The following is a 453907-nucleotide window of genomic DNA, read 5'->3' as shown; positions in this document are numbered from 1 at the left end:
GGAGATGCCTTGCAGGATTCGTAGCAGCAATAGCAGCACGGGGGCCAGAACGCCCGCCGTCTCGTAGGTGGGTAATAGGCCGATGAGCGCGGTAGACAACCCCATGAGCATCAAGGTGAGCACGAGCATCGCTCGGCGTCCGATGCGGTCGCCGTAATGCCCTGCGAGGAAGGCACCGAGCGGTCGGAAAAGGAAGCTGATGCCTACTGAGGCGAAGGCCAGCAGCAGACCGATGGAGGACCCAGCAGGCTCAAAGAATAGCTGGGCGAAGGCCAGTCCCGCGGCCGTGGCGTAAATGAAGAAGTCGTACCATTCGATCGTGGTGCCAATAACGGTTGCCAGTGCAACGCGGCGTTGGTTCGATCGTGTGCTGCGAGGTCGTGTGCTCATGATTCTCCCAAGTGTCGGGGGCGGTTCGAGGGTCAAGCGGGAAGCGGTGTCAGGTCGCGCAGGGCGCTCTTGAGGCTGAAGCCCCTGGACCGCGCCAGCTCCCTGGTGATGCGGTGCCCCGAGCCCAGAAGGGCGCGAGCTGCCATATGGTCAGCGGGGCGGTTCATGGATTCCACCGCGACCAGTTGGTTGTCGCGGAAGCCAAGGACGGAAAATTTGGACGCTAGCGGATCGCCGAGCACCAGGGTGTCGTTCCGGGGGTCTACCAAACCGGCGATCTGCAGGCGGTAGGGTCCCTGAGTAGACCAGAACCAAGGCAGCGCGTTGTATTCGGAGCCGAGGCCGAGAATCGTGCGAGCCGCATGCCGTCCCTGGTCCGTGGCGTTTTGCACCGATTCGATCCGGGAGCGGCAGTTGCCGCGCGGGTTCGGGAAGTTGGCGCAGTCGCCGACGGCAAGGATGCGGGGGTCGCTGGTTCGCAGCTGCTCGTCAACGAGGATCCCGTTTTGCACATCCAGCCCCGACTCCGCGGCAATCTGGTCGTTGGGGGTCACACCGATGCCGGCTACCACCAGGTCTGCCTGATGCCGTTGGCCCGACTCCGAGACCACGGCTCCGACTTTTCCGCGGGCGTCGGGTTCGACGTGGCTGAGCGACTGGCCGAGGTGCAGCTCAACGCCCAGACGTTCGTGCGCAGGGATGAACCAGCGGGCCATGTCGGGACTCAAGGTCCTGGCCATGGGCCTGTCGGAAGGAGACAGCACCGTGGTGCGGCAGCCGTGGCTGCGGGCCGCTGCGGCGAATTCCATGCCGATGAACCCGGCCCCGACCACCACCACGTTCGTTGCTCGGATCAGGGACTCGTGCAATCGCCGGGCATCGTCCAGGGTGCGCAGGCCGTGGACGCCCGGCAAACTCGCCCCGGGGCAGGATAGGCGCCGGTTGCTGGCGCCGGTGGCGAAAACCAGATATGTGTAGCCCAGGATCCTGCCATCGTCGAGCGCCACGGTGCGGTTCGCACGGTCGACGGAGGCGGCGGCAAAACCTTGGATCAGGGTGATGTCGTGCTCTGCAAAGAACGCCGGTCCGCGCAGCGGCATGGGTTCGGGGACGCCCCCGGACTTCAGGTAGTCCTTTGACAGCGGGGGCCGCTGATAGGGCAGCTGCGCTTCGTCGGCCACGACCGTGATCGGCAAGCTGTAGCCCTCACTGCGCAGCGAGTCGGCGACTTGCAGGCCGGCTTGGCCTCCGCCGATGATCAATACGCTCATGAGTTGTGCCTTTCTGTGCGGACCGAGCTAGATCTGCCCGGCGGGGATGTCCACGGCTACGTGCGGCAGATCGCCACCGAGCGTGACCTGGCAGCCGAGGCGGGAGGTCTCGGTGCGTGGGGTAGAGGTGCAGTCGAGCATTTCGTCTTCGTCGTCGGATAGGGGCGGCAACTGGGTGGCGAACTCTGGGCGGATGTGGACGTGACAGGTGGCGCACATGGCCTGGCCGCCGCATTCTCCGACAATTCCGGCGATCGAATTGCTCAGCGCGGCGCGCATGACGCTGGTTCCTTCGGCAACTTCCACTTCCTGGCTGGTGCCGTCGTTCTGGGTAAAGGTGATGGTTGGCATGAGAACTCCTGAGTTCGAGATGGACTAGTTCCAGGTCACGGGAAGGTTGGACAGGCCGCGGAACACCCAGCCATCCCAGTGCGCGGGCCGTGCGGAATCCAGTCGGAGGTCCGGGAACCGCGCGTAGAGCTTGGGAACCGCGATCTGGCCGATGGCGGCTTTGGCTGCCCAGTGCCCTGCGCACAGATGTACTCCGCTACCGAACGCCATGTGGGGTTTCTTGGGGCGGAAGAGATCGAAGACCGAGGAGCCGGGGCCGAAGTGGGACTCGTCCCGGTTAGCCGAACCCACCACGACACCCACACCGGCGCCCGCCGGCAGCTCAATGCCTTCGAGGACGGTGTCGGTTGTGGTTTCCCGCGGATACATGCCGATGGGCGAATGCAGGCGGACGGCTTCGTCGAAGACAGCTGGCCACAGAGCAGTATCGGACAGCGCCGCTTGGCGTTGATCGGAGCGATGCTGCAAGCACCAGACCATGTTGGTGACCATGTGCTGCGGCTCGTTCATTCCTCCCGAGATGGTCAGCTTCACGTTTGCCGCGGTGTTCTCCAGGGGCAGGCCGCTGTTCGACAGCGCAGAGATCATTGAGGCATCCGGGTGCAGCTGGTAGAAGGGGATGAGTTCTGCCAGCTGCTCGTCGCATTCGCTGACGGCTGCCTCGCAGCGTTCCCAGATGGCGGAGTCGTCCAACACATTTCCCATGCCGGCGATGAATGCTTGGGACCAAGTTCGCACCTGATCGACCGAAACGCCCTTCAGGCCCAGCAAATCGGCGAGGTTCTGCGCGGCCAGGGGTGCCGCATAGTGGTCGTTGAGGTCTGCTTGGGCCGGGCCGCGGCTTGCGAGTTCGTCCAGATACTTCTCCGCGTTGGCGGCGAACACCGGTGCCCAGACGTCCTTGATTGACTTGGGACGCAGGACCGGGTTGATGGGCGCCCGGTCGGCCGCATGTTCAGGATCGTCCTTGCGCAGCATGGGTTGCGCTCCGATGGCCCGCGTCATGGTTGCGGTGGAGACATTGGCAGAGAAAACGTGCTGTTCCTGCTCGATCGCATGGCAGGCCGAGTAGCTGGTTACCAGATACTTGTTCAGCTGGGGAACCCAGGCGATCGGTGCTTCGGTGCGCAGCCGGTCATAGGTCGGGTAGGGGTCGCGGGACATGGCCTGGAAATCCAGGTCGTCGACCACAGGAGCCGTAACGCCGGACGGGGAACTGGCAGCGGACCGCTCGGCGGACTCTGCGTCAACGGTCGCGGATGAATGCTGGAAGGGGCACCGTGCTTCGGTGGATATCATGGTGGCTGCTTTCTGTGAGGTGAATGTAATCAGTGTCACAGCGAAGCTACTTCGAGTAAACTGCCGATATTCGCAGATCTTCTACGATTGGATCGAAGTAATGGCCAGTTTCACGTTTAGGCAGCTGGAACTCTTTGCATCCCTGCCGGATCATGCGACCCTCGGTTCGGCGGCTAAGGACCTGCTCATTTCCGAGTCAGCGCTTTCGCACGCACTGACTGAACTTGAGCGTGCGGTGGGTGAGCAATTGTGCATCCGGCGCAAGGCCAAGGGGCTGCATCTGACCCCGAGTGGTCGGGAATTTGCCCTGCGCGCCCGCGAAATCCTCAAGGCCGTCGATTCGTTGACTGCTGATCTGGGACATCGAGCCGGGGAGCTGTCGGGGCCATTAGCCTTGGGGTGCTATACGGGGCTGGCTAGCAACGTGTTGCCCGCGGTTCTGCAGGGAATGGGGGAGAAGCACCCGCGTGTCACTATAGACATCAGCGTGGGCGACCACTCAGAACTGTTGCCCGCTTTGGATGATGGGCGGCTGGATTTCGCGATCCTTTACGACCTGGGCTTGCACGCTGAACTGCACACCACAGTGATCTATGAAACTGAGGTTATGGCCATCCTTGCCGAGGACGACCCGCTGGCTCAGGCCGAAGATGTCGATCTGGCCGACCTCGTGCCTAAGCCGCTGATCATGCTTGATACGGCGCCTAGTACCGCCAATACGCAACTGATGTTCGCCCAGCGAGGCCTGGCTCCCACGATCAAAGCCTCCGTGCCGCATATCGATCTCGCCAGGGCACTGGTTGGACGCGGCCTTGGATATTGCCTGCTGATGTCGCGCCCCAATCAGATTGGGCTGAGCAGCGAGGGGCGACAGATCGTGAGCAGGCCCCTGCGTCCGCGTAGCGGCAGGACGTCCGTTGTGGCGGCATGGGCTCGAGACGCGACGCTTACCGATCGGGCCAAGGCCGCGGTGGAGTATTCCATCGAGGTCCTCGAAGCGCTAGGAACCACGTAGTCCCGGACCGGGCGACTAGGAATTGGATCCAGGGCTCCAGTATTGACTTTTTTCTCGGTGGCTCTTGTCGTCCCCGCGTGCACGACGCGTCGGGTCCAGCCAAGACGACGACCGCGTAGCCGGCAGAAGGTAGCCTGCGCAGTCCCAGCTGGCGGATAGGGTGAGCAGGAATTCCGAGGTTTGCGCCAGATGAAGGCAGTTCATGTGGTTAGGCCGGGCCATCGCATATCGGCGGAAACCATTCACCACTCCAATTGCTGTCATTTTCAGTTAGCCGCGGATCATCGACCGCGCTCAGCCGCATGTATGGTGCCAGCAAGGATGCTTTTGTTGGAGCTATTTGGAATTGCCGCAAGCTCGCAACCGAGCTGATTGCGCCGGCCTTGTCCTGTTGTCACGTTTACAGAATCGATGCTTCCAGGCAGGCGCGACATTTGGCGCCGAAGGAGAAAAGCCCTGCAATCTGGCGGATAAGTTTCTAGGCAAAGGTATATGTCCACCACGTCATATACCACCTCGATGGGTTCATAAGGCCCCGGTTTACCCTGCGTGGCAGTAGCCAAACCGCCGGTTTTTGCAATAATGACCGTTGTGAACATTGCTCAGCCCGGTGAAGGGCACCCAGATAAAAGGCCTCCGTCGATGGCGGATGTAGCGGCCGTGGCAGGGGTGTCGCACCAGACTGTCTCCCGAGTGCTCAACAACCACCCCAATGTCAGGTCCGGAACTCGCGACCAGGTCATGGAAGCAATCCGCAAACTGGGGTATCGCCGCAATAGAGCTGCCCGTGCTTTGGCGACATCGCACTCCAGCACCGTTGGGATTCTGACCGTCGGCAGCGAGTTCTTCGGACCGCAGTCCACTGTGCAGGCCATCGAAGCCGCGGCCCGCGCGCAAGGCTACTTCGTGAGCGTGACCGCATTGGATCGCTACGACGCTCACAGTGCAACCGAAGCCTTGAACCACCTGGTTGACCAAGGAGTCGACGGTGTGGTGATGGTCGCGCCGTTCGAAAAGGTCATTGACGCCCTGGACGACGCGGCGCTCAAGATCCCAGTGGTGGTTGTCGCCGCCCGCACCAGCGTTCCCGCCTCGGATCCGGCTCGCTACGTCTACGTTGACCAGCGCGAAGGCGCACGCCTGGCTACCGGACACCTCCTGGCTTTAGGCCATCGCAAAATCGCCCATGTCTCCGGGCCAACAGGCTGGTTCGATGCCACCGAGCGGCAAGTCGGCTGGCAGGAAAAAATGCTCGAAGCCAAGGCGCCGATTATAGAAGTGCCCGCCGAATCATGGCTGGCGCCCAGTGGCTACGAGGCGGGCAAGAGGCTGGTTGACTCGGTGCGCGTCGGGGAAGTGACGGCAGTCTTCGCCGCGAATGACTATCTTGCCACTGGCATCCTGCGCGCCTTCTGGGAAGCCGGGCTGGATGTGCCAACCGATGTGTCGGTGATCGGTTTCGACGATCTGCAGATTTCGAATTTCCTCATCCCATCGCTGACCACTGTTCGGCAGCCATTCAGGGACGTCGGGCATGCGGCACTCACGGAATTGCTCGAAGGCGACACCGCCGATAAATCTCCAAAGGTGATCGCTCCAGCGCTGGTCATGCGGGCGAGCACGGCCCCGCCGAAGTCCCAATAATTCTGTTCTAGTTGCCCGTATCTCGAAATCGGGTGTTGCGCATCACGAAATGTTAGCGCTAACATTATCTCGAAGTTCCCGCCGGCGCTTCTCCGAGACCACTCGGAAGATGCCGTCGATGCAAAGACGCTGCCCACCAAGCTGGGCCTCAGGACGGAGAGTTCATGGCCACCGCGCCCCAGGATGCAACTGCAGCCCAGCTCATCATCAGCGGCCAAGCCGTGCTCGGCATCGAACTGGGCTCCACCAACATCAAGGCCAGCTTGATTGGCCCGGATTTCCAGCAGCTGGCCAGCGGCAGCTACCAGTGGGAGAACCAATTCGAGAACCAGCTGTGGACCTACTCGCTGGACGCTATCCACACCGGCCTGCAGCAGTGCTTCGCTGCCGTGCTCGCCGATTGCCGCCTGCGCTACGGCATTGCCCCACGCGGCTTCGCCTCGATGGGCGTTTCGGCCATGATGCATGGCTACATGGCCTTTGATCAGGATGGCGATCTGCTGGTTCCCTTCCGCACCTGGCGCAACACCAATACCCAGGTGGCTGCCGAGCAGCTCACCACCGCCTTCGGCGTCAATATCCCGCTGCGCTGGTCGGTGGCCCACTACTTCCAGGCCATGATCGATGGCGAGGAGCATGTGCCGCAGGTCCAGCACCTGACCACCTTGGCTGGCTATGTCCACAGGCTGCTCACCGGCGAGAAGGTGCTGGGCATCGGTGATGCCTCGGGAATGTTCCCCATCGACACAGCCACCGGCACCTACGACGCCGCGATGCTCGACGCCTTCGACGAGATCTCAGCCCCTTACCAGTCCCCGCGCACCCTGGCCGAGCTGCTGCCGGCAGTCCTGCCTGCCGGCGCGACGGCAGGAACCCTGAGCGAAGCCGGCGCCCGCCTGCTCGATCCCACCGGCCAGCTGCAGCTCGGCACCCCGTTCTGCCCGCCCGAAGGCGATGCCGGAACCGGAATGGTGGCCACCAACTCGGTGGCCGTACGCACCGGCAACGTCTCGGCCGGCACCTCGATCTTCGCCATGCTCGTGCTGGAGAAGCCACTGGCCGGAGTGCACCACGAAATCGATGTGGTCACCACCCCGGCCGGCGACAGCGTCGCGATGGTCCACTGCAATAATGGCGCAAGCGAGATCGGCGTCTGGGCCGGCGTATTCGGCGAGTTCGCCAAGGCACTGGGCGTGGATGCCTCCAGCGACCGCATCTTCGAGGCACTGCTCGGCTCGGCACTGGACGGCCAGGCCGACGGGGCAGGCCTGCTGGCCTACAACAACCTGTCGGGCGAGCCGGTCACCGGCCTGGAGCAGGGCCGGCCGCTGGTCATCCGCACCCCGGACTCCTCTTTGACCCTGGCCAACCTGATGCGCGCCCAGGTCTACGGCATGTTCGCCACCCTGAGCCTTGGCATGAAGGTGCTGGCCGCGCAGGGCGTGCAGGTGGAAAAGCTCTATGCCCATGGCGGCATCTTCCGCACCGCCGGGGTGGCCCAGCGCTTCCTGGCTGCCGCGCTGGGCACCGAAGTGAGCGTCTCGGAAACTGCCGGCCACGGCGGGCCCTGGGGTATCGCGGTGCTGGCAAGCTTCCGACAGTTCATCGAAGCCAACCCGCAGACCAGCTTGGATTCCTATCTGGACGAGTTGGTCTTCGCCGAGGCCAACACCAAGGACGCAGCCCCGTTGGCTGAAGATGTGGCCGGCTACAACGCCTGGCTGCAGAACTATGAATCCGGTTTGGCCATTCAGCGTGCGGCCATCACCGCCCTGTAAGTTTCCAGCAGAAAGCCAAGAAAACATGAGTGAGCTCAATTCACTGGCGGATTACCCGCAATCGATGCAAGATGAGGTGGCTGCGGTCCGGCAGCTCGTTGCCAGCCTGCACGCCGAATTGCCGCGCTACGAGCTGGTGGTCTGGACCGCAGGCAACGTCTCCCAGCGCGTGCGCCATCCGCAGATCACCGATGGCAGCTCAGACCTCTTCGTGATCAAGCCGTCGGGGGTCTCCTACGACGACTTGACCCCTGAATCGATGGTGGTGTGCACCATCGATGGCCAGCTGCTCGAGGGCGAGCATGCGCCATCCTCGGATACCGCCGCCCACGCCTACACCTACGAGCACATGCCGGAAGTCGGCGGCGTGGTGCACACCCACTCCACCTACGCCACCGCCTGGGCGGCGCGCGGCGAGGAAATCCCCTGCGTGCTGACCATGATGGCCGACGAATTCGGCGGACCAATCCCGGTGGGTCCCTTCGCCATCATCGGCGACGACTCGATTGGCCGCGGCATTGTCTCCACGCTGCGCGAATCCCGCAGCCCCGCAGTGCTCATGGCCAACCACGGGCCGTTCACCATCGGCAAGGACGCCCGGGCGGCAGTTAAGGCCGCGGTGATGTGCGAGGAAGTGGCCCGCACCGTGCATATCGCCCAGCAGCTCGGGGATCCGCAGCCCATCGACCCCGGGAAAATCGACTCGCTCTACGAGCGCTACCAGAACGTTTACGGACAGTAAGGACATCATGGCCAAGGCATATAGTGACAAGGAAATCTGGTTCTTCACCGGCAGCCAGGACCTGTACGGCGAGGACACCCTGCGCCAGGTGGCGCAGCAGTCCACCGAGGTGGCGCAGGCGCTGGATGCGTCGGCCGACGTTCCGGCAAAGATCATCTGGAAGCCGGTGCTGAAGGACTCCGAATCGATCCGCCGCGCGATGCTGGAAGCGAACTCGGATGAGAACGTGCTGGGTGTGATCACCTGGATGCACACCTTCAGCCCGGCGAAGATGTGGGTCAATGGCCTGAAGGCCCTCCAGAAGCCGCTGCTGCACCTGCACACCCAGGCCAATGTCGAACTGCCGTGGGATTCGATCGACTTCGACTTCATGAACCTGAACCAGGCTGCGCACGGCGACCGCGAATACGCCTACCTGGCCACCCGCCTGGGCGCCGCGCGCACCACGGTGGTCGGCCACGTCTCCAACCCAGCGGTCAGCCGCCGCGTGGGCACCTGGATCCGCGGCGCTGCCGGCTTCAACGCCGTGCAGAACCTGAAGCTGGTCCGCTTCGGTGACAACATGCGCAATGTCGCGGTGACCGAGGGCGACAAGACCGAAGCCGAGATCCGCTTCGGGGTCTCGGTGAACACCTGGGCCGTCAATGACCTGGTCGAGGCCGTGAAGGCGGTGGCCGAGGCCGACATCGATGCGCTGGTCGGCGAGTACGAGCACGAGTACGACGTGGTTCCCGAACTGCGCGCCGGCGGCGCGCGCCACGAGTCGTTGCGCTATGCCGCCGCCCAGGAAATCGCGCTGGAAGCATTCCTGTCCAACGCCGGCGCCATGGCCTTCACCACCAACTTCGAGGACCTCGGCGGGCTCAAGCAGCTGCCGGGCCTGGCCGTGCAGCGCCTGATGGGCAAGGGCTACGGCTTCGGCGCCGAGGGCGACTGGAAGACCGCGGTGCTGGTGCGCGCCGCCAAGGTGATGGGCGAGGGCCTGCCGGGCGGAGCCTCGCTGATGGAGGACTACACCTACGACCTGACCCCCGGCAAGGAGCTGATCCTCGGTGCCCACATGCTCGAGGTCTGCCCGTCGCTGACCACCTCCAAGCCAAGGGTGGAAATCCACCCGCTGGGCATCGGCGGCCGCGAGGATCCGGTGCGCATGGTCTTCAGCGCGGACGCCGCCGAGGGCGCGGTGGTCGTGTCCATGGCCGATATGCGCGAGCGCTTCCGGCTGACCGCCAATGTGGTGGACGTGGTGACCCCGCCAGCTGACCTGCCGAACCTGCCGGTAGCCCGCGCGGTGTGGAGTCCGCGGCCTGACTTCAATATCTCTGCCGAGTCCTGGCTTGCCGCCGGCGGTGCGCACCACACGGTGATGTCCACCGCCGCAGGCATCGAGGCCTTCGAGATCTTCGCGGAGATCGCCGGTGCCGAGCTGCTGGTCATCGACGAGGAGACCACGCGCCGGAACTTCGCGCAGCAGATCCGCGTCAACCAGAGCTACTACCGCTTGGCGCAGGGTTTCTAGCAGCCAGGCAGGCCCTTTCCCGGGCTCTGCGCGCTCTGTGCTGGGCGCGCAGGACCACTGGGTAAGGAATCTTAATTTATTTTCATCAGAGGGTGGTCGAAGTCACTGTGTTAGCGCTAACATAGTGTGAGTCCAGTCTCATTCGCAGATATGGCAACCTTTCAAGGAGGAAAAGATGGCATGGAATAATTGGACCCGCAAAGCCGTAGCGACCATGGGATCGCTCGCGCTGGTCGGCGCATTGGCAGCCTGCAGCGGCAGCGGTGCCGGCGGCGGAGCCGGGGCTGGCGGCGGGGAATCGACTGCCCCCGAGGACATCCAGGTGGGCGTCGCAATGCCAACCGAGACGTCCGAGCGCTGGATTGCCGACGGCGAAGCCGTCAAGTCCCAGCTGGAAGAAGCCGGCTTCGAAGTCGACCTGCAGTTCGCGAATGACGACATCCCCACCCAGCAGCAGCAGATCGACCAGATGATCACCAAGGGCAGCGACATCCTGGTGGTCGCCTCCATCGACGGCACCGCGCTGTCCACCCAGCTGCAGGCCGCCGCGGACCAGAACATCCCGATCATCTCCTACGACCGCCTGATCAACGGCACCGAGAACGTGGACTTCTACGTCACCTTCGACAACTACAACGTCGGTGTCCAGCAGGCCACCTCGCTGCTGACCGGCATGGGCCTGGCCGACGACCAGGGCAAGCGCACCGACAAGAAGGGCAAGTTTAACATCGAGCTCTTCGCCGGTTCGATCGACGACAACAACGCGCACTTCTTCTGGAAGGGCGCCATGGATACCCTCAAGCCATACCTCGACGACGGCACGCTGACGGTCAAGTCCGGCCAGACCAAGATCGAGCAGGCCGCCACCCTGCGCTGGAGCCAGGAAGAAGCCCAGTCGCGCATGGAAGACCTGATCACCGCCCATTACCAGGGCGGCAAGACCAAGATCGACGGCATCCTCTCGCCATTCGACGGGATCTCCCGCGGCATCATCACCGCACTGTCCAACGCCGGCTACGGCAAGTCCATCAAGGACGGCCTGCCGATCATCTCCGGCCAGGACGCCGAAATCGCCTCGGTGAAGCTGATCGACGATGGCGTGCAGTACGCAACCATCTTCAAGGACACCCGCAAGCTGGCCACCCAGGCTGTCGAGGCCGTGAAGGCCTACGCCGGCGGCGGCGAACCGGAAGCCAACGACACCGAAAGCTACGACAACGGCAAGAAGGTCGTTCCTTCCTACCTGCTGGATTCGGACATCGTGGTCAAGGACAACATCACCTCGCTGCTGGTCGACTCCGGGTACTACACCGCCGAGGAAGTCAAGGCCGGACAGGCCAAGTAGCCGCGCAGGCAGCAACCACGGTGGCGGGAGGGCAGCCTGTCCTCCCGCCAGCCTGGTTCACCGCTCACAGCACACACCAAGGACGTCTGCACTATGGACACCACGATCCTGCATATGCAGGACATCACCAAGACTTTTCCCGGAGTCAGGGCGCTGGACGGCGTCAACCTATCGGTTCGCAAGGGCGAAATCCACGCCATCTGCGGAGAGAACGGCGCCGGAAAATCCACCCTCATGAAGGTGCTCTCCGGGGTCTACCCGCACGGCAGCTACGAGGGCAAGATCATTTTCGAGGGCGAGGAGCTCAAGGCCTCGAACATCAAGGATTCCGAGGCCCAGGGCATCGTGATCATCCACCAGGAGCTGGCCCTGGTGCCCTACCTCTCGGCGGCGGAGAACATCTTCCTCGGCAACGAGACCTCCCGCGGCGGCTTCATCGACTGGAACGAAACCAACCATCGCGCTGCCGACCTGCTGGCCCGCGTGGGCCTGGACGAGCAGCCGGTCACCCCGGTCGGCCAGCTAGGTGTCGGCAAGCAGCAGCTGGTGGAAATCGCCAAGGCGCTGAGCAAGAACGTGAAGCTGCTGATCCTGGACGAGCCGACCGCCGCGCTGAACGACGACGACTCGGAGCACCTGCTGAACCTGCTGCGCGAACTGCGCGAGCAGGGCATCACCTCGATCATCATCTCGCACAAGCTCGGCGAGATCGAGGACATCGCCAACACCACCACCATCATCCGCGACGGCCAGTCCATCGAAGCCCTGGACATGGCCGACCCCGCCTCCAACCAGAACCGCATCATCCGCGGCATGGTCGGCCGCGAGCTCTCCGCCCGCTACCCGCAGCGCGAGCCGCAGATCGGCGACGTGGTCTTCGAGGTGCGCGACTGGTCGGTCCAGCATCCGGTCCAGCAGGACCGCACCGTGGTGGAGCACGCAAGCCTCGACGTGCGCGCCGGCGAAATCGTCGGCATTGCCGGGCTCATGGGCGCCGGGCGCACCGAACTGGCGATGAGCATCTTCGGCCACAGCTACGGCCGGAACATCACCGGCACCGTGCTGATGGGCGGCAAGCCGGTGGACACCTCCACGGTGGGCAAGGCCATTGGCGCCGGCATCGCCTACGTCTCGGAGGACCGCAAGAAGTTCGGGCTGAACCTCATCGAGGACATCCGCGTGAACACCACCGCGGCCGGACTGGGCAAGATCTCCTCGAAGGGCTTCGTGGACGGCAACAGGGAAATCCAGATCGCTGAGCACTACCGCAAGTCCATGCGCATCAAGACCCCCAATGTCATGGCGAAGGTCGGCAACCTCTCGGGCGGCAACCAGCAGAAGGTCGTGCTGGGCAAGTGGCTGCACACCGCCCCGGAGCTGCTGATCCTCGACGAGCCCACCCGAGGCATCGACGTCGGCGCCAAATACGAGATCTACACGATCATCAACGAGCTGGCCGCGGCCGGCAAGGCAGTGCTGGTGATCTCCTCGGAACTGCCCGAGCTGCTGGGCATCTGCGACCGCATCTACACCCTGGCCTATGGCCGGATGACCGGCCAGCTGCCGCGCAGCGAAGCCACCCAGGAACGCCTCATGGAACTCATGACCATCGAGAAGGAAAGCACCCGATGACCATCACAAACGAGCTGAAGGATATCTTCACCAAGAACTTGCGCACTTCGGGCATCTACATTGCCTTCGTGCTCATCGTGGTGCTGTTCACCATCCTGACCAACGGCCTGCTGCTCAGCCCGATCAATATCACCAACATCATCCTGCAGTACTCCTACGTGCTGATCCTCGCGCTGGGCATGATCATCGTGATCGTGGCCGGGCACATCGACCTTTCCGTCGGGTCGCTGGTTGCCCTGACCGGCGCGGTCTCCGCGGTGCTGGTGATCAGGAACGACATGCCATGGTGGTTAGGCATGCTCGCCGGCATTGCGGTGGGCGCGCTGTGCGGTGTGTGGCAGGGTTTCTGGGTCGCGTACGTGGGCATTCCCGCGTTCATCGTGACGCTGGCCGGCATGCTGCTTTTCCGCGGCCTGACCTACGAAGTGCTCAACAACGTTTCGCTCTCGCCGTTCCCCGGCGAATACGGCCAGATCGCCGGCGGCTTCCTCAACGGCCTGCTCGGCGGCAACGGCTTCGACCTGTTCACCGTGATCATCGGCGTGATCGCCGTCGTGGGCCTGTTCTACTCGCAGTGGCGCAATCGCGCAGGCCGGGCAAAGTACGGACAGAGTGTCGAGTCGATGGCCATGTTCCTGGCCAAGAACATCATTTCCGGCGCCATCATCCTCTGGTTCTTCTGGCAGATCGCCACCAGCCGCGGCATGCCGATCGTGCTGATCATCCTGGCCGCCCTGATCCTGGGCTACCACGTGCTGACCACCAAGACCGTCTTCGGCCGCCACGTCTACGCCATCGGCGGCAACCTCTCCGCCGCGAAGCTCTCGGGCGTGAACGTGAAGAAGATCAACATGTGGATCTTCATCAACATGGGCCTGCTTTCGGGCGTGGCTGGCGTGGTCTTCTCCTCGCGCTCCAACGGCGCCCAGCCAGGTGCCGGCAACATGTTCGAGCTGGATGCGATCGCCGCCTGCTTCATCGGCGGCGCCTCGACCACCGGCGGCGTGGGCCGGGTGACCGGCGCGATCGTCGGCGGCCTGGTGATGGCGGTGCTCTCCAATGGCATGCAGCTGATGGGCGTCGGCGCGTCCACCCAGCAGATCGTCAAGGGCGTGGTGCTGCTGCTGGCAGTGGCCTTCGACATCTACAACAAGCGCCGCGCAGGCGCCGGCAACTAGGCTGCGGCTTGCTGCCACGGCCCTCCCGCACGCGATGGCGGGAGGGCCCGCCCATGCCCGATGGTTTCCCAGCACTGCACGAAGGATGACGAAATGGATCGCCAATCAATGCCGCAGCAGGACACCGCCAACGGAACGGTGCTCACGCTGCAAGCCCACGGCTTCACCGCGCAGCTGGCCACGGTGGGCGCCACACTGGTGTCCCTGGACTACGGTGACCGCCCGCTGGTGCGCGCCTTCGATCCGCGCGGTGAGCGCCCGGTGTTCTCCGGAGCGATCCTGGCTCCCTGGCCCAACCGGGTGATCGACGGGGCCTACCACTGGGAGGGCCAGGAGTTGCAGTTGCCGATCACCGAGCCGGAGCGCGGCCACGCGCTGCACGGCCTGGTGCTGGACGAGAACTTCGAGATCACCGGACGCGGCCCGGACTTCGCCCAGTTGCGCACCGTGATCGCCCCGAACCCCGGCTACCCCTATGAGGTGCAGCTGGTGATCGACTACCGGCTGGAAGCCGGCGGGCTGCGCACCATCGCCACCGCCACCAACCTCGGGCAGGGCACCGCGCCCTTCGCCTGGGGTTCGCACGCCTACCTGGTCGCACCGGGCAAGAAGGCGGATGAATGGACTTTCACCCTGCCAGCCGGCAAGGTGCAGCTCACCGACGGCGTGCGCCTGCTGCCGCAGGAGGTGGTTCAGGTGGATGGCACCGAGCTGGATTTCCGCACCCCGAAGCCGATCGGGGACCTCTTCATCGATCATGCGTACACCGGGTTGGCCGCCGGCGCCGACGGTTTGTTCAGTGCATCGATCACCGACGCTGCGGGCGTCGGCGCGCAGATCAGCTGGGATGCGGCCTGCCCGTGGGTCCAGATCCACACCGCTGACCGCGATGCCCCGGCGCTTGACCGCACCGGCCTGGCCATCGAGCCGATGACCTGCCCGCCCGGCGGGTTCAACTCAGGCCAGGACGTCATCGCGCTTGTCCCGGGCGCCAGCTGCGAAGCCAGTTGGCTGATCGGCCCGGTCCAGCCGAGCTAACCCGCAGGCGCGCCCGCCGCGCCGCCTACCTATTTGCACCACCACTAGCCCATTGGAGAGATGGCCATGCCGCAAGGCTCCGCAGCATATGAAGCAGCCCACCGGGTGCACCACCTGGCCGATGGCCGCGAAGCGATCTTCTTCGCCGATGCCAACACCGCACTGCCGGAACCGGTGGCCGATACCCGGCCGCTGGATCCGCGCGGGGAACCCGGCGAGCTGCGCTACGACCGGCTGACCGGAGACTGGGTGGCAGTCGCTGCCCACCGCCAGTCGCGCACCTACCTGCCGCCCAAGGAAGAATGCCCGCTATGCCCCAGCGCGCACGGGCGCATGAGCGAAATTCCCGCCGAGGACTTCAACGTGGTGGTCTTCGAGAACCGCTTCCCGTCGCTCGGCCCGGCACTGGGTTCGATTCCATCCGCCGCACCGGTGCAGGTTCCTGCCCCGGCCTACGGCCGCTGCGAAGTCGTGGTGTTCACCCCCGAGCACACCGGGTCCTTCGCCTCGCTGGATGGCACCCGGGCGCGCACCGTCATCGAGGCCTGGGCGCAGCGCACCGCAGCATTGTCCGCGATGGAAGGCATCGAGCAGGTCTTCGTCTTCGAGAACCGCGGCCAGGACATCGGCGTGACCCTGCACCACCCGCATGGGCAGATCTACGCCTATCCGTACCTGGCCCCGACCGCAGCCAAGATGGCCGGCCAGGCGGTGGCGCACCTGGCGAAGACCGGACGCCCCCTGATGCAAGACATCCTGGACTTCGAGCGCAATGAAGGCTCGCGCATGGTGCGCCAGGGCGAGCACTTCTCCGTGTTCGTGCCCTATGCGGCCCGTTGGCCGCTGGAAGCCCATCTGGTGCCGCACCGCCACGTGCCGGATCTTGCCGCGCTCAATGAAGAGGAGAAAGCCGAACTGGCAGTGATGTACCGGGATTTGCTGCGCGGATTCGACGCGCTGTACGACACCCCCACCCCCTATATCGCCGCGTGGCACCAGGCCCCGCTGGAACCGGAAGCCCGTGCTGCATCACGGCTGCACCTGCAGCTGACCAGCCCGCGCCGGGCAGCTGGCAAATTGAAGTACCTGGCCGGCTCGGAGGCTGCCATGGGCGCCTTCATCAACGACGTTCCGGCCGAGCAGGCCGCCGCCCGGCTGCGCGAGGTCATGCCATGAGCCGCAGCGGAAGCGGGGAAACCGCGGCACGGGTCAATGCCCTGCGCGAGAAGTTCGCCAAAGCCTACGGCCACAGGCCCGAAGGCATCTGGCGCGCCCCGGGACGGGTGAACCTGATTGGCGAGCATACAGACTACAACCTGGGCTATGTGCTGCCCTTCGCCATCGATAAGAACGCGCTGGTGGCAGTGCGCCGCAAGTCGCAGCTGGAGCCGCGAAGCCAGGTGCTGGATTTCGCCTCCACCTACGGCTCAGGCGACGAGCTGCCGATCACCTCGGTCACGGTCGATGAGCTGGTGCCCCGGGCGGTGCCCGGCTGGGCCGCCTACCCGGCCGCCGTGCTGTGGGCATTGAACCAGCTCGATGACGTGCAAATTGGCGGGCTGGAGCTGATGGTGGACTCGGATGTCCCGGTGGGCTCCGGCTTGTCCTCCTCGCATGCCCTGGAAGTGGCGACTGCCGTGGCGCTGGATGACCTCTACGGCCTTGGGTTGTCCAAGGTGCAGATGGCCCAGCTGACCCAGCGGGCCGAGAACGAGTTCGTGGGCGCCCCGACCGGAATCATGGACCAGAGCGCCTCGCTGATGTCCCATGCGCAGCACGCGCTCTTCCTGGATTGCCGTTCCATGGAAACCCAGGCAGTGCCGTTGCCGTTGGCGCAGCACGACGCGGTGGTGCTGGTCATCAATACCCGCGTCGAGCATTCGCATGTGGATGGCGGCTATGCCGCCCGCCGTGCCAGCTGCGAGCAGGCCGCCGCCGCATTGGGGGTTGAATCCCTGCGCGAAGTGCACAGCGTCGCGGAACTGGAAGCCATCGCCGACCCGGTGGCCCGGCGCCGCGCCAAGCACATCGTGACCGAGAACCAGCGGGTGCTCGATGCCGTTGCCGCGTTGCACGCCTCGGACTTGGGCGCGGTCGGCAAGCTGCTGTGCCAGTCCCACGAATCCATGCGCGACGACTACGAGATTTCCAGCGAGGAACTGGACGCCGCGGTGGAGGCCGCCATGGCGGGCGGGGCGATCGGTGCCCGCATGACCGGTGGCGGTTTTGGCGGCAGCGCCATTGCCCTGGTCAAGCGCGAGCGGATCGAGCCGGTCAGCCAGGCCGTCCGGGAGGCCTTTGACCACGCCGGCTATGTCGAGCCGGCCATTTTCACCGTCATTGCAGATGAAGGAGCAGGCCGGGCATGAGTTGGCTAGTGACCGGCGGAGCCGGGTATATCGGATCCCACGTGGTGCGTTCGCTGCAGGCGGCGGGGTTCGAACCGGTCGTCGTGGACTCGATGTCCAGCGGGGTGCGCTCCTTCGTTCCCGAAGAAGTGCCGTTCTACCAGTTGAGCATCCTGCAGACCGCGAAGCTCGTGGAAATCATGAAGCGCCACGAGGTCACCGGGGTCATCCATCTGGCCGGCTACAAGTACGCCGGCGAATCGGTGAAGCACCCGCTGCTGGCCTTCGAGCAGAACGCCACCGGCACCGCGCACCTGCTCGAAGCCATGGCCACCGCCCGCGTGCACCATATGGTCTTCTCCTCCTCGGCTGCCGTCTACGGCACCCCGGCCGAAGATGTGGTCACCGAAGCCACCGGCACCTTCCCCGAATCCCCGTACGGCCAGAGCAAGCTCGTGGGGGAGTGGATGATCCGCGACCAGGCGGTGGCCGCCGGGCTGAAGCACACCTCGCTGCGCTACTTCAACGTGGTTGGATCGGGCAGCGAAGAACTCTATGACGCGAGCCCGCACAACCTGTTCCCGCTGGTGTTCCAGGCGCTGAATGCCGGCAAGATCCCGAAGATCTTCGGCACCGACTACGACACCCCCGACGGCACCTGCGTGCGCGACTACGTGCATGTTGCGGACCTGGCGCTGGCGCACGTGGAAGCGGCCAGGAAGCTGGAGGCCGGCGAGGATTTGGAGCCGGTCTACAACCTGGGTTCAGGGGATGGCGTCTCGGTTCGGCAGATCATGGAGACGGTCGCCGAGGTGACCGGCATCGGCTTCACCGCTATTGAGGAAGCCCGCCGTCCGGGCGATCCGGCGCGCATCGTTGCCGACGGCAAGCTGGCCGCCCGCGACCTGGACTGGAGGATGCGCCACAGCCTGGCGCAGATGGTGCACAGCGCCTGGGAGGCTTCGGCGCAGCGCCGCTGACTAGCCGGTGCGCAATTTGGCGGCGATCGCATCCATGGTCTGGGCAATCGCCAGCGACTCGTCCAGCGGCATGACTGGCGACTCGGTCAATCCATCGGCGATGCACCGGGCTACGTGGGCCGCTTCGAAGCCCAAGCCGGCAGCCGGCGAGGTTTCGGTGAACTCGCGGCTGTCGGCGATCCTGCCGTCGGCACTGCGCAGCACCAGCGCGGAACCGCAGCAAATCGGGCGCTGCAGCTCCAGGGTGCCTTCGGTGCCGGCAATCCACGCGCCCTGCGGCGAATCGGTTTCGATGCTGCTGAAGACCGTTGCCGTGGAGCCGTCCTCATTGGCGAGCACCGCGGTGAAGGACGCATCGACACCGGTGGGGGCCATCCGCCCCGAAGAGTGCAGCAGCTGCTTGGCAGGGGAGACCATGGCGCTGAAGGCGATGGGATAGACGCCGACATCCAGCAGGGCCCCGCCGCCCAGTGCCGGGTCGTAGATGCGCGAGCCGTAGTCGACCTCGAACTTGGCGCCGAAATCAGCCTGGATGGCGATCACCTGCCCGAGCATTCCGGACTCGATGACCTGCGACAGCACATTCCCGATCGGCAGGAACCGCGACCACATGGCTTCCATGGCGAACACCCCGGCAGCCCTGGCCGCCTCGATGACCCGGGCGGTTTGCCGGGCATCCAGGCTCATCGGCTTCTCCACCAGGACGTGCTTGCCCGCGGCGATGGCCTTGAGCGCCAGTTCCGCGTGGCCGCTGTGCGGGACAGCGATATAGACGGCATCCACCGCAGGGTCGCTGAGCACCGCATCGTAGGAGCCGCAGGCCCGGGTTCGCCCATCCCCGTAGGTGCGTGCGAACTGCTCGGAGCGGGCCAAGGTGCGCGAGCCGACGGCTCCGATCCGGCTGGAGGTCAAGTTGTTCAGCGACTGGGCAAACTGCGAGGCGATCCACCCCGGTCCCAGGATGCCCCAATTCAGCGCCGGAGCGGAGGAGGGATGGGGCAGCGTGGATTCGGGCAAGGCTAGTGGCACAACAGGCTCCGATGGCAGGCAAGATCAGATGGCTGTTTCTACCCTAAGCGGAGGATGGGCCTAGTGGAAGAGCTTTTGGGCTGCAACCAATTGGCCCGGAACCGCTGAGCCGGCCGCCTGGCTACAGGTCGACCGCGTTGGCCAGCACCGGAAGCTGCTGGCGCGCTGCCTCCACCTGTTCGAGGTCCAAATCGACAACCAGCAGCTCGGGCTCCGCTCCGGCTCGGGCGATAACGCGGCCCAGCGGATCAACCACGAGCGAGTGCCCGACGCCCAAAGGCGCCGTGCCGGTCACCGTGCGGCCAATGCTTTGCGGGTCAGCCTGGTCCACTGCCACCACGAACGTGGTTGAATCCAAGGCGCGAGCCTGGGCCAGCGTGGTCCACTGCTCGGTTTTGCCCTCGCCCTGGCCCCACGAAGCGCTGACAATGCAGATCGACGCGCCAGCCTGCGCATGGCGGGTGAACAAGCGCGGGAATCGCAGGTCGTAGCAGGTGGCCAGGCCGATGATCGCGCCCTCGTGCTCGAACTGCACCGGGGACTGGCCGGGTGACACCGAATCCGACTCGGCATAGCCGAAAGCGTCGTAGAGATGGATCTTGTCGTAATGGGTATCAACCCCATCACCGGCGACCAGCAAAGTGTTGCGCACCCGTCCGCCCTCACCAGGGGTGAACATGCCTACGGCAATGGTGATGCCAATGTCCCGCGCCTGCTGGCGAATCAGCGTAGCCCACGGGCCATCCAGTGCCTGCGCGTACTTGGCGAGATCATGGCCGAAGGACACCTGCATCGCCTCGGGAAAGACCACTAGCGTGGCACCTGCTTCCTTCGCTTGGCGTGCATGATCGCGCACTGTCACCAAATTGCGCTGGGGATCAGCGGTGCTCAGCACCTGAGCCAAAGCGATTCTCATGGGATAGTCCTTTCCTGCGGCCAACGGGCGGCGATGCGCTCCGCTCACGACTCTACGCAATAGCGATCAGCAGAGCTACATCTGGGCCATTTGCACCTCTTCGCGGCCCTTGGACACCGACATCACGTCCTGTTGGCGCTCGCCGTCCACCTGGGCGGCCAAGGCATCCAGTGCGGACATGGACTGCGCGGACAAGCTGACGTCCAGCGCCTGCAGGTTATCGTCGAAGTGCGCGCTGAAGCGCGTTCCCGGTATCGGGGAGACGGCCACATCGAATGCCCGCGCCTTTTCATAGACCCAGGCCAGCGACACCTGGGCGGTGGAGATGTTCTCGCGTTCGGCCACATCCGCGATGACTTGGCGCAGCGGCTGGTTGTGCTCCATGCAGGTCGCCTCGAAGCGCGGGAAGTTGCGGCGGATATCGCCCGCTTCCAATTGCTCCAGCGAATCCACTTCGCCGGTGAAATAGCCGCGGCCCAGCGACGCGTAGGCCACCAGGCCCACGCCTAGCTCGCGGGCGGTAGGCAGCAGCCAGCGCTCGATGTCGCGGCTGAAAATCGAATACTCCATCTGGATCGCGGCAATCGGATGCACCGCGTGGGCTCGGCGCAGCTCCTGGGAGGTCACCTCGGATAATCCGATGTACCGGGTTTTCCCTGCTTCGACCAGTTCCTTGTACGCGCCGACAGTCTCCTCAATCGGTACCTGGGAATCCACGCGATGGTAGTAGTACAGGTCGACGTGGTCCACGCCCAGCCGTTGCAGGCTCTCGTCCATGCATTTCTTGATGAAGGCGGGGTCGCCGTTGGCGCGTGGATCGCCCGAGTTCTGCGGGCGGACGATACCTGCCTTGGTTGCCAGCGTGACTTCGCCGCGACGGTTTTTCAGCACCTGGGACAGCAGGGCTTCGTTGTGCCCTTCGCCGTAGATGTTGGCGGTATCCAGGAACGTCACGCCTCGATCAATGACATGGTTCAATGTGCGCAAGGATTCGGCATCGTCGGCCGCGCCGTAGGTACCGCTCAGCGACATGCAGCCAAAACCCTGCGCCGTGGTTTCCAGCCCTTGGCCGAGGTCGATGCGGTTTGGAATCTGCTGTGCCATGCTTGTCCTCATCAATAGTCGGTTTTTCTGTACCCGAGCCTAGCGAAGCGGAAACGGCATGGCTTCATGTTCGAGGAAATATTGAGCCTCGTGAACCGATTCCGCTGCGACACACCCTTGAAGATCTCGTTTTGATCTGTATAAAGAGACTGAGTCTCACTTTCGTGAATTGATCTCAGAGTAAAATTCTTGCCATGGGAAGCATGGTTCGCGATCGGGTTCGCGAGAAGATGAAAGCCGAGTTGGCGGAACAGGCCTATGCCGTTTTCGCTGAACGAGGCGTGGAGAGTGTCACCGTCCAGCAGGCAGCCCAAGCCATCGGAATTTCCCGCGCGACGTTCTTCCGCTACTTCTCCTCGAAGGAGGACGCGGTCGTTACCGCGCTGCGTTCCACGACCGGGCACTTCTCCGATGTGGCTACCTCCATGTCGTCGCAGCCGGGGGAGAGCTTGCTCGAGCTCTTGCGCCGCAGCTTTGAGTCGGCAGTGGAGTTCGCTGAAAAGGATCCGGCGACAATGATCAGCCGTATTGAATTGATCAGGAGCACCCCTGCGCTGCGGGCCAGCTGGCAGGAATCGCTGCGTGAGCAGCAGGTGGCGCTGGCCCAGGCACTCTCGCCGTTCTGCGCGAACCAGCGGCTGGCTGAAACCGCCGCCTTGCTGGGCTTGTCCCTGTACGACCATGCGCTGGACCGCTGGGTTGGCAGCACCGGCAGCACGTTGCGCGAGATCCTTGACGAAGCTTTCGACTTCGCCGCCATGATCGATGACAACTGGGCGGTCAGACGCTAGCAGGACCAGGACCAATGGCGTAATCGTGGCTTCGGATTCCGGCTGGAGCGCCATCCAGCGAAGCCCGCCTTCGGGCGAGCGCGGCTGCTGGAACATGGAACGGCCGGGTGCACTGGAGTATTTCCAGTGCACCCGGCCGCTCTGTGGTCAGGCTCCCCGCTGTTGGCCTGCCGGCAACGTAGCTGCCTCAGCTGCGCGCTTCTGCCCGTTCGTCATCGGGGGGGGATATTCTGCGTGGCCGCAGCCGCTTCTGCTTCAGTTGCCGGCCTCATATCGAATTTGGGCAGGGCATCCGGGGAGGGGCCGCCGCCGAACTTCGGTGAAGGCTGGCCGCCGTTGGCTACGCTGGGAGAACAAAGAAGTATAGAAAGGCTTCTTGGGGGTTGGTTCCGCGACTCGGAAGTCGTCTGCGGGTTTGATTTTCATGGCTGCTCCTGAGGATTGGCTCCCTCCGAGATATGTGCCTGGGGCTTGGATGGTGTTCACTGTAAGCCACGTCACAGTATTCCGTAATGAAAAAAGATAATTTCGAAATACGGAATAGTATCGTTCTGGATCATGGAATACTCAGAGTTTGACAGGTGATGATCCCGAACCTGATGCCAATGGCATCCGGCAACACGCGCATTTGCGCAGCATTGCCGGATTCTCTTTTCCAGGGGGAGCCTGCGCGGAATGATCCCGGGGCAGAAGCTGTTCCTTATGCATGGATACCAATACGTGCGCCTCGGGCAATCCAGCTGTTTCACAGTGCCTGGCCGCCGTAAGCTGACCCTACCTAGAAGTCGCGGATGGCTTATTGAGATCATGGACAAAGGTGAAATCCACCGTTTACCTCCGGCAGAATTGAGAGCACTCGCAAATGAGCATGGAAAGCGCCGCCTGGCATTCGCTGTGGAAGCTGTCGGGGGACAAAGGCAAGGCCTACGCTCCCACCACTCCCAAGCGGGTGCTGAAGTTCGCCTCCAGCTACAAGTCCCGCCTGCTGGTCTTCGTCATCTTCTCCATCCTGGCCGCCGTCCTGGCCGTGATCACCCCGGTGCTCGCCGGCCGGGTGGTAGACGAGATTGTCGCGCAATCTGGCATCCGGACGATCATCAATCTGGCGCTGCTCATGGCGGTGATCGCAATCCTGGATGCCGTGGTTTCCGTAGCCGTCCGCTGGTTCTCCTCGCGCCTGGGCGAAGGAATCATCTATGACCTGCGCACCGCGGTCTTCGACCATGTGCAGAAAATGCCGGTGGCGTTCTTCTCGCGCACCAGGACCGGTGCGCTGGTCAGCCGCTTGAACAACGACGTCATCGGCGCGCAGTCGGCCTTCGCCGGAACCCTGTCCGGCCTGGTTTCCAATACCGTGGCGCTGGTGCTCACCGCCGGAGTCATGTTCACCACCTCGTGGCAGGTCACGCTGATCGCACTGGTGCTGCTGCCGATCTTCCTGCTGCCCGCCCGCCATTTCGGCAAGTCCGTGGCCCTGCTGCGCCGTGAATCCGCGGAGCTGAATGCGACCATGGGCAACCAGATGACCGAGCGCTTCTCCGCGCCCGGCGCCACCCTGATCAAGCTGTTCGGCCGGCCCAAGGATGAGTCCGAGCAGTTCGCGTTGCGTGCCGGCAAGGTGCGCGATATCGGCGTCAAGATGGCCATGCGCCAGTTCTACTTCGTTGCCGCACTGACCCTTGTGGCTGCCCTGGCCCTCGCACTGGTCTACGGCCTGGGCGGCATGTACGCGGTGCGCGGCGATCTGGCCGCCGGCGACGTGGTGGTTCTGGGCATGCTGCTCACCCGCCTCTACACGCCGCTGACCGCACTAGCCAACGCCCGCGTGGAAATCACCAGCGCGCTGGTCAGCTTCGACCGCGTCTTCGAGGTGCTGGACCTTCAGCCGCTGATTGCCGATGCGCCGGATGCCCGCCGGCTTGAGGTCGGCGCGGTGCCGGTGAAGTTCAACCACGTGAACTTCTCCTACCCGAGCGCGGACAAGGTCTCGTTGGCCTCGCTGGAGGAAGTGGCAGTCCTGGACACCCGGGGCGGCGAAGAAGTCCTGCATGATATCGACTTCGAGATCCCGGCAGGCCAGACCTATGCGCTGGTGGGTTCCTCCGGCGCCGGCAAATCCACTATCGCCTCGCTGCTGGCCCGCCTGTATGACGTGGACTCGGGCAGCGTCGAACTGGCTGGCGAGGATATCCGGCAGCTCAAGCTGGATTCGCTACGGTCAACTGTGTCCATGGTGACCCAGGACGGCCACCTGTTCCACGAGAGCATCCGCTCCAACCTGGCCCTGGCCCGGCCGGAAGCAACCGAAGAGCAGATATGGGAAGCGCTGGAGCGCGCCCGGCTCAAGCCCGTGATCGCCGCCCTGCCCGATGGACTGGACACCGTGGTGGGGGAGCGCGGCTACCGGCTCTCCGGCGGCGAACGCCAGCGCATGACCATTGCCCGTCTGCTGCTGGCCGCGCCGCAGGTGGTCATCCTGGATGAGGCAACCGCGGCCCTGGATTCGTCGAATGAGGCCGCGGTGCAGGCGGCGCTGGGCGAAGCGCTGGAAAACCGCACCGCGCTGATCATCGCCCACCGCCTGTCGACCATCCGCTCCGCGGACCAGATCCTGGTCGTGGAGGGCGGACGAATTCTAGAGCGCGGCACGCACAGCGAGCTGCTGGCATTGGGCGGGCGCTACAGCGAGCTGCATGAAACCCAGTTCGCGCAGTAGCCGCTCCCGGACGCGAAGAAGGCCTAGGCGCTGGCGGCCAGTTCACTGGCCTTCTGCGCTGCATGGGTGGCGATGATGGTGCCGAAGACCAGCCCCTGGCCAATGGTGGCCCCGGCCCCCGGGTAGACGTTGCCGAAGATATTCGCGGCGGTATTGCCCTGGGCGTAGAGCCCCTCGATGACCTCGCCGGAGGTGCCCAGCGCCCGGCCATGGGCATCGGTCATCACGCCGCCGCAGGTGCCCAGGTCCGAGAGCACGATCTTCACCGCGTAGTAGGCCTTGCCACCCAGTGCGCGCAGGTTCGGGTTCGGCTGCTGGGTCGGGTCGCCGTAGTAGCGGTCGTAGGCTGACTCGCCACGTCCGAACTGGTCGTCGATTCCGGTACCGGCACCCTCGTTGAATGCTTCCAGGGTCTGTTCCAGCACCTGTGCGGGAACATTGATCTTCTCCGCAAGCTGGCCGATGGACGAGGACTTGTGTGCTATCCCGGCCTTGTACCAGGACTTCGGAAGCGCCATCCGCGGGTAGCATTGCCCGGCGAAGATGTAGCTGTCGCGGTAGGCCTGGTCGAAGATCAGCCACATCGATCCCACGGGGTCGCCATCCGCTTCGCGACGCAGGATTTCCTGCCCGAAGCCCATGTAGTCGGTGGATTCGTTGATGAATCGGCGCCCTGACTGGTCCACCATGAACGATCCGGGCAGCGATCGCTCGGCCAGCAGGACCTTCGGCGAGGATCCGGGCTTGAGCGGAGCCACTGCCGGGAACCACCAGGCCTGCTGCATGCTTGCCAGCTGGGCGTTGTGCTTTTGCGCCAACTGGATGGCGTCGCCGTGGTTGCCCTTGGCGCCCAGGCTCAGGTCCTCGATGAGCGACGGGCTCTGGTGCTCCTGGCGCATCGCCATATTGTGGTCGTAGCCGCCGGCGGCCAGCACCACGCCGTGCTTGGCGCGCACGCTCACCCGTTCGCCGCCCTGCTCCAGGACCGCTCCGGTGACCGCCGAATCGGTGAATTCGAGATCCACCAGCTTCGCTTCGGTCCAGACCGGGATGCCCGCATCCAGCGCCCCGGCGTACATGCCGCCGGCGATGGCCTGGCCGCCGGCGCTGTAGTTGCGGCCGATCAGCAGCCCTCCGGCACCCTGGATGAGACGCTTGGCGATGCGCGGGAAGGCCTTGTGCGGGGCCTTGGCAATGAGGTTCATCCACTTGTAGTCCGCGCCGGTCACCGGCATCGGCATCGGGGCGGCCATGGTGGCTGGCTGGAAGCGGCCCAGCTGGCCGCCGAGCTTGTTCAGGTCGAAGGGGCGCGACTCGACCGAGCGGCCCGCGGCGCTGCCTCCCGGTTCTTCGGGATGGTAGTCGCTGTAGCCCTTGGCCCAGAAGAAGCTCAGCTGGGTCATGCGCTCGAGCATCTTCACGGTTTCGTCGCCGTGCTGAAGGAAGGCCTTCCAGCGCTCGGCCGGGCCGGAGCCTTCCACCACGGATGCGATGTACTTCTCGCCGCGCTCCAGGGAGTCGACGGCGCCCTCGCGCTTGAGCACCGGGTTGGCGGGAATCCAGAAGGCGCCACCGGAGCGGGCAGTGGAGCCGCCCACGTATTTGGTCTTCTCGGCCACTGCAACGTCCAGGCCCAGTTCCTTCGCGGCCAACGCGGTGGCCAGCCCGGTGCCGGAGCCGATGACCAGCAGGTCGACTTCGTGCTGATCGATGGTGACGGGTGCAAGAACGGTTTTCGATGCCATGTCAGACTCCTCTGCGCGATGCCGGGCCCCAGCCCTTTTGCCAGCTCACGCTAGCCGAGCAGCTGGTCGCGCAGGCGGTGCAGTCCCGTTGGAAGGGACAAGCGCAGTTCACCGAGGACGGAGGAACCGCCTGGCTAGTCGGCGGCGGCCACCAGCTGGCGGCCGAGCTCGCGGGCGGCTTCCTGCAATACCGGAACGGCCTTCTTCGTGAACTCGTCGTCCACGCGGGTGACCGGGCCGGAGACCGAAATTGCCATCGGCGTGGGTGCGCCCGGAACCGGCACGGCGATGCAGCGGACGCCCAATTCCTGCTCTTCCTCGTCGACGGCGTAGCCGCGCTCGCGGGTGGCCTCGACATCGGTGAACAGCTTGCCCAGGGTGGTGATGGTATTGGCGGTCTTCGGCGGCATGCCCGCCTGCGAGACCAGGCGCTGCACGCGCTCGTCATCGAGCACCGAGAGCACGGCCTTGCCGACCCCGGAGTTGTGCAGCATGGCGCGGCGGCCTACTTCGGTGATCATGCGCATCGAATGCGCCGACTGGACCTGGGCGATGTAGGTGACCATATCGCCATCGAGCACCGCGATATTCGCCGATTCGCCCAGCTTCGCGACCAGTTCCTTCAGGGCAGGAGAGGCCAGAGCGCCCAGCTGGCGGTTGGCGACCTCGCCGAGGCGGATCAGCCGCGGGCCCAGCGAGTAGCGGCGATTGGGCAGCTGGCGCACGTAGCCCACGCCCACCAGGGTGCGCAGCAATCGGTGGATGGTCGGCAACGGCAGGGGAGTATCGGCGGCCAGCTCGCTGAGCGCCGCTTCGCCGCCGGCCCGCGCGATGACTTCCAGGAGCTCAAAAGCGCGTTCGACGGACTGGACGCCGCCGGTGGTGGACTTGCTGGCAGTCTGCGTCATCTTTGCTCCTTGTGCAGGCAGTGGTTTTCGGAAACGGACTGCGCATTACTTCTACGATGCGAAATCCTTGTCCCAAGAATAGCGCAGAATCGGCCATTTCTTCCACGATCCGATATTAAGCCGTCAAAAATCGTGCCCCGCGCCACAAAACACTCTTGCATTTTCATTTTGAGGATAATAGTATCCACTATACGGAAAACTTTTACAGGAGGATCAGATGGCAGCACCAAGCCCGGGATATTCACTCACCCTTCGCGTCCAGACGCCTGCGTCGATTACCGCGACCAGCGAACTGGCTGGCGCTGTCGGCTCGGCCGGCGCGCACATCACGGCCTTGGATGTCACCGAGTCGAACCACACCCACATGGTGGTGGACGTTTCCTGCAACACCACCGACGTGGCCCACGGCGAGACCGTGCGCGCTGCACTGGACAACCTCGACGGCGTGAGCGTGCGCAACGTCTCGGACCGCACCTTCCTGATGCACCTGGGCGGCAAGCTCTCGGTCACCCCCAAGGTGGCCCTGCGAAACCGCGACGACCTCTCCCGCGCCTACACCCCCGGTGTTGCCCGTGTCTGCATGGCCATCGCAGAGAACCCTGCCGATGCGCGCAACCTGACGGTCAAGCGCAACACCATCGCAGTGGTCACCGACGGCTCGGCAGTGCTGGGCCTGGGCAATATCGGCCCGGCCGCGGCCCTGCCGGTCATGGAAGGCAAGGCCGCGCTGTTCAAGCAGTTCGCCGATGTCGATGCCTGGCCGGTCTGCCTGGACACCCAGGACACCGAGGAGATCATCAAGATCGTCAAGGCGCTGGCCCCGGTCTACGGCGGGGTGAACCTCGAGGACATCGCCGCCCCGCGCTGCTTCGAGATCGAAGCGCGGCTGCGCGAGGAGCTGGACATCCCGGTCTTCCACGACGACCAGCACGGCACCGCAATTGTCACGCTGGCCGCATTGCTGAACGCGGTGAAAGTCGTGGACAAGAAGATCGAGGACCTGCGCATCGTGGTTTCCGGTGTCGGCGCGGCCGGCAACGCGATCATCCAGCTGCTCATGGCCCGCGGCGCAAAGAACATCATCGCCTGCGGACGCAACGGCGCGATCAGCCGCAACGAGAGCTACACCGATGCGCACCGCATCTGGCTCTCTCAGAACACCAACCCGGAGAACTTCACCGGCACCCTGAAGGAAGCCGTCGTTGGCGCAGATGTCTTCATCGGCGTCTCGGCCCCGAACGTGCTGGACGAAGCGGATATCGCCGCGATGAACGAGCGCGCCGTCGTCTTCGCCATGGCCAACCCGGACCCCGAGGTGGACCCGGAGATTGCAGGCCGCCACGCCGCAGTGGTCGCCACCGGGCGCAGCGACTTCCCGAACCAGATCAACAACGTCCTGGCATTCCCAGGTTTCTTCCGCGGGCTGCTGGATGCAGGCGTCACCGAGATCACCGACGCCATGCTCCTGGCCGCCGCGGATGCCATTGCCGCCCGAGTCAGCGAATCAGAGCTGAACCCAGGATTCATCATCCCGTCGGTATTCGACCCACAGGTCGCCTCCGATGTCGCACTGGCGGTGCAGGACGCAGCCGCTGCCAAGTAGGCGCTGCGCAGCAAGACCCAAGGGTGCATGTCAACGCACCCTTTCAATGGAACAGAGCACAAGAGGTTAAGGAACAACCCATGAGTATTGAAATCACCAGCATCCCCGATGTCGCCCATGCCCAGCAGATCCTCTCCGACGAGGCGCTGGCCTTCATCGAGAAGCTGCACCAGAAGTTCGCCGGCACCCGCGACGAGCTGCTCGCCGCCCGCGGCGTGCGCCGCGAGCAGTTCTCCGCCGCCAAGTCCATCGACTTCGACCCGGAGACCGAAGCCGTGCGCACCGGCGACTGGAAAGTCGCCGAAGCGCCCGAGGCGCTCAAGGACCGCCGCGTGGAGATCACCGGCCCGGCCTCCCCGGCCAAGATGGCGATCAACGCGCTGAACTCCGGCGCCAAGGTCTGGCTGGCAGACCTGGAAGATGCCTCGACCCCGAGCTGGTTCAACGTCATCGATGCGATTTCCAACCTCTCGGCCGCCGCCCGCGGCACCCTGGCCTTCACCGATGCGAAGACCGGCAAGTCCTACGCGCTGCGCACCGACGCCCCGCGCGCTGTCGTGGTGGTCCGCCCCCGCGGCTGGCACCTGCCGGAGAACAACGTGCTCATCGACGGCAAGCCGGCCGTGGGCGCGCTGGTGGACTTCGGCCTGCATTTCTTCCACAACGCGAAGGTGCTCGCCGAATCCGGCCAGGGACCGTTCTACTACCTGCCGAAGATGGAGCACTACCTGGAATCGCGCCTGTGGAACGAGGTCTTCACCTTCGCCCAGGCCGAGCTGGGCATCGCCCACGGCACCGTGCGCGCCACTATGCTCATCGAGACCATTCCGGCCGCCTTCCAGATGGAAGAGTTCCTCTACGAGCTGCGCGAGCACGCCTCGGGCCTGAACGCAGGCCGCTGGGACTACCTCTTCTCCATCATCAAGACCTTCCGCGAAGCCGGCGAAGCGTTCATCATGCCCGACCGCTCGGCCGTGTCGATGACCGCGCCGATGATGCGCGCCTATACCGAGCTGCTGGTCAAGACCTGCCACAAGCGCGGGGCCTTCGCGATGGGCGGCATGGCCGCGTTCATCCCGAACCGCCGCGAACCCGAGGTCACCGCCGCCGCCTTCGACAAGGTCCGCGAGGACAAGTCCCGCGAGGCGAACGACGGATTCGACGGCTCCTGGGTGGCCCACCCGGACCTGGTCGAGCTGTGCAAGGAGATCTTCGACGCGAAGCTCGGCGAGAAGCCGAACCAGATCGATCGCCAGCGTCCGGAGGTCGAGGTCACCGCAGCCCAGCTGCTGGACGTGGCCAGCGCCCCCGGCGACGTCACCGAGGCCGGCGTGCGCGCTAACCTCTACGTTGCGGTGAACTACGTGGCTGTCTGGCTCTCGGGCAACGGCGCGGTTGCCATCCACAACCTGATGGAAGACGCCGCGACCGCCGAGATCTCGCGCTCGCAGATCTGGCAGCAGATCCGCAACCAGGTGGTCGCCGCCGACACCGGCAACACCATCACCGCCGAACTGGTGGCCGGCATCCTGGCCGAAGAGGTTGAACGCCTGCGCTCGGAGGTCGACAATGAAGAGCACTTCAACGCCTACTACCAGCCGGCAGCGGAACTGATCGCGAAACTGACCAGCGGCAAGGACGAGGACTTCGCAGACTTCCTCACCACCCCAGCCTACGAACTCTTGGAAAAGGAATACGTGACCAAGCCATGAGCAACACCTTCGATGAGTCCACGCTTGCCAGCGTAGAAGCCAAGCTGGCCGCCACCGACCGGCTGCTGGAAACCTCCTACCCGGGGGATACCGGAGCCCGCCAGCCGGTGCACACAGTGTACGTGCCGGGGGACAAGTTCACCGTCGGCCTGCCGGATGCCTGGGGCTCCAACGCCCTGGCCGCCGCCGGCAACGCCGCGGGCCTGGCCAAGCTGGCCGCCAAGCTGAATCTGGCCGAGCCCGAACGCCTGGGTGACCTGGTGGCCGCGAAGCTGGCAAGCGAACCCATCGAAGATTTGCGCCTGGACTTTGAAGACGGCTACGGCAACCGCACGGATGCCGAGGAGGACGCGGCAGTGCTTGCCGCGGCCGACTCGGTGTCCGCGGCGGTAGCCGCCGGCAAGGCCCCGGCCTGCATCGGCATCCGCTTCAAGTGCTTCGAGGCCCCCACCCGGGCCCGCGGCATCCGCACCCTGGACCTGTTCATCTCGCGCCTGGTCGCCAACGGCCCCCTGCCCGAGGGGCTGCGCCTGACGCTGCCGAAGGTCACCACCGTGGACCAGGTCCAGGCCATGGTCTTCCTGGCCGAGAAGCTGGAGGAAGCCCACGGCCTGGAAGCCGGGCGCATCCGCTTCGAGGTCCAGGTCGAGACCCCGCAGGTGATCATCGCCGCGGACGGGACCCACCCGGTCGCCCAGTTGATCCATGCCGGCAAGGGCCGGGTCTCCTCCCTGCACTACGGCACCTACGACTACTCCGCCTCGCTGGGCGTGGCCGCCGGCTACCAGTCCATGGAGCACCCGGTGGCGGACTTCGCCAAGGACGTCATGCAGGTTGCCGTGGCCGGCACCGGCGTGGAACTGTCCGACGGCTCCACCAACATCATCCCTGCCGGCGACCCGGAGAACATCGCGGCCGCCTGGGAGCTGCACGCCCGGCTGGTCTCCCGCCATCTGGCCCGCGGCATCTACCAGGGCTGGGATATGCACGAGAACCAGCTGGTCACCCGCTACCTGGCCACCTTCGCCTTCTTCCGCGAGGGACTTCAGGCCGCCGGCACCCGGTTGCGCAACTACGTCCACCAGATCAACTCGGCCATCATGGACGAGCCAGCCACCGCGCGTGCCCTGGCCCGCTACATCCACCGCGGGGTCGCCTGCGGTGCGGTCACCGCCGACGAGGTCACCGAACTGGCCCAGATCACCCTGCCCGAACTCGAGGCGATCGCCTTGAACCGCTCCCACGCCTAAGGACTACACCATGACTGTTCCTGCCATCCAGAATTCCTCGTCCTACTACTCGAACTTCGGCGGCCACCCGCCGCAGAGCGATCTGCTCACCGACCGCGCCATCGTCACCGAGGCCTACACGATCATCCCGAAGGGCGTGCTGCGCGACATCGTCACCAGCGTCTTCCCCGAGTGGACCAACACCCGTGCCTGGGTGCTGAACCGCCCGGTAGCCGGCGGGGCCACCACCTTCGCCCAGTCCATCGTGGAAGTCGCCCCCGGCGGCGGGGCAGATAAGCCGGAACCGCAGGCCGAGGTGCAGGGATTCATCTTCGTGCTCACCGGCAAGCTGACCTTGGTCATCGAGGGCACCGAGCACGTGCTGGTGGACGGCGGCTTCGCCTACCTGCCAGCCGGCGCCACCTGGTCCGCCCGCAATGACGGCACCGAGACCACCAGCTTCCACTGGCTGCGCAAGCGCTACGAAGTCCTGGCCGGCGTCGCGGCTCCGGGCCCGGTCGTGGGCAACGAACGTGACATCGAGCCTGGCCCGATGCCGGGCACCGATGGCAAGTGGCGCACCACGCGCATGCTGGATCCCAACGATGTGGCCTTCGACTTCGGTGTGAACATCGTGACCTTTGAACCAGGTGCATCCATCCCGTTCGCTGAAACCCATGTCATGGAGCACGGCCTGTATGTGCTGGAAGGCAAGGGCGTGTACCGGATGAATGGCGACTGGGTCGAGGTCGAGGCCGGGGACTACATGTCCCTTCGCGCCTTCTGCCCGCAGGCTTGCTACGCCGGTGGGCCGGAGAACTTCCGCTACCTGCTCTACAAGGACCAGAACCGCCAGATCGCGTTGTAAGCGTTCATTTCCAGAGTCTGCCGGGGCCGCACCCCGCGCTGACCCGCCGACTATCGGCGCACCGTGTCCTTTTCATGTTCCAGTGATGTTTCCTTTGCTCGGACGTGGTGGGCTGACGGCCGGGTCGCGCGGGTTGCGGCCTTTGGTTTTGGGTTCCCGGCTGTTGCCTGAGGACCAAACGATTATCAGGAACCATGCACCACAAATATCGGAAATATCGGTTGGCATCCGGGCAGGCGAGGGAAGCGCGAAATCAGCCAACGTTGGCTGTCTTGGAAGTGGGGCCCATTAATGGATCGACTCAGCTCCCAAGATGGTTCACTCATTGGCATCGCGGTACAAAAGCCGCAGAGTGGAGCCGCATAGATCGGTGCTCGTGACAAGAACGCGAATCTAGGCAATCAAATTCGCTTTTATCTATCCTAAACGAGAATTTAAGTTGGTAGAGTCGCATGCATGAGTGATCGTGGAGCGAGCCCGTGGCCGGCGCATGGGATTGAGAGGCTGCCGTGGAGCCAAAAGGTTCGTGGCGGAACCCGAGAAGATCGGATGTTTTCCAGCGTCGAGGCTACCATCCCGCCCTTGATCGCGCGGCTGGACTACGCCCCGTCCTTGCCGGAGACTCTAGCTTCAGAACAGGCACTGCTTGCCGTGGCTCAAGCCGACACGGATGCCGAGGGCCATTCTGCGGCACTGAGCCGCTTCATGGTTCGAAGTGAGTCGGTGGCTTCTTCGAAGATTGAACGCATCAACGCTTCGGCTCGTGATTATGCCAAGGCTATGGCGGGTCACAGAGCCAATACTTCTGCAACGAGCATGGTCGCTGCATCGACGGCGTTGCATGAATTGATTGCCGCGGTGGGAATGCGAGGTGAGTTCCATATCGGTCAATTCACGAGCGCACACCGGGCACTCATGGTTGATGATCAAGAGGAGTCAGACTATGCCGGCCGTTTCCGTGACATGCAGAATTGGATCGGCGGCAGTGATTATTCCCCACGTGGAGCCTTGCACGTGCCACCAGCTCCCGAGCGAGTCGGCGAGCTGATGAATGACCTAATCTCCTACCTCAACCGTGATGATGTGCCTGTGCTGGTCCAGGCGGCGATAGGACATGCCCAATTCGAATCGATTCACGCCTTCACAGACGGGAACGGACGTATTGGCCGCGCCTTGGTTTCCGCTGTGCTTCGTCGACGGGGAGTCACCCGGAACGCAGTCGTCCCGCTCGCCAGTGGGTTGCTAGCCCGCCGCGAAGACTATTTCGCTGCGCTTGGTTCGTACCGTCAAGGTCAGCCGTCCCCGTTGATCCTGCTGTTCGCACAGTCAGCACGTGCCGCGGCCCTGGCCTCACGCGAGACGATTGCGCGTCTGAAGTCGATGCCCGCGCAGTGGAGTGCAGAGCTTCGTCCTCGCGCCGGCTCGGTTGCCAGTCGCCTCATCGGCGCGTTCCATGACCACCCGGTCATGTCTACTTCTGAGATTGACCGGGCTGCCGGAGCCGGAGCTATCAGCCAAACCTATCGGGTTATTGACCAGCTTGAGAAGGCGGGCTTTATCGAAGAGATTACCGGGAGGAAAAAGGACCGCGTCTGGGCAGCTTCTGAAGTGATGGCCGAACTTGATGACTTGGACCGTCGCATCCAGCAGGTCATGCGTGCCGGGTTGTAGCGGGCCTGGCAACGGCGGCAGCGGAATTCGCCGGCTCCCAGGGCCCGGCCAATAGCAGGAGCATTTCCGTGGATCGTGCCACCGAGAGCGCTACGGGCAGTGAAGCAGGCCGGGCGCTCATGACTTTCCGAATGGCACCACCGTGGAATTCTCGTAAGAGAGCCTGTATGCGCGCAGTGCGGCATCTCTTCCTATTCTTGATATGACGCAACCGCCTGCGTGCCGGAGTCATTGAGTGCGCGTTCCATAGATCGACGTGATTGTTGCGCAGTTGACCCGCGGCGGCAGGATGGATGCCGAGCGCTGTACGAGAGCCCCTACACCGATCTTGCACCGCATGGACCTGAGGATCTTTTCCCGGATGAAAGTGTCGACAGGATCATTGAAATAGTGAACCGGTTTTGAGGCAAGTACAGTGGGCCGGACGAAGGATCGGCCGAAAAGACCGCTTGATGCCTCGGCAACTGCCGAAGCTTCAGCTACGCACCAGCTAGAACCCTTCAGCAGCAGGCTCGTCCGCGGCATCTGCTGCATCGCTGCTCAAGATCAGCCGCCGTTCCAACCGGGTGAGATTCCTCGGGGAAGGATCTTCGCGGGCTGGTTCCAAGGCAGCCGCCAGCGCTTCGCCGACCACCGTCTCATCCAGTCCCATGCCCACGGCGACCAGCGCGTCATCGGCCGGGTCGCTGTGGGGAGTGGCTTGCGCGAAATGGATCTGCCGGCCCACCATGTTGACCAGGAAGCGTTGCGTGCCGTCAGCGGTGCGCAGCTTCACGTGTCCCTTGAGCCGGTAGGCCGCGGCCGGCGGGTTCTCCAGCAGATCCAGTACGGCTCCCGGGTCTGCCGGCTCTAGGCAGCGCACCGTTACCGCGTTGGCGTGCGGAGCATGCTCGTGGACGTGGTGCGGGCGGGAGGCGGCTGCCAACGGCAGCTCGTCGATCGGGTCTTCGTCCAAGGCGATGTCGAATACCAGCTCAGGGTCTATGGCGGCGTGCGAGGCCGGGATGATGGCCACGTGCGGGTTGACGTCCCGGATCCTTCCGCTGATTCTGTCCAGGACTGCGTCGCGGTGCTCCGGGGCAATGCGGTCCAGCTTGTTGACCACCACCATGCTGGTCGCGTTGAATCGTGCCGGTGCCATGGCCGCGGTATCCACGGTGTGCTCATGCTCCACCGCGTCGATCACGTCGATGATGCCGCCGAAGCGCACCCCGTGGGCCTTGCCGAAGCGCAGCAGCCGGTCCACGTTGATCGGGTCGGCGGCGCCGCTGGCCTCCACGATGATGGCATCCAGGCGCAGCTTCGGCTGGCCCAGCTTTTCCAGCAGCTCATCCAGGCCGCTGCTGTCGGACAGGCAGCAGACGCAGCCGCCGGCAATGGATTCGGCCGCATCGATCTGGCCGGTGATCAGCCCGGTATCCACGTTGACCTTGCCGATGTCATTGATGATGACCCCTACCCGGGTGCCCGGGCGGGTCAGCAAGCGGTTGAGCAGGCTGGTCTTGCCTGCCCCCAGATATCCGGTGAGCACGATGACAGGGATCAATGCCGGCTCCTTTCGCATCGACAAGCAGGCCGAGTCCATTCTCCTTGTTCGGCCAACCGTTGCCGAGTGCTGACACGCCTGCCAGCAGGAGGCTACCAGGCGGGCAGTTCCGGGATCGGTCCGTCGGCCTCGATATGCCGGGCCTGGCCGCGGGCCAGCCATTCGATCAGGCCTTCGCGGTCCGAGCGCACCTTCAACGCGCCATCGCCGATGACCCATTCGTCGCCTTCCTCGGTCACCAGCGTCATGCCCGGTGCGTTCTTCACGCGCATGGTCCGCACGGCGGCTTCGACGGCGTTCTCCTGGGAATCCGGGTCGGCTTCCTCGATGGTCCAGGCAGTATCCAGATCGTGGTGGTGGATGACCACCTCGGCGATGCGCAGCGCCACGATGGAGGTCGCCGGAATGATCTTTCCGTGCAGGTCCACCTCTTCGACGGCCAAATCGCCGCTGAGCCGTTCGCACTGCTCGGCGAAGTAGGCGGCCGCGTCCTGGAACTTCTTGACCAGTTCCTCGCGCGGCAGGGCTGCCAGCTCGTTGATCTCCGCATCGCGGGCCGCGCGCGAGGCGTAGAGTTCCTGCGGTTCTCCGCTGGTGGCCCAATCGATGAGCTTGACCAGGCTCCGGCCGTTGGAGACCAGGTGCGCGATGACATGCGCACGGCTCCAGCCTTCGCACAGCGAGGCGGCAGCCATTTTTTCGGTGGACAGGGTCTCGATCGTGGCCGACATCATCGCGGTTTCGCGGCTGAGTCGTGACACGTCCGAGTGCAGGCGGGCAGTGTTGATCATGAAGTCACCCTACCAACGCGGGCGCTGAAGCAGCACTGGTTACGACATGGATACTGAATGCGACTCGATTCATATGCGCACTGTTTGGGCACCAGCTGCTCGGGCAAGTCTGATCTGGAAAAACACGCGTCCGGCATCCTTCTCCAGCAACCGGCAGCCACGTAGCCTTGGGAGTAAAGGCAAACGACCAGGAAAGCAGTCCAATGGCGAAGAAAAAGAAGAAGCAGAAGCCCAAGCAGGGGCATCCGGCACGCCTGCAAGCGGGCGTCGTCTCCATGGACCGCGTGAAGGTCGGGCGAGGCCTGGACGCGCTCACCGGGCAGTTCGTGCAGTGGGCCGCCAAATACCGGGATGATCCCGAAATGACGATGATGCTCCTTGCCACGGTGCGTGAAACCTTGGGCATCTACGCCGAAGTTGTCGGCCTGGACAAGGTGACCGATTTCGACCCGCCAAAACTGCTTGCAGTGCTCAGCTCGATGCTTGAATTCGAAGAAGCCGAAGATCCCGAAGCTGCTGCCAGCGGACTGGGAACCATGATCTTCATGGCTTGGTCGGACTACGCAGAGTTCCTGCGCGATACCGGCCTGTGGAAGCGCGAAGACGAAAGCCTGGAGTGGTTCCTGGAGGCACTGGAAGCCCACGATCCGTTCGGCGAGGATGCCGATGCCGCCGGCAATGACGCAATTGACGAGATCATGGCATCCGACGAAGCGTCGGCAGCCGCACTGGCAGAGATTGTGGCCATGCCGATCAGCAAGCTGGCCCGTGCTGCCTTGCCTTGGGTCCTTGTCGAAGGCAAGAAGCTGTGGGGCAGCATGCCGGTCGGCGAATTCTTGGAAACTGCCGCAGCGGCGCTCGCCGATTACATGCCTGCGGGCGTCGATGAATCGCGCCGGCCCGTGGTGTTGGGGGTAGTGCTCACAGCGCTGGAATCAGTCAATGCCATCAAGTTGCCCGACAAGGGCAAGCCTGAACGCGGTCTGATGCACGAAGACATCATGCAGCATGAGGATGCCGACGCCTTCGAAGCGAACTTCTACTTCATCCAGGCCTGCATGGATTTGTTCATGGACAAGCCTGAAAGCATGGACGAAGCCAGCATCCAGGCCTGGGGGCTGGCCGCCTTCTGGATCGTCGCGGGAATCGATGGCACCCCGCATCGCGTGGACGCCCCGCGCGATGACCAGTTCTCGCCGGAGGTCTGGGAAACTGCGCACGTGCGCCTGCGCGAACTGGTGTCGCTGGGCTTGCTCGAAGAGGGCGAAACCTACTCTGTGCCCGCGATTGTCCGGCTTGCGATTACCGACGTTGAGAATGACCTGCTCGATGACGGAGATGAATTCGACGATGCGGAGCTCGACGCGTTGTTCGGACCGGAGAGCGACGAGCCGAAACGCCTGAAGCGCGAGGAGCCCTACACCGGCAAGGTGCTGCAGCTGAAGCTGACCCTCAAGGAGGCCAAACCGCCGATCTGGCGTCGTGTGCTGGTGCCCATGGATCTGAACCTCGGCGACCTGCATGACATCATCCAGGCGAGCTTCGACTGGTACGACGGGCACCTGCACATCTTCTATGCCGGCGGTTTCGGCGGAACCTCATATGGTCCGGAGATTGACGACATGGACTACGAGAAGAATGAAGCGGAAACACTGGTTTCTTCGTTGCTGAAGAAGGAAAAAGACCGCTTGGATTACATGTACGACTTCGGTGACGGCTGGGAAATCCGCATTGACGTCGAGAAGGTCCTGGATGCTGATGATGGCCAGCTGCCGCGCTGCACCGGAGGCCGGCGCATGGCCCCGTTGGAGGACAGCGGCGGGGTCGGCGGCTGGGAAGCCAAGCTGGAAATTCTCGAAGACCCGACGGACCCGGAATACGAGGAAGTCAAAGAGTGGCTCTCCGGCTTCGGCGGCGACGAGGAAGACGAAGTCGATCCGGCGTATTTCAGCAAGGAAGACATCAACGCCCACCTGGAGCTCGAGTTCTAGGAAATGCCGCGGCACGCAAAACCGCCCTGCTTGATTCATGCGTGAATCGAGCAGGGCGGTTTGCGTGATGCGAGTGAGTGATTCTTCCGGGAACTAGCTGACAGCGCCGGACTCGGACGGCACTTCGAAGGCGGCCAGCGGCTCGGCGCCCTCATGGGAGTGGCCCCAGTAGCTTTCCTCGGTGATCTCCTCTGCCGTGTAGTAGTTCTCGTCCACGAGCATGCCGTCGGTGCCGTACTCGATGTCCCAGCCGCCCGGTGCGCGGACGTAGAAGGAGACCATGTGGTCGTTGGTGTGGCGGCCCAGCGATGCGGTGATGTTGAAATCCATCTGGCGCACCTTGTCGTAGGCGCGGCCCACGGTGTCCAGATCCTCGACCTCCATCATCAGGTGCACCAGGCCCGGAGCTTCGCCGTGCGGGGCCGGGCCCATGGCCAGCGAGTGGTGGCGCTGGTTGCAGCCGAAGAAGCGGAAGCGGGTGGCCGGGCGCTGCGGGCCCAGGCGGACCGCGCCGCGCGGCAGGAAGCCGAGCACTTCGGTGTAGAAGGACGTGGTTTCCTCCATCCTGGTGGTTGGCAGCACCACGTGGCCCATACCCTGTGCGCCGGTGACGAACTTCTGCGCGTAGCCGGTGATCAGCGGGGAGTGGTCCATGCGCGGTCCGAAGAAGATCTCCACCGGGTGGCCGGCTGGATCGGTGAACGCGATGACCTGTTCCAGGCCGCGCTCGTCGTTTTCCTCTTCGCTCAGCCAGGTCACCGGGATGCCTGCGGCCTCGACGTCCTTGGCCACCGCGGCCAGGGCGTACTGGTCGCGGACTTCCCAGCCCACCGCAACCACCTGGTCGACATCGCCCGGGAGCACGATCAGGCGTGCTTCGCGCTCGTCCATGCGCAGGTACAGGCCGTCAGGGTTCGGGCCGACAGTTTCAGCCAGGCCCAACCCCTCGACGGTCAATTCGCGCCAGCGGGCGATGTGCTGGGTCTGGACCTTCAGATATCCAAGTCCACGGATGTGAGTCATGATGTTCCCCTCGTTCGTTGTGTATCGGTGAATTGCAGTTCGGTGCCAGTGCGCTAGTTCAGCGAAGAATCCTGCAGCGGACGGATGGTGTAGCCCATGCTCTTGTCGACCAGGGTGCGCTGCCGGAAGCGTTCGGCTTCCAGCCAGAGGACATCGGCGGTGGCAAGGACATCCTTGACGAAACCGGTGCGGACTAGTTGGCCGTCCTTGCGCAGCTCCACCCGCTTGCCGGCAAGCTGCGTCCAATCTGTTGCTCCTGCCATGGGCTTTCCTTTCAGTTCCGCGGCCGTTTCCTAGACGGCGGCGGCGAGATTTGCTGGTGGTTCGACGCCGACTTCGGTCATGATGGCCGCATGGTAGCTCGGACCCGGAACGTGGATGGCGTGGGCCAGACCCATGTGGGCGTCTCGCCAGAAACGCTGGACCGGGTTGTGCAGGCGCAATCCGTTGCCGCCTGAGCGGGACAGGATCATGTCGATGGCATTAGTTGCACGCCAGGCGGCTTGGATCTGGGTGCGGCGGGCAACGGCGCGCTGCTCCAGGCTGATTTCTCCGCCGGCCGCCACCGTGTCGTAGAGGCGGTTGATGCTGGCCAGCAAGGTGTCGCGGGAAGCGCTGATTTCGCCGGCGGCCTCGCTGACGGTGTACATGGTGTACGGATCCTCGACCGATTTGAAGCCGTTGATCTGCACCCGCTCGCGCTGGTAGTCCAGGTGGGCCTGCAGTGCGCCTTCGGCCATTCCGATGACTGCGGAGGTCAACCCGACGGGGAAGATGCTGTAGAACGGCAGACGGTGGATGGGTTCGTTCTTCCCGGCCTTGCGCGCCACGTCCCCCGCGAACAGCTCGGCCTGGTCGATGGCGCGGTACTCGGGAACGAAGACGTCATCGATGATGACATCCTTGCTGCCGGTGCCCTTCAGTCCGACAACCTCCCAGGAGTCCTCGACGATGGTGTAGTCCTTGCGTGGAACGACCACGTGCAGGAAGCGCGGAGGCTGCACCGGCTTGCCCTCGGAGTCGCCCAGGAATGCACCCAGGATGACCCAGTCGGAGTGGTCGGTGCCGGTGGAGAACTGCCAGTGGCCGGTGAAGCGGTAGCCGCCTTCCACCGGGGTCGCGGTGCCCATCGGTGCGTAGGGAGAGGAAATCCAGACTTCGTTGCTTTCGCCCCAGATCTCTTCCTGGAGTTTGGGGGACATGAGTTCCAGTTCCCACGGGTGCACGCCGACCACGCCTGCCACCCAGCCAGCCGAGCCATCCAGACTTGCGAGCTTCATGACGGTTTCTGCGAATTCGGCCGGGTGGGCGCGGGTCCCGCCATACTCGACCGGTGCCAGCAGCTTCATGACTCCGGATTCGCGCATGATCCTCACGGTTTCGTCGCTGAGCTTCCCCAAATCTTCATTGACGGAAGCCAGCGCACGCAGCTCATTAGCACGGGTGGTGAGGACATCGCTCACTGAGGTAATCGTCATGGAATTCTCGCTTCCTAATCAAGCTCATAAAACTTTGCTGCTGGCACGAATCTAGGCAAAGAGCAGCCGTGATGTGACCTATGTCTCAGCTACTGGGATTGTTGTTTTCACAGCGTGGTTTGGGCGTGAAATCCGGCATCCCGGTCAACGGGATCCGCACTGATCCAGGCTGTGCAAGCGCCATAGGGTTCACCAAAGACCACTTTCAATCCGCAGATCGAGGAGCGAATCAGATGACTACGGAACTTCGCAACGCGCCGGGCGGATCGCCTGCTTCCGGCGTCGATGCAGTCCTGCGCGAACTGCCCACCGAGCAGGGAACGCTGCGCTACTGGGAGGCCGGCCAGGGCCGCCCCCTGGTGTTCCTGCATGGGTCGGGGCCCGGCGTCAGCGGATGGCAGAACTTCGGCGACGTGCTGCCGGCCTTCGCCGAGCACTTCCACTGCTACGTGATTGAATTCCCCGGCTTCGGCGTCAGCGACCCGACGGACCAGCACCCCATGCCGGCAGCCAGCCAAGCGGTCATCGACCTGCTGGACGGGCTGGGCCTGGAGCAGGTCGACATCATCGGCAACTCGATGGGCGGCATGGTCGGCACGATGTTCTCCATGGGCCACCCCGAGCGCGTGCGCCGGCTGGTCACCATCGGCGGCCTGGGCTTGAACGCCTTCGCGCCGTTCCCCGCCGAAGGCATCAACCTGCTGATAGCCTTCACCGAAGACCCGACCCGCGAACGCCTGGTCCAGTGGCTGCGCTCCATGGTGTACGACGAGGACACCGTCACCGAGGAACTGATCGAGAAGCGCTGGGCGCTGGCCACCGAGCCGAAGACCCTGGAAAGCGCGCGCCGAATGTACAGCTCTGCGGCCATGAAGGCGCAGATCGCAGCGCAAGCCGATTCCGACCAGCCGCCGGCCTGGGCGATGCTGCACAAGGTCAAGGCCAAGACCCTGATCCTGTGGGGCCGCGATGACCGCGTCACCCCGATGGACGCCTCGCTGATCCCGATGCGCACCATCCCGGACGTTGAACTGCATGTGTTCCCGAAGTGCGGGCACTGGGCCATGATCGAGCAGAAGCAGGCCTTCGAGAGCGTTGTCGTTGAATTCCTGAATCGCGAGGAGGATGCGTCATGACCAGCACCGTCAGCACCCCGCGGATTACCGCGCTGCACGCCCGAGTTGTCGAAGTCATCAAGGAAACCGCCGACGCGCACACCCTGGTGCTCGAACCGCCGGCGGAGCATGCCGAGAGCTTCAGCTACCGTCCCGGCCAGTTCCTGACCCTGCGCATCCCCAGCGACCGCGACCATGATGCGGCGCGCTGCTACTCGCTGTGCAGCTCCCCGGAGCAGGACGAAAAGCTCAAGGTGACGATCAAGCGCACCCGCGACGGGTACGCCTCGAACTGGATCTGCGACAACGTGGAAGCCGGGCATGAGATCGAGGTGCTCAAGCCCGCCGGCACCTTTGTGCCTTCGGACCTGGATGCCGACTTCCTGCTGTTTGCTGGCGGCAGCGGCGTGACCCCGGTGATGTCCATCCTGAAGTCAGCGCTGATCTCCGGCACCGGTTCGATCACCCTGGTGTACGCAAACCGCGACGAGCAGAACGTGATCTTCAAGGACGAACTGGTGGCGCTGGCCAAAGCCTACCCGGGCCGCCTGACCGTGATCCACTGGCTGGAAAGCGTCCAGGGGATCCCTGACCTCGCTTCGATGACCGCCCTGGCCAAGCCCTACGCTCAGCGCGAAGCGTTCATCTGCGGACCTGGCCCCTTCATGGACTGCATTGAAACCGTGCTGCAGAACCTGGGCGCCGAGCCGAGCCGGGTGCACATAGAGCGTTTCGTGTCGCTGGATGCCGACCCGTTCGCTCCGGTCGAAGCGCTCGTCCAGGACGCCGACGGCGAAACCGCCGAGGTCGAGGTGGAACTGGACGGAGAAACAAGCAGCATTGCCTGGCCTGCCGGCAACAAGCTGCTGGACGTCCTGCTCAACGCGGGACTCGACGCACCGTTCTCCTGCCGCGAGGGCGCCTGCAGCGCTTGCACCTGCATTGTGCTGGAAGGCGAAGTGGAGATGGAGCGCAATGAGGTGCTCGAAAAAGAAGACCTGGAGGAAGGACTGGTCTTGGCCTGCCAGGCCAAGGCACTGACCCCGAAGGTGAAGATCACCTACGAAGGCTAGAAAAGACACCGGATGCCCCGCCGCAAGGCGGGGCATCCGATGTCTGGGCAGTTAATTGGCGAGCTGGCGGCAGCAGCTATCGGGCGGCAGGTTCTGCAAGCTCGAGGCTGCCCCGGGCAGTTGCATCACGCAGCGCCGCACGCAGGGTCTCGCACCCTACGAACTGGTCGCGCGGCAGGCTTCCTGACGGGCATGCCGGCCGCTCCCGGCACAAGTCCAGGGCTTCGCCGGTCCACTGGATGCTGGTCTGCTCCCATGCGGTCTTGCGGACCTGGACCTTGGCCAGGCACTCGGTGCAGCTCACCTGCTGCATGGCGGCGTTGTCGCCCTGGGCACGTGCTGTCATGATGCTAGCTGCTTTCCATTGGGTCGGCGGAGGATCAGGGTGCGGGCCGAGGACCTGGTCCACAGGTCCATCGGCATGGTGGTGTCCACTTCGTATTCGTACCGCTCGGTCATCCCAGGAGTGATGTCCTGCGTATCCACGAAGAACTGCGAGTACCAGCGGCGCAGCGCGGCGACCGGGTGGCTGTCCGCAGGCTCGTCCTGGCGCTCGGTAGCGGCGGCGTCATCCAGCTGCGCGCGCACTGCCCCGGTGATCGAACGCAGGATCTGCGCGGCGTGGCCGCAGGCCGCGGTTTGCAGCTCGGGTGCCGGTGGATGCCCGGTGCGGACCATGACGCCGGTCATCAGCACCAGGCGCTTTGCGTCGATGGGGTAGTGCGCGGTGAGCACTACTGCATCCAGGGTGCGGTCTTCCAGTACGTAGTCCAGCTGCGCGATCATCACCGCCGGGCCGTAGTAGCTGGCCACCGAGTCGGCTAGTTCGATTGCCGGGGCATCATCCGCTGGATCCTGCAACTGGTAGCTGTAGTGCAGTGGGCCTTCGAAGTACTGGGTGGCAAGCTGCCCTTCGAAAACATTCTTGAAGTACAGCTGCTCGCTACGGGTGACATGGGGTGAATCGGCCAGATGCACCAGGTGCTCCATGACCTGGCCGGTGCCGGCGGAGAGGGTGGTTTCCTTCCATTCCCACGCCGAGAATTCAAGATCTTCGCCGTCATCCGGACCGGTGCCGCCGCGCAGGCGGGGGATGACCAGGTTCTGCGCAGGCTCAGCGCCTTGCGGGTCATGCCAGGCATAGAGCAGGCCGTCCTGCTCAAGGCTGGGAAGCTCCTGCTCGACCGTGCCGGCCTCCATCCGGACCGTTAGCTGGTCCTGGCCATTGGCTTGCACCGCCAACCGGGAGCCGAAGGCGCTCAGGCTGCGGGTGCTGCCGTCACGGAATCTGCGGGACAGGCCAAGGCAATGCCAACCGCGCGCGTAGCGCGCGGGAACAGCCTGGGGCTGTTCATCCCAAAATGGCTCCGGATTTGCTTGAACCATGTGCATCCCATCCTTTCGCCAAAACGGACTCAGAGACGCCTCTCCGCAGCACCTGCTCCGGAGAAGACTTAAATCTATATCTAGCCATATTTTCCGGTTCTGGAAACGGGGAATCCCGGTGTGCGGGATGTCACAAAAATCGTTGAATCGGGTTTGTCCCGAATTGTCCTACTGGGTGGGATGCAGCGTCCGGCCAGCGTGCCGTCTCTGATTGGGTAGCGCTCACACCCTGTGCGATGACGAAGGAGAAACTATGTCCGGCAATCAAGTTTGGGACGATGAATACGAGGTTGTAGTCATCGGCTCGGGCGCTGCGGCCCTGGCTGGCGCCTACACCGCGGCACGGCGCGGCCTGAAGACCCTGCTCGTGGAGAAGACCAACCTTCTGGGCGGCGCTTCGGCCTACTCCGGCGCCTCCTGCTGGCTGCCGGGCACCCAGGTGCAGCAGCGTGCCGAGGTCGAGGACTCCGGAGAGTCCGCCAAGGCGTACCTGCAGGCGGTCATGGGCGATCACGAGGTCGAACGCCGCGAGGCATTCGTGGACACCGCCCCGGAACTGGTGGAATTCTTCGAGTCGGATCCTGCCATCGAGTTCTACTGGACTGCATTCCCCGACTACTTCAACGCCCATGAGAGCAAGCCGCTGGGGCGCTCCATGATGCCGGTGGATCTGCCACGCGAGGACATCGGCGAACTGGCCGACCTGGTGCGTCCGCTGGTCGAGTACGACCGCTACAACCAGCCGCACCCGGACGGCCCGCTGACCGCAGGCCAGGCGCTGATCGGCCGGCTGCTGCTGGCGCTGACCAACACCGGCAACGGCACCATCCAGCTGGAGACCGAGCTGGTGGATGTCGTTTCCGAAGATGGCCGGGTGACCGGCGCCATCGTGAAGAATGCCGAGGGCACCCGCCGGATTCGCGCCACCGAGGGCGTCATCCTGGGTGCTGGCGGCTTCGAGGCCAACCAGGACCGGCGTACCCTGAACGGCACCCCGGGCAATTCCGGCTGGACCATGGCCCCTGCCGGAGCGAACACCGGCACCGCCATCCGTGCCGGCCAGAAGGCCGGCGGCGTCGTTGAGCAGCTGCACCAGGCCTGGTGGTGCCCGGGAGCAGCGCAGCCCAAGGGCAACGCGGCATTCGCACTGGGCTTCCGTGGCGGCGTGTGGCTGGATGCCAACGGCCAGCGCTTCGCCAACGAGTGCCTGCCCTACGACCAGATGGGCCGGGTGCTGGCGGCCGCGCCGGAACGCATCCCGTCCTGGTTCATTTTCGATTCGCGTTTCGGCGGCGAGCTGCCGGGCATCATGCGCCCGTTCAACACCACCCCGCAGGAGCACCTGGATGCCGGCACCTGGGTCAAGGCCGATACCCTCGAAGAGCTGGCGGCGGCCACCGGCCTGCCAGCCGATGCGCTGCAGGCCAGCATTGAGCGTTTCAACGGCTTCACCGTCACCGGCGTGGATGAGGACTTCCACCGCGGCGAGAACCCTTATGATCAGTTCTTCGCCGATCCTGAATATGGTCCGGGCCCGACCCTGATCCCGGTTGACCAGGCGCCGTTCTATGCGGCCCGCATGGTGCTGAGCGACCTTGGCACCAAGGGCGGGCTGCGCACCGACGTGGATGCGCGTGTGCTGCGTGAGGATGGTTCCGCTGTCGAGGGGCTGTACGCGGTGGGCAACACCAGCGCGTCCTTCTCCGGCGGGTTCTACCCCGGCCCGGGCACCCCGCTGGGCTCGGGCATGGTCTTCGCCTACCGTGCGGCCCAGACCCTGAAGGCCCCGGTACAGGCCCAGGTCGGCTAACCTCCGGAACCTTTGCATGACGAAGGCCGGGGCCGGCAGGAACACCAGATGTCCTGCCGGCCCCGGCCTTCGGTGTACCGGTTTCCAGCTCACTGGCAAAGTGCTGAGCCAAGCTAGTGCAGCCACTGCCCAGGCGCAACGCGAAGATGGCCGGAATCCTTGCGGATTCCGGCCATCTTCGCGATGCGTTCAGGCGTTGGTGCTTGTCAGCTAACCAAGGCTCCGGTTGGCCGGTGCTCCCGCTGCAATGCGGACGCCGCCCCTGCGTACATGATGTCCTTTACGGCGCCCAGTGTTTGGGGGTGCGCCGGTACGTGGGCGGTGACCAGCTGCACCGCGCGTTCCACGAGCTGTTCCACCGGAACCGCGTCGTCCACCAGGCCGGCGGCTGCCGCTTGGTCGCCATCGAAGCGCCGCCCGGTCAGCATGGCGTCGCGCGCCTGCGCTGGGCTGAGCTTGGACTGCACCATGGAGGCCATCCCTGCGGTGAAGGCGATGCCGATATTCACCTCGGGGAAGCAGAAGAAGCCGCGCTCGGTGCGCATCACCCGATAGTCGTGGGCCATGGCCAGCAGCGCCCCGCCGCCGAAGGCATGGCCGTTGATGGCAGCCGCGGTGGGCAGGGGCAGCGTGAGCAACCTGCGGTACAACGCCTGCAGCGGGCGCACGTAGTCCGGGTCGAGTTCCACCGGGCCCTCGGCCTCGGCCACGTCCAGGCCGTTGGAGTAGAACTTGCCCGTGCCGGTGGTCACCAGCGAGGTGGCCGGCGAAGCGAGCACCTCATCGAGCAGGTTGCCGATGTCCCGCAGCCAGCTGGTGCTTTGGCGGTTCTCATTCCCACCCAGGTCCAGGATGGCGGTGCCATCGATGTATTCCAGATTAGGCATTGGCACCTTCCTTGGCCGGCGCGAGCGGGCGGATGTTGCGCTTGAGGATCTTGCCGGCCGCGTTGCGCGGCAGCTCATGGGTGATTTCCACGCTGCGCGGCACCTTGTAGTTGGCCAGCCACTTGCGGCAGTGGGCAATCACTTCCTGCTCGGTGAGCGGCGTTCCAGGCAGCACCTCGACGACCGCGTGCGCTACCTCGCCCATGCGGTCATCGGGCCGGGGGAGCACCGCGCAGGCAAAAACGCCGTCCAGCGAACCGATGGTGTTCTCCACTTCGGCCGGGTACACGTTGAACCCGCCCACGGTGAACATGTCCTTGATCCGGTCAACAATGCTCAGATAGCCCTCTTCGTTGAGCTTGCCCATATCCCCGGTGTGCAGCCAGCCCTCGGCGTCAACTGCCTTGGCGGTAGCTTCCGGGTCATCCAGGTAACCGAGCATGACGTTCTCTCCGCGGACCAGCACCTCCCCGGCGGTGCCCGCAGGGACATCGTCTCCGTTGCTGTCCACAACGCGCACCTCGAAGCTGGCGGTGGGCCGGCCGGCGGTGGTGGTGACGGTGTGCGCGCTGTCGCCCGCGCGGCACATGGTGACCACCACTGCCTCGCTCAGCCCGTATGCGGTGGTCAGCTGCTTGACCTGGGCTTCGGTGCGCAGGCGTTCGAGGAGACGGTCCGGGACCATGGCGGAGCCGAGCACTGCCAGCCGCCAGTTGGTTTCCGCCGCGGCAGGGAAGTTCGGGTGGTCGAGGATCGATTGGTGGATGGTCGGGGCGCCGGGGATGACGCTGATCTTTTCCTCGCGCAGCAGGCGGACGGTTTCATCCAGGTCGAAGGTCGCCATGGGGTAGATGGCTGCTCCGGTGGCCAGGCAGACCAGGATGCCGACCTTGTAGCCGAAGGTGTGCGAGAACGGACTGACCACCAGGTAGCGGTCTTCTTCGGTGATCTGCGCGTGGTCGGCCCAGGCGTAGCTGACGCCCAGGGACTGGCGGTGGGCGGAGATGACGCCCTTGCTGCGCCCGGTGGTGCCGGAGGTGAAGAAGAGATCCGCGATGTCTTCGGGAGAAACTTGCGCGGAGCGAGCAGCGACCACAGCAGGATCGGTGCCGTTGCCGGCGGCCAGGAATTCGTCCCATCCCTCCATCGGAAGCACCGCGGTGCCCGCCGGGGTGCCGGAGGCCCCACTAGGCAGGCCGACCAAGGTCTTCAGTTTCGGCAGGCCCGGGACCAGATGGGCCTCGTCGGCGTAGCCGAGCTGTGTGGCGCCGTCTACGAGCAGGCGGGTGTAGGAGGTGCCCAGGAAGCCTTCGGCCACGAACAAGACCCGGGCCTCGGCCCGGGAGAGGATCTGGTGCGCTTCGATGCCGCGGAAGCGCGAGTTCAGTGGCACCATGGCAGCGCCGACGCTGGTGGCCGCAAGTGCTGCGATCACCCAGCGCGCGCCGTTCGGCGCCCAGATGGCTACCTTGTCACCGTGCTTCACGCCGCTGGCGATGAGCGCCGCGGAGGCCTGATGGATCTGCTCGGCCAGCTCGGCGAAGCTCAGGCGCATCGGCCCGTCGACCAGAGCCTCCCTGTCGGTGAAATGCTCGGCGGCGTAGGCCACCAGAGCGGGGATGGTTTGCGGTTGATCATGGCTCTGCATGCTCGTGGCTCCCTTGTCTCTTCGCAGCACCGTCCCCAACTGGTGGGACGCTCTGTGTTGGCGTAATCGAGCTCAATATCCACCACCCAACCCGGATCAGGGGCCGGCGGGGAAATAGTTCGAGGCTACTGAGGTTGGGGATGCTGTGAGCAGTGTGTCCCGGTGGGCGGGAGTGCCGGTGCTGTGGAAAAGATGCTGGGAGCCTCGGGCGGCAGGTTGCCGGGACCCTAGGCCACGATCCCGTCGAGGAACAGTGCGCTGCAATCGGCGGTGAGCTGGTCCAGCGTGTACTTCTTGGACGGGGTGAACCAGCGGGCGGTCAGCCACAGCGCATCGCGGATCAACCGGTGCGCCACCTGGGCATCTAGGTCCTGCTTGAACGCGCCGGAGGCGATGCCCTGCTCGATGACTTCCACCCAGAGCTTGGCGATGTCGCTGCTGATCGCGCGCGCACCGGTGGACTTGGGCAGCTTCTGGATGTACGCGACCTCGTTCTGGTAGATCTGCGTGGCGTGGGGGAAGTCGCGGATGATTTCCAAGGTGATGCGGATCAGCTGGTTCAGTGCCTCGCGGGGTTCGGTGCCCGATTCGGTGGCGTTGCGGTAGCGCCCTTGCAGTTCCTGCAGGAATTCGGTCAGGATTTCCTCGACCATCTCGTCCTTGGAGGAGAAGTGGTGGTAGAGGCTGCCCGAGAGCATGCCCACCGAAGCGGAGATTTCGCGCACCGAGGTGCCGCCGATGCCCTGCTCGGCAAAAAGCCTGGCCGCGTTGTCCAGGATGACAGTCCGTCGGGCCGGGGCAGTCTTTTCAGCCATGTGTCGCTCTTTCGCAGATGGTGCAGGTTCATGAGGTGCCGGATCTTCGCCGCGCCAGGCGCTGCGAGGTCGAATTCCATCCTAGCAACTAACCAAGCGCTCGCTATTTCTGCTGGGTGCGTCCCGGCCACCGGGATGCGCTGCCCGGCCCGCCACGGCACCGCGATGTAATGGTGGGCGGCGTGCACCATCCGCCGTCGATTTCCCTTCCCGAAGGAGCAGCCCATGAGGAATTGGACCCACCACTACGCCCGGATCAACGGCATCCAGATGCATTATGTGGAAGAAGGCCAGGGGCCGCTGGTGCTGCTGCTGCACGGTTTCCCGCACACCTGGTTCAGCTGGCGGCACCAGATTACCGCGCTCGCCGAGGCCGGCTACCGCGTGGTGGCTCCGGACCTGCGCGGCATGGGGCAGACCGAAGCGCCTCAGGAGCTCGCGGCCTATCGGGCTGACGTCATCACCGCCGATCTGGTGGGCCTGCTCGACCACCTGGGCGAGCAGCAAGCGGTGGTCTCCGGCATCGACTACGGCATGTTCGCCGCCTACGACCTGGCTGCCGAGCATCCCGAACGCGTACGTGCGCTGATTGGCCTGCAGTACGCCGGACTGCCGCACTACGACGCGCTGCCCTCGCAGATCGAGATCGAGCGCGGCAAGGAAGCGTTCAACCACATGGCCTACTACCATGTGGATCCGCAGGGCGCCCGCACCGACTACGACGCGCACCCGCGCGAAATCATCGCCAAGATTTTCCACGTGCTCTCCACCGACGGCGACTTTGCCGCGGTGCATGCCAACCCGCCGGGCACGCCCTACCGCCAGGCGCTGCCGCAGCCGCCGTCCTTGCCTTGGTCATGGCTGGGCGAGTGGGAACTGGAAGCCTATGTCAGCGACTTCGCCCGCAGCGGTTTCGGCGGAGGCATCAACTGGTACCGGGTGGCAGACCTGAACTGGGAATACCGCAACGCCCGCGCGGCCGGGAAGAGCACGGTGCCCTACTACTTCTTGGGCTCGGAAACCGACCTGCAACTGGCCGAACAGTACGGCGAGGGCATTCATGCGCAGCTCGACGCGCAGCATGAGGACGTGCGCCAGGTGGCCACCGTGCCCGGTGGTGGCTACCTGATTGCAATGGAGCGCGCTGCAGAGGTCACCGAGTACTTCCTGGCATTCCTCCACGATATGGACCGGGTGAGCGTCTAATCCGCCAGCGCACCTAGAATTGCCATCGAGGCGATGAGGAGGCTGCATGCAGTGGATTGAGGCGGCGTTTGTCCGTGGCGGAACGAGTAAGGGCCTGTTTTTTGCCGAGGACTGGCTCCCGGAAGGGCGCGAGGCCCGGGACCGGGTTTTCGCCGCGGCGCTGGGCTCCCCGGACCGCTTCTGCCGACAGCTGGACGGGATGGGCGGCGGCAGCTCCTCGCTGTCCAAGGTCATGGTGGTCTCCCGCTCACGGCGCGAGGGCGTGGACCTGGACTATACCTTCGGCCAGGTCGCGGTGGATACCGGGGTGACCGACTACGCGGGCAACTGCGGAAACCTGTCCTCTGGGGTGGTGCCTTTCGCCCTGGAAGCCGGACTGCTCCAGACCACCGATGGCCAGCAGCATTTCACGTTGTTCAACACGAACACCAACAAGATCGTCCAGGTGAGCCTGCCGGTTATCCAAGGCAGCGCCGCCGTGGCCGGCGAGCTCTCGCTGCCCGGGGTGCATGGCACCGGTGCGCCGATTAAATTGGGCTATCCCGACCCGTCCGGCAGCCGCAGCGCAGGACTTTTGCCCACCGGCAATCCGGTTGACCTGCTGCAGGTGGAAGGGCAGGAGTATCCGGTGAGCCTGGTAGATGCGGCGCTGCCGACGGTGGTCATCGAGGCCGCGCGGCTGGGCCTGGACGGCACCGAACTCCCGGAAGACATTGATGCTGACAAGCCGGTAATGGCGTTGCTGGAGAAGATCCGCCGGGCCGGGGCAGCGGCCATGGGACTGTGCGCCACTGCCGAGGAAGCCGCGCAGGTCATGCCGAAGATCGTGCTGGCTGCCGCGCCGGCACCGGCGACGCTGCTGGATGGCTCGCTCAGCCCAGCCGAGGACTGCGACCTGCTGGTCCGGGTGATCTCCATGGGGCAGACGCACAAGGCGGTTCCGGGCACCGGGGCGATGTGCCTGGCGGCGGCCGCGCAGATTCCTGTAAGCATCGCCGCAACGCTGGCCGGCCCGCGGAACAGCGACGTGATCCGGTTGGGCACCCCCTCCGGCGCGGTGTCCGCCGCAGCGCATTTCAACGACGCCGGGCAACTGGAGCACACCTCGCTGCTGCGCACCGCGCGGATCCTGATGAAGGGCTTCGTGCAGCTGCCGCGATAGCACTCCCGCGGCAGCTGCACGAAGTTCCCTGGATGAACTGCTAACCGACGCTGCTCAGCGGCAGCAGCCGCTCGCAGTCCACCGCGTACGGGGAGCTGCCCTCCGGCAGTGCGCCGTGCTGGTCATTGGGCTTCATCACGCAGTGGGTGCGCCCGTAGACCGTGTACATGCACTTGTTGCAGTGGATGCAGCGGCTGGTCACGGTGGAATCCTCGCGGATCCGGTTGGCCAGGTCCGGCTCGCGCAGCAGCCCGCGGCCCATGGCCACGAAGTCGAAGCCCTCGCGCATGCCGGTGTCGATGTGCTCCCGGCTGGTGATGCCGCCGAGCAGGATCAGCTTGGTGTGCTTCATGACCGGCACGAACTGGCGTGCCGCTTCCAGCATGTACAGGTCCTTGTACGGGAAGCTGCCCAGGGCGAGCTTGCCGAACAGCCGCACTCCGGTCTTCATCGGCTCCTTGACCACGGCGGCGAAGTCCGAGACCGGCACGTCGCCGCGGAACAGGTACATCTGGCGGATGATCGAGGACCCCTGGGTCAGCTCGATGGCATCCAGGTTCCGGTCCTGGTCCAGCAGCTGCGCGGTGCGGATCGAGTCATTGAGCCAGATGCCGCCCGGCAGCCCGTCGTCCATGCTGATCTTGGCAATCACAGCGATCTTGTCGCCGACCACCTCGCGCACGCGCTGGGCGATTTCGCGCACGAAGCGCGAACGGTTCTCGATGCTGCCGCCGTACTCGTCCTTGCGCCGGTTCAGCAGCGGGGAGAGGAAGGAACTGGGCAGGTAGTTGTGCCCGAAGTGCAGCTCCACGGCGTCGAAGCCAGCCTGCACCGCAATCCGCGCCGCAGCCCCGAACTGCTCGATGACTCCGGTGATTTCCCAGCGGCGGATCGCGCGGCAGTATTCCATGGACGAGGGGTTCACGAACTTGCTCGGCCCCATGGAGGTCACGCCGGTGATCTTCTTCGAGGCGACCATGCCCGCATGGCCCAGCTGCGCGCTGATCGCCCCGCCCTCGGCATGGATCGCATCGGTCAGCTGCCGCAGCCCGGGCAGCGCCTGCTCGCTCATCAGGATCTGCCCCGGCGCCGAGGCGCCTTCCGGGGAGACGCAGCAGTAGGCCACGGTGGTCATCGCCGCGCCGCCGCGGATGAAGTCCAGGTGGAAATCGATCAGGTCGTCGGTGACCAGGCCCTTGGGGGAGCGGCCCTCGGAGGTGGCGGCCTTGATGATGCGGTTGCGCAGCGTCACCGGGCCCAGTGTGGTCGGGGCGAATGGGTCGGGAATGGTGGTGGTCATGCTCGTCCTTTCCGCGGCGCGAGGCCGGGTTGTGGGATAGGGAACAGCAAAAAGATGGCAAGGGGCTCCCACCATGGTGCGGACCGTGGTGGGAGCCCCTTGCCGGCTGCGCCGAGGCGTCCTAGACGGGGTCCTCGACCAGCGCGTCGCCGATGACCGGCTCCACGCGCGACTTGATTTCCAGCTTTCCGTCGCGCACTGCGTCGTCGATGCTCTGGCTCAATGACGCGCAGCTCAGCGCGGTGGTGCCGCAGACGCTGTCGCGGTCATCGGCGGTGGCTTCGGCGAAGCGGGGGCACGAGGTTGCCGCATCACTGACCCACTGCACACTGGTGTGCGGGATGCTGTATTTCTCCACCAGGACGGCGGTCCCGCACTGCTGGCAATCGATCTGTTTCATGATGTGCTCCTCGCTGGCCCTGGTTCCGGGCCGATAGTTCTTTTCCCCATGCGGCGTTGCGCCGGGTGCGTGGTGTGTCGGCTAGGACTAGGCCTTGGCCTTGGTCGGATCCTGCTCCGGGACGATGCCCTTGGCCACGTTCTGGGCGACCTCGACCTTCCAGGTTTCCAGCGCCTTGGTGGTGTCCACCTCGAACTCGAAGCGGGCGACCATGTCCTCGGTGATGTCCTCGACATCGACGAAGAACTGTTCGTACCAGCGGCGCAGCTGGTAGACCGGGCCGTCCTCGGCGGTCAGCAGCGGGTTGTCGATGCGGGTCTTGTGCTTCCAGATCTCCACGTCCTGCTTGAACTGGGTCTCCACGCCCTCGGTGAACATTTCCGCCATGCCGTCGGCCTGCTCCTGGGTGACGCCGTCGATGGTGTGCACGGTGGTGCCGAACATCAGCACGAACGAGTCCTGCGAGATCGGGTAGTGGCAGTTGACCAGCTTGGTTTCCACGGTGGTGTCGCCGGCCACGGTGTACACGGTGTCCAGCATGAAGGACGGGCCGTAGTAGGCGGCATCCGAGATGGTCTCCGAGTCGGGCATGTCCAGCTGCACGCCAGTGTGGATGTCGTCGCGGCCGGTGGAGCGCATGTGCTGCGCGGCGACGTGGCCTTCGAAGATGTTCTTGAAGTACTGCGGCATCTGGTAGTGCACGTAGAAGAAGTGCGCCATGTCCACCACGTTGTCCACGATTTCGCGGCAGTTCGAGCCCTCGACCAGGAAGGTGTTCCAGGACCAGTCGCTCCACTCGTCGGTGCCGAAGCCCGGGATCTCCGGGATGGTCACCTCTGGTGGCGGCGGGTTGCCCTGCGGGTCGTTCCAGACGAACAGCAGGCCGTTGACCTCCATGGTTTCCCAGGCGGCGGTGCGGGCACGCAGCGGGACGCGCTGCGCGTACGGCACGTCCTTGCACTTGCCGTCGCCGCCCCAGCGCCAGTCGTGGAACGGGCAGGAGATCTCGTCGCCCTTGACTTCGCCCTTGGACAGGTCGCCGCCCATGTGGCGGCAGTAGGCGTCCAGCACGTTGAGCTTGCCCTTGGTGTCGGCCCAGATCACTACCTTGGTGCCGAAGACCTTGATGGTGTGCGGCTTGCCGTCGCGGAAGTCCTTGGAGCGGCCCAGGCAGTGCCAGCCGCGGGCGAAGCGGGTCGGGTTGCTGCCCGTTTCGATGAGCCGGACTTCGTCGAACTGCTCGGAATCGGTGATTTCGGTCATGTCAATGGACATGGCTTCTCCTTTTCGTTGGTGTGGTGCCGGCGAGCCGTGAATTCTCGCCGAAAGATAGCTGCGCACCGATGGCAGGGCCATCATCGGTGAAGGCCTGGATGGTGCGGCGAGCCGGGGGATCTGCGGGTTTGCTCAGCGCATGAGCACCTGGCCGCCGTCCACCGGCAGCGAATGCCCGGTGATGTAGCGGGAATTCTGCGAGCAGAGGAACACGACCGCCGGGCCGATGTCCTTCTCGGTGTCGCCCAGGCGCCCCAGCGGAATCGTCGCGATGTACTCGCGGGCTTCCTCCGGGTTGATGCGCTCCCAATGCTCAAGGGCGGGCGAGGTGGCCAGCGGAAGGATCGCATTGACCCGGATGCCGTCGTTGGCCCATTCGCAGGCCGCCGTGCGAGTGAGCACCCGGATCGCTTCCTTCGCGGCCGCGTAGCCGCCGTAGCCGGTCGGATTCCAGCGCACCCCGGCGCCGGAACCCAGGTTGACGATGCTGCCCTGGCCTTGCAGGTGCGGGTGGCAGGCGCGCATCAGGCGCCAGGTAGCCAGCGGACCCGATTCCATGCCGCGCAGGTAGTCCTGCTCCGGCAGCTCCAGCAGCTCGCCGTGCACTGCGGTCTGGGCGTTGTTGACCAGGATGGACAGCCCGCCGAAATGCCCGACCACGTCCTGGACCAGCTGTTCGATCTGCTCCGGGTCGATGACATCGCAGGCGAATGCCTGGGCGTCGCCGCCCTCGCTGCGGATTTCCGCGGCCACGTTCTCGATCTTCTGCGCGGTGCGACCGGCCAGAGCCACGCGGGCTCCTTCGGCTGCCAATGCGCGGGCGATGCCGCGGCCGATGCCTTGGCCCGCTCCGGTGATCAAGGCCACCTGGCCGTCGAGTACACCCATGCCTGCTCCTCTTCGTTGCCAACACTTCCGCACTCAGTGTGCCAAGCGAATGTGACCGGGATCTCTTCGCATCCCACTGTCCGGGACTTTGCGCCGAGCGCTTTCCAGAACGGCAACATACTGATTCCACATTCGGGGTCAAGGGCCTGCGCAGCGCCGCCGAAGCACCCCGGGCGTACATCACATCACTCGCAAAGAAGAGGAATCCCCATGAGCACGACCGGGCGGAACAGCACGCCGAAATCCAAATTCCCTGGCTACGCGAAGATCGTCAGCGTCCTGCTGGCCGCCGAATTCGTCGGCACCTTCGAGTCCGCGATGATCTTCATCGCGCTGCCCAGCATGATGCACGAGTTCAACGTCGACGCGGCGGCGATCGGCTGGGCCTCGACGGCCTTCCTGCTCGTAGCCGCCGCCTCCGCCGCGGTCTGCGGCCGCCTGGGCGACATGTACGGGCGCAAGAAGCTGCTGGCCATCGTGCTGGCGATTTCCGTGGCCGGATCGGTCATCAGCTTCACCTTCGGTTCGCTGGAAGGCGTGATCCTGGGCCGTGCGCTGCAGGGCGTCGCCGGGGCGACCTTGCCGCTGTGCCTGGGCTTGGCCCGGCAGCAGCTGCCCAAGGACAAGGTGCCCAATGTGATCGCGTTGATCGCCGGGTCCTCCTTCCTGGCCGGCGCCGGCGGCAACTTGATTTCCGGCGTGCTGCTGCAGCTGGGCAACTGGAAGGCGCTGTTCATCGTCTCCGGAATCATGGCCGCCGTGGCCACGCTGATGGTGCTTTTCCTGCTGAAGTCTTCACCGGTGAACCGCGCCGAGGCGCGCGGCATCGACTACATCGGCGGGCTGCTGTTCGCCCCGGCTGTCGCCCTGGTTCTCTACGGCCTGACCAATGCCAGTGCCTGGGGGCCGCTGGACGGCAAGACCCTGGGCTTCGTGCTCGGCGGCCTGGCAGTTGCCGCGATCTGGGTCTGGTGGGAGCTGCGGGCGCAGAACCCGATGATCAACCTGCGCCTGATGAAGACCAACAAGATGGCGCTGACCCAGCTGTGCACCGCGGTGCTGGGCATCGGCCCGCTGGTGGCAGTGGGCATCCTGACCCCGCTGATCCTGCTGGCGCCCGCCACGGATCCCGCTGGCCTGGGCGTTTCGCCGGCCGTCGGTGGATTGGTGATCTTCAGCGCCGCGACCCTGAGCTTTGTCGGCTCGCCGTTCAGCGGCAAGGTCGCCGCCGCCGTGGGCGCCCGCCGTGCGCTGCTGATCGGAATCGTGATCAGCTTCATCGGCTACTCGATGATGTTCTGGGCGGATAACACGCTGCTGACCTTCATCATCAACACCTACGTGATCGCCATCGGCGTCATGTTCGCCTACACCGCGTTCCCGAATCTGGTGGCCGAATCCGTGCCGCTGGAGAACACCAGCGAGGGCATGGGCATCAATACGGTCACGCGCACCATCTTCATGGCCGTGGGCACCACGGTGCTGACCATGGCGCTGGCCTCCTCGACGGTTGAGGGGACCACGGTCTCCACCGAAGCCGGGTTCAACACCGCCTACATCATCATCTCTGCCAGCTGCGTGCTGGCCTTCTTCCTGGCGCTGCGCATCAAGGACGTGCCGCGCACCGAAGCCGCCGACCCGCAGGATGCCGCGGAAGCCCGCGTAGCCGGCGCCTAGCGCCCGCCCATTTATCCGGGGCAGGGATCTGCCTGCCCCGCCATATGCCGCCGCCCCGGCGGGTTCGATGCTGCGAACCTGCCGGGGCGGGGACCCGTCCGCCGGTGGTGCATCCAACGAATCTCGCGCGCCGTTGCGGACTTTCTTGCAGTACGCATTACCCAGCGCCCGGTGCCCCGGGCGCTGTCCCAACCATGCACTGGCAACAGAAAAGGAAACACAATGGCGTCGTTTCTAGATAGGCAAGATCCCTCAGCCATCCGCTCCAGCTATGCGAAGATCATCACCGTGCTGATCGCCACGGAGTTGGTGGGCACCTTCGAATCGGCGATGATCTTCATCGCCCTGCCCAGCTTGATGGCCGAATTCCAGACCGATGCGGCCACCGCAGGCTGGGCCGCCACCTCCTTCCTGCTGGTCGCCGCGGCCTCCGCCGCGATTTGCGGCCGGCTCGGCGACATCTACGGGCGCAAGAAGATGCTGGTGATCGTCTTGTGCATCTCGGTTATCGGCTCGATCATCAGCTTCACTTCCGGCTCCATCGAAGGAGTCATCCTGGGCCGTGCCTTCCAGGGCGCTGCCGGCGCGACGCTGCCGCTGGGCCTGGGCATCGCCCGTGCCGGCATCGAGAAGGACAAGGTTCCCGGAGCGATCGCGCTGGTCGCCGCGGTGTCCTTCATCGCCGGCGCCGGCGGCAGCCTGGTGGCAGGCGTGCTGCTGGATTTGGGCAACTGGCAGGGGCTGTTCATGGTCTCCGGCATCCTGGGCCTGGTCGCCGCGGTCATGGCCATGGCCATGCTGGACCGCTCCACCGGGCTGAGCACCGAACGCGAGAAGGTCGACTACATCGGCGGCGTGCTCTTCGCCCCGGCTGTCGCATTGGTGCTCTACGGGGTCTCGAACTCCGTTGCCTGGGGCATTACCGATGCCCGCACCTTGCGGTTCGTGCTCGGCGGCCTGGCCATCGCGGCCATCTGGATCTGGTGGGAACTGCGGGTCCAGAACCCGATGATCAACCTGCGCCTGCTGAAGACCAACAAGATGGCGTTGACCCAGCTGGCCACCGCGATCCTGAGCGTGGGCCCGCTGGTCGCCGCGCAGATCATCGGCCCGATGATCATGCTCTCCCCGGCCGGTTTCGGCGTGGGCCTGGGTCTGTCGCCGACCATGGGCGGACTGGTCATCTTCGGCGCCGCGTCCGTGGCGTTCATCTGCTCGCCGATCAGCGGGAAGATCGCCGCGAAGGTGGGTGCCCGCCGTTCGCTGCTGATCGGCGTGGTCATCTGCGTGATCGGCTACGGGGCGCTGTTCTGGGCGCAGTACAGCGTGCTGAGCTACATTATCGCGATCAACGTGGTGTTCATCGGCACCATGTTCGCCTACACCGCGTTCCCGAACCTGGTCGCCGAGTCGGTGCCGGTGGAGAACACCAGCGAGGGCATGGGCATCAACACCGTCACCCGAACCATCTTCATGGGCGTGGGCACCACCGTGATCACCATGGCGCTGGCCTCCTCTACCGTGGAGGGCGCCGGGGTGCCGAGCGAGTCGGCCTACACTCTGGCCTACGTGATCATCCTGGCCACCAGCCTGGTCGGCTTCGTGGTCTCCTGGCTGATCCGCGACCGGATCAATGCGCAGGCCACGGCCGGTGACGAGGACCTGGTGGGAGCCGTCGAAGGCTAAGCACCTGGGTGGCTGAAGGCAATTGGCCGGGAAGGGACCAGTCCAGTATTTGGTTCCCTCCCCGGCTTGTATTTTGGGGGCGTACCGGTTTTAGGCGCCGCTGCGCTTGATCAGCGCGGCCAGCGCCTGCCCGCCGCCGATGCACAGGGTGATGACCGCATAGGTGAGGTCGCGGCGCACCAGGTCCTTGGTCGCGCGCAGCGTGAGGATGGTGCCGGTGGCCCCGATCGGATGTCCCAAAGCGATGGCCCCGCCGTACGGGTTCACGCGCGACGGGTCCAGCTTGGCATCCCGGATGACTGCCAGGGCCTGCGCGGCGAAGGCCTCGTTGACCTCGAAGGTGTCGATGTTCTGCGGGGACAAGCCGGTTTCGGCGAACAGCTTGTGCAGGGCCAGGGTCGGGGCATAACCCATGTATGCCGGGTCCAGCGCCGCGGTGGTGACATGTTCAATGGTGGCCAGGGAACGCAGGCCGTGTTCCTGCACGGTGGACTGCTTGGCCAGCAGTACCGCCGCAGCCCCGTCGTTGATGCCCGAGGCATTGCCGGCGGTCACGCTGCCGTCCTTCCGGAAGGCGGGCTTGAGCAGCGACAGGCTTTCCGCCGTGGTGTCCGGGCGCGGGTGCTCGTCGAGGCTGACGGTCACCGGCTTGCGCCCGCCTGTGGTGACCTCCGTGATTTCCTCGGCGAACGCGGCTAGGGCTTCGCTGGTGCCCGAGCGGCTCTGGCTTTCGGCGGCGAACTCGTCCTGCTGCTCGCGGCTGATGCCGTACTTGTCCGCCACGTTCTCCGCGGTGACACCCATGTGCTGCCCGGAGAACGGGTCGGTGAGCATGGCCACGGTGCCGTCCAGCACCGTGCGGTTGCCCAGCCGCGAGTTGCCGCGGGCGTCATAGTCCAGAAACGGCATGCGGGACATGGACTCGGCCCCGCCGGCGAGGATGAACTGCGAGCCGCCCCAGGCCAGCTGCTGGGCTCCGGACCAAATAGCCTGCAGCCCGCTGCCGCACAGCCGGTTGACGGTGAAGGCAGGCGTGGAGTCGGGCAGTCCGGCGCCGAGGGCCACGCGTCGGGCCAGGTAGGCGTCGGGTCCGACCTGGCCCACGCAGCCCATGACGACCTCGTCGACCTGCTCCGCGGAGACCCCGCTGCGGGACAGCGCCTCGCGGGCTGCAACTTGGCCCAGCTCATGGGCCGGAACCGAATTGAGGCTTCCGCCGTAGCGGCCTACGGGCGTGCGTGCGCCGTCGAGAATGGCGATCTTTTCTGTAGACAAATCGGCTTCCTTAGCTCAGGGTTTACTGGGGCAGGCCCGCGGCGTGCCTCTTGCCTGTCACGTTACAAAAAAGTCCTAGTGGCAGGCGTGAGATGATCCCGTTCTCCGGGATCCTTCGGGCGCCTGCGGCTGGGGCTGGGCGAGCATGGAGGGCGGGGACCCTCACCGGGCCCGCGCGGCGACCCGGAAGCTTCCGGAGTAAGGGTTTTCATGTTCTCCGATTTGGCGTTCTTCTCCTTCGTGCAGCTGGCCGATGCCTCGCTGCATGGCGAGTACAACCGCTGGCACCAACTGGACCACCGCCCCGAGAACCTGGCCCTGCCCGGCGTGGCCTGGGGAGACCGCTGGGCGCGGGTGCGCGAGCAGGACCCCGCGCACGCGGCGGACTCGACGTTTGCGGACACCGACTTCGTGGCGATGTACTGGTTCCGTGACCCGGTAGAGCAGAGCGTCGACGCCTGGGACCGCCTGGGCGAAGCATCGTTCCAGTGGGGTCGCGGCCCGATCATCCCGGGAGTCGAGCGCAAACTGCTGGCCTTCTTCCGCCCGGTCAAGGGCTACTCCGCGCCGCACGCACTGGTCAGCCCCGACGTGCTGCCGTTCCGCCCGAACCAGGGCATGCACATCACGCTCACCCGCTACCCGGAGCCGCACGGGCTGGACGCGCACGACAGCTTCCGCTGGGAAGACACCGAACTGATGCCGGAACTGCTGAAGGTCCCCGGGGTTGCCGGCAGCTGGACGTTCTCCTTCAGCCACGCCCAGCAGCACACTACGCTGCCTTTTGCGGACACCGTCAGCCACCAGCCGGGTGAGCTGCGCATCCGCCTGCTGTATCTGGACGAGGAACCGCGAATGACCGGTTCCGCCATCCGCAGCACCGAACATCAGCTTGCCGCCGAACCCTCGGCACCACAGGCCGGAGAAGTCCTCTTCTCCTCGACACTGAGCACAATCATTCCTTGGAGGGACTGGTGAAAAGCATTGAAGAGCGCCTGCAGGCACTGGAAGACCGGGCTGAAATCCTGGACTTGATCGCAAGCTACGGACCGTTTGCAGACTCCGGCAACGGCCAGGCCATCGAGAGGCTCTGGGCGGAAGGCGGGACCTACTCCTTCGACACCATCACGCTGCAGTACGAAGACCTGGCAGGGCTGGTCGAATTCGACACCCACAAGGACTTCATGGCCGCTGGATGCGCGCACGTCGGCACCGCGCCGTCGCTGCGCATCGACGGGGACGCCGCAGTGGCCACGAACCACTCGTTGGTTTTCGCCCGCCGCGGCGAGCCGTGGACCGCCGAGCGCGTCAGCGCCAACCGCTGGGAGTTCGTCCGCACCGCCGAGGGCTGGAAAGTGTCCAAGCGCGAGAACCGGCTGCTGACCGGCAGCGAATGGGCGCGACAGTTGTTCAGCAACTAGTGGTGCTCGTGATGCGGCAGACATGGGAACTATCGCGGCATGAGCCGAGACGAGGGTTCGAAGCGATCGATTTAACCAAGTTGTATTTGCTACATTCATGACGCTGTGGTGCGTTCAGTTTTTCCGTGCTGACACAAGACGGAGCGAAGGCTGAAGCGCCGTAACTTAGATAACCGGCAATGAATCAGTACTCGATAAGTACTGGCATGCAACCGGTTCTGAGGCAAGTGCTGGACATGTGACTCTTTTGGCGTTGGTTACTAAACACGGCGCAAACAATAGCACCAGTCGCGCGTTCATGACTGGTGCTGATCGTATCCGGAACCAGTTCGGGATCAATGTGGAGGATCTGAACCGGGATCATCCCACGGCGGCGACTGACTGGCCCCGGGCTTTGCATGATGCCCTGGACGACTATCTGGCTGGTCAGCGAGCCACCGCGGAGCCGCCACCCATGGGCCAGGAGCCGTGGTTTGCGCAGCCGCAGGGAACGTTCCGGAATTACGACTACAACAACGCTCTGGAACGTGATGTGAAGATCAGCAAGCAGGAAGCGTTACGTCTGCTTGATAGTATGCCAGCGGATACGGTGAGTGACCGGTCTATTAGTGGACGCGACACCATCAGTCATGTGCCGTCCTGGTATGGGAACGACGATGAGGTAGACCGGGCGATTGCCGGGAAGTTCCCGCACCTGGTGCCCGAAGGCGCGAAGCTGCCACCGCAGACCGCTACTGCCGAGGCGGCGGAAGCCCAGCAGGGTGAGGCCGCTCATCAGGGGCAAGCTGAACGGTTCGAGGGCGAAGAACACCTTCACCGGGCGAACGCTAAAACTGCCGAAGCCGAAGAAGCCGGTAAGCCGGCCCCGGCTGGGGCTGGCCCGGAGGATGCGGGCAAGCTGCCGTTAGATCAGCACAGTGCCGCCTCTGAACGGGTGATCGCTGTGTGGAAGCAGAATGGTGGTAAGGATGCTGATTTCCCGTTGCCGCCGAGCACGCAGAATCCGCAGCCGGCGATGAAGCACCGCAAACGCGTTGTGTCCGCGGCGGCCCCGGCTCGAATCCAAGGACAGGAGCTGTCGCGATGATCGGCATCCCACCGAATAACGATGAGCTGGATCTGGACGGCGACGAGACCCAGGAGCCGACGGCACGGCCAGCGGCCCCGTCGCGGGACACCGGGCACGCGGAGCCGGAGCGGCCTTTCGTGTATGAGGATGCGCAGCAGAGGTTGCGCGGCTAGGCGCTGCCGCGTTACCTGCGGAAGTATGGGCCTTCGGGGCGTGCGTGGGCGCCGAACTGGTATGAGTACCCTGAAGTGTATTCGGTGATTACCGCGTTGTGGGAGACGTGGGAGCAGATGCGGTGGGACGGCCCGCAGCAGATCCTGGTGTTCTACCGGGACTACTTCTACCCGCTGATGGATCGGCTCACCGCACAGGATGGCCCGTTCCACGCGTATGACAAGGTCATGCACCCGCAGCTACCGGAGATGTTCCCTGTGGCTGAGGCTCCGGAGGGGTACTTCCGGTCATCCGTGCAATAGGGCTGTTGTCCCAGGAACGAACCAACGGGAAGATAAGGAAACTGCTTCAATAGCTACTGCAGAAGCGCTGGAGCACGATTAATGCTGGCTCAACTTCCTCGTTTGCCGAAGTGAAGTTTATACATGCTACTGTTTGATTTAATTTATTCAGACAGAATCAGCGTACTTCTTCTTTGTTGAAGTTCTTCATCAATTCAAAAGTAAAGGTGACATGAGACTCTGGCGGCATATTTCTTCTGTAACTGTGCTCGGTATCGTGTGTAGTCCGACACTTGCTTTCCCGGCATACGCGAGTGAAGAAACACCAAGCAGCTCCTTAGAGCAACTGATCACTGATTATGCTCCTGAAGAGATACCGATGGCTGAGACGGATATGGAAAGTGGCCGATTCGAGGCGAAAATTGACCGCACTGAGGTGGCTATCGATTCAGGATCATCTGCAAAAATTGAGATTACTGACTTTAGCGGAACGGCCCGATTAGTTCCTCTGCCCAATAAGAGTCTCTCCGAGGGTAAAGAATCATCGGAGGGCTCTGTCCATTATGAAGTTGAAGACGGAACGAGGCTGATTGCTCAACCTCTGCAAGATGCTTCGGTTCGGTTATCCGTAGCGATTACAGATGCTTCACAGCCCCAGGAATTTTCTACGATCTAATCCCTGATGGGGGGTGCCCCTATGTATTTTGTCAAGCAGCTTCCACCACCGGAGCATCGTCAAGCGACCTGTCCCGGATCATGGCGAACATCACCGTCAGCCTGCGATGGGCCAACGCGATGAGCGCCTGGTTATGACGTTTTCCCTGGGCCCGTTTCCGGTCATAGTAAGCGCGGCTGGCAGGGTCGAAACGGATGGACGCGAACGCCGAAAGGAACAACGCTCGCTTCAATCTCTTGTTGCCTGAATGGTTGACGCGTTCGGACTTGATCGAGGTGCCCGACTGGCGGGTGACGGGCGCCAACCCAGCATAGGAAGCCAAGGCGGCGGCACTATCAAAGGTCTTGCCGGAGGTCTGAAGCAATGAATACCGCAGTGGTCCTGACCGCAACCCCTGGCATGGACGTCAGGACCGGGCAAAGAGGGCGGAACTCCACCATAGCTTCAAGATGCGTGGCCACGTCCGCCCGCTGAGCATGCAGAGCGATCAGCTGCCGGGCCAAGTGCGGAATGATCAGCCCGGCGGCCTCGGTGCCAACCACGACCACTGTTTGCTCATCCATCGCGTCCAGGATGGCGCCGGCCCAGGAGGTGTGCCGGCGGGCTCCGTGCTTGGTCAGGTTCGCATCGATCCTGGCCTTGCCGGCATGCTTCAACGCTGCTGGGATAGGCCAGGCGGCGAGGACTTCGAGCACCGCATCATGCTCCAGCCACGGACCGACCACCCGCTCGAGCGAGGGATGGATTTGGGTGAATAGCCCGCGGATCCGGTTGCTGGTCTGGGTGATCTGGCGGGAGAGATCCAGGTCGAAGCCGGTGGGCATGCCCAGGGCGGCTTCTTCCTCGTCCGAGACCTGCAGGCTGCGCAGCGTATGCGGCATGGTGCGGGCCGCGGCAGCGATAATGAACGCATCCTTTTCGTTGGTTGTGGCCGTACCCGGATACATGTCCGCGATGCGTCGCATGGTCAGCCCGGGCAGGTAGGCCACGGTGATGCACAGGTGCTGGGCGACCGCGACGGCCAGGGCACCGCGGGTCGCTGGCTGGTCCACGACCACCAGGACGGTGCCCTTGACGCTGAGATCCTGGTAGACCTTGGTGAGCTTTGCTTCGTCGTTGGGCAGGGTTTTATTCCAGATGGTGGTGCCCTCCACCGTCACGGCGCAGCCCCAATGGTCGGTCTTTCCGACGTCGAGCCCGAGGAAAATATCGATTTCCGTGGTGTTCATGACCGGTGCTCCTTTGAACCGATGATTTGTTCACGGTCGACCAACCGTCGGTAGCAAAGCCTTACACCCACGTTACGACTGGCGTCCAGTGTTCCTGGCGCCGTGCCCCTGATTAGCAATCACCTCGCTGCCATCCAATCCCGGTGGCAACACCCCCCCCGGACTATTGGATATGCAGGGGCAAGACACCATGCCGGGATTGGCCGGCCGACAGCTCCCATCATCCTCGGGTGAGCGAGCTATCAACAAGGTAACGGGTCTGCTGAGATTGTCGAAGAGCATGCCTTATTCAGGATGCGAACGAAGAAATTTATGGAACTGTTGCAGCACCCTGGGCTGTAGACAGTGCTGGACGCCCAGTTCGGACTACTTATGAGATCAGAGACAATCTCGTAGTCCAGAAGGTCGAACACAGTTCAGATAATACTTACCCGGTGATTGCTGCCCCTCTATTCAAACCCTGACAGACAGGGGCCCGGTCCCGGGCTTAGTACTGGTATCAGCCGTTATTCAAATGGACTGTACTCTTGCGCTGTCTCGGACCCGGCTGTGGCTGGTTGGTCGTGAGCACCTGGCGCGAGCCAGCCTTGGCATTCGTGCTTCGGAGGCGATCCTGTTAGCTCTTTAGGGCAGCGGCCGGTGCCTCAGGTCGGCCTACAGCCGATAATAGGTGACGGGTTGGTCCGGTGATGCCGGCTCCGCGGCGGGTTGTCTGTATCCCGACGGGTCCATGGAGCGCGGGCGGACGCGGACTCCGGTGGTAGATAAGGAAGTGCCCTCTTGCCCCCGATCGGCCTTGCCCTGCATGCTTTTGGTGTCCGGCCGGCACGGGGCGTCAGGTGATGGCCTCTGCCGTGTCGAATCGGGTGCGGTTGTCCTGGATCTCGTCGTGGTGGGTTCCGGCCCAGTCGATCAGAGTGGTGATGGCGATGAGCAGGGTGGTGCCCAGATCAGTCAGTGCATACACCACCCGTGGGGGCACCTCGGGATAGGCGGTTCTGGTGATGAGACCGTCACGCCGTAGCTGGTGGAGGGTGTGGGTGAGCATTCGCTGGGAGAGACCCGGGATGGAGTGAAGCAAGTCGGTGTAGCGCAGTGGCCCGCCCTGAAGCGAACTGACCACGAGCACGGCCCACTTGTTGCCCGCCCGCTCGATGATCTGCCGGATGGTTTCCCCGTGTTCCGCCGGCCAGCGGGAACACGGCCCGGACAGTGCCCCAGCCTGCCGGATGCTCGGGTCGGATTCCATGGCGCACCTGCCCTTCCAGTTACGCACACGCGTGTGCCTTTTGTATCGAATTCAATACTGTCCCATTATGGAGTTATGCACCATGTGTAAGAAACCGGTTTAGGGCCATCGGACCAAGGCACTTGAAAAGAATGGCCATCTTCGTTTTCAATCATTTGGCCGAGACCGACAGGACCTGCACGGCCGAGACCATCACCCCGGGCCGTCACGTTTGACGTTCGGCTTCGCACGCACCCAACAGCGGAAGGTTCAGCCGATGCGGCAGAAACGACCGCCCACACCCAAACCATAGGAAGGCCATGTTCATGCGCGCCGCAACAGTTTCCCACTTCGGTGGACCCGAGGCAGTCGAGATCACAGAGGTCCCGGTACCTGTACCGGGACCCGGGCAGGTGAGGATCAAGGTCAGCGCGGCTGCGCTGAATCCGGTGGACGCTGCCATGCGTTCGGGGGTCTTCGGCGGTGAGGGGGAACGGATCGGCCTCGGCTGGGATGTTGCCGGCACGATTGATGCCGTGGGGGCCGGGGTCAACTGGCCTGTCGGGGACCGGGTCATAGGCCTGGCCACGGGCCACAATGAGCCGCTGGGCACACATGCCGATTACGTCGTGCTTGACGCAGAAGCCATCGCCCCGGCCCCTGCCTCCCTCGACGATGTCCATGCCGCGGCGCTGCCCCTGAACGCGCTGTCCGCAGCGCAGGCCCTGGGCCTGCTGGCGATGCGGCCGGGGCAAAGCCTGCTCGTCACGGGAGCGGCCGGCGGGGTCGGGGGGCACACAGTGGAGTTGGCCCACCGACAGGGCCTGGAGGTCACCGTGCTGGCCTCCGCCGGCGACATACCGTTCCTCGTCTCTCGCGGCGCCAACCACTTCCTGACCCGCGGGGCGAACCTTGCACCTGCCGGCTTCGACGGTGTGCTCGACGCCGCAGGCCTGGGGAACGAGGCGATCGCCGCAGTCCAGGACGGTGGCTCCTACGTCGGCTTGTGGCCGGGACAGGAACCGGATTCGGAACGCGGCGTCCGTGTCGATGCGCTCGACGTGCGGGCCGACGGCGCCCAGCTCGCCGAGCTTTCCCGCCTCGCCGACCAAGGTGAAATTAGTGCCCGCGTCGCACAGACCTACCCGCTCGAGGAGGTAACGGCAGCCCACGCCAGGTTGGCTGAAGGCAGCCTGCGCGGACGGCTCGTCCTCATCCCCTGACTCAGGAGGCCGATGCCCATCCCCACCACCACGGCGAGCAACCCGGGGCCCGGGACATCCATGGACCCCAACGAACGAATTGACACCCACGCGAATATCCCGGGCGGTTCATGACGCCGTCAAAGCACCGAGGCCGGGGCCCGCTGCTCTGAGAGGGGATTCCACCACCAGGAGGGTTCTTCTCTGATGAGGCCCTGCACGTCATGCACACAGACGGTGCCCACGTGAGCACGCGGGCCACGGGTCATGCCCACCATATAGGTTCATCAGAGACACTCAACGACAAGCATTGGCATTAAGCAGGTGATGCTCCTGGTTTTCCAGGAGCATCACAAGTATTAGCCGAGTTTCGCTAGGCGCCGCTGTACTGCTCGAAGCGCGTCAGCGGGGTTTCCCCGGACTCCGCCAGCCGCTGCAGGGTGGATAGACGCGGGCCCAGGGCGCTTCCGAAGCGTATGTCCCAGTGGTCGAACTCGTCGGCCGCCAGCGAGCGCCGTGCGTGGTGGACCCAGTTCGGGTTGTCCAGCATCTCGCGTCCCAGCAGCACGATGTCCGCGTCCTGGTCTTCGATCATCCGGCTTGCCTGCTCCGGATCCACGATGAAGCCCACGCAGGCCACCAGCGCATCAGTGCCGGCCTTGATGGCGCGAGCGAAGTCGGCGTGGAATCCGAAGCCGCGGCGCACCCGGGTGTCGCTGGAACGGTCGGTGGTGATGCCGCCGGAGGAAGTGTCGATGACGTCCACGCCGGCGGCGTTCGCGTGCCGGGAGAACTCGACGATGTCCTCGATGCCCAGGCCGCCGTCCAGCACGCCGTCCACCGAGGACACCCGGTAGGCCAGGATGATCTCGTCGCCGATCACCTCGCGGATGGCGCGGATGACCTCCAGCGGGTAGCGCATGCGCCCGGCGGTGTCCCCGCCGTAGCCGTCGGTGCGGGTGTTGGAGATGGGGGAGAGGAAGGAGTGCAGCAGGTAGCCGTGGGCGCCATGCAGCTCGATGTAGCGGAAGCCCGCCTCGGCGGCGCGGCGCGCGGCGGCCGCCCACTGGGCGACCGACTCGGCGATCTCCGCCTCGCTCATCTCGGTCGGTACCGGCCAGTTCGGGCCGGCCGGCAAGGCCGAGGGGCCGACGGTCTGCCATGGCGGGTTGCCCGCTTGGGCGTCCGTTTCGTCCAGCGGGGCGCCGGCATGCCACGGCTCGCGCACCGAGGCGCGGCGGCCTGCATGGCCCAGCTGGATGCCGGGGACCGAACCGTGGGCGTCCAGAAGGTTGGCGATGCGGGCCATGCCCTCCACGTGGGCGTCATCCCACAAGCCCAGGTCGAAATGGGAGATGCGGCCGCGCGGCTCGATGGCCGTCGCCTCGACGATGACCAGCCCCGCGCCGCCCAGGGCGAAGCGCCCCAGATGGGCCAGGTGGAAGTCGCTGACGAAGCCGTCGACAGCCGCGTACATGCACATGGGCGAGACCCCGGCCCGCAACGGCAGCGTGGTGCCGCGGATGGTCAGGGGCGTGAAGAGCGCCCGCTCCTCGGGGTTTGCTGTGCGCGCGTCAATAGTCATGCCAGCACTCTACCGAGCAGCCGGGCGGCCCGGGCCGCCAGTCCCATTTCCCGGAACCGCCAGCTCAGCGCCGTGCGGTGTCCCGCGACGAAGGAAGCAGCAGGGCCAGCGCCGAGGCGAACAGGCAGCTTGCGGCGACGGCTGCGAAGGCAAGCGCCAGGCCGGCCTGGGTCAGGAACTGCGACCCTCCGGCGGACACCGCGAAGCCGGAGAGCAGGACGGCGAACAGGGCGCTGGCGGCGGCCCCGGAGAAGGTGCGGATCAGCGAGTTGATGCCGTTCGCTGCCGCGGCATCCTGCGCCGGGCTGTACCCCATGACCAGTGCGGGCATGGCCGCGAAACTCAGTGCCGTGCCCACGCCCACCAGCGCCGCGCCAACCACGATGGCGGTGAGTGAGCCGTGCGTGAACAGGCGGAAGACGAAGGACAGCGACATGACCAGCGCACCCAGGGCCAGCACCTTGCGGCCGTCGATGCGGTTGAGCAGCATGCCGGCCACCGGTGAAAGCCCGGCCATGGTCAGCGATGCCGGGATCATGACCAGCCCGGCGTCCACCGGGCTGAGGTCCAGCCCGGAGCCGAGGCCCGCCGGGGCCTGCACCTCGTGGGCGGTCAGCAGGTGGTTGGCGAACATTCCGGCGGTGGCGAAGAAGGTGGCGATGTTAGTCAGCAGTACCGGACGGCGGAAGGCGGTGCGCAGATCGACGACCGGGCGGGCGCTGCGCAGCTGCTGCGGAATCCACAGGCAGGCTGCCAGGATCCCGAGGCCTGAAATCACCGCGAGCGGCAGCGGATGCGTGCCCCACCAGGCGGACTTCGAGAGGACGAACAAAACGCTGCCCAGCACCACCGACAATCCCAGCGCACCGAGCACGTCAAACCGTCCGCCGGGGTAGACGCCCGCATCGCGGACCAATGCCAGTGCGCCGGCCATGGCCAGAAGCCCTCCGGCGGCGGAGAATACGAAGATCCCCGAGGTGCCCAGGGCGCCGCTGCCAAGGATCCCGGAGAGCAGCAGCCCGGTGGTCGACCCCAGTCCGATGGTGGCGCTCATGACGGCGATCGCGGTACCGGCACGGCCCGCCGGCATGATGTCGCGCAGCAGGCTGATGCCGATGGGAACAATGGAGGAGGCGCAGCCCTGCAGGGCACGGCCCGCCAGCACCCAGCCGAAGCCCGGCCCCACCGCGGCCGTCAGCGAACCGGCCACCAGCAGTCCCAAGGCGGCCAGCAGCAGGCGCCGCCTGCCGTACATGTCCGCCATGCGCGAGAGCACCGGGGTGCCCACGGCCCCGGCGAGCAGGGTAATCGTCACCAGCCACGAAGCATCCTCCGCCGAGACCCCGAGGTCTTCGGAGAAGCTGGGCAGCGACGGGACGATCAGCGTGAACTGCATAGAGGAGAGCATGCCGCTGACGGCAAGCAGGAGGACAGTGGGCCTCCGGGTGGCGGCCCACTTGGCCTGGGGCTCGCCGGTTTCGAGGCTGTGGGTAGCGCTCATGGCAGCAACCGGCGCTCGCCGGTGGTTGGGCTGGCAACGGCAATGGAAGTCATTGGGCGGCTCCGGATTCCAGGAAGGTGCGGAACACTTCCGGCAGCCGGATGGCTTTCTGATCCGGGCTGACGGTCACCAGCCAGTTGGAGGCCGTTGCCACCAGGGTCTGGTCGCTGCGCCGCCACATCTGGAAGTCGAAGCGGACCGAGCAATTCCCGATTTCACCGACCCGCAGCTCGATGGTGATTTCCTCGAAGAGCCGCGCCGCTTGCAGGTAGTCGCAGTGGGTGGCCCGTGAGACGGTCCACCAGCCGAAGCGTTCCAGCAAGGTGTCCTGGCGGAATCCGTTCAGCAGCAGCCACTCGGTCTGCAAGGCTTCCATGCGCGGGAACCAGGTGGCGTAGTACAGAATCCCGGCAGGGTCGGTGTCCGCGTAGCTCAGGCGCTGGGTGTGCTCGTGCACTGGCTCGTGAGCGGTGGCCGATATACCGGAATTGGTCTGCATATGCCTGTGGAAATCCCTTGTCGATAGCTTGTTGCGCGGGGGGCGCAGAGTCGGAAATTTTCCCACCCAACCAAACGCATGCTTGGTAATGAGAGATTAAGCCTTTATGCTCAATGTAGCAAGCGTTTGGTTGATGGTTGGCCGCAGAGGATATGAACTTGGCAGCCGCGCCGGATCTCCGGCGAATCGACGGCTATTTGGCCGCTATCGACTCGGGAATCGCCACACGCACACAACTATCGGCACACGGTGGGCTGGTCATCCCAGCAGCACCGCTGGTGAGAAGAAGGGCAGGAAAGCGATGTCAGTCGTTATTGACCTTAAGGATCGGGTGGTGCTCGTGACGGGCGGCGCCCGCGGAGTCGGTGCCGGAATCACCCAGGCATTTCTCGACGCCGGAGCTGTCGTGGAAATCTGCGGCCGCAACCTCCCCTCGGACGGAGGAGTCAGCGAGCATCCGTCAGTGCATTTCACGCGGCTTGATGTACGCAACGCAGAGCAGGTGCAGGAGTGGGTTGCCGACGTGCAGCGCCGCCGCGGCCGCATTGACGTTGCCGTCAACAACGCCGGCGGATCTCCCTTCGGCCGCTTCGAGAAAGGTTCGGCCCGCTACCTGCAGGCCATCACGGAACTGAACTTCCTCTCGGCCGCGCACGTGGCCAGCGCCGTGCTTCCGGTGATGATGAGCCAGCCGCAGAAGGGCTCCATCGTGAACATCACCTCCATCAGCGCCCGCCGCCCGAGCCCGGGCACCGCGGTGTACGGCGCGGCCAAGGCAGCGCTGGAAAGCCTGACCGGAAGCCTGGCGGTCGAGTGGGCTCCGCACATCCGCGTCAACGCGGTCAGTTGCGGCCTGGTGGCCACCGAGGGCGCGGTGGACCACTACGGAGACGAGGACAGCTACAAGAAGGTTGCCGCCACGATTCCGCGCGGACAGCTCGCCGAACCCCGCGAGATCGGCGCGGCCTGCGTCATGCTCGCCTCTGATATGGCATCCCACGTCACCGGCGCGGTGCTGGATGTGGACGGCGGCGGAGAATGGCCTGCCTTCCTGGCGCACACGCCGAACGCCGAAGAACTGAAACCACTTGAACTGGAAGTAGAAGGAGCAATCTAATGGCAGAGGCAGTTATCGTTTCAGCGGCGCGTTCGCCGATCGGCCGCGCCTACAAGGGATCGCTGCGCGAAATGCGCGGCGATGACCTGGCCGCGCAGATGGTCCAGGCCGCACTCAACGCGGTTCCCGAGCTGGATCCGCACACCATCAACGATTTGATGATGGGTTGCGCGCAGCCAGCAGGCGAGCAGGGATACAACATCGCCCGCATGGTCGCCATGCAGCTGGGCCTGGACGCGGTTCCGGGCACCACCGTTCACCGCTACTGCTCGTCCTCGCTGCAGACCACCCGCATGGCATTCCACGCCATCAAGGCCGGCGAGGGAGACGTCTTCATCTCCGCCGGCGTGGAAACCGTTTCGCGCTTCGGCCTGGGCAAGTCCGACGGCATGCCGGACACCAAGAACCCCGCCTTCCTCGCCGCGATGGAGCGCACCAAGGCGCTGAACGAAGACAGCTCCTTGAGCTGGAGCGATCCGCGCGCCAAGGGCGAGCTGCCGGACATCTACATCGCCATGGGCGACACCGCAGAGAATGTCGCGCAGCTGCGCGGGGTCTCCCGCGAAGCCCAGGATGAGTGGGCGGTGCGCAGCCAGAATCTGGCCGAAGCCGCAGGGCTGCGCGGATTCTGGGAGAAGGACATCACCCCGGTCACCCTGGGCGACGGCACCGTGGTGTCCACCGATGACGGCCCGCGCGCCGGGGTGAAGCTGGAGAAGCTGGCCACCATGGCACCGGTATTCCGTGAGCACGGCACCGTAACCGCTGCGAACTGCTGCCCGCTGAATGACGGCGCCGCGGCACTGGTGATCATGAGCGATACCAAGGCCAAGGAACTGGGCCTGAGGCCGCTGGCGCGCATCGTGTCTACCGGCGTGGCCGCCATGACCCCCGAACTGATGGGCCTGGGGCCGGTCGATGCGGTGAAGCGCGCACTGGCCAACGCCAAGATGTCGATCAAGGACATGGACATCATGGAGCTCAACGAGGCCTTCGCCGCCCAGGTGCTGCCGTCCATCGACGATATCGGCATCGATCCGGAGAAGGTCAATGTCAACGGCGGCGCGATTGCGCTGGGCCACCCTTTCGGCATGACCGGCGCCCGCATGACCACCACCGCCATCCACGCATTGCAGGAACGCGACGAGCAGTTCGCCGTGGAGACCATGTGCGTGGCCGGCGGCCAGGGCATGGCGCTGGTGCTGGAGCGCATGAGCTAGCACCTGCCGCGAACGCTTGGATACAGCGCACGTCCCTAGGAAAAGCTCCTGGTGGTGTGCGCTGTGCCATGCCCGGACGGGCTGCCAGAAAGGTGGCGGTATCCGACGTTCCGGACACGCAAAGCAGAGCCCGGCAACCAGTGCTGGGACATGGTTGCCGGGCTCTGCAAGGCCTGGCGCGCTAGCCTACCGGCTGCGGCACTGGCACCTCGCGGTTGCGCACCGCACGCGGGTCGATGACCTCGCGGATCAGGCGCAGTTCCTCATCGGTGGGCAGACGGGTTTCCGGAGCGTTGGAGGCATCCAGTGGGAATCCGGTGTTGTCGGTGACTTCCTGCGGGTCCACGCCCGGGTGCACCGAGAGGACCTTGACCCGGCCATCCTCGTCATAGCCGAGCACGGCGAGGTTGGTGATGATCACGCCCAGATGATGGTGCTTCAGCCCGGCGGCCTTCGCGCGGTCATTGCCTACGCCGGAGACCATGTCCACCGACTCGACGAACAGCCGTGCGCTGTGCCGCGCCACCCAGTAGTCCACACGGTGATTGGCGGTGTTGCCCGGGGCACCGCGCACGCCGATGAGCTGGCGCTTTGGCTTGTCCCAGTCGCCAATCAGCGAGATGTTCTGGTTGCCGTACTGGTCGATCTGGCTCGCGCCCATGATGCTTTGGCGGCGGCCGGTGACCACGATGTCGAAGATGCGGCGGAACGGAGCCCAGCCTTCGATGACGCCGCCGGCCGAGGCCGGCTTGCCCAGCGGGGAGGCTTCGCTCATCATGAATGCTTCGCCGTCGCTGAGGATGATGTCAGGGGAATGGGTAAGCTTGGCCAAGCGTGCACCAATGGATGGGACAATGCCCACCGCGTGGGCCAGCAGCTCGCCGGATTCACGGTAGATGTCCGAGCAGGCTGCAACGCAGATCTCGGCAATGGTGATGTCATTAGGCATTGGCTTTCTCCTTTTCTGCGTGGAAGCGCTCGACGGCTGCATGGAATGCCGCCTCGTCGCCTGCCAGGAATTCTGCGCTGAAGGCATCCCAGGCGGCAGGGTCCTTGGCGGATGCGGCGTAGTGCTTCTGGAAGACCTCGTCGCGGCCGTAGTCGGGCTCGCAGGTAGTGAAGTGCGCGCCGCGCGGGGTCTCGACGACACCGGTGACGTACATGCGGCTGAGCATCAGCGTGTGGTACGAGCCCTCGTCGAGCAGGTTCTCGGTGGGGACGATCTTCTCGGTGCTCACATAGGTGCGGTCGGCGGCCATCGCGTAGAGGTCGTCGAAGTACGGGTCCGGCCCCAGGAACTGCACGTTGCCAGCGGCGTCGGCACGGTTGACGTGTATCAGCGCGACATCCATGCGGATTGCCGGCACCGCGACGTACTCATCGTCCGAATAAGGGGATTTGACCATCTTCAGGTGCTTATTGGCCGGCAGCACATCCGAGCCGATGCCGGCCAAAGTTGGCAGGAAGGACAGGCGAGAGGCGCCGGCGCGCAGGCCGGTGACGAACATGCCTTCGTCATATTCCTGCAGCTCCAGCTCGCCGCGTTCGCGGGCCGCGGTGAACAGCGGATCCAGCGGAATGCTGTCCAGGGTGACGAAGCCGTAGATCAGCTTCTTGACCTTGCCGGCTGCGACCAGCAGTCCGACATCCGGACCGCCCAGGGAGACCACGGTTAGGTCCTTGACGTCGGTGCGCAGCAGTTCGCGGACGAAAGCCATGGGCTTGCGCCGCGAGCCCCAGCCGCCGATGCCAATGGTCATTCCCGATTCGATGGACGCTACCGCGTCACTGAGCTCCAATCGCTTGTCAGGCATTGGGCTTCCCTCATTTCTTCAACTAATAATGAACCTAGCGCTCGCTTGGTTGCAAGGCTAGCATGGATGAGATGAATAAGTCAGTGCAGTCCCATTGGGTAGCGAGCATGCTGGTCGGGGATTGGATTCGAGGGACATGAGGTTTGTTTCAGTGCGAAGCCTGCTGACGCAACGCCGTTAAATGCGAGCGAGCAGGCGATTCCGTGCTCTGCCTGTGGAAAGCTCCTCCAGCTTGGCGGAGGTCAAAGTATGGTTTGCGCATGAGGAGGGGAAAAATTGCTTGGTCGCTCGTAGGAGTCGCGGCAGTGAGTGTCTTGCTTTGGTTTTTCACGAGGCCCGCCGACTATATAAACGGGGTGTTCCAATGGATGCACCCAGGAGCGCTGGCTTTGGCCGCGGTCGCACCCATTGGCACCCTGGTGGCGGTGGGCACGGCATCGTTCCTTGCGTATCGAACTCTTCGTTACAGGTCTCGTGTTGACGATGCCGATCAATGGTGGAAACGCGCGCAATATGGAATCGATCTAGTTCACGGGACTGCAGCGCAGAAGGCGGCCGGGAGCGACCTTATTAAGACGCTTCTCGGACCTTGGCTCAAAAACGCCGAGGACGGTGAGACCGCGAGGATGGCAAAGAAGACGCGCAAGCGAGCTGGATCCTACGGATGGAAGGTTTCGGAGGAAGAAAAGGAAATGCTGAATCGGATTCTTCAAAGCGCATTGGAAGGCAGCGCCCCGGACTCCTTGACCGACGAAGAGCTTGAAGAATTGGAAGCTAAGGAGCAGGTGGGTAAGGGATTGGTTGCCTCTCAGGTGGAGAAGCCGGATTCAAGTGGTGCACATTTTGAAGCTTCAACTGCTAAGAACAAAACTTCTCCGTCAAATCACCCGTTCGGCCGTAGAATGAACATGGGAGAAGGGGCAATCGATGAGCCGAAAGAAGAAGCCGAATGAGCAGGCTATCCCGGCTACGACCAAGGCGCGAGTAGTTAAACTTGGCGATAACTACATTGTGCTTGGCCAGAACAACGAGCCACTGACGACCAGATATCCCGCCGACAGTTTTCGCTATATAACGGACGGGGCGAAGTCAGCCTACCAACTGGCCACCTTGGACGGTAAGCGGCCAAGCGACGCGATCATCGCCCTGGCTACTTACGTTCCTCCCGGACAAAGAACTGCTTAACGAGAAGAACCACGTCGAGTGACGGGGTTCTTCTCATGAAACTTGGGCGTTGCTGCCTGGGGATCCTGAGCTAGGCGCGGCCGCCTGGAGGGCCCATGATCAGCATGACGGTGAAGATCAGTGCGACAATCACGACGGCTGTCACCGCAGTCAAAATCGGTCGGCCAACCATCCAGCGGAACAGCGTGTCGATCCACTTGTCATCGTCCGGGTGGTCGCTCTTGGTGGTGCGCCATTCGCCTTCCAGCCGTCCCTGCTTTTCCAAGCGGCCTTCATAAGGAATGGTCAGGTAGGGGATCACCGAGGTGGCCGCGGCCAGCACGATGGAGCGCTTGCTCCAGCGCTGGTTGATGCCGACCAGCACGCCGGTGGCGACATAGGAGAGGAAGACGAAACCGTGCACGAATCCGGCAATGGAAACCGGCCAGTCGCCCACCTTCACGACATACTTCAGGATCATGGCGATGATCAGCAGCGTCCAGGTGACTGCCTCGGCCCGGGCAACGATGCGGAATAAAGTGCGTGGCGACATATCTTGATTTCTGTCCCTCGGAATTGCGAATAAACCGGTTCTCCGTTCAGAACCCATCCAAGTCTAGCGGTAGCGCCTGTGCGCATCATTTGAACGTGGAGCAGGCTTTCAGCCCGTGCGGAGGCAGCAAGAAGCCACCCCGTCCGCACGGAAAATCCGTGGCGGACGGGATGGCCGTGGCAGGCGTGGTCCGCTCAGGCGGCAGTCAAACCCAGCAGCTCGCCGAGGCGCTGGCGATGCGTCCGCGCCTGCCCGAAGAGCTGGCTCGTGGCATGCGCGCGCTTGAAGACCAGCTGGGCATCATGCTCCCAGGTGATGGCGATGCCGCCATGCAGCTGCACGCACTCCGCGGCGATGTGGTCCAGCGCGTCCGAGCACCAGGCCGCGGCAGATGCCGCACGCTGCGCCAGGTCATCAGCCCCGGTCCCCGCGGACCAGGCTGCGGCCCAGGCCGCGGTGCGTGCGGTCTCCACCTGCACCAGCATGTCCGCCATGCGGTGCTTGAGCGCCTGGAAGGAACCGATGGCCCGGCCGAACTGCTCGCGCTGCTTGGAGTATTCCACGGTCATGTCCAGTCCGCGCCGGGCGGTGCCCGCCTGCCAGCAGGCTAGTGACACCAGGGCGATGTCGCGGACCTTGGCCAGGGCGGCTTCGGCGTCCAGGGCCAGCTCTCGGGCCGGCACCTGATTCAGGGTGTAGGTGGCGAAGCGCAGGGTGGTGTCCACCGCAGGGGTGGAGATCCGCCCGATCGCTTCCGGATCCAGGATTTCGAAGATGCCGGGACCGGTTTCGGTCTGGGCCACGGCCAGCACCAGATTGGCGCCCATTCCGTCGATCACCAGCGTTGCCTCGCCGTCCAGCGCCCATTCCTCGCCCTGCCGGGTGGCGGCGAGGTCGTTGGTTGCAGGATCCCAGCGGCCCTTGGAGTCGGCCCAGGCAAGCGTGGCCAGGGTTTCGCCTTCGGCGATGCCCGGCAGCAGGCGTTCGCAGGCCTTGGCGTTGCCGGATTCGAGGATGGCCGCGGTGGCCAGCACGGCCGAGGACAGCAGCGGAGACGGAGCCAGATGGTAGCCGAGGGTCTCCAGGACCAGTCCGGTTTCCAGCCAGCCGCAGCCTGCCCCGCCGAATTCCTCCTGGATCGCCAGGGAGGCGACGCCGATTTCCTGGGCGAGCACCTTCCACAGCTGCGGGTCGTAGCCCAGTTGGGAATCGGCGGCGCTGCGCACCGCCTGCGGGTCGGAGTGGCGGGCCAGTACCGCGTGCAGGGTCTTGGCCAATTCGTCTTGTTCATCGGTAAGTGAGAAGTCCATGATGTCCTCTAGCTGGCAGGGGTCAGGATCGCGGCGGGTGCCAGGATCGATGCTGCGATGCGCGAGCGGTGGTAGCGGCCGGTGCCCCAGGAGGTGGCCAGTGCATGCACGCGGGTGAGCCACAGGCTCAGGTCGTGCTCCTGGGTGTAGCCGATGGCGCCGTGCACCTGCAGTGCGGTGCGTGCGGCCAGCACCGCGGCATCCGCGGCGGCCACCTTCGCGGCGGAGACGCTGCGTTCACCGGCAGGGGTGCCCAGGTCCAGGGCAGCGCCCTTGAGCAGCGGGCGGGCGAAGGTCAGCGCCACGCGGACGTTGGCCAGCTGGTGCTTCAGCCCCTGGTATTCGCCGATGACCCGGCCGAACTGCTGGCGCAGCTTGGCATAGGCCACTGCCTCTTCGAGCAGGCGTTCGCCGGCGCCCAGCAGCATTGCGGCGCTGCCCAGGGTGGCCCGGTCGATGGCCAGCGCCACGGCTTGCTCATCGAGCGCGGTGGCTGGCCCAGCAGGAGCGAGTTCATGCAGGGTGCGGGCCGCGTCGATGGACTCCTGGCCTTCCCCGGCCTCGGCCGGGGTGATGGAATCCGCGGTGACGATGAACTGCTGGCTGCACAGCTGCGCATCCAGCGCGTAGGGCATGAAGCCCGGGATCGCCGCGGTGGCGATCACCGAGCCGTCGGCCAGGGCTGCGCGCAGCTCAGCGTCCACCAGATCCGGCAGCAGAGCCGCGGATTCCAGGTACGGTCCGGGAGCCGCGTGGTAGCCGAGGCGCTCGAAGGCGACGATCAAGTCCACCGGGGTTCCGCCCATGCCGCCATCTGCCTCGTCGATGCACAGGCCCAGCAGGCCGAGCTCGGCCAGCTGCTCCCACAGTTCGCCGGCCGGGGTGGCATCGGATTCCGCGGCCGCGCGGGCCACGGCGGAGCCTCCCAGTGATTCGATGACCTGGTCGATGGCCTCGGCCAGCGCCTGCTGTTCCTCGCTGATTACGAATTTCATGATGCCTTCCGTCCATCGGTCCCGCGTGGCAGGCCAAGTATGCGTTCTGCAATGATGTTGCGCTGGATTTCATTGGTGCCCGCGTAGATCGGGCCGCCCAGGGCGAAGAGGTAGTCATCCACCCAGCGTCCGCCGGCTTCCGCAGAGGCGGAGCGCAGTTCCGCGGATGGGCCGAGCAGATCCAGGCCGGTCTGGTGGATGGCGATGTCCAGCTCGGACCAGAAGACCTTGTTCACGCTGCCCTCGGCACCGATGTCCCCGCCTTCCTGCAGCGTGCTGACGGTGCCCCAGGTGTACAGCCGGTAGGCCTCGGACTTGATCCAGGCATCCACCACCGCGTCCTGGGCGAACGGGTCCTGCTCCTGGTTGCGCTGCCACAGCTCGATCAGCCGGTCGGTGGCGGCGCAGAAGCGTCCGGGGGAGCGCAGCGACAGCCCGCGTTCGTTGCCGGCGGTGCTCATCGCCACGCGCCAGCCATCGCCCGGAGCGCCGAGCACGTCCTCGTCCGCGACGAACACGTCATCGAAGAACAGCTCAGCGAATCCGGTGGTGCCATCGAGCTGGGTGATCGGGCGGACGGTCAGGCCCGGCGCGTCCATCGGGAACAGGAAGTAGGTCAGGCCGCGGTGGCGCTGCGCCTCGGGATCCGAGCGGAACAGGCCGAAGCCGCGGTCGGCCCACGGGGCGCGCGAGCTCCAGGTCTTCTGGCCGTTCAGGATCCAGCCGCCGCGTTCGTCGTCGCGCTTGGCGGTGCTGCGGATGGAGGCCAGATCGCTGCCGGCGCCCGGCTCGGACCAGGCCTGGGCCCAAATCAGGGTGCCGTCGGTCATGTCGCGCAAAAAGCGCTCATGCTGCGCCTCGGTGCCGTGCCCGAACAGGATCGGAGCCAGCAGCGAGATGCCGTTCTGCGCCACGCGGGTCGGGGCTCCGGCGCGGTAGTACTCCTCCTCGAAGAGCACCCACTCGATCAGGCCGGCGCCGCGGCCCCCGTATTCTTCCGGCCAGGACACGACGGACCAGCGTCCTTCGGCCAGCTTGGCTTCCCACTGACGGTGGGCCGCGAAGCCCTCCTCGGTGTCCATGGAGGGCAGCGGGGTGGCCGGAACGTTTTCGGCCAGCCAGGCGCGTGCTTCGGCAGCGAACGCGAGCTGCTCTTCTGTCAGGTCAAGATCCATTTATTTTGCCGCCTCCGCCATGTTCTTGGCTCCCATGCCGGCCAGGGAATCCTTGCCGACCTCTGCGTTGTGTGCGTGGGCTGCGTGGTGCAGCCCGAAGACCGAGTCCATGCCGGCGCGCAGGCCCTGCAGGTCCTCGGATTGGTTGACCGCCTTCTTGGCCAGTGCTAGCCCCAGGCGCGGCATGGCGCCGATGCGCTCAGCCAAATTCAGCGTGTGCTCCTCGAGCAGTTCGCGGTCAACGACGTGGTTGACCATGCCCAGCTCGTAGGCGCGGCGGGCCGTGAAGCGGTCGCCGGTGAACAGCATTTCCTTGGCCGCGCGGGGGTTGGTGACCCACGGGTGAGCGAAGTATTCCACGCCGGGAATACCCATGCGGACCACCGGGTCCGAGAAGAATGCGTCTTCGCTGGCCACGATGAAGTCGCAAGACCAGGCCAGCATCAGCCCGCCGGCGATGCAGGCGCCGTGGACCATGGCGATGACGGGCTTGGGCAGTTCGCGCCAGCGGCGGCACATGCCCAGGTAGACCTCGGATTCGCGGGCGAAGCGGGAGTCGACGCCCTCGGCCCCGACGTGGTCCCACCAGACCACTGCCTTGCGCTCGAAGCTCTGGTCGGCGTCGCGCTCCGGGGTGCCTATGTCGTGGCCTGCGCTGAAGTGCTTGCCGTTGCCCGCGAGCACGATGGCCTTGACCGCGTCGTCCTCGACGGCGCGGGTGAACGCGGCGTCCAGGGCATAGGTCATTTTCGAGTTCTGTGCGTTGCGGTACTCGGGGCGGTTCAGTCGAATGATCGCCGTGGTGCCGCGCACTTCGTAGGTTACGACGCCGTCACTGTCGTTCAGAGTCATCGCGGGCCTCCTTATCCTGTGTCGCATTTCGGCTGGGAACCCAGCCGTGAAAACTTGCTTGGGACTACAGTAACCAAACAAGTGCTTGGTTTGCTAGCATAAGCGAAGATCAACCGAGAGACCAATGGATATCGAGAGTGAGGGAGATGTCGTGGATCTGAATTATTCAGCGGAAGATGACGCGTTTCGTCAGGAATTCCGGGATTGGCTTGAAGCAAACCTCGTCGGCAAGTTCGCCGCACTGCGCGGACTGGGCGGCTCGGGGCGCGAGCACGAAGCCTTCGAGGAACGCCTGGAGTGGAACCAGCACATGGCCGCCCACGGCTGGAGCTGCGTCAGCTGGCCCAAGGAGCACGGCGGCCGCGGGCTGAGCCTGCAGCAGCAGGTCATCTTCCACGAGGAGTACGCCCGGGCCAATGCGCCGGCTCGCGTGAACCACCTGGGTGAGGAACTGCTGGGCCCGACCCTGATCGCCTTCGGCACTCCCGAGCAGCAGGCCCGGTTCCTGCCCAAGATCATCGCGGTCGAGGAACTGTGGTGCCAAGGCTACTCGGAGCCGGGAGCAGGCTCCGACCTGGCCGGGGTGAAGACCAAGGCCCGGCTGGAAGACGGCAAGTGGGTTGTCGACGGCCAGAAGGTGTGGACCTCGCTGGCGCACACCGCTGACTGGTGCTTCGTCATCGCCCGCACCGAGCCGGGATCCGTGAAGCATCGCGGCCTGTCCTACCTGCTGGTTCCGATGGACCAGCCCGGCGTGGAGATCCGCCCGATCCTTCAGCTGACCGGAACCTCGGAGTTCAACGAGGTCTTCTTCGACGGCGCCACCACCGATGAGGACCTGGTGGTGGGCGAGCCCGGCGCGGGCTGGTCGGTGGCCATGGGCACCCTGGGCTTCGAGCGCGGCGTGTCCACGCTCGCCCAGCAGATCGCCTTCCAGCGCGAGCTGCAGCTGATCATCGACCTGGCGCGCACCAACGGAGCGATCGAGGATCCCATTATCCAAGACCAGATCGTCAAGTCCCAGATGGGGCTCGATATGCTTCGCATGCACGGGCTGCGCACGCTCAGCGGCGAGCAGGGCATCGAGGCCTCGATCACCAAGCTGCTGTGGGCTCCATGGCACCGCTCGCTGGGCGAGCTGGCCATGGCCGTAGCCGGCGCCGGCGGGCTGACTGTCGCGCAGGCGCCGTATGAGCTCGACGAGCTGCAGGCTCTGTATCTCTTTAGCCGCGCCGATACCCTCTACGGGGGATCGGACGAAATCCAACGCAACGTAATCGCCGAGCGCGTGCTCGGCCTGCCCAAGGAGGCACGAGTATGACCATCCAGCGCATCGCACAGCCGGCGCCAGAATACGTTCCAGCCCATGGTCTGCTCGCCGGACGACGCGTTGTCGTGACCGCTGCAGCCGGAGCCGGCATTGGGGCCGCGGCCGCACGCCGCTGCCTGGAGGAAGGTGCGGACCTGGTGGTGCTGGGCGATACCCACGCCGGCCGGCTCGAGGCCTCCGCCAATGAACTCGGCGCGGAGTTCGGCGCCGAGCGCGTGCGCTTCGCCGTCTGCGACGTGACCAACGAAGAGCAGGTCCAGGCGCTGCTGGACGTCGCCGAGGAAGCCGGCGGCGTGGACGTCATGATCAACAACGCCGGGCTGGGCGGCACCGCCTCCATCCTGGACATGGAAGACGAGCAGTGGGAGAAGGTCGTGAACGTGACCCTCACCGGCACCTTCCGCTCCGTGCGCGCCGCCAGCCAGCGCATGGTGAGGAACGGCACCAAGGGCGTCATCATCAACAACGCCTCGGTGATCGGCTGGCGCGCCCAGGAAGGGCAGGCCCACTACGCCGCCGCGAAGGCAGGCGTCATGGCACTGACTCGCTCGGCAGCCATGGACGTGGCCCCGCACGGCATCCGCATCAACGCGGTCGCCCCGTCGCTGGCCATGCACCCGTTCCTGGCCAAGGTCACCTCGGACGAGCTGCTGGAAGAGCTGACCTCCCGCGAGGCCTTCGGCCGCGCCGCCGAGCCCTGGGAAATCGCCAACGTCATGGTCTTCCTGGCCAGCGACTATTCCTCGTACATGACCGGTGAAGTGGTCCCCGTCAGCAGCCAGCAGGCCTAAAGGAGAGAACAGATGACTGAGGCTTACATTATTGACGCCGTGCGCACCCCGGTGGGCCGCCGCGGCGGTTCGCTGGCCGAAATCCACTCGGCCGACCTGGGCGCCCACGTGATCTCGGCGCTGGTCGAGCGCACCGGCATCGACCCCGGCGCGGTGGACGACGTGATCTTCGGATGCACCGACACCCTGGGCTCCCAGGCCGGCGACATCGCCCGCACCGCATGGCTGGTGGCCGGGCTGCCGGACCATGTGCCGGGCGTGACCATCGACCGCCAGTGCGGTTCCAGCCAGCAGGCGGTGCACTTCGCGGCGCAGGGCGTCATGTCCGGCACCGCAGATTTGATCATCGCCGGCGGTGTGCAGAACATGTCCAAGATCCCGATCTCCGCGGCCATGATCGCCGGCGCCGAGTTCGGATTCACCACGCCCTTCGCCGAGTCCCCTGGCTGGGTCGCCCGCTACGGCGACCAGGAGGTCTCGCAGTTCCGCGGGGCGGAGATGATCGCCGAGAAGTGGGACATCACCCGCGAGCGCATGGAGCAGTTCGCGCTGGAAAGCCATGAGCGCGCAGCCGCCGCCGTGGACGAGGGCCGCTTCGACTCGCAGGTTGTTCCGCTGAACGGCCTGGAGCAGGACGAGACCATCCGCCGCGGCACCACCCTGGAGAAGATGGCGACGCTGAACACGCTCACCGAGGACGGCCGGCTGACCGCCGCGGTGGCCTCGCAGATCTGCGACGGCGCCAGCGCCGTGCTGATCGCCTCCAAGAAGGCGGTGGAAGAGCACGGGCTGACCCCGCGTGCCCGCATCCACCACATGTCGGTGCGCGCCGACGACCCGGTGTGGATGCTCACCGGCCCGATCCGCGCAACGAAGTATGCGCTGGAGCGCGCAGGCATGAGCGTGGACGAGATCGACCTGTTCGAATGCAACGAGGCCTTCGCCCCGGTCGTGCTGGCCTGGATGGACGAGCTGGGCATCGACCGCGAGAAGGTCAACGTCAACGGCGGCGGCATCGCCCTGGGCCACCCGATCGGCGCCACCGGCACCCGGCTGATGACCACGCTGCTCAATGAGCTGGAACGCACCGGCGGCCGCTACGGCCTGCAGACGATGTGCGAGGGTGGCGGCCAGGCCAACGTCACGATCATCGAGCGCCTCTAGCTTTCGGCCCGCAAGCCCATTAACCAAAGATCCCCGCCGGGTGGACCGGCGGGGATCTTTTCGATCATCACTCGCACCTTTATGAGGTACTTATAACTGCAGGACCCGGAACTGTGCCTGCCCTATGCAGGGCATCGGCACTGCCCGGGGAACTACTTGGCGTTGACCGACAACGGAACGTCGACAGGTTCCAGCTCGCCATGCGGCGGGTTCTTCGGAATGAAGCCGGCCAGGATCACGGCGGCCACGGAGAACCCGGCGCCGAGCAGCAGTGCCGTGCGGAAACCCTGCTCGGTCGGGATCATGGCGCCATGGAAGTCGGTGGTCATCTGGGCCAGCACCAGGCCGATGACCGCGGCGCTGGCGGTGGTGCCCAGCGAACGCATTAGCGTGTTGAAGCCGTTGGCCGCGGCGGTTTCGCTGCGCGGCACCGAGCTCATGATGATCGACGGCATGGCTCCGTAGGCGAAGGCCACGCCGCTGTTGACCAGGGTGGCGGTGAGCAGCAGGCCCCAGGTGCTTCCCATGCCCCACAGGCCCACCACGTAGCCGACGGCCAGGATGGAGATGCCCAGCATCAGCGTGAACTTGGCGCCCAGCTTGTCGGAGAGCTTGCCGCCCACCGGCGAGAGGATCAGCATCATGAAGCCGGCCGGGGCGCCCCACAGACCGGCGGCCAAAACGGACTGGCCCAAGCCGTATCCGGTGCTGGATGGCAGTTGCAGGATCTGCGGCATGAGCAGCATGCTGACGTACATGCCGAAGCCGACGAAGATCGAGGCGATGTTGGTCAGCAATACGCGGGGGATGACCGCGGTGCGCAGGTCAACCAGGGGGTCGGTGGTCCGCAGCTCCCAGAAGCCCCAGAAGACCAGCGCCAGCAGCGACAGGCCGAAGAGGCACAGGGTCAGCGGCGAGGCCCAGCCCCAGAAAGAGCCCTTGGAGAGGGCCAGCATCAGCGCCAGGATGCCCGTGGACAGGCCGATGGCGCCGAGCCAGTCGAAGCGCTGGCCGGCGGCTCCGGCCTTCATGCCCGGGATGAACTTCCAGATCAGCAATGCGACGATCAAGGTGACCACGGAGCCGCCGACGAACAATGCGCGCCAATCGGAGAATTCGATGACCGCGGCGGAAATCGGCAGCCCGATGGCGCCGCCAGCTCCCAGGGTGGCGCTGACAGTGGCGATGGCGGAGGAGAGCTGTTCCTTGGGCACGAGGTCGCGCAGCATGGCGATGCCCAGCGGGATCATGCCCGAACCGAAGCCCTGCAGGGCGCGGCCGATGATCATGATCGTGACGTTGGGGGCGAAGGCGCAGACCAATCCGCCGAGAATCAAAGGCAGAGCGAGGATCAGGATCATCCGGCGCTTGCCGAAGAGGTCACCCAGGCGTCCGGAAATCGGGACAGCCACCGCTCCGGCGAGCAGCGTGGCCGTCACGATCCAAGCGGTGTTGTCGGCGGAGGTATTGAAGATCTCGGGCAGTTGCGGGATCAGGGGAGCAACCATCGTCTGCGTCAGTGCAGAAGCGATGCCGGCAGTTGCCAGGATGCCGACGGCGGTTCCCGGACGAGTGGCGGATTTTTTGGCGCGATGCGTCAAGGGGTCCTTTCAGGGTGATGTGTAAGATACATACAGTATTCATAATACACATTCCGGGGTACGATGGAAGGCCTGAAAGGGCGTGAATACCATCAAGCGACACACTGCAGATATCGAGTACGAGCAGATGCTTCTCAGCCGCTATTTCGTGGCGCAGCATCGGCGGGGAAACGGATTGGACCGCAGCGCGTACCTGATCCTGAGCCACATCGATGCGCGCGGGCCGATGACGATCGGCGAGCTGAGCTCCGCGCTGCGTCTGGACGCCTCGACCTTGCAGCGGCAAGTGGCCGCGATTGTGCGCGACGGGTTGCTGGAGCGGGGCTTGAACCCGAACGGAAGCGCCGCCCGCAAACTGACGATGACCTCGCATGGCCGCGACATGCTGGAAACCGACCGTGACGGATATATCCAGGACCTCGACGCCATCACTGCAGACTGGTCGGCGGAGGACGTCAACACTTTTGCCGAACTGCTGCGGCGCTACAACGGAGCCATCGAGGAGTTCCGGGACGTCAAGAATTCACGTTGACCCCCGCGGTAGCCGCGTGCGGGGCTTTTCCAGCTGCCATCTCGACCATGGCCAGACGGGCACGAAGTCTGAATGAAACCTTGGATGCATCGAAGATCGGTGTATTGAAGCGTAGTCTCGGGACGACCGTTGAACGTTTGGACCAGCGAGGAGTGAACAATGGATGGATGCGAAAGCAAAAACTACAACTTGTCACTGTCCCTGACAACGGATCAATATGACGACCTGACAACCGCGCTGGAAGCGCATCGTGACGGCTTGCGCCGCATCGCCGGCCAAGCCGCCAACGGCTTCGGTCTGGGTTCCGGATACTGGAATGGGCGGGCCGAGGAAGTCCAGGAGCTTTTGAGCTGTGTGCGCCGGCTTGCGCAAAGCGAAAATTCCTCCGGAGTCAATGATGCTTCAGGTAATTCGTCGAGGCGCTTCCCTCCGAAATGACGGGCAGTCCATATTGATAGTCGAAAGGGCGATTCGAGTTGCCAGCTGTATTCGCGGCGTCCGAGCTTTCCGGAGCAGGATTGCTTGGCACAAGAGTTGAGGCCGTTCCATCTTGATGGAACGGCCTCAATCATGCGCGGGCGGCGTACCGACGCTCCGCAATGGCCGTGTCGGACTAGATGGCGAGCCGCCGCGCGTATTGCGGCATCCTGGCGCCGGCGTACCCGGAAACTCGGGACCAGATGCGCGACTGCGCTGTGCTTCCAATACTTCACCCGGCAGGTGAGCGTGACTTCGAGCTCGGCTCGCGCGAACAGCGATCCGATCTGCATGGCATCCGCTTCAACGTCAACAGTTTTCAATGCCTGATTGGGCCTGGCAACTCAGTAGCTTGAGCTCATCGGAAGCTGGGTCGATGATGGCCACGAGGACCGCTTTCCCGTGCATTCACACCAGGCCCATGGCATCGGTGACGGATTCCTTGGCTCCAATCATGGCAACCGGCATGTGTACTGGCTCCACCTTGTTTGTATCTTTCCGAGCGGCCACATCAGTCACGGCGCACACCTCGCCAACGCAGGTTTCGACGTGGATTCGCGATGCTGCGCAGTGTCCAAGAAATACCATGGGAAAAAGTAGTCCACTTTTCGAGGAACTTGCGCGAAGCCCCACGTGAATGTTCCGGCGGACGGTGAAGTCCGCGCCGGGGATCTCCCATGCAAAGCGCCCGGAGCTTCGCGACAAAGTCGGACTGGTTCCCTCAGCAGGCTGGTAATTGTTTTTCGAATCCAGGGTGCGCTGCACTGGCGCAAACATGTCGAGTCGCCTGGCAAGAACTATCGGACCCTGCCAGAATTCGAGTGATTCCAGGGCTCGCATCCCGCGGTCCGGTCGCTGGAACTGCCGCGCGGACGCGGCGGCACGCAAAAACCGCCGTGCCGGCAGCGAAAACTCGCTGCCCGCACGGCGGGCTGCATGGCCTGAGGGACTGTCCTACGCGAGGGCGTCCTTGCTGTTGTGCACGAAGCCCGGAAGCACCGAAAGGCGTTCAACAGCGTCATCGATGATGCGGTCCACGAGCTGCTCGCAGGTCGGCAGGTCGTCGATGACGCCGACTACCTGTCCGGAGGCCAGCATGCCGGCCTGCGTATCGCCGTTGACCAGGCCGGCCTTCAGCAGCATCGGGGTATTGGCGGCCAGCATCATCTGGCCCCAGCTGCGTCCGGTGCCGCGCTTCATGCTCAGCCCGTCGCGGGCCAGGCCCAGCCAGGACTGCCCGGAGAGCTCCTTGAATTGCAGGGTGCGCCGCGCCGTGCCCATCAGCCGGCCCAGTGGCGAGCTGGATTCCAGGGCGTCGATGAACTCGGTGCGCAGCAGCCGGTGCGGCATGCCATCGGCCTTGGTGGTCACCACGGTGCCGTCCAGCCCGAACTCCAGATAGCGCCGCTTGATCTGCTCGGGCACGGCGCTGTCGCTGGTGAGTAGGAAGCGGGTGCCCATGCCGATGCCGGCCGCGCCATAGGACAGCGCGGCGGCCAGTCCGCGCCCGTCGAAGAACCCGCCGGCAGCGATCACCGGGATATCCACCGCATCCAGCACGGCGGGCAGCAGCAGGGTGGTCGGGGTGGCGCCGGTGTGGCCGCCGCCCTCGCCGCCCTGGATCATCACCGCGTCGGCGCCCCAGGCCGCGACCTTCTGCGCATGGCGCGGCAGGCCGACCGACGGGATGACCACCGCGTCGTTTTCCTTGAGCTTGTCGATCAGCTCGCGTTTGGGCGCCAGTGCGAAGGAAGCGACCTTCACGCCGTACTTGAGGAGCAGATCCACCCGCTGGCCAGCGTCCGCGGCATCGGCGCGCAGGTTGACGCCGAAGGGCTTGTCGGTGCGGGACTTGGTTTCCACGATGGCTTTCTCAAGCTCGTCGCAGGTCATGGTCGCCGAGGCGAGGATGCCCAGGCCGCCGGCCTGCGCGGTGGCGGCGGCAAGCCTAGGCCCGGCGACCCAGCCCATGCCTGTCTGCACCACCGGGTGCTGGATGCCGACGAGCTCGGTCAGGGAAGTGCGGATGCGGTTCGTGGTGCTCATGGGCTGACCTCTTGTTCTCTGCGGCGGGCGGGGTCCAGGACCTCGCGAATCAGTTCAAGTTCCTGCTCATCGGGCAGGCGGGTGGTGTCGATGGTGTTGGGCAGGTGCAGTTCGAAGCCGGTGGCCTCCTGCACCTCGTGAAGGGACACACCGGGGTGCAGGCTGCGCAGCGCCATGGTGCCGCCGGGACCGTTGAAGTCGTAGACCCCGAGGTTGGTGATGACCCGGTGCAGGTGGTGGAAGCGCGCTGCCGTGGGGCCGGCGGCCTGGGCGCGGCGGTTTCCCACCCCGGCGACGAAGTCGACGTCCGGCACGAAGCTGCGCTTGGACTGCCGGGGAAACCAGTAGCTGGTGGCGTGGTTGATGGTGTTGGTGGCAGCGGCCCGGGAGCCGAGCAGCTGGCGGTGCGGCTGGAAGTGGTCGCCGATGGCCGAGAAGTTGTGGTTCCCCTCCCTGTCGATCTGCGCGCCGCCCATCACCACGTGCCGCTTGCCGGTGGCGATCAGCTCGAACAGCTCGCGGTAGGGCAGGTATCCGGCGCTGAATTCGCTCTGCCTGTCCAGGGGCGGGACATCTCCGTAGATGGTGGATTCGCCGTCGCTGAGCAGCAGTGTTGGCGCATGGGTCAGCGCGGCCAGCCGGGCGCCGAGCGTGGGAATGATCCCGGCCGGGCTGGCGAGGATCTCGCCTTGGCCGCGGAACAGGTCGCTGCAGGCTGCCACTGCGATCTCCGCGCGGCTGGCAGTTAAAGGAGTCTCAGGCATTGGCGGCCACCTTGCGCCAGATGCGCTCATCGTCCAGGTACGTGGCGCGGTAGCGTTCCCACAGTGCGGGATCAGTCGCCGCGGCAGCGTACTCGCGCTGCAGTTCCTCGTTGCGCGGGTAATCGGGCAGGCAGGCGGTGAAGTGGGCGCCTCCGGGTGCCTCTATAACGTGGTCCACCATGGTGCGATTCAGCAGCAGCGTGGAGGGGTGCGCGCCGGCGGCCAGCTCGCGGGTGCTGAGCACCGTTTCGGCGCTGAGGATGGTGCGTTTGGCAGCTCGGGCGAACAGGTCATCGACATAGGGGTCCGGGCCCAGGCATTGCCCGTTGCCCAGCGCGTCGGCCCGGTTCAGGTGGATGAGCGCCAGATCCAGCGGCACGGCCGGCATCGCCACCAGCGTTTGGCCATCTTCGTAGGGGGAAGTGATGGTGCGGATCTGCGGGTTGACGGTGAGCACATCCGAGCCCAGCCCGCTGCGGGTCACTTCGAAGGGCAGCCTCCGGCCGGCCGCGCGCAGCCCGGAGAGAAGCATCGACTCATCCAGCTCCGTGGTGGTGATGCTCCCCGCCTGCCGGGCGGCCGCAAAGTGCGGGTCCACCGCGATGGAATCCAGCGTGACGAACCCGTGGACTACCTCGCGCACCTGCCCGGTGGCGCACAGCGTCCCGACATCCGGGCCGCCGAAGCTGACGATGCGCAGATCCCTGGCCCCGGAGCGCACCAGCGCGGCCACCAGGGACATGGGCTTGCGCCGCGATCCCCAGCCGCCGATGCCGATGGTCATCCCGTCCTCGAACAACCCGCCCAGGTCTGCGGCATCCATGAGCTTGCAGGCCATGGCTAGGCCCCGGTGGCGACGAAGTCGTCGCGCAGCTCGTCGGCGACCCCGCCGAGGTTCAGTTCGAAGGTGAAGCCCTGCTCGAAGCGGTAGCTGCGGTTCACGTCGATCGGGTCGATGCAGTTCAGCGCTTCCTTGGCCGCGCGGATCACCCGCGGGTCCTTGGCGGCGATCTCGTTGGCGTAGGAGAACGCGGTCTCATCCAGCTTGTCCGCGCTGACTACCTCGGCCACCGAGCCCAGCTCGGCCAGCCGCTGCGCGCTGATGTTCTTGCTGGTGAAGTACAGGGTGCGCAGCATGTGGGCCGGGACCAGGCGGGCCAGGTGGGTGGCTGCGCCCAGCGCGCCGCGGTCGACCTCCGGCACGCCGAAGTAGGCGGTGTCGCTGGCGACGATGGTGTCCGCGTTGCCCACCAGACCCACGCCGCCGCCCAGGCAGAAGCCGTTGACCGCGGCGATGACCGGGACGGCGCATTCGTAGATGGACTTGAAGGCGGCGAAGCACCCGCGGTTGGCGCCGAGGATGGCGTTGAATTCCTCGGTGGACTGCATTTCCTTGATGTCCACCCCGGCGTTGAAGCCGCGGCCTTCGGCGCGCAGGATGACCGCACGCGTCTTGGCGTCCCTGGTCGCTTCGTTCATGGCGTCGGCGATGCCGAACCATCCGGCGACCGGCAGCGCGTTGACCGGAGGGTAGTTCATGGTGATGACGCGCACGCCGTTGGAGTGCATTGCTGAAGTAATCGACATTGGGATCTCCCTCTACCTAACATTTGCTTGTTTGTTACCCTAGCACTTGCTTGGTTTCAGGTACACTGGCAATCCATAAGCAGCACATCGACGAGAGGAAATTAGCCCATGACTGGCATTTTGAGCGGCCGAGTCGCCATCGTGACCGGCGCAGGCCGCGGACTGGGGCGCGAGCATGCACTAGAACTGGCCCGCCAGGGAGCGATGGTCGTGGTCAACGACTTCGGCACCACCCTGGGCGGCGCCATCGACCCGGCGAATCCGGCCCACGAAGTGGTAGCTGCCATCCGCGCCGAGGGCGGACAGGCCGTGGCCAACGGCGCCGATGTGGCTGATTTCGAACAGGCCGGCGCCATGGTGCAGCAGGCCATCGACACCTACGGCCGGCTGGACATCCTGGTCAACAACGCCGGATTCGTGCGCGACAGGATGCTGGTGAACACCAGCGAAGAGGAATGGGACGCGGTGATCCGCGTGCACCTCAAGGGCCATTTCGCCCCGCTGCGCCATGCAGCCAAGTACTGGCGCGACGAGGCCAAGGCCGGGCGCACCCCGCAGGCCAGAGTCATCAACACCACCTCCGGAGCAGGGCTGAAGGGCAGTGTCGGGCAGGCCAGCTACTCGGCCGCCAAGGCAGGGATCACCGGGTTGAGCATGGTCGCCGCCCACGAGCTGGCCCGCTACGGCGTCAAGGTGAATTCGATTGCCCCGGCCGCCCGCACCCGGATGACCGAAGACGCCTTCGGCGAGAGCATGGCCGCCCCGGAAGAAGGCTTCGATGCAATGAACCCGGCAAACGTCTCCCCGATCGTGGCCTGGCTGGCCAGCGCCGGCTGCGAGGTCACCGGACGGGTCATCGAGGTCGAAGGCGGACGCGTGTGCATCGAGGAAGGCTGGAACCACGGCCCGCAGGTTGATGCCGGCGCCCGCTGGGACGCCGCCGAGGTCGGTGCGCAGATCGAGCAGCTGCTCGCCCAGGCCGCCGTGCCGGAACCGGTGTACGGAGCATGAGCACCGCAGCGGTGGACCCGATGACCGCCGGCGCCTGGGCCGGCCAGCATCTGGGGGAGAAAACCGTCGGCTACACCCAGGACCAGGCGATCCTCTACGCGCTCGCCGTCGGCGCCCGGCCGGATGACCTCGACCTGGTTTTCGAGGACCGGTTGCGCGTGCTGCCCTCCTTCGGACTGACCTTGGCCCAGTGGGCCCCGGATGTGCTGGCAGACAAGGGCGCATTCGATAACCGCGCCGTGCATGGCGCCCAGGAACTGCTGGTCGCCAAGCCGCTGCCGCGCAGCGGGGAACTGACGCTGAATGCCCGGGTGGGCGAGGTTTGGGACAAGGGCGGCGCCGCCGTCTTCAATGTCATTGTCGAATGCGACTACTTCCAGGCCACCTGGCAGATCTTCGCCCCCGGCTTCGGCGGGTTCAATGGCCAGCGCGGCCCTGGCCGCACTGCGGCCCCTGGCACCCCGGCCGTGGGTACCGCCAGCGTGCAGACCGCGCAGAACCAGGCGACGCTCTACCGGCTGCTGGGGGACAAGCACCACATCCACATCGATCCGCAGGCCGCCCAGCGCATCGGGCAGGACCGCCCGATCCTGCACGGCCTGGCCAGCCTGGCCGCGACCACGCTGCCGCTGGCCGAACTGGCCGGGGCGCACCCGGCGGACCTGCTCGAATTCGGCGGGCGCTTCTCCGGGGTCGTCTTCCCCGGGGACCGCATCGAGGTTTCCACCTGGGAGCACGGGCGATTCGAGGCCGCCGTGGCCGACCGCACGGTCATCGCCGACGGCCAGGCGGTCTTCGGCTGAGCACGGCCGCGAGCTAGCCGCCGCACGCCCAGGGACCGCCCAGCGCTACTGCGCAGGGCGGTCTTTTGGTGTGCCCAGCATGATGACCAGAGGTTAATTGATCCTTGCGCGGGCGAAAGTGGGACTGTCCTTGCAGGGTTTTGCCGTGCAGGGTTCACTTGAGTATCGAGAGTCCATCATTTCGGCTTGGGGACCGGGCAGAATTGAGAAACGAGCACCACGTGGCACAACGCAAGACCGAACGGAAGAACCTGCAGGGAGAGGAAACCCGTACCAGGATTCTTGAGAAGACCATGCGCCTGGTCGCGGTCCACGGATACGCCGGAACCAGCCTCAGCATGGTGCGCAGGGCCTGCAATCTCTCCGCAAGCTCCATCTACTGGCACTATTCGGGCAAGGACGAGCTGATCGCTGCCGCCCTGGACCATGCCTATCGCACGCAGGCGCAGCGGTTGCCGAACTGGCTGGATACCCCGCCTTCCGCTTCCCGTGCCAACGACCTGTATTCGCAGCTCATGCGCTCACCCAGCGGCGAAGGTGAAATGGGGTACTGGCGTGCCGGGTTGCAGCTGTCGCTGACCAGGCCAGAAGCCCCGATCCCGGCACGCGAGCTTTTCCTGCAGATCCGCTCCGAAGGCATCGAATGGACCGCTGACTGGTGGGAGCGGACCCTCCCGGAGAACATGCCGCAGCGGCGTGCCGCGGCGGTGCTCATGGGCCATCTGACGGTCGCCGTGCGCGAGAGCAGCTTCCTGAAGCTTCGCGGACCACGCTCGACAGACACCGCCGGGCTGATCCGGATGAACGCCATGGCGCTGGATGCGGTGGCGCGGCAGCTGGTGGATTTGGCCGAAACCAGGAATCTTGCGCCAGCCAGCCCGGCGCCGCCGCAGATCACGCTGCTGCCCTCGGCCGATGACCCGGAATCCGGCCGCGAGGCGATCATCCGCGCTGCACAGGAAGTTATCGCCCAGTCGGGGTACGACGGGGTGAGCATCGCCAAGGTCTGCGAACGCGCGGGGCTTCCGGCCAGCTCGCTGTATTGGATCTTCAAGGACAAGGACGCGCTGATTTCCACCGTCATCTCCAACGCCTGCGCAGGATGGAAGCAATTGCGCGAGAAGGAATTCGCGCTGCCGCCCGGGGATCACTGGGCTGAGCAGATCCGCGCGTTCATCCTGCCTTCGCTGGACGGGGCAGAGCACCGGCAAGGTGCGGTGCCGATGAGCCTGCTGCTCCTCCTGCAGCGTGCAGAGCACGTGGATGCCGGGCGCAGCGAACTCGAAACCGTCCTGCAGGAGACCTTCGAAGCGACCGTCGACTGGTTCGATGCGCTGTTGGGGCAGGGTGCGGCGGCAGGACCCCGGCACGCCCAGGATGTGGCCACCTGCCTGTTCCGCATGCTTGACGGGATGCTGATCAGCCGCCGCGTCGCTGAACCCTTCTACGATCCGCAGCTGCTAGCCCTCTTGATCAGCAATGCCATCGTGCAGGTCGCGCAGCAGGGAGCCAAGGCCGCCTAGGGGCGTCGCTGGCCAACCGCCCGGCGTCCGGCCGCGCAGCACGAAAGCCCTCGGCGGGATGTCGCCGAGGGCTTTCGCCAAGCAGTGCACACAGCAATTCGGGCAGCAGCCCTAGTCTTCCGCGCCGCTCATCTGCGTTGCGGTGCGCACCAGCTCCTGTGCCCAGGAGAGCACCTGATCGCCGGAGACGCCCTGCGGCAAGCCGGAAGCGCGCAGCACCAGGCGGACCTTGCCAGCGGCATCCCGGATCGGGGCGAGCAGCGAATCCACGTTATAGCTGCCGGACTCGGTGAAATCCACCGGAGCGTAGCCCGAAGAGGTCTGCGCGATGATCTCGCGCAGCCTGCGTTCCTGGGCTGGTGTGTACAGGCCCGAGGAATATTCGCGCAGCACCGAGTAGACCTCGTCATCCGCGTAGTCCCCGCGCATGGTCACCGACCAGCCGCGTTCGCGTGCGGCCTGCAGGCGGGCCCGGTAGTCCTCGGCGGTGCATTCATCGCTGGGTAGGGCGCGAGCCAGCCAGCGCTCGATGGTGTCCGCGTCCTCCCAGGCCAGGCACATTTCGCCCATGGGCGGCATCAGCGGAATGCGTTCGCCCAGCCGCTGCCCGTCATTCAATTCCCCGGTGCCCGAGACAATCACCGCCATCTCGTCGCCGATAACCGCCATGGTGGAAATCTCCGCGTCCAGCGATGCAGCGAGCTGCTTCATGGCCGGGCGGTGGCGTTCGGCGCGGCGCACCGCGCGGATCAGGTCGGTCTCGAAGGGCGCATGCAGCGACAGCGGGGCGAAACGCCCGTAGCCGCCCTGGAAGAACAATAGCGGGGCCACCGGGGAGCAGACCTGCAGCTCCTGCACCGCACCAACCACGATGTGGTGGTCGCCGGCGTCGGTGATGGATTCGAAGGTGCAGTCGATATAGGCGACCGCGCCGTCCAGCACAGGGGCGCCGGAGGGTGCCGGTGTCCACTTGATGTCCTCGAACTTGTTCGTCGCACGGCCGGCGAAGCGGCGGCACAGCTCTTCCTGGTCGGCAGCCAGCACGTTCACGCAGAAGGAGCTGGCGGTGCGCAGCTTCTTGAAGGTGGAGGAAGCTACCGTGGGCAGGAAGCCCACCAGCGGCGGATCCAGCGACACCGAGGTGAAGGAGCCGACGATCATGCCGACCGGCTCGCCGTCCTGCGTGATGCCGGTGATCAGCACGACGCCGGTCGGGAAGTGTCCCAGCACGTTGCGGAACGCCATCGGATCCGAGACGGGAGGGGTCTGTGCCCCCAGTGCTACTGCATTCACGGTCTTTTCCTTTCAGTACGTCGCTGGCGCAGCTATTTCTTGCCGATGAGGTCCAGGGCGACATCTACGATCATGTCCTCCTGGCCGCCGACCATCCGGCGCTTGCCCAGTTCCATGAGGATGTCGGTGGTCGGGATGCCGTAGCGCTCGGAAGCGGCTTCGGCATGGCGCAGGAAGCTGGAGTACACCCCGGCATAGCCGAGCGAGAGGGTTTCGCGGTCCACGCGCACCGGGCGGTCCTGCAGCGGGCGGACCAGGTCATCGGCCGCGTTCATCAGGGTCGGCAGGTCGCAGCCGTGCTCGAAGCCGTACTTGTCCGCGGCGGCGATGAACGCCTCCAGCGGGGCGTTGCCCGCGCCGGCGCCCATGCCTGCCAGCGAGGCGTCCACCCGGTTCGCGCCGTGCTCCACGGCGGTGAGCGAGTTCGCAATGCTCAGCGAGAGGTTCTCGTGGGCGTGGACGCCGATCTCGGTGGCCGGATCCAGCACCTGGCGGAAGGCGTCGATGCGTTCGGCCACCCCCTTCGGGGTCAGCGCTCCGCCGGAGTCCACCACGTACACGCAGGTCGCGCCGTAGCTTTCCATCAGCTTGGCCTGGCGGGCCAGCTCGGCCGGCGCAGTCATGTGGGACATCATCAAGAAGCCCACGGTGTCCATGCCCAAATCGCGCGCGGCGGCGATGTGCTGCGCGGAAACGTCGGCCTCTGTGCTGTGCGTGGCGATGCGCACCACGGTAGCACCGGCCGAGTTGGCGGCCTTCAAATCGGTGATGGTGGCGATGCCCGGCAGCGCCAGGGTGGCGACCTTGGCGTTCTTCACTGCGGCGGCCACCGCGGAGATCCACTCCAGATCGGTGTGCGCGCCGAAACCGTAGACGCAGGAGGAGCCGTTGATGCCATCCCCGTGGGCGACCTCGATGGAGGCGACCCCTGCATCATCCAGCGCGGTGGCGATGGCCACGGCCTGCTCGACGCTGTACTGGTGCCGGATGGCGTGCATGCCATCGCGCAGGGTGACATCTGAGATGTAGAGCTTGCTCATGCCCGGGCCTCCTGGAGTGCTGGGTTCTCTGCGGTGGTTGAATGGTGCTGGGCCCAGCGTTCGGCCACGGCCATGGCGGCCGAGGTCATGATGTCCAGGTTGCCCGCGTAGGCCGGCAGGTAGTGCGCGGCGCCGGTGACTTCGAGCATCACGGTGACGCGCACGCCGGTGAAGTTCCCGGATTCCGGCAGGTGCAGCGGGTTCTGCTCGGTGAAGGTCTCGAACTGCACCGCCTGCTTGAGCTGGTAGCCCGGCACATAGCCCTGCACCTTGGCGGCCATTTCCAGGATCGAGGATTCGATCTGGCCCAGGTCCGGGTCTCCCTCAACCAGCGCGTAGACGGTGTTGCGCATCAGCATCGGCGGCTCGGCGGGATTCAGGATCATGATCGCCTTGCCGCGGCCGGCGCCGCCGATGTCCACCAGGGCCTGCGAGGTGGTCTCGGTGAATTCGTCGATGTTGGCGCGGGTGCCCGGTCCGGCGGACTTCGAGGAGACCGAGGAGACGATTTCCGCGTAGCGCACCGGGGCGACGGCGCTGATGGCCGCGACCATCGGCACGGTGGCCTGGCCGCCGCAGGTGACCATGTTCAGGTTCGAATCATCCAGATGGTCCTCCAGATTCACCACCGGGATACAGGAGGGTCCGACGGCCGCCGGGGTCAGATCCAGCACGCGGACCGAGGTGTCCTTCAGCTTCTCCCAGTTGGCGCGGTGCGCACCGGCGCTGGTCGCGTCGAAGACGACCTTGATGTCCTTGAAGTTCGGCAGGGCCAGCAGCCCGTCGATGCCCTCGGCGGTGGTGGGAACCCCGAACTTGGCTGCGCGGCGCAGGCCGTCGGAGTCGGGGTCGATGCCCACCATGGCGCCCATTTCCAGGCGCGTCGAGCCGCGCATGACTTTGATCATCAAATCGGTGCCGATGTTGCCGGAGCCGATGATGGCCACCGGCCAGCGATTGCGCTGTTCCATTAGTTCTCCTCGTGCGTGATGCGGACCTGTCCCAGGCCCTGGATGGTTGCCACTGCGTTGGCTCCGGCGGGGAAGTCGACCATTGGGCCCAGCGCCCCGGTCATCAGGATTTCTCCGGCCCGCAGCGGCTTGCCGAGCGAGGCCATGCGGCGCACCAGCCAGAGCGCGGCGCGGTAGGGGTGGCCCAGGCAGGCGGCGCCGGATCCGACCGAACGCACCTTGCCGTTGACTTCCATGGCCATGCCAGCGGCGGACAGGTCCAGCGCCGTGGGCAGCACCGGCACCGTACCGGTGACGATCCGCCCGCAGGAGGCATTGTCAGCGATCGTATCCAGAATCGAGATATCCCAGTTCTCGACGCGGGAGCCGACGATTTCAATGGCCGGAAGCAGGTGGTCCACCGCTGAAATCAGCTCGTTGATGGTGGTGTCTGGGTGTGGCAAGTCTTTGTTCAGCACCATTGCGATTTCCGCCTCGACGCGCGGCTGCAGTACCGCATTGGCGGCCAGGGGCTCGCCGTCGGCCAGGCACATGTCGGCGAAGAGCACGCCGAAGTCTGGCTGGTCCACACCCATTTGGGCCTGGACGGACGGCGAAGTAAGTCCGATCTTGCGGCCGACGACCCGTCGTCCGGCACTGATGGCGTGGTCCTCGTTCAGGCGCTGGACCTCGTAGGCGGCTTCGATGCCGCCGGCTGCCAGCTCGTCCCGGATGGGGCTGATGGCAACGCCGTTGAGCTCAGCTTCGCGCAGGCGCAGGGCGAGATCCGCCAGCAATTCCGTCTGCGTGCGAACCGTTTGAGTGTGTGTGGTCATCCGTCCTCCAAAGTGAGATCCCAGTATCTACAGCTTTGTTTCGGGCTTGATCGGACTGTCTCAGAGAGCGGGATAAAAATCAGGAATCTAGTTCTAGTTTTTCCCTGTAGTGAGGTGTACAGTGAATGAAAACAAAGAGTGGCCGACGTCACATGCGGGGCTGGTGCAGGCTTCCGGTCCGTTGGCAAAGACGCAAACCGCACGATTTTGCGAACCCGAAGATTTGAATCCCTTTACCCCAGGAAGGTTTCCAAATGAGCATTCTGACCTCTGCCCCTGCCGCCGGATGTTTGCCGACGTCGCCGGCGAATTCGCAGGCGCCGTCCATGGTTTCCCGGATGACAATGATCATGGAGGCCTTCGAGCCGCAGGATGCGCGCCTGCTGCTGGATGAGATCACGATTCGCGCAGGCCTGCCGAGGTCAACCACCCACCGGATCCTCGACCAGTTGGTGCAGATTGGCTGGTTGGAGCACACCCCCGACGGCTACGGCATGGGCTGGCGTTCGTTGAAATACCGCAACAACGACTCGATCAGCAGCCGCATCCGTACCGAAGCGGCCCCCTTGCTGCATGAACTGCAGATCAGAACCGGCAAGGTGGTGCACCTGGCAGTCCTGGAGGGAACGAATATCCGCTACCTCGACAAGCTGGGCGGCGCCAATGCGACGGCCGTTCCGTCCCGCGTCGGCGGGATCAATCCCGCCCACACGACTGCCTTGGGCAAGTCGATGCTGGCATGGATGGATCCGGAGGACCTCGACGAGATTTTCCCCAATGCGGTGGGCCAGAATGCTGGCAAGACCATGAATGATTCGAGCATGCTGTACTCGGAACTTGCACGAATCCGCCGTCGCGGGGGACTGGCCTACGAAACTGGCGAGAGCTATGAAGGCATCACCTGTGTTGCCTCGGCGATCAAGATCCGGCGCAATCCGGTTGCTGCACTGTCACTCGTGGGACGCGGACGAGACGCCATGGAGCTGCTGGCCCCGCTGGTGCAGCAGGCCGCGCGCAAAATCTCCGAATCACTCAGTGCCCCGGCATCGATGAGCGCCTGACCGCAAACGCATGCCCGGGCGGGCAGGAAAACACCACGGAGGCCGGACTGCAAAGTTGCAGTCCGGCCTCCGCGATGTCAATAAGCAGGGGCGCTTGTCGAACTAGCTGCTTGCGCAGCCGGTCCTAGTTTTCCGGGCGGCCGTCCAGCGCGGACCCATGCGGAGTCGCACCGCCTTCATCGGTCCAGTCCTGGCCAACTTCGTCATTCAATGCAGGGTCGGAAACGGTATCGGGCTCTTCGGTTTCTGCCTTGTTCAGCAGTGCTTCAGGGTTGTTCTCGGTCATGAATCCATCCCTTTCGTTGGTTGGATTGCCAACCTAGCAAGGATCAGCGGACTTCAAAACCTGAATGGCTCCATTTCCAGCAAGCGTTGAGCAATCCAACAGTGCGCGCCAACCCGCTTCACGTCCAGAACCTATTCCTCACGCTATGCGCTGCACGAATACGACGGAGTCTTCCAAGGTTGCAGGATCGCCGTCCGGTGCCATGATGCTGCGTTCGCGGATCTCTGCGCACAGCACCTCCCACTGCTCAGGGCCCAGCTCCAGGTCCGCCAGTTCCTCTTCCGGGCTGGGGAACGCGGGCATCGGGTGATCGGGCTTGCCGGCGAAGGAAGGCAAGGAGGCGTGGGACAGTGCCAGCAGATGGCCGCCCGGTGCGACCAGCGTTGCCGCCTTGCGCAGGAAGTCGGCGCGGGGGAATTCGAAAGGTGCCTGGAAGAAGCTCAAGGTCACCAGATCAAAGGTCTCCCCGGTATTCCACGCGGCCAGATCCGAGGCAATGAAGCGGGCCTGTTCCGCATCCAGGCCAAGCTTGGCGGCTTCTTCCGCGGCGCGTTTGACGGCGGTGGGCGAGATATCCACACCGGTAGCCTTCCAGCCATTGGCTGCCAGCCACAGCACGTCGCCGCCCTCGCCGCAGCCGATGTCCAACGATGTGCCGGCGTCCAACGGGGCAACCAATTCCTCGATGACCTGGTTGACCTTGCCTGACCAGATCCGCTCGGATTGGCCGTAGTGGTTTTCCCAGAAGGCGACGCCGTCGAGTTGCGTGGTGTGGTGTTCGTGGTGGTGGCTCATCCTTGGTGTTCCCCATTCGTCAGTAAGGCCGTTATTGAAGACCTTACTGACGATGGGCCCCGTACGCGATCAGTTTTGCGCCAGAGGCAAGAACTATTGTTTCTACCTTGCACTGACCTTGCCGAAGAGGCGGGCAATGGAGGCTAGGATCATTGGCCTGCAGGCCAGCCAAGCACCGGCGATCACAAGCAGCGAGAGCGCGAAGTAGAGCAGCCCGGCCCAGTTATCCGCGTACGCGGCGGGATCGGTGGACCCCTGGGCCGCATACATGTGGTTCAGGTTGCGCAGCGCCCCGGTGGAGAACACCAGTATCACGTGCACCAGGATGAACAGCACGAAGTACAGCATGGTGGGGAAGTGCAGGGCTCGGGCTACCTCAATCGGGTACTTCTTGGTCAGGTTCGGCACGTTCTTGGGCCAGAATGCGCTCATCCGGTAACCGGTGATCGCCGCTACCGGAGCGGCAATGAACACGGTGGTGAAGTAGGCCAGCTGCTGCAGCGAGTTGTAGTTCACCCAGCCGTTTTCGGTAGGCCAATCCAGCGTCAGGTATTGCAAGGCCGCCGAGATCGCATTCGGGAAGACCTCCCACGATGTCGGGACAATGCGCATCCAGTGGCCTGTGGCGAACAGCAGCACGAGGAACACCAAGCCATTGACCAGCCACAGCAGGTCAAGGCCCTGGTGCAGCCAGAGGTTGATGCTCACCTTAGGGCTGCGCTTCGACGACCAATAGGCAGGCGGCTTCTTTTGATGCCTGACCAGCATGCCCGAGCGGATGATCAGGACCATGAGGAAGAAGTTGAAGAAGTGGTTCCATGCCAGCCAGCCGGGGAAGCCGATGGGTGCTGATTCCGGCAGATGGTATTCGCCCGGGTAGCGTTCCATGAAGGACTCGACCCCATCGATTCCGGCAATGCCGCGGGCAATGAGCACCACGGCAGTGGCCAGGCCCAATGCGGCGAACGCGCCGACGATTCCAGCGAGTACCCACTGCTTGGTGGTCAGCGGACCATGCTTGACCGCTTCCTTCTTGCCCTTTGCCGAGGCCTGGGGCTTCGGGGTGATTGCAGGCTTTGCGGAAGATGCCTTTTCTGCCGCCACTGCTGGCTCCGCCGGAGCCGCAGACTGCTGCATGCCCATGCGGGTACGCGCAGGGGCTGCTGGCGTTTCATCTGCCGTGGCCGAGGGAGCGGCCGTCGCACTGGACGCCTGGCTGGCCGGCTCTGCTGGCGTTGGCTCGGTCTTCGGAGGTGAGGCCGGTGCGGCCTGGGCGTCTTCAGCAACGGGAGCTGGCGCAACCGGGGCAGCAACAGCAACGTTTTCTGGGACGCTGGCTGCAGGTTCCGCAGGTTCCGCAGGTGCCGCAGATGCTGCCGGGGCCGCTGCGGCTACGGGTGCAGCCACGAATGAACTTGGCGGCCAGGCTTCTGCACCAGCGGTCCGCGGAAGTCCGCGGCGAACTGCCGGTGCATCTGCACTGGTATTCGCCGCGGCCGGTGCCGCATTCGCCGGGGGAACTGGTTCGCTGGCTGCCGGCGCCGCTTCAACCGTTGATGTCTTCGCCGGTTCGGCGACCGGCGTGGTTGCCGGCTCGGAAGCTGGTTCAGCCGCCGACACCTGCTGCGTTGCGGCAGCCGGAGCGCTCGCGACAACAGGAATTCCTGCAGGAGGCCATGGCTCGCCGCCGGCAACTCGTGGCAGACCCCGGCGCAGCGATCCAGGTGCCGGTGCCTGGCCGGCAACAGTCTGCGCGGACGCAGCGCTGGCCGCGGCAGCAGCAGGTGTTTCGGCAGGCGTTGGCTCGACGGGAGCAGGTGAGCTGACGGGCTGTTCGAGAACGGGCTCGGCAACTGGCTCAGCCTTCGTGGGCTCCGCAACTGTTGCGTCAGCGGTGGCTGCCACGGAAGCGAACAGTTCGGACGGAGGCCAGGGCTCGCCGCCGGCCACGCGGGGCAGGCCCTGCCGGATGGAGTGCTCAGGTGCATTCATGGCAATTACGCCTTGCGTGCTTCAAGCGCGGAAATCAGCTGCGGAACGACCTTGAAGACATCGCCGACCACACCGAAGTCGGCGATCTCGAAGATCGGTGCATCGGCGTCCTTGTTGATGGCAACGATGGTCTTGGCAGTCTGCATGCCTGCCTTATGCTGGATGGCTCCTGAGATGCCCAGCGCGACATACAGCTGGGGCGAGACCGCAACACCGGTCTGGCCTACTTGCGCGGCATGCTCGACGTAGCCGGCATCCACGGCGGCGCGCGAAGCGCCCACTGCTGCCCCCAGGGCATCGGCTAGCTGGTGCACCAGTTCGAACTGCTCGGCACTGCCCAGGCCGCGACCTCCGGAAACCACGCGCTCTGCGGAACGCAGCTCGGGACGGGTCGATGCCGTATCGGCAGTTTCCAGTTCCTTGACCTCGACCTCCGGCTTGCCGCTTGCGGCGACCTCCAGGGCGGTGGCGCTCGCCGGCTGGGCTTGGGCGCGTTCTTCGATGCTGCCCACGCGCACGGTAATCACCGGAGCGCCGAAGGTCGGGGCACTGTGGGTCGAGTACGCGCCGCCGTATATCGAGTGGGCTGCGATGATTCCCTGGTCATCGCGCGAAACGCCGAGGGCATCCACGCTGAGCGCCAAGCGGTTGCGCACCGCGAAGCGTGCTGCCACTTCGCGCGAGGTCAGGGTATGCCCCAGGATCACCGCTTGCGGCTGGACTACGGCGAAGGCCTGCTGCAGCGCGTCAGCCATCGGCGCGGTCAGCACCGGCGACTCGACAACTGCGGTGAGCACCTGCGCGGCGCCAGCCTGGCTGGCTTGTTCCGCCAGGGTTTCAACGGATCTTGCCGGGGCGGTCACCAAAGCGACCGGGGTGCCCACGGTGGAGGCTGCACCGAGCAGCTCCGCGTGGTTCTTGGCCAGCGTGCCGGCAGTGGTGGTCTCGAGGAAAACGAGAATTGAATCAGCAGCAAAATCAGTCATGGTTCTCTTTCCGCTCACACCAGGTTGTTCTTGACGAGGAATTCGGCCAAGGCGTTGCCGGCTTCGCCGTCATCGGTCACGATGGTCCCAGCGGTGCGCGGCGGGCGCTGTGCCACCGAAACCATGATGGAACGCGCGGTATCGGCAGGCAGCGCCTCGACGCCCAAGTCCGCCAGGGACAAGGATTCGATCGGCTTCTTCTTGGCTGCCATGATGCCCTTGAAATTCGGGAAGCGGGCATCGGGCAATGCTTCGGTGATCGAAGCGACCGCCGGCAGCGGAGCGCTGACTTTGGCCGCGGCTCCATCGAGCTCGCGCAAGCCGCTGATCGCGCCGTCGGCAATGTCCACCGAGGACAGGGACGTCGCGGCTGGAAGATCAAGCAGCTCGGCCAGCATCACCGGGAGCATGCCCGCCGAACCGTCGGTGGACATGTTGCCGGCGAGGATCAGGTCGTAATTGCCCCGGCGCAAAGCCGCCGCAAGCACCTGCGCGGTGAGCACCAGATCGGCTCCGAGCAGCTCTTCATCATTGATGTGCACGGCGTCGGCGGCGCCCATGGCCAAGGCCTTGCGCAAGGTGGCCTGGACCGATTCCGGCCCCATGGTCAGCACGGTGATATCGGTTCCAGGATTCGCGTCAGCGTGCTTCAACGCGACTTCCAAGGTCCGTTCGCCGATTTCATCGAGCACCACTTCTGAAGCGGCGCGATCAGCCAGGCCGGTCTCCAGATCCAGCAGGCGGTCTTCTCCGGTATCCGGGACTTCTTTGATCAGAACCGCGATCTTCATCATTTTCTCCTCTTATCGCAGCAGTTTCCGCCCGAACCTCCGAGTGCCGGAAGCCATCCATGATTCCGAGTTCCACGGACCTAGGCCATGCTCGCCGACGAAACTACTAGGAAATCCAAGTTCATTAATGCACCCCGTCGCAGATATCCTGCAGAACTCGAAGTATTGTGTCGTAGGCTACATTCGTCTCTGCTGTTTATCTTGTCGGATCAAGCGCCAATGGTCAATGAAAGTGGACAAGAAAACAGCAAGTGAGCATGTTGAAGGACAAATGGTCTACAGATCGTCGGGGTATCCGAACGCGTTTCTGAGCAGGTGAGCCGCATCGCGCTTTTCGCCCGGTTCCGGGTGGGCACCGTAGGCTTTAACCAGAGACCAATTTCGGAATTAAAGGACGGCTCATGGCCAGCAAGAAGCGTCAAGGCAAGAAGAATTCGGGCGCAGGAAATCCTGCCAAGGCGGCAGTTCGCGGCCGCAGCGTGTTCAAGATCCAGGCTGAAGCGCAGGTCGACGCACTTCGCGGCGACTACACGGCTTGGGTCGCGGAGCAGGTCCCTGTGTTCACTGCCGAACAGGCGTCACAGGCAGCGGGCATGCAGTCGGACCTCATCGGCCAGATCGCCGGCGAGTACGCCGACAACGCCCGCAGCTCCAACCTGTTCGACATGGACGTCGATGTCTTCGGCGAGACCCTGGCCATGCACCTTGGCAACCTACCGGAATCATTGGCGCCGGAACCGATCTTCACCACCTGGCTGGAGTACTTCAACTTCGTCGATGACCGCAAGCTCTGGCAGGGTCCAGCGGAAAACCTCGAAGCCCTGCGCGAGATGCTGGAAGACACCCTCAACGGCTTCGCCGAAGGCGATGCGGAACTGTGCGAATTGCTGCGCGGAACCAAGCTGTTCACCCAGGTCAAGGCCTATGCAGAGGCGCTGGCCGAGGGCGTGGACATGGAAGACTTCTCCGCAGAGGCGCAAGCCCCGCGCGCCAAGGTGCTCAACGCCGTTGGCCTGGATGCTGAAACCTTCGACCCTAGCGGTCCAGCGCCACTGGCTTTCAATTACATCTGGAGTGCCGGGCGCATGTCAGTCGTGGAGTCCGACGGTTCGGTGCTGCGCACCGACCCGGACGCCTACGACCTGCTGGTGGCCGGCGAGGAAGCGGGCAGCGCGCAGTTGCTCTTCGAGATGGCTGTCGGCTGTGTCCAGGCGCACCTGAACCCGACCTTCGATGTCACCCTGCGCGATGAAGCCCATTACCTGGTGCTGCGCAACCTGCTGGTCACCGCATCCACCGGACGCGAAGGGGACCTGGAAGGCCTGCGCCGCAACTGCGGCCCGAAGATTTACGATGAGGTGCTGCCAGAAGCTCGGACGGCCATGGATTCCCTGGCCGACTACGGCCTGATTTCCAAGGATGGCGAGCACTACAGCATCGACGAGCGCCTGGTTCCGGTCATCTCTGCCGGCATCACCGAGGTCGAGGTCTTCTTCGAAGAAGCCGAATAAAGCAGTACAGCAAGGCAGCTCAAGGCAAGAAGGAATGCTCTAGTTGCAGATAGGCGGACCTGCCGTGGCCAGGACGAGCGAAAGGTCCATGAGGTGGCTCGCAGCAGTCAGCGGAATCCTCTTCGCGGTGTTGCTGATGATCGCTGATCCCTTGATCGCCGGAGCTGCCTGGTGGGCTGAGCCCGACCTCTGGTTCCCCTTGGCCTTCCCGATGCTTCCTTGGCTTGCCATTGCCGCCGTCATGGCATGGCTGGGCAGCGCCAGCGAACGTTGGCTGCATGCGCTATTGCTGAGCCTCGTTTCCTTGGCGGCCGGTGTGATTCCGGGCTTTTTCTGGACGCTTCTGCTCTTTGGGGCCTTCCCCGAATCCGCCAGCCCGCAGGTGCCGATGACCGTCTCGCTCATCGCCGGCGCAGCAGTGATTGTGATGGGGGCAGTCGCAAGTTCCTGCGTCGCCCTCAGGCGCTTGAGCAAAGCTCGACTGGCCAGATAGCGCCACATCGGCCCGCTATTGCGCCTGGTCGTCCTGCCGCGAGGCGGCAATGCCGATCAGCTTGCGCAGCACGTCCAGGTTGATATCCTCCAGCTTCTTCACGTACACGCAGCCGGCTCCTTCGGTGTACTTGCCCAGCTGCGGCAGCAGCTCGGCCCCTTCGGGCAGATCCTTCAGGCCATAGAGCGACAGCTGGGCCTTGCGCGGCGAGAAGCCAGTCTTGGGCCAGATGCCGGTGGTGCGCGCATTGGCAGGGGAGATATAGGTATAGCTTCCGTAGCCGATCATGCTCGGGCCCCACATCACCGGCCGCTCGCCGGTGGCTTCGCGGAAGATGCGGTCCAGCTCATGGCCGTCAATCCGGCGCTTGTCCGGGGTTGCCGCCTCGATGAACTCCTCAACGCTGGCGTCAGTCGGAAGGGTCTTCTGACTTGTTGGCAAGTGATGCCTCCTCGGGTGCAGCAGGCGATTCTGCCTGGAAAATTGCCGACAGCTTGCGATACTGGCCGGTGCCCATGGCCAGCAGCGCCACCACAATCATGATCAGCCCGCCGGCCAGGAAGATCAAAGCGATGCCACGCGCCTCGCCTTGCCCCACCAGCCAGCCGAACTGGGCATCGCCCTCGGGCGAACGCATGAACGGGATGACCAGGTACTGGGCTATTGGCGCGATCAGGAAGGCGGTAATCGGGGCCGCCGCAGCTTCTAGCATCTGGGCGAAGCCGAATACCCGGCCCTGGCGGCGGAAGGCGACCACCTTCTGGATCACCGTTTGCTCCGAGGCTTCCACCGCGGGAATCAGCATCATGTAGAACCAGATGCCCAGCACATAGAGCCAGGTCCACTCGCGGATGGTGAAGATCGCGCCGAGGAATCCCATGACGGCCACCAGCAGGAGCATGGTGCGGATCGGGTTGGCCCCCAAGCCGAACTTGGCGATGGCCAGGCCTCCGACGATGAAGCCGGTGGAAGCCAGCCCGAAGGCGATGCCCCAGGCCTCGACCGGCATGATGGTCAGCCCGTAGGGGTCCATCAGCGCCATATAGGTGCCGCCGATGAAGTTGTTGAACATCGAGAAGATGATCAGGGCGAACAGTCCCGGAATGGCCATTACCGTGGTGAAGCCCAGGCGCAGGTCGCTGGTCTTGGTGCGCCCCTCCTCCTTTTCCGGCTCCTCCTCCGGGATGGAGATGCCCAGCAGGTGCAGCATCGTGATCACCACCAGCATGATGGCGATGGCCAGCGTCCACCCCATACCCAGCAGCCCGATGGACAGCCCTGAGAACACGCTGGTGACGATGAAGGCGATGCCCTGCACCGTGCCCACCAGCCCGTTGGCATTTGCGTGGCGCTCGACCGGGATCAGCAGGGTGACGGTCGTGGACAGGGCGATGCCGCGCATCTGCTCGACGATCGCGCCGAACAGGATGACCAGGCAGAAGATCCAGAACTGCCACCCGCCGATGTCCAGGATGTCTTCGGTGGGCAGCACGAGGTAGATCAGCCCGGCCAGGCTGAAGGCCACCGCGGTGATGAGCGCGGAGAAGACGAAGACCGATTTCTTGCGGTGGTTGTCCACGATGGTCCCGAAAACCATGGAGAACAGGGAGATCAGCAGCATGAACGCGCCGCCGATGATGCCAGTGGCCATGACGTTCTCGGTTTCCAGGTACACCCAGAAGGTCAACGCGAACCACAGGTAGCTGGTGGTGAGGTTCGCAACGGCGGTATTCACCAGAATGTGCATGAATGAGCGCTGGCCCTGCGGCGGAACCTCGGGGTTGCCGCTGCCGGCCAGCGGATGATTCGTGGGGCCTTCATCGCGCATGGGGAGCCTGCTTTGCAAAAAGTGGGCTGGTGCTCGTATCAAAGAATACGCCGATGCATTGATAGGCAACAGGTGTTGACTCAGACGATCGAAAACATAGTAGTCAGATGCCTAGCCCAAGCCTAGGCATAGCCCTAGTGTGACCGCCCGCACTTTCTGCCAAGGTTGAATCCATGCAAACCGGCTGCAGCGGTTTTCCCCTTTTGACGAGCATTGAATGGACGGAGCACACCACGCCATGACCGAGACCCTGAACGAGGTATCCAGCCTGCTGGATAACGCCCTGGTTGGCAGCCCGGAAACCGGAGAGTTCCGCGCCAATCGAAATATCTTCACCGACAAAGAGATCTTCGAGCTGGAAATGAAGCACATCTGGGAAGGCAACTGGGTATACCTGGCCCACGAATCCCAGATCCCGAACATCGGCGACTACTACACCACCAACATCGGCCGCCAGCCCATCATCATCTCGCGCAACAAGCAGGGCGAACTCAACGCCCTGATCAACGCCTGCAGCCACCGCGGAGCCATGCTCTGCCGCCGCAAGACTGATAACCGCACCACCTTCACCTGCCCCTTCCACGGCTGGACCTTCAACAACTCGGGCAAGCTGCTCAAGGTCAAGGACTCGCGCGGCGCCGGCTATCCGGAGCAGTTCAACAAGGACGGCTCCCACGATCTGACCAAGGTCGCCCGCTTCGAGAACTACCGCGGCTTCCTCTTCGGCTCGCTGAACGCCGATGTCCTGCCGCTTCAAGAGCACCTGGGCGAGGCCACCAAGATCATCGACATGATGGTCGACCAGTCCGAGCAGGGGCTGGAAGTGCTGCGCGGCGCCTCGACCTACACCTATGACGGCAACTGGAAGCTGCAGGCGGAAAACGGCGCCGACGGCTACCACGTCTCGGCCACCCACTGGAACTATGCAGCCACCCAGGCCCGCCGCGCCAACGGCGAATCCTCGAATGACACCAAGACCATGGATGCCGGCGGCTGGGACAAGCAGAAGGGCTGCTACTACTCCTTCGAGCACGGCCACCTGCTGCTGTGGACCGAATGGCTGGACCCTGCCAACCGCCCGCTGGCCGAGAAGCGCGACGAGCTGGTCGCCAAGTTCGGCGAAGCCAAGGCCGACTGGATGATCGGCATCTCGCGCAACCTGTGCCTGTACCCGAACGTGTACCTGATGGACCAGTTCGGCTCGCAGATCCGCGTCTTCCGCCCGATCTCCGTGGATAAGACCGAGGTGACCATCTACTGCTTCGCCCCGGTGGGCGAATCGGACGCCGCGCGCGCCGCCCGCATCCGCCAGTACGAGGACTTCTTCAATGCCTCGGGCATGGCCACCCCGGATGACCTGGAAGAATTCCGCTCCTGCCAGAAGACCTACCTGGCCACCGCGGCCCAGTGGAACGACCTCTCGCGCGGCCAGGCCCACCAGATCACCGGTCCGGACGAGAACGCCGACAAGGTGGGGCTGAAGCCCATCTCCTCCGGCGCCCGCACCGAGGACGAGGGCCTGTGCCCGATCCAGCACGGCTACTGGCTGCAGAGCATGCGCCAGGCCGTGGACAACGAACGCGCAGCACAGAACTAAGGCCGAAGGGGCAAACAGGTGAGCACCATTGCACTGACCGAGGCGCCGACGTCCAACGGCGCAATCACCACCGCGGACATCGCGCAGTTCCTCTACCAGGAAGCCCGCTTCCTCGACGACCGCGACTTCGACCGCTGGCTGGACTGCTACCACCCGGAAGCCACCTTCTGGATGCCTGCGTGGGCCGACGACGAGCAGCTGACCGAAGACCCGCAGCGCGAGATCTCGCTGATCTACTACGCGAACCGCGGCGGCCTGGAAGACCGTGTCTTCCGCATCAAGACCGACCGCTCCTCGGCCACCTCGCTGCCTGAGCCGCGCACCGGCCACAACATCACCAACGTGGAGATCCTGTCGGTCGACGGGGACAAGGTGGACATCCGCTTCAACTGGTTCACCCTTTACTACCGCTACCAGAATGTGGACACCTACTTCGGCACCTCGTTCTACACCATCGACTACTCCGGCACCGCACCGGTGATCACCGCGAAGAAGGTCGTCCTGAAGAACGACTACATCCACCACGTGGTGGACATCTACCACATCTAAAGCGACACCTCCGTGGGCGGCGGGGCCAGTGCAAGCCCCGCCAACTCACCCATCGCCGAAATTTGTGAAATGAGCATGCCCTGTCCCATCAGGTAGCACTCGCCTGAGCTGCCGCGGGCGCAAACCTTCGCGCACCAGTTGGCGAGCTTGGAAAGCAGCCCGGAGCGGGACGTGCTTTCCGGATACATTTCCATCCTGCAAGGCAAGGCCAACACCGCGGAGCGCTGGCTCTCCAGCGCCTGGCAGAACGCGGTGCAGGAGCACGACAACGATGCGATGGCAGTGATCGCGCAACGCCGAGTCCTCGATTCCCTGTGCCGACTCAAAGGGCAGAGGATCATCGACTGGGCTGAGCCATCGCTGCGCCTTGACCAGGTGGGAAGCCCGCTGGCCATCGAAAATGCAGCCATCCAAGGACTAGCCCTGGCCATGATGGGCCGGCTCGATGAAGGCGAGAAGCTCTTGATGGGCCTGCTGTCCACGTTGCCGACAGGAGCCCAGCGCCAGCGCGCGGAAATGTCGCTGGGCTGGGTCTACCTCGCGACCGATCGCGTTGAACTGGCCAGGCATGAGCTTTCCTCTGCCAACTCCACGGACTTCTGCGACGGATCGCTGCGCATCTCGCTGTGGGCCAGAGCCTGGTCGGCCCGGGCAGAATTCCTCATGGGCGATTGGGACCAAGCGCTGGAAACAGTCCGATCCGCACAAGCCCTGCAGGAACGTTCTGAAATCCAGATCCTGCGTCCGCTGATCCAAATGACCGCGGCGCAAATCCACGCGTTGCGCGGCAATTGGGAACAGGCGGATCTGCATTTGCGCAAGTCGTGGGCTCGCACCGGCAGCTATGCCATCATGGAGATGCCCTACCGGATGGCGCGGGCCGAGATCGTCGGGGCGCAGGCCAACTACGATGAGGTCGTGCGTGCGCTGGAGCCGCTGCTACGGCTGGACCGCACCCGGGGCATAGACCAGGCAGGCTTCTGGACCTGGCCAGATACATATGCCTTGGCGCTCATACGTTGTGAACGCCTTGATGAGGCCGACAATTTCATCCAGCCACTACTGGAGAGCGCCCTTGCTTCAGGCCACCAAAGCGGAGCTGCCCGCTTCCTGAGTGTGCAGGGCACCTTGCTGGCAGCTCGCGGTGATATCGACGCCGCCCGCCTTGTCTTTGAAGATGCCATCCGCCGTTCGGAGGGCGTCGGGTCGGTCTACCATCGGGCGATCATCGATTTCTACTACGGCCAGTGCTTGCGCCGGGCCGGCAAGTGGGCTGAATGCGTTGCTTCGTTGACCCGCGCGCTGGCGCTTTCCACGCACTTCGATGCAACCGTGTACATCGACCGCTGCACGCGTGAGCTTCGGGCAAGTGGCACCGGGATGCTGCGCAAGGAAAGCGCTGACTGGTCGACGCTGACCGCTCAGGGACAAGCCGTGGCCAAGCTGGTGTGCGAAGGCGCAAGCAACCGACGTGTAGCTGAAGAACTGTATATCGGTACCAAAAGAGTGCAATACCACCTGACCAAGATCTACACGAAACTGTCGGTCTCCAACCGTACAGAGCTTGCTGCTTTGGCACGCTTTGGCCAAGACGAATAGTGCTTCTTGGCTGATAAGAATTTTCATTCACGAACGACAGCCGAGTCATCCGCAGTGCGGGTTGTCCTGCGTGCAGTGACTGAAAATTTTTTTCATTCATGTCGTATCGCTTGAAGGGGACGCAGGCAGGACTTGATGCAGGCGGCAGCCAGCTGAGCAACGCGAATCATCGCGGTTGCTCCTGTGGGGTTATGGGTGGTGTGGCGGTTCTAGTGACTGAAAAAATCTGTCACTCAAAATTCACAGCGGGCGACCGGTGCTAGCCGGTCCCAGTGTCGGGCAGGTCTTCATCTTGGCCAAGGCCCAGCACGCGCCGCACTTCGGGGGTCAAATGCACCTTGTGAGCTGCGTCGTCCGATGTTCGCTGCGGGCAATGATCGTTGACATGATCAAAGTTCGCCACGTTGGCTACGCTCTCAGGGATCGTGATTGACCGCAGCCCGTGCGGAGACACCCACGTCTTGGAGCCATCAGGGCAGGCGAAGACCTTCCACCCTAGGGCGTGCTTGAACATCTGATGCTGCTTGCACAACAGATGGGTGTTTCGCCGGGTCGTGTGGCCGCCTTGCCCAAACGCTTCAATGTGGTCTATTTCTGATCGGTCGGCTGGGCGACGGCAACCCGGGAAACCGCAATGCTGGTCGCGGTGACGCAGGAAATCGCGCAACCCCTGCGAAGGCCGGTATTTCTTGGGTTCCACGTCAATTGCGGCGCCCGTCCATGGGTCGGTCAGCACGCGCTGGAATGATGGAGCGTCTGCCGCGAGTTCCAACGCTACCCCGATTGGGATGGGTCCGTGGCCTTCCAGATCGGCAAGGGCGCGAGTGGGATTCGCGAGCATTTCCACGGCCGGTATCGTGATGGATACCCGTGGCTTCAGCGGCATGCCCTCCATTCCGGGCCATCCATTCAGATATACGTCTGCAAGGGCATCGGCCTCAAGCTGGGTTTGGGTGCGCGGATCTTTGGGATCAGTGCTCTGGGCGGCCGCCTGCTTGATCGAATTGCGGATTGAGTGGATGACATCAGCGCGGTGATGCAACTGCAAGGTGGCCATGCCATCCTCGTCATTCCAGACCTTGACGTTGCGGGCGGCCATGGCGTCCTTCTGCCGGTTCTCGGCAGAGTCGGGGTTCAGCCGGTCATGAAGGCGGCGGGCGCGCTGGTAGACGGTCTCGTCGCTGGCGGTCCTTGCCAGAGGCAGAAGGGTCTGTTCCATGAGCGAGACTTGCCCAGGGCCGAGGTCTTGGGAGTACTTGACGATGTCGTGGGCGGCCTTGGCAGTGATCTCGCCGGCGGCCAGCGCGAGGAGCGTGGTTTTGCAGACATGGCGCAATCCTTTGGCGTGGAACATCCGCTTGCCGACTTTGCGCGGGCTTTCCCTCAACGCGACAGCCGCCTCGGCGATGAGGTTGGAGTTGATGGTCTGCTCGCTTCCACGGTCCACGCCGTAGTATGCGGCGCTCTTTCGGGCTTCAGCTTCTTCCTCTGCCGTGTGGGTATTTTCCGTGGCTATGAAATCGCTGAATGATTCGCTGACCTGTTCGACCGAATCCGCCAGCAAGACGCAGATGACAGCTTCGACGCTGCTCAGGAGGCGCTGGATCTTCTGCAAGCGTTCCAATGCGTCCCCGGGGCCGTTGACCGGGCCGGCATCGTAGAGCTCATTGGCAATTTTCTTGAGGGGGCCGAAGAACATCTGGTGCTCGCGCTGAGCAGCGAACGGGGAGGTCTTGTGCGACTCTGTGCGGGTGCCCGGTGGTCGCAGTGGCAGGCGGTGTTCACCGTCGTTATCTTCTAAATATGCGGGAGTAGTCATGATTTACTTTCCCGCGATACATCGACTATGTGTTCTGGTTATTTTCGAATTGTGGATAATATCTCGAAAGTTTCTGCGAAAAGCTATCCATGTGGATTCTGGTGAAAAACCCCCAGTACCGGGAATGGAGCAGTGGCTGTGGTTTTATCTGCTTGCTTGAGCCAGAGGGCGTGGCGGGCGCGTCAAAGCCGCACGGAGGCCAAGGATTCCCATGGCAGCCAGCAAGGCCAAGGCGAGGATGCTGGCGATGTACAGGGGCTCTTCCAGATCAGCAGCGGCGCCGGCGTTCCAATCGGCAAAGGTATCGCCCACGGAGTTCATGTTGGCGAAGGAGGCGAAGAAATAGGCCGGTGCGCCGAGAGCAACGATCAGGCTCCATGTCCCAATAGCGGCCCAAGCGGGTAGCTTGCGACGGGACGCGATGACGGAAACGAGCCAGGAGATGGCGAGGGCAATTCCGATTGCTGCGAAGACCCAACCTCCGAGCGAATCGTAATCCTGGTCCATGGCGGCCATCTGCACGATGGTCTCATCCAGGGGGATTCCACTGGCTGCGACCACTGCCCAATTGTTCATGAGCAGTGCGCCGTAAACCGCGTAGGCCACGATGATGGCGGCACCGGTGGTGGCTAGAAGCTTGCGCATGCCGGTAGCCTACAGCGTGCAAACGAAATACTTGGCATTGCTAGCAGCTCGTGCGCCGAGTGCCGGTATTGCATTGCAGAAGTCCGTGAAGCAGAGGCCCCGAATCGGTAAAGTGCATTATGTGCCGATCGGGAAAGCGCAGCGATCGCGCAAGCGACATCACCAAACGCTGCCATGCAGCGCCAATTGTCTATAAGGGGACTAGAAATGATCTTCACCAAGAAGGGCGACGCCGCTGTCCTGGCCAAGCTCAGTGCGGCTCCAGCGCCTTATCGCGAGATTGCCGAGCGGCTGCATGCCATCATCGTGGAAAGCGCACCGTCGCTGGAGCCGATCGTCCGCTGGGGACTTCCCTTTTATGTCCGGGACGGCAAGGATGTCTGCTACATCAAGCCTGACAAGGACTTCGTTGCCTTCGGTTTTGGCGAGGTGGTGAATCCCGCCTACGAGGACGGCGCGCACATGCATCCAGTCGCGTGGACCATCACCTCGCTGGATGCTGCAACGGAAGACAGGATCCGCGAGCTGGTGAAAAAGGCGGCTGGCTGATCCAAGGCAGCGGCAACGCCCGGAGCCGTTCAAATGCACGGAAAGCCTCGGCAGGAACATTCCTGCCGAGGCCTTCCGCTTGCCTGGCCGCGCGGGGGCTTACTTGACTGGGTCGAGCACGAAGTCGTAGGTGACCTGCTTGCCGTTGCCGGATTCGGCTGGCTGCACGTCGAGCATCAGTTCCGGCTTGACCGCGGTGGCGATGTCATCGTCGTTGTGCGCGTCGCCCGGGAAGTACAGCTGGGCGGTGAGCAGCTCGTGGCCCGGTGCCGAAACCTTCAGGTGCAGGTGGGCTGGGCGCCAAGCGTGCCAACCGGCGGCGGCGATCAGCTGGCCGCAGGCGCCGTCGGTCGGAATCTGGTACGGAGCCGGCTGCATCGTGTTGATCAAGTATGAATGGACTTGCCGTACTGGCAGGGAGGGATATGGAAGAGATGGCTTATGGTCCTGCCGGTGTCGCGCCGCGGACAGCAACATGGGTAAAGCGGAACGGGAGCACCGGTGTTCTTGTCGCGGTCGGCGCCAGGTGCACGCCCAGGGGCGCTTGTTCGTCGACCGGTAGCCGGGACTAGGTTGGCGTTGAAGTCGACGAGTTCGCCGAGTTCGACGATGGCACCCGGGTCTCGATCCGCTGGGACCGGGGATGCGTCATCAGCCTCAACGGAGCCGGACAGCTCGGCGAGCAAGAGCTGCTGGAGCATCTCGATGGAGCGCTCCTGCTGGCGGAGCAAGGCATCAAGGCAATCGCCGAGGAGTTGAAGAGATTGCCATGCTTCACCGAGCTGTCCTCCGATCTCAGGGCGCAGCTTCAATCTTGAAATCGCAGGTCGCACCGGTGCTTGGCAGCGGGAAAGGGTGCGGCTAGGGTGTGAATGTGACGCTGTGCACAGATTTTGTGCCCGCGAAGATTCCGACGAGGCGATCCATGAAGGGGTACGCAGATGAAGGCTTATGCCCAGGGCGAGAGCGAACCGCAGCTGATCGAAGAGACGATCGGAGCCAACTTCGAACGCACGGCGTCCCGCTTCGGGCCGGCAGAAGCACTGGTCGAAGCCGCCACCGGACGGCGCTGGAGCTGGAGCGAACTGGACGCGCAGATCAACCGCCTGGCCAAGGGCCTGCTGGCCGCCGGCCTGCAGGCGGGGGACCGGGCGGGCATCTGGGCGCCGAACTGCGCCGAATGGGTTTTCGCGCAGTACGCCACCGCGAAAATCGGCGTCATCCTGGTCAATGTCAATCCTGCCTACCGCACCCATGAGTACGCCTACGCGGTCAACCATTCGGGGGTGCGCCTGCTGCTGGCGGTCTCCGAATTCAAGACCAGCAACTACCGTGCGATGGTGGACGCGACGCGCGCCGACACCCCTGAACTTGAACGCGTTATCTACGTGGACACCGCGGACTTCGAGCAACTGCTGGCCGAAGGCGAGCGCATCAGCGACGAGGAACTGTCCCGGTGCCTGGCTGCCACCAAGCCGGAGGACCCGATCAACATCCAGTACACCTCGGGCACCACCGGCTACCCGAAGGGCGCGGTGCTCAGCCACCGCAACATCCTGAACAACGGCTACCAGGTCACCGGAATGATAGACCTGGACGAGCACGACCGACTGTGCATCCCGGTCCCGTTCTACCACTGCTTCGGCATGGTCATGGGCAACCTGGGCTGCACCAGCCGGGGCACCACGATCGTCATTCCGGCCCCGGGCTTCGATGCCGAAACCACGTTGCGGGTGGTGGCCGAGGAAAAGTGCACCGGGTTGTACGGGGTGCCGACGATGTTCATCGCGATGCAGAACCATCCCAGCTTCAAGGACCACGACCTCTCCTCGCTACGCACCGGCATCATGGCCGGGTCCATCTGCCCCATCGAGGTGATGCGCCGCTGCGTCGATGACATGGGGATGAACGCGGTGTCCATCGCCTACGGCATGACCGAGACTTCCCCGGTGTCCTGCCAGACCCGCAGCGACGACGATCTCGAGCGCCGCACCGCCACCATCGGCCGGGTGCACCCGCATGTGGAGATCAAGGTGGTGGATCCGGTCAGCGGCGAAACCCTGGAACGCGGGGAAACCGGCGAATACTGCACCCGCGGCTACTCGGTGATGCTCGGCTACTGGAACGACGAGCAGAAGACCCGGGCGGCCATCGACGAGGAGGGATGGATGCACACCGGGGACCTGGCGGTGATGCGCGAGGACGGCTACTGCACCATCGTCGGGCGCATCAAGGACATGGTGATCCGCGGCGGGGAGAACATCTACCCGGCGGAAATCGAGGAATTCCTCTACAAGCATCCGGATATCGAGGATGTGCAGGTGATCGGGGTGCCCGATCAGAAGTACGGCGAGGCGATCTGCGCCTGCATCCGCATGAAGGCAGGACGCGAGCCGCTGGATGCGGCGGCGATCCGCGAGTATTGCACCGGGCATCTGGCGCACTACAAGATCCCCGCCTACGTGCAGATCCTGCAGGATTTCCCGACCACCGTCACCGGGAAGATCCGCAAGAACCAGTTGCGCGAGGACGCGGCGAAAAGGCTTGAACTGTAGCCGCCCGCCGCCAGCCAGGTCAGCGAGCCACAGCGATGCTTTGGGTGGAGGTGAGCTTCAGCATAAATACTGCGCCCGGGAATTTCCTGCATGCTAGTTTTCCAAGTGGCTTCCGTGGGCTAACCTCGGGGGCGACAAGGAATTCTTGACGTAAATGGGGTGCGTGCGTGCAGAAACATTTCAGCCGTTTGGTGGGCATCGGTGTGATCGTGGTCGTGGTTCTCGCGGCCTCGCTGCTGGTGTGGGCGCTGAGCATCGCCGAACGCCCGGTGGGCATGTGGAACCCGATCGAGGTCCACATCGGAAGGCTCTGGACAACCTTCTACAGCTCCGAACTGCCCGATTTGCCGATCCTGGTTTTCTCCGTTGCCGCCGCGGTGATCCTGGTGCTGCTGGTGGTCCTGGGCGAGCGTCTGGTCACCTGGCGTTATCGCCGGACGCCGATCGAGAAATCGAGCCGGCCGCTGGCGCCCAAGGCGGTGATGGCCCGCACCCGAGGCGTCTACGCAGGACCGGTCACCGTGACCGTGCTGATTCCGGCGCACAATGAAGAAGCTTCCCTGCCATACACCCTGAAGGCCCTGGAGGAGCAGAGCTTCAAGCCATCGCGGATCATCGTGGTGGCCGACAACTGCACCGACCGGACCGTGCAGGTCGCCGGCGAGCACGGGGTCGAGGTGTTCGAATCGGTGGAGAACAAGCACAAGAAAGGCGGGGCGCTGAACCAGGCGCTGCACGCCATCCTGCCCGGGATGGGCGATAACGACTGCATCATGGTGATGGATGCCGACAGCCAGATCGGCGCGGACTTCCTGGCAACCGCCCGGGACCGCTTCACCTGGGACCGCGCGCTGATGTCGGTGGGCGGGCTGTTCCACGGTGAAGAAGGCCACGGGCTGATCGGCCAATTCCAGCGCAACGAATACACCCGCTACCAACGCGAAATCTCGCGCCGCGACGGCCGGGTCTTCGTGCTCACCGGCACGGCCTCGGTATTCCGCGCCTCGGCCCTGCGCGAGGTGGCGGCTGCGCGCGGCAGCGTGCTTCCGGGAACCCCCGGCGAGGTCTATGACACGGCTGCCTTGACCGAAGACAATGAGCTGACCATCGCGCTGAAAACCCTCGGCGCGCTGACCACGTCGCCGCAGGACTGCACGGTGGTCACCGAGCTGATGCCTAACTGGAAGATGCTGTGGGCGCAGCGGCTACGCTGGCAGCGAGGCGCCTTGGAGAACCTGGGCGCTTACGGAGTCACCGCGCAGACCTCCCGGTACTGGGCGCAGCAGATCGGCATCGGCTATGGCGTGATCGCGCTGTTCAGCTATTTCGCGCTGATGATCATCATGCTGATCTCCATGGACACCTGGGTGTGGTTCCCGTTCTGGATGCTGCTGGGCGCGCTCTTTGCTGTCGAACGCGTTGTCACGGTCTGGCACGGCGGCTGGAGAGCAAGGATCGTCGCCGCACTGGTGATTCCCGAGCTGGTCTACGACGCCTTCCTTGATCTCGCATTCCTCAAGGGCGTCGGGGATATCGCCTTTGCCCGCAGCGCGGATTGGAAGCATGTCGACCACGCAGGTGCCGCACGGAAGGAAAACATCTCATGATGAATCTCATCGTCCAGATCCCGCGAGGAATCATTCTCCCCGAAAGCGTGCTGCTCAGCGATTGGTTCGCTGTGCTCGCCTCGTTCGTCGCGATCAACACCGTGCTCTATCTGGTCCTGGGCTTGGCCAAGCTGCTGCCGGTGATCCGGATCCGCAGCGCACGGGGACGCGAACGCCGCTCAGAAACCAGGAATATCGATCCCGAGGCGTCCGTGTAGCTCATGCATCGCCACGGGCAGGTCCGCCAGCTCGATGCCGGGGCTGAAATAGAAGCCTTGCGCATAGTCGAAGTCCAGCCTGCGGGCGAGCTGAAGATGCTCGGCGATTTCGACCCCCTCGACCAGTGTCTTGGCGTTGATCTCGCGGGCGGCCGCCAGCAGGATGTCCACATGCTCGCGGGCTTCGGCCGATGCCAGGTAATGGATGAACAGCGAACGGTCCAGCTTCACGATGTGCGGCAACAGGCGCAGGATGCGCTCCCTTGTCGCGTAGCCGATGCCTGCATCGTCAACGAGCAGCAGGCAGCCGAGCTCATCGGCATTGATCCGGGCCGCATCGCAAACTTCCGGTGCGGACAACTCGTGCAGTTCCAGCCCCCAGTCCAGTCGGCGATCAAGTTCCGGGGCGGTGCGCGCGAAGGCCTTGATCGCCGGACCTGAAGCATTCATGGTGAGCAGCAGCCCATCGGGCAGTCCCTGGGCGGCGTGGACAATGCCCTCCAGGGCGTGCAGCTCCAGCGCCAGCAGATTGCCTTCGGCCCGGGCTTCGGCGAAGTGCTCATCTGGCCGGCGTCCGTCGCTGAATCGTGCCAGCGCCTCGAAGCCCAGCAACGCGTCGGAGCGCAGGTTGATCAGGGGCTGGAATGCGAACTTCATGGTCTACCTAGGCTGGAGATGCGGATTGACAACATGATGCTGGTTAGGCTGTTGGGTACGAAGGTGATATTACCCTGAAGCTGGCCAGGGATACGCGGTACTGATGAATTCACAAGGAAGCGGGAGCAGCATGCCCAGGACAAGGAACCGGCGGGCCAACGATGACGGAATCTGGTGGAGCCGGCTGCTGCCGGCCAGGCTCCGCAGGATCAAGCGGTTGGAAGTTGCTGTCACCGGGATGGTGGCGGCATTCCTGCTGGTGTTCTATCTGGTTAACCTGGGCAATGATTTCAGTTCTCCGCTCATCCAGAAGCTGGCGGTGGCAAGGGTTGCCGGGACCTTGGCCATGGTGATCACCGTGTGGATGCTGCTTGACCGTTTTCCACTGTGGATTGCCTATCTCGGGGCCCTGGCCGAGTTGTCGGCCTTTGTCGCCTTCGTGGGGTTCTCGGTCAACCATGAGCAGATCGTCTTCAGGCTCCAGGAATTTCCGCTCATCGCGCTCTATATGTCCTGGCTCTTTCCGCCGGCGGTCACCCGGTGGACCATCTATCCTGTCATGGCTTTCACCATTCCCTACTCGGTGTTCTTCGGCCCTGCCGTAGGCACCGAGCACCAAAGCGGTCCGTTGAACGTGCTGAGCCTGGTCTTCTTCACAGTCATTGGGATGTTCGTCGGCCACTACGTCAAGCGCCGATTCCGCCAGCAAACCCAGGTTGATGCGCTGACCGGCGCCTTGAACCGCGTCGGGCTGTCGGCGCGTGGAGATGCCGCCTTGCTCGCGTCGCGGAAGCACCGCAAGCCGCTGGCTGTGGCGTTGCTGGACATGGACGGATTCAAGGAGATCAACGACCAGGACGGCCATGACGCGGGGGACCGCGCACTGAAGGAGCTGGTGCGGCATCTGCGCAGCTCGATCCGTGCCGGAGACCTGGTCTGCCGATTGGGCGGAGACGAATTCGTGCTGGTGTTCCCCAATACGACGATGGGCCAGGCGCAGCTCTTGATGGAGCGCATTGAAGGCTCATCCAAGCTGGCCTGGAGCTTCGGAACGGCACAGGCCCGAGCCGATGACAACTTGAGCACCATGATCCTGCGCGCCGACCGGGACATGTACGCCTCCAAGCGCCAGCGTGCTGCCGAACGCGGCAAGTCCGCAGGGGAAAGCTGAGTCCAGGCCCTAGCCGAGCTTGCCGCCTAACCGGTCCTGCATTTTCTGGCTGGCCTCGTTCAGGCCCTGGATTTCCACACTCTTCCCGTAGTGCTCGTATTTGGTGCGGATCGAGTCCAGGGCGGCGACGGTCGAGGCATCCCAGAGGTGCGAATCGGACATGTCGATGATGACCTTCTCGGGGTCCTGCGCGTAGTCGAACTGCATGTACAGGTCGTTGGAGGAAGCGAAGAACAGCTCGCCGTTGACCTTGTACACGGCCGAATCTTCGGTAGCGCTGCGGTCCACGGTGACCATATGCGCCACGCGATTGGCGAAGAGCACCATGGCCGCAAGGATGCCCGCGCCCACGCCGATGGCGAGGTTGCTGGTGATCACGGTGAGCGCCACGGTGATGGCCATGACGAAAGTTTCGCTCTTGGGCATCATTTTCAGCGTGCTCGGGCGAATGGAATGCCAGTTGAAGGTGGTGGCCGAAACCACGATCATCACCGCGACCAGCGCGGCCATCGGAATCCGGGCGACGATGTCGCCGAGCAGCACGGCCAGCAGCAGCATGAAGATGCCGGCGAAGGCCGTGGAGATCCGGGTGCGCCCGCCGGAGACCTTCACGCCCACCATGGTCTGGCCGATCATCGCGCAGCCGCAGATCCCGCCGAAGAACCCGGTGACGATATTCGCGGTGCCCTGCGCCCAGGACTCGCGGGTCTTGCTCGACGGGGTGTCGGTGATGTCATCGACCAGCTTGGCGGTCAGCAGGGATTCGAGCAGGCCGACGAAAGCCACCGCGATCGCATAGGGTGCGATGATCTGCAGCGTCTCCATATCCAGGGGCACCCCGGGCAGGTGGAAGATCGGCAGCGAATCAGGCAGTTCCCCCTTGTCGCCCACGGTCGGAACGGTGACCTTCGCGAAGATGGTGATCGCGGTGAGCACCACGATGGCGATCAGCGGCGCCGGGACCGCCTTGGTGATCTTCGGGAAGTAGCAGACGATGGCGACGCCGAGGATCACCAGCGGGTAGACCATCCACGGGACATTGCGCAGCTCGGGCATCTGCGCCCAGAAAATCGAGATGGCCAGGCCATTGACGAAACCGATCATCACCTGGCGCGGAATGAAGCGCAGCAGCTTGGCCACGCCCAGCACAGCCAGCGTGACCTGGATGATGCCGGCCAGCACCACCGCCGCGAAGAGGTATTCCACTCCGTGGGTGCGCACCAGCGGGGCGACCACCAGTGCCACCGCGCCGGCGGCGGCGGAAATCATGGCCGGGCGCCCGCCGGCGATCGCGATGACCACCGACATGGTGAAGGAGGCGAAGATGCCTACGCGCGGGTCCACCCCGGCGATCACGGTGAACGCGATGACTTCGGGGATCAGTGCCAGGGAAACGACCAGGCCGGCGAGCAGTTCGGTTTTCAGCAGCCGCGGGGACTTGAGGGTGCGCAGCACCGACTGCCGTTGCAGGGGCGTCAATTCAGCGGTCGCGGTACTCACCGGGGCTCCGTTTCGTCAGGTATCCCAGGGAAAGCAAAGTGGGAACCCGTCTACGTTATCGCACCGGAGGTTGCCAGAGCCCGGACATGTCGGAGATCTGCGCTACACGAGGCGCACGGGGAGCTGAAGATCGAATTCCCGGCCGAAGACTTCGGCCGGGAATTCTCGATCATCACTCGCACCTTCATGAGGTACTTAAAACTGTAGAACGGCATTCTGTGGATGCAATAAGCATGCACTGCGCGTAGGCCATGCATCGGGCGGGAGGCTTCTGGTTAACAAGCAACTCCCGCCGGTTGCCCAGCGGGAGTTGCCCGATCATCACTCGCACCTTCATGAGGTGCTTTCGACTCTAAGGGCGCTTCCTATGTCCCGGCTGGGATGTGGGTTCGGATTGCGTGGGCGCCCAGCGGCTGTCGGATCCCCGCGCGCTGTCCATCGCTTCGCTGGAGCAGATCCTGGGCGATTGGAGCTCCGCGGATATCGAGCAATTCGCCAAGTACCTGAATCGCTTCAACAGCTCGATCGAAGAGTACAGCGAAGCCAAAAGGGCTTAAAGAGAAGTTCCCGTTGGGCAATATCCAACGGGAACTTCTACGATCATCACTCGCACCTTCAAGAGGTGTTTACAACACTACTGGCGGTTTCTGTGCCGTCCCTTTGGCTCAGCTACGCATATTCGATGCTTCCGCACAGGCAAGGTACACAGAAGGCCGTTGGGCGAAATGCACATAGATCCATGGGCCGACCGGCACGAAACTTGGTCAAATTTCCATAGGCCCGCGAGCCGCTTCTCCTTATGCTGGGAAGCATGACTCCAACGCAGAAGCCAGCGCCCGCAGCGACCCGTCCGTTGAACGTGGCCATCGTGCCTGATTCCTTCAAGGGCAGTGCGCGGGCCAGCGAAGTGGCCGCTGCCCTGGCCGGCGGCTTCGCCAAGGGAGCGGCCAGCCGCAAGCGCGACGTCGAGATCACCGCAGTGCCCTTCGCCGATGGCGGAGAAGGAACCCTCGAAGCTCTGATCGATGCCTGGGGCACCGAAGCGATCAGCGTGCAGACCACCGACGCCCTGGGCCGCCCTGTCGCGTCCCGGCTAGGACTGTCGGCCGACGGGAAGATCGCCGTGGTTGAAGCGGCCGAAGCTGCCGGCCTGCCGCAGGTCAGCGACGTCGAACGCAGGCCGCTGGAGGCAACGACCTACGGCCTGGGCGCGCTGGTCTCCCGTGCCCTGGAGCTGGGCGTTTCGCAGATCATCTTGTGCTTGGGCGGCTCGGCCACCACCGACGGCGGCACCGGGCTGCTTGCTGCCCTCGGTGCCAGCTTCCTGGATGCCGACGGCGCGAAGCTGCCCGCTGGGGGCGGAGCGCTGCAGAATCTGGCCTCCATCGACGTTTCGGGGCTTGACCCGCGGGCGGCGAACGTCCAATGGCAGATCGCCTGCGATGTCACCAACCCGCTGCTCGGCGCCAAGGGCGCGGCCGCGGTTTTCGGTCCGCAGAAGGGCGCCAGCCAGGAGCAGGTGCAGCTCCTGAATGCAGGCCTGGCCCGGCTGGCCGATGTGCTGGAAGCCGATACCGGGCGCAAGCTGCGCGAGCAGCCGGGCATGGGCGCGGCCGGCGGCTTGGCCATCAGCCTCGGATCCTACTACCAGGTGGATCTGGTCCCCGGCTGGGATTTGGTGGCGCAAGTGCTTGGCGCCCACGACATCCTCGAGGGCGCGGATCTGGTACTGACCGGGGAAGGGCGCCTGGATTCGCAGTCGCTGGACGGAAAGGTGGTCTCCGGGGTGCTGCAGGCAGCCGGCGAGAACGCCGAGGTGATCGTGGTTGCCGGGTCGGTGGACCTGACCGATGAGCAGCTGGAGGAATCCGGGATCCTGGCCGCTTATTCCATTGCCCCGGGGCCGGCAACGCTGGCAGAACTCTCCGCGCAGACCCTGTCCCTGGTGGAGCGCACCGCGTTCAGCGTGGCGCGCACCTATCTGCGCTAGCCTGCACGTTCGGGGTCAGCCGGCCGTGCGCAGGAATTCCCCGAGGGACATCGGCGGGGTGCCGGTGATGATTTCTACGTGGTTGCCCACCTGTGACATCGCATCGCTGGCGATGGCCGTGTAGGTGCTGACCCAGGCATCCAGTTGCCAGTCCGGGGCGCCGAAGACCGCGCGCGAGGCGTAGGCTTCCTCGATGGTTTCGTTGTGGAACAAGATCTGCTTGCCGCCGGCCCCGCTGAGGATGCGTGCCACATCGGCCATGTCCAGGGACTGCGGCCCGGTCAGCTCGTAGGTGGCGCCGGCGTGCTCTGCCGGATCCGCAAGCACGGCGGCCGCGGACCGCGCCACGTCGGCCCGGGCGACCGGAACGAAGCGGCCCTCGCCTGCCGGCCCGCGGATGACCCCGTCTTGCCCGGCAAGGTGCGGCATGAGGTCCTGGTAGAAGCTGTCGCGCAGGAAAGTCCAGCGCATCCCGGACTCCTTCAGGTATTGCTCTGTGGCGTGGTGCTCGCGGGCAAGGGTGAACAGCGCATCGGGTGCCGCGGCGGAAAGGATGTATAGATGACCTGCTTTACCCCGGCCTTGCTGGCCGCGTCGATGAAGGCACGGTGCAGATCCATCCGCTGCGCCCCTTCCGGAGCGGAGACCATGAAGAGCACTTCAACGCCGTCAAGGGCCTCGGCGCTGGCGGACTGGTCGGCATAGTCGAATTGCCGTACCTCGGCCTCGGGCAATTCCGGGGCCTTCGACGGCGTGCGCGCCAGCAGGCGCTGGGCGATCCCGCGGTGGGCGAGCTGATGGGCCACCAGTGATCCGAGCGCTCCGGTGGAGCCGGTGACTGCAATGCTTGGCATGGATCCCATGGCTGCTCGCTTCCCCTCTGGTGCAATGCCTAGTGCCAGCCTAGGCGACACGGCGATCGAAACGGTAGGGCAGCGCTAGAAATTCTCCAGCTTGAGCAGGCCGGCTTCAAGGATCACCTGGGCCGTTGCCTCATAGTGGGCGCGCAGGCGCTCGCCGAGCTGCTCCGCATTGCGATCCAGCGCTGCCTGGAGCAGTCCTTCGTGCTCGGCTTCGACATTCCGATGCGTGGCGGCTTCGGTGGCCGCGGCCCAGCGGCGGTAGAGCAGCGTCGAATTGGCCAGGTTGGCCGACAGGTCCAGGATCGGCGGGCAAGCGCAGGGGGCGAGCAGCAGCTGATGGAACTCGCGGTGCGCCTTGCCCCATGCGGGCGTGAACTGCTCGGGTTGATCTGCGCGGCGGCGCGGAGCCTTGGCCAGCCGGTAGTGCGCGGCGATCAGGGCTGATTCCCATTCCAGATCCCCGCGCTCGAGTGCAAGCCTGGCGGCCAGCGCTTCGGTGACGCAGCGCAGTTCGGTCTGGTCGCGCAGCTGGCGCAGGTTCAGCTCCGGGACAAAGAAGCCGCGATTGGGGATTGCCGCCACCAGGCCCTCGCCGGACAGCCGGGTCAGCGACTCGCGGATGACGGTGGTGCTCGTGGAAAAACGTTGCGCCAGGTGCGGAGGAGCAAGGCGCTCGCCGGGCATCCAGGTGCCATCGAGGATGGCCTCGCGGATGCCCGATAGTGCGGCTTCGGCCGGCTTAGCCATGGCTTGGCTGCTTTGCCGTCCCGAAGGAAGCCAGCACGGTGGCCTTGGAGCTCATTTCCTTGAGCAGCCGGGCACGGTCGTTGGATGGAGCAATGCCTGCGACATAGTAGTCCGGGCGGATTAGCAGGACGGTGCCGGTGGCGGCATCGAAGACGCGGGAGGTGTCGGTGGCGGTGACGGTGCTGCCGTCCTGGCTGGTGAAGACCAGCTGGTGGCCGGCGGCCACCTCGATGGTGTTCCAGCCTGGGGCCAGCAGGTCATCGAGCGCGGTGGCCGCGCCGTTGGCGTCCACTTGGGGCTGCGGGAGCATGCGCCCGACGAAGTCCTGGGCCAGGTGAGGGACCCCGGGCAGCGGGGGAAGGACGGTGCCGGTGGTGTAGTGCGGCTGCTTGAGGAAGCGCATGCCGGTCAGCCAGCGGTTCAACGGCGGAATGATCCGCGTGCCGACGACCACCGCGTCGCGGATCCGGGTGATCACCGGGTTGGTGTTCATGACCACCCAGCCGATGCGCTTGGAGAGCTTGACCATCTCGGCAGCGTGCGGGCGGCGTTCGGTTTCGTAGTCGTCGATGATCGATTCCTCGGCCTCGCCGGCGATGACGGCTGCCAAGCGCCAGGAAATGGCGGCGGCATCGCGGATGCCGGCGTTCAGGCCCTGCCCGGCGAAGGGCGGCATCAGGTGCGCGGCGTCGCCGGCGAGCAGCACCCGGTGCTCGCGGTAGCGTTCGGCGATGCGCTGGTGCGCGGTGTAGACGGCGGCGCGGCGGATGGTCACCGTCTCGGTGTCCTGGAACTCGGAAATCAGCTGCGCGATGGAGGCCGGCGAAGTCATCTGCTCGCCGTCCTCATGGTCGAAGAGCATGAACTCGTAGCGGCGGCGGCCATTCACCCCGGGGACCACCACGGCCGGGCGCTGCCCATTGCAGTGGAAAGAGGCGAAGGGCTCCGGGTTGCCGGGCACGTCCAGCAGGTCCACCACGATCCAGCGTTCGGTCTGGGTGGAGCCTTGCAGGCCGATGCCCAGTTCGCGGCGGGTGAAGGACTTGCCGCCATCGCAGGCCAGCACCCACTTGGCCTTGAATTCCAGTGCGGTTTCGCTGCCTTGGGCGGCTGCGTAGGGATCGTGGCCGGCGTCGCCGATCTTTGCGCCGTTGAAGCCGGTGGTGGCCTCTCCGGTGCGGGTGGCGTGCACGATGACGTGGTCCTCATGCTGCACGATCGAGGTGGCCGCGGTGGCGTAGTGCAGGGCCAGGTTCTGCCGCAGGGCGGCCGCCTCGTAGAGCAGGCCTTCGAGGATCGGCTGGTCGAACTGGCTCTTGCCGGGCTGGCCCAGGCGAGGGTTGCCCGGGCGCACGTCGGCAATGACCTTGCCGCCCAAGCCGAAGTAGCGGGCACCGGTATCCATGAGCATCTGCGGGCCCAGCTCATCCATGATCCCCAGGTGCGACATGATGCGCAGGGTCTCATCGGTGGCGCTGATGGCGCGCGGTTCGTCGCCGCTGCCCGGATTCTTCTCGATCAGCGCCACCTGCAGGCCGGAATCGGCCAGCAGGTTGGCGGCGGTCAGGCCCGTGGGGCCCGAACCGATGACCAGGACGTCGATTTCATGGGATTGTGCCACTGCCTGCTACTTCCTTGCTTGCGTTCGTGCTTCTGTCGGGTGGTGCGAGGCTAGGCGCTGGCGCCAGCGGTTGCCTGCGCGCCGGCAAGCAGCGAGGCTTCGTCGGCCACGGTGTTGCGCAGGATGCCCAAGCCGGTGATCTCGACCTCGACCACGTCGCCGTGGTTGATCAGGCCGTCCGGGCCGTAGAACAGGCCCACGCCGCCCGGGGTGCCGGTGACGATCACATCGCCCGGGTTCAACTTGGTGAAGCCGGTGACGTAGTTGATCAGGGTCGGGATGTCGAAGACCAGATTGGCGACGGGGGCCTGCTGGCGCACTTCGCCGTTGACGCGGGTTTCGAGCACCGCGGTGGTGATGTCGCCCAGGTCGGCTGCCGGCACCAGGTAGGGTCCGAAACCGCCGGTGCCCGGGAAGTTCTTGCCCGGGATCCACTGGCTGGCGGCTTTCTGCCAGTCGCGGACGGAGAAATCGTTGTAGCAGGCGTAGCCGGCGATGTGGTCCCAGGCGTCTTCCTTCTCGACGTGGAAGGCCTCCTTGGAGATCACCAGCGCCATTTCGCCCTCGTAGTCGAACTTGGTGGTGGTGGTCGGCTTCACCGCTGGGGCCAGGTGGCCCATCTGCGAATCGGCGAAGCGGGTGAACACGGTCGGCGCGGTCTGCCCGGTCTTGCCCGACTCCTCCTGGTGGGCCAGGTAGTTCACGCCGATGCAGATGATCTTGCCCGGGTTGGTGACCGAGGGCAGGAAATCGATGTCGGCCTCGGCGATCGTCGGTGCGCCGGAAAGATCCAGCTGCGTGCCGAAGATGCCCTTTTCGATGGCGTCGCGGGTGGTGGCTGCGAGGTTCTTGCCGGAGGGGCCCAGATCGTGGACGGTGCCATCGATGGACACGCCCCAGGTCTCGGTGCCGTCGGCTGCCTTGAAGGATACGTACTGCATGGTGGTGTTGCCTTTCGAAAGTGTTCGCGATGCGTTGCGGGTTAGATGAAGGTCTTCAGTTCGGTGACGGTCGGGATGCCGAAGGTGCGGAAGTCCTCGGTGCGGCGGTTGGACCACATGTTCCACCAGTTCTCGTCTTCGCCCCAGATGACCGGGTCGCGCTCGTCGTCGTAGATCTGTTCCAGGTCGGTGTAGAGCTCCACTACGGCGCCGGAGGTCTCCACGTAGTAGGCGGCGATGTTGTGCCCGGCGCCGTGGCGGACCGGGCCCCAGATCAGTTCGCGGCCAGCCGCGCCCAGGCGGTCGCCGAGCTTGGCCAGGTCGCCGATGGACTGGACCTGCCAGGCGTGGTGGTGGAAGGTGCCCTGGCCCTTGATCAGCGCGATGCCGTGGTGATCCGGGTTGCAGCGCATGAAGTAGGCGAAGTCGTCGCCGATGACATCCGAGAGGCGGAAGTCGAAGATGCGGCGCAGGAATTCCATCATTGAGCGCACGTCGCGCGGGTGGAAGTTGATGTGGCCGTAGCGATCCGGGCCGAAGGAGAGCAGGCCGCGGTCATTGTTCTGCATGCCGCTGTACACCTCAAAGATCCAGCCTTCGGGGCCGATGAACGAGAAGCCATCCTGGACACCCAGGGATACCGGGGTTTCGGAGACGATTTTGAAGTTCTCGTCGGCCACGCGCTTGCGGATCTCGCGCAGCGCGTCGCCGTCCTGGGCGATCAGGCCCAGCGAGTGGATGCCGTTGACCTCGGACTCGACGTAGGCCAGCTCGTGGTGCACCGAGTTGGCGGCGAGGTAGACCTCGTTGCCGGTGCGTTCGGTGACGCGCAGGCCGAGCAGCTGCGTGGCGTCGAAAATGGATCCTTCGATGTCATTGGTCTGGATGGACACGTGGCCCATTTCCCTGATTAATCCCCAAGCCATGGTGGATCCCTTCTGCTGGCAATAAAAATATTGTGATCGAGATAATTAGATTATTTACTTTAAGTTATATTGTCCAGTGTTACTGCGAAAGAAATTTGCGCGCCCGTCCGCGCGTAATGGGGTCCGCTGGACGGGCGCGCAAATACTTAGGCCGGCACCTGGCGCGTGGCCGCGAAACGCCGGTCGATCTCGCGTTGGACCAAACCGGATTCGGTGAGCGCGGTCAGCGACTGGACGCCTGGCGCATGCAGCGGCAGGCTCTCTCCCGAGGCGCTTGCGGCGCGTCCGGTGCGGATGAACGCTCCGAGCGCACCGCCAAGCTGGGCGGCCGCGGCGCTGAACGTTTCCTCGGTGATGCCATCGAGCATCGGAGCATCATGCCATGCCTGGCGGTTGCCGAAGATGAATGGCAACTCGAAGCAGTGCGCCGACCCGGCGTTGGGCAGCGGGGAGCTGAGCTCGAAGCCGAACAGCTGGACGCTGGCACCCTGCGCAACGGCCTGATCAGCGAATTCCACAGCGTAGAGCTGGATCTGGTGCAGGGTCATGGCCCTGGCCATCAGCTGCTTGGCCGTGGCCTCGGGCGCCTCGGTGGCCAGTGCTTCGAACACGCCCTGTGGCTGCGCGAAGTTGCCCGCAATGAAGCCGCGCACCGCATCGACGCTGAACGCCTGCTCCGGAGCCATGCCGATAAACGCATTGGCTTCATCGGCGGTGTAGGTCATCAGCACTTCGGGCACGTGCAGCCGGGAAGCTGCCTGGCTGACCTCGAACAGGTCTGCCGGAACTGCGCCGTCGGCGCTCGGGTAGAGGCCCAGTCCGCGGCCGGCCCAGGCCTTGGCCAGCGCGCCACCGGCGGCCAGCAGCTGTTTGGTGCTGGCTTGCTCCAGAGCGGTCCCGTCCAGGGCTTGGCCGATGACTCCATTGCGCTCATCGGCCATAGCCTGGTTCATTGGCGGTTGGTAGGACAGCGAGCCGAGGTAGAGGCGCTTGAACAGGCCGCGGGCCTCATCGAGCTGAGCCAGCACAAAGGCCCAGAAAGCCCCGGCGGACTGGCCGGCCAGCGTGATTTCCTGCGGATTGCCGCCGAACTGGGCGATGTGGCGCTGCACCCACTGCAAAGCCAGCAGCAGCTCTTCGACCGGCAGGTTGCCTCCGCCCACCGACTGGCGATGCGCCAGCAGGCCGATGCGGTAGTTGACCACGACGACCACGCAGTTCTGCTGTTCCGCGAAATGCTGCGCGTTATACCAGCGCACCGTGCCGGCGCCGGAAACGAATCCGCCGCCGGGAAGGAAGACCATCACCGGAAGACCGCTGGCCTGCTCGGGTGCGAACACCGCGAGCTGGAAAGCATCTTCGCTCTGCGGCAGTTCGTGCAGGGCCGGACCCAGCAGCCAATCCAGCGAACCGGGGGTCTGCGGGAAGATGGCTGGCTGCGCCTCGGCAAGCCCGGTGATTTCACTGAGCTTGCCAAAGCGGCCTGCGCTGCGCTGTGCGTAGTGGTATACCCCCATGCCTAGCGGATTTCCGTGTACTGCGACTGGTCCACTGCGCGGGTGATGTTCCAGTACTCGACGATGGGGTAAGGCCAGATCTGCGAGACGCGGCCGAACTTGTTCTTGTACCAAGTGTGTACGTCCGGGTGGCCCCAGGCCTTCTGGGCGTTCGCGGCATCGAGGTCCGCCACGAACTCATCCAGCACGTCCTGCTTCAGATCCAGGGCCTTCAGGTCCTTTTCCAGCACGATGTTCAGCGCGTCCAGGATGTAGGTCAGGCCGTACTCGATCATCGAGAACAGCGAGCCGTTGACCACGTGGCCGGTATTCGGGCCGGAAACGATGAACAGGTTCGGGAAGCCCGGCACGGTGGCGCCGGCATAGGCGGTGGCGTTGCCGCCCCAGTATTCGTGCAGGTCCTGGCCATTCCGGCCGGTGATGCGCAATGGCTCGAGGAATTCGGAGGCCTGGAAGCCGGTGGCGTAGATGATGACATCCAGCTCGTGCAGGGTGCCCTCGCCATCGATGATCCCGGCTTCGGTCATTTCGCTCATGCCCGAGGTGACCAGGGTGGTCTGCGGCTTCTTCAGGCTCTTGGCCCATACTCCGTTGTCGCGCAGCATGCGCTTGCCGCCCACGATGTAGTCGGGGGTGACCTTCGCCAGCAGATCCGGGCGGTCTGCGTACTGTTCCTTGAGCATTTCGGTCAACTGCTGGCGCACGCGCTCGTTGATCGCCGAAACCGAGCCTTCCTTGGTCCAGTTCGGATCCGCGGCGGTGGTGTGCTGGCGGCCCTCGACGCCCAGCCAATGCTGCCAGAAGCGCAGCCACTGGCCGTACTGCGGCAGGTGCTCCACCAGCCAGGTCACGGATTCGGGCATGTCCTCGTAGTAGAACGGGGTAGGCAGCATCCATGGGGAAGAGCGCTGGAAGACCTTGAGCTCCGCGACCTCATCCACGATTGCAGGAACGATTTGATAGGCGCTGGCACCGGTGCCGATGACAGCGACCTTCTTGCCCTTCAGCTCGATGCCCGGCTTCCATTCGGCGGAGTGCACATGGATGCCGGCGAACTTGCCGTGGCCGGGCGTGTCAGGGAACTTCGGGCGGTCCAGCTGCCCCACCGCAGTCAGCACTGCGTTGAAGCGGCGTTCCTGCACTTGGCCGCCGTCCACGACCATGGACAGCACCCAGCGGCCGTCTTCTTCATCCCAGGTCGCCGAAAGGACCTCGGTGCCGATCTGGATGTTCTGCGTGATGCCGGCGCGTTCTGCCACGTCGCGGGTGTACTTGTGGATCTCGGCGCCTTCGGAGAACTGCTGCGGCCAGTCATCGCGCTGCGCGAAGGAGAAGGAATAGGCGTAGTTGGGGGTATCGAGTCGCACGCCTGGGTAGGTGTTCTTCCACCAGGTGCCGCCGACGTCGTGGCCCTTCTCGAAGACGGTGTAGTCGATCCCGGCCTGCTTCAGGCGGTAGGCGGCAGCCATGCCGGCTACGCCCGAACCGATGACCGCCACGGTGAAGTCGCGGGTCGGGGCCACCTGGTCCTTGGTGAAGTTTGGCGCGCCGCTGACTTCGGGGACCAGCGCCATGTCGTGCTTGAGCATTTCGTGGTAATCGCTGGTGGCCTGGTTGGTGATCCAGTCAAGGATCGTGGTGGCCTGCTCGTCATCCAGGGTGCCCACTGAGGTGATCTTCTCGTCGCGGATCTTGCGCAGTGCCTCGAAGGCCAGTTCGCGGGCCGCTTCCTGGGCGGCGGCGTCCATGCCGCCGTGGGGCTGGCCAACAGTGTCAACCGGTGGCTGCGGCGGACGCAGCTCATCGCGAAGGATCGAGTAATCGCCGGTTGCCGCAGCCAGAGCCACCATCAGCGGCGGCAGCTCGGTGCTTGCCACGATCTGGCGCAGCTGCTCGTCGCTTTCGGTGATCGCCGAGTAGTTCTCACGCCAGTACAGGTCATCTACCTGTTTGGTGGTGGCGGTCTCGATCAGTGATTCGCTCATTGGTTGCTCCTAGCAAGTCATTTCGGGCCGTGCGCGGCAAGGGCCAGCAGACGCGTTATGTAACCAGTGTCACCGGCAAGTTATGCATAAGTCAACTAAAAATGTATTCTTTACCGACTTTGGTATGATCTAGGTCATGGCGAAACGCACCGATTCAGAGACGATGTCCAAGCACATCCGCGACACCCTGCGCACCGATATTCTCGATGGGCGCTGGGAACCAGGTGCCCGGCTGCAGCTCACGCACCTGTCCGAGCATTACGACACCTCGAGCACGGTCATTCGCGAAGCACTGACCCGGCTGGTGGGGGACAAGCTGGTCACCCTTCGCCCGAACAAGGGCTTCTTCGTGCCGGAGCTGTCGCTGGCAGAGCTGACTGATATCGTGGAGATGCGTTGCGTCAACGAGCAGCTGGCGCTCTCGCTGGGCTTCGAGCGCGCACCATTGGAGTGGGAGAGCGAGCTCATGGCCGCACACCACACCCTGGAGCGCACCCCGCGACGTTCCGACGAAGACCCAGACAACCACACCCCGGAATGGAACCACGCGCACCAGAAATTCCACGACAAGCTTGTCGAAGCCTGCGGAGTCCCGCTGCTGACCGAGATGACGCGAACGCTCTCGGATCTCATCCAGCTCTACGGGCGCTGGGCCGGGCCCGCAACCCGCGATGCCAAGCGCGATCTGGATAAGGAGCACCGCGACATCCTGAATGCCGCTTTGGACCGCAATGCAGAATTGGCTGGGCAGCTGCTGCGTGCGCACTATGAAACCACGCTCAGCGCCGTCAAGAATGGCGGCGAGGTGGGCTTGGCCTGCCTGCCGCACGTGAAGCTGCTGAGATAGGCGGATCCTGCACGTCAGGCTCGGTGACCAGACCCAGGTTGCTGGATCTGCGAGCCTGTTTGCGGCACCGTCCGCGGAAGCCCGGCTTCAGAGGTCAAGCTCGAGATTTTCGTGTGAGAATGTGCCTGTTCAGGAAACTGGTGCGCAAGGAATCTATGGCTTGGAGCGCCTGGCCTTCGCCGGTTCCGATGTTGTCTTGGACCCAAGTGAAGTAGCGATGGGCTTCATCCAGGATTCCCAGAATGAAGTCGCTGGGATCAACGCGGTGCTTCTGCGCGTTCACGGTGAACAGCGTCGACCGTCCCTTTAATTCCAAGCGAAGCGGTACGGGCTGGCCTGGAAACAGCCGTTCAGCCGAACCCGTTTGCAGGTACTCCTCGACAAGTTCAAGCAACTCGAACCAGATCCCGGTCACTTCATCCCACAGCTCGCCCGGCATCAATTCGATCCCGTGGTACGACAGGGAGAGGAAACCTTCACTGCCGTATGGGTTTCTGTTCAGTCGATCCTGCCAAATGCCGGCGGCGCGTTCGGGCTCCTGGAACATGCTCACCAGGTAGTTTTCGGGATGGGCGACGAAATCGTCGAGGTGCGTCACCGTGTGCGGAACCAAGATATATGGTTCGCTCTGTACGACTTGTTCTGTCATGTCACCTTGATTCGTGCCGAGGGCCGGAATGGATGGCTCGACCCCTGCCGGCGAGCAAGTGATGCGTGGCATCGTTCCCGTTGCCATACGTTGCATTCGCTGGCTTGTCCCACTGGTTTTCAGTCTACTTTGCTCCTGCTTAATAGGGGCACGCACTGAATTGTGAACGTCACCGGCGGACAGGCTTGTCGAACTGCCACCTGTTCTACTCGGATTGCTCCCATTGCCTGTACTGCCAGCTCCGCTGGGATAGCAGCGGGATACGGCCTGCATCGTGACAGGAAAATCCCCTTGCCACTGGTGCGGCAAGGGCATTGTTGCGGACCAAACGCCAATGCCTAGCTCTGGACGCTTGAACGCTCTTCGCGGAAGCGTGCAGGCCAGACGCCCTGCTTGCCCGGGGCCAGGATGCCAGCCGGATCCAGCGCGTCCTTGATCTTCTCCTGCAAGCGGCGGGCCGCATTGCCGTTGAAGTCGAAGCCGTCGGCAATCCGGTCCATGTAGTCCACATGGCTGCGGTACGGTGCGTAGCCGCGGACCCGGGCCGCATCGAGCAGCTCGGAGTACAGGGCGCGGGCGCGCTGGAGCATTTCCTCGTTGCCGCGCTCGAAGAAGATCATCGTCACGTGGACCATGTGGCGCGGGTACAGGTGGTACCCGATGTACAGGTCGAATCCGTGCTTCTCATAGAGCTTCTTGGCTTCCTGGTAGAACTCGGCCACCAGTTCGCCGCGGGCGGGGATGATCGGAGCGGCGTCGATGTGCCCGCCATTTTCGGCAGCCCAGCCTACGGTGGATAGCGGCTTCAGGGTCGGAACGCCAGCCATCTGGGTGCGGTCCTGGGCGGCGATGTCATCATGCTGCAAGGCCAGGCCCTCTTCGCCCGAGTAGAAACGGGCATCGACGCGGGCACCGGGGATGGCGCTGATCCGGTCCTTGACGATTTGCAGCCGGCGTTCGCACAGCTCACGGTCGCCGTAGAAGGCGAATTTGCAGTTCCACTGGCCAATGCCGAATTCCTGGCGCATTTCTTCCAGCCGCCAGTCGGGAATGGAGCCTTCGCCATCCCAGAAATCGGCACGGGATCCGCGCATGGTCGCCGCGCGGACAACGTTGCCGCACAGCGCATTGTTCTGGATGATTTCCTCGCGGCGCAGGGTGGTGAGGATATCGATCAGTTGCGGCAGGTGCGCTTCATCGTTGACGAAGATGTCGCCGTTGACGTAGGTGTTCGGCGCGGGCATCAGCCACAGGCCGACCTGGGTGACAACGCCGTAGTTGGACTGGGTGAACAGCCCATCCAGGGTCGGGCCGAAGCCGCCCTGGAAGATCGGTCCCAGCTCGGTGCCGTCCATGGCGCCCATGCCGGTGCGGACCAGGTCGCCGTCGGGCATGACAACTTCCATGCCGCACAGCGACTTCACGTGGTCGCCCAGCGGGGTCATGCCGTAGCCGCGGTCGAGCATGTTGCCCATCACCGAGCCCCAGCCCAAGGCCGGCACCGACATCCACACCTTCAGGCCGCGTTCCTTGATGTAGTCGAAGAGCTCGAAGAAGGTGACGCCGGGCTCCACCACGGCGTAGCACAGCCGGTCTTCGACGGTGATAATGCGTTTCATGCGGCTCAGATCCAGCGCCACCATGCCGGTATCGCGGGGTTCAGGGCCGCCGTAGCCGAGGTTCTTTCCACAGGAGAAGGTCCACAGCGGAACCTCATGCTCGGTGGCCAGCCTGACGATGGCCTGTACTTCTTCGGTGTTGGCCGGACGGACGCCGGGCCAGGGGGTGCGTCCCGGGTTCAGCGGGTAGGGATCGAGATACCCCTCGGAATCACCTAGGGAAACAACGTTCTCCGCACCCACGATTTCCTTGGCTGCCCGAAGAAACTCTTCACGACGATCCATGATTCACCCTTCCACTGGCCGCTGGCAGGTGCCGCGGCCTTGCTGTCTTAATCTAAAAAACTTGCTTTGCTCGTGGCCATCATCAATATGCTTGATGTCATGAGTCTTGTGTCCCATCCCCAGCTGACCTTGCGCCAGCTCTGGCATTTCGTTGTCGCCGCCGAAGCGGGAACCATGGCCGAAGCCGCCCGGCGGCTGCACCTGGCACCCTCGGCCATCTCCATGTCCATCGCCGAGCTCGAACGCATCGTCGGTGCCGAGCTGGCGGTCAAGCGACGGGCCAAGGGGCTGACGCTGACCGCAAGCGGCAAGACGGTGCTGCTCCAGGCCCGCGAACTGCTCGACCGGGCCCATGATCTGCAGACCATGGGCCAGGGAACTCGAGCAGAGCTCGCCGGCCCGCTGACCGTTGGCTGCTTCATGCCCTTGGGTCCGGTCATCATCCCGCCGATGCTCAGCGCCTTCGCCGAGCAATGCCCCAAGGTTGAGGTCGATTTCCTGGAAGGATTCCACCAGGAAATGCAGGACGCGCTGCTCGATGGTTCCATCGACGTCGCCTTCCTCTACGGAGCGGAAATCTCCCCGGCCCTGCGCTCGGCCACCGTGGCGATGGCCGAAGCACAGATACTGCTGCCCTCGGGGCATCCGCTGGCGGGCAAATCCTCTGTGTCGCTTCGCGAAATTGCCCAGGAGCCGCTGGTCCTCTTCGAGTCCGAGCCGATCACCCAGCGCATCCTCGGCCTGTACCAGGGCAGCGGACTGGAGCCGCTGATCCGGCACCGCTCGCGTTCCTACGCAACCGTCCGCTCGCTGGTCAGCACCGGCCGTGGTGTGGCGGTGCTGTTCCAGCAGCCGGCCCTGGAAGCACCCTATGAAGAGCTGAACGTGGTGCTCAAGCCGCTGAAACTCGATGACGGAAATATTGCAGTCGTTCCGGTTTCGGTGGCCTGGCCGCACACTTCGCGGCTGAACTCCCGTGCCCAAGCCTGGGTGGAAGTGGCAGCGGAGCTCTTCGAGAATGCAGGCCGGCGCGGCTAGCGGCTAGACGCGCGAGCGGATCGAGGACGGGTAGGACAAACCGAAGTTATCCCGCAGGGTGGTGCCCTCGTACTCGGTGCGGAAGTAGCCGCGGTTCTGCAGTTCCGGGACCAGCTTGTCGCAGATCAGCTTGAAGCCACCCGGGTTGAACGGGGCGTTCAGGTTGAAGCCGTCGCAGGCCTTGGAATCGAACCAGTCGATCATGCGGTCGGCCACTGCCGTGGCGGTGCCGGCCATCCACTGGTGGCCGGTGGAGCGGGCCAGGTCGACGATCAGCTCGCGCAGGGTCATGCCCTGGTCCACCGACTTGCGGCGGTAGATCTGGTAGCGCGAACCCAGAGCCGGGTCATCGGAGAACCATTCGGCAGGAATCTTCTCGTTGAAGTCCAGCGAGGACAGGTCCATCTTCAGATCGGCGCCAACCTGCACGCGGCCGTTCTCCAAGTGGATGTGGTTGGCCAGCTCTTCGACCAGCTCATCTGCTTCAGCCTGGGTGTCGCCGAGGATCGGCAGGATGCCAGGGATGATCTTCACATCATTGGGGTTGCGGCCCTTGGCCGCGGCCATGGCCTTGAACTTCTCGTAGAACTCGACCGAAGGCTCCTTCAGCGGCTGCGCGGTGTAGATGCCGTCGGCCACCGAGGAACCCAGCTCCATGCCCGGTCCCGAGGATCCTGCCTGGACCAGCACCGGACGGCCCTGCGGGCTGCGTGGCATGTTGATCGGGCCCTGGACCTTGAAGAATTCGCCGTCGTGGTTGATTGGGTGGATCTTGTCGGTATCGACGTACCAGGCCGATTCCTTGTCGTTGGTGACGGCGTCGTCTTCCCACGAGTCCCACAGCTTGTTGGCTACCTCGACGAACTCGGTGGCACGGCGGTAGCGGGTGACCGGATCCGGTGCGCTGTCCATGCCGAAGTTCTGGAAGCCATCGGAGCTTGTCACGATGTTCCAGCCTGCGCGTCCACCTGACATGTGGTCCAGGCCGGCCATCTGGCGGGCCAGATTGTATGGCTCCGAGAACGAGGTGGAGACGGTGCCGATCAGACCGATGTTCTTGGTGCGTGCGGCCAGTGCGGACAGCACGGAGATTGGCTCATAGAAGCCGTTCATCTTGATGTCGCCGCGCATCACGGTGTTCGCATGGACGATGTCGCCAAAGAAGATGGCATCCAGCTTGGCGTCTTCAGCCATCTTGGTCAGGTCGTAGACGAATTCCAGGTTGGCCAGCTCTTCGGAGCGCGAGCCATCCATGCGCCACGAGTCCTTGTGGTAGCCAGCCGGGAGCATGAAGGTCGTGAGCACCATGTGCTGGGGGTTTTTGGGAGTCATTGAAACTCATCCTTTCCTGCGAATGCGAGGGGAAGCGCTGAAACCATGTTTTCAAGAGTCCCTAAAGTGGTAAATAGAGAACTTTTATTCCATAGTGTTCAGAAAAATTGATGTTTGATGTCAAAAGCTGGTCCGCGTACCGAAGGGCACGCGGACCGAGGCTGGGGTTTAGGCGTTCAGCTTTGCTTCGGCCGATGCTGAGCCAGCGGTCTTCGGAGACAATGCGGCGCCTTCCGGGCTGATGCGGATTGCGATCAGTCCGATCACCAGGATCGCCACCCAGAAGATGCCAACCGCGGTGATGCCGAAGCTGACGGCCAGCGCGGTGCAGATCATCGGGGTGAAGCCGGCGCCGAGGGTTGAGGATCCCTGGTAGGCCAGCGACGCGCCGGTATAGCGGACATCGGCCGGGAACAGCTCGGAGATGTAAGCGCCAATCGGTCCGGCGAGAATGCCCTGGATGACGCCATTGCCGACGATCACTGCTACTGCGAAGCCCCAGCCGGTGCCATTGCTCATCAGGAAGACCGCGGGGAAAGCCCACAGGATACCGGCTGTGCCGCCGATGGTCAGGATGGTCTTGCGTCCGTACTTGTCCGAGAGCTTGGCGGCCAAGAAGCAGACCACGATGGTGACCATGGCCGCGTAGCCCTTGGTGTTCAGCACGAAGGAGCGGTCCACGCCTTGGGCCGCGGCTTCGGAAACGCCCCATGAGGTCAGGACGCCCTGGCAGGTGTAGAAGCCGAGCGAAGCGATCAGGGTAATGATGACGGTGCGGGAGTGGTTCTTCAGCACCAGCGAGATCGGGGTCTTGCGTTCCTGCTGGCGTTCGGCGGCTTTCGCATCCATTTCCTGGAAAATTGGGGTTTCTGCCACCTTCAGGCGGATGACCATGCCGATGATGATCAGGACTGCCGAGAAGATGAAAGGAATGCGCCAGCCCCATTCAAGGAACGCATCACCGGTGGAGAAGGAGACGAAGGAAACCAGGAAGGTCGCCAGCAGGCCGCCGGCCGGAGCTCCGGCATTGGCGAAGGAAGCTGCGAAGCCGCGCTTGGAAGCCGGGGCGTGTTCCAAGGCCATCAAGGTGGCGCCGCCCCATTCGCCGCCGACTGCTACACCCTGGATCACGCGGAGCAGGACCAGGATGACCGGAGCGGCCGCGCCAATGGTTGCCGTCGTAGGCAGCAGGCCAATGGCAACGGTGGCCACGCCCATCATCATCATGGACAGCACCAGCATCTTCTTGCGTCCCAAGCGGTCGCCGAAGTGGCCAAAGACAATGCCGCCCAGCGGGCGGGCGATGTATCCGACAGCCAGGGTGCCGAAGGAGGCGAAGAGAGCCAAGCCAGGGGTCAGGTTGCTGAAGAAAACCTTGTCGAAAATCAGCGACGCCGCGGTGGCGTACAAGATAAAGTCGTAATACTCGATGACACTGCCCAAGAAGCTGGAACCGAGAATGCGGCGCAAATCCTTGGTATTGAGGGAGTCGCTGGGCTTCGATGCCTGTGCTGGGCGGTTCTGCTGTGATGAGGACACCTGAGAACCCTTCCTTTTCGCTGATGTGACTTAAAGCATAGTGGCTTATTTCACTCACCCTGTCCACTTTTTACGCATTTTAAGACGAATAATATTTTCTTTGACGGGCAAAAACCGCGAAAATCAGGGGTTTTGGAAAAATTCTTTAACCGATGGCTTGATCTGGGTCACATAAGTTATATAAACTGATGCACAGAATATATTTTTGAACCCGCCTGGCGGGACGCCCGATAAGGAGCAGCAAAGATGAGTGCACGCACTGGAGAGCAGTACCTGGCAGGGCTCAAGGATTCCCGCGAGGTCTGGCTGGGAGATCAGCGCATTGACGTTACCGAGCACCCGGCCTTTGCCGGCTCGATCAACGGCATGGCAGCCTACTTCGACTACCAGCACAAGTATGCCGATGACTGCCTGATGGTCGATGAAGAGACCGGCGAGCAGCATAACGTCTCGCTGCTTCGTCCGAAGAACGCAGAAGACATCGCCCGCCGCCACCGCGCCTTCGATCGCCTGGCCCGCTACTCCAACGGCATGCTCGGCCGCACCCCGGACTACGTCAACGTCGTGCTGGCCGGCCACGCCTCGCGTCCGGACATCTTCGCCAAGTCCGGGGACCCGGTCTACTACGAGCGCCTGCAGAACTACTGGCGCCTGGTCCAGGAACAGGACCTGGCCCTGACCCACACCATCGTGCACGCTGCCATCGACAAGTCGGTCGGCGAGCTGCAGGGCATCAATGAAGAACTGACCCTGCGCGTGGTGGACCGCACCGAAGAAGGCCTGATCGTGCGCGGCGCGAAGATGCTCGCCACCCTGGGCCCCATCGCCGACGAGCTCTACGTCTACCCGGCCGTGCCGATCCAGAAGGGCTTCGAGGAATACGCGCTGTCCTTCGCCATCCCGGTCGCCACCAAGGGCGTGGTTTCGGTATGCCGCGACCACTACGGCGTGGACCAGCCAGTGGTGGACAAGCCATTCTCCTCGCGCTTCGACGAGCAGGATGCGGTCATCATCTTCGACGACGTGCTGGTTCCGTGGGACCGCGTCTTCATCGACGGCCAGCTGGATGTCTACAACTCCCTGAATGCCGGCACCGCCACCGGAAACACCCAGCAGCAGACCGCCATCCGCGCATCGGTGAAGCTCGAATTCGCTTATGACCTGTGCGTGCAGATGGCCAAGGTCACCGCCACCGACACCAAGCCGGAGACCGCTGCGATGCTCGGAGAAATCTACTCCTACCTGCGCATCGCCCGCGCCGTGATCCACTCGGCCGAGGTCAACGCCTCGGAATGGGGCGGCGGAGCGTTCTTCTGCCACGATGACATCTCCGCGCTGCGCACCATGATGCCAATCTGGATGGCACGCGTGAACGACATCATCAAGTCGATGGGCTCGCACAACCTGCTGGCCACCCCGACCGCGTCGGCCTTCGAGGATCCTCGCCTGGGCCCACTGCTGAAGAAGTACCTGCCAGGGGCCAACGGCATTGCGCCGGAGGAACGCGCCAAGATCTTCCGCACCGCGTGGGACTTCGCCGGATCCGCGCTGGGCAGCCGCATCGAGCTCTACGAGCGCTTCTACCTGGGCTCGGTGGGCCGTGCCCGCGGCCTGGACCACCGCAAGGCCCAGATGAAGGGCGAAACCGGTGCCTTCGAGGCGATGTTCGCGGAGTTGGGCATCGACCCGGTTCTGGCAGAGCAGTCCGGACTGGACCTCGACGCCGCGGCAACGCGCGCCTGAGGAAATCATGGCTAACCCGACGCCCGATGTGCTCGATGCGCTGCTGGAGCACCTGCTGGAAACCCAGTACGCCCAGCTGCCGGAGGAAACGATCCAGCGTGTGAACCAGCGCCTGCTCGACTCCGTGGGAGTCGGAGTAGCAGGCCACCGTGCCGATGATGCGGCGGGCCTCATCGAGGTAGCCAAAGCCTGGGGCAGCGGTGAAGAAGCCACCGTGCTGGGGACCGGAATCAAGCTTCCGGCCACCTCGGCGGCCTTCGTGAATGCTGCCTTGATCCGGTCCTTCGACTTCGAGCCGGTGGAAGCCGAAGGCCCAGCCGGCAAGCAGGTGGCAGCCCATATTTCCGGCACCACCGTGGCCGTCGTGCTGGCCCTGGCCGAAACGACCGGGGCGAGCGGCGAAGAAACCTTGGCCGCGCTGGCGCTGGGTGATGACCTGGCAGCCCGCTTGGCCATCGCCGGCGGCTTCGATGTGTACTCGGGGCAGGACAATACCGGTACGCTCAATACCCTGGCCGCCGCGTTCATCGCCAGCCGAATGCTCGGGCTGACCAAGGCCCAGGCGCGGCATGCAACAGGCATCGCGGTGAACCAGGCCGCGGGCAACGTGGCCGCCATCTTCGATGGCGCCAACAGCTTCAAGCTGCCCATGGCCTTCGCCGCGCGATCCGGAATCGTCGCCGCGCAGCTGGCCAAGGCCGGCCTGGAATCAGCCGCTGACCCGCTGACCGGCAAGCACGGCTACTTCCAGCTGTTCGGCATCGACGCGCAGCCGGAACTGGCAGTTCAAGGTCTGGGCGAAAGCTTCCACGGCGACTGCACCATCAAGCCGTACGCCAGCTGCCGGGCAGCGCAGCCATCGCTGCAGGCCTGCGCAGAACTGGTGGCCGAAGGCACGGTGGACTACAAGGACATCGAATGCCTCACCGTCCACCTGAGCGAGCGGACCCTGAACGGATTCGTGGGGGCGCGCTTCGCGGCGGGGGACACCCGCACCGTGGCCGCGCTGTTCTCGGTGCATGCCACAGCGGCGATCGCCCTGATCCACGGAACCGTCCGCCCGGAGCACCTGACCGCCAGCGCGCTGGCCGATCCGGAACTGGCGCAGATGCTCGGACGGATCGAGCTGGTGGCCTCGCTGCCCAACAGCCAGCGCCTGACCGCTGAAATCACCGCACGGCTGCGCAACGGCGAAATACGCCACGTGCGCGTGGAACATCCGGACGGAAACATCCTGCGCACGCCCCTGGAGCATGACCAGGTCGTTGAGAAGTTCTCGAAGAATCTCGAGTTCTCGCATCCTGAGCTGGCAGCACGCAAAGACGCGTTGCTGCACCAGCTCGAACACCTCTCCAGCGCCCGCGATGTCAGTGAACTGATCGCAACGCTGGATCCTTCTAAAAACTTCACCCCGAATTACCAGGAGCAACTCTCATGAGCATCACCAACCTTGAATCGGTCACCCCGGTAGACATGAACATCTTCCGCAACGTCGTGGGCCACTTCGCCTCCGGCGTCACGGTGATCACCACCGCTGTGGACGGCCAGCTCTACGGCACCACCGCCTCGGCCGTGTCCTCGCTGTCGATGGAACCGCCCATGATGCTCGCCTGCCTGAACCGCTCCAGCTCAACCCACGACCGGGTGGTGGAAGCCGGCGTCTTCGGCATCAACATCCTGGCCGAGGACCAGGGGGCGCTGGCCTTCCACTTCGGCCGCAAGGGCGAGGACAAGTTCGCCACCGTGCCGCATACCCTCTCCGAGGAAGGCATCCCGCTGATCGACGGTGCCTTGGCCACGATCGTGTGCCATGTGGCAGAAACCCCGACCGGGGGTACCCACACGGTGTTCCTCGGCTTGGTCAGCCACGCTGAAGCGCATGACCGCGAACCGCTGGCCTACTACCGCGGAACCATGGGGCGCCTGGAGCCAACCAAGGAACTGGCCGCCTACCAGGCCACCCGCAACTGGGTGCTACTGCGCACCAGCCCGCTGGGCGAGGACCTCGACATCGACGCCATCGCCGCGGCTTCCCGCGCCGAAGCCGATCATGTGGCCAACGCCCTGGTGAAGCTGGAAAGCGAGCACCTGGTCTTCCGCACCGAAACCGGAAAGTACCAGCCGAAGCCGATTACCGCAGAGCTGACCGACTCTGCCTATGACTCGCGTGCCACCATCGAATCCGGTGTGATCGCCTCGCAGCTGGGCAAGATCTCCGAGGAGACTATCTCCACTCTGCGCGAAATTACCGCGAAGCTGGCGGACCTGCGCGAGACCTCGGAATCCGACCTGGAAGAGTTCTTGGCTTTGAATGTGGCCTACCACGATGCACTGGTTGGCGTTGCAGGCTCCAGCCAGCTGGTGGATTCCTTCCGCCGTCTGGGAATCGGCACCGTGTGGCGCCAGGCCCTGACCCCTGAACAGTGGTCGCGGCAGCTGGATCACCGCCACGTCGCAGAGCTGACCGAAGCGCTAGCCGCCGGCGATGCGCCAGCAGCCCAGGCAGCACTGGCAGCCCACACCGAGTTCGGCAAGACCCTGGCGCGTGAAGTCGTCGCACGCCATGGCGGCCAGGTCTAAAGCCTAGAAAGTGGCAACGGCAGCGGCGGCAGGCTGGTTCATTCCAGCCTGCCGCCGCTGCCGTCAGTGCCTTATGCAGGCGTCTCAAGCTGTTTTGGATCCAACAAAGAGCCGCAGCTTCCACTGGCCGTCGGTGCAGGCCCACACCGTGCGATTGGCGGTTTCAAGCTCCTTTTCAACGCCTCCGGAAACCAGACGCATCTTCATGGTGCCCTCGACAACCGCCACCTGGCCTTCCTGGGTTATCGACTCGAAGTCATGGCTGAGCGCCAGGTATTCGATGGTCCCGGAACCCAGCAGCTCCAGCAACGAGTCGCGGTTATCGACACGACCGGTTGAATGGGTGTATTGCAGTTCAGGTTCCAACAGATTCTCCAGGGTTTCGAGGTCTCCTGCCAGCATGGCCGAGAGTCGCTGGCCTTCCGCCTCGCGCAGTTGCGCTTCAAGTTTCACCGGATCGAATGTGCTCATTGGTGTCCACTCCTTAATAGGGTTCAATTTGCAGGTGACTCGCCACGTGCAGGCAACGAGTCGTGGTTTCGGGTTGAGGCCATGGGGTGAATACCTCAGCCGAGGGGATGAGGAGTGCGCAGGACAGTTACCTCGCATCGCTGATGTGCGGGGGTGCTGATCTTTCTACGCTTTAATCATGCTCAAGAAAAAGTATCTCTTTGCCGGCGCACTCGCCCTCCCCTTTGCCCTGCTGCTCACTGGTTGCAGCGTTTCTGACATCCTTGTCGACAAGTACGATGAATCCACCACCCGAACTGCCGAAACGTCTGAGCAGGCCGTTGCCGATGGCCTGTTGCCCGATTGGGTTCCAGCCGGCGGCACCGATGTGCAACTGGTCCAGCGCAACACCGGTGCCGAACGCATCTTCACCATGAAATACGACGGCAAGCTGGATAGCGGGCAATGCGCGGCGCTGGAAACAGCGGGAGATCCATCCGCTGCGGAACTGGCTGCGGCCTATGCTTCGGACCCGCGCACCAAGAACTTCGAGCCTGATGAGATCTCGGATACCCGCACCTTGGATGCCGACTGGTGGCCAGCCGATGGCCAGGACAAGACAACTGACCTGTGCGGACGCTTCTGGGTGCATCAGGCAGATGGAGCGCTCTATGCCTTTGCGCCAGATACGGTATCCACCGTCCACGCCATAGAGAAGGAACGGGCGAAGCCGAAAGGCTAGAGCGAGCCGCGCAATCCGGTTATTGGCTAGCCTTCGGAGTCACACGAGTTGCGTAGAAAACGCAGGCGGCCAGTCCGAGGAGACTGAAGACTACGGCCGCAATTCCAATCAAGGCCGGAAGGTACTGGGTCCAAGTCATGTTCAGGGAGACTAGCAGTGCTACCAGGAATCCGCCGGTCAGATAACTGATAGCTGAACTCATTATGAACCTTCCACGGGTGAAACTTGTTCCTGCGAGCCTAGCATCACCTGCGGCCTGCACCAAGGATTTGCCGGCATGTTCGACCGACTCGAAAGCTGCTTCGAGGTTCGCATCGTGCTATCCGTTCTCGTGATGGGACACCACCCCTGCATTGATCTCGAAGCTGTCGCCATCGCACGGAACGAACAGGTTTCCACCAAATCGCTCCTTGGCGCCTTGCCATGTTTCGGCAGGCGAACCAGCAGGGACCAAATGGTGCAGCGCAAGGTTTCCGGCGTTTGCCTGCTGTGCGATGGCGCCTGCATCCTGCGGTGTCGTGTGCGCCCGCCGATGATGTCCCATGCTGGCCTCGAGCTCTGCCGGGGTGGCGTTCGGGTAGCTGCGCGCCACAGCTTCGAGATCGATGGCTTCATGGAATAGCAAGTCACAGTGCTCGGCCAGCCGTACCAAGTTCTGGCTCGGTGCGGTGTCGCCCGAAACCACCACGGAACCGTAGGCGCTGTCGATACGGAACGCGAAAGCCGGAGCCACCGGACGGTGCTGTACCAGAATCGCAGAGACCTTCACGAGCTCGTCGGCATACACCTCGAATGGCTGCATCTGCGGGTGATTGGCATCGTTGGGGTGATAGCCGGCCTCGGCAGGAATTTCGATGTCCTCCCCAGTGAAGATCTTGGAGATATCCGGTGCGCCGGAGTCCCTGCGGCGGTCATTGAGGTCGGTGGCGTGTGCCTGTAGCAGCCGCTGGACCATTTCTGCTGTCCCAGGGGTTGGCGACTGCGGGAAGATCACCTCGACGTCCTTGTCGGCGTGCTGCACTTCGGGCAAGACGCCGCGGTCTGCGGGACCGAACACGCGCACCCGCAGATCGGGCTTGCCCCGAAACGCCAAGCCGCCGAGCACCATCAGGGAGTTCAAATCGATGACGTGGTCGGAGTGCTGGTGGGTAATGAATACGGCGCGCAGGCTGGTGGGTGCCAGCCCGGCTTCAGCAAGGCCCAGCCCGACCCCGTGGCCGCAGTCGATGAGGTAGGTGTGCCCGTCGACCTCCACAGCAGTGGCGATTCCACGCCGGTGGCCGTTGGCGATGCCTCGGCGCAGCAGCGGTCCGCCCGCTGTACCCAGGGCATGGATTGTCATTCCGCTCTTCATCGGCGCGATCGCTTTCTATGGGAGGGATCCGATATGGAAAAACGATGGTGGGCATCGCCACGCGATGCCCACCATCGTTGCAGGGTCTTATTTGTTGAAGACGCTGCTGACAGCCTTCTGTCCTTCGCGCTGGCGCTCGGTCACGTCGACAAGGTCAGGACGTGGGAACAATGGGACCTCTGCCGGGTTTTCAAATGGCAGGTCCAGGCCTTCGGCATTCACGATCGGGCCGTGGCCGGCCTTGGCCTTGACTTCATTGGCTTCTGGGGAATTCAACCAGGAGACGAACAGCTCAGCCGCCTTGTTGTTCTCAGCTTCCTTGATGACGCCGGCATACCAGTAAGTCGCCCAGTTGCCGCCCTCGACCGGGTAGGAGATCTCCACCGGAGCACCGTCGTTGGTCAGGGTCAGGTAGTTGCCCATGGCGCCCATCAAGCAGACATAAGCTCGGCCCTGGACTACTGCGTTGTGGCATTCGGCCGTGCTGGAAGAGAAGATCGGATCCTGCGCGGCCAGCTTCTCGAGGTATGGTTTGCCTAGCTTGTCCGCATTCAAGACCAGGTCGGCCCACTGCATGCCGCCGCCGTCGGTGGTCGGGTCGGTCATGGTGATCTTGCCCTTGTAGGCAGGATCCAGCAGGTCATCCCAGCTGTCCGGGGTCTGGCCCAGATCCTGGCGGGTGTCGTAGATCAGGCCGCGAGGCGAAGCCGAGACCGCGGTCAGGGTGCCGTTCTCCAGCGAGAACTGCGGATCGCTGGTGACCTTCTCTGCATTTGCCGGGCGGTATTCCTCGAAGTAGTCGCGGTCCGCGAGGGAGACGGCGCCTACATCGCCGGTGATGACGATGTCTGCAATGCGCTGCCCGGAGGACTGCTCCTGGGAGATCTTCGTATCCAGTTCCGCGCCGACGATCTGCAACGGCGCAACCTCGATGCCAGGGAAGCGCTCGCCGAACGCTTCGAAGACCGAAGGCCAGGTGGCGGTCAACGGAGTGTAGATATTCAGTGACTCCTGGCCCGCTTCCAGGGCGGCCGCATACTGTTCTTCAAATTGGGCTTTGGCTTCTTCGCCACCCAGGGCTTCAACGGTGTCGATGCCCTCGCGTTCGCCCAGGCCGTCAGCGCTGGCGGCGTCGTTGCTGCCACAGGCGCTGAGCAGGAGCAGGGACGACAGTCCCAGGGCTGCAACGATGGTTGCCTTGTTCTTCTTGATCCCCATGGTGGTGCCTTTCATTGTGATGGTCGAAAATAGCGTCTTGGCTGGTGTGGTGCCCGGCTGCGTCGTGTCTCAGGCCATGGCCGGGACGTTGGCATGCAGAGCAGGCAGGCAAGCCAGGGAGTCGGGCGAAATGGCGCCGGAGATGGTATCGCCGACTTTCGGTGCGCCGGTTGGCCAAATGTTGGCGACCTCGGCGGTGCGAATGGAAACGGTGACCTTATGCGGGCCGAGCTGCAGCTCGTAGATGAAGTCATCGCCTAGGTACATCACGTCGGTAATCAGCCCCTCGAAGGCATTCGGCTTGTCGGCCGCGGGTGGGCCGAGAATGACCGAGGAGGAACGGACAGCGACATCGACACGCTGGCCCTCATGCACATCATTGCGCGGTGGGCAGACCAGGCGCATTTCGGTGCCTTCCAGCAAAACCTTGACTCCATATTGGTCGGCGCCGACAACGGTGCCTTCGATGAAGTTGTCGTATCCAACGAAATCGGCCACAAAGTGGGAGACCGGGTGCCAATAGATTTCGCGCGGGCTGCCGACCTGCTCAATCGCGCCCTTGTTAAGCAGCACGATTCGGGTGGACAGCGAGACCGCCTCTTCCTGATCGTGTGTGACGTAGATGGAAGTGGTGCCGACGCGCTTGTGCATTTCACGCAATTCCGAACGCATGTCTTGGCGCAATCGGGCATCCAGATTGGACAGCGGCTCATCGAAGAGCAGCAGCTGAGGGGTCGCCACGAGGGCCCGGGCCAAGGCAACGCGCTGCTGCTGGCCGCCGGAAAGATCGGTGGCCATGCGGCTGGAATATTCTGACAGGCCCACCATGTCCAGTGCTTCGCGGACGCGGCGTGCGCGTTCGTCGATGCCGATTTTGCGCATCTTCAGCGGGTAGGCGACATTGGAGGCCACCGACATGTGCGGCCAGAGGGCGTAGCTCTGGAAAACCATGCCGATGTCACGCTTGTCCGGCGCGATGTGGGTGCGGTGCGCCGGGTCGTCCACGACCTTGCCTCCGATGGAGACGCGGCCGCCGGTGGGGCGTTCCAGGCCAGCGACGCAGCGCAGGGTGGTGGTTTTGCCGCAGCCGGAGGGGCCGAGCAGGGTCAGGAATTCGCCTTCCTTGATTTCCAAGTCCAGTGATTCCACTGCAGCTGGCGCTTTGGGCGAGTACTTTTTTTCTAGCGACTCAATACTGACGTGTGCCATGGAATTTCCTATCACTTGGAAACGGAGGTCGGGACTCGACGCAAGGTGGTTGGATCGTTGTCTGCTTCGAGGGCCTTGGAAAGTGCTGGATCGAAGGTATCGGTGGGTGTTGCGGTATCGACAAGGCGTCCGCGGCGGGTGGTCCTGCTCTCGTTGGCCTTCTTGAACAGTGCGCCGATGGCCATGAGGAGACCGCCACCGACCGCGAGCAGGGCCAGCAGCAACAGCAGCAACGCTGCGGCCGTGGAGCCGTTGCCCAGTTGGGTGTAGTAGTTGTAGACCAGCAGCGATACAGTTTCTGTCTTGGCGCTGGAAAGCAGGATCGGAATATCCAGGCTGCCCGCCGCCATCACGCCGGTGATGAACCAGGAAGCCAGGAAGGTCGGGCCGATCAGCGGCACCACGATGGTCAGCAGCATCCTCGGCGCGGAAGCGCCGCAGATGCGGGCTGATTCCTCCAGCTCGACGCCCAACTGGCCCACCGGGCCTGAAGTGGCGCGCTGCGCGATGGGGGTGACCACGATGACCAGCGCAATCAGCACGATCCAGATCGAGCCATAGAGGCTTTTCAGGCCCGGGATGCTGAGGTATGCCCACGTGATGGCCAAGGCGAGGACGATGCCCGGCACCGCGACCACGGCCCAGACGATGAGTTCTGGCACCTGTGCCCAGCGGCTCTTGCTACGCAGGGCGACATAGGTAATCAACACGGCCAGGATTGTTGCGAGGAGCCCGCCGACAACACCCATGATCAAGGTATTTTCCAGTGCCCGGACGACTTTCGAGGACTCGAACAGTCCGATGTAGTGCTTGAAAGTGAAGCCGGCAACTCCCAGCACCGGTTGGAAGGAGCCGATGATCAGCTGGAGCAGCGGAAGCACCAGTGCGACACCGACGTATCCGATGAACAGGCTGAAGCCGACCCATTTCCAACGGCCGATCTCTTCCTTCTCAATGCGGAAGGCTTTGCCGGTCACAGTGATGAAGTTGCGGTTGCCGATGGCCTTGGAGCGGATGGCCACCAGAATGTAGATGACGGCGATCAGCAACAGTGCCAACGCGCTGGCCGAGTCGTAGCGGATGGGCGTCGTCGCCAGGAAATCATAAATCTGAGTAGGGAAGACATAGATTGCCGCTGGAACGCCGAGGATCAGGGCGACATCCAGCTGGCCTAGGGAGTTAACGAATCCGAGGATGGCCAGACCGGACAGGGTCGGCAGCAGAATCGGGATGTTTACATCCAGGAAGAGCCGGACACGGTTGGCACCAGAGAGCAGTGCGGCTTCTTCGAGCGAACGGTTCAGCGCACGAACCGGACCGAGCAGCAATAGGTACATCACCGAAATTGCCTTCAGCCCGCTGACGATGATCAAACCGGCCCAGGAATACGCATCCAGGCGTGGCGAGCCGTCTGCGGAGACACCGAAGAATTGGGTCAGCAAACCGGTAGGCGAGGTCATCATGCCCCAGCTGATCGCGAAGAAAAGCGTCGGTATGGCAAAAATGGTGACCATGACGGGGGTGATGGCCTTGCCGGCAGGAGTTTTGGTCCGCATGGAAATCCAAGCAAAGATGAATCCGCCAATGATGCCAATGGACTGCACCGCAACGGCATAGATGACCGAGGCCCACAGGGTCTCCCATGTCGCGGGATCACCGTAGGCATCGACGATGCCGGCGAGGCCGAACGAGCCTTCGGTGCCCGGTTGTCCGCTGCGGAAAGTGCCGTAAATGAGCATTGCCAGCGGATAACCGAAGAAAGCGCAGATAAACAAGAGAAAGAGGGCTAGCAATGCCCCGGACGACCTGATTTTTCTCACAACTTCTACTCCCCATGTCTTCTATCCGGGCAAGCGCAACAAATATCCGAGATGCTGTTTGGCCGAAAGCTTATAAACATATTGCGTGTGATCTAATGCACTGTCAAGCAATAAATGTATTTTCTGACTTGGAAAATTTTCTAGCTTTACCGCGGCGCATCAGTTCCCTTGGCTGGTGATGGCGATCACATGGCTGTGACTGCGGGTGGTTTATTGATGATGCTTCGAGTAACTGTTGCTGTCAGCCCGGAACCTTAATTGCTTGTGTGCGCTTATGTTTCATGTTGGTGCACTCCCGAGCCGATAGGATGAGCTCATGAGCGAAAAGGAGCAACCGCGGCTGGCCAGCGCATTGGCGCAGAAAGTTGTCGACACGATTGCTCCGACCATCAACCGCAACGTGAACATCATGAATGCTCACGGGGTCATCATCGCTTCGACCGATGCCGCGCGAATCGGCACCCACCACGACGGCAGCGCCGAGGCAATCAGTCGCAACGCCATCATCCGGGTCAGCCAGGCTGACGGTTCCGCGGGAACCCTGCCAGGGGTCAACGTCCCTCTGACGCTGAACGGCCAGCTGTGCGGAGTTGTTGGCGTGACCGGTGCTCCGCATGAGGTGGAGCCGCTGGCCGGCCTGATTGCCTTGACGGTGCAATTGCTCTTCGCCCAGGACTATGAGCACTCGCGCAGTGCGCGCCGCGAGACCGAGGCCCGAGACATCATTTCTGCGCTGATCGCAGGCCGCGTTGCCCCCGAAGTCATCGACCGCTCGCTGGCGGCCCACGGCTTGCGCGGGCCCAAGTGCATCGAAGCATGGCTCCCGCGAAGCGTCGAGGATCCTTTGCTCGAAGAACCGGCCAAGGAACACCATCGCACGTCTTGGATCAGCCTTTCCGGTGCGTACTGGAGGCTACGCGCCACCCACGAGCCCGCTTTCGCTGAAGAGCGCATGGATGAGGAGCGTTTCCTCGTCTCCATGCCGGTGGAAACGGCAGCGGACCTCATGGCTGAAACCGAGGCGCTGCGCGCGCTGCTGGGCTATCCGCCACTCGTGCCGCGCTACGCCCAACGCCGAATGTGGAGCCGGGAAATTGCCGTGGCTATCGCCCGCACCCCAGCGCGCAGCCTGGAACATGCGGCTGCCCCGGCGCAACAGCTCAATGAGGAACAGGCCAAAACCCTCTTGGTGGTGTCGACGGCTGCATCGATGAGCCAAGCTGCCACGGATCTGCATATTCACCGCAACACCTTGGTGCAACGGCTTGAGCGGATCAGCCAGATCAGTGGTGTGGACATTCGGCAATCCAGCGAGTCCCTGAAACTCCAGCATGCAATTTACGCCAGAGTTGCCCTGGGCCAGCTGCATATTTTCTAGTTCCCGAGCGTCGGGATGCCGTCGCCAGGACTGCAGCTAGCGGGATATTTGCACACATTGAACGTTATGAACTCAGGTAAATATGGTCGTGTGCCCATAGGCATCCGGGACAGCTTTACCTAATATTGGCAGGATGATCGATCTTTGCGCCCGAATTCCGTGGCGGCACGGAGGCATCTAGCCCAACGGGCAAAGCCTTGAGCAGCTTTGCCGACAGAGCTGGTCCGCCGGTTCTGCCGCCGTGGGCCAGGCGCAGAGCACTACCGTTATTGGCAAAGGAGCCAACCCGCCGTGTATGAACTGCTTGTTCTGCTGATCCTTGTCGTGGCCATCGTGATGGTCACGGCACGCTTGAAGATCAGCCCATTCCTCGCCCTCATTGGCGCCGCCATCTTGGCCGCTTTCGCCTACCGGATTCCGTTGGCCGATGTGGCCTCGACGGTCACCACGGCCTTCGGCAGCACCATGGGCAACATCGGTCTGGTGATCCTGTTCGGAACAATGATTGGCGTCATCCTGGAGAAATCCGGCGCCGCGATCTCCATGGCAGATGCGCTGATCAAGGTGCTGGGCACGCGGTTCCCCAACCTGACGCTCTCAATCATCGGCTACATCGTTTCCATTCCCGTCTTCTGCGACTCCGGGTACGTGGTGCTCAACTCGCTGCGCAAAGCCATCACCCTGCGCACCGGAGTCTCCGCGCTGGCGACCTCCATCGCCTTGATGACCGGCCTGTACGCAACCCACACCATGGTGCCGCCGACTCCGGGCCCGCTGGCCGCAGCCGAGAGCATCGGTGTTGCCGACAACCTGGGCCTGATCATCGCAGTCGGCTTGCCAGTTGCCGCCATCTCGGCGCTGGCCGGCTTGGCCTACGCCAGCCGTTTCAACAAGTCCAAGTGGACTCCGCTGCCCAGCGAAGGCGAAGACGACCTCTCCGAACTCGACTACGAGCAGCTGCGCGCAAGCTTCGGCAAATTGCCCCACCCGGCGTTGGCCTTCATGCCGATCCTGGTTCCGCTCGTGCTGATCTGCGCCGCCTCCATCGCGAAGCTGCCTTCGCTCCCCTTCGGCGAAGGCATCGCCCTGGAAATCCTGTCCTTCATCGGTACTCCGGTGATCGCGCTGATCTTCGGCTTGATCACCTCGACCTTCCTGCTCAGCGGCGACAGCAAGCTGTCGGTCTTCAACGAGCAGATGCATGAAGCCGTGCGCACCGCTGCCCCGATCTTGCTGATCACCGGCGCCGGTGCCGGTTTCGGCGCGGTGCTGGCGGCCTCGGATCTGACCACAATTCTTTCGGATTCGCTCAGCGGCCTGGGCTTGGGCCTGGCGGTGCCGTTCCTGATCGCCGCTGCGCTGAAGTCCGCGCAGGGTTCCTCCACCGTGTCCATGGTGACCACCTCCGCGCTGGTCGCGCCGATGCTCGGCTCCTTGGGCCTGGGCTCGGAACTGGGCATGGTGCTCACGGTACTGGCCGTCGGTGCCGGTGCGATGGTTGTCTCGCACGCCAACGACTCGTACTTCTGGGTCGTTTCCCAGCTCAGCCGCATTCCGGTAATTACCGCATACAAGACCTTGAGCGTGGCGACCGCCATCCAGGGTACCGCCGCCTTCCTGACGGTACTGCTCCTGGGAGCCGTACTGCTGTAGCAGGATGCTGGCCAAGCAAACAACGGATCGCACCATCTGCCGATGGTGCGATCCGTTTCTTTATGCGGCCGCAGACTGGCCGGGCTATGCCGGCTAGACGCCTTGCGCGGCCCTGTTCGCTTTTGCGGCCGAGATCATCAGCAACGTGATGACGGCGAGATAGCCGGCCCCGGTTGTGGCGAAGGCGAAACCGAACTGGCCCAGCACGCAGAGAATCGCTGCACCGGCCAGCATGGCCCAGCCGGCCCAGGAGGCCGCGGCCATCAGCGACGCAGCCTTCCGATGCCCTGCCAGCCAGGCCTCGTCGCTGGCCAAGGTATGGCGCGTCTTGATGCCGATGGCCGCATTGCGCGCGAGCTTTCCATCCCGGGCCATGGGTGCGAGGAATGCTGCCACCAAAGTGATGCCCAGCAACCCGAGCATGAAGGGGATGAAGCCTGCTGGATCCACGTTCCACCTGTTCTGACTATTCGCCGTGAACAGCCATCCTATTCGGAGGTAGAGCAGTTCCCGAGTTCAGATTTCGTCATTCAAGGGTCATATGACGGCCGCGCTGCCATCGATCAGGCAGGCAGGAGGCTCGAAGATGACGTATTTTGTCCTGCCGTTCCCTCGTATGACAGTGCCCTTCCAAGACTGCTGCCGGCAGTGGTTGACTCGGAGCACAACCCATCCAGAGCGGCTGAGAGACCTGGCTCCGCGACGCCGCAGCAAGCCTGCATCCGGCAGGTAGTGCTAACGCCAGGATCGATGGAATCGCAGGGACCCTGCGTCCTTCGGAACCTGCAACGCAAGGAAGAAGAAGATGACAGTGCAAGATGCCGTACAAGACACCGGACTACGCCGAGTCCCCTATATCGGGAACGCCAGCGAAACCGAGCTGGAGCAGTGGCGCACAGTCGCCCAGCAGGTGGCAGGCAAGCTCGCCAAGGACGCGCTGGAACGCGACCGCAATAACCAGCAGCCGTTCGCCGAGGTGCAGCTGCTGCGCGAGGCCGGCTTGCTGAACCTCCTGGTGCCTGCAGAATACGGCGGAGCAGGTGCCCACTGGGAAACCGCCTTCGAGGTGGTCCGCATCCTGGCCGCGGCGGATGGCTCCATCGCGCAGCTGCTGGCCTACCACTACATCAACCAGTCGGGCATTGCCTTCTATGCTCCGGCGGAAGCGCAAGGCACATGGTGGCAACGCACCGTGGAAGGCGGCTGGCTCTGGGGCGATTCGGTGAATCCGGTTGACCCGGATCTGACGCTGAGCGTCGAAGGGGATGGGTACCGGCTGAACGGGGCCAAGCGGTTCTCCACCGGTTCCGGTGTTGGCGAGGTCATCGTCATCAACGCGCTGGTCCAAGGCGGGGAATACGACGGGCAGATTCTCGCCTTCGTGCTGCCCCGCGACATCGAAGGGCTGGAAATCGTTGAGGACTGGGACTACCTGGGCCAGCGGCTCAGTGCCTCCAACTCGCTGAAGTACCACAACGTCAGGCTTGAAGCCGAGGACTTGCTCGGATTCGTCACCGACGAACCGGTGTCCACCTTGCTCACCCCGGGCATCCAGCTGGCTTTCGCGAACTCCTACCTGGGCATTGCCGAAGGAGCGCTGGAGCGCGGCAAGCAGATCCTGCTGGGCCGCAAGAACGCCTGGCTGTTTTCGCAGGCCGACACCTACTCCCAGGATCCGATTTTCCAGCGGACCGTCGGCGAGCTCAAGGCCCGCACCGCCGCGGTGGTGGCGCTGACCGAGAAGCTCGGCCGGAAATTCGATGCCCTACTGTCGAAGGCCGGAGACGTCACCCAGCCCGAGCGGGCAGCGCTGGCGGTAGAAATTGCCGAAGCCAAGGTGGTCTCCACCGAGGTGGGCGTCGAAGTGGCGAACCGGATCTTCGAGGTGACCGGATCATCCTCGACCGCGAGCTCGGTGGGGCTGGATCTGTATTGGCGCAATGTGCGCACCCACTCGCTGCACGACCCGGTGGACTACAAGAAGATCGAGGTCGGCGCGTACTTCCTGCGTGGGGAATCCCAGCCGCTCTCGCTCTACACCTAGAATTTCGAACGGATTGGATTCAACGATGACTGTACTTGCAACTGGCACTAGGCTCGCCGGACTCAAAGCCCGTTTTGCACCGCTCTTCGCGGACATCGCGCAGGGAGCTGCCGAACGCGACCGCACCGGAGAATTGCCCTACCAGGCGGTGGCCGACCTGGCTGCCGCCGGCTTCGGCGCAGTCCGGGTCCCGGAATCGCACGGCGGTGCCGGGGCGACCCTGCCTGAGCTCTTCGAGCTGTTCGTGGATCTCGCGGCCGCTGATTCCAATATCGCCCAGGCGTTGCGTGCGCACTTCGCCTTCGTCGAGGACCGGCTGGTGGCCGCAGAAGGTCCGGGTCGTGACAAGTGGCTGGCCCGCTTCGCCGCCGGGGAACTGGTGGGCAACTCGTGGACCGAGGTTGGAACGGTGAAGGTCGGGGACGTGATCACCAAGGTCACCCCGGATGGCGAGGGCGGCTTCAAGATCAATGGAACCAAGTACTATTCCACCGGATCAATTTTCGCTGACTGGCTGGACACCTATGCCGAGCGCACCGATACCGGAAAGCGCGTGATCGCCGCGGTCAACCGCCACCAGCCCGGTGTCGAGCTGGCCGATGACTGGGATGGCTTCGGCCAGCGCACCACGGGTACCGGAACCTCCACGTTCACCGATGCGGTGGTGGCCGAGGAAGACCTGATCGACTTCGATACCCGTTTCAAGTACCAGACCGCGTTCTACCAGCAGGTGCTGCTGGCGGTCCTGGCCGGCTCCGCCAAAGCGGCAGAGCGGGACTTCGCCGCCGAGCTGAAGGCGCGCAAGCGGACCTTCAGCCATGCAGCGGCCAATGTGGCGGCCGAAGATCCGCAGCTGCTGCAGGTGATCGGCGAGGTCTACGCTGCATCCTTCGCCGCCGCGGCGACGGTTCAACGCGTTTCGACGGCATTGCAGGGAGCCTATGAAACTGCGCTGGCACTGCATACCGGAGAGGCGAGCGCGGAAGCAGACGAGGCGGCCAACGATGCCGCCGAACTGGCCAGCGCCCAGGCGCAGGTGGTGCTCACCCCGCTGGTGCTCAATGCCATCACCCATGCCTTCGATGCACTGGCTGCCAGCGCCACGAGCGTGAGCAAGAACCTGGACCGGCACTGGCGCAATGCCCGTACCGCCGGCAACCACAACCCTTGGGTATTCAAGGCGCGGTTGATTGGCGACCTGGCGGTCAACGGCACCGAGCTTCCGCGCGTGTGGGCGATTGGTGCATCAAAGTAGGCTCCATGGTCTTTGCGGGTCCAGCATCCTTTGCCGATGCTGGGCCTGTCGGGTTCTAGCTGTCTGAGATTATCCTCGAAAGAGACGCGGTCGGCACAGAATTGGATGCTCATCTTGCGACCAAGACAAGATCCAAAAGAGCGGACTAATAAATCGACAAGTGGCTTAGAAACACCAGTGAACGGAGTTTGTGGGACTTCACGTCTTCCAAACAGGGCAAAATTGCGACGGTTGTGTCTGGTCCCATTGCACTAGCGTTCCATCGGCGAGATCAGGCTCCCTTAGGGAGACCTACGAATCCTTTCTGACGGATATCGTGAAAATTTTCGTTCCACATTACTTCAGGTCAAGGGGCATTTAAGGCATTAAGATCGATCGAATGTTTGATTTTGTCTATAGGTTTTGACGATAGATATGTATGATAGGTTCTGTGTTCAGGTATTTACCTGATGTAACTAGTACAGAAACGAGATTGATATGAATCCGACTGAAAAGCCTGTGTCGATTGCCGGAGCGAGTCGCCGCCTGGAAATTGGCAATGACGGTACTCGGAGGCTGATTGCCGCGGGCATGTTGGAGGTGGTTTCAGGGACTAAGCTGCCAAAGGTGACCGTAGCGAGCATCGAAGCCCTTGAGGCGCGAAAGATGGTCTCTATCCCGTGCGACGTGCCGATTCTTAGAGTTCCGAAGGCGCCAGAGGAGCTAGGGGCATCGATGTTTTTTGATCCGACTATCGCGAGCAATGCCGGATACATTGAAGAAATCAATCGCAAACTCATTGAATCGGGACGCGATACCGAGCTTTTTGATCCTGCTCGACATAAAGATTACCGGTTCAGTGGGTTCTGGCAGGTGGCGTCTTCGAATATTGAGTATCTTCTAGCGAAAAAGGGGATAATACTGTCAACCATTGCCGGTTTCGTACACGAGGGGGCCCGGATTCTCTCTGTAGTGGACGAGATCGACTGGCAGCGACGCAAAGTACTGGGCGTCCGCCCGCTTCTCGGCGAGGAGCTTAAGCCGTACCTCGGATTTTTGCCCAGTAAAGCAATCGGACCTTCAGTGATCCGTCCTGAAAAGTAAGGCGACAGAAAGCATCAAGGTTCAAAATGAGCGAGAGGCGTCCCGCAGGAGGGGCGCCTCTCGCGTTTAATATTGGCGATCCTGACCATTCGGCGATTCGCCCGCTGGCTAGACTGGGCGGGTGATCAACTACACCCTGCGCCAGCTGCAGTACTTCGTCGCCGTCGCGGAACTGGGCTCCATCTCCGCCGCGGCGAAGCAGTGCCATATTTCCCAGGCCGCCATGTCGCAGTCCATGGACGAGCTGGAACGCGCCGTCGGCTCGCAGCTGCTGGTGCGCCGCCGCGCCCGAGGCGTGGTGCTCACCGCTGTCGGCACCGACTTCCTGCTGGATTCGCGGGCGCTGGTGCGCCATGCAGAAGAGGTGCAGGACCTGATTGTCGAGCGCCAGACCAAGCTCTCGGGCCCGCTGGTGATCGGCTGCTATTCCTCGCTGGCAGCGTTCTGGATCCCGGTGATCTGCGAACGCTTCACCAATGTCCACCCGGACCTGCAGGTGACCTTGGTGGAAGGCGATGGCGCCGAGCTGCAAGAACGCATGCTCAAGGGCCACCTGGATGCGGTGCTCACCCATACCCGCCACCTGCTGCCGCAGGTTTCCTGGCGCCGGGTGATGTCGGGCCGTCCCTATGTGCTGGTAGGCGGCAACCACCGGCTGGCGGACCGCACCTCGGTTGCGCTCGACGAGCTGGCCGATGACGATTTCGTTTCCCTGGATATTCCCACGGTGCGCGACAACCAGCTGGTGAACCTGCGCATGTCGGGCCTTGATCCGAAGGTGCGCTGGAGTTCGCAGAGCTTCGAGGCCGTGCGCGGGTTGGTGGCCCGCGGGCTGGGCTACACGGTTTTGGTGCAGCGCCCGCCGGTCAACCTGAGCTACGACGGGTTGCCGTTGTCGGTGCTGGAGATCGAAGGCGAGGTCGGGGTCAGCGACATCTGCGTGGCCTATACCGCCTCGGAACGCCCGAGCCTGCGGCTGCGCGCGTTCCTGGATTTCTGCGAGGAAACCGGGGCAGAGAAAGAACGCGGGGCCGGCCGGAACCCATAGGTTCCAGCCGGCTCCGCGCTCCAGGTACCAAGGTTCTAGTGGCTCATCTCCTCGGCTCCGAGGTCCGCGTCGCGGCCTTCCTTGATGCCGCGCATGGCCAGCGCGGCAACGATGAACGCGGCCGCCCAGACGCCGCCGGCGATCCACAGCGATCCGCCGCCGAGCAGCACCAGGCCGGCAACGATCATCGGGGTGAAGCCTGCACCCACGGTGGAGGAGAGCTGGTAGACCAGCGAGGCGCCGGTGTAGCGGATGCGGGTGGGGAACAGTTCGGCGGTGAACGCGCCGAACGGCCCGAAGATGAACGCCTGGATGATGCCGTTGGCCACGAACAGGGCGATGGCGAACAGCCACAGCTGGCCCAGTTCCAGCATCCACATGATCGGCAGGGCGGCCACGGCGCCGGCGAGGATGCCGACCATCATGACCGGGCGGCGGCCCAGCTTGTCGGAGTAGCGCGAGGATACCCAGATGCCCACCACGGTCAATGCGGCACCGATGGCCTTGATGTTCAGCACCGCGGTGCGGTCCAAACCGACTTCCTCGACCACGTAGGAGATGGCCCAGACAGTCATCAGGCCCTGCACGGTGTAGGAGCTCATGCCCACCAGGGTTCCGCGGATGACCGACTTCGGGTACTTGGTGATGACCTCCATGAATGGGGTCTTGCGCTCTTCGGCCTTGTCTTCCAGGGCTAGGAACAGCGGGGATTCGGTGACCTTCAGGCGGATGACCAGCCCGATGCCCACCAGCGCGATGCTGATCAGGAACGGAATGCGCCAGCCCCAGGCCAGGAACTGCTCATTGGGCATGATGGAGACCGCCGATACTGCCAGGGTAGCCATGACAGCGCCGGCCGGGCCGCCCATGTTCGCGAAGCTCGCGGCGAAACCGCGGCGTTCCTTCGGTGCGTGCTCGAGGGCCATCAGCATGGCGCCGCCCCATTCGCCGCCCACGGCCAGGCCCTGGACGACGCGCAAGGTGATCAGTGCGATCGGGGCCAGCATGCCGATCTGCGCGGTGGGCGGAAGCAGTCCGATCAGCGTCGAGGCGCCGCCCATCATGGCCATCGAGGTGATCAGCACGCCCTTGCGCCCGATCTTGTCGCCGAAGTGGCCGAAGATGATGCCGCCCAGCGGGCGGGCCAGGTAGCCCACGGCCAGGGTGGCGAAGGAAGCGAAGATTGCCACGCCCGGGGTCAGGCCCACGAAGAAGACCTTGTTGAAGACCAGCGAGGCCGCGGTGGCGTAGAGGATGAAATCGTAGAATTCGATCGCGCTGCCGATGAAGCTGGAAGCCAGGATCCGGCGCATCTGCGGGGAGTTCAGCGAGGGGACCTTCATTGGCGCCTCCACGCTGCTGCGGTTGTTAAGGGTGCTGCTCATCGTGCTGCCGCCATTTCACTAGTGACGCGGGAAAAGGATATCGTGTCCAGATCGTTGGGCACGAGGTAGGTGCCGGAGAATTTCTCGGCGTGGGCCTCCCAGACTGCCAGGGGCGTGGTTCCGGGGACCAGGTGGTGCAGGGCCAGGGTGCGTGCCCCGGCTTCGTGGGCAATCGCGATTGCCTGTTCCGGCGAGGTGTGCGAAGCGCGGTGGTGGTCCATTGACGCCTGGGCTTCCAAGGTACCCACCGAACCGTAGGCGCGTTCCACCCAGTCGAAGTCGATGGCTTCATGCAGCAGCAGGTCGGTGTCCTTCGCCAGGGCCACCAGGTTCCGGCATGGCGAGGTGTCCCCGGAAATGGTCACCGAGCCTTCGGCGGTGTCGAAGCGGAAGGCGAAGGCCGGGGCGATTGGCGGGTGCTTGACCAGGGTTGCGGTCACCGTGACCAGCTCGTCGCGGTAGATCTCGAATGGCGCGAAGTCCGCCGGGGTCGGGTTGGCATTCGGGTGGTACCCGGTGCCGGCCGGAATCTCGATGTCCGAGGCGATGAAGTGGTCCAACGGGGAAGGGCGCAGGGCGTCGATCACGCGGTCGTTCAGATCAGTGGCGTAGGCCTGCATCAGGTGCTCGAACATCGAAGCGGTGCCCGGGGTCGGGTTCTGCGTGAAGACCGGCTGCGGTGCGGTGGTGGCGCGTGGCGACGCTGGCGGCAGGGCGCCGCGGTCGCCCGGGCCGATGATGGAGATCGGGGCCTTGCCGGCTGGCAGGGTGAACATGCCGAAGATGGCCAGCGACGCCAGGTCGATGGTGTGATCCGAATGCAGGTGGGTGAGGAAGATGCCGCGAAGGTTAGCCGGGGTGAATCCTGCCTTCATCAGCTGGTTGCCCACGCCGGTTCCGGCATCCACCAGGTAGACGCTCTCGCCCACTACGACGGCGGTGGAAATGCCTGCGCGCTTGCCGGCGTTCTCGCCGATCCACCAGCGCGGACCGCCGGCGGTGCCCAGCGTCACGACGTGGGGATTGAGATTGGTGGAGGCCATGGAATGCGCCCTTTCTTTCGTTCAAGTGCTGCATTCAATTCTTATGCGCTGGATCACATCCGTAAAACTGTTTTTATCAACCAGCTAAATAGGTTTCACCGATGATTGGTTGGGTATGCTCATAGCATCGACGTACACCAAGGAGGGTCATGTCCGAGCCAGAACGCAGCCGGATCTCACGCTGGCTGCTGCCGCACGGCAGCGAGCCCGACCCGCGCTTCACCCTTGCCAACGAGCGCACCTTCCTGGCCTGGGTCCGCACCTCATTGGCGTTCCTTGCCGGCGGCACAGCGCTGGAGGCCTTCGCCGCCGAGGCGTTCCCGTCGCCGCTGCGCACCTGGCTGGCGGTGCTGGTGATCGGCGTCGGCATCCTGATCGCCGCCGGGGCCGCGGTGCGCTGGGTCCGCGTGGAACGCAGCATGCGCACCGGCCGCCCGCTGCCGATTCCCGCCATCGTCCCGCTGCTGGCCTTCGGCGCGGTGGTCGCCTCGCTGGCGGCCATCGTCATGATCTTCTGGTCGCTCGGCTCGTGAAGAACGAACCCGTCGAGATCGCCGATGCGGGCCTGCAGCCCGAGCGGACCATCTTCGCGTGGAATCGCACGATGGTTTCCTTTCTTGTGGTCTCGGCCGTTTTCCTGCGCTGGCTGCCGCACTACGGCATCGGCATGATCCTGCTGATCGCGGTGTCCTCGTCGATGGCTCTGGGAATCCTGATCTCGCAGCGTGCGCGGTATCGGCGCATGGCCCTCGGGGTCAAGCATGAGAAGGTCCAGGCGGACGTGGTGGCGGTGCTGATGACCACGCTGGCGCTCTGCGCGCTGGGCGGATATGCACTATTCCTGGTGCTCAGCCCGAACTAGTCAGGGTGCGACCGCGTGCAGTTGATGCCGCTGCTTAAAGCATCGGAAAATCGACGGATCCAATTCCCCTCAGCAGGCGTACAGTGGAACTACCGGTTCAGCTCGAATTCGCCGTAAAAGGGGATGATTCGCGATGCAGGCTGAGGCTAGATTCAAGATGCCGTTCAATTTCGCCCAGGTGGTGATTGCGGCTTTCGGGGCCATGTCGCTGAGCGTCTTGGCCTATTTCATTGCCAGGGTCATCGGAGCATCCATGGAGTACTCCGGCGGCTTGTTTCAGAATCTGGATTTCATCCATATCGTGCGCTTCACCGCCCCGCCGATTCTCGTTCTCGGGTTCCTGACCTTCTTGATCGGCCGGGCCAAGCCGGGGTTCTGCCGCCTCGCCCAGGTCATCGGCGTTGCAGTCGTGCTGGCCTCGGCGGTGGTGCAGTGGTTCTTCGCCGAGGACTGGGGGACCGCCCTGACGGTGACGCTTATGCACCTGGTGGTCGCGGCATCCTGGTATATCGCGGTGAACTACTCGAACAGGAAGTTCAACGAGATCGCGGAGCTGGAAAACATATAGCCATGCTAAGTGTCGAGGTTCTCACGGGTTATTGAGAGCCGCGGCACAGGCGGTCAGGAATAGAATGGTTGAGAACTTTCAACAATTCTAGGAGCGCCATGACGGCTCAGGGACAGCCCAACAGCCCATTCAATTTCACTCAGGTGATTATCGGTGCGCTGGGTACCAGCTACCTGAACGTCATCATTTTCTTCCTGGCTGGCGCCGCTGGAGCATCCCGCCGGATCGGTCCGAATCCAACCGATGTTGTCGCCTTCGACCACCTGCTTCAGTTCACCTTGATCCCGATCCTGTTCTTCGGCCTGGTGGTATTCCTGATTGGACGGGCAAACAAGGACATTTGCAAGATCGCGCAGTGGGTCGGCCTGGTTATAGCTGTCGCATCGATCGCCTTCCCGATCATGCACGCAGCGGATGCAGCTACCGCAGTGGGCCTGAGCCTGATCCATATCGTGACCGGCATCGGCTGGTTCTTCTCCGTGCACTACGGCAACAAGAAGCTGCACGTTCCTTCCAAGGACGTAGCAGTGGCTTGAGCCTGATGCGCAAAACCTCGCAGAACGATCAGCAATGAGCTGCTCTGCAAGGTTGTTGCGTTAAGCGGCTGTGCCGCAGTGGTGCCGTGTGGTTACACCCCGACTTGTTCGAGCTGCGGATCTTCGTAGGCCTTGCGCATGCGCGGCAGGAACAGCAGGCTCACGGCCGCCGAGAAGCACAGCACCGCGGCGGTGATCCATGCGGCCAGGTAGCTGCCGGTGGTTTCCCGCGACAGCCCCGCGGTCAGCGAACCTGCGCCGGCACCGATCATGTGGAAGGCGAAGACCCAGCCGAAGACCACGGTGGCCTTGACCGGACCGAAGTACTGGCGGCAGAGCACCACCGTAGGAGGCACCGTGGCCACCCAGTCCAGGCCGTAGAAGATGATGAAGATCCACAGCAGCGGCTCGACGGTGGGACCCATCAGCGAGTGCAGGAACATCAGCGAGAGCCCGCGCAGCGCGTAGTACACCGCAAGCAGCAGCCACGGGCGTACACGGTCGGTCAGCCACCCGGAGAACACGGTGCCGAGGATATCGAAAATGCCAACCAGCGCCAGGAGCCCGGACGCGGTCGTGGCCGGCATGCCATGATCATGCGCCGCAGGGATGAAGTGCGTCTGCACCAGGCCGTTGGTTGACCAGCCGCAGATCCAGAAGGTCATCGCCAAGACCCAGAATGCCGGGTAGCGCGAGGCAGAGAACAGGGCCTTGAGCGTCGCAGCGGCCATCGAGCCCTGCTGGGGTTCGGCTGCCGGCGTGTCCACGGCATCGGTTGCGCCATAGGGCAGCACCCCGGCTTCGGCAGGGGAGTTGGCAAAGGGCCAGCGCAGCAACGGAATGATCAGCACCGCGAAGACGGCAACTACCAGGGCCGCGATCCGCCAGGAGTACTGCTCGATGATCACCACGATGCTTGGCAGGAACACCAGCTGGCCGGCGGCGTTCGCGCCGGAGAAGATACCCATCACCAAGCCGCGGCGTTCGGAGAACCAGCGGTTGGCCACCACGGAACCGAATACCAGAGCCATCGCCCCGGTTACCAGACCAACCAGCACGCCCCAGAGTATCCATAACTGCCAGATTTGGCTGATGAACACCGATAATCCGGCGCCCGAAGCCACCAGCGCCTGGGCAATGGCAGCCACCTTGCGCATGGAATAGCGTTCCAGCAAGGTCGCGGCGAAGGGTGCTGCCAGGCCGTAGAACACCAGGTTGATGGTCACCGCCGTTGACAGCTGGGAGCGGAGCCAGCCGAATTCAGATTCGAGCGGTTCGAAGAACGCGCCGGTGGTGGAGCGGAATGCCGCCGTGGCAACGAGTGCCAGTGTGGTCACGATGGCGACCAGCCACGCTCGGTGGATCCGCGATGGTTTCCGGGAACTCAATCGCACGCTCCTTATAGACGATGCTTAAAGCATTGCAGCGGCTTTGGCGGGCATTGAAGTTCATGACACCCGTGGAACAAATATTGACACTCCAAGGTGATGGAGCGTCTTGCATTACCGGGACTTGCTGCAATTGCCGAAGCGCAGTGGCCGCAGGGTTCGCTAGGCGGGGTCGCCTTTGCCGGAGTTCTGGCGCCGGTTGCGAGGCCACCGGTCCTGCGCGGGCAGTGCACCCAGCGCCTGCCGCGGGAAGGTTTTCGGCTTGGACCCGGAGGGCAGCTCATCCTTGCCAAGCGGATCCGCCAGGTCCGTCGGGCCAGCTGATGCGTGGCTTACTGGGCTCGTCTCGGAAGTCTGGGCGGTGACCGGGGCATCGCGGATCACCGGCATCCTGCGTGGAGGCAGCGGGCGTTGGTGGTGCACCAGATAGATCAGCATTGCCAGGGCCTTGTGCATGACCACGATGGTGAAAATCACCGCTCCGGCATAGCAGCCCCAGGCGACCAGGTGCAGCGTGGTCACGTTCAGGACGTTCAGCTCCAACGTGCCGTTTAGCATCATGACCGCGCCGATTTGCCCGATCACTACACCGAGCACGGCTAGTGAAATCGCAAACCAGAAGTACACCAGGGCATCGGCACCGGGTTTCTTCACCACAGCCATGTGAACCTCCGTTGGCCAGCTGTCGGCGGTCATTGCTACACACTTTAGTGCATGGCGGAAAACGGGTTATCTGCCCAAGGCGGCCCGGGCTTGGCGCAGCAGCGGTTCGTCGACCATCTGTCCCTCGAAGGCAAACACCCCCGGATTCTCCTTGGCCGCGTCAAGGATCCGCCGTGCACGATCCAGTTCTGCTTCAGTGGGCGCGAACGCCTCGCGGATGACCGGCATCTGGTTGGGGTGGATCGAGGCCTTTGCCGCGAATCCCGAGGCCTTGGCATCGCGGGACTCTGCGCCCAGGCCTTCCAGGTCGGGGATGTCCAGGTACACGGAATCAATTGCCGCCTTGCCGTGGGTGGCCGCATGCAGCAGCACCTGCGACCGCGCGAACCGCGCCACCTCGCGGTAGCTGCCGTCCTCGCCACGGGAGGAGGTGCCGCCGAGCGAGGCGATCAGGTCTTCGGCACCCCACATCAGTGCGACGACATTCGGCGCCCCGGCGATCTGTCCGGCATTGGTGATGCCCTTGGCAGTTTCGCATAGCGCAAGCACGTCGTATCCGGCCAACGCAGACGGATCCTTCGAGGACTCGCACTTGGGCAGCATCACGGTGTGGTAGGCGGTCTGCTCCAGCGCTTCGAAGTCCTTGGCGAAGTGCTCGCTGTCCACCGGGTTCACGCGCACAATCACCCGTTCGGGATCCAGCGGGGTCTCCACCAAGGCTCTGCGGGCAGCGTCCTTGTTCGCGGGGGCCACCGCATCTTCCAGGTCGATGATGACCGCGTCGGCGCGCTGCGCCGCCTTGGCATAGCGCTCGGGGCGGTCTGCCGGACAGAACAGCAGGGAAGGACCCATCAGGAAGCTAGCCATTGGCATTTTCCCCCTTGGCTTCCAGTGAGTCCTGATGCGCTTGCCTGGTCCACATCAGGCAGGTGCGGGTGGCGGTTGCCACGATGTCGCCGTGCTGGTTGCGGCCCGTGTGCGTCATGGACGCCAGCCCCTGGCCGGGGCGCGACTTGGATTCGCGCAGCGCGGTGATCTCGGTTTCGGTGTAGAGCGTATCGCCGTGGAACATCGGATGCGGGAACTTCACGTCGTTGATGCCCAGCTGCCCCACAATGGTGCCTTCGGTCAGCTGGCCCACCGACTGCCCGATCATCGTGCTCAGCGTCAGCAGCGAATTGACCAGCGGCTTGCCGAAGGGCTGGGTGGAAGCCCACGCGGCATCCAGGTGCAGGCCCTGGTTGTTCATGGTCATCGTCGTGAACGCGACGTTGTCCGCCTCGGTCAGGGTGCGCCCGGGCTTGTGCACGTAGGTGGCTCCGAGCTGCAGCTCGTCGAAGTAGAGGCCGCCGCGCTGCTCGAGGCGGGTGGGGGTTTTCTCGCTCATGCGTCCTGCTCCTGATGCTTCGCTTCGGTTGTGCCGGTTGGCTCGGTTGGTTCCACGGTGGCCACGACCTGCTTGGCCTTGACCAGATCCCCGGACTTCAGGCCGGTCATCCGCACGATGCCATCGGCGGGGGATAGGAGCTGGTGTTCCATTTTCATCGCCTCGATGCTCAGCAGCAGCTGGCCGGCGGCGACCTCATCGCCATCGGCAACCTGCACGCTGATCACGGTGCCGGGCATGGGGGATTCGACATGCGGGGACAAGGTCCCGGACTCGATGGCGAGGGTGACTAGGTGGCGTTCGAGGACTTCTCCGCGGGAAAGCTTGCGCACCGCCGCGGTCCACCCGTCTTCGCACAGCCACAGCGTGCCGTCTTCGGCGAAGGCGTGCTGGAGTGCTGTGCGCTGGCCGTTGACGGACAGGGTTCCATCCGGTTCCTGGCGCACAGTGAATTCTTCGCCGCCTACTCGCACCAAGCTGGCATCCTGCTCCCTGAGCAGCGCGGTCTTGCCCTCGGCCTCCTCGGCATCGAAGTACTGGATGCTGGCCCGGCGATGCTGGGACCGCCAGCCATCGCGCAGGCCCCACGGAGTGTTCGCCGCGGGGCTCCGCCGTTCTTCCAAGTGCGCTGCCAGTGCTAGTTCGCGGGGCCCGAGCTTGCGGAAGGCGAACTGGTCCAGCTTCCGCTCGATCAGGTTGGTGTCCAGGCGTCCGGCCGCCACATCCGTATCCGCCAGCAGCAGCCGCAGGTACTCGCTGTTGGCCAGCACGCCCAGCACAACGGTGCCGGCCAGCGCCTGATCCAGCCGGACCAGCGCCTCGGTGCGGTCCTCGCCCCACGCGATGAGCTTGGAGAGCATCGGGTCGTAGTGGGCGCTGATTTCCAGGCCGTCGCGCAGCGAGGAATCCACGCGGACATTCTCCGGCTCGCTCACGCGCAGCACGGTGCCCACCGATGGCAGGAAGCCGGAGGACGGGTCCTCGGCGTAGAGCCGGGCCTCGATGGCATGGCCGCACAGCGCTACCTGGTCCTGGGTGAAGTCCAGCGCCTGGCCGGCCGCGATGCGCACCTGCCACTGCACCAGATCCAGCTTCTCGCCGTTGACCCGCACGACTTCCTCGGTGACCGGGTGCTCCACCTGCAGGCGGGTATTCATTTCCATGAAGAAGAACTCGTCGGGGTTCTGGTCGCTGACCAGGAACTCGACGGTGCCCGCGCCGACGTAGCCCACGGACTGCGCGGCGGCTACCGCGGCGGCGCCGATGCGCTCGCGGATCTGCGCGCCGTGCTCCAGGTTCTCGAACAGCGGGGCGGGGGCCTCCTCGATGACCTTCTGGTGGCGGCGCTGCAACGAGCATTCGCGTTCGCCCAGGTGCACGGTGTTCCCGTGCTTGTCGGCCAGGATCTGCACCTCGATATGGCGCGGATTGCGCACCAGCCGCTCGAGGAACAGGGTGTCATCGCCAAACGCGCTGCGCGCGGTGCGCCGGGCGCTGGCCAGCGCCTCGGGCAGCTGCGCGTCGGATTCCACCGCGAACATGCCCTTGCCGCCGCCTCCGGCCGAGGGCTTGATCAGCAGCGGGAAGCCGACATCCGTGGCGGCCGCGAGCAGCTGCTCGTCGCCCAGGCCGGGTTCGGCGATGCCGGGAACCACCGGCACCTGATGGGAGAGCACATGGTTCTTGGAGCGGATCTTGTCGCCCATCAGGTTGATCGAGTTCACCGGCGGGCCGATGAAGGTGATGCCGGCGGCTTCCAAGGCGCGGGCGAAGTCCACGTTCTCGGAGAGGAACCCGTAGCCCGGGTGGACCGCCTGGGCGCCGGTGTGCCTGCAGGCGGCGATCACCGCGTCGATGTCCAGGTAGCTTTCATTGGCCGGGGCCGCGCCGATGCGCACCGCGCGGTCGGCTTCGGACACATGCAGCGCCCCCGCGTCGGCATCGGAGTACACGGCGACGGATTCGATGCCCAGGCGGCGCAGGGCGCGGATGATGCGCACCGCGATTTCCCCGCGGTTGGCGATCAGGACGGTATCAAAGAGCTTGGCAGTCATGGTTCTTTCCTCGCACTACATCCGGAAGAGGCCGAAGCTTGTCTCCGGCAGTGGCTGGCGGGCGCAGACATCCAAGGCCAGGCCGAGCACCCGGCGGGTATCGGCCGGGTCGATGACCCCGTCGTCCCATAGCCTGGCGGTGGAATAGTAGGGGTTGCCCTGGGTTTCGTATTGCTCGCGGATTGGCGCCTTGAACGCTTCCTCTTCCTCATCGCTCCAGCTGCCGCCGGCGGCTTCGATCCCGTCGCGCTTGACCGTGGAGAGCACCGAGGAGGCTTGGGCCCCGCCCATCACCGAGATGCGCGCGTTCGGCCACATCCACAGGAATCGCGGGGAGTAGGCCCGGCCGCACATCGAGTAGTTGCCGGCGCCGAAGGAGCCGCCGATGATCACGGTCAGCTTGGGAACCCGGGCGGTGGCCACCGCGGTGACCATCTTCGCCCCGTGCTTGGCGATGCCGTCGGCTTCGTAGTCGCGGCCCACCATGAACCCGGCGAGGTTCTGCAAGAAGAGCAGCGGGATGCCGCGCTGGTCGCAGAGCTCGATGAAGTGCGCGCCCTTCATCGCGGATTCGGAGAACAGCACGCCGTTGTTGGCGATGATGCCCACCTGGTGCCCGTGGATGCGCGCGAAGCCGGTGACCAGGGTGGTGCCGTATTCGGCCTTGAACTCGTGGAACTTGCTGCCATCGGCGATGCGGGCGATGACCTCGTGCACGTCGTAGGGGGCGTTGACATCCACCGGCACCACGCCGGCCAGTTCGCTGCCCGGGTAGAGCGGCTCGGCCGCCTGCTCCTCGATCTTCCAGGCGGGGGCCGGGTTGGCCGGCAGGGTGGAGACGATATCGCGGATGATCATCAGCGCATGCTCGTCATTCTCGGCCAGGTGGTCCACCACGCCGGAGGTCTTGGCATGCAACTCGCCGCCGCCCAGTTCCTCGGCCGTGACGATTTCCCCGATGGCCGCCTTCACCAGCGGCGGGCCGCCGAGGAAGATCGTGCCCTGGTTGCGCACGATCACCGTCTCGTCGCTCATCGCCGGCACGTAGGCACCGCCGGCAGTGCAGGAGCCGAGCACCGCTGCCAACTGCGGAATCTTGCGGGCCGAAAGCTGCGCCTGGTTGTAGAAGATGCGCCCGAAGTGCTCGCGGTCCGGGAACACCTCGTCCTGCATCGGCAGGAACGCTCCGCCCGAATCCACCAGGTAGATGCACGGCAGGTTGTTCTCCAACGCGATTTCCTGGGCGCGCAGGTGCTTCTTGACGGTCATCGGGAAGTAGGTGCCGCCCTTGACCGTGGCGTCATTGGCGATGACCAGCACGTGCCGCCCATGCACCAGGCCGATGCCGGCAATTACTCCGGCGCCGGGGCTCGCGCCGTCGTACATGCCCTCGGCGGCCAGCGGGGCGATTTCCAGGAACGGCGAGCCGTCATCCAGCAGCACGTCCACCCGCTCGCGGGGCAGCAGCTTGCCGCGATCCACATGCCGTTGCCGGGATTTATCGGAGCCGCCGCGCGCGGCGCGTTCCAGCCGTTCATGCAGTTCGGCCAGCAGCGGCGCCTGGTCGGCGGCGTTGCGTTCGAACTGCTCGGAGTTCAATTGGGAGGAAAGGGTCTTCACGAAGTCAGTCCTTGCTGGTCGGTTCGCTGGCGATTACCTGGGGTACGGGCAGCTGCTGCGGGGGCAGCGGGAATTCGTCGGGCACCGCGAGGATGCGCATGGCCAGGGAAATGAAATTCAGTTGCACTTCGGCCAGCGAGAGCCGGCCGTCCTTGCGGTACCAGTGCGAGACGCCGGTGCCCATTTCCATCAGGGCCAGGCGGGCGATGCCCAGGTCCGCGGTGCTGAAGCTGCCCTGGCGCTCGCCGGCCTGAAGCGCGTCGGCGAAGAGCTGCTCATAGGCGTCGCGCAGCGCCTGCATCTGCTCGCGGGCGGCGGGCGACAGCGCGCGCATCTCGTATTCGGTGACGCGTGCGGTGCTGGGGTTGGTGGCGGTGAATCCGACGTGGAAGGCCACGAGCAAGGCGAGCTGGCGCACCGGGTCGGTGCTGCCGTCCAGCGCCTGCTTGGCGCCGGAGATCATGGCGGACAGGCAGTCGTTCATGATGCCCAGCAGCAGGTCTTCCTTGCCGCCGACGTAGTGGTAGAGGGTGGCCGAGTTCAGTCCCACGGCGCTGCCCAGTTCGCGGATGCCCGTGGCGGCGAAGCCGCGCTGGGCAAAGCAGGCTACGGCTGCTTGCTGGACCTTTCCAAGTTCCATGGACACCACCTTGTGACTCAAAAGCCAATCAATCGATTGACAGTCCCCATCCAACCGAAGAACGGCTGTGGTGTCAATCACAGCCTCCTGTTGCTGGCATATTAAATCTCGACGAAATATGACGCCTGCTATTCATGAATCAAATGCATAACAATAGACTGCTTGATGTTATTTACTGACAAGCTATAGATAATCCGGCTTTTCAGCTCATCAGACGCCACAGGAAGGCATGATGCCGCAACCCGAATCAGCAACCCCAAATGCAACGATGCAACCTCGACCGGCCCTTCGCGTCGCGGTCTGCTCGCCGGCGCTTCCGGGTTCCTTGCCCTGGCCGGACTGGCAGCCTGCGCTTCGCCGCAAGCCCCCGACGCGGATCGCGCGCATCTGGCCGAACCGCCGCAGACCCCCGACGAAGTGCTGCAGGTGCTGCGCGCCGGAAACCGGCGCTATTGCGCCGGCAAGCCGGAGCACCCCAATCAGACACTTGACCGGCGCAGCGATCAAGCCGAGCACCAGAGCCCCTTCGCATTGATTCACGGCTGCGTGGATTCCCGCGTCACCCCCGAGCTCCTGTTCGACCAGGGGATTGGAGACCTGTTCGTCACCCGGACAGCCGGTGCCGTGCTCGATGACACCTTGGTGGGCAGCATGGAATTCGCTGTCTCCAGTCCGTATTCGGTACCGCTGCTGGTGATCCTCGGGCACACCGCCTGCGGCGCGGTGACGGGCACGCTGAAGGCGATGGAGAAAGAAGCCGGGAACCCGCAGTTGCCCGGGGAGATGGAAGACTTCGCCGCACAGATTGCACCCGTAGCCCGCACAGCAGGAGTCGAGGGATCGGGAAGCGAAGCGGTGGACACGGTGGTGCAGGCCAATGCCCGAGCCGTGGTTGAGCAGCTGCTCGAGCGCTCTGCCATCATCCGCAAGGCGGTGGAAGAACAGCGGACCCGGGTGGTGCCGGCGGTCTACGACCTGGAGACCGGAGAGGTGAGCTGGCTGGAGGGCTGACCATCCGGAGAAATCCAACTCCCGGGCTTATCGGCACGGTGCCGCCATGCAGCCGCAGCGGCACTGGTACTCTCGACGCTGGATGCCATTGCAGCATTCGCCAGTGACCAGTCCGCAGCCAGCTGCGGTGAAAGGCCCCATGACAGCCACCGAATCCAGTGCCAACTCCCGCGCCCGTGCAGCAGTCGCTGCCCTGTTCCTCACCAATGGAGCGCTTTTTGCCAATATGGCGCCGCGTCTTCCCGAGTTGAAGCGGGAACTGGGATTGGACACCGCAAGCTACGGCTTGCTGGTTACGGCGTGGCCCATCGGGGCGATCTTTGCCGGGTTGGCCGCCGGTGCGCTGGTGCGCCGATTCGGTTCCGCGCAAGTTGCCGTCTTCGGAACCATGGCTACCGGTGCGGCATTGCTCGCCGCCGGCAGCGCCCCGGGGGTGCTCTGGGTGGTGCTGGCTTTCGCAGTGGGCGGTGCAATGGACTCGATTACGGATGTCGGGCAGAACGCGCACGGCTTGGTGGTGCAACGTCGATATGGACGTTCGATCTTGAACTCCTTCCACGCCTTGTGGTCTGTCGGAGCGGTGCTTGGCGGCTTGATGGCCGCCGGGGCGATCCAGCTGCACCTGGCGCTGCCGGTGCATTTGGGCATATCGATGGGGCTGTTTGCAGTGGTGGCACTGATCGCATTGAAATTCTGCCTTCCCCGGTCTGCTGAACAGGCGGCCATCGAACCCGTTGCGCCGCCGGCTGCCGAGGCCATCCTGACCGCGCGCCCAGCAGGGTCCCGCGGCCGGCTGCTGCTGATGATGAGCGCCCTGGTCTTGATCTCCGTGGCTGGAGTGATGGTCGAGGATGCCGGAAATTCCTGGTCGACACTGTATCTGGGTGAGCTCGGGGCACCAGCGGCGCTGGCGGCCAGCGGGTTCATCGCCTTGGTTGGCGCCCAGTTCGTTGGCCGAATCCTCGGCGATGGGATGGTCAACCGCTTTGGCCAGCGCAGCATGGCCCAGTTCGGCGGCGCGCTGATAGCGCTCGGCATGGGCTTGGCTTTGCTGTTCCCCAGCGTGCCGGGCACCTTGCTGGGATTCGCGGCGGCTGGATTCGGCTCGGCAACTCTGGTCCCGGCGGTGATGGACCAAGCTGACAAGCTGCCAGGCCTGTCCCCGGGAACTGGCCTGAGCATTGTCTCCTGGCTCATGCGATTGGGCTTCTTGCTCTCGCCGCCACTGGTCGGATTCCTTGCCGAGAATGTCGGGTTGCGGCTGGCGCTGCTGGTTTTCCCCATTGCGGGTCTGATAGTGCTGATTTGCTCGCCGGTGCTGCGCGGACAGAAATCACCTGAGGACGGGGCCGTGCAGTAAAGCAGTCGCGACTAGCGCTCATCTCGAATACCTGCGGATAGGCTTGGAGCATGGAAGATGCGCTGAAGAAGATCAGCTGGCCGGTACGCACCGAGCGGCTGAGCATGCGCCGGGTGACGCCGGATGATGTGGAAGCAATCTGGCGCTACCGGCAGCTTGCGGAAGTTACGCAGTGGATCACCGCTGGTCCTGGGACACTGGAAGATTTCCGCGCCATGTTCATTGCGAAGGACTATCCGCTGAAGGACCTGGCGGTGGAACTGGATACCGGCCAGGGGACCGAGCTGATTGGCACGGTCATGCTGGATATCGTCGATGGCTGGGGGCAAAGCGAAGTTGAGCATAGTGCCAAAGGCGTTGAGGGAAACCTCGGCTGGAGCTTCGACCCGGCCTACGGCGGCAAGGGCTACGCCACCGAAGCCGTCCGTGCTGCCATCGGCCTGTGCTTCGGCCCTCTTGGCTTGCGCCGGGTTACTGCCGAATGCTTCGCTGCCAATGAGCCATCGTGGAAATTGATGGAGCGCTTGGGGATGCGCAAGGAATTCCACGGCCGCAAGGACAGCCTGCACCGCAACGGGGAATGGATGGATTCCATGGCCTATGCGCTGTTGGCCGAGGAATGGACGGACTCGACTTCCTGCTGAAGGGGCTCTTCGAGTTTTAGCATGGGAACCTCATCAAAGTTGCCGAGACACAGCAAGACCCCGTGACCACTGACGGTCATGGGGTCTTGCTGTACTGAAATTTCGCGAACTCAGTAGTACACCGCCAGCGGGCCATTCGGGCCCGGAACGACGTTGACTGGGGTCTCGAAAACTTCGCTGAGGATTTCGTCCTGCATGATCTGCGCTGGGGTGCCGAAGTGCACCACCTTGCCCTGCTTCATGGCGCAGATGTAGTCCGCGTAGTGCCCAGCGAAATTGATGTCGTGCAGCACGATCACGATGGTGCGGTTCAGCTCGCGGGCGGCACGCTGCAGGTGCTGCATCATCACCACGGAGTGCTTCATGTCCAGGTTGTTCAGCGGCTCATCGAGCAGCACCGTATCGGTGTCCTGGGCCAGGACCATGGCCACATAAGCGCGCTGGCGCTGGCCGCCGGAGAGCTCATCGAGGTAGCGGGCTTCCAGTTCGCCCAGATCCAGGAAGTCGATGGAGCGCGAGATGATCTCTTCATCGGCCTGGGTCAGCCGGCCCTTGGAGTGCGGGTAGCGGCCGAAGCCCACCAGCTGGCGCACGGTCAGGCGGGTGACGAAGTGGTTCTCCTGTCGCAGGATCGAGACGATCTTGGCCAGGTCCTTGGAGTTGGTCTTGGACACGTCGTAGCCGGAGACCTCGATGGAGCCCTGGTCGATGCCCAGCAGGCGCCCGACCATGGTGAGCATGGTGGACTTGCCAGCTCCGTTCGGGCCAACCAGCGCGGTGATCCCGCCGGTGGGGATTTCCAAGCTGACCGGGCCGATGGAGACCGTGGAGCTGTACTGCTTGCTGACGGAATTGAGGGTAATCACAGCCGGCCCTTTCGCAGGATGAAGATCAAGAAGGTAATGCCGCCGACGGCTTCGATGATGATGCCAACCACGCCTTCGGCGTAGAAGACGTTCTTCATGATGAAGTAGGCGCCGGCCAGGACCACGAAGCCGATGAGGAATGACATCGGGTAGATGAAGCGGTGGTCATAGGTGTCGGCCAGCTGGTAGGCCAAGGTGGCCACCAGGAAGCCGAGGAAGGTCAGCGGGCCAACCAGCGCGGTAGTGACGGCCATGAGGATGGAGATGAAGAACAGGGACTTCATGACTTCGCGGCGGTGGTTGATGCCCAGGTTGATGGTGGTTTCCTTGCCCAGGGCGAGGATGTTCATCTTCTTGGAGGACAGCACCAGGTAGCCGCCGGCGATCAGCACCAGCGGGATGGCCACCGGCATGTAGCTCATGTCGGCGTTGGCCATCGAGCCGAAGAGGCGTGCGGTGAGCACGTCGAATTCGCTCGGGGTCAGCAGGCGCTGCATGAACGTGGCGATGGAACCCAGCCCGGTGCCGATGATGATGCCCACCAGCAGCATGATCTGGATGTTGCCCAGCTTGCCGGACAGCAGCCAGCCGTACAGCGCCACCGACAGGCCCACCATGATCGCCACTTGCAGCACGAACTGGCTGACCCCGGTAAAGAAGGTCACGCCGGCCACGCCCAGCACGAAGACCGCGCCGGTCTGCACCACGCGGTACAAGGCTTCGAAGCCCATGATCGATGGGGTGATGATGCGGTTGTTGGTGACCGTCTGGAAGGCGACGGTGGCGATGGCCTGGCAGGCCGCCACGATCACCATGGTCAGGATGTTGCTGGCGCGCAGCTTGGCGATGATCCAGAAGCCGTCGGAGCCGAACGGCATGGGGTTGTCCCATGCGAGCAGGCCGATGCCGAAGAACAGGGCCAGCCCGACCATGATGGACAGGGTGATCCAGTAGCGCTTGCGGACCTGCTTGGTGGGAAGCGGTCCTGCGCTGCGGCCGGCGTGATGGGTGCCCAACGCGGGGTGAGTCATGAGATTAGCCAATTTTCCGCTGCCTCAGGAGCAGGAAGATGAAAACGACGGCGCCGAGCACGCCCAGGATCAGCGAGACCGGAACCTCGAACGGCATGATGATGGTGCGGCCTACAAGATCGCAGATCGTGGTGATCGCGATGCCCAGCAGGCAGACCCAGGGCAGGTTGCTGCGCAGGTCGTCGCCGCGGACCATCGAGACGATATTCGGCACGATCAACCCGAGGAATGGCAGATTGCCAATCACCACGGTGACCACGCCGGTGGCGACCGCGATCAGCGCGGTGCCCAGCAGCATCACCTGGCGGTAGTTCAGGCCCACGTTGGTGGCGATTTCCTCGCCCAATCCGGCCACGGTGAAGCGGTCGGCAACGATGTAGATGGCTACTGCCACGATGGCCACGATCCACAGCACCTCGTACTGCCCGCGGATCACCGAGGTGAAGGAGCCGGCCAGCCAGATGCCCATGGACTGCAGCTTGTCGGTGGACAGGGCGAAGAAGGTTGAGAAGGCGCCGACCACGGAGCCTAGCATGATGCCCACGATCGGCACGGTCAGCGAGGCCTTGAGCGAAACCCGCTGCAGGAACAGGAAGAAGATCATGGTGCCGATGAAGGCGAAGGCAATCGCCACGCTCATCTTGGCCAGCAAGGTGGCGGTGGGGAAGAAGACCAGCATGGTCAGCAGGCCAAGGCCAGCCCATTCGGTGGTTCCGGTGGTGGTCGGCTCCACGAAGCGGTTCTGGGTCAGCAGCTGCATGACCAATCCGCTCATGGCCATGGCGGCACCGGCAAGCACCAGTGCGATGGTGCGCGGAATGCGGGTGACAGCGAACATCATCCCGCCGTCATCCTGGCCGAAGATGTCGTAGACGCCGGTGAACAGGGAGAACGCCAGCAGCACGAGCACCGCGAGGATGCCCAGTGCGAGTTTGCCGGTGAGGACCTTGCTCTTGGTCCGGACCGGGAGGGTCGTGCTTGTCATAATGCCGCCGTGGAAATATGTGGTGGGAATACAGCTTTAGTGGCGAAGCCGGAATCCGGCTTCGCCACTAAAGGCCAGGGGAGGTCAAGACGCTTACTTTGCTGCTTCCAGAGCGTCAGCGAAAGTGTTCAGGAACTCGGTGTAAGTCTGGATGCTTTCGTTGGTGTAGGTGTCAGCCGGCATCACGACAACCTGGGCTTCCTTGGCGGCGGTGACGTTCTGCAGCGCTTCGGAGTTCTCCAGCAGTTCCTTGGCAGGCTGGTAGTCGGCACTGTCAGCGCCAACAGCTGCGTCGCGGTCCATGACGATGATCCAGTCAGGGTTCGACTTGGCGATGGCCTCGACCGAAACGTCGTCGCCCTCATGGTCGGTGGAGGACTCTTCGAGCTTCAGTGCCGGGGTCAGGCCCAGGAAGTCGAACATCGGGCCGACGGTGCGGCCGGTGGTCGGAGCCGAGTAGCCCAGCTCGCCGCCCGAGGCAATCAGGCCCATGACGGTCTCGTCCTTGTCGTAGGCGTCGGTTACGCGCTTTTCAGCAGCCTGGAATTCCTCGACGAGCTTCTGGGCCTCGGCCTGCTTGCCGAAGACTTCGCCCAGGGTGGTGACCTGGCGTTCCAGCTCGGTGTTGAATGGCTCGCCTTCGCGTGGGTCAAGGGAAACGATGGTGGCTTCCGGAGCCAGTTCCTTGAACTTCGGTGCGTGCTGGGTGTAGCGCTGTCCGTTGATGATCAGGTCAGGTTCTACGGTGACGACTGATTCCAGGTTTGGTTCCTTGTGGCTTCCCAGATCCAGGATGTTCTCGTCCTTGGTGTAGGAGATGGTGTCCGGCATCAGGGACACGGCGCCTGCGGTGAGCTCGATGCCCCAGGAATCAAGGGTCTCGAAGGTGCGGTTGTCGGTTGCAACGACGGACTTGGCGGGAACCGGGATGGTCTTCTCGCCTTCGTTGTCGGTGATGGTGACAGTCTTGGCGTCGCCGGCCTTGGCCTCGGCAGCGGTATCGGTTGCGGATCCGCAAGCGGTCAGGGACAGTGCGGCGATGCTCAGCAGTGCGGCAGCGCGAAGCTTCATGGAGGACATTTATTCCTTCTTCGAACAGCAACCGACGTTGGTTGCGCTATTGAGTGATCTGTTACTTAGCTTAGCCTTATCTGAGCTAATTAAGCTAAGTCGCCCTTATGTTAGCCCGGTCACTTTAAAGCGCTGTTTAGCAAGGTTGATCGACGCGAAGCTTGGCATTTGCTGAACCTAACCCCAGTTGACTGGGAGATTTCCGAGAAAAATAAAAACCATCAGCCTTGTTTAATTAGACTTGAAACGCCTCGGAAATTGTGTCGCCGAGCGTCATAATTTGCGCCAGCAACACTTTCCATGATGGAAATATGGCCGATTCCTTCCCTCTGTCAGCCGAAAATTCCTCCGGCATTCCTTAGCCGAGCCCATGTCGGCAGAAGTTGAAACAGGCTGGCCCGGCATTAAGAGCACGAGGAAATCCTTGATGGATCTGCTCGAGCGGCCGGCGGCGGAAAATCCGGCGGGCCAGGGCGATCTACTCGGAAAATGCGGGGAGCAGGCTAATGCTGCTCGTGCTTGGCGGAGCTGAGCACCAGCTGTAGCAGCTCCTGGACCTCGGCAGCGCGGGACTGCCAGTAACCGGTATCGAGCCCGAAACCGAGGGACGCTTCATCGGCACGTTTCTTGAAGTAGTCCCGATGGTCTTCAAGGGCATTGGCCAAATCTGCGAACTGGTCGTTGCTGAGTTCCAAATTCAGGGTTTTATGCTTCATGAGCTTCATCCTCGGTTGAGTGCGAATGCTATAAAGCAGAGAATACGCCGATTGCCAGCAAGAATGCTGTCAATTGAGCTGCCACTCAGGAAGAAGTCGCCGGCGCGGGTAAAGGGAATAGGCTCAAGGCAGGCCTCGTTGTGCCAGATACGAGCATCAACCAGAAGGAGCAATTCATGGCTGAAGGAAATCGAGTAGTACTCATTGGCGGACACGGGAAGGTCGCCCTGCTGGCGGCTCCCAAGCTGGCTGATCGCGGCTACGCGGTCGATTCACTGATCCGTAACCCCGAGCACGCCGCCGACATCAAGGCAGCAGGTGCCAAGCCGGTGGTCCTCGATATCGAGAGCGCCGAGGTGGACCAGCTGGCGGAAGCCTTCACCGGTGCCAGTGCCATTGTGTTCTCGGCGGGAGCCGGCGGCGGCAACGAGCAGCGCACCCGTGCCGTGGATTACGAGGCGGCAGTGCGATCCATGAAGGCTGCCAAGCAGGCCGGGGTGGACCGTTTCGTGATGGTCTCCTATAGCCGTGCGCTGGTCGACGTGGACAACCTGGACCCGTCCAACTCCTTCTACCCCTATGCCAAGGCCAAGCACGACGCGGATGCCTTCCTGCGCGGCACCGACCTGGACTACACGATTCTGGGGCCGGGCGCGCTTACTTTGGAGCCTGCAAGCAAGCATGTGGTGCTGGCCGACGAGGCGGGGAACCTCAAGGATTCGGACGCTGACGGCGAGGGGATGCAGACCTCCCGTGAGAATGTCGCGGAAGTGATCACCCATGTGGTGGCCAACAATGCGGCACGCCGGACCACGGTGAACTTCTACGACGGCAAGATGCCGATCGTCGAAGCGATCCTCTAGGGTGTGCGGCATAGAGGTCCGCGGCTTCCACTGAGTGGATGCCCGGGCTTCTGCTCGCAGGCACTGAGTGGGATCATGTGCCCATGACCAAACTAGAACCTGCAGCGAACCACTACGGACGCGATGTCTCGGCCAGGATTGGAAGCGCGGCTCCCAATCTGTTCGAGCAGTACCCGTTGCTGGCGGCGCTGTGGGAGAACGCCAAGGACCTTCTAGCGGTTCGGAGCAATGACACCCACACGCTGTATTCGGTGTCCATTGCCCATCAGCTGCTGGAGCACCACCCGCATGCGGAGGCCAAAATCGTGTTGCCGGCCATGCTGCTGCACGACATCGGCTGGTCTGCCGTTGATCCGGACCTCGTGCTCAGTGCGATCGCGCCGGGTGCGGGCAACCCGGAACTCGTGCTGCAGCACGAAAAGGAAGGCGCCAAGCTGGCGGCGCGGCTGCTGGAAAAACATGATGTGGCGCAGGAAGATGTCGAGCGCATTATCCATATCATCGACGGCCATGATTCCCGCGCCGAATCCACCAGCATCGAGGATTCCCTGGTCAAGGACGCGGACAAGCTCTGGCGGCTGACCGGCCATGGGCTGGACACCATCATGGACTGGTTCGGGCTGACCCGCGCCCAGGCGTTAACCCTGGTGGAATCACGGGTTGCCGGACAGCTGTTCACCGAGCCGGCCCGGAGCATGGCCAGCGGATTCATCGCGGTCCAGCGCGCCAGCATGCTGCCGCAACGGCTCGTGCTCGACGGGCAGTAGCCGCCCGAACCGCGGCGAGCCCGCAGCAGTGCGCCCGGCCGGTTGCCCAAGAGCGACCATGCCGGAGGGCTACTGTTGGGTTATGCCAGCGGATTATGCGAGGGCATGAGCAGATTTCCAACAGGAGGCATAATGGCCGGTGGCAGTTCGCAGCCAGGGCGCAGCGTCACATCGAAGATCCTCGCGATCCTTGCCGCCTTCGAGACAACCAGAAGGTCGCTGAGCCTGACCGAAATTTCCGCCGCGGCCGACCTGCCGCTATCCACCACCCACCGGCTGGTGGGCGAACTGGTGGATGCCGGGATGCTCAGCCGCTCCGCCAACGGCGGCATCCAACTCGGCCTGCGCCTCTGGGCGATCGCCCAGAACACCGGCCGGCAACTTCGCGACACTGCCCGCCCGTATGTGCAGGACCTGTTCTCCTTGACCGGCGAAACCAGCCAGCTGGCCATCCGCGACGGGAACATGTCGCTGTACATCGACCGCGTCTACGGCACCAAGCGCATTGCCCGGGCCTCGCGGGTCGGCGGGCGACTGCCGCTGCACGCCACCGCCGTGGGCAAGGTCATTCTCGCTTTTTCCGAATCGTGGGTCGCCGACGCCTATCTGGAACTGCCCCTGCAGCAGATGACCGCGCATACCCGCAGCAACCCCAAGCAGCTGCGCGAGGAGCTGGAGCGGGTCCGCGAGAAGGGATATGCCACCACCAATGAGGAGGTCCGGCTGGGCACCTCGTCGATTGCGGTCCCGGTCTTCCACACCGGCCGCCTGGGCTGTTCCATCGGCCTGGTTATCCCGACCTCCCATGCCGCGAACATGGATCGCTTCCTGCCGGTGCTCCAGGGGACGTCCCGGCGGCTGGAAGCCGCAACCGTGCATATTCCGCTGGAAACCTTGCTGGGCATCGTATCCGGCCCCGACATGAATGTTCCCGAGGAAGATCCGTCGGAAGAAGGATAGCGGGCAGGAAAGACAGCTTCCACTGGATGGAAGTTCCCGCTATGCCGCGGGGTGTGGGGTAGGTAACACTTGGGTTAGTGAACGTGGCGCGGAGCACACCGTGCCCCATCGATTTCCCAAGGAGCAGTTCCATGACGAGCACCCCAGCCATCTCGGGCGGATGCCCAATGGGCTTCGGCGCCGAAGCGCCGGCCGGCCATCACGGGTACGAGCCGTTTGCAATGGAGAACCCCTTCCCGTCCTACGCAAAGATGCGCAGCGAGCAGCCGGTCATGTTCGACGAGCGAACCGGCCTGTACGTGCTCACCCGCTATGACGACGTGAAGGCGGTCTTCGAAGACTGGGAGACCTTCTCCTCGGAGAACGCGCAGGCTCCTGTCCGCAAGCGCGGCCCGCAGGCCACCAAGATCATGAATGACGGCGGATTCACCACCTACTCCGGCCTGTCCGCCCGCCGCCCGCCGGAGCACACCCGCATCCGCGCGATTGCGCAGAAGGCCTTCACCCCGCGCCGCTTCAAGGCGCTGGAGCCGATGATCCGCGAGAACGTGCGCAGCGCCATCGAGCAGATGCTCGCCCGCAGCGACGGGCATGCGGAAATCGTGGCGGACCTGGCCTACTCGCTGCCGACCATCACCATCGTGACCCTGATCGGCGCCGACATCTCCAAGGTCGACACCTACAAGCGCTGGAGCGACTCCCGTGCGGCCATGACCTGGGGCGACCTCAGCGATGAAGAACAGATCCCGCACGCCCACAACCTGGTCGAATACTGGGACGAGTGCCAGAAGCTGGTCGCCGAAGCCCACGCAACGGAAGGCGACAGCCTGACTGCCGACCTGGTCAAGGCGCAGAACGAAGGTGCGGAGATCACCGATCACGAGATCGCCTCGCTGCTCTACTCGCTGCTGTTCGCAGGCCACGAGACCACCACCACGCTGATCTCCAACTGCGTGCGCGTGCTGCTTGAGCACCGCGACGCCTGGGACGCGCTGGTTGCCGAGCCCAAGCAGATCCCCAAGGCCATCGACGAAGTGCTGCGCTATTCCGGCTCCATTGTCGGCTGGCGCCGCAAGGCGCTGAAGGACACCGAGATCGCCGGCGTGCAGATCCCCCAGGGTGCAGAACTATTGCTGCTGATGGGATCGGCCAACCGCGACGAATCCCGCTTCGAGAACGGCGAGGACTTCGACATCACCCGCGCCAACGCCCGCGACCACCTGTCCTTCGGCTTCGGCATCCACTACTGCCTGGGCAATATGCTCGCCAAGCTGCAGGCGAAGATCGCGCTGGAGGAACTGGCCAGCGCGCTGCCGAACCTCCAACTGGTGGATGGCGATGCCATCACCTTCCGCAAGAACATTTCCTTCCGCGTCCCCGATTTCGTGAACGTCACGCTGAACGCGGATGCCGATTCGCTGAAAGAGGCCTAGAGATGAGCAACAACGAATTCATTGAGTTCTTCGACGGCGGCAAGGAACCGACCCTCGACTCGCTGGGCGGCAAGGGCGCTTCCCTGGTCACCATGACCGCAGCCGGCATGCCGGTTCCCCCGGGATTCGTGGTCAACACCGAAGCATTCCGCACCTTCATGCACTCGGGCCTCTCCGAAGAGATCGCCGAGCAGCTCAAGGGACTGGACCCGGAGGACGTGCAGGCCGCTGACGCCGCCAGCGCGGCCATCCGCGAAATGATCATCTCCCGTCCGGTCCCCGAAGAGCTGGGCAACGCGACGAGGGAGGCCTACGCGCAGCTGCAGTCCCGCTTCGAGAGCGAGGTGCCGCTGGCGGTGCGTTCCTCGGCCACCGCGGAGGACCTGCCCGACGCCTCCTTCGCCGGCCAGCAGGACACCTACCTCTGGCTCAACGGCTACCGGGAGGTTGCAGACCATATCCGCGCCTGCTTCGCCTCGCTGTACACCACCCGTGCGATCATCTACCGGATCAAGAACCAGATCCCCGACGAAGGCTTGTGCATGGCGGTGGTCGTGCAGAAGATGGTCAACGCCAAGAGTGCAGGCGTGGCCATGACCCTGGACCCCACCAACGGCGACCGCTCCAAGATCACCGTGGACGCCTCCTGGGGCGTGGGCGAAATGGTGGTCTCGGGAACTGTCACCCCGGATAACATCCAGCTGGACAAGGTCACCCTGGCAGTGATCCACGAGCATATCGGCGACAAGCATGCCGAGATGGTCCCCGACGCGGCAACCAACACCCTGGTGGAACACGTCGTGGAGGAAGCACGGCGCACCGTGCGTTGCCTGTCCGATACCGAACTGGCAGCCGTGGCCCAGCTGGCCAAGCGCGCCGAGAAGCACTACAAGGCGCCGCAGGATATCGAATGGGCCATCGACGCCGACCTGCCCGAGGGCGAAAACCTGCTGCTTCTGCAGGCCCGTCCGGAAACGGTCCATTCGGCCAAGACCCCGGAAGCCAAGCCCAAGAGCACCGGCTACTCCTCATCCCTTGGATTCGGATCCATCACCGCATCGCTGACCAAGATCAGCGGCTAGCACGCATCGCAATTCCCACCCGAGCCTTCCCTTACCCCTTGAAAGGGTGCATGACCATGACAATGAAGTCGTTCCCCAAGCCATCCGATTTGCCGGTACCAGCAGGTGCCGAAGGATGGGAAGAGATCTACCCGTACTACCTGGTGTTCCAAGATGAGCTCAAGGAAGCCGAAGACGCCAAGTTCTGGTTCTGCGACTCGCAGCACTGGCCCACGGTCTTCAAGCCCTTCGAGACCATTGGCGGCGAATTCGCGGTCAAATGCCTGGGCCAGTACAACGCCCGCCACCTGATGATCCCGAACGCCAACGGCATCGACTTCCGCATCCACCTGGGCTACCTGTACATGTCCCCGATCCCGGTGCCCGATGAGCAGATCGCGGCCCGCGTCCCCGAATTCGAGGCACGCATCGGACACTACTTCGGCGACTGGGAGAATAAGCTGGCCGCCTGGCACCAGAAGGTCAAGGGCACCATCGCCGAGATGGAAGCGCTGCGCTTCGACCCGCTGCCGGAAATTGTTCCTTTCGAGGATATCGAGAACGGAGTGGGCAAGGACGGCTCGCAGGTTCTGCTGGAGAACTACGACCGGCTGATTTCGCTGACCTACCAGAACTGGCAGTACCACTTCGAATTCCTGAACCTGGGCTACATCGCCTACCTGGACTTTTTCAACTTCTGCAAGGAGGTCTTCCCCAACATCCCGGACCAGTCCATCGCCACCATGGTGCAGGGCGTTGACATGGAACTCTTCCGCCCGGACGATGAGCTCAAGGCGCTGGCCCTGCTGGCCGTCGAGCTCAAGCTCTCGAACCTGTTCTCCAACACCGATGACCCGGCCGCCACCCTGGCCGCCATCGCCGCCGCACCAGGCGGCGAACGCTGGATCGCGCAGTGGGAAGCAGCCCACGAGCCATGGTTCAACTTCACCATCGGCAACGGCTTCTACGCCCATGACAAGTACTGGAACGAGCACCCGGAAATCCCGCTGGGCTTCATCGCCGACTACATCCGCCGCGCCGAGGAAGGCGCGCAGATCCTGCGCCCCACCGAGAAGCTGATTGCGGAGAAGGAGCGCATCGTCGAGGAGTACCGAGACCTGCTCGATCCCGAGACCGCACAGGTCTTCGAAGCCAAGCGCGCGCTGGCGGCTACCGCTTACCCGTACGTGGAGAACCACAATTTCTACATCGAGCACTGGACCATGGGCGTGTTCTGGCGCAAGGTCCGCGAGCTGTCGCGCATGATGGCCGATGCAGGGGTCTTCGAGGACCCCGAGGACCTGCTCTACCTGGGCCGCAACGAGGTGCGCGACGTGCTCTTCGACCTGGTCACCTCCTTCGGCATCGGGGCCGGCGAGCCGATCGCCGCCGTGGCCCTGCCCAAGAAGATCGCCAAGCGCCGGCAGATCGTCGACGCGCTGAAGACCGCGCGCCCGGCCCCGGCACTGAACACCCCGCCGGAATCGATCACCGAGCCATTCACCCGCATGCTGTGGGGTATCACCACCGAGCAGGTGCAGTCGTGGCTGGGCAATGACGAGGACGCGCAGGAAAACGTGCTCAGGGGCATGGCCGCCTCGCCAGGCACCGTCGAGGGCGTGGCCCGGGTGGTCATGCACGCCGACGAGCTGGGCGAGATCCAGCCGGGAGAAATCCTGGTGGCGCCGATTACCGCGCCGAGCTGGGGACCGATCTTCGGCAAGATCAAGGCCACGGTCACCGACATCGGCGGCATGATGTCCCACGCGGCGATCGTCTGCCGCGAGTACGACCTGCCGGCGGTCACCGGCACAGGCAGCGCCTCGACCACCATCAAGACCGGCGACCGCCTGCGGGTGGACGGCGGCAAGGGAACCGTGGAAATCCTGGTGGACAGCCCGGCGCTCACCGGGCCTTCAGCCCATTCGCACCACCACGGCTAGACCCTTCCCGGTACCCCAAGCCGGGATCACCCCGGGTGCCGGCCCGTCCCAGGGCCGGCACCCGCCCAAGAATCTCCAACTGACGAAAGGCACGATCCATGAGCAGCTCACCTACGGTGCTGATCACCGGGGCCGCCGGCGGACTGGGCCGGGCCTTCGCCCTCGGGTTCGCCGAACGCGGCTACCAGGTAGCCGCCGCCGACATCGATTTGGCAGGCACCGAGCAAACCGTGCAGCTGGTCCGCGAAGCCGGCGGGCAGGCGCAGGCCTTCGAAGTGAATGTCACCGACCCGCAATCCACCGAGAAGATGGCGGCCGGCGCCGCGGAATTCGCCGGCGGACGCATCGACGTGCTGATCAACAACGCGGCGATCTACGCCACCGTGACCCGCTCGCTATTCGAGGACATCGACCCCGGCGAATGGGACAAGGTCATGGCAGTGAACCTCAAGGGACCATGGATGGTCACCCGCGCGGTCTCCCCGTTCCTGGCCGCCGGATCCCGCGTGATCAACCTGGCCAGCGCCACCGTCTACTCCGGCTCCGAGCAGTGGGCCCACTACGTCGCTTCCAAGGGCGGTGTCATCGCCCTGAGCCGGGTGATGGCCAAGGAACTAGGGCGGCGCGAGATCACCGTGAACACCATCGCCCCGGGGTTCACCCTCACCGAAGCCAGCCTGGGGCTGATGGAAGACGCCGCCAGCTACGGCGTGGACCGCGGAGCGCTGAAGCGGGCCAGCCAGCCGGCCGACATCGTCGGCGCCGCACTCTTCCTGGCCGGCCAGGACTCGTCCTTCATCACCGGGCAGACCCTCGTCGTCGACGGCGGACGCCAATTCATCTGACAACACGCTTCAACCCACAAGACTTCAATCACTTAAAGAGGAGTGATCATCATGGCGACAGTCAATTTCACCGATTTCGAAGGCAACGCACGCAGCGTTGAGGCCAACACCGGCGATTCGGTGATGGAAACCGCTGTGCGCAACGGTGTCGAAGGCATCGTCGGCGAATGCGGCGGTTCGCTGTCCTGCGCCACCTGCCACGTCTTCGTTGCCGACAGCGATCTGGAATCGCTGGAGCCGATGAGCGAAATGGAAGACGAGATGCTCTACGGCACCGCGGTAGACCGCGAAGAGAACTCGCGCCTGTCCTGCCAGATCAAGCTGTGCGAAGGGCAGAGCATCAACGTCACCACCCCGGAAACGCAGGTATAGCCATGAACACCGCCACCGCAGTCTCCACCGCCGGTGCCCCGGCCCCGGCGGCGCACACCGCCACCGGCCTGCTGATCATCGGCGCATCCCAGTCCGGCGTCCAGCTGGCGATCTCGCTGCGCGCGCTGGGCTACACCGAGCACATCACGCTGCTCGGGGACGAGGACCACCGCCCTTACCAGCGCCCGGCGCTGTCCAAGGAATTCCTGCAGGACAAGATCGGCAGCGAGTCGCTGATCTTCCGTTCCAACGACTACTGGGACGAGCACAACGTCACCCTAGTCAAGGGCGAACGCATTCAGGACATCGACTCCAACCCGGATGGCTCCGGGGTTGCCGTGGGCAGCTCCGGCATCCGCTACCCCTACACCCGCCTCGCGCTGGCGGTCGGCGCCCGCCCCCGCCGCTTCGAGGCTGAAGGCAGCGACCTGCACGGCGTGGTGTACCTGCGCAACGCCGATGACGCCCTGCATCTGAAGGACCTGGCCCCGAATGCCACCGATGTGGTGGTCATCGGCGGCGGATTCATCGGACTGGAAGCGGCCAGTTCGCTGCAGGCCATGGGCAAGAAGGTCACCGTGCTGGAATACGGCCCGCGCCTGGTCGGCCGCGCGGTCGGCGAAGACACCAGCGGCTACTTCCTGCGCAAGCACCGCGAACGCGGGCTCGACATCCATCTGGAAGCCCGGGTGCGCAAGATCCATGGCGCCGACGGCCAGGTGAGCGCCGTCGAGCTGGAAACCGGAGAGGTGATCGACGCGCAAATCGTGCTGGTCGGCATCGGTGTCATCCCGAACACCGAGCTCGGCGAGAAGCTCGGCCTGGACATCGAGAACGGCATTGTTGTCGATCACGCGGCCCTGGCCTCGGATGGCCATACCCTGGTGGTCGGCGACGTGGCGAACATGCCCAACCCGGTCCCCTCAGCGCCCGAGGGCGAACGCATCCGTTTGGAGTCGGTGAACAACGCCGTGGAGCACGCCAAGGTGGCAGCCTACGCCCTGATGGGCCAGCGCGAAGCCTACGCCGGCATCCCGTGGTTCTGGTCCAACCAGGCCGACATGAAGCTGCAGATCGCCGGCCTGTCCCTGGGCTTCGACTCCACCGTGAAGCGCGAAGTCCCGGAGAAGGGCAAATTCACCGTGCTGTACTACCGCGACGGGCGGATCATCGCCGCCGACTGCGTGAACGCGCCGCTGGACTTCATGGCAGTGAAGCAGGCTTTGGCCGCCGGGAAGAACATTGACCCGCAGGCCAGCGCCGATCCTGCCGTCCAACTCAAGACCCTGATTGCCTGAGGACATCATGACTACTTTGAATGACACCCGGCCACTGCCCGCGCAGGGCACCATCAACACCTCGCCGATTGCGCTCGATGAGCACCTCGACGGCGAGCTGGATGCGATCTGGTCCGCAGTGGAACCCGAAACCCGGGCCCGCGGCAACGACATCCACCTGCCGATTTCCCTGTCCTTCGCCCGCCGCTTGTGCGACGCCTACCCGGACGCGGACCGCACCCTGGTGCTGGTCTCCACCTTGCTGCACGACACCGGCTGGGCCCACGTGGATGAGGACAAGATCATCTCCGACGGCTTCCGCGGGGACTGGCGCAAGGCAGATATCCGCTTCCAGCATGAGCAGGAGGGCTGCGCAGTGGCCCGGCGTGTGCTGCCGCCGCTGGGCTATGACGCAGAATTCGTCGAGGCGGTCTGCGCGATCATCGACGGCCATGACACCCGTGCCGAGGCCTATTCGCTGGAGGACGCGCTGATGCGCGACGCGGATCGGCTGTGGCGCTTCGACCAGGCGGGCATCGCGCTGGCTTCGGGCTGGTTCGGCCAGGACCCGAGCACCTACACCGACCGGCTGGAAACCGAGATCATCCCGGAGCTGATCACCGAGGCTGCGGTCGCCATGGCAACCGCCGACCTGGCCCGTTCCCGTTCGCTGCTGCGCACGAAGGTGCTGCGATGATTACGGCCGCAACCACGCGCGAGCAGCTGGCGATCCCGTACCGCCACGTCGACACGCATTTCATTGACGGTCAATGGGTCCGCTCCGCCGGAACCGAACGCATTGAAGTCACCGACCCGGCTACCGGGAAAGTCTGGGGTTCGGTGCCGGCTGGCAATACCCGGGATGTCGAGCGCGCGGTGGGATCCGCGCACTCAGCCTTCCACGGCGAGCAGTGGCGAAGCTATTCGCCGTCGGACCGCGCGGTGCTGCTGCTGCGCATCGCCGAGGAAGTCGAAGCCCGGGCCACCGAGCTCTCGCTGACCAATACGCTGGAGAACGGTTCCCCGGTCTCCGAAACCGGTGGAGCGGCGGCCAATGCCGCTGGCATCTTCCGCTACTTCGCCTCGCTGGCACCGATGCTGGAAAACGAGGACCTGCGGCCCTTCCCGAACGGGGCAGGGGAGTCCCTGGTGCGCCGCGATCCGGTTGGGGTCTGCGCGCTGATTGCCCCGTGGAACTTCCCGATCAACCTGATGGTGATCAAGCTGGCTCCGGCGTTGCTGGCCGGGTGCACCGTGGTGATGAAACCGGCGTCGCCCACACCGCTGTCCTTCCGCATCATCATGGATGCGATGGCTGCCGCCGGGGTGCCGGCAGGCGTGGCGAACCTGGTCACCGGGCCGGGCCGGATGGGAGATGAACTGGTCCGCCATCCGCTGGTCTCCAAGGTGGCTTTCACCGGGTCCACCCCGGTGGGGCGCAAGATTGCCGCGGCCTGCGGTGAGCTGCTTCGGCCGGTCACCTTGGAACTGGGAGGCAAGTCCAGTGCGCTGGTGCTGCCGGATGCGGACCTGGACGTGCTCAGCTCGCGGCTGATCCGCTCGTGCATGCGCAATACCGGGCAGACCTGCTACATCTCCACCCGGATCCTGGCTCCGGCGCAGCGCTATGGCGAGGTCGTCGAGGCGGTGCGTGCAACGATCTCCGGCGGAATCCAAGGGGACCCGCTGAAGCCGGACACGGTGTTCGGCCCCTCGGCCAACAAGAGCCAGTTCGAGACAGTGGTCGGCTACCTTGAGGCAGGCCATGCCGAAGGTGCGCAGGCGGTCACCGGTGGACGCAAGGCCACGATGGGCGGAGACCTGGCCGGCGGCTACTTCATCGAGCCAACGGTCTTTGCCGACGTCACCCCGGACATGAGGATTTCCCGCGAGGAGATCTTCGGGCCGGTGATTACCGTGCTCAAGTACCAGGATGAGGCCGAGGGCATTGCGCTAGCGAACAACACCGAATTCGGGTTGGGCGGACTGGTCTTCAGTGCCGATGAGCAGCATGCGGTGCAGGTCGCTGACCGGATCGATTCAGGCAGTGTGGGCATCAACTTCTTCGCTTCGAACCATGCGGCGCCATTTGGCGGCCGGCACGACTCGGGCCTGGGCGCCGAATACGGTCCCGAGGGTCTCTCGGCGTACCTGAGCTACAAGTCGATTCATCGCGAGGTCCGCTAGCAAAACACCTACCGGAAAGCATGGCGGCAGGACGTTTCAGGCCCACTGGGTCTGAGGCGTCCTGCTGCCATTTTCGGGTGCTGGAACCGAATCGCGGATACCTGCGAAAATCGCCAGAATTACAGGTCAAATACCATAAATGCGGTTTGCTAGGAGGGCTTCCGCTGGGTGGAAGATTGCCATGGTGCTTCGGCGTGGAAGGGAGCGGGATTGCTGCTAGCCCTCAACGTGTCCCGCATCGCACTGACGCGTGGATGAGGAAACTTTTCCGGATCATCGGCAGCGACAGCGCAGTTGACGCTCGAAGATCACGCCACCCAGCTAAGGAGCCCCAGGATGCAGTACCACTACGACGGATATGTCGGCCGCAATCCCTGGATCAGGAATGCAGAAGGAACGGGCCGGAATCGCAGCGCCGAACTGCCTGAGACCATGGATGTGCTCATCGTCGGCGCAGGGCCTGCCGGCATCGTCCAGGCTGCCCAGCTGACCGAATCCCCCGAAGTCCGCACCCGCATCATCGAGGCCCGCCCCCAGCGGCTAGCCGCAGGCCGTGCCGATGGACTGTTCCCGCGCAGCTGCGAAACCTTCCAGGCCTTCGAGTTCTACGACGAGATTGCCCACGAGGCGGCGCATATGCGCGAGATGAGCTTCTGGGGACCCCACCCGGAGAACCCGGCAGAAATTGCCTGCGGCGCCCGCGCCGATGGCCCGCCGGCCTATGTCAGCGAATTCCCGATCCTCACCGTCAACCAGGCCCGCGTCATCGATTACTTCGCCGAGCGCGCCGAAAACGGCCCGGCTCGCATCAGCATCAACTACGGCGTGGAGTTCCTGGACCTGGTGGTCCACGAAACAGGCGAGTACCCGGTTCAGGTGCGCATTAATGACGAGCACGGCATCGAACGCACCGTGAGCGCCAAGTACGTGGTCGGCTGCGACGGCGCACGCAGAAAGGTGCGCAGCTGCATCGACGTCGAGCTCGTCACCGACCCGGCCGACCAGGCCTGGGCGGTCATCGACATGCTGGCCAACACCGACTTCCCCGATTTCCGCACGCGCAGCGGCATCCAGTCCGACAAGGACGGATCGATTCTGCTGATACCCCGAGAAGGCGGCTTCCTGACCCGCTTCTACGTTTCGCTGGAAACCCCGAACGATGAAAACCGGGCACGGATCCGCGCCACCACCGCGGAAGAAGCCATCGCCCGCGCCAACCGCATCCTGCATCCATGCTCGGTGGATGTGCGCGAGGTGACCTGGTTCAGCATCTACGAGGTGCGCCACCCGGTGGCCCAGAGCTTCGACGATGTTGCCGCGAAGAACGACCCGTCGCTGAACCCGCGGGTGTTCATTGCCGGGGACGCCTGCCATACGCACAGCGCCAAGGCCGGCCAGGGCATGAATGTCTCCATCCAGGATGGGTGGAACCTGTCCTGGAAGCTGGGCCAGGTGCCGACCGGGCGCAGCGAAGGGTCCCTGCTGAAAACCTACAACGAAGAGCGCCAGGACGTAGCGCAGACGCTCATCGACTACGACAAGGAATGGTCGGCGATGATGTCGCGCAGCCCGGAGGAAACGGAGGGCCCGCACGAGATTGTCGACTTCTTCGTAAATACCGCCAACTTCCCGGGCGGCTTCGACACCAGATACGAGCAGTCCTCGCTGACCGGCGGCACCGAGCACCAGCAGCTGACCGAAGGCTTCCCGGTGGGCATGCGCTTCAAGTCCGCGCAGGTCTCCCGCGTCTGCGATACCACCACGGTGCACCTGGGGCACCACTTCCGTGCCGATGGGCGCTGGCGGCTCAACGCCTTTGCCGACGAATCGGGGCAGGAGGTTGCCGCGCTCGCCGACTGGCTGGAGCATTCCGCCGATTCGCCAATCACCGCGTACACCGCTGAGGGCCAAGATATCGACAGCGTTTTCGATGCCAAGGTGATCTACCAGCAGGATTACCACGACGTGGACATCAATAAGGTGCCGCGGCGGTTCCTCCCGAAGGTGGGCCAGGCACAGATCATGGACTGGGAAAAGGTCTACACGGCGATCGGGCACCAGGACATCTTCGCCGAGCGCGGGATCGACCGGGCAGGTGCCCTCGTCGTCGTCCGCCCGGACATGTATGTAGCCCAGGTGCTGCCGCTGTCGGCCCGCGCGGAACTGGCCGAGTTCTTCGTGCAGAACATGGCTGCACCGAAGGTTCCTGAATTCTCCTGAGGCCCTCCCGGCTGTGCAGCAGCAGGTTACCCCGGTGTCCCTAGGGCCCGGGGTAACCTGCTGTCCAGAACATGTCGGGACTTCTTGGCGGCGTGGCGGTTGAAGATGACTGTTGCAGTGCGGGCAGATGCGTCTCCAGCGAGCAGGATGCAGGGGCTACTTCGTGGCAGTGTGCGGCCGGGGGCTGGGAAATGGTCCGAAAATCAAGGAAACCCCGGTGCCGAAGCACCGGGGTTCCCTTTTGTCATCACTCGCACCTTCATGAGGTACTTATTACTCTAGAACGGCTGGCTGTGAACTTTCTGGGCTGGGCCTGCCATTTAACTTGGCAATCAGAAGCTTACCGAGCCGGCAGCAGCCGGGGCCATGGGAAAGCCGGTCACGGACTTGGGCCGCGGTGGGGCGTAGGTGCGCACCTTCGAGGTGCTCAACCCCATGCGGACCAGCGATTCGGCGATGGTGACCGCCGCGCGCACGCCATCGACAATCGGCACGCCGGTGGCCAGGCGCACCTGCTCCTCCAGCTCAGCCATGCCTCCGCAGCCCAGGCAAATCACCTCGGCCTTGTCCTGCTCGACCGCTTGGCGGGATTGCTCGACAATGGCCGCCACCGCGCGCTGCGGATCGGATTCCAGTTCCAGCACGCCCAGCCCGCTGGCACGCACCGAGGCGAGCCGGTCGGTCAAGCCAGCCAATTTCAACCGGTCCTCGATCAGCGGCACCGTGCGGTCCAGCGTGGTGACCACGGAATACTTGTGGCCCAGGAATTGCGCGGTCGAGGCAGCGGCTTCGGTGATGTCCACAACCGGGACATCCAGCAGCTCCTGCAGGCCCTCGCGGCCGTGCTCCCCGTAGCCCGCCTGGATGACCGCGTCGAAAGGCTCGGTGTAGCGGACCACCTTGTCCATTACGGCGATGGCGGCCAGATAGCTTTCGAAATTGCCTTCGCAGGAATCGGCCCCGAAGTCCGGGGTCAGTTCGACGATTTCGGTACCGGGCGAGGCGACCTGCCGGGCGGAATCCCCGATGGCGCGGGTCATGGATTGCGTGGTATTGACGTTCAGGATCAGAATGCGCATGAGTAGTCCTAGTGGGTTGGTGCCACGGCGATCGGCTCGCCATCGATGTCTGCCAAATCGTGCTGGCGCTTGGCCAGGGCCAGGTAGGCCAGGGCGCCGGCGCCCGAACCCAGGAACCAGGCGAACGGGCCAACAACGTGCAGGGCGGGAACGAAGGCCAGCACCAGTGCGATCACCGAGCTGATGACCAGGGCGCCCACGGCCCGGTAGTTCACGCCGCGGGTGAAGTAGTAGGTGCCATCGGCATCCGAGCGGTACAGGTCCATGACATTGATCCGGGCTTTGCGGATCAACCAGTAGTCGGCCATGATGATGCCGAACAGCGGGCCGAGCAGCGCGCCCAGGCCGCCCAGGAAGTAGTTGATGATCTCGGGGGAGTTGTACAGGTTCCAAGGCAGGATGACCAGTCCGATGACACCGGAGATCAGTGCGGCGGCACGGAAGTTCAGCTTCTTCGGGAACAGGTTGGTCAAAGCGTAGGTCGGTGCGACGAAATTGGCCATCAGGTTCACCGCGATGGTCAGCACCAGCAGGGCGGCGGAGGCCAGCAGCAGCAGCACGGTGTTCGGGATGGCTCCGACGATATCCGATGGCGAGGTGATGACCTGGCCGTTAATGGAGAACTGCGTGCCGGTGAGCACCACCACGATGGCACCGAAGAACAGCATGTTCAGCGGAATGCCGAAGAAATTGCCCTTGACGATGGCTTTCTTGGAGGATGCGCCGCGGGTGAAGTCGCAGAAATTCAGGACGAAAGTGCCATAGATCGAAACCCACAGGGCGGCCGCACCGAACATCGCGGTCCACATCTCGACGCCGGACTTCGGCTCGCCGGTGCTCATCGACACATTGAAGCCGGATTCGAACAGCATCCAGATAGCCAGGCCCAGGAAGGTGACCAGGATGACCGGGCCGGCGAAGGCCTCGTACTTGCGGATCATTTCCATGCCGTAGCTGACGATCACCAGCTGCACGGCCCACAGGACCACGAAGCAGATCCAGCCAAGCGTATTCAGCCCCAGGAAGCTGGTCTGCTCCAGGGCCGCGGAGCCCGGCGCCACGGCGAGCACCATGACTGAGAGGACCTGCGCGGCCAGGTAGGTCTGGATGCCGAACCAGGCGATGGCCACGGCCCCGCGCAGCAACGCCGGGATCTGGGCGCCGGTGATGCCAAAGGCGATGCGGCTCATCACAGGGAAAGGGACGCCGGTCTTCTCGCCCATGAACCCCGAGAAATTCAGCAGCGCGAAGAGCAGGACCGCTCCGATGCCCAAGGCGCCGAGGATCTGCCAGCCGCTCATGCCCAATGCGAAGAGCCCGATGGCGAAGGTGTAATTGCCCAGCGAGTGCACGTCGTTGGCCCACAGGGTGAAGATGCTGTAGGAGTTCCAGGTGCGTCCCTTGCGGGTGGTTGGTGCCAGGTCCTGGTTGTAGAGCGAAGCGCTCAGTTCGAACGGATTGGCCCGGTCGATAGCGGGCGGGTTTTCCTGCGGTGCGTCCATGGGCACCATTTCAGGGGTCTTTTGCGACATGATGGACATCCTTGTCAAAGGGTCATGAATCCGGGCACGGCGCATCCGGGCGCACTGCAGCAGGGAAAATGACAAATCTGGGGGAAGCGGAACGTTGAGTGCAACGGCCCGTGCCTGCCGTGCGGGGGCGCAAGGCAGCGAGGCGGGCCCGCTTACGGGTAGATCGGCTGTCCGAAATTAGCGTAGAACTCGGCCGGCGAGCCGAGAAGCGGCATGGCCGGGCGTGGTGCCGCGGCGAGCCGCTGCGCGCTGTGCATGAAGCACGATGGATAAAGCATGGCTGCTCCTGAGCTAGGAAGTCACTCCGAGATATGTGCCAGGTGAGTACCCATCACTGTATGCGCTGGATCACATTATCGCAATAGAAGATGATAATTTCGCAGGGCGATATTTCATGGGATTTCCGGAACACTTTTATTGATTCCGCAAACCCGCAGGTGGGCGACGCTTTGCCCGGGTTGCGCAGGATCCCGCGACCGCGAGAACGCTGTGAATTCAGGCTTTTGCGTACCTTTTTTGCGCAGTGGCAAATTGCCGGGAAACCTTCTTGACAGTGATCGGCGTCTCGTTCTAGAGTTTTCATAAAGCAAAAGCTAACTTCCATAAAGCGGAATTATTGGAAGGTGTTCTTGAAGGGAAATCCAGTGTCCTACACTCTGAACTGCTCGATCCTCCTCACCGAGTTGCCCCTGCTGCAGCGCGCGGATGCCGCCAAGCAGGCAGGTTTCGACAGCGTCGAATTCTGGTGGCCATTCAACGAAGCAGCGCCTTCCGATAAGCAGATCGACGAATTCGTCGCCTCGCTGGCCAACGCCGGCGTCCAGCTCGACGGACTGAACTTCTTCGCCGGCGACATGCCGGCAGGCGACCGCGGTCTGGTTTCCTGGCTGGGACGCGAAGCCGAATTCAAGGACAACATCGATGCCGTAGTGGCCATCGCCGAAGCTACCGGCTGCAAGTCCTTCAACGCCCTGTATGGCAACCGCATCGAGGGTGCCGACCCGAAGGCCCAGGACGCACTGGCCTTGGAGAACCTGGTGGCCGCGGCCCAGGGCGTGGCCAAGGTGGGCGGCACCGTGCTGATCGAGCCGGTCTCCGGCACCGAAGCCTACCCGCTGAAGACCGCGGCCCAGGCGCTTGCAGTCGTTGACGCCGTCAAGGCGCAGGGCGAAAGCAACATCGCGCTGCTGGCAGACTTCTACCACCTGTCAGTCAACGGCGACGATGTCTTAGCCGTCATCGAGGCGCACGCCAAGGACTTCGGCCACATCCAGATCGCCGACGCGCCAGGCCGCGGAGCTCCGGGCACCGGGAGCCTGCCGCTGCTGGACTGGATCAACCGCTCACGCGAGCTGGGCTACACCGGCAAGGTCGCCCTGGAATACAAGCAGGACGCCGTCACCGCCTTCGACTGGCTGCAGACCGCCAGCAGCAACGCAACCGCCTAGAGAACACCTTTCGCACAAGACTTTTTGGAGAATCACATGTCGCAGAACATCGCCTTCATCGGACTGGGAATCATGGGCCTGCCGATGGCAAAGAACCTCGTCAACGCCGGCTACAACGTCACCGGCTACAACCGCAGTGACAAGGCCGGCAATGAGCTGGCCGCCGCTGGCGGCACCAAGGCCGCATCGATCGCGCAAGCAGTGGCCGACGCCGACGTCATCATCACCATGGTCCCGGACTCCCCGGATGTCCAGGACGTCACCCTCGGCGCCGAGGGCGTCTTCGCCAACGCCAAGCCCGGCGCCCTGTGGATCGACAACTCCTCGATCCGCCCGGACGTCGCAGTGCAGCTCTCGGATGCGGCCCGCGAAGCAGGCCTGCGCCCGCTGGATGCCCCGGTCTCCGGCGGCGAAGCAGGAGCCATCGAGGGCGTGCTGTCCATTATGGTCGGCGGCGAGCAGGCGGACTTCGACGCCGCCAAGCCGGTACTGGAAGCAGTGGGCAAGACCATCGTGCTGGTGGGCCCCTCGGGCTCGGGCCAGACCGTCAAGGCGGCCAACCAGCTGATTGTCGCCGCCAACATCCAGGCGCTTTCTGAAGCGGTGCTCTTCCTCGAAGCCTACGGCGTGGACACCGACGCTGCCGTCAAGGTCCTCGGCGGCGGCCTGGCCGGCTCCAAGGTGCTTGACCAGAAGGCCCAGAAGATCCTGGACCGCGAATTCACCCCGGGCTTCCGCCTGGCCCTGCACAACAAGGACATGGGCATCGTGACCTCCGCCGCCCGCGAAGCCGGCGTAGTGCTTCCGCTGGGTGCACTGGTGGCCCAGCTGGTTACCTCCACCGTCGCCTCCGGTGACGGTGCACTGGATCACTCCGGGCTCTTCCGCGGAGTGCAGCGCCTGGCCGGCAAGGTCGAGGCCCCGGTTCCTGCCTAGGGAATACCACCCCAGGGCATACTGACTTCCTGCGGCGGGGAGGCCAAGGTATCTCCGCTTCCTCGGATGCTGGCCGCGCAATTGCGGGCCCGGCCGATGCAGGCCGCTTGATGACACGGCAAGCTGCCAGCACAGTCCCCGCCCGCCGCGCAATGGGCTTTGTTCCAGCTCATTGCCGGCATCCGATGCTCAAGGAAACGGCGTTGTGGTGACTCATGCACCTTCCGCCCCGCCGCAGGTTTCCTTATCTTTCTCCCAAGCTTTCTCCCAAGCAACCCACCTGCACCCTTGCCGGTGCTCCTAAGGACGTGACTGAAATGCCAAAGATGCGCGCAGTAGATGCCATCGTACAGATCCTGCAGAAGGAGGGCGCCACCGAGGCCTTCGGCCTGCCCGGCGCCGCCATCAACCCGCTGTACTCGGCCATGAAGGCCCACGGCGGCATCCGCCACACCCTGCACCGCCACGTCGAGGGCGCCAGCCACGCGGCCGACGGCTACTCGCGGGCCACCGGCAAGATCGGGTTGTGCCTGGGCACCTCGGGCCCAGCCGGCACAGACATGATCACCGGCCTGTACGCCGCGATCGCCGACAGCATCCCGATGCTGTGCATCACCGGGCAAGCGCCCACCAGCGTGCTGCACAAGGAGGACTTCCAGGCAGTGGACATCGAGTCCATCGCCAAGCCGGTCACCAAGTACGCCTCCACCATCCTGGAGCCGGGCCTGGTGCCGGGCACCTTCGCCAAGGCCTTCCAGATCATGCGCTCGGGCCGTCCCGGCCCGGCGTTGATCGACCTGCCGATCAACGTGCAGCTGGCCGAGATCGACTTCGACATCGACGCCTACGAGCCCTTGGCTCCATCCGAGCCGCAAGCCACCCGCGGCCAGGCCGAGAAAATGGTGGATTTGCTGCTCGGCGGCAAGAAGCCGATCATCATCGCCGGTGGCGGAGTGATCAACGCCAACGCGAGCGACAAGCTGGTCGAGCTGGCCGAAGAGCTGAACATCCCGGTCTCCCCGACCCTGATGGGCTGGGGCGCCATCCCTGATGACCACCGACTGCAGTCGGGCATGGTGGGCATCCAGACCCACACCAAGTACGGCAACGCGACCTTCCTGGAATCCGACGTGGTGCTGGGCCTGGGCAACCGCTGGGCCAACCGCCACACCGGCGACCTGGAGACCTACCGTGCCGGGCGCAAGTTCATCCACGTGGACATCGAGCCCACGCAAATCGGCCGTGTCTTCTCCCCGGATCTGGGGATCACCTCGGATGCCGGCGCCGCTATCGATGCCATCCTGGAAGTGGTGCGCGAGCGCAAGGCCGCCGGCACCCTGCCGGACTACTCGGCGTGGGCCGATGAGGCCACCGCCCGCAAGTCCACCGGGCACCGCAAGACGAACTTCGACAACATCCCGATCAAGCCGCAGCGCGTGTACCAGGAGATGAACGCCGCCTTCGGCCAGGACACCACCTACGTATCCACCATCGGCTTGAGCCAGATCGCCGGCGCGCAGATGCTGCACGTCTACGGCCCGCGCAAGTGGATCAACGCCGGCCAGGCCGGCCCGCTGGGCTGGACCGGACCGGCCGCCCTGGGCGTGGTGCGCGGCAAGCCGGGCGAGAAGGTCGTGGCCCTCTCCGGCGACTACGACTTCCAGTTCATGATCGAGGAACTGGCCGTCGGCGCGCAGTTCAAGCTGCCGTACGTGCACGTGGTGGTCAACAACTCCTACCTGGGCCTGATCCGCCAGTCGCAGCGCGCCTTCGAAATGGATTACCACGTGTCGCTGGGCTTCGATAACATCAACTCCCCGGAAACCAACGGCTACGGCGTGGACCACGTGAAGGTCGCCGAAGGCCTGGGCTGCAAGGCGGTGCGCATCGAGGATCCAAGCCAGCTGGCTGCCGGATTCGCGCAGGCCAATGCGCTGGCCGAAGAGCACCAGGTGCCGGTCGTGGTGGAAGTGATCCTGGAAAAGGTCACCAACATCGCCATGGGCGCGCAGCTGGATGCCGTCAATGAATTCGAAGACCTGGCCCTGGAGCCTGGCGATGCGCCAACCGCGTTGGTTCCGCTGGCAACCTCGGCCGCTGTGGGTGCCTGAAAGGGAAGTCGTCGCTGACCTGCACCCCGCAACGTTGGGCGCGAGGCACCGGTTCACTATTTCGGGTGTGCCTCGCGCCACAACAATCCAGGCTCGGCATAGAGCTGCCGAGCACCAAGAAACCTGAGCTATCAACGAGTAGGAACGCCTCATGAGCATCAACGAAGCTGTCGGACGCGCATCGACCCAAGACACCACCGGAACCACCTTTGACCTGGTGCTGCGCGGGCAGCAAGTGCTGGCCGGGCAGGACATCGCGCCGCGCGAAATCGGCGTGCGCGATGGGAAGATTGTCGCCGTTGAGCCCTACGGCACCGGTCTGTCCGGTACCCGCGTGATCGAGGTGGCCGCGGACGAGGTGCTGCTGCCCGGGCTCGTTGATACGCATGTGCACGTGAACGAGCCAGGGCGCACCGAATGGGAAGGCTTCGAATCGGCCACCAAGGCCGCGGCCGCCGGTGGCGTGACCACCATTGTGGATATGCCGCTGAATTCCATCCCGCCCACGGTGAACCTCGAAGCGCTGGAGATCAAGCGCGAGGCCGCTGGCAAGAACGCCTACGTGAATGTCGGCTTCTGGGGCGGCGCCATCCCGGGCAACAAGAAGGACCTGCGCGAGCTGCACGAAGCAGGGGTCTTCGGCTTCAAGTGCTTCCTGCTGCACTCGGGAGTGGACGAGTTCCCGTCCCTGAGCGTTGACGAGATGGAAGAGGACATGGCCGAACTGGCCTCCTTCGACTCGCTGATGATCGTGCACGCCGAGGACGCCGAGATCATCGACAACTCCCCGCAGCCGGTAGGCGGCAAATACGCCGGATTCCTGGATTCGCGCCCGCGCGATGCCGAGAACACCGCCATCGCCCAGGTGATCGAGCGGGCGAAGAAGACCGGGGTGCGCGCCCACGTGCTGCACCTGTCCAGCTCGGATGCGCTGGAAATGATCCGCGAGGCGAAAGCCGAGGGCGTGAAGCTCACCGTGGAAACCTGCCCGCACTACCTGACCTTGCTGTCGGAGGACATCCCCGACGGGGCCACCGCCTTCAAGTGCTGCCCGCCGATCCGCGAGAATGACAACCGCGAGCTGCTCTGGAAGGGCCTGGAGGAAGGCGTTATCGACTGCATCGTTTCGGACCACTCGCCATCGACCATCGATCTGAAGGACGTGGAGAACGGCGACTTCGGTGTCGCCTGGGGCGGCGTGGCGTCGCTGCAGCTGGGCCTGCCGCTGATCTGGAGCGAGGCGAAGCAGCGCGGACTGAAGCTGGAACAGGTTGTGCAGTGGATGGGCGTCAACCCGTCCAAGCTCGCCGGCCTGGGCGCCAAGGGCAGCATCGAGGAGGGCAAGGACGCCGACTTCGCGATCTTCGCTCCAGAGGACACCTTCGAGGTGGACGTGCAGAAGCTTCACCACAAGAATCCGATCTCCCCGTACCAGGGCAAGACCCTGCATGGCGTGGTGCGCCGCTCGATCATTGCCGGCAATGACGTGGACTTCCAGACCCCATCCGGCCAGCTGATCCGCCGCGAGCACTAGGCTCTGGCTAGTCGAAAGGCTTCGGCATCCTGCAAGAGGGCAGGATTCCGGAGCCCTTTTTCGCGGGGATTCCCATGCCCTTCAGGCGCAGCGGAATACTGGGGTTTGGCGCGTAACTGGGAAATCCATAACAAACGCATATCGATTGCCGTACCCCTGCCCATTCCATTGATGCGGCCCATAGACTGGCAGCCACGTGGGGATGAAGCAGGCGCAACTCTAGATACAGGAATTGGGTATGGAAGCGATTACTGCTGCCTCGGTGCTGACCCAGGAAGTCAAGGATCTGTCCTTGGGCGAGGTCGTCCAAGCTTCTGCGGCCCTCGGCCTTGTGGTCTTGGCTGTACTGGTGGCATTCGGCATCAAGACCTATGTTCACTGGCGCCGACAGTTGAAGAACGCCAAACGCATCGAATCTTCCTCGCCAGCTGGCCTTAGTCGCCCCGAGGACCAGGCGAACCCGCATCGGGCACCGCGAGTGGACCTGCTGTCGACGCTCGGAGATCTGCGTCGCCCGGAAACCTTGGAACGCGGTTTCGAGGACGATAAATGACGGCAGCGGCCCGGTCTTCCACAACGCGGCGATTAGTCAAAGACGGGATCGATACTCTCCAGGTCTAAGCAGGGCTGCAATGTGCGCGAACCGCACGATAGCATTCCGGAGGTGGGGCAGTGGTTGATGAAATCTGGATGCATCTGGCATTGCCACGATTCCTCCATTGGCCCGATCCTGAACCGCGTCTCTTGCTGGTGCGGGCAGCTCCGGACCTCGGCCGTAACTGGTTGCCGAATCCTGGATAGGCGAGCGAAAAGACGCCGTCTATGAGTTCTCCGAACACCTGTTCTGGGGTTAGCTGAACTTGGACAGTTAGCCATACACGTTGTCCTCATCTGAACTCAGCTTTCATCGAAATCGCGGGTAGTCGGACTTCTTGATTAAGTTGCCGGGGAACCTGGATCTCAGGAACTTGTCTTCCATTATGGCCATTTCCTGCGTGCGACATTATGGGCATTTCCTGCGTGCGACGAACAAAGACAGAATTTCTGCGAGAACGCCGTCATGAAGTGGGGCCCATCGCCCTCTATCTCTATAGATCCATCGAATGGATACACATCAATGGCAAGAAAGCATGTGCCTAATGCACCCCGCCAGTCTTGGGGGCAAAGGGATTCGGCTTTCTCCGCTACTAGGAAGAGCAGAGACAAGAGCGCGAAAGATCTTATTCTGATAGCTCTATGGAAGGGAACGTCATGAGTATGGCACTCGCAATCTTCGGTATCGTGGCCTCCATAATTGGAATTGCAATTTCGTCAAGCCGGTGGGGCCGACGTTGGCTGGTGCGCGATTTTACGCATCATCAGAGCATCCTAGGTGCTTGGATTGCCGGCAACCTGGTTCTTATCGCTGCAGCAGGCCGGCATCTTCTTTCAAGAGGAGAATCGGATGCCGCAGCAGTAGTGGCCATCATGGCGGCCATCTCGCTATTGATTTTGTGCCTGTCAATGTTGGCGTTGCAACGAAGACCCCAAAGCAATACCCGTCCCCGACGCTTTCTAGCGGTCGGAGCGCATCCCGATGATGTTGAGTTGGCTTGCGGTGCAACCATCGCGAAACTGATCGATTCTGGTCATGAAGTGCGTATCGTCGTCATGTCGCAGGGCGAAAGCGGCGGACACGCTCCTCGCCGGATCCAGGAAGCTCGACACGGAGCAAGGTATTTGGGGGCGCAATCTCACACGGTTCACTCCTTTTGCGATACGCGGCTATCGGAGAATTCCAACCTGATGGTTGCGACGATCGAAGAGGAAATCGCTGCTTTCGAACCAGATGTCGTGCTAACTCATTCAGCGACTGATATCCACCAGGACCACGAGGCTGTCCACCGTGCCGTAATGCGCGCTGGAAGGCGGCTGCCCTCCATACTCTGTTTTGAGAGTCCATCCGTGAGTAAGGATTTCTCCCCAGACTTCTTTGTCGACGTTGAGAACTACACCGACGTCAAAGTCGAAGCGATCAAGCTCCATGCCGACCAGCGGAACAAGCCATATATGACCCGTACACGGATCGAGTCCATGGCAAATTTCCGCGGCAACCAAGTCAAGCAACAGCGCGCCGAAGGATTCGAGGTAATGCGCCTTGTATCAACGACAGTGGGGGATTTCTGATGAATATCCTAGTTACAGGAGTCGGTGGTCCGGCAGGAAGCACGCTCTCACGCCAGCTGCATGAGCGAGGACACCGCGTCATCGGTGCCGACATGGCACCAACAACAAATCCGTTGCTCGACGTCTTCCACCAAGTTCCGGCAGCTAGCCATCAGCACTACCTCACTCGTCTTCAAGCGATCGTTCTAGAGTACTCAGTGGAGCTGATTATTCCGACCGTCAGCGAAGAACTCCCGGTTCTTTCAGCAGCGACCAGCAAAGAGCTGCTGGAAACGGCCGGTGCCCGGCTGCTGATCTCCTCGGAAGAATCGGTGCTTCTCAGCGACGACAAATATTATACTATGCTGACTTTGCGAGGTGACAACGTTCCCGTACCGGACTTTGCCCGTATCAACGCCAGCAGCGAAGCCTTGGCTCAGTTATATCCGGAAGAGCGAATCATCATCAAGCCACGGGTCTCGCGCGGAGGGCGAGGCGTCCGTCTGGCTACGTCAGCAGATCTGGGGGCGGGACGCGCGCAAGCTGGCACAAAGGACATGGTGCAGAGATTCGCTCCCGGACGCGAATTCGCACCGATGATTTTCAGGAATCCTGATACCGGAGATTTTGAGGCTTGCGTGGTGGTTGAGAAGACCGAACTGCGCGAAGGACTCGTAGGCAACGCAGTATCGGTGCGCCGCTGCGAGTCTGACGATCCAATTGCAGCGCACGTAGCGTGGGTGGCTAGGAATGCGGTGCAGTCGCTCGGACTGGTTGGTCCGGTGGACATGGACGTGCGTCTAGGTGGTGATGGGCAACCGCTGGTGCTCGAAGTTAATGCAAGATTCGGGGCCAACAGCGAGTCGGCACCAGAATTGCTTGACGCAGTATTGCGCTTCGCAGAGGTGGCGTGTACTGCGCAAGCTGGAAGTGCATGAGCTCGTCACTCGTTCTCGGGTATTACGCGCTGACGGCGATGATTCTCTGTATTGGCCTCCTCAAGTTGGGATTGATTCCCTTGGCCCTGCTTTTCGAATGTCGCAGGGGCCTGTTCTTCACTCGTTATGGGAAGCTGTCCGCGTTGCCTCCTGGCAGCCCGGCAAAAGAGATCCAGAGGTCCCGCCGTCCAACCCGGGCATCGAGGCATTTCGGACAGACCCCGGCCTATTCGGTGTCGGTAATCATTCCGGCATACAACGAAGAAGTGGTGCTGCGAGCCTGCGTCGAATCTATCCTGCGAAGCAAGGGCGACCTCGCAGAAGTGGTGATTATTGATGACGGATCTACCGATGGCACTGCCAAGCTGATGCGTGAGCTGGCGCAGGAGCATCTACTGGTGAAAGCTATCAGCCAGGAGAATGCCGGTAAAGGGGCGGCTCTTAACCGCGGCATCGAAGAAGCCACAGGCGAGATCCTGGTATTTGTTGATGCAGATGGGGTTTTCTCGCCGGTGACCATTGCCTGGCTGCTTACTGGATTCCGCGATGCGAAGGTTGGCGCGGTCTGTGGCGATGACCGGCCTGTGAACCCGGATAGGGTGTTGACCAAGATGCTCTCGGTCCTCTCCCATCTGGGAACGGGTGTCGTAAGGCGGGCGCTGTCCTTGATGCATTGCTTGCCTGTAGTTTCCGGGAATATCGGGGCATTCCGTGCTGACCTTGTCAGGGAGCTAGGTGGGTTCCGCACCGATACGGTTGGTGAGGATCTGGAATTGACCTGGCGGTTCTATCGTGCTGGGTATCGTGTGTCTTTTGAACCGCGCGCGATCGTTCTGGCAGAATCGCCGTCCACCCTGCAAGCGTTGTGGAAGCAACGCGTCCGCTGGGCACGAGGCCTGCTGCAATCGATCAAGATTCATTGGCGGATGCACGGCAATCCCCGGTACGGGCCATTTGGCATGTTCCTCCTGTTCAATTTTGCAACGATGGTGGTGGTGCCCTTGGCGCAGATCCTGGTACTCGCAGGGTTGCTTTATTTCATTCCCGCTGGGCTGGTTACCTTTGGCGGGGGAGAGGAAGCTAGTTGGGTTGGGCGCACAGCCATGGTCATCGGCTGGATTGGTCTCGGAATCACAATGGCTTCGGTGGCTTTCGGAATCGCGCTGAATACCGCGTGGAGGGATCTGGCGAATCTGTGGACCTTTCCGTTCTGGCCGTTCTATGCCACGGGCATGGGGTTCACCATGCTTGCCGCGGTTGCATCCGAGATCCGGGGAAGGCCGGCAACCTGGAACAAACTGCAGAGAACCGGCATCATTTCAAGCTCAGAATTCTCCGACATCCTCGGAACCGGACAATGATCGCGGCCAAGCAACTGCGTCAACGCCGGAAAGTGACGGCAGCGATATCCGGGCTGGCGACAATTTTTGCCATTGTTGCCACCTGCTATGTGCTCGGATTCCCCATTTTGGCTTTGTATCAGCAGGACTCGACGCAGGACCCCACTGCGGTTGCAGCGATGCCCCCACAGCGAACCTGCCAAGATTCTCCGCGTGCAACCGCCAGTTCCATGGGAAACGACTTTGACATGCTCCAGTCCAAGAAAGGCTCAATCATGCCCGATTTCTCCAGAGTAGTAAACGTCGGTTTTGAAGATATTGCTACCGAAGATCCCGGCCGTATCTCCGAACTTGCCATGCGTTTGGATTCGGTCCGTGCAACAGGAGTCTCGCTCTCCATCGGACGCCTCGATTGGGTAGCTTTCCCTTGGCCGGCTCACCCTGATGTCGAATCCAGCGAGGTCGCGCAAACCGGCCGGGACTACGTTGCCGAGGCAATAAGCGCATTCCGTTGCGATGCGCTGGGCAGGTCGCGAACGATCTACTTGAATATCGATACGTTGCTGGGCAGAGAGCTAGAACGCCAGCCGTCGCTAGCGGGGATCAACACGGAGGGGCATTCGTCGGAGAATTGGGCAAGCATTTCAGCATGGAAAGAAGGGGAGCTGGAGGAAAAGCTCGTTGAGCTGGTCAACGAAGCGGTTCGGCGCTATGAGCCCGATGGTATCAACATCACTGAGCTAATGTTCCCCAACTACACGTTTGGCGATGATGACTTGGCGAATTTCGCGAAGTACAGCGGGTTATCTGATTGGCCCAGATCTGCGGATGGCACGATTGATTCCACCTCCGAGCAAATCTATCAATGGCGTTCAAGCACGGTCACGTCCATCATGAGGAATGTGGCTACGTCACTGGGCGAAACCGGGCCGATGCTCACGATGGATGTGCGCTCACCTGCAAGCGAGGATCCGAGGGGACGTCCTGATTCCGGCCAAGACTATAGCCAGCTTCTGCAGGTGGTCGATCGCCTGAACATATGGAACTTCAGGGGAATTGCCTCGTCCAATCGGTTTTCGACTAGCGAATTGGTCAAGAGGTACATAGATCAAGAACCTGAGAGGTACTCCTTGGAAATCGGGCTCTGGGGAGCTGACGGTTCCCTGGACAGCAGGACCGTTAGCGAAGAACTGCGGAACGCCGAGAAGCATTCATTGTTGCACGTCTCCATTACCCCCACATCATTGATGGACGACAGCATCTGGGCGGCTTTGTCGGACGCCTGGGATCAAGTTCCTGTCGCCCAGCATGACGCTAGCTAACCGCGTAATCTACGCGATTTGCGACGGTAAGAAAAAATTCCAGATCTTTTCCGGCTTGTCGCGTCACGATTCCAATTCTCGCGCATTTAATAAGTTGCACGCGTTGAACTGGGCGGTATGGAATTAGGGGGTTTCGAGATGTCCAGTTGTCTTGTCGGGAAAATGCTGGCGAGTGGGTGAGTTGCATACTCGGGGGATGGAACTCGCTCACACGCAGCATCCTCAAGTCCATTTAATAGATATATTGGAAAGATCCTGATAAATTCTAGAGGATGGAGATGTCGCTCAAACTCGGGCGCCATCTTGGCGTGGTGAGTTGCCGATTCCGGGGTTGGCGATCCTTGGGCGTCAGTACTCGCCTTGTTGCACGAAACGTGATGGGGACGTAATGACATTAGATTCGGGGGCACGCATGATTGAACTCAGCGATGCCGAGCTAATTCGTGGTGTCCGAAACGGATGCCGCGAAGCCCAGGACCACCTGTATCAACGGCACAGAAAGGTGGCACTGAATGTAGCGTTCAGGCATACGACTTCTCCTTCTGATGCTGAGGATGTTGTCTCTGAGGCTTTCATGCGGGTCTTCCGCATCATCGAGCGTGGCGCAGGTCCCGATGAGTTCTTCCGCGCCTATTTGATGTCTGCGGTATCCCGCGAAGCCTTTTCTCGGAACAAGGCTGCCGCAAAGCAAATTACGGTTGAAGATATCCAGGAATTCCTGCCAGGCGATGCGAATTCGGATGAAGTCTTGGAACGCCAAGAATCCACTTTTGCCATCCTAGCGTTCAAAGCTTTGACGGAACGTTGGAAGACAATATTGTGGCTTACCGAAGTAGAGGATCTGCCACCGAGAGACATTGCGCCAATTCTAGGAATGACTCCCAATGCGGTTTCAGCGTTGGCGGTACGCGCGCGAGAGGGATTGCGCCAAGCCTACTTGGCCGCCCATATGAATGGGCAGTCCGGGGTACCTGAAGATTGTGTCGACATTCGGAAACAACTGCCTGCCTATATCCGAGGTACCTTGGGGACACGAAATGTGCGAGAAGTCAAAGCGCATTTGAAGTCGTGCCCGAATTGTAAAGGAGTTTTCGGGGAACTGAACGAAATCGGCGCCACGTTGCGTGCATATGTCCTTCCCCTGGTTGTTGGTGGGATTACTGCTCTGGGAATTCCTGCTGCCGGTGGTATTTCAGGAATAGGATCCATAACAGCCGCAGCAACGGCCGCTGGTGGAACAACTGCAAGCTCAGCAACCGCTGTTGCCTCCGGTGCTGGATTGAGCATTGCGGGAGGGGGCAGTCTGGCTGTCACTTTAGGGGTTGGTTTGGCAGGTGTCGCCGTAACAGCGTCTGCTATTGGCCTGATACCAAAACTGAGCACGCAGGAAGGAAGGGAATGGGCCACCCCGGCTATTGCTCCACTAGTGCAGTCGGAGTTGAAGGGAGTCGAAGCTCCGATGATTGGGGCTAGTCCATCTGTAGATTCGATCCGGGCCACGTTTATACGGAACTTGGTTAGGCAACCACATCCCGTGGAGGATGACCTCGCAATCGCAAACCACGTGGAGTCGCCATCCTCAGATCAGTTTTCCCCATTGATTCATATGCCTGAGGCTGTGCCATCGTCTGAATCGTCGATTGAGCCGACGTTGGCACCTACGTCGGGACCCAGGTCGGATCCTACGTCTGACCCGTCGGTTGAGCCAACTCTGCAACCTACTTCGGAAGCTACGCCGGAGCCGACGACGGTTGAGCCTACGTCTGACCCGTCTGCTGAGCGGACGCTGGAGCCAACGCTGCAACCTACTTCGGAACCTACGCCGGAGCCGACGTTGGAACCTACGTCTGACCCGTCGGTTGAGCCTACGTTTGAACCATCGGTTGAGCCGACGTTGGAACCTACGTCTGACCCGTCTGCTGAGCCGACGCTGGAGCCAACTTTGCAACCTACTTCGGAACCTACGCCGGAGCCGACGTTGGAACCTACGCTTGACCCGTCGGTTGAGCCTACGTTTGAACCATCGGTTGAGCCGACGCTGGAGCCAACTTTGCAACCTACTTCGGAACCTACGCCGGAGCCGACGTGGGAACCTACGCTTGACCCGTCGGTTGAGCCTACGTTTGAACCATCGGTTGAGCCGACGTTGGAACCTACGTCTGACCCGTCTGCTGAGCCGACGCTGGAGCCAACTTTGCAACCTACTTCGGAACCTACGCCGGAGCCAACGTTGGAACCTACGCTTGACCCATCGGTTGAGCCTACGTTTGAACCATCGGTTGAGCCGACGTTGGAACCTACGTCTGACCCGTCTGCTGAGCCGACGCTGGAGCCAACTTTGCAACCTACTTCGGAACCTACGCCGGAGCCAACGTTGGAACCTACACTTGACCCATCGGTTGAGCCTACGTTTGAACCATCGGTTGAGCCTACGTTGGAACCTACGTCTGATCCAACTCCGAACATATTGTCGGAACCATCCGCGGAGCCGACAACTGAGCCCGAAGATGGCCTTGAAGGTACAGAATTCAAGGTCACGATGTCCCAGGACGCGGACAGCTTCTTCCGGAACTACATCTTCGACATCAGCGGGGCCGCTGAAAATGAGCCTCTACGTTTCGATGTACGGCTCAACTGGTTTTGGCTGGATCATATTACCTGCGAGGGGGACTGCGTTATCTCGAACGTGAAAGCCAACTCATTCAGGCTTAGCTGCGAAGGCCCAGTGACCCTGAAGTTGAAGCAGTTCTACCTGCTGGGTGACCGGACTATTACGTTTGAAAACCACGGGGGCTCGAAGGAAAAGTTCGAATTCAAGATCCCAAGGATCTAGACGCTGACTGGATGTGCCGAATCGGCCAGGTCGTGCTCATGCTCAACTCCGTCTGCGGCTAGGATCGAAGCGTGAAAGAACACTTCGTTCCTGACTTGCCTCCTGTCAATGCTGAAGCTGCCCAGAAGATGTGGTCCGAGTATCTGGGGAGCAAGGGGATTCCGCTGGCTGATGCGCCGCATCATGTAGCCGAATCGTTCGGGGATAATCCTGCGCTTGCCGATGAGCTGCTACACGAAATGCTGCACGGAACCAAGCGGGCGACTTCATCTCTGGCTAGCGACTACGCCTACTACAACGAACGCGTTCCGCAGCCTGAAGACCACTGCATCGTTTGCGACGGCGACGGTCAGCCGCGAGCAATCTTGCGCGTGCTGTCCGTCGAGCGCGCATCGTTCTTCGAGGTGGATGCCCAGTTTGCCGCAGCTGAGGGCGAAGGTGATCTCTCGTTGGAATACTGGCGCGCAGAACATGAGAAATTCTGGCGCCGAACGCAAAAATCAATTGGTGTCGATTGGAAACCTGAAGACACGCTCCAACCCGGGGGAGAGCTGGTCCTGGAACGCTTTGAACTTTGCTGGCCAATGGAGCATGCCGACTAGCCGGACCAAGTTCGTCACGCCGGCCTGCGGTGAAGAATGCGCAGGCGTAGGGTGGAAGCAGAGGGTTTCCCTATCGTCGAAACCCGGTCACGAAAGGTTGAACATGTCGATTGTCGTCATCAATGCCCTATCGGTTCCCGGCGAAGCCGGACCGGAACTGGAGAAGCGTTTCGCCGCTCGCAAGCATTCGGTGGATTCTTCGCCGGGCTTCGAGGGGTTCAAGCTGCTGCGTCCGGTCAACGGTGGAGACAAGTACTTCGTGTACACCCAGTGGGCCACCCGCGAGGACTTCGAGAACTGGCGCGCGCAGCGCGCGGATGCGGCGCATGCCGGCAAAGATGCCAAGAAGCCGGTGGCCACCGGCGCTGAACTGCTGGAATTCGAGATCGTAGAACTTTAGGCACTCCCGAATCCAGAAACGTCTCGATGCCATTGCGGTATCGGGGCGTTTTCTGCCTCCAGGATCGGCGACTATCTTTTCCACTTTTCCTGGCGCCGTGCGGAATCGGCCAGCAGTGCCACGCCGAGTCCGATGCACAGCAGGGCACCGAGCAGGAAAGTCATGTTGATACTTTCGGGACTGGCCTCGCCGTTGAGTCCCGGGTGGGTGGCGATGATTGCCGCGGAAATCGCCGTGCCGAAGGAAGAGCCCACGGTACGCAGCACCTGGTTGAAGCTTACGGAGCTGCCCAGTTCCTGGGTCGCCACGCTGCGGGCAATCAATGCCGGCATCGCCGCGTAGCTTGCGCCCATGCCGATGCCGAAGACCAGCATGCTCAGCAAGATCTCCCAGAGCTCCGCATGGAGCAGCCAGAGCATGGTTCCAGCAGCTGCCATGATGATCGCCCCAATGGGAAGCATGACCTGCATGCCAACGCGCTTTGCCAATACCCGAACCGTGCGGTTGGCGGCCAAGCTGCCTACCGAGAGCGGGAAGATCACAAATCCTGCCCAGAAGACCGGGAGGCTCAGCCCGTATCCTGTCGCGGTATCCGCTTGGGCTACCAGTGACGAGACGGACATGGCGATATACAGTGCCGCGCCCAGGGCGATGGCCGAAATATTGGCCAGGAGGACTTCGCCCTGCTTCAGCGTGCGAAGGTTGATCAAAGGGTGGTCCAGGCGGATTTCCACCCGTACCCAAAGGGCCAGCACGACGATTGAAAAAGCGGCCAGTGCGAGGGTGGTCCCAGAGACCCAACCCCATTTGGGTCCCTCGGATATGGTCAGCAGCAGGGAACCGAGCCCCACCGCCAGCAAGCAGGAGCCGGCGAAGTCGAAGGGGTGCTGCTCTGCGCGGCCATCGGGGCCCGAGGGGACGACTTTCCATACAACGAAGATGGTGGCCAGCACGAATACCGCACCAAACCAGAAGGCGAAGGAATAGTCGAAAATGCCAGCGATGATGCCGGTCAGCGGATAGCCGATGCCGATTCCGGAGGCAACGGTCACCGACAGGGTAGAGATGGTGTTCTGCGCGTGCTCGGGAGGCACGTAGCGCCGGGCAATGGCGATGGTGACAGGGACAATGCCGTAGGACAGGCCCTGGAGCACGCGTCCGGCAAGAAATACCCCGAAGGTTGGCGCGGCCGCCGCCATGACCGAGCCGACGAACATGGTTGCAAGCGAAGCGAGCAGCAGCCGCTTCTTATGCGGTCCATCGCTGAGTCGTCCCATGATGGGTGTTGCCACGGCGCCGGCCAGGAGATTCACGGTGAGCATCCACTGGGCGGTGGCAACGTCGACGTCGAAGCGCTGGGAAATCGAGGGGACCAGCAGCATGCCCAGCGAGGAGACGATGGCAGTGGCGAGCGCGGCAAAGACCAGCGTCGGCACCAGCGGATTTCGGGCGGTTGCGGTGCGATTCATGGGCGGACCGCCGAGTTGATCTTCATCAGTGCAGGCAAGGCGGCACGGATCAGGGAAATCTCTTCATCGCTCAGGTTCTCGCCGATGGCTTGCATCAACGCCCTCTGGCCCAGCTGGATTTCATGCTCCAGCTTTTGCCGGCCAGCATCCGTGAGCTTGAACCAGAGCTTGCGCCGGTCGTCTTCATCCCGGTGCCGCTCAATCAGCCCGAGGCCTTCCAACTCCTTGGTGGTCAGCGAGATGGCTTGCTGGCTGACCCCGATGGCCTGCCGCATCCGGGCGGAACTTGCCCGGCCTTCGGTGGCCAGGGTGTGCAAAATGCCCAGCTTGCCCGGGGAAATGGACCGGGCTGTGCGTATCAGGCTCAGCAGCGGCGACAACGCTTCATACATCTGCTCTGGAAGGTCTGACGACTCTTCCTCAAATTCCATAGGTACAGAATACAATTAACTTGTACAAGCGTCTTGTGGAATTATTCGACGACTAATGCACGGGGGCGTTGGAGAGTTCGGAGAAGCTCAACACATGGATGCGATAGCCTGCGTTCCGACTCGATGTTGAAACTCGCGGTGCAAAACTATGGTCCGAAGGTGGGATCTTCCACGGGAAAGCTGGACGGCTAGCTTGCCCGCCGCGTCGCCCTGTTGCGGCTACGGGGCGCGGCGCAGGGCCTGCTCGAAGTGGGCCACGTGCTCGGAGACTAGCCGCGAGGCCAGCTCCGCATCCCCATCTAGGATGGCGCGCAGCAGAGCCGAATGCTCCGAGATATGCTCGGCGATGGGTGGCATCTGGTCGATGACCAGGCACCAGATCCGGGTAACCAGATTATCCAGGCGCACCAGGGTTTCTTCTAGGTGCTTGTTGGCCGCGGCCTTGTAGATGAGCCGGTGGATGTGCACATCGAGCAGCAGCAGCGAACGCTGGTCCAGTGCTGGATCCAAGGCGTCGATCTGCTGCAGGTAGCCGGTGAGCTGCTCGCGGATCAGCGGGTCCTTGTTGGCAGCCGCATTGCGTGCGGCTAGCGGCTCGAGCACCTGGCGCATCTCGGAGATGTAGTTCAGCTCGTGGAAATCCACTGCCGTGGCGAAGGTGCCGCGGCGCGGATAGGACACGACCAGGTGGTCTGTTTCCAGGCGCTTGAGGGCTTCGCGCATCGGGGTGCGCCCGACACCGAGTTGCTCGGCCAGCTGCGGCTCGTGGATCGGGTGGGTCGGCGCGATTTCCAGCAGGACCAGCCTGTCGCGCAGGGCATTGTAGGCGCGGTCGGCCATCGAGCCTTGCTCCGTGGCGGTGCTGGTCAATCCGGTGGGCCTTGGCATAACGCTCTCTTCATTGCTCGAAAATCATGTGCCGACACACAAAGAGTATCGCCTCGGCTCCGAATTGGGCGCTTTTCCCGCGCAAATGCGCCTAATGCGCCGAGTTCTGCCGGTCGGCAACAGGCCAGAAAACCTGCGTGGAACCCTGCAGAAATACGGCAGGAAAAGTCATTGACGCTGTGTTGCGGCACACATAGGATTGTGATCAGCAACTGATATATCAGAGGTTGTCCAGGGGTGCCGGGCATGCCGGCAACCGCATTAAACGGTAGTGCAAGGCGCGGATTCCCGCAGGCAAATTCCTTGCCCGGCGGCTCGGATTCCGCAGGGCAACGCGGGCAAGCGTGCGCATTGCGCGACCGTATTCCTTTCATCTGAAAACCACACGAGCCATGGCGAAGCTACAGCCATCTCGGCGAAACCAAGGAGCGGCACGATGACCGAACCGAACAACAAATACGTCCTGACCCTCACCTGCGCCGAGCGCCCGGGCATCGTGCATGCGGTCACCGGTCTGCTGCTTAAGCACCACGGCGATATCCGGGAGCTGAAGCAGCATGATGACCAGCGTTCGGGAACGCTGTTCATGCGAATCGAGTTCGAAGTCGCCGAGTCGAAGGAAATTGCCGCGGAGGTCGCGGAGCTCGAAGCGAGCCTCGGCCAGCTTGCCGAAGAGCACGAGGCTACCTGGGGGCTGCGCCCGACGGGCCAGAAGAAGCGCGTGGTGGTGATGGTCTCCAAGTTCGGCCACTGCCTTCACGACTTGCTGTTCCGCGCCCGGATGGGGGAGCTGCCGGTGGAGATCGCGGCAGTTGTCTCCAACCACCCCGATCACCGCCAGCAGGTCGAGTGGAACGGGATCCCGTTCTTCCATATTCCGGTCACCGCGGAGACGAAGCCCGAGGCCGAGTCCAAGCTGATGGACCTGGTGGAGCGCTTCGAGGTGGATCTGGTGGTCCTCGCCCGCTACATGCAGGTGCTCTCCGATGACCTCAGCCGCAAGCTCACCGGCCGGGCCATCAACATCCACCACTCATTCCTGCCCTCCTTCAAGGGCGCCAAGCCCTACCACCAGGCGTTCGAGCGCGGCGTGAAGACCGTGGGCGCCACCGCGCACTACGTGAATTCCGAGCTGGACGAGGGCCCGATCATCACCCAGCGGGTCCAGGAAGTGGACCACAGCTTCGAGCCCGAGCATCTGGTGGCCGCCGGCCGCGACACCGAGTGCAAGGCGCTGTCCGACGCGGTGCGCTGGCACTACGAGGACCGTGTCTTCCTCAGTGCCTCGCGCACCGTGGTGCTGCGCTAGCGGCGGCAATTCCTGGAAGCCAGCCACGTTGCCATCGCGACGTGGCTGGCTTTCTGTGCCAGGGGGTCTTCTTGTGGCCGGCAGACCGGGGACTCAAGCTGACACGCTCTGCTGGTAAACGGCCAGGCCCAGCGACAGGACGGTCAAGGATTGGGCATCATTCAGATCCATGTCCAGCAGGGATTCGAGCAGTCCGAGCCGCTGGTAGAACACCGACCGGGAGAGCTGGCAGCGGGTAGCCGCCTGGGATCGGTTGGTCGGTGAAGCCAAATAGGCCTTCAGGACCCTCAGGCATTCGGTGCGCCGGGCAGGATCCAAGGCCAGGATTGGCGCGAGCACCTGCTGCGGCAGGCGCTGCATTGCCGGTTCATGGCGCAGTTCATGGGCAAGCAGTGCCAGTGGATACTCCTCGGCCAGCACAACTGGCTGGTTTGCAGCCAGGGACAGTTCGCATCCGCCGATGGCTTGCCTGATGGAATCTGCCAGCAGGCCGAAGTCATTGACGGCCGCACCCAGATAGAGCGGTCCGTCAAAATATCCGGCCACCTCATCCAGGTGCAAGGTCTGGGGCCAGTCTGGCGGCAGTTTGCCGGGGATAGCGGAGAAGAAGCCGAAGAGCTTGGACGCGGGCGCATTCCGGGCACCGATCACCGGACGCAGATCCTTGCCGATAGTGCGCTCGATCTGCCTGGCTGCTGCTCTCAGGTCGGCGCACGAGGCCAGCGGGATCGCGAAACCACGCAGCTGCCGGTGGCGCACCGGGAACCCGGAGGCTTCGAATTTCCCGGCGAGCAGGTCCGAGTCCGCGTCCTTTCGCAGCATCAGGTCGTCAAGCAGTTCGCAGGCCGTATCGAAAGCCAACGAGGCAGGTTCCTGCTTGCGCAGGAGCTCGGTGCCCAGCGCAATGCCCGCCATTGTCAGTACATGCAGGGATCCTGCCGGATGAGTGGCAGTGTCCGGGGCGATCAAAGAACCGAAATGCCTGCCATGGATCTGCACCGGGATCACCTGGCGTCCAGCATTGCCTGTCACGTGCAAGCTGCGGGAACGGTCTTGCCAGTGTTCGAAGAAGTCCGCGGGCACCGGAACGGCGCTGGCATGGCGCAGCACGTTGTAGCCTGAATCCTCCAGCACCACCGTGGCATTCAGCAGCCTGGCGCAGTCCCGGAGTATGGTTTCGGCCGGAGCGCCGAGCTGCATCAGCGCGGTGAAATGGGCGGTGACCTCGCCGCCGGCCTCGATGCGCCGGGTCTGGGAGGAGAAGAGCAGCTGGTGCAGTGCCTCGGTGATCTCCACAAAAGCCACTGGTTCGTGCAATGCCACCAGCGGGAAGCAATGCTCCTTGCAGGCCTGGATGAGCGCCGCCGGAACTGCGGGGCAATGGTTGCCGAGCTCTAGCAGCAGACCGGCGGATTCCAGCTCGACCAATTCGGCCACGTACTTCTCGAAGCAGGTTTCTGGACCCCACCCGATGCCAGTGGTCAGCACCAGTTCCTGGCCGCGCAGGTAGGTCCTCGGATCCGAGTTCTCCAGCACGTGGACCCAACCAATGTGACGGTTCAATGACGACTGATCGGCAAAGACCTGCGGATTGCCGGCCAGTACTGCGGGCAGCTGGAGCAGCTGTTCCATAGTGGCAATCGACTGCTCCAGACAGTCTGTCCGGACATCGCGTGTTTTCCCGACAAGTGTCACTGTTGATCGGCCTCCAGCTATGCAAAACTGTCAATCACATGGATCTATAGTGATTCGCTTCACACAATACAGAGTGTTTGGCTTTTAGGGGGAATGCGTCGATGTTTGGACTTCCGGCGTTCACGACCATGGTCATCATCGGGGTTCCGGCCCTCTGGGTGATCTATACCGGAGTTTTCCTGTGGCTCAGCCGCGGCTGGAAGCATGAGGATGCGGAGGAGCAGCGATGAGCATCGAGATCCTGTTCCTGGTCATCTATTTCGTCGCCATGGCAGGCATCGGCGTTTGGGCGATGAAGCGCGGAAAGCAGGATGCCGAGGGCTTCCTGCTGGGTGGACGCAGCCTCGGCCCGGGAGTCACCGCACTTCGCCTGCAAAGCTCCTCCATGTCCGGCTACATGTTCATGGGAGCTGGATCCATGGGCTACACCCAGGGCTATTTCAGCATGTGGTATGCGCTGGGTGACCTGGGCGGCGGCATCCTGAACCTTTCGGTCCTTGGCCGGCGCATGCGCAAGCTGTCCCAGATTCTTGGTTCCATCACATCCATCGAGTATCTGGAGCACCGCTACCCCTCGAAGTGGATCCGGCTCATTGCCGCTCCCGTGGCGTTGTTCTGCATATTCTTCTACGTCCTCGCGCAGTTCATCGCCGGCGGCCGCGGACTGGAGATGGTCTCCGGAGTTTCCTTCCCGGTAGCCCTGGCCATCGCCATCGGCGTGATCGTCCTCTACACTTTCCTCGGCGGCTACCTGGCTGTGGCCTACACCGACTTCGTCCAGGCCATCATCATGGTGGTGGGCATGGTCTGGATCCTGGTTGCCACGCTGATGGCAGTGGGTGGTTTCACCCAGGGCAATGAAGCTGTGGGCGAGATCAACCCGAACCTGCTGACCATGTGGGGAGCGGACCTTGGGTACCAGGGCCAATGGGGAGTCATCCTCGGAGCGCTGCTGGTCTTCTCGATCGGCTACATGGGGTGGCCGCACGTGGTGGTCAGCCATATGGCCATGAAAAAGCCATCGGTAGCACGCACCGCAGGTGTCTACTCATTGATCTTCAACCTCCTGTTCATCCCCGGCCCCTACCTCGTGGGCATGTTCGCGCTGATTCTGCTGCCGAACCTGGCCAACCCTGAAACCGCAATTTTCGAGGTCGCCGATGCCGTGTTGCCGACCTTTGCCGTAGGCATTGTCATGGCTGCCATCATGGCAGCGATCATGTCCACCGCCGATGCGCTGCTGCTGCAGGCGGGAACTATTGCCAGCCAGGACATTTACGCCCGGTTCATCAACAGGAAGATGAACGATGCGCAGATGGTCTGGGTCTCGCGGATTACCGTGCTGGCCTTGGCGATCATCGGCTATGCCATTGCCGCCTTTGACCCGCCCGCCGTGGCCGCAGTGGTCATCTTCTCCACCACCGTGCTGGGCAGCGCCTTTGTTCCTTCTTACATCTGCGCGGTGTGGTGGAAGAAGGCCAACGCTGTTGGAGCTATTTCTTCGATGATCGCCGGGACCCTGGTTTCGGTGCTCTGGCAGGTTTCCGGGGCTCCTGATGCCACCGGCATCGATCCGATGGTCACCGGCATTCTGGCCTCCACCGCGGCCATGATCATTGGCAGTCTGGCTAGCCAGAAGTCCCATCCGGTGCCTGATCATATTGGGCGGGCCCTGGACGAGACCGCAAAGATCGGGCCGATTCCGAAGAAGATGCTCATGGGACAGGATTCCCTGCTGGCCAGCCAGGCTGAAATGGCGGGACGGCATGAGTGAACTCGTGCTGCGCACGCTGGTCGATGGCCAGGATGCGCAACGTATCCTCGCCGCCAAGGCTCCAGGCCTGCTGGTTGAATCGGCCAAGCTGCGGTATCACCCCTTCGCCGGCTTCGTCTTCGATGTTCCGCAATTGGCCGGGCGGATCGGGCAGGCGCATGCCTTGGTGGACTACTATTCGGGCAAGGCCTTTGTCAGCGACCCGTGGCAGGTCCAAGATGCCGAAGCTGGCCAGCCACTTGATTTGGTGGCTGATCCGCAGTGGAACACCATCGATTTCGACACTGCGCGCGAGCGGGCCAAGGCCTTGCTGTCCACCGCGGTGCTGCGCCGGGCCCGGCTGGCCTGGCGTGGCGGAATCCGCGAAAAGAGCAGTATCGCCAAGGTCTGGAAACCCAACTGGGTGATCGAAGCGAAGCTGGAAGGAAAGTCCTACCGCATCATAGTGGATGGACTGAACGGCGGATACTTCTTCATCGGAAGTTGAAACCGGAAACGGCGCGCATCGGCGTCGAGACCCAAGAATCCACCCCCACCCCATCACAGGAAGACACTGGAGATTCAATGAAGAATGATTCAAGGCAGTTCCCCGTTCGGATGCTGAAGAAGGGCTCCTGCATCGTTGCTGGCTCGGCACTGTTCCTCGGCTTGGGACTCGTTCCGGCCAACGCCGTAGGCAACGGACCCGATTACAACGGAAATGAAACCATCAACACCTCGATCCTGCATACGCACGAATCGATGGCCGCCGAACTTCAAAAGCAGGATGCCAAGCAGCCAGCGATGGAACTGGAAGTCATTGGCCAATCGGTCAAGGGGCGCGATCTGTTCCTGGCCAAATACTTCTCCGATCCGGACAACCCGACGATCATGTTCCTCACGCAGCAGCACGGCAACGAGCAGCTGACCACCGAGGGAACTCTGGAAGTCATCAAGCACCTGGGCTCGGGGAGGATGAAGGACGTGCTGGATAACGTCAACATCCTGATTGTGCCGATGCTGAACCCGGATGGCGCCATGGGAGATGTGGACTTCCCGCTCGATGACTACATCGCTTCGGGTGACCGCCACCTGACTCGTTACAACGCGAATAACCAGGACATCAACCGGGACCACGTCGCCAAGACCCAACCTGAAATCCAGGCGCTGCACAACAACGTGCTCTCCACTTACGACATCGACTACATGATCGACCTGCATCACCAAGGTGCCCGCTCGGCGGTGGACGGCAAGCTGGTTTCCGGTTCGATCCTCTACCCGACGACTCCGGATGTATCGGATGAAGTCCGCGAAGGCTCCAAGCGCCTGGGCGCAGTGGTCTACCAGAATGTGGACCGGACCGGTTGGGGCCATTTGGGCAAGTACGTGGGCGGAACCGCGAACACCATTGCGCGCAATGGCATCGCGGCCGAATACGGCATTTCCACGCTGCTCTTCGAAATGCGCGGAATGAGCGACCACAGCAATCCGGACTATGTGCTGGGCCAGAAGTCCAATGGCTACCTGCGACAGCAAACCATCCTGACCTTGGAAAGCACTATCAAGGCGGTAGCCGACGGTTCAGTGGAAACCATCGATACCTCGATCTGGGACAACTTGCCCGAGCAGGAGCGCCTGCCAGGCGAAGCGGACGACGAGTAGCTGGAACCGCAAATGGCGGACCCTTGAAGGTCCGCCATTTGCCTGTCTGGAGCAGGTTATCTAGTTGTAATTCGGCCGATGCCAGCTTCGAAGATCAGAACCGTTCCCCGCGAGCGGAACGGCTGGTTGGCTTGCCGCTTACAGCGGGCGGTAGAGCAGCGCGCCGACCACCGCGATGACCAGGATGATCAGCGTGGACAGCAGAGCCAGGACCAGCGAGCGACCACCGGATTTCACGATCGACTTCAGGTGCACGCCCAGGCCCAGGGCGAACATCGCCGCGGCCAGCAACACGGTCTGTGCGGTAGAGGCCAGCTGCAGCAACGACTCGGGCATGATGCCGGTGGTGCGGATCAGCATGGAAACCAGGAACAATGCCACGAACAGCGGGATGATCGGCGGGCGCTTGCCGCCCTCGATATGGTGCTTGCGGCTCATGTACAGCGACAGGCCAGCCATGATCGGAGCGAGCATGACCACGCGCGCCAGCTTGACCGTCACGGCCACGCCCAGCGCGGTGGCGCCCACGGCGCCGCCGGCGGCGACCACCTGGGCCACTTCGTGGGTGGACGCGCCGATCAGCACACCGGTGCTGGTTTCGTCCAGGCCCAGCAGCGCGCCCAGTGCCGGGGTCAGCGGGATCATCAAGGTGCCGAAGAGCACCACCAGGCCAATGGCCGTGGCCACCTGGTCCTGCTTGGCGTGGGTTGCGCCCTCTGCGCCGGCCACCGCGGCCGCGCCGCAGATGGAGAAGCCAGCGGCGATCAGCAGGCGCTGGGGCAGTTCAATGCCCATGCGCCCGCCGATCCACACGGTGGCCAGGAAGGTCACGCCCACACAGAGCACCACGATGGCCAGCACGCCCGGGCCCAGGGCCAGGATGGCGCCGAGCGAGAGCTGGAAGCCCAGCAGCACGATGCCTGCGCGCAGCAGCTTCTTCGCGGAGAACGCCACGCCCTGCGCGAAGACTGCGGGCACCGGCACCAAGTTGCGCCATAGCGCGCCGAGCAGGATGGCAATCAGCAGCGCGCTCATCGAGGGGATGAGCTTCGCCGCGGCCAGTGCCACGCCGCCCATCACCAGGCACAGGAAGATGCCGGGCATGAATCCGCCTACACGCGTCGACAGTGACGGCTTGGGCTCGGCGGAAGCCGGGGTTTGGGTTCGCTGTGAATGTTCAGGGGCCATGCTTTTGACTCTTCCATGACTGGCCAGTGAGCAGTGAGACCCTCTTGGCTATCACTGTCATATCACATTCATATGACCCGAGGCTTGTCGTATGGGCATCCGGGCTTAGTGCACCGAGTCCCGTCGAATCGTTGCCGCGTAGTCGTCCAGAATGCGCAGGATGTGATCATGCTGCCAGACGCGCTTTTTGCGCAATCCTGACTTCTCCTTCGCCGCGGGCGCCAGTGGTGCTTTGCTGAGCAGCGGACAGGAATCTCAATGCGGTCGTCGCTGTCGTTGTGCTTCATCGCTTCGTGCATCCTAGGTGATAGTTAACGACTCGCCTTACTATCACTTAGTCTTCTGCGGATGCAGGTACTGGTACTTCGCGGGCGAAATTGGGCCAATGCGCTGGAGAGCCGAAGTGGAGTTGATGCAATGGACGAAGTGGGCCCCTAGAGCAAAGTCTGAGCGGAGGGATTGACGTTGATGAGGCCGTTCAGGCGGTCGCCGTCGTGGCACTAGAAAACAGCCGCGGCGCGGATTGCTAGCGGCGGATCGAGCCCCCCGGAACTGATTGGCGGCGGTGGCCACGGCCATGAGCCCGGAAGAACACTGGCGGTCGAGGCTCTGCCCAGGGACGCTGGCGGGCAGCCCGGCGTGCTGTACCCTCGTACGAGAACTCGGTAATCGGGCAAAGGACTTCATTTCATGCTCATCAGCAATGCCCGCCCTTGGGGCGGAGCGCCCAGCGACATCCTCATCGAGGGCGCCAAGATCACCTCGATCGCCGCCCATGATCCGCAGCGGATCCCGGAACCAACTGATGTGGATGGCAGGGGCCGCATCCTGATCCCGTCCTTCTCGGACGTGCATGTGCATCTGGACTCCACGCGCATCGGCCTGCCCTTCCGCGAGCACACCGGCCGGCCCGGTGTGTGGGGAATGATGAGCAACGACCGCGAAAACTGGCGGGATGCCGAAATTCCGCTGCCCGAGCGCGTTGCCGGAACCCTGGAACGGATGATCGCCCGCGGCACCACCCGGGTGCGTTCCTTCGCCCAGGTGGATGTGGATTCCAAGCTGGAGAAATACGAGGCAGTGGTGGCCGCGAAGGAGAAGTTCTCCAACGAGGCCGAAGTGCAGATCATCATCTTCCCCCAGGCCGGGATTCTGCGCGAACCGTGCACCGAAAAGTATCTGGAGGATGCACTGAAAGCCGGTGCGGATGCCATGGGCGGCATCGACCCCTGTGCACTGGACCGCGACCCGGTCCGCCACCTCGATACGGTGTTCGGGCTGGCCGAGAAGTACCAGGTGGATATCGACGTGCACCTGCATGAGCCCGGCGCGCTCGCCGTCTTCTCCACGGAGCTGATTGCCGAACGTACCCGGGCACTGGGCATGCAGGGCCGGGTCAACCTGTCCCACGCCTACGAGCTGGGCAGCATCAACGAAGCGACCAGCCGCCGGCTGATCGAGACCTTCGCCGAGCTGGACATCTCGCTGACCTCGGTGGCGCCAAGCACCTCCAGCCATTTGCCGCTGGTGGACCTGGTTGCGGCAGGGGTGCGTTTCGGTCTGGGTGAGGACGGGCAACGCGATTACTGGAGCCCCTACGGGAACTGCGATTTGCTGGACCGGACCTGGCAGCTGGCGTTCGTCAACGGGTTCCGCAAGGACGAGCTGATCGAGCACGCGCTCGCGGTGGCCACCATGGGCGGTGCCTCGATCATGGACCGTGAGGTGCCGCGCTTGGCGTCGGTGGCCGACCGCCCGGGACTGGCTGCGGGAGACCGGGCCGAGTTGGTGCTGGTGGACGGCGAAACGATTTCCTCCACCGTGATGGACCGCGGCACCGACCGCACCGTCATCCACGACGGTCGCGTGGTGGCCGACGGGTTGAAGGTGCTGTCGGTTGAGACTGCCTATTAACGAGCCGGGAACTCTTCTAGGAGGTACTCGCATAATCTGGCCCCACTCCTCGCTAACCGAGCGGGAAAATGGGAACTTGCGGATGAAGAAGGGGTCTGAGAACTGACTGCCTCACGGATCTCCGAAGCACAACTGGCAACAACGTGTGAACTGTTCGCCGCCATGCGCGCCGCCCACTCAACTGCCGACATGGACGGCCTTGTCGAAGTAGATCTGGGATTCCGTGATGTGATCCTGCGGACTTCGGGACAGGTTTTCATGTCCGTGCTCCACGAGCCGCTGGGCCGTGCCCTCTCGTCCTAAAAGGCGCGAAACCAGCGCCTTAGTGCAGATCCAGCGGCGCGACCGCGCCCACGCCAGTTAGGTGATTGGCAGCTGCATGCCGCAAACTCTCGATGACCTCAACACTTTCGTGCTCAATCAATAGCAATCGAGACGCTTGCCGTTTGGCGTCACGGAAGCCCGTACCGAGGACATCATGCACCGCTTGTCGCCTATGATACCGGTCACCTATTGCTTGGATTCAATCCCTCGTCCAGCGTTGATCCTGCACTCGCACTGCAAATGACCAACATGGGACAGAACGATGGAAATCATGAGTGACTTGGGCGAGGCTGCGAAGAAGCCGCTGCGTCGGAGGACCTTCCTAGGCTCAGCAGCGAAGGAAACCTACCCAGGCGCTGCTTTTGCGCCAGCGTTTTTCGAAGCAGGAACATCCTTGGCACCTTGGCGGGAACGCGGCATTCCGGGCTACGGCGTGTACCCCTACGTGCTGGACAATGAGCAGCTGATCGGGATGCACGGCAATGACGAGCCGATCTACGTCGAGGCACTGCGCCAGGGCAGCGACTTCATGTACCAGGTATTCGCACGCTTCCGCAGCTGAATGCGGAAATCACGGTGCGTCCGCCGGCCAGGCTCCGGTGGGCGCACGGGCCGTGGGCAACATCGCGCCACCCGGCAGGCGAGGCTGGGAAAGTCGAATTCAGGCGTTAAAGCACTCTGCGAGCAGCCGATAGGCCTCCAGCCGGTCTGCCGGGTCGCTGACCAGGGTGTTGAGCATCAGTTCATCGGCACCGTGGGACTGCGCCAATGCCAGCAGCTCATCGCGGACCTTTTCCGGAGTGCCCACGATCAGCGCATGGCTGCGTTCCGTAGCCCTGGCACGTTCTTGCGCGCTCCACTCGTAGTTCGCTGCCGTTGCGGTCGAGGGGATTGGTCCATCGTGTCCGAGATCCTTGCGCACACGCCACAGCAAGAGCGCGTTGGCCAAGGCCTGGGCTTTCTCCTCGGTGTCAGCGGTGGCGAAGCGAACCGCCAGCACGGTATGGGCGGCGTGCCCGGAGTTGGCCGCGGCCTCGCGGTAGGCGCGGGTGGCAGGCTCGCCACCGGCAGGCCGCAGGAAGTGGCCGTGCACGTAGCCAGCGCCGAGCGTTCCGGGCAGGGGAGCGGTGGAACCGCCCGCGCCCAGCACCCAGACCCGGCCTGCCGGCTCAGTGTCCGAGGCTTCGTGGACGGCATCGAGGTCTTGCACGAGCGCGGCGATCTTCTGCGCGTAATACGGGTCGGATAGCGCAGCGCGGCCCACGCCGACATCCACCCGGTCCGGGTGCACAGCGGCCAGCAGGCCCATGGCTTCCATGACCTTCTGCGCCTGGTAATAGGGCAAGAGGATGGCTCCGGTGCCAACCCGGATGCGGGAGGTACGTTCCAGCGCCAGTGCGGTCATCATTTCAGGGGCGGCGCTGGCGAAGGACTTGGAATGGTGGTGTTCGGCGAACCAGATGCGATGGTAGCCCAGTGCTTCGGCATCCTGCGCCAATTGCAGGGCGCTGGACAAGGCATCTCTCACGGTAGTGGCATGCTCGGTGAGCGGAACCTGATCAAGGATGGAAAGTCTCATGACGGCAGCCCTGCTATGCGATTATCAGGGGCAAACTGCAGCTGCATCATCAAGTCCTTTCAATGGCGGGGATCCGATGGGCGAGTTTACCCGCTTGCACCGGGTCCCAAGGCATTCAAGACGCGGGACCCGTGCGATGCTGGCGATGCAAGTCTCCACCCAGAGGCGGACGCCAACGAGCAGAGATCATTCTCGACGTTGAGGACAGCAGGTGCGTACAAAACTAGTGTTGGTCAGTAGATAGAGCATTACCCGCTTCAACCTCGGAAAAAGGAAAACCATGCACGGCACTTCCCGTTCGGCAATCAATCGCACTTCGACTTGGCTGGCAGCCAGTTCCGCGGCACTCGTCCTCGGCATGGGACTGACCGGCTGCGGTGCCGTTGATGATTGGGACAAAGCGACTGCGGATGCCTGGGCAGTGACCTACCAGGTGACCGTGAGCGGGGAAAACGCTGATGCGCTGAGCGATGTGTCCTACCTCGATTCGCCCAGCCGTGGCGAAGACTCTGCCGAGGTGACCGAGGACTCGGTGGCCACCACCAGCGACGCCGGCAAGAAGGACGGATCAAGCTGGACCGCCGAAAGCGTCATCACCGCAGAAAAAGACGCGGCCATTGCGGCCACGCCTGCCGAAGGCAGCACTGCTACCTGCCGGATTTTGCTCGACGGGGTGAAGGAAATTGCGGCGCAGACCGGCAAGCCCGGAGAACGCGTGGAATGCGCGGTCACGACCCCTGCTTTCGGCGAAAAATAGGGCCCGGCATCAGCCAAACCGAGGATCGGATCGGGTGCCGGAAGCATCTGACGAGTAATTGGACTGCTTCGAAACTAAGCGAGCATTCCCAGAGGTCGGGAGAGCGCCAGAGCCCGGCAGGTACTAGCCACGAAGATGACAAGCCGAAGTCCAGCAGCTGTGTCATAGGTGGCATCCTGCGGCAGTCAGGGAATGCAATGGCTCTTCGTCAAGTCAATTCTCGACGATTTACAGAGCAAATTCTTTAGTAGTTGACTCATTCGCCATAGGATGCCATCAGCGCGACGGTGCGTTTCGGAAGTCGGACTTTGAATAGAGATGGGGGTATAAGATGTCACCTTCAGAGAAGCCAGTGCAAACCACCACCGATGGGCGCTACCTGATAATCAAGGGGCGGCGGTGGAGAGCCAGTGATCCCTCGATCCCTGCGAGACTGCGCCAAGAGCTGGTCAACGAGCTGATGTCAGCCCGCCGGGCCGTCAAGCAAGGCGAAGACGGAGCGAGAAAGCGCGTGAATGATGCCAAGCTCGCACTTGGCGAACGTGGACAGCCGTGGTGGGAGGATCCGGACCCGGACTCAATGGGAGAGCGAATTCGCGCGACCATTCGCACCTTGCTGAGCCATAGGGTAGACGCCTCAATCTGCCCGAGCGATGTTGCACGCATAGTGGGTGGGCCGGACGAAGGGTGGCGCAAGTACATGGGCCAAGTGCGCCAGATTGCGGCGGCATTGGCCACGCAAGGTGAAGTCGTCGCAACACAAAATGGCGAGCCCGTGGAAGCTGACGGTGCCAAAGGCCCAATTCGGATTAGTCGCCGACGCCCAGACGAATAAAATAGCCCGATCTCTGGGGGGAAACCGATGATATGCCGGTGCCAAGCTTTCATGCCCGATGCAGAGGGAGTGCTTCGGGTAAGAAACCGACCCTCCAGATGTCGTGCTCGGCAACCATGGGCCGGCTCTGGCTACTGAAGGTATCGAAAGCAATCCTGGAGCCCCTCGAAGAGGCAGTAGATCTCGTCATGGCGGTCAATATCGAGCACGACTCGGTAGGGGATAAATTTTTCGCTGAGCTCATCCAATTCATCCTGAAATATTCAACTGCCGACGTTGCGATGAAGGTCGGCAGTTGATTGAAGCGGATGCTGCGTCCCAGGCAGCTTTCCGTGCTGATGGTGAGCATTTCTTAACGCCTTTCACGAGAAGGCGTCATTGAGAGGGGACTGGCAGGCAGAAGAGTCCGGTTCGAAGGCTACGAAGGGGGGGAGCGTCCTCGCTTCATGGGTGATGCCAACACGGTTTCGGGGCCTGTTTCTGGCCGCTGAGTTGTGACGGGTCCTGGTATCCGCAAACCTGGATAGAGGACCGAGGCCAACAACTAGCCCCAGACGGAGCCTGGTTCTGGCTCGCCAGCCCTCCCACGGGGGTATTGGCTGGCTGGCCAGGGGAATGAGCCAGAACCGGGGTTTAAGGTGTTTACCTGGTAGTGCCCGCCGCGACGCGCTCGGCTCCAGATTGGTGTGCTGGCATCGGGTATCGAGCCGGTGAGGTGGTTCGCGACTGCATCGCGGGGCAGGCCGGGATCTTATGGGCGACGGCAGTGTTCTTCCAGAATTTCACACGGAACTCAGCAATGAGCTCGGTCGACAGGCGTTCGAAGAACTCTCCCATGGTGAGTCGATCAGCGCAGGCCTTGGTCACTTTCAGTGCTGCTTGGGGGACGGTGACATGCATCATGTGCAGTTCCTCGGTCTGCGGATCGAGCATGGCCACCAGCACTGCGCGGCCATGGATCGATGCCATTCCCATGGCATCGTTGAGCGTTTCGGCCGGCTGGGTCATGACGATCGGCATTCCCTGCGCCCAGCCGTAGTCGGACAGGTGGGCTTTGCCTTCACGGGTGGCGAGAAAATCAGCGACTCTGACTGCGGTTCGGGTTCGTACGATTCGACCTGGCATTTTAGATACTTCCCTTTCTTGCACTGCTCATGAAAATAGCGATATTGACGTAAGGCTCCGCAGCGGGATGCGCTGTGGAAAGGTCCTTTCGTTTTGGTGCTGCCGCTCTTGGCGGGCGGCGGGTGCTGCAGGTCCTAGGCCATGCTCAAATCTGCAGGGGATGCACCTGATTGACTTACCGAACTGGCAGGTTCGAGACCTGACCCGGGGGTGGGGGTCTGCTTCGGTGCGGCGAAAGGCTGATCGAGCCAATGCGCGGGGAGTTCGGCCTCGGGTGCGTGCTCTGGTGCTGCGAGCAGGCTCTCCTTGCCTGCGACGGCGAACTGCAGATTCTTCACCTCGAAGCGGACACCGAGCGCGCTTTCCATCTGCGGCAGGAGGGTGTCGTTGACGTACTGCATCAACTCGGGCACCTGGTCTTCGCTTTTTGCCGTGCATGCCAAGCTGATGACCAGCTGCTCCGGGGAGCCGGTAATGGTGCATATTGCTGAATGCACGGTATCCCGGCTCCGGCACTGTTCAGAGGCGAAGGCGGCGATCTTCTGGATTCGCGTGCTCCACGCGTTGCCTTGCTGCGGGGAGGTTTCTACGGGAACTGCTAAGGATTCTTTCATCTTTCACTCCGGTGCTGATAGCTGTTTCGTAGTAGAATATCTTTAGACAGGCTAACTATTAGCTAGGTTACATGAATTTTTCGGTGTTAGGCAAGCTGGACCTCGCGGAAAAGGGCATTGGAAGCCCTGGGGGTTGCGGGCATGGCGTTCGCATCCGGCGGAAGGAGTTCTTCTCATGAGCAGCTATCAAGCCAGCGGGTATTGGTATGGCGAGGGCCGTTCGGTGCCCGAGGCAGTGGATTTGCTGAATCTGATGCGCAGGTACCGTGAGGCCGAGCGCAGGATGCGAGCTGCGACCCGCGGCTCGATGGGAATTAACGAGACCGATATGTCCGCGCTGCGATTCCTGCTCGCCGCGCACCGCAAAGGGGTGACTCCCCGCCAGCGCGATTTTGCTGAGGAACTGGGGATCTCCAATGCTTCGGTGTCGGTATTGATCGACCGGTTATGCCGCGATGGGTATGCCGAGCGTGTTGTGCATCCTGCGGATCGGCGGTCTGTGGGAATTGTGCCCACGGATTACAGCGATACGGAAGTTCGTGGAACGCTGCATCGGATGCATGAGCGGATGATGGATGCCGTGGGCACGCTCTCCGAGGACGAGCGGGTTGCGGCAGCCAAGTTCCTGGAGGCGATGATCCGCAGTGTCGAGATCGATGACGAGCCAAGCCGGCCATCCGCGGGGAAGGGCGCGGTGAGGAAGAGTGCCCTGCCTTCGCGGTAGGAGCAAGGCGCGGAGCATGTGATTCACCCACGGCGCGTGACCTGGCTGCCGGCTTGACTGCCAGCCTTGCCGCGGGGGCGACCCTGGCTGGTCGTCTAGGGCATTTATCGGGCGAGTGCCAGATGCGCGAAAGCGCCCATTTCCGGGTTTCTGGGGAAAAGCTTATGGCTGCTGCCATGGATAACCCAGGGCCGTAGGGTGGGAGCAGCAAAATTATTTAGACTGTCTAACAAGTTAGGATGATGCAAATGCGACGAAAGCACCTTGACGTCAGCGTCAGCCATGACGAGTTCGAAGATCTGAATAACGCTCTGGAGGACCATCGAGATGGTTTCAAGAGGATGGCCGAAGAGGCGGCCAATGGCTTCGGTTTGGAACCGGAATACTGGGAAGGGCGCGCTGCGGAAGTCGAGGGACTGCGCGAGACGATTCACGAGCACAGTACTGACGAGCTTGAACAGGGCGAGTCTTCCACCAAAGAAGCGGGCATTGGCCCCGAGGTCGATTCGGCTCGGGATCGGGACTTCGAGTCTGATTCTCGTCAATGAACATCCGGCGCAGGCATGCCGAATGCGTTTCTCGCAGAGCAACGGTCCACCGCGATTCCGTGGTGGACCGTTGCTCTGCAAGTGCAGTTAGGCACGCTTTCGCGTGAGCACTCCCCAAATAACCAGTACGATCAACGAACCGCCGATGGCCAGAAGCCAACTGGACAGGGACCAGAACTGATCCACTCCCTCACCGAAGACTGCTGAGCCGATCCAGCCACCTACGACAGCGCCGACGATGCCCAGCAGTAAAGTGGCGAGCCATCCGCCGCCCTGCTCTCCGGGTTTGATGGCCTTGGCAATAGCACCGGCTATCAGTCCCAGAACGATCCAACCTAAAATACCCATGAGCTCTCCTCCACTATTTTGTATCGGTCTAGTTCTTCGGTGGCGACACTCGCCCCTTGTCCCGTAAGCTACCCGCAAGTTAGAGCCACTGGCTGATTGCTGGAAGATTCCTGATGGTTGAGGGAATGCGAAAGGGGCGAAAACGCCATTGCGTATTACCACGTTCAGTGGGTGGGAGGCAAAAGTCCTCACGCTGCAAAAAGAGCATCATGACCCGGCTGCTGGGCTAGTAGGACGCTATCTGGCCCTCTCGGAAAAGAAAAGCACTGTGTGAGCCTGAGAATGATTCATAAAGAAGAATCCTGGCAGGCATGCTTTGATAGGTGGCCGATGCCGGGGGAATGATCACTGGTGCATGGAGTGAAAAAATCAGCTCGCCCCTATTCCTCGAGGGTGTTGCGTGCAAGCACCAACGCCGTTGACAGTTACACCTGGTCTGATGCCTCAGTGTGAGTTGAGGCTAGCTTACGGCTTTCGACGCCGTTCCAGTGACTGATACAAGTTCCGGTCCGGTATGAGAACCTGCGTTTTCGCTGGAAGTCCGTTGCGCGGTGCCAAGGGCCCGGTAGCGTGGCGTGTGTACCTGATGGACAAGTTGAACGGGAGATTGCCGTGGCGCACGATAAAGCAGCACACATTGACGAAGTGGAAAAGCTTGTGGAAATCATCAAGGACATCAAGATTGCGATGCTAACGACTCATGGACCGGACGGGTTGGAAAGTCGTCCGCTGAGTGTCACCGAGGTGGGCAACGACGCGGACGTGTGGTTCTTCACTGCTGCTTCTTCGGATGTTGCCGAGCAGGTCTCCAAGGACCAGGAAGTTAACGCCGCGTTCTCGAACGACAAGTCTTGGGTGTCGCTCAGCGGCAAGGCCAATCTGGTCACGGACGTTGCCAAGAAGAAGGAACTGTGGAATTCGGCGGTGGCAGCCTTCTTCAGCCAGGAGCCCGAATCCCCGGAGGTTGTGCTCATCCAGCTGAAATCCGACTCCGCGCAATACTGGGAAAACCCCGGCGGGGTACTGAGCCTGGCCACTAGTTGGGTCAAGGGCAAGGTAGCCGGAGAACCGGCCCATCCCGGGGATTCGGCAACCGTAGATCTGTAGCCGTGAAGGTGTGAGCGACAAGGGCGCGGAATTCGCATGAACTGCGATTTGCGTGCCCTTGGCCGTTGTATGATGTTGCGGCTATGAGGACGGCTGTCTTTCGCTTTCGACGACCTATCTGCGGTTGGGCATCTTCATGCCGGTCATGCCCCACCGGGTATCAGGGGAGTGTATCCGAGGGGCAATTCAGGAAATGTTAACGGTAGGTTGCAAGGCATCCCATCGAGCCCAGGTCCCCCAAGAAACATTAGAGGAGATCTCGGCTAGTTTTCGCATTGCGGCCGGTTGCTGGCGATAGTCTAGCGCGGCACGCGCGGGTGGCGGTCTTGATCAGCATGAGCACGAGCAGCAGGATGCCCACATAGCCGTTGACCACGTACACCACGTTGACCATCTGGCTGAATGGCACCAGCAAGCCGATGATGGTTCCAAGAACCGCGAGGCCCACGGTGCTGTAGCGGAATCGAGGCGTGTTGTCCGCGAAGAACCGCGAGGATACCGTCCACAACAGCGGAACCGCAGTGGTGTAGATGCCAGCGAGGATCATCACCGAGATTCCGGAGGCGAGCACCGGGCTGATATCGGTGGCCAGCACCAGCATCGGGATCTCGGTCCCGGCCACCTTGGTGATGTTGGCCAGCAGGCCCAGGCCCACGATGATGCATGCCAGCGAGAAGGCGATGGCGCCCAGGCTTCCCCCGGCGACCGCTTCCTTGCGGCTGCGCGCCGTCTTTCCCAAGGCAGTCAGGAACGCGGCCAACCACAGCATGCAGAACCCGACGTAGGACAGGGCGGAGAGCACCCAGTTGCTGGAAGCCTGGGTGACATCCAGGCCCGGCAGCAGCGCATTGCCCGCGCTGATGCCGTCGCTGCCGCGGACAATGCTCATGATGCCCAAGGCGATGGCAATCACGACAATGAGCGGACCGATCTTGCCGATGATGTCCACCAGCGAACGCAGGCCAAACCAGACGCTGGCACCGACCACGATGGCCAGGGCGCCGCCGCCGATGAAGCGCGAGAGTCCGTAGTGCTCCTCGAACACTGCGCCGGCGCCGGCGACCATGACGGCAAAGCTCAGGAAGACGAAGAGAATCGAGAAGTAGTCGAAAAAACTGCCCAAGTGCTTGCCGCAGTAGTAGTGGAAGATGTGCGAGGGCTTATCGAATTTCTTGGCTTGGCCCACCACGAAGAACTCGATGATGACGTAGGACATGAGCGCCAGCACCAGGGCGCCGGAGCCGAAGATTCCCCAGTAGCCGTAGGACGTGAAGTACTGCAGGATTTCCTGGCCGGTGGCGAACCCGGATCCGATCAGGAAGGCAATGATTGCCCCCGCGAATGTCAGGACGCGCTTGGGGCTCAGCCTACGGGTGCTGGCTCCGAGCGGTTGCACTGCGGTTCTGTCTGTCACGCTGAATCCGACCTGCCTTCTTCTAGTTGACTGGGGATATTGATTAATATCCTATTGATATATCAGTAATCTAGTTCACACAGTAGGGAAGATCGAGCTAGCGGTCAATGGGTCTGCGTAAGATTACGCGCAGGTGGTGCCAGCAGGGAGGCGGTGCCGGCTGACGGGGGGTGGCCGAGTCGTCCAGCTTCCATCCAGCAGGCGCACAGCGAACGGAAGATGGCAGCGATAGAATTGCAACTAGCCGCCGAAGCGTTCCCGGCGGACGGAAAGGCAAATCAAGCAGTGGCCCCCAGGATTCCATCGAGCAAGCACAGTGCGAACTTTCCTGCCGCTGCGCTGCCCTCGGGCCGCGGGCTGCCCTTCCTGAAGCAGATTTTCAGCTTCCTGCTGCGCGTGCTGAAGCTCAGCCACGTGCGCGTGCTCCGCTACCTCGCGGTGATCACCACTTTGCAGGCAGTTAACGGCCTGCTGGTGATCCCCGCGATCAAGTACCTCTTCGGGCTGGCGCTGGAAAATAGCAACCTGGGCAACGTCACCGACCGGACCTACACCGCGCTGCTGGCCCACCCGGTCTCGGTGCTGCTCCTGGTTGCCATTGCGGTGCTGGCACTGGGTGCGGTGAGCGTGCAGTTCGTGGCGCTGATAGTGATGGTCAACCGCCAGCAATCCGGGCAGCCTCCCAATCTTCGGGCGGTATGCCGCGAAACCGCCTCCTGCCTGCGCCGGATGCTGTCCTATCCCTCGCCGCTGATGATGGCGTACTTCTTCCTCGCCCTGCCGCTGGGCGGCCTGGGCCTGTCGTCCGTGCTGATCCAAGGTGTGGGCATCCCGCCGTTCATCACCCGCGAATACCTCAAGGCGCCGTTGAGCACGGCCCTCTACCTGCTGATGATCGGCGCGATCATCTATGCCAACCTCCGCCTGGTGCTCACCTTGCCGCTGCTGGCCGTCGGCCCGAAGAAGCCGCTGGCCGCCCTGGGCGCCAGCCTGAAAGCCACCCGCCGCAACAGCCTGCGCTACCTGCTGCTGATCGGGATCCCGCTGGGTGCCAGCGCCTTATGCGCCTCGCTGCTGGTCGAGGCGCTGGTATGGATCTCGGATCTGGCCACCGGGCTGCTTAGCGAGCAGGATTCGGCGCTGGTGGCGACCCTGTGCATCGGCGTGGGCCACACGCTGGGCTTTTTGCTGATCGGGGCGGCAACCGTGATGGCGATCCAGGTCTTGGTGGCCCTGGACCGCGAGCACCTGCAGTTGCCGGTCACCCTGCAGGAACGCTCGCAACGGCATCGCCGGACTCGGTCCCTTGTGCTGAAGGCAGCGGCCGGATCCGCGGCCGCCGCACTGGTGCTTTCGGGCAGCCTTGCCGCCTCCCCGGCCCTGGGACAGACCGCAACCGGAGCCGGGGAGGCCAAGATCCTGGCCCACCGCGGCTACTCGGCCGGAGGGGTGGAGAACACGCTGGCCGCACTGGACGCCGCGGCAGCGCATGAGGCCGATATCGTCGAGGCTGATTTCCAGGAAACCGCGGATGGGCATTTCGTCGCCAGTCATGACACCAACCTGCTGGTGATGGCAGGGGTGAACCAGAACATCCATGAGATGACCCTGGCCGAAGTCCGGAAGGTCACGGTCCGCGAAGGCGGCTTCACCGGGCGCATCCCCACTATGCAGGAATATCTCCAGCGCGCCGAGCAGCTGGGCATCCAGGTGCTCGTGGAACTGAAGGTCACCGGACATGAATCCAGGGACTATCTCACGCGCTTCCTTGCGCAGGCCGACGCCGCCGGAACCGCCACGGAGAACATCTACCATTCGCTGAACCCCCGTGCGGTCAAGGAAATCAAGCAACGGCGACCCGAGTTGCGGGTCGGGCTGACCGTGGCGATGAGCATGGGCGGGCTGCCGAAGACGAAGGCCGACTTCTACACGCTGGAGCAGGCCTCCTTCACCCGCGAGTTCCTGGCCCAGGCCCATGCGCTGGACCGCGAGGTGCATATCTGGACGGTGAATGACGAGTCGAGCATCCGCGAGCTGCTGGGCGCCGGCGTGGACGGCATCGTCACCGACAACGTCGAGCTGGCCATCCGGGATCGCTACCTGGTGGCCAACCATCCGGCCGCGGACTACAGCGTCGGTTCCACGCTGGCCTATCTGGACATCTTCCGCTAGCCTCCGCTGTTCAGGGCGTCTCCGGATAGGTGCCGTCACCCAGATCCGGATCCGCCAGGGACTGCAGCGGATCATGCAAGAACACTCGGCGCCCCTCATTGCGCAGCCGGCGCAGCCCCTCCAGCGTCATCCGCCGGGCCACGTCGGTGAAGGAGAACACCCGGGAGATATCCAGGTGTGCCGGCCCGTCGAAATCCGATGCGGCGAACAGGTCGAGCAGCTCGGCTGCGGCGGTGAACTGCACATTGCCCTGCAAGGTGAACGTCTCGCGGGTGCCCCCGCGCCGCACATCGACGACGTCGAGCCGTCCATGGCTCGGAGCCAGCAGATGCATGCCCATATCCGTGGAAAGCCTTTCGAAGGCCCGCCGCGATCGCTGGCTGTTGCCGTGCGAATCCAGTCGCGGCGAGAACGCGCCGATGCCCACCTGGTCCGGCAGCACGCCCACCAGCCCGCCGGCCACCCCGCTCTTGGCAGGGATCCCGACCCGGGTCAGCCAGTCGCCGGCCCCGTCATACATGCCGGCCACCGCCATCACCGACATGACCTGCCGGGCGGTGGCCTCATCCATGATCCGCTCGTGCGTGCACGGCTGCACGCCGCCGTTGGCCAGGGTGGCGGCCATCGCCGACAGGTCGGCCACCGTGACCAGAATTGAGCACTGCCGGGTGTAGCCGGCCACCACCTCATGCGGGTCATCGGCAATGATCCCGTGCTTGCGCAGCATATGGGCCATGGACAGGTTGTGGTCGGCGGTGCCCAGCTCCGAAGCGAAAACCGACTCGTCGATGCGCAGCTGGCGTCCGGCCAGTGCCGAGAACAGCTCAAGGGCCCGGTCGACCCGCTGCTCGCCGGTGGCATCGGCGCCGACCAGCAGCCCGTGGGCGGCGATGGCCCCGGCATTGATCATCGGGTTCTTCGGCCGGTTGGTCCCGGCTTCCAGCGACAGCTCATTGAACGCCTCGCCCGAGGGTTCCACCCCGATGCGCTCCAGCACCTGGTCCAGGCCGCGGTCCATGATCGCCGCCGCGTAGGCGAAAGGCTTGGAAATCGACTGGATGGTGAACTCGATGCCTGCATCCCCGGCGGTGTAGGTGCTGCCCATGGCGGTGGTCACGGCCAAGGCGAAATAGTCGGGATGGGCTTCGGCCAGCTCGGGAATGTAGCCGGCACGCTCGCCGCTGGTGTCATCGCGCAACGCGTCGAGCACTTCGCGCAGGTAATCGGGAATCGGATTCTGCATGGGTGCAATCCTCAAGATCGAATCGGACGTCAGCTCCAGCCGTACCGGTGCTGACTCCAATCTAGCCGCCCCAGGCGGGTTGCGCGGTGTTCTCTTTGCTGAACCGGGAATCGGATGCGCCGCAATCTTGTGAAATTGCTATGCGGATGCCGGGGATCTGGCAAACAAATGGAACTTTCAAGCAAAATGGGTAGCAGCATGCTGGATAATTATTGGAACACAGCAGATCGGAGGAAGATACTCCGATCGGAAGGGAATGATGGACGCTTCAGGCGACAGTAGATCTCATAGTTCCAGCCCTCTGCCCGGCAGGATTGCCGGCCAGGCTTCGAAGGACAGGGGGTGCAGATAATGGAATGGATTTCTCTGGCTTTGGCCGTGCTCCTCATTCTCGGATGCGGGCTCTTCGTAGCTGCGGAATTCGCGTTGATCACGGTTAACCGAAATCAAGTCAAGCAGGCCGCCGCCGATGGCGACCGCCGCGCCCAAGGCGTGCTCAAGGGCATGAGCACCCTGTCCACCCAGCTTTCAGGTGCCCAGCTGGGCATCACCCTGACCAACCTCGGCATCGGCTTCCTGGCCGAGCCCGCCATCGCCGCCCTCGTGGGGGGCCCGCTGCAGGATGCAGGCCTCGACGCGGCCCTGGCCCGCACGGTCTCCGTTGCCATCGCGCTGGTGCTGGCCACGATCCTGACCATGGTCTTCGGCGAGCTGGTCCCCAAGAACCTGGCCATTGCCAAGCCCTTTGCCACCGCTAAGGCGGTGGTGGGCTTCCAGCGCGGCTTCAGCACCGTCACCAAGCCTTTCCTCTCATTCTTCAACGGCAACGCCAACTGGATTGTGCGCCGGTTCGGCATCGAGCCCCAGGAAGAACTGGCCTCCACCCGCTCCGCCGAGGAACTCGTCGCGCTGGTGGGGCACTCCGCCCGCGAAGGCGTGCTGCCCTCGGAAACCGCGGAGATGCTGCGCCGCACCGTGGCCTTCGGCAACCGCCGTGGCCACGACGTGATGACCGCCCGTTCGCGGATGGCCACCGTGACCGCGCAGCAGAGCGTGGAAGACGTGCTGCAGCTGGCCGCGCAAACCGGCCATTCGCGCTTCCCGCTGGTAGCCGAGGACGGCCACCGGGTGCTGGGACTGGTGCATATCCGCGCCTTGCTCGCCGTGCCTTTCGAGCAGCGCGCGCACACCGCGGTGGGGGACTACGCCCAGGATGCATTGCTGGTCCCGGACACCATCGAGCTCGACGAGCTGATGGACCAGCTGCGCAGCGGCGGCATGCAACTGGCGGTGCTGATCGACGAGACCGGCGACGTCGCCGGCATGCTGACCCTCGAAGACCTCGTGGAAGAGATCGTCGGGGAAGTGCGCGATGAGCATGACCCGCAGGACTCCAGCGTCCAAGTCCTTTCGGAGAATAGATGGCGACTGGATGCGGCGTTGCGCCCGGATGAAGCCAGCGAGCTGCTGGGCTGCCAGATCCCCGAGGACTCGGACTACGAGACCTTGGCCGGGTTGCTGACCGTGCAGCTGGGACGCTTCGGCCAGGTCGGCGACGTGGTCACCCTCGTGGTGCCCGGCGTTCCCGACGGACCGGACAAGCAGCTGGTATTCACCATCCACGCCACCGATGAGCAGCGGATCGCGATCGTTGACGTGGAAGTGTCCGAACTTGATGAGGAAGAGGCCGGGCGGTGAGCGATCTTATCGGAATTCTTGTGACGGTCCTGCTGCTTGCGGCGAACTTCTACTTTGTCGGCGCCGAGTTCGCGCTGATCTCGGCACGCCGAAGCATCATCGAGCCCAAGGCGATGGCCGGCAGCCGCAGCGCCAAGCTGACCCTGTGGGCCATCGAGAACGTCTCGCTGGTGATGGCCGGCGCCCAGCTGGGCATCACCGTGTGCTCGCTGGCACTGGGCTATGTCACCAAGCCGCTGGTGAAGTACGCGGTAGCCGGTCCCTTCGAGGCCATCGGGATTCCTGAGGGCATGATCGATGCGCTGTCCTACGCGATTGCGCTGATCGTGGTCACCTACCTGCACGTGGTGCTCGCCGAGATGGTGCCGAAGAACATGGCGCTGGCCGGCCCGGAGCGCCTGGCGCTGATCCTGGGCCCGAGCATGGTGGTGCTGGTGAAGATCCTGCGCCCGGTGCTGTGGCTGATGAACGCCATGGGCAACCTGGTCCTGCGGATCTTCGGGGTGGCCCCGAAGAACGAGGTGGCCAGCACTTTCACCCGCGACGAGGTCTCCTCCATGGTGGCCGAATCCCGCGAGGGCGGTGTCCTGGATGAGCAGGACGAGCAGCTGCTGATGGGCGCCCTGCACTTCGATGCGCGCAGCATCGAGTCGGTGGCTATCAGCTTCGATGAGGTGCAGACCCTGCCGGTGGATTGCACGGTGGCCGATATCGAGTCGGCGGCCGCGCATGGCTTCTCCCGCTTCCCGCTGGTGCAGGCCGATGGCACCCCGGTGGGCTATGTCCACGTGAAGGACGTGCTGGGTGCCGATGCGCACACCCGCAAGCGGCCTCTGCAGCCCAGCGGCATCCGAAAGCTGCCGTCCTTCGCCCCGCAGCAAAGCGTGCGCACCGCGCTGCAGGAAATGCAGCTCACCGGTGCCCACCTGGCGCTGGTCCGCGAAGGCGGAACCGGAAAGGTCACCGGCATGGTGACCTTGGAGGACATGCTCGCAGAGCTGGTCGGCCAGATCAGGGACGAGCGCCGCAGCGCGCACTAGTGGCGCAACGCAGAAAGAAAGCAGGGAAAAGGGGCTGGAGGCAGGACGGGAAACCGTCCTGCCTCCAGCCCCTTACTGGTAGAGGGCGTCAGTGCGCCTCGGCGAACGGCGAATTCCGGCGCGAAAGCACCAGAGTCAGCGACGCGCCGAGCAGTGCGAAGAACGTGGTTAGCCACCAGGTGGCATTCCACCCTCCGGTGAGCGTCGCCGTGGCTGCGAGCAGCATCGGGCCGGTGAAATTGCCGATATTGAAGATCTGCTGGGTCAAGCCCATCGAGGCAGGGGCCGAACCGCCCGGCGGTGCCAGGTCGACCACCACGCGGGTCATGGTGGTCGGGATGGTGGCGCCGGCCAGCGAGAAGAGGCCGACGCAGAGCATCTGGATCAGCAGCAGCCCCGGGGGATAGTCGACGGCGAAGGTCAGGATGGAGGTCAGCGACATCAGCGCGAAGCCGGTGAACAGCAGGGTGCGTCCGTTCACGCCGCGCTGGAGCAGCCCGCCGCAGATGATCGCGCCCACTGCATTCAGCCCGCCGATCACGGCAGAGGCCAAACCACCGGCCACCGGATCCAGGCCGAATTCCTCGTAGATGGTGGGCAGGAACCCCACGACCGCCATCCATTGAACCGTATAGCAGCCGAATATCAGCCCGCTGATTCACACGCGCGGTGCCCGGGCGGTAATGGCGATGCGCCGGGCCGCTTCGCGCAGGGCTGCCGGACCCGAAGGCTGATCCGCGCCCACGAACTTGAAGATCAGCGGAATGGGCAGCAGGGTGATGAACGCGAGGATACCCCACCACAGGTGCCACGACAGATGCTGGAGCGCCAAGGCGGTGGAGAAGACTCCGATGAACGTGGCCATGCCCATGTAGGCGGCCCACCATCCCACGGCCATATTCAGGTTCCTGATGGGTGCATGCAGCCGGACCAGTCCCGGCCCCATGACGGTGGCCATGATGACACCCGCGCCTTCCAGGATGCGGGTAGCCAGCAGCAGGGGCGCGCTGGGGGCCACGGCGCCCAGCGCGCTGCCGAGCACCAGCAGCAGCAGGCCGAGGATCAGGGTGCGCCGCTGGGAGATGACTTCCGAGAGCAGGGATACTGCCAGCCCGCCGGCCATGCCCGCAACTTGGACCACGCCCAGCAGCACCCCGGAGAATAGCAGCGAGAAGCCCAGCTCGTTCTGGATGACGGTCAGCGCTGGAGCGAGCTTCCAGATGTGAAGCCCTGCCATTACGCCGGAGGCCACAATGATGATCCAGGCCGCGTTGGTCCGTTGCTGGACCTGGTTCATCTTGGCTTGCACTGCCACCGATGCCTCCTTGCCTATTGCGCGCAAACTGGTTTCGGGCGCTATTGTCCACTTCGGATTGTGGCACGGGCAGGGCAACGATCCGGCATTCATGTCATTGAATGGAATACCTGCCTGCAGCAATCCGGACTGGATCCGCCAGCCCAAGAAGAATTCCGGCGGCCGAAGCCAGCACATGCCCGGCGGAATTCCAAGCATAGAAGATACAGGAGCCGATGGCGGTCACCCGGATGATCGCCGAAACCTTCCCGGTGGTCCTTAGCTGCCGCTTGGAGAGCACGGCCAAACGGATCATGATTGCGCAACCGGCCACGATAGTCCCGTAAAAGCCGGGAGCCCGGGCCGTACGTCGAGCTTGCCTGTGGCCTCGGGAATGGCGGGTCTTCACGGTCCAATCCTTCGGCAGGTCGCAGGAGCGAGCTGGGAGTTCGCCGATATTTCCTGGGCGTTCCCTTGCGAATCGAGTCCTCGGAGTAGTTTGGGGTCCAACTCGGCCGATCAAGCTCAGGAGGAATGATGTTCCGGCAACGTCCGTTCCGCACCCGGCAGGTGAAGGGGGCTGCGGTTCTTGGAAGCGTCTTCTTGGCGACGGCCTGCTTCCCAGCGGTGCCGGTGGACCCCGAGGGAACCCTCGACACGGTCCGTTCCGGGACACTTCGGGCCGGCGTATCTCCTGCTTCGGATTTCGTGGAAATAAGGGACGGTGAGCCCCAGGGCGCCGAAGCAATGCTCATAGAAGACTTTGCGGAGCATGCAGGAGCGGAAATCCAATGGACCATTGGTGGCGAGGAGCAGCTAGTGAAGCAGCTGGAAGCAGGCCAGCTGGATCTGGTGGCAGGAGGCATCACTTCCAAGACGCCGTGGTCGGAAAAAGCTGGGGTAACCCGTCCCTATAGGACCGCCACTGACGCCGAAGGCAAGGAAATGAAAATAGTCCTGTTCGTGCCTCCGGGCGAAAACGCTTTCCTGTCCGAGGTGGAATACTTCCTGGACCAGACGCAGGAGATGCCATGAAAAACGCTGCGGGAACCCATTTGCCTCCCGAGCAACGCGAACTCATGGCTCGCGCCGCAAGGCTCGAGTTGATCAGCATCGGATACACGGCGCTCACTATTACCCTTGTTGCCCTAGTGGTGGGAAATTCGCAGGCCATGCGCACAGCGTGGATAGAAGACATGCTTTCAGTCCTGCCGCAGCTGGCCTTCTTGGCATCGCTGCAGTTCACCCGCAAGGCCCGTCGGTACTCCCACCCCTACGGCTACCACCGGTCCATGGGAGCCGGGCATCTGGTCGCAGGAGTAGCGTTGCTGGTCGTCGGAGCGATGCTCGCGTACGAATCGGTCTCGGCGCTAGTTAAATTGGAGCACCCGACGATCGGTACCATGAACCTGTTTGGCCATACGGTATGGCAAGGATGGATCATGATGGCGGTCATGGCGCTAATCGCGGCACCGGCCGTGGTGCTGGGACGGCTGAAAATCAAGATTGCCCAACCTCTGCACAATAAGCTGCTCTACGCTGACTCCAAGATGGCCAAGGCCGACTGGCAGACCAATGCTGCTTCGATCGTCGGCGTGGCCGGAATCGGCATTGGATTGTGGTGGCTGGATTCCACAGCGGCTCTGGTGATCGCTGCGGGCATTCTCAAAGACGGCTGGGACAGCACGAGATCCGCAACATCGGATTTGCTGGACCGCCGTTCCAAAGGCGTCGATGGCACGGATCCGCACCCGCTGATCCCGGCCATGGAGGAACAGCTTCAGTCCCTGGAGTGGGTTCGGACTGCGGGCTTGAGGGTCCGCGAACTGGGCCAGGTCCAGCACACCGAAGCGTTCATCGTTCCGGAAGCGGAAACCGTGACGCTTGCCCAATCAGAGGAAGCGCGGAAAGCGCTTGAAGGAACCGACTGGAAAGCGTATGACGTGGTGGTGACGATAGTTCCCGAGCTGCCTGAATTCCTCAAACAGGACTGAAAACCGAGTTTCCGGTCATCGCCCGCCTTGGCTGCCCCGCCGGGTTAGCCGATATCCGTCGGCAGCGGGGTTACTTGCCCGGGCCAGTCGCTGCGGACGAAGCAGGGAATCTCATGGATTGCCGCGCTATGGGACCAGAATGCGACGCGAAACGGCATCAGTTTCTCTGTGCGGCGCCTGGAACAGAGTTCGCTGATGGTGGTCCCAGCTGGCAGGTGGGGAACTTTGGGAAAGAGCGGGCTGGGCACCGTGACATGCCACAGCTGCAGCTCATCTGCCAGGCCGTCAACGAGAACCATGAGCACTGCGCGTCCATGCACTGATACGAAGCCCATGACTTCATCCACCGGATCAGCGCGTCGGGCGAAAACCACGGGCATGCCTTCCATCCAGCCGTACGCAGTGAGATGGGTTCTGGCCTCGGGGCATTGAAAAAGTTTTTCGACGCGTTGCATGGCGTGAATACGGGTTTCAGGCGTGCTCATATAAATCCTCCGCTGATGGCAGCTCTCCGAAAGGTGACCGCCCACGAAGCCCTGCGGCGTTGAGCCGAGGGATCCCCGGGTTTCGCCTTTGGCGCTCGGTGATCATCGTGGAGTGTTCTTCTGAGGATACCTCCTATTGCGCAGAACTACGTAAAATCCACGGCTCGCAATCGAGTCCGGTGCAAGGTGCCGGAGGCTTACCTTGGGCTTTCCTCCCAATGGTGGTTATATCCACAGGATGCTGGCACGATCGTCCTCAGGCCACTAGTGCCGACTGTGCGTCCAGCGAGACCTAAGGAGCATCATGCATTTGCCCGTACCCCGCGGAGAACTGTCCCGAGCGCTGATCAACGCGCTGCTGTGCGACCCCTCGGGAGAATATGCAGAATATCTGGCAACGGCCGCAGAGGAACGATTGGCTGCGACGACGAATGTGCTGGATGACGGGGACCTGCAGCTGAGCCTTTTCGTGCTCTACGAGTTGCACTATCGGGGATTCGCAGAAGTCGATGATCATTGGGAATGGAACCCTGGGCTCATTTCGGTCCGGGCCCAGATCGAGGAGGCTTTCGAGCAGGAGCTACGCAAAGCGGCAGGCCCTCTTCCAAGCGTGGCGCCGAGCTCATCCAAGGTGGCCGAAGCCTTGTTCGCGCTCGCTGCGAATGATGATGGACCGTCGGTCTCGAAGTTCATCCAGCGCAAGGCCAATGCCGCCCAAGCACGCGAATTCTTGATTCTCAAGTCGATCTACCAGCTGAAGGAAGCTGATCCGCATACCTGGGCGATCCCGAAACTCCAGGGCCGTGCAAAAGCCGCAATGGTGGAGATCCAGGCTGATGAATACGGAAACGGGCAGCTGCCGCGAATGCATAGCGAACTGTTCAGGCAAACGATGAGGGGCATGGGCCTGCGAGATGACTTCGGCGCGTACGTCGACCGCATTCCCGCGGTGACACTGGCGGCCGTCAACATGATTTCGCTCTTCGGCATGCACCGGCGCCTTCGCGGAGCCATCACTGGCCACCTGGCACTGTACGAGATGACATCTTCGATACCCCAGGCGGCTTATGCCCGCGGGTTCCGGCGCCTTGGGTATGAATCCCCGGTGACCGACTACTTCGATGAGCATGTGGAAGCTGATGCGGTCCATGAGCAAATCGCCGGCCGCGACCTGGCTGGCGGACTGGCTGAATCCGAACCGGAGCTGGTGCCAGACATCCTCTTCGGAGCGTACGCAGCGGCAGCAGTTGACGCATTGGCTGGCGTAAAGTACTTGGACGCGTGGGAAGCGGGCCGATCGGCGTTGCATGCCGGGGCAGGGGTAACCGCATGAGCGACGGGCACCGCGCTCCGGACGCAGCCACCATTACCGTTTGCCCGCAGGGCCCATTGCTGCTCAGGGGCGATTTTGAAATTGTGGATGCCGAGGGGCAATCCATCGAGGCCCGGCAAGGGCCCGTAGCGCTATGCCGCTGCGGGGGCTCCGCCATCAAGCCCTTTTGCGATGGCACGCACAAGCTCATGAAGTTCGAGCGCCCGAAATAGGGCACTCGCCCGTGCCTGCAAGCAAGGGCCGCGTGGCAAAACCGCCTAGGGCTTAGGTGCCAAGCTGGCGCCCAAGGTTTCCAAGGCGCCGGGGACCACGGAGAAGTAGGCCCAGACCCCGCGCTTCTCGCGGTGCAGGATCCCGGCATCCACGAGGATCTTCAAATGGTGCGAGACGGTGGGCTGCTTGAGGCCCAGCGGCTCGGACAGGTCGCAGACGCAGGTCTCGGCAGACTCGCTGCTGGAGACGATGGACAGGATGCGCAGACGATTGGGGTCGCTCAGCGCCTTGAATCGCAGTGCCAGCAGTTCGGCTTCCTCGGCGTTCAGGATTGCCTCCCCGGGGGATGGCACGCAGCAGGTATCGGCAGCCGGCGCGGTGCACGTGCCGTCGGCAGGATTCGCGGTGGCTGTGCTCATGGACTCGGCTCTTTTCTTGTCTTGGCGTCTTGGCGTCTTGGCCGGCGCCAGAGATTGACAAACGTCGATATATTTCATCATACTCAAAACATCGATAATCGTCGATGTCTATTCTTGGAGTGATGATTCAGTGGCACCTGCCCCTGCGCTAGACACGGCCCCCGTGGCGGCCAAGCTTTCCTTCCTGGACCGCTACCTGGCCTTGTGGATCCTGCTCGCCATGGCCGTCGGCCTGGGCCTGGGCCGCATCTTCCCGCAGCTCGGCGCCTTGCTGGACCGCTTCACCGTGGCCGGGGTGTCGGTGCCCATCGCCATCGGCCTGCTGGTCATGATGTACCCGGTGCTGGCCAAGGTGCGCTACAACGAAACCGGCCGTGTGCTGGCCGACAAGAAACTGATGGTCACCTCGCTGGTGATCAACTGGATCCTCGCCCCGGCATTCATGTTCGTGCTGGCCTGGATCTTCCTGGCCGAGCTGCCGGAATACCGCACCGGGCTGATCATCGTGGGGCTGGCCCGCTGCATCGCCATGGTGTTCATCTGGAATGACCTGGCCTGCGGGGACCGCGAAGCGGCCGCCGTGCTGGTGGCCATCAACTCGGTATTCCAGGTCATCGCCTTCGGTGCCCTGGGCTGGTTCTACCTGCAGGTGCTGCCTTCCTGGCTGGGACTGGAAACCATCAGCGCGCAATTCTCCATCGCCGCGATCACCGTCTCGGTGCTGGTTTTCCTGGGCATCCCGCTGGTGGCCGGCTACCTGACCCGCACGCTGGGCGAAAAGGCCAAGGGCCGCGACTGGTACGAGGGAAAGTTCCTGCCGAAGATCGGCCCGTGGGCGCTGTACGGATTGCTGTTCACCATTGTCCTGCTCTTTGCGCTGCAGGGAGACAACATCATCTCCAAGCCGCTGGACGTGCTGCGCATGGCCATCCCGCTGCTGGTCTACTTCGTGGTGGTCTTCGGCGCCGGCATGCTCATTGGCCACTGGCTGAAGCTGGGGTACCCGCGCACCACCACCCTGGCCTTCACCGCGGCCGGGAACAACTTCGAGCTGGCCATTGCGGTGGCCATCGCCACCTTCGGCGCCACCAGCGGACAGGCCCTGGCCGGCGTGGTCGGCCCGCTGATCGAGGTGCCGATCCTGGTCGCCTTGGTCTATGTCGCCCTGTGGGCCCGGAAATTCTTCCCCGCATCCAGCACCGTCACAACTTCTGCCTGAGGAAAATAACCATGACTGCAACCGAGAAGCCTTCAGTTCTCTTTGTCTGCGTGCACAACGCCGGACGCTCCCAGATGGCCGCTGCCTTCCTCTCCCACCTGTCCGAAGGGCGGATCGAGGTCCGCTCGGCCGGCTCGGCTCCCGCTGATTCGGTTAACCCGGCGGCGGTCGAGGCCATGAAGGAAGTCGGCATCGACATGTCGGCGGAAATTCCCAAGGTGCTGACCACCGAAGCGGTGCAGGACTCCGATGTGGTGATCACCATGGGCTGCGGGGACGCATGTCCATTCTTCCCGGGCAAGCGCTATGAGGACTGGAAGCTGGAGGACCCTGCAGGCCAGGGCATCGACGGTGTGCGCCCGATCCGCGATGAAATCCGCACCCGGATAGAGCAGCTCATCGCCGAACTGCTGCCAGCCAGCTAAGCAGCACCCGCCACCCGGAATCCAGCAGCCAAGGAGAAATCCATGAACCAGAACCTTCCAGTGATCGTCATTGGCGCCGGCCCCATCGGGCTGGCCACCGCAGCCCACCTGCGCGAGCGCGGGCAGGAGGCGCTTGTCCTGGAAGCCGGGGACAGCGCCGGTGCCGCGATTGCCCAGTGGTCCCACATCAAGCTTTTCTCCCCATGGCGCTTCGATATCGATGCCGCGTCCCGACGGCTGCTGGAAACCCCCAGCGAAGGATATGCCGGGGATTGGGAAGAGCCGCGTATCACCAAGCTGCCCACCGGTGCGGAACTGGTCAGCGAGTACCTGCAGCCGCTGGCAGCCCACCCGGAACTGGCACCGCGCATCCGCTAAGGCCACCGCGTGGTGAAGATCAGCCGCGTGCTGGCCGACGGCCGCGGCGCCGACAAGGCCCGCACCGCGAACCGCGACGACGCACCGTTTTTGGTGCGCACCGAAACCCCTGGCGGCCTGGTGGATCTGCTCGGCCGCGCCGTAGTTGACGCCAGCGGCACTTGGAACCAGCCAAGCCCGGTTGGCCGGGGCGGCATCGAGGCGATTGGCGAAGCCGAAGCGCGCGAACAGGGTTTCATCATCAGCGGGTTGCCCGATCCGCTGGGCGCCGATGAGCACGAGCTGGCAGGCAAGGACCTGCTGGTGCTCGGCGCTGGGCATTCGGCGGCAAACACCATCATCGCCCTGGGCCGGTTGCAGAAGCAGTATCCGGACACCCGCATCCGCTGGGGCCTGCGCGGGGAAGCCAACCCGATCCGGCTCTACGGCGGCGGAGCGTCCGACCAGCTTCCGGCCCGGGGCCAGCTGGGCACCTCGCTGCGCCGGCTGGTGGAAAACGGCCACGTGGAACTGCTGGAGAATGTCTCCGTCGCGTCGATGAACGCAGGGGAGCAGCTGGCAGTCGTGCTGGCTGATGGCCGCGAGCTGGCCGTTGACCGCATTATCGCCGCCACCGGTTTCCGCCCCGATCTGCAGATGCTTTCCGAGCTGCGCCTGGAGCTGGACGAATGCGTCGAGGCCCCGCGCCAGCTCGGTCCCTTGATCGATCCGGAGTTCCACAGCTGCGGAACGGTCAACGCGCACGGCGCCAAGGAACTGGCGCACCCGGAAAAGGACTTCTACATCGTTGGCATGAAGAGCTATGGGCGGGCCCCGACGTTTCTGATGGCTACCGGCTAGGAGCAGGTGCGCTCCATTGCCGCCGCCCTCTCCGGTGATGCGGAGGCGGCCGGCCGGGTGGAGCTGGAGCTGCCGGAAACAGGTGTCTGCTCAACGGACCTGGGCGGCTCCTGCGACGCTCCGGCCAGCGAAAACTCCTGCGGAACGGAACCGGCCGAGCCTGCCGAACCCAGCGGCTGCTGCAGTTCGCCGCGGCCGGTGAGCCTTGGGCTGTCCACCGGAACGCTGCATGGCAATAGCGAACTGGCGGCGGGACGGTAGTCCCGCCGTTCAGCTCACCGGCACCTGGGAGTTCCCGGACTGCGCCTCCGGCTTCTTCGAAGGGCCGCGGGAACCGGCACGCCGCGGCGCCGGAATCCCGGCGAGCGCCACAGCGCACACGGAGGTCAGCACCAGTGCGGCAGCCGGGGCGATGGCTGTGAACGGAGCCCGCTCGACGTAGCCGATGCCTTCGGCCAGCAGCAGCCCCCACTCCGGGGTGGGCGGTTGCGCCCCGAGCCCGAGGAATCCCAGGGCAGCCAAGGCCAAAGCCACCCCGGGCAGCCGCAGCATCCCGTGCCGCAGCAATGCGGGAATCACCGCTGGCAGCAAATGCTGGATCCAGATCCTGCTCCGCGGGACCCCCGAGAGCGGAAGCCAGCGGATATGCGGCATGGCCCGCGCCTCGTCAAGCAGCGAGGCCGCATGGGTGGCCAGCGGAGGCCAGCTCACCCAGAGCACGGCCAGCGCGGCACCGCCCACCGATGGGCCCACCAGGGCCGCGATGACGACCCCGGCAAGAATCGGCGGCGTCGCGTTGGCAATTACCGCCGGTCCGCGCGAGATCTCGCCGGCCGCCGCCAGCAGCAGGCCGATCAGGATCGCGCCGGCCACGATCAGCAGTGCCGGTCCCACGGTGCCCAGGGTTCCGTGGGCTACCCGTGCCAGCAGATCCCTGCCGCTGGCATCCGCGCCGAAAGGGAGGCCCGGTTCCGGGGCCTGCAGCCGCCCTAATGCAATGGCATAGGGATCGCGCGGCAACCCGGAAGCCAGGATGGCCAGCAGTGCGGCGCAGGTGATGCCCGCGGTCCAGCGCTGGATCCTGCCGGTGCCGCGGGCCTCGGGCGGGGCAGGCAGCGACCCGGGCGGCAGGGCGCCTCCGCGCAGCGTGCGCCGAGCCGCCGCGGTGAGCGCCCCGATCAGCACGGCCGAGGCCGCCATCAGCAGCAGGCCGGCCTGCAACGCGGGAATGTCCTGCGCATTGGCGGCCCCGAGCAGGTAGCGGCCGAGCCCGGGGATCGCGAAGACCTGCTCCACGGCCACCGCGCCGCCGAGCAATCCGATGAACGCCAGGCCAAGCTGGTCGATGACCGCGGCCGCGGCCCGGCGCAGCACCCCGGAAAGGATGGCCGGCGCCGGTGCCCCGGCCAGGTGCCAGATCCCGACCCAGCGTTCGCCGGCCACCGCGGCAATGGCATCTGCCGCCAGCCGGCCCAGCAACCCGCCGGCCGGGATGCCCAGTGCCAGCGCGGGCAGAATGGCGGTTTCCAGCCCGGTCCACCCATAGGGCGGCAGCCATTGCAGCTGCACCGCCACCAGCACCAGCAGCATGCTGGCGAGCAGGAATTCCGGCAACGAGGTCAGCGCCACGCCCAGCGGACCGGACCCGGACTGCCGCTGGTTGCGCAGCACGCGCAACGCCGCCGGCAGCACCAGGGCAAAGGCCACGGCCAGCGCCACCAGGACGGCGAAGGCGGTGAGCGTGGCGGAGACCGACAGGGCCCGCCAGGCTCCGGGTGCGATCGGCGCCCCGCTGACCCAGGAGCTGCCCAGATCCCCGTGCAGCACCCCGGACCACCAGTGCCAGCTGGTGGCCAGCGGTCCGCGGTCAAGGCCCAGCTGCGCGCGCACGGCGGCCAGAGCCTGTGCGGTGGGTTCCAGTTCGGCATAGCGGGCACGGAGCACCGCCGCGGCCGGATCGGTGCGCGAAAGCCAGGGCAGGGCGCCGGCCACCAGCAGCAGCGCCAGCGCGCTGAGCAGGCAGGAGGCGAAGGACGCCCAGGCGATGCGCCGGCGGCGGGAGAACCAGTTCATCGGCAGCCCGGCCCCTACTCGTTGCCCAGGCGGGTCTGCGCGGTGACCAGCTCGCGTTCGCGCGGATCCTGCGCGGCGCCGTGCACGGCAGGGCTCTCGCCCTGGATCACGCGTTCGTGCAGCAGCGGGATGGCCGCGTCGGTGCCCAGGATGCGGGCCTCGGCGAGCATGATCTGCTGCTGGCGCTGCTCCCCGGCATCGGTTTGCGCGGCCCGGTCGATGGCCTGCTCCACGTCCGTGTCGCAGAGCTGGGCGATGGCGAAGCCGCCCTCGCAGGTGAAGTCCGAGGCGAAGTACGCCACCGGATCCCCGGAATCCAGCACGGTGGCGCGGGAGAGGATGAAGGCATCGAAGGCCCCGTCCAATGCGTCGGCTTCGATGTATTGGTACTCGCGCACATCCTGCTTCACGATGAATCCGGCGGCTTCCAGCTGCTGCTGGAGGATCACCGCGACCTCTGGCAGCTCGGCGCGGTCGGTGAAGGTGCCCAGGGTGATCTCCACGTCCTGGACCTGCGCGGGTTCGGCGCGCTGGGACAGCAGCTGCCGGTATTCTTCCGTTTCGCGCAGCCCGGCGGCGTAGGGCAGGGCCGGGCCGAGCAGGCCGTCAGCGAGGTCCGCCCGGTTCTCGTACACGGACTGGATGATGGCGGCCCGGTCAATGGCCTCGCGGGCCGCGGCGCGCACCTCCGGATCGGCGAAAGGCCCCTTGGCGGTGTTCAGGTACAGCGTATTGGTGCGCGGCATCGGCACTTCGGTGAGCAGCTCCTGGTCCACCGAGGCGGCCTGGCCGGCCGGGATGGCCTCGACGATATCCGCTTCCCCGGTGCGCAGCGCGGCGGTGCGCGCGGTGCCATCGGGCACGAACTTCACGTCGATGCCGGCAGCCTCGGCCTTGTCTCCCCAATAATCCTCGTAGCGGTCCAGCGTGGTCCCGGACATCCCGTCCACTGCCGTGATCTGGAACGGGCCGGTGCCGTGGCCTGCCGGGTCAACCCCGCTGTTGGTGTAGGCCTCGGGCGCGAAGATGGCCAGCTGCGGGCTGGAGAGCCGCTGGGGCAGCAGCGGGTCGGGATCCGCGGTGGTGATCCGCAGCCCGTGTTCCCCGAGCACCTCGACGCCCAGGGCGGTGCCGTTCAGGATGCGCGGCACCGGGGTGGAATCGATGGCCCGCTGCAGGGAGTTCGCCACCGACGGAGCACCCAGCGGCTGCCCGTTATGGAACGTGACGCCCTTCCGGATGGAGAATTCCCAGACCAGGTCATCGATGCGTTCCCAGCTGGTCGCCAAGGCCGGCTGGGCATCCCCGGACTCATCGAGGGTGACCAGGGTTTCGGCGGTGGACCAGCGCGAGAGCTTGAACGCGTCATCGCTCAGCGGGCTGAGCCCGGAGCGGGGAGGCTGCATGTGGGCCACGGAGATGCGGCCGGTGCTGCCGGCCTGCTCGGACGCTGCGGAGAAGCAGCCGCTGAGGGCCAGCGTCCCGGCCAGCGGGATGGCGAGCAAGGCCAGTGTTTTCTTGCGGAGTCGATTCATGGGTGCGGTGTCCTTGGGTGATAGCGGGAGCGGTCAGGTGGGGCTTATTGGGCGGGCGGTTGGATGCTGATGGTGCGCGCGCAGCACGCCGCCAGCTGCGGGTCATGGGTGATCAGCAGCAGGGCAATGCCTGAAGCTGCGGCGGTGGAGAGCAGCTGGCCGGCAACGGCCTGGGCGGTGCCAGGATCCAGGGCGCTGGTCGGTTCATCAGCCACGAGCACGCACGGCTTCACCGCCACGGCGCGGGCCAGCGCGGCCCGCTGCAGCTGCCCGCCGGAGAGCTGATGCGGGCGGCGGTCCAGCAGCCCGGGGTCGAACTGGGCCAGCTCGGCGGCCTGGGCAATGAGCGTTGCCGGGTGGGCGGAGGGGAGCAGCCGGGTGATGGCGTGCTGCAGCGAGGTGCGGATGCTCCAGCGAGGCACGAAGGCGGCGGCAGGATCCTGCGGCACGCCCTGGACCAGCCGGCGGCGTGCCGCCGCATGGCTGCGTTTTGGTGCGCTCCACGGCTCCCCCAGCACCCGGATCTCCCCGGAGTGAGGCAGCCCCAGGCCCAGCACGATGTCGGCCAGGGTGGATTTGCCGGCGCCTGATGGGCCGGTGATGGCCACGGCTTCGCCCCGCGCCAGCGTGAATCCAATGGGATCCAGGACCAGCCGGCGGGCTCCGCCGTGCCCGCGCCGTGCGCTGAGGTTGGATGCTTCCAGTGCGGGGATGCTCAAGCGGACACTCGTTCCCCGCGCGGTGCGCTCGCACTGGGACTGGCGATCTTTCCGGAGTCCAGAACGAGGTGCCGGGTGGCCAGTGCCCGGGCTGCGGCCGCGTCATGGGTGGACAGCACCAGTGCCTGCCGTTCATCCAGGACCGTGCCCAGCAGTTCGAGAGCCAGATCGCGGGAGCGGTCATCAAGTGCGCTGGTTGGTTCATCGGCAATGATCACCGGGGCCTCGCTGAGCACTGCCAGCGCTATGGCGGCGCGTTGCGCCTGCCCTCCGGATAATTCAGCGGGACGCCGTGCGAGCAATGACGGATCACCAAGTCCCACGGCGTCCAGCGTGCTGGCAACCTGCTGCGCGCTGGCGCCGGTGGCCTTGCGCAGTTGCCGTCTCAGCGGCAGCAGCGCGTGAAGGGCATCTTGGCCGCGTTGCGGTATGCAGCCAATGCGGAGCGAGTCGGCAATGCGGGTGCCGGAGAATTCCAATCCGGGTGCCCAATGCCCGGTGATCATGGACAGCAGCAGCGACTTGCCAGCACCCGAGGGGCCGGTGATGACCACGCGCTCGCCGGGAAGAAGCGTGAACTCCTGGATTTCAAGCAGTGCGCGGTTCTCCGCGGGCAGTCCCAGGCGTGCGTTGCGCAGGCGGAACACCGGAGCAGGCGACTGATGGGCGCCAGGCTGGCCGGCCGATGGGGAATTCACATAAGTCATAATGAGAATCATTATCACTTAAGCTTTTGGGGCGAGGCAAATCACCTGAACCGGCGTAAGCGGCTAGGAATGCGGTGGGATAGGTGCCGGCGGGTTTGAGAAGCGCAAAAATGTTGGGATGATGTTTGACTGGAGTTTACGAACTAGTTGAAATGCACCCCGATGATCCAGGAGCTGTTGTGCGCCCCACCCGCTTTGCCCGTCATTCACTTGCCCGCCGGGCAGGAGCAATCACCGCTTCCAGCCTTGGCTTGGCCTTGCTGCTCTCGGGCTGCGGTTCGGATTATCCGTTGGGGGAGGAGCAGCGCAAGGCGGCCGAAGCGAATACCTCCAACCTGGAAGGCACACTGACCGGCGGCGGATCCACCGCGCAGAACTCAGCCATGAATGCCTGGAGCACTGAATTCTCCACCCTGCACCCCAAGGTTCAGGTGCAATACGCTTCGGTGGGATCCGGCGCCGGACGCGCAGGACTGCTGGCTGGCGGTACCGAGTTCGCCGGATCTGATGCGTATCTGAAGGACGAGGAAGTCCAGCGTTCCATCGAAACCTGCGGGCCGCAGGGCGCGATCAATATTCCGGCATATATTTCCCCGATCAGCATCGCCTTCAACCTGCCGGGCATCAAGGAATTGAATATGGATGCCGAAACGATCGCCCGGATCTTCTCCGGCGAGATCCGTTCCTGGCAGGACCCTGCCATCGCCAAGCTGAACCCCGAGGTTCAGCTGCCGGATATCCCGGTAACCGGGGTGGCACGTGCCGATGACTCGGGCACCACGGAGAATTTCACCGAATACCTGCATAGCGTGGTTCCCGAGGTATGGACCCATGAGCCCGATGGCGGCTGGCCGGATGCCACTGGCCTGGAGAAAGCCCAGGGCAATGCCGGTGTGGTCACCACTGTGACCCGCGCTGTCGGAGCGGTCACCTACGCCGACGATTCGCTGGTGGATCAGTCGCTGGGCAAGGTGAAGCTGAAGGTCGGAGATGAATTCGTGGCCGTCAGCGGGGAAGCCGCGGCCAAGGCCGTGGCCGAATCCGAGCGCGTCGAAGGACGCGGGGAGCACGATATCGCCCTGGAACTTGACCGGAAGACCACCGCTGAAGGCGCGTACCCGATGGTGCTGGTCTCCTACCTGCTGTTCTGCAGTGGTTATGAGGATCCGCGGACCGTGGAACTGGTCAAGACCTTCGGGCAGTACGTGGTCAGTGATCAGGGGCAGAAGACGGCGGCCGACTCGGCCAAGAGCGCGCCCATGCCGCAGCAACTGGCAAAGGAAGCCCGCGACGCCATCGCCTCGATCACTGTGCGCTAGAAGTATCCCTTGACGCCTTAGACTGCAGGAAGGGTCAATAGTTAAATATTGCTTGACTAGTGGTCAAATGGGTTGCGTTCCTCCGTGTCGAGAAAAGGAAACCCCCTCAAGAGGATTACAAATTGATCCACGTGAGGGGGCGTTGGGCTGAAGTTTTAGGAGAGCACCATTCCACCGTCAACCGTGATGACTTGTCCAGTGAGATAGTCTGCCCCGCTGCTGACTAAGAACAACACTGTGGGTACCAGATCCTGGGGTACCGCCACGCGGCCCACGAGAATTTGTTTGGCGTAGTTCTCCATTTTCAGCTGACGCGTTATGTTGTCCTGCTGAATACCCTTCCACAAATGCGTGTCAACAATTCCTGGAGCGAATCCAGTGACACGGATGTTATGTGGTGCCAAGGCGCGTGCGCCCGATTGAATCAGCGAAGATACAGCTGACTTGCTGGCCGCGTACGGTGCGAAGTTTGCGCTAGCATTCTTGGCAGTTATGGAAGTCGTATTGATGATACGACCGCCTTGTCCCTGCTTGATGAAAACCTTCGCAGCTTCCTGCATGCAGAGCAGTACACCCAGACCGTTGACGGTCATCGTGCTGTTCCAGTCTTTTTCTGTCGCGTCGAGGAATGGGACCTCGGCTGAGATACCGGCGTTGTTCACCATGGCGTACAGGTTTCCGAATTTGCTGACAACCTCTGCTATGCCAGCTGCCACGGATTCCCTGTTGGTTACATCGAACTTAACCGCATGTGCTTGTCCTCCGTTGGCTCGCACCTCTGCGGCAACTTGGTTCGCGGCATCCAAATCGATATCGGCAATACCGACGCGTACGTCATGCTCGGCTAGGCCACGGGCAATTGCCGCGCCGATACCGCTACCGCCGCCAGTGACGATGATCGTGCGTCCACTGAGTGTTTGCATTTGTTGTCCTGACTTATTCGACGGTTATGTTGAACTGTTCCATGACCTTCACTGTGGAAGCTGACTTTTTCTGCAGCAGGTCGTACCAATTGGCTGCATCTTCTTCGGATAGTAACGGCATGTAGTTGTCTTCAGAGAGCTTTGTGAAGTTCTCGGATTCGCGCGCAGTGTTTGCGGCATCTTTGATCGTCTTCACCACTGCATCGTCGGTGCCTGCGGGAACCGCGATTCCGTACATGGTCAGTGTTTGGTTGTCTACGGGCAGTCCTGCCTCTTCGAAAGTCTCTACATCCGGCAGGTAGTCAAGACGTTGGCCGTCGGCAGTCAGCACCGCGAGAGCTTTGAGATCTTTGTTCTTGATATATGGCATGACAGCCTGGGCATCCAGCATTGCAACGTCGGTCTGTCCGCCGATCAGTGCTTGAGACGCGGGCGCAGCACCATCGAATGGAATTGCTGTGGCTTTAATGCCGAGCTCGCCGAATATTGCAGCCTGATTGACATGCGTTGGATTTGCCCATCCAGTTACCGCGTAGTTCAGCGGGCCTGAGGACTTCAGGTCCTCGACCGACGAAACTTCCGAGTTCGAAGGTACGACAATCACATATGGCTGAGTGAAGATACCACCTACTGCGTCGAAGCTTTCGAATGAGTAGGGTGTGGTGCGTTTAACCGACTGCACGAACGAATCATCGGTGGAGAACACCATGGTGTAGCCATCAGGTTTCGCGCTAGATGCCTCAGAGAGCCCAGTGATACCGGAAGCGCCCGGCCGGTTTTCAACGATGACGGTCGTGTCGAGTTCTTTTTCCATTTCCGTGGCGAGCGCACGCGCGGAAATGTCGGTTGGTCCACCAGCCGCGTACGGAACGAGCATGGTGACGTCACGGGTTGGGAAATCTGCTTCGGGGCTTCCTGCTGCATTGGAACCGCTGCAGGCGGCTAGAGAAGTGATGAGAACGAGTGAACCGGCCAAAGCAGACAGCCGAGAAATGCTTTTCTTCATTGGATTCTTTCGAGTAGGGGTGGATTAGGAAGCGGAATTGAGTGAAGTGCTCAGTTATCTGGAGTGATCAGAATCTTGCAAGACCGTTTCAGCTGACTGGGCAGTTTCGTTGTCGACAACTTCTGCTCGACTGGAGTCGTTCTCGGTGGTGATGGGCATGATGTCCTGCACACGGGTCCTGCGCTTTAGCAGGCGCAGAATGAACGGCAACAGAATGATAACGGCCAACAGCAGCACGAGCACCGCTGATACCGGTCGCTCCACGAAGATGGCCGGTGATCCGTGGCTCATCAGCATGGACTGCCTGAAGGAGGTTTCCAGCGTTGGACCAAGGACAATTGCCAGGGCCATCGGTCCGGGATCGAAACCGGTCTTGCGCATCAGATAGCCGATAACGCCGAAGACCAGCATGGTCCACATGTCGAACGTGCTATTCGAAACGGAGTAAACGCCAACCATGGTGACGATCAAGATGACGCTGGAGAGGATGCCGATTCGCACCTTGACCAGATTGACGAAGACCCCAACCAGCGGCATGCTCAGGACCAGCAGCATCATGTTGCCTACCAGCATGGAAGCTAATACGCCCCAGAAGACGCCAGGATGCTCGCTGACCAACGCTGGGCCTGGCGTGATTCCCTGGATTAGCAAAGCGCCATAGATCAGTGCCAGTACAACGTTCGAGGGAATGCCTAGGGAAAGCAACGGCAGGAATGATGAAGTGGAACCAGCGTTATTCGCAGTTTCCGGACCGGCAACTCCCGCGATGGCACCCTTTCCGAATTCTTCGGGGTGCTTGGAGACCTTCTTTTCGGTTGCATAGGATGCCAACGAAGAAACGACACCCCCGCCGCCAGGAAGTAGACCGAGTACGAAGCCGATAACAGATCCTCGGGCAATGGCACCGCTGGAATCCTTCATATCCCTGCGGGTTGGCAGTACCCGGCCAATTTTGCCCTTGATGCGTGCGCCTGTGGCCTTTTGCTCCAAATCGTATAGAACGTCTCCGATACCGTAGAGGCCCATGGCAACTGCCACGAAGTCGATGCCGCGAAGCAACTCTGCGTTTCCGCCAGTGAAGCGAGCGACGCCGGTAACTGCATCGATTCCCACTACCGCGACGAGCAAGCCGAAGCAAACGACGATGAGATTCTTCAGCCGTTTGGCTTCGCCGAGCGTTGCTACCATGAGGAGTCCTACGATGGCAAACAGTGCATACTCTGGTGGTCCGAGTTTGACGGCGAACGCTGCCACGACTGGCGACAAGAAGATCAGGCCGATGGTCGCGACCACGCCACCGGCAAACGAACCAATCGCGGAAATTCCCAACGCGGGACCGGCGCGTCCCTTCAGCGCCATTTTGTGACCATCGTAGACAGTCACGACGCTGGCGGCTTCGCCTGGAAGCCTCAGCAGCACTGAGGTGATGGTTCCACCGTAGTAAGCGCCGTAGTAGATTCCGGCGAGCATGACGATCGCGGATTCAGTCGGGATTACGTAGGTCAGGGGCAGCATAAGCGCGATGGTGGGCGCTGGTCCGAGGCCCGGCAAGATTCCGACGATCATGCCGACTACTACGCCAATGAAGACATAGAGCAGGTTCATTGGATCAAGCGCCACCATGAAACCATCGAGGACATTAGAGAAATCCACGGCTACAGTCCCTTTCCTAGGATCAAGTTGACAATTGGATCAGCAGGCAGTGGAACTGCCAACAGAATGCTGAAGATAACCACAAACAACGCTGTCTGGACAACCGAGTACCACAGGACGAACCGCCAAGGTTCGCGTGCCATCCAACGCAGCCACGCGATGCTGATTAGCAAAGTGGCAAGTGTGAACCCGACATATTTGAACAACAGGATGTAGGTGATCATCAGTCCGAATCCGGCGACGTTGACCAAGGACTGCTTGCTGAATGCTTCGTAGTCAGAGTTGTCTCGTTCTGTGAAGAACAAAACAAGTGCAGCGATGAACATGCCGAGTCCAATGAGGAATGGCCAGGCCCCGGCACGTGGTTGAGCCAATGTTCCTAGTCCTAGGGCGAACCCGTAAATGGCGCAGCCGGCTCCGACAAGCGCAATAACGACTGTCGAGATTTGGAAAGGCCGAAGCTTGAATCCCACTTCATTGTGATGTGACATAGGTGACACATTATTATCCTGACGTTACAACGTCAAGTAAATAATGTAACGATCGCGTTATGTAGGATGTTTCCATGCAACATGACAACAAGAGTTCGCTCGTCGACTCGACCATTGCGGAAATCCGTCGCGACATTCTGACAGGGCAGTGGAAGCCGGGTGAGCGACTGCCGTTGGTTCCCTTGGCCAAGCGATATGAAACCAGCACGACTGTCGTGCGTGAATCGTTGATGCAGATGTCTAGCAATTTTCTTGTTATCAATGAGGCGAAACAGGGCTTCTCTGTTCCCTACCTATCGTTGTCTGCGCTCGAGGATTTGAACCGTGTCCGTTGCCGTGCAGAAGAATTGGCATTGGAGCTCTCAATTGAACGTGGAGATTTGATGTGGGAATCTACCTTGGTGGCGGCTCAGCATCGGCTGAAGCATACTGAACGCTTCGGACCAGGGGATCAACGTGGTTTGTCCGAGGATTGGCTAGACGGTGCCAAGGAATTTCACCGTATTTTAATTTCTGCCGCGGGTATCCCGCTATTGGCGCAATTGGCTGACGCGCTGGAAGACGCGACTTCCTTGTATAGGCTTTGGTCTGGCGCAGAAGCAGACACAGAAACTAGGCATCTGGTTGATGAACATGACGAAATCGTTACGGCGGTCATTGAGCGCAATGCAGATAAAGCTGTGCGACTCTTGACAGAGCATTACAACGCTTCGGTCGAATTGATTCTAAAAGCTGGGCTTCGGCAAGAAGCTATCGGACCCGCCTAATTTCGGTCTCTGATTCCATGCTGCGTTGGGATGTGCTGGAGGGTCGCTCCACAGAGCAATGATCCAGGCACTTGCATGGGCGCCCGGCTTTCTAAATTGCAGAGTACTAGTACATCAAGCTGGCAAACATCTTCAGTCGCAGTGCCTTGGCGGTAGCCACATGGTCCTGAATGAGCTCACTTGCCTTCGCGCTGTCGCGCTCGCGGACGTGATTCACAATGAGCTGGTGCTCGTCCAGGGATTCGGTCCAGCGCGAGCCGATGGACAGCGTGGATGATGGGGCATGGATCTGGTGGGTGGCCAGGCGCTCCAGCAGATCCTCGAGCACCGGATTGTGCGCTGCGCGCCAAAGCGCGCGGTGGAAGGCACCTACCCGAGCTTTGCCGGCCAGGGTTTCGTCCGCCAGCCGGGCCTAGTCACCGAGGAGCAGATTGCCGGCTGGAGGAAGGTCACCGACGCGGTGCATGCCGAAGGCGGCCTCATCGTCGCCCAGGTCATGCATGCTGGCCGCGTCACCCACCCGGAAACCACCGGTGTCGACTACGTCGAAGCACCCAGTGCCATCGCGGTTGAGGGCGAGTCGCGCACCTACACCGGAAAGCACGCCTACCCGGTTCCGCATGCACTGGGTTCTGAAGAACTCCCACGGATCATCGAGGAATTCGTGACTGCTTCGCGCAACGCCATCGCCGCCGGATTCGACGGCGTGGAGCTTCACGGTGCCAACGGCTACCTGTTGCACGAGTTCCTGGCACCTTCGGCCACCACCCGCACCGATAACTATGGTGGCTCCCCGGAGAACCGGGCCCGCTTTGTCATTGAAGTAGTGACCGCGGTTGCCAACGCCATTGGCGCCGGGAAGACCGGCCTGCGCATTTCGCCGGAACACAATGTCCAGGGTGCGCTGGAAAACGATCGCGCGGATGTGCTGGCTACCTACACCGCGTTGGTTCGGGGCATCGCGCCACTGGGGCTGGCCAACCTGAGCATCCTGCACCATGACCCAGCCGGCGAGCTCGTCCAGTCGCTGCGCAAGGAATTCGGCGGACCGGTGCTGCTGAACACCGGCTTCGCAGAGATCACCACCTATGAGGAAGCCGCTCGCGTGGCTGCCGAAGGCTGGGGCGAAGCTGTTGTCGTGGGCCGCCCTGCGATTGCCAACCCGGATCTGGTGCGCCGCTGGAAAGAACAGCTGCCGCTGAACGAACCGGATTTCGCGACCTTCTACACCGAAGGTCCCAAGGGCTACATCGACTACCCGTTCTGGGAGAACTGATCACGCCAGCTGAATAGCAATGCCAGCGGCTCCGTCCTACCTGCATTGGATGGAGCCGCCGGTTTATTGTCATGTTCTAGCTTCGAACCTACCCAAACCAGGGCTTCTCGGCCGCGGCGAGCGTCCCGTCGTTCTTGGCCATGTTCAGCCACTGGTTCACGTACTCTTGGAACTCGTCATCACCCAGCGGCTGCATTCGGCACTCGGATAAAGGTCGCCGGCCCACGTCAATCTGCTGTGGACCGAACAGGCACTGACAGACGTTGAGGCTGCTTAGAAAAACAAGTTAAACAGCCTCTACAAAACCCGGGGCTTGACATCTCTGGGTGCGTCGTCTGGTCATCGGGCGATGGCAAGGCGTATTGCCGGGTCGGCTGGATCATGTTTCACTAATACCAGTCTACCAGCCCGCCCCTTTGGCCTTGTGCCGTGGGAGGGCTGTGTGGTTTTCCGGGGGCTAAAGATCCGGGTGAAATGTTACCGCTTTAATCGCGGAAGTGTCACCGATGTCCTGATCTAGAACTGTCGCCGAAGTCCCGATAGGAAACTATGTTAACTTCGCCAGCCTGATCTAACGCGACAAAACTCATCACGTCGTAAACCGGTACCGACAACGTGCTGTCCATCCGAGGACTCGTTGGAAGTACATCATGCTGCATGCTCACACAGCTCGGCATATGGCTTCAACCGGGGATATCAATTAGCCGTTACACGGTCATCGGTGATTCAGCGATAGCGAATTGCCTGTCGCTTGCAGGCCTCAAAGCGCATGGGTTCAAGCCCGCACTTCATGTAGCAGCCAGCGGAAGGCTGAAGGTAAAGGTAGCTCCATGAGGTGCGCTTTCGTGTGCGCTGATGGTGCCGCCCTGGCGGGTGATGATCCGGTAGCACAGGGCCAAACCGACCCCATGCCCGTCTGCCTTTGAGGTGAAGGCTCCAGCAAATATGTCATCTCCCGGAAGGTGCCCGATCCCCCGTCCATGGTCAATGACCTCGAACGTTGCCATTGTGCCGCTGCGCATGGTGGCAACCTCGATATGCCGGGCCTCCTCATCCCATGTCGCCATTTCGTCGATGGCGTTAAAACAGAGATTCTGCACGACCTGCCCGATCAGGATCGGTTCACAAATGATGGGAAGGCGCTCGCCCGTGAGGGTGAGCATTGTGCTGACCCCTTTGTCCCTGCCGCGCAGTTCAATGAAATACATGCTTTCACTGACTATCTCATTGAGATCTGCCAGCTCTTCGGACAGTTCCATGTTCCCGGCAAATCCTTGGACGCTGTTGATGATCTTGGAGGCCCGCCGGATTTGGGTTTCGGCGCTGTCAATGCCGAATCGCAACGGATCAACAATGTCGTCCGGGATCTGATCCATGCGCGAGCGGAGTCCACTGAGGAAGTTATTGGCTGCTGCAACTGGTTGTGCCAGCTCGTGGGAGAGCAGCATTGCCATGTCTCCCATGGCGTGCTGGCGCCCCATGAAGTTGGCATAGGCAAAGGAACGCTCTTCTTCTTTTTCCCGCAGGACCTTGTCGGTGATGTCATGGAATACCCATACATGGTGGTGGACGTCGTCCTCGCCCCGGACGTACTCCAACGATCCGGTCAGCCACTTGGTTGAATCCTCCGAAATCGGGAATTCAAGGCGGATTTCGGTGGTCACGTGGGTTTCCCTGTGCTTTTGGATTTCTGCCTTGAGCTGCTCGCGTTTGTGTGGCACCGCGATTTCCGCCAGATGTTTCTTGAGCAGCTTCCGCGAGGCACACTGCAGGACCCGCAGGGCGCTGGGACTCACCGTGGAAATCCTGAGGTCCACATCGAGAAGCAGCACCCCTGCATCCGAGCGCGCCAAGACCGTCCGCATGAGCTTTTCGGCTTTGCTGACGCGGCGTTGGAGAGCCAGTTCTGAATTAATATCCCGGAATTCAATCATGACTACGGTTCTTCCGCTGAGCACCATGCGCTTTCCGACGGCCTGAGTGAGGACCTCGTGGCCATTTTTTGTCCGGTATTTCCAACGGATCTGGTTCTGTCCCTCTTCGACGTCGAGGTGCAGCCAACTCTTGGCAATGGTCCGTCGGTATTGCCGCTCGCTGCTGCTCATATCTTCGGACTTCAACGATTTGAGTTCTTGAAGCGTAAAGCCGAGCATGGTGCAAGCCGCCGGATTCGCCCAAAGAATTTCTTTGGTGGTTGCATCGTGGATCAGGATGCAATGCGAAATGGAATCGGCAAGGACCTTGAAATCTTTAAGTGCCGGGAAATCCACTATGTTGCCCCTCTGCTGGGTTTGTGCTGACTGGCTCGCGGCCGAAACTTGGTTGGCACGTCTTAGACCTCGTTGATGTCCACATCGTATTGCAAGATGTCGCGCACCAATGTAGGGATGCTCTCCGCGTCGGTTTTGGTTTTGATGCGGGCCCGGTGCACATCAACAGTCTTGGCACTCATACCCAGCCGGCGGGCAATGTTCTGGCTGGGAAGCCCTTCGATGACTAGGCCCAGGATGGTCAGTTCGCGCGGCGTAAGGGTCTTGACCCGATTAACTACACGCTGGCGTGCGGCATTCTTTTGGTACAGTGCTTCCGCACCAAGCAGGTTTTCCTGGATTGAGTCCAGGAGGATTTGCGGATCATAGGGTTTTTCGAGGAAGTTGACCGCCCCATTACGCAGGGCCTTTACCGACATGCGGATGTCGCCATGCGCAGAAACAAAAATGATCGGCATGGGGGAGCGGCGCTGCACGAGGAGATCCTGCAATTGGAATCCGCCAACCTTCGGCATCCGGACATCAAGGACAAGACAGGCAACCCGATCCGGATCGTAGTTCTCCAGAAATGAGCTGACTTCCGTGTAGCTTTCGGACTGGATATCGACGCTCTCAAGCAGCCATTGAACGGATTGACAGAGCTCTTGATCATCATCAACTATGTAAACTACGGGCGGCTGTTCGAGCATTGGTGCGTCTTTCGAAGTGTCGATTGTGGGCGAAGTTCGAATGTACATTTCGCATGCGTTAATTCGAGGCGTGGCTTATCTGTTGAGGATTGCCTCGGAAAATTACGGGCGTTGTGGGTATCCATTGATTGATGGATGCCATGGCACTGCCCTCCTCCAACCTCTGCGCCAATCCCAATCAGGTGATGCGCCTAACCTGGGTGTGCTATGTGCATCACAGTCTATCGGATCGAATCCCTTAGTCAGAATACGGACATTCTTTACTTTACTTGCGCGGTTTCCCCGGGGGAGCATTGAAGAAGCTTCAGGCAGCGAGACCAGATAGCCGGTTCATCTTTTCGGATGCAGGCAATCGATTGTTCACAAGATTTGGAGGGTAACTAGGGCTGGTACTTGCCTCGGGAAGTCCTGCGGGAAATAAGAAAATCCGAGATAGTTCCTTCATTAGATGAACCCTCGTCAACATGGCAACCCCAGCTTACAGCGAGCGTCGAAGACGTTCGTGCCCTTGGCGAACACAAAATCCAGGAATTTTGAACGGAGCAACACGCCTGCGTGGAAGAACGCGCCCTTCGGAGTGTCCCACTTCTGCGGCGAGCATGCTCGCTGCGCCAACCATTTAGCAAGAATAAGGAGAAGATTCATGACCGAACAGCAGACAATTAATATCGCGAACGATCAGCAGACCGTCGAAGCCCTGGTGCGCCGTATTGAAATTCTGGAAGCCGAGGCGGACATCCGCCGTATCCAAGCCCGCTACATGTTCCTGTGCGATACCCCGATGCCTGAATACGGTGTGAAGGATGACGCCGAGCGCATCGATCTGATCATGGACCTTTACACCGAAGACGCCGTCTGGGAAGGCGTGGGCGAATACTACGACAACCAGTTCGGCCGTGCCGAAGGCGCCGAGCAGATCCGTGCCCACTTTAATGAATTCTGGGGCGAGAAGCAGGACCCTGCCCTGCTTCTTAACGCTCACTACCTGACCTCGGAACAGATCAATGTCACCGGTGATACCGCCGAAGGCCAGTGGATCCACATGCAGCCGTGGCTGTTCTCCGACGGAAAGTCGCTCCTACGCTCCAGTCGCCTATTCAACACCTTCCGCAAGGAAAACGGCGTTTGGAAGATCACCCGGACCCGCACCGAGAATGTTTTTGTCGCTCCGTTGCCATCCAACTTCGCCTCGGATTACCCTGCCACCTCGGTCCTGATGCGCGACTAAGAAAAGATCGCTACGCTGCCGTGCTTCCAGGCCGGCACGGCGGACGGCAAATGCACGCTTTGCCTTCCGCCCGCGTGCTGCGGATCATCCACTCAATTAATAACCAAAGGTAGAAACATGGCAACATCACAAACTAATGCCGGTCAAACTGTAAGTGCCGAGAAAACACGTGGCTTCCGCCGCATCGTCTTCGCCTCGGTCAGCGGTACGGCAATCGAATTCTATGATTTTTTCCTCTACGGAATTGCTGCCGCACTGGTCTTTAACCGAGTATTCTTCCCAGAGCAGACTCCGCTGGTTGGTGCGTTGCTTGCCTTTGCGACATTTTCCGTGGGCTTCATTGCCAGGCCGCTGGGATCAATGGTGTTCGGCAGCTATGGGGACCGGCTTGGCCGCAAGCGTGCGCTGATGATCAGCTTGATGGTCATGGGCATCTCCACGGTAGTCATTGGCCTGATTCCTTCCTATGGATCAATCGGAGTGGTTGCCCCAATCATCCTGACCGTCGCCCGTTTCCTGCAGGGTTTTGCCCTGGGCGGTGAATTTGGCGGCGCAATCCTGATGATCAGCGAGCATTCACGTCCGGAACGCCGTGGATTCTGGGCCAGCTGGGCCCAGGCCGGCGGACCCATCGGCAGCATCCTGGCTAGTGGCGTTTTAGCCCTCATGGCAACCGTGGGTGGCGATGAATTCTTCATCAATTACGGATGGCGGATCGGTTTCATCCTTTCGGCGGTATTGATTGTCCTGGCGTTTTTCCTGCGCCGTGCCGTGGAGGACTCGGACGTCTACCATGCGGCGCAGAAGGAACGCGAAAGGCTGGAAGACACCCCGCTCAAGCATGCCGTCAAGCGCTACTGGAAGCCCATTCTTCTGGTTCTGGCCGCGACCCTGGGAGAAAAAGCCACCTATTACGTCTTCGGTGTCTTCTCGCAGACCTACCTGGTCAATGTTCAGCAGATTAATCGCGAGGATATCCTGAATGTCTTTTTCTACGGTTCGTTCATCTGGTTCCTCTCAATGCTCGCCGGCGGTTGGATCTCCGACTACATTGGCCGCAAGAAGACCTCGCTGCTGGGATTCGCCGTAGCCATTATCTGGGTTCCTTGGGGTCTGGGCATGCTCACCGGGGATGCGGTGACCATTACCCTGATCGCCACGGTTGTGTTTGTCGGCTTGATTGCCCACGGCATCGTGGTCGGCGGACAAGCCGCGATGTTTTCCGAAATGTTCCCCACCCAAGTGCGCTATACCGGTGCGTCCCTTGGCTACGCCATGGCCGCCGTGCTGGGCGGCGCGTTGACGCCGATCATCGGCACGGCGATGCTTGAGCAAACCGGAAGTATCACGCCGGTAGTGATCTTTGTGCTTGGCACCATCGTGATTTCGGTGCTGGCCATGTTCAGGATCGGGGAGACCGGACGCCGGCGTCTGCAAGATATCGACTCGTACCAGCTCTCGGGCAAAAAGCCGGCCGAGCAGGCAGCTGCCGAGAACCACAGAATGAATTAGCGCCAAGTGCGCTACCTGGATCCGGTGAATGGCGGCGGGTAAGGCTCCGCCGTCATTCATCACCCCATGCATGGCCGCTTCATGGCAACAATCTGAACGCTTCTGACAATGTCAATTGAAAGGTCCCCGATGACTACCCCAGCTACAAACGAAGTGGGCATGATTCGATCTCTGCTGTGCATCGGGGTGCTGCCACCCTTCTTTTCGGCAACAGCCGAGGAACGAAAGGCAGTCTTCAATGCGACAAAGTCCAGTTTTGCAGACCTGACCGGACGCTTTGGCGTCCGCGTGCTGGGAACCTTTGACGATGACACCATCCAGGTAGGCCCCTCGGATGGCTTCCCCTGGACCTGCTACCTGTTGCTGGACGCACCGGATTACGAAAGCATCCGACAGATCTGCAGCATCATCCGCGATACGCCGGTTGGCGACTCGCAGCTTTGGAAGTACTACAAGATCGAGGCGCGCCTAGGCCGTCCGCTTTTCTTCGGGGAGGACTAGATGAATCCGGTTGCCAACAATAACTCTTCAAAGATCGCACTGATCACCGGAGCCGCGCAGGGTCTGGGTGAATCAATTGCCAGGCGGCTGCATGCTGACGGATTTCGGGTTGCCATTGCCGACCTGAAGGATACCCAAGCCAAGGAGCTTGCAGCAAAGCTGGATCCGGCGGGTGAAACCGCTTTGGGGGTCGGGGTCGATGTCAAAGACCTAGCAAGCCTCACCGCGTGCATAGATGAAGTCACCACGACGTGGGGGAGTCCCGACGTGCTGGTCAACAACGCAGGCAAGACCGTGCAGCGTTCCGTTTGGGATATCTCGCCGGATGAATGGGACGACGTCATGGAAACAAACCTGCGCAGCTATCTGGTAGCTATCCAGAAGTGTGCCCCGGCCATGCGGGACAAGGGCTGGGGACGTATTGTGAACATGTCATCCTTCGCCGGCCAGCAAGGCGGCCTAGTGGCGGGCGCGCATTACGCGGCGTCCAAGGCCGGCAGCCTGGTGCTGACCAAGATTTTCGCCAAGGACCTGGCTGCCAGCGGAGTCACGGTGAACGCGGTGGCACCAGCGGCAATTCTCACCCCGGCCATGGGAAATCCAAGCGACGACGACCTGGCAAAAATGTCGCAGGGTATTCCGGTGCAGAGGGTAGGCCAACCCGAGGAAGTAGCTGCAGCGGTTGCATACCTGGTGGGCCCGGACAGCGGCTACACCACGGGAACAACCCTGGACGTCAACGGCGGGGTTTTCATGCGCTAGGCAGCAGGGAGGATTTTCCCCCTGGCCGATATCTGGTCAAAAGGTCATGTGAAAATGCAGGCCGAATTCGGTATTCCGAATCCCAAAAGCTGCGTTGAGAGCCGGTAATTCGAGGCACCGGCCCTCAACGCTTTTTGCTCCTGTATGGTTCGCGGCTCAATGACCATGAGTTCATGCGAAAAACAGCCGTATCAGCCGCATTTGTAGGGGTCTGAGCGGCTTGCAATTCATAGGGTGGACGAGAATTCCGCAAGAAGTGGCGAGAATGGGGCATGGACAATGTCCCACGAGCTACGGGACATTTGGCTCCCACCGCGGAAAAGGTGCCGTGGATGCTCGCAATAGATGCAAGTTGCCGCGGGGCAGCCCGGTCGTTTCCATGAAACATGCCAGTTGCGATCCGCATCCCGTCCAGCGAAGGCTGCGCCGCCCGTGAGAGCCGGCTGGTTCGGCTGGAGCCAGGAAGCTGAATACGCCACTCATTCTTACGTTGTGCTCAACAGGCTCAGGAACAGGACCCGCGAACGGTGGTCGGTGCAGTACGCCGGTTGCGCAGTCGACTCAGGCCAGTGCGTTGGGCAGCCGCATGCGGCAGGACAGACCGATTCTGTCACTGCACCGGCATACGTCGCGTTGCCAGGCGTCGCGGGGCCTGCCTACGAGAAAGAGTACGGTCATTTCAATGCCGCAAGACAGGCCGCACTGCACGCCCTGCGAATTGAAGGGAAAATGGCGACATCGCTAATACGTATCCTGCAACTGCCACAAGATCAATAGAAAACCGAGGGACCGCGGCTAATCGCGGTCCCTCGGTGTTGCAGTTGGCAGGGTAGAACATCTGCCGGGATATTAGCCCATGGGGTGAGCCGCCGGAGCCTGTTCCTTCAGCAGAGCACCACGTGAAATGCCGCGACTGCCTGCGCCTGAACCGAGGCCAGGGGCTGGCACGGCTCCCAGGGAGGGAAATCCTAGCGGGCGCCGGTCGGTGCGGCGGCCCGGGCAATGACCTTCTCAAGCCACAATGCGCTACTGATCGCCGCAGATTCACCATTCGGCGCGCCGATGACCTGGAGCCCCAAGGGAAGCCCGGCACTGCTGCGCAGACCGGGAACCGTGACCACGGGCAGCGCCATTGCCTGCCAGGGGCGGCTTAGCACGGGGTCTCCGGTGGCGTCGATGCCTTCCGGTGCCGCACCCGGAGCCGCCGGACCGATGATCACGTCAAATTCCTTGAATACCTCATCCATGGCGGTCTGGGCCCGCTTAATGCGCTCCAGCGCGGAGGTGTAGCGGCCGGCCGCATACATGCGTCCGTTGCGCAGCAGCTCCGCGAACTGCAGCGACAAGCCGCCGGGGTGGGCCGCTTCAAAGACTCGTTCCCTGGCTGCTTCTACGGCCATGACAATTCGGTGTAAATCGATCAGCTCGGTCACCAATTGCTCATTGCCAAGCTCCTCGATGGTTCCCCCGGCTTCCTCGATGATCTCGCGTGTTCTGCGCAACGCAGCAGTCATCTGCTCATCAACGACGTTCAGGTTCTTGGCTGACCACCACGCAACGCGCGGTGCCCGCAATTGCTTGCCTGCCTGATCCTGCTCGCCGGAAATGGCGGACCATGCTAAGGCAAGATCGTCCACGGTCGCCGTGAAAATGCCGTGGCTGTCAAATGCCGGGCTCAGCCCGACGATTCCGTCGGTGGCGAATCGTCCTTGGCTCATCACCAAGGACGCGACGCCGCAGTAGGAAGCCGGCCGCGTGACCGACCCGGCGGTCTGGGAGCCGATGGCGATGGGCACCTGGCCGCTGGCCACCGCGGCCGCCGAGCCGCTGGAGGAACCTCCCGGGGTGTGGCCCGGTGCTGCTGGATTCCGTGTGGGCCCGGGAGCGAAATAAGCGAATTCGGTGGTTACCGTCTTGCCCAGGGGCAACGCTCCGGCCTCGCTCCAACGCCGGACTATGGACGCGTCCTGCTGTGCTGGAGCAATATTTGCATGCAGTTGCGAACCGCAGCGGGTGGAGTATCCCCGGACATCAATGATGTCCTTGACCCCCAGGGGGACACCGTGCAGCGGACCCGCGGCCTCCTGTGATGCGGTGCCTTCGATGTCAATCCAAGCCTTGACGAATTCTTCGGTTTCGCCGATGCGTGCGCGGGCCTGGTCAAAAGCCGACCCGGCGGTGCGGGTGCCATCGGCGAGGTCGGAAACCAAACCCCGCAGCGGCCACGGCTGATAGAGGGTCACAGCTCGTCCTGCCACGCGGCATCGGCTTCCCAGAAGTCCATGCCGCTGGCGCCCACCGAATGCCGCCATTCCGAGGTGCGGACCAGCGAGGGCTCAACCTGTGCGGTGACGGCATCCGCGGCATCCGGGCCATCGGCGGAAACGGCCCAGTGCACCCAGTTGAGTTCCAGGCCTTCGGAATCGCGGACAAAGAGATCAACATGCCGCCAACCCCAGCCGTGCGTATCGTTATAGCAGGTTAAGGTCATTATTCGATCCGTATCAGTCATTGATCTTCCTTCCGGATGCGTTCATGGGATGCTTGTTCACGCGGTGCCAAGCCATTCGACTTTCCTTTATTCGAACCTACGATGTTCTGCCCAATGAAAGTAGTGACCTTTCCTAAAAATCCTGTAAGGGTTTCACCTATTGCCCGCAAGGTTTTTTCGTAACACTCATTGCTGACGGATGGAAAGAGGTAGCAAATGGTGCACGAAGAAGCTGAATCCGCCCAGCTCTGCGGCCCGTCTCGCCACGGGTAAAGATTTCACCTACGACCCACTCGGATATTGCCAATATCATGCAGGTCACACTTTCCATAGGATCGTACTCAACAAACAACCCATTGAGGAGCCATCATGGTCAAGACGCTCGAAAAGGTGCCAGAGAAGACGTGGGATTCAGTTCTAGCCGAACTAGCTGAACGACGCGAAGAGTTCCACGAGTTGGGATACATTCCCCGCGATTACATCGACAGCCTCAAGGAAATTGGCATTTACCGAGCATCCGCCCCGCAGCAATTCGGTGGAGAGCCGATGCCGCCGGCCGAGTTCCTGAAGATCATTGAAAAGGTTGCTCGCGTGGACGGCTCCGCCGGCTGGGTGGTTGCCTTCGGAACCGCGCTGACCTATCTCGGATCGCTGCCCCTATCAACCCAGGCGGAAATCTACAAGGACGGCCCGGACGTAGTTTATGCAGGAGGCCTCTACCCGATGCAGCCGGCAACCCGCACCGCAACCGGTTTCAAGGTCAGCGGGCATTGGAAGTTCGCCAGCGGCTGCATGGGAGCCGACTGGATAGGCGTGGGACTGGTGGATTCCAACGGAGAGAACAAGCCCCGCGCAGCACTGGTTCCCTTCGACCAGGTGGAGATTGTCAAGGACTGGGACGTCAACGGCATGCACGCCACTGGTTCCTTCGACACCGTGCTCAAGGACGTGGACATCCCTTACGAATGGACCTTCGTTCGCGGCGGCGCCTCGAATATCGACGAACCGCTCTACCGCTACCCGCTGCTCGGTTACCAGGCCCAGGCCCACTCGGCCGTCGCCCTCGGCGTGGCCCGGGCGGCCCTCGACTTCGTGCACGAGTCCGGTGCCTACACCGGAATCACCGGAGCACCGCCGCTGGCTGACCGCCCGTACTTCCGCCTCCAGTATTCGAAGGCCTACGCCGCGCTGCATTCTGCCCGTTCGTTCTACTACGACGTGGCTGAGCAGGTCTGGGAAACTGTCACCCGGGGCGACACCGTCACCGATGAGCAGAAAGCGCTGGTCCGGCTATCAGCCACCAACATGGCGGACGTCGCCTCGCAGGTGGTCCACGATCTGGTGATGATTTCCGGTTCCAAGATCATCAACAAGAGCCACCCGATGAACCTGCTGCGCCTCGATGCCCCGGTTCCTCAGCTTCATGCCCTGCTAAGCCAGAGCACCTATGACGCCGCCGGTGCGGTGCTCATGAACCAGCCATCGACCCTCCCAGGCTTCCTGTAAGCCATCCACCCACACCTGAAGGCAAGGAAGAATTATGACTACCGAATTCACCGCCGAAACCATTTATGATCTGCCCGCCGCCGACCTGGTGCAGGAAGATCGAGTGGCCGGGCGCATGTACACCGATCCGGCGCTGTTCGATGAAGAGCAGTCGAAGATCTTCGAAAGCACCTGGGTCTGGGTGGCGCACGAAAGCGAACTGCCCAAGGCCGGCAGCTTCAAGTCCACCTTCGTGGGCAAGCACCCGGTGATCATCACCAAGGACCGCAAGGGCAACATCAACACCCTGATCAACCGCTGCCGCCACCGCGGCGCCAGCGTCTGCGAGAAGCCGAAGGGTGAAGTCAACGGTTTCACCTGCCCCTACCACGCCTGGTCCTACGCCCTGGACGGCAAGCTGCGCGGCATCCCATACCCGGACGGCTACGAGGGCGTCATGGAGAAGAGCGAAATGTCGCTGAAGAAACTGCGCACCGAATCCTACGGCGGCATGATCTTCGCGACCTACAAGGACGACATCGAGTCGCTGGAAGACTTCCTGGGCGATGTGAAGCCGTGGATCGATCTGTTCTTCAAGCAGGGCGCGGGCTACCCAGTCAAGGTCCTGGGCAAGCACCGTTTCAAGTTCAACGGCAACTGGAAGATCCAGCTGGAGAACACCACCGACGGCTACCACTTCCCGATCGTGCACCGCTCCTGGATGGCATCGGTCGACGAAGAAACCGCGAACATGATGGAATTCATGACCGATGAAAAGTGCATCACCCACGACCTGGGCAACGGCCACAGTGTCATGCAGATGGTTCCGGCGCACTCGGACCTGGACAAGGTGGATCCGGACGAGCCGCTGCAGGCCCGCTTCAACCACGTGGTGGCCGAACTGCGCGAGCAGGGCGTCGACGAAGCCCAGATTCGCCGTTTGATCCTGGCGATGCACGGCACCGGCTTCAATCTGAACCTGTTCCCGAACGTTTCAATGTCGATCTCCTTCCTGCGTGTGCTGCGCCCGCTGAACGTCGGCCAGACCGAAATCGAGCACGTTGCCCTGGGCCCAGACGGCCCGGAGAACATCACCGGACCGGTCAACCGCGAACGCCTGCGCATCCACGAGCACTTCCAGGGACCCTTCGGCTTCGGCACCCCCGATGACTCCGAGGGATGGGACCGCGTGCAGCGCGGCTCGCAGGCGTCCCCGGAAATGCCGATCATGGTCAACCGCGGGATGGCCCGCGAAGTCACCAGCGAAGAAGGCTGGACCACCTCCCACGTAACCGACGAAACCGGATTGCGTGCCGCCTACCGACAGTGGAAGAAGATGATGAGCGATGACTGAACAAGCATTGATGACACAGGGCACCCTGACCGACGAGCGCGTGCTGCGAGCCATCGAATTGGTCTGGCGCGAAGCACAGCTGCTGGATCAGGCCGAATACGAAGCATGGAATGAGCTGTATACGGATGACGGGCACTACATCATCCCCATCGACCCGCAGACCACGGACTTCGACAATTCGCTGAACATGATCTACGACGATCGGCGGATGCGCCGGCTGCGTGTGCACCGCATGACCGAGGGCCATGCAATTGCCGCACTGGACGCGGCCCGCACCATCCGCACCGTGTCGCGGTTCTCGGTGGACGAGGCCAGCGACGAGCAGGTCACCCTGCACGCGGCCCAGGTGCTCATCGCCTACAAGCGCGGCAATCACGACCTGTGGGCCGGCGAAGTCGAATACAGCATCCGCCTGGGTGCCACCGCTGCCGAAGACCGGATCCTGCGCAAGATCATCCGCTTGGTGGATAGCGAGGATGTCGTCCCTGCCGCCGGGTTCCTGCTATGAGCTTGCGTGTGCGGGTTGAGGAAGTCACCGAAGAAGGACCGGGTATCCGTAGCCTGAGGCTGGTGCGTGAAGACGGAAAAGACTTCACGCCTTACCAAGCCGGCGCGCATATCGATGTCATCGGCCCCACCGGGGTGCTGCGACAGTATTCGCTGTGCTCGCCCCCTGAAGATCCCTCGTCGCTGATGATAGCGGTGAAGCGCGAAGCGGATTCACGCGGCGGCTCGGTGGCTCTGCATGAGGTGCAGGCCGGGGATTTCCTGAAGATCGGCAAGCCTCGCAACCTGCTGGCCATCGCATCCACTGCGGACAAGCACCTGCTGGTCGCCGGCGGCATCGGGGTGACTCCGCTGCTTTCCATGGCCTACCAGCTGCACTCGCGCGGCGAGGATTTCGAACTGCACTACTTCGCCAGGTCGCGATCGGAGATGTCCTTCGCGGACCTGCTGGAGAACCGCGCCGAGTTCCGTTCCCGCGTGGTGCTGCACGTCGGGGTGCCGCGTGCGGCCCAGGCCGAATTGCTGGCATCGCTCACCGATGCGCTCAGCGAAGCCAGCCACGTGTACACCTGCGGCCCGGCCGGGTTCATGGACCAGGTCGTCCAGGTCTTCGCCCCGAGCGTCGGCTCCGAAAACGTCCACCTCGAGCATTTCGAGGCGGCCGAGGTCGAGACCTACGGGGATTCGGCCTTCGTGGTCGAACTGGATACCGGCGAATCGTTCGACGTTCCGGCCGACCGCAGCATCCTTGCGGTCCTGGAGGACAACGGCATCGACGTGTTCAAGTCCTGCGAGGAAGGCATCTGCGGTTCCTGCGTCTCCGGCCTCCTGGAAGGGGAACCCGAGCATCGGGATAACTGCCTTTCCAAGGCCGACAAGGCCGCGGGAAACCAGATTGCGTTGTGCGTGTCGCGAGCGCGGTCAGAAAAATTGGTCATCGAGCTCTACTAGACGCTCGAGATTTAGCATCCGGAGAATAACGTGACCTTGACATCAAATGTTGCGAGCACCCTCGCAAGCGATTCGCAGGAAAGCAAGAACTACTGGCGCAAGGTGCTGGGGCAATACCCGACGGGAGTAACCCTCATCACCTCGGTTGATGAACACAAGAATCCCGTGGGAATGGTGGTCGGCACCTTTACCTCCGTTTCGCAGGATCCGCCTCTGGTGGGCTTCATGCCCATGAATACGTCGCGGACCCTGGATTTCATCATCGGCACAGGACGTTTCCGTGCCTCGGTGCTGGGAGACGAGCACGAGGAACTGGTGCGCCGCTTCATGCGCACCCCGCACGAAAAGCGCTTCGCCGGGGAAGAGTGGGAATTCGATGCCCACGGAATACCCCAGCTGGGCGACGCGGTTGCCTGGTTCGACGCGAGCGTCAGCGACGTCATGCCGGCCGGAGACCACAAGATCATCCTGGGCGCCGTCGAAGGCCTGGGGCTGGGACGACGTTCGGGAACCATGCCGCTGCTGTTCCTCGGCGGCCAATACGGATCCTTCAACACCCCCATCGGGGTGCCCGGCGGGACGGACCTGGCCTCCCGGCTGAAGGTCGCGAACAAGGTGGGGGACTCCGTGCGCGAGCTCGCCGCCGAGCTGGATGTCGAATGCACGCTCAGCACGGTCATCGGCGAATCCGTGTTGGTGCTCAGCGAGGCGAACTCGCGTATGCCCTACGGCGGGATGTCCTTCCCGTTCGCCGCTCCGATCGCGCCGGCATTTGCCGTCTGGGGCACCGATGCGTGCCGCAACGCTTGGATTTCGGCGGCCAAGGCATTCCACGGCCAGTGGGATGACCGAGCGCTGGAAGATGCTATCGCGCAGGTGCAGCGCAACGGCTACAGCCTGTCCTTCGGCCCCAACCGCGCCTCGTACTACGAGCGGGCCATTGCCTGCTCCACTTCGGATGCTCCCATGGCGCAGCTTTGGAAGCAGATGGAAAGCGACTTCCACAAATTCCGCAGCGACCCGCATCCGGAAAAGTACGCCACCCTGATCCAGGTTCCGGTCTTCGGACCGGATGGCACCGCCCACTACGATCTGGTGGTCACGGGCTTCGGACCGGATGCCAGCCCTGATCGGTTCGCCGAGGTGGTATCCACGGCACTGAAAGCGGGGCAGAAGGTCACCGAACTGATCGGCGGCGCTACCCCGGCCAACTACCAGCCGGTGCTCCCGTAGCATTGCGCGATCCGGGACCCGGCGGGCCGCGCACGGAAAACTCAACCGAAAATCATCGACGACCTTGAAGAGGGTGACGAAAATAATGGATATCTACGATACGCACCTCGGGTTCGTCGCGGATCCGTGGGGCGGCCTGCAGATGGCCCCGGCGACCCAGGCCGGCCAACAGCCAAAAGAAGTGAAGATCTTGGAAAGCGAGATAGAAGACAGATGAGCCTCGAATTTTTGCACACGACCCTGGGCCAGCGGGTACTGTTCGGCTCGGGAAAAGCCTCGCAGCATCTCGTGGAGGAAGTAGAACGTCTGGGCGCCAAGCGCATCATGGTCATCGCCTCGGGCTTCGAAGCGCAGATGGCTCGAGAAGTCGCGGCAGACATAGACGTGGCGCTATGGCACCACGAGGTGGTCATGCATGTGCCGCTGGACGTGGCGCAACGTGCCCGCCAGACCGCAGCGGATAACGAGATCGACCTGCTGGTGTGCGTGGGCGGCGGTTCAACCACCGGTCTGGCCAAGGCCGTCGCCATGACCACCGCCCTGCCCATCGTTGCGGTGCCCACCACCTACGCAGGCTCCGAGGCCACTAACGTGTGGGGCCTGACCGAAGACGAGTTCAAGCGCACCGGGGTGGATGACAAGGTGCTCCCGGTGACAGTCATCTACGACGCACAGCTGACGCTGAGCCTTCCCGTGGAACTGTCCATCGCCTCTGGCCTGAACGGCATGGCCCACTGCATCGACTCCATGTGGGGCCCGCGCGTGGACCCGATCAACATGGCGCTGTCGGCGGAAGGCATCCGCGCGCTGGCCTCCGGGCTGTCTCGGATCACCAAGGATCCGCTGGACCTGGATGGCCGCGAGCAGGCGTTGTACGGCGCCTACCTCTCGGCGGTGGCCTTCGCCTCGGCCGGATCCGGCATCCACCACAAGATCTGCCACGTTCTGGGCGGCACCTTCAACCTCCCGCATGCGCAGACCCACGCCACGGTGCTTCCCTACGTGCTGGCCTTCAACGCCGCCGCCGCACCGGAAGCCGCGGAACGCATTGCCGCCGCCCTGGGGTCGGATGATGCGCTTGACGGGCTGCAGAAGCTGCGGGCGCAGCTGGACGCCCCCAAGGCCCTGGCCGACTACGGGTTCACCGAAGCGGACATCCCCCTGGCGGTGTCAACGGTGCTGCCGCTGATTCCTGCCAACAACCCTCAGGCCCCCACCGAGGAGAACCTCACCGCGCTGTTGTCCGCCGCCCTGCGCGGGGAAGATCCAGCCACCCTTTTTACGCCGGTCTTGAACGGATAATCACGATGACTACCAGCACCAGCCAGAGCACCTCCAGCGTCGATCAACAGGACATCGAAGAACGACTGATCCGCAACGTCCTCAAATCGTTTGAAGGATGCGCCGATGAGCGGTTGAAGCAGGTCATGCAGTCACTGGTCAGGCACCTGCATGCCTTCGTCCGCGACGTGCGGCTCACCGAAGAGGAATGGAGCACCGCGATTTCATTCCTCACCGAGGTTGGGCACATCACCGATGACCAACGCCAGGAATTCGTGCTGCTCTCCGACGTCCTCGGGGTGTCGATGCAGACGATCAACGTCAACAACGAAGCCTACGGGGATGCCACCGAGGCTACGGTCTTCGGCCCGTTCTTCGTGGACGATGCGCCCCTGATCGAAATCGGCGGAGACATCGCCGGAGGCGCCGCGGGACAGCCATGTTGGGTCGAGGGCACGGTCAAGGACACGGACGGCAACCCGGTCCCGGGCGCCCGCATCGAGGTGTGGGAAGCGGATGACGAGGGGTTCTACGATGTCCAGCACACCGATGGCCGGGTCTACGGCCGGGCGCATTTGTTCAGTGACGAGAACGGGGAATACCGTTTCTGGGGCCTGACCCCCACTCCGTACCCGATTCCGCATGACGGGCCGGTGGGGCGGATGCTCACGGCCACAGGGCGTTCTCCGATGCGAGCCAGCCATCTGCATTTCATGGTGACTGCCCCGCAGCTTCGCACCCTGATCACCCACATTTTTGTGCAGGGAGATGAACTACTGAAATCCGATACCGTCTTCGGCGTGAAGCAGTCCCTGATCAAGAACTTCGAGCAGGTTGCCGCGGGGACGCAAACCCCGGACGGACGGGATCTGGATGATGAACAGTGGGCCAGGGTCCGCTTCGACATCGTCCTGGCTCCGGCCCAGTAGCCCCTGCCAACCGCAGAGGGCGCGGGGTTCCGCGCATGAGGCAACCCACGGCGAATAGCCCGGTCCATTCGGACCGGGCATTCTGCGTTTCCGGGAGATGCAGGACATTGCGCGTGTTTCAGATGCGTAGCAATTGCGTCGCCCCGGCCTGCGAATGCCGAAGAAACGATACGCACTTACCGGCGGCTTCATCGGTTCCCGGTCACGTCCGGCTAAACCGCCGCAGGCGATGGCGATGCACGCTGTTGGCTGACGTGGACGGTGACCCTGATGATTGAGATCAAGCATTAACCGAAGAAAGTAGGTCATTTTTGCGGTCGGGGTGCCGCTGCTTCTTCCCTCGCGGCCACGCCCGGCATCCAGCATGGCAGGAACAGCAACGCACTGTCCGAGGCGCCAGTTGCCTGGCGTGATTCGGCAGGAAAGGTTCTGGGTCGAATGCCCGCCCACTCCCAGCAGTGCCACGAGGATGATCGCCATCGCCATGTCGGGCGAGGCCGCGAAGCGCAGGCCCAGCAGTCCGATCAGGGTGAGCCCCGCGCAGAACACCGCGATTCACGCAGGACCGAACCTGTCCCCGGCGTTGGCCGTGAACCACGGGCCGAAGACCGCGGCCCCGGTGAGCACGAACGGGAGGGCGAGCGCCTGCGTGAGCGTGAACCCGCTGCTGCGCATGGCTTCGGCGAGCCAAGAGTGTAAGCCTAGCCAGGTGACCAGCACGCGCGTGCTCTTCGAGAACATCGCCGAGAAGCGTTGAATTAGGGCGAGCCGAATTGAAAGCAGGAATCCGATGAAACAAATCCAGCGCACTGCTGTACTGACAGGTGCAACCTCGCCCCAGGGGATCGGCATCGAAACCGCCCGGCACTTAGCCCGGGAAGGCTGGGGCATAGCGATTCTGGATCTGGACCACGCCGCATCCGAGCGCGTAGCCGCGGAGATTGCTGAAGAATTTGGCGTGCCGGCATTCGGCCACGAGATCGACGTCGCCGACGAGTCCTCGGTCGCCACGGCGCAGGCGGCAGTGGCAGCGCGCGTCGCCGCACCGGAGCTGCCTCCCACCGGCGCCGTAGTGAATATCGCGGGTATTACGTCCCCGGTGGATTTCCTGGATACGACTTTGGATATCTGGAACAAGATCATGAACGTCAACGCCACGGGCACGTACTTGGTTACCAAGGCATTCCTGCCGGAAATGATCGACAGTGGATGGGGACGAATAATCAACATCTCCTCCGTGTCAGCCCAACGTGGCGGCGGCGTCTTTGGCAAGGTTCCTTATTCCTCGGCGAAAGCGGCAATCCTCGGTTTCACCAAGGCGCTGGCCCGTGAGATCTCGGCCAGCGGTGTCACCGTCAACGCGATTGCACCAGGCGCTGTGGATACCAACATCCGCGTTGGCAGCACCGACGAGCAGGAAGCGGCCAGTGCCGCGGGGATCCCCATTGGGCGCACCGCAACCACTGGAGAAGTCGCATCGGTCATCGGCTTCCTGGTATCCGAAGGCGCTTCCTACCTCACCGGCACCACCCTTGACATCAATGGTGGCAGCCACATGCATTAGCAGTTCTGGGTCCGGGCAAGTTCAAGGAAAAGAAGAAGCCAGTGGCCACGCTCCGAAGAGTTCGAGGCGTGGCCACTGGCCTATTGTCATGTTCTGGCGGAAGTTACCCGAACCAGGGCTTCTCGGCCGCGGCGAGCGTCCCGTCGTTCTTGGCCATGTTCAGCCACTGGTTCACGTACTCCTGGAACTCGTCATCACCCAGCGGCAGCAGGTAGGCCTTCTGGGAGAAGTTGAACGGCTTGTCCGGGTGCACTGCGCACAGCTCGGGATGCTCATTGGCCACCCACCGGGTTTCCGAGGCATCGGTGGTCATCACATCCGCCCGTCCGGCAATGATCTCATCGAAGATCTTGTTGTTGTCCTCGAAGCGGATGATTTCCCCGTCGGGATAGTTCGCGTCTGCGAATTTTTCGTTGGTGCCGCCGATCGGGGTGATGGAACGGACCCCGGGCTGGTTGATTTCCTTGATCGTGTCGTACTTCTCCACGTTCTCGCATAGGGTGATGGGTGTCTTGCCCTCGTCCAGTGTGGCTTCGCTGTAGTAGGCCTGCTGGGCACGTTCCATGGAAATGGAAACCCCGCCTACTGCCATGTCGCAATTGGAGAGGAAGTCCGGCATCAAGTCCTTCCATGAGGTCTGGATGAACTCGGGTTCGACGCCCATGGACTCGGCAAGATCCTTGGCCATCGTGATGTCGATTCCCGACCATTCCCCGGTTTCCGGGTCGAGGTAGGTGAACGGCCGGTAGTCCCCGGTGGTGCAGACATTCAGCGTTCCGGCTTCAATTACGCTGGCCAGCCGGGTGCTGTCGGAAGCTGGCTTCTGGTCGTCGCCAGATTCCGGGGCTGGAGCCGAACAGCCTGAAAGGAACAAGGCCGCGCATAGGAACAGCAATGGCAACCGGCGGGTGATGGACGGATTCTTCTGTGAACTGTCGGTCATAGTCCATCAATCTATAAGCGGTCCAAGTCAGGGCACAAGACTTCCGAGTTTTCTTACGCGAGCAGAATTCAGCCGGCGGCAGGAACCGCCGCAGTGATGTCCAGCGCGGCCACGAGGTCCTTGCTGTGCTGGTGTTCCGGGTCAACCAGGAAATCGTCGAGGGGGCGATGCTCCACCAGCTCGCCCTCGTAGAACACTGCCACGTCATCACTCACATAGCGGATCACGTCCATGTCGTGGGAGATGACCACGAGGCTCAGCCCCATTTGCTCGCGCAAATCAAGCAGCAGGTCCAGGATGTGGCGCTGGGCTACCGAATCCAGTGCCGAGGTGGATTCATCGCAGATCAAAACCTGCGGCTCGGTCAGCAGCGCACGTGCGATAGCCAGTCGCTGGAGCTGGCCGCCTGAACACTGGCCCGGCCTGCGATCCAGCAATTGCTCGGGCAATCCCACCTGGGCCATGGCTTGCGCCATGCGCTCGCCGGCCTGGATTGCCGGCAGCCGGTGCACCGCCGCGCTCATCGAAGTGCGGATGGTAAGCCGGGGATCGAAGGAGGAATAGGGTTCCTGGGCGATGACCTGCACCCGGGTTGCTTCGCCATTATGGTGCGCCTGAATGATCCGACCGGTGGTTGGCTGTTCCAACCCGGCCAGCAGCCTGGCAAAGGTGCTCTTGCCGGAACCTGAGCGGCCCACCACACCCAGGACCTGGCCACCATGCAGGCGCAAGCTCGTGGGGTTCAATGCTGCCGGGCCTTTTGCGCGGCGCGTATAGTTCTTGCCCGCGTCCACCGACTCGAGCAAGCATGCCGAATCCGTCGCACGGAGCGTGCGCAGAGGAGGCAAGCTGGCTTCGATAAGCTCGCGTGTCTTGGAGTGGCGGTCCTTGGAGAAGATCAGCGCGGTAGGGCACTGGTCCACAATCTGACCGTCGCTGACTACTACAACGCGATCCGCGATGTGCTGGATGCTGGCGATGTCATGAGTAACGAACAGGACGCCTACGCCGCGCTCCTGCTGCTTGCGGCGCAGCAATTGCAGCACCTCGGACTTGAGGATCGAATCCAAAGATGATGTCGGTTCATCGGCCAGGATGAACTCCGGATCAGCGGCTAGGGCGATGGCAAGCATGGCGCGCTGGGCCATCCCGCCGGAGAGCTGGTCCGGGCGTTTGCTGGCAATCTGCTTGGCGGGAGACAGGCCTACTTCCTCGAGCAAGGACAGCACCCGATCCTCATGCTGGCGGGCTTTGCCCCAGCCGTGAGCTCCCAAGGCCTCGAGCAGGTGCGCGCGGATGGTCAACCGCGGGTTCATCACGCGCTTAGGCTGTTGGAACAGCATGCTGATGCGTCGTCCGCGCACCGAGTCCATGGCTTTCTCGTCCAGCTGGTCAAGGCGCTGGCCATCAAGCAGGATCTTGCCCTCAGCACGCAGCTGCTGGGGCAGCAGGCCGATAATCGCCTTGGTGAGCAGCGTCTTGCCGGAACCGGAACGCCCTACCACCGCCACCAGTTCGCCGGCTCTCAAGGCGCCACGTGCCTCGGAAAGCAACCGCTGATCGCCGGAGCTGACCGAGAGATCAATGAATTCAAGTTCTCTAGTCATGGATTTCCGCCTTGGCCTCGGTAGCAAGCACGTCCTGCCCGCCCAGCACGTGGGTGATGCGATTGCCCAGCAGGGTAACGCAGAAGCTGACCAGGAAGATGGCTGCGCCCGGTGCAATCATGCCCCACGGGGAGCGGATCGCATGAGGCTGGGCCTCGGCCAGCATCGAACCCCAGTCGGACTGCGGCGGCTGGACTCCGATGCCCAGATAGGACAATGAGCCGAGCAATACGAGCAACAGGCCGAAGCGCAAAGCGGCCTGGGCCAGCACCGGACCCGCGACGAAGGGCAGGACATGATGGCGCAGGATGAACCAGCGTGAAGCACCCACATGCTTGGAGGCCTCGACATGGTGGGTGCTCAATGCCTGGGCCGCCATGGAGCGCACCAACCGTGCCGTGGGGGTCCATGCCACGACGCCCACGGAAAGCACCATAGTGGAGAATCCGGGTCCCATGACCGCGATGATCAGCAGCGCAATCACGATTTCGGGCAACGCGAGCAGCAAGTCGTTCACGCGCAGGGAGAGCTCATCCAGCCAGCCGCCGCGCACCGCGCTGAGCAGGCCCAGTGCGGTGCCCACCAGCAGCGAGAACAGCGTGGTGATCAGTGCTACCGATAGCGAGAACCGGCCACCATGCAGCACCCGGCTCAAGGTGTCGCGGCCCAGGGCATCGGTGCCCAGCAAATGGGCCAGGCTGGGTGCCTGCAACCGGTCCGCCAGGCTCTGGGCGTTGGGATCATAAGGGGAAATCCACGGGGCGGCGATGGTCAGGATGACCACTGCCAGCAATATGAACGCGGGAGGTGAAAGCAGGATTTCCCTGGAATGATTCCTAGCCATGCCGTACACCAATCCTCACATTGGGGTCACTGATCTTGTGCACCAGGTCAACGATTCCGGTCACCACCACGGCACAGGCCACGACAACCACCACGCCGCCCTGGGCTACCGGGATATCAGCATCAACGATGGAGTCGAAGATCAGCCTGCCCATGCCGGGAATGGCAAAGATGACTTCCACGATGACCGACCCGCCCAGCAACCCGGCAAACCAGACACCGACCATGGTCCACAATGGCAGCAGTCCGTGGGGAACCACGTGGCGAACCAAAGCGTGGGTGCTGCTCAGCCCGCGGGCACGAGCCGCCAGCACATGTTCAGAGTCCAGAGCCTGGCACACCCCCGAGCGCACCGCGACGGTGAAGAAGCTGATGGGGCGCAAGGCCAGAATGAAGACCGGGAGCACCAACGAGGCAGGGGAATCGAACCCGGCCGAGGGCAGCAGCGAGAAGCGCACCGCGAAGAGCAGCACCAGCAGCGGAGCCAGCGCGTATTCAGGGATCGCAATGAGCGCATGGGTGATGGAGGTGATGAGCCTATCTGGCCATTGCCCGGCGCGGGTTGCCGAAGCGACGCCCAAAAGGATGGAGGCCACTATGGCCACCAGCAGGGCGCTGCCGGCCAAGGATAGGGTGACGCCAATGGCCGGGAGCACCTGGTCGGCTACCGGGGTACCACTGATATGCGAGATGCCCATGTCTCCGGTGGCGAACCGGCCCAGCCACCTTCCGAATTGCACCAGCATCGGGTCATGCAGGCCGAATTGCTCTGCGTAGGCCTGCACCGTTGCCTCATCGGCGGCCCCAATGTCCATGCGGGCGCGCAGCAAGGAGCGCACGGGGTCCCCGGGGGAAACAAAGGGGACCAGGAATACCGCGAAGGATGAAAGCAGAACTGCTGCGCCGAGTCCAAGGACTCGGCGCAGCATGGTGGTTAGAGGAGACACGCTAGCTGGTCTTCGCCAGATCCTTGGTCAGCACGTAGCGGGTCAGCGGGTCCTGGACGTAGCCCTGGACCTTGGCTCCCACGGCGTCAATTGCCTGCTCGTTGACCAGCCAGACGTTCGCGGCGTCTTCGGCGAGGATATCGCCTGCCTTGCGGTACAGGTCGTGGCGCTTGGTTTCATCCTTCTCCACCAGTGCCTGGCCGACCAGCTTGTCATAGTCCTCGTTGCAGTAGTGGCTCAGGTTGTAGCCGCCCTCGCAGGTGTAGTCGGACTGCAGGAAGCCGATCGGATCAGCGATGTCGATCATCCGGTTGCGCTGGCTGAGGATCATGTCGTACTTGCCGGCCAGCACATCGGGCTCCGCGGCGCCGTAGGACTTGGTCACTACGTTGGCCTGCAAGCCGATCTGCTTGAACTGCTCCTGGATGATGGCGCCTACCCCGGCGAACTCCGCGCGTTCGGTGATCGCAATGATTTCCAGCGGCTTCTCCTGCTTGTATCCGGAAGCTTCCACCAGCTTCTTGGCTTCCTCGAGATTCACCTGGGGCACTGTCAGATCCGGGTTGGCCCAAGGCTCGCTCGGGGCAAAGGGGCCGGTGGCAGGCTGCGCTGCACCTTCGTAGATGCTGGCGGCCATGGCTGGCAGATCCAAAGCCATGGTGGCGGCCTTGCGCAGCTCCGGGTTGTCGAATGGAGCGCGCGAGTTGTTCAGGTACAGGGTCGAGGTGCGAGGCGAATCGGCCTTGAGCACGCTGATCTTGTCATCGGCCTCCAGGGTAGCCAGGCTGGTGGCCGGGATGGACATCGAGATGTCCGCTTCGCCCGTCTGCACCTGGGTGGCACGGGTGGCGCCTTCGGTGATGTAGCGGATTTCTCCGCCAGCCAGCTTCACTTCGCCGTCCCAGTAATTCTCATTGCGGTCCAAGGTCAGGGACTGCCCGGCTTTTTCGGAGACCGGGGCGAAAGGCCCGGTGCAATGATGCATCGGATCGATGCCCTTGCCGGTGTACGCGGCAGGGGAGAGCACACCTGCGTTCACGCTGGCCATGCGGTAGGGCAGCAGCGGATCCGCGCCGGGGGTGGTGACCCGCACGGTATCAGCGTCGAGGGCTTCGACCTTCTTGATGGTCTTGGGGTTCACCGCACGGGCCGGTGCGGTCGCCTTGAGCACATGGTTGAGTGAAGCGGCTACGGCCTTGGCATCCATGATGGTGCCATCTTGGAATTCCACGTTCTTGCGCAGCTCGAAGTCCCATTCGGTGTCCGAGGCCTGCTTCCAGGAGGTAGCGAGCATCGGTTCGACGGTTTTGGTTCCCTGGTCGTATTTGGCCAGGGTTTCCAGGCAGCCGGCGATGGAGAGCACGTAGGCGTCGTCGCTTTCCAGCGCCCAATTGGAGACCGGGGCACGGAAGTTGGCCACGACTACCCGGGCCTCCGGGTCCGCTGCTTTCTCCGGAGCGGAGCTGGCGGAGGTGGAGCTGCAGGCGGCCAGCGCGAGGGCAAGGGCCGCGAATCCTGCGGCAGCGCTCAATCGTCCAAGTTTCATGGAAATCCTTCGGCATTACGTGATGGATTGGCATCTAATGCAATAGTGCCTTGGTAAGCGTACCCTAATTAGCGGCCTTGTCTTGCTGATAATTACCCCGCTTGAAAACCGGAAGGAAAGCACCCGTGCAGCGTTCTGTAAGAGTTGAAGCTGAGTAGTGCAAAGTTGGGGTGCCGTATGGAAATTTTTCGCAGATTAAGCGTCATGTGTCGCAGTTCATGCACCCTGGGCAAGGACACCTGAGCGTCGCACGAGTAATGCGGCGAGCCAAGCAGCAAGGCCCAAGGGGAGCATGAGGAAAAGCCAAGGCAGGAAGCCGGGGATGAGATCCTGGCCGGCCTGCGCCAGGAGCCACCCGACCAGCATGTTCCCCACCAGCACAGCCAGGCCGCCGCAGCTGGCGAGCAGGCCGAAGTAGGATCCAGTGGCGCGGTGCCCGGCGAATTTTGGAACCAACGACAAGGCCGTGGGATGCACGCTCATATGCCCCAAAGCCAGCAGAGTGACCGCGCACAGAATGCGGATCGGACCAGTCTGCTCGCCGAAGGCCGAGGCCGGGAGGAACGCCAGCACGCCAAATCCCAAAGCGCTCGAGAAGTACCCGCAACGCAGGGTCGCCGCCGCGCCGATCCGTGCAGCGATCCAGGCGACGGGCAATTGCAAGCCCAAGGTCAGTACAGAGATCCAAGCGAATACCAGTCCCAGCCACTGGGTGGGCATGCCAGTGCGTTGCAATTCCAGGGGAATGGCCAAATAGAGCTGGTTGTATGCCAGCAAGTCCGAGGCATGCAAGGCGCAGAACGCCACGAACTTCCGGTCCGCAAGGCAGCGCCGCAGGCTGCCGGGCTGGTGCTTCGGCTGTTCCGGGCTTTCCGAGCGATCGCGCGAATAACTGTCCGGGGCGGGACGGCGCAAGGCTGCAGCGAGGAACAATCCGATGGCGATGAAGAACAGCGCCCCGAAGCCTGCAACTGTTGCGAACCCCCAGCCCCACAGTGCAGCCCCGACCAGCGGTCCGGTCACGGCGCCGATCTCTCCGGTAATGCTCAGCCAGGCAAACAGGGAGGCCCGTTTGGCTCCCGTGGCCTGGCCCCTGTCGCGCGCGGTCTGGGCCGCGCCCACCAGGATGCTCAGGCCCGGGGAGAAGAGCGCTCCGCCGAATCCGGTGAGCAATGTGCCGAGGATAAATAGCCAGAGCTGCGGGTCGCCCAAGGACAGCGAGGCCGCCAGTGTGGAGAACCCTGCGGCGCGTACCGCGCAACCAATGAGAATCATGCGCCGGGCGCCGAACCGATCGGCCAGGCTGCCTCCGGCCAGGAAGAGCCCTTGCTGGGCGAAGGTCCGGACACCCAGGATCAGGCCCACCGCGGTACCTGCCAGCAGGAAGTCGTTGGCTAGCACTACAGCAAGGAAAGGAACCACAGCGTAGAAACCGATATTGAACAGCGTCTGTGTTCCCAGAAGCACCGGGACTTCGAAGCGGGGGGTGCTGGATTTCATGGACCTCGGGGAACGTGTTGGTTCGGCTAACCGCTAGCGGCGGCCTCGATATCGGCAGGGTGGACTCTCCGATCTTAGCCAACGCCGGTGCCCTGGGGCGGATCCTGCGCGGTGGCGTCGCGCTGTGCGATGCGGACGGGGCCGAGGAAGCTTGCTGCCCTGCGCAGGACGTCATCCATGGTTTTCAGTTCGCACTCCCAGAGCGTCAGCGATTCCCAGCCAAGCGCGGCCAGGTTATCGAGGTTGCGCTGGTCCCGGGCGATATTGGCATCCAGCTTGGGATTCCAATAACCCGTATTGGATGCGGGGCGGCGCTGGCCCACCGGGCAGTCATGGCCGTGCCAGAAGCAGCCGTTGACGAAGATCGCCTTGCGCCGGGCACTGAAAACGAGGTCCGGGGAACCGGGGAGCTTTCCGCCCCGCAACGGGATCCCGGGATGCGCAGAGCGCAGCTGGGCAACTTGCTGTGCAGGCAGGATGCCGTGCACGCGGTAACGGTACCCGGCGGCATGCAGCAATCGGCGCAAGGCCAGTTCCGGCCCGGTGTTCTTGCTGGAAATGCGCGACATAAGCCGCGAACGCTGCGCCGCCGACATGATGTCCATAGTCCATTGTGCGCCGCTAACCAGGCCGTGCGTTGCTGGCTGGGCATTGACTGGATGGCTTGCTGAGGCCATCGGGTGAAACCTCTTGCAACGGTTCTCAAATCCTGGCGGCCGCAGTAGCGCGGGTGCTGGAAGCACCGATCGGCATTGGGTCGGTCGGGAACAGGCAGGAAGATTCGAGGGGGAGCCATGCGAGCAGCACGGTACTACGACCAGAAGGACATCCGGATCGAAGACATCGATGAGCCGGTGCTGAAGCCCGGAACGGTGGCCATCGATGTTGCCTGGTGCGGCATCTGCGGCACCGATCTGCACGAGTACCTGGAGGGCCCGATCTTCATCCCGCCGGCCGGGCATCCGCACCCGATCTCGGGGGAGAGCGCGCCGGTGACCATGGGCCATGAGTTCTCCGGAACCATTACCGCCCTGGGCGAGGGCGTCACCGGCCTCGAAGTCGGCGAGAACGTCGTGGTGGAACCCTACATCATCCACGAGGATGTGGACACCGGCGAAGGCCAGCAGTACCAGCTCTCCCGGGACATGAACTTCATCGGCCTGGGCGGCCGCGGCGGCGGGCTATCGGAGAAAATCGTCGTGGAACGCCGCTGGGTGCATCCCATCGGCAAGATCCCACTGGATGAAGCCGCGCTGATCGAGCCGCTGTCGGTGGCCCACCACGCCTTCGTCCGCTCGGGCGCCCAAGCCGGGCAGGTGGCCATCGTGGGCGGGGCCGGCCCGATCGGCCTGCTGACCGCAGCGGTGCTCAAGGCCAAGGGGCTGGCAGTCTACATCTCGGAGCTCTCCGAGGCCCGCAAGGCCAAGGCACGGGAAACCGGGGTTGCCGACGAGGTTTTCGATCCCAGGGACGGGGACGTGGCGCAGAAGGTGCGCGAAGCTACCGGCGGCCGTGGTGCGGATGCCGGATTCGAGTGCTCCTCGGTCCCGGCGGTGCTGGACATGCTCCTGGACGCGGTGGCTCCCGGCGGGGTGATCGTCAATGTCTCGATTTGGGGGCATAAGCCTGAAGTGGACATGCCCAAGCTGGTGCTGAAGGAGATCGACCTGCGCGGCACCATTGGCTACGCCAATGACCATCCGGACACCATTGCATTGGTGCAAAGCGGCAAGCTGGATCTGGCACCGTTCATCACCGGGCGCATCGGACTTGATGAGCTTATTTCCGAAGGCTTCGACCAGCTGATCAACAACAACGAGGAACACGTGAAGATCATCGTTGATCCGCGGGCCTAGCCAGCAATCCTCGGCTATGGGGGCCAGCCGGATACCTGGCACTGGCCCCCGGGCTGCGGCTAGTGGTGGTGTTCTGCCTGTTTCATCTTTTGAATGATTCCCGGGTCGATGTCTCCTGAATGGTGAATGCCGTGCTCGGAATGCGGTACCGCCAGTTCTCCGGCGGACGAAGCTGCCAACCCCAAACTGGCAACCGCCGCAACCGCAACTGAACCGGCAAACATGCTCCCGAGGACAACTAGGCTGCTGGACCGCACTGTCCGGTGCGGATAGTTCTTCCCCCGCTTGCGCTGCCACACGAAGACCGCCAGCACCGACAGCTCAAGCAGCAGCAAGGAAGCAATAGTGAGATCCATATTTTTCGCTCCCTCCGGGAACCCCCAAAGACCAGCAGCAATGCTGGCTAAATGCACGGAGGAGACGAGCGCCAGGCAGGGGACCGCAAGCTTCACGGCAGGTGCCGCTGCCTTCAGCAGGCTGGCAACGGCGTACACCAGCGCCATCCCGGCCCAGGCCGCGGATGCTATCGCGCCGAGCCACGCCCACCACGGTGCCGGGGCGGACCCGACCCCGAATGCCGATGCCAGGCTGGCGGAGGAGGCCGCGGCCAGCGCCGCGACTCCCAGTCCGGCGATCCCGGCATAGAGGCCGCCGAAGGCAACGGAGCCCGCAACTGCATCTCGCCCTTGCGTGGCAGGTTCGGTGGCAGGCTCCATGGCCTCGTGGGAAATCATGATCGTGCGGTATGGGCTGCTGGCGTCCGGTCCTGGGACAGCCCTACCGACAGCAGGAGAATCGCGCTGGCTAGGTGCAGGACGTTATCCGCACCGTTCAGGGCAATGATGTTCAACGCTGTCGAGGCCAAGAAGAGGCCGAGGATGCCAACCAGGAGGTAGACGGCGCCCACCGTGGTGTTGGTGAGCTTGGAAGCACGCACGGATCCGAGCCCAGCGATGAGCAGTGCAGCGCCGATGGCCAGGTGGATCACGTTGTGAAGTGGGTTGACCTCGAAAATGATCAGCTTCCCGCCCTCTGTTGCGAAGAAGTCCACGCCGGCAGTGACAAGGAACCCGAGCAGGCCGACAAGGAGGTACACGGCCCCGAAAATTGTTGCGAGCAAGCGGTTAGGCGAAGTGCGCATTGCAATCAGTCCTTCCTGGGACACGGATTCTATTCCGCGTCGAGTTCTGCGGGTTCCGGAAGGAACCCTGTAGAGGTTCTTCGGAGGAGGATGGAAGGCGGATTGGTCTTGGTTGGACTTATTTGCAGGCATCGGAGGCACGCAAGTGAGCGGGTAGGCGTTTTCGCATTGGTGTTCGGTTGAGGATGCTCTGGATCCCTCGGCAAGGAAGCTGATGCGTTGAGACAGCGAGCCGAAGATGCGTTGGGCCGAAACATCGAATAGCAGTTGAAGATCATCTGGATCCGCGGGCTTCATCTTCCCGCTGCCAGACGCTTCGCGACTATGAGATGAGTTTCATCTGCTCGTAAGCATCCAATGCAGCCTGCCGCGATTGCTTCAGGTCCACAATGGGCTCCGCGGCCAGCGGCGCGTATCGAGCCACATAGCTTCCCTGGGGATCGAATTTCTTGGCCTGCAGTTCCGGGTTGAAGACCCGGAAATATGGGGAAGCGTCGGCTCCGCTGCCGGCGACCCATTGCCAATTGGCCGAATTGCTGGCGAGATCCGCATCAACCAGGGTGTCCCAGAACCACCGCTCGCCGACCTTCCAATGCACTTGCAGGTTCTTGACCAGCAGGCTGGCTGCCACCATCCGCACCCGGTTATGCATCCAGCCGGTCTGCCAGAGCTGCTGCATGCCGGCATCGACCAGCCCGAAGCCGGTGCGCCCCTTCTGCCAGAGCCGCACCTGGTCGGCGGCGTGCGGGTCCTGCTCAGGCCAGGCCCAGTCGAAGTGGTCGAACTGCGCACGCAGATTCCGCTCCGGAAGTTGCGGGTGATGATAGTACAGGTGCCAGCAGAAGTCCCGCCAGGCCAGTTGGCGCCGCATTGCGGTGGCTCCTGCTGCAGCTTTGGGATTTTCGGCGGCAAGGCGGCCTAGGGCATCCCACATCTCGGGCGCACTCAGATGTCCCCAGCGCATAGCGGGGGACAAAGCCGAGGTGCCGTCCAGATCGGGGCGGTCATGGTGATCCGCGTAGCCTTCGGCGATTGATTCCAGCACCTGCTCCAGGCGCTGGCGCGCAGGCGCTTCTCCGGGTCCCCATTGCGCGGCGAGTCCGTCAATCCAGTCCAAAGCCGGCAACAATCCCAAGCTCTCCAACTCGTCGCTGGCGGGAAGATTAGTGTCCGGGAGAGGTTCTTGTGCCTGTGGCGCGGGCAACGGAGGACGGATCTCGTCGTCGCGCAACGCATTATAGAAAGGCGTGAAGACCTTGTAGCCGGTGTCGTTCTTGGTCAGCAACTCCCAGGGCTCATGCAAGAGCGTTCCGCTGTAGCTGTGGGCGTGGACGCCACGTGCATGCAGGTCCTGCTTGATCTGCATGTCGACGGCGCGTTCGGCGTGGCCGTAGCGGCGGTTCCAATGCACTGCCTGCACGCTGCCTTCGTGCACGAGTTCGCTGATGATCCCGGCGGCCGGGCCTTGGCGCAGGATGAGCGGGATTTTCAATTGTCCAAGCGATATGCGAAGGTCCGCCAGCGCGAGATGCAGCCACCATTTGGCCGCGCCGCCCAGCGGGCGGATGCCGGCAGATTCCTGGTCCAGGACATACACCGCGATAACCGGACCGGAGGAAAGAGCGGCATTCAACGCTGGGTGGTCGCTGGTGCGCAGATCATCGCGGAACCAAACCAGCTGGGTAGGCAAGGCCGAATGAGTCATTTGGAATTCTCCATGGAACCATTCTAGTGTTTATTTAGCTTGGCTAGCTAAATTATGGTGGATGGCCCGTCTAGCTCGGCGGCTACCGGGCATAGCAAAAGGCTGGTGGTTCCAATCAGTGATTGCACGCACCAGCCTCTTGCCGCTACCCGGGGATCAGGAGCCGTTATTCATGCCCTTGGCCGTGTCCTTTGCTTCGCTTTGCAAATGCTCGGCTTCGGAGCTGGCTTCGGATTTTACGGTCTCCACGGATTCCTGGGCGGAATCCCGCAGGTCCTCGGCGGCCTGTCGCGCAGGCTCCCGAAGGTCTTCGGCAATCTGCTTCGCCGCATCCTTGGCCTCTGCGGCCAGCGGTTCTGCCTTGTCCTTGACCCGCTGGACCAGCTCGGCTTCTTTCTGGGTCCCCGGAAGCAGCGACGAGGCCAGCAATCCTGCCCCGAAGGCGATGATTCCGGCGGCCAGCGGATTGCCCTTGGTCTGCTCCGCCACCCTGTGCGGTGCCTCCCTGACGGCTTCCGCGGCGTCTTCACTGTAGTGGTGCAGCTGGTCACTCGTTGATTCACCGGTTCCCATGACGGAGTCCTTCACCTTCCTGAATGAGTCCTTGACCTTTTCGGATTGTCGGTGGGCAATGTGGCTGGGACTGACCCTGTCGGCAATCGCGTCCACATCCTGTTGCAGGTCGCCTCGTGTCTGGGCGATTTCCGCGCGGAGTTCTTCTGAATTCTTGCTCATGGTGCATCATCCTTCGGAGTAAAAGCTGACGGAATCCTCTTGACTGTCTCGGCCGTATTAGGCAGTCCCTTGATCTCTTGCATCTTCTTCTTGGCCGCGCTAGCCAAGACCAGACCGATCACCGCCCAGAGGGCGGCGACCACCAAGGCCGAGAAGCCATAGCCAATCCAGAGCGACAATCCGAAGAAAGCCGCAACGGAAAGGAACAGCAAGACGAAATGGCCGGCAACACCGGCACCGGCATACATTCCCGCGCCCTTGCCGGCGGAGCTGGCCGACTCCTTCAACTCCGTCTTTGCCAGCTCGATCTCTTGGCGAACCAGCAGCGATACATTCTGGGTCAGGTCATTGAACAGGGCGCCGAGGGAACTGCGTTCATGTTCTGCGGAATCGGGATCTGGCGTCGTGTGAGTCATCGAATGCTCCTAGCGGTAGTCGGTGCTGCGCGGATCCCCAGGAGGGTAGGAGCGCAGCGGGTCCACATCCACCGAATCGGCATGCAGCGGGTTGCCTGCCGAATCCACGCGGGTGGTTCCCTGGAAGGACGGGTCAACCCGCACCGGACCTGGCCCGTCACCGGACGCGGCGTTCGGTGCGCTGGTGGTGCCGGGGCGCGGTTGCTGGTCGCGGTGCCCTGTGCCTTCCTTCGGCTCGCTGGCATTCCGGGTCATGCGTCCTGCCAGCAGGCCGGCGCCCAGCGCCAGCCCCAAGAAGGCGGCGGGGCGTTTGCGTGCAAAGCCCTTGACCTCATCCAGCAAGTCGTGCGGCTCGCGCTGTTCGAGCCAATCGGCGGCCTGGCCGCTGTGATGTGAAGCCCGGTCCACCAGCATGGACGCGGTTCCGCTCGCGCTGGACTGGTCCAGCATGGCGCGGAACTCATCGCTGATGTCGCGCAGGTTGGCCGCGACCTTCCGCTGCTGCGCGGAGGTCTGCTCCTTCAGGTCGGAGCCGAGTTCATCCCACAGGTGGGTGGCCTGGTCCTTGGCCTGCTCAGCGAGCATCGAGGCTTCCTGCTTGGCGCTGTCAAGCACGTGGGTTGCGGATTCCTGGCCCTCGCGCGCCAGATCCTGGGCTGCCTGCGCTTTGCCCGACGTACTGCCGCTTCCTGTGGACTGCAGGTCACCGGAATCATGCGCGTCGGCCGGCACTGGTTCGACAGTGCCCGACGGGAACAGGTCGGTTTGCGGCTCAGTCAACGGATCCGGATCGTTCAAGCCGTGGCGGACGGTTCCGGGTTGCGGGGTACTACGCGGGTCATCGGGGAATGGATTCGAACTGGTGTGATCGTTGGTGCTCATGTCTTCCCTTCCTCTGCTGCTGTCGTCAGCTGCGGGTGGCGCGACGGGTGGCCGCGCATCCGGCTCCGCAGTCCGTGCGGAGCGCTGCTGGTTGCATACGACGCTAGGCAAGAGCGCGCCGCAGGTCACGGATCGCGGCCAATCCGCAGGAAGCATTCAGGTTCGATGGCGAGAGCTCGGAGCTTCCAGGAAAGCAGGAGGCAAGCGAGTAGGATCGAGCCGGATCCCGAGCGTCCAGCGCATCACCCGGCGCAGCTGCGAGGAGTCCAGCAGCACTGCAATCCCTGCTGCCGGCCCAGTCTGCGACTTTGGAGGAACAGCGGCTTTTTCCGTGGCGAACACGCCAATACCCGAAGAGTCCGGGGCATTGGCGACGGGAGCTGGAAGACTGGGCGCTAAGTGTCCAATTAGCGAATCGTCGAAGGAGCACCATGTCCACTTATGCTGTTACCAACCCTGCCACCGGCGTCGTCGAGGCAACCTACCCGACCGCCACCGATGAGCAGATCCAGGAAGCCATGGCCAAAGCGCACCACGCCTACACCCAGTGGTCGGTCTCGGCGCTGGAGGAGCGCGTTGCCCTGCTCGAACGCGTGGCCGATATCTATGAGGCACGAGCCGAGGAACTGGCAGCGATCATCACCCGCGAAATGGGCAAGCCCATCAAGCAGGCGCTGGGCGAAATCGGCATCGTGGCGGCAATCTACCGCTACTACGCCAAGAACGGCCCGAAGTACCTGGAGGATGAGGAGCTGGAAATCGCCTCCGGCGGCACGGCGCTGGTGCGCAAGGAAGCAGTGGGCGCGCTGCTGGGCATCATGCCGTGGAACTTCCCGTACTACCAGGTGGCCCGCTTTGCCGGACCGAACCTGATGAACGGCAACACCATCCTGCTCAAGCACGCTCCGCAGTGCCCGGAGTCGGCGCTTGCCATGGAAGAGATCTTCCGCGAAGCCGGTGCGCCCCAGGGCGCGTACGTGAACATCTTTGCCACCAATGAGCAGGTCGCGGACATGATCGCGGACCGCCGGGTGCAGGGCGTCTCGCTGACCGGTTCGGAGCGTGCCGGCGCCGCCGTTGCGGAAATTGCCGGACGCAACCTGAAAAAGGTCGTGCTGGAGCTCGGCGGCTCGGATCCATTCATGGTGTTCGAAGACGCGGACGTGGCGCGCACCGCCAAGCTGGGCATGCGTGCACGGTTCGGAAACACCGGGCAGGCCTGCAATGCCGCCAAGCGCTTCATCGTCGACTCCTCGGTCTACGATGACTTCTCCAAAGCACTGGTGGAGCAGGTCTCCGGGATCACCGTGGGCGACCCGTCCCAGCCAGAGAACTTCCTCGGCCCGCTGTCTTCCGCCGCTGCCCGGGACGGACTGGCCGCCCAGGTGCAGGATGCCATCGACAAGGGTGCCCAGGTGCTGGCCGGGGGCAAGCCGATCCAGGGCGATGGCGCATTCTACGAACCGACCGTGCTGGCCGGGGTGACTCCCGAGATGCGCGCGTTCTCCGAAGAGCTCTTCGGCCCGGTCGCCGTGCTCTACAAGGTGGACGGCGAAGAGGAAGCCGTGGCCCTGGCCAACAGCACCGACTACGGGCTGGGAGCTTCCATCCACACGCAGGACATGGAACGCGCGCAGCGCGTGTCACAGCAGCTGCAAAGCGGCATGGTGGCCATCAATGAGCCTTCCGCTTCCTACCCCGAGCTGCCTTTCGGGGGAGTGAAGCGCTCGGGCATCGGGCGTGAGCTGGGCAAGTACGGCATGGGCGAATTCATCAACCACAAGCTGGTGAAGATCGCCGGCCGCTAGCCGTCCGCAAAACGGCAACGGTCCTGCCTTCCGTAAATCGGAGGGCAGGACCGTTCTCGTTTTGGCGCCTTAGGCTGCAATCGGTGCCTAGCGGTATGGCGCAAGCCGGCCATTCCCGGCTGAAGTACGTCGCGCAGTTCGGAATTTATCTGCGCAGCATTGTCATTTGCACCTGTTCTTTCGGTGTGAAGTCCGGAAGGGCGTTTGCAACAGCAGTGTGCGCCCAGTACCGGACTCGGAACTCCAGCATGCCGTGTTCCTCGGCTAGCTCGAAAAGAGAGCAGATCGGGTGGTGCGCCGGAGTTTCTTCAACTATTTCGAGAGCATCATTTGGTGGCGAGACGTGAATGAAACGAAGCCGCTCACCCTGGTTGTCGAGTATTGCCACCAGCACAGGGCAATTGTGAACGGAAACGAGACCCATGACATCGTCAACCGGCTCGTTGATTTGTCCAATGATCACCGGCATTCCCTGGATCCATCCATGCTCGCTCAGATGGGAGCGTCCCTCTCGGGATCCCAGAAGTTCCGCGACACGTTCAGCAGTTTTCGACCTGACCATACGTCCTGACATTGGTACTACCTCCACTTTGTTCGTAACTTTCGAGTTATCCCCATAAGTCACGCCACTTCGCAAATTGCGGGTTGGCTTGCTGGCAGGGCATAGTTCGCCGTCAATGAGAAGCGGAGTGTGCTTCAAGCGTAAGGTATTTGGCTTGGGCGTGGGCGGGAATCAATCCGTACCCAGCCTATTGCCAGCTCGAGTTTCCCTACTAGTCAGTAGCTGGTTCGCAGGTTTCGCAATATCATCCGAACTTCGCCGGATTCATGCGGGCGAGGACACTGCAGCGCATCAATTCCACATCCGGACCTGTTTCAGCCTTCGTGTTCGATTCATGTCGGATTGATGGGAGGTCCATGGGAATCCCTGCCTCAACCGGGTGCATCCAAGCCATGCGAACTAGTGTTTCAAAAGCCGCACGCGCAATAGCGCAAACAACTGATGCGGGTGGTCCTGCGGCGACCTGGAAATTCAACGCTGGCCAGTTGCTAGCTTGGCGCCCAAGCAAACCCATTCCGGGAGGCATGAGATGAGTACCTTTGGCATTGAAGAAGAATTCTTCATGTTTGACGCAGAAACAGGATTGCCTGCCAGCGTGGATCAGGAGCCGTTCCGTCAGGCACTGGATTCGCAACGCGACGGGGAAGTGCAAAATGAGTTTCTAGCTTGCCAAGTTGAACACGCGAGTTCCATCTGCGAAGACCGGGACCAGGCGTTGCACGAGTTGGGAAGCTTTCGCAGGGCCCTGGCAAGCAAAGCGGCCTCTAGCGGTCTGCTGGTCGCGGGCATAGGTTCGGCGCCCATGATTCCCCAGCAGCCTCCGGCATTTACCGATAACGCAAGGTATCAGGAAATCGGCAAATTCATTTCAGGAATAGCTGCCGAGCACTACATGTGCGGTTTGCACGTCCATGTCTCGGTCCCTGATCCGGAAGCCGGCGTTCGTGCACTGAATTTCTTGCGCGGCTGGCTGCCCCTTCTTTGCGCATTAGGCGCGAATTCACCATATTGGCGAGGCGTCGACAGCGGCTTCTCATCGTGGAGAACCATTCATTACCGGAAGTGGTCTGTCCAGGGAATCCCGCCATACTTTGCAGATTTCCGGGACTATGAGTCGCGTCTTGCGCGCATCAACGGCACCGCTGCTGTACCCGACCCCGGGCATATCGGATGGTCCGCACGGCTGTCGGAAAAGTATCCCACAGTCGAAATTCGTGTCGCCGATTCGCAGCTCAGAGCGCAAGATTCGGTTTTGCTTGCCGTGCTGCTGCGGGGGCTTGTCGAAACTGCCGTGGCCGGTGAATTCGAAGCTGTCGAGTATCTTCCCGAAGTCCTGGATCTGTCATTGTGGCAAGCGGCCAAGAATGGAATCACCGGAGAGCAAGTGGATACGGAAACCGGCGCACCGATTGCGGTGAAAGAGCTGGCTCGCAGGCTGCTGCGTACTGCCGAGGACGCACTGCGAGCTCATGGGGACTACGACTTCGCCGTGATTTCCCTGAGAAATATGCTGGAGACGGGCAATGGCGCGGTCCGGCAGCGAGCTGCATTCGACCGTGGTGCTTTCATGCATCTTTTGGCCAATGCCCATGCCGAAATGCAGATATAGCTTGACGGTCCCAGCGCGGGCTGCAGAGCACAGCCGGGGCCAGGCGAAGCTGGCCCCGGCTGAAGCATCACTACTGGCGCAGGAAAGAACCGGATGTGAAATCCTCTAGATTCCCAGCGAGTCACGGAGTCGGGCTACATGTCCGGTGGCATCCACCGAATATTCGATTTGCTGGATGCTGCCATCTTCATTGATGACTGCAGTGGAGCGCAAAGTGCCCACGATCGTTTTTCCACCGATGGTCTTTTCGCCGTAGGAGCCGTAGGCTGTCGCAACTTCATTTCCAGGATCGGAGAGGAGCGGGAAGTTCAGCGATTCGTCGTTGGCGAAGGCTGCCAGCTCTTCCGGTGCGTCCGGGGAGATGCCCAGTACGGAGTATCCTGCCGCTTGCAACGAATTGAGGTTGTCGCGGAAATCGCAGGCCTCGGTGGTGCAGCCTGGAGTTGCGGCCTTGGGGTAGAAATAGACGATAACCTTCTGACCTGAAAAGTCGGAGAGGGAAACTGTTTCCCCCTTGGCGTCCTGCAAGGAGAAGTCCGGAGCTGCCTGGCCTGCGGCTAGGGGGGAAGACTGGATGGACATGGATTCTACTTTCGTATAGTGATATTTTCTTTCCATTCTAAGTCCATGATTACCCAGATACCAGAGGAGTCGGTGATTTTGCCGCGAGTTGCATCGCTGCACTTTTGCCCTTCGGTTTCGTCGAGATTGCCGGCCAGTCCGAAGCTGCTTTTGCCTGCCCTCGCAGATCGCCACGCGTAATGGCTACGGCATGGATCTTTCCGCCGGCGAATATGAATCTGCTGGCCAGCTGATCACCGCTCGTATCCCAAAGGGCTTCAGGTATCCGTAATTCATCACTGCGGTGGATGCACCGAGAGCAACCATTCCGCGGGACCGGGCAGCAGCGAGTCGGGCGGCTGCATAACAGCTGCCCGACCCAGTGCATCCGGGTTTCTGCCTGACTGCGGCCAGCTACCGGCCCGCTGCCTTGGCTTCCAGGGAACGCGTCCACCGTTTGGCCAGAGCCTGGATGGCAGAAGCGCTTGCCCCTGAGATCACGGCGAATGCCAGCACCTTGCCTACGGCGGCCTGCTGCTGCTTATCGGGGTTGGCCAGTGACGGCGGTTCTTCGCCCATGGCCTTGTGCCAGATCCCGGAGACGAGCTTGGCGCCAAGCCAGCCTGCGCCGAGTGAGACCAGGGTTCCGAAGATCTTTGCCAGCAATTTCATGTTTTGCTCCTTGTGTTATCCGTCGTTTGCGGTTCGGTTTCCGGAAGGATCCGCTGTTTCCCAGTGGACCTCATCCGGTTGCTTGTCTTCGCGCCAACCGCGCCACACGGGATGGCGCAGAAGGCGCTCCGAGGTCAGTTCGGTGTATCGGACTTCTGCCACGTATTTCGGGCTCACCCAGTGGGCATCACGCCGATGCGCTGCGGGAATCTGCTTGGCTGGCGGAGTTTTGCGCTCGATCTTCTCAAGCCGTTCGCGGATCTCGGCAAGTTGCGTGTCGCTGAATCCGGTGCCCACACGGCCGGCGTACTCCAAACCGTCATGTCCCGGAATGGCCAGCAGCAGCGACGCCAGGCTGCGGCTGCGCGACCCCTGCCCTGCCCGCCAGCCAATCACCACGGCTTCCTGATGCAGCTGGTGCTTGAGCTTCAACCAGCTGCCGCTGCGCCGGCCCAGCTCGTATGCCGAGTCGCGTTCCTTGGCCACCACGCCTTCCAGGCCTAGCTCGCGGCTGGTCTCGATGGCTTGTTCCAAGGTCCCGGTGTGGGCCGGGGGAACCTGCACGTACTGGTGGTCGATATCCAGGCCCGCAAGCCGCTGGCGGCGTTGCTCGTAGGGCAGCGCAGTCAGATCCTCTAGCCCGGCGCCTTTGCCAGCAGGCAATTGCAGCACGTCGAAGAGCATGTACTGGATCCTGACGGCCGAGGCCTGCTTCGTGCGCTTCTTGCGCTGGTGGGACACCCGTTGCTGGAGCAGCGAGAAATCTGGGCGGCCCGAAGAATCCAGGGCAACGATTTCCCCATCCACTACGCAGCGGTCCGGCAGCAGCGAACCGAGAATTCCAAGTTCCGGGAAGTCTCCGGTCAGGTCATGGCCGTTGCGGCTGATCAGCTTGGTTCCACCGTCACCTACTACTGCAATTGCGCGGTAGCCGTCCCACTTCATTTCAAAGCTCCAGTCCTGCTCGATGCAGATGTCGCGGGCCGTGCCAGGCGTGGCCAGCATGGGGCGCAAGGGTTGGCCAGACAGGTCAGCCACGGCCTGCTTGGCGCTAGGCTCGCGAGCAGCGTCCGGTCCTGCGCCACTGGAATCAGCGGAGGCCCCGCCCTCGGCTGCCGAAGGCTGGTCCTTGGCCAGTTGAAGCAGCCAATTGTCCTTTCCGCCCATCCCTGCGGCCTGGATCAGCACGAACCGCCGTGGCACGCCGCCTAGCCCTCCTGCGGAATCACCGGTGAGTACCGCGATGACTTCTTTGCCTTCGCGCCATTTCTCGATAACGCACCGGCCCGAATCCCAGATCGATACTTCCCCGGCGCCGTATTGCCCCTTCGGGATGCTGCCTTCGAAACTTGCGTAGGATAGCGGATGGTCTTCGGTCATGACCGCCAGGCGCTGGACTCCGGGTTCCAGCGGCGGGCCCTTGGGCACTGCCCAGGAGACCAGCACTCCCTCGTGCTCCAGGCGGAAATCCCAATGCAGCCGGCGGGCATGGTGTTCCTGGATGACGAAAGACAATCCGGTGCCGTCGCTTCCGGCCTGAACGGACTGTGCCTTCTCAGCCTTCCCGGACTGCTCCGGCACCGGTTCGGGTGTCAGCGACGCATCGCGCTTGGAGCGGTAGGCCGCCAGGCGATCCGGGTCCTGCCGTTGCGCCGAGGCCAGTTGCGCCAGGGGTTCCATTCCATCAGCAATGCGCTCCAGCACCTCGTGGAAGTCCAGCTGCGCCAACCCCTGCGCTTCGATTTCCTCCCAGGTCCGCGGGGCCGCGACGGTGGGCCGGGCGCGACCCCGCAGCGAATATGGGCAGACAGTGGTTTTCGAGGCATTGTTCTGGCTCCAGTCCACGAGCACCTTGTTCTCGCGCAGCGAGCGCTTCATGCTGGAGAGAACCAGTTGCGGGTGCTCCTTCTCCAACGTCGAAGCCAGTTCCTTGGCCACCTCGTTGACCTGGTCTGAGGTGTATTTGCCATCCAGCCCGGCATAGATGTGGATGCCCTTGGAACCAGAGGTCACTGGGAAGCTGGGCAGCTCCATGCCGTCGAGGATCTCCCGGCAGATCAGCGCGACTTCAGCGCACTGCTCCAAACCGGCACCGGGACCGGGATCGAGGTCCAGAACCAGCCGGTCCGGGTTGGCAGGTTCCAGCGACGAATCGAAACGCCATTGGGGAACGTGGATTTCCAGCGCTGCCATTTGGGCCAGCCAGGCCAGCACCGCCTCGTTATTGACCAGCGGATAGGTATTCGCATGGGTCTTGTGCTGCAGCTTGGCGGAGGGAATCCAGCTGGGGGCGGAGTCTTCAAGATCCTTGCGGAAAAACACCTTGCCCGGTTCTTCGGCAGTGCCCACCCCGTCCACCCAGCGCTTGCGGGTAGCGGGGCGCCACGCGGCATGCGGAATCAGCGCCGGAGCCACTTGCTGGAAGTAGTCCATGACTTCTCCCTTGGTGGTTCCGGTCTGCGGGTACAAGATCTTGTCCAGATTGCTGACCTTCAGCGTGTGCCCCGCGACTTTCACGGTTTGCTCCCTGTGTGCCATGCGCTGTCCTTTGCTTTTCCGTATGGGGCCAATCTTCCCGAGCAGCGCCGGGGAATCCAGCGTTCCAAGCAAGCTTTGCGCTTTGCACCGGCGAACCTCAGTGCAGCCTGCCAGTCTCATCCGGCCAGTGACGCGCGGCCGGAAAGATGCTTCACTATGCCCATGCGAGCTATCTGGACTGGATCAATTGCCTTCGGCTTGGTGAACGTGCCGGTCAAGGCCTACGGCGCCACCGAAGACCACGACATCGACCTGCATCAGGTCCATGACAAGGACGGCGGCCGAATCCGCTACGAACGCCGATGCGAAGTCTGCGGGAAGAAAATCGCCTACAAGGATCTGGACAAGGCCTATGAAGACGGGGAACGGACCATTGTGCTCACCGATGAGGACATGGACGCTCTGCCTGCGGAGAAAAGCCGCGAAATCGAGGTAGTCCAGTTCGTCCCGGCAAGCCAAGTTGATCCCCTGATGCTGGAGAAGAGCTACTACCTCCAGGCGGACTCGAAGTCGCCCAAGGCCTACGAGCTGTTGCGCCGGACACTGGAAAACACTGAGAAACTGGCGGTGGTGCGCTTTGCCCTGCGCCAGAAGACCCGGCTGGGCATCTTGCGTGTCCGGTCCAAGGTGATGGTGCTGCAAGCGGTCATGTGGGCGGACGAGCTGCGCGACGCGGAGCAGGTGGCACCGGAGAAATCACCGCGGATCAGTGAGCAGGAACTGAAGATGTCTGCTGCCCTAGTGGACCAGTACAGCACCGATTTCACCCCGGAAGAATTCCAGGACGACTACCAGCTCCAACTGCAAGCGCTGATCGAAGCGAAAATCGAGCAAGGCGAGGAACTGGATACTGAAGCGACCTTCGGCTCCGAGGAGCACGGAAGCGACTCCGGGGAGGTCATCGATCTGATGGAAGCGCTCAAGCGCAGCATCGAGGGCCGGAAGTCAAAAGCCGGGAGCAAAGCGGCGAAGAGCAAGGAACCGCCAGCCAAGAAGGCGCCGGCGAAGAAATCCGCGGCGAAGAGCAAGGAACCGCCAGCCAAGAAGGCGCCGGCGAAGAAATCCGCGGCGAAGAGCAAGGAACCGCCAGCCAAGACAGCGTCGGCGAAGAAGTCCGCAGCCAAGAAGCCGGCTGCTGCCAGGAAACCAGCCAAGAAGAAGGCGACGGCAAAGGAGGCCTCCTCCTCGCCACACAAGAAGAAGGCCTCCGGTTCCGGGAAGAAAAGTGCCTAGCTTGCTACGGCTTGAGCACCACCTTGATGCACGCATCCTGCTTCTTCTGGAAGGTCTCGTACATCTGCGGACCGTCCGAGAGCGGCTGCTCGTGCGTGACAAGGTCGTCCAGGCCTAGCGGATCGGCTGCATCCTCGGCCAGCGGCAGCAGCTTCCGCGTCCATGAGCGCACATTGCATTGGCCCTGGCGGATCTGGATCTGCTTGTCGAACAGCTTCACCATCGGCATCGGTGTGGCTGCCCCGGCATAGACGCCGCTGATCGACAGGGTGCCGCCACGCCGCACCGCATCAATGGCCGAATCCAGCACGCTGGTGCGGTCCGCGGAGACGTTCTCCATGGCCAGCTGCGCGGCCTTGTCCGGCAGCAGCCCGGTGGCTTGCTGGAACATAGAGGAGACCGGGGAACCATGGGCTTCCATGCCCACTGCATCGAGCACGGCATCGGGGCCGCGCCCGGTGCGCCCGCGCAGTTCGCCCACCGTGTCCTTGGTGAAGTCCAGGGTCTGGATCCCGTGGCGCTCGGCCATGGCGCGGCGTTCGGCTACCGGGTCGATACCCAGCACCTCATAGCCCAGATGGCGGCCGATTCGCGCGGCGAGCTGGCCCACCGGTCCGAGCCCGTAGACCGCGAGGGTTCCGCCGTCCGGGACGCTTGCGTACTTCACACCCTGCCACGCGGTGGGCAGGATATCGGAGAGGAACAGATAGCGGTGGTCGGGCAGCTCGTGGCCAACTTTCACGGCACCATAATCGGCATGGGGCACACGCAGGTATTCGGCCTGGCCGCCGGGAACCTGTCCATAGAGTTCGGAGTACCCGAAGAATTGGGCGCCCTTGCCGTGCTTGCGCACCTGGGTGGTCTCGCACTGCGACTGCAGGTCATGCTGGCACATCCAGCAGTGGCCGCAGGAGATGTTGAACGGGATGACTACCCGGTCGCCCACCGACAGCTTGGTGATGCCGCTGCCAACTTCCTGGACAATCCCCATGGTTTCGTGGCCCAGCACGTCGCCAGCATGCATGTAGGGTCCAAGCAGCTCATAGAGATGCAGGTCTGATCCGCAGATTGCGGTGGAAGTGACCTTGATGATGATGTCCCCGGGATCCTGGATCACCGGATCCGGGACTTCGCTGAATGCGACCTTTCGCTTGCCTTGCCATGTCAGTGCCTTCAAATCATTCTCCTCCGTGCTTCGTTTGCCGGTATGGACAGCAGTCAGTCGGTATTGAACTGGTCGGTGTCCACCGCGTCCGGGTCCTGGTCTTCCGGGCGCTGCTCGAAAGCATCCTCATTGCTGCCGACCGGATTCTGCTTGTCCTTCGCGGGATCTTTCCCAGGGTGCTCATCGCGCAGGGGAGGGTTCCCCTGGCGCGTCTCTTCTTCTGGCTGATTGGAGTCCGTGGTCTTTCCTTCCTGTACCAGATGGGCGATGGCACTGACCCTGCCACACCGGGCCGAAGGCAACAAGGGATGTTTGATGGGCATTGCCTGTGAGCCGGGAATCCGCGCAATCCCGGGGATCAAGGGTGCAGTGCCGATGCTGGTTCCTGCAAGGTTGCTGAACGGCACTGCATGCCCGGGCACGACTTCCTAGGGTGTGCTGTGGGAGCGGGCCAAGCTGCTGCCGGAGAGCTGCGAGGTGCTGATGAGCGTGCAAGATCCCGAGATGCGCACGATAGGAATAATTGCCGATCCCGGCATCGCCGATGCCATGGCTAATCGGGTAGCTGCGCGGTTGGAAGGGGTCTTGGAGAAGTTGCAGGAGCAGGAGCACCGGTGGGACGTGCAGGTGGCTCCGTTCTCCCTGCCATTGGGGGAGAGTGGACGGGTGGCGTTGAATGACAAGGTGCCGAAGCTGCGGGAGAAGCACGGCTGGGACTTCATCATCTACCTGACCGATGCACCGCACTATGTGCAGAACCGGCCGGTGCGTTCGGTGATTTCCGTCGAGGATGCTTCGGCCGTGCTTTCCATGCCCAGTCTCGGGATGGCCCGGCCGCGCACGGTGGCACGGGAACTGGCCGAACTGGTCAGGGAATTGGCTACCGGCAAGCAGCCCGCCCCGCCGCTCACCCCGCTGGGCCGGGCAATGAGCGTGCATGCCAGCCGGCAGGACGGGCAGAACGAGCAGAACCGTATCACGAGCATCGAGGGCCTGCGCGGGCGGCTGCTGCTGATCGCCGGAATGGTGCGCAGCAACCAGCCGTGGAAACTGGTGCCGCGGCTTTCCTCCGCGATGGCAGGTGCGGTGGCCACCGGAGCCTTCGGCGTGTTCTACACGAGCATCTGGTCAATGGCCGACTACCTGCCCGCTGCGCGGCTTGCGCTGATCACGCTGTCAAGCATCCTGATCCTCACGCTCTGGCTGCTGCTGCACAACCGGCTGTGGGAGAGGCCCCAGGGCAACCGCCGCCGCGAGCGGATGGTTGTCTACAACGCGGCCACGGTGCTCACGGTCGGGTTTGCAGCGACGGCCATGTACCTGCTGTTATTCCTGGCGCTGCTGGCGGGTGCACTGATTGTCATTGACCAGGAATACCTCGCCTATCAGCTGCGCCACGATGTGTCGCTGGCCGAATACGTCAATCTTGCCTGGCTGGCATCCTCGCTGGGAACCATGGGCGGGGCCATCGGCTCCAGCTTCGACGAGGTCAAGGAAGTCCAGCGCGCTACCTTCAGCCAGCGCGAGTACGAACGGAGGAATATGGAATTCACCATCAGCAAGGACGAGGTGGATTGATCCCCGGGCCTATCCGCCCGGGGACAAGTGCACGGTCCTACGGCTGGTTCTTCCCGCCGTTGACGTGCACCGTGGATCCGACAACATAGGAGGCCTCGTCGCTGGCCAGGAACACATAGGCTGGAGCGAGTTCGACCGGCTGACCTGCCCGGCCCAGCCAGGTATCGTGGCCGAACTTCGGCAACGCCTCGATGGGCTGGCCATCCGAGGGTTGCAGCGGAGTCCAAATGGGACCGGGAGCCACCGCATTGACCCTGATTCCCTGCTTGGCAGCCTGGGAGGCCAGCGTCTTGGTGAAGTTGCTGATCGCCCCCTTGGTCGAGGCGTAGTCCATGAGGTGATCCGAGGGATCGAAAGCCTGGATGGACGTCGTATTGATAATGGATCCGCCGGCCGGGATCACCTTCAGCGCATCCCGGCTCAGGGCGAACATCGCGAAGATATTCACATCGAAGGTCGCCTCAATCTGCTCATCGCTCAGCTCCTCCAAGGATTCGACACTGATCTGCTTGCCGGCGTTGTTCACCAGGATGTCAAGTCCGCCGAGTGCGGCCACCGCCTTGTCGACCAGCGAACCACGGTACTCGCGGTCGCGCAGATCCCCGGGCAGCAGGTGCACCTCGACGCCGGCCTCTTCCACGAGCCCGGCGATGGCATCCGCATCCGGCTGCTCAGCGGGCAGGTAGGCCAAGGCGACGCTGGCCCCTTCGCGGGCGAAAGCGATCGCCACCGCCGCTCCAATGCCCGAATCGCCACCTGTGATCAGCGCGCGTTTTCCGGCCAGCCGGTCCCGTCCCTGGTAGCTTCGCTCGCCGTGATCCGCCTTCGGCTTCAACTCCTGATCCAGGCCGGGCTCCGGCTGGCGCTGTTCGGGAGGGCTGATCTTTTCCTTGCCGGCACGCTCGGTTTCCGCGGAATCGCTGGTGCGCGAATCCAGGTGGCTGCCGGTGCCCACCGGCTCATCTGCTGTACCAAGATCCGGCAACCCGGTGCTGCTCGAATCGTTGGCAGTGCCTACTGGCTCATTGTGGTGCGGGGGATTCTTCCCGGGCATGGCTTTTCCTCCTTCAGTTGCTGGAAGACGCCGTCGCGAGAGCGCCAACGGCGTCAGGGACACCTCCCAGTGTTCTTCGCGGGGTACCGGCGGTGAACAGCACGGTGCCCACTTGGCGGCAACGGCCAGAGAGCTTTCGGGCAAGCATCAGCTTCGCGGCTGCTGCCAGAAAATGTGCTACCGCCGAAGTCTGGGATCCAGCATAAAGTCCGGGGGTTGCCCTGTCGCCTGTGGCCGCAGGTAGCTAGCGTGGGAGGCACAGTGCTGGTTATCCGAAGGCCAGCTGGCGAAGCGTGAGAGGGAGGAAACCCATGGCAGGCAAGGGCAAGAGCCGGATCAAGGATGAGGAACTCTACGAAGAGCTGCGCGAGGAGGGGAACTCCAAGCAGAAGTCGGCGCGCATCGCCAATGCCGCCGCCCGCGATGGTCGCTCCGAGGTGGGCAAGCGCGGCGGCAAATCCGGAGACTACGAGGACTGGACCGTCGAGGAATTGCAGGACCGGGCCAAGGAAATCGGGGTTGAGGGCCGTTCGAAGATGCGCAAGGCCGAGCTCATCGATGCCCTGCGCAATTCATAGCCGATCGCCACGACAGGAGAAGCAATGAGTGACCGAGACAAGCCCGAGAACCTGGCACGCACCACGCAGCCGGATGGCGAAGCAGAACTCGGCGCCGAGCGTGTGGCCCGCCGGGGGAGCATCAAAGAGAATACCGAGGATACGTCTGAGGAAAGCGAAGACCGCTTTGACGCGGGTTGAGCTTTCCTTCGAGGAAAGGATGAAGACATGACGGACAAACCGATTAATAGGGCTCACGGCCGTCGGCCCGGCCTGTGGCTCACGATTGTGGGCGGGCTCGTGGCCGTAGGATTCGCCATCTACGCGCTGCTCGCGGCGCCTGACAGCACCTCGGGACCACTGTGGATCGTGGCAGGCTGGGGCGCATTGCTCTTCATCTACGGCGTGTACCGCCTGGTTCGGGGACCAAGCTCGTTGGATGACCCGAGGGGAGGCACGGACGCCAACGGACGGTGACGCGGCAACTGCCGCGAAAAATCGCCAAGAGCAAGAGCAGAGCTTCCGGGAAAACCGTGGTTTGCCCGGAAGCTCTTCCTTGTGCTGCTGCCGGCGGCAGGTCCTGGTCTGGTCCTAGTCTTGGGAAATCCCTTCGACCAGGCTTCCGGTGCTCTGCTCGTCGTAGTAGCGGGCAATGTCCGCCTGGGCGAGCATTCCCACCAGCGTATGCCCGTCGATGACGGGAAGCCTGCGCACCTGGTGCTCCTGCATGGTGCGGATGGCTTCCTCGATGGAATCGTCGGCGCCAATGGTCACCGGCTTGCCCTGGGCATAGTCGGCGACCTTGGTGCTGGAGGTGACCACGCCGTCGGCTACGGCGTTGATGACGATATCGCGGTCGGTGATGGTGCCGGCCAGCCGGTCATCCTTGCCGCAGATGGGCAGCATGCCGACCTGCAGGTCCTTCATCAGCTGGGCTGCGACCTGGACCGAGTCCTGTTCCTTGACGCATTTGGCTGGCGAGGTCATTAGTTCCTTGGCTGCAACCATGATCGTGCTCCTTTCGTGTTTTCCTGCTGGGACGCTCCCGACGCTCCAGCACCGCAAGCAGGCCTTCAACCATTGCCAGCGTCCTTGCAGGCTGGCCCGGGGCGAAGCTGGCAACAGCCGATTAATCATGTACGCGGGGCACGCGTCACTGGTATTCGGTTAGAGGACCGTATCGGATCAATCCGGAAGGACAAGAACCATGGGACTCATCGACAAGGCCAAGGAAGCCATTGCCCACGCCGCAGATCGGCTGAAGGACCCGGACCAGGATCTGGTCGAGAAAACCTGGCCGCTGGGCCAGCCGGATGACGAGCACGTTCCCGCCCCGGCCCACGAGGCCGAGGGCATCGACCCGGATCTGGATGATTCGACCGAAGACCAGTACCGCGAGGATGACGGGGAACGCTAGCCGCAAAGGGGAACACCCAGCAGAAGAACAGGAGAGAACCAATGCAGACCTGCGATTTGTGCGGAAACGACCAGGACCCGCTATTCATGCTCAGCAGGGATGGGCGTTCAGGCCAATACGACAGTTTCGAATGCGCCATCCAGGACATGGCCGAGCGATGCGCGCACTGCGATTGCGCCATCCTGGGCCATCCGGTGCGCCAGCAACAGGACGTGTTCTGCTGCCAGCACTGCGCGGCGCACAGCTGAGCCATGGGTGCTACGGATTCCACAAGCGACTTCAGGCACCCGGCCCTGCTGCTCATCGATCTGCAGCGCGGCTTCTTCGCAGACCCCGGGCTGGCCGCATCGAGGCAGCAGATCACTGCCAACTGCAATCGGCTGGCCGCGGCGGCGGCACGGGCCGGGGTGCCGGTGATCAGCGTGCGCACCGTGCACAAGGAAGACAGGTCCACCTGGACGCTGAAGATGCTCGAGGATGGCCAGGGCTACCTCTTCGAAGGCACGGCGAAAGCCGGGTACCTGGAGGAGCTGGAGCTGGCCGGGGCCATCGAGGTGGTCAAGCGCCGGGACAGCGCCTTCTGGAACACGGAGCTGACGACGCTGCTGCTGCAACGCCGCGCCAGTTCCCTGGTGCTGGCCGGGGTCGCCACCGATACCTGCATCCGGGCTACGGCATCTGACGCGTTTGCCGCGAATCTCCCGGTTGCGGTCGCCACCGATGCCTGTGCGTCCCCGGACCCGCAGGCAGGGCAGAACGCACTGGAATACATGAGCACCCAGCATCGGCAGAAGCTGATGGACACCGAAGAAATCATTTCCCTATGGACAAGGCAAGAGGAGCGCAAATGTCACTGAACAATGAAGAATTCGAGAATGTGCGCAAGGACCAGGACATCGACGAGCCGCTGGATGGCCGCGACAGCCAACCGGCCGAAGGCTCCTCGGATGCGCCTGCGCAGCTGGATGCGGATGACCCGTTGCGCGGGGCAGAGCGCATCCTGGCCGAAAGCGACGAGGACCCGCTGCTGCTGAATCCCGAAACTACGCTGGTCGAACCGCTGGACGGGGAACGCGCTGTCGATGACACGCAGCTCGATGAACCCGAAGAGTTCGAGGACCCCGGGCTGGACGCGGAGCGCAGCGCCAACCTGCCCGATCAGCGCGAGACCCCGGAAGAGCAGTAGCGGACCGAGCGCACAACGCGAGCGGTGCCAACCTATCTGGTTGGCACCGCTCGCTTTCTCGAATGTCCGGGCACTGCGCTCAGGGTTGGGACTGGGCTTCCTGGGTGAAGAAGGAGATCTTGCCGCTGGCCTCCAGAATCGCCAGCCGGATGCTGCTGTAGTTCTCGATGCCGGCTTGGCGGGCCAGCATGCTCAACTCATCCAGGCCGATGCGCTCAGCATGCAGCGCCTTGCGGTCAAGCACGCCGTCGCGCACCAGCACAATGGGCCGGCCCTGCATCAGCTTGCCCAGCTTGGGCCATCGCATATTCGCGTAGTTCAGGATCGCCGCGAGCACGATCATGGTGAAGGCCGCCAGCAAGCTGCCGACCAGCGAACGGTCTTCCATGGTGATGCCTTGCTGCACCAAATCGCCCAGCACCACGAAGAGCACCAGCTCGAATGAACTGAGCTCGCCGAGGGTGGACCGGCCCGCGGCGCGGGTAGCCAGCCACAAGATGATGAATGCGGCGGCGGCGCGGATGACGATATCCATCAGGGGATCCTCCAGGTTCTGATCTCTAGTTCCGTTGTATTGCCATTCACCTTGATGCCCAGCACCCCGTCGGTGCTCGGGGACCACTGATCCGAGGCGCGACCGGTGAGCGTGGCGACCATTTGCCTGGACCCCGGCACCGGGGCCACCTCGAATTGGATGGTGCCGCCTGCGCCGCTTGCTACGGACTCGGGCTCGGGAAAGGCCGAGAAGTCCTCGAAGAGCATCAGGTAGTCCTCGTCCAGCTCCAGGGTGACGGTCTCGGGCAACGGCTCGGCAGCGGTGATTTCAATTCTCAGCTCGATTTCGTTTCCGGCCCTGATCACGGTGGGCAGCTGCACTTCGGCCGTGAAGCTGTCCCCGTCCTTCACCACGGTCTGCTCCTGGTCGAACAGGCCGAGCAAGGCAGCCACGACGATGACCGCAACCGCCAGGACAGCGGCACGGCGCAGCCGCCGGCGCTTGCGATTGCTTTGCGCAGATTTGATGTCATCCAGCGTCGAATCATTGATCTCGGCTTGGAAGATGTTCAGCATGGAATTCTGGCCTCCTTGCGCTTTGCCATCGAGGCTAGGCCGTCCCGCCCGCGTACGGGCAGGTAGCGCATCAGTTCACAGGAGACATCCAGATCGCTGGCACTGATGGAAACCTGTGCATTCAGGAAATCTCCTTGAGGCGAAGCGGCACCGGTGCCATCGTGTTTTCAAGGAGGAGATACGCATGGGCAGCAACGACATTCTCAGTGACCAGCAGATCAGCGACTATCTGGAGGACCTGCCGCATTGGCGGGAAATCCCCGGCGGCATAGCCGCCGTTTTCCAGACCAAAACAGCGGCATCCGCCATCGAGCTCTTCAGCGATATCGCAGGAGCCGCCGAAATGGACAACCACCACCCGGACGTGGACTGGCGCTACAACCGCGTCTTCGTCACCACTACTTCCCATGACGCCGGAGGGCGGGTGACCGCCCGGGATATCGCCCTGGCACGCAGGATCTCCGAACAGGCCCGGGCACTTGGCGCCACTTCCCGCCCGGAATTGATCCGCACGGTGGAAATCGGCATCGATACAGCCGACCCGCAGCAGGTCGCCGCGCAGTGGGCTGCCGGCCTGGGATACCAGCAGCAGGAGGACGGCAGCCTAGTTGACCCGAACCACCGCTTGCCTGCCATCTGGTTCCAGAAAACAGAAGACCCCAACCCTAACCGGCTGCATTTGGATGTCTGGGTCCCGTTCTCCGAAAGCCAGCCGGTACTCGAAGCGCTGGGCAGCGAAAGCACCGAACTCGATAGCCAGTACGCCCCCAGCTTCACCGTGGCGACGGATCGGCAGGGCAACAGGTTCTGCATCTGCACCGAGCAGGACCGCTAGCGGCGCGGGCGCTCGCCGAAGTTGCCGAATATTGCATTCAACCGGTTGCTGGACTGCCTGGCTAGCCGGGGGATAGATTGAAATCACCGGAGCCAGCTGGGCCATGTCGGCTAACCGCAGCTCGGCGCGAAGAGAGGGGGACCCAGTGGGCACTGCACAGGAAATCACCGCTTCGATCGAGGAACAGCTGTCATGGCAAGAAGAGCTCTACAAGCATTTCCACCGCAATCCCGAGCTGGGGCTGAAGGAGCATGAAACCTCGGCGCGGATCTGCGAGGAACTCGAAGATCTTGGCTATGAAGTCCAGCTGATCGGCGGCACCGGAATCGTCGGCGTCCTGCGCAATGGCGAGGGCCCGGTGGTCCTGGCCCGCGCCGACATGGACGCGCTGCCGGTCACCGAGGACACCGGGCTGGAGTATTCCTCCGAGGTTCCGGGCGCCATGCACGCCTGCGGCCACGACATGCACATGGCCACCCTGCTCGGTGCGGCAAAGTACCTCGCCGGAAACAAGGAAGCCTGGTCCGGCACCTACATCGCCCTGTTCCAGCCGGCCGAGGAAACCGCGGCCGGCGCCAAGGCGATGGTGGAAGACGGGCTGGTGGACAAGATCCCCACGCCCGAGGTGGCCTTGGCGCAGCATGTGATGCCTGCAGAAGCCGGAATGATCGGGACCACCGCCGGGCCGATTCTCTCGGCCGGGGATTGCCTGCGGATCACCGTGCATGGACGCGGAGCCCATGGCTCGATGCCGCATAACTCGGTGGACCCGGTGGTGCTCGCCTCCTCCATTGTGCTCAAGCTGCAGACCGTTGTTTCCCGCGAAACCCAGCCCGGGCACTTCGCGGTGCTCACCGTCGGGTCGCTGACGGCGGGCACCACCGCGAACATCATCCCGGACCGTGCGCAGCTGCTGCTGAATATCCGAACCTACGAGCCGGCCATCCGCCAGCGTGTCATCGACTCCATCCACCGGATTGTGCGCGGCGAATGCCAGGCGGCCGGCTCGCCCAAGGAACCGGAATTCGAGTTCTACGACCAGTTCCCGCTCACCAGCAATGACGAGACGGCCAACGCCAAGATCACCGCGGCTTTCGAAGCCCATTTCCCCGAGGGGCAGGTCTACCATGCAGACCCGGCCACCGCGTCGGAGGACTTCAGCACCATTCCGGATACCTTCGGCATTCCCTATGCCTACTGGACGGTGGGCTGCGTGGATCCGCAGAAATACAAGGATGCGGTTGCCGCGGGAACCGTCGCCTCCGATATCCCTGCCAACCACTCGCCGTTCTTCGCACCGGTGATCCACCCAACCCTTCAAACAGCAACCAGCACCCAGGTGGTGGCCGCACTGGCCTACCTGGGCAACGGAGCACAAGAGTAGGGAACAGACGATGTCCGCAGCACCAACCACGGGCGCCTCTACCTGACAGCCCACCGACAAATGGCTGCTGGGCATCGTCCTGGTAGTCATCAACTTCTGGCTTTTCGCCCAGACCCTGCTGAACGTCATTCCCGGGATCCGCGGCCAGCTGGGCGTGGAGGAGACACTGGCCGATCTGGCGGTGTCCATCACCTCGCTGTTCTCCAGCATCTTCATCGTGGTCGCCGGCGGACTGGTCGACCGGCTGGGCCGGGCGAAAATCCTTTACCTGGGCATCTGGCTTTCCATCGCCGGCTCGCTGCTGATCGCCCTGACCCCTGAAAACCTCGGCGGACTGACCAGCGCCATGCTGCTGGGCGGCCGCGTGGTCCAGGGCCTGTCCGCCGCCTGCATCATGCCCGCGTCCATGGCCCTGGTGAAGACCTATTACGAGGGCAAGGGCCGCCAGCGGGCCCTGTCCTACTGGTCCATCGGCTCCTGAGGCGGTTCCGGGTTCCGCGCATTGTTCGGCGGGCTGATGGCCACCAGCTTCCTGGGCTGGCGTTCCACCTTCTGGATTTCCATCGTCCTCTCGGTGCTGGCGCTCTTCCTGCTCAAGGGAACCCCGGAATCCAAGGCCGAGCAGGATCCGGCAGCCGAGCGCCGCGTCGACTTCACCGGCCTCATCTTCTTCATCCTCATGCTGGTCTCCATCAACGTCTACATTTCCCAAGGGCCGAATATCGGCTGGCTGAGCCTGGGCGGAATCGCCCTCGTGGCGATCTTCGTGGTCACCGGGCTGCTGTTCTTGCAGATCGAGGTGCGCAGCCGCAATCCCTTTGTGAACCTGAAGCTGTTCTCCAACGGCACTTTCACCGGCGCCACGCTGTCCAACTTCCTGCTCAACGGCGCGGCCGGCACGCTGATTGTCTCGCTGGGCCTGGTCCAGGTGGCGGCCGGGATGTCCTCGCTGCAATCCGGGTTGCTCACGTTGGGCTACCTGGTGGCCATCCTTGCCACGATCCGCGTGGGTGAGAAGCTGCTGCAGCGCTTCGGGCCGAAGAAGCCGATGCTCTGGGGATCGATGATCACCGGTCTGGGTATCCTGATGTGCTCGATGACCCTCCTGTATATCGACCAGTACATCGTGCTGTCGGTGATCGGCTTCACGCTGTTCGGCATCGGCCTGGGCTTCTATGCCACGCCGTCCACCGACGCGGCGCTGTCCAATGTCCCCGACAGCGAGGTGGGTTCCGCGTCCGGCATCTACAAGATGGCCTCGTCTCTGGGCAACGCCATCGGCGTGGCCATCTCCGCGGCCCTGTATGTGGCTGGACAGGCCATGGATCCGGCATTGATCCAGTCCTGGGACCTGTTCATTGGCCGCCAGGACAATGTGGCGTTGCGCTTCGGCGGTGCCATCGGCCTGCTGTTCAACGTGCTGATGGTGGTCATCGCCATCGCGTCGATCATCGTGACCGTGCCTTCGGAAAAGAAGAAGGACAGCGAGAAGACCCAGCACGACGAGGTGGCACCACCGCCAATCGGAAACTGACCGAATCGCTGGCTTGGGCCGGTGCAGCGCACCGGCCCCCTGCATTTTCGAACCAAGCCAAACTGTCGGTGGTGCCCAGTACCATCGAACCAAGCTCACAGAATCGCGGCGCTAAGTACCTGGCTGGCCGCGTGGCAACCCTCCTCATCGAGCGGGGTGCCCCAGGGGAAGAGCCGGTCCGGGAAGCCATCCCGGGCAAGTCGATTGGTGGTGCTGATCCTGCGGGATGCCACGCCGCCTGGAACGAACGCGAGGATGCCATGGGCACCATTCATGAATACACTCCGGAGAATCCGCAGGGAACCGACAGCGAGCGGAAGTGGCATAGCGTGCTGCTGGCCTATCCCTTCCACGCAGGATCGCGCACGCTCCAATCAGGAGGATTCCTGGCCTTCGAGGCCGAGAAGCAGCGAAAGGGGCTGCTGTGCCTGAACCATCCCCATGTCCACGAATACGTGGCCCGCTGGATCGCCGCCGGGTTCACCCCGGAACTGTATTGGGCAGTCAGCGCGGGGCTTAAAGCCGCGCTGGAGCATGCCCGCGAGCTCTGCAGAAATTTTGAGGACCAAGATCGCCTGGAACAACGGCTGGAACTGCTCGGGATCAAAGCCAAGAACCCGCAGGCTGGCCAGACCTATCTGCGCGTGACCGGCAAGGACCCGGACACTGGCCGAAGCATCATGGAAGAACGGGCGCACCCTGAGCACATCGTGCAGTTGGTGCCCGAGGCCTGGGCAGAGTTCCCGCGGCTGCTGTGCTTCGAACGCCCGTCCGTGGCCTTGTCCAAGTACATCCGCGGAAACTACGCCAGCGAGGTTCCCGGCAGCGTTCAGGCATAAATGAGCGCAGGTTTCCGGCGGATGAAAATCCGCCGGAAACCATGGCTGATGTGAGCTATTTCCACACCCTATGATTAACTCCACCATCCCCGGAATCCTGCGGTTAATCGAGCGTTAATCACTGGTTGGCAAATATCAATCGGAAGGATGATACTAAGTGTCCAAGCGGAGCGCTAGACTGGCAATCGCTCTTCAATCACGCTGCCCTTAATCCGAAGGCCCAGCATGCCGGAGAGCATGATGCCAGCGAGGATTTTCCACATGCTTCTCAAGCTCATCTTGAAACACTCCAAGCCCTATGCCGGGTGGATCGCCGCAGTAGTCATATTGCAGCTGGCCACCACCATGGCTACGCTCTACCTTCCCAGCCTGAACGCCAAGATCATCGATGTCGGCGTGGTCAATGCCGATATCGACTACATCTGGCGCACCGGCGGACTGATGCTGGTGGTGGCCCTGATCCAGGTGGCCACCGCCGTCGCCGCCGTCTACTTCGGCGCCAAGACCTCCATGAGCGTCGGACGCGATGTCCGCCAGGCGGTCTTCGAGAAGGTCGCCACCTTCTCCGCCCAGGACGTCAACAAGTTCGGTGCCGCCACCTTGATCACCCGCGGCACCAATGACGTGCAGCAGATCCAGATGCTCACCCTGATGGCGCTGAACTTCATGATCACCGCGCCGATCATGTCCATCGGCGGCGTGATCATGGCGATCCGCGAAGACCCGGGGCTGTCCTGGCTTGTCTGGGTATCCGTGCCGCTGGTGCTCATTGTCGTCGGCCTGCTGGTCATCAAGCTGATGCCGTTGTTCCGCGACATGCAGACCCGCATCGACGGGATCAACGGCGTGCTGCGCGAGCAGATCACCGGCATCCGCGTGGTGCGCGCCTTCGTGCGCGAAGAGCATGAAACCGAACGCTATGCCGACGCCAACCAGAAGCTGACCGACCTGGGCGTGAAGGTCGGCAACCTGTTCGTGCTGATGTTCCCGGCGATCACCATGATCCTGCACCTGTCCACCGCCGCCGTGCTCTGGTTCGGTGGTCACCGCGTGGACAACGGCGACGTGGAGGTCGGTGCGTTGACCGCGTTCCTGCAGTACCTGCTGCAGATCCTCATGGCAGTCATGATGGGCACTTTCATGGCCATGATGGTCCCGCGCGCCATGGTTTCCGCCGACCGCATTGCCGAGGTGCTGGACAGCGAGCCGAGCATGCTCGACGCCGCCGAAAGGCAGATCGAGCTGCCCACCCCGGGCACCGTGGAATTCAAGAACGTCACCTTCGGATACCCGGGGGCCGAGGCTCCGGTGCTCTCGGACATCTCCTTCACCGCGAAGCCCGGGCAGACCACTGCCATCATCGGGTCCACCGGTGCTGGCAAGACCACCTTGCTGAACCTGATTCCGCGGCTCTACGACGCCACCGAAGGGGAGATCCTCATCGGCGGGGTGCCGCTGAAGGACCTGGGCCGCGACACCATTTCACGGAACATCTCCGCGGTGCCGCAGCGGCCCTACCTGTTCTCCGGAACCATCGCGAGCAACCTGCGCTTCGGCGCCCAGGAAGCTACCGAGGAGGAGCTGTGGGAAGCCTTGCGGGTCGCCCAGGCCGAAGGGTTCGTGGCAGAACGCGAGGGCCAGCTGGACTCCAAGATCTCCCAGGGTGGCACCAACGTCTCCGGCGGACAGCGCCAGCGCCTGTGCATCGCACGGGCCTTGGCCGCCAAGCCGAACACCTATCTCTTCGATGATTCATTCTCGGCGCTGGATGTGAACACCGATGCCAAGCTGCGTGCCGCCCTGGCCGAACCGACCAAGGACGCCGCGGTGATCATCGTGGCCCAGCGCGTCTCGACGATTACCGGTGCCGACCAGATCCTGGTCCTGGACCATGGCGAAATCGTCGCCCGGGGAACCCACGAGCAGCTGCTGGAAACCTCGGAAACCTATCAGGAAATCGTTGCATCCCAGCTGAGCGTGGAGGAGGTGGCCTAAGTGGCGAAGAAGCAGAAGAATATCGATTCGGCGCAGCTCGACAGCGAGCTCGCAGACGTCAATGAATTCGAAGCCGCGGCGGGAGCCGACGACTGGTCCGGCGGCGCCCCGGTGCGCAAGGCCCAGAACTTCTGGCCATCGGCCAAGCGGCTGATCGGGCTGATGTCCCCATACAAGCTGGGCATGGTGCTGGTCTTCGCCCTGATCACCGTATACGTGGTGCTCTCGGTGATCGCCCCGCGGATCCTGGGCAAGGCCATGGACGTGATCTTTGCCGGGCTGATCGGCAAGAACATCCCCGAGGGCACGCCCGCGGAACTGGTCATTGCGCAGCTGCGCGACTCCGGGCAGGACACCCAGGCCGACATGCTCTCGAAGGTGGACTTCGTCCCCGGGCAGGGCATCGACTTCACCCAGCTCTCGCAGTACATCCTGATTGTGCTGTCCATGTACTTCATCGCCTCGCTCTTCTCGTGGGCCTCGGGCTGGCTGCTGAACAGGCTGGTCATGCGCGTGGTCTACAACCTGCGCAAGGACGTCGAGGACAAGATCAACAAGCTGCCGCTGAACTACTTCGACACGCGCCAGCGCGGCGACCTGCTCTCGCGCGTGACCAACGACGTGGACAACATCCAGAACGCGCTGCAGCAAGCGCTGAGCCAGCTGGTCTCCTCGATCATGACGGTGCTGGGCATCGTGATCATGATGTTCGTGGTCTCCTGGCAGATGGCGCTGATCGCGCTGGTGGCCCTGCCGCTCTCGGCAGTCGCCGCGGGCGTCATCGGCACCCGGGCGCAGAAGCTGTTCACCGCGCAGTGGAAGAACACCGGTGCGCTCAACGGCCAGATCGAGGAATCCTTCTCCGGCCACGAGCTGATGAAGGTCTTCGGCCGTGAAGAGGACATGGTAGAGCGCTTCACCGCACGCAACGAGGAGTTGTACAAAGCCAGCTTCGGCGCACAGTTCGTCTCGGGCATGATCATGCCGGTGATGAACTTCGTGTCCTACCTGGCCTATGTGGGCATCGCTGTGGTGGGCGGCTTGCGCGTGGCCTCGGGCACCATGAGCCTGGGCGATGCCACCGCGTTCATCCAGTACTCGCGCGAGTTCACCCAGCCGCTGGGCCAGATTGCCGGCGTGGCCAACATGCTGCAGTCCGGCGTGGCCTCGGCCGAGCGCACCTTCGAGCTGCTGGATGCCGAAGAGCAGGAGCCGGACCGCGCGCAGGACACGCTGCCTGCCCGTACCGATGGACATGTCTCCTTCGAGAACGTGTCCTTCTCCTACAGCGAAGACAAGCCGCTGATCGAGAACCTGTCCTTCGATGCGGATCCTGGCCACACGGTGGCCATTGTCGGGCCGACCGGCGCCGGCAAGACCACGCTGGTGAACCTGGTGATGCGCTTCTACGAGCTGAACTCGGGCAAGATCATGCTCGATAACCGCGACATCACGGAGCTCTCGCGCGCCGACCTGCGCTCGAAGGTGGGCATGGTGCTGCAGGATGCGTGGCTGTTCGGCGGAAGCATCATGGAGAACATCCGCTACGGCCGGCTGGATGCGACCGATGAGGAAGTCATCGAGGCGGCCAAGGCGACCTTCGTGGACCGCTTTGTGCGCGCCCTGCCCGATGGCTACGACACCATCATCGACGAGGAAGGCACCAACGTGTCGGCCGGCGAGAAGCAGCTGATCACCATCGCCCGCGCGTTCGTTGCGAACCCGTCGCTGCTGATCCTGGACGAGGCGACCAGCTCGGTCGATACGCGTACCGAGTTGCTGGTGCAGCAGGCCATGGCCGCGCTGCGCAGCGACCGCACCAGCTTCGTGATTGCCCACCGCTTGTCCACGATTCGCGATGCCGACACCATCCTGGTGATGGAGGCGGGCCGGATTGTGGAGCAGGGCAACCACGAGCGCCTGTTGGGAACGAAGGGCGCCTACTACCGGCTGTACCAGTCGCAGTTCGCCGGCCCTGCCGAGGACGTGGATGCGAACCCGGATACGGCCGCGGTGTCTGCCACCGGCGGAATGCCGCTGACCGATGCGCCGGTTCCCGAGGCGGGGACGAACCTCGACTCCTAGGAACCAGTGGCAAACGGCATCTGGCGCGGGCAACAGCGCCATGGGAGCCGCGGCCGGATGGACTCAAGTTCATCCGGCCGCGGCTTTTCCGTACCCATTTTCTGTATCCGGATTCATGGCGTCGGGAGGATGTGCGAACGCATCGCGGGATCCAACGGTAGCAGCGATTTCGGTAAGCCTTGAAGCAGTGCTTCTTGCGGAAGCCGACGGAATGCACAGGCGGTTTTCTTGTGCCGTAGCGGCCCGGGGCGCGTGGACAATCATCTTCGCGAAGGCCCCTCGAGTTCCCGTAAATGTCAAGGAGTTTTTCTTCCGGAAAGGTGTTGTCTAGGTAACAAACTTAAACTAGAGTCTAGTTTCAGTTATTAAAGATTAGTAACCCCGGTCACATTCTGAACGGGGGAGCGAAGTCCCCTGATTGGAGCACTGGACATGGCATTGTCGTTGACCGAGGAACAGATTGATCTCGCGTCGGCCGTGGTTGATTTCACCCGTCGCAGCGTCGACACCTTGACTACTCGGGACGAGCACGAGCAACTGGCCACCGGTGCACTTCCAAGCTTCTGGACCGAACTGCTGGAGACCGGCCTGCATGCCCTGCACATCCCCGAGCAGCTCGGCGGCCAGGGTGGCACGCTGGTGGAAACCGCCATCGTCATCGAGGAATTCGGGCACCGCTATGTCGGCGGACCGTACCTGCCCACCGTGCTCGCCAGCGCAGCAGTCACCCTGGCCGAACCGAACGCCTACAACCAGCCGTTTCTCGAGGACTTCGCAGAAGGAGCCACCGGAACCCTGGTGCTGGCCACCGACCAGCTCAAGGTCGTGCAGATCTCCGAAGGCTGGGCCGTCGCCGGCCAGCTTCAGGTCATCGGCGCACTGGCCGCCAAATACCTGGTGCTCGGGTTCACCGCCGAAGACACCACCCGCTACGCGGTCATCGAAGCGAAAGCCGCCGGGGTCTCGCTGGTCCCTGCCGAAGGCACCGACCTGGGCCGCGACGCGGCCACCCTGGTCCTGGACAATGTCGTGATCCTCGCCGACGCGGTGCTGGGCAATGCCAGCGCCAGCAAGATCGCCGCCCTGCACGCGGGATTCACCGGCTCGGAAGCCGCCGGCATCATGCGCTGGGCCAGCGAGGAAAGCACCGCGTACGCCAAGATCCGCGAACAGTTCAACACCCCCATCGGCTCCTTCCAGGCCATCAAGCACAAGTGCGCCAACCTGGCCATCGCCGCCGAAATGGCCACCTCCGCCGCTTGGTCCGCCGTCGTCTCGGTGGGGCAGGACGAGGCCCAGCAGCACCTGGCCACCGCCGGCGCACTGGAAGCAGCGATTGTCCCATCCATTGAAGCAGTCACCGAAGCGATCACCATCCTCGGCGGCATCGGCTTCACCTGGGAGCACGACGCCCACCTGTACTGGCGCCGCGCGATTAGCCTGAACGCGCTGAACTCCCCGCTCTCCGGTGCACTGGAAGCGGCCGGCGGGGCCGCGCTGCACACCGAACGAAAGATCGAGGTGGAACTGGACGAGCAGGACCCCGAGTTCCGCACGCGCATCGCCGCCCTGCTGGACACCGCTGCCGGACTGCGCAACGAGCACGAAGCCGGACGCTGGTACTCGCGCGGTTCGCGGCGCAGCTTCCTTGCCGAGAACGGCTTGGCCGCCCCGCACTGGCCGCCCCCCTATGGACTGGGTGCCAGCCCTGCCGAACAGGTCATCATCTCCCAGGAATACGCCCGCCGCGACATGCTCCAGCCCTCCTCGGTCATCGGCGAATGGGCCATGCCCACCATCCTCGCCTTCGGTTCGGAAGCCATCAAGGAACAATTCGCGCTGCCCACGCTGAAGGGAGAATTGATCTGGTGCCAGCTGTTCTCCGAGCCGGGAGCGGGCAGCGACCTGGCAGGCCTGTCCACCCGTGCCGTCAAGGTGGACGGCGGCTGGAAGCTGAGCGGCCAGAAGGTCTGGACCTCCGGGGCGCACGAAGCCCACTGGGGCATCTGCCTGGCCCGCACCGATGCCGAGGTCGCCAAGCACAAGGGCCTGAGCTACTTCCTGGTGGACATGTCGGCTCCCGGCCTGGATGTGCGCCCGCTGCGCCAGTCCACCGGAGAAGCCGAATTCAACGAGGTCTTCCTCGATGACGTGTTCGTCGCGGACGACTACCTGCTCGGCGAGCCAGGCCAGGGATGGCGGATCACCGCCACCACCTTGCAGAACGAGCGCACCCAGATTTCCTCCGGAGTCTCGGTAGGCACCGAAGACGGGCTGCGCGAATTGATCTCGGGAGAGAACTTCGCCGGAACCCGGAAGAACGCGCTGGAAGTGCTCGGCCGCGCGGCCGCGATCAGCACCGCCATCGGCGCAATGAACCTGCGCGAAACCCTGCGCCAGGTCAACGGCCTGCAGCCGGGCGCCGGGTCCTCGCTGGCCAAGGTGGCCCACGGCCGGCTGGCCCGGCAAACCGCCGGGGACCTGCTGAAGCTCGCCGGACCCGCCGCGCTCTTCGCCCACGCGCCGGCCGCCGCCGTCAACTCGCAGCTCTCCGTCCCGTCCGCGCTGATCGGCGGAGGCACCATCGAAATCCAGCTCAACGTGATTGCCGAGCGGATCCTGGGGCTGCCGCGCAGCTAGGCGCGGCCAGCCCATGCATTTACCCCCGCAAGCCCAAGACTCAATTGCCCCTTTGAGCGCTTCCAGACCGAAATGCGCCCGCCGATGACGACGGAGCGCGCCGTGAAAGGACACCCCAGGCATGACCGCTGTGACCAATGAACTGATCACCGATGAAAACCGCACCGGCAATTCCCTCTCGCCGGCCCGCCTGCGCGAGCTGCTGGAACCGCGCTCCATCGCAATCATTGGCGCGAACACGAAATCCACCTGGTCCCACTTCGCCCACTCGAATTTGAGGGCCGCCGGGTTCACCGGGGAACTGTACCTGGTCAACCGCCGCGCCGAAGAATGCCACGGCCAGGCCTCCTACGCCAGCATCGCAGAGCTTCCCGAAGCCCCGGAACTGGCCATCGTGCTCACCGGCACCAACTCGCTGCCCGAAATCCAGGAACAGTGCATCGCCCGCGGCATCCGCAACTTGATCGTGCTGGCCTCCGGTCTGGGCGAAGCAGGCCCGGAAGGCCAGGCGCTGCAGCAGCAGCTGGTGGACCGCGCCCGCGAAGCCGACCAGCTGATCCTCGGCCCGAACAACCTGGGCTTCATCAACGCCCACGCCAAGGTGGCGGCCTTCGCCCACATGACCGAGCTGCCGCTGGTGGCCGGCGGGGTGGGCGTGGCCAGCCAGTCCGGCGCCCTGGCCATCTACCTGCTGCCCTACATGGCAAGCCGCGGAGTGGGCACCTCGATTTCCGTGACCGTGGGCAACGAAGCGATGATTTCAGCCATCGACGTCATGTCGATGCTGGTGGATGATCAGAACACCAAGGTCATCGCCGCCTACCTGGAACAGGTCACCGACACCGCACAGTTCCTGGACGTGGCCCGCCGCGCCCGCGAAGCCGGCAAGCCGATCGTGATCTTCAAGGCCGGCGCCTCCGAGGCCTCGGCCAAGGCCGCCGCCGCTCACACCGGCTCGCTGGCCGGGGATGACAAGATCTTCGACGCGGTCTGCAAGCAGTTCGGCGTGATCCGCGTGGCGAATATCGAGGACCTGGTCGCCACCGCCGGCATCCTGGAATCCTACGGCGCGCTGCCCGGCCCGCGCTTCGGGGTGGTCACCGGCTCCGGTGCGATGTGCGCACTGGTGGCCGACAAGGCCGAGGCTTCCGGACTGCAGCTGCCCACCCCTGCCGAATCCACCGTGCGCCAGCTGCGCGAGGACGGCCTGCCGGAATTCGCCGCGGTGAACAACCCGATGGACACCACCGGCTACATCTCGGTGGACCCCTCGATCCTCACGAAGGCCGGCGACGCGTTCATCAATGACGAAAATTTCGACTTCGTCGTGCTGAACACCTCCTGGCCGAGTAACCAGTTCATGGTGGATCTGGGCAAACCCACCCAGGAAGGGCTGCACCGCCAGCTGAAGAACTCGGCCAAGCCGGTGGTGGCGATGAGCTTCCTTCCCACCGAGGTCAACGAATTCGCGCGCAACTTCGCTGCCGGGCACGGCCTGCCGCACGCCTCGGACTCCTTCGACCGCGGCATCGAAGCCGCCGGGCACAGCGTCTGGTGGGGGCAGCGCACCGCGCAGCTGGCCGCCGAACCGCAGCTGCAGGCCCCGGACGCCATCGCCAAGCCCGCCGGCGCCGAGCAGTGGACCGAAATCCAGACCGGCGACTTCCTGCGCACGCACGGCGTGCCCTATGTACCGGGCCGCGTGGTCAACAGTGCAGACCAGGCTGTCGCGACCGCGAAGGAGATCGGTTACCCCGTCGTGCTGAAGGTCGCCAGCGAGGACATCGCCCACAAGACCGAGGTCGGAGGCGTGCGCCTCATGCTGAAGGACGCCGCCGAGGTGTCCGAAGCCTATGACTTCATCGTCTCCTCGGTGGCCCGGCTGGCACCTGATGCGAAAGTCCAGGGCGTGGCGGTCTCCCCAATGCGTCCTGCAGGCAACGAGCTGCTGGTGGGCATCATCACCGACCCGCAGTGGGGCAAGGTGCTGGCTGTCGGCTTCGGCGGCGTGCTGGTGGAAATCCTCAAGGACTCCGCACTGCGCCTGCTGCCGGTCAGCCCCGCCGAGATCCGCCGCATGCTCGATTCGCTGCGCGGCATCGAGCTGCTCAAGGGCTTCCGCGGCAGCGAGGCCACCGACCTTGACGAGCTCGCTCAGGTGATCTTCCAGATCACCGAGGTAGCCCAATCTCTGGGCGAGGAGCTGGAAGAAATTGAAATCAATCCATTGCGGGTTGCCGGAAACCAGATCGAGGCGCTGGACGCGCTGATCCGCTGGAAGGACCGGTAATGATTACTGGTGGCAGGCAATTCGCCCAAAACTTGGTGATACCGTTGGAATCCACGGCACACACCACTTACGAGGCACAACATGGCAGGAACCATTTCCACGGAGCAGACAGAGCTTCCGGCCTACCAGGCCGTCAGGCGCCAGCGCATCATCGATGCGGGCAAGGAGCTGCTGCGTGCGCAGGACTACGACTCGATCCAGATCCGCGACGTGGCCTCCGCGGCGAACGTCGCACTGGGCACGCTGTACCGGTACTTCAACTCCAAGGAGCACCTGTACGCGAACGTGGTCTACGACTGGGCGTTGCCCTTCGCCCAGAGCAAGGTGGACACGGATACCGGGCTGTCCACCACGAAAGCGATCGCGCTGCGGCTGCGCAATGCCTTGAGCAGCTTCGAGAAGCACCCGTACTTCTACAAGGCGATCCTGCAGCTGCGCAGCAGCACCGCACCGGACGTCGCACCGGTCATGGCTCGCCTCGGCGAGGCGCTGGAAGCACCGATCCGCGCGGAAATGAGCGTGCTGGACGATGCGGAAGCCGCAGACATCACCGTAATGGTGTGGGCGGTGCTGCTGGACGTCGTCTCGCGGGTGTTCCTGCAGGACAAGACCATGGAAGAAGCCTACGGGGTGCTCGACCGCTTCGTGGCGCTCATCCAGCACCGTCTGGAGCAGGCCGAAGCCTAGGGGCTGGCCACTTCACCTTCTTTGCTGATTACCTGTCCGGGGGTGCCGCATGAGCGCCCACGAACTGGACCATGTGGCCTTCGCCGTGCCGTCCTGGCAATCCGCCGGTGCCAGCGTGCACCGCACGCTCGGCGCGCGCTGGGTCACCGGGTTCCACCAGGGCTCCTTCAGCCCCTGCCAGCTGGAACTGGCCGAGGGCATGCGCCTGGAGCTGCTGCAGCCGCCGGCAGGCGGCGGCGGATTTATCGCCGAGCACCTGGCCCGCAGCGCGGGCGCAGCCAACCCGCACCACATCACCTTCAAGGTCGCGGACATCCATGCCGCGAAGGACCTCGCCCGTGCCGCCGGGGTGCGCACCATCCTGGAAAACCTGGATAACCAGTGGTGGAAGGAACTGTTCCTGCATCCCAAGGACACCGGGCTCGGATTCCTGGTGCAGCTGGTGCAGACCGAACTGGCCCTGGACGGCAACGACGAAATCACCGCGCCCGGCGCAGTTCCCTGCCCCTGGGACGAGCAGCCCGCAGCGCAGAATCCGTCGCAGCGCCTGGACTTCATCGCCGGCAGCATCCGCGACGCCGCCCGAGCCCGGCTGGTGCTGGGCACGGTGCTCGGCGCCCAGATCACGGATCTGGAAGACGATCCGAAGACCCAGCTGTTCTCCTGGCCGCTGGGCTCCGGTCTGGTGCTGCGAGTCAACGAAAGCATCCCGCCGGGCCTGCATGCACTGTCCTTCACCGACCCGTCAACACCCACGCCGATCCTGGACGCCGGGTTGCTGCAGGCGCTGCGCGGTTCCGGGAGCCGATTCGAGGCCCTGGGCCTGGACATCCTCACCGGCCAGCGCGCGCACGCCGCCTGACACACGGACTTCACTTTCAAAGAATTAGCACTGAAGAATTAGCACTAAGGAGTCATCCCATGGGACTGAGAGGCGAAGCAGCCATTCTCGGCTACTGCGAACTTCCACCGCAGCGAAAGCTCACCCGCGAACCCTCGTTCAACCTGGAACAGTGGGCGCGATTGTCCAAGGCAGCGCTGGATGATGCCGGGCTGTCGGCCACGGACGTCAACGGCGTGGTCACCCCGATGATCGGCGAGGCGGACATGTTCGTGCCGTCCACCGTCACCGAATACCTGGGCATCGACGCGAATTTCGCGGAGATCGTGGATTTGGGCGGCGCCGGATCCGCCGCCGGCATCTGGCGTGCGGCGGCAGCCGTGGAGCTGGGCCTGTGCGACGCGGTGCTGGTGACCTTCCCGGGCACCCACCACTTCCCGATGGATGACCGCAAGCCGTTCGTGATGGATGACAAGATGCACTTCGGCGCATCCTCCAACGCCTTCGGCTCCCCGCAGGCAGAGTTCGAGATCCCCTACGGCAACCTCGGGCAGAACGGCCCCTACGGGCAGATCGCCAAGCGCTACGGCTACGAGTTCGGCTACGACGAGCGGGCGATGGCCAAGATCGCCGTGGACCAGCGCACCAACGCCTGCGCCACCCCGGAGGCGGTGTTCCACGGCCAGCCGATCACCGTGGCTGATGTGCTGAACTCGCCGATGATTGCCGATCCGCTGCACATGCTTGAAATCGTCATGCCCTGCCAGGGAGGTGCGGCAGTGGTGGTGGGCAATGCGGACCTGGCACGCAAGTCCAAGAACCGCCCGGTATGGATCACCGGCTTCGGCGAACGCGTGCCGTACAAGACCCCCACCTACGCGCGTGATTTGATGACCTCCCCGATGGTGCACGCCGCCGAGCAGGCGTTCTCCATGGCAGGCATCACCCGCTCCGAGGTGGACATGGTCTCCATCTACGACTGCTACTCCATCACGGTGCTGATGAGCCTGGAAGACGCGGGCTTCGCACCCAAGGGCAAGGGCATGGATTTCGTATCCAACCACGATTTGACCTTCCGCGGGGACTTCCCAATGAACACCGCCGGGGGGCAGCTATCCTTCGGCCAGGCCGGCGTGGCAGGCGGCATGCATCACGTCATCGACGGGGCGCGCCAGATCATGGGCCGCGCCAACGCCGCCCAGGTGGCCGACTGCAACCGCGCATTCGTCAGCGGCAACGGCGGCATCATGAGCGAGCAGACCGCACTGATCCTGCAGGGCGACTAGAAAGGGAAGAACAGAACAATGACCACTTACACCCCGGAAACCCTGTCCCGGCCGCTGCCGGTTCCGACCCCGCTGACCCGCCCGTTCTGGGATGCCCTGGCCGAGCGCAAGATCCGCATCCAGTACTCGCCGTCGCTGGGCGAATACATCTTCTACCCGCGTCCGCTGGCCCCGCGCACCCTGGCCGACGACCTTGAATGGCGCGAGATCTCAGGTGCCGGCACGCTGTACTCCTACACCGTGGCCACCCGACCGCCGGCGGCGCACTTCGCCTCGGCCGGTCAAATGATCCTGGCCATCGTGCAGTGGGATGAGGGACCGAAGTTCTCCACCGAAATCATCAACGCCGACCCGGCACAGCTTCAGATCGGCATGCGAGTCAGCCCGGTCTTCTGCGACCACCCCGAGGGAGACATCACCATGCTGCGCTACGAACCGGAGGCCTCATCATGAGCATCGAAACCGGCATCCAGTTGCCTTCCCCGTCCCTGCGCATCGGTGCGCAGGTGATCACGGACGGCGAGAGCACCCACGAGCACATCGACCCGGCCACCGGGAAGGCCAACGGCCTGGTGCCGATGGCCTCGACCGAGCAGATCGACCAAGCCGTGCAGGCCGCCCATGCGGCGTTCATCGAATGGCGGGCCCTGCCTGCCGGGCAGCGTTCGCGCCAGCTGATGAAGCTCGCCGAGCTGATGGAGGCGAACACCGAACTGCTGGTGGCTGCCGGCATGGCCGATAACGGGGCTCCGCGCATCACCGCCGGCAACATGGTCGCCGCCGCGGTGGAGTGGACCCGCTACTACGCCGGCTGGGCTGACAAGCTGCCACTGGGCCGGATCACCAGCAACGGCGGAGCCGGCGGATCCTTCGGCCACACACTGCGCCAGCCCTATGGAGTCATCGGCGTCATCATCACCTGGAACGCCCCGCTGATGTCCCTGGCGATGAAGGTCCCGGCCGCGCTGGCCGCGGGCAACACCGTGGTCATCAAGCCCAGCGAGCTGACCCCGTTCACACCGGCAGTCTTCGCGGACCTGGCCCGCGAGGCGGGGATCCCGGACGGCGTTATCAACATCGTTCCCGGCGGCCCGGCCGCCGGCGCCGCGCTGGTCGAGCATCACCTGGTCAAGAAGATCACCTTCACCGGGGGACCGGCCACCGCACAGTCGATCGCCGCCTCCTGCGCCAAGACCTTCAAGCCGATGATCCTGGAACTGGGCGGCAAATCCGCCAACCTGGTCTTCGAGGATGCCGACCTGGACAAGGCCGCCGGGCACGCGGCGTTCTTCGCCTTCGGCATGATGAGCGGCCAGGCCTGCGCGCTGCCCACCCGCCTGCTGGTGCAGGAATCGGTATACGAGCAGTTCATCGACAAGGTGGTGCAGGCAGCCGCGCAGTTCCCGATTGGGGATCCGTCCGGCGAATACACCATGTGCGGGCCGGTCATCAACCAGGCCGCCATCGACCGCATGGACTCGATGGTCGCACGGGCACTTCAAGAAGGTGGCCGGCTGGTCACCGGCGGACAGCGCCTGGGCGGGGAACTGGCCGACGGCTTCTACTTCCCGCCAACCATCGTGGCTGACGTGGACCCCGACGGGTCGCTGGCGCAGAACGAGGTCTTCGGCCCGGTGCTGGCGGTGATCCCGTTCCGCGACGAGGAGCATGCGCTGGAGATTGCCAACGGCACGGATTATGGACTTTCGGGGTACATCTGGACCTCGGATCTGGGAAGGGGGCTGCGCCTGGCCGAGTCGATGGAGACCGGCGAAATCGCAGTCAACGGCGCCTTCAATGCCACGGCCGAGCGCCCCTTTGGCGGCATCGGCCACTCCGGCATCGGCAACGAAGGCGGACTTGAGGGTCTGGAAGAGTTCTTCTGGACCAAGTCGGTGGGTATCGCAACCCGCTAAGCAGCTGCCCGCTCGGGCAAGAACATCACCGCATGGCCTTGCCCGGGTGTCCTGTCCGGAGGGTGCCTAGGTGACCCCTCAGAGCGCCATCTGGGCGCGGATAAGGCAGGACAAAGATGTCTCAGGCTAAAGAGCCAAAGCTGAGTGCGAGAAGTGCATCGGCTCCGGGATTCGTGGCGGTAGTCGCGGTCCTGGTGCTGACAGAGATTGTTTCAGCGTTCGAGCTCTCAATGATGTACGTAACCCTCCCCACGCTCATGGCCGACTTCCATGTGGATGCCAACGCCGTCGCCTGGGTCGTGACCATCTACCTTCTGGTGTCCGCGTCGGCGGCGCTGCTCGGCGGGCGCTTCGGCGATTTGTACGGCAGGCGACGGGTGATGGTGGTGGTGCTGGCCCTGGCCGCCATCGGCTCGCTGATCTCGCTGGTCGGCAGCAGCCTTGAAATGATCATCCTCGGCCGTGGCATCCAGGGTGCGGCCGGTGCCGTCATGGGCCTGGCCTTCGGCCTGGCTCGCGAGCACCTCGAAGAGAAGCGCCTGCCCGTGGGCGTTTCCATGATCGGGGCCTCCGCGCTGATCGCCGGTGCCGGCGGGGCACTGATTGCCGGTTTGATGATCGATACCTTCTCCTGGCACGGAATCTTCCTGTTCGCCGGTGTGCTCGCCGTGCTGGCGGTCATCGCGGTGCTCGTGGTGCTGCCGAAGGACAAGCCGCGCGCAACCACCGCTGGACGGCTGGATATCGCCGGGGCGCTGCTGCTGCCCATCGGTGCTTCGGGCGTCCTGCTGGGCCTGTCCAACAGCTCCAAGGCCGGTTGGGCCTCGCTGGAAGGCGGCGGGCTGCTGCTCGGCGGCCTGGTGGTCGTCGCCGTTTGGGTCTGGTGGGAACTGCTTTGCCAGCGCCCCATCGTGAACCTGCAGATGTTCAAGAACCGCCAGATCGCCTTGGCCATGACCGCCACCTTTCTGGCCGCGGTCGGACCGATCGGCGGCATGGCGGTGCCGAGCCAGTATGTGCTGCAGTACCCGGCGGAAATGGGCTTCGGACTGGGCTTCTCCGCCACCGCAGCCGGCCTGTTCAGCGGCGGCACCGCACTGCTGGGGTACTTCTTCTCCCCGCTGGGCGGCAAGCTCGCCCAGGCGTTCAACGCCCGCTTCGTGTTCATCACCGGCCTGCTGCTGATGCTGGCTGCTGTCGCCGCGATCATGTTCTCCCTGGGCAACCTGCTGGTCTTCCTGGTGGCCATGTCGGTCAACTCGGTGGGCATTGCCCTGACCTTCGGTGCCCTGCCCAACGTGCTGATCGAGGCGGTCCCGGAGACGCACACTTCGGAGAGCGCCGGAACCAACACCATGGTGCGCAATATCGGCCAGTCCGTAGCGACCGCTGTCGGAGCCTACCTGCTGGCCCGCCACCAGGATCCGGTGACCACTGCGGTGGGGGAGCAGGGAGTGTTCGAGGCCTTCGGCTTCGTGGCCATCTTCGGCTTGGCCGCACTGGTGCTCGCGTTCATGCTCAGCCGCACCCCGAAGGTCTGGGTGCCGCAGGATGCCGCCATGCAGCTGCCAAAGCAGGCAGAACCAGCTGATGATCTGGTCTAGCCGCCGCTAGCCGCTGCACTTTCGAACCTGACCGGCCCAGCTCTGTTTCGCAACGGAGCTGGGCCGGTCTTTGTTGTGCGCCACCTGATGCGGACATACCAAATCTCCGGCGTCAGCGCGATCCTACTTAAGTAGGAGGGTAAAGCTGAAAACACAGTTGAACTGATCTGGAATAAACCAACCAAGTTAGATACGTTGAGAGGGCAAGGCGCATCCAGGGATGTTCCAACTCGTGGATGGATGCCTAAGCGGCCGAATGGATCAGATGCGCGGGAAGCGGAGTAGGCATGTCGGTGATGACGAAAATCTTGATGGCGGCAATCTTGGCCGCCGGTGCTGTGGCGTTGGGCGCCTTCGGTGCGAGTATTGCTTCGTGGATAGCGGCCGGAGCTGCGGTAGCTATCGGCATCGTGGCGACCGCGCGGGTGAGCCGCGGGCCGAACTCGGCCGGATTTATCGTGGGCATCGCGGCCAGTACCACGACCTTCCTTGCGGTGCTGGCCGTGTCCACCGCTGCCATGCGGCTTCCTGAGTCTGTTGCGATGCAGCTTGCGGTGGTCCCCGTACTGTTGTGGACAGTATTAGCGATCGTGCACGGCAGGACCCGCCGTGCCGGCGTCCTGGGCTGAGGTCCGTGCTCGCCGTCCAAGTGGCCCGATGCCGATGCCCTGAATTCCTTTCAACCCATAGACGAAAACTAGAATCTAGTTATAGTCTTGTTGGAAATAGGTGACACGCGTCATAGAGTAATGGGCCGGAAGGGCAACAGCATGGCAATTTTTACTGAGAACATCGGCAAGGTCAGCGTCGGGGAACCCGTCAGCTGGGACCGGGACGCGGCACTGCTCTACGCGCTGAGCATCGGCGCTGGGCGTCCCGATGCCACCGATGGCATTGAGTACACGACGGAGAACTCCTTTGGCATCCAGCAAAAGGTCTTCCCGACCTTCGCCGTCATCCTCGGCGGCAGCGGTGGGTCCATGGATCATCTCGGCGACTTCAAGCTGCACCAGATCCTCCATGGGGGCCAGTCGCTGGTCCTGCACTGCGAACTCACTGCGCAGGGCATTGTCACCCCGCGCAGCTACATGAGTGCCGTCTACGACCAAGGCAAGAACGCCATCATCGAGCTGACCACCGAACTGGCGGATCCCGAGGGCCAGCTGGTCGCCACCAGCGTGACCTCCATGGTTATCCGTGGCGAAAACGGCTACGGCCCGCGTCCGGAGGCCGCCGGTGGCTGGACGTGGCCTGAGGGTGAGCCCGAGTCGGTCATCGAGCAGGCAACGAGCGTCGACCAAGCACTGCTCTACCGCCTGAACGGCGACCGCAATCCGCTGCACTCGGACCCGGTGATGGCCAGCAAAGTTGGCTTCCCGAAGCCAGTGCTGCATGGCCTGTGCACCTACGGCATGGCCGCCCTCGCGCTGTTGCGCGGCAACAAGCAACTGTCCGAGCGCGGCCTGGGTTCGATCACCGCACGCTTCGCCGCTCCGGTCTTCCCGGGACAGGTATTGGAAACGCGCATCTGGAACACCGCTGACGGTGCGCTGTTCCAGGTGCTCGCCGACGGCAAGATCGTGCTGGACCGGGGTGTTGCCACCTCTGCCGCCGTTGTTGCGGAAGGCACCGCCGAACTCCAGGATGCTGCCGCGAACTAGCTTGCAGTGCCTGGACCTAACGCCGCACCCGGCCGCCGATGATGGCGGGCCGGGTGCGGCGAATTATTTTTACGGGAAAATCGACGACTCAGTTTCACTGAACGCACCCGATATGATCGGGTTGAGAGTCCACAGCATAGGAACCACAAACGTGAAGACTGAGCAGCGCAGCACGAAGGCGTCCGGCGAAAAGCAGGGCAGCCGTGAAAAGATCCTAGAAGTAGCCACCGAATTGTTCCTCGAGCACGGCTATGCGGGGACGCCGCTCAGCGCCATCGCCGCACAATTGGATTTCACCAAGGCGGCGCTGTACTACCACTTCAAGAGCAAGGTCGATATCCTCTCAGGGATACTTTCTCCGCTGCTGGATGCGGTTGACGGGCTGCTGGAGCAGGCACCCGAAAGGTTCCCCGACGCGCAACAGCGCTGGGAATTCCTCTATAACTACTCGCAGGTCCTGCTCTCGCACTCCCGTGCCGTGGCCGTGCTGGGGATCAGCAGCAGCAACATCTGGCTGCCGCAGGAAATCAAGGAACGGATCGACTACCATCGCCGCCGCACCATGGAGCTGGCCATGCTCCCGGAGATGAGTGACGAAGAGCAGGTGAAAGCCATTTTGCTCATGGATGTGCTGCACCGGGAGATCGTTTTCACAGAAGACCGCATGGTGGTTCCCGGGATGACGCCCGAACGGCGCCGCGAGATCGTCTACGGCTTCATCCGCGAAGCGCTCGACGGGGCCGCAGCAACCCGCTGACCCCACGGCCAAGCCATGTTGCAGGCCAGGGCGCTGCTCTTGCGTGGCTAAATGAAACTGCCGAACCGCTGGCCGGCACATGCCCTCGTGGAACCAGGAAATAGCTCATGACCAGCCAGCGGGAACCAACGGCAGGCATTCGTCCGAGGAGCAACGCGGACCGCCTCCCGAAGGCTCGAATCGACGGGTTTGTTACGAGGACAACCCCCGTCGATCCATTAGTTTCGACGGTTTTCTGCCACCGATCTTCCCCCGGAAAAATTTCCGGGGGATTTTTCGTCCCAGTGGCCGGGACTGCAGTGTTCCCGTGGGGTCGCATTCACCGTGCTCCGCTGGGTTTTGACACCCCGTCGACGCTGGAAGATTCTCGATTCTTCGCTCGCGGCAGTGCCTTTTGTCCGCGGGCTGAAGTGCGGTCGAAGCAGGCTTAAGTCCTGTTTCCTGGATTGCTGCAAAGGTCGCCACCCGCGTCCGCTCACGCCGGGAAATCCCTGCCAAATGGCGATTGAATTGGAATAAGGTTCTTGTTTCTATTCTCTGGATATCCCAGTCCCGCGCCACGCTGAGCGGAACTGATTTGAGATCAGAATCAGGAATGCGTGCTCCGGTTTCCAGGTCTCCAGAAAGAATCGCATTTCTTCACTCTTGCCGTGCGGATCCGCGGAGTCCAACCTGCCGTGCAAAGAAATTTCTCCTCTTTGAAACTCCTCCGCGAGTAGCTCAAGAACCAGCGGTGCGCAAGACGTTGACTACTTGCCGGCCGGTAAGTAATCTGGGTCACACTCCACCGTCGTCGACGGTAAACGCCTAGTCAAAGACGAAAGGCAACCTAATGCATTTACGTTCTTCCACGGAGATCCAGTCTCTCCGCGAGGAGCTCCGCTCCTATTTCGCCGCGCTCCTCACCGATGAGGTGCGCGCAGGCTTGAAGCAAGAAGGCGAGGCCGGCGGACCGGTCCACTCAGCGGTGCAACGCCAGATGGGCCAGGACGGATGGCTCGGCATCGGATGGCCCGTCGAGTACGGAGGCCAGGGCCGCGGCCCAGCCGCGCAGTTCGTCTTCTACGACGAGGCCTACCGTGCCGATGCCCCGATCCCGATGATCACCATGACCACCGTCGGTCCTACCCTGATGAGCCACGGCAGCCAGGAGCAGAAGGACTACTTCCTTCCCAAGATCCTCGCCGGCGAGCTGGTCGTGTCCATCGGCTACACCGAAGCCGAGGCCGGCACAGACCTGGCCTCGCTGACCACCCGTGCGGTGCGCGACGGCGACGAGTACGTGATCAACGGCTCCAAGGTCTTCACCTCCGGCGGCGACGGCGCCGACTGGATCTGGCTGGCGGCGCGCACCGATCCGGACGCACCGAAGCACAAGGGCATCTCGCTGATCCTGGTGCCCACCAGCGACCCGGGCTTCTCTGCCACCCCGATCCACACCGTGGGCGGCTTCAGCACCACCGCCACCTACTACGACAACATCCGCGTGCCGGTCACCAATGTCGTGGGCAAGGAAAACGAAGGCTGGAAGCTGATCACCACCCAGCTGAACCATGAGCGCGTGGGCCTGGCGGCCTTCAGCGGCATCTGCGAAGGCCAGCTGGACGACGTGCGCGAATGGCTCAAGGACCAGGTCACCGCCGACGGCACCCCGCTGGCTGACGAGCCCTGGGTCCGCTCGCTGCTGGCCACCTCCACCGCCCGGCTGCGCGCCATGCGCTTGATGAACTGGAAGCTGGTGGAAACCACCGCCCAGGGGTCGCTGGATCCGGGTTCGGCCTCAGCGGCCAAGGTCTTCGCCACCGAAACCGTCATCGACGTGTACCGGTCGCTGCTGGAAATCGTGGGCGGCACCGCCACCCGCATCACGGATGCCCCGTGGAACTTCGACACCGGACGCCTGGCGCTGATGAACCTCGGCGCCCAGATCAATACCTTCGGCGGAGGAGTCGCCGAAATCCAGCGCGAAATCGTCGCCTGGACCACCCTCGGCATGGCAAGGAGCGCACGTTGAGCACTGTGAGCATTAATAACACCATCGAGGCTCCAAGCATGGAGTTCTCCCTCGACGAGGAGCAGGCGGGCCTGACCGACCTGGCCGCGCAGATCTTCTCCTCGCTGAGCACCGACGGGCTGTACGCCGCCGGGGAACAGGCCGGCGCCGCCTACGACGAAGCCCTCTGGGGCCAGGTCGTGGAATCGGGGCTGATCGACGCGCTGCTGCCGATGGGCGAAGGCGAGCCGGGACTGGGCATGGCTGGGCTGGCGCTGGTCGCCCGCGAACAGGGCCGCGCCCTAGGCCGCATCCCGTTCATCAGCACCGCCGTCGCTGCCCTGGCCATCACCGAATTCGGCGGCCACGAGCAGCTGCTCGAAGGCATCAGCTCTGGCTCGGTGCGCATCGCCGCGCTGCAGCCCGAGGTGCGCCGCCGGGTTAACGGCACCGCCTCCGGCGACGGCTGGATGCTGGATGGCGCCATCGAACTGGGCTACCTGGTCCCTTCGGCCACCCACCTGATGGTGCAGTTCCACACCGGAACCGGGCAGCTGACCGCGCTGATCGAGAAGGACCGCGCGGGCATCAGCGTTCACGAGTACCGCGGGCTCTCCCGCCAGCAGCACGCCGAACTTGCCTTCACCGGCGTGCAGCTGCAGGCCTCTGACCTGATTGGCGCAGAGCAGCCTGCCGGCACGGTCTCGGCATGGATCCGTCCGCGACTGCTCACCGCGGCCGCCGCGCTGATGTCCGGCGTGGGCGCCGAAGCGCTGCGCCGCACCGCCGCCTACACCAATGAGCGCAAGCAGTTCGGGCGCGCCATCGCCACCAACCAGGGCGTGGCCCTGCGCGCGGCGGACGCGTTCATCGACACCGAAACCACATGGCTGTCCACCATCGACGCGGCCTGGCAGCTGGATCACGACGGCGACGGGGCCGAAGCGGCCTTCGGCGCCTCCTGGCTGGCCCGCGAGGCAGGATTCCGCGTGGTGCACACCACCCAGCACCTGCATGGCGGCATGGGCGCAGACCTGGACAACCACATCCACCGCTTCTTCGTGTGGATGCGAGAACTGGACGTGCTCTGGGGCACCGCAGGGCAGGTGTCCGAGGAACTCGCCGCCGTCATCCTGGACGGAGAGCAATCATGAGCGCGCCGGCGGCCGCGGGCAAGGACCGCACCCACGCCGGGCAGAGCGTGGCGGCCGTGCTGGCGATCCTGGTGATCGCCGAGGTGGTTGCGGCCTTCGAGACCTCCATGGCGGTGCAGCTGCTGTACACCCCGGGCGAGTTCTTCACCTCGGATCTCTCCCAGCTGGTCTGGGTGGTCACCTCCTACTCGCTGGTCGCGGCGCTGGCCACCAGTTTCGTCGGACGCCTGGGCGACCAGTTCGGCCGCCGCAAGATCCTGGCCTGGGTGCTGCTGCTCTCGGCCCTGGGTTCGGTCATCAGCGCCGTCGCCCCGAGTTTCGGCATCCTCGTCGCCGGCCGCGCCTTGCAGGGCGTGTCCGGTGCGGTGCTGCCGCTGGCCATCGGCATGGTCCGCTCCACCTTCCCGGAGCACAAGATCGGCACCGGCATCGCGGTGGTCTCCACCTCCGCGCTGATTGCCGGCGCGGGCGGCATGCTCGGCGGCGGACTGTTCCTCGACTACGCCACCTGGCACTGGATCTTCTGGACCGCGGCGATCTTCGCCTGCGTGGCCGCGGCGCTGGTGCACTTCGGCATCACCCGCGAACCGAAGTCCTCGCTGGCCTGCGCGGTGCACGTGGACTGGGCGGGCGGCCTGATGTTCGGCATCGGCATCGCCGGCGCGCTGTACGGCCTGACCCTGAGCAAGTCCCTGGGCTTCGCCAACCCTCAGGTGCTGCTCTTCCTGGTCGGCGGACTGGTGCTGCTGGCGCTGTGGGTCCGCTGGGAGCTGCGCACCCGCGAGCCGATGATCGACGTGCGGATGTTCGCCCAGCGCAAGTTCGCCCTGGGCATGCTGGCCACCGCGCTGATCGCTATCGGCCCGATCGGCACCACGAATATCCTCACCGTGACCCTGTACCGCAATCCGAACAGCATCCCGCTGGCGGACGGCAGCGTCATGGAGCTGCCGGTGGGCCTGGGGCTGAGCGCCTCCGTGACCGGCCTGCTCGGCTTCATCACCGCCGCCGCGGCGTTTGCGATCTCGCCGCTGATCGGCCGGATCTCCAGCCGCTTCGGGGCCCGCATGGGCCTGATGATCGGCTCGCTGCTGACCATCATCGGCCTGCTAATCGTGTGCATCGACCCGACCAGCATCGCGGTGGTCATCTCCGGCATGGTGGTGGTGATCTTCGGAACCGGCTTCCTCTACTCGGGAATGCCGACAGTGATCGTCGAATGCGTGCTGCCGGAACAAACCAGCACCGCCACGGGCGTCAATGCAGTGACCCGTACGGCCTTCCAGGCGGTTGCCGCCTCGGTCGTGGGCCTGTTGCTCGTGTTCTCGCCCGTTGCAGCAGGCGAGAACACGTTCGTCTCGATGACCGGCTTCCTGCTCGTCGTGGGTGTGCTCATCGCCACCTGCCTGCTGACCATCGTCGTGGTCCTTTTCATTCCAGCGACGAAGCCGGCAGGCGCGGCCAGCGGCAAGCCACAGGTCTCCAACCTCACCCTTAAGGATTGACAATGAACACCGTTCTCGAAACGAAACTTCAAACTACCAGAGATCTACTTGACCTGCGAGCCGAAGACCACCACCCCGGCCTGCTCTTCGAAGGGCGCATCTGGACCTGGGCGGAAGTCGTGGCAGAATGCAAGGTCCGCGCCCATCTGATGCTCTCGCTGCACGACGAAGGCAAGCCCTTCCACGTGGGCGTGATGCTTGAAAACGACCCCGAATACATCTTCGCCATCGGCGGCGCGGCCTACGCCGGCGCCACCGTGGTGGGCATCAACCTCACCCGCCGCGGCGAGGAGCTGGCCCGCGACATCGCGTACACCGACGTGGAGATCCTGCTGACCACCCGCGAGCTGGAAGGCTACTTCAACGGGGTGGACTCCGGGGTGCCCGCCGCGCAGACCCGCTACATCGAGAGCGCGGAGTACGCCCGCGAGCTGGATTCGCTGCGCCACCTGCCGCGCCCGGAGGCGCCGGCGGCCGGGGACCCGGATACCACGCTGCTGCTGCTGTTCACCTCCGGCTCCACCGGGGACCCGAAGGCGGTCATCTGCACCACCGGGCGGCTGTTCCGCACTGCGGAATTCCAGCACATGGGCCTGGGCCGCCAGGACGTCAGCTACAACTCCATGCCGCTGTTCCACGGCAACGGCATCTTCGCCTGCTGGGCCAACCCGCTGTACACCGGAGGCACCTTCGCGCTGGCCCGCAAGTTCTCCGCCTCCGGGTTCCTGCCGGATCTGATGCGCTACAAGGCCACCTACTTCAACTACGTGGGCCGCTCGCTGTCCTACCTGCTGGCGCAGCCGGAAAAGGCCGCCGAAGCCGAAACCTACCTGCGCTCCTGCTTCGGCACCGAAGCCAGCGAATTCGATTTGGCCGAGTTCCACCGCCGCTTCGGGGTCTGGCCGACCGAAAGCTACGGCGCCTCCGAGGGCGGGCTGACCCTGAAGCGCACCGACGATTGCCCGGCCGGCGCGCTGGGCGTTGCCCCGGAAGGCATGGACGCGGCGGTGGTCAACCCGGACACCATGGAACCGTGCCCGCCGGCGATCTTCTCCGAGAACGGGCGCATCCTGAACGCCGAAGAAGCCATCGGCGAGCTGGTGAACCTCACCGGCGCCGCCCTGTTCGAGGGCTACTACAAGAACCCCGAGGCGGTGGCCGAGCGCGTGCGCGGCACCGCGTTCCTCACCGGGGACCTGGCCTACCGCGACGAGGCAGGCTTCTTCTACTTCGCCGGGCGCACCTCGGATAGGCTGCGCGTGGACAGCGAGAACTTCTCCGCCGCCCCGGTGGAACGCGTGCTCTCCCGCTACCCGGGGGTCACGCTGGCCGCCGTCTACCCGGTGCCCGATGCCCGCACCGGCGACCAGGTCATGGCCACGCTGCAGTTCGATGACCCGCAGTCCTTCGACCCGGTCGACTTCGCACGGTTCCTGGAGTCCCAGCCGGACTTGGGCACCAAGTGGGCCCCGCGCTTCCTCTCGGTGGTCTCCGACGTGCCGGTGACCGCTACCCAGAAGATCAACAAGCCCAGCCTGCGCCGCGAGGCCTGGCTGGTCAACGAGAACGTTTTCCACCGCCCGGGGCGGGAGATCGCCTTCGAGGTGCTGGACGAATCCGCCCTGGCGCAGCTGGAAGCCCTGTTCGAGCAGAACGGCCGCGCCCACCTGCTGCCGCTGAAGCCCGCCGAAACCACCATTAAGGAGACAGTATGAGCCAGGATCCCAATGTCCTGATCGGCGAGATGATCGCCGCCGGCAACGAGAGGATCAGCGTCGCCCGCGACGAGGTCAACCGGCCCATGATCCACCACCTGTGCGACGCGATGGAGGAAACCAACCCGATCTACCTGGACCCGGAGGCCGCCCGCGCCGCCGGCCACCCGGACGTCGTGGCCCCGCCCTCGGCGCTGCAGGTCTGGAACATGATCAACCCCTCGGACCCTCAGATCGAATCCGACGTGGACCGTGCCTACGCCCACCTGGCCGAGTGCGGCTACCCGAAGGTCGTGGCAGTGAACTGCGACCAGGAATACGACCGCTACCTGGTCCCCGGCGACCTGCTGACCGCCAGCGAGAAGGTCGAATCCTTCGTCGGACCCAAGCAGACGGGCCTGGGCGAGGGCTACTTCATCACCACCTTGACCACCTACACCGACCAGCAGGGCGACCGCGTGGGCACCATGCGCTTCCGCACCCTGTGGTACAACCCTGAAAAGAGGAACTCGTAATGAGCGAAACGCTGACCGAGACCCCGGCCACGGCCAAGAGCCAGGCCCTGCGTCCCCGCCCGGCCATCAACCTGGACAACGCCTTCTTCTTCGAGTCCCTGAACGAGCGCGGCGAACTGAGCATCCAGCACTGCGACGACTGCAACGAGCTGCGCCACCCGCCGGTGCCGATGTGCCCCGAGTGTAACTCGCTGCACTGGTCGCCGAAGACCATGTCGGGCCGCGGCATCCTGCACAGCTACGTGGTCATGTACCACCCGATCGTCCCGCCGTTCGAGCCGGGCTACATCGTGGCAGTGGTGGAGCTTGAAGAGGGCGTCCGCGTGGTCATGAACCTGGAGGGCGTGGCCCGCGAAGACGTGCAAATCGGCATGCCGCTGCACATCGCCGCAGAGCGCATGGACGCCGAGCTGGTCCTCCCGGTCGCCCGTCCGGCAGGGGGCGCGGCATGAGCAGCGTAGGCACCGCCGCCCGCACCGGCATCGAGGCCGGCACCCGGCTTCCCGAGCTGCGCATCCCGATCACCGCCACGCTGATCGTCACCGGGGCCATCGCCACCCGCGACTTCCAGAAGGTGCACCACGACAAGGACGTGGCCGAAGCAGCCGGCACCCCGAACGTCTTCATGAACATCCTGACCACCAACGCGCTGGTCAACCGCTACGTGGGCGAATGGGCAGGTCCGGCCGCCCGCGTGGGCCGGATCAATATCCGCCTGGGCGCCACCAACTTCCCGGGCGACGAAATGGTCTTCACCGGCACCGTCGAGTCCGTCGACGGCGAGAACGTCGTCGTGAAGGTCATCGGCACCAACTCCCTGGGCCCGCATGTGACGGGCACCGTCAACCTTACGATCCCATCGAAAGGGGAATCGGCATGAGCAACCTGCTGAACAAGGCAGTCATCGTAGGCATTGGCGCCACCGAGTTCTCCAAGAACTCCGGCCGCTCCGAGCTGCAGCTGGCCCAGGAGGCCGCCCTGGCCGCCTGCCGCGACGCCGGAGTGGACCCGCATGACGTGGATGGCATGGTCACCTACTCCATGGACACCAACCCGGCCATCGAGGTGGCCCGCGGACTTGGCTGCAAGGAGCTGAACTTCTTCAGCCACGTGGACTACGGGGGAGGCGCCGCCGCCGGCACCATCCTGCACGCGGCCATGGCGGTGGCCACCGGCGTGGCCAAGACCGTGGTCTGCTACCGCGCCTTCAACGAGCGCTCCGGCGCCCGCTTCGGCGCGGCGATGAGCACCGAGGGCATGGCCCCGGATGCCCGCGCCGCCGCCTACGCCTGGACCCTGCCCTTCGGGTTGATGACCCCTGCCTCCTGGGTGGGCATGTTCGCCCAGCGCTACATGCACCTTTCTGGCGCCACCTCCGAGGACTTCGGCCGCGTGGCGGTGGCTGACCGCAAGCATGCTGCCACCAACCCGAAGGCCTGGTTCTACGGGAAGCCGATCACCCTGGAAGACCACCAGAACTCGCGCTGGATCGCCGATCCGCTGCACCTGCTGGACTGCTGCCAGGAATCCGACGGCGGCCAGGCATTCGTGATCACCACCCCGGAACGCGCCAAGGACCTGCCGGGCAAGGCAGTGACCATCCGCGCCGCCGCCCAGGGCGCGGCCTATGACCAGCACACCATGGTCAGCTACTACCGCAAGGACGGCGACCGCGCGCTGCCGGAGATGGGCAACGTGGCACGCCAGCTGTGGAATGACACCGGGCTGCGCCCGGAAGATATCGACACCGCGGTGCTCTATGACCACTTCACCCCGTTCGTGCTCGCGCAGCTGGAGGAATTCGGCTTCTGCGGCCGCGGCGAGGCGAAGGACTTCATCAAGAACGGCGCCATCGAGCTGGGCGGGCGGCTGCCGATCAACCCCAATGGCGGCCAGCTGGGCGAAGCTTACATCCACGGCATGAACGGCATCGCCGAGGGTGTGCGCCAGCTGCGCGGCACTGCGGTGAACCAGGTGGCCAACGCCCGCAACGTGCTGGTCACCGCCGGCACCGGCGTACCGACGAGCGCATTGATCCTGGGCAATGACTAGGCAGGTGGCCCTGCCGGACGGCGGAACGCAGGTTCGCGCGGCCGGCGGGCAGAAGCTGCTGGATGCCGCCGGGCAGGTGCGCGAGCTGCTCGATGCGATGGTCCGGCTTCCGGCGGACACCGAAGTGGCCCAGGAATTGGGCGCACGCCTGGACGGCGTGCTCGAACTGCTGCGCGGCGCCGTGGCCGAGGAGCGGGAAATGGTCCTGGACTCCTTCGGCGAGCGCGGCGAGGACTACATGGACCGCTCGCCGGTGTCCGGGGTGCTGAACCCGATCGCCCCGCCGATATCGATGCGCATGGACGGGCGGAGCGGGGTGCGTACCACCACCCGGTTGGGCCTGCCCTACCAGGGGCCTCCGGGCCGGGTGCACGGGGGATGGGTGGCCACGCTCCTGGATCACCTGATGGGTTTCGCCGCCGGCACGGTGGCGCAGTGGATCTTCACCCGGTCGCTGACCGTGGACTACGACCATGCGGTGCCATTGTTCGAGCAGCTGGAGCTTTCTGCCTGGGTGGAGGAAATCGACGGCCGCAAGATCTGGGTCAGGGGCCAGATCGAGGCAGGAGGCAAGGTTGTGGCCCAGGCCCGGGGGCTGTGGCTGCCGCCGCGCGATGCTCCGCCGGAACAGGGCTGAGAAAGGCAGGCAGGCAATCGAAGCCAGTCGGGGCGGGGTGCGGGTACGGCGTAGAACGCGGTCCATGCCCCGCCCTAGACAAAAACTAGAATCTAGTTATAGTATTTCAGAAACGTGACCCGCGCCACGCGGCTGCGCAGGGTGGGGAACCGAACCGAGAAAAGAGCAAACCATGAAGATTGCAGTGCTGATCAAGCAGGTGCCGGACACCGAAGAAGGCCGCCACCTCACCTCCGGCGGACACGCAGACCGCGAGGCAAGCGACCGCGTGATCGACGAGATCACCGAACGCGCGCTGGAAGCCGCGCTGAAGCAGAAGGACGCGGACAAGTCGGTGGAAATCACCGTGGTGACCATGGGCCCGGCCGCCGCGAACGAAGCGCTGCGCAAGGCCCTGAGCATGGGCGCCGACAAGGCGGTGCACGTGCAGGACGACGCACTGGCAGGCTCCGACGCGCTGGCCACCGCCCGGGCCCTGGCCCAGGCGCTCTCCGCGCTCGATGCCGATCTGATCGTGGCAGGCAACGAATCCACCGACGGGCGCGGAGGCGTGGTCCCGGCGATGATCGCCGAACTGCTCAACCTTCCATTCCTCGGCCCGCTGGGCACCCTGGAGATCTCCGGCGGCACCGTGCGCGGCACCCGCTCCGATGCTTCGGGCACCACCGCGCTGCGCGCCGCCACCCCGGCCGTTATCTCCGTAGCCGAAGCCATGGGCGAGGCGCGCTTCCCGAAGTTCAAGGGCATCCTGGCCGCCAAGCGCAAGCCGGTCAGCGTGCAGGGCACCGCCGAGCTCGGCCTGGGCGCACCGGAGCACGCCGCGGGCAACCTGGTGCTCTCCTCCGCCGCCCGCCCGGCCCGCACCGCCGGCGTGAAAATCATCGACGAGGGACAAGGTGCGCAGGAACTTGCCGCCTACCTGGCCGCCGAGAAGCTGATCTAAGGAATCAACGACATGACGAACATCCTGGTACACATCGAACTGGCCGAGAACGGCACCCCGACCGCCAGCGGCGCTCACCTGCTGGCCCTGGCAGCGCAGCTGGGGACCCCGGTGGCCGTGGCCGCCTCCGCGGAGCGCGAAAGCACCGCCGCCGCTATCGGCGCCCAGGGCGCGCAGCAGGTCTTCATCGGCGAAACCGAGCATGCTGCCGCCCACCCGGCAGCCAGCGCCGTGGCCGCCCTGCAGGCAGCCATCGATGCCTACGCCCCGGCCGCCGTGCTCGCCTCGAACAGCGCCGTGGCCCGCGAAGTTATCGGCCGGCTCTCGGTGCGCACCGGCAACCCGGTAGTGCTCGAAGCTGTCGAGCTGGCGCAGCGCGATGGCCGCATCGCCGCCTCGCACTCGGTCTTCGGCGGCACCTACGTCACCGAATCCACCGCAGGTGCCGGCATCCCGCTGATCACTGTGGCCTCCAGCGGCGCCGAGCCGTTGCCGGCCGCCACCGCACAGGTGGACTCCGCCGCCATCGAGGTGGCCACCGCCGCCTCGGCGGAAATCGAATCCGTGACCCCGCTGGCCGCAACCTCCTCCCGCCCGGAACTGCGCGCCGCCAAGATCGTTGTCTCCGGCGGCCGCGGCGTGGCCTCGAAGGAGAACTTCGCGCTCATCGAGGCGCTCGCCGACTCGCTGGGTGCAGGACTGGGCGCCTCGCGCGCGGCCGTTGACTCCGGCTACATCCCGCAGAGCCACCAGGTTGGGCAGACCGGCGTCAGCGTCTCGCCGGACCTCTATGTAGCAGTGGGCATCTCCGGGGCCATCCAGCACCTGGCCGGCATGCAGACCGCCAAGCGCATCGTGGCCATCAACAAGGACGAGGACGCGCCGATCTTCGACATTGCCGACTTCGGCGTCGTGGGCGACCTCTTCGAGATCCTCCCGCAGCTCACGCAGCTGCTGGAGGCCAAGCAGCCGGTCAACGCCGGCTAGAGCAAGGAGAATCGTTTCCATGTCGCTGACAACCAAGGACGGCGCCCGCACCGCCGCGAAGGCGGGCAATCCGGCGCTGAAGAAGATCTGGATCGCCGCCGGCGTGGTGGTTGCCCTGGCCCTGCTGGTGCTGGCCGCCCGCTGGTGGCGTGGAACCGGAGCGGGGGAGCAATTCATTGCCGCCTACCCGGGGCATTCTGCGTTGCCGGAAAACGCTCCCACCGGCATCCCGGCCTGGCTGGGCTGGCAGCACTTCCTGAACGCCTTCTTCATGGTGCTGATCATCCGCTCCGGCTGGCTGATCCGCACCACCGCCAGGCCGAAGGCCTACTGGACCCGGAACAATACCGGGTTGTTCAAGACCAAAACCAAGCCGAAGAAGATCAGCCTGGAAATCTGGCTGCACCTGAGCCTGGACGTGCTGTGGATTCTCAACGGCGTGGTGTTCATCGTGCTGCTGTTCGCCACCGGCGCGTGGATGCGCATCGTGCCAACCAGCTGGGACATCTTCCCGAACGCTTTCAGCGCCGGCGTGCAGTACCTGTCGCTGGACTGGCCAAGCGAGAACGGCTGGCTGAACTACAACGCGCTGCAGGTGCTGGCCTACTTCGCCATCGTGTTCCTGGCCGCCCCGGTCTCCGCCATCACCGGGCTGCGCATGTCCCCGGCCTGGCCTGCCAAGCTGGACAAGGTCCTGCCCATGGAAGCGGCCCGCAAGGTGCACTTCCCGGCCATGCTGCTCTTCGTCGGCTTCCTGGTGATGCACGTGCTGCTGGTGCTGCTCACCGGGGCGCGGGCGAACCTGAATCACATGTTCGCCGCCCGCAGCGACGACGGTTGGATGGGCGTGATCATGTTCCTGGTGGCCGTTGCGGTTACCGCCGGCGCCTGGCTTGCCTGCAAGCCGGTGGTCATCCGGGCCCTGGCCGGGATGTCCGGCAAGATCTCCAAATAGCAGCACGCTGGCGGGCTGCGCGCTGGAACGTCGAAACCGGCGCTGTACAGGAAAAATCCTGCGCAGCGCCGGTTTTGCGTGCCCATGCCGGGCAGCTGGTGGCGAAGTTCCGGATTAGGCCGGGACGTTGCATGATTAACTACGTCAGGCGTCGAATCGGCAACCTCGCTCGCACCGGGATCGGCTTTGCGCAGGACCCCAGCAACGCCTTAAGGAAGAGCCCACCGCCGTGAAAACACAGTTCAATCCGCACCGACGATTCGCCGCTGCAACCGCCAGCGTGCTGCTGGTCGGTGCCCTGGCCCTGGGCGGCCTGGTACCCGCCAACGCCGCGCAGCCGGTCCCGGTTGCCCGGCCGGCCGCCTCGCTTGCGGCACCCGGAACACTGCAGGTGACCGCCGCCAAACGGGTGGTGCAGGTCAAGACCACCAGCAATCTGAATATGCGCTCCGGTTCCAGCACCAAGCACCGCGTCATCCTGACCATCCCGAAGAACAAAACGGTCACGGTCAAGTCCCAAGCGTCCAATGGCTGGTACCAGGTCACCTACAACAAGAAGACCGGGTGGATCTCCAACAAATACGCCAAGGTCACCAAGACTTCCGGCACCGGCAAAACATCGAAGCGGACGAAAAGCGTGAAGCTCTGGGTCACCCCGAAATCGACGATGAATATCCGCAAGGCGGCCGGAACCGGGCACGGTGTCATCGGGAAAATCAGCAAGGGGCAGCCAGCCTACGCGACATCCAAGGCAGCCAACGGCTGGTACAAGATTTCCACCCAGGGCAAGACCGGGTGGATCTCCGGCGCCTACGTCACGACCTGCTCCAAGGGCTGCGCCATCGACGCCGGCCCATACACCACCAACCGCGCAGGCCTGACTGACCGCTACTTCACCAAATCTTCCGGCGCAGACCTTTTCGCCTCGGTCAACGGCAAGAAACGCATCGGCGACATCCCGAAGAACTCAATCGCCTATCGGGACAAAGCATGGGAAAAGAAAGCCGGACCGGTCTCCGGCTGGTACTACGTGCGCACCCAAGGAGCAGATGGCTGGATGAAAGCCTCGGCACTGAAGCGCAGCACCAACGCCAAGACCGGCAACACCGTGAAGACCACCCGCGCCACGGTGCTGAAGCAGGCCAATGGGAAGCTGCCCTCCTCGATGCTGGTAGCCCTGCCCTGGGACAAGGAGAAAACGCTGATCGCCGCACCGGCCGCCGCGGACCTGGGCCGGCTGAACGCGGCCTTCAAGAAGAAATTCGGGAAGAACCTGGATATTGATCTGGCCTACCGCACCCTGGATACGCAGAAATTCCTCCACCAGGAGCTCGGCCCCTACATCGCGGCCAAACCGGGGACCTTGAACCACGGTTGGGGTTTGGCCATCGATGTCCCGGAGACCTACAACTATTCATTCAAGGGCAAGTACTACAAGTGGCTAAAGGCAAACTCGAAGAAATACAACTGGATCCACCGGAAAAACCTGGAAGAATTCCGCGCCAATGGAAGCAAGAATCCGTACGCCGAGGCATGGCACTTCGAGTATGTCGGCAAATAATTCCCATGTCATGAACGATGATCAAACATTCTTGAAAATGGATCTAGGAGATCTTTCCAACCTGGAGTTATCCCAGTAGCCTTAGGGCACGGCTTGCTGTCGTGGCACTAGCTTCATTCTTGAGGAAGGGAACAAGACATGTCAGAAACGTCCGCGCCGACAACCGGCGCCAAGATCACTGCCGAATTCCTGGGCACCTTCGTACTCGTCTTCGGCGGCTGCGGATCGGCGATCTTCGCCGCCAAGGTGATTTCCGATTCGACTGTCAACATGGGCATCGGCTTCCTGGGTGTTGCCTTGGCTTTCGGCCTGACCGTGCTGGTCATGGCCTACGCGGTCGGCCATATCTCCGGCGGCCACTTCAATCCGGCCGTCACCCTGGGCACCGCCGTCGCCGGCCGCACCGCCTGGAAGGACGTGCCGACCTACATCATTACGCAGATCGTTGCGGCATCGGCCGCCGGCGCGGTGCTGTACTGGATCGCCAGCGGCAAGGACGGCTTCAACGCTGTTGAATCCGGCTTCGCCAGCAACGGCTACGGCGACCGGTCGCCGGATGGCTACTCGATGATGGCCGCGCTGGTGGCAGAAATCGTGCTGACCGCCATCTTCCTGTACGTGATCCTGGGGTCCACCGACCACCGAGCTCCCAGGGGCTTCGCTCCGCTGGCCATCGGCCTGTCGCTGACCTTGATCCACCTGGTGTCCATCCCGATCACCAACACCTCGGTCAACCCGGCTCGTTCCCTGGGCGTGGCCTGGTTTGCCGGGGGCGAGGCCCTGAGCCAGGTCTGGCTGTTCATCGTGGCGCCAATTATCGGCGCCATCATCGCTGGCGCCACCTACAAGCTGCTTGAGCCATCGGTGAAGGCCGCAACCCGCGAGGGCTTCGACCAGAAGTAATCCGGACTGCGTGCCTGCAGCTTCACGAGGCCTGGGATTGCTTCACAGCCATGTGAAGCAATCCCAGGCCCTTTTTGCTTGAGTGCGTCAAGCCCCAAACACAACGGATCCCCGGCCGAGGCAGATAGGCTAGGGGATATGCACCAGCTGCCTGACTACCCGAACTATCCTGTTGTTCCCCGACGCAGACAGCGTGTATTCGATGCAGGACCGTTCACCAAGGGCGACCTCTGGACCGTCATTGCCTACCTCGTCTTCTTTGTCGGCGGCGCGGCAGCCCTCATCGGCTTGATCCCCGGCTACATGAGCGCCTTCTCGACCCAGGAGCAGGCGCTGTTCGGGATCAACCTGATCCTGTACGTCACCTTCTTCATCCTTGCGATGATCCAGTGCGGGCCGCAGTTCTTCGAATCGTTCAAGACCATGCGGTACCACCCCTGGGCCAAATGGCTGATGCTGCCCGGCGGCTGGTTGCTGACCATCATGGTCAACGGGATCATCGCCGCCTTGACCGGCGAGGTGGTCACCAGCGAGAACCAGGCAGCCCTGGAATCCATGGCCGGAACCGTGCCGCTGCCGGTCATGCTGGTAGTGACCGCGCTCTTCGGCCCCTTCGTCGAGGAATACCTGTTCCGTCATCTGCTCATCGGCAAGCTGTCGCGCAAGCTGAACGTGTGGCTGTGCGCCTTGATCTCTACGGTGCTGTTCGCCAGCATCCACTTCATTGGAGCAGGCATCGGGTCCTGGCTGGAAGTGGTCCCGTACTTCATGCTGGGCGTCATGATGGCAGTCGCCTACATCCTCAGCGGCAAGTCGCTGGCCTACTCCTACATGCTGCATGTGATCAACAATTCCATCGCGCTGCTGGTGGTCTACCTGATCTACCCGCTGCTCCCTGCCGGGGTCTAGGCAGTGGCATTTACCGGACTGGAACCGAACACTCCCGCCTATCGAGGCATGCTGCTGGCGCTCTTTGCCGGGGGCGTCGCCACCTTCTCCCAGCTGTACGCGGTGCAAGGGCTGCTGCCCGTCATCGCCAGCTATTTCGAGATCACCTCTTCGCGAACGGCGTTGGCGGTGTCCTCGGCAACCCTGGGGCTGGCCTTGGCGGTGACCCCTTGGGCGATCATCTCCGACAGGGTCGGGCGCCGCAAGGTCATCAGCATCGCCCTGGTTTCCTCCGTTGCCCTGGGGTTGATTAGCTGCCTGTCTCCAAGCTTCGAATTCCTGGTGGCGATCCGCTTCTTCGAAGGCATCGCCTTGGCCGGGGTGCCCGGCTCGGCACTGGCCTTTCTGGTCGATGAGGTCAATCCGCGCGCCGTTGCGGTGGCCAGCGGCACCTATATTTCCGGCACCACCCTGGGCGGGCTGGCCGGCCGCCTGGTTGCCAGCTTTGTCGCAGACCCTGCAGGGTGGCGCTGGGGCATCGCTGCCGTGAGCATCATGGCCGGCCTGGCGACGCTCTTCTTCCTGCTCAAGGCTCCCAGCGCGCAGGGCTTCGCTCCCATCCGGGACCAGAACTTGGGCAGCATCGCCAAGAAATTCGCGCAGGCGTTGCGCGGCAGGATGGCGCTGGTCTATGCACAGGGCTTCCTGCTCATGGGCGGATTCGTCGCCGTCTACAACTACCTGGCGTTCCGGCTCGAAGCACCGCCCTACTTGATTCCAGCCTCGTGGGCGGCACTGGTCTTCCTGGCCTACCTCTCGGGGACCTACACCTCGGTGGCCAGCAGCAAGCTCGTGGCCAAGGCCGGACGCCGCAATACGCTGCGCATCAGCATCCTGCTCAGCGCAGTCGGCCTGCTGCTGACGCTGGCGGGGAACCTGGTCGTCATCATCGCCGGGCTGCTGATCTTCACTGCCGGCTTCTTCGCCGCCCACGCGGTGGCCAGCGGGTGGGTGCCGGTGCTGGCAACCGGGGCCCGCGCCCAAGCCTCCAGCCTGTACAACCTGTTCTACTACGTCGGCTCATCGCTGCTGGGCTGGCTCATCGGCATCCCGTTCCTGCACTACGGGTGGGCCAGCGTGGTGCTCTGCGTGGGAGCACTGCAGGTGGTTGCCCTGATCCTGGCCTCCTTGCTGCCCAAGACGGACCAATCCCTGCGCCGGTAAATCATATTCCGTGCTCGGAATACTTTTTCTTCGCGGATGATCAGGTCAGATCATCGAAATATCCCGATACCCAGCGTGCATAGCGTTCCGCCGAGAACTGGACGATCCGGTGGGCATCAGCCTGGATGCAGGAAGCGAAGTTGTTGTAGAGGCGGTCGAATCTCTCCGGTGCCAGCGTCGCGGACAAGCGCCGAACCACCGCAGCGGAGAGCGGAATGCGGTTGGGATAGCTGCGCAAGAACGTCACATTGCCATCGGCCACGGGAAAAATCGCGTCACCGGCCAGCAGGACGCCACGGCCATCAGCGCCTGCTTCCCAGACGGCCACCGTGCTGCCCGGGAAGTGGCCGCCGAGCTGCATCAGCTTGATCCCGGGCAGCACGTCAAAGGGCTCGGACCAGGCGGTTATCACGTCAGACGAATACTGAACCCACTCCTTATCCTTCTCGGCGACGAAGATCGGCGCATCGCCCAACGCCTGGCTGTACTGCTGCTGCACCCCGTACATATGCGGATGGCTTGCCACAATCGCCGCGAGTTTCCCGCGGCTCTTGAGCCAGTCAATGATCTCGCCGGTAATCAGCCCCGGCACATCGAAGAGCAGGTTGCCCCCGGCGGTCTCCACGAGCAGCGAGCTTTGGCCAATGCCGATCGCCGGAGAGGATATGGCGTTCAGCCCCGGTTCGAGGGAGGTGATGGTCAGCTGGTGCCCGGCCGCTGCCAACTCCTCGGTGCGCACCCAGCGCTGGGTGCCGCCGGGAATGTATTGGCGTTCATCGGCGCAGATAGGACACAGGCCGGCAGGTTGCGCGCCCGGCGGGAACTCCACTGCGCAGCCTGCGCACTGCCAATGGCCGATCTGTTCTTCTCCCATGGATGAATCCGTCTTCTATTGAGGGTGATGGTTGCGTATTGCTCGCCATCCAACCTAGTACCAGCCCCGGATGCAGGAAAGAGGACGGCATCTGCAATCTCCGCACCCGGGAGGCAAATGGTGAAACTGCACGCCGCTTCGTAAAGTGGGGGTTGTGAATCCTTCAACCCCCACCGAATCCCCGCGCAGCATGGGCCGGCAGATCCTTGCCCTGGCCGTTCCCGCATTGGGCGCGCTGATTGCCGAGCCGCTGTTCCTGATGGCTGACTCGGCTATTGTCGGCCACCTTGGAGTGGCCGAGCTGGCCGGTGCTGCACTGGGCACCACGGTGCTGCATACGGCGGTGGGACTGATGATCTTCCTGGCCTACGCCACCACCCCTGCAGTGGCCCGCGCCCTGGGTGCCGGCGAACCGGGCAAGGCCATGGCCGCAGGCCGCGACGGCATGTGGTTTGCCGTCGTCCTCGGCCTGGTGCTGTCGCTGGCTGGATACTTCGGTGCCGGGAGCCTGGTGCGTTTGATGGGCGGCGAGGGGGCAACCGCGCAATTCGCCGTGGACTACATCAACTATTCGATGCCCGGCCTGACCGCGATGCTGCTGGTCCTGGCAGCCACCGGCGTGCTGCGCGGCATGCAGGACACGAAAACGCCGCTGGTCGTGGCCACCGTCGGCTTCGGATTGAATATCGTCCTGAACTTCATCCTGGTCTACTGGGCCGACATGTCGGTAGCGGGTGCCGCGCTGGGAACTTCGATTGCCCAGTGGATGATGGCACTGGTGTATTTGTGGATGATCCTTCCAAGGGTCAGGGCTCAAGGGATCTCCCTGGCACCGAGCTGGTCCGGGTTCATTTCCACCGGGCAGGTCGGCTCCTGGCTGATGCTGCGCAACCTGAGCATGCGCGCGGCCTTGCTGCTCACCGTTCTGGTGGCCACCAATGCCGGCGACCAGACGCTGGCCGCGCACCAGCTGGTCTTCACCATCTTCAGCTTCCTGGCTTTCGCGCTGGACGCTCTGGCCATCGCGGCCCAGGCCCTGATTGGACAGGAACTTGGCCGCGGGGATGCCGAACAGGTCCGCAAGCTCACCGGCATCATGAGCCGCTGGGGCATCTACTTCGGCGTGGCCACCGGCATCCTGCTGTTCGCCACGTCGTGGGTCTTCCCGATGATGTTCACGCAGGATGAGCAGATTCGCCAGCTGACCACCATCGGGCTGTGGGTGCTGGCGTTGTCCCAGCCGTTGTGCGGCCTGGTGTTCGTCCTGGACGGCGTGCTCATTGGGGCGGGGGATGCCCGCTACCTTGGCTTGGTCGGCGTGCTGAACCTTGTGGTCTACGCGCCGATGCTCTGGGCGATCCACGTCTTCGCCCAGGACGCCGCCTCGGCGATCTTGTGGATCTGGGTCGCCTTCGCCATCGGCTACATGGCGGCTCGCGGCGTGACCCTGTCCCTGCGGGCCAAGAACACCGCATGGATGCGGTTGGGCAGCTGACCGCTGGCCGCGCCGGCCGCACCGGCTGCTTAGCGCTGGAGCTTCAGCGCCTGGGCGGTGATCTGCTCGGCTACCGCACGTCCCAGTGAACTGGTGGTTCCCTGCCCGCCAAGATCTGGTGTGAGCAGCGAACTGTCCCGCTGGGCGATGACCGTCTCGAAGGCCGACTGCACGCACTGCGCCGCTTCGGTTTCGCCAAGGTGCTCCAGCATCATGGCCGCGCTCCAGATCTGGCCGATCGGGTTGGCGATGCCCTTGCCGGCGATGTCTGGGGCGGAGCCGTGCACCGGTTCGAAGAGGCTCGGGAACTTCCGTTCCGGATTGATATTGCCGCTGGGGGCGATGCCGATGGTTCCAGTCACCGCGGGGCCCAGATCCGAGAGGATGTCGCCGAACAGGTTGCTGGCCACCACCACATCGAACCAGTCGGGGTGCAGCACGAAGTTGGCGGTGAGGATGTCGATGTGGAATTTGTCCACCGTGACCTGCGGGTAGTTCTGCGCCATCTGCTCGACGCGCTCATCCCAGTACGGCATGGAGATCTTGATGCCATTGGACTTGGTGGCGCTGGTCAGGTGCTTGGCACCACTGGCCTGCGCGAGTTCGAAAGCGTACTTGAGGATGCGGTCGACTCCGGTGCGGGTCATCACGGTTTCCTGGATGACCGTTTCGCGGTCGGTGCCTTCGAAGATCTTGCCGCCGATGGAGGAGTATTCGCCCTCGGTGTTCTCGCGGACCACGTAGAAGTCCACATCGCCGGGCTTGCGGTCGGCCAAGGGGCTCTTGATCCCGTCCAGGAGCTTGACTGGGCGCAGATTCACGTACTGGTCGAAGTGCTGGCGGAACTGCAGCAGGCTGCCCCAGAGTGAGACATGGTCCGGCACGGTCTCAGGCCAGCCGACGGCGCCGAAGAAGATCGCGTCATGCGCGCCGATCTGCTCTTTCCAATGGTCGGGCATCATCTGCCCGTGTTTGGCGTAGTACTCGGCGTTAGCGTAGTCGTACTCGGTGGTGTGCAGCGTGAAGTCGAAGGCCTCGGCCGCCGCGTTCAGGGCGCGCAGGCCCTCTGGCATGACTTCGGTGCCGATCCCGTCGCCGGCAAACACGGCAATGCTGTGCGTTTCTCCCATGATTCTCCCGTGGTGTGCGGCTAGTGGTGGCCGAGCATGGCTCGGCAGATGGATTCCAGGTGCAGCGACATGGCCTTCGTCGCCGCGGCCGGATCTGAATTCTGGATGGCGTCGAAGATCGCCCGGTGCTCGGCCAGCTCGTCCGATTGGGACATGTACGGCTGCATGGAAGGCAGCACGTAGTGGGCGCGGGCGGTCTGGGTGAAGCAGTTCTCCAGGGTGGCCACGAGGCGTGAATTGCGCGAGGCGGCCGCCAGTTCGCTGTGGAAGCGCTGGGCCGCATGCATCGAGGCGATGGGATCGCTGACCGACAGCTTCTCCTGGGCCTCCAGGTGCCCGGCCAGGGACACGACGAGCGCTGCCGAGTGCATGCTGGCCACCTGCCCGGCCACATGCGGTTCGAGCAGGCTGCGCAGCTCGAGGACTTCGTAGACATCGTTCAGCGAGATGGCGCAGACCAGGTATCCCTTCTTGGGCAGGATCTGCAGCAGTCCTTCGCTGGTGAGCTGGCGCAGCGATTCGCGCACCGGGGTCTTGGAGACTTCGAATTCCTGGGCGAGGGCCGGCTCGATGATCAGGGTGCCGGGGGCGAGTTCCCCGCGGTTGATGCGTTCGCGCAAGGTGATGGTGAGTTGTTCGGAGAGCGAGCTGGCCATGATTCTCCGATTCTCCCACTCGTAATGTAGCGACCTGATCTAGCTGTCGCTCTGGGCAACACTCTAGTCTGGGATGAAATATATTTCAGGAATCTTACGTGAACACTACCTCATCGCAAGGACTATGACTGTGCCGATCACCCAGAACTCAGCCAGCGGGCAGCAAGCGCGCAACCGGCGCCGAGCCCTGTTCGCCTCCGTCTTCGGCACGGCCATCGAATGGTACGACTATGCGTTGTATGGAGCGGCCGCTTCGGTGGTGATCGGCCCGCTGTTCTTCTCCGGGGCCGGCGACTCGGCGGCCTCCATCGCCTCCTTTGCCACCTTCGCGGTGGGCTTCGTGGCCCGCCCGCTGGGCGGAGTGGTCATCGGGCATCTGGGGGACAAGTTCGGCCGCCGCCCAGCGATGCTGCTCTCGGTCATCCTGATGGGCGTCGCCACCGTGGGCATCGGCCTGCTGCCCACCGCGGCCAGCTGGGGCGTATGGTCCGTGGGCCTGCTGGTGCTGCTGCGCCTGATCCAGGGCTTCGGCGCCGGCGCCGAGCTGACCGGGGCAATGACCCTGGTAGCCGAATACGTGGAGCCGAAGAAACGCGGCCTCTACACCTCGCTGGTGCTCGCCACCCCTCCGCTGGGCATTGCTCTGGCCACCGTGTGCTTCTTCCTGGTCTCGCTGGCCGGCGACGAGGCCTTGCTCGGCTGGGCCTGGCGCATTCCCTTCCTGATCTCGGCGCTGCTGTTCGTGGTGGCCATCTACATCCGCAACAAGCTGGAGGAAACCCCGGACTACGCCGCCGCCATGGCCTCGGCCCGCGCCAGCCAGCAGCAGGCCAAGCTGCCCATCGTGCAGGTGTTCGCCGGGCACTGGCGCCGGGTTATCCTGGGCTTCCTGGCCATCACCGGGCACAATGCGGTGAACTACATCCTCGCGGTCTTCGCGCTGAGCCTGATGGTCACCAGCGGCATGGAACGCAGCCAGGCGCTGCTGGCGGTCACCCTGGGCTCGCTGGTCTCCGTGGTGCTCACGCCGGTCGGCGGCTGGCTGGCTGACCGGTTCGGCGCCTCCAAGGTGCTGGCTGCTGGAAACATCTCCGGCCTGGTCCTCGCCTTCCCGATCTTCGCGATGGTCTCCACCGGCGAATTCGCCTACGGGCTATTGGGCATCGCCGCCGGCTACGCACTGGTGATTCCGTGCACCTCAGGTGCCCAGGGCGCCTTCCTCACCGAGCTGTTCCCCGTTTCGATCCGCTTCTCCGGGATTGCCCTGGCCCGCGAATTGAACGGCGCCATCGTCGCCGGACTCTCGCCGCTGATCGCGGCCGCGCTGCTGCAGGCAGGCAATGGCTCCATCGTGATGCCGGCCGGCTACCTGGCCTTGTGCTGCCTTTCCTCGGCTGTGGCGATCTTCATCGGCACCCGCGCGAGCACGCGCAACCTGTACTGAACCAACGCATTTCCACCGAAGAAGGAACAACCAATGGGTAACCTCAAGCGCCAGCTGCCGGACGTCGCCGAACTGGTCAGCCTGATGAAGTTCAAGCTCCCCACCACCGATCGCCGGGCCGCCCGCCTGGCCAGTGCTGCTGACCTCTGGGATCTGCGCAGGATCGCCAAGCGCCGCACCCCGGCCGCGGCCTTCGACTATGTCGACGGCGCCGCCGGCCGCGAGATCACCGCGAGGCGCGCCCGCGAGGTATTCGACAACGTCGAGCTGCTGCCGCGCATCCTGCACGGCACCGCGCACTCGGACCTGTCCACCACCATTGCCGGTGCGCCATCGGCGCTGCCTTTCGGCATCGCGCCCACCGGCTTCACCCGCTTCATGCACTCCGAGGGAGAAATCGGCGGATCCAGGGCTGCCCAGAAGGCCGGGATTCCCTTCAGCCTGTCCACCATGGGCACCCGCTCCATCGAGGAAGTCGCCGCGGCGGCACCGGAGGGGCGCAAGTGGTTCCAGCTCTATCTGTGGAAGGACCGCGAGAAGTCCAAGGCGCTGGTGCAACGCGCGGCTGCGGCAGGCTATGACACCCTGCTGGTCACCGTGGATACCCCGGTAGCCGGCCAGCGCCACCGCGATGCCCGCAACGGCATGAAGATCCCGCCCGAGCTGACGCTGAAGACCGTCTTGGATGCCTCCTACCGTCCGGAGTGGTGGTACAACTTCCTCACCACCGATTCGCTGAAGTTCGCCTCGCTATCCGATACCTCGGCAGACCTGCCGACCATCATCAACTCCATGTTCGATTCCTCCTTGGACTTCGACGACCTGAAATGGATCCGCGAACTGTGGACCGGCCAGCTGTTCGTCAAGGGCGTGCTCACCCGCGAGGACGCCGCCAAGGCAAAGGCTGCCGGTGCTGATGGCCTGGTGGTGTCTAACCATGGCGGACGCCAGCTGGACCGTGCGCCGATTGCCTTCGAAGCGCTCAGCGAGGTGCGCGCCGAAGTCGGTGAGGGCATGGAAATCATCATGGATTCGGGCATCATGTCCGGTGCGGACATAGTGGCCGCGCTGTGCGCCGGAGCCGATTTCGCGCTCATTGGCCGCGCCTACCTCTACGGCCTGATGGCTGGCGGCGAGGAAGGCGTCAGCCGTGCCATCGAATTGCTGGCCAAGGAAGTGGAAGTGAATATGCAGCTGATGGGCGCTGCCAGCATCAAGAACCTGGACGAGTCGCTGATCCGCCGTCGCCGCTGATGTGATTAACCCCGGGCGAAGTGGCGGTTAGTTCTATGAGCGGTAGAATAGAGATTGTGCCTGCACCAAAAACCACCCCAGTCCAAGCTTCAGATGTCTTCCGCCCAGTGTTCCTGCGCGGTCTGGCAGCCCTGGCCTATGCCCTGATGTCGATTTTCTGGATCGGCGCAGATGAGAAAGTCGTGACCTACTCGACGGCAGCGTTCCTCGTTGTCACTGGCGTATTCATGTGGCAGTACGTATCGGTGGAAAGCGCTCCTGAGAAGTCGCGCGCCCCCTACGCACTGGGTGCTGGACTGATGCTCATGGCTGGCATCGCAACCATCTTCGTCAGCTCGATCACCTGGGTTGGCTACGTGGCAGCGTTCGCCTTCCTGGCAGCCGGCATTGCCGAACTCGTGGTCTTCGCCAAGCTCCGCGAGGCCTTCCCGCCGTTCAGGAACCAACTGGTGACCGGCGCGGTGGGCGTGATCTTGGCCATTTCGCTGTGCTTCAGCGGCGGCCTGGATGCACACGCATTGTTCGGCCTGATTGGCGGCGGCACCATTGTTCTCGCGGTCTTCGCGCTGATTGCAGCCTTTGGCCATCGCCACGAGATGAAGGCGGCCGCACCGGCCACGACCAATACCCCGGACCAGGGCAACAACTAGTCCTCAGGTCAGCAGCAAGAGTAGAAACGGAGTTTCTGGTGGGAAACAATAAGAAGAAGCAACCGTGGAGCCAGTCAATCAAGGGCCCACTGAGCTTCTCGCTGATCTTGGGCCTTGTCTCCGGCGTGGTCGGCCTGATCAGCTCCACCGGCGGATCGCAGAATCCACTGCGTTTCGACATCGGTTTGGCGGCCTTCGGCATCGCCTTCGTCGCCAGCCTGCTGGTCATCTCGGTGTTGACCATGGCAGCCAAGGAAAATGATCCTGACCTTGGAAAGGGCACCGGGGTCAACCGATCCTCTGCCAATCCGGACAAGAAGTTTGAAGACTGATAATAAAGCTTAGCCACGCGGCATGACGCGCTGGGACTGTCCATCCACAGATAGTCCCAGCGCGTTGTCGTTTGCCGGGTCGGCCAATCGATGCGAAACGCCTCCAGCACGCACTAAGGATTTCGAGTGAGCAGCACGAGCAACACAGAGCAGCACAGCCATACCCCATTGGGCACGCAGCTGCGGCGGCGCAAGTCCATCCAGGCGATGGCCAACGATGCGGCGGACAACGCCGGACTCGGAACGCTCAAGCGCTCGCTGGGCGTCACCCAGCTGGTCATGATCTCGGTTGGCGCCACCCTGGGCACAGGCATCCTGGTGATCCTCGGATCAGCCGTTCCGGTCGCCGGCCCGGCGATCTGGATCGCCTTCGTGCTGGCCGGCATCACCGCGCTGCTCTCGGCGGTGTCCTACGCCGAAATGGCCGGCATGGTCCCGGTCTCCGGCTCCAGCTACTCCTATTCCTATGCCACCTTGGGCGAAGGCATGGCCTGGGTGTGCGGCTGGTGCCTGGTTCTGGAATACGCGGTGTCCGCGGCCGCGGTGGCGGTAGGCGCCGGGTCCTACGTGAACCAGACCCTGGAGATTTTCGGCCTCGCCTTGCCGCAAGCACTGGCCGCCGGCCCGGGCGAGGGCGGCATCATCAACCTCTCGGCACTGATTGTGGTCATCTTGGCCACCTTGCTGCTGGTCCGCGGTGCCCGTGAATCGGCCTTGGCCAACACCGTCATGGTGATCGTGAAGATCGCCATCCTCGTCTTCTTCGTGGTCGTCGCCTTCACCGCTTTCAATGCCGGCAACTTCGCGCCGCTGCTGCCCATGGGCGCCGCGGGCGTGACCGGTGCTGCCTCCATGGTCTTCTTCTCCTACATCGGCTTCGATGCCGCCTCCACCGCTGGCGAGGAAGCCAAGAACCCGCAGAAAGATCTGCCGCGGGCCATCATGATCGCCATGGTGCTGGTGACCGCCATCTACGTGCTGGTTGCCGTGGCGGCCATCGGCGCCCGGGAATGGGAGTGGTTCGCCGATTCGGAAGCCGCCCTGGTGCAAATCGTTTCAGAGATCACCGGGCAGAAGTGGATGGTCCTGGCCTTCGCCCTGGCCTCGGTGATCGCGATCGTTTCGGTGGTGCTCACCACCCTGTACGGCCAAACCCGCATCCTGCTGTCCATGGGCCGCGATGGCCTGATCCCGCGCTTCTTCGCCAAGGTCTCGCCGAGCACCCGCACCCCGGTCATCGGCACCTACGTCACCGGCGCGGTCGTGGCCATTGCCGCCTCGCTGATCCCGTTGGGCCAGCTGGCCGAAGCGACCAGCATCGGCACCCTCTTCGCCTTCTCGCTAGTGGGCGTCTCGGTGATCTACCTGCGCAAGACCCAGCCCGATATCCCGCGCACCTTCCGCGTCCCGCTGTATCCGGTGACTCCGATGCTGGGTATCGCTGCCTGCCTGTTCCTGATGTTCAATCTGGCCGGGATCACCTGGCTGGTCTTCGGAATCTGGATGGCCGTGGGCGCCGCGATCTATCTGGCCTATGGCCGGCGCAATTCGCGTCTGGGAGCGTTGGACTCCAAGGCGTATGAGGCGGAGCTGAACCTCTAAACCTTTCATCATGCTCTGGGGTTGCGTGCGCTGAGGGCTAAGCTGTGTGGTGGACCACTATCGCAGCTCACGAAGGAAGCGACATGCACCAGGAACCGATCAGCACCGCCGACCTCTACGACCAGCATGGAGATGCGCTGCAGTCCGTCTCCTTGCAGTTCCAGGACTTTGGCGGGCGGCTGTCCTTCTACGGGCCGGCACGCACCGTGAAGTGCCATGAGGACAATGGCCTGGTCAAGGAAATCCTGAGCTTCCCGGGCAACGGCGCGGTGCTCGTGGTCGATGGGGGAGCTTCCCTGCGCTACGCCCTGCTGGGCGACATGATTGCCGAGAGTGCTGAAGCCAATGGCTGGGCCGGGGTCATCATCAGCGGCGCCGTGCGAGACCGGGCCGCACTGGCCGAACTGGAGCTGGGCATCAAGGCGCTGGGCAGCAACCCGCGCAAAACCGTCAAGCGCTCGCATGGCTCAGTGGACGAAGCCATCAGCATCGGGGACGTGAACATCCGTCCCGGCGCGATGGTGTACGCGGATATCGACGGGATTCTCGTCGAGCACTGATCGCCGGCCGGCGCCGCTAGGACTTGTCCCCGGCGCCTTCCCACTCCGCCTTGAACTCGTCGGTGCTCAACGTTTCCAGGTCCTCGCGGATCTGGACGACCAGACGTTCAGCCTCCTCGAGGCTGGAGGTCGTGATGCGCAGGACTACCGAATCGTCTTGGCGCGAATGCACGACAACCTGCGGCTCATTCGCTTCGTATTCGGCATCGCCCAAGGCTGCCGATGCCAGGGCTACAACCCAGCGGGCGGCGGCTTTCAGCGGGCTGCTCTCAGCAGCTTCGATCCGAGCCTCGTAATCATCCGAAGCGTGGGTTTCCTGAGTCATGGCCTGCCCCTTCCACTACTGCAACTGCCGGTGTCCCGGTTGTGTGTTCATCATATGGCCCGCGCAAGCCAAAAGGCGAGGAGCATCGCCCAACTCGATCCAGGCCGGACGCTCAGCGGGCGGGCAGCTGCTGGCCCAAGCGCTTTGAAGCCTTGCGCGCACGGTAGGCGCGCACATGCTCGCGGTTGGCACAGTTGCGGGTATCGCAGTACAGTTTGGAACGGTTGCGCGACAAATCCAGCAATGCCGCCTCGCAGTCCTTGGAGGCGCAGATGCGCAGCCGCTGCAAACCGCCGGAACGGATCACCTCGGCCAGCGCCATCGCGGCATCCACCGCCATCCGGTCGTAGAGCGGGGTGCTGTTGGTGGTGGCGTGCAGGTGGTAGCCCAGCGATTCGCTCTTGATCAGCTGCGGCTGGGCGTTGGCGTTGCGCAGGATGGCATTGACCCGGAACACCGATTCTTCTTCGGTGCCGATCCAGATGTTCTTCAGCTGGGAACGCAGCTGGCGGATGGAACGCAGCTCCGCCTGGTTGTGCGCGCGTGAGCCCTCGAAGTTCTCCGCGTCGAGGAACTCATCGAGATCAGCGACGGTGGAGAGCATATCCACGATTTGCACCTCGGTATTCAGCAGATTCACCACGGTCTTCAGCGACGCTTCGATATCTGGGGCAAAGGTCATAATTCGTTCCTGGAGGGTGGGTGGATTGACTGCCACTCAAGCCTAACCGTATCGTCATGCTCATACCCCCATTTGCCCCTGAACGGGGCATGAAATTCTGCGCGAAAGACCCTCATGAGCGACCTGCCTACCCCCGGTGCGCCTGCAGCTTCCACCTACGCTGCGACCAGCCAGCCCAGCCAATCGAAGGGCATTTGGATTGCACTGGCCTCCTCGGCCGCCTTCGGGTTGTCGGGCTCCTTCGCCAAGGGGCTTTTCGAGGCCGGTTGGAGCCCTACCGCCGCGGTAGCTGCCCGCATGGCCGGCGCGGCGCTGGTGCTGGCCATCCCGGCGCTGCTGGCGATGCGCGGACGGTGGGTGCTGCTGCGCACCAACTGGGTATCGATTGTGCTCTTCGGACTCTTCGGGGTGGGCGCCTGCCAGCTGTGCTATTTCCTGGCGGTGCAGCGATTGGATGTGGGCGTGGCCCTGTTGCTGGAGTATCTGGCGCCGGTGCTGATTGTGCTGGTGCTGTGGGCCAGGCACCAGAAGCGCCCGTCCGTGGCGACCATCGCCGGAACCCTGCTGTCGCTGGCTGGGCTGGTAGCGGTGCTCGACCTGGCCGGTACGACACGTATCGATCCGATTGGCGTGCTCTGGGGACTGGGCGCGGCCATCGGGCTGACCGTCTACTTCTTCATCAGCGCCAAGGTTGATGGCGCGCTGCCGCCGATCATGCTCTCTGCCGGGGGCATGGCAGTCGGTGCGCTGACCATGCTGGCCGTGGGAGGACTGGGCATCCTTCCCATGCACTGGGCTCCCGGCACTGGCTCTTTCGCCGGCTTCGAGACCCCGTGGTGGCTGGCGCTGACCGGGCTGATCCTGATCGCCACCGTGTTCTCCTACACCACCGGCGTGATGGCCGCGAGGGAACTGGGATCCAAGGTGGCAAGCTTCATCTCATTGACCGAGGTGCTCTTCGCGGTGCTCTGGGCCTGGCTGCTGCTGGCCGAGCTGCCCGGTGCGGTGCAGCTGTTCGGCGGCCTGCTGATCGTGGGCGGAGTGGTCCTGGTCCGCATCGACGAATTGCGAGCGGCCCGGATCCGCAAATAGCCGAAGCGGCCCCAAGCGGATACTGCGCACGCGTTGCCAATTGCTGTGCGCACGATGACAATGGAAAACCTGCTGACCTGTACAGACTGGGATAAATACATTTCGCAGCACCTCAAGGTGGAGGAGTTTCCATGGGCAGCAAGTCGGTCATTGTCGTCGGAGCAGGTTCAGCAGGTGCGGTCGTCGCGCGCCGGCTGGTGGACGCGGGAGCGCATGTGACCTTGTTCGAAGCCGGGTCCGAAGACACCAACCCGGCCATCCATGACCTCTCGCGCATGGGCGAACTGTGGCATAGCAAGGACGACTGGGATTATCACACGGTCCCGATGGCAGGGGCCGCCAACAAGCCGATGCACTTGCCTCGTGGCAAGGTGCTCGGTGGATCGCACGCGCTGAACGCAACCATCTGGGTGCGCTGCGCACCGCAGGACTACGACGACTGGGCCAAGGACTGCGGCGAGCAGTGGGCCTGGAAGAACGTCTTGCCGATCTACAAGGATATCGAGAACTTCTCCGGCGGCGCCAGCAAGTTCCACGGCACCGAAGGGCTGGTGCCGGTGGACAACGACTACGAGCTGGATGAAATCCAGCAGTCGATCATCGACGCGGCAGTGCAGTCCGGCATCGAGTTCAACCCCGACTACAACGGCGAGCAGCTGGACGGCGTGTCCAAGGAGCAGATCAACGTCGTTGGCGGCGAACGCATCAACACCTGGAAGGCCTACCTCAAGCCGGTGCGCGAGCGTCTTGAGATCATCACCGACGCCGAAGTGCACTCGGTGATCCTGGAATCCGGCACCGTGGTGGGCGTGCGCTATCAGAAGGGCGGGCAGCTGCAGGAGCTGCGCGCCGATGAGGTGGTGCTCAGCGCCGGCGCCTTGGGCTCCCCGCAGATCCTCCTGCGCTCCGGAATCGGTCCGGCGGCCGAGCTCCAGGCCGTGGGTATCGAGCCGCTGCATGAGCTGGACCAGGTGGGCAAGAACCTGCATGACCACCTGCTCGCCCCGGTCATCGCCGAAACCACCACCCGGGACATTCCTGCCCCGCGCACCGGGGTCTCGGTCTCGCAATCGCACATGTTCTCCCGCTCCCGCGCAGACCTGGACCGCCCGGACACCCAGCCGATTTTCTTCGCCGTGCCAATGTACTCCCCGGGCATGGAACCGATCGAGGGCACCGCATTCACCCTGCACTCCGGAATCGTGACCCCGCACAGCCGTGGAGAAATCACCCTGAGCGGACCTGGACTGGAAGATCAGGTGAACATCGATTTGAATGCCCTGGATGATCCGCGGGATCTGGAGGCGTTCGTGTACTCGATGAAGCAGTGCCGAGCGATGGTCCAGCAGGACGCCTTGGCCCAGGACTGGGGTGCCCGGGAGGTGTACCCGGGCAATGAGGTGAAGAGCGATGAGCAACTGGGGGAGTACATCCGCAACAACGTGGTGACCTACCACCACCAGGTGGGTACCTGCCGCATGGGCACCGATGCGCAGGCAGTGGTGGATCCGCAGCTGCGCGTCCGCGGCCTGGCCGGCCTGCGCGTCATTGATGCGTCGATCATGCCGAAGATCACCACCGGCAACACCAACGCCCCGGCCATCCTCATCGGCGAGATGGGAGCCAAGTTCCTGGTGGCAGACCTGGGGCTCTGAACGGCGGGGAGGCCAAGCCAAATCGTCCACCCGCACCGCTGGACGGTGTTTGAGCAGAACCGGTGGGCGATGATGGCCGTCATTGCCATGCGCGATTCATCGATAAAACGCTCCTTCTTGAAATCGTTTCGAAATGAAATGATATTTTGGGGGAATGGCTGAACACCAGATTCCCCGGTTCCAATGGAACTCTCTGAGCTATCTCACTGCCCGCGCCGGACGCATCGGCACCCAGGAGCTGACCGAGCTGATGGAATCCGAGTCCTTGACCAGGCATCATTTCACCATCATCTGCGCGCTGGAGGAGTTCGGCGGCATCTCGCAGAATGACCTGGCGGCACGCTCGAATCTGAACCGTGGCCACCTGGTGGCCTACCTCGACCAGCTGTCCAGTCGCGGCATCCTGGAACGCAACGTCGATCCGGAAGACCGCCGCCGCAACCTCATTACGCTGACCGCCGCAGGCAGGAAGTTCGCTGCCCGGGCGATGGCCGCCGCCGAGCACAGCGAGGCCAAGGTGTTTGGCGCCTTGGATGCGCAGCAGCAAGTCCAGTTGCGCACCTTGCTCCAGCTGGTCGCCGTCCAGGACGGGGAAGCGCAGCAGTGAAACGCCATCTGAAGGAAGTCATGCGGCGCAGCGTCATCGTGGCCCCGCACCGCCCGTCGCTCATCCCGGCATCCAAGGCGACGCTCAGCCTGGCCGTGCCGCTGATCCTCGTGGCAAGTGCTGGCCGGCTGGACTGGGCAATGTACGCCGCATTCGGCGCTTTCTGCGCGGTCTTCGGCCGCTTCGATGCCTATGCGCCGCGTTTCTGGCAGCAGCTCTCGGCAGGCATCGTGCAGCTGCTCGCCATGCTGCTGGGCACCTACTTCTCGCTCATCGATGCGCCGTTCCTGGTGCGCGCGCTGGTGCTGGCAGTTATCGGCTTCGGCGCCAACTACGTCTCGCATGCCGCACGCTGGATGCCGCCAGGACCAATCTTCGCGGTCTTCGCCGGCGGGGCCTGCCTGAGCCTGCCGGCTACCGTGGACAACTTCACCGGGGTGCTGCTGGCAGGCGGCGGCACGATGGTCTTCAGCATGCTGCTGATGCTGGGCCTCTCGCTGCGCAAAGCGAACCTGCGCCATACCCTTGGCTCCGGATTCAACTGGGCTCCCAGCGACCGGGCCATGCCGGAGTCGCTGCAGATGGGTTCGGGCGTGCTGCTCGCTGCAGTCATCGCCTGCCTGGTCGGCGACGGCCACTGGTACTGGGCCAGCCTCGGCGCGATCGCTGCGGTCACCGGCATCGATGCCTATGCGCGCGTGGCCCGCGGGCTGCAGCGCTGCGTGGGCACCTGCCTCGGGGTGGCGCTGGCTGCCGTGGTTTTCGCCTTCGATTCCCCGCTCTGGGTGGTCCTGGCCGCCGCGCTGGCCTCGCAGTTCATCATCGAGCTGGTGATCCTGCGCAACTATGCGGTGGGCATGGTCTTCATGACCATCTCCGCGCTGCTCATGGTCCACCTGGTCAGCCCGGAACCGCCTTCGTCGCTGCTCATCGACCGGATATCCATGACGGCGCTCGGCGCCGCTGTGGGTGCGGCGCAGAGCATCATCATTTCCTCGATCGTTTCCCGCCGCCAGCGCAGATGAACGGGGGAAGCGGCTACTGATTCCCGGTGATCACCTGGGCATCGAGCTTGCTGGCTTCGATGGAGATGTGGCGGGCCAATTGCATCTCGGGCGCTGAGAGCCGCTCAGGCTGGTTGGGCGCCAGACGCAGCTCCACGGTGGTGATCCGCCAATCCAGATGCGGATGCCGGTTGTCTTGCTCGGCACGCAAGCCCACCTGGACTATGAACTGCAGGGCAGTGCTGGAGGAATCGAAGCGGTAGGCGGCCCGCAGCCCCCGGTCATCACGCATCCAGTCGGGCAAGTCCGCCGGCACCTGGCCGGATTCGATGCGCGGCAATGGACCCGTTGATTTCATGGTTCTTTCCTCCTGAGGCAGCTGTTCGAAGGTAGCCAGCGCTTGCTGGCTGAACCAATGATGGCATTGATCCTGCAGGCGGCAATAGCGATCCCAGCGAGCACGCAGAAAGGCCCCGGCAAGATGCCGGGGCCTGGGCTGCGCAGCCGGTGCGTGCAGTGCTACTGGTGCACGTTTTCGTTGGCCCGCGGGGCAGCTTCCTGCTCGTGATTGGCGAAAGATTTCGCGTCACGGTATGCGGCCGCTTCGTAGCGTTCATGCGCCACCTTGGCCAGGTGCGCGGCGCGCAGCTCCTGGTGCTGCGGGTTGCGGCGGATGTACAGGTAGCCGGCGCCCAGGACCAGGAACCAGGCCGGGGTGATCAGCAGGGCGGTGTAGGTATCGGCCTGGGTGGTCAGCGCCCAGATGATGAAGCCGAAGAAGCCGAGCACCACATACGGCATGAGAACTCCGCCTGGCACCTTGAACTTCGAGGCATCGTGCAGGTGCGGGCGGCGGGCCCGGAAGACCAGGTAGCTGAGCAGGATGATGGTCCACACGAACATGAAGCACAGGGCCGAGACGGTGGTGACCAAGGTGAAGGCGCCCATCACCGAGTCGCCGCTGTAGAGCAGGGCGACGCCGGCCAGCAGGAACATGCAGGAGAACATCAGCGCGTTCTTCGGGACCTTGCGTCCGGAGAGCTTGGCGAAGCTCTTCGGGGCATCGCCTTCCATGGACAGGCCGCGCAGCATCCGCGAGGTGGAGTAGATGCCGGAGTTGGCGCTGGAGGTGGCGGAGGTGAGCACCACGAAGTTGATGATGCCCGCGGCGCCGGCCAGGCCGGCCAGGGCGAACATGCCCACGAATGGGGAGTTCTCGGCGGAGAACAGGTTCCACGGCTCGACCATCATCAGGATCAGCAGGGCGCCGACATAGAAGAACAGGATGCGCACGGGAATCGAGTTGATCGCCTTGGGTAGCGTCTTTTCCGGGTCCTTGGTTTCGGCTGCGGTGGTGCCCACCAGCTCGATGCCCACGAAGGCGAACACGGCGATCTGGAAGCCGGCGACGAAGCCCATGAAGCCGGTGGGGAACATGCCGCCGTGCGCCCACAGGTTGGCGAAGGAGGAAGTTGTGCCGTCGTGCTGGAAACCGGTGATGATCATGACCAGGCCGACCACGATCAGCGCGCCGATGGCCACGATCTTGATCAGCGCGAACCAGAATTCGGTTTCGCCGAAGGCCTTCACGGTGGCCAGATTCAGCACCAGCAGCAGTGCGATGCATGCCAGGGCCGGGATCCACAATGGGAGGTCGCCCCACCAGAAGGCGACATAGTGGGCGATGGCCACCACATCGGCGATGCCGGTGACCACCCAGCAGAACCAGTAGGTCCAGCCGGTGAAGAAGGCGGCCCAGGGACCGAGCAGATCTCCGGCGAAATCGGCGAAAGTCTTGTATTCGAGGTTGCTCAGCAGCAGCTCGCCCATGGCGCGCATGACGAAGAAGAGCATGAAGCCGATGATCATGTAGACGAAGATGACCGACGGGCCGGCGACCGAAATGGTCTTGCCGGAGCCCATGAACAGGCCCGTGCCGATCGCGCCGCCAATGGCGATCAGCTGGATGTGTCGATTGGAGAGCCCGCGCTCGAGAGTGGGGCCAGAACTGGTGGTACTCATGCTGGTTGCCTTCCAGGAGTGTGGCGTGGCGCCCCGAAGCTGATCTGCCTCCAAGCCGGGTTGGCTTGGAGCGCAGTCTCGCTTCGATGAACACTTCCGTTTCGGAGCAGTCCAGCGGGCTTGCCCGGCACGCTGCGCAAAGAGCAGGGACCAGGCCAGCCACGGGGAGTACCTCGAATCCGGTGCGCTCGGTGCGGCACTGTTCTTGGTCCCTCCCCAATCTGTATGTCGACCTGAGAGTTTTCACTTCGGCCCGATTACTGGGCGAAGCTTGCTCCTTCGGTGAGTGCGGCCGTGCCGCACTGCTTTCCAGATTTGCCTAGTCGTGGCGGTACGGGTGCCTGAGAGTTTCCCGGGGAGGAAATTGCTCCTACGGCGCCCGCCCATGGTGTGGGCGGGTCTCTCCCGCCACGCATCAGCGGCATATGTGGTGATTGCCATCACAGTATGCGCAGAAACCTCAACGTGGTGCAAGTCGCATTTTCACATTTTGGGCCGACGGCAACCGCGCAACTCCCGGGAACAAGCGATCACCTGCCGGAAATCAAGGGTTTCTTGCTTCGTAATGAATAGCGGGCTTTCCCATGGTGCGTGCATCGGGGCCAAGGCCGTGTTGCTGCCATAGGCACGCGACTGCCGATCCAGCAGAGGGCGAGGCCGGGGTGCTTCGGGTTGGGCAGACGCTTCACAATTCACCGTCTGCGGCAGGGTGTGGCAGGATGCACAATACAAACTTCCAGTCCGGGGCCAGTCCGGTCTTCCGGCAACGCGAGAAGCACTGCATCATCATGTATTCCCGAGCCTGCCATGCGTGCGGAGTGAACAAAGAAGGGACCATCCATGGGCGAATCTGAGCAAAAGAACGGCAATCGCGACTTTGTGGGCTACGGCCGCAAGAGCATTGACCCGCAGTGGCCCGCAGGTGCCAAGCTTGCGGTGCAATTCGTGGTCAACTACGAAGAAGGCGGCGAAAGCTGCGTTCTTGACGGAGACCCCGCTTCCGAGCATCTGCTCTCCGAAATCGTCGGTGCCGCGCCGTGGCCAGGACAGCGCAACCAGAATATGGAATCGCTCTACGAGTACGGCTCGCGCGCCGGATTCTGGCGCCTGCATCGCGAATTCACCGAGCGGAACCTTCCGGTTACCGTCTTCGGAGTGGCTGCCGCAATGGCACGCAATCCCGAAGCCGTGCAGGCCATGAACGAGGCCGGATGGGAAATTGCCAGCCACGGCTACCGTTGGCTGGAATACAAGGATTTCGATAAGGAAGAGGAACGCCGCCACATCCATGACGCGGTGAAGGTTCACACCGAAACGGCCGGTGAACGACCCTATGGCATGTACCAGGGCAAGCCTTCGGACAACACCTTGGAACTGGTCATGGAAGAAGGCGGATTCCTCTATTCGGCCGACAGCTATGCAGACGATTTGCCTTATTGGACCCAGACGAAGGAAGGCAAGCCGTTCCTGATCGTTCCTTACACCCTGGATGCCAATGACATGCGCTTCGCGACGCCGCAGGGATTCAACTCCGGTGACCAATTCTTCACCTACCTCAAGGATGCCTTCGACACCCTGTATCGCGAAGGCCAGGAAGGCTCGCCGAAGATGATGAGCATCGGATTGCACTGCCGCTTGGTGGGCAAGCCGGGCCGCATCGCCAGCCTGCGCCGCTTCCTGGACTACATTTCCGGGTTCGAGGACATCTGGGTAGCCCGCCGCGTGGATATTGCCAAGCACTGGTACGAGAACCATCTGCCGATGTAGTCGCCAAAGCAGGCAAGCACGGCCCTGCGGCGTCCAGGCGGCAGCGGTGCCGTGCTTGCCTGCCCGGCGGGCCACCAGCGGGGCGGTTGTCCCAAGCACGAGATCGTCTAGTGCCGAGCGTTCTTCGTGATCCATGGATCACGCCCGGTGGCATTCAGCAGGCTTGCCGGTCGCTTCGCCACCTCGTGACTCCGTCCCGCCAGGGAATCCCGGTACGCCAAACGAGGAGCCCAACTGGAACCAAGAAGGCCGAAGGCGCACCAATTCCTGCAGTTTCGCGGCAACCAGCCCGATGGATGCCGACGGCTTCACCAGCCAATGCGAAGTGGTGGACTCCGTCGCGGCCCCGATCCCTATCGGCTCCAAGGCCAGCGCCAGGATGGCCCCCCGGGGCAAGTGGCAGTCCTTGTTCACTGCTGGCCAACCTTTGAGTACAGGGCACGCACGGCGGCCCGCACACCGGTGGCCAGCGTTGGATCGGTGATCGGGGCGAAGAACGGCGAGTGGTTGGCCGGGGGAGCCCCGGCGGCCAGGGTTTCGGCGCTGTTGCCGCCGAAGAACCAGAACACGCTCGGCACCCCGATCGCTGATGCCAGCGCGCCGAAATCCTCGCTGCCCATCACCGGAGTGCCTTGCACGACCTTCTCTGCGCCGAATTCCCCGCGGAACTGCTCGGCGAGCTTCCCGGCTTCCTCCGGGTCGTTGTACAAGGGCGGGAAATTGGAGATGTCCTCGATGACCGGCTCCGGTGCTCCCGAGGCCAGTGCCTCGTGGGCAATGATCCGGCGCAGGGAATCCAGGACGGTGCGGCGCACCTTGGGATCGAAGGTGCGCACATTGATCGTGAAGACCGCGCGATCGGGAATCACATTCTCCTTCAGCCCCGCATTGAAGGAGCCGATGGTGAGCACAGCTGCCGACTGCGGGGCCACCTGGCGGGAAACAACGGTCTGCAAGCGCATCACCATGGCGGCTCCCAGCACGATCGGGTCAATTGAATGCTCCGGCATCGAGCCGTGCGAGCCCTGGCCCATCACCGTCACCCGGAAGGAATCAGCGGTGGTCATCGCCGCCCCACCCATCAGGGTGACGGTGCCCGCCAGCCCGCCCATGACATGCTGGCCGTAGACCACCTCGGGCTTGGGCGCCTTGTCCCACAATCCGTCCTCCACCATGGCCTTGGCCCCGGCAGCGGTTTCCTCGCCCGGCTGCAGGATGAAGACCAGCGTGCCCGCCCACGCATCGGTTCCCCGGGCAAACAGCTCGGCGGTTGCCAGCGCCACGGCCATGTGCGAGTCGTGGCCGCAGGCATGCATCACCGGCACCTCGGTGCCATCCTCCAGCACACCGGTAGCTTCGCTGGCATAGTCCCGGCCGGTGTCCTCGAGCACCGGCAGCCCGTCGGTATCGGCCCTGAAGGCCACCACCGGGCCTGGCCCGTTGCGCAGCGCCCCCACCACTCCGGTGCCGCCGCAGCGGAAAACCTCCAATCCCGCGTCGCCCAGCCTGCGGGACAGGAAATCCGCGGTGCGGTGCTCCTGCATGGACAGTTCGGGATGGGCATGCAGATGCTTGTAGGTGCTGATCAGCTCTGCCGCGGATGCGGCGGTGAGCTGCAAGGATGCTGGGATGCGGGTCATTTCCGGTTCTGGCCTTCCAGTCGATGCGGTGGCGGGGTAGTTGGCGGCATCCGGTCCTAGTAGACCGGGCCCTCGGGCGGATTGCCGTGCTCATCGGGTTCCCGGGCCGCGGCGATGGCCCGCTTGTCGCGCAGGAACCAGGCGATGACCGCGATGGCGGTGGAGAACAAGCCCATCTGCGGGGAGAGCGGAACCAGCCCGAAGACCACGATCAGCGAGACCACCAGCGCAATGATGGCCGCGCGCGGGGCCTTCTGGCTGACGATGGCCTGCACGACGACAGCACCCATGACGGTGGGCAGGATGTAGGTCTGGGCGGTGGTGATCAGGCCGGCGGGAATGACGCTGACCAGCCAGGTGCCCATCAGCCCGACGAAGATGAACAGCGAGGCCAGGTGCACTGCGGCCGCGCCGCAGATCGCCGCCACCGAAGCCAGCTCGCCCTTGCGCGTGCCCGGTTTCACCCCCGATGGTGGACTGGGCGATCATCGCCGCCGGCAGCAGCTTGTTGGAAATGTTGCCGATCATGAACGCCTGGTACATCGAGGAGGCGCCGAGGATCGGGAAGTAGGTCAGCGGTTCGACGATCCAGATGACTCCCAAAACCGCGGCCAGTGCGCCGAAGGCTGCGAGGATGCCGGAGAGCGGGATGTCCAGTCCCGAGAAGAAGACCAGATAGGCGGGGGCCGCGAGCGAAAAGGCCAGGCCGGTGAGCATGGTGATCCGTCCCCAGCGGGAGGTGGTCCGGTCGAAGGCTCCCAGCGCTTCGTGGATGTTCGTTGCCTGTGGCATGATGTGCTCCTTGGTTTCCTTGCGCGCTAGATCCGGCCAGCGAAATAGGTGATGGCCAAGGAGAGCAGGATGGCGATGCCCAATGCCCATTCCTTGATCCAGGATGCCTGCAGCCATCTGGCCAGCAGCATCAAGAGCGTCATGATCACCGCTGACGAGGCGAAGGCGACGAGATGCAACGCGGACTTCGGCAGTTCGCCAATGCCCAGGACCATGAATGCCGCGATCATGGCAGCGCCGGGCACCACGGTCACCACCGCGGGGTTGACCTTGCGCAGTGCGGAGTCGCCGCGCTTGAGCAGGGGCGTGAGGATCAGGTTGCGATCATCCACATGGCACCGCCCAGCGACATGGCCGCCAGCGCCAGGCCGAAGACTGCCTGGGTGTAGGTGGGGCCACCCAATTCGGTGCCGGCCGATTTGGCGGCAATTGCGGCGGCCGCGGTCTCATAGGAGACCGATCCGATCAGGCCGATGCGCACCAGCACCGCCGGGGTGCCGAAGACGGTCAGCAGCGCGATGGCCACCAGTACCACCGCCAGCGACGGGCCGAGGGCCGAGATTGCGCCGGCCTTGAAGCTGGTGCTGACATCTTCCTGGCTCATCCCGATGTGCGGGGCGGCCGTCTTGGCCGCTTTCATGTAGATCAGGCTCTGGAGGACGATGACCAGGAAAACGCCGATCGCGCAGGCCCACAAGATGGGGGGAGTTGGCGACGGCAAGAATATCGGTGGAATTGTTATCCATGACGGCGGGAACTGCGGCTGACAATTTCATGGAGAGCTGCCAATCCTTGAAAATATTCCAACCCGGACCAGCCGGTGCCGGCTGGAATTCCCAGGTCTTGGTCGGCGAGCGCCGCATACCGCTGGCGGCCTGCCGTGGTTTCCTGCGCGGAAGACGATTCAGCTATCTGCGCGTGGTGCGCGCTTGGCTCTACCGTACTTGAGGATCGGAGTCTTGGAAATCGTTTGCGCCCGAAGTTTTCCTGCCGGAAAAGCGGGAATGTCTAGGGGATTGCAGAACGCATGGGGCGTGCCGCGCAATTTCTTGCGCGGCACGCCCCATGAGTTGTACCTAGTTCCTGCTATTGCTTTCCGAAACGGCGCAACCGCAGCGAGTTCAGCACCACCAGCACGGAGCTGGCGGCCATGGCGGCTCCGGCGATCATCGGGTTCAGCAGGCCCAGGGCCGCGACCGGGATGCCGGCGGTGTTGTAGGCGAAAGCCCAGAACAGGTTCATCTTGATCGTGGACAGGGTCTTGGCCGACAGGTCGATGGCCTGTGTCACCTGGTGCAGGTCATTGCCCATCAAGGTAATGTCGGCTGCCTCGATGGCCACGTCGGTGCCCGAGCCCATCGCGATGCCCAGGTCCGCCTGGGCCAGTGCCGGCGCATCGTTCACGCCGTCGCCCACCATGGCCACGACCTTGCCCTGCACCTGCAGCGTGCTGATCGCCTTGGCCTTGTCGGCAGGGAAGACGCCGGCGAAGACATCTTCTTGCTTGATGCCAACCTGTCCGGCCACCTCGGCGGCCACCAACTTGTTGTCGCCGGTCAGCAGCACGACGCGCAGGCCGCGCTCCTGGAGTTCGGCAATGGCCTTCGCGGAGCTGTCCTTGATCTTGTCTGCCACAGAGATCACTGCCTGGAACTGCTGGTCCACCGCGACCAGGATGGCGGTCGCGCCGGCCTGCTCGGACTCGTGGAGCATCTGCCGGGCGGATTCGTCCAGCGTGACTCCCTGGGATTCGAGCCATGAGGGGCGCCCGACGACCACCAGCTGGGTGCCTACGGTGCCCTTCACGCCGCCGCCTGGCTCCGCATGGAAACCGGTGACCTCGGCCAGCGGGGCCTGGGTGGACGCCGCGGCGGCGATGGCCTGGGCGATGGGGTGCTCGGAGTGGTGCTCCACGGCTCCGGCCAGCGCCAGTGCGGTGGCCTCGTCGACGCCATCGACGGTGCGGGTTCCGGTGTGCGCCATGACGCCGGTGGTGACGGTGCCGGTCTTGTCCAGCACGATGGTATCCAGCTTGCGGGTGTCCTCCAGAACCTGGGGTCCGCGGATCAGGATGCCCATTTGGGCGCCGCGGCCGGTGCCGACCAGCAGGCCGATCGGGGTGGCCAGGCCCAGGGCGCAGGGGCAGGCGATGACCAGCACGGCGACGGCTGCGACGAAGGCCGCGTAGGTATCACCGGTGACCAGCCACCAGGTGAGGAAGGTGAGTACGGCGATGCTCAGCACGATCGGCACGAAGACCGCCGAGATGCGGTCAGCCAGCCGTGCGATCGGGGCCTTGCCGGACTGGGCCTCCGAAACCAGCCGGCCCATCTGGGCCAGCGTGGTGTCCGAACCGACGCGGGTGGCCTCGACGACCAGCCGCCCGGAGGTGTTCAGCGTCGCACCGGTGACGTTGGTTCCGGGCTGTGCCTTCTGCGGCACCGATTCGCCGGTGATCAGCGAGGTGTCGATGGCGCTGGTGCCGGAGATGACCACGCCGTCGGTGGCGACCTTCTCGCCCGGGCGCACCACGAAGTGCTCCCCGATGCGCACCTGGTCGGCCGGGATCTTCACTTCCTGGCCCTCGCGCAGCACGGTGGCGTGCTTGGCGCCCAGGTTCAGCAGGGACTTGAGCGCATCGGAGGCCGAGGACTTGGCTCGGTGCTCAAGGTAGCGCCCGAGCAGCAGCAGCGTGGCCACCACGCCGGCGGTCTCGAAGTACAGCTGGTGCTCGCTCATGGCCATGCCGGTATGGGCGGTCATCTGCGGATCGAGAAACAGCTGGATGGCGGAGAACAGGTAGGCGGCCAGCACGCCCAACGAGACCAGGGTGTCCATGGTGGAGGCCAGGTGCCGCGCGTTGATCGCGGCTGCCTTGTGGAACGGCCAGGCGCCGTAGAGCACCACGGGGGTGGCCAGTGCGAAGGCTAACCAGCCCCAGTGCGGGAACTGGGCGGCCGGAACCATCGAGATGATGAACAGCGGAATGGTGAAGACCGCGGAGACCACCAGCCGGCGCAGCAGGTGGTTGGGCACCAGATGCTCGTGCCCGCCGTGCTCATGCTCTTCGTGGTGCTCGGGGGCCTTGGCCTCGGGTTTCAGCGAGGCGCCATAGCCGGCGGCCTTGACCGTGCTGATCAGCTCGTCGTCGCTGATCCCCGCGGGGACCTGTACCTTGGCGCTTTCCAACGGGAGGTTGACCGAAGCAGTCACCCCGGGCAGCTTGCCCAGCTTGCGCTCTACTCGGCCCACGCAGGAGGCGCAGGTCATGCCCTGGATGTCCAGGTCTACGGTGCGCAGTTCGGGGGAGTGGGTGGGGGTTTCGGAAGTCATGATGAAAATACCTTGAACTTTCCCGCCGCCGGCGGCGGCGCGGGTGCCTGTGCCGTGCGCTGGCTAGGCGTTGATGGCTTCGACGGTGTAGCCTGCCTCGTCGATAGCCTGGCGAATGGAATCCTCGGCGAGCGCCGAGGCGGAAGTGACCTTCACGGTGGAGATTCCCTGTGCGTCCAGTGCGACGTCCACGGAATCAACCCCGGCGATCTCCTTGAGTTCTTCGGTGACCGAAGCGACGCAGTGCCCACAGGTCATGCCCGAGACCTTGATTTCGGTCTGGGTCGGGGCCGCGGCGATGTCGGTGCGCGGCTGGATCTGCAGGCCCTGGTTGGAGTTCTTTTCCGAGGAGCATCCGCAGTTGCAGTTGTGGCTCATGATCTTGATCTCTTTCGATGAATTCTGTGTGAATTGGAAAATTGGTGCGTGGGCGCGGGCTTAGCGCACCAGGCGGGATATGGCGGCCGTGGCCTCGGCAATCTTGTCTTGCACGATGGACGGGTCGCCCTGCTCGATGGAGGACTTGGCCGCATCAACCACGCAGTGGCCGATGTGGTCATCGATGAGCTGCACGCTGACCTTGTGCAATGCCGCGTTGATGGCGGAGATCTGGGTCAGGATGTCGATGCAGTACTTGTCGTCATCTACCATCTTGGCCACTCCGCGCACCTGGCCCTCAATGCGCTTCAAACGTCGTTCCAGAGCGCTTTTGTCCGCGTGGTAGCCGTGGTGCTCGGCTGCTTCACGTGGCGTGTGGTTGGTATCCATACTTCGATAATACCCCCTAGGGGTATTAAGTCAAGTACCCCCTGGGGGTATCTTGGGTCCCCCAATCCGGCAGGGAAGCACGGTAGGATTTCACCCGTGAGCCACAACGAACTTCATGTGCGTCCGATATCCGGTACCGAGCACTCAGCATTCCTTGAGACCGCCCACGACGTCAGCTTCCTGCAGCGTCCCGAATGGGCTCAGGTCAAGGGCGGCTGGAGGGGTGAATCCCTCGGCTTCTTCGAGGAAGACGAACTGGTAGGAGCCGCACTGGTGCTGCATCGTGCGGCCCCGGTCATCAAGAAGACCCTTGCCTACTTGCCCGATGGCCCGGTTATCGACTTCGGTGCCTACGCACCGGCAGCGGTCATCCGCCCGCTGGCCTCCTACCTCAAGAACCGTGGCGCCTTCCAGCTGAAAATGGGCCCGGGACTTGCAGTGCGCACCTGGGGTGCCGCCGCCGTGCGCAAGAACCTGGGCAAGGAAGGCTTCACCCAGCTGAAGGACCTGGAAACCAAGAGCACGTCGAGCACCGCACTGGCACTGAATGATGCGCTGGCAGATCTGGGGTTCACCAAGGAAGACGTGGGCCTGGACTTCGCCGCTGGCCAGCCAGAATACGTGGCCCGCGTGGCGCTGCAGGATGACGAGGGAAACCAGCTGGATGCCGAGCAGGTCATGGCCAGCTACTCCTCGACAACCCGCAACGAGACCCGCAAGGCGCTGAAGAGCACTCTGGAAGTCGAGATCGGCGAAACCAAGGACATGGCCCGCTTCCATGCCCTGTACAACCACACCGCCGACCGCCAGGAGTTCACCGGCCGCCCGCTGAGCTACTTCGAGAAGATGCACACCGTGCTCAACGAAGCGGTCCCGGGCTCCTGCACCCTGTACATAGCCAGCAATGAAGGCGTGGATCTCGCGGCCGCCATTGTCATCCGCTCCTCGAACCTTGCCTGGTACCTGTACGGAGCCTCCTCCTCGGAGCAGCGCAAGCTGTTCGCCCCGAAGGCGATCATGCACCATATGGTCAGCGACTCCATCAAGGCCGGCTGCCGCTACCTGGACCAGGGCGGCGTGAGCGCAACCCTGGACAAGGAGCACCACCTCTCCGGGCTGACCAAGTTCAAGACCAACACCGGCTGCGACATCGTGCAGACCAACGGCGAATGGGACCTTGCGCTGAACAAGCCGCTGGCCTGGGCCTTCGAAAAGTACATGAACTGGCGCAAGAAGTAGGGAAAGCACCACTGTGGCAATCGATCCAACCCAGCCCTTTGTCCCCGTCATCCTCGGCGGAGATATCGGCACCTACACCCTGGCGCGCGAATTCTACGAGGCCTACGGCGTGCGCTCGGTGGTCCTGCCGGCCGCCGGCAACGGCGTCATCGAGCACTCGGTCGCCATCGAGCTGCGCCCCATCGGATCCATGGCCGACGAGGGACGCGTGGTCGCGGCCCTGGCCGAGCTGGCCGATGAGCTGAAAGCCGCGGGGGACCGGCCGCTGATGCTCTTCGGCTCGCTGGACTTCCACATCATGCTGATCGCCAAGCACCGCGCGCAGCTGGAAAGCCAGTACGTCATCCCGTACCCCGAGCTGGAAACCATCGAGGGCGCGGCGCTGAAGGAGAACTTCTACGCGCTCGCCGAGAAGCTGGGCATCGCCCACCCGCGCACGGCCGTGTATTACCCGGGAGCCGAGCTGGAATCCCTGGTTGGTTCCTTCGACTACCCGGTCATCGGCAAGCCATCGAGCTCCGCTGAATGGATTGCAGCCAAGTTCGAGGGCAAGCAGAAGATCCATACCATCAACAGCCGTGCGGAGCTTGAAGCGCTGCTGGCAAAGATCGATGGCAGCGGGTACGACGCGGGCTACATCCTGCAGGAATACATTCCCGGTGGCGATGACGCGATGCGGCTGTGCACCTATTTCGCCACCCAGGAAGAAAAGGTCATCTTCGCAGGCTACGGCGAAGTGGTGATCGAGGAGCACGCCCCGCTGGTGCTGGGCAACTCCGCCGCCATCGTCACCGGCCGGAACGACCAAATGGCCGCGGATGGAGCCCGCATGCTCGAGGAGCTGGGCTGGCGCGGGATCGCCATGATCGATGCCAAATACGACCACCGCGATGGCCAGATCAAGTTCTTCGAGATCAACCCGCGCCTGGGCCGCAACCACTTCTACCTGACCGCGGCCGGGGTGAACCCTGCCCGTTTCTACGTCACCGAGTTCCTCGGCGCGCAGTTCGACAATTCAGACCCGGAAACGGACGCCGTGGTGAAGAACGGGGCAGGCGTGCTGCAACTGTCGCGCCAGCGGCTGTTCACCGTGCTGCCGCACCATCTGCTGCGCCGCTTCTTCGATAGCGATACCGGACGCAAGGCCGAGGGGCTGCTCAAGGCCGGCAAGGTGTCGAACCCGTTGAAGTTCTCCGCCGAGAAGCACCCACGCCGCAAGCTCTACCTGCTGCTGAACGCGGTCAACCACTACCGCAAGTACAAGGCATTCCCGCCACGCGAGCAGTAGGCAACCTCGCCGAGGGCCGAGGGCCGAGGGCCTAGGGCCTAGGGCCTTGGCCGGGCAGGGGATTGCTGGGCGAAAGCGCCGGATGGAACAGTCCACCCGTCGCGGGCCTGGACCCACGGGCTCTGCGTGATCCGCGCGCCATCCAGGATGTCAAGGGTTGTGGGCTGGCCGTCGAAGGCCGGTGCGAGCTCGACCGGTGTCATGCCCCTGGCCGCGGCAATGCCCAGCGCAACGGTTTCATCCGGATCCAGGGATGTCGACATGGCATTCCACTCCAAAGTCGAGATCACCGCTTCGCCCGCAGGGATGGTGACGCGTTCAAGGAGGATGCCCGGTTCGGGCTGCAGCTGGACATCCGGTTGGGCGTCGCCATCCGCGTTGAGGAAAGCGATCTGCGGGTAGGAGCGCAGCGCGCACGGGCCGGCAGAAGTGTTCTTGGCAAACACCGGCAGGTACCGGGAACCGGCAGCCGCGTCGGGTGTTCCCAAAGCAATGTCCACATCGCCCTCCGCACACCATGGGGCCGACGGGTCTTGCGGCCAGCTGGTGACGTTATCGGGAAGAACCACCGGTCGGGGAATGAGCGACTCGGGTTTCTTGCCGCCAACCCAGCCTTCGGCAAGGACCTCGTATCCAGCTGAGAACAGCTTGTAGGGCATGGCCTCGTCAAATGCTTCATGCTGCTCCAGCCACACGTGGGTTTCCTGCTCGGCTGCTGCTGGCGCCTGGTTGCCAAGGGCCAGGTTCAACCCGGAATTATCAATGCTGGCGTTCTGGAAGATCCCCCGCTTGGCTGCATCAGCAAGGAGCTGGAGCTCGGACATATCGGTGCGATCCGTGGCCGAATAGCGCACGCTGTGATCGGCGAGGACCAGCTCGGCCGGGTGCTTGGCTTGGGCCGTGAATTCTCCCAGCTTCAGCAGCTGCTCCAGATTGTCCGCCGTGGCCGAGCCATTGATCACGCTGGCCGCGCCATGGTGGCGCAGGCCGAAGGCGAAGGCTGCCTTCTCGCCAAGCAAGGCAGGTTTCGCTTGTTCGTCAGCGGCGGCGGGGGAGATAATTTCGCTGACTTCCAACGGGTAGGCCTTGGTGTTCGTTCCCGGGATTTTCCGCGAGGGGCCGGCAACGAAAGACAGGTGGATTTCATTCATGTCCAGCGCCGGGGCTCCGGCCTGGATGTCTTGGGCCATCTGGGTGACGGCTTCTTTGGCTTGCCCGGGGGCGAGCTGATCTGAGAGCTCGAATTGCACGTCAACTGACAACTCCGGTGCGGCCAAGGCATCGCGCTCCGACACCCTGGAGGACACCTGGGAGCCCAAGACGCCGTCTCGATCCGCGACGGTTGCCAGGAAATCGCACACGTCATCGGGAGCATCGCAGGAGTCCCATGGCTTCCAGACCATCAGGAGAACTGTGATCAGCGCCAGCGCGGCAACGATGGCGCCAGCGCGCAGTGGTTTCATCTGGTCACTGTATCAAAAGCGTGTCCGTGCATCCGGGATGGCCCAGTGGAAAACAGCGTGGAAGCTATGCGAGTAAAATTTCAAGCACACGAAGTGAAAGGCAGTTCCCATGAGTTTGAAAGATCGCCTGCGCGATGACAGCATCGTCCACCTGAAGGCCGGCAACGAGCTGGAGAAGACGACCCTGCGCAATATCCTCAGCGCCATCGGCACCAAGGAGAAATCCGGGAAGAACCCCACGGAACTGAACGACCAGGACGTGGAGAACCTGCTGCGCAAAGAAGTCAGCAACCGCGAGGAAACCGCTGCCCTGGCTGCCAAGGACGGACGTGCCGAACACGCCGAACGCGAGCTGGCCGAAGCCGCCTTCATCTCCACCTACCTGCCGAAGGCGCTGGGCGAAGCAGAAGCCCAAGAGGTTGTCGACCGCGTCATGGCGGAACTGGCCGCCGACCACGAGCTGACCATGAAGGACATGGGCCAGGCAATGAAGCTGGTTGGCGCCGAAATCGCTGGCCGCTTCGACGGCAAGGCCCTCTCGCAGATGGTGCGCGCCAAACTGGGCTAATCCGTTGGGTATTGCCCTGCGCCACGAGGCCGTCCCCTTTTCCGGGGCGGCCTTTTAGCGTAGTGAAGGCAACGGATATGGGATCCGTGAATTGAAGCGGATAGTCTGTGGATACCATGCCTGACTTCCCGAAAAACCACGCCACCCTGTCCAAGGGGTTTGGCGCCTTGCTGATTCTCGCGATCATCCTGGCCTCGCTGAATCTGCGGCCGGCCGTCACCTCCCTGGGATCGCTGCTCGATCTGGTGATCGAGGACCTGCAGATGAATGGGTTCGTGGCCGGAATGATCACCGGGATCCCCCCGTTGTGCTTTGCGCTGATGGGCCCCTTGGCTCCGCGGCTGGCGGGCAAGCGCGGCCCGGAACTGGTGGTGGCCGCGGCCATGGGAGCCGTGCTGCTGGGCATCGCCCTGCGCGCGGTCGCGCCGGGGACCGGGTTCTTCCTGCTGTGCACCGCTTTGGCTCTGGCCGGCATCGCGGTCGGCAATATCCTGATGCCGGTGCTGGTCAAGCGCTGGTTCCCGGGAAAGATCGGGATTGTCACCGGCGCCTACACCACGGCGGTCGCCTTGGGCGCGTCCGGGGTGGCTGGGATTGCCGTGCCGGTGAACCAGATGCTTGGCGGGAACTGGCGCCTGGGCCTGGGCTTCTGGGCAATCTTGGCATTGCTGGCCCTGATGCTGTGGCTGCTGGTGTACTTCGGCATGCGCAACCGGATCGCGGCCCAGCAGCAGCTGGCCGGCAGTGCAACTGACGGAGCCGGCATCGGGCCGATGCGCAAGAATGCCACCGCATGGTGGGTGGCGTTGTTCTTCGGCGGCCAGTCCGCCGTCGCTTATATCTTCATGGGGTGGCTGCCCAAGATCTTCATCGACTTCGGCGTCTCTCCCGCGTTTGCCGGATCCCTGCTGGCGATCCTGCTGGGTGTGGGTGTCCCATTGTCCTTCGTGATGCCAGCGCTGGCTGCCAAATTCTCCAACCAGACTCCATTGGTGATCTTCAACGGCGCCGTGGGCATCATCGCGATCATCGGACTGCTGCTCGCTCCGGTCCAGGGAGCGGTGCTCTGGGCGGTGCTGCTGGGCATTTGCGGTTCGAACTTCCCGCTGGCGCTGACCATGATCGGGTTGAAGGCCCGCACCGCAGCCGGGGTGTCGAAGCTGTCCACCTTCGGCCAATCGGCCGGCTACCTGATGGCCTTTCCCGGTCCGTTCCTGGTCGGGGTGCTCCATGAAACCTCGGGTTCATGGGTTGCCCCGATCTGGCTGATCGCCGGCCTGATTGTCTTCCAAACCCTAGTTGGCATCATGGCCGGGCGTCCGCGCTACATCGAGGACACCCAGCTTCGGGAAGTGCGCTAGCTGGCGACCTCGCCCGGGGAGGCCGAGTCGACGTGCTTGCCGAAGCCGAGATCCGCCTGGAATCCTGCCACGCGTCCGGCCAATGAGGCGTTGGCGCTCCCGGAGGCGGCGCGGTTCCTGCTGCGGCGCAGGAACGGGTAGTTGCTGCTGACGTAGTCGTCCACCTGCTCCTTGCGGCTGGCCAGCACCAGTTCGGTCCCGCTGCCGTTGTGCACGCTTTCTTCCTGGTACAGGTTGGCGATGCGCGAGGCGACCTGCAGGAAGAAGCTGCGCTGGAATTCGCGGCGCTCAATGGTCTTCTCCGAGTCGGTGTACCAGTTCGTGTAGAGCCTTCCCTCCTGCGCCCACCAGTGGGCCATGGCGGCGGTGGCCTGGACCACCAGGGAAGCGAACAGGTTCTTGACCGTGGCGACATCCGATTCGTGGCCGATGATGTACAGCCTGCACGAGTTCGAGTAGTTGCTTTGCAGCATCGACACCGTGCGGAAGGCCCGACCCACCGCGGACAGGCCGTCGCGCTGGCCCAGCCGGTAGACGCCGCGCATATCGAAGTGTTCCTCGATGATGGCTTCCTTCCTCTTGCCCCGGTCGGCCGAATCCGCGTCCAGCTCGGCGCGGCCGATGCCGTAGCGCACCATGAGCCGTTCGGCATGCTCCTGGAACGCCTGCGCTTCATGCGGGAAATTGGTGTTCTCCGCCTTGTTCAGCAGCAGGGTGATGCGTTCTTTCAAGCGGTGCAGCTTCTGCTCTGAGGTGCTCATGGCTTCTTCCTTGGTAGCGGTCCTGCGGTGGTGAAACGGTGGTCTCCGGTTCTCTGCCCTAGTTTGCCACGAGGTGGCCGAGCCTGCTGGCGGGGCTGTGGGTAACGGCTTGCGGCAGACCCTAGCCGGTTGTGCTTTCCGCGCGTAGAGTGAAGGCACCAAGCAGGTCCAGCAGGCCGTGAACCTCGCTTCGCGGCTGGCCATCGGGAGGTTGTGATGGGTGATTTTCGGGCATACACCATGGAAGAGCGGTCCACGTACCTGGCTCCTTCGTGCGAGCGCTGCGGGCAGCATCGCCACATCGTGTGGGAACAGGTAGAGGGAACCGACACATACCTTCCACGCGATGCCGGGTGCTCCAATGAGGCCTGCACCGCGTAGCTAGCGCAGCCGGGCAGCCGGTGCCGCGTCAGGAACGGACGCCGAGGCTGGCGGAGATGCGCGCCGACGCGGCCGCGAGCACGTGGGCAATGCGGTTGCGGTCGCGTTCCAACGGCGGGTAGATCACGGCAATGGCCGCTGGCTTGCCCTGCGGAAGCAGCAGCGGAACGGCAATCGAGGTCAGCCCCGGGATCACTTCGTCATGGCTGAATTCGAAATCCTTGGCCGGATATTCGTCGGGATTGAGCATGGAGCGGATGACCCGTCCCGGTGCCCCGTTGTCGATGGGATGGCGGGTGCCCGGGCGCTGGGCCACGGTGGCATCGGCCAGCCGGGGTTCGGCGGTGCTCAGCGTGACAGCCGCTTCACCGTCGAAGACCACCAGCAGCGCGGTCATCTGCAGCTCATCGGAGACGGTGGCCAAATGCGGTGCGGCCGCGGCCTGCAGGGACTTGGCGACATTGCGTGCCAGCGCGCCCAGGCGTGCTCCCAATTCAAGCTCGCCTGCCGGATTGCGTTCTACGAAGCCGTACTGCTCGAAGGTCTTCACCAGCCGGTAGGCCATGGAGCGGTGCACGCCCAGCAGCCCTGCGAGTTCCGAGACGCTCAGCGGCGCCGCGGATTCCCCGATCAGGGTCAGTGCTTCTAGCCCGCGACCCAGGGTCTGCGAACCGCCTTCGGTGGTTTTGCTCATGATCCAATCATTTCATCTGGCATGCGCGGAAGCTTCCCGCGCTGTTCCCGGTGTGACGTACGTCTTGCCTCCAGCCTACGTGAAAGCTACGATTGTTTCTATAGTTACAACAGTGTCGCAACTATAGAGACAATAGAGGGTCGCGGCACAGCACAAGGAGCCAGATAATGCAGATTCACCACAGGGGATACGTCTCCGGAGACCCGCGCGTCAAGGAAGCCGCCGGCTACGGTATCAACCGCGCCGAGGAAATCCCCGATGAAATGGATGTGCTGATCGTTGGCACCGGTCCGGCCGCCGCCGTGGTGACCGCGCAGCTCTCTCGCTTCCCGAGCATCAACGCCCGCGCCATCGAGATGCGCCCGGGCCGCCTGGAAGTGGGCCAGGCCGACGGCATCCAGGCCCGCTCGGTGGAGACCTTCCAGGCCTTCGGCTTCGCCAATGAAGTCATCGAAGAGGCTTACCGCAATGTGGAGATGTGCTTCTGGACCCCGGACCCGGAAAACCCTGCGAACATCAAGCGCCACTCCCGCGCCGCTGACGACTCCACCGGGATGAGCGAATTCCCGCACATCTACGTGAACCAGTCGCGCATCCTCGACTATTTCCTGCGCGACGCCGAACGCGCGCCGGGCAAGATCACCCCGGACTACGGCGTGGAATTCCTGGACTGCGAGATCGACCCCGAGGCCGAATACCCGGTCTCCGCGCACATCAAGTACGTGGCCGGGCCGCGTGCCGGCGAAGAACGCACCGTGAAGGCGAAGTACCTGGTCGGTGGCGACGGCGCGCGCAGCCAGGTGCGGCGTTCGCTGGGCCACAAGCTGCACGGCGATGCCGCGTTGCACGCCTGGGGCGTCATGGACGTCATGGTCAACACGGACTTCCCGGACATCCAGGTCAAATGCTCCATCCAGTCCCACGACCAGGGCAATATCCTGCTCATCCCGCGCGAAGGCGGCTACCTGGTCCGCTTCTACGTGGACCTGGGCGAAACCACCGCGGAAGACGCCGGCGCCATCCGCAGCACCCCGGTTGAGCAGATCGTGGACACCGCCAACCGCATCATCCACCCGTACACCATGGACGTGAAGAACGTCGCCTGGTTCTCCGTCTACGAGGTGGCGCACCGCATCACCGACGGTTTCGACGACGTCCCCGACGAGGAGCGCGGCACCCGCAGCCCGCACGCCTTCATCATGGGCGATGCCTGCCACACCCACTCGGCCAAGGCCGGCCAGGGCATGAACGTGTCCATCCAGGACGGTTTCAACCTGGGCTGGAAGCTGGCCGCCGTGCTCGAGGGCCGTGCCCCCGAAGCACTGCTTGACACCTACGCCGAGGAGCGCAAAGTCATCGCGCAGAACCTGATCGACTTCGACAAGGAATGGTCCACGCTGATGGCCAAGTCCGTCGAGGACTGGACCGATCCGGACGAACTGGAGAAGTACTACACCCAGACCATGGAATTCCCTGCCGGGTTCATGACCCAGTACAGCGCATCGCAGATCACCACCGGCACCGAGCACCAGGAACTGGCCCCGGGCTTCCCGGTGGGCAAGCGCTTCAAATCCGCCGAGGTCATCCGCCGCTCGGACAACCGCTGGCGCCACCTGGGCCACTTCCACGAGGCCGATGGCCGCTGGCGCGTCTACGTCTGCGCCGACGCGGCCGCCCCGGCGCTGGAAGGCACCAAGATGGCCGACTTCGCCGCCTGGTGGGCCGAGGACGCTTCTTCGCCACGCAACCTGTACACCCCGGCCGGCGGGGACGAGGATGCGGTCTTCGACCTGAAGGCCATCTACCAGCAGGACTACACCGAGATCGAGCTGCATGACGTGCCCAAGGCCTTCCAGCCGCTGAAGGTTCCGTACGGCCTGCACGACATCAACCAGGTGTTCGCTGCAGGCCACGGCCGCGACATTTTCCGCGACCGCGAGATCAGCAAGGACGGCGCCATCGTGGTGGTCCGCCCGGACCAGTACGTGGCAGGCATCTTCCCACTGGATGCGCGCGAGGAGATCTCCGGATTCTTCGCCGGGAACATGCTCCCGGTCAACCCCTAGGAAACCGCATGGGCCCCGTGGCCGCACCCTGCTCATGCAGCGGCGCGGCCACGGGGCCCAGTGCTGTTCTGCGGGTGCCGGGCTGTCGCGGGCTGCTGATAGCCTCGGGTTCATGAGCGCAGCTTTCGACACGTTGCCGGTCCGCCGGATCACCGAGCATCCCAAGGCACCGATGGATCGCTCCGACTGGGCCGCCCAGATCCCGGCAGTCAGGCAGCTGCTGGACGAAGGACTGGAACTTGGCCAGTTGACCGTGCTGGTTGGCGAAAACGGCGCCGGAAAATCAACGCTCGTCGAAGCGATCGCCGCGGCTTTCGGGCTGAATGCCGAGGGCGGAACCAACCACAGCATGCACCAGACGCAGACCACCGAATCCGGGCTGTCCTCGCACCTGCAATTGGAACGCGGAGCCGGGGCATCCAAGGCAGGAGTGTTTCTGCGCGCGGAAACCATGCATGGGCACTTCGCCTATCTTGGATCCATCGGTTCGCACGGAAAGCACAATTTCCAGAGCCATGGAGAGTCCTTCATAGAGTTCTTCACCGAGCGCTCATCCGTGAACGGATTGTGGGTCTTCGACGAAGCCGAGTCCGCGCTGTCCTTCAACGGCTGCCTGATGCTGCTCTCGCATATTGCCGATCTGCTGCGTGCTGGGTCCCAGGTGATCCTCTCCACCCACTCGCCAATTCTCGCTTCCCTGCCGGAGGCGAAAATCTATGAAATCGGGGAATGGGGAATCCGCGAATCGGGCTATGACGACTTGGACATGGTGCGCAACTGGCGGCTTTTCCTGGACGCCCCGGGCCGGTACCTGCGCCATTTAACGTAGGCAGTTTCCCGACGCAGATGGATCTCTGGTTAGAGCGCCACCGCTAATTCCCCTAAGCTTTAAGCAACGGAAGACGAAGGGACGCACTATGGCCAAGAAGCGCTCAATCTGGGCACGGATTTTCGGTATCGGCAAGGCTAACGCCAACGCTGCCTTGGATGCCCTGGAGGATCCGAAGAAGATGCTGGACCAGACGGTCCGCGATTACACCAACAACATTGCCCAGGCCGAGCAAGCAGTCGCCCAGACCATCGGCAACCTGCGCATGGCCGAGGATGACCACGCCAAGTTCCTGCAGGAAGCCAAGGACTGGGGCGGCAAGGCGCTGGCCGCGTCGAACAAGGCTGATGAATATGCCGCCGCCGGCGATTCCGCTAACCAGCAGAAGTTCAACCAGCTGGCCACCGTGGCGATTCAACGCCAGATGGACGCCGAGAAGCGCGCCAAGAACCTGGAATCCACCATCTCTACCCAGCGCGAAGTCGTGGACAAGCTGAAGACCGGCTTGAACACCATGCAGACCAAGCGCCAGGAACTGGTGGCAAAGCGCGATGAGCTGGTAGCTCGCGCCCGCAATGCCAAGACCCAGAACCAGATGATGGACACCCTCAAGGCTTTGGATATCAACGACCCGACCAGCGAGATCAGCCGCTTCGAGCAGAAGATCCGCCAGGACGAAGCCAAGGTCCGTGGTGCGCAGGAACTGGCGGCATCCTCACTCGATGCGCAGTTCGCGCAGCTCGATGACCTCGGTGCGGCCACCGAAGTCGATGCGCGCTTGGCGGCATTGAAGGCCAGCAACGCTCCGCAGGACATTCTGGAAGAAGCCGACGGCGCCGCGCAGATCGAAGCCGGCGAACCGCAGGTTTCCGAGATCGAAGCACGGCTGGCCGCTCTGAAGAAGAACCAGGCCTAGGCCCCGGCCAAGCACGGCAAATTCCCCCGCGGAATTGCCCCGCAGCAGGCTGGCAGCAATTCTTGCCCAACGAACGAAAGGGACAGCTTCTCGTGAGAGAAGCTGTCCCTTTCGCTGTTTTCAGGCGGAGAGCTCGGCGCTCATGATCGTTTCCAGGGTCTGCATGGCGCCGTGGACGTGCAAGGACTCCAGCGCCCGCAGGTAGGGCGCGGTGAATCGCTCGTCTTCCACCAGATCACCGAAGAGGTCGCGCTGGCGCAGGAAGGCCAGCGGGTCTTGTCCCTGGCGCGCTGCCGCGGCGCGCACCTGATCGGCCAGGCGGTCCACCACCTCAATCGGCTCGCCGTTTTCATCGACGCCTTCGGCGTAGCGCGCCCAGCTGGCAACGATCGCGGCGGACAGGGCCACCTCGCCTCCGGTGGCGAGGTTTTCGCGAATTACCGGCACAAGCCACTTCGGGATGCGGTCTGAGGAATCGGCGCACAGCCGTGCAATGGTATCTGCCACATGCTCGTTGCTGTAGCGGGCAATGAGCTTGTTTTGATAGGCATCCAAATCCACGCCGGGCAGGGGGCGCAAGGTCGGCTCTGCCTCGGTCTTCATGTAGCGCAGTAGGAATTGCGCGAACAGCGGGTTGCGGGCCGCATCGTGCACGGCGCGGTAGCCGGCCAGGTGCCCGAAGTAGCACAGGCCCTGGTGGGTGGCGTTCAGCAGGCGCAGCTTCATCAGCTCGTAGGGGACCACGTCATCTACCAGCTGGACCCCGGCCTCCTCGAAAGGTGGCCGGCCGCTGGTGAACTTGTCCTCCAGGACCCATTGCGCGAAGTCCTCGCAGACCACCGGCCAAGCATCGTCGATGCCATAGCGTTCTGAAACCTCGGCGCGATCGGCCTCGGTCGTCACCGGGGTGATGCGGTCCACCATGGAGTTGGGGAACGGGACATGCCGCTGAACCCAAGCGCCGAACTCCGGGTCAGACGCGGAGGCGAAGGCGCCGAACATCTTGCGTGCGACCTCGCCGTTGCCCTGGATGTTGTCGCAGGTCATCACGGTGAACGGAGCAATGCCCCGTTCGCGGCGCAGCTTCAGTGCCGCGCAGATCAGCCCGAAGGTGGTCCGCGGCTCTTCGGGGTTGGCCAGGTCATCGAGGATGGCCTGATTTTGCTGGTCGAACTCGCCGGTGACCGGGTTGACGTTGTAGCCGCCCTCGGTGACGGTCAAGGACACGATGCGGATCTGCGGGTCTGCCAGCTGGCCAATGGCCCGCTGCAGGTCATCCGGGGCGTAGATGAAGTCCAGAATGGAACCAATGACGCGGCCCTCGACGCTGCCGTCGGGGTTCTTCACCATCAGGGTGTACAGCCCGTCGCTCTCGGCAAGGACATCGCGCATGCGCGCATCCGAAGGCATGACGCCCATGCCGATGATGCCCCAGTCAAGGGCCTTTCCCTCGTTCATGAGCTGATCGAGGTACATTGCCTGGTGCGCTCGATGGAATCCGCCTACTCCGAAGTGCACGATGCCTGCGCGCAGCTGGCTGCGGTCGTAGCGGGGGAGTTCGGCGTCGGCCTGGAGATTGGCCAGCGCGTTGTTGGACAGTTTCACGGTTTCACAACTCCTAGGAAGTGGGAGGTCGGGGGATGCTTAGGCGCGCTGGGCGGCTTCGCTGAGTGGCGCAGCTTCCGCACGGGGCTGGGTTCCGCGCAGGCTATGGGACATCAGGGCTGCCACCAGGTAGAGGGCCGCGAAGAGGTACACCATGCCGGCAGCGCCCAGCAGGTTGTAGAGCAGGGCGACCAGCAGTGGACCGGCGAAGACTGCAGCACCGATGCCCAAGTTGTAGGAAGCCATGGCAGCACCGGGGTTCTGCGGCGCAAGGGAGACCGCGATGGCTGACAGCGGCACGAATCCGGCCAGTCCAATGCCGAACACTGCACCGCACAACAAGGTCAGTCCGTAGGCGAAGTCCAGGCCGTTGTCCACGGCCCATGCCGGCACCAGGTACAGCGAGAGCATGGAGATGGCACACAGCACCGCACCGAACCACACCACGGTCTTGGACCAGCCGAGCTTGTCGCCCAGCGCCCCGAAGACCAGGTTGAAGGGGATGTTCACTGCGTAGATCACCGTGGTCAGGATGAGGAACTGGCCAACACTCCAGCCGAACCGGTCAACGAACAATGCCGGGAAGAAGATTGCCATGCCGTAGGTTGGCACGGAGTTAATGGTGCGGGTGAGCATCACCATCATGGCCTTGCGGTTGGTGACCAGCAGGCGCAAGCCGAAGCTCATGGTCTGCCAGACCTGTTCGGGGTTGTCGACCAGCGGCGCGCGTCCGGTTTTCTCCTTGACTCCGATCAGGGCTACCGCGGCACCGATGACCACCAGGGCCAAGGACAGCCACAGGGTCTGGTAGTAGCCCAACCCGAACAAATCGATGGATGCGCTGGCGGTCAGTGCACCCAGCGTTGGCAAGCCGGCGCTGAAGGCCACGTAGAACCAGCCGATGGCCACAGCCAGGCGCTTGGCATTTGCCGTCGCGGAGATCCACACCAGGAAACCGTACGCGAAGAACGGATAACCGAAACCGCGCAAGCCGTAGGTGATGAAGACCAGCGCGGTGCTGGACGAGTTCAGTGCAACCCCGAGGAACAGCACTTCGAACACGATCCACGTGGCTGCGCCGATCAGCATGACCTTGCGCGGGCCCCAAAGATCCGAGAGCGAGGCGGACAGGAATGCGGCCACGGCCACCGCCACGCCGTAGACCGTGACCAGGGTGCCGGCCAGCGGGATGGAGAAGCCGTGCTCGCCGGTCAGGTACGGCGCGAGGATATTGGTTTCGACGCCATCGCCGATCATGAAGATCATCAGGCCGACGAATCCCCACACCAGGGGACGGGGCAATCCCATTCGATCCAGCAAGGATTCCCGGGGCGAAACGCCTCCCGGCGCGGTGGACTGGGGGATGGACATCGTATGCGCTCCTTTGCGGCCGGACTGCCTTCTCTGCTTTGTGCTGGAATCAATCTAACACCAAAAAACACAAACTCAACATGAAAAGTGTTAAATTGTTTGTGTGAGGTTCAGTCTTTTGCGACTCAGTGCACAGGACATATCATCGAAATTGTGAAAAATGGGGAATCCAGAGTGGGAACAGCTGCTGCCGAAGATGTCGCGGGATTATCTCCTGACGACCGGCGTGATGAAATCACCGGCTACGTCAACCGCATGCAGCGTACGCGCGTCGAGGAGCTGGCCGAGATTTTCGGCGTCAGCGCAATGACGATCCACCGCGACCTTGACCACCTGGCCAAGGACGGCCGGCTGGAACGCATCCGCGGCGGAGCGCGGGCGATTACTGCACGCCTTGCTGAGCGGGACGTGAAACTGCGCCGGCACCTGCATGCCGAGATCAAGCAGAAGCTGGCAGCCACGGCCGCAACGCTGATCGAGCCGGACGCTGTCATAGCGTTGGACGACTCCACTACCGTGGGGGCACTGGGCGCGCACCTTGAAGCCCGGCAGCCATCCACCGTGATCACGCACTCGCTCGCGCTGATGGGGATCGTTTCCTCGCTGCCGAACATCGCCCTGGTCGGCCTGGGCGGGCAGTACTACCAGGAAACCGACTCGTTCCTCGGATCCATCGTGGTCGAGCAGGCGCAGCGCCTCACCGCTGACGCGGTCTTCGTGTCAACTACCGCGATCAAGAACCATGCGCTGCTGCACCCGGACGCGGAAGCCGCCCTGACCAAGCGAAGCCTGCTGAAAATGGGCGGGCGCAAGATCCTGGTCGTCGATTCCACCAAATTCGAATCTTCGGGCATGTACCATGTGATGGATCTCGGCGAATTCGACGACATTGTGGTCGATGACGGGCTCGACGCCGCAACGCGCACCGAGCTGCAACGCCTGGGCCCGCGCATCCATATCGCCACTACCTCGACGAAGGCCAACTCATGACCCCTACCCATGTCCTTGGAATCGATTCCTCGACGCAATCGTGCAAGGCGCTGCTTGTCGACGCAGCCACCGGCGAGATAGTGGCAAGCAGCCGCCAGCCGCATCTGCCGGGCACCCAGATCAATCCCGAACGATGGATCGAAGCCTTGGAAGCCAGCGCTGGCGGATTGATCGACCGGGCCGCTGCGTTGTCCGTGGCCGGGCAGCAGCACGGGATGGTGGCTCTAGATGCCCGGAACGAGCCGGTGCGCGATGCGATGCTCTGGAATGACGTGTCCTCGGCACCGCAGGCCGCGCAGCTGGGCGGTGAACTGGGAGGTGCCCAAGCTACCGCCGACAAGGTCGGCAGCGTCTTGGTGGCGTCGCTGACGATCACCAAGCTGCGCTGGCTGCGCGAACACGAACCGGCGAACGCCCGGCGCACCGCCCGCGTGGTGCTTCCCCACGACTACCTCACCTGGCACCTGGGCGGGCGCAAGGAATTCGTCACGGATCACGGAGATGCCTCCGGGACCGGCTATTACTCGACGGCCGAGCGGCGGTTCCTGCCCGAGCTGGCGGAGCAGGCCCTGGGGCATCCTGTTCAGCTCCCGCGGCTTGCCGCCGCCAATGAACTGGTCGGCCAGACCGCGCAGGGAGCCAGGATCGCGGCCGGAACCGGTGACAACATGGCTGCCGCATTGGGGCTGGACTTGCAGCCGGGCGATGTGTGCGTGTCCATGGGCACCTCGGGCGTGGCTTCCGCGCTGGTCGAGCGCAGCGTGCATGATGGCGGCGGCATGGTCAGCGGCTTCGTGGCGGCCGGCGCGAACTACCTGCCGCTGGCCTGCACGCTCAATGGCGCGCCGGTGCTGGATTTCGGTGCGCGCATGCTGGGCGTGAGCCAGCAGGAATTCTCCGATCTTGCCCTGGCGGCCCAACCCGGATCCGGCGGCGTCACCCTGCTGCCGTACTTCGGCGGCGAACGGACCCCCAACAGGCCCGAATCCACGGGCGTGCTGCGGGGGCTGCGCACGGGCACCACACGCAATGAGATGGCCCGCGCCTATGTGGAAGGCCTGCTGTGCTCGATGAAGGATGCGGTGGCAGCCCTTGAAAATGCCACCGGGGTGGTGACCCGCAGGATCCTGCTGATTGGCGGCGGCGCCCAATCCGAAGCCGTGCGGCGAATTGCCCCGCAGGTCTTCGGCGTCGCCGTGGACGTTCCGCAGCCCGCGGAATACGTGGCGCTGGGAGCCGCCCGGCAAGCGGCCTGGGCACTGAGCGGCAAGGAGGAGCCTCCGCACTGGGATATTGCCGCGCCGACTCGTTTCGAGGCGCAGCCGCGTCCGGAAATCTATGCCCGCTATGCAGAACTGCGCGAGGCGACGGACGGCTGGACCTAACGGGCAACATCTTCGGCCGGTCCGCACGCCGGGGTCTGGCCACTGCCAGCAGAACGAAACAGCGTCCCTTCCTTCGATCAGCGTGAACTGATCAAAGGAAGGGACGCTGTTGCTTGTCCGGGAAAACCGGGACTAGCGGTCAATCGATTCCTTGTCGGTGCCTTCCGGGTACAGGATGGCATTGCCGGCAGCCACCTGGATGGTGATCTTATGCGGCGAGTTCGGATCGGTTGCAAGCTGGTTCTCAACCGAACCGGCGGCCGTATTCTGCCGCAGGTCGTAGGTTCTCTCGGGCAGCTGCAGCTCCAGCGAGCCGGCGCTGACACTGCCGTCGACGCTCTTGGGCGCCTCGCCCGACAGTTCGCCGATCAGTTCGCCGGCCGAGACGTCGAACCGTGCGCTCTCGACATTTTCCAGGCGGACCGTTGCTTCGCCGGCACCCAGATCGACATCGGCGGTGTGCGCGCTGCCGGTGAGTTCCAGATCTCCGGCGCCAACCTCCACCACGACGTTCTTGTAGTCGCCGACGGCATTGAAGGATCCGGCGGACAAATCGAAGTCGGCATCCAGGGTTCCGTTGTTCAGGGATTGTGGAAGCACCAGCGTTGCCTCGTTTTCGTCGAATCCGCAGCCGAAAAAGCAGAAATTGTCCCAGGCGTTCGGCGCGTCGACGACCAGCCGGTTGCCTTCGCGGTGCAGCTTCCAGTTGGCGGCCTTGGCGCTGCGGACCTCAAGGGTTGCTTTCTCGGTGTCTGCGAAGACCAGGTCGAAGCGACCCGAGCTGGCCGAAACTTCCAAGGCGGTCACCCCGGAGACTTCGGCTTCGTGGATCGAATGCTCCCGGGACACCGAAGCGAAAGCGCTGCGTGCCGTGGCGATGACCATGGTGAGAATGACCAGCCCGCCCAGCACCGCGAGGATGATGTTCAGCGGCTTGCCGTTGTTGGAGGGAGCCGGAGGGGTTGGGGGTAGCGGCATGGTGTGCGTGGAAGTCATGATCCTGTCCTGTCTGTGCGGTTGGTGCCCAGGGTTTCGATATGGGCCAGGGCTGCCAGCACGCGCCGGTTGCCCGTTCCGTCGGCTTCCAAGCCGAGCTTCTGGAAGATGGAAGTGATGTACTTTTCAACGCTGGCTTCCGAGAGGAAGAGCAGCGCGGCGATGGCCTGGTTGGATTTTCCTTCGGCCAATGCGGCCAGGACTGTGCGTTCCCGGTCGGTCAGGTTCTGCATGCGGTCATCGTGATTTCGCCGGGTCAACAGCTGTGCCACCACTTCCTGGTCCAGGATGGTTCCGCCACCTGCAATCTGCTCCAGCGAAGCAATGAACTCGCTGACATCCGCAACACGGTCCTTGAGCAGGTAGCCGATCGCTGAGGACTGGGTGGAGATCAGTTCCGAGGCGTAGCGTTCCTCCACGTACTGGGAGAGCACCAGCACCGGCAGATCCGGATACTTCTTGCGCAGTTCCAGCGCCGCGCGGATGCCTTCATCCGTGTAGGTCGGCGGGAGCCGGACATCAAGGATGCAAATCTGCGGGAATTCTCCCGCGGAGGCGGTCTCCAGGAAATCCATCAGCCCGCTGGCCTCTGGCAGATCCGCGACCACCTGGTGGCCGCTGTGCGCCAGCAACCTGACCAGCCCTTCGCGCAGCAGGACCGAGTCCTCGCATATCAGTACGCGCATGGCACGTTCACCTCCACTGCGGTTGGCCCGCCAGCCGGGCTGTCCAGATTCAGGGTGCCGCCGGCGGCGAGAACCCGATTGTTGATTCCATCCAGGCCACCGCCCGGGGTAATGCGCGCCCCGCCGGTGCCGTTGTCCTCGATGCGGGCCCACAGGCTTTGCTGCCCCTCGTGCTCCCGCACCCTCACGGTGACCTGGCAGCGCTGGGCGCGCGAATGCTTGGCCGCGTTGGTCAGCGCCTCGGCGATGGCGAAGTACACGGCCGCCTCGGCCACGCGCGGGTAGCGGCCATTGAGCTGGACGTCGAGGCCGACCGGGATGTGCGAGCGGCCGGCGATGGCCGACAGCGCCGCATCCAGTCCGCGGTCATCGAGCACCGAAGCGTAGATTCCGCGGGTGAGCTGGCGCAGTTCGGTAATTGCCGATTTGGTCGAAGCGTGGGCTTCGGCCACCAGTTCCTTGGCCTGCTGCGGATCGGAGTCGATCTGCTGGTGGGCAAGGCCCAGGGTCATGGCCACGGAAACCAGCCGGGGCTGGACCCCGTCGTGCAGGTCGCGTTCGATGCGGGTGCGTTCCACCTCTGCGGCGCGCACGGCTCCTTCGCGCTGCACCGCGGTGGTGCGCACTCGTTCCACCAGTGCTGTTTCGCGGGCAATCGAGCCGACGATTCCCACGGTGACCATGCGGTGCAAGAAGACCAAGCCGACGGCCACTGCCAGTCCCAGCAGGGCGGCCAGTAGCAGCCACGGAGCCTGGCCAACCGGGATCTGGAAGCCCCACAGCCCTGGAACGCTCGCCAGCGGATCAGCCTGACCCGATTGCAGGACCGGGGCGAAGGCGACGATGCCGGTGCGGACTGCCAGCTCCATTGCGCTGAGCATCAGCGAACCGGCCAGGCAGGAGAAGAGCAAGCTTCCCAGCAGGGCCCACATGCGTCCGTTGGCCAGGTTGCGCCCCAGTGAGCGGACGTATTCGCCGAAACCCTCGCGGCGGCGGGGCCGCCAGCTCAGGGCAGTGACGTCCATGTCGTAGAGGTTGCTGACTCGCATCAGCTCGAAGCGGGCGATGCCGAAGAGCGCGTAGACCAGGCCGGCCAGGAAGACCAGCCCCAGGCCGAGCAGAGGGGTCAGCGCGATGCCGAGCGAGAGCCATCCGAGCAAAAGTGAAAACATGATCAGGCCGGCGGAACCGAGCAACGCCATTTGCAGCAGCGTCATGCCCAATCTCAGCGGGGGACGGGCCGGTGCGGTGCCCGGTGAAACCTTGGGTGTCGAAGTCATACCTCAACACTAGAGCGCGCAGGTCAGCGCCAACACCGAGGGAACCGGAGTTCTTCATTATGGAAAACCCGAAGAATCTTCCGCCGGGGGTGCCATTGCGGCCGTTCGAAGCGCAGGATGGACAGATGAAAACGAATCAGGATCCGCAAGCCACAGGAACAGCGCGCATCGAGGTCAAGCCCCTGACCGAGGAACGCATGGAAGACTTCGCCACGGTTGTGAATCCGAACCATCGCGAGAAGCACTGCTGGTGCTTGTCACACCGGCTCAGCGCCACCGAAATCAGGGAACGCGGCGCAGGGGACCGTTTCGAAGCCATGCGCTCGCTGAGCGCCGAACCGATTGCCCCGGGCGTCATCGCTTATCGGGGCGGTGAACCGGTGGGCTGGTGCAGCATTTCGCCACGCTCGCAGATCCCGCTGCTGGCGAAGTCCAAGCTCATCAGGCCCGTGGATGAGCTGGAAGTCTGGAGCATCATTTGCATGGTGGTGCGCAGCGGCCACCGCCGCCAGGGCGTGAACCGGGCCATGCTCCACGGCGCAGTGGAGTATGCGCGGGAGCTCGGGGCTTCAGCGGTCGAGGCCTACCCGGTGGATCCTGCAGGACGCATGGACTTGACCATGGCTTTCGTCGGAACGCGGAAGATGTTCGAGCAGGTCGGGTTCGAAGTCGTTGGAGTCAGCGACGCCCAGGCCAGCAAGATGCCGCGGCTGATCATGCGCAAGGTGTTCTGACCCGGTGGCGTCGCGATGCCTGCGCTCCGCTGGGAGCATAGGGAGTCGAACACGATTGTAATTATCGCGGGTCAGCCAACGCCTCGACGCCACGCACCCCTTCATCATCTAGGCGAGGTTTGAAATAGGTCGAAATAGCAGTTTTTGCCGCGTTTCCAGCGGCGACAGGCTCCCTGGCTTCAATGGCATCGAATATGGCCCTGTCCAAGGCCATCACCTTTTTCTTTTCGAGAGACTCGTTATCCGCGTGGCTCATCTGGTCATTCATGACATTCAAAATGGCGCCGGAAACTGCCTCTCCACAGATACGCAGCAGGCTGTTGTGGCTGGCATCCCATACTGCTGCATGGAAATCGAGGTCGGCCCGATTGAAGGATCCGGAGCTTGCCTCTGCCTCGGATTCCATCCGTTCCACCGCATCGCGCATAGCCGACAGCTGCTCGGAGTTGTGCATCACAGCTGCTAGCTGGCAAGCAGAACTTTCCAGAACGATTCTGAACTGCACCAGTTCCGAGAGCGAGAGGGAAGCAATGCGCGCCATATTCGCAAAGGACCGGCCCAAATTATCTGTGGAAACCGGTAAGACAACCGGGCCGCTGCGGCTGCCGGGACGCGACGCGATGAGGCCTTGGCTTTGTAACACTCGCAATGCCTCGCGCACAGTTGGGCGGCTGACAGAGAACTGGACCATGAGCTCGCGTTCGCTGGGAAGATGCTGTCCAGGTTCAATTTCCTTGGACAGAATCGCCTCCTCGATTTGTTGCACGACTCGCTCGTAAGTCAATGTTGGCACGGCCGGCGTGAAAGTTGGCTTGCTCATTTGGGGCCTTCCTTTAGCTGCGAGTGGAAACGGTTAGCGGACAAGGTATTGCAGTTATCCGGGGTAGCGTTGCCCCGGCCGAATATTTCAACAACTGGTAAGACCAGAAAACTTAGTAGAAATATCAGCATATATGGTGTTGTATGGATCACATCACTCAATAGGCATGTTGACCGATGGAGATCCCATGAATAAGAAAAAGAACTACAGCCTGCTTGCGGCGACAGTGCTGGTCGGCTCTTTGGCGCTGACTTCGTGCTCTGCAGGATCAGGCGGGACTTCGCCGGAAGGATCTGCCGGCAACGATTCGGTGACTGTCGCGCTGACAGGTGAACCCGTCAATCTGGACTTCACCACGACTGCCGGGGCGGCTATACCGCAAGCGCTCATGTCCAATGTCTATGAAGGATTGGTCGAGATCGACCAAGAAGGAAAGATCCAGCCGTTGCTCGCCGAATCGTGGGAGCTGAGCAACGGGAACAAGACCTATACTTTCAAGCTTCGCGAGGGCGCAACCTTCTCCAACGGGGAAGCTTTCACCGCTGATGACGTCAAGTTCAGTATCGAGCGAGTTAAGTCCGATGCCTGGGTCTCGAGCCTGAAGAAGAAAATGGAAATTGTTGACTCTGTCGAGGTCCTCAGCGACTCCGAGGTCGCCATTACGTTGAAGCAGCCTAGCAATGCCTGGCTATTCGACATGGGTACCCTGGTTGGAGCCATGTTTGACCCGAGCGGTGTTGACGAGTTGGCCTCCACCGCCATCGGAACCGGGCCTTACGAAATTGAGGCTTGGAACCGCGGACAGTCCATCGAATTCGCAACGCGCGATGACTACTGGGGTGAGAAGCCACAAGTTGAGAACGTCTCCTTGCGGTACTTCGCCGATGCGGTAGCTACGACCAACGCACTTCAATCCGGCGACGTGGATGTTGTCTACAACATGCAGTCCCCGGAATTGCTCTCCAGCTTCGAGTCCAATGACAAGTTCCAGGTCCTTGAAGGCACCTCCAACGGTGAGATCATCTTGTCGATGAATAACAAAAAGGCGCCCTTCGATGACAACCGAGTGCGCCAAGCGGTCATGTACGCCATCGATCGCCAGGCTGTGGTAGATACCGCATGGAACGGCTATGGCACGGTGGTGGGCGGGCCGGTCCCGACCACTGACCCGTATTATGAAGATCTTAATGACATCTACCCGCACGATCCGGAGAAGGCCAAGGCACTTCTTAAGGAAGCGGGCGCTGAAAATCTGCAGATCACCTTCAAGGTTCCAACCCGTCCCTATGCCACAGCGGTCTCTGAAATTGTCGTCTCGCAACTCGCTGACGTCGGAATCAATGCGAAGATCGAGTCCTCCGAATTCCCAGCGGTCTGGCTCGATGAAGTCTTCACGAAACACGATTACCAGATGTCGGTGGTCCTGGCGGTGGAGAGCCGTGACGTCTTGGCCATGTTCAACAACCCGGATTACTACCTGGGCTACGACAACTCAGACATCAAGGATCTTGCGGCGAAGGCCGACGCCTCGGATGAAGCAGGCTACGTGGAAGGCATGAAAAAAGTGGTTCGCACCATCGTTGATGATGCCGCGGCAGATACCTTGTTCATCTTCCCGAACATCGTTGTAGCGAAGTCCGACGTGACCGGCATTCCGGCCAATTCCGTGACTGAAGCGCTGGACATGACCAATATCGGCTGGAAATAGCTTCAAAGCCGCACCGACAAAGGGAATAGCACGTGGGTATTAGACTACTGATCAACTTGGCAAGATTCGTTGCCACATATGTGATTGCAACGGTTGCAGTGTTCCTATTCATGCGAGCGATTCCTGGAGATCCCGCCCAGATCGCACTGGGCGTGAACGCTACCCCGGAGCTATTGGCCAAAACTCGTGCCGAGTTCGGTACGGACAGGCCGCTAATAGTCCAGTACTTCGATTGGGCGCTGGGGTTGCCTGCCGGAGACTTCGGCACCTCCTATGTCACGCGGCAAGACATCAGTCCGCTGATTATCGACCGGGTGCAGGTCAGCCTGATTTTGGTCCTGCTGGCAATGATCCTCGCCTTGGCTATTGCGATTCCCTTCGGAACTTTCGCGGCAGTCAAGCACCGCAATCCAAGCGGCATCATTGTCAGCGGCATCAGTCAGATAGGTGTGGCTATTCCCAACTTCCTCGCCGGTATCTTGCTGGTGGTTGTCTTTGCAGTGGGGCTCGGCTGGCTTCCGGCCAATGGGTGGACACCGCCCGGTGAGGACTTCGCAGATTTCATCTCCCGTGTGATCCTGCCTGTGCTCGCTTTGGCCTCCGTACAGGGAGCCATCCTGACCCGCTATGTCCGTTCCGCAGTAATGGAAGTGATGAGCGAGGACTACCTGCGGACGGCTCGGTCCAAAGGGCTGGGGAAGCTCGAATCGCTGGTCAAGCACGGGTTGCGCAACGCTTCGATACCGGTCTTAACCGTGACGAGCGTCCAGTTGGCGGCATTGATCATCGGTGCGGTGGTCATAGAACGGGTGTTTGTCATCCCGGGGCTGGGATCCATGCTGCTCGACGCGGTCGGCAACCGCGATCTTCTTACCGTGCAATCGGTAGTCATGGTGCTCGTAGCGATTACCTTGATCATCAACCTGGTCGTTGACGTGCTGTACACGATCCTGGATCCACGCATTCGAAAGGGCGCGTAATGTCTGCAGAACCGGTAATCGCTCCAAGCACCCGCCGTAAGCTCTCCGCGACACTGCTGGTAGGCAGCATTCTCGTGGCTACGGTGGTGCTTGCCGCGCTCATCTCCTTCGTCTGGACCCCTTTCGACCCGGTACAGGCAGTTCCCCAAGATCGCTTGCAAGGATCCAGCGCCACCCATCTGATGGGCACCGACAGGTACGGACGCGACGTATTCTCGGGAATCCTGTACGGCGCACGCATTACGTTGCTCGTGGGTTTGGTTGCAGTAGGCATCGCACTGGTCATTGGCACACCGCTGGGGATCCTGGCTGGAATGCGTGGTGGCATCACCGAGGAAGTCACCATGCGCGGCGCAGATATTCTCCTCGCTTTTCCTGCGCTGCTGGTAGCGATCATGTTCGGAGCAGTATTCGGAGCTAGCACTTTTACAGCCATGCTCGCGATCGGCATTGGCTCGATCCCCGGCTTTGCGCGTGTTGCGCGAAGCGGCACCCTGCAAGTGATGAGCACCGAGTACATCATGGCCGCCAAGGCATCGAGCCAGAGCAGCTGGCGTATCGCACGGCGCCATGTGCTGCCTAATATCATCGGCATGGTTGTAGTGCAGTGCTCGGTATCGTTTGCCATCGCTGTACTTGCCGAAGCGGCCTTGTCCTTCCTTGGCTTGGGCACTCCGCCACCGGTCCCATCCTGGGGCCGAATGCTCCAGGAATCACAGCAGTTCCTCGGGACGTTCCCGATGCTTGCCGTCTGGCCGGGCGCAGCCATTGCCGTTGCAGTGCTGGGCTTTACATTGCTTGGTGACGGCCTGCGTGATCGGTTCGATCCGAAACTGAATGGAGAACGGTAATCCATGGATAAGAAACTAGCTGCCGACACCCTGATAGATGTTCAGGACCTGACAATCAGCACCAAGCAACGCACACTAGTCTCGAACTTTAATCTGCGCATGAAGCCGGGCGATCGCGTAGGACTGATTGGCGAATCCGGTTCCGGAAAGTCGATGACCACCTCCGCCCTCATGGGGTTGCTCCCGGAAGGAGTCAGTGCCAGCGGAACCATCCAGTTCGCGGGCCACCCGCGGAATCTGGTAGAGGCAACCGACAAGGAAATGCAAAGAATCCGCGGCAAGGATATGAGCATGGTCTTCCAGGAACCGCTCACCGCGTTGAATCCGTTGATGAAGGTCGGGCCGCAGGTCGCGGAAATCATGATCAGCCATAAGACCGCTGCCTCAAAATCAGCGGCCCAGGCTCGTGCGGTGAAACTGCTCGAATCGGTCAAGTTGCCGGATCCGGCACGGGCCGCGCGTTCATATCCGCACCAGCTGTCCGGCGGCCAACGACAGCGCGCCATGCTCGCAATGGCACTGGCCAATAACCCGGGTCTGTTGCTCTGCGATGAACCGACCACGGCATTGGATGTAACGGTACAGCGACAGGTTCTGGATCTGATTCTGGAATCGGTCCAGGAACGTGGAACTGGCCTGCTGTTTATCACGCATGACCTTTCGGTTGTCGCCAATGTGTGCGACCGAGTACTGGTGATGAACAACGGCCAAGTCGTTGAAGAAGGCGATACCAGCGAGGTATTCAGCAATCCGCAGCACCCTTATACCCGAGGCCTGTTGGCCGCGTCCGATCTGAACGCCACAGATGCCGATGGACGACTGTTCACTGTATCTTCGGCCGCTGCCTACATCCCTCCGTCGGCCGAAACGCAAGCGGCTCCGGAAGCGGTTGTCGAGGAAATCAAGCCTGTCCAAGAACACAGCCAATCCCCAGCGGACAGCGCCGTAGAACCGTCCGCGCTGATTAGTGTCAAAGACCTGACCCGAATCTACCCTGTTGGACGCTCATCGCTCTTCGGGAAGCGCTCCGAAGTTCATGCCTTGAAAGGTGTTTCCTTCGATGTTGCTGCTGGTCAGCGTTTTGGCGTCGTCGGTGAATCAGGTTCCGGGAAATCCACCTTGCTGCGCATCCTGGCAGGTTTGGACCAACCAACTTCGGGCAGCGTCCGTGTGGCCGGAAGCGAGGTTGCCGGGGCCAGAGAACGGGACCTGGTCCAGCTGCGCCAGCAGCTGCAGATCGTTTTCCAGGACCCCATGGGATCGCTGGATCCGCGGATGCGCGTCCGGGACATCATCGCTGAACCCCTGCTTGTTCCAGGGCAAAAGGCGGATAGCGCCAAGCACCGGAAGATGGTCGCGGAAATGCTCGGATCAGTGGGACTGCCTGCTGACGCTGCCGACCGCTTCCCACACCAATTCTCCGGTGGCCAGCGCCAGCGAATTTCAATTGCTCGCGCGCTGATCTGCGAGCCTCGAGTGCTGGTGGCTGACGAACCAGTTAGCGCACTGGATGTCTCCGTCCGGGCTCAAGTGCTGAATCTGCTTTCGGATCTGGTCGATGACTACCAGCTGACCCTCGTTTTCGTCTCCCACGATCTAGGCGTGGTGCGTTATATCTGCGACAACGTCGTGGTGATGAACGAAGGACGGATCGTCGAAAGCGGAACCACGGAACAAATCTATGAGAATCCGCAACACGCCTATACGCGCACTTTGGTGAATTCTTCTATGTCCCTGCGCAGCGAACTGGCACTTCGCTAGTACTGCATTTTTACTTGAGAGGTCCTCATGTCCCAGATTTCCGAACACACCACCGCACTGCACCAACTTTCAGCACGGGAACTGCATGCAGCCTATGCCGCAAAGGAAATCTCGCCGGTGGATGTCGCCAACTCGGTCATCCAACGGGTCCAGGAACGAGAACCGGTACTTAACGCGATGTACCAGTTCGATCCGGTGGACGTACTGAGCCAGGCTCGCGAAAGCGAACAACGCTGGGCCAGCGGAACAGAGCTCGGTCCACTGGACGGAGTGCCGGCAACGGTCAAGGAAAATATTGCCCGCAAGGGCATCCCGATGCCTTCGGGAACTGCCTTGTCCAACCCCAAGATTCCAACGCAGAACTCGCCGGTCACTGATCGAATTCTTGAAGCAGGTGCCATCCTCGTCGGCTCGACGACGATGCCGGACTGGGGCATGCTCTCATCGGGAGTATCCAGCCTGCACGGAGTATCGCGTAGTGCCTGGAACCCCGAATGGACCACTGGCGGCTCCAGTGCGGGTGCGGGATCAGCTGCCGCGGCGGGATACGGGCCGCTTCACGTAGGTACCGACATTGGCGGTTCCATCCGCCTGCCCGGAGGCTGGCAGGGCCTTGCAACACTGAAGCCAAGCGCGGGACTGATTCCCCTGGATGTGCCGTACATTGGCCGCGCTGCAGGTCCGATGGGACGTACCGTGGATGACATTGCTCTTTTCATGTCGGTCCTCGGACAGCCGGATATCCGGGACTACACGGCACGGGCCTACCCTGACATGGAGTGGCGGTCAAAGCTTGGCAGCGTCCAAGGGATGAAAATCGGACTTCAGCTCAAGGCAAATGCCGGAGCCGCTGTCGATCCCGAGGTCCTCTCGGCGGTGCAGTCGGTTGCGGAAGTATTTGCACAGGACGGCGCCATCGTGGAAGAGCTGCCGCCGTTCATCGACCAAGGCATGCTTGACCGGCTTGACTGCTTCTGGCGTACCCGGTCCTGGGCAGATTACCGCGACCTGCACGAAAGCGAACAGGCGAAGGTTTTGGACTATATCGTGCGCTGGTGCGAGGGCGGAGCCAAGTTCGATGGCGCCGACACGATCAGGAATTTCGGTGCGATCGACCAGATGCAGAAGGCGACCATCGCGGCCACCTCAGGGTATGACCTCATCATCTCTCCAGTTTCACCTATGGCTGCTTTCCCGGCGGAACAGCCGATGCCGGTGGTGGATCCTGACGCTACCATGTGCCATATCGCGTTCACCGCCCCGTACAACATGTCCGGACAGCCCGCGGCTACCGTCAATTGCGGATTCACTGCCGAGGGCAAACCCATCGGCGTGCAGCTGGCCGGGGCAGTAGGAACGGATGATGCTGTGCTTCGCGCGGCCAACTGGTATGAAGCGGCCCGGCCGCACAGCGCCACTCCGCAGTGGTCAGCCTTGGACTGAGCATCCGGCACCAAAAAGGGTGCAGCAACCGTCGTGATTGCTGCGCCCTGTGTGCTGAAGTCCAGTGACAGTACTTCGGAGGATTCACGTCGTCTGCCCGAAGGAAGCCAACGCGGCAAGTGCATTCCGGTCATCTTCGTTCAGCAGGTGTCCGTAGTATTCAAACAGGCTGCTGCGGGCAAGATGCTCGGCCAGGTGCGCATCCTGATTCTGGATTGCCAAGAAGACCTCGTGATGATGGTCCAGAGTACGTTGCATCAGAGCCTCGTCATCAGCGCTTTGCTCAATGCTGGAGGTGATGAGCTGCTCGATGGAGTGGCGAACTGCTTCCCCGGTAATTTGCAGCAACGCATGGCCGCTCGCTTGCGCGATCACGTCATGGAAATCGAGGTCGGCTTGGCTGAACGCGCTTTGGCTTTGCGAACGCGCCGCCCGCATCCGTGCCATCGCCTTTTCGAGCTTCAACAAGTCCGCCTCGGAACGTCGCGTAGCGGCCAGGGAATTGGCCGAAGATTCCATGGTCATGCGGTAAATGAGCAGATCCGCGAGGCTCGACGCCGAGGTCGTAGCCAGGCGGCTGATCATCTTGCGCAATGGGGCTGAGGTTGGAGAGAGGACTACTGCTCCGCGCGGATCGCCCGGTCGCGAGGCAATGATCCCGTTGCTTTCCAGTACTCGCATCGCTTCCCGGACTGATGAGCGGCTTACCTCGAACTGGGTCACCAGCTCGCGCTCTCCAGGAAGCCGGTCCCCGATTTTCAGCTCTCCGTTTAGCACTTGGTTCTCGATGCGACTGACAATGGCTTCAAATGCGCGCGTTTTCGTAGCTGCTGGAACCTGAGGTGTCTGAGGCATCTTCAGTTGCTTTCCTGATGGTCGTCTGTGCGGTGAATCCTTGGCAGCGTCGCCTAATTCGGCGGCGTGTAACGACCATCGATGGCGGTCCAACCACCATCGACGGTGAGCACCGAACCAGTCACGAAGCTCGAAGCCTGCGAAGCGAGATAGACGATGGCTCCAGCCATTTCCTCTGGCCTGGCCCAGCGGCCCAAAGCACTCTTCTGGGCATAGGCATCGTACCAGTCGGGAATGGCCTTAATTTGCGCGGTCAGCGGGGTTTCGACAACTCCCGGGGCAACCACATTGACCCTCACGCCCTGTGGCCCGAATTCTGCGGCCGCGGTTCGGACTAGCTGGACCAGTGCCGACTTCGTGGCTGCATAGACGCTTTGCCCGGGCTCAACCACCGACGCGCGAATTGATGCGATACCGATAATGGACCCGCCGCCATTGGCTGCCAGCCGGGGAGCGAAGGCTTGGATCAGGCCGAATGAAGCCTTCAGATTCAAGTTAACGACGCGGTCGAATTCTTCCATCGTGTAGTCCACGATGCGCTTTCGGACATTCGTGGCGGCGGTGAACACCAGGGCTGCGATGTCGCTGAATTCTTTTGAGACGGCCTGAACGGCTTGGTTATCCAAGACATCAAGTTCGACAACTGTTGAACTTCCGCGAAGCTTATCGGCAGTCTCCTGCGCGGTGCCGGCATCGCGGTCGGCGCAAATCACGTGTGCGCCGTGCGCATCCAGTGCCAGAGCCGCTTCTCGGCCGATGCCACTGCCTGCACCAATCACCATGACTCGCTGGCCGGCGAATCGGAATAGCTCGGTGTAATCCATTGTGCTGTCCTTCGTTTGTATTGCTTCGTTCTAGGGGCGGATGATGGCCATCCGGGTGACCGTGAATTCTTCCATTGCGAAGCGGGGGCCTTCTCGTCCGATGCCGGAATCCTTTACGCCTCCATAGGGCATGATGTCAGACCTGAAACCGGGAATTTCATTAACTACGACCCCTCCGACTTCCAACTCGTCGATGGCCCTGAACGCGGTCTTCAGCGACTTGCTGAAGATGGCTGCCTGCAGGCCGTACCGTGAGTCGTTCACCTGCGCAAAAGCTGCATCGAGGTCGGGGACGGTGCGCAAGCAAATGACAGGACCGAATATTTCCTCGCACCATAGTTCTGCATCGGTCGGGACGTTACTCAGAACCGTAGGCTGGATGGATTCCCCCAGCAGATCCCCGCCAGACAGTACCTGTGCTCCGAGCTGCTTTGCCTTCCCGACCCATGACATGACGCGTTCGGTGGATGTCTTGTTGATCAACGGGGCCACCCGGGTCTTCTCCGAACGTGGGTCGCCCACAACTATTTCGCCAATGCGCGCCAACAGCTTTCGCTGGAAGTCGCCGGCAATTTTCTCATCGAGCAGTACCCGCTGGACAGAGATGCAGGCTTGACCGTTGGCGTAGAATCCACCGCGCAGCACGGCATCAACTGCTGCCGGGATATCGGCGTCTTCGGCCACGATGAAACCCGTGTTGGACCCCAGCTCCAGCACTGCCTTGCGAGGCGCCGCGTTCTTGGCAATCTGGTGGCCGACTGCCGCGGAACCGGTGAAGGAGACCACTGCGGAGCGCGGATCAGCGACCAATGTTTCGCCGACGTCGATGCCGCCCGTGACCAGTTGGACCGCTGCGGCACTGACCTCATGGGAGGCCAGCGCTTCGCGAATCAGGTGCACAGCCCACAAAGTGGATAAGGGTGTATTCGGAGCTGGCTTGATGATGATGGGGCATCCGGCCGCCAGCGCCGGTGCGAGCTTATGGCTGGCCAAGAGCAATGGGTAATTGAAACCGGCAATGCCGATCACTATCCCTGCAGGCTTGCGGGTCCAGTACCCGATCATTCCATCGCCGCTGGCCTGCAAATCCAAGGGAACTGTTTCGCCGCGCAAGCGGGCGACTTCCTCCGCGGCCGCGGCCCATGTGGTCAAGGTACGCGCAACTTCGACTCGGCAGTCCACGAGGGGTTTGCCAGTTTCAAGGACCAGCAATTGCTCAAGCTCTTCGCGATGCTCGCACATCTTCTGATGGACGGCCAAGAGTATTGATCGCCGGGTCCCGGTGCTCAGCTTCTCGACTTCCTTGGCGACACTTTGGGCAGCATCCAGAGCCTGGCTGGCCAAAGCCACAGAGCCTACAGGCGCGTGCGCAACTACTGAGCCATCGAAAGGGAAGATGACCGGGACTGTTTCCGCACAGGGCATCCATCCATCACCGATGGGCAATCCCTCAGGGTAAGCAACTGAGTGCAAAGACATCGTTCCTGCTTTCGAGTTGGAGCTAGAGTTATTCCTGCTGGTCTGACCAGTAGATGTCCAAAGCTAATCAGTGATCTAGCTCGCAGTCAACGGGTTTGAAGAAAATGATCCGTTCACACGTCTCAATCGTTGAATTCATTGACATTTGATGAATATCGGGGAACAGTAAAGCCCATTGATCCCTTTTGGGATACCGAGATTTCATATACCCGAGCACAGGCGGTGGCGATGGCTTTTGACTGGAGAAGCAACGTTTCGCTGGCGAGGGAAACTGCTGGGGTCATCAGCGAACGTGTTTTCCTCGGACGGTATTTGCCGGGACAAGTTTTGGTGCAGCAACGGCTCTCCGAGGAACTGGGCGTCAGCCGGACACCCTTGCGTGAAGCGTTGGCATTACTTGAGTACGAAGGCTTGCTCCAGCTCGATTCTTCCGGGCGAGCCACCGTAACGATCATGGATGCAGCCGACCTGCGTGAAGCACTGGATTTCCGTGAACTGCTGGAGTCGGCCGCCTGCGATGTGGCCATCCGCCGTATTTCGCCATCCATGATCACCGATTTGCACCAAGCTTTGAGCAACCCGGAAACCGCAACCCCGAATAGTGCCTCAAAGGTGCATCTGTTGCTGCTGAATTCCTCGGGCAATCGATACTTTCAAGGGTTCTCGACCCTTGTCCGGATGACCGAGGAGGTGCATTTGCCTGCCACCGCGTGTTACGCGGCAATTGCGGCCAAACTGCGGATACTCCAACGAGGCATCCTGGAACATCTAGCCGAAGCCGACGGACAAGCCACGCAACGTCAAGTGCATGAATACTTCAACGAACTTCGCAATCACCTAGCCGCTAATGAAAGGCCCGCCCAATGAAAACCTACAGCGTTGCAGCGATTCCCGGAGATGGGATCGGTCCCGAAGTCATGAGCGGAACACTCAACGTTCTTGCTGCAGCGCAGAAGCAGTTTGGGTTCTCGATCGATCTGACTACTTATAATGCAGGAGCCAAGCATTACCTGCAGACCGGTGAGCTCTGGAACCCGCAACTAACTGAAGAGCTGCGTGGACACGATGCCATTCTCTTTGGTGCGATGGGAGACCCCGCCGTTCAGCCGGGCATTCTTGAACGCGGGTTTATCCTGGCGATGCGCCAAGAATTCGAACAGGCGGTCAACCTGCGCCCCGTCAAGCTCTATCCAGGAGTCGCTACGCCTATTGCCGGGCTGACCCCGGAACGTTGCGATTTGGTGATCGTCCGTGAAAATACCGAAGGAGCCTACGTCGGCCAAGGCTCAACAATCCACGCAAATACGCCGCAGACCGTAGCGGTCCAGGAATCAGTCAATACTCGGCAGGGGATCTCGCGAGTAGTGGAATACTCCTTCAAACTGGCTATGAGCCGACGCAAGAAGCTCACCTTGTGCCATAAGAAGAACATACTTATCGAAGCAGGGAAGCTCTGGCAGGACGTCATTGACCAAGTCTCTGAGCTCTATCCCGAAGTGGAAGTCGACTATGTCCATGTCGATGCCATGTGCTTCCACCTCCCGGTTTCGCCAGAACGATTCGATGTCGTGGTTACCGACAACCTCTTCGGAGACATCATCACGGATCTCGGGGCGGTCATTCAGGGAGGCCTGGGAGTCGCAGCAAGCGCGAACCTCAACCTTGATGGCGGAGCACCGAGCATGTTCGAAGCCATCCATGGGTCGGCACCCGACATTGCAGGAAAGGGCTGGGCCAATCCAGTCGGCGCGATCCTGTCAGGTGCGATGATGCTTGCGCATCTAGGCGAGGAGCGGGCCGCGTTGGCCATCGAATCTGCTGCAGTGAGCGTGGTGCGAGAGCTTCCTGCGCTAGCTGGACCGGGCATGGGGAAGAACACCACTGGCATAGCAGAGGATATTGCTCGGCTGATTTCCGATGATTTCGAAACGGTTTCGGGGTTGTCAGTGATGAAAAGCCTATCCGCGGCACGATGACTTCCGGCCAATGGATTGTCTGCACGCCGTTGTCACCTAAAAGTGCCGTACGGTTAGTTTTCTAGACACAGTCCGGTCAACTGTTTCTCATAGATTGGCCAATCATGGGACGGCTGTTTATGGCGATCGGGGATTCCTTCACCGAAGGCGTGGGGGACTGGGAGCCCAGGCTGCCCAACGGGGTGCGCGGCTGGGCAGACCGCGTGGCCAAGCAGCTGTCCAAAGCGGATCCCGAATGGCAGTACGTGAATCTGGGCATCCGCAGCCGCCGGCTCAAATCGATCATCGACGAGCAGATCCCCGTGGCCTTGGAACTCAAGCCGGAGGTGATCACCTTCTATGCCGGAGGCAATGACATCCTCGAATTCCGCAAGGACATGAAGGAATTCCTGGCTGAATATGCCCGAGCCGTCGAAGCCCTGGTCTCCACGGGCGCCAAGGTCTTGTTGTTCACCGGGTTCGATATCCCGGTTCACCCGGTGCTCGCCCCGTTCAAGCGGCGCAACTGGCGGTTCAACGAGTGCGTGCGCCAGCTGGCCGAACGGCATCCGGAATCGGTGGTGCTCGTGGACTACTGGAATTGGGAAGCCTACCGGGACAAGCGCATGTGGGATATCGACAAGCTGCATATGAACCGTGCGGGCCATCGCTATATGGCCATCCGGATCCTGGAGATCCTCGGTTATCCGCACCAGCTGGTTTTCGATCCCTTTGGCGCTGCGGACCGGGTCGGCTTCTGGCAGGCCACGCAACGTGATGTGGAGTGGCTGCGGCAATGGGTGCTGCCGATGTTCGGGCGGCGCATGCGCGGCATTACCCTCGGCGACCAGTTGCAACCCCGCTGGCCTGAGCCGATGTATCCGGCACAAGGGATGAAAAAGCAATTCCGCAAGCGCCGCAAATCAGAAGAGTCGCGGCACCTGCGGAATTCCGAGCTTGGCTAGCGGCTCAGCCGGCAGGGTTCTCCATTGCTTCGGGGCTCATCCACGCGATTTCCCAGACGTGCCCGTCCGGGTCCTGTACGGCTGCCTGGTACATGCCCGGGAAGGGCTCATCCGCCGGGCGGTAGATGCTGCCGCCACCAGCCTCGGCACGGGCGACGAAGTCGTCGACGCCTTCGCGTGTTTCCGCAGAGATGGCATTGAGCGTTTCGCGCACGCCATTTCCGAGTGCCGGCTGATCGCCGTTGACCAGGAAGCTGGAGAAGAACTCCTGGCGCAGCACCATCACGAAGATGTTCTCGTCGATGATCCAGGAGGTGGCGTTCTCATCGGAGAACGTGGGGTTCTTGGTAAACCCCAGAGCCTCGTAGAACTTGTCGGCTCTGGCTAGATCTGCAGTTGGCAGGTTGACGAAAATCATTTGTCCCATGGGTGGCTCGCTTCTGCGTAGGTGGGAATTCCTCTGTGCAAAAACAACTTTGCTGGACGCATGAACTCAGTGCAAGAGCTTGGGGTGAATTGCCTGCATAATAAAACAAGATCCCGCCGGGACGCGCCATGAGGTGCGGCCGAGCGGGACCTTGAATCAAACCCTTGGTTTATTCAGGGCTTCGGGCAATCAGACGGAGGCTAGATCAGCGCCTTGGTGATTTCCAGCGGGATGCGATCGCGGGTGTAGGTGATGTGGTCATAGCCATGGGGCTCCGGCTTTCCATCTTCGCCGATGTTCACGAAGACGATCTTCTCGATGGTCAGGATCGATTCCTGGGTGAAGATGTTGCGCACCTCTGCGCGCAGGGTGATCGAGGTCCGGCCGAAGTCGATGGCGGTCAGGCCCATCTCGATCAAGTCACCTTCCTTAGCGGAGGCAATGAAGTTGATCTCGGACATGAACTTGGTGACAACGTGCTTGTTGCCCAGCTGGATGATCGAATAGATCGCAGCTTCTTCATCGATCCAGCGCAACAGGCTGCCGCCGAACAGCGTGCCGTTTGCGTTCAAGTCTTCTGGGCGGACCCACTTGCGCGTATGAAAAGTAATACCCTTAGCCATACACAAAATGCTAAGTCAGGCGGAGGACTTTGCGCTGTTAGTTGCTCCACAATGTCGGGGAAAACACAAGGGGATCCCTATTGAGCCAGGTGTGCAAGCCTGTTCGAGACCGGGACTTTGTGCCGCTGACTCGATGCTTCCCTCCAGTACGCGGCGACCGCGAGGTGCCAAGCGCCGAAGCTGTTGATAAGGTCAAATCAAGCAGCATGGACCAATGGCCACAAGATCCAAGGCAGGTGAAAATGACCTATCCTTCGGAAGGGAATAACGAAACTATTCCTACCGACTTCGACGACGTCGTTCAGCAGGTTTCAACCGGAGAGCTGGAGCATGATCGCATCGATGCCTTGCTCAAGGAAGCCCATGAGCGCTATGCGGATGTCGATGAAGGATTGCTGGCCCACTACATTCCGATCCTGGGTCAAGCCGACCCCAACCTCTTCGGCATCGCCATGTCCCACGTGGGCGGCTCGGTCCACACGGTCGGCGATTGCAGCCATCTCTTCTCTATCCAGTCGATCTCCAAGATGTTCGTCTATGCGCTCGTAGTCCAAGAGCACGGCCGCGAGGTTGTCCGGGACCGCATCGGTGTGAATAACACCGGTATGCCGTTCAACTCTGTCATGGCAGTGGAACTGAACAACGGTCTGCCGATGAATCCGATGGTCAATGCCGGTGCCATCGCCACCACCTCGCTGATGCCGGGGAAGACGGCAGCCAAGAAATGGGAGAACGTGCGTGAAGGGCTCTCGGCCTTCGCCGGCCGCTCGCTGAGCCTGGACGACGAGGTCTACCATTCCGAGTCGTTGGCCAACGAGCGGAACAAGGCCCTGGGACATTTGCTCAAGAGCTACGGCCGGTTGGATGGCGATCCCTATGATGCGGTGGATGTCTACACCAAGCAGTGCTCGCTGAACATCAACGCGCACGACCTGGCCATCATGGGTGCGACATTGGCTGACGGCGGCGTGAACCCGGTGACCGGGAAGCGTGTTGTGGATGCTGATGTTTGCCGTGACACCTTGGCGACAGTTGCCTCCAACGGTTTGTACGAGCGCTCGGGTGAATGGCTGTTTGAAATCGGTATCCCGGCGAAATCAGGTGTTTCCGGTGGCATCGTCGCGGTGGCTCCGGGCAAGGGTGCAATTGGCGCGTTCTCTCCACCATTGGATATGGCGGGGAACTCGGTGCGGGCGCAGCTTGCCATCGGGCAGCTTTCGCGCGCCATGGGCCTCAACCTTTTCGCCTCAGCCCCTGACCGGGACAGCTGATTCCGAGAATTTCGTAGTTTATCCAATGAGGTGGATTGATTCGCTAACTAGCTAAAGTTTGCTAGACAAGCGGTTAGGTCTTGCTGACTTGTGTCCGCCATCCGGAGCATGGGTGTTGCAAGGTCTGGAAAATTCCCGTTAAATAGGGCTTCCCACCTGCTGGTTAGGAAAAATTGCCAGTACCTTGAGTGTACCTCTGCGCAATAGTTGCAGTGCGTCATTTCGAGGGACCTGATGGTTGTCACGGCATGTGAAGTGGCGGGGTTGAAAAACCTACTAAACAAGCTTTACTTAAAGTGTGTGTCACTGGGGGCACGTGAACTTTGAGGATGCGTATTTCATGAGGAAAGTAACCAAGGCAACCATCGCCGCAGTCGCTGCCGGAGCGCTGCTCCTCGGCGGTGCCGGCACAATTGCACGCTGGCAGGCACAGCAGACCATCGATGCAGGCACTGTCGAAACCGGCCATTTGAATTTGACGACGAGCGGAACCGGCACCTGGCAGGACGTCAGCAATCCAGCTGCGCCTGAGCCATTCGACCCGACGACGCAGCAGATCGTTCCTGGCGATGTCGTTGCGTTCAGCCAGACCGCCACCATCGATGCCGAAGGCAAGAACATTGCCGGATCACTCAGCGTCGACCAGGCGGCAACGAATCTCGGTGCGCTGGAAGGGTATGCGACCGTCGAGCTGCAGGTCGATGCGTCAGCTCCGGGTATCACTGAAGAAGCCGACGGAACGCTGACTTTCGCCGAGCCGGGTACCTACACGGTTCCATTCCTGATCACGATCACCTTTAACGAAGGCGGAGTGGGAGACACCCCGCCATCAACCTACGACCAGCCGCTGGATCTTGAAGCCTTGACCTTGACCCTGGATCAAGTCCGCGCGTAACCGCGGAACGTGGATCGGCCGGTGCATGCCAAAACCCCTGAAGTTCGCCTTGGTCGCGGCCGTGCTCTTGCTGCTGGGTATCAGCGCGCAAGGGACGGCCGCTACGTGGCGCGCAGAAAGCACGGTGGATCCGCCAAGCTTGAGGACGGGATCGCTGGCATTGCTGGCCGGTGGCGAAACGGAGCACCAGTTCGCCAATCTCTCCGGCAGCGAGCTGATCCCCGGAGCATTCACGCAGGCATCACTGGTGATCAGCAATGCAGGCACAGTTGATTTGTCGTATCAGCTGGACGGAGCGGTGAATGCGACCACTTCGCCCACCGCTGCTGATCGGGCGCTGTCCAGCGCATTGCAACTGAGCATCTACACCGGCATGGACCAGAAAGCCTGCGACGATGACCAGCCGTTGTCCGGGGAGCAGCTGTACACCGGTTCTCTGGGCGCCTCCGCTTCGTTCGCAGCGCCCAGAGTGCTGCGCGCAGAACCTGCAATGGCGACGGAGACCTTGTGTGTTCGTGTTTCGGTTCCCTCAGGGGCACCGGAAGCAGCTTCCGGCGGGAAAATGGCGCTCGAACTGGGGTTTGCGGGGCAGCAGCGATGACAGCAGGCAACCGTATCCGGAATAGAGGACAGCAGGAGCGCACCGGGATCTGGTGGTGGTGCGGGCAGGTGCTTTCCTGGCTGGTGCTGTTCACCGTTCTTGCCTTGATTGCGATCATGATTGTGATCCCGAAATTGGGAGGGGCGACAGCATTTACGGTGCTGACCGGATCCATGAGGCCGCATTTGCCTCCCGGGACTTTGGCAGTGGTGAAGCCGATTGACCCGGAGCAGTTGCGCATAGGCGATGTTGCCACGTACCAGCTGGAATCGGGGGAGCCGGAAGTCGTCACGCACCGGGTGTCCGCCATCGGCGCGAGCCTGGGCGGGGAAGCACAATTCATCTTTCGCGGGGATGCGAACAACACCGATGACGAGCCGGTGCAACCCGAGCAGATCCGGGGCAAGCTCTGGTATTCCGTCCCCTACCTCGGATACGTGAACAGCGCCCTGTCAATCCAGCAGAGAACCTGGTTGACCTGGATCGCAGCTGGCGGATTGATCGTGTATTCGCTGGTGATGTTTGTCGGAGCATGGCGTGAGCGCCGAAGGAAGGAGCTGCGATGAAGCTTCGTGTGCTTGCCGCCGGTGCTGCCATGGTGGCAGCCCTTCCCGGAGTGGTGATCTTCTGGGCAGCTCCCGCCTCGGGCGCGGAAACGGAACAGGGCCTGAGCTACAGCTTGGACGGCCAAGCCTATTCCGATGTCCCTCCGCCGGTATTCGAGGGCATCCCGGCTTTGGTGCCAGGCGATGAATCCACGAGGTATTTGTGGATCCGCAACGACCGTGAGTCGGATATCGAAGTTCGCATCCGGCCGGTCGAGCCTGAAGCATCAACCAGGATCTATTTCGAAACAGCCGGTGCCTCCGTCGTCCGGCTGGAACCGGACCAAGCTGCGGAAATTGGGCTGCAGGTCGGACTGCCTTGGTCGTCGGGAAATGGGCCGCAGGGCCAGCAGGTGCCTTCGCTGCAGGTGCGCATCGATGCAGTCGAAGTGGCAGGCAGTGATGGGCCAGCACCAGATCCATCGCAGCCGCCGCGCGATGAGGAGCCGCCAGACGGCGATGAGCCGAGGGAAGAATCGCCGCAATCGGATCCCCGAGAACGGCACGATGACCTGGCAGACACCGGATCCAACGGTGCATCTTTGCTTGCGGCTGCAGGCATCGTGGGCCTCGCGGGCTTGGTGCTGCTGGCCGTGCGGCGCAAGAATCAAAATGAACTTGAAGCGGATGGAGTGGAACGATGAGCGACCTTTCAATGCGCGTCAAGGCAATTTTGTCCTTGGGCATCCTCGTGGGATTCGGCGCCGTCTCGACGCTGGCCTCGTGGACCGGGGAGGCGACGGCTACCTCGGATATCAGCACGGCCACCGTTACGCTGGGAGTTGGCGCCACCTCGGGTACCGCCACCACGGCCAGCTACCAGATGCCCATCACCGGCAACAACCTGTTTCCCGGATCGACATCGGCATCCGTAGTGACCGTGAAGAACACCGGATCCATCTCGGCACCTTACGTCTTCGCTGGACGAATCACCGGATCGGGCAGTACCGCGCTGGGGACGGCGCTCAATATCGTTGTGAAAACTGGTGCCACGGTCAGCGGCAGCGGCTCCAGCGTCACCTGCTCGGGCGGTACCGCGCTGCTGACAAAAAACGCTGGCTCCCAGTTCGGCAGTGCCACGGCCTCCAGGCCCTTGGCCTCCGGAGGCAGCGAAACCCTGTGTGTCCAGTACTCGCTGCCGGTGACTGCCTCAAATACGCTTCAGGGGGCCACGACGACAATCGCCATGGACTTCACCTCGACGGTGGGATCCTGAGATGGAGTTCAACCGAACCGAAGTCCGCATAGGATCCTCGTTGACGCTGTTCCAGCGCATCGTGCTGAATGCCTGCGCCGTTGCGGGGACCCTGTGCCTTGTCATGGCCGTGCTGGCTCTGGCACTCGGAATCAAGCCACTGGTTTTTGCTTCGGGTTCCATGGGACCGGGCATTCCCACAGGTTCTCTTGGCATGGCCGTGCCCATGGCTGCCCAGGACGCCGCGATTGGCGATGTGGTCTCGGTCGTCAATGGCCAGGGGCAGCGGATCACGCATCGGGTTATCGAGCAGGCTCCGGGCGGACTGGTGCTCAAGGGGGATGCCAATTCGGTTCCAGATGTGGAAGCATACCCGGTGGATCAGGTAGACCGGTTGATTTTCAGCGCCCCATTACTGGGGTATGCGGTGACCTGGCTCAGCCAGCCGTGGGTGTATTTCCTTGGCGGCCTGTTGTGCGCGTACGTGTTGTTCATTGCCTTCCGACGCGATGGCCGCCGACATGGGAAGGCCGGACCGCCACGCGCAGACGGTCCGGAGACTGCAAGCGCGCCGCCTGGCCAAGCGCCGGGCGAAACGCCGACGGCGAAACGGGCCTCCAACAGCTCACGGGTGATCGCCGTACTCGCTGTGGCGGCATTGCTGGGCACGATCGCCCTGCAGGGGCCGAAAGCCGAAGTTACCCAGGCGGCGTTCACCGGTTCAGCCACCGCATCATCCGCCGTCCGCGCCAATACGGTGCCGCCGGCAACAGGAACGCTGGCCTGTACCGAGTCCGGCCTGGTGCTGACCACTGCCACGGTCTCCTGGCCAGCCCAGACGCTGCCGCCTGGTGCTCGTCTGGTACTAAGGCTGCAGACCGGCACTTCCACTTTCTCGTATACGAATGTGGCGTCCGGAGCCACGTCCGCGGCCTACGGGCCAGGACTCAATTTGCTCGGGCTCGTCACATCAGGGGGATCCATGACGATGGAACTGAAGCTGCTGGTCGTCTACACGACCGATAACAATGCCGTCACGGAAACAGGCAGCAATATCGGGTGGAGCGCCCCAGCAGCTACCTCGCCTACGCGGACGATCGTCTACCATCCCGGGCTGCTGCTCGCCAGGGACTTCACCTGCGCTTAAGGCTTCCGCGAGGGCCCATTGCCTGAGACGGCCGTGGCGTCGGCAACCTGCTGGGCGAAGGAGTCCAGCAGCATTGACAGGCCTAGCTCGAAGGTTGCCCGAGAACGGTTGCTGTCGGGCAGGTCAGCGTCCAAGGCCTCTCTGAAATAGCTCGACGACTGCGCATTTGCTTCCCACACGATCTTCGGTGCCGCCGCGTCCAACGCTGAACCTAGCACGAAAGAGTCGACGATCGTGATGGCCTGCAGCCGCTGCTTCGGTTCGAATCCAGCCAGCGCAAAAGCTTCGGCCAGCGCGTCGTAGACCCGCAGGGTGGTGCTGTCGCGAACCGTATGACTGGTCAGCAACGGGATCAGCCGCGGGTGCTGGGAGTATGAGGCCCAGTATTCCGTGGCAATATCCCGCACGGCTTCCTGCCAGGAGACGTTGCCCAGGTCGGGCAGTCGGATTTCAGCCATGGCCCGCCCGCGCATCAACTCGATGATTTCTCCCTTTCCCTGCACGTGGTTGTACAGCGACGAGGCCGAGACCGAAAGAGCCTTGGCCAATTGCGGCAGGGTGAACTCGCCGTGGGCATCAACGAGCTGGAGCGCTGCCTCAGCGATCGCGGTAGGGCTGAGCTTCGGCTTGGAGGGCCTGGCCATGAGTTCTCCTGATATTGAAGGTTCTGGATAGAGCTTACACAAATAAACGAAAGTCATTCGTTAAATCCCTTGCGCAGGAGTCGGGGCGGGCTGTAATCTGTAAACGAATCACATTCGTTTTATCGATGGAGCTCAGGCATGAAGGAAATAGTCACCTTGACTCCGCCGGCCTCTTTGGCCCGCGTGGACGCCGTCGAGCGCGGCGAGATCACCATCGCTCTGGTCCAGCACTGCTGGCACGAAGACCCGCAGGAGCTGCGCAGCGAACTGGAGGACGGCATCGCCCGTGCGGCCAAGCATGGCGCGCGCATCGTTTTCCTGCCGGAGCTGACGTTGAGCAAGTACCCGGCCTTCGTAGTTCCCAACCCGGACGCGGCTGATGAGTCCGCAGAAGATCTGGAGACCGGGCCGACAGTGGCCTTCGCCCGCGACATGGCCGCCAAGTACCAATTGCACGTGCACATCTCGCTGTTCCGCAAGGCCCCGGCCGCCGACGGGCTGGGATTGAACACGGCGGTGGTGCTCTCCCCGGAGGGCGAGATTGTGGCGCTGACGAACAAGCTGCACATCCCGCGCACCGCCGGGTACTACGAGGACAAGTACTTCCGCGAGGGGCCCAACGAGGATCCCTACCCGGTCCACAAGATCGAAGCCTTGGACGGCCTGGCCATGGGCCTGCCCACCTGCTGGGACGAGTGGTTCAGCGAGCCGCCGCGCATCTATTCGCTGGCCGGGGCCGACCTGCTGGCCTACCCGACAGCCATCGGTTCCGAACCGGACCACCCGGACTTCGATACCGAACCGCTGTGGCGCCAAACCATTATCGGCAACGGCATCGCCAACGGGCTGTTCATGGTGGTGCCCAACCGCTGGGGCAACGAGGGTGCACTGGCTTTCTACGGCTCGTCCTTCATCTCCGATCCGTACGGGCGCATCCTGGCCCGCGCCCCGCGCGACGAATCAGCAGTGCTGGTGGCCACCTTGGACCTGGATGCCCGCCGCGACTGGCTCACGCTCTTCCCGTTCCTGCGCACCCGCCGCCCGGAAACCTACGGCGCGCTCACCGAAGCCCGCACCGAGTCCGGCCTGGGAGAACTGGGGCGCGCCCATGCCTGAGTTCGTCATGCCCGCGGAAACCGACCCGCATGAACGCATCTTCATGGCTTTCCCCTCCGGCGGCTACACGCTGGGCGAGAACGAGGAGCAGGCCGAAGCAGCACGGTCCGCGTGGAGCGCAGTGGCCCGCGCCATCAGCGCCTTCACCCCGGTCACGATGGTGGCGGACCCGGCCAGCGAAGCGGCGGCCCGGCGCCACCTGGGCGATGCAGTCGACTATGTCCTGCACCCGCTGGATGATGCCTGGATGCGCGACACAGGCCCGAGCTTCGTGCGCACCCCGGACGGCCAGCTGGCGGCAGTGGACTGGAACTTCAACGGCTGGGGCGCGCAGGAGTGGGCCAGCTGGGACAACGACCGGCTGGTGGCAGGCCACGTCGCGCAGGTTGCAGGTGCGGCGCACATGCGTGCCTCGATCACCAACGAGGGAGGCGGAATCCACGTGGACGGGGAAGGCACGGTTCTGGCCACGCGCAGCGTCCAGCTAGATCCGGGCCGCAATCCGGGGAAGACCGAAGCAGAGATCGAGGCCGAGTTCGCGCGGCTGCTCGGCGCCCGGAAAACCATTTGGCTCGATCGAGGGCTGAGCCGCGACAACGAGGAATTCGGCACGCGCGGGCACGTGGATATTGTCGCCTGCTTCGCCCGGCCCGGTGTCGTGCTCTACCACGACCAGCAGGATCCGCGGCACCCCGACCACGCCATATCGCAGGCGGTGCGCAAACGGCTGGAGCAGTCTACCGATGCCCAGGGACGGGGCCTGGAACTCATTGCCGTGCCCGCGCCGAGAGTGCTGCGCGATGCCGAGGGTTGGGTGGACTATTCCTATATCAACCATCTGGTGACCAATGGCGGGGTAATCGCCTGCAGCTTCGATGACCCCAACGACCAGCAGGCTGCTGGCATCCTGGCTGCCGCCTATCCCGGCCGCCAGGTGGTTGGCGTGGATGCGCGCGAGCTGTTTGCCCGTGGCGGCGGCATCCACTGCATCACCCAGCAGGTGCCCGCAGCTGCACGGGAACAGGCGGCTAGCTAATGCCGGCCGCGCGGCGGCGCTGCAGGAAGACTGGCTTCGCCACCGTGCGGTTCGCCGAGAACTTCGGTTCGGCCGTGCGCCGGCCCAAGGCCAGCTCGGCCAGGTGCTCGCCGATGGCGGGAACGAACTTGAAGCCGTGGCCGCTGAACCCTGCGCCGACGGTGATCGGACCAAGCGAGTCGAGGATGAAGTGCTCGTCCTCGGTATTGGCGTAGGTGCAGGACACCGTCTCATAGCGCGAGGGATCGACCCCTGGAAGCCAGCGTTCCGCGTATTCCTGCAGCCCGCGCAGCTGTTCCCCGCTGGCTTGGTGCGGGCGGTGCTCCGGATCAATGATCTGCCCGGAGCCGTGCCAGCCCACCTTGATGCCTTCGCCGGGGGTGCGCATCCCGTAGACGGGACCGAAGATCCGTGAACCGATTTCCCGGTTCGGGTCCAGGATGTGGTTGAATCCGGGCCAGTGCGCAGGCAGGTCCTTCTGCGCGAAATGCACCGGATGCTCTTCGGTGATGTGGATGGCCGGCAGCCTGAGCGCATCGCCGAGCAGCGACCGGGTCCAGGCGCCCGCGGCGACAATTGCATGCCGGGCCCGGATGCGCGAGCTGGTTCCCCGGTGCTGGACCTGGACCTCGACACAGTCATCGGCAAGCACCTGGAGGCTTGCCACCTGGTGCCCATGCTCCACGGACGCACCCTCGGCAACTGCCAGCTGCTGCAGAGAGGACACCGCGAGGTCGGCGTTGATCTGGCCGCCGGAGGGGATATGCAGGACTTCGGTCTCGAACTTCATGCCAGCGAAACGCTCTTCCGCAGCTTCAAGGGAGAGCAGCTCGCTGCCGAAACCTGCCTGGCCCAGCACCTCGTGCATGGCGCGCTGCGCTTCAACGATTCCGTGATTGACCAATCCGGTGCGCGTCAGGAGCGGCTTGCCGGAGCGTTGCGAGATCTCATCCCACAAGGTATTGGAGCGCTGCAGCAGGCGCAGGTACTCGGGTTCGGCGTAGGCAGGGTTGAAATTGCGGGTGGCCCCGTGCGAAGCGCCTTCCCGATGCTCCGGAGCAAAACGCTCAAGCAGCAGCACCTCGTGTCCGCCAGCGGCCAGGGACCACGCGGCGGCAGAGCCCATCGCCCCGCCGCCAATTACCAGGAAATCCACGTCATTGCGCATTCCTACAGCGTAGAACTCCAGCTGAAGCGTGCTCCATTCAAATGACTCATTGGCCGTGGACTAACGTAATAGTGGACAGCGACGAGGGATAGCGGAGACAGCGTGGAGCAGGGCGTGCAATTAGCGGCGATCATCGGCTTGGCAGCCGCAGTCTTCGTGGGTGCCTCCACGCAGCGTATTTCCGGCATGGGATTCGCACTGGTTTCCTCGCCCTTCCTGGTGATGGTCCTGGGGCCGCACGAAGGTGTCATGCTGGTCAACTTGCTCGGCGCCTGCAGCAGCCTGCTGATCTTTGCGCAGGTTTTCAGGCAGGTCGAATACCGGAAAGTCGCCTTCATGCTCATCCCCGCCATGCTCATGACCATTCCCGGGGCGTGGGTGGCGAACTCGCTGGATGGGCCGTGGCTGAATATCGGCATTTCCTTCATGGTGATCCTCGCGCTGTGCTCCAGCTTCATGATCCGGAACCTCGCCATGGCCCAAAGCAGGGGATTGGCTATTGGAGCAGGAGCCGTCTCCGGATTCATGTCCGTGACTGCCGGGGTCTCCGGTCCAGCCATTGCCGGATATGCGGTAGCCAGCCGCTGGCCGCAAGCCCAATTCGCCATCTCCGTGCAGCTCTATTTCCTGGTGCTGTCCTTGACATCGCTGATCGCCAAGGGCGGCATGCCGCAGTTGCATTGGCAGCAATGGGGCGCCTGCTTCGGAGCGATGGTGCTGGGCATCGTGCTGGGCAATTTTCTCGCCCCGAGGATTCCGCAGAAGTTCAGCCGCGCTTTCGTGGTGCTGATTGCCTTCAGCGGCGCGGTGAGCCTGATGGCCAGCGGCTTGCTCGCGTTGTCCTCGAACTAGCGCAAGGACCGGTTCCGCGCAGGATGGCCGGGCCGCGGACAGTAAACGTTCTTCAATGAAAATGAGAGAATGTACTACGTGCATTCCCAATATCCCGATGTCACTCTCAGCAGGCGAGTCACCGAACTGGACATCGAGCGACGTGCCCTATGGGCCGGCCTGATCTGTTCCCTCTTCGGGCTGGTTGTCGGGCTCATCATCTTCGCCGGTGAACGTCCGCCTCTCTTTGGCGATCTGTCGGTAGGCATTGTTTCAGCCGTCTGTGGTGCTGTCTCGGCCGGAGCCAGCAGCGCCTATGCGTTCCGCACCATGCTCCGGGCCCGCGAGACGTGGCTGAAGAGGATCCCCGCATGGCGCCAGATGGTTACTGCCCTTGGCCTCGTCTTGGTGCACGTAGCCAGCACCATCATGATCATGCTGGTCGTGTTCCACCTGCTCCAACAGGCTTTCTACGGGCTGCATCTGGACGTGCTCGCAGGGGCTCTGGCAGTCAGCGTATCCACGGGCATCAGCGCCTACCTGTCCCTGGAGGCCACCGCGCGGATCAATGCGGAGTCCCTGTCAGTGGTGCTGGGGATCTTCATATGCGCCGGTGTGCTGATCAGCATGCTGCTGGCCGAAGACCAGAACTGGTGGCGGAGCATGTTCTCGTCGCTGGGGACCACGCAAGCCGGCATGGGGTCCTTCTGGACTTTCAATCTCACCCTGGTGATTTCCGGCTTGGTGCTCGCTGCCTTCACCGAGTTCCTGACCCGAGACCTGGTCCGCCTGGCACAGACCTACCGTTGCCGCCCTGCGTTGGAACGCTACAAGATTGCACGCATGGTGCGTCCTCGTCCGAAGCTGGTGCGCTGGTGCCTGCTGCTTGTCTCCATGGGCATTATCGGCATCGGTTTGGTTCCCTTCGACGTGGCCATGGAGGTGCATTCGGCCTTTGTGCAGATGGTCTCGGTAGCCATGATCTTCCTGCTGCTGGGCACTATCGTGCTGCTGCCTGGCTACCCGGTGGTGTTTCATCTGCTGTCCTATGCGGCCATCGGCGCGATCTGGGGCGCCTTCCAGTTGTGGAACCAATGGTCTTATTACAACCTGACCGGTTTCGAGCTGTCGGTGGTGGCCATCATGTTCAGCTGGATCTCGGTCTTCATCCGCACCACCTCGGCCATGACGCAGGATCGCTCCGAACCCCGGACCACCCATTCGCCATCCGAGCTGGACAAGGCCAAGAAGAAGCCAGCGGCCAAGGGCGACTGAGCCTGAATATCCGTCGCAAGGCTGAAGAATTCCTCCAGTGCGGGCCGGTAGCCTGAGAATATGTTGATCGCAGAAAAGCTCTACTTGCTCATGGCCGATGACTCCGAGAAACCGGAAGCAGTTGTATCAGCTACGGGATACGGCATGAACGCCGCCATCATCACAGACCTGATGGTTGCCGGGCGTGTGGCGCTCAGCGAGGATGAGCAGCGGCAGATCCAGCTCATCGGTGCCGGGCCCTGCCCGGATCCAGTGCTTGCCGCGCCATTGGAGCAGCTGGAAAGGCGGGGCAGCCTGAGCCTGGATGACGCGGTGAAGATCAATTCCCTGTGCGATGTCCGGTTGCTGACCGATTCCCTGGCCAAGGGCGGAATTATCGAATACGGCGAACGCACGATGCTGGGCTTGGGAAAGCAGCGGGTGCGCATCATCAACCAGCAGATCCAGCGCCAGATCAGAACCGACCTGCACGGTGCCCTTCACGGGCAGAAAATCCCTGGAACCAGCGATACCACCGTGCTCGCAATCCTTCAGGCCGTAGGCCTGGTGCACCCTGTGCTGGAGGACGAGCTGGCGCCCATGACTTCGGCCCAAGCGCAGTCCCGGATAGCGGAACTCGCGCAGGATTCACCGGCAGCGGATTCGGCACAACGAGCAGTGGCAGCGATGAACGCCGCCATTGTCAGTGAGCGCGTCATTCCGCCTGCGCCAGGCAAGAAATAGCCGACGGCGCACGCCACCAACGACGTGCCAAAGGGGTCAACGCAGGGTGCTCAACCCAGCATCAATGACCACTTGGACGGTGGAACGGTAATGGTTTCCGAGCAGTTCTCCGAGCAGGTCGGCATCACGAGCCATAGCGGCATCCAGGATTTCCTGGTGCTCCTTCTCGACGTTGCGCTTGCCAGCCGCCTTCGACGGGGCGGCCCAGCGCCGGTAGAGCTCGGTGAAGTTCGCCAGGTCGGCGGATAGCTTGAGCATCGGCTGGCAATCGCAAGGCACCAGCAGAGCATGGTGGAATTCGCGGTGCGCTTCGGACCACGCAGGGTTGAGAGTGCCGGGTTCCTCCGGCAAACGGCGTGGGGTGCGCGAGAGCTTGTGATGGGCCGCAATCACCTTGGATTCCCATGCGACATCTCCGCGTTCCACTGCCAGGCGGGCGGCCAGCGCTTCGGTGGAGCAACGCAGCTCGGTGATATCCGCCAGCTCGCGCAAATCGAGATCCGGTACGAAGAAGCCGCGGTTCGGGCGGATGACCACCAGATTTTCGCCAGCCAGCCGGGTCAGCGATTCGCGGATCACCGTCGTGCTGGTTTCGAACTGCACTGCCAATGCGGTCGGCTGCAGACGGTCGCCGGGGGACCAGAAGCCATCAAGGATGGTCCGGCGGATGCCCTCCAGGGAATGAACTGATGCCTTTGCCACGGGGCCTCTTTCCTGCGCGAGAGATTAAATCTGACGTTAATAACAATAATCATATTCTTCGCCGAGGATAGATAATCCACGCGCGGAGGGCAACAGAACATCGGGTGAATGCTGGCAATTCGCCGAAGCTGTTTACCATTCTGGGCAACGGTCCTAGGCTCGGGGCATGCCAGTGAAGATCCGCACGATCCAGACCGCAGTGCCCGCGACGCAACTTGCCCAGGACGAAATCCGTGATGTTTTCGCCAGCCAGCCGAATCTGAGCCGGCTGGGCGAACGGCTCATCGCCACCTCCTTCAACTCCGCCGCGATCAGCACCAGATACAGCTGCGTCGACGAATTCGACCTCACCCTGCCCCCGCCGGAACGGCCGATGTTCTATGACCGGGCGGCCGGACTCCTGCTCTCCCCGAGCACCGCCGAACGCAACAACGTGTACGCCAAGCAGGCAGGCACGCTCTTCACCGAGACCGCGAAGAAGGCGCTGGATGCCTGCGAGGACTTGGCGCCGGAAGACATCACCCACGTCATCACCGTCTCCTGCACCGGGTTCTACAACCCCGGCCCGGACTACCAGATCGTGCGGGCGCTGGGGCTGGCACCAAGCACCGTGCGCCATCACCTGGGATTTATGGGCTGCTATGCCGCCTTCCCCGCCCTGCGCGCGGCCCGCGATTTCTGCCTGGCCGACCCGAACGCCACCGTGCTGGTGGTCTGCGCAGAGCTGTGCACCTTGCATGTGCACAGCTCCAATGACCCGGACACCATCATGGGGTCTGCCATCTTCGCCGACGGGGCGGCCGCGGTGATCGTATCGGCAAAGGGCAGCGGGCCGCTGCAGATGGACGGCTTCGAAACCGTGCTCACTCCGGTAGGCGAGGAAGCGATGGCGTGGAATATCGGCGATCACGGATTCGAGATGGTGCTGGGCACCTACGTCCCGCACATCATCGACGAGCACATTACCGCGGCATTGCAACCGCTCCTGGACAAGGACACCGACTCGGAACTCTCGCTTGAGAAGATCCAGCACTGGGGACTGCATCCCGGCGGCCGGGCCATTCTGGACCGAGTGCAGAACCGGCTGGGCCTGGATGACCGGCAGCTGGCGCCGGCCCGCGCGATCCTGGATGGCTACGGAAACATGTCTAGCGCCACGGTGCTTTTCGTGCTCAAGGAAATTCTCGATTCTGCTGAAGCAGATAGCGGGGATCGAGTCTGTTCCATGGCTTTCGGCCCGGGGTTGACCGTTGAAACGGGGCTGTTCACCGTATCCAGGAGAGAATGATGCTCCGGCTGGAGCGGGATACGGCAGCCATCGAGGAAATGGACCGGCCGGATTGCGACCCGGTGCTGCTGCGCCGCACCTACGCCCAGTTCCCGCTGGTGAACCGGGTCGTGGCGGGCTGGCGGAGCAACTACCTGGAATGCATCCGTCCGTTGCTAGTGCACCGGGCACGGGCCATAATACTGGACGTGGGCTGCGGCGGCGGGGATATCGCGGCGAATCTGGCCCGGTGGGCGCTCGCCGACGGGTTCGAGGTTGCAGTGCATGGCATCGACCCGGATCCGCGGGCCATCGGATACGCCCGGCAAGCGCTGCACCGCAGCAAGCTGCCTGCAGGGGCACTGGAATTCCGCGAGACCACCAGCACCCGGCTGGCCGCCGCCGGCGAGCAGTACGACCTGGTGCTCTCCAACCACCTGCTGCACCATCTGTCACCGGATGAGCTGCAGCAGCTGCAGGAAGACACCGAGCAGTTGTGCACCGGTCTCGGGGTGCACAGCGATATCCGGCGCTCGCCGATGGCGCTGGGACTCTTCGGCCTGGCGACCCTGCCCTTGGCCGGCAGCTCGCTGATCCGCCGCGACGGCCTGACCTCCATCGGGCGCAGCTATGTGCCCGAAGAACTGGAGCAACTGCTCCGGACCGGGTGGGAAGTGCGCACGCAGCGCCCGTACCGCAACCTGCTGTGCTGGGACGCTGGACGCCGTGGATGACGTCGCGATCATCGGTGCCGGACCGGTGGGCTTGGCCTTGGCCATCCTGCTCGCCCAAAATGGGCGCAGCGTCCGGGTCTTCGAGCAGCGCAGTGCGCCGGCAGCCCACTCGCGGGCCTTTGGCCTGCACCCTCCGGCACTGCAGGTCCTGGATCAGCTCGGAGTGGGGGAGGCCGCGCAGCGCCACGGCGTGCAGATCCGCGGCGGGCTGGGGATCTCGCGCGGGAGGAGCATCGCCGCGATGGATTTCGCCAAGATTGGCGGACCATACCCCTATGTGCTGTCCTTGCCGCAACAGTCCACCGAGCATTTACTGCGCGAGCGGCTGGAGCGGTTGGCACCGGGGTCGCTGATGCCCGGATGCGCTTTCGAGAAGGTACTGGGGCAGTCCGAGCAATCCGTGGAGTTCCTATCCGGCGGCACCGCTTACCGGGCCCGATGGTTGGCCGGTGCCGACGGGGTCCGCTCCGCAGTCCGCACGGATCTCGGGATGGACTTTGCAGGAGCAAACCATCGTGACAGGTATCTGATGGGTGACTTTCCCGATACCACTGGACTGGCGCATGCTGCGGCGCTGTTCCTGCACCAGCAGGGGATTGTCGAATCCTTTCCGTTGCCCAGTGCACGGCGGCGTTGGGTGGTGCGCGTCGAACAGAAGCTGGCCGATGATTCACCGGAAGCCTTGGCCGAGATGATCTTGAGCCGCACCGGATACCTGCTTGATCCCGGGGCCTGCACCATGACGAGCTATTTCGGCACTGCTACCCGGATGGTGTCCTCGATGGTCCACGGGCGGGTGGTGCTGCTCGGGGACGCGGCCCATCAGATCAGCCCCATCGGCGGGCAGGGGCTGAGCTTGGGGCTGGCTGATGCGCAGGCAATAGCCGACCTCATTGCTGCCGGTGCACCAGCTGGTTCACTGGATGATCTGCGGCTCGCGGCCGCCCGCAGTGCTGCCCGGCGTGCGCAGGTCAACATGCTGCTGGGGCGGGCCCTGCCGAGCTGGTCCGTCCCGCTGCGGGATACGGCGATTTCAGCATTGGCTGCCAACGGCTGGTTGAAAGAGAAAGTGGCGCGCAGTTTCACGATGACTTCGCCCGGGCAGAGGACTATTCCCGTTGCATGACGAAATGGCAAAGCTTCGGTTGCTGGTTGCGTGATTGCATCTATCAGTGCGGTACCCGGCGACGCGGACAGCGCAGGTCGTGGCAGAAGCGTGACGGCCTGGCCGGATTTGTTGCCTGTGAGCATGCATTGAGCTCAGATAACTTTTATGTCCATCTGTTGAATTAACGGGCTGGGTGACTGCACACTGGTCGGGTGCACTTGCGCATGCAGCGAGGCATGCGCAGCGGAAAGGACCCATCATGAGGATAACGACCAGTGCCGTGCTATGCGGCGCAAGTACCGCCCTTCTGGCGCTCACTGCACTTGTCCCCGCTTCGGCGGCGCCCCCGGAAAAGACCGACAGCATCTGGCTCTCGGGCGAGGTGGCCCATGTCGGCGAGCTTGACGGTTTTGCCGGCAACGCACACCTGATCAGCTTCTTCGCACGCACCACTGGTTCGGGTGATGCAGCTGTGGTGAACTTCGACTGCCCGGCAGGCGAACTGCCGTCGTGGGATCCGGACAGCGGATGCGAGACGCTGGACATCGTGGGAATGTACGGTGACGCGCTTGAAGTGCATATCGACAAGCAGCTGAAGAACGGCTCGGTCAGCGGATCAGTCAGGGCATACCAGGGCGAAGACGAAAACGGCGAGCCGATCTGGGGCGAGACCTACCAGCTGGAGGCGGTCATGGCTGGCACCGGTGACGCGGTGATCACCCGCGAGCACCAGGAAGGTTTCCGCCACAGGAGCAAGGACCGCCCGGCCGCTGCCACCACCGGGCAGCTAGGGGACATGGACCTGGCCGGGGCCGTGGGCAACATTGGCCACTTGAAGGAATCCTTCAAGTACTGAATGCCCGTATGCAGCAGTGCCTCGCCGCCGGTGGTTTGGCGGTGCGGCACTGCTTGCGCGTGCCCAAACTCACCGCCAAACTCTCGCGGATACATGAAACAATAGGTAGCAATGACTTCCATCGATTCCACCCCACTTTCCGCTGAAGAACGCAAGGCGCTGCGCAACGAGCAGGCCGCGGCCCAGCGCGCCCAGCAGCTGCGCATCTCCAAGTCCCGAGCCGAAGCCGAAGGCCGTGCCCAGGTCGTGCCGACCGCCGAAGGCTGGAAGCAGGAGATGGGTGCCGATGGCCGTCCGGAGCTGCAGTTCTCCACCAAGCGCCGCGTCTCCCAGCCGCCAACGCACCTTGCCGACCTGTCCCTGGCCGAACGCCAGACCAAGCTGAAGGAACTGGGACTGCCGGGCTTCCGCGCCAAGCAGCTCTCCGTGCACTACTTCCAGCACTACACCACCGACCCGGAGAAGATGAGCGACCTGCCGAAGAACGGCCGCGAGGAACTCGCCGAGGCGATGTTCCCGAAGCTGCTCACCGAGGTCAAGCGACTGGAAACCGATGACGGCAAGACCATCAAGTTCCTCTGGCGCCTGTTCGACGGCTCGCTGGTCGAGTCGGTCTTGATGCGCTACCCGGGCCGCATCACCCTGTGCATTTCCTCGCAGTGCGGCTGCGGCATGAACTGCCCGTTCTGCGCCACCGGCCAGGCGGGTTTGACCCGCAACATGTCCACTGCTGAAATCCTTGACCAGATCGTCCAGGCCAACCGAGTGATCGCCGAGGGCGGACTGGGCGGACGCCAGCACCCGGATGAGCGCGTGGGCAACATCGTGTTCATGGGCATGGGCGAACCACTGGCCAACTACAAGCGCGTGATGAACGCCGTGCACCGCATGGTTGCCGAGGCCCCGGAAGGCCTGGGCATGGCGGCACGCGGCATTACCGTTTCCACCGTCGGCCTGGTTCCGGCGATCCGCAAGCTGGCCGACGAGAACGTCCAGGTCACCTTCGCCCTGTCGCTGCACGCCCCGGATGACGAGCTGCGCGACGAACTGATCCCGGTGAACTCGCGCTGGAAGGTCGACGAGGCGCTGGATGCCGCCTACGACTACTACGTGAAGACCGGGCGCCGCGTCTCGATCGAGTACGCGCTGATCAAGGACATGAACGACCACGAGTGGCGCGCGGAAATGCTGGCCAAGAAGCTCAACGCCCGCGGCCGCGGCTGGGTGCACGTGAACCCGATCCCGCTGAACCCGGTGCCGGGCTCCATCTGGACCCGCAGCGAACCTGACATCACGTCCAAGTTCGTGCGCCGCCTGGACGAGCTGGGCGTGCCGACCACGCTGCGCGATACCCGCGGCAAGGAAATCGACGGCGCCTGCGGCCAGCTCGCAGCTGACGGCGACAAATAGCAAACTTCGTGGAGACCAGCTTTCGCTGGTCTCCACGGTTCTTTAACCGGATGCCTTCAAGCAGGAGGGCTGCACGTCGATGTATGGTTCAACTATGGCCGTTTCAGACCCGATGTTCCTCGACAAGACCAATCCTGAGCTTTGGAACTCGATTGGCCGATTCTCCAAAGACGTCACCAAGTCCTACCGCGCCGCCGGGATCAGCGACCGCACCGCCGAGCTGGTCAACCTGCGCGTATCGCAGATCAATGGCTGCGCCTACTGCCTGGACCTGCATGCGCGCAAGGCGCTGGAGGCCGGCGAAAGCCTGCAGCGGATCACCCTGCTGCGCACCTGGGATGAATGCGGGGGATTGTTCACCGAAGAAGAATGCGCAGCATTGGCCATCGCCGAAGCAACCACTGACTTGCCGATACCCGATGAGCGCATAGCTGCGGTGGCCTCGGCCCGGCTGGTGCTGAGCGATGAGCAGGTGGCCGCGATCCAGTGGATCGCCATCGCCATGAACGCCTTCAACCGGATTTCCATCCTTTCGCGCCACCCGGTCAAGGAACGCGAACTGGACACCACGGGCAAATAGCCAAAGGCCGCCGTATCCCGCTTGGGGATACGGCGGCCTTTGCCGCGGATGCGCGCCGGGCGTTCTGCCTACAGCTTTTCCTGCGGGCTGGTTGCGCGCACGGCTTCGGTGAAGCGGCGCTCGAATTCTCCAGCGGAAACCATTTCGCGCTCGACGCGGAACGAGGATTCCTCGATGCCCAGCACCGCTGCGATCAAGGAGCGGGTGTAGAGGGAGATCTTGCGGGACTTGCGGGTGGAAGTCACATGATCCAATTCGGGAACCCAGATGTTCCACCAGCCGGCTTCCTTGGCGACTACTGCCTTGAAAACGCGCTGTTCACTCATGTCTCGTCCTGCTCCCTGCGCTGCTGCGCTCAGTGGCCTTTGCTCTCTCCAATAGTCCACTACCTGCAGCCATGGCGACAAGTCGCCTGCTCCGCCAGCGCTACTTCGCCAGCGGCGCCCCGTCCTTGCCGACCGCGAAGCGCACGACATCGTCGTAGGCCCTCCACTCGGTCTTTTCCAGCTGGTACTGCGAATCCAGCTGCGGGAAGATCTGCACCGGGGTCAAGGTCAGCTCGGCGCCCTGCGCGGTATTGGCCACATCGATCTGCAGGTGCCCATGGTGCAAGCCGCCGGAGACCAGCTGCGGAACACCGTTGGCATCCTCGGCCCAGGTTTCCGGCTCATCGGCGGGGGCCGACCACTGCGAATGCGAGTTGAAGCGCAACGGCTCGTACTCGCCTTCGGCATTCTTCACCAGCTTCTCGCCGCGCAGGCCATCGGCTGCCACGCCGACGTCATAGGAGTGGAAGCCGCGTCCGTCGCCGTCCTCATCCACCCAGGAGCGCTCGAACATCTCATCGTGGCCGGAGATCACCGCTGCCACGCCGTGCTCCTCGAACATCGGGGTGTAGGCGCGCATTGCGGTGCCCGACTGGTTATCCGGGTGCTCATGGTTGGGCGGGGTGCCGTGCACGCCGTTGGAGTAGGCCGCGTGGTGGAACTGGACCAGCACGATCTGGCCCTTGGCGCGGGCATCGGCCAGCTGCTTCTCGGCCCATTCCCACTGCGCCGAGGCGGCATCCATATTGGGCAGGTCCACGTCCTTATCGGTGGATCCGGGGAACAGCTCCTTGAAGCCCTGGACGTGGGACTCGAAGGTGAACTCGCCTTGGGTATCGGTGGACAGCTTCGCCGCGTCCATATTCGTATCATCGCCCGAGAACTTCTCCCCGGTCAGCTGGCCGGTCCGGGTGTTCTCGTCCGGGCGGCCGTTGGTGGAATCCAAGGTCAGCACGGTGACCGGCCCGTGATCCACCCGGTAGTAGGAGCCCTTGTACTCGGGGTGCTGCGGATCGCGCGGCAGCGAGAAGTAATCCAGGAAGCGGTTGCGCGAGATGACCGCCGGGGTGCGGTCGGCATCCGTGCCGTAGCCGCCGTTCAGCGCGGCATAGGTTTCCCAGTTGCCCAGCGCCGGAAGCAGCGGGACATTGGAGGCCAGGTCCGAATGCTCTCCGGCCACATGGCCGAAGAACTCATCCCAGGTCGGCTGGTAGCCCGAACCCTGGGTGAGGTCGCCGGCCATCATGACCAGGTCCGGATCGGCGGCCTGGATGTGCTTGAGGTTCTCATTGAAGGCGGTGGACTGGTCCAGCGGGTAGCGCAGGGTCGGCTCGCCGTAGCGGGTGGTCATGCCGAACTGCTGGTCCCATAGGGAGTCCGTGCCCGGTCGTTTCAGCGAATCCGCGGTGTAGCCGTTGACCGGGGAGAGTTCCCATTCGCGGTGCTCGGTGCGTCCGCGCGGCTCGGTCTCGGAATCGGAGAACGCGATGATGCGCACGTTCTTCCAGGCCTCGCCCTTGGGCGCCGTCTTGAAGGCGGCGCTGTGCGTTTCGCCGGACTGGGTCACCGTGTAATTGCAGGTCTTTCCCGGCTTGAGATCCTCGAAGGTCACCGAGTGCTTGTAGTTCGAATTCGACTTCAGCCACGAGCCCTGCTCCAAGCCCGCGATCTGCTCATCGAGCTCGGCCTGGGTGTATTCCATGAGATCCAGGTATGCCGGCTCGCTGCTCTGCTTGGCAGACTTGCCCAGGCCCGGTCCGCTCATGCTGATGGTGCCCGGCTCATCGGTTTCGCTGATCCAGTTGATGGTCATCGGGGTTGAAGAAGGAGCTTGCAGGTATGGCAATACGCGGAACCCGGGTGCGGGGTCCTTGGCAACTGCCGCGGGAAGAGCGGAAGCCGCGGTTGCAGGCGAGGCTGCCGCTCCGGCGGTTGGCGCCAGGGCCAGGGGGAGCAATACTGCGGCGGCCAGGGCTGCCGACAGTGGCTTGTTCATGGTTCGTTCTCCTGTGCGAGGTGTCGCCTGCAATAGGCGGATACTTCGAGGATGCTCGGGGCGGATGCCCCAAGATGGACGGGAGGCAAACGGAGGGTGAACCGGGGCAGTGAGCCTGCTCACCGGCTTCCGGTGGGCGCAATGCCACGCTGGAGCCGATAGCCTTGAAGCAGATAGCGCAGAAGGCCGCGGCGAGGATGCTGCGGTTCTTCGATGCCTGCGGAAAGAAGGACAAACAGTGCAAGCTTCCCAGCGTTCCAAAGTAGCTCCCTTTGAAGTGATGCAAATTGTTGACCAGGTCGCTACGATGCGGGCCTCTGGTCATGACGTGATCTCGTTGTGCGTGGGCGAGCCTGGCGGCGGTGCGCCAGCAGCCGTGAATGACCTGGCCGCAAAGCTGCATGCCGGGCACGCCGACTTCGGGTACACCTCGACCGCGGGCCTGCTCGAAACCCGACAGGCCCTGTCCAAGCACTACCTCGATACCTATGGGGTGCAGATTCCGGCCAGGAACTTCGTGATGACCACCGGGTCCTCCGGAGCGTTCCAACTCTCGTTCCTGGCAGCCTTCGATGCCGGAGATGTGGTGGCGCTGGCCCGTCCAGGCTACCCGGCCTACGCCAATATCCTCGGGGCCCTGGGACTGGAAGTGGTGGACCTGCCCACCGGTGCGGCACAGCGCTACCAGCCCACCGTGCAGCTGCTTGACGCGGCCAAGAAGCAGTATGGACGCCTGGACGGGCTGGTGATCGCCTCGCCGAACAATCCCACCGGTACCATGTTCAGCGCACAAGAGCTTTCGGACCTAGCCAGCTGGTGCGAAGCCAACGGCGTGCGGCTGATCAGCGACGAAATCTATCACGGCATCGAGTTCGTCCCAGAGCGAAAGGGGCACACCTCGTGGGAGTTCTCCCGCACTTCCATCGTGGTCTCCTCCTTCTCCAAATACTGGGGGATGACCGGCTGGCGCCTGGGCTGGATGACCGTGCCCGATGATCTGGTGGCCACCGTTGACGCGCTGGCCTCGAACCTTGCGCTGTGCGCTCCGGCGCCGGCGCAGCGTGCGGTCGTGGCAGCCTTCGAGAAGCAGAGCCTGGATGAAGCCAATGAGCGCGTGGCAGAGTTTGCCCGCACCCGGGCCCACGTGCTGGAGCACCTGGGCAGCCTGGGGATTAGCGAGGCGGCGCCCGCCGATGGGGCCTTCTACCTCTATGGCCGTTTGGCACCCGAAGTGCTGGAACTTTTCGGATCTGCGGGGCAGTACTGCCAAGCGGTTTTGGAACACGCGCACGTGGCGCTGACCCCGGGAGGCGACTTCGATCCGTTCGAGGGTCACCTGTTCATCCGCCTGTCTTTTGCAGCTGGATACGAGCGTGTGGCAGAAGCTGTGGAACGCGTAGCGGCATTCCTCCGCCAGAGCCTGGCAGGCAGCTAGATATCCACAGCTGGTGAGCTTGGCGCGGTGCGCGGTGCTTGAACCACAGACAGTTGAAGGCAGTAGCGAAACACTACTGCCTTCAACTGCTTTAAGGAGCCACCCATGCCCGCGGTACTCGAACCCGTCGACCATGAATGCCTTGCCTGCTTCCTCTATCGGGCCCTGAGAGCCCAAGGATGCGACGGGACCCATCTCTTCCTGCTGGCCTATCGCGACGAGAGTGCCCCGCGGGCTACCGCGGTGGAACGGAAGATGCAGCTGCTGGGCGGTTACTGCGATTGCGAAGTGCTGGCCAATGCCATCCGCCCGATCACGCGCGAGGCAAGCAACGCCTTGGAAGACGAGGTGGATCTTGTCTGCAAAGGAGTACGCCGCGGCACAACCCAACCTTGTGAACATTGGTTGATGCGCCGCGGCGTACAGTGGGGTGGCGGACAATTCCGCCGGAGAAGTGCTTGAAAATCAGTCTTCGATGGTCTTGCTCTTCGGCTTGCGGGCCTTGAGCAGTTCGACACCGATGGGGATGACCGAGATGAGGACGATCAGAATGAAGATCAGGTCGATGTTCTCTTCGATCCACGTGAACTGTCCCAGCCAGTAGCCCAGCAGGGTGACGCCGATGCCCCACAGGGCAGCGCCGATCAGGTTGTAGAAGACGAAGGTCTTGTGGTTCATCTTCGCAACGCCAGCGATCACCGGGACGAAGGTGCGGACGATTGGCACGAAGCGTGCAAGGATCACCGCGCGGCCGCCGAACTTCTCGAAGAATTCGTGGGCGCGTTCAACGTTCTGCTGCGAGAAGAAGCGGGAATCCGGCTTCTTGAAGATGGCAGGACCAGTTTTCTTGCCGATGATGTAACCGGTCTGGTCGCCGGCGAAAGCGCAGACGAAGATCGCTGCGCAGAAGAGCCACAGCGGGATGTGGATGGTGCCGGTGGCGATGAGCATGCCAACAGTGAAGAGCATCGAATCGCCGGGCAGGAAGAATCCCACCAGCAAGCCGGTCTCAGCGAAGACAATGGCGCACACCAGCAGCAGGACCCATGGGCCAAGCGCAGGGTTGTTCAGGAAGACGGCCGGGTTCAGCCAGTCGGGCAGGAATGCCGCGCCCAAGGTCGGGGCCGCATAATCGGTCACAAGCGAAAGAAACGAAGAATGGTCTAGCACAGCAAAAATCCTACGGGAATACGCTGTGAGTTTCCCAGAGAGGAATCCGTGACGTCTGATGGGGGATAACCCGACCACAAGCGCGGAAATCTCCAATTTGTTCGTTGACCCGGTGGATCATGGTATTTCCCAGGGCCTGCATCACGAGGCGAAGGCGCATCGCGCAGCGGCGAGTTGCCAAGCTCACAGCAGGTTTCCAAGCATTGATCAGCATAGTTGCGTCGGGAAACTGGTTTCGGTCCATGACAACGGTCATGGGCAACCCATGACTTTCTGCTCTTCTGCCCGCCTGGCAAACGGAGAAAACTGGGAGTCATGGAAACGCTGACAAAGACCAATGCAGTTTCGCTCAGCGGCTTGAAGAAAACCTTCTCAACGCCGCGCAGCAAGGTCGAAGCCGTCAAGGGCATCGACCTGCGGATCCAGACCGGTCAGATCGTGGCCTTCTTGGGGCCCAACGGAGCCGGCAAGACAACAACCGTGGACATGATCCTCGGCCTGACCCAGCCCACCGAGGGATCGGCCCAGATCCTCGGCTTGGACCCGCGCCAGGCGGTCCTGGCTGGCAGGGTCTCGGCAGTGCTGCAAACCGGCGGGCTGCTGCGCGACATGACCGTCAAGGAAACGGTGTCGGTCATCGCCCACATGCATGAGCAGGCAGATCGCATTGGTGAGGTCATGGAACGCACCGGACTGGACAAGATCGCCAAGCGGCGCGTGGGCAAATGCTCGGGTGGCGAGCAGCAGCGCATCAAGTTCGCGTTGGCGTTGCTGCCGGATCCGGATGTGCTGATCCTCGATGAGCCTACTGCAGGGATGGACGTGATGGCCCGCCGGGATTTCTGGGCCGCAATGCGCGTCGAAGCCACCGAAGGACGCACCGTCATCTTCGCCACGCACTATTTGGAAGAAGCGCAGAACTTCGCAGAACGCACCGTGCTGATGAAGCACGGGCTCATCGTCGCCGACGGCGCCACCGAGGATCTGCGCAAGCTCATCTCCGGACGCACCGTCAGCGCTTCCTTCCCCTCGGCCGAGCATGCCGAACGGGCCGCCGCCTCCAGCGATTCGGTGCAGGTGGCTGAACGCAATGGCTTGCGCTTCGCCTTCCGCAGCTCCGACTCCGACAGCTTCGCATCCGCCCTGCTGACCGAGTACCAGGGCTACGACCTGGAAATTTCCTCGCCGAGCCTCGAGGACGCTTTCATCCAACTGACCAAGGACCCATCATGATGAGCACCTACATCCGCGTGGAATTCGCGCGGCACTTCCGCGATGGATACAACCTGATCTTTGCCCTGCTGCTGCCCGCGGCAATGTACATCCTGTTCGGCAGCATCCCCAGCTACACCGAGTTCGAGCTGGGAGCCGGTAATGTGAAGTTCTATCTGATGATTTCCATGGCGGCCTACGGAGCGGCAGTCAGCACCGTGGCCATCGCTGGCACCGTGGCCACCGAGACCATGCAGGTGTGGGGCCGGCAAATTTCGCTGACAAAAATGCCGCCGAGCATGTTCGTCAGCAGCAAGATGATCGTCGCGGCCACCGTTGCCGGCGCCTCGGCAGCGCTCGTCTTCGCCCTCGGCGCCGCTACCGGAGCCGAAGCGCAAGAAGGCTGGATCTGGGCCGCGAGCTACCTGATCATCCTGCTCGGTGCCATGATCTTCGCCTGCTACGGGATCGGGGTGGGCATGGCGTTCAAATCCGAATCGGCCCTGGGCCTGGCCTCGGGACTGATGGTGTTCTTCGCCTTCTTCGGCAACGTGTTCATGCCTCTGCAAGGAGGCATGCTCGACGCGGCCCGCTTCACCCCGATGTATGGCTACGTCGCGCTGGCCCGCCACCCATTGCTCAAGGACATGCCTGCCGGGGTCGATATGGCACCGGATGCGTTGTGGATCCCAACCGCTAACCTGGTGGCATGGGCACTGATCTTCGTTCTCTTCGCGGTCTTCGCCACCCGCAAGGCCAAGGCGCGCCAGTGAGCCTACGCCAGCCTGGCTCCGCGCCGGTGGACGACCCGCTCTGCGGCCTCGACGAAGACCAGAAATTCTGGGATCGCCGAGGCTGGCTGGTGGCCGGGGTCTGGGTGATCTTCCTGGTCTTCCCTGTGCTGGACCTGCTCGTCGAGGACTATTCGCTGCCCACCCGGATCATCGGCTTGGCGCTGATTGCCCTCTTCGCCGCCGTGTATTTGCAGTCCTATTCGAAATTCTCCTCGAAGATCGGGCAGGGCGGAACCAGTGCTCGCCGGGCGCACGTGAACTTCCTGGTGCTCTGCGCGATTATTGTGCTGGGCATCCCGGTCGTCGGGTTGACCACCATGGGGCTTTTCCCCTTCATCACCTCCTTCGCGATCTTCCTGCTGGGCAGGAGGTGGGCCATCGCGGCCTACTCGGCGGTGCTGGTGCTCAGCTTCGCGTTGCCAATCATCTACGGCCAGTTCATGGACGCGATCTTCCTGATCGGCCTGAACCTCGTGCTGATGGTGGTGTATGCGATCACCGTGGCGGCCATCCGGCGCTCGACCGAAGCCGAAAAGATGCGCAGCGACTACCTGCTGGTCGCCGAACAGGAACGCGTTGCCCGGGACGTGCATGATGGGATCGGCCATTCGCTCACCGCATTGAACCTGAAGGCGCAGCTGGCCCTGCGCCTGCTGGACCAGGAGCAGTACGCCCAGGCCCGCGGCGAACTGGAACAGCTCAGCGCCTTGGCCGTCGATGCGCTGGTCTCCGTTCGCACCACGGTGCAGGGGCTTAGCCGCCAGGACCTGGTCGCGGAATTGGCTGAGCTGCGGCAGGCCTGCAACGACAACAACCTCGAATTCACGGTGGCCGGAACCGCCGAGCAGGTCCCGATGCAGCTGCGGTCGCATGTGGCATGGATCCTGCGCGAAGCGGTCACCAATGTGCTGCGCCATGCGCACGCCAGCAGGATCGTGCTGCAGCTGGAACCCGAACACGTCAGCATCGAAGATGACGGCGACGGGCTGCAGGCCAGCACGCCCGGCCACGGGATCCGCGGAATGCAGGAACGCGCCAAGCAGTTCGGCGCCAGCTGCACGGTGGGGGCCTCGCGGCTGGGCGGAACCAGTGTGCAGGTAGCCTTCGCGGCAGAGGGGAACGCCCGATGATCCGGATACTCATTGCCGATGACCAGCATCTGGTGCGCGGCGCGATGGCAGCCTTGCTGAATCTCGAAGAGGACATCGAGGTCGTTGCGCAATGCGCCGACGGAGACGAAGTTGCCGCCGCGCTGGATGCGCACCGGGCCGATATCGCATTGCTGGATGTGCAGATGCCACGGCACAACGGGCTGAGCACCGCGGCAGAACTGAAGGGCAGCCACCCCGAGGTGAAGGTGCTGATCCTGACCACCTTTGACCGTCCCGGGTATTTCCGCCAGGCCTTCGAAGCCGGAGCGCATGGTTTCCTGGTCAAGGATTCTCCGCCAGCGGAGCTGATTGCCGCCATCCGCAGGGTCTATGGCGGGGACAAGGTGGTGGATCCGCAGCGTGCGATGCTCAGCGTGGAGAGCCGCAGCAACCCGCTGACCGGGCGCGAACGCGAGATCCTGGCCTTGGCCGCGTCCGGTGCGCCGGTCTCGCAGATCGCCTCGACGGTGCACCTGTCGGTGGGCACCGTGCGCAACCACCTGTCCAATGCGATCGGCAAGACCAGCACGGCCAACCGCATCGAGGCAGCGCGTTACGCCAGGGAGATGGGCTGGATCTAGCGCATCACGAAGTGCATGATCATGCCGATGACCCAGATGGAAGACGCCAGCAGCACGCAGCCGAATTCCACCACGATGCCCAAGCCCATGGCCTTCAGCGCAGCCCAGGATGAGCCGAACGCCCCGGAGACCTCGCGGCGGCGCACGCTTTCACCGGAGAACAGGCCCACCGCGAAACCGATGAACATGCCGACGACCGGGATGATGAACGCGCCGGCGATGGCACCGACTACCGCGAAGAGAATGGATCCCTTGGGGATCTGATGTTCCTTGAGCTTCTTGCCGGTCAGGATTGCTGAGGCCGACCAGCCCAGCAGGGCGATCGCCATGCCCAGTCCGGCCGCCCACCAGGAGGCGCCGGATCCCAGCAGCCAGCCCCAGGCCAGGAGCGTGCCGATGGTCAGCAAGGACCCAGGCAGCACCGGGAAAATAGTGCCCAACGCCGAGACGACGAGCAGCAGCCCGGCGATGATGGTGTAAATAATCTGTGCATCCACACGCCCAGTTTCGCACACGTTTCCATCGGCCCGGAGGCAAGCGGAGCGTGGAGAGGTTCCGCAGGCTGGCCGATTCGCGATAGATTGCCTAGGACGCATGATGAATCGGGGAGGATCCTGATGGGCAAGGACAATAATGCACGGGTCGGCGTAGGGATTGCCGGGTCCACCGCCGTGGTGCGGCTGGAGAATCCGGGCCAGTTCAATGCGCTCACCAAGGACATGTGCCTGCAGCTGGTGGGTGCCTTTGCCGGTCTGGCGACCAATGACGAGGTCGCTTCCATTGTGGTGCGCGGCGCCGGAGGGAACTTTTGCGCCGGGATTGCCATCGATGAAATGGACCAGGTGCTCTTCGACCGGGATGAGGACGGGGAGCTGATCAACCACTTCGATCTGCTCGACAAGATCATCGTGGGCTGTCCGAAGCCCACCATTGCGGTGGTGGAAGGCAATTGCTTCGGCGGTGCCTGGCAGCTGGCTTCGGCCTGCGACATCCAGCTGGCCTCGGACAATGTGCGCATCGCGATTACCCCGGCAAGAATCGGCTTGGTGTTCCCGCGCCCGGGCATCGAGCGGCTGGTGCGTGCCGTGGGGGAGCACCGGGCCAAGTACCTGCTGCTCTCCGGAGCGGAGGTGTCCATTCCCGAAGCCGAACGCTGGGGCATGTTCACCAAGGTGGTTTCCCATGGGCAGCTCGAAGAGCAGCTGGACGCCTTGCTGGGCCAGCTGGCGGCGAACTCGCCGTATTCCATTGCCCGCACCAAGGAAGCCATCAATCTGGTGAGCGCTGGGGAAGCCGCCGACAGCTGGTGGGAAACGCTATGGGAAGAGAACGGGGAGAACGCGGACCTGGCCGAAGGCAGATCCGCGTTCCTGGCACGCCGCACACCGGACTACAGCGCGCTGCCCAAGTAGGGTCCGCTAGCGTTGCTCGGCGGTGAACTGGGCGACCAGTTCGCGCTTGAGAATTTTTCCGCTGGGACCCAGCGGGAACTCGGTGACGATCTCGATCAGCCGCGGGTACTTGTACGCGGCCATCTGCTCGCTGGCCCACGCCACCAGATCCTGCGCGCCCAGTGTGGAGCCAGCCTCCAGGGTCACCGAAGCGGCGATCTCCTGCCCGTGGGTTTCATGCGGCACCCCGTACACGGCGGCGTTGGAAATCTCCGGGTGGGACACCAGGACCTCCTCGATTTCGCGCGGGTACACGTTGTAGCCGTTGCGCAGGATCATGTCCTTGGTACGGTCCAGGATGCGCAGGTAGCCATCCTCGTCCTTCGTGCCCAGGTCCCCGGTGCGGAACCAGCCATCGACCACCGCTTCGTCTGTGGCCTCGGGCCGGTTCAGGTAGCCGGAGAACAGGTTATGCCCGCGGACCACCAGTTCGCCCAGCTCGCCGCGCGGCAGCAGCTGGATCTTCTCCGGGCTGGCCGGGTCCGCGATTTCCACATCCACTCCCCAGACCGGGGTGCCGACGGTGCCGGGCCGCGGTTCGACGCCCACATGGTTGAAGCAGGCCACCGGAGAGGTCTCGGTCAGCCCGTAGCCTTCGTGGATCCGCGCGCCGAAGCGCTGCTCGAAGGCGGTCAGGATGGATACCGGAAGCGACGCTCCGCCGGAAATGGCGTAGCGCAGCTTCTGGGGCGTCTCCGTGCGGTGCTTGCCCGCTTCGAGCAGGGCCACATACATGGTCGGCACCCCGAAGAAGACATCGATGCCCGCGTCCAGCAGCAGCTCCAGGGCGCCTTCGGCGGTGAACTTGGGCAGCAGCATCAACTCGGCACCCACCCGCAGCCCGGTATTGAGCACGCAGGTCTGGCCGAAGGTGTGGAAGAGCGGCAGCCCCCCGAAGAGCCTGTCGCCGCGGCGCAAATCCATGGTGTTCAGCAGCGTGGTGTGGGTCTGCTCAATCAAGGCAAGGTGCGTGCCCAGCGCACCCTTGGGCTTGCCGGTGGTGCCCGAGGTATACAGGATCGTGGCCAGGTCCTCCGGGCGCCGCGGCAGGTAGGTGGCAATCGGCGTAGCCGCCCGGGCCAGGTCTTCGAGCCGGTCGGTGCCCGAGTCTTCCGGCGCCAGCACGCTGAGCACCGGGACGCCTGAAGCGGTGGCTCCGGCAGCACCCTCGGCGAGCAGCGGCGCGGCACAGATCATCAGCTTGGCCTCGGAGTCCTCCAGGATGTAGGAGATTTCGCGGGCCTTGAGCAGTGCGTGCACCGGCACCACCACGGCGCCCAGGGCCAGGACCGCATAGTAGGCGCGGGCGAAGTCCGCGACATTGGGGATGAGCAGAGCCACCCGATCACCCGCCGTGATGCCATGGGCCTGCAACGCCCCGGCATAGTTCCGCGTCTCATCCCATAGCTGCCTATAAGTTGTGCTGTGGCCATCGACGGTGATGGCGTTCAGTTCGCCGTAGCGGGTGGCCCCTTCTGCGAGGATTGCTGCCACTGAAACAGTGAGATTGGATGCGGGAACGCTCATGGTGAACTCCTCGGGTGAACCAACAATGCCTGTGTGCTGTGTCACATTAAAGCATAGTGAAACTGCGGTTCATCGCAAGGCATCCAGTTCCGTAATATCTTGGGTGGCAGCAAATTTTCCGTTGCTGATCTGAATGGAAAGGACATAGACTCAGCCCAAGCGAGCTGGATGAATTGTGGAATGGGGAAGCGATGCCGGCACCAAGGGATCCACGAGCCGAACCCTGCTGGGTCGATCTGCTCACCAGCGACATGGAAGGCTCCGCACAGTTCTATGCGCAGCTATTCGGATGGGAAATGCGCCGGAACGCGCCAGGCACGGACGAAGGATATGCCGAGGTCTATCTCAACGGGTCGATGGTCACCGACTTCATTGCCAATGACCCGGACTCCGAGGTTCCGGACTGCTGGACCACCTACCTGAATGTCACCGATGTGCACGCTGCCGCCTACGCCACCAAGCTGCACGGCGGCAAGGTCTATCTCAAGCCCATCGAGGTTCCCGGACAGGGAACCATGGCCATCATCGGGGATCCAGCCGGCACCGGCGTGGGACTCTTCCAAGCCTTCGCGCCAGCGGACGCTGTCCCCAGCCGAGTACCCGGTACGCGCGTCTGGAATGAGCTGCACACCAAGCACTTCGAGCCGGTGGCCCGCTTCTACCGTGAAGCCCTGAGCTGGAACTTGTCCCAGGTCTCGGACACGGACGAGTTCCGCTACCACACCTATGGCCAAGGGCCAGAAGCGGTGGCGGGCATCTTCGACATCTCCAGCTACCCGGACTCGAAGTCCGGCTGGCGCGCCTACTTCGCGGTGGCGGACACCGATGAAACCGTGGCGCTCGCCGAGCGGCTCGGCGGCACGGTTATCCATGAACCGCATGACTCCTACTTCGGCCGCATGGCAGTGCTCGGCGATGTCACCGGAGCCGAATTCGCGGTCATCTGCCCGCCGAAAGGCTAGCTGGAAGCGGCTAGCTTCCGGTTGCCGCGCGCTTCCAAAAGTAAGGGGTCGTGGTGGAAACCTTCACCAGGCCCTGGCGCTCGAGAATCGGACGGGAATACTCTGTGCTGTCGCTGTGCACGTACTTGCAGCCCATGGCGATCGCGCTGCGTGACCGGGCATCAACCAGGGCCCGGTAGACACCTCGTCCGCGGTATTCAGGCAGCACGCCGCCTCCCCAGAGGCCTGCGAATTCGGTGCCGGCCACCGGCTCCAGACGGCCCGCACCCGCCATTCGCCCCTCGAGCCAGGCGACCCACAGCTCCATGCCGTCCTTGCGTCCCATGCGTGAAATCAGGGCTTGGGCGGTGGCTGGGTCCTAGGGTTCGCCGAAGGCCTGGTCGACCATGCGGCACATTTCCTCAATTTCTTCTGCAGCGCTCACACGCCGCAGTTCCAGCCCAGCCGGACCGGGGTCGATACTGAGCAATGCCTGCAGCGGTCCGATCATGATTGATTCGCCCTCCTCGGCATTGAATCCCAATGCTTGCAAGCGCTCGGGCAAGCCGGGTGCATGGTCGTGTCGGCGGGGCTTGAATTCCACCTCGGTGATCCGCGGCTGCGCCGCGAAATGCTCCAGTGCTGCTCCAGTCAGCTGGGCCAAGGTTTGCGGTTCTTTTCCGTTGAAATGCGGATAGGTGATGAAACCGCGCCCATTGGCGTAGGTGGCCAGGCGCAGCGGGCCGAACCAGGTAATGGACTGCGCACCTAGCGTTTCGGGATCGGTGCGCAGCTGCTGATCGTAGAGCCTGAGGAAGCGGTCGCGGTCGGTATCCCTCTGCATAGTTTACGGCCGCTGCTCCTCCGCTTTGCCTCCTCCGGCCAACGATGCCACACTCAGGGGAAAGGACAGCAGGCAGGAGAAGCACATGGGCCGCAAGATCGCGCGCCGCCGCATCGTCAGGGCAACGCTGGAGGGCTCGCGCGTGCGCGAGGAGAAGCTGGCCGGCGAGGAGCCGCTGGAGATTCGCTTCGGCCACACCTCCTACACCACCTCCATGCGCACGCCGGGCGACGACTTCGACATGGTCACCGGCTTCCTGGTGGGCGAGGGCATCATTTCCGCCCCCGAGCACTTGGCCTCCCTGCGCTATTGCGCCGGCACCGACGAAGCGGGCAACCAGACCTACAACGTCATCGAGGTGCAGCTGGGTCCGGGAGCAAAGCATCCCGATCTGCTGGCCGCCCGCAATGTGGTCACCAGTTCCGCCTGCGGGATCTGCGGGACCAATTCCATCGACGAGGTGCGCAAGAAAGCCGCCTTCGCGCCGGCTCCGGACGCCGGGCAGGTGGAGCTGGAAACCCTGCTAGGCCTGCCCGACACCCTGCGCGAATCGCAGCAGCTGTTCTCCGCCACCGGGGGAGTACACGCGGCCGGGTTGTTCTCCGCTTCCGGGGAGCTGTTGATCCTGCGCGAAGACGTAGGGCGTCATAATGCGGTGGACAAGGTCATCGGGGCTGCCCTGCGCGAGGGGTTGCTGCCGTTGGGTGACGCCGTACTGCAGGTTTCCGGACGCGCCTCCTTCGAGCTGGTGCAGAAGGCCGCGATGGCCGGAATTCCGGTGCTCGCGGCGGTCAGCGCGCCCTCGTCGCTAGCCGCGGATCTGGCCGAGGAATCAGGCCTTACGCTCGCTGCGTTCTCCCGCGGATGCAGCGTGAACATTTATACACATGCGCACCGGGTGATCACAGCGTAGCCTTGTAATATGTGAGCTGGATATCAGTTCCGCGCGCACCACCAACCAGGAGGGTCTCATGCATCGCTCGGCACCCAAGAAAGACATCAATGAAGATGAGCTGAAGGTCAGCGAACCAAAGCACGCCGCCGCCGGCCTCAAAGCCGTGATGGTGTCCATGGAGCGCGGTTTCGCCGAAGCCGGCCCGTCGCGTACCCTTCGCTCGATGCTGCGCGTCAACCAGCACGACGGTTTCGACTGCCCGGGCTGCGCCTGGCCCGAATCCATCACCGGCAAGCGCAAGCCCGCCGAATTCTGCGAGAACGGCGCCAAGGCCATCGCCGAGGAAGCCAGCGCCCGCACCGTCACCCCGGAATGGTTCGCGCAGCACTCCATCGAGGACTTGCGCGATAAGACCGAATACTGGCTGGGCTCGCAGGGACGGATCACCACCCCGATGATCATCCGCGAAGGGGACACCCACTACTCGCCGATCAGCTGGACCGAGGCCTTCTCGACCATTGGCGCGCACGTCAATGCGACCACCCCGGACAAGTGCGTGTTCTACACTTCTGGGCGCACCGCGAACGAGACCGCGTTCATGTACCAGCTGCTGGCCCGCAGCCTGGGCACCAACAACCTGCCCGACTGCTCGAACATGTGCCACGAGTCCTCCGGAACGGCGCTGAACCCGACCATCGGCATCGGCAAGGGCACCGTGTCGCTGGAAGACTTCGAGCATACGGATCTGATCTTCGTGGTGGGGCAGAACCCCGGCACCAACCACCCGCGCATGCTCTCCGCGCTGGCCGACGCGCGCAAGCGCGGCGCCCGCGTGGTCGCAGTGAACCCGCTGCCGGAAGCCGGCTTCTTCGGCTTCAAGGACCCGCAGACCGTGGGCGGCATGCTGGGCAAGGCGGACCCGATTTCCAGCGACTTCCTGCAGATCAAGGTCGGCGGCGACCTGGCCCTGTTCCAGGCCTTCGGCCACCTGCTGCTGGAAGAAGAGAAGAAGCACCCGGGCACCGTAGTGGACCACGCGTTCATCGCCGCGGCCACCGACGGCTTCGAAGCCTACAAGGACGCGCGCGCCACGCTGGACTGGGATGCCACGGAAACGGCCACCGGCCTGACGCGCACCCAGATCACCGAGATCGCAATGCTGCTGGCCAAGTCCAAGGCCACCATCATCTGCTGGGCGCTGGGGTTGACCCAGCAGCCGCACTCGGTGCCGACGCTGAAGGAAATTATCAACCTGCTGCTGCTCCAGGGCAACTTCGGCAAGCCCGGCGCCGGCGCCTGCCCGGTGCGCGGCCACTCGAATGTGCAGGGCGACCGCACCATGGGCATCTGGGAAAAACCCACCGAGCAGCTGCTCGCCGCCTTGGACGCCGAATTCGGCATCGAATCCCCGCGCGCCCACGGCTACGATTCCACCGAAGCGCTGCACGCCTTCGAAAAGGACGAGGTGGATGTGTTCGTGTCCATGGGCGGCAACTTCGCCCTGGCCAACTCGGATACCGAAGCCCTGGAAGCCGGAATGCAGCGCGCCAAGCTGACCGTGCACATTTCCACCAAGCCCAACCGCTCGCATGTGGTGCACGGCAAGACCTCGCTGATCCTGCCGACCCTGGGACGCACCGACAAGGACGACAAGCACCCTTCAGGCGCGCAGTTCCTTTCCGTGGAGGACTCCATGTCGGTGATCAAGTCCACCCGGGGCCGGCTCACCCCGGTCTCCGACCACCTGCTGGCCGAACCGGTGATCGTCGCGCGCATGGCCCAGGCCATCCTGGGGGATAACCACCCGGTGAACTGGCGGGCCATGGCCGAGGATTACGACGTGATCCGCGACCACATCGAACGGGTGCTGCCCGGCTTCGAGGACTTCAACCGCCGGGTGCGCGACAAGAACGGCTTCGTGCTGCCCAACCCGCCGCGCGACACCCGCTCCTTCGCCACCGACATTGGCAAGGGCCGCTTCACTGTTTCGGAATTCGAAGCCCTGGAAGCGCCCGAGGGCCACCTGATCCTGCAGACCATGCGCAGCCACGACCAGTACAACACCACGTTCTACGGGCTGGACGACCGCTACCGCGGCATCAAGGACGGGCGCCGGGTCATCCTGATCAACCCGGAGGATCTGGCGGTGACCGGCTTCCAGGACCGCGACCTGGTCGATGTCATCTCGGTCTTCCGCGGGACCGAGCGCCGCGCCAACCGCTTCCGCTTGGTGTCCTACCCGACGGCCAAGGGATGCGTGGCCGCCTACTACCCGGAAGCCAACGCGCTGGTGCACCGAGATTTGGTGGCCCGCGAGTCCAATACGCCGGGCTTCAAGGCGATGATGGTGCGCTTCGTCGAGCACACCCAGCAGCCAGGACGCACGCTGGACAGCTAGTTTCAAAGTGGCGAAGCCACGGTCGGGGAATCCATCCCGGCCGTGGCTTCATTCAATTCAGGCGCTGCCGCCAATTCTTCGTGCGGCTCAGAGCAGTGCCGAGTCATGGACGGGCATTTGGATGTCCGGCTGGAAATCCTGCGTCCAGCCACGCTCGTAATTGATGGTCGTTTCGGATCCATCTGGTGATCCTGCGACGGGATGTTCCGAAGGAATAAGCGGGACAGTGAGTTCAAGATGGACTGCCAGCATCAGCAGCAGCGGCAACGCCGCGCGGCCCACTAGCAATGCAAGCTGCATCACATCAAGCGCTTGCCATAAGCGCTTGGATTTCTTATTGCGACACAATATAAAGTGTTCGGCGCCCTGTCCAAGGTGCGCCAATCCGCAGTCCACCGAAGAGGAAATCCCCCATGAGTGCTGCCCGCAGCAATGCCGCTGAGAGCATCAGACCCGAAGACGAACGCCTGCCCGCTGCGAAAACCGTGGCCTACGGTTTCCAGCATGTACTGACCATGTACGGCGGCATCATCGCCCCGCCACTGGTGATGGGCGGAGCCGCGGGCATGGACACGGCCGAAATGGGCGTGCTCGTTGCCAGCTGCCTGTTCATCGGCGGCTTGGCCACCATCCTGCAAACCCTCGGCGTCCCGTTCTTCGGCGCCCAGCTGCCCCTGGTCCAGGGCACGTCCTTCTCCGGCGTGGCTACCATGATCGCCATCCTCAACGGCGGGGGAGGCATGCCGGCAGTATTCGGCGCGGTGCTTGCCTCGGGCGCCATCGGCATCATCATCGCCCCGTTCTTCGCCAAGCTGCTGCGCTTCTTCCCGCCGGTGGTCACCGGCGTGGTGATCACGATTATCGGCGTCTCGCTCTTCCCGGTCACCGCCGACTGGGCCATGGGCGGTGCGAGTGCCGGGGACTCCTACGGCTCGCTGAAGAATATCGCCCTGGCCGCTATCACCCTGCTGATCCTGCTGGCCTTGTCCAAGTCCGGCGTCCCGGCGCTTTCGCGCCTGTCGATCCTGCTGTCCATCGCGCTGGGCACACTGGTGGCAGTGTTCCTGGGCATGGCTGATTTCTCCCAGGTGCTCACCGGCGACATCTTCGCGGTTCCCACGCCCTTCGCCTTCGGCGCACCGGTCTTCGAAATCGGTGCCATCATCTCGATGATGATCGTCATCCTGGTGACCTACACCGAAACCACCGCGGACATGCTGGCGGTGGCCGAGGTGACCGGTTCCAAGGTGGATTCGCGGCGTATCGCCAACGGCCTGCGTGCCGACATGCTCTCCTCCACCGTCGCCCCGATGTTCAACACCTTCACCCAGTCGGCCTTCGCGCAGAATGTGGGCCTGGTGGCGATTACCGGTGTGAAGAGCCGCTTCGTGGTGGCCGCCGGCGGCGGCATCCTGGTGGTCCTCGGCCTGCTGCCGGTGCTTGGCCGCGTGGTGGCCTCGATCCCTTCCCCGGTGCTGGGCGGTGCCGGTGTGGTGCTGTTCGGCTCGGTGGCAGCGGCAGGCATCCGCACCCTGGCCAAGGCCAAAGACGACAACATGAACATGCTGATCATCGCGACCTCGCTGGCCTTCGGCTGCATCCCGATGGTCAAGCCTGATTTCTACGCCGAATTCCCTGCCTGGGTCGGCACCATCTTCCAGTCCAGCATCTCCTCGGCCACCATCATGGCCGTGCTGCTGAACATCATCTTCAATGAGCTGAACGGGGGAAAGCAGGAAACCTCGCTGCGCACCGTCTACAAGTACCAGCTGGCCGGCCTCGAAGACGGCGACCGCCTGATCGACGGTAAGCTGTACGACTCGAAAGGCCTGGAAATCCAGGTCATCTCGGAGCAGCCGGGCCACGCCGGCGACCGGCCGATGCCGCAAGGCTAGCGGCAGCGCCCATCACCAAAAGCCAAACGCCCCAGTTCAATGAACTGAGGCGTTTTGGACGTGAGTGGCTTTACTGGCTGGAGTCCTTCTGCTTGTCACCGGTCATGGTGATCGGCTGGACGCCGGAATTGGGGAAGCAGCCGATGGGGCTTTGGCCGGACTCGGCCACGATATCCAGGCATTTGGATGTCAAGGTCTCCGGGGTCAGCGAGCGTTCCAGGATCTTGTTGGCTTCGGCTTCGGCCTCGCTGGTCTGCTTGCGTTGCTGGGCCACGCGGGTCTTGGCGGTTTCCGCCTGCAGCTCGTTGATGCGGTTCTGCGTCGGCTCATCGAAATTGATGATCGGCAAGGTGACCGAGCGGATCTCGATCTGGGTCTTGACCTTGGCCTGCATCTTTTCCTGCACCGACTTCGCCAGTCCTTCCAGGTCCTGGCCGCCGCTGGCGGGTTCGCCGTATTCCAGTGGATCATAGGTGGCCATGACCTCGTTCAGCGCGGCACGGAAGTTGCGGTCGACCAGATTGGACTGGATGCCCTCGAAGGTGCGGTAATCCAGGAAAACATCCATGGCATCATCGGTCTTCAGCTGCCACTGGATGGACGCATCCACATCGGCGCGGCCGTTGTTGCCCAGCCGGACCGGGATGGCACTGTCGGCTGAGTAGACATCGTTCTGCACCGACCCATCCAGCTTCTCCACCTTTTCCCATGGCCACTTCAGATGGAAGCCGTTGCTGACCACGGAGGTCGGCTTGCCCAGTGCGACCTTCACGCCGACGGTGCGTGGCTGCACGATGGTGGTGGACATGATGGCCAGCACGATCAGTGACACGATGAAAACGGTGATTCCGGTGAGGCGGGTGGCGGCACGGTTCTTGTTTTCCGGTTTCATGGCCTTTCCGGCAAGCAAGACAAGCAATCCTGCGATGGCGCAAAGGACGGTAATGATGGTGGGGAACATGATCTCCTCGATGACGTGATGGTACTCAATATTCTATCGTTTAGATAATTGAGAACCGTTTTGGACACGGCAACGCGGCGAAGGAGATTTTGCCATCCCCAGGAAAACAGGTTGCGGGAACTAGAATCGTAGACATGCAACAACGAGAACTTGGACGTACCCACCGCAACGTATCGGCCATTGGCCTGGGCACTTGGCAGCTTGGTGCCGACTGGGGCTCGGTGGATGAAGCCGACGCGCTGGCCGTGCTCGATGCCGCCTACGAAGCCGGGGTGGACTTCTTCGACACCGCCGATGTCTACGGTGATGGCCGCAGCGAGCAGCTGATCGGCACCTGGCTGAAGGCCAATCCGGATGCGGGCGTCACCGTAGCCACCAAGATGGGCCGCCGTGTGGAGCAGCTGCCTGAGAACTACAACCTGGACGCCTTCCGCGCATGGAACGACCGTTCCCGCAAGAACTTGGGCGTGGACACCCTGGATCTGGTCCAGCTGCACTGCCCGCCGACCCCGGTGTACTCAACCGATGCGATCTATGATGCTCTGGACACCATGGTGGACGAGGGGCGCATGGCCAACTACGGCGTTTCGGTGGAAACCGTGGACGAGGCGCTGACGGCGATTGCCCGTCCGAACGTCGCTACCGTGCAGATCATCATCAACGCTTTCCGGCACAAGCCGCTGGACACCGTGCTGCCGGCAGCGCGCGAGGCAGGGGTGGGCATCATCGCCCGCGTGCCGCTGGCCAGCGGACTGCTGACCAACCGCTACACGCTGCAGACCGAGTTCGCCAAGGATGACCACCGCAACTTCAACCGCGACGGCTCCTCCTTCGACGTCGGCGAGACCTTCTCCGGCGTGGACTACGCCACCGGGCTCGAAGCCGCTAGCGAGTTCGCGAAGTTGGCGGCCGCCGAGGCGCCCGAGGCAAGCAGCGCGCAGGTGGCTTTGGCCTGGCTGGCAGCCCAGGACGGGGTGAGCACCATCATCCCCGGCGCCCGCAACGCGCAGCAGGCCCGCGCCAACGCGGCGGCCGGTTCGCTGCAGATCTCCGAGGGTTTCAACGCCTCGGTCCGCGCTCTCTACGACGCCAAGCTGCGCGAGCAGATCCACCCGCGCTGGTAGCAGCGCGGGTGGGAGACAGCTCCCAGTTTCGCGGCGCCCCGACCGGGATGCTGGTGCCTAGTGCCACCGGCTCGGCGGGGCGCTGCTGCCCCCGCTCGGAAACGTATTCCAGCTCGGTATCCGGTGCGGCGGTGTTCACGAAGGAACGGAAGCGCTTGAGCTTGACCGGGTCGGCCAAGGTGGCAGCCCACTCATCCTCGTAATTGGCCACGTGGGTTTCCATGGCCGCTTCCAGCTCTTCGGCCAGGCCCAGCGAATCCTCGATCACCACCTGCTTGGCGCGCTCCAGCCCGCCGTCCAGGTCCTGGAGCCAATGCGCGGTGCGCTGCAGCTTGTCCGCGGTGCGGATGTAGTACATCAGGTAGCGGTCGATGTACTTGAACAGCGTTTGCTCATCCAGGCCTCCGGCGAGCAGCTGGGCGTGCGCCGGGTTGGCGCCGCCATTGCCGCCCACATACAGGTTCCAGCCATCGGTGGTGGCAATCACGCCGATATCCTTGGCGCGGGCCTCGGCGCACTCGCGGGCGCAACCGGATACGCCCATCTTCAGCTTGTGCGGTGCGCGCAGGCCGCGGTAGCGCAGCTCCATCTCGATGCCCAGCGCGGTGGAGTCGAGCATGCCGTAACGGCACCAGGATGAACCGACGCAGGTCTTCACATTGCGCAGCGACTTGCCGTAAGCCTGACCCGATTCGAAGCCGGCGTCCACCAGCTCACGCCAGATCTCGGGCAGCTGCTCCAGCCGGGCACCGAACATGTCGATGCGCAGGCCGCCGGTGAGCTTCGTGTACAAACCGTATTTCTGCGCCACCGCGGCAATCACGCCCAGCTTTTCCGGGGTGATCTCCCCGCCCGGGATGCGCGGAACCACCGAGTAGGTGCCGTCCTTCTGCATATTGGCCAGCACGCGGTCGTTGGTGTCCTGGGCCCCGGCTAGTCCTGCATCCATCGGGTGCACGCTGGTCTGCGAGGAGAGGATGTTGGCGATGACCGGCTTGCAGATATCGCAACCCTTGCCGGTGCCGAAACGCTCCATCACCTCGCCGAAGGTCCACAGCCCGGCCACACGGATGGCTTCGTAGAGTTCCGGGCGGGAGAAGGAAATATGCTCGCACAGGGCGGTGGATACTTCAGCGCCGTCCT

General features: G+C 63.3%; 432 protein-coding genes, 5 pseudogenes and 3 riboswitches (2 of these 440 cut by a window edge). Of the genes and pseudogenes, 250 read left to right on the top strand and 187 right to left on the bottom strand.

Annotation, left to right across the window (positions count from 1 at the left end; all coding sequences use genetic code 11):
- The 4 genes in view from ATK23_RS13320 to ATK23_RS13305 are tightly spaced (at most 32 nt apart) and all read right to left on the bottom strand, a layout consistent with a single transcriptional unit that may run on beyond the window.
- Positions 1–390, bottom strand: the 5' end (the start) of a protein-coding gene (locus tag ATK23_RS13320; RefSeq protein WP_066142911.1) for an MFS transporter. It extends 1002 nt beyond the left edge of the window; the window shows 390 of its 1392 coding nt (coding positions 1–390); it begins with the start codon at positions 388–390; the stop codon falls past the left edge of the window.
- Positions 391–422: 32 nt separating this feature from the next.
- Positions 423–1661, bottom strand: coding sequence for an NAD(P)/FAD-dependent oxidoreductase (locus tag ATK23_RS13315; RefSeq protein WP_066142915.1), 1239 nt, complete (start codon positions 1659–1661; stop codon positions 423–425).
- Positions 1662–1688: 27 nt separating this feature from the next.
- Positions 1689–2012 carry a 2Fe-2S iron-sulfur cluster-binding protein gene (locus ATK23_RS13310; protein ID WP_066142918.1) on the bottom strand — a complete coding sequence of 108 codons (324 nt, stop codon included), beginning with the start codon at positions 2010–2012 and terminating at the stop codon, positions 1689–1691.
- Between the two features lie 24 nt (positions 2013–2036).
- Complete coding sequence (locus tag ATK23_RS13305) at positions 2037–3311, bottom strand: cytochrome P450 (protein ID WP_083515637.1); 1275 nt, start codon at positions 3309–3311, stop codon at positions 2037–2039.
- Here ATK23_RS13305 and ATK23_RS13300 point away from each other — a divergent pair.
- From ATK23_RS13300 to galE, 12 genes are all read left to right on the top strand, one after another.
- Positions 3310–4326 (top strand): LysR substrate-binding domain-containing protein, encoded by a 1017-nt coding sequence (locus tag ATK23_RS13300; protein ID WP_245858519.1) that lies wholly within the window; start codon positions 3310–3312, stop codon positions 4324–4326. The two genes, ATK23_RS13305 and ATK23_RS13300, sit on opposite strands and share 2 nt — an antisense overlap.
- Before the next feature lie 642 nt (positions 4327–4968).
- A complete protein-coding gene (locus ATK23_RS13295; RefSeq protein WP_066142921.1) occupies positions 4969–5970 on the top strand; it encodes a LacI family DNA-binding transcriptional regulator in 1002 nt (333 codons plus the stop codon).
- Between the two features lie 164 nt (positions 5971–6134).
- Complete coding sequence (locus tag ATK23_RS13290; protein WP_066142924.1) at positions 6135–7748, top strand: xylulokinase; 1614 nt, start codon at positions 6135–6137, stop codon at positions 7746–7748.
- Positions 7749–7773: 25 nt separating this feature from the next.
- Positions 7774–8490, top strand: coding sequence for an L-ribulose-5-phosphate 4-epimerase (locus tag ATK23_RS13285; protein ID WP_066142927.1), 717 nt, complete (start codon positions 7774–7776; stop codon positions 8488–8490).
- Between the two features lie 7 nt (positions 8491–8497).
- The gene (gene araA, locus ATK23_RS13280; protein ID WP_066142930.1) at positions 8498–10009 is read left to right on the top strand and encodes an L-arabinose isomerase; all 1512 of its coding nucleotides are present in this window, start codon (positions 8498–8500) and stop codon (positions 10007–10009) included.
- Positions 10010–10184: 175 nt separating this feature from the next.
- Positions 10185–11354: a multiple monosaccharide ABC transporter substrate-binding protein gene (chvE, locus tag ATK23_RS13275; RefSeq protein WP_066142934.1), complete on the top strand. Its 1170-nt coding sequence runs from the start codon at positions 10185–10187 to the stop codon at positions 11352–11354.
- Positions 11355–11447: 93 nt separating this feature from the next.
- On the top strand, positions 11448–12986 hold the full coding sequence (gene mmsA / locus ATK23_RS13270) for a multiple monosaccharide ABC transporter ATP-binding protein (protein ID WP_066142937.1): 1539 nt from the start codon (positions 11448–11450) through the stop codon (positions 12984–12986).
- Positions 12983–14164: a multiple monosaccharide ABC transporter permease gene (mmsB, locus tag ATK23_RS13265; RefSeq protein ID WP_066142939.1), complete on the top strand. Its 1182-nt coding sequence runs from the start codon at positions 12983–12985 to the stop codon at positions 14162–14164. The genes mmsA and mmsB overlap by 4 nt, the downstream gene beginning before the upstream one ends.
- Before the next feature lie 93 nt (positions 14165–14257).
- The gene (locus ATK23_RS13260; protein ID WP_157801661.1) at positions 14258–15202 is read left to right on the top strand and encodes an aldose 1-epimerase family protein; all 945 of its coding nucleotides are present in this window, start codon (positions 14258–14260) and stop codon (positions 15200–15202) included.
- A 60-nt stretch (positions 15203–15262) separates the two neighbouring features.
- Positions 15263–16378, top strand: coding sequence for a galactose-1-phosphate uridylyltransferase (galT, locus tag ATK23_RS13255; RefSeq protein ID WP_066142944.1), 1116 nt, complete (start codon positions 15263–15265; stop codon positions 16376–16378).
- The gene (galK, locus tag ATK23_RS13250; RefSeq protein WP_066142947.1) at positions 16375–17571 is read left to right on the top strand and encodes a galactokinase; all 1197 of its coding nucleotides are present in this window, start codon (positions 16375–16377) and stop codon (positions 17569–17571) included. The genes galT and galK overlap by 4 nt, the downstream gene beginning before the upstream one ends.
- Positions 17568–18530 carry a UDP-glucose 4-epimerase GalE gene (gene galE, locus ATK23_RS13245; RefSeq protein ID WP_066142950.1) on the top strand — a complete coding sequence of 321 codons (963 nt, stop codon included), beginning with the start codon at positions 17568–17570 and terminating at the stop codon, positions 18528–18530. The genes galK and galE overlap by 4 nt, the downstream gene beginning before the upstream one ends.
- On the opposite strand, the gene ATK23_RS13240 is transcribed toward galE, so the two are convergent.
- From ATK23_RS13240 to ATK23_RS13230, 3 genes are all read right to left on the bottom strand, one after another.
- Entirely contained in the window at positions 18531–19559 is a 1029-nt protein-coding gene (locus ATK23_RS13240; RefSeq protein ID WP_157801660.1) for a Gfo/Idh/MocA family protein, read from the bottom strand.
- Between the two features lie 121 nt (positions 19560–19680).
- On the bottom strand, positions 19681–20475 hold the full coding sequence (locus ATK23_RS13235; protein ID WP_066142957.1) for a carbon-nitrogen hydrolase family protein: 795 nt from the start codon (positions 20473–20475) through the stop codon (positions 19681–19683).
- A 75-nt stretch (positions 20476–20550) separates the two neighbouring features.
- Positions 20551–21579, bottom strand: coding sequence for an aldo/keto reductase (locus ATK23_RS13230; protein WP_066142960.1), 1029 nt, complete (start codon positions 21577–21579; stop codon positions 20551–20553).
- A 194-nt stretch (positions 21580–21773) separates the two neighbouring features.
- Here ATK23_RS13230 and ATK23_RS13225 point away from each other — a divergent pair, with 194 nt between their 5' ends.
- Positions 21774–22370, top strand: a complete 597-nt coding sequence (locus tag ATK23_RS13225; protein WP_066142963.1) for a TetR family transcriptional regulator — start codon at positions 21774–21776, stop codon at positions 22368–22370.
- An 862-nt stretch (positions 22371–23232) separates the two neighbouring features.
- Positions 23233–25086: an ABC transporter ATP-binding protein gene (locus ATK23_RS13220; protein ID WP_066142965.1), complete on the top strand. Its 1854-nt coding sequence runs from the start codon at positions 23233–23235 to the stop codon at positions 25084–25086.
- Between the two features lie 23 nt (positions 25087–25109).
- Here ATK23_RS13220 and ATK23_RS13215 read toward each other — a convergent pair whose 3' ends face one another.
- A complete protein-coding gene (locus ATK23_RS13215) occupies positions 25110–26831 on the bottom strand; it encodes a 3-ketosteroid-delta-1-dehydrogenase (protein WP_066142968.1) in 1722 nt (573 codons plus the stop codon).
- Between the two features lie 134 nt (positions 26832–26965).
- Positions 26966–27739, bottom strand: a complete 774-nt coding sequence (locus tag ATK23_RS13210) for an IclR family transcriptional regulator (RefSeq protein ID WP_066142971.1) — start codon at positions 27737–27739, stop codon at positions 26966–26968.
- 217 nt (positions 27740–27956) lie between these two features.
- Between ATK23_RS13210 and ATK23_RS13205 the strand changes: the two genes are divergently transcribed.
- The 5 genes from ATK23_RS13205 (at position 27957) to ATK23_RS13185 (ending at position 34822) form a co-directional block, all read left to right on the top strand.
- Complete coding sequence (locus ATK23_RS13205; protein WP_066142974.1) at positions 27957–29342, top strand: NAD-dependent malic enzyme; 1386 nt, start codon at positions 27957–27959, stop codon at positions 29340–29342.
- Positions 29343–29422: 80 nt separating this feature from the next.
- Complete coding sequence (gene aceB, locus ATK23_RS13200; protein ID WP_066142977.1) at positions 29423–31054, top strand: malate synthase A; 1632 nt, start codon at positions 29423–29425, stop codon at positions 31052–31054.
- A complete protein-coding gene (locus ATK23_RS13195; RefSeq protein ID WP_066142980.1) occupies positions 31051–32304 on the top strand; it encodes a DUF6986 family protein in 1254 nt (417 codons plus the stop codon). Before aceB ends, ATK23_RS13195 begins: the two co-directional genes overlap by 4 nt.
- A 10-nt stretch (positions 32305–32314) precedes the next feature.
- Positions 32315–33151 (top strand): bifunctional allantoicase/(S)-ureidoglycine aminohydrolase, encoded by an 837-nt coding sequence (locus ATK23_RS13190; RefSeq protein WP_066142983.1) that lies wholly within the window; start codon positions 32315–32317, stop codon positions 33149–33151.
- A gap of 549 nt (positions 33152–33700) precedes the next feature.
- Positions 33701–34822 (top strand): Fic family protein, encoded by a 1122-nt coding sequence (locus ATK23_RS13185; RefSeq protein ID WP_245858423.1) that lies wholly within the window; start codon positions 33701–33703, stop codon positions 34820–34822.
- Positions 34823–35312: 490 nt separating this feature from the next.
- On the opposite strand, the gene ATK23_RS13180 is transcribed toward ATK23_RS13185, so the two are convergent.
- Both ATK23_RS13180 and ATK23_RS13175 read right to left on the bottom strand, forming a co-directional pair.
- Positions 35313–36368, bottom strand: a complete 1056-nt coding sequence (locus tag ATK23_RS13180) for a CobW family GTP-binding protein (RefSeq protein WP_100339326.1) — start codon at positions 36366–36368, stop codon at positions 35313–35315.
- Between the two features lie 92 nt (positions 36369–36460).
- On the bottom strand, positions 36461–37159 hold the full coding sequence (locus ATK23_RS13175; protein WP_066142989.1) for a maleylpyruvate isomerase family mycothiol-dependent enzyme: 699 nt from the start codon (positions 37157–37159) through the stop codon (positions 36461–36463).
- A gap of 203 nt (positions 37160–37362) precedes the next feature.
- On the opposite strand from ATK23_RS13175, the gene ATK23_RS13170 reads away from it, so the two are divergent.
- Positions 37363–39150 (top strand): plasmid pRiA4b ORF-3 family protein, encoded by a 1788-nt coding sequence (locus ATK23_RS13170; protein WP_066142992.1) that lies wholly within the window; start codon positions 37363–37365, stop codon positions 39148–39150.
- A 93-nt stretch (positions 39151–39243) separates the two neighbouring features.
- Here the strand turns inward: ATK23_RS13170 and ATK23_RS13165 are convergent, their stop codons facing one another.
- The 3 genes from ATK23_RS13165 to ATK23_RS13155 are packed head-to-tail and all read right to left on the bottom strand — an operon-like array spanning position 39244 to position 41651.
- A complete protein-coding gene (locus ATK23_RS13165) occupies positions 39244–40173 on the bottom strand; it encodes a VOC family protein (protein ID WP_066142994.1) in 930 nt (309 codons plus the stop codon).
- 53 nt (positions 40174–40226) lie between these two features.
- Positions 40227–40436 (bottom strand): hypothetical protein, encoded by a 210-nt coding sequence (locus ATK23_RS13160; RefSeq protein WP_066142997.1) that lies wholly within the window; start codon positions 40434–40436, stop codon positions 40227–40229.
- 30 nt (positions 40437–40466) lie between these two features.
- A complete protein-coding gene (locus tag ATK23_RS13155; RefSeq protein WP_066143000.1) occupies positions 40467–41651 on the bottom strand; it encodes an acyl-CoA dehydrogenase family protein in 1185 nt (394 codons plus the stop codon).
- A 233-nt stretch (positions 41652–41884) separates the two neighbouring features.
- On the opposite strand from ATK23_RS13155, the gene ATK23_RS13150 reads away from it, so the two are divergent.
- Together ATK23_RS13150 and ATK23_RS13145 are read left to right on the top strand one after the other, a co-directional pair.
- The gene (locus tag ATK23_RS13150) at positions 41885–42787 is read left to right on the top strand and encodes an alpha/beta fold hydrolase (protein ID WP_066143002.1); all 903 of its coding nucleotides are present in this window, start codon (positions 41885–41887) and stop codon (positions 42785–42787) included.
- Positions 42784–43839 carry a ferredoxin--NADP reductase gene (locus ATK23_RS13145; protein WP_066143005.1) on the top strand — a complete coding sequence of 352 codons (1056 nt, stop codon included), beginning with the start codon at positions 42784–42786 and terminating at the stop codon, positions 43837–43839. Before ATK23_RS13150 ends, ATK23_RS13145 begins: the two co-directional genes overlap by 4 nt.
- Before the next feature lie 76 nt (positions 43840–43915).
- On the opposite strand, the gene ATK23_RS13140 is transcribed toward ATK23_RS13145, so the two are convergent.
- Together ATK23_RS13140 and ATK23_RS13135 are read right to left on the bottom strand one after the other, a co-directional pair.
- Positions 43916–44185 carry a hypothetical protein gene (locus ATK23_RS13140; RefSeq protein WP_066143008.1) on the bottom strand — a complete coding sequence of 90 codons (270 nt, stop codon included), beginning with the start codon at positions 44183–44185 and terminating at the stop codon, positions 43916–43918.
- A complete protein-coding gene (locus tag ATK23_RS13135; protein WP_157066409.1) occupies positions 44182–45225 on the bottom strand; it encodes a 3-ketosteroid-9-alpha-monooxygenase, oxygenase component in 1044 nt (347 codons plus the stop codon). The genes ATK23_RS13140 and ATK23_RS13135 overlap by 4 nt, the downstream gene beginning before the upstream one ends.
- Positions 45226–45478: 253 nt before the next feature.
- Between ATK23_RS13135 and ATK23_RS13130 the strand changes: the two genes are divergently transcribed.
- Positions 45479–47035, top strand: a complete 1557-nt coding sequence (locus tag ATK23_RS13130) for an FAD-dependent oxidoreductase (RefSeq protein ID WP_066143013.1) — start codon at positions 45479–45481, stop codon at positions 47033–47035.
- A 206-nt stretch (positions 47036–47241) separates the two neighbouring features.
- Here ATK23_RS13130 and ATK23_RS13125 read toward each other — a convergent pair whose 3' ends face one another.
- The 3 genes from ATK23_RS13125 to ATK23_RS13115 form a co-directional block, all read right to left on the bottom strand.
- Entirely contained in the window at positions 47242–47922 is a 681-nt protein-coding gene (locus ATK23_RS13125) for an enoyl-CoA hydratase/isomerase family protein (protein WP_066143016.1), read from the bottom strand.
- Positions 47915–49570 (bottom strand): AMP-binding protein, encoded by a 1656-nt coding sequence (locus ATK23_RS13120; protein ID WP_066143019.1) that lies wholly within the window; start codon positions 49568–49570, stop codon positions 47915–47917. The genes ATK23_RS13125 and ATK23_RS13120 overlap by 8 nt, the downstream gene beginning before the upstream one ends.
- A 227-nt stretch (positions 49571–49797) precedes the next feature.
- Entirely contained in the window at positions 49798–50385 is a 588-nt protein-coding gene (locus ATK23_RS13115; RefSeq protein ID WP_066143022.1) for a TetR/AcrR family transcriptional regulator, read from the bottom strand.
- A gap of 225 nt (positions 50386–50610) precedes the next feature.
- Here ATK23_RS13115 and ATK23_RS13110 point away from each other — a divergent pair, with 225 nt between their 5' ends.
- Together ATK23_RS13110 and ATK23_RS13105 are read left to right on the top strand one after the other, a co-directional pair.
- A complete protein-coding gene (locus ATK23_RS13110) occupies positions 50611–51591 on the top strand; it encodes an alpha/beta fold hydrolase (RefSeq protein WP_066143025.1) in 981 nt (326 codons plus the stop codon).
- 46 nt (positions 51592–51637) lie between these two features.
- Positions 51638–52753 (top strand): PrpF domain-containing protein, encoded by a 1116-nt coding sequence (locus ATK23_RS13105; protein WP_066143027.1) that lies wholly within the window; start codon positions 51638–51640, stop codon positions 52751–52753.
- Between the two features lie 40 nt (positions 52754–52793).
- Here ATK23_RS13105 and ATK23_RS13100 read toward each other — a convergent pair whose 3' ends face one another.
- The 4 genes from ATK23_RS13100 to ATK23_RS13085 all read right to left on the bottom strand — a co-directional run bounded on the left by ATK23_RS13100 (position 52794) and on the right by ATK23_RS13085 (position 56616).
- Positions 52794–54053 carry an NADH:flavin oxidoreductase gene (locus tag ATK23_RS13100; protein WP_066143030.1) on the bottom strand — a complete coding sequence of 420 codons (1260 nt, stop codon included), beginning with the start codon at positions 54051–54053 and terminating at the stop codon, positions 52794–52796.
- A gap of 121 nt (positions 54054–54174) precedes the next feature.
- Complete coding sequence (locus ATK23_RS13095; protein WP_066143033.1) at positions 54175–54453, bottom strand: hypothetical protein; 279 nt, start codon at positions 54451–54453, stop codon at positions 54175–54177.
- A gap of 87 nt (positions 54454–54540) precedes the next feature.
- Positions 54541–55728, bottom strand: a complete 1188-nt coding sequence (locus ATK23_RS13090) for a 3-ketosteroid-9-alpha-monooxygenase, oxygenase component (RefSeq protein ID WP_174520618.1) — start codon at positions 55726–55728, stop codon at positions 54541–54543.
- Between the two features lie 132 nt (positions 55729–55860).
- The gene (locus ATK23_RS13085) at positions 55861–56616 is read right to left on the bottom strand and encodes an SDR family NAD(P)-dependent oxidoreductase (protein ID WP_066143036.1); all 756 of its coding nucleotides are present in this window, start codon (positions 56614–56616) and stop codon (positions 55861–55863) included.
- A gap of 210 nt (positions 56617–56826) precedes the next feature.
- Here ATK23_RS13085 and ATK23_RS13080 point away from each other — a divergent pair, with 210 nt between their 5' ends.
- Positions 56827–58293, top strand: coding sequence for an MFS transporter (locus tag ATK23_RS13080; protein ID WP_066143039.1), 1467 nt, complete (start codon positions 56827–56829; stop codon positions 58291–58293).
- Positions 58294–58515: 222 nt separating this feature from the next.
- Positions 58516–59979, top strand: coding sequence for an MFS transporter (locus tag ATK23_RS13075; protein WP_066143042.1), 1464 nt, complete (start codon positions 58516–58518; stop codon positions 59977–59979).
- A 90-nt stretch (positions 59980–60069) separates the two neighbouring features.
- Here the strand turns inward: ATK23_RS13075 and ATK23_RS13070 are convergent, their stop codons facing one another.
- Positions 60070–61254 carry a thiolase family protein gene (locus ATK23_RS13070; RefSeq protein ID WP_066143044.1) on the bottom strand — a complete coding sequence of 395 codons (1185 nt, stop codon included), beginning with the start codon at positions 61252–61254 and terminating at the stop codon, positions 60070–60072.
- A 210-nt stretch (positions 61255–61464) separates the two neighbouring features.
- Between ATK23_RS13070 and ATK23_RS13065 the strand changes: the two genes are divergently transcribed.
- The 6 genes from ATK23_RS13065 to ATK23_RS16385 all read left to right on the top strand — a co-directional run bounded on the left by ATK23_RS13065 (position 61465) and on the right by ATK23_RS16385 (position 64875).
- Entirely contained in the window at positions 61465–62232 is a 768-nt protein-coding gene (locus ATK23_RS13065; protein WP_066143047.1) for a hypothetical protein, read from the top strand.
- Complete coding sequence (locus tag ATK23_RS13060) at positions 62229–62675, top strand: nuclear transport factor 2 family protein (RefSeq protein WP_053799201.1); 447 nt, start codon at positions 62229–62231, stop codon at positions 62673–62675. Before ATK23_RS13065 ends, ATK23_RS13060 begins: the two co-directional genes overlap by 4 nt.
- Positions 62676–62913: 238 nt before the next feature.
- Positions 62914–63762 (top strand): hypothetical protein, encoded by an 849-nt coding sequence (locus ATK23_RS13055; RefSeq protein ID WP_066143050.1) that lies wholly within the window; start codon positions 62914–62916, stop codon positions 63760–63762.
- Positions 63759–63917 carry a hypothetical protein gene (locus ATK23_RS16390; RefSeq protein ID WP_157066410.1) on the top strand — a complete coding sequence of 53 codons (159 nt, stop codon included), beginning with the start codon at positions 63759–63761 and terminating at the stop codon, positions 63915–63917. The genes ATK23_RS13055 and ATK23_RS16390 overlap by 4 nt, the downstream gene beginning before the upstream one ends.
- 3 nt (positions 63918–63920) lie before the next feature.
- Positions 63921–64220: a DUF4913 domain-containing protein gene (locus ATK23_RS13050; RefSeq protein ID WP_083515640.1), complete on the top strand. Its 300-nt coding sequence runs from the start codon at positions 63921–63923 to the stop codon at positions 64218–64220.
- A 211-nt stretch (positions 64221–64431) separates the two neighbouring features.
- On the top strand, positions 64432–64875 hold the full coding sequence (locus tag ATK23_RS16385; protein ID WP_157066411.1) for a hypothetical protein: 444 nt from the start codon (positions 64432–64434) through the stop codon (positions 64873–64875).
- A gap of 31 nt (positions 64876–64906) precedes the next feature.
- Here the strand turns inward: ATK23_RS16385 and ATK23_RS13045 are convergent.
- Positions 64907–66104, bottom strand: a pseudogene (locus ATK23_RS13045) (IS110 family RNA-guided transposase).
- 835 nt (positions 66105–66939) lie between these two features.
- A complete protein-coding gene (locus ATK23_RS13040) occupies positions 66940–67353 on the bottom strand; it encodes a winged helix-turn-helix transcriptional regulator (RefSeq protein ID WP_066143065.1) in 414 nt (137 codons plus the stop codon).
- A 392-nt stretch (positions 67354–67745) separates the two neighbouring features.
- Between ATK23_RS13040 and ATK23_RS13035 the strand changes: the two genes are divergently transcribed.
- Positions 67746–68555, top strand: coding sequence for an NADP-dependent oxidoreductase (locus tag ATK23_RS13035; protein ID WP_211286070.1), 810 nt, complete (start codon positions 67746–67748; stop codon positions 68553–68555).
- Between the two features lie 352 nt (positions 68556–68907).
- On the opposite strand, the gene ATK23_RS13030 is transcribed toward ATK23_RS13035, so the two are convergent.
- The 3 genes from ATK23_RS13030 to ATK23_RS13020 form a co-directional block, all read right to left on the bottom strand.
- Positions 68908–70119, bottom strand: a complete 1212-nt coding sequence (locus tag ATK23_RS13030) for an NADH:flavin oxidoreductase/NADH oxidase (protein ID WP_066143067.1) — start codon at positions 70117–70119, stop codon at positions 68908–68910.
- Positions 70120–70183: 64 nt separating this feature from the next.
- Positions 70184–71620 (bottom strand): MFS transporter, encoded by a 1437-nt coding sequence (locus tag ATK23_RS13025; protein ID WP_066143070.1) that lies wholly within the window; start codon positions 71618–71620, stop codon positions 70184–70186.
- 49 nt (positions 71621–71669) lie between these two features.
- On the bottom strand, positions 71670–72119 hold the full coding sequence (locus ATK23_RS13020; protein ID WP_066143072.1) for an acyl-CoA thioesterase: 450 nt from the start codon (positions 72117–72119) through the stop codon (positions 71670–71672).
- A 334-nt stretch (positions 72120–72453) separates the two neighbouring features.
- On the opposite strand from ATK23_RS13020, the gene ATK23_RS13015 reads away from it, so the two are divergent.
- Both ATK23_RS13015 and ATK23_RS13010 read left to right on the top strand, forming a co-directional pair.
- Positions 72454–73236, top strand: a complete 783-nt coding sequence (locus ATK23_RS13015) for an SDR family oxidoreductase (protein ID WP_217994572.1) — start codon at positions 72454–72456, stop codon at positions 73234–73236.
- Positions 73236–74456: an acetyl-CoA C-acetyltransferase gene (locus ATK23_RS13010; protein WP_066143077.1), complete on the top strand. Its 1221-nt coding sequence runs from the start codon at positions 73236–73238 to the stop codon at positions 74454–74456. Before ATK23_RS13015 ends, ATK23_RS13010 begins: the two co-directional genes overlap by 1 nt.
- Positions 74457–74637: 181 nt before the next feature.
- Here the strand turns inward: ATK23_RS13010 and ATK23_RS13005 are convergent, their stop codons facing one another.
- Positions 74638–75405 carry a CoA-transferase subunit beta gene (locus ATK23_RS13005; RefSeq protein ID WP_066143079.1) on the bottom strand — a complete coding sequence of 256 codons (768 nt, stop codon included), beginning with the start codon at positions 75403–75405 and terminating at the stop codon, positions 74638–74640.
- Entirely contained in the window at positions 75398–76270 is an 873-nt protein-coding gene (locus ATK23_RS13000) for a CoA transferase subunit A (RefSeq protein WP_066143082.1), read from the bottom strand. Before ATK23_RS13000 ends, ATK23_RS13005 begins: the two co-directional genes overlap by 8 nt.
- 305 nt (positions 76271–76575) lie before the next feature.
- On the opposite strand from ATK23_RS13000, the gene ATK23_RS12995 reads away from it, so the two are divergent.
- On the top strand, positions 76576–77223 hold the full coding sequence (locus ATK23_RS12995; RefSeq protein WP_066143084.1) for a hypothetical protein: 648 nt from the start codon (positions 76576–76578) through the stop codon (positions 77221–77223).
- Positions 77198–77455, top strand: a complete 258-nt coding sequence (locus ATK23_RS12990; protein WP_066143087.1) for a hypothetical protein — start codon at positions 77198–77200, stop codon at positions 77453–77455. Before ATK23_RS12995 ends, ATK23_RS12990 begins: the two co-directional genes overlap by 26 nt.
- Positions 77456–77525: 70 nt before the next feature.
- Here the strand turns inward: ATK23_RS12990 and ATK23_RS12985 are convergent, their stop codons facing one another.
- The 5 genes from ATK23_RS12985 to ATK23_RS12965 form a co-directional block, all read right to left on the bottom strand.
- Complete coding sequence (locus ATK23_RS12985; RefSeq protein WP_066143091.1) at positions 77526–77987, bottom strand: DUF3817 domain-containing protein; 462 nt, start codon at positions 77985–77987, stop codon at positions 77526–77528.
- Between the two features lie 194 nt (positions 77988–78181).
- A complete protein-coding gene (locus ATK23_RS12980; protein ID WP_066143094.1) occupies positions 78182–79297 on the bottom strand; it encodes an acyl-CoA dehydrogenase family protein in 1116 nt (371 codons plus the stop codon).
- Between the two features lie 8 nt (positions 79298–79305).
- Entirely contained in the window at positions 79306–80292 is a 987-nt protein-coding gene (locus tag ATK23_RS12975; protein WP_066143096.1) for an acyl-CoA dehydrogenase family protein, read from the bottom strand.
- Positions 80289–81467: an acyl-CoA dehydrogenase family protein gene (locus tag ATK23_RS12970; protein WP_066143099.1), complete on the bottom strand. Its 1179-nt coding sequence runs from the start codon at positions 81465–81467 to the stop codon at positions 80289–80291. The genes ATK23_RS12975 and ATK23_RS12970 overlap by 4 nt, the downstream gene beginning before the upstream one ends.
- A complete protein-coding gene (locus ATK23_RS12965; RefSeq protein WP_047120435.1) occupies positions 81468–82319 on the bottom strand; it encodes an enoyl-CoA hydratase in 852 nt (283 codons plus the stop codon).
- A 124-nt stretch (positions 82320–82443) separates the two neighbouring features.
- Between ATK23_RS12965 and ATK23_RS12960 the strand changes: the two genes are divergently transcribed.
- From ATK23_RS12960 to ATK23_RS12950, 3 genes are read left to right on the top strand one after another with little or no spacing between them, the layout of a single operon-like run.
- A complete protein-coding gene (locus ATK23_RS12960; protein ID WP_066143101.1) occupies positions 82444–83640 on the top strand; it encodes an acyl-CoA dehydrogenase family protein in 1197 nt (398 codons plus the stop codon).
- On the top strand, positions 83637–84440 hold the full coding sequence (locus ATK23_RS12955) for an SDR family oxidoreductase (RefSeq protein WP_066143102.1): 804 nt from the start codon (positions 83637–83639) through the stop codon (positions 84438–84440). Before ATK23_RS12960 ends, ATK23_RS12955 begins: the two co-directional genes overlap by 4 nt.
- Before the next feature lie 12 nt (positions 84441–84452).
- Positions 84453–85604, top strand: a complete 1152-nt coding sequence (locus tag ATK23_RS12950) for an acetyl-CoA C-acetyltransferase (protein ID WP_053799081.1) — start codon at positions 84453–84455, stop codon at positions 85602–85604.
- 152 nt (positions 85605–85756) lie between these two features.
- On the opposite strand, the gene ATK23_RS12945 is transcribed toward ATK23_RS12950, so the two are convergent.
- Positions 85757–87205 (bottom strand): MFS transporter, encoded by a 1449-nt coding sequence (locus ATK23_RS12945; RefSeq protein ID WP_245858421.1) that lies wholly within the window; start codon positions 87203–87205, stop codon positions 85757–85759.
- An 82-nt stretch (positions 87206–87287) separates the two neighbouring features.
- Between ATK23_RS12945 and ATK23_RS12940 the strand changes: the two genes are divergently transcribed.
- Together ATK23_RS12940 and ATK23_RS12935 are read left to right on the top strand one after the other, a co-directional pair.
- Positions 87288–87737, top strand: coding sequence for a MarR family winged helix-turn-helix transcriptional regulator (locus tag ATK23_RS12940; protein ID WP_245858420.1), 450 nt, complete (start codon positions 87288–87290; stop codon positions 87735–87737).
- A 159-nt stretch (positions 87738–87896) separates the two neighbouring features.
- Positions 87897–88175, top strand: a complete 279-nt coding sequence (locus ATK23_RS12935; RefSeq protein ID WP_066143103.1) for a hypothetical protein — start codon at positions 87897–87899, stop codon at positions 88173–88175.
- 993 nt (positions 88176–89168) lie between these two features.
- Here the strand turns inward: ATK23_RS12935 and ATK23_RS12925 are convergent.
- From ATK23_RS12925 to ATK23_RS12910, 4 genes are read right to left on the bottom strand one after another with little or no spacing between them, the layout of a single operon-like run.
- Positions 89169–90260, bottom strand: a complete 1092-nt coding sequence (locus ATK23_RS12925; protein WP_066143106.1) for an NAD(P)H-dependent flavin oxidoreductase — start codon at positions 90258–90260, stop codon at positions 89169–89171.
- Positions 90257–91024: a CoA-transferase subunit beta gene (locus ATK23_RS12920; protein ID WP_066143108.1), complete on the bottom strand. Its 768-nt coding sequence runs from the start codon at positions 91022–91024 to the stop codon at positions 90257–90259. The genes ATK23_RS12925 and ATK23_RS12920 overlap by 4 nt, the downstream gene beginning before the upstream one ends.
- Positions 91017–91862 (bottom strand): CoA transferase subunit A, encoded by an 846-nt coding sequence (locus ATK23_RS12915; RefSeq protein WP_066143110.1) that lies wholly within the window; start codon positions 91860–91862, stop codon positions 91017–91019. The genes ATK23_RS12920 and ATK23_RS12915 overlap by 8 nt, the downstream gene beginning before the upstream one ends.
- A gap of 2 nt (positions 91863–91864) precedes the next feature.
- Complete coding sequence (locus ATK23_RS12910) at positions 91865–92611, bottom strand: enoyl-CoA hydratase family protein (RefSeq protein ID WP_066143113.1); 747 nt, start codon at positions 92609–92611, stop codon at positions 91865–91867.
- A 108-nt stretch (positions 92612–92719) separates the two neighbouring features.
- On the opposite strand from ATK23_RS12910, the gene ATK23_RS12905 reads away from it, so the two are divergent.
- The 3 genes from ATK23_RS12905 (at position 92720) to ATK23_RS12895 (ending at position 95948) form a co-directional block, all read left to right on the top strand.
- Positions 92720–93622: an SDR family oxidoreductase gene (locus ATK23_RS12905; RefSeq protein WP_066143115.1), complete on the top strand. Its 903-nt coding sequence runs from the start codon at positions 92720–92722 to the stop codon at positions 93620–93622.
- The gene (locus tag ATK23_RS12900) at positions 93619–94425 is read left to right on the top strand and encodes a MaoC/PaaZ C-terminal domain-containing protein (RefSeq protein ID WP_066143118.1); all 807 of its coding nucleotides are present in this window, start codon (positions 93619–93621) and stop codon (positions 94423–94425) included. Before ATK23_RS12905 ends, ATK23_RS12900 begins: the two co-directional genes overlap by 4 nt.
- A 221-nt stretch (positions 94426–94646) precedes the next feature.
- On the top strand, positions 94647–95948 hold the full coding sequence (locus ATK23_RS12895) for a TetR/AcrR family transcriptional regulator (RefSeq protein WP_066143122.1): 1302 nt from the start codon (positions 94647–94649) through the stop codon (positions 95946–95948).
- A 111-nt stretch (positions 95949–96059) separates the two neighbouring features.
- Here the strand turns inward: ATK23_RS12895 and ATK23_RS12890 are convergent, their stop codons facing one another.
- From ATK23_RS12890 to ATK23_RS12875, 4 genes are read right to left on the bottom strand one after another with little or no spacing between them, the layout of a single operon-like run.
- Entirely contained in the window at positions 96060–97241 is a 1182-nt protein-coding gene (locus tag ATK23_RS12890) for a flavin reductase (protein ID WP_066143127.1), read from the bottom strand.
- Between the two features lie 32 nt (positions 97242–97273).
- The gene (gene dmpG, locus ATK23_RS12885; RefSeq protein WP_066143128.1) at positions 97274–98281 is read right to left on the bottom strand and encodes a 4-hydroxy-2-oxovalerate aldolase; all 1008 of its coding nucleotides are present in this window, start codon (positions 98279–98281) and stop codon (positions 97274–97276) included.
- Positions 98278–99252 (bottom strand): acetaldehyde dehydrogenase (acetylating), encoded by a 975-nt coding sequence (locus ATK23_RS12880; RefSeq protein WP_083515641.1) that lies wholly within the window; start codon positions 99250–99252, stop codon positions 98278–98280. Before ATK23_RS12880 ends, dmpG begins: the two co-directional genes overlap by 4 nt.
- The gene (locus ATK23_RS12875) at positions 99252–100067 is read right to left on the bottom strand and encodes a fumarylacetoacetate hydrolase family protein (protein WP_066143131.1); all 816 of its coding nucleotides are present in this window, start codon (positions 100065–100067) and stop codon (positions 99252–99254) included. Before ATK23_RS12875 ends, ATK23_RS12880 begins: the two co-directional genes overlap by 1 nt.
- 254 nt (positions 100068–100321) lie before the next feature.
- On the opposite strand from ATK23_RS12875, the gene ATK23_RS12870 reads away from it, so the two are divergent.
- Complete coding sequence (locus tag ATK23_RS12870; protein WP_066143135.1) at positions 100322–101128, top strand: IclR family transcriptional regulator; 807 nt, start codon at positions 100322–100324, stop codon at positions 101126–101128.
- 124 nt (positions 101129–101252) lie between these two features.
- Here the strand turns inward: ATK23_RS12870 and ATK23_RS16480 are convergent, their stop codons facing one another.
- The 5 genes from ATK23_RS16480 to ATK23_RS12850 all read right to left on the bottom strand — a co-directional run bounded on the left by ATK23_RS16480 (position 101253) and on the right by ATK23_RS12850 (position 105978).
- The gene (locus ATK23_RS16480) at positions 101253–101414 is read right to left on the bottom strand and encodes a hypothetical protein (protein ID WP_167550517.1); all 162 of its coding nucleotides are present in this window, start codon (positions 101412–101414) and stop codon (positions 101253–101255) included.
- Positions 101415–101552: 138 nt separating this feature from the next.
- Positions 101553–102209, bottom strand: coding sequence for a class I SAM-dependent methyltransferase (locus ATK23_RS12865; protein WP_066143138.1), 657 nt, complete (start codon positions 102207–102209; stop codon positions 101553–101555).
- A gap of 102 nt (positions 102210–102311) precedes the next feature.
- The gene (locus ATK23_RS12860; RefSeq protein WP_083515642.1) at positions 102312–104201 is read right to left on the bottom strand and encodes a cytochrome b/b6 domain-containing protein; all 1890 of its coding nucleotides are present in this window, start codon (positions 104199–104201) and stop codon (positions 102312–102314) included.
- Positions 104202–104206: 5 nt separating this feature from the next.
- Positions 104207–105187, bottom strand: coding sequence for an electron transfer flavoprotein subunit alpha/FixB family protein (locus ATK23_RS12855; protein WP_066143141.1), 981 nt, complete (start codon positions 105185–105187; stop codon positions 104207–104209).
- A 14-nt stretch (positions 105188–105201) separates the two neighbouring features.
- Complete coding sequence (locus tag ATK23_RS12850) at positions 105202–105978, bottom strand: electron transfer flavoprotein subunit beta/FixA family protein (RefSeq protein ID WP_066143436.1); 777 nt, start codon at positions 105976–105978, stop codon at positions 105202–105204.
- Between the two features lie 401 nt (positions 105979–106379).
- Between ATK23_RS12850 and ATK23_RS12845 the strand changes: the two genes are divergently transcribed.
- Together ATK23_RS12845 and ATK23_RS12840 are read left to right on the top strand one after the other, a co-directional pair.
- Positions 106380–107489: a hypothetical protein gene (locus tag ATK23_RS12845; protein WP_066143144.1), complete on the top strand. Its 1110-nt coding sequence runs from the start codon at positions 106380–106382 to the stop codon at positions 107487–107489.
- An 88-nt stretch (positions 107490–107577) separates the two neighbouring features.
- Positions 107578–107982, top strand: coding sequence for a hypothetical protein (locus ATK23_RS12840; protein ID WP_157066412.1), 405 nt, complete (start codon positions 107578–107580; stop codon positions 107980–107982).
- A gap of 15 nt (positions 107983–107997) precedes the next feature.
- On the opposite strand, the gene ATK23_RS12835 is transcribed toward ATK23_RS12840, so the two are convergent.
- Positions 107998–108423, bottom strand: a complete 426-nt coding sequence (locus ATK23_RS12835; RefSeq protein ID WP_066143149.1) for a DUF1801 domain-containing protein — start codon at positions 108421–108423, stop codon at positions 107998–108000.
- Positions 108392–109810: an MFS transporter gene (locus ATK23_RS12830; RefSeq protein WP_066143152.1), complete on the bottom strand. Its 1419-nt coding sequence runs from the start codon at positions 109808–109810 to the stop codon at positions 108392–108394. Before ATK23_RS12830 ends, ATK23_RS12835 begins: the two co-directional genes overlap by 32 nt.
- A 238-nt stretch (positions 109811–110048) precedes the next feature.
- On the opposite strand from ATK23_RS12830, the gene benA reads away from it, so the two are divergent.
- From benA to ATK23_RS12810, 3 genes are all read left to right on the top strand, one after another.
- On the top strand, positions 110049–111407 hold the full coding sequence (gene benA / locus ATK23_RS12825; protein ID WP_066143155.1) for a benzoate 1,2-dioxygenase large subunit: 1359 nt from the start codon (positions 110049–110051) through the stop codon (positions 111405–111407).
- Between the two features lie 18 nt (positions 111408–111425).
- Positions 111426–111956 carry a benzoate 1,2-dioxygenase small subunit gene (gene benB, locus ATK23_RS12820; RefSeq protein ID WP_052253961.1) on the top strand — a complete coding sequence of 177 codons (531 nt, stop codon included), beginning with the start codon at positions 111426–111428 and terminating at the stop codon, positions 111954–111956.
- 147 nt (positions 111957–112103) lie between these two features.
- Complete coding sequence (locus ATK23_RS12810; protein WP_157066413.1) at positions 112104–113555, top strand: helix-turn-helix domain-containing protein; 1452 nt, start codon at positions 112104–112106, stop codon at positions 113553–113555.
- Between the two features lie 259 nt (positions 113556–113814).
- Here ATK23_RS12810 and ATK23_RS12805 read toward each other — a convergent pair whose 3' ends face one another.
- A complete protein-coding gene (locus ATK23_RS12805) occupies positions 113815–115374 on the bottom strand; it encodes an HNH endonuclease signature motif containing protein (protein WP_083515643.1) in 1560 nt (519 codons plus the stop codon).
- 144 nt (positions 115375–115518) lie between these two features.
- Positions 115519–116019, bottom strand: coding sequence for a hypothetical protein (locus ATK23_RS12800; RefSeq protein ID WP_066143166.1), 501 nt, complete (start codon positions 116017–116019; stop codon positions 115519–115521).
- Positions 116020–116226: 207 nt separating this feature from the next.
- Here ATK23_RS12800 and ATK23_RS12795 point away from each other — a divergent pair, with 207 nt between their 5' ends.
- Positions 116227–116568 (top strand): DUF1801 domain-containing protein, encoded by a 342-nt coding sequence (locus tag ATK23_RS12795; RefSeq protein ID WP_236641135.1) that lies wholly within the window; start codon positions 116227–116229, stop codon positions 116566–116568.
- A 99-nt stretch (positions 116569–116667) separates the two neighbouring features.
- On the opposite strand, the pseudogene ATK23_RS12790 reads toward ATK23_RS12795, so the two are convergent.
- Both ATK23_RS12790 and ATK23_RS16475 read right to left on the bottom strand, forming a co-directional pair.
- Positions 116668–116961, bottom strand: a pseudogene (locus tag ATK23_RS12790) (dioxygenase family protein); the annotation flags it as partial.
- Positions 116955–117299, bottom strand: coding sequence for a hypothetical protein (locus ATK23_RS16475; RefSeq protein WP_170040998.1), 345 nt, complete (start codon positions 117297–117299; stop codon positions 116955–116957). The pseudogene ATK23_RS12790 and the gene ATK23_RS16475, both read right to left, overlap by 7 nt.
- 210 nt (positions 117300–117509) lie before the next feature.
- On the opposite strand from ATK23_RS16475, the gene ATK23_RS12785 reads away from it, so the two are divergent.
- The 3 genes from ATK23_RS12785 (at position 117510) to ATK23_RS12775 (ending at position 120948) form a co-directional block, all read left to right on the top strand.
- Positions 117510–119123, top strand: coding sequence for an AMP-binding protein (locus tag ATK23_RS12785; protein ID WP_066143169.1), 1614 nt, complete (start codon positions 117510–117512; stop codon positions 119121–119123).
- 167 nt (positions 119124–119290) lie between these two features.
- Positions 119291–120730 (top strand): glycosyltransferase family 2 protein, encoded by a 1440-nt coding sequence (locus ATK23_RS12780; protein WP_245858417.1) that lies wholly within the window; start codon positions 119291–119293, stop codon positions 120728–120730.
- Positions 120727–120948, top strand: a complete 222-nt coding sequence (locus ATK23_RS12775; protein ID WP_223308829.1) for a hypothetical protein — start codon at positions 120727–120729, stop codon at positions 120946–120948. The genes ATK23_RS12780 and ATK23_RS12775 overlap by 4 nt, the downstream gene beginning before the upstream one ends.
- Here ATK23_RS12775 and ATK23_RS12770 read toward each other — a convergent pair.
- Positions 120910–121605: an EAL domain-containing protein gene (locus ATK23_RS12770; protein WP_066143172.1), complete on the bottom strand. Its 696-nt coding sequence runs from the start codon at positions 121603–121605 to the stop codon at positions 120910–120912. The genes ATK23_RS12775 and ATK23_RS12770 overlap by 39 nt on opposite strands.
- Positions 121606–121735: 130 nt before the next feature.
- Here ATK23_RS12770 and ATK23_RS12765 point away from each other — a divergent pair, with 130 nt between their 5' ends.
- On the top strand, positions 121736–122776 hold the full coding sequence (locus ATK23_RS12765) for a GGDEF domain-containing protein (protein WP_157801659.1): 1041 nt from the start codon (positions 121736–121738) through the stop codon (positions 122774–122776).
- Between the two features lie 9 nt (positions 122777–122785).
- Here ATK23_RS12765 and ATK23_RS12760 read toward each other — a convergent pair whose 3' ends face one another.
- Positions 122786–124276 (bottom strand): SulP family inorganic anion transporter, encoded by a 1491-nt coding sequence (locus ATK23_RS12760; RefSeq protein ID WP_066143178.1) that lies wholly within the window; start codon positions 124274–124276, stop codon positions 122786–122788.
- A 398-nt stretch (positions 124277–124674) separates the two neighbouring features.
- On the opposite strand from ATK23_RS12760, the gene ATK23_RS16380 reads away from it, so the two are divergent.
- Together ATK23_RS16380 and ATK23_RS12755 are read left to right on the top strand one after the other, a co-directional pair.
- Positions 124675–124833 carry a hypothetical protein gene (locus ATK23_RS16380; RefSeq protein ID WP_157066414.1) on the top strand — a complete coding sequence of 53 codons (159 nt, stop codon included), beginning with the start codon at positions 124675–124677 and terminating at the stop codon, positions 124831–124833.
- A 254-nt stretch (positions 124834–125087) separates the two neighbouring features.
- Positions 125088–126266, top strand: a complete 1179-nt coding sequence (locus ATK23_RS12755) for a glycerate kinase (protein WP_066143181.1) — start codon at positions 125088–125090, stop codon at positions 126264–126266.
- Positions 126267–126281: 15 nt separating this feature from the next.
- On the opposite strand, the gene ATK23_RS16750 is transcribed toward ATK23_RS12755, so the two are convergent.
- The 8 genes from ATK23_RS16750 to ATK23_RS12720 all read right to left on the bottom strand — a co-directional run bounded on the left by ATK23_RS16750 (position 126282) and on the right by ATK23_RS12720 (position 134866).
- Positions 126282–126752 (bottom strand): Rossmann-fold NAD(P)-binding domain-containing protein, encoded by a 471-nt coding sequence (locus ATK23_RS16750; RefSeq protein ID WP_322788199.1) that lies wholly within the window; start codon positions 126750–126752, stop codon positions 126282–126284.
- Positions 126749–127120 carry an NAD(P)H-binding protein gene (locus tag ATK23_RS16745; protein WP_322787546.1) on the bottom strand — a complete coding sequence of 124 codons (372 nt, stop codon included), beginning with the start codon at positions 127118–127120 and terminating at the stop codon, positions 126749–126751. The genes ATK23_RS16750 and ATK23_RS16745 overlap by 4 nt, the downstream gene beginning before the upstream one ends.
- Before the next feature lie 84 nt (positions 127121–127204).
- Positions 127205–127876: a GntR family transcriptional regulator gene (locus tag ATK23_RS12745; RefSeq protein WP_066143183.1), complete on the bottom strand. Its 672-nt coding sequence runs from the start codon at positions 127874–127876 to the stop codon at positions 127205–127207.
- On the bottom strand, positions 127869–129497 hold the full coding sequence (locus tag ATK23_RS12740; RefSeq protein WP_066143186.1) for an FAD-dependent monooxygenase: 1629 nt from the start codon (positions 129495–129497) through the stop codon (positions 127869–127871). Before ATK23_RS12740 ends, ATK23_RS12745 begins: the two co-directional genes overlap by 8 nt.
- A gap of 50 nt (positions 129498–129547) precedes the next feature.
- The gene (locus tag ATK23_RS12735; protein WP_066143189.1) at positions 129548–130438 is read right to left on the bottom strand and encodes a fumarylacetoacetate hydrolase family protein; all 891 of its coding nucleotides are present in this window, start codon (positions 130436–130438) and stop codon (positions 129548–129550) included.
- A gap of 41 nt (positions 130439–130479) precedes the next feature.
- Positions 130480–131364: a VOC family protein gene (locus ATK23_RS12730; RefSeq protein ID WP_083515645.1), complete on the bottom strand. Its 885-nt coding sequence runs from the start codon at positions 131362–131364 to the stop codon at positions 130480–130482.
- Positions 131365–131510: 146 nt separating this feature from the next.
- Positions 131511–132881 carry a carboxylesterase family protein gene (locus ATK23_RS12725; protein ID WP_066143196.1) on the bottom strand — a complete coding sequence of 457 codons (1371 nt, stop codon included), beginning with the start codon at positions 132879–132881 and terminating at the stop codon, positions 131511–131513.
- A 2-nt stretch (positions 132882–132883) separates the two neighbouring features.
- A complete protein-coding gene (locus ATK23_RS12720; RefSeq protein ID WP_066143199.1) occupies positions 132884–134866 on the bottom strand; it encodes a flavin-containing monooxygenase in 1983 nt (660 codons plus the stop codon).
- Between the two features lie 136 nt (positions 134867–135002).
- On the opposite strand from ATK23_RS12720, the gene ATK23_RS12715 reads away from it, so the two are divergent.
- Positions 135003–135713, top strand: coding sequence for a GntR family transcriptional regulator (locus tag ATK23_RS12715; RefSeq protein WP_066143202.1), 711 nt, complete (start codon positions 135003–135005; stop codon positions 135711–135713).
- A gap of 94 nt (positions 135714–135807) precedes the next feature.
- Here ATK23_RS12715 and ATK23_RS12710 read toward each other — a convergent pair whose 3' ends face one another.
- A complete protein-coding gene (locus tag ATK23_RS12710) occupies positions 135808–136362 on the bottom strand; it encodes a hypothetical protein (protein WP_066143205.1) in 555 nt (184 codons plus the stop codon).
- A gap of 338 nt (positions 136363–136700) precedes the next feature.
- Positions 136701–138266: an FAD-binding oxidoreductase gene (locus ATK23_RS12705; protein WP_066143208.1), complete on the bottom strand. Its 1566-nt coding sequence runs from the start codon at positions 138264–138266 to the stop codon at positions 136701–136703.
- A gap of 99 nt (positions 138267–138365) precedes the next feature.
- Here ATK23_RS12705 and ATK23_RS12700 point away from each other — a divergent pair, with 99 nt between their 5' ends.
- Positions 138366–139304 (top strand): LysR family transcriptional regulator, encoded by a 939-nt coding sequence (locus ATK23_RS12700; RefSeq protein ID WP_167550518.1) that lies wholly within the window; start codon positions 138366–138368, stop codon positions 139302–139304.
- Positions 139305–139307: 3 nt separating this feature from the next.
- On the opposite strand, the gene ATK23_RS12695 is transcribed toward ATK23_RS12700, so the two are convergent.
- Both ATK23_RS12695 and ATK23_RS12690 read right to left on the bottom strand, forming a co-directional pair.
- Positions 139308–140636, bottom strand: coding sequence for an LLM class flavin-dependent oxidoreductase (locus ATK23_RS12695; protein WP_066143214.1), 1329 nt, complete (start codon positions 140634–140636; stop codon positions 139308–139310).
- 168 nt (positions 140637–140804) lie between these two features.
- Positions 140805–142175 (bottom strand): MFS transporter, encoded by a 1371-nt coding sequence (locus ATK23_RS12690; RefSeq protein WP_066143217.1) that lies wholly within the window; start codon positions 142173–142175, stop codon positions 140805–140807.
- A gap of 246 nt (positions 142176–142421) precedes the next feature.
- Here ATK23_RS12690 and ATK23_RS12685 point away from each other — a divergent pair, with 246 nt between their 5' ends.
- Genes ATK23_RS12685 through ATK23_RS12675 form a run of 3 tightly spaced genes read left to right on the top strand, consistent with a single transcriptional unit; the run spans position 142422 to position 146498 of the window.
- Positions 142422–143918 (top strand): 4-hydroxyphenylacetate 3-hydroxylase N-terminal domain-containing protein, encoded by a 1497-nt coding sequence (locus ATK23_RS12685; RefSeq protein WP_066143220.1) that lies wholly within the window; start codon positions 142422–142424, stop codon positions 143916–143918.
- 7 nt (positions 143919–143925) lie between these two features.
- On the top strand, positions 143926–145356 hold the full coding sequence (locus tag ATK23_RS12680) for an MmgE/PrpD family protein (protein WP_066143224.1): 1431 nt from the start codon (positions 143926–143928) through the stop codon (positions 145354–145356).
- Entirely contained in the window at positions 145353–146498 is a 1146-nt protein-coding gene (locus ATK23_RS12675) for a flavin reductase (RefSeq protein WP_100339286.1), read from the top strand. The genes ATK23_RS12680 and ATK23_RS12675 overlap by 4 nt, the downstream gene beginning before the upstream one ends.
- Before the next feature lie 84 nt (positions 146499–146582).
- Here the strand turns inward: ATK23_RS12675 and ATK23_RS12670 are convergent, their stop codons facing one another.
- Positions 146583–146969 (bottom strand): nuclear transport factor 2 family protein, encoded by a 387-nt coding sequence (locus tag ATK23_RS12670; RefSeq protein ID WP_066143227.1) that lies wholly within the window; start codon positions 146967–146969, stop codon positions 146583–146585.
- A gap of 178 nt (positions 146970–147147) precedes the next feature.
- Here ATK23_RS12670 and ATK23_RS12665 point away from each other — a divergent pair, with 178 nt between their 5' ends.
- Positions 147148–147690, top strand: a complete 543-nt coding sequence (locus tag ATK23_RS12665) for a hypothetical protein (protein ID WP_066143230.1) — start codon at positions 147148–147150, stop codon at positions 147688–147690.
- Between the two features lie 319 nt (positions 147691–148009).
- Here ATK23_RS12665 and ATK23_RS12655 read toward each other — a convergent pair whose 3' ends face one another.
- From ATK23_RS12655 to ATK23_RS12640, 4 genes are all read right to left on the bottom strand, one after another.
- Positions 148010–149032, bottom strand: a complete 1023-nt coding sequence (locus tag ATK23_RS12655; RefSeq protein WP_245858414.1) for an MBL fold metallo-hydrolase — start codon at positions 149030–149032, stop codon at positions 148010–148012.
- A 99-nt stretch (positions 149033–149131) separates the two neighbouring features.
- Positions 149132–150262 (bottom strand): ABC transporter substrate-binding protein, encoded by a 1131-nt coding sequence (locus tag ATK23_RS12650; RefSeq protein WP_066143241.1) that lies wholly within the window; start codon positions 150260–150262, stop codon positions 149132–149134.
- A gap of 69 nt (positions 150263–150331) precedes the next feature.
- Positions 150332–151471: an ABC transporter ATP-binding protein gene (locus ATK23_RS12645; RefSeq protein WP_066143244.1), complete on the bottom strand. Its 1140-nt coding sequence runs from the start codon at positions 151469–151471 to the stop codon at positions 150332–150334.
- Between the two features lie 11 nt (positions 151472–151482).
- Positions 151483–153246, bottom strand: coding sequence for an ABC transporter permease (locus ATK23_RS12640; RefSeq protein WP_066143247.1), 1764 nt, complete (start codon positions 153244–153246; stop codon positions 151483–151485).
- A gap of 361 nt (positions 153247–153607) precedes the next feature.
- On the opposite strand from ATK23_RS12640, the gene ATK23_RS12635 reads away from it, so the two are divergent.
- Complete coding sequence (locus tag ATK23_RS12635) at positions 153608–154669, top strand: CdaR family transcriptional regulator (protein WP_066143249.1); 1062 nt, start codon at positions 153608–153610, stop codon at positions 154667–154669.
- Between the two features lie 291 nt (positions 154670–154960).
- A complete protein-coding gene (locus ATK23_RS12630; protein ID WP_083515649.1) occupies positions 154961–156322 on the top strand; it encodes a GntP family permease in 1362 nt (453 codons plus the stop codon).
- A gap of 93 nt (positions 156323–156415) precedes the next feature.
- Here ATK23_RS12630 and ATK23_RS12625 read toward each other — a convergent pair whose 3' ends face one another.
- Positions 156416–156772, bottom strand: coding sequence for an SdpI family protein (locus tag ATK23_RS12625; RefSeq protein ID WP_066143252.1), 357 nt, complete (start codon positions 156770–156772; stop codon positions 156416–156418).
- A gap of 216 nt (positions 156773–156988) precedes the next feature.
- A riboswitch (SAM riboswitch) is annotated at positions 156989–157079 on the top strand.
- Positions 157080–157127: 48 nt separating this feature from the next.
- Between ATK23_RS12625 and ATK23_RS12620 the strand changes: the two genes are divergently transcribed.
- From ATK23_RS12620 to ATK23_RS12605, 4 genes are all read left to right on the top strand, one after another.
- A complete protein-coding gene (locus ATK23_RS12620) occupies positions 157128–158366 on the top strand; it encodes an acyl-CoA dehydrogenase family protein (RefSeq protein ID WP_083515650.1) in 1239 nt (412 codons plus the stop codon).
- A gap of 25 nt (positions 158367–158391) precedes the next feature.
- Entirely contained in the window at positions 158392–159621 is a 1230-nt protein-coding gene (locus ATK23_RS12615) for an acyl-CoA dehydrogenase family protein (RefSeq protein ID WP_066143255.1), read from the top strand.
- Positions 159622–160098: 477 nt separating this feature from the next.
- Positions 160099–160704 carry a hypothetical protein gene (locus tag ATK23_RS12610; protein WP_066143258.1) on the top strand — a complete coding sequence of 202 codons (606 nt, stop codon included), beginning with the start codon at positions 160099–160101 and terminating at the stop codon, positions 160702–160704.
- A 121-nt stretch (positions 160705–160825) separates the two neighbouring features.
- Positions 160826–161752, top strand: coding sequence for a LysR family transcriptional regulator (locus ATK23_RS12605; protein ID WP_066143261.1), 927 nt, complete (start codon positions 160826–160828; stop codon positions 161750–161752).
- Positions 161753–161787: 35 nt separating this feature from the next.
- On the opposite strand, the gene ATK23_RS12600 is transcribed toward ATK23_RS12605, so the two are convergent.
- Positions 161788–163137 carry an MFS transporter gene (locus ATK23_RS12600; protein WP_066143264.1) on the bottom strand — a complete coding sequence of 450 codons (1350 nt, stop codon included), beginning with the start codon at positions 163135–163137 and terminating at the stop codon, positions 161788–161790.
- A complete protein-coding gene (locus ATK23_RS12595) occupies positions 163134–164180 on the bottom strand; it encodes an MBL fold metallo-hydrolase (RefSeq protein WP_066143266.1) in 1047 nt (348 codons plus the stop codon). The genes ATK23_RS12600 and ATK23_RS12595 overlap by 4 nt, the downstream gene beginning before the upstream one ends.
- A gap of 149 nt (positions 164181–164329) precedes the next feature.
- On the opposite strand from ATK23_RS12595, the gene ATK23_RS12590 reads away from it, so the two are divergent.
- From ATK23_RS12590 to ATK23_RS12575, 4 genes are all read left to right on the top strand, one after another.
- Positions 164330–164713 (top strand): YidH family protein, encoded by a 384-nt coding sequence (locus ATK23_RS12590; RefSeq protein ID WP_066143268.1) that lies wholly within the window; start codon positions 164330–164332, stop codon positions 164711–164713.
- Positions 164710–165042 (top strand): DUF202 domain-containing protein, encoded by a 333-nt coding sequence (locus ATK23_RS12585; RefSeq protein ID WP_066143271.1) that lies wholly within the window; start codon positions 164710–164712, stop codon positions 165040–165042. Before ATK23_RS12590 ends, ATK23_RS12585 begins: the two co-directional genes overlap by 4 nt.
- 157 nt (positions 165043–165199) lie before the next feature.
- Positions 165200–165610 carry a DUF6069 family protein gene (locus ATK23_RS12580; protein WP_245858413.1) on the top strand — a complete coding sequence of 137 codons (411 nt, stop codon included), beginning with the start codon at positions 165200–165202 and terminating at the stop codon, positions 165608–165610.
- Positions 165611–165708: 98 nt separating this feature from the next.
- Positions 165709–166146, top strand: coding sequence for a DUF6069 family protein (locus ATK23_RS12575; protein ID WP_066143277.1), 438 nt, complete (start codon positions 165709–165711; stop codon positions 166144–166146).
- Between the two features lie 92 nt (positions 166147–166238).
- On the opposite strand, the gene ATK23_RS12570 is transcribed toward ATK23_RS12575, so the two are convergent.
- From ATK23_RS12570 to ATK23_RS12540, 7 genes are all read right to left on the bottom strand, one after another.
- On the bottom strand, positions 166239–167540 hold the full coding sequence (locus ATK23_RS12570) for an MFS transporter (protein WP_066143279.1): 1302 nt from the start codon (positions 167538–167540) through the stop codon (positions 166239–166241).
- 156 nt (positions 167541–167696) lie between these two features.
- The gene (locus ATK23_RS12565; RefSeq protein WP_066143281.1) at positions 167697–168230 is read right to left on the bottom strand and encodes a hypothetical protein; all 534 of its coding nucleotides are present in this window, start codon (positions 168228–168230) and stop codon (positions 167697–167699) included.
- Positions 168231–168263: 33 nt separating this feature from the next.
- Positions 168264–169064: an HpcH/HpaI aldolase/citrate lyase family protein gene (locus ATK23_RS12560; protein ID WP_066143282.1), complete on the bottom strand. Its 801-nt coding sequence runs from the start codon at positions 169062–169064 to the stop codon at positions 168264–168266.
- Positions 169057–169584 carry a MaoC family dehydratase gene (locus ATK23_RS12555; RefSeq protein ID WP_066143284.1) on the bottom strand — a complete coding sequence of 176 codons (528 nt, stop codon included), beginning with the start codon at positions 169582–169584 and terminating at the stop codon, positions 169057–169059. The genes ATK23_RS12560 and ATK23_RS12555 overlap by 8 nt, the downstream gene beginning before the upstream one ends.
- The gene (locus ATK23_RS12550) at positions 169581–171638 is read right to left on the bottom strand and encodes an ATP-binding protein (protein WP_066143290.1); all 2058 of its coding nucleotides are present in this window, start codon (positions 171636–171638) and stop codon (positions 169581–169583) included. Before ATK23_RS12550 ends, ATK23_RS12555 begins: the two co-directional genes overlap by 4 nt.
- 15 nt (positions 171639–171653) lie before the next feature.
- Positions 171654–173258, bottom strand: coding sequence for a carboxyl transferase domain-containing protein (locus tag ATK23_RS12545; protein WP_066143293.1), 1605 nt, complete (start codon positions 173256–173258; stop codon positions 171654–171656).
- 4 nt (positions 173259–173262) lie between these two features.
- Positions 173263–173898 (bottom strand): TetR/AcrR family transcriptional regulator, encoded by a 636-nt coding sequence (locus tag ATK23_RS12540; protein WP_066143296.1) that lies wholly within the window; start codon positions 173896–173898, stop codon positions 173263–173265.
- Between the two features lie 426 nt (positions 173899–174324).
- Here ATK23_RS12540 and ATK23_RS12535 point away from each other — a divergent pair, with 426 nt between their 5' ends.
- The 3 genes from ATK23_RS12535 (at position 174325) to ATK23_RS12525 (ending at position 176913) form a co-directional block, all read left to right on the top strand.
- A complete protein-coding gene (locus ATK23_RS12535) occupies positions 174325–174909 on the top strand; it encodes a carbonic anhydrase (protein ID WP_211286069.1) in 585 nt (194 codons plus the stop codon).
- Positions 174910–175048: 139 nt separating this feature from the next.
- On the top strand, positions 175049–176269 hold the full coding sequence (locus ATK23_RS12530) for an MFS transporter (RefSeq protein ID WP_066143450.1): 1221 nt from the start codon (positions 175049–175051) through the stop codon (positions 176267–176269).
- 50 nt (positions 176270–176319) lie between these two features.
- Complete coding sequence (locus ATK23_RS12525; RefSeq protein WP_066143311.1) at positions 176320–176913, top strand: GNAT family N-acetyltransferase; 594 nt, start codon at positions 176320–176322, stop codon at positions 176911–176913.
- Positions 176914–177023: 110 nt separating this feature from the next.
- Here the strand turns inward: ATK23_RS12525 and ATK23_RS12520 are convergent, their stop codons facing one another.
- From ATK23_RS12520 to ATK23_RS12500, 5 genes are all read right to left on the bottom strand, one after another.
- Positions 177024–177779: an iron ABC transporter ATP-binding protein gene (locus ATK23_RS12520; RefSeq protein WP_066143314.1), complete on the bottom strand. Its 756-nt coding sequence runs from the start codon at positions 177777–177779 to the stop codon at positions 177024–177026.
- Positions 177776–178810, bottom strand: a complete 1035-nt coding sequence (locus tag ATK23_RS12515) for an iron chelate uptake ABC transporter family permease subunit (protein WP_066143316.1) — start codon at positions 178808–178810, stop codon at positions 177776–177778. Before ATK23_RS12515 ends, ATK23_RS12520 begins: the two co-directional genes overlap by 4 nt.
- 4 nt (positions 178811–178814) lie before the next feature.
- Entirely contained in the window at positions 178815–179795 is a 981-nt protein-coding gene (locus ATK23_RS12510) for an ABC transporter permease (protein WP_100339284.1), read from the bottom strand.
- A 93-nt stretch (positions 179796–179888) separates the two neighbouring features.
- The gene (locus ATK23_RS12505) at positions 179889–180875 is read right to left on the bottom strand and encodes a siderophore ABC transporter substrate-binding protein (RefSeq protein ID WP_066143322.1); all 987 of its coding nucleotides are present in this window, start codon (positions 180873–180875) and stop codon (positions 179889–179891) included.
- Between the two features lie 494 nt (positions 180876–181369).
- Positions 181370–181582 carry a hypothetical protein gene (locus ATK23_RS12500; RefSeq protein WP_038992925.1) on the bottom strand — a complete coding sequence of 71 codons (213 nt, stop codon included), beginning with the start codon at positions 181580–181582 and terminating at the stop codon, positions 181370–181372.
- A gap of 176 nt (positions 181583–181758) precedes the next feature.
- Between ATK23_RS12500 and ATK23_RS12495 the strand changes: the two genes are divergently transcribed.
- The 12 genes from ATK23_RS12495 to ATK23_RS12440 all read left to right on the top strand — a co-directional run bounded on the left by ATK23_RS12495 (position 181759) and on the right by ATK23_RS12440 (position 195510).
- A complete protein-coding gene (locus ATK23_RS12495; protein WP_066143451.1) occupies positions 181759–182445 on the top strand; it encodes an SDR family oxidoreductase in 687 nt (228 codons plus the stop codon).
- An 83-nt stretch (positions 182446–182528) separates the two neighbouring features.
- Entirely contained in the window at positions 182529–183212 is a 684-nt protein-coding gene (locus ATK23_RS12490; RefSeq protein ID WP_066143325.1) for an HD domain-containing protein, read from the top strand.
- A gap of 132 nt (positions 183213–183344) precedes the next feature.
- Complete coding sequence (locus ATK23_RS12485) at positions 183345–184172, top strand: IclR family transcriptional regulator (RefSeq protein ID WP_052253976.1); 828 nt, start codon at positions 183345–183347, stop codon at positions 184170–184172.
- Between the two features lie 131 nt (positions 184173–184303).
- Positions 184304–185605 carry a cytochrome P450 gene (locus ATK23_RS12480; RefSeq protein WP_066143328.1) on the top strand — a complete coding sequence of 434 codons (1302 nt, stop codon included), beginning with the start codon at positions 184304–184306 and terminating at the stop codon, positions 185603–185605.
- A gap of 2 nt (positions 185606–185607) precedes the next feature.
- Positions 185608–186687, top strand: a complete 1080-nt coding sequence (locus tag ATK23_RS12475; RefSeq protein ID WP_066143332.1) for a PEP/pyruvate-binding domain-containing protein — start codon at positions 185608–185610, stop codon at positions 186685–186687.
- Positions 186688–186743: 56 nt separating this feature from the next.
- Positions 186744–188609, top strand: a complete 1866-nt coding sequence (locus tag ATK23_RS12470; protein ID WP_066143454.1) for a PEP-utilizing enzyme — start codon at positions 186744–186746, stop codon at positions 188607–188609.
- A 98-nt stretch (positions 188610–188707) separates the two neighbouring features.
- On the top strand, positions 188708–189454 hold the full coding sequence (locus ATK23_RS12465) for an SDR family NAD(P)-dependent oxidoreductase (protein ID WP_066143335.1): 747 nt from the start codon (positions 188708–188710) through the stop codon (positions 189452–189454).
- Between the two features lie 51 nt (positions 189455–189505).
- On the top strand, positions 189506–189826 hold the full coding sequence (locus ATK23_RS12460) for a 2Fe-2S iron-sulfur cluster-binding protein (RefSeq protein WP_066143457.1): 321 nt from the start codon (positions 189506–189508) through the stop codon (positions 189824–189826).
- A gap of 2 nt (positions 189827–189828) precedes the next feature.
- A complete protein-coding gene (locus tag ATK23_RS12455; protein WP_066143340.1) occupies positions 189829–191124 on the top strand; it encodes an NAD(P)/FAD-dependent oxidoreductase in 1296 nt (431 codons plus the stop codon).
- A 7-nt stretch (positions 191125–191131) separates the two neighbouring features.
- Positions 191132–191800 (top strand): HD domain-containing protein, encoded by a 669-nt coding sequence (locus ATK23_RS12450; RefSeq protein WP_066143345.1) that lies wholly within the window; start codon positions 191132–191134, stop codon positions 191798–191800.
- On the top strand, positions 191797–193290 hold the full coding sequence (locus ATK23_RS12445) for an aldehyde dehydrogenase family protein (protein ID WP_066143348.1): 1494 nt from the start codon (positions 191797–191799) through the stop codon (positions 193288–193290). Before ATK23_RS12450 ends, ATK23_RS12445 begins: the two co-directional genes overlap by 4 nt.
- 336 nt (positions 193291–193626) lie before the next feature.
- Positions 193627–195510, top strand: a complete 1884-nt coding sequence (locus ATK23_RS12440; RefSeq protein WP_066143352.1) for an FAD-dependent monooxygenase — start codon at positions 193627–193629, stop codon at positions 195508–195510.
- 332 nt (positions 195511–195842) lie between these two features.
- Here ATK23_RS12440 and ATK23_RS12435 read toward each other — a convergent pair whose 3' ends face one another.
- From ATK23_RS12435 to ATK23_RS16690, 3 genes are all read right to left on the bottom strand, one after another.
- Positions 195843–196589 carry an aspartate/glutamate racemase family protein gene (locus ATK23_RS12435; protein ID WP_066143355.1) on the bottom strand — a complete coding sequence of 249 codons (747 nt, stop codon included), beginning with the start codon at positions 196587–196589 and terminating at the stop codon, positions 195843–195845.
- Between the two features lie 8 nt (positions 196590–196597).
- A complete protein-coding gene (locus tag ATK23_RS12430) occupies positions 196598–198091 on the bottom strand; it encodes an NCS1 family nucleobase:cation symporter-1 (protein ID WP_245858516.1) in 1494 nt (497 codons plus the stop codon).
- A gap of 182 nt (positions 198092–198273) precedes the next feature.
- Positions 198274–198399, bottom strand: a complete 126-nt coding sequence (locus tag ATK23_RS16690; protein WP_255209580.1) for a hypothetical protein — start codon at positions 198397–198399, stop codon at positions 198274–198276.
- Between the two features lie 366 nt (positions 198400–198765).
- Between ATK23_RS16690 and ATK23_RS12425 the strand changes: the two genes are divergently transcribed.
- From ATK23_RS12425 to ATK23_RS16810, 10 genes and pseudogenes are all read left to right on the top strand, one after another.
- Positions 198766–199569: a hydroxypyruvate isomerase family protein gene (locus ATK23_RS12425; protein WP_066143362.1), complete on the top strand. Its 804-nt coding sequence runs from the start codon at positions 198766–198768 to the stop codon at positions 199567–199569.
- 24 nt (positions 199570–199593) lie between these two features.
- Positions 199594–200505, top strand: a complete 912-nt coding sequence (locus tag ATK23_RS12420; RefSeq protein WP_073707054.1) for a 2-hydroxy-3-oxopropionate reductase — start codon at positions 199594–199596, stop codon at positions 200503–200505.
- Between the two features lie 317 nt (positions 200506–200822).
- Positions 200823–202616 carry a glyoxylate carboligase gene (gene gcl / locus ATK23_RS12415; protein ID WP_066143364.1) on the top strand — a complete coding sequence of 598 codons (1794 nt, stop codon included), beginning with the start codon at positions 200823–200825 and terminating at the stop codon, positions 202614–202616.
- Positions 202617–202767: 151 nt separating this feature from the next.
- Positions 202768–204150, top strand: a complete 1383-nt coding sequence (allB, locus tag ATK23_RS12410) for an allantoinase AllB (protein WP_066143368.1) — start codon at positions 202768–202770, stop codon at positions 204148–204150.
- 238 nt (positions 204151–204388) lie between these two features.
- Positions 204389–204703: a hypothetical protein gene (locus ATK23_RS12405; protein ID WP_066143371.1), complete on the top strand. Its 315-nt coding sequence runs from the start codon at positions 204389–204391 to the stop codon at positions 204701–204703.
- A gap of 698 nt (positions 204704–205401) precedes the next feature.
- Positions 205402–206316, top strand: coding sequence for a PIG-L deacetylase family protein (locus ATK23_RS12400; RefSeq protein WP_066143375.1), 915 nt, complete (start codon positions 205402–205404; stop codon positions 206314–206316).
- Positions 206316–207233 (top strand): ATP-grasp domain-containing protein, encoded by a 918-nt coding sequence (locus ATK23_RS12395; protein WP_066143378.1) that lies wholly within the window; start codon positions 206316–206318, stop codon positions 207231–207233. The genes ATK23_RS12400 and ATK23_RS12395 overlap by 1 nt, the downstream gene beginning before the upstream one ends.
- Positions 207230–208594 (top strand): glycosyltransferase family 2 protein, encoded by a 1365-nt coding sequence (locus tag ATK23_RS12390; RefSeq protein WP_066143381.1) that lies wholly within the window; start codon positions 207230–207232, stop codon positions 208592–208594. The genes ATK23_RS12395 and ATK23_RS12390 overlap by 4 nt, the downstream gene beginning before the upstream one ends.
- On the top strand, positions 208591–209895 hold the full coding sequence (locus ATK23_RS12385; RefSeq protein WP_066143383.1) for a glycoside hydrolase family protein: 1305 nt from the start codon (positions 208591–208593) through the stop codon (positions 209893–209895). The genes ATK23_RS12390 and ATK23_RS12385 overlap by 4 nt, the downstream gene beginning before the upstream one ends.
- A gap of 388 nt (positions 209896–210283) precedes the next feature.
- Positions 210284–210964, top strand: a pseudogene (locus ATK23_RS16810) (sigma-70 family RNA polymerase sigma factor); the annotation flags it as partial.
- Positions 210965–211474: 510 nt separating this feature from the next.
- Here the strand turns inward: ATK23_RS16810 and ATK23_RS16805 are convergent.
- On the bottom strand, positions 211475–212347 hold the full coding sequence (locus tag ATK23_RS16805) for a DUF445 family protein (RefSeq protein WP_407645325.1): 873 nt from the start codon (positions 212345–212347) through the stop codon (positions 211475–211477).
- Between the two features lie 87 nt (positions 212348–212434).
- On the opposite strand from ATK23_RS16805, the gene ATK23_RS16620 reads away from it, so the two are divergent.
- The 3 genes from ATK23_RS16620 (at position 212435) to ATK23_RS12370 (ending at position 213730) form a co-directional block, all read left to right on the top strand.
- Positions 212435–212728, top strand: a complete 294-nt coding sequence (locus ATK23_RS16620) for a hypothetical protein (RefSeq protein WP_066142500.1) — start codon at positions 212435–212437, stop codon at positions 212726–212728.
- Between the two features lie 71 nt (positions 212729–212799).
- The gene (locus ATK23_RS12375) at positions 212800–213330 is read left to right on the top strand and encodes an ASCH domain-containing protein (protein ID WP_066142498.1); all 531 of its coding nucleotides are present in this window, start codon (positions 212800–212802) and stop codon (positions 213328–213330) included.
- A 103-nt stretch (positions 213331–213433) separates the two neighbouring features.
- Positions 213434–213730, top strand: coding sequence for an antibiotic biosynthesis monooxygenase family protein (locus ATK23_RS12370; RefSeq protein WP_066142495.1), 297 nt, complete (start codon positions 213434–213436; stop codon positions 213728–213730).
- A 71-nt stretch (positions 213731–213801) separates the two neighbouring features.
- Here the strand turns inward: ATK23_RS12370 and ATK23_RS12365 are convergent, their stop codons facing one another.
- The 3 genes from ATK23_RS12365 to ATK23_RS12355 all read right to left on the bottom strand — a co-directional run bounded on the left by ATK23_RS12365 (position 213802) and on the right by ATK23_RS12355 (position 216518).
- Positions 213802–215199 carry an MFS transporter gene (locus ATK23_RS12365; RefSeq protein ID WP_066142491.1) on the bottom strand — a complete coding sequence of 466 codons (1398 nt, stop codon included), beginning with the start codon at positions 215197–215199 and terminating at the stop codon, positions 213802–213804.
- Positions 215196–215630, bottom strand: a complete 435-nt coding sequence (locus ATK23_RS12360; RefSeq protein WP_083515618.1) for a MarR family winged helix-turn-helix transcriptional regulator — start codon at positions 215628–215630, stop codon at positions 215196–215198. The genes ATK23_RS12365 and ATK23_RS12360 overlap by 4 nt, the downstream gene beginning before the upstream one ends.
- Positions 215631–215849: 219 nt before the next feature.
- Entirely contained in the window at positions 215850–216518 is a 669-nt protein-coding gene (locus tag ATK23_RS12355) for a GntR family transcriptional regulator (protein ID WP_066142485.1), read from the bottom strand.
- Between ATK23_RS12355 and ATK23_RS16470 the strand changes: the two genes are divergently transcribed.
- Both ATK23_RS16470 and purU read left to right on the top strand, forming a co-directional pair.
- Positions 216484–216693 carry a hypothetical protein gene (locus ATK23_RS16470; protein WP_167550505.1) on the top strand — a complete coding sequence of 70 codons (210 nt, stop codon included), beginning with the start codon at positions 216484–216486 and terminating at the stop codon, positions 216691–216693. The genes ATK23_RS12355 and ATK23_RS16470 overlap by 35 nt on opposite strands.
- A 261-nt stretch (positions 216694–216954) precedes the next feature.
- Positions 216955–217827 carry a formyltetrahydrofolate deformylase gene (gene purU, locus ATK23_RS12350; RefSeq protein WP_066142482.1) on the top strand — a complete coding sequence of 291 codons (873 nt, stop codon included), beginning with the start codon at positions 216955–216957 and terminating at the stop codon, positions 217825–217827.
- A 93-nt stretch (positions 217828–217920) separates the two neighbouring features.
- Here purU and ATK23_RS12345 read toward each other — a convergent pair whose 3' ends face one another.
- Positions 217921–219459 carry a PucR family transcriptional regulator gene (locus ATK23_RS12345; RefSeq protein WP_066142480.1) on the bottom strand — a complete coding sequence of 513 codons (1539 nt, stop codon included), beginning with the start codon at positions 219457–219459 and terminating at the stop codon, positions 217921–217923.
- A 164-nt stretch (positions 219460–219623) separates the two neighbouring features.
- Here ATK23_RS12345 and ATK23_RS16685 point away from each other — a divergent pair, with 164 nt between their 5' ends.
- From ATK23_RS16685 to ATK23_RS12330, 4 genes are all read left to right on the top strand, one after another.
- A complete protein-coding gene (locus ATK23_RS16685) occupies positions 219624–219752 on the top strand; it encodes a hypothetical protein (RefSeq protein WP_255209574.1) in 129 nt (42 codons plus the stop codon).
- Complete coding sequence (locus ATK23_RS12340; protein WP_066142478.1) at positions 219749–221296, top strand: sodium/proline symporter; 1548 nt, start codon at positions 219749–219751, stop codon at positions 221294–221296. The genes ATK23_RS16685 and ATK23_RS12340 overlap by 4 nt, the downstream gene beginning before the upstream one ends.
- Positions 221289–221783 (top strand): hypothetical protein, encoded by a 495-nt coding sequence (locus tag ATK23_RS12335; protein ID WP_066142475.1) that lies wholly within the window; start codon positions 221289–221291, stop codon positions 221781–221783. Before ATK23_RS12340 ends, ATK23_RS12335 begins: the two co-directional genes overlap by 8 nt.
- Before the next feature lie 77 nt (positions 221784–221860).
- Complete coding sequence (locus tag ATK23_RS12330) at positions 221861–222937, top strand: M14 family zinc carboxypeptidase (protein WP_245858408.1); 1077 nt, start codon at positions 221861–221863, stop codon at positions 222935–222937.
- A gap of 138 nt (positions 222938–223075) precedes the next feature.
- Here ATK23_RS12330 and ATK23_RS12325 read toward each other — a convergent pair whose 3' ends face one another.
- Positions 223076–224125, bottom strand: a complete 1050-nt coding sequence (locus tag ATK23_RS12325) for a YeiH family protein (protein ID WP_066142469.1) — start codon at positions 224123–224125, stop codon at positions 223076–223078.
- Positions 224126–224815: 690 nt separating this feature from the next.
- Between ATK23_RS12325 and ATK23_RS12315 the strand changes: the two genes are divergently transcribed.
- The 3 genes from ATK23_RS12315 to ATK23_RS12310 all read left to right on the top strand — a co-directional run bounded on the left by ATK23_RS12315 (position 224816) and on the right by ATK23_RS12310 (position 226925).
- Positions 224816–226039, top strand: coding sequence for an amidohydrolase family protein (locus ATK23_RS12315; RefSeq protein WP_066142467.1), 1224 nt, complete (start codon positions 224816–224818; stop codon positions 226037–226039).
- 102 nt (positions 226040–226141) lie between these two features.
- On the top strand, positions 226142–226342 hold the full coding sequence (locus ATK23_RS16375) for an FCD domain-containing protein (protein WP_157066405.1): 201 nt from the start codon (positions 226142–226144) through the stop codon (positions 226340–226342).
- A gap of 292 nt (positions 226343–226634) precedes the next feature.
- Entirely contained in the window at positions 226635–226925 is a 291-nt protein-coding gene (locus tag ATK23_RS12310; RefSeq protein ID WP_066142464.1) for a hypothetical protein, read from the top strand.
- A 99-nt stretch (positions 226926–227024) separates the two neighbouring features.
- On the opposite strand, the gene ATK23_RS12305 is transcribed toward ATK23_RS12310, so the two are convergent.
- Complete coding sequence (locus tag ATK23_RS12305; RefSeq protein ID WP_066142462.1) at positions 227025–227942, bottom strand: LLM class flavin-dependent oxidoreductase; 918 nt, start codon at positions 227940–227942, stop codon at positions 227025–227027.
- Positions 227943–228222: 280 nt separating this feature from the next.
- Between ATK23_RS12305 and ATK23_RS12300 the strand changes: the two genes are divergently transcribed.
- The 3 genes from ATK23_RS12300 (at position 228223) to ATK23_RS12290 (ending at position 229833) form a co-directional block, all read left to right on the top strand.
- Positions 228223–228699, top strand: a complete 477-nt coding sequence (locus tag ATK23_RS12300) for a hypothetical protein (protein ID WP_066142461.1) — start codon at positions 228223–228225, stop codon at positions 228697–228699.
- 331 nt (positions 228700–229030) lie between these two features.
- Complete coding sequence (locus tag ATK23_RS16740; RefSeq protein WP_066142458.1) at positions 229031–229534, top strand: DUF3253 domain-containing protein; 504 nt, start codon at positions 229031–229033, stop codon at positions 229532–229534.
- Between the two features lie 32 nt (positions 229535–229566).
- Complete coding sequence (locus ATK23_RS12290; protein WP_157066404.1) at positions 229567–229833, top strand: hypothetical protein; 267 nt, start codon at positions 229567–229569, stop codon at positions 229831–229833.
- Between the two features lie 343 nt (positions 229834–230176).
- Here ATK23_RS12290 and ATK23_RS12285 read toward each other — a convergent pair whose 3' ends face one another.
- Positions 230177–230659, bottom strand: a complete 483-nt coding sequence (locus ATK23_RS12285) for a hypothetical protein (protein ID WP_066142451.1) — start codon at positions 230657–230659, stop codon at positions 230177–230179.
- A gap of 134 nt (positions 230660–230793) precedes the next feature.
- A complete protein-coding gene (locus tag ATK23_RS12280) occupies positions 230794–231273 on the bottom strand; it encodes a hypothetical protein (RefSeq protein WP_066142447.1) in 480 nt (159 codons plus the stop codon).
- Positions 231274–231448: 175 nt separating this feature from the next.
- Here ATK23_RS12280 and ATK23_RS12275 point away from each other — a divergent pair, with 175 nt between their 5' ends.
- Entirely contained in the window at positions 231449–231997 is a 549-nt protein-coding gene (locus ATK23_RS12275; protein WP_066142444.1) for a MarR family winged helix-turn-helix transcriptional regulator, read from the top strand.
- A gap of 248 nt (positions 231998–232245) precedes the next feature.
- Positions 232246–232545: a hypothetical protein gene (locus tag ATK23_RS12270; RefSeq protein WP_100339281.1), complete on the top strand. Its 300-nt coding sequence runs from the start codon at positions 232246–232248 to the stop codon at positions 232543–232545.
- A gap of 87 nt (positions 232546–232632) precedes the next feature.
- Here the strand turns inward: ATK23_RS12270 and ATK23_RS12265 are convergent, their stop codons facing one another.
- Positions 232633–232893, bottom strand: coding sequence for a GlsB/YeaQ/YmgE family stress response membrane protein (locus tag ATK23_RS12265; protein WP_066142438.1), 261 nt, complete (start codon positions 232891–232893; stop codon positions 232633–232635).
- A gap of 612 nt (positions 232894–233505) precedes the next feature.
- Here ATK23_RS12265 and ATK23_RS12260 point away from each other — a divergent pair.
- Positions 233506–234000: a pyridoxamine 5'-phosphate oxidase family protein gene (locus ATK23_RS12260; protein WP_245858405.1), complete on the top strand. Its 495-nt coding sequence runs from the start codon at positions 233506–233508 to the stop codon at positions 233998–234000.
- A 247-nt stretch (positions 234001–234247) separates the two neighbouring features.
- On the opposite strand, the gene ATK23_RS12255 is transcribed toward ATK23_RS12260, so the two are convergent.
- The gene (locus ATK23_RS12255; RefSeq protein ID WP_066142434.1) at positions 234248–235414 is read right to left on the bottom strand and encodes a YkvI family membrane protein; all 1167 of its coding nucleotides are present in this window, start codon (positions 235412–235414) and stop codon (positions 234248–234250) included.
- Positions 235415–235633: 219 nt separating this feature from the next.
- Here ATK23_RS12255 and ATK23_RS12250 point away from each other — a divergent pair, with 219 nt between their 5' ends.
- The gene (locus ATK23_RS12250; protein WP_066142429.1) at positions 235634–237586 is read left to right on the top strand and encodes a glycerophosphoryl diester phosphodiesterase membrane domain-containing protein; all 1953 of its coding nucleotides are present in this window, start codon (positions 235634–235636) and stop codon (positions 237584–237586) included.
- Between the two features lie 10 nt (positions 237587–237596).
- Here the strand turns inward: ATK23_RS12250 and ATK23_RS12245 are convergent, their stop codons facing one another.
- A complete protein-coding gene (locus ATK23_RS12245; RefSeq protein ID WP_066142427.1) occupies positions 237597–238829 on the bottom strand; it encodes a glutaminase in 1233 nt (410 codons plus the stop codon).
- Between the two features lie 351 nt (positions 238830–239180).
- Between ATK23_RS12245 and ATK23_RS12240 the strand changes: the two genes are divergently transcribed.
- Positions 239181–240527, top strand: a complete 1347-nt coding sequence (locus ATK23_RS12240; protein ID WP_066142425.1) for a hemolysin family protein — start codon at positions 239181–239183, stop codon at positions 240525–240527.
- The gene (locus tag ATK23_RS12235; protein ID WP_066142422.1) at positions 240524–241567 is read left to right on the top strand and encodes a hemolysin family protein; all 1044 of its coding nucleotides are present in this window, start codon (positions 240524–240526) and stop codon (positions 241565–241567) included. The genes ATK23_RS12240 and ATK23_RS12235 overlap by 4 nt, the downstream gene beginning before the upstream one ends.
- 88 nt (positions 241568–241655) lie before the next feature.
- Here ATK23_RS12235 and ATK23_RS16610 read toward each other — a convergent pair whose 3' ends face one another.
- Complete coding sequence (locus tag ATK23_RS16610) at positions 241656–242213, bottom strand: MFS transporter (RefSeq protein ID WP_255209576.1); 558 nt, start codon at positions 242211–242213, stop codon at positions 241656–241658.
- 12 nt (positions 242214–242225) lie between these two features.
- Complete coding sequence (locus ATK23_RS16605) at positions 242226–242882, bottom strand: MFS transporter (RefSeq protein ID WP_245858401.1); 657 nt, start codon at positions 242880–242882, stop codon at positions 242226–242228.
- A 516-nt stretch (positions 242883–243398) separates the two neighbouring features.
- On the opposite strand from ATK23_RS16605, the gene ATK23_RS12225 reads away from it, so the two are divergent.
- Positions 243399–243896 carry a transporter substrate-binding domain-containing protein gene (locus ATK23_RS12225; protein WP_245858399.1) on the top strand — a complete coding sequence of 166 codons (498 nt, stop codon included), beginning with the start codon at positions 243399–243401 and terminating at the stop codon, positions 243894–243896.
- A complete protein-coding gene (locus ATK23_RS12220) occupies positions 243893–244855 on the top strand; it encodes a cation diffusion facilitator family transporter (RefSeq protein ID WP_066142419.1) in 963 nt (320 codons plus the stop codon). The genes ATK23_RS12225 and ATK23_RS12220 overlap by 4 nt, the downstream gene beginning before the upstream one ends.
- Before the next feature lie 44 nt (positions 244856–244899).
- On the opposite strand, the gene ATK23_RS12215 is transcribed toward ATK23_RS12220, so the two are convergent.
- Entirely contained in the window at positions 244900–245229 is a 330-nt protein-coding gene (locus tag ATK23_RS12215; protein WP_245858397.1) for a hypothetical protein, read from the bottom strand.
- 415 nt (positions 245230–245644) lie between these two features.
- Between ATK23_RS12215 and ATK23_RS12210 the strand changes: the two genes are divergently transcribed.
- Together ATK23_RS12210 and ATK23_RS12205 are read left to right on the top strand one after the other, a co-directional pair.
- Positions 245645–246673, top strand: a complete 1029-nt coding sequence (locus ATK23_RS12210; RefSeq protein ID WP_066142415.1) for an iron-containing redox enzyme family protein — start codon at positions 245645–245647, stop codon at positions 246671–246673.
- Complete coding sequence (locus tag ATK23_RS12205; RefSeq protein ID WP_066142412.1) at positions 246670–246885, top strand: CDGSH iron-sulfur domain-containing protein; 216 nt, start codon at positions 246670–246672, stop codon at positions 246883–246885. The genes ATK23_RS12210 and ATK23_RS12205 overlap by 4 nt, the downstream gene beginning before the upstream one ends.
- A gap of 45 nt (positions 246886–246930) precedes the next feature.
- On the opposite strand, the gene ATK23_RS12200 is transcribed toward ATK23_RS12205, so the two are convergent.
- Positions 246931–247305, bottom strand: a complete 375-nt coding sequence (locus ATK23_RS12200; RefSeq protein WP_066142408.1) for an ArsR/SmtB family transcription factor — start codon at positions 247303–247305, stop codon at positions 246931–246933.
- A gap of 130 nt (positions 247306–247435) precedes the next feature.
- Between ATK23_RS12200 and arsB the strand changes: the two genes are divergently transcribed.
- From arsB to ATK23_RS12185, 3 genes and pseudogenes are all read left to right on the top strand, one after another.
- Entirely contained in the window at positions 247436–248524 is a 1089-nt protein-coding gene (gene arsB / locus ATK23_RS12195) for an ACR3 family arsenite efflux transporter (RefSeq protein WP_066142403.1), read from the top strand.
- 11 nt (positions 248525–248535) lie between these two features.
- A complete protein-coding gene (locus ATK23_RS12190; RefSeq protein WP_066142401.1) occupies positions 248536–248949 on the top strand; it encodes an arsenate reductase ArsC in 414 nt (137 codons plus the stop codon).
- 42 nt (positions 248950–248991) lie between these two features.
- Positions 248992–250428, top strand: a pseudogene (locus tag ATK23_RS12185) (FAD-dependent oxidoreductase).
- A gap of 9 nt (positions 250429–250437) precedes the next feature.
- Here ATK23_RS12185 and ATK23_RS12180 read toward each other — a convergent pair.
- The 4 genes from ATK23_RS12180 to ATK23_RS12165 are packed head-to-tail and all read right to left on the bottom strand — an operon-like array spanning position 250438 to position 255201.
- Entirely contained in the window at positions 250438–252240 is a 1803-nt protein-coding gene (locus ATK23_RS12180) for an ABC transporter permease subunit (protein WP_066142398.1), read from the bottom strand.
- Between the two features lie 14 nt (positions 252241–252254).
- Entirely contained in the window at positions 252255–253775 is a 1521-nt protein-coding gene (locus ATK23_RS12175; protein ID WP_066142393.1) for an ABC transporter substrate-binding protein, read from the bottom strand.
- Between the two features lie 44 nt (positions 253776–253819).
- On the bottom strand, positions 253820–254494 hold the full coding sequence (locus ATK23_RS12170; protein WP_066142390.1) for an ATP-binding cassette domain-containing protein: 675 nt from the start codon (positions 254492–254494) through the stop codon (positions 253820–253822).
- Complete coding sequence (locus tag ATK23_RS12165; protein ID WP_100339280.1) at positions 254491–255201, bottom strand: ATP-binding cassette domain-containing protein; 711 nt, start codon at positions 255199–255201, stop codon at positions 254491–254493. Before ATK23_RS12165 ends, ATK23_RS12170 begins: the two co-directional genes overlap by 4 nt.
- Before the next feature lie 179 nt (positions 255202–255380).
- Between ATK23_RS12165 and pstS the strand changes: the two genes are divergently transcribed.
- The gene (gene pstS, locus ATK23_RS12160) at positions 255381–256520 is read left to right on the top strand and encodes a phosphate ABC transporter substrate-binding protein PstS (protein WP_066142575.1); all 1140 of its coding nucleotides are present in this window, start codon (positions 255381–255383) and stop codon (positions 256518–256520) included.
- Between the two features lie 155 nt (positions 256521–256675).
- Here the strand turns inward: pstS and ATK23_RS12155 are convergent, their stop codons facing one another.
- The 4 genes from ATK23_RS12155 to ATK23_RS12140 are packed head-to-tail and all read right to left on the bottom strand — an operon-like array spanning position 256676 to position 260593.
- On the bottom strand, positions 256676–257443 hold the full coding sequence (locus tag ATK23_RS12155) for an SDR family NAD(P)-dependent oxidoreductase (protein WP_066142386.1): 768 nt from the start codon (positions 257441–257443) through the stop codon (positions 256676–256678).
- Positions 257444–257456: 13 nt separating this feature from the next.
- Positions 257457–258449 carry a tripartite tricarboxylate transporter substrate binding protein gene (locus tag ATK23_RS12150; RefSeq protein WP_083515615.1) on the bottom strand — a complete coding sequence of 331 codons (993 nt, stop codon included), beginning with the start codon at positions 258447–258449 and terminating at the stop codon, positions 257457–257459.
- Between the two features lie 54 nt (positions 258450–258503).
- A complete protein-coding gene (locus ATK23_RS12145; protein WP_083515614.1) occupies positions 258504–260102 on the bottom strand; it encodes a tripartite tricarboxylate transporter permease in 1599 nt (532 codons plus the stop codon).
- Between the two features lie 2 nt (positions 260103–260104).
- A complete protein-coding gene (locus ATK23_RS12140) occupies positions 260105–260593 on the bottom strand; it encodes a tripartite tricarboxylate transporter TctB family protein (protein WP_083515613.1) in 489 nt (162 codons plus the stop codon).
- A gap of 74 nt (positions 260594–260667) precedes the next feature.
- Between ATK23_RS12140 and ATK23_RS12135 the strand changes: the two genes are divergently transcribed.
- Positions 260668–261360, top strand: a complete 693-nt coding sequence (locus tag ATK23_RS12135; RefSeq protein WP_066142378.1) for a GntR family transcriptional regulator — start codon at positions 260668–260670, stop codon at positions 261358–261360.
- A 106-nt stretch (positions 261361–261466) separates the two neighbouring features.
- On the opposite strand, the gene ATK23_RS12130 is transcribed toward ATK23_RS12135, so the two are convergent.
- Positions 261467–261688, bottom strand: coding sequence for an FCD domain-containing protein (locus ATK23_RS12130; RefSeq protein WP_157801657.1), 222 nt, complete (start codon positions 261686–261688; stop codon positions 261467–261469).
- On the opposite strand from ATK23_RS12130, the gene ATK23_RS12125 reads away from it, so the two are divergent.
- Positions 261644–262636, top strand: a complete 993-nt coding sequence (locus tag ATK23_RS12125; RefSeq protein ID WP_245858395.1) for an oxidoreductase — start codon at positions 261644–261646, stop codon at positions 262634–262636. The two genes, ATK23_RS12130 and ATK23_RS12125, sit on opposite strands and share 45 nt — an antisense overlap.
- 88 nt (positions 262637–262724) lie before the next feature.
- On the opposite strand, the gene ATK23_RS16600 is transcribed toward ATK23_RS12125, so the two are convergent.
- From ATK23_RS16600 to ATK23_RS12110, 3 genes are all read right to left on the bottom strand, one after another.
- The gene (locus ATK23_RS16600; RefSeq protein WP_217994571.1) at positions 262725–262832 is read right to left on the bottom strand and encodes a transporter substrate-binding domain-containing protein; all 108 of its coding nucleotides are present in this window, start codon (positions 262830–262832) and stop codon (positions 262725–262727) included.
- Positions 262833–263424: 592 nt separating this feature from the next.
- Entirely contained in the window at positions 263425–264906 is a 1482-nt protein-coding gene (locus tag ATK23_RS12115) for a PAS domain-containing sensor histidine kinase (RefSeq protein ID WP_066142376.1), read from the bottom strand.
- Between the two features lie 62 nt (positions 264907–264968).
- On the bottom strand, positions 264969–265595 hold the full coding sequence (locus ATK23_RS12110; protein WP_066142373.1) for a response regulator transcription factor: 627 nt from the start codon (positions 265593–265595) through the stop codon (positions 264969–264971).
- A 643-nt stretch (positions 265596–266238) separates the two neighbouring features.
- Here ATK23_RS12110 and ATK23_RS12100 point away from each other — a divergent pair.
- From ATK23_RS12100 to ATK23_RS12085, 4 genes are all read left to right on the top strand, one after another.
- Positions 266239–266823, top strand: coding sequence for a nuclear transport factor 2 family protein (locus ATK23_RS12100; protein WP_066142370.1), 585 nt, complete (start codon positions 266239–266241; stop codon positions 266821–266823).
- A gap of 117 nt (positions 266824–266940) precedes the next feature.
- On the top strand, positions 266941–268335 hold the full coding sequence (locus tag ATK23_RS12095; protein WP_066142367.1) for an MFS transporter: 1395 nt from the start codon (positions 266941–266943) through the stop codon (positions 268333–268335).
- A gap of 159 nt (positions 268336–268494) precedes the next feature.
- Complete coding sequence (locus ATK23_RS12090) at positions 268495–268836, top strand: hypothetical protein (protein WP_100339325.1); 342 nt, start codon at positions 268495–268497, stop codon at positions 268834–268836.
- Positions 268837–269598 (top strand): SDR family NAD(P)-dependent oxidoreductase, encoded by a 762-nt coding sequence (locus ATK23_RS12085; RefSeq protein ID WP_066142360.1) that lies wholly within the window; start codon positions 268837–268839, stop codon positions 269596–269598. It begins immediately after the preceding gene.
- Positions 269599–270566: 968 nt separating this feature from the next.
- Here the strand turns inward: ATK23_RS12085 and ATK23_RS12080 are convergent.
- Together ATK23_RS12080 and ATK23_RS12075 are read right to left on the bottom strand one after the other, a co-directional pair.
- On the bottom strand, positions 270567–271841 hold the full coding sequence (locus ATK23_RS12080) for an amidase (protein WP_066142356.1): 1275 nt from the start codon (positions 271839–271841) through the stop codon (positions 270567–270569).
- The gene (locus ATK23_RS12075) at positions 271838–272110 is read right to left on the bottom strand and encodes a hypothetical protein (protein WP_066142352.1); all 273 of its coding nucleotides are present in this window, start codon (positions 272108–272110) and stop codon (positions 271838–271840) included. Before ATK23_RS12075 ends, ATK23_RS12080 begins: the two co-directional genes overlap by 4 nt.
- A 348-nt stretch (positions 272111–272458) precedes the next feature.
- Here ATK23_RS12075 and ATK23_RS12070 point away from each other — a divergent pair, with 348 nt between their 5' ends.
- The 10 genes from ATK23_RS12070 to ATK23_RS12030 all read left to right on the top strand — a co-directional run bounded on the left by ATK23_RS12070 (position 272459) and on the right by ATK23_RS12030 (position 281393).
- Entirely contained in the window at positions 272459–273595 is a 1137-nt protein-coding gene (locus ATK23_RS12070) for an acyl-CoA dehydrogenase family protein (protein ID WP_174520614.1), read from the top strand.
- A gap of 34 nt (positions 273596–273629) precedes the next feature.
- The gene (locus tag ATK23_RS12065) at positions 273630–274928 is read left to right on the top strand and encodes an aromatic ring-hydroxylating oxygenase subunit alpha (RefSeq protein ID WP_066142348.1); all 1299 of its coding nucleotides are present in this window, start codon (positions 273630–273632) and stop codon (positions 274926–274928) included.
- A complete protein-coding gene (locus ATK23_RS12060; protein ID WP_217994570.1) occupies positions 274921–275436 on the top strand; it encodes an aromatic-ring-hydroxylating dioxygenase subunit beta in 516 nt (171 codons plus the stop codon). The genes ATK23_RS12065 and ATK23_RS12060 overlap by 8 nt, the downstream gene beginning before the upstream one ends.
- On the top strand, positions 275433–276386 hold the full coding sequence (locus ATK23_RS12055) for a PDR/VanB family oxidoreductase (RefSeq protein WP_066142343.1): 954 nt from the start codon (positions 275433–275435) through the stop codon (positions 276384–276386). The genes ATK23_RS12060 and ATK23_RS12055 overlap by 4 nt, the downstream gene beginning before the upstream one ends.
- Positions 276387–276416: 30 nt before the next feature.
- Entirely contained in the window at positions 276417–277619 is a 1203-nt protein-coding gene (locus ATK23_RS12050) for a flavin reductase family protein (protein WP_066142339.1), read from the top strand.
- An 85-nt stretch (positions 277620–277704) separates the two neighbouring features.
- The gene (locus ATK23_RS16680) at positions 277705–277836 is read left to right on the top strand and encodes a hypothetical protein (protein WP_255209572.1); all 132 of its coding nucleotides are present in this window, start codon (positions 277705–277707) and stop codon (positions 277834–277836) included.
- On the top strand, positions 277833–278921 hold the full coding sequence (locus ATK23_RS12045) for a maleylacetate reductase (RefSeq protein ID WP_066142336.1): 1089 nt from the start codon (positions 277833–277835) through the stop codon (positions 278919–278921). Before ATK23_RS16680 ends, ATK23_RS12045 begins: the two co-directional genes overlap by 4 nt.
- Before the next feature lie 5 nt (positions 278922–278926).
- Positions 278927–279829, top strand: a complete 903-nt coding sequence (locus tag ATK23_RS12040) for a hydroxyquinol 1,2-dioxygenase (protein WP_066142329.1) — start codon at positions 278927–278929, stop codon at positions 279827–279829.
- Between the two features lie 409 nt (positions 279830–280238).
- Positions 280239–280586: a hypothetical protein gene (locus tag ATK23_RS12035; protein ID WP_157066403.1), complete on the top strand. Its 348-nt coding sequence runs from the start codon at positions 280239–280241 to the stop codon at positions 280584–280586.
- Between the two features lie 33 nt (positions 280587–280619).
- Positions 280620–281393, top strand: coding sequence for an SDR family NAD(P)-dependent oxidoreductase (locus ATK23_RS12030; RefSeq protein ID WP_066142324.1), 774 nt, complete (start codon positions 280620–280622; stop codon positions 281391–281393).
- 103 nt (positions 281394–281496) lie between these two features.
- Here the strand turns inward: ATK23_RS12030 and ATK23_RS12025 are convergent, their stop codons facing one another.
- The 7 genes from ATK23_RS12025 to ATK23_RS11995 form a co-directional block, all read right to left on the bottom strand.
- Positions 281497–282336, bottom strand: a complete 840-nt coding sequence (locus tag ATK23_RS12025; protein ID WP_066142322.1) for a transporter substrate-binding domain-containing protein — start codon at positions 282334–282336, stop codon at positions 281497–281499.
- A 68-nt stretch (positions 282337–282404) separates the two neighbouring features.
- Positions 282405–283943, bottom strand: a complete 1539-nt coding sequence (locus ATK23_RS12020; RefSeq protein ID WP_066142319.1) for an ABC transporter ATP-binding protein — start codon at positions 283941–283943, stop codon at positions 282405–282407.
- A complete protein-coding gene (locus ATK23_RS12015) occupies positions 283936–284787 on the bottom strand; it encodes an ABC transporter permease (RefSeq protein ID WP_066142316.1) in 852 nt (283 codons plus the stop codon). Before ATK23_RS12015 ends, ATK23_RS12020 begins: the two co-directional genes overlap by 8 nt.
- Positions 284780–285733: an ABC transporter permease gene (locus ATK23_RS12010; protein ID WP_245858393.1), complete on the bottom strand. Its 954-nt coding sequence runs from the start codon at positions 285731–285733 to the stop codon at positions 284780–284782. The genes ATK23_RS12015 and ATK23_RS12010 overlap by 8 nt, the downstream gene beginning before the upstream one ends.
- Before the next feature lies 1 nt (position 285734).
- A complete protein-coding gene (locus tag ATK23_RS12005; RefSeq protein WP_066142313.1) occupies positions 285735–287279 on the bottom strand; it encodes an ABC transporter substrate-binding protein in 1545 nt (514 codons plus the stop codon).
- Positions 287280–287495: 216 nt separating this feature from the next.
- Positions 287496–288779: an MFS transporter gene (locus ATK23_RS12000; RefSeq protein ID WP_083515611.1), complete on the bottom strand. Its 1284-nt coding sequence runs from the start codon at positions 288777–288779 to the stop codon at positions 287496–287498.
- Between the two features lie 74 nt (positions 288780–288853).
- Entirely contained in the window at positions 288854–289456 is a 603-nt protein-coding gene (locus ATK23_RS11995; protein WP_322787541.1) for a very short patch repair endonuclease, read from the bottom strand.
- Between the two features lie 117 nt (positions 289457–289573).
- Here ATK23_RS11995 and ATK23_RS11990 point away from each other — a divergent pair, with 117 nt between their 5' ends.
- A complete protein-coding gene (locus ATK23_RS11990; RefSeq protein WP_066142307.1) occupies positions 289574–290635 on the top strand; it encodes a 2,3-butanediol dehydrogenase in 1062 nt (353 codons plus the stop codon).
- A gap of 59 nt (positions 290636–290694) precedes the next feature.
- Here ATK23_RS11990 and ATK23_RS11985 read toward each other — a convergent pair whose 3' ends face one another.
- From ATK23_RS11985 to ATK23_RS11960, 6 genes are all read right to left on the bottom strand, one after another.
- On the bottom strand, positions 290695–291369 hold the full coding sequence (locus ATK23_RS11985) for a hypothetical protein (protein ID WP_066142305.1): 675 nt from the start codon (positions 291367–291369) through the stop codon (positions 290695–290697).
- Entirely contained in the window at positions 291366–291776 is a 411-nt protein-coding gene (locus ATK23_RS11980) for a DUF4383 domain-containing protein (RefSeq protein ID WP_066142563.1), read from the bottom strand. Before ATK23_RS11980 ends, ATK23_RS11985 begins: the two co-directional genes overlap by 4 nt.
- Before the next feature lie 322 nt (positions 291777–292098).
- The gene (locus ATK23_RS11975; protein ID WP_083515610.1) at positions 292099–293481 is read right to left on the bottom strand and encodes a cryptochrome/photolyase family protein; all 1383 of its coding nucleotides are present in this window, start codon (positions 293479–293481) and stop codon (positions 292099–292101) included.
- A 156-nt stretch (positions 293482–293637) separates the two neighbouring features.
- Positions 293638–294216: a DUF3618 domain-containing protein gene (locus ATK23_RS11970; protein WP_066142303.1), complete on the bottom strand. Its 579-nt coding sequence runs from the start codon at positions 294214–294216 to the stop codon at positions 293638–293640.
- On the bottom strand, positions 294213–294632 hold the full coding sequence (locus ATK23_RS11965; protein WP_066142299.1) for a phage holin family protein: 420 nt from the start codon (positions 294630–294632) through the stop codon (positions 294213–294215). The genes ATK23_RS11970 and ATK23_RS11965 overlap by 4 nt, the downstream gene beginning before the upstream one ends.
- 9 nt (positions 294633–294641) lie before the next feature.
- Positions 294642–295514 carry a hypothetical protein gene (locus tag ATK23_RS11960; RefSeq protein ID WP_066142296.1) on the bottom strand — a complete coding sequence of 291 codons (873 nt, stop codon included), beginning with the start codon at positions 295512–295514 and terminating at the stop codon, positions 294642–294644.
- Between the two features lie 431 nt (positions 295515–295945).
- Between ATK23_RS11960 and ATK23_RS11955 the strand changes: the two genes are divergently transcribed.
- Positions 295946–297322 (top strand): NAD-dependent succinate-semialdehyde dehydrogenase, encoded by a 1377-nt coding sequence (locus tag ATK23_RS11955; RefSeq protein ID WP_066142293.1) that lies wholly within the window; start codon positions 295946–295948, stop codon positions 297320–297322.
- A 145-nt stretch (positions 297323–297467) separates the two neighbouring features.
- Here ATK23_RS11955 and ATK23_RS11950 read toward each other — a convergent pair whose 3' ends face one another.
- On the bottom strand, positions 297468–297791 hold the full coding sequence (locus ATK23_RS11950; RefSeq protein ID WP_066142289.1) for a hypothetical protein: 324 nt from the start codon (positions 297789–297791) through the stop codon (positions 297468–297470).
- 622 nt (positions 297792–298413) lie between these two features.
- Here ATK23_RS11950 and ATK23_RS11945 point away from each other — a divergent pair.
- Entirely contained in the window at positions 298414–299493 is a 1080-nt protein-coding gene (locus ATK23_RS11945; protein WP_066142286.1) for a carboxylate-amine ligase, read from the top strand.
- A 105-nt stretch (positions 299494–299598) separates the two neighbouring features.
- Here the strand turns inward: ATK23_RS11945 and bcp are convergent, their stop codons facing one another.
- From bcp to ATK23_RS11930, 3 genes are all read right to left on the bottom strand, one after another.
- Complete coding sequence (gene bcp, locus ATK23_RS11940) at positions 299599–300075, bottom strand: thioredoxin-dependent thiol peroxidase (RefSeq protein WP_066142282.1); 477 nt, start codon at positions 300073–300075, stop codon at positions 299599–299601.
- Positions 300076–300468: 393 nt separating this feature from the next.
- Positions 300469–300726: a DUF4235 domain-containing protein gene (locus ATK23_RS11935; protein ID WP_022875705.1), complete on the bottom strand. Its 258-nt coding sequence runs from the start codon at positions 300724–300726 to the stop codon at positions 300469–300471.
- A gap of 15 nt (positions 300727–300741) precedes the next feature.
- Positions 300742–303264, bottom strand: a complete 2523-nt coding sequence (locus ATK23_RS11930; RefSeq protein ID WP_066142279.1) for an ATP-dependent DNA ligase — start codon at positions 303262–303264, stop codon at positions 300742–300744.
- Positions 303265–303420: 156 nt separating this feature from the next.
- Between ATK23_RS11930 and ku the strand changes: the two genes are divergently transcribed.
- Complete coding sequence (gene ku, locus ATK23_RS11925) at positions 303421–304497, top strand: non-homologous end joining protein Ku (protein WP_322787540.1); 1077 nt, start codon at positions 303421–303423, stop codon at positions 304495–304497.
- A 4-nt stretch (positions 304498–304501) separates the two neighbouring features.
- On the opposite strand, the gene ATK23_RS11920 is transcribed toward ku, so the two are convergent.
- Positions 304502–305674 carry an alcohol dehydrogenase catalytic domain-containing protein gene (locus ATK23_RS11920; RefSeq protein ID WP_066142276.1) on the bottom strand — a complete coding sequence of 391 codons (1173 nt, stop codon included), beginning with the start codon at positions 305672–305674 and terminating at the stop codon, positions 304502–304504.
- Positions 305675–305715: 41 nt separating this feature from the next.
- Entirely contained in the window at positions 305716–305964 is a 249-nt protein-coding gene (locus ATK23_RS11915; protein WP_167550509.1) for a hypothetical protein, read from the bottom strand.
- Between the two features lie 181 nt (positions 305965–306145).
- Here ATK23_RS11915 and ATK23_RS11910 point away from each other — a divergent pair, with 181 nt between their 5' ends.
- Positions 306146–307240 (top strand): hypothetical protein, encoded by a 1095-nt coding sequence (locus tag ATK23_RS11910; protein ID WP_157801656.1) that lies wholly within the window; start codon positions 306146–306148, stop codon positions 307238–307240.
- A 37-nt stretch (positions 307241–307277) separates the two neighbouring features.
- Here ATK23_RS11910 and ATK23_RS11905 read toward each other — a convergent pair whose 3' ends face one another.
- On the bottom strand, positions 307278–308294 hold the full coding sequence (locus ATK23_RS11905) for an SDR family oxidoreductase (protein ID WP_245858391.1): 1017 nt from the start codon (positions 308292–308294) through the stop codon (positions 307278–307280).
- 311 nt (positions 308295–308605) lie between these two features.
- Between ATK23_RS11905 and ATK23_RS11900 the strand changes: the two genes are divergently transcribed.
- The 3 genes from ATK23_RS11900 to ATK23_RS11895 are packed head-to-tail and all read left to right on the top strand — an operon-like array spanning position 308606 to position 309328.
- Positions 308606–308872, top strand: coding sequence for a DUF7218 family protein (locus ATK23_RS11900; protein ID WP_028268631.1), 267 nt, complete (start codon positions 308606–308608; stop codon positions 308870–308872).
- 24 nt (positions 308873–308896) lie between these two features.
- The gene (locus ATK23_RS16370) at positions 308897–309052 is read left to right on the top strand and encodes a hypothetical protein (RefSeq protein ID WP_157066401.1); all 156 of its coding nucleotides are present in this window, start codon (positions 308897–308899) and stop codon (positions 309050–309052) included.
- Between the two features lie 27 nt (positions 309053–309079).
- Complete coding sequence (locus tag ATK23_RS11895) at positions 309080–309328, top strand: hypothetical protein (protein WP_066142266.1); 249 nt, start codon at positions 309080–309082, stop codon at positions 309326–309328.
- A 114-nt stretch (positions 309329–309442) separates the two neighbouring features.
- Here the strand turns inward: ATK23_RS11895 and ATK23_RS11890 are convergent, their stop codons facing one another.
- Positions 309443–309859: a CBS domain-containing protein gene (locus ATK23_RS11890; RefSeq protein ID WP_066142263.1), complete on the bottom strand. Its 417-nt coding sequence runs from the start codon at positions 309857–309859 to the stop codon at positions 309443–309445.
- A gap of 199 nt (positions 309860–310058) precedes the next feature.
- Here ATK23_RS11890 and ATK23_RS11885 point away from each other — a divergent pair, with 199 nt between their 5' ends.
- From ATK23_RS11885 to ATK23_RS11870, 4 genes are read left to right on the top strand one after another with little or no spacing between them, the layout of a single operon-like run.
- On the top strand, positions 310059–310268 hold the full coding sequence (locus ATK23_RS11885) for a hypothetical protein (RefSeq protein WP_066142260.1): 210 nt from the start codon (positions 310059–310061) through the stop codon (positions 310266–310268).
- Positions 310269–310309: 41 nt separating this feature from the next.
- Positions 310310–310516, top strand: a complete 207-nt coding sequence (locus ATK23_RS11880) for a metallothionein (RefSeq protein WP_083515608.1) — start codon at positions 310310–310312, stop codon at positions 310514–310516.
- A gap of 3 nt (positions 310517–310519) precedes the next feature.
- Positions 310520–311125 carry a cysteine hydrolase family protein gene (locus ATK23_RS11875; protein ID WP_066142257.1) on the top strand — a complete coding sequence of 202 codons (606 nt, stop codon included), beginning with the start codon at positions 310520–310522 and terminating at the stop codon, positions 311123–311125.
- Positions 311116–311454 (top strand): hypothetical protein, encoded by a 339-nt coding sequence (locus ATK23_RS11870; protein ID WP_066142255.1) that lies wholly within the window; start codon positions 311116–311118, stop codon positions 311452–311454. Before ATK23_RS11875 ends, ATK23_RS11870 begins: the two co-directional genes overlap by 10 nt.
- A 79-nt stretch (positions 311455–311533) precedes the next feature.
- Here ATK23_RS11870 and ATK23_RS11865 read toward each other — a convergent pair whose 3' ends face one another.
- The gene (locus ATK23_RS11865; RefSeq protein ID WP_066142253.1) at positions 311534–311989 is read right to left on the bottom strand and encodes a DUF421 domain-containing protein; all 456 of its coding nucleotides are present in this window, start codon (positions 311987–311989) and stop codon (positions 311534–311536) included.
- A complete protein-coding gene (locus tag ATK23_RS11860; protein WP_066142249.1) occupies positions 311989–312525 on the bottom strand; it encodes a hypothetical protein in 537 nt (178 codons plus the stop codon). Before ATK23_RS11860 ends, ATK23_RS11865 begins: the two co-directional genes overlap by 1 nt.
- Before the next feature lie 184 nt (positions 312526–312709).
- On the opposite strand from ATK23_RS11860, the gene ATK23_RS11855 reads away from it, so the two are divergent.
- The 33 genes and pseudogenes from ATK23_RS11855 (at position 312710) to ATK23_RS11700 (ending at position 351911) form a co-directional block, all read left to right on the top strand.
- Entirely contained in the window at positions 312710–313360 is a 651-nt protein-coding gene (locus tag ATK23_RS11855; protein WP_066142247.1) for a 4a-hydroxytetrahydrobiopterin dehydratase, read from the top strand.
- A 145-nt stretch (positions 313361–313505) separates the two neighbouring features.
- Positions 313506–314744, top strand: coding sequence for a M20 family metallopeptidase (locus ATK23_RS11850; RefSeq protein ID WP_245858389.1), 1239 nt, complete (start codon positions 313506–313508; stop codon positions 314742–314744).
- Between the two features lie 64 nt (positions 314745–314808).
- Positions 314809–316278 (top strand): annotated as a pseudogene (locus tag ATK23_RS11845) (MFS transporter).
- 93 nt (positions 316279–316371) lie between these two features.
- Positions 316372–316484: riboswitch (SAM riboswitch) on the top strand.
- 54 nt (positions 316485–316538) lie between these two features.
- Entirely contained in the window at positions 316539–317117 is a 579-nt protein-coding gene (locus ATK23_RS16365; protein WP_157066400.1) for a hypothetical protein, read from the top strand.
- A gap of 261 nt (positions 317118–317378) precedes the next feature.
- A complete protein-coding gene (locus tag ATK23_RS11840; protein ID WP_066142241.1) occupies positions 317379–319112 on the top strand; it encodes an ABC transporter ATP-binding protein in 1734 nt (577 codons plus the stop codon).
- A complete protein-coding gene (locus tag ATK23_RS11835; protein WP_066142239.1) occupies positions 319113–321197 on the top strand; it encodes an ABC transporter ATP-binding protein in 2085 nt (694 codons plus the stop codon). It abuts the gene before it with no gap.
- 432 nt (positions 321198–321629) lie between these two features.
- Positions 321630–323837, top strand: coding sequence for an acyl-CoA dehydrogenase family protein (locus ATK23_RS11830; protein ID WP_066142235.1), 2208 nt, complete (start codon positions 321630–321632; stop codon positions 323835–323837).
- A gap of 121 nt (positions 323838–323958) precedes the next feature.
- Positions 323959–326127 carry an acetate--CoA ligase family protein gene (locus ATK23_RS11825; RefSeq protein ID WP_066142232.1) on the top strand — a complete coding sequence of 723 codons (2169 nt, stop codon included), beginning with the start codon at positions 323959–323961 and terminating at the stop codon, positions 326125–326127.
- A gap of 81 nt (positions 326128–326208) precedes the next feature.
- Positions 326209–326814, top strand: coding sequence for a TetR/AcrR family transcriptional regulator (locus tag ATK23_RS11820; protein ID WP_066142229.1), 606 nt, complete (start codon positions 326209–326211; stop codon positions 326812–326814).
- Positions 326815–326863: 49 nt separating this feature from the next.
- Complete coding sequence (locus ATK23_RS11815; RefSeq protein WP_066142228.1) at positions 326864–327676, top strand: VOC family protein; 813 nt, start codon at positions 326864–326866, stop codon at positions 327674–327676.
- A gap of 59 nt (positions 327677–327735) precedes the next feature.
- Positions 327736–328941 (top strand): thiolase family protein, encoded by a 1206-nt coding sequence (locus ATK23_RS11810; RefSeq protein ID WP_066142225.1) that lies wholly within the window; start codon positions 327736–327738, stop codon positions 328939–328941.
- A gap of 18 nt (positions 328942–328959) precedes the next feature.
- On the top strand, positions 328960–329394 hold the full coding sequence (locus ATK23_RS11805) for a Zn-ribbon domain-containing OB-fold protein (protein WP_066142220.1): 435 nt from the start codon (positions 328960–328962) through the stop codon (positions 329392–329394).
- Positions 329391–330857, top strand: coding sequence for an aldehyde dehydrogenase family protein (locus ATK23_RS11800; protein ID WP_100339274.1), 1467 nt, complete (start codon positions 329391–329393; stop codon positions 330855–330857). Before ATK23_RS11805 ends, ATK23_RS11800 begins: the two co-directional genes overlap by 4 nt.
- A gap of 116 nt (positions 330858–330973) precedes the next feature.
- Positions 330974–332461 carry an MFS transporter gene (locus ATK23_RS11795; protein ID WP_083515607.1) on the top strand — a complete coding sequence of 496 codons (1488 nt, stop codon included), beginning with the start codon at positions 330974–330976 and terminating at the stop codon, positions 332459–332461.
- 296 nt (positions 332462–332757) lie between these two features.
- The gene (locus tag ATK23_RS11790) at positions 332758–333090 is read left to right on the top strand and encodes a hypothetical protein (protein ID WP_223308800.1); all 333 of its coding nucleotides are present in this window, start codon (positions 332758–332760) and stop codon (positions 333088–333090) included.
- A 141-nt stretch (positions 333091–333231) separates the two neighbouring features.
- On the top strand, positions 333232–334122 hold the full coding sequence (locus tag ATK23_RS11785) for a MaoC family dehydratase (RefSeq protein WP_167550508.1): 891 nt from the start codon (positions 333232–333234) through the stop codon (positions 334120–334122).
- A gap of 151 nt (positions 334123–334273) precedes the next feature.
- Positions 334274–334879, top strand: a complete 606-nt coding sequence (locus ATK23_RS11780; protein WP_066142209.1) for a TetR/AcrR family transcriptional regulator — start codon at positions 334274–334276, stop codon at positions 334877–334879.
- Positions 334880–335711: 832 nt separating this feature from the next.
- Positions 335712–336893, top strand: a complete 1182-nt coding sequence (locus ATK23_RS11775; RefSeq protein ID WP_066142207.1) for an acyl-CoA dehydrogenase family protein — start codon at positions 335712–335714, stop codon at positions 336891–336893.
- A gap of 5 nt (positions 336894–336898) precedes the next feature.
- Complete coding sequence (locus tag ATK23_RS11770) at positions 336899–338026, top strand: acyl-CoA dehydrogenase family protein (RefSeq protein ID WP_245858511.1); 1128 nt, start codon at positions 336899–336901, stop codon at positions 338024–338026.
- Positions 338023–339531 carry an MFS transporter gene (locus tag ATK23_RS11765; protein ID WP_066142197.1) on the top strand — a complete coding sequence of 503 codons (1509 nt, stop codon included), beginning with the start codon at positions 338023–338025 and terminating at the stop codon, positions 339529–339531. The genes ATK23_RS11770 and ATK23_RS11765 overlap by 4 nt, the downstream gene beginning before the upstream one ends.
- 2 nt (positions 339532–339533) lie before the next feature.
- Entirely contained in the window at positions 339534–341246 is a 1713-nt protein-coding gene (locus tag ATK23_RS11760; protein WP_066142195.1) for an AMP-binding protein, read from the top strand.
- Entirely contained in the window at positions 341243–341761 is a 519-nt protein-coding gene (locus tag ATK23_RS11755) for an FAS1-like dehydratase domain-containing protein (RefSeq protein WP_066142192.1), read from the top strand. Before ATK23_RS11760 ends, ATK23_RS11755 begins: the two co-directional genes overlap by 4 nt.
- Positions 341761–342213 (top strand): Zn-ribbon domain-containing OB-fold protein, encoded by a 453-nt coding sequence (locus ATK23_RS11750; protein WP_052772516.1) that lies wholly within the window; start codon positions 341761–341763, stop codon positions 342211–342213. The genes ATK23_RS11755 and ATK23_RS11750 overlap by 1 nt, the downstream gene beginning before the upstream one ends.
- On the top strand, positions 342210–342641 hold the full coding sequence (locus ATK23_RS11745) for a MaoC/PaaZ C-terminal domain-containing protein (RefSeq protein WP_066142188.1): 432 nt from the start codon (positions 342210–342212) through the stop codon (positions 342639–342641). The genes ATK23_RS11750 and ATK23_RS11745 overlap by 4 nt, the downstream gene beginning before the upstream one ends.
- Positions 342638–343813 carry a lipid-transfer protein gene (locus ATK23_RS11740; RefSeq protein WP_066142186.1) on the top strand — a complete coding sequence of 392 codons (1176 nt, stop codon included), beginning with the start codon at positions 342638–342640 and terminating at the stop codon, positions 343811–343813. The genes ATK23_RS11745 and ATK23_RS11740 overlap by 4 nt, the downstream gene beginning before the upstream one ends.
- Complete coding sequence (locus ATK23_RS11735) at positions 343806–344450, top strand: PaaI family thioesterase (protein WP_100339273.1); 645 nt, start codon at positions 343806–343808, stop codon at positions 344448–344450. Before ATK23_RS11740 ends, ATK23_RS11735 begins: the two co-directional genes overlap by 8 nt.
- A gap of 172 nt (positions 344451–344622) precedes the next feature.
- Positions 344623–345393 (top strand): electron transfer flavoprotein subunit beta/FixA family protein, encoded by a 771-nt coding sequence (locus ATK23_RS11730; protein WP_066142181.1) that lies wholly within the window; start codon positions 344623–344625, stop codon positions 345391–345393.
- Between the two features lie 12 nt (positions 345394–345405).
- Positions 345406–346380, top strand: coding sequence for an electron transfer flavoprotein subunit alpha/FixB family protein (locus ATK23_RS11725; RefSeq protein WP_066142178.1), 975 nt, complete (start codon positions 345406–345408; stop codon positions 346378–346380).
- A 19-nt stretch (positions 346381–346399) separates the two neighbouring features.
- Positions 346400–347335 (top strand): cytochrome b/b6 domain-containing protein, encoded by a 936-nt coding sequence (locus ATK23_RS11720; RefSeq protein WP_066142176.1) that lies wholly within the window; start codon positions 346400–346402, stop codon positions 347333–347335.
- Positions 347336–347564: 229 nt separating this feature from the next.
- Positions 347565–348896: an SH3 domain-containing protein gene (locus ATK23_RS11715; protein ID WP_066142171.1), complete on the top strand. Its 1332-nt coding sequence runs from the start codon at positions 347565–347567 to the stop codon at positions 348894–348896.
- A gap of 138 nt (positions 348897–349034) precedes the next feature.
- Positions 349035–349799, top strand: a complete 765-nt coding sequence (aqpZ, locus tag ATK23_RS11710) for an aquaporin Z (protein ID WP_066142168.1) — start codon at positions 349035–349037, stop codon at positions 349797–349799.
- Between the two features lie 138 nt (positions 349800–349937).
- A complete protein-coding gene (locus ATK23_RS11705) occupies positions 349938–350708 on the top strand; it encodes a CPBP family intramembrane glutamic endopeptidase (protein WP_066142165.1) in 771 nt (256 codons plus the stop codon).
- Between the two features lie 3 nt (positions 350709–350711).
- Entirely contained in the window at positions 350712–351911 is a 1200-nt protein-coding gene (locus ATK23_RS11700) for an MFS transporter (RefSeq protein WP_066142162.1), read from the top strand.
- A 40-nt stretch (positions 351912–351951) separates the two neighbouring features.
- Here the strand turns inward: ATK23_RS11700 and ATK23_RS11695 are convergent, their stop codons facing one another.
- Positions 351952–352785 carry an MBL fold metallo-hydrolase gene (locus tag ATK23_RS11695; protein WP_066142159.1) on the bottom strand — a complete coding sequence of 278 codons (834 nt, stop codon included), beginning with the start codon at positions 352783–352785 and terminating at the stop codon, positions 351952–351954.
- Positions 352786–352975: 190 nt separating this feature from the next.
- On the opposite strand from ATK23_RS11695, the gene ATK23_RS11690 reads away from it, so the two are divergent.
- On the top strand, positions 352976–354280 hold the full coding sequence (locus tag ATK23_RS11690; protein ID WP_066142549.1) for an MATE family efflux transporter: 1305 nt from the start codon (positions 352976–352978) through the stop codon (positions 354278–354280).
- A gap of 29 nt (positions 354281–354309) precedes the next feature.
- Here the strand turns inward: ATK23_RS11690 and ATK23_RS11685 are convergent, their stop codons facing one another.
- The gene (locus tag ATK23_RS11685) at positions 354310–355410 is read right to left on the bottom strand and encodes a tartrate dehydrogenase (protein WP_066142156.1); all 1101 of its coding nucleotides are present in this window, start codon (positions 355408–355410) and stop codon (positions 354310–354312) included.
- A gap of 20 nt (positions 355411–355430) precedes the next feature.
- Positions 355431–356066, bottom strand: coding sequence for a GntR family transcriptional regulator (locus ATK23_RS11680; protein ID WP_066142151.1), 636 nt, complete (start codon positions 356064–356066; stop codon positions 355431–355433).
- 124 nt (positions 356067–356190) lie between these two features.
- Between ATK23_RS11680 and ATK23_RS11675 the strand changes: the two genes are divergently transcribed.
- From ATK23_RS11675 to rraA, 6 genes are all read left to right on the top strand, one after another.
- The gene (locus ATK23_RS11675; RefSeq protein WP_066142147.1) at positions 356191–357510 is read left to right on the top strand and encodes an MFS transporter; all 1320 of its coding nucleotides are present in this window, start codon (positions 356191–356193) and stop codon (positions 357508–357510) included.
- A 33-nt stretch (positions 357511–357543) separates the two neighbouring features.
- On the top strand, positions 357544–358764 hold the full coding sequence (locus ATK23_RS11670) for an alpha-hydroxy acid oxidase (protein ID WP_066142142.1): 1221 nt from the start codon (positions 357544–357546) through the stop codon (positions 358762–358764).
- 56 nt (positions 358765–358820) lie between these two features.
- Positions 358821–359414 carry a DUF308 domain-containing protein gene (locus tag ATK23_RS11665; protein WP_038993085.1) on the top strand — a complete coding sequence of 198 codons (594 nt, stop codon included), beginning with the start codon at positions 358821–358823 and terminating at the stop codon, positions 359412–359414.
- Between the two features lie 38 nt (positions 359415–359452).
- Positions 359453–359746: a hypothetical protein gene (locus ATK23_RS11660; RefSeq protein ID WP_223308794.1), complete on the top strand. Its 294-nt coding sequence runs from the start codon at positions 359453–359455 to the stop codon at positions 359744–359746.
- Positions 359747–359872: 126 nt separating this feature from the next.
- Positions 359873–361348 (top strand): amino acid permease, encoded by a 1476-nt coding sequence (locus tag ATK23_RS11655; protein WP_066142139.1) that lies wholly within the window; start codon positions 359873–359875, stop codon positions 361346–361348.
- A gap of 83 nt (positions 361349–361431) precedes the next feature.
- Complete coding sequence (gene rraA, locus ATK23_RS11650) at positions 361432–361908, top strand: ribonuclease E activity regulator RraA (protein ID WP_038993087.1); 477 nt, start codon at positions 361432–361434, stop codon at positions 361906–361908.
- 16 nt (positions 361909–361924) lie between these two features.
- Here rraA and ATK23_RS11645 read toward each other — a convergent pair whose 3' ends face one another.
- Positions 361925–362233, bottom strand: coding sequence for a hypothetical protein (locus tag ATK23_RS11645; RefSeq protein WP_066142135.1), 309 nt, complete (start codon positions 362231–362233; stop codon positions 361925–361927).
- Between the two features lie 112 nt (positions 362234–362345).
- Positions 362346–362915 (bottom strand): CGNR zinc finger domain-containing protein, encoded by a 570-nt coding sequence (locus ATK23_RS11640; protein ID WP_066142132.1) that lies wholly within the window; start codon positions 362913–362915, stop codon positions 362346–362348.
- Positions 362916–363029: 114 nt separating this feature from the next.
- Between ATK23_RS11640 and ATK23_RS11635 the strand changes: the two genes are divergently transcribed.
- The 4 genes from ATK23_RS11635 (at position 363030) to ATK23_RS11620 (ending at position 367294) form a co-directional block, all read left to right on the top strand.
- The gene (locus tag ATK23_RS11635) at positions 363030–364007 is read left to right on the top strand and encodes an EamA family transporter (RefSeq protein ID WP_066142128.1); all 978 of its coding nucleotides are present in this window, start codon (positions 363030–363032) and stop codon (positions 364005–364007) included.
- Positions 364008–364138: 131 nt separating this feature from the next.
- Complete coding sequence (locus tag ATK23_RS11630) at positions 364139–365662, top strand: GMC family oxidoreductase (protein ID WP_066142125.1); 1524 nt, start codon at positions 364139–364141, stop codon at positions 365660–365662.
- 154 nt (positions 365663–365816) lie between these two features.
- The gene (locus tag ATK23_RS11625) at positions 365817–366269 is read left to right on the top strand and encodes a MarR family winged helix-turn-helix transcriptional regulator (RefSeq protein ID WP_066142122.1); all 453 of its coding nucleotides are present in this window, start codon (positions 365817–365819) and stop codon (positions 366267–366269) included.
- On the top strand, positions 366266–367294 hold the full coding sequence (locus ATK23_RS11620) for an FUSC family protein (RefSeq protein WP_143181073.1): 1029 nt from the start codon (positions 366266–366268) through the stop codon (positions 367292–367294). Before ATK23_RS11625 ends, ATK23_RS11620 begins: the two co-directional genes overlap by 4 nt.
- A gap of 13 nt (positions 367295–367307) precedes the next feature.
- On the opposite strand, the gene ATK23_RS11615 is transcribed toward ATK23_RS11620, so the two are convergent.
- Positions 367308–367631 carry a 4a-hydroxytetrahydrobiopterin dehydratase gene (locus ATK23_RS11615; protein ID WP_083515605.1) on the bottom strand — a complete coding sequence of 108 codons (324 nt, stop codon included), beginning with the start codon at positions 367629–367631 and terminating at the stop codon, positions 367308–367310.
- Between the two features lie 161 nt (positions 367632–367792).
- Entirely contained in the window at positions 367793–369295 is a 1503-nt protein-coding gene (gene cycA, locus ATK23_RS11610) for a D-serine/D-alanine/glycine transporter (RefSeq protein ID WP_066142114.1), read from the bottom strand.
- Positions 369296–369614: 319 nt separating this feature from the next.
- A riboswitch (glycine riboswitch) is annotated at positions 369615–369713 on the bottom strand.
- 422 nt (positions 369714–370135) lie between these two features.
- On the opposite strand from cycA, the gene puuE reads away from it, so the two are divergent.
- Positions 370136–371062, top strand: a complete 927-nt coding sequence (gene puuE, locus ATK23_RS11605) for an allantoinase PuuE (protein WP_066142111.1) — start codon at positions 370136–370138, stop codon at positions 371060–371062.
- A 410-nt stretch (positions 371063–371472) separates the two neighbouring features.
- Here the strand turns inward: puuE and ATK23_RS11600 are convergent, their stop codons facing one another.
- From ATK23_RS11600 to ATK23_RS11575, 7 genes are all read right to left on the bottom strand, one after another.
- Positions 371473–372702, bottom strand: coding sequence for an amidohydrolase (locus ATK23_RS11600; protein WP_066142102.1), 1230 nt, complete (start codon positions 372700–372702; stop codon positions 371473–371475).
- A gap of 56 nt (positions 372703–372758) precedes the next feature.
- Complete coding sequence (locus ATK23_RS16735; RefSeq protein ID WP_322787536.1) at positions 372759–373166, bottom strand: hypothetical protein; 408 nt, start codon at positions 373164–373166, stop codon at positions 372759–372761.
- A 354-nt stretch (positions 373167–373520) separates the two neighbouring features.
- A complete protein-coding gene (locus ATK23_RS16800) occupies positions 373521–373826 on the bottom strand; it encodes a DUF5058 family protein (RefSeq protein WP_407645306.1) in 306 nt (101 codons plus the stop codon).
- Positions 373808–374191 (bottom strand): DUF5058 family protein, encoded by a 384-nt coding sequence (locus ATK23_RS16795; protein WP_407645324.1) that lies wholly within the window; start codon positions 374189–374191, stop codon positions 373808–373810. Before ATK23_RS16795 ends, ATK23_RS16800 begins: the two co-directional genes overlap by 19 nt.
- 389 nt (positions 374192–374580) lie before the next feature.
- Entirely contained in the window at positions 374581–376827 is a 2247-nt protein-coding gene (locus tag ATK23_RS11585; protein WP_066142098.1) for a heavy metal translocating P-type ATPase, read from the bottom strand.
- A gap of 63 nt (positions 376828–376890) precedes the next feature.
- Positions 376891–377205 carry a heavy-metal-associated domain-containing protein gene (locus ATK23_RS16590; protein ID WP_083515604.1) on the bottom strand — a complete coding sequence of 105 codons (315 nt, stop codon included), beginning with the start codon at positions 377203–377205 and terminating at the stop codon, positions 376891–376893.
- A gap of 60 nt (positions 377206–377265) precedes the next feature.
- Positions 377266–377595, bottom strand: a complete 330-nt coding sequence (locus ATK23_RS11575) for a metal-sensitive transcriptional regulator (protein WP_066142096.1) — start codon at positions 377593–377595, stop codon at positions 377266–377268.
- Positions 377596–377691: 96 nt separating this feature from the next.
- Here ATK23_RS11575 and ATK23_RS11570 point away from each other — a divergent pair, with 96 nt between their 5' ends.
- A complete protein-coding gene (locus tag ATK23_RS11570; protein ID WP_066142093.1) occupies positions 377692–378834 on the top strand; it encodes a lipid II:glycine glycyltransferase FemX in 1143 nt (380 codons plus the stop codon).
- A gap of 13 nt (positions 378835–378847) precedes the next feature.
- Positions 378848–380122: a carboxylate--amine ligase gene (locus ATK23_RS11565; RefSeq protein WP_066142090.1), complete on the top strand. Its 1275-nt coding sequence runs from the start codon at positions 378848–378850 to the stop codon at positions 380120–380122.
- 38 nt (positions 380123–380160) lie between these two features.
- On the opposite strand, the gene ATK23_RS11560 is transcribed toward ATK23_RS11565, so the two are convergent.
- Complete coding sequence (locus tag ATK23_RS11560) at positions 380161–381585, bottom strand: DUF4232 domain-containing protein (protein WP_066142088.1); 1425 nt, start codon at positions 381583–381585, stop codon at positions 380161–380163.
- Between the two features lie 109 nt (positions 381586–381694).
- On the opposite strand from ATK23_RS11560, the gene ATK23_RS11555 reads away from it, so the two are divergent.
- Entirely contained in the window at positions 381695–382153 is a 459-nt protein-coding gene (locus ATK23_RS11555) for a GatB/YqeY domain-containing protein (RefSeq protein WP_066142085.1), read from the top strand.
- A 116-nt stretch (positions 382154–382269) separates the two neighbouring features.
- Positions 382270–383514 (top strand): CynX/NimT family MFS transporter, encoded by a 1245-nt coding sequence (locus ATK23_RS11550; protein WP_245858385.1) that lies wholly within the window; start codon positions 382270–382272, stop codon positions 383512–383514.
- On the opposite strand, the gene ATK23_RS11545 is transcribed toward ATK23_RS11550, so the two are convergent.
- Both ATK23_RS11545 and ATK23_RS11540 read right to left on the bottom strand, forming a co-directional pair.
- Positions 383511–384275: a DUF2786 domain-containing protein gene (locus ATK23_RS11545; RefSeq protein ID WP_066142081.1), complete on the bottom strand. Its 765-nt coding sequence runs from the start codon at positions 384273–384275 to the stop codon at positions 383511–383513. The genes ATK23_RS11550 and ATK23_RS11545 overlap by 4 nt on opposite strands.
- A gap of 409 nt (positions 384276–384684) precedes the next feature.
- Positions 384685–385350 (bottom strand): IclR family transcriptional regulator, encoded by a 666-nt coding sequence (locus ATK23_RS11540; protein WP_066142077.1) that lies wholly within the window; start codon positions 385348–385350, stop codon positions 384685–384687.
- Between the two features lie 167 nt (positions 385351–385517).
- Here ATK23_RS11540 and ATK23_RS11535 point away from each other — a divergent pair, with 167 nt between their 5' ends.
- The 3 genes from ATK23_RS11535 to ATK23_RS11525 all read left to right on the top strand — a co-directional run bounded on the left by ATK23_RS11535 (position 385518) and on the right by ATK23_RS11525 (position 389161).
- Entirely contained in the window at positions 385518–387416 is a 1899-nt protein-coding gene (locus ATK23_RS11535; RefSeq protein WP_066142074.1) for an FAD-dependent monooxygenase, read from the top strand.
- Between the two features lie 112 nt (positions 387417–387528).
- On the top strand, positions 387529–388245 hold the full coding sequence (locus ATK23_RS11530; RefSeq protein ID WP_066142072.1) for an AAA family ATPase: 717 nt from the start codon (positions 387529–387531) through the stop codon (positions 388243–388245).
- 88 nt (positions 388246–388333) lie between these two features.
- On the top strand, positions 388334–389161 hold the full coding sequence (locus tag ATK23_RS11525; protein WP_066142070.1) for a PspA/IM30 family protein: 828 nt from the start codon (positions 388334–388336) through the stop codon (positions 389159–389161).
- 120 nt (positions 389162–389281) lie between these two features.
- On the opposite strand, the gene ATK23_RS11520 is transcribed toward ATK23_RS11525, so the two are convergent.
- Positions 389282–390766 carry a mannitol dehydrogenase family protein gene (locus tag ATK23_RS11520; protein ID WP_066142068.1) on the bottom strand — a complete coding sequence of 495 codons (1485 nt, stop codon included), beginning with the start codon at positions 390764–390766 and terminating at the stop codon, positions 389282–389284.
- A 39-nt stretch (positions 390767–390805) separates the two neighbouring features.
- Entirely contained in the window at positions 390806–392137 is a 1332-nt protein-coding gene (locus ATK23_RS11515) for an MFS transporter (RefSeq protein WP_066142065.1), read from the bottom strand.
- A 174-nt stretch (positions 392138–392311) separates the two neighbouring features.
- On the opposite strand from ATK23_RS11515, the gene ATK23_RS11510 reads away from it, so the two are divergent.
- Both ATK23_RS11510 and xylB read left to right on the top strand, forming a co-directional pair.
- A complete protein-coding gene (locus tag ATK23_RS11510; protein ID WP_066142061.1) occupies positions 392312–393127 on the top strand; it encodes a DeoR/GlpR family DNA-binding transcription regulator in 816 nt (271 codons plus the stop codon).
- Complete coding sequence (xylB, locus tag ATK23_RS11505) at positions 393124–394512, top strand: xylulokinase (protein WP_066142058.1); 1389 nt, start codon at positions 393124–393126, stop codon at positions 394510–394512. The genes ATK23_RS11510 and xylB overlap by 4 nt, the downstream gene beginning before the upstream one ends.
- A 132-nt stretch (positions 394513–394644) precedes the next feature.
- On the opposite strand, the gene ATK23_RS11500 is transcribed toward xylB, so the two are convergent.
- From ATK23_RS11500 to ATK23_RS11490, 3 genes are read right to left on the bottom strand one after another with little or no spacing between them, the layout of a single operon-like run.
- Entirely contained in the window at positions 394645–395508 is an 864-nt protein-coding gene (locus ATK23_RS11500) for a hypothetical protein (RefSeq protein WP_066142055.1), read from the bottom strand.
- Positions 395505–396194, bottom strand: coding sequence for a response regulator transcription factor (locus tag ATK23_RS11495; RefSeq protein ID WP_066142052.1), 690 nt, complete (start codon positions 396192–396194; stop codon positions 395505–395507). The genes ATK23_RS11500 and ATK23_RS11495 overlap by 4 nt, the downstream gene beginning before the upstream one ends.
- Positions 396182–397474 (bottom strand): sensor histidine kinase, encoded by a 1293-nt coding sequence (locus ATK23_RS11490; RefSeq protein ID WP_066142049.1) that lies wholly within the window; start codon positions 397472–397474, stop codon positions 396182–396184. Before ATK23_RS11490 ends, ATK23_RS11495 begins: the two co-directional genes overlap by 13 nt.
- A gap of 125 nt (positions 397475–397599) precedes the next feature.
- On the opposite strand from ATK23_RS11490, the gene ATK23_RS11485 reads away from it, so the two are divergent.
- Positions 397600–398208, top strand: coding sequence for a GNAT family N-acetyltransferase (locus ATK23_RS11485; RefSeq protein ID WP_066142546.1), 609 nt, complete (start codon positions 397600–397602; stop codon positions 398206–398208).
- Between the two features lie 61 nt (positions 398209–398269).
- Here ATK23_RS11485 and ATK23_RS11480 read toward each other — a convergent pair whose 3' ends face one another.
- Positions 398270–399028, bottom strand: coding sequence for a FadR/GntR family transcriptional regulator (locus ATK23_RS11480; protein ID WP_066142046.1), 759 nt, complete (start codon positions 399026–399028; stop codon positions 398270–398272).
- Positions 399029–399215: 187 nt separating this feature from the next.
- Between ATK23_RS11480 and ATK23_RS11475 the strand changes: the two genes are divergently transcribed.
- The 5 genes from ATK23_RS11475 to ATK23_RS11455 are packed head-to-tail and all read left to right on the top strand — an operon-like array spanning position 399216 to position 405771.
- The gene (locus tag ATK23_RS11475) at positions 399216–400736 is read left to right on the top strand and encodes an ABC transporter substrate-binding protein (protein WP_066142545.1); all 1521 of its coding nucleotides are present in this window, start codon (positions 399216–399218) and stop codon (positions 400734–400736) included.
- A 32-nt stretch (positions 400737–400768) separates the two neighbouring features.
- A complete protein-coding gene (locus tag ATK23_RS11470) occupies positions 400769–401716 on the top strand; it encodes an ABC transporter permease (RefSeq protein ID WP_066142043.1) in 948 nt (315 codons plus the stop codon).
- Positions 401716–402567 (top strand): ABC transporter permease, encoded by an 852-nt coding sequence (locus tag ATK23_RS11465; protein WP_066142041.1) that lies wholly within the window; start codon positions 401716–401718, stop codon positions 402565–402567. Before ATK23_RS11470 ends, ATK23_RS11465 begins: the two co-directional genes overlap by 1 nt.
- Positions 402568–402570: 3 nt before the next feature.
- The gene (locus ATK23_RS11460; protein ID WP_066142038.1) at positions 402571–404328 is read left to right on the top strand and encodes a dipeptide ABC transporter ATP-binding protein; all 1758 of its coding nucleotides are present in this window, start codon (positions 402571–402573) and stop codon (positions 404326–404328) included.
- Between the two features lie 27 nt (positions 404329–404355).
- The gene (locus ATK23_RS11455) at positions 404356–405771 is read left to right on the top strand and encodes an amidase (protein ID WP_066142034.1); all 1416 of its coding nucleotides are present in this window, start codon (positions 404356–404358) and stop codon (positions 405769–405771) included.
- Positions 405772–405855: 84 nt separating this feature from the next.
- Here ATK23_RS11455 and ATK23_RS11450 read toward each other — a convergent pair whose 3' ends face one another.
- Genes ATK23_RS11450 through ATK23_RS11440 form a run of 3 tightly spaced genes read right to left on the bottom strand, consistent with a single transcriptional unit; the run spans position 405856 to position 408875 of the window.
- On the bottom strand, positions 405856–406626 hold the full coding sequence (locus ATK23_RS11450) for a FadR/GntR family transcriptional regulator (RefSeq protein WP_083515602.1): 771 nt from the start codon (positions 406624–406626) through the stop codon (positions 405856–405858).
- 53 nt (positions 406627–406679) lie between these two features.
- Positions 406680–407450: an SDR family NAD(P)-dependent oxidoreductase gene (locus ATK23_RS11445; RefSeq protein ID WP_066142028.1), complete on the bottom strand. Its 771-nt coding sequence runs from the start codon at positions 407448–407450 to the stop codon at positions 406680–406682.
- A 30-nt stretch (positions 407451–407480) separates the two neighbouring features.
- Positions 407481–408875, bottom strand: a complete 1395-nt coding sequence (locus ATK23_RS11440) for an aldehyde dehydrogenase family protein (RefSeq protein WP_245858510.1) — start codon at positions 408873–408875, stop codon at positions 407481–407483.
- Positions 408876–409067: 192 nt separating this feature from the next.
- On the opposite strand from ATK23_RS11440, the gene ATK23_RS11435 reads away from it, so the two are divergent.
- The 3 genes from ATK23_RS11435 (at position 409068) to ATK23_RS11425 (ending at position 411849) form a co-directional block, all read left to right on the top strand.
- Entirely contained in the window at positions 409068–409796 is a 729-nt protein-coding gene (locus ATK23_RS11435; protein WP_066142022.1) for a GntR family transcriptional regulator, read from the top strand.
- Positions 409793–410905: a 3-isopropylmalate dehydrogenase gene (locus tag ATK23_RS11430; protein WP_066142019.1), complete on the top strand. Its 1113-nt coding sequence runs from the start codon at positions 409793–409795 to the stop codon at positions 410903–410905. The genes ATK23_RS11435 and ATK23_RS11430 overlap by 4 nt, the downstream gene beginning before the upstream one ends.
- Positions 410906–411009: 104 nt before the next feature.
- Positions 411010–411849 (top strand): SGNH/GDSL hydrolase family protein, encoded by an 840-nt coding sequence (locus ATK23_RS11425; protein ID WP_066142017.1) that lies wholly within the window; start codon positions 411010–411012, stop codon positions 411847–411849.
- A 4-nt stretch (positions 411850–411853) separates the two neighbouring features.
- On the opposite strand, the gene ATK23_RS11420 is transcribed toward ATK23_RS11425, so the two are convergent.
- Entirely contained in the window at positions 411854–412276 is a 423-nt protein-coding gene (locus ATK23_RS11420; RefSeq protein WP_066142014.1) for a VOC family protein, read from the bottom strand.
- A gap of 200 nt (positions 412277–412476) precedes the next feature.
- Positions 412477–412899 (bottom strand): acyl-CoA thioesterase, encoded by a 423-nt coding sequence (locus ATK23_RS11415; RefSeq protein ID WP_083515601.1) that lies wholly within the window; start codon positions 412897–412899, stop codon positions 412477–412479.
- 242 nt (positions 412900–413141) lie between these two features.
- Here ATK23_RS11415 and glsA point away from each other — a divergent pair, with 242 nt between their 5' ends.
- The 7 genes from glsA to ATK23_RS11380 all read left to right on the top strand — a co-directional run bounded on the left by glsA (position 413142) and on the right by ATK23_RS11380 (position 418613).
- Positions 413142–414170, top strand: coding sequence for a glutaminase A (gene glsA, locus ATK23_RS11410; RefSeq protein ID WP_066142011.1), 1029 nt, complete (start codon positions 413142–413144; stop codon positions 414168–414170).
- A gap of 340 nt (positions 414171–414510) precedes the next feature.
- Entirely contained in the window at positions 414511–415065 is a 555-nt protein-coding gene (locus ATK23_RS11405) for an alternate-type signal peptide domain-containing protein (protein WP_052254021.1), read from the top strand.
- Between the two features lie 25 nt (positions 415066–415090).
- Complete coding sequence (locus tag ATK23_RS11400; protein ID WP_038993122.1) at positions 415091–415666, top strand: hypothetical protein; 576 nt, start codon at positions 415091–415093, stop codon at positions 415664–415666.
- The gene (locus tag ATK23_RS11395) at positions 415663–416232 is read left to right on the top strand and encodes a signal peptidase I (RefSeq protein WP_038993123.1); all 570 of its coding nucleotides are present in this window, start codon (positions 415663–415665) and stop codon (positions 416230–416232) included. The genes ATK23_RS11400 and ATK23_RS11395 overlap by 4 nt, the downstream gene beginning before the upstream one ends.
- Positions 416229–416915 carry an LPXTG cell wall anchor domain-containing protein gene (locus ATK23_RS11390; protein WP_066142007.1) on the top strand — a complete coding sequence of 229 codons (687 nt, stop codon included), beginning with the start codon at positions 416229–416231 and terminating at the stop codon, positions 416913–416915. Before ATK23_RS11395 ends, ATK23_RS11390 begins: the two co-directional genes overlap by 4 nt.
- The gene (locus tag ATK23_RS11385) at positions 416912–417487 is read left to right on the top strand and encodes a hypothetical protein (RefSeq protein ID WP_066142005.1); all 576 of its coding nucleotides are present in this window, start codon (positions 416912–416914) and stop codon (positions 417485–417487) included. Before ATK23_RS11390 ends, ATK23_RS11385 begins: the two co-directional genes overlap by 4 nt.
- Position 417488: 1 nt before the next feature.
- Positions 417489–418613, top strand: a complete 1125-nt coding sequence (locus ATK23_RS11380; protein ID WP_066142002.1) for a S24/S26 family peptidase — start codon at positions 417489–417491, stop codon at positions 418611–418613.
- Here ATK23_RS11380 and ATK23_RS11375 read toward each other — a convergent pair.
- Complete coding sequence (locus ATK23_RS11375; protein WP_083515600.1) at positions 418610–419257, bottom strand: TetR/AcrR family transcriptional regulator; 648 nt, start codon at positions 419255–419257, stop codon at positions 418610–418612. The genes ATK23_RS11380 and ATK23_RS11375 overlap by 4 nt on opposite strands.
- Positions 419258–419395: 138 nt before the next feature.
- Between ATK23_RS11375 and ATK23_RS11370 the strand changes: the two genes are divergently transcribed.
- Positions 419396–420373: a nitrilase-related carbon-nitrogen hydrolase gene (locus ATK23_RS11370; RefSeq protein WP_066141999.1), complete on the top strand. Its 978-nt coding sequence runs from the start codon at positions 419396–419398 to the stop codon at positions 420371–420373.
- Positions 420366–421409 carry an agmatine deiminase family protein gene (locus tag ATK23_RS11365; protein WP_066141996.1) on the top strand — a complete coding sequence of 348 codons (1044 nt, stop codon included), beginning with the start codon at positions 420366–420368 and terminating at the stop codon, positions 421407–421409. The genes ATK23_RS11370 and ATK23_RS11365 overlap by 8 nt, the downstream gene beginning before the upstream one ends.
- On the opposite strand, the gene ATK23_RS11360 is transcribed toward ATK23_RS11365, so the two are convergent.
- On the bottom strand, positions 421402–422565 hold the full coding sequence (locus ATK23_RS11360) for an FAD-dependent oxidoreductase (protein ID WP_245858382.1): 1164 nt from the start codon (positions 422563–422565) through the stop codon (positions 421402–421404). The genes ATK23_RS11365 and ATK23_RS11360 overlap by 8 nt on opposite strands.
- A gap of 126 nt (positions 422566–422691) precedes the next feature.
- Between ATK23_RS11360 and ATK23_RS11355 the strand changes: the two genes are divergently transcribed.
- From ATK23_RS11355 to ATK23_RS11345, 3 genes are all read left to right on the top strand, one after another.
- Positions 422692–423429, top strand: coding sequence for a sulfite exporter TauE/SafE family protein (locus ATK23_RS11355; RefSeq protein WP_152331762.1), 738 nt, complete (start codon positions 422692–422694; stop codon positions 423427–423429).
- A gap of 69 nt (positions 423430–423498) precedes the next feature.
- Positions 423499–424683, top strand: a complete 1185-nt coding sequence (locus ATK23_RS11350) for a hypothetical protein (RefSeq protein WP_066141990.1) — start codon at positions 423499–423501, stop codon at positions 424681–424683.
- A 60-nt stretch (positions 424684–424743) separates the two neighbouring features.
- On the top strand, positions 424744–425406 hold the full coding sequence (locus ATK23_RS11345; protein ID WP_066141987.1) for a GOLPH3/VPS74 family protein: 663 nt from the start codon (positions 424744–424746) through the stop codon (positions 425404–425406).
- Positions 425407–425442: 36 nt separating this feature from the next.
- On the opposite strand, the gene ATK23_RS11340 is transcribed toward ATK23_RS11345, so the two are convergent.
- Positions 425443–426108 (bottom strand): GntR family transcriptional regulator, encoded by a 666-nt coding sequence (locus ATK23_RS11340; protein WP_066141985.1) that lies wholly within the window; start codon positions 426106–426108, stop codon positions 425443–425445.
- Between the two features lie 166 nt (positions 426109–426274).
- On the opposite strand from ATK23_RS11340, the gene ATK23_RS11335 reads away from it, so the two are divergent.
- From ATK23_RS11335 to ATK23_RS11310, 6 genes are all read left to right on the top strand, one after another.
- A complete protein-coding gene (locus ATK23_RS11335; protein ID WP_066141982.1) occupies positions 426275–427396 on the top strand; it encodes a type III polyketide synthase in 1122 nt (373 codons plus the stop codon).
- On the top strand, positions 427396–428109 hold the full coding sequence (locus ATK23_RS11330; RefSeq protein WP_083515620.1) for a methyltransferase domain-containing protein: 714 nt from the start codon (positions 427396–427398) through the stop codon (positions 428107–428109). The genes ATK23_RS11335 and ATK23_RS11330 overlap by 1 nt, the downstream gene beginning before the upstream one ends.
- Complete coding sequence (locus tag ATK23_RS11325; protein ID WP_066141976.1) at positions 428102–429235, top strand: FAD-dependent oxidoreductase; 1134 nt, start codon at positions 428102–428104, stop codon at positions 429233–429235. The genes ATK23_RS11330 and ATK23_RS11325 overlap by 8 nt, the downstream gene beginning before the upstream one ends.
- 241 nt (positions 429236–429476) lie before the next feature.
- Positions 429477–430073 carry a hypothetical protein gene (locus tag ATK23_RS11320; RefSeq protein ID WP_157066398.1) on the top strand — a complete coding sequence of 199 codons (597 nt, stop codon included), beginning with the start codon at positions 429477–429479 and terminating at the stop codon, positions 430071–430073.
- A 111-nt stretch (positions 430074–430184) separates the two neighbouring features.
- Positions 430185–431483: a dual-specificity RNA methyltransferase RlmN gene (gene rlmN / locus ATK23_RS11315; RefSeq protein WP_066141971.1), complete on the top strand. Its 1299-nt coding sequence runs from the start codon at positions 430185–430187 to the stop codon at positions 431481–431483.
- A 94-nt stretch (positions 431484–431577) separates the two neighbouring features.
- Positions 431578–432063, top strand: a complete 486-nt coding sequence (locus ATK23_RS11310; RefSeq protein ID WP_066141969.1) for a carboxymuconolactone decarboxylase family protein — start codon at positions 431578–431580, stop codon at positions 432061–432063.
- A 68-nt stretch (positions 432064–432131) separates the two neighbouring features.
- On the opposite strand, the gene ATK23_RS11305 is transcribed toward ATK23_RS11310, so the two are convergent.
- Both ATK23_RS11305 and ATK23_RS11300 read right to left on the bottom strand, forming a co-directional pair.
- A complete protein-coding gene (locus ATK23_RS11305) occupies positions 432132–432389 on the bottom strand; it encodes a hypothetical protein (RefSeq protein WP_066141967.1) in 258 nt (85 codons plus the stop codon).
- Between the two features lie 100 nt (positions 432390–432489).
- Positions 432490–434385: a metallophosphoesterase family protein gene (locus ATK23_RS11300; protein WP_066141964.1), complete on the bottom strand. Its 1896-nt coding sequence runs from the start codon at positions 434383–434385 to the stop codon at positions 432490–432492.
- Between the two features lie 280 nt (positions 434386–434665).
- On the opposite strand from ATK23_RS11300, the gene ATK23_RS11295 reads away from it, so the two are divergent.
- Positions 434666–435820, top strand: a complete 1155-nt coding sequence (locus ATK23_RS11295; RefSeq protein ID WP_167550512.1) for a pyridoxal phosphate-dependent aminotransferase — start codon at positions 434666–434668, stop codon at positions 435818–435820.
- A 105-nt stretch (positions 435821–435925) separates the two neighbouring features.
- Positions 435926–436282: a DUF2695 domain-containing protein gene (locus ATK23_RS11290; RefSeq protein ID WP_066141960.1), complete on the top strand. Its 357-nt coding sequence runs from the start codon at positions 435926–435928 to the stop codon at positions 436280–436282.
- 3 nt (positions 436283–436285) lie between these two features.
- On the opposite strand, the gene ATK23_RS11285 is transcribed toward ATK23_RS11290, so the two are convergent.
- On the bottom strand, positions 436286–436960 hold the full coding sequence (locus ATK23_RS11285; RefSeq protein ID WP_245858380.1) for a DedA family protein: 675 nt from the start codon (positions 436958–436960) through the stop codon (positions 436286–436288).
- Between the two features lie 345 nt (positions 436961–437305).
- Between ATK23_RS11285 and ATK23_RS11280 the strand changes: the two genes are divergently transcribed.
- The 4 genes from ATK23_RS11280 to ATK23_RS11265 are packed head-to-tail and all read left to right on the top strand — an operon-like array spanning position 437306 to position 440728.
- Positions 437306–438223 (top strand): ABC transporter ATP-binding protein, encoded by a 918-nt coding sequence (locus tag ATK23_RS11280; protein WP_066141957.1) that lies wholly within the window; start codon positions 437306–437308, stop codon positions 438221–438223.
- Positions 438220–438975 (top strand): ABC transporter, encoded by a 756-nt coding sequence (locus ATK23_RS11275; RefSeq protein WP_066141954.1) that lies wholly within the window; start codon positions 438220–438222, stop codon positions 438973–438975. Before ATK23_RS11280 ends, ATK23_RS11275 begins: the two co-directional genes overlap by 4 nt.
- Complete coding sequence (locus ATK23_RS11270) at positions 438972–440126, top strand: sensor histidine kinase (RefSeq protein WP_066141951.1); 1155 nt, start codon at positions 438972–438974, stop codon at positions 440124–440126. The genes ATK23_RS11275 and ATK23_RS11270 overlap by 4 nt, the downstream gene beginning before the upstream one ends.
- Complete coding sequence (locus ATK23_RS11265; RefSeq protein ID WP_066141948.1) at positions 440123–440728, top strand: response regulator transcription factor; 606 nt, start codon at positions 440123–440125, stop codon at positions 440726–440728. Before ATK23_RS11270 ends, ATK23_RS11265 begins: the two co-directional genes overlap by 4 nt.
- Here the strand turns inward: ATK23_RS11265 and ATK23_RS11260 are convergent.
- Positions 440725–441225, bottom strand: coding sequence for a DUF456 domain-containing protein (locus ATK23_RS11260; RefSeq protein WP_066141945.1), 501 nt, complete (start codon positions 441223–441225; stop codon positions 440725–440727). The genes ATK23_RS11265 and ATK23_RS11260 overlap by 4 nt on opposite strands.
- Before the next feature lie 120 nt (positions 441226–441345).
- Between ATK23_RS11260 and ATK23_RS11255 the strand changes: the two genes are divergently transcribed.
- Positions 441346–442140, top strand: coding sequence for an enoyl-CoA hydratase/isomerase family protein (locus ATK23_RS11255; RefSeq protein WP_066141942.1), 795 nt, complete (start codon positions 441346–441348; stop codon positions 442138–442140).
- 6 nt (positions 442141–442146) lie between these two features.
- Here ATK23_RS11255 and ATK23_RS11250 read toward each other — a convergent pair whose 3' ends face one another.
- Positions 442147–443706 carry a long-chain-fatty-acid--CoA ligase gene (locus ATK23_RS11250; protein WP_066141939.1) on the bottom strand — a complete coding sequence of 520 codons (1560 nt, stop codon included), beginning with the start codon at positions 443704–443706 and terminating at the stop codon, positions 442147–442149.
- Between the two features lie 191 nt (positions 443707–443897).
- Between ATK23_RS11250 and ATK23_RS11245 the strand changes: the two genes are divergently transcribed.
- The gene (locus ATK23_RS11245; protein ID WP_066141937.1) at positions 443898–444668 is read left to right on the top strand and encodes a VOC family protein; all 771 of its coding nucleotides are present in this window, start codon (positions 443898–443900) and stop codon (positions 444666–444668) included.
- Positions 444669–444678: 10 nt separating this feature from the next.
- On the opposite strand, the gene ATK23_RS16730 is transcribed toward ATK23_RS11245, so the two are convergent.
- Together ATK23_RS16730 and ATK23_RS16725 are read right to left on the bottom strand one after the other, a co-directional pair.
- Positions 444679–444993 (bottom strand): GNAT family N-acetyltransferase, encoded by a 315-nt coding sequence (locus ATK23_RS16730; protein WP_407645305.1) that lies wholly within the window; start codon positions 444991–444993, stop codon positions 444679–444681.
- A 33-nt stretch (positions 444994–445026) separates the two neighbouring features.
- Complete coding sequence (locus ATK23_RS16725; protein ID WP_322787535.1) at positions 445027–445491, bottom strand: hypothetical protein; 465 nt, start codon at positions 445489–445491, stop codon at positions 445027–445029.
- 85 nt (positions 445492–445576) lie between these two features.
- Here ATK23_RS16725 and fdhD point away from each other — a divergent pair, with 85 nt between their 5' ends.
- Both fdhD and ATK23_RS11230 read left to right on the top strand, forming a co-directional pair.
- Positions 445577–446404, top strand: a complete 828-nt coding sequence (fdhD, locus tag ATK23_RS11235; RefSeq protein ID WP_066141934.1) for a formate dehydrogenase accessory sulfurtransferase FdhD — start codon at positions 445577–445579, stop codon at positions 446402–446404.
- 58 nt (positions 446405–446462) lie between these two features.
- On the top strand, positions 446463–448784 hold the full coding sequence (locus ATK23_RS11230; protein WP_066141930.1) for an FdhF/YdeP family oxidoreductase: 2322 nt from the start codon (positions 446463–446465) through the stop codon (positions 448782–448784).
- 87 nt (positions 448785–448871) lie between these two features.
- Here ATK23_RS11230 and ATK23_RS11225 read toward each other — a convergent pair whose 3' ends face one another.
- On the bottom strand, positions 448872–449168 hold the full coding sequence (locus ATK23_RS11225) for a hypothetical protein (RefSeq protein WP_157066397.1): 297 nt from the start codon (positions 449166–449168) through the stop codon (positions 448872–448874).
- Between the two features lie 29 nt (positions 449169–449197).
- Between ATK23_RS11225 and ATK23_RS11220 the strand changes: the two genes are divergently transcribed.
- Entirely contained in the window at positions 449198–450679 is a 1482-nt protein-coding gene (locus tag ATK23_RS11220) for a nucleobase:cation symporter-2 family protein (RefSeq protein ID WP_066141924.1), read from the top strand.
- A 70-nt stretch (positions 450680–450749) separates the two neighbouring features.
- On the opposite strand, the gene ATK23_RS11215 is transcribed toward ATK23_RS11220, so the two are convergent.
- Positions 450750–451640: an SPFH domain-containing protein gene (locus tag ATK23_RS11215; protein WP_066141921.1), complete on the bottom strand. Its 891-nt coding sequence runs from the start codon at positions 451638–451640 to the stop codon at positions 450750–450752.
- Between the two features lie 134 nt (positions 451641–451774).
- On the opposite strand from ATK23_RS11215, the gene ATK23_RS11210 reads away from it, so the two are divergent.
- Positions 451775–452764, top strand: coding sequence for an aldo/keto reductase (locus ATK23_RS11210; protein WP_066141918.1), 990 nt, complete (start codon positions 451775–451777; stop codon positions 452762–452764).
- On the opposite strand, the gene nirB is transcribed toward ATK23_RS11210, so the two are convergent.
- Positions 452700–453907, bottom strand: the 3' end of a protein-coding gene (gene nirB, locus ATK23_RS11205; RefSeq protein ID WP_167550506.1) for a nitrite reductase large subunit NirB. It continues 1495 nt past the right edge of the window; 1208 of the gene's 2703 nt are visible here — the last part of the coding sequence; its start codon lies beyond the right edge, outside the window; its stop codon occupies positions 452700–452702. The two genes, ATK23_RS11210 and nirB, sit on opposite strands and share 65 nt — an antisense overlap.

Origin of the sequence: Glutamicibacter nicotianae (genome assembly GCF_002797775.1) — a bacterium.
Taxonomy (GTDB): Bacteria; Actinomycetota; Actinomycetes; order Actinomycetales; family Micrococcaceae; genus Glutamicibacter; species Glutamicibacter nicotianae.
The sequence above is the reverse complement of the archived record's forward strand: the minus strand, read 5'-3'. Positions and strand labels throughout refer to the sequence as shown.

Bases quoted from the DNA above. Each gene is read 5' to 3' on its own strand.
- ATK23_RS13315 (WP_066142915.1), bottom strand. From the start codon at position 1,661: ATGAGCGTATTGATCATCGGCGGAGGCCAAGCCGGCCTGCAAGTCGCC.
- ATK23_RS13310 (WP_066142918.1), bottom strand. From the start codon at position 2,012: ATGCCAACCATCACCTTTACCCAGAACGACGGCACCAGCCAGGAAGTG.
- ATK23_RS13300 (WP_245858519.1), top strand. From the start codon at position 3,310: ATGGTGGCTGCTTTCTGTGAGGTGAATGTAATCAGTGTCACAGCGAAG.
- ATK23_RS13305 (WP_083515637.1), bottom strand. From the start codon at position 3,311: ATGATATCCACCGAAGCACGGTGCCCCTTCCAGCATTCATCCGCGACC.
- ATK23_RS13295 (WP_066142921.1), top strand. From the start codon at position 4,969: ATGGCGGATGTAGCGGCCGTGGCAGGGGTGTCGCACCAGACTGTCTCC.
- ATK23_RS13290 (WP_066142924.1), top strand. From the start codon at position 6,135: ATGGCCACCGCGCCCCAGGATGCAACTGCAGCCCAGCTCATCATCAGC.
- ATK23_RS13285 (WP_066142927.1), top strand. From the start codon at position 7,774: ATGAGTGAGCTCAATTCACTGGCGGATTACCCGCAATCGATGCAAGAT.
- araA (WP_066142930.1), top strand. From the start codon at position 8,498: ATGGCCAAGGCATATAGTGACAAGGAAATCTGGTTCTTCACCGGCAGC.
- chvE (WP_066142934.1), top strand. From the start codon at position 10,185: ATGGCATGGAATAATTGGACCCGCAAAGCCGTAGCGACCATGGGATCG.
- mmsA (WP_066142937.1), top strand. From the start codon at position 11,448: ATGGACACCACGATCCTGCATATGCAGGACATCACCAAGACTTTTCCC.
- mmsB (WP_066142939.1), top strand. From the start codon at position 12,983: ATGACCATCACAAACGAGCTGAAGGATATCTTCACCAAGAACTTGCGC.
- ATK23_RS13260 (WP_157801661.1), top strand. From the start codon at position 14,258: ATGGATCGCCAATCAATGCCGCAGCAGGACACCGCCAACGGAACGGTG.
- galT (WP_066142944.1), top strand. From the start codon at position 15,263: ATGGCCATGCCGCAAGGCTCCGCAGCATATGAAGCAGCCCACCGGGTG.
- galK (WP_066142947.1), top strand. From the start codon at position 16,375: ATGAGCCGCAGCGGAAGCGGGGAAACCGCGGCACGGGTCAATGCCCTG.
- galE (WP_066142950.1), top strand. From the start codon at position 17,568: ATGAGTTGGCTAGTGACCGGCGGAGCCGGGTATATCGGATCCCACGTG.
- ATK23_RS13235 (WP_066142957.1), bottom strand. From the start codon at position 20,475: ATGAGAATCGCTTTGGCTCAGGTGCTGAGCACCGCTGATCCCCAGCGC.
- ATK23_RS13230 (WP_066142960.1), bottom strand. From the start codon at position 21,579: ATGGCACAGCAGATTCCAAACCGCATCGACCTCGGCCAAGGGCTGGAA.
- ATK23_RS13225 (WP_066142963.1), top strand. From the start codon at position 21,774: ATGGGAAGCATGGTTCGCGATCGGGTTCGCGAGAAGATGAAAGCCGAG.
- ATK23_RS13220 (WP_066142965.1), top strand. From the start codon at position 23,233: ATGAGCATGGAAAGCGCCGCCTGGCATTCGCTGTGGAAGCTGTCGGGG.
- ATK23_RS13215 (WP_066142968.1), bottom strand. From the start codon at position 26,831: ATGGCATCGAAAACCGTTCTTGCACCCGTCACCATCGATCAGCACGAA.
- ATK23_RS13210 (WP_066142971.1), bottom strand. From the start codon at position 27,739: ATGACGCAGACTGCCAGCAAGTCCACCACCGGCGGCGTCCAGTCCGTC.
- ATK23_RS13205 (WP_066142974.1), top strand. From the start codon at position 27,957: ATGGCAGCACCAAGCCCGGGATATTCACTCACCCTTCGCGTCCAGACG.
- aceB (WP_066142977.1), top strand. From the start codon at position 29,423: ATGAGTATTGAAATCACCAGCATCCCCGATGTCGCCCATGCCCAGCAG.
- ATK23_RS13195 (WP_066142980.1), top strand. From the start codon at position 31,051: ATGAGCAACACCTTCGATGAGTCCACGCTTGCCAGCGTAGAAGCCAAG.
- ATK23_RS13190 (WP_066142983.1), top strand. From the start codon at position 32,315: ATGACTGTTCCTGCCATCCAGAATTCCTCGTCCTACTACTCGAACTTC.
- ATK23_RS13185 (WP_245858423.1), top strand. From the start codon at position 33,701: ATGTTTTCCAGCGTCGAGGCTACCATCCCGCCCTTGATCGCGCGGCTG.
- ATK23_RS13175 (WP_066142989.1), bottom strand. From the start codon at position 37,159: ATGATCAACACTGCCCGCCTGCACTCGGACGTGTCACGACTCAGCCGC.
- ATK23_RS13170 (WP_066142992.1), top strand. From the start codon at position 37,363: ATGGCGAAGAAAAAGAAGAAGCAGAAGCCCAAGCAGGGGCATCCGGCA.
- ATK23_RS13165 (WP_066142994.1), bottom strand. From the start codon at position 40,173: ATGACTCACATCCGTGGACTTGGATATCTGAAGGTCCAGACCCAGCAC.
- ATK23_RS13160 (WP_066142997.1), bottom strand. From the start codon at position 40,436: ATGGCAGGAGCAACAGATTGGACGCAGCTTGCCGGCAAGCGGGTGGAG.
- ATK23_RS13155 (WP_066143000.1), bottom strand. From the start codon at position 41,651: ATGACGATTACCTCAGTGAGCGATGTCCTCACCACCCGTGCTAATGAG.
- ATK23_RS13150 (WP_066143002.1), top strand. From the start codon at position 41,885: ATGACTACGGAACTTCGCAACGCGCCGGGCGGATCGCCTGCTTCCGGC.
- ATK23_RS13145 (WP_066143005.1), top strand. From the start codon at position 42,784: ATGACCAGCACCGTCAGCACCCCGCGGATTACCGCGCTGCACGCCCGA.
- ATK23_RS13140 (WP_066143008.1), bottom strand. From the start codon at position 44,185: ATGACAGCACGTGCCCAGGGCGACAACGCCGCCATGCAGCAGGTGAGC.
- ATK23_RS13135 (WP_157066409.1), bottom strand. From the start codon at position 45,225: ATGGTTCAAGCAAATCCGGAGCCATTTTGGGATGAACAGCCCCAGGCT.
- ATK23_RS13130 (WP_066143013.1), top strand. From the start codon at position 45,479: ATGTCCGGCAATCAAGTTTGGGACGATGAATACGAGGTTGTAGTCATC.
- ATK23_RS13125 (WP_066143016.1), bottom strand. From the start codon at position 47,922: ATGCCTAATCTGGAATACATCGATGGCACCGCCATCCTGGACCTGGGT.
- ATK23_RS13120 (WP_066143019.1), bottom strand. From the start codon at position 49,570: ATGCAGAGCCATGATCAACCGCAAACCATCCCCGCTCTGGTGGCCTAC.
- ATK23_RS13115 (WP_066143022.1), bottom strand. From the start codon at position 50,385: ATGGCTGAAAAGACTGCCCCGGCCCGACGGACTGTCATCCTGGACAAC.
- ATK23_RS13110 (WP_066143025.1), top strand. From the start codon at position 50,611: ATGAGGAATTGGACCCACCACTACGCCCGGATCAACGGCATCCAGATG.
- ATK23_RS13105 (WP_066143027.1), top strand. From the start codon at position 51,638: ATGCAGTGGATTGAGGCGGCGTTTGTCCGTGGCGGAACGAGTAAGGGC.
- ATK23_RS13100 (WP_066143030.1), bottom strand. From the start codon at position 54,053: ATGACCACCACCATTCCCGACCCATTCGCCCCGACCACACTGGGCCCG.
- ATK23_RS13095 (WP_066143033.1), bottom strand. From the start codon at position 54,453: ATGAAACAGATCGATTGCCAGCAGTGCGGGACCGCCGTCCTGGTGGAG.
- ATK23_RS13090 (WP_174520618.1), bottom strand. From the start codon at position 55,728: ATGTCCATTGACATGACCGAAATCACCGATTCCGAGCAGTTCGACGAA.
- ATK23_RS13085 (WP_066143036.1), bottom strand. From the start codon at position 56,616: ATGGGTGTACTCGACGGCCAGGTGGCCTTGATCACCGGAGCGGGCCAA.
- ATK23_RS13080 (WP_066143039.1), top strand. From the start codon at position 56,827: ATGAGCACGACCGGGCGGAACAGCACGCCGAAATCCAAATTCCCTGGC.
- ATK23_RS13075 (WP_066143042.1), top strand. From the start codon at position 58,516: ATGGCGTCGTTTCTAGATAGGCAAGATCCCTCAGCCATCCGCTCCAGC.
- ATK23_RS13065 (WP_066143047.1), top strand. From the start codon at position 61,465: ATGTTCTCCGATTTGGCGTTCTTCTCCTTCGTGCAGCTGGCCGATGCC.
- ATK23_RS16390 (WP_157066410.1), top strand. From the start codon at position 63,759: ATGATCGGCATCCCACCGAATAACGATGAGCTGGATCTGGACGGCGAC.
- ATK23_RS16385 (WP_157066411.1), top strand. From the start codon at position 64,432: ATGAGACTCTGGCGGCATATTTCTTCTGTAACTGTGCTCGGTATCGTG.
- ATK23_RS13040 (WP_066143065.1), bottom strand. From the start codon at position 67,353: ATGGAATCCGACCCGAGCATCCGGCAGGCTGGGGCACTGTCCGGGCCG.
- ATK23_RS13030 (WP_066143067.1), bottom strand. From the start codon at position 70,119: ATGACTATTGACGCGCGCACAGCAAACCCCGAGGAGCGGGCGCTCTTC.
- ATK23_RS13025 (WP_066143070.1), bottom strand. From the start codon at position 71,620: ATGAGCGCTACCCACAGCCTCGAAACCGGCGAGCCCCAGGCCAAGTGG.
- ATK23_RS13020 (WP_066143072.1), bottom strand. From the start codon at position 72,119: ATGCAGACCAATTCCGGTATATCGGCCACCGCTCACGAGCCAGTGCAC.
- ATK23_RS13010 (WP_066143077.1), top strand. From the start codon at position 73,236: ATGGCAGAGGCAGTTATCGTTTCAGCGGCGCGTTCGCCGATCGGCCGC.
- ATK23_RS13005 (WP_066143079.1), bottom strand. From the start codon at position 75,405: ATGCCTAATGACATCACCATTGCCGAGATCTGCGTTGCAGCCTGCTCG.
- ATK23_RS13000 (WP_066143082.1), bottom strand. From the start codon at position 76,270: ATGCCTGACAAGCGATTGGAGCTCAGTGACGCGGTAGCGTCCATCGAA.
- ATK23_RS12990 (WP_066143087.1), top strand. From the start codon at position 77,198: ATGAGCCGAAAGAAGAAGCCGAATGAGCAGGCTATCCCGGCTACGACC.
- ATK23_RS12985 (WP_066143091.1), bottom strand. From the start codon at position 77,987: ATGTCGCCACGCACTTTATTCCGCATCGTTGCCCGGGCCGAGGCAGTC.
- ATK23_RS12980 (WP_066143094.1), bottom strand. From the start codon at position 79,297: ATGGACTTCTCACTTACCGATGAACAAGACGAATTGGCCAAGACCCTG.
- ATK23_RS12975 (WP_066143096.1), bottom strand. From the start codon at position 80,292: ATGAAATTCGTAATCAGCGAGGAACAGCAGGCGCTGGCCGAGGCCATC.
- ATK23_RS12970 (WP_066143099.1), bottom strand. From the start codon at position 81,467: ATGGATCTTGACCTGACAGAAGAGCAGCTCGCGTTCGCTGCCGAAGCA.
- ATK23_RS12965 (WP_047120435.1), bottom strand. From the start codon at position 82,319: ATGACTCTGAACGACAGTGACGGCGTCGTAACCTACGAAGTGCGCGGC.
- ATK23_RS12960 (WP_066143101.1), top strand. From the start codon at position 82,444: ATGGATATCGAGAGTGAGGGAGATGTCGTGGATCTGAATTATTCAGCG.
- ATK23_RS12955 (WP_066143102.1), top strand. From the start codon at position 83,637: ATGACCATCCAGCGCATCGCACAGCCGGCGCCAGAATACGTTCCAGCC.
- ATK23_RS12950 (WP_053799081.1), top strand. From the start codon at position 84,453: ATGACTGAGGCTTACATTATTGACGCCGTGCGCACCCCGGTGGGCCGC.
- ATK23_RS12935 (WP_066143103.1), top strand. From the start codon at position 87,897: ATGGATGGATGCGAAAGCAAAAACTACAACTTGTCACTGTCCCTGACA.
- ATK23_RS12925 (WP_066143106.1), bottom strand. From the start codon at position 90,260: ATGAGCACCACGAACCGCATCCGCACTTCCCTGACCGAGCTCGTCGGC.
- ATK23_RS12920 (WP_066143108.1), bottom strand. From the start codon at position 91,024: ATGCCTGAGACTCCTTTAACTGCCAGCCGCGCGGAGATCGCAGTGGCA.
- ATK23_RS12915 (WP_066143110.1), bottom strand. From the start codon at position 91,862: ATGGCCTGCAAGCTCATGGATGCCGCAGACCTGGGCGGGTTGTTCGAG.
- ATK23_RS12910 (WP_066143113.1), bottom strand. From the start codon at position 92,611: ATGTCGATTACTTCAGCAATGCACTCCAACGGCGTGCGCGTCATCACC.
- ATK23_RS12905 (WP_066143115.1), top strand. From the start codon at position 92,720: ATGACTGGCATTTTGAGCGGCCGAGTCGCCATCGTGACCGGCGCAGGC.
- ATK23_RS12900 (WP_066143118.1), top strand. From the start codon at position 93,619: ATGAGCACCGCAGCGGTGGACCCGATGACCGCCGGCGCCTGGGCCGGC.
- dmpG (WP_066143128.1), bottom strand. From the start codon at position 98,281: ATGAGCAAGCTCTACATCTCAGATGTCACCCTGCGCGATGGCATGCAC.
- ATK23_RS12880 (WP_083515641.1), bottom strand. From the start codon at position 99,252: ATGGAACAGCGCAATCGCTGGCCGGTGGCCATCATCGGCTCCGGCAAC.
- ATK23_RS12875 (WP_066143131.1), bottom strand. From the start codon at position 100,067: ATGACCACACACACTCAAACGGTTCGCACGCAGACGGAATTGCTGGCG.
- ATK23_RS12870 (WP_066143135.1), top strand. From the start codon at position 100,322: ATGAGCATTCTGACCTCTGCCCCTGCCGCCGGATGTTTGCCGACGTCG.
- ATK23_RS16480 (WP_167550517.1), bottom strand. From the start codon at position 101,414: ATGACCGAGAACAACCCTGAAGCACTGCTGAACAAGGCAGAAACCGAA.
- ATK23_RS12865 (WP_066143138.1), bottom strand. From the start codon at position 102,209: ATGAGCCACCACCACGAACACCACACCACGCAACTCGACGGCGTCGCC.
- ATK23_RS12860 (WP_083515642.1), bottom strand. From the start codon at position 104,201: ATGAATGCACCTGAGCACTCCATCCGGCAGGGCCTGCCCCGCGTGGCC.
- ATK23_RS12855 (WP_066143141.1), bottom strand. From the start codon at position 105,187: ATGACTGATTTTGCTGCTGATTCAATTCTCGTTTTCCTCGAGACCACC.
- ATK23_RS12850 (WP_066143436.1), bottom strand. From the start codon at position 105,978: ATGAAGATCGCGGTTCTGATCAAAGAAGTCCCGGATACCGGAGAAGAC.
- ATK23_RS12845 (WP_066143144.1), top strand. From the start codon at position 106,380: ATGGCCAGCAAGAAGCGTCAAGGCAAGAAGAATTCGGGCGCAGGAAAT.
- ATK23_RS12840 (WP_157066412.1), top strand. From the start codon at position 107,578: ATGAGGTGGCTCGCAGCAGTCAGCGGAATCCTCTTCGCGGTGTTGCTG.
- ATK23_RS12830 (WP_066143152.1), bottom strand. From the start codon at position 109,810: ATGCGCGATGAAGGCCCCACGAATCATCCGCTGGCCGGCAGCGGCAAC.
- benA (WP_066143155.1), top strand. From the start codon at position 110,049: ATGACCGAGACCCTGAACGAGGTATCCAGCCTGCTGGATAACGCCCTG.
- ATK23_RS12805 (WP_083515643.1), bottom strand. From the start codon at position 115,374: ATGACTACTCCCGCATATTTAGAAGATAACGACGGTGAACACCGCCTG.
- ATK23_RS12800 (WP_066143166.1), bottom strand. From the start codon at position 116,019: ATGCGCAAGCTTCTAGCCACCACCGGTGCCGCCATCATCGTGGCCTAC.
- ATK23_RS12795 (WP_236641135.1), top strand. From the start codon at position 116,227: ATGATCTTCACCAAGAAGGGCGACGCCGCTGTCCTGGCCAAGCTCAGT.
- ATK23_RS12785 (WP_066143169.1), top strand. From the start codon at position 117,510: ATGAAGGCTTATGCCCAGGGCGAGAGCGAACCGCAGCTGATCGAAGAG.
- ATK23_RS12775 (WP_223308829.1), top strand. From the start codon at position 120,727: ATGATGAATCTCATCGTCCAGATCCCGCGAGGAATCATTCTCCCCGAA.
- ATK23_RS12770 (WP_066143172.1), bottom strand. From the start codon at position 121,605: ATGAAGTTCGCATTCCAGCCCCTGATCAACCTGCGCTCCGACGCGTTG.
- ATK23_RS12765 (WP_157801659.1), top strand. From the start codon at position 121,736: ATGCCCAGGACAAGGAACCGGCGGGCCAACGATGACGGAATCTGGTGG.
- ATK23_RS12755 (WP_066143181.1), top strand. From the start codon at position 125,088: ATGACTCCAACGCAGAAGCCAGCGCCCGCAGCGACCCGTCCGTTGAAC.
- ATK23_RS16745 (WP_322787546.1), bottom strand. From the start codon at position 127,120: ATGCCAAGCATTGCAGTCACCGGCTCCACCGGAGCGCTCGGATCACTG.
- ATK23_RS12745 (WP_066143183.1), bottom strand. From the start codon at position 127,876: ATGGCTAAGCCGGCCGAAGCCGCACTATCGGGCATCCGCGAGGCCATC.
- ATK23_RS12735 (WP_066143189.1), bottom strand. From the start codon at position 130,438: ATGCAGTACGTATCCTTCAAGGCAGCCGACGGCACCGAGACCTGGGGC.
- ATK23_RS12730 (WP_083515645.1), bottom strand. From the start codon at position 131,364: ATGGCTTGGGGATTAATCAGGGAAATGGGCCACGTGTCCATCCAGACC.
- ATK23_RS12725 (WP_066143196.1), bottom strand. From the start codon at position 132,881: ATGGGGGTATACCACTACGCACAGCGCAGCGCAGGCCGCTTTGGCAAG.
- ATK23_RS12720 (WP_066143199.1), bottom strand. From the start codon at position 134,866: ATGAGCGAATCACTGATCGAGACCGCCACCACCAAACAGGTAGATGAC.
- ATK23_RS12715 (WP_066143202.1), top strand. From the start codon at position 135,003: ATGGCGAAACGCACCGATTCAGAGACGATGTCCAAGCACATCCGCGAC.
- ATK23_RS12710 (WP_066143205.1), bottom strand. From the start codon at position 136,362: ATGACAGAACAAGTCGTACAGAGCGAACCATATATCTTGGTTCCGCAC.
- ATK23_RS12705 (WP_066143208.1), bottom strand. From the start codon at position 138,266: ATGGATCGTCGTGAAGAGTTTCTTCGGGCAGCCAAGGAAATCGTGGGT.
- ATK23_RS12700 (WP_167550518.1), top strand. From the start codon at position 138,366: ATGAGTCTTGTGTCCCATCCCCAGCTGACCTTGCGCCAGCTCTGGCAT.
- ATK23_RS12695 (WP_066143214.1), bottom strand. From the start codon at position 140,636: ATGACTCCCAAAAACCCCCAGCACATGGTGCTCACGACCTTCATGCTC.
- ATK23_RS12685 (WP_066143220.1), top strand. From the start codon at position 142,422: ATGAGTGCACGCACTGGAGAGCAGTACCTGGCAGGGCTCAAGGATTCC.
- ATK23_RS12680 (WP_066143224.1), top strand. From the start codon at position 143,926: ATGGCTAACCCGACGCCCGATGTGCTCGATGCGCTGCTGGAGCACCTG.
- ATK23_RS12675 (WP_100339286.1), top strand. From the start codon at position 145,353: ATGAGCATCACCAACCTTGAATCGGTCACCCCGGTAGACATGAACATC.
- ATK23_RS12670 (WP_066143227.1), bottom strand. From the start codon at position 146,969: ATGAGCACATTCGATCCGGTGAAACTTGAAGCGCAACTGCGCGAGGCG.
- ATK23_RS12665 (WP_066143230.1), top strand. From the start codon at position 147,148: ATGCTCAAGAAAAAGTATCTCTTTGCCGGCGCACTCGCCCTCCCCTTT.
- ATK23_RS12655 (WP_245858414.1), bottom strand. From the start codon at position 149,032: ATGACAATCCATGCCCTGGGTACAGCGGGCGGACCGCTGCTGCGCCGA.
- ATK23_RS12650 (WP_066143241.1), bottom strand. From the start codon at position 150,262: ATGGGGATCAAGAAGAACAAGGCAACCATCGTTGCAGCCCTGGGACTG.
- ATK23_RS12645 (WP_066143244.1), bottom strand. From the start codon at position 151,471: ATGGCACACGTCAGTATTGAGTCGCTAGAAAAAAAGTACTCGCCCAAA.
- ATK23_RS12635 (WP_066143249.1), top strand. From the start codon at position 153,608: ATGAGCGAAAAGGAGCAACCGCGGCTGGCCAGCGCATTGGCGCAGAAA.
- ATK23_RS12620 (WP_083515650.1), top strand. From the start codon at position 157,128: ATGACAGTGCAAGATGCCGTACAAGACACCGGACTACGCCGAGTCCCC.
- ATK23_RS12615 (WP_066143255.1), top strand. From the start codon at position 158,392: ATGACTGTACTTGCAACTGGCACTAGGCTCGCCGGACTCAAAGCCCGT.
- ATK23_RS12610 (WP_066143258.1), top strand. From the start codon at position 160,099: ATGAATCCGACTGAAAAGCCTGTGTCGATTGCCGGAGCGAGTCGCCGC.
- ATK23_RS12600 (WP_066143264.1), bottom strand. From the start codon at position 163,137: ATGAGCAGCACCCTTAACAACCGCAGCAGCGTGGAGGCGCCAATGAAG.
- ATK23_RS12595 (WP_066143266.1), bottom strand. From the start codon at position 164,180: ATGGCCTCCACCAATCTCAATCCCCACGTCGTGACGCTGGGCACCGCC.
- ATK23_RS12590 (WP_066143268.1), top strand. From the start codon at position 164,330: ATGTCCGAGCCAGAACGCAGCCGGATCTCACGCTGGCTGCTGCCGCAC.
- ATK23_RS12580 (WP_245858413.1), top strand. From the start codon at position 165,200: ATGCCGTTCAATTTCGCCCAGGTGGTGATTGCGGCTTTCGGGGCCATG.
- ATK23_RS12575 (WP_066143277.1), top strand. From the start codon at position 165,709: ATGACGGCTCAGGGACAGCCCAACAGCCCATTCAATTTCACTCAGGTG.
- ATK23_RS12565 (WP_066143281.1), bottom strand. From the start codon at position 168,230: ATGACCGCCGACAGCTGGCCAACGGAGGTTCACATGGCTGTGGTGAAG.
- ATK23_RS12560 (WP_066143282.1), bottom strand. From the start codon at position 169,064: ATGGCTAGCTTCCTGATGGGTCCTTCCCTGCTGTTCTGTCCGGCAGAC.
- ATK23_RS12555 (WP_066143284.1), bottom strand. From the start codon at position 169,584: ATGAGCGAGAAAACCCCCACCCGCCTCGAGCAGCGCGGCGGCCTCTAC.
- ATK23_RS12550 (WP_066143290.1), bottom strand. From the start codon at position 171,638: ATGACTGCCAAGCTCTTTGATACCGTCCTGATCGCCAACCGCGGGGAA.
- ATK23_RS12540 (WP_066143296.1), bottom strand. From the start codon at position 173,898: ATGGAACTTGGAAAGGTCCAGCAAGCAGCCGTAGCCTGCTTTGCCCAG.
- ATK23_RS12530 (WP_066143450.1), top strand. From the start codon at position 175,049: ATGACAGCCACCGAATCCAGTGCCAACTCCCGCGCCCGTGCAGCAGTC.
- ATK23_RS12525 (WP_066143311.1), top strand. From the start codon at position 176,320: ATGGAAGATGCGCTGAAGAAGATCAGCTGGCCGGTACGCACCGAGCGG.
- ATK23_RS12515 (WP_066143316.1), bottom strand. From the start codon at position 178,810: ATGACTCACCCCGCGTTGGGCACCCATCACGCCGGCCGCAGCGCAGGA.
- ATK23_RS12510 (WP_100339284.1), bottom strand. From the start codon at position 179,795: ATGACAAGCACGACCCTCCCGGTCCGGACCAAGAGCAAGGTCCTCACC.
- ATK23_RS12505 (WP_066143322.1), bottom strand. From the start codon at position 180,875: ATGTCCTCCATGAAGCTTCGCGCTGCCGCACTGCTGAGCATCGCCGCA.
- ATK23_RS12500 (WP_038992925.1), bottom strand. From the start codon at position 181,582: ATGAAGCATAAAACCCTGAATTTGGAACTCAGCAACGACCAGTTCGCA.
- ATK23_RS12495 (WP_066143451.1), top strand. From the start codon at position 181,759: ATGGCTGAAGGAAATCGAGTAGTACTCATTGGCGGACACGGGAAGGTC.
- ATK23_RS12490 (WP_066143325.1), top strand. From the start codon at position 182,529: ATGACCAAACTAGAACCTGCAGCGAACCACTACGGACGCGATGTCTCG.
- ATK23_RS12485 (WP_052253976.1), top strand. From the start codon at position 183,345: ATGGCCGGTGGCAGTTCGCAGCCAGGGCGCAGCGTCACATCGAAGATC.
- ATK23_RS12480 (WP_066143328.1), top strand. From the start codon at position 184,304: ATGACGAGCACCCCAGCCATCTCGGGCGGATGCCCAATGGGCTTCGGC.
- ATK23_RS12475 (WP_066143332.1), top strand. From the start codon at position 185,608: ATGAGCAACAACGAATTCATTGAGTTCTTCGACGGCGGCAAGGAACCG.
- ATK23_RS12470 (WP_066143454.1), top strand. From the start codon at position 186,744: ATGACAATGAAGTCGTTCCCCAAGCCATCCGATTTGCCGGTACCAGCA.
- ATK23_RS12465 (WP_066143335.1), top strand. From the start codon at position 188,708: ATGAGCAGCTCACCTACGGTGCTGATCACCGGGGCCGCCGGCGGACTG.
- ATK23_RS12460 (WP_066143457.1), top strand. From the start codon at position 189,506: ATGGCGACAGTCAATTTCACCGATTTCGAAGGCAACGCACGCAGCGTT.
- ATK23_RS12455 (WP_066143340.1), top strand. From the start codon at position 189,829: ATGAACACCGCCACCGCAGTCTCCACCGCCGGTGCCCCGGCCCCGGCG.
- ATK23_RS12450 (WP_066143345.1), top strand. From the start codon at position 191,132: ATGACTACTTTGAATGACACCCGGCCACTGCCCGCGCAGGGCACCATC.
- ATK23_RS12445 (WP_066143348.1), top strand. From the start codon at position 191,797: ATGATTACGGCCGCAACCACGCGCGAGCAGCTGGCGATCCCGTACCGC.
- ATK23_RS12440 (WP_066143352.1), top strand. From the start codon at position 193,627: ATGCAGTACCACTACGACGGATATGTCGGCCGCAATCCCTGGATCAGG.
- ATK23_RS12435 (WP_066143355.1), bottom strand. From the start codon at position 196,589: ATGCGCATTCTGATCCTGAACGTCAATACCACGCAATCCATGACCCGC.
- ATK23_RS12430 (WP_245858516.1), bottom strand. From the start codon at position 198,091: ATGGACGCACCGCAGGAAAACCCGCCCGCTATCGACCGGGCCAATCCG.
- ATK23_RS16690 (WP_255209580.1), bottom strand. From the start codon at position 198,399: ATGCTTTATCCATCGTGCTTCATGCACAGCGCGCAGCGGCTCGCCGCG.
- gcl (WP_066143364.1), top strand. From the start codon at position 200,823: ATGCCAAAGATGCGCGCAGTAGATGCCATCGTACAGATCCTGCAGAAG.
- allB (WP_066143368.1), top strand. From the start codon at position 202,768: ATGAGCATCAACGAAGCTGTCGGACGCGCATCGACCCAAGACACCACC.
- ATK23_RS12405 (WP_066143371.1), top strand. From the start codon at position 204,389: ATGGAAGCGATTACTGCTGCCTCGGTGCTGACCCAGGAAGTCAAGGAT.
- ATK23_RS12400 (WP_066143375.1), top strand. From the start codon at position 205,402: ATGAGTATGGCACTCGCAATCTTCGGTATCGTGGCCTCCATAATTGGA.
- ATK23_RS12395 (WP_066143378.1), top strand. From the start codon at position 206,316: ATGAATATCCTAGTTACAGGAGTCGGTGGTCCGGCAGGAAGCACGCTC.
- ATK23_RS12390 (WP_066143381.1), top strand. From the start codon at position 207,230: ATGAGCTCGTCACTCGTTCTCGGGTATTACGCGCTGACGGCGATGATT.
- ATK23_RS12385 (WP_066143383.1), top strand. From the start codon at position 208,591: ATGATCGCGGCCAAGCAACTGCGTCAACGCCGGAAAGTGACGGCAGCG.
- ATK23_RS16620 (WP_066142500.1), top strand. From the start codon at position 212,435: ATGTCCCAGGACGCGGACAGCTTCTTCCGGAACTACATCTTCGACATC.
- ATK23_RS12370 (WP_066142495.1), top strand. From the start codon at position 213,434: ATGTCGATTGTCGTCATCAATGCCCTATCGGTTCCCGGCGAAGCCGGA.
- ATK23_RS12365 (WP_066142491.1), bottom strand. From the start codon at position 215,199: ATGAATCGCACCGCAACCGCCCGAAATCCGCTGGTGCCGACGCTGGTC.
- ATK23_RS12360 (WP_083515618.1), bottom strand. From the start codon at position 215,630: ATGGAATTTGAGGAAGAGTCGTCAGACCTTCCAGAGCAGATGTATGAA.
- ATK23_RS12355 (WP_066142485.1), bottom strand. From the start codon at position 216,518: ATGCCAAGGCCCACCGGATTGACCAGCACCGCCACGGAGCAAGGCTCG.
- purU (WP_066142482.1), top strand. From the start codon at position 216,955: ATGACCGAACCGAACAACAAATACGTCCTGACCCTCACCTGCGCCGAG.
- ATK23_RS12345 (WP_066142480.1), bottom strand. From the start codon at position 219,459: ATGGAACAGCTGCTCCAGCTGCCCGCAGTACTGGCCGGCAATCCGCAG.
- ATK23_RS16685 (WP_255209574.1), top strand. From the start codon at position 219,624: ATGTTTGGACTTCCGGCGTTCACGACCATGGTCATCATCGGGGTTCCG.
- ATK23_RS12340 (WP_066142478.1), top strand. From the start codon at position 219,749: ATGAGCATCGAGATCCTGTTCCTGGTCATCTATTTCGTCGCCATGGCA.
- ATK23_RS12335 (WP_066142475.1), top strand. From the start codon at position 221,289: ATGAGTGAACTCGTGCTGCGCACGCTGGTCGATGGCCAGGATGCGCAA.
- ATK23_RS12330 (WP_245858408.1), top strand. From the start codon at position 221,861: ATGAAGAATGATTCAAGGCAGTTCCCCGTTCGGATGCTGAAGAAGGGC.
- ATK23_RS12325 (WP_066142469.1), bottom strand. From the start codon at position 224,125: ATGGCCCCTGAACATTCACAGCGAACCCAAACCCCGGCTTCCGCCGAG.
- ATK23_RS12315 (WP_066142467.1), top strand. From the start codon at position 224,816: ATGCTCATCAGCAATGCCCGCCCTTGGGGCGGAGCGCCCAGCGACATC.
- ATK23_RS12310 (WP_066142464.1), top strand. From the start codon at position 226,635: ATGAGTGACTTGGGCGAGGCTGCGAAGAAGCCGCTGCGTCGGAGGACC.
- ATK23_RS12305 (WP_066142462.1), bottom strand. From the start codon at position 227,942: ATGAGACTTTCCATCCTTGATCAGGTTCCGCTCACCGAGCATGCCACT.
- ATK23_RS12300 (WP_066142461.1), top strand. From the start codon at position 228,223: ATGCACGGCACTTCCCGTTCGGCAATCAATCGCACTTCGACTTGGCTG.
- ATK23_RS16740 (WP_066142458.1), top strand. From the start codon at position 229,031: ATGTCACCTTCAGAGAAGCCAGTGCAAACCACCACCGATGGGCGCTAC.
- ATK23_RS12290 (WP_157066404.1), top strand. From the start codon at position 229,567: ATGCCGGTGCCAAGCTTTCATGCCCGATGCAGAGGGAGTGCTTCGGGT.
- ATK23_RS12285 (WP_066142451.1), bottom strand. From the start codon at position 230,659: ATGCCAGGTCGAATCGTACGAACCCGAACCGCAGTCAGAGTCGCTGAT.
- ATK23_RS12280 (WP_066142447.1), bottom strand. From the start codon at position 231,273: ATGAAAGAATCCTTAGCAGTTCCCGTAGAAACCTCCCCGCAGCAAGGC.
- ATK23_RS12275 (WP_066142444.1), top strand. From the start codon at position 231,449: ATGAGCAGCTATCAAGCCAGCGGGTATTGGTATGGCGAGGGCCGTTCG.
- ATK23_RS12270 (WP_100339281.1), top strand. From the start codon at position 232,246: ATGCGACGAAAGCACCTTGACGTCAGCGTCAGCCATGACGAGTTCGAA.
- ATK23_RS12265 (WP_066142438.1), bottom strand. From the start codon at position 232,893: ATGGGTATTTTAGGTTGGATCGTTCTGGGACTGATAGCCGGTGCTATT.
- ATK23_RS12250 (WP_066142429.1), top strand. From the start codon at position 235,634: ATGGCAGCGATAGAATTGCAACTAGCCGCCGAAGCGTTCCCGGCGGAC.
- ATK23_RS12245 (WP_066142427.1), bottom strand. From the start codon at position 238,829: ATGCAGAATCCGATTCCCGATTACCTGCGCGAAGTGCTCGACGCGTTG.
- ATK23_RS12240 (WP_066142425.1), top strand. From the start codon at position 239,181: ATGGAATGGATTTCTCTGGCTTTGGCCGTGCTCCTCATTCTCGGATGC.
- ATK23_RS12225 (WP_245858399.1), top strand. From the start codon at position 243,399: ATGTTCCGGCAACGTCCGTTCCGCACCCGGCAGGTGAAGGGGGCTGCG.
- ATK23_RS12220 (WP_066142419.1), top strand. From the start codon at position 243,893: ATGAAAAACGCTGCGGGAACCCATTTGCCTCCCGAGCAACGCGAACTC.
- ATK23_RS12210 (WP_066142415.1), top strand. From the start codon at position 245,645: ATGCATTTGCCCGTACCCCGCGGAGAACTGTCCCGAGCGCTGATCAAC.
- ATK23_RS12205 (WP_066142412.1), top strand. From the start codon at position 246,670: ATGAGCGACGGGCACCGCGCTCCGGACGCAGCCACCATTACCGTTTGC.
- ATK23_RS12200 (WP_066142408.1), bottom strand. From the start codon at position 247,305: ATGAGCACAGCCACCGCGAATCCTGCCGACGGCACGTGCACCGCGCCG.
- ATK23_RS12190 (WP_066142401.1), top strand. From the start codon at position 248,536: ATGACTGCAACCGAGAAGCCTTCAGTTCTCTTTGTCTGCGTGCACAAC.
- ATK23_RS12180 (WP_066142398.1), bottom strand. From the start codon at position 252,240: ATGAACTGGTTCTCCCGCCGCCGGCGCATCGCCTGGGCGTCCTTCGCC.
- ATK23_RS12175 (WP_066142393.1), bottom strand. From the start codon at position 253,775: ATGAATCGACTCCGCAAGAAAACACTGGCCTTGCTCGCCATCCCGCTG.
- ATK23_RS12165 (WP_100339280.1), bottom strand. From the start codon at position 255,201: ATGACTTATGTGAATTCCCCATCGGCCGGCCAGCCTGGCGCCCATCAG.
- ATK23_RS12155 (WP_066142386.1), bottom strand. From the start codon at position 257,443: ATGCAAACACTCAGTGGACGCACGATCATCGTCACTGGCGGCGGTAGC.
- ATK23_RS12150 (WP_083515615.1), bottom strand. From the start codon at position 258,449: ATGAAGAAAAGCATTTCTCGGCTGTCTGCTTTGGCCGGTTCACTCGTT.
- ATK23_RS12140 (WP_083515613.1), bottom strand. From the start codon at position 260,593: ATGTCACATCACAATGAAGTGGGATTCAAGCTTCGGCCTTTCCAAATC.
- ATK23_RS12135 (WP_066142378.1), top strand. From the start codon at position 260,668: ATGCAACATGACAACAAGAGTTCGCTCGTCGACTCGACCATTGCGGAA.
- ATK23_RS12125 (WP_245858395.1), top strand. From the start codon at position 261,644: ATGGATCTGGTGGGTGGCCAGGCGCTCCAGCAGATCCTCGAGCACCGG.
- ATK23_RS16600 (WP_217994571.1), bottom strand. From the start codon at position 262,832: ATGCAGCCGCTGGGTGATGACGAGTTCCAAGAGTACGTGAACCAGTGG.
- ATK23_RS12110 (WP_066142373.1), bottom strand. From the start codon at position 265,595: ATGCTCGAACAGCCGCCCGTAGTTTACATAGTTGATGATGATCAAGAG.
- ATK23_RS12100 (WP_066142370.1), top strand. From the start codon at position 266,239: ATGACCGAACAGCAGACAATTAATATCGCGAACGATCAGCAGACCGTC.
- ATK23_RS12095 (WP_066142367.1), top strand. From the start codon at position 266,941: ATGGCAACATCACAAACTAATGCCGGTCAAACTGTAAGTGCCGAGAAA.
- ATK23_RS12090 (WP_100339325.1), top strand. From the start codon at position 268,495: ATGATTCGATCTCTGCTGTGCATCGGGGTGCTGCCACCCTTCTTTTCG.
- ATK23_RS12085 (WP_066142360.1), top strand. From the start codon at position 268,837: ATGAATCCGGTTGCCAACAATAACTCTTCAAAGATCGCACTGATCACC.
- ATK23_RS12075 (WP_066142352.1), bottom strand. From the start codon at position 272,110: ATGACTGATACGGATCGAATAATGACCTTAACCTGCTATAACGATACG.
- ATK23_RS12070 (WP_174520614.1), top strand. From the start codon at position 272,459: ATGGTCAAGACGCTCGAAAAGGTGCCAGAGAAGACGTGGGATTCAGTT.
- ATK23_RS12065 (WP_066142348.1), top strand. From the start codon at position 273,630: ATGACTACCGAATTCACCGCCGAAACCATTTATGATCTGCCCGCCGCC.
- ATK23_RS12060 (WP_217994570.1), top strand. From the start codon at position 274,921: ATGACTGAACAAGCATTGATGACACAGGGCACCCTGACCGACGAGCGC.
- ATK23_RS12055 (WP_066142343.1), top strand. From the start codon at position 275,433: ATGAGCTTGCGTGTGCGGGTTGAGGAAGTCACCGAAGAAGGACCGGGT.
- ATK23_RS16680 (WP_255209572.1), top strand. From the start codon at position 277,705: ATGGATATCTACGATACGCACCTCGGGTTCGTCGCGGATCCGTGGGGC.
- ATK23_RS12045 (WP_066142336.1), top strand. From the start codon at position 277,833: ATGAGCCTCGAATTTTTGCACACGACCCTGGGCCAGCGGGTACTGTTC.
- ATK23_RS12040 (WP_066142329.1), top strand. From the start codon at position 278,927: ATGACTACCAGCACCAGCCAGAGCACCTCCAGCGTCGATCAACAGGAC.
- ATK23_RS12030 (WP_066142324.1), top strand. From the start codon at position 280,620: ATGAAACAAATCCAGCGCACTGCTGTACTGACAGGTGCAACCTCGCCC.
- ATK23_RS12025 (WP_066142322.1), bottom strand. From the start codon at position 282,336: ATGACCGACAGTTCACAGAAGAATCCGTCCATCACCCGCCGGTTGCCA.
- ATK23_RS12020 (WP_066142319.1), bottom strand. From the start codon at position 283,943: ATGACTAGAGAACTTGAATTCATTGATCTCTCGGTCAGCTCCGGCGAT.
- ATK23_RS12015 (WP_066142316.1), bottom strand. From the start codon at position 284,787: ATGGCTAGGAATCATTCCAGGGAAATCCTGCTTTCACCTCCCGCGTTC.
- ATK23_RS12005 (WP_066142313.1), bottom strand. From the start codon at position 287,279: ATGAAACTTGGACGATTGAGCGCTGCCGCAGGATTCGCGGCCCTTGCC.
- ATK23_RS12000 (WP_083515611.1), bottom strand. From the start codon at position 288,779: ATGAAATCCAGCACCCCCCGCTTCGAAGTCCCGGTGCTTCTGGGAACA.
- ATK23_RS11995 (WP_322787541.1), bottom strand. From the start codon at position 289,456: ATGGCCTCAGCAAGCCATCCAGTCAATGCCCAGCCAGCAACGCACGGC.
- ATK23_RS11990 (WP_066142307.1), top strand. From the start codon at position 289,574: ATGCGAGCAGCACGGTACTACGACCAGAAGGACATCCGGATCGAAGAC.
- ATK23_RS11985 (WP_066142305.1), bottom strand. From the start codon at position 291,369: ATGATTTCCCACGAGGCCATGGAGCCTGCCACCGAACCTGCCACGCAA.
- ATK23_RS11980 (WP_066142563.1), bottom strand. From the start codon at position 291,776: ATGCGCACTTCGCCTAACCGCTTGCTCGCAACAATTTTCGGGGCCGTG.
- ATK23_RS11975 (WP_083515610.1), bottom strand. From the start codon at position 293,481: ATGACTCATTCGGCCTTGCCTACCCAGCTGGTTTGGTTCCGCGATGAT.
- ATK23_RS11970 (WP_066142303.1), bottom strand. From the start codon at position 294,216: ATGAGCAAGAATTCAGAAGAACTCCGCGCGGAAATCGCCCAGACACGA.
- ATK23_RS11965 (WP_066142299.1), bottom strand. From the start codon at position 294,632: ATGACTCACACGACGCCAGATCCCGATTCCGCAGAACATGAACGCAGT.
- ATK23_RS11960 (WP_066142296.1), bottom strand. From the start codon at position 295,514: ATGAGCACCAACGATCACACCAGTTCGAATCCATTCCCCGATGACCCG.
- ATK23_RS11955 (WP_066142293.1), top strand. From the start codon at position 295,946: ATGTCCACTTATGCTGTTACCAACCCTGCCACCGGCGTCGTCGAGGCA.
- ATK23_RS11950 (WP_066142289.1), bottom strand. From the start codon at position 297,791: ATGCCGGTGATCATTGGACAAATCAACGAGCCGGTTGACGATGTCATG.
- ATK23_RS11945 (WP_066142286.1), top strand. From the start codon at position 298,414: ATGAGTACCTTTGGCATTGAAGAAGAATTCTTCATGTTTGACGCAGAA.
- bcp (WP_066142282.1), bottom strand. From the start codon at position 300,075: ATGTCCATCCAGTCTTCCCCCCTAGCCGCAGGCCAGGCAGCTCCGGAC.
- ATK23_RS11935 (WP_022875705.1), bottom strand. From the start codon at position 300,726: ATGAAATTGCTGGCAAAGATCTTCGGAACCCTGGTCTCACTCGGCGCA.
- ATK23_RS11930 (WP_066142279.1), bottom strand. From the start codon at position 303,264: ATGGCACACAGGGAGCAAACCGTGAAAGTCGCGGGGCACACGCTGAAG.
- ku (WP_322787540.1), top strand. From the start codon at position 303,421: ATGCCCATGCGAGCTATCTGGACTGGATCAATTGCCTTCGGCTTGGTG.
- ATK23_RS11910 (WP_157801656.1), top strand. From the start codon at position 306,146: ATGAGCGTGCAAGATCCCGAGATGCGCACGATAGGAATAATTGCCGAT.
- ATK23_RS11905 (WP_245858391.1), bottom strand. From the start codon at position 308,294: ATGCCCGGGAAGAATCCCCCGCACCACAATGAGCCAGTAGGCACTGCC.
- ATK23_RS11900 (WP_028268631.1), top strand. From the start codon at position 308,606: ATGGCAGGCAAGGGCAAGAGCCGGATCAAGGATGAGGAACTCTACGAA.
- ATK23_RS16370 (WP_157066401.1), top strand. From the start codon at position 308,897: ATGAGTGACCGAGACAAGCCCGAGAACCTGGCACGCACCACGCAGCCG.
- ATK23_RS11895 (WP_066142266.1), top strand. From the start codon at position 309,080: ATGACGGACAAACCGATTAATAGGGCTCACGGCCGTCGGCCCGGCCTG.
- ATK23_RS11890 (WP_066142263.1), bottom strand. From the start codon at position 309,859: ATGGTTGCAGCCAAGGAACTAATGACCTCGCCAGCCAAATGCGTCAAG.
- ATK23_RS11885 (WP_066142260.1), top strand. From the start codon at position 310,059: ATGGGACTCATCGACAAGGCCAAGGAAGCCATTGCCCACGCCGCAGAT.
- ATK23_RS11880 (WP_083515608.1), top strand. From the start codon at position 310,310: ATGCAGACCTGCGATTTGTGCGGAAACGACCAGGACCCGCTATTCATG.
- ATK23_RS11875 (WP_066142257.1), top strand. From the start codon at position 310,520: ATGGGTGCTACGGATTCCACAAGCGACTTCAGGCACCCGGCCCTGCTG.
- ATK23_RS11870 (WP_066142255.1), top strand. From the start codon at position 311,116: ATGTCACTGAACAATGAAGAATTCGAGAATGTGCGCAAGGACCAGGAC.
- ATK23_RS11865 (WP_066142253.1), bottom strand. From the start codon at position 311,989: ATGGATATCGTCATCCGCGCCGCCGCCGCATTCATCATCTTGTGGCTG.
- ATK23_RS11860 (WP_066142249.1), bottom strand. From the start codon at position 312,525: ATGCTGAACATCTTCCAAGCCGAGATCAATGATTCGACGCTGGATGAC.
- ATK23_RS11855 (WP_066142247.1), top strand. From the start codon at position 312,710: ATGGGCAGCAACGACATTCTCAGTGACCAGCAGATCAGCGACTATCTG.
- ATK23_RS16365 (WP_157066400.1), top strand. From the start codon at position 316,539: ATGGGCACCATTCATGAATACACTCCGGAGAATCCGCAGGGAACCGAC.
- ATK23_RS11840 (WP_066142241.1), top strand. From the start codon at position 317,379: ATGCTTCTCAAGCTCATCTTGAAACACTCCAAGCCCTATGCCGGGTGG.
- ATK23_RS11830 (WP_066142235.1), top strand. From the start codon at position 321,630: ATGGCATTGTCGTTGACCGAGGAACAGATTGATCTCGCGTCGGCCGTG.
- ATK23_RS11825 (WP_066142232.1), top strand. From the start codon at position 323,959: ATGACCGCTGTGACCAATGAACTGATCACCGATGAAAACCGCACCGGC.
- ATK23_RS11820 (WP_066142229.1), top strand. From the start codon at position 326,209: ATGGCAGGAACCATTTCCACGGAGCAGACAGAGCTTCCGGCCTACCAG.
- ATK23_RS11815 (WP_066142228.1), top strand. From the start codon at position 326,864: ATGAGCGCCCACGAACTGGACCATGTGGCCTTCGCCGTGCCGTCCTGG.
- ATK23_RS11810 (WP_066142225.1), top strand. From the start codon at position 327,736: ATGGGACTGAGAGGCGAAGCAGCCATTCTCGGCTACTGCGAACTTCCA.
- ATK23_RS11805 (WP_066142220.1), top strand. From the start codon at position 328,960: ATGACCACTTACACCCCGGAAACCCTGTCCCGGCCGCTGCCGGTTCCG.
- ATK23_RS11800 (WP_100339274.1), top strand. From the start codon at position 329,391: ATGAGCATCGAAACCGGCATCCAGTTGCCTTCCCCGTCCCTGCGCATC.
- ATK23_RS11795 (WP_083515607.1), top strand. From the start codon at position 330,974: ATGTCTCAGGCTAAAGAGCCAAAGCTGAGTGCGAGAAGTGCATCGGCT.
- ATK23_RS11790 (WP_223308800.1), top strand. From the start codon at position 332,758: ATGACGAAAATCTTGATGGCGGCAATCTTGGCCGCCGGTGCTGTGGCG.
- ATK23_RS11785 (WP_167550508.1), top strand. From the start codon at position 333,232: ATGGCAATTTTTACTGAGAACATCGGCAAGGTCAGCGTCGGGGAACCC.
- ATK23_RS11775 (WP_066142207.1), top strand. From the start codon at position 335,712: ATGCATTTACGTTCTTCCACGGAGATCCAGTCTCTCCGCGAGGAGCTC.
- ATK23_RS11765 (WP_066142197.1), top strand. From the start codon at position 338,023: ATGAGCGCGCCGGCGGCCGCGGGCAAGGACCGCACCCACGCCGGGCAG.
- ATK23_RS11760 (WP_066142195.1), top strand. From the start codon at position 339,534: ATGAACACCGTTCTCGAAACGAAACTTCAAACTACCAGAGATCTACTT.
- ATK23_RS11755 (WP_066142192.1), top strand. From the start codon at position 341,243: ATGAGCCAGGATCCCAATGTCCTGATCGGCGAGATGATCGCCGCCGGC.
- ATK23_RS11750 (WP_052772516.1), top strand. From the start codon at position 341,761: ATGAGCGAAACGCTGACCGAGACCCCGGCCACGGCCAAGAGCCAGGCC.
- ATK23_RS11745 (WP_066142188.1), top strand. From the start codon at position 342,210: ATGAGCAGCGTAGGCACCGCCGCCCGCACCGGCATCGAGGCCGGCACC.
- ATK23_RS11740 (WP_066142186.1), top strand. From the start codon at position 342,638: ATGAGCAACCTGCTGAACAAGGCAGTCATCGTAGGCATTGGCGCCACC.
- ATK23_RS11735 (WP_100339273.1), top strand. From the start codon at position 343,806: ATGACTAGGCAGGTGGCCCTGCCGGACGGCGGAACGCAGGTTCGCGCG.
- ATK23_RS11730 (WP_066142181.1), top strand. From the start codon at position 344,623: ATGAAGATTGCAGTGCTGATCAAGCAGGTGCCGGACACCGAAGAAGGC.
- ATK23_RS11725 (WP_066142178.1), top strand. From the start codon at position 345,406: ATGACGAACATCCTGGTACACATCGAACTGGCCGAGAACGGCACCCCG.
- ATK23_RS11720 (WP_066142176.1), top strand. From the start codon at position 346,400: ATGTCGCTGACAACCAAGGACGGCGCCCGCACCGCCGCGAAGGCGGGC.
- aqpZ (WP_066142168.1), top strand. From the start codon at position 349,035: ATGTCAGAAACGTCCGCGCCGACAACCGGCGCCAAGATCACTGCCGAA.
- ATK23_RS11705 (WP_066142165.1), top strand. From the start codon at position 349,938: ATGCACCAGCTGCCTGACTACCCGAACTATCCTGTTGTTCCCCGACGC.
- ATK23_RS11695 (WP_066142159.1), bottom strand. From the start codon at position 352,785: ATGGGAGAAGAACAGATCGGCCATTGGCAGTGCGCAGGCTGCGCAGTG.
- ATK23_RS11690 (WP_066142549.1), top strand. From the start codon at position 352,976: ATGGGCCGGCAGATCCTTGCCCTGGCCGTTCCCGCATTGGGCGCGCTG.
- ATK23_RS11685 (WP_066142156.1), bottom strand. From the start codon at position 355,410: ATGGGAGAAACGCACAGCATTGCCGTGTTTGCCGGCGACGGGATCGGC.
- ATK23_RS11680 (WP_066142151.1), bottom strand. From the start codon at position 356,066: ATGGCCAGCTCGCTCTCCGAACAACTCACCATCACCTTGCGCGAACGC.
- ATK23_RS11675 (WP_066142147.1), top strand. From the start codon at position 356,191: ATGACTGTGCCGATCACCCAGAACTCAGCCAGCGGGCAGCAAGCGCGC.
- ATK23_RS11670 (WP_066142142.1), top strand. From the start codon at position 357,544: ATGGGTAACCTCAAGCGCCAGCTGCCGGACGTCGCCGAACTGGTCAGC.
- rraA (WP_038993087.1), top strand. From the start codon at position 361,432: ATGCACCAGGAACCGATCAGCACCGCCGACCTCTACGACCAGCATGGA.
- ATK23_RS11645 (WP_066142135.1), bottom strand. From the start codon at position 362,233: ATGACTCAGGAAACCCACGCTTCGGATGATTACGAGGCTCGGATCGAA.
- ATK23_RS11640 (WP_066142132.1), bottom strand. From the start codon at position 362,915: ATGACCTTTGCCCCAGATATCGAAGCGTCGCTGAAGACCGTGGTGAAT.
- ATK23_RS11635 (WP_066142128.1), top strand. From the start codon at position 363,030: ATGAGCGACCTGCCTACCCCCGGTGCGCCTGCAGCTTCCACCTACGCT.
- ATK23_RS11630 (WP_066142125.1), top strand. From the start codon at position 364,139: ATGGGCAGCAAGTCGGTCATTGTCGTCGGAGCAGGTTCAGCAGGTGCG.
- ATK23_RS11625 (WP_066142122.1), top strand. From the start codon at position 365,817: ATGGCTGAACACCAGATTCCCCGGTTCCAATGGAACTCTCTGAGCTAT.
- ATK23_RS11615 (WP_083515605.1), bottom strand. From the start codon at position 367,631: ATGAAATCAACGGGTCCATTGCCGCGCATCGAATCCGGCCAGGTGCCG.
- cycA (WP_066142114.1), bottom strand. From the start codon at position 369,295: ATGAGTACCACCAGTTCTGGCCCCACTCTCGAGCGCGGGCTCTCCAAT.
- puuE (WP_066142111.1), top strand. From the start codon at position 370,136: ATGGGCGAATCTGAGCAAAAGAACGGCAATCGCGACTTTGTGGGCTAC.
- ATK23_RS11600 (WP_066142102.1), bottom strand. From the start codon at position 372,702: ATGACCCGCATCCCAGCATCCTTGCAGCTCACCGCCGCATCCGCGGCA.
- ATK23_RS11585 (WP_066142098.1), bottom strand. From the start codon at position 376,827: ATGACTTCCGAAACCCCCACCCACTCCCCCGAACTGCGCACCGTAGAC.
- ATK23_RS16590 (WP_083515604.1), bottom strand. From the start codon at position 377,205: ATGAGCCACAACTGCAACTGCGGATGCTCCTCGGAAAAGAACTCCAAC.
- ATK23_RS11575 (WP_066142096.1), bottom strand. From the start codon at position 377,595: ATGGATACCAACCACACGCCACGTGAAGCAGCCGAGCACCACGGCTAC.
- ATK23_RS11560 (WP_066142088.1), bottom strand. From the start codon at position 381,585: ATGAAACCACTGCGCGCTGGCGCCATCGTTGCCGCGCTGGCGCTGATC.
- ATK23_RS11555 (WP_066142085.1), top strand. From the start codon at position 381,695: ATGAGTTTGAAAGATCGCCTGCGCGATGACAGCATCGTCCACCTGAAG.
- ATK23_RS11550 (WP_245858385.1), top strand. From the start codon at position 382,270: ATGCCTGACTTCCCGAAAAACCACGCCACCCTGTCCAAGGGGTTTGGC.
- ATK23_RS11545 (WP_066142081.1), bottom strand. From the start codon at position 384,275: ATGAGCACCTCAGAGCAGAAGCTGCACCGCTTGAAAGAACGCATCACC.
- ATK23_RS11540 (WP_066142077.1), bottom strand. From the start codon at position 385,350: ATGAGCAAAACCACCGAAGGCGGTTCGCAGACCCTGGGTCGCGGGCTA.
- ATK23_RS11535 (WP_066142074.1), top strand. From the start codon at position 385,518: ATGCAGATTCACCACAGGGGATACGTCTCCGGAGACCCGCGCGTCAAG.
- ATK23_RS11530 (WP_066142072.1), top strand. From the start codon at position 387,529: ATGAGCGCAGCTTTCGACACGTTGCCGGTCCGCCGGATCACCGAGCAT.
- ATK23_RS11525 (WP_066142070.1), top strand. From the start codon at position 388,334: ATGGCCAAGAAGCGCTCAATCTGGGCACGGATTTTCGGTATCGGCAAG.
- ATK23_RS11515 (WP_066142065.1), bottom strand. From the start codon at position 392,137: ATGTCCATCCCCCAGTCCACCGCGCCGGGAGGCGTTTCGCCCCGGGAA.
- xylB (WP_066142058.1), top strand. From the start codon at position 393,124: ATGACCCCTACCCATGTCCTTGGAATCGATTCCTCGACGCAATCGTGC.
- ATK23_RS11500 (WP_066142055.1), bottom strand. From the start codon at position 395,508: ATGACTTCCACGCACACCATGCCGCTACCCCCAACCCCTCCGGCTCCC.
- ATK23_RS11495 (WP_066142052.1), bottom strand. From the start codon at position 396,194: ATGCGCGTACTGATATGCGAGGACTCGGTCCTGCTGCGCGAAGGGCTG.
- ATK23_RS11490 (WP_066142049.1), bottom strand. From the start codon at position 397,474: ATGACTTCGACACCCAAGGTTTCACCGGGCACCGCACCGGCCCGTCCC.
- ATK23_RS11485 (WP_066142546.1), top strand. From the start codon at position 397,600: ATGAAAACGAATCAGGATCCGCAAGCCACAGGAACAGCGCGCATCGAG.
- ATK23_RS11480 (WP_066142046.1), bottom strand. From the start codon at position 399,028: ATGAGCAAGCCAACTTTCACGCCGGCCGTGCCAACATTGACTTACGAG.
- ATK23_RS11475 (WP_066142545.1), top strand. From the start codon at position 399,216: ATGAATAAGAAAAAGAACTACAGCCTGCTTGCGGCGACAGTGCTGGTC.
- ATK23_RS11465 (WP_066142041.1), top strand. From the start codon at position 401,716: ATGTCTGCAGAACCGGTAATCGCTCCAAGCACCCGCCGTAAGCTCTCC.
- ATK23_RS11460 (WP_066142038.1), top strand. From the start codon at position 402,571: ATGGATAAGAAACTAGCTGCCGACACCCTGATAGATGTTCAGGACCTG.
- ATK23_RS11455 (WP_066142034.1), top strand. From the start codon at position 404,356: ATGTCCCAGATTTCCGAACACACCACCGCACTGCACCAACTTTCAGCA.
- ATK23_RS11450 (WP_083515602.1), bottom strand. From the start codon at position 406,626: ATGCCTCAGACACCTCAGGTTCCAGCAGCTACGAAAACGCGCGCATTT.
- ATK23_RS11445 (WP_066142028.1), bottom strand. From the start codon at position 407,450: ATGGATTACACCGAGCTATTCCGATTCGCCGGCCAGCGAGTCATGGTG.
- ATK23_RS11440 (WP_245858510.1), bottom strand. From the start codon at position 408,875: ATGCCCTGTGCGGAAACAGTCCCGGTCATCTTCCCTTTCGATGGCTCA.
- ATK23_RS11430 (WP_066142019.1), top strand. From the start codon at position 409,793: ATGAAAACCTACAGCGTTGCAGCGATTCCCGGAGATGGGATCGGTCCC.
- ATK23_RS11425 (WP_066142017.1), top strand. From the start codon at position 411,010: ATGGGACGGCTGTTTATGGCGATCGGGGATTCCTTCACCGAAGGCGTG.
- ATK23_RS11420 (WP_066142014.1), bottom strand. From the start codon at position 412,276: ATGGGACAAATGATTTTCGTCAACCTGCCAACTGCAGATCTAGCCAGA.
- ATK23_RS11415 (WP_083515601.1), bottom strand. From the start codon at position 412,899: ATGGCTAAGGGTATTACTTTTCATACGCGCAAGTGGGTCCGCCCAGAA.
- glsA (WP_066142011.1), top strand. From the start codon at position 413,142: ATGACCTATCCTTCGGAAGGGAATAACGAAACTATTCCTACCGACTTC.
- ATK23_RS11405 (WP_052254021.1), top strand. From the start codon at position 414,511: ATGAGGAAAGTAACCAAGGCAACCATCGCCGCAGTCGCTGCCGGAGCG.
- ATK23_RS11400 (WP_038993122.1), top strand. From the start codon at position 415,091: ATGCCAAAACCCCTGAAGTTCGCCTTGGTCGCGGCCGTGCTCTTGCTG.
- ATK23_RS11395 (WP_038993123.1), top strand. From the start codon at position 415,663: ATGACAGCAGGCAACCGTATCCGGAATAGAGGACAGCAGGAGCGCACC.
- ATK23_RS11390 (WP_066142007.1), top strand. From the start codon at position 416,229: ATGAAGCTTCGTGTGCTTGCCGCCGGTGCTGCCATGGTGGCAGCCCTT.
- ATK23_RS11385 (WP_066142005.1), top strand. From the start codon at position 416,912: ATGAGCGACCTTTCAATGCGCGTCAAGGCAATTTTGTCCTTGGGCATC.
- ATK23_RS11380 (WP_066142002.1), top strand. From the start codon at position 417,489: ATGGAGTTCAACCGAACCGAAGTCCGCATAGGATCCTCGTTGACGCTG.
- ATK23_RS11375 (WP_083515600.1), bottom strand. From the start codon at position 419,257: ATGGCCAGGCCCTCCAAGCCGAAGCTCAGCCCTACCGCGATCGCTGAG.
- ATK23_RS11370 (WP_066141999.1), top strand. From the start codon at position 419,396: ATGAAGGAAATAGTCACCTTGACTCCGCCGGCCTCTTTGGCCCGCGTG.
- ATK23_RS11365 (WP_066141996.1), top strand. From the start codon at position 420,366: ATGCCTGAGTTCGTCATGCCCGCGGAAACCGACCCGCATGAACGCATC.
- ATK23_RS11350 (WP_066141990.1), top strand. From the start codon at position 423,499: ATGTACTACGTGCATTCCCAATATCCCGATGTCACTCTCAGCAGGCGA.
- ATK23_RS11345 (WP_066141987.1), top strand. From the start codon at position 424,744: ATGTTGATCGCAGAAAAGCTCTACTTGCTCATGGCCGATGACTCCGAG.
- ATK23_RS11335 (WP_066141982.1), top strand. From the start codon at position 426,275: ATGCCAGTGAAGATCCGCACGATCCAGACCGCAGTGCCCGCGACGCAA.
- ATK23_RS11330 (WP_083515620.1), top strand. From the start codon at position 427,396: ATGCTCCGGCTGGAGCGGGATACGGCAGCCATCGAGGAAATGGACCGG.
- ATK23_RS11320 (WP_157066398.1), top strand. From the start codon at position 429,477: ATGAGGATAACGACCAGTGCCGTGCTATGCGGCGCAAGTACCGCCCTT.
- rlmN (WP_066141971.1), top strand. From the start codon at position 430,185: ATGACTTCCATCGATTCCACCCCACTTTCCGCTGAAGAACGCAAGGCG.
- ATK23_RS11310 (WP_066141969.1), top strand. From the start codon at position 431,578: ATGGCCGTTTCAGACCCGATGTTCCTCGACAAGACCAATCCTGAGCTT.
- ATK23_RS11305 (WP_066141967.1), bottom strand. From the start codon at position 432,389: ATGAGTGAACAGCGCGTTTTCAAGGCAGTAGTCGCCAAGGAAGCCGGC.
- ATK23_RS11300 (WP_066141964.1), bottom strand. From the start codon at position 434,385: ATGAACAAGCCACTGTCGGCAGCCCTGGCCGCCGCAGTATTGCTCCCC.
- ATK23_RS11295 (WP_167550512.1), top strand. From the start codon at position 434,666: ATGCAAATTGTTGACCAGGTCGCTACGATGCGGGCCTCTGGTCATGAC.
- ATK23_RS11290 (WP_066141960.1), top strand. From the start codon at position 435,926: ATGCCCGCGGTACTCGAACCCGTCGACCATGAATGCCTTGCCTGCTTC.
- ATK23_RS11280 (WP_066141957.1), top strand. From the start codon at position 437,306: ATGGAAACGCTGACAAAGACCAATGCAGTTTCGCTCAGCGGCTTGAAG.
- ATK23_RS11275 (WP_066141954.1), top strand. From the start codon at position 438,220: ATGATGAGCACCTACATCCGCGTGGAATTCGCGCGGCACTTCCGCGAT.
- ATK23_RS11265 (WP_066141948.1), top strand. From the start codon at position 440,123: ATGATCCGGATACTCATTGCCGATGACCAGCATCTGGTGCGCGGCGCG.
- ATK23_RS11255 (WP_066141942.1), top strand. From the start codon at position 441,346: ATGGGCAAGGACAATAATGCACGGGTCGGCGTAGGGATTGCCGGGTCC.
- ATK23_RS11250 (WP_066141939.1), bottom strand. From the start codon at position 443,706: ATGAGCGTTCCCGCATCCAATCTCACTGTTTCAGTGGCAGCAATCCTC.
- ATK23_RS11245 (WP_066141937.1), top strand. From the start codon at position 443,898: ATGCCGGCACCAAGGGATCCACGAGCCGAACCCTGCTGGGTCGATCTG.
- ATK23_RS16730 (WP_407645305.1), bottom strand. From the start codon at position 444,993: ATGGGACGCAAGGACGGCATGGAGCTGTGGGTCGCCTGGCTCGAGGGG.
- ATK23_RS16725 (WP_322787535.1), bottom strand. From the start codon at position 445,491: ATGCAGAGGGATACCGACCGCGACCGCTTCCTCAGGCTCTACGATCAG.
- fdhD (WP_066141934.1), top strand. From the start codon at position 445,577: ATGGGCCGCAAGATCGCGCGCCGCCGCATCGTCAGGGCAACGCTGGAG.
- ATK23_RS11230 (WP_066141930.1), top strand. From the start codon at position 446,463: ATGCATCGCTCGGCACCCAAGAAAGACATCAATGAAGATGAGCTGAAG.
- ATK23_RS11220 (WP_066141924.1), top strand. From the start codon at position 449,198: ATGAGTGCTGCCCGCAGCAATGCCGCTGAGAGCATCAGACCCGAAGAC.
- ATK23_RS11215 (WP_066141921.1), bottom strand. From the start codon at position 451,640: ATGTTCCCCACCATCATTACCGTCCTTTGCGCCATCGCAGGATTGCTT.
- ATK23_RS11210 (WP_066141918.1), top strand. From the start codon at position 451,775: ATGCAACAACGAGAACTTGGACGTACCCACCGCAACGTATCGGCCATT.